The organism is Acidovorax sp. SUPP2539, assembly GCF_030158975.1.
In the GTDB taxonomy this organism is placed as follows: domain Bacteria; phylum Pseudomonadota; class Gammaproteobacteria; order Burkholderiales; family Burkholderiaceae_C; genus Paracidovorax.
Map to the genome: position 1 here is coordinate 1 of NZ_BQXJ01000001.1, position 449728 is coordinate 449728.

The window sequence follows — 449728 nt, forward strand, 5'->3', positions numbered from 1 at the left end:
GCGCAGACCACCAACGTCAGCTACAACCACGACGCCACCGGATCGATCACCAGGAAGGGCGACAGCTACCTGCACTACGGCGTGGACGGCCGCATCGCCAAGGCGGGGCCGAACGCCGACCCGGCCAACGCATTGGCCGTGAGCTACACCTACAACGCCCTGGGCCAGCGCGTGTTCAAGAGCGATGCGAGGTTGTCCGGGGCCAACAACCCGGCCATCACCCAGCAGACGGTCTATGCGGAGGACGGTATCGGCAGCACCGTGCTGGGGCAGTACGGCAGCAGAAGGAGCAGCGACAGCGCGGCACCGGCGGGCGAGATGGACAGCACCGAGGTCATCTACCTGCCCACCGCGAACGGGCCGATGCCCATTGCCGCGCAGATCAACGGCAGGCTGTATGCCATCGATGCGGACCATCTGAACACGCCGAGACGCCTGACGAACACGCAGGGCCAGGTGGTGTGGCAATGGCTGATCACGGGGTTTGGGGAAGCGAACCCGACGACGGGAGCGACCAACTACTCACAAAGTGGGCAGGGCAGTGCAGCCTATGCGGAAGCCGTGAAGTTCGACCTGCGGTATCCGGGGCAGGTGTTTGATGAGGAGACCCAACTGGCCTATAACCTGAATCGGTACTACGACCAAGGGTCTGGGCGATACATCCAGGCGGACCCGATTGGCCTAGAGGGTGGGTGGAACCGCTTTGGCTATGTGGGCGGCGATCCTCTGAATTTTATAGACCCTGAAGGGTTGGCTGCATGCACGGTATTGTTTCCGGATTACCCAATTGAATATGCGGACGGTAAGACAAGCACATGGCTAGGCGGGCATGGGGGAGTATTGGGATATGACGCAGCGGGCGTGACTCAATATTACGAATACGGGCGATATAGTCCCAATAGCCCGGGCATAGTGGGCGCGCGGCTTTCTGCGGATGATGGAAATATTCGCCGTGTTAGTGTGCCAAATCTTGTCATGGATAAAGACGGGCAACCAACCTCTCAGTCAGTTGATAATCTTCGCTTTGCTCTTTCGGAAAAATCGGGTAAAAATACGCGAGCCGAAATTACCTGTGATGCCAAGGCAGAAGAGAAAAAAGTGTATGATTATATTTTGAGTCTTGCAAATAATAAAGATCGTCCTAAATACAGTTGGAAGCCCTGGAGTTCTAATCAGTGCCGTACCTTTGCAAAAGGTGCCTTCAATGCTGGAAAATAAGAGATACATATGAAGCTAAAATTGATGATTTTTGCGCTAATGTTGGCGCTAATTGGTTGCGCTGTATTTGCATATTTGTGGATTGATCGCTCAATAACTCTAAATTATGTGAGGCAGAGTGGAGAGTCGAGTAACGAATCCAATCGCCGTTTGGAGAGATTATTGGAGGCTGCATGGATTGGGATGCCAGAAAAATCTGTTATAGATGAGTTGCAATTGCAAGTGATTAAATATCCAGCGGAGAGCATTGTAATAAAAAAAGAGGACGGGGTAGTTTGGTTTGGAGAGATACCATTCAATTTTGAGCACGGCCGGCTTAAAAGCGTTGGAGGGCATTGATGACAACAGTCTCACAGGACAATTGGGGCGTCAAGAACGGGGGGTGACGCTGGTAGAGTTGACTGCAAACTACACTTACGAAATCCTGAAACAGCGGGTGTTCAAGATTAGTGGGCGGATATCCGGGACTAACCCGGCCCTCAACCAGCTGGCCGTCTATACGGAGGATGGCATCGGCAGCACCGTGCTGGGGCAGTACGGCAGCCGAAGGAGCAGCGACAGCGCGGCACCGGCAGGCGAGATGGACAGCGCCGAAGTGATCTACCTGCCCACCGTGAACGGGCCGATGCCCATCGCCGCGCAGATCAATGGCAGGCTGTATGCCATCGATGCGGACCACCTGAACACACCGAGAAGACTGACGAACACGCAGGGCCAGGTGGCGTGGCAATGGCTGATCACGGGGTTTGGGGAGGTCAACCCAACGACCGGGGCGACCAATTACTCACAAAGTGGGCAAGGCAGTGCAGCCTATGCAGAAGCCGTGAAGTTCGACCTGAGGTATCCGGCAGGTGTTCGATCAGGAAACCCAACTGAACTACAACCTGCACCGGTCCTATGACCCGCCTTCGGGGCGGTACTTCCAGGCCGACCCGATTGGACTGGAGGGTGGGTGGAATCGCTTTGGGTACGTGGGAGGAGATCCCCTCAATGCGATAGATCCGCAGGGCTTGAACGCGGTTGTAATCGCGAACAGAGCCGCGGCATGGGTACAAGGTGCCTACTATCGGTATGGCCCAGCCATCACCGAATTCATTGCTGGGGCGTCTGGTGTCAACGGCGCAGTGGTTTCTCCGATGAGCCCATTGGTGGCGCAGATTCCGACTTCTGTCTCTAGGATGACTCCAGTCGCCAGAGCGGTAATTGAAAGAGTAGAGTCAGGGGGCTTTGTTCTGCTCAGACAGCAAGTCGCGCAATTACTTTGTCAAATGGTTTTTATACGGAAGGGTCGGTCTTTAAATTTTCTGATTATTACTACAACAAACTTTGGTCCACCGGTCGTGGAGCGCCATTTTTACAGGCTGAAGAAATATTTCTCACATCAAAGACGGTCACGCCCGATCGTATGGCGGGTTTTAATCGTTATGTAAACGAGGCATTTGAAATGATTTATAACCCGTCAACTAAGGAGGTTTGGCATCTTCAGCCTAATAGAAAGTAACGCAATGTTTGACGAATTATTTCGATCTGTTTATCTATTCCACATTTCAAAAGGAGGTTTGAAAGTTGATTGGGTGGAGGATGAATTTGGGTTTAATGCGGCTCGCGAGAAATCTATTAATTTCGATGGAGGTGAGCAGGAAGTTTATAAAGCCTTTTTCTCGGTTGAAAATCAGAGTAAATTTTATCTTCTATATTGCAGGATTAGAGGCGAAATGGTCGGCATTCCCTACTCTCAATGTGAAAAGATGATTGACATGTTGGCTTTTATGCAGGAGATTTTGGCCGCTGCACTTTGGAAATATAATCAGAAAGTTGAGGTGGATATGGAAAATTTTGCTAGGGAATTTGATCGTCTTGATGTTGAGGGTGAGCGTGTCCGATTGTATGAAAGTGTGCAAAAAAGAGGTGAGTAACTGGAGTTGTTATTAATTAATTGAGATTTCCATTGATTTTTTAATGAATGATTTGGTAAAAATTCCAGATAGTTTGGCTTCGATTTTTGAGCAAGAAGGAATTTCTCTTGGAAGCGAAGGGGTTGATGAAATGGCACTGCCCCTGCATGCTGCACTGGACGCTATTGCGATATTGCGCATATCTTGCACAGCAGCTAAAGGTGGCGAGGTTTGGGAGAAAGTCGGCGATAGATTCAAGCCTACTTATGATGGATGGAATTCCGAAAGAGAGGATTACTCAAGCGAAAGTGAATACATTGAGGCGGCTTTGTTGCACAAATCGCGATGCTGATGCCCGTAGACTGACTGCGTGACAGAGACGAAGAACAGGCAGCGGAGCAAGTACTGCACGACGAACTGGAAGGCGTACAACGCGGCGCTGAAAGCGCGAGGCTCGTTGACGATGTGGCTAGATGAGGGCATGCAGTGGTTTGGCACGCCGACCGGCAGGCGTGGACGCAGCCGGACCTTCTCGGACGCAGCAATCCAGTTCTGCCTGAGCATCAAGTGCCTGTTCGGCCAGCCCTTGCGACAGGCGCTGGGCATGGTGCAGAGCCTGCTGCGGCTGGCAAAGCTGGACTGGCCGGTACCTGACTTCAGCACTGTTTGCCGGCGCCAAAAGACCTTGCAGGTCGAACTGAGCTACCAGCGAACCAACTCGCCGCTTCAGTTGCTGGTGGACAGCACCGGCATCAAGTTCCTGGGCGAAGGAGAGTGGAAACGCAAGAAGCATGGCGCTGAATACCGGCGTGAATGGCGCAAGGTCCATCTGGGCATCGACGCGCAGACGCTGGAAATACGCGCCATCGAGGTGACCAGCAACGCCATTGGGGATGCGCCGATGTTGCCCGGGTTACTGGCTCAGATTCCCACTGACGAATCCATCGAAAGCGTCAGTGCCGATGGCGCCTACGACACGCGCGCCTGCCTGGACGCCATTGCCGAGCGGCACGCGATGGCGGTGATCCCGCCCCGCAAGAACGCCAGCCATTGGAAGAAGTCGAGTCCGGGCTCGGCGCATCGCAATGAGGCCATTCGGGCGTGCCAGCGCCTGGGTCGCGGCATTTGGAAGAAGTGGAGCGGCTACCACCGGCGCAGCCTTGTGGAGACGAAGATGCACTGCTTCAAGCGACTGGGCGAACGGGTGATCGCGCGCACGTTCGACCGCTAGGTTGTGGAGCTGCATGTCCGCGTGGCCTTGCTCAATCGGTTCAGTCAGATCGGCCGTCCTCACACCGTGTCGGTGGCTGCTGTGGCATAGGTCCGTCTGGGGTTGGGGTCATGCCGTCTGCAATTCGATTTGTGCAACAGAGCCCTGTTGCAGCAATAAATGCATGCAAACAAACGTTTGATTATTTATCTCCGCGTTTTACAAACTGGTCGCTGTCGACTAGTAATCCAATGACTGGTGAGCCAGGTTGTGAAGTGGAATGTGAAAATAAAAGTGGTAATAGAAAACAAACGAGGCGGTATGGGCCGGACGGATTTCCTGAAACGGACACTGACTGGGACCATAGTCACGGAGGCATCGGCTCTCCACATTCACACGATTGGAGTCGTCCATCTGACGGGAGTCGACCGACTCACGGAAACCGTGGGGAAGGGCGACCTTCGGTGCCAGGTGATCCAGGACTTGTTAAATAAATAAGAGGTAAAAATGATTTACTTGGCAATTACACCTGTGGGCTTAAAAGAAGCACTGCAATTAAAGAGTAATGGCGGGAGTCATCATATTTGGTGTGGCTCAGATTTGGTTTTTGATTTAATATCAATTAAAGATGTTTCGCAATTTAATTATCCTTTGATGGGTGCGAGTTTGGATATTATTGAGGGCGCGTTAGAGACAATTAGGGAGCACCATCCGGATGAGGTTGTGTGGGTGGAAGGCTGTTTGCGATAGTTGGATGAAAAGCCGCTATAAATGGTCCGCGCGATGAATTGCAGTGTTCAAGGTTTTATTAATGCATTGAACGCGGCAAGGCATTTAATTGCTGACCATTGGGTAATGGCTGTATCGAATTTATAAGGACCGCGAAATCAGTGCCGATCCATTTTTCAGAAGCGTCCTGGTGCTCGCCGAGTGATGCTTAGATCGAGTCAATTCATGGCAGCACTGCAGGCCTCCGACGAAAATCGTAGTGAAGAGGCACTTCGACTGATGGAGCAATGTGCAAAGGAGGGAGATCCCGTTGCGTGCTATTTCATGGCGCTTTGGTATCGCGATGGCGAAGGCGTTCTTGCGAGCGCGGTTCAAAGCGAGCATTGGATGCAGGAAATGCAACGGAGCGCTGAGTCCGACAATGCCGAGGCTCAATGGGAATTAGGACAGGCCCTTCGATACGGCAATGTCTTTCCTTGTGACGTCCGGCTTGCCAATTACTGGCTAGAGCGCGCCGCGGAAAACGGTTGGGGCGAAGCGCAACATCAGTTGGCGTGGTATCTGGAAACAGGGCAGTATGGCTATGCGGATGATAAGCAGATGGCCGAGCAGTGGTACCAACGTGCATTTGAGCAAGAGCATCCCGAGGCGCTTTACACATATGCCCTGCGCGAGTTCAAGGGCGGCAACATCACGGAGAAAGCGATTGAGTTGCTTAAGCGCGCGGCCGAGAAGGGGTTCAAGCAAGCGGAGCACGTCTTGCGTCAGCACACGCACTGAGCGGTGGCCCATGTGATGGAGATTTCCCTCATAAAGCGCTGAGCCAATGGATTGTTCGAATGCGAACGGCCTAGCCTTTAAACCCTTATGGAATGGTGTCAATGGCGATGCGATGGGGGTTCACACGCAACTCAAGGCCATTTCAACTCCTGGAGCCCAAGAGCCATCGCTTCCTCGGACCATCGAATAAGCGCATCCACCTGTATCCCATCCTTGGCATCCGCGGCCATCTCCAGCGCCCGGGTAATCCCACTCAACCGTTGCAACCCAAAACTCCCAACGGTGCCCCCCAACTCATGGACTTCCTGCCGCAGGCGGTCCCAGGCCTCGGCGCGGCGGGCGTCATGGATGCGGTCCATGCGCTGCTCGCAGTCGAGAATAAATCGGGTGACCAGCGCGTCGAAGCGGTCAGTGGTGAAAACACTGCGCAGTTCCTCCAAGGCCTTTTGATCGAAGAAAGCATCCGCACCCGCTTCGGTGGCCCCTTTGACGAGGGCCAGCAGAGCATGGTGGTCGTCGGCCTCTGCACTCGGTGATGTGAATGCCGTTGCAGGCGCCGGGGCAGCAGACGCCGAAGGTACCTCCTGCCCCCCCGGCACCAGCCACCGCGCCAGAGTGGCCCACAGCCTTTCCTCCAGCACCGGTTTGGCCAGGTGATCGTTCATGCCGGCCGCCCGGGTGCGCTCAATGTCCTGGCGCGCGGCGTTGGCGGTCATGGCAATGACGGGCAGGTGGGCGAAGCGCGGGTCCTGGCGCAGCGCGCGGGTGGCGGTAAGGCCGTCCATCACGGGCATCTGCATGTCCATCAGCACGGCGTCGTAGTGCGTGCCGTCGGGCGCTTCGTTCAAGCGGCGCAGGGCTTCGGCGCCGTCGCTGGCGGTGTCCACGTGCAGGCCGCCGGATTCCAGCAGGCCTGCGGCCACGAGGCGGTTGAGCTCGTTATCGTCCACCAGCAGCACGTGCAGGCCGGCCAGCGCCGCGGGGGCGCTCGGGGCGCGGGCGCCGCGCTCGCCCGGGGCGGGCAGGGCCGGGCGGGCGCTGCGCTGCACGCGGGCCGTGAACCAGAAGGTGCTGCCCGCGCCGGGCGCGCTGTGCACGCCGGCATCGCCCCCCATCAGCAGGGCCAGTTGCCGCGAGATGGCCAGGCCCAGGCCCGTGCCACCGAAGCGGCGGGTGATGGTGGCGTCGGCCTGGTGGAAGGCCTGGAAGAGGTGGGATTGCTGCTCGGCGGTGAGGCCGATGCCGGTGTCGCGCACGGCGCAGTGCAGCACCAGGTCGTCTTGCGCGCCCACGCCTTCGGCATGCGGGCCGTCGCCGGCCGGCGCGGAGGCGTGCACCGAGACGGTCACAGCGACTTCGCCCGCTTCGGTGAACTTGATGGCGTTGTTCACGAAGTTGACGAGCACCTGCCCGATGCGGTGCGGGTCGCCCAGCAGGTAGGGTGGCACGCCCTCGGCCACTGCCACGTGAAAGCGCAGGCCCTTGGCCTTGGCCTTGTCGTCGAACAGCTCCGACAGGTCGGCGAGCAGGGTGGGCAGCTCGAACGGCACGGTTTCCAGCACGAGGTGGCCGCCGTCGATCTTGGAGAAGTCGAGCGTGTCGTTGACGATGCCCAGCAGCCGGCGTCCGGCGCGGTACATCTGGTCCATGCGCTCGCGCTGCGGCGGCGCCAGGGCCTCGTCCTTGAGCGCGAGCTGGGCCAGGCCCAGGATGGCGTTCAAGGGGGTGCGGATCTCGTGGCTCATCACGGCCAGGAAGGTGGCTTTCTCTTCGGCGGCCTGGGCCAGCGCGCGGGCCTGGTTCTTTTGCTCGGTGACGTCCAGCCACACGCCGTTGAACAGCACGGCGCCATCGGACAGGCGCCGCGCGGTGGCCAGGGTCTTGAGCCACCGCGTGCGGTCGCCGTGCGCCACCTCGACGTCGAAGTCCAGCGGCTGCAAGGTGCGCAGGCTGTGCTCGAAGCGCTCGCGCAGCGCGTCCTGTCCGGACGGCGGCAGGCCGTAGGTCTGCTCCACGGGGCCTTCCAGGCGCAGCAGTTCGTGCGCGGGGCGGCCCTGCAGTTCGGCGGCCTTGTCGCTCACGAAGAGAAAGCGCTGCCAGCCATCGGGGCGCACGTGCATCTGGAACACGGCGCCCGGGATGGCGCCGGTCAGGTCCACGAGTTGCTCGGACAGGCGGCGTGCTTCGGCGCTCGCGGCCACCTCGATGGCCAGGCGGTCGGCGCGCTGCATGCTTTCCTTGAACACCTGCAGCGCCTTGGCCATGGTGCCCACTTCGTCGCGCCGCTCGGTGCCGGTGACGGTGTCGTCGTATTCGCGGTCGGTGAGCCGCTCCATGTGCCGCGTGAGCCGCAGGATGGGGCGGGAGATCTGGAAGACGGCCACCCAGGACGACAGCGCGATCACCAGGGCCAGGCCGATGCCCACGGCCAGCGCGGTGGTCAGGATGGTGTCGCGCGTGACCTGTCCGAGGCGCACGGACGATTCCTGGAACTGCGTGACGGAGTCGTTGCGCTGCTGGTTCATGTCCTGCTGCAGCGCGCGCAGGGCAGGCTCGAACTCGCCGTGGATGATCTGCAGTGCCCGGTCGCCACGCCAGCGCGAGGCCGCATCGACGATGCGCGCGGCCAGCGCGAAGGCCGACGTGGCGCGCTGGCGGATGGACTGCAGCTGCGCGGCATTGGCGGGCACCAGGGCTTCGGTGGTGTCGATCTGCTGGTTGAACTGGGCCTGCAGCTGGGCCAGGCGGGTCAGGGCGGCGCGCATGGTGGCCTCGTCCTGTTCGGTCAGCACGGCATACACGAGGCGGCTCGATTCGCTCAGCAGCAGGGCGGCATCGCCGATGTGCAGCGCGCTCTGCGCCTCGCGCGCGATCAGCGCGTTGTACTGCTGGTCGATGCCGCGCATCTTGCTGGTGGCGTAGAGCATCGACGCCGTGGAGATGACGCCCATCAGGCCCACGAGAAAGACGATCTTTGCGGTGAGCGGCAGGTGGGAGAAGTACCGTAGAACGTACCGGGACGATGGCATGGTCGATCCGTGAAAGAAAAAGACAGATGGGGCGGGTGGGTCAGGGCTTGCGAGCGATCGCCGCGCGCAGCGCCGCCACGGCGCCGGGCGTGTCCAGCCGCCCCTGCAGGTGGCGGGTGACCACGTCGTACACGGCGGCCTTCACCGGGGAGGGGTGGGCATTGCCCATGGCGATGGAGCCCATGAGGGTGCGGCGCATGTTGGCGCCGCGCAGGTCCGTGATGGCGCCCTGGCCGCAGCGGTTGAACGGGGCCTGCTGCACGTCCACGCGCGCGGGCGCCGCGCCGGTGCGCACGTTCACGGCCACCTGCAGATCCGGGTCCATGAGGATGGAGGCGAAGCGCTCCTGCGCCGCGCGCTGGCGTGCGGGCTGCTTGAAGAAGACGAACTGGTCGCTGTTGAAGAGGTACATGCCCTGGGTGTCGGGAAAGCGCCAGCACTGGTAGTCGCGGTCGGGCAGCAGGCCCCGCACCTTGAACTCACCGTCCACCCAGCTGCCCTGCACCTGCAGCAGGGCCTGCTCGCCGGCGACGAGGTCGGTGGCCTGGTCCCAGCGGCGGCGCATGAAGCCCGCGTCCAGGTACCGCGCCAGTTGCCGCATGCGCTCGAAGATCACGGTGGTGACCGGGGCGTCGAGCGCGGTGGGGTCCAGGTCGAGAAAGGCGCGCCGGTAGAACGCTGCGCCACCGGTGCCGGCCGCGACCGATTCGAACAGCAGCGTGTGTTCCCACGCTTCCTTGCCGATGGCCAGCGGCTGGATGCCGGCGGCGCGGGCCTGGTCGAGCAGGGCGATCAGGTCGTCCCAGGTGTCGGGCGGCGTGGCGGCTCCCAGCCGGCGGGCCAGGGACTGGTTGACCCAGAGCCAATTGGTGGAATGCGCGTTGAACGGGGCCGCCACCCACTGGCCCTGCCATTTGGACAGTTGCTGGATCTCGTTGGGAACGACCTCGTCCCATTCCTCTCGCGCGGCGACGTCGTTCAGGTTCTCCAGCAGCCCGCGCCGCGCCCATTCGTGGATCTCGTAGCCGATCATCTGCGCGGCGGTGGGCACCCGCCCCGCGCGCACGCGGGCCGCCAGCACGTCGGTGTAGCGCGCGGTGCCGCTGCCGGGCGAGAAGTCTTCCTTCCAGGCCAGGCCCCGCTGGCGCGTGAAGTCGCGGATCGCGTCCATGCTGGCGCGCTCGCCGCCCGTCACCCACCAGTGGAACACCTCCACACCCGCCGGCTCGCTGCGGGCAGGCCCGGCGAGCGCGGCCATCCACGCCAGCCCGAGCCACAGCAGGGGGCGAAGCCGCCACCGCGCAACGGACCAGAGCGGTTGGGGGCGGGCGGGACGAAGGGTGGGTGCGCCGGCAAAGGGGAACGCGGCAACGAAGTCGGACAGCATGCCGGCCAGTGTCCGCGATGGGCCGCGCGGGAAAGCCGCAGGCCCATTCGGCCGGTCGTTGCGGCGGGCGCTGCATGTGGTGCCGAACGCACAGATGCACAGCCGAATGTCAACAATTGTTGAATTCTGAAAACCGAAGAGCCCACCCCCTAGATTCGCGGCACTCCCGGCCACGCCGGCAAGGCACCGCGCGCCGGTCCTTCCTTTCCCTCCGACCCCATTGCAGCCCTCGCCAGGGCCCCGGTGGCGTCGCGGCGTGCCCGGACCTGCTCACGACAACAATCTGGAGATCGGTATGGTTCTTTCCTTTGCACGGCGGGCTGCGGGCCTGCTGTGGCCTGCTGCGTTCGCGTCTGCGCCCGCGCGCAGACCTGCCACCCATCAAGGCCTGCCCGGCGGGCGGGGATACGGCCTGCTGCTGGCCGGGTGCCTGCTGGCACCCGGGGCCGTGCTGGCCCAGACCACCGACATCCTGGTCAACCAGGACGCGGTGCCCGCATCGGCCTCGGGCCCGGCGGGCGGCACCTTCCATTACGTGGTGACGGTGCGGCACAACACCGGCAGCGCGGCGACCGGCGTGGTCCTCACCGACAAGCTGCCCGTGGGCGCGGTGTTCCAGTCGGTCACGACGACCCCGGCGGGCATGCCCTGCACGCCGGCCATCGCCCCCGGCACGGCCATCACGGTCGCCAACCAGACGGTGCAGTGCGGCCTGGGCTCGATGGCGGTGAATTCCACCAAGGTGGTGGATTTCGAGGTCGTGCTGCCGACGGTCTCGACCAACTGGATCAACAACGCCCGCGTGACGCGCAACGAGACCGATTCGGACCCCAGCAACGACGCGCTGGATCGCCGCATCACCACGACCGAGGCCGCCGACCTGGCCCTGGCCGTCACCACCAACCCCACGGCGCCCCCCGGCAATCCGCTCTCGCCCGGCCAGCCCTACCGCTATCTGGTGGACGTGAGCAACCAGGGGCCCATCGGCATCCCCGCCGCAGGGCGCGTGGAGGTCATGTTCAGCGTGCCCACGGGCGCCTCGTTCACCCGCGTGGGCGGCAGCAACGGATGGACCTGCACGCCCACGGCCTCGAATGCCTCGCCGCTCGTGTCCCCCGGCGCGCCGACGCCCGCCACGGTGGTCACCTGCTCCCACGCCGGTGCGCTGGCCAATGGCGGCACGGTGCCGTCGCTGGAGGTGGACGCCGCTCCCAATGTGACCGGCTCCATCACGACGTCGTTCTCGGTCAAGGGCTACAAGGATGCGTCCACGGAAATGCCCGACGGGCAGACCGCCAACAACACTGGCACGGCCGAAGTCAACGTGGCCGGCACGGCCTCGGATGTTTCCGTCACCAAGGCCGTGAACGGCGCCACGACCTATGGGCTCAACGACCAGGTGACCTACACGGTCACGCCCCGGCTGAACGGCGGCACCTTGCTCACCGGCGTGCCCGTGCAGGTGGTCGACACGCTGGGTGCGGGCCTGTCCTACGTCTCGGCCACGGGCACGGGATGGACCTGCACCCCGGCGGGCCAGGTGATCACCTGCGACCTGCCCGGCGGCTATGCGGGCGCCAACTTCAGCAACCTGCCGGTGATCACGGTGGTGGCTTCGGTGCAGCAGACGGGCACGCTGCCCAACACCGTCACGATCGACGCGCCGACCCGCACCGATCCCGACACGGCCAACAACTCGCCGGCCAGCGTCTTCATCACGGCGACCAACGTGGCCGACCTGCAGATCACCAAGACCGCGTCCAACTACGTGAACGGCCAGGGCGTGGCCGTGGCCATCGGCCAGAGCTACCAGTACCGCCTGACGGCGCGCAACCGCGGACCGCTCGCCATCGCGGCGGCCGCCGCCACCGTGCCGGCCGCCCCGAGCATCGTCGTCACCGACTCGGTGCCCGCCGGCGTGACCCTGACCGGCCTGAACGCGGCCTCCGGCGCGGGCTGGACCTGCTCGGCACTGCCGCTGGTGGGCCCGGGCACCTTCACCTGCGAGCGCACGGCCGGACTGGGTGTGAATGCGAACGCGCCCGACATCGTGGTCAACGCGGTGCGCACGACCGCGGGCTCGGCCACCAACAACGCCTGCGTGAAGTTCAGCCCCGAAACGGGCGGCACCCGCGAGGACCCGTGGTACACCGACCCCGCGCACGGCATCAACTGCCAGGGCGTGGGCGTCGGCGCCTCCGACCAGACCCCCGGCAGTGAGGTGCAGGCGGACCTGAGCATCGTCAAATCCGTGGACAAGCCCACGGTGCCTGCCGGCGACGTGCTGACCTACACGATGGTGGTGACCAACAACGGCACCAGCGCCGCCACCAACGTGAGCCTGCGCGACGTGCTGCCCAGCCTGGTGACCAGCGCCTCGGCGCCGGGCCTGGTGTCGGTGAACACGACCGCCGGCACCTGCACGCCCTCGGGCGCTTCCAACGTCAACACCGCCACGCTGCTGTGCTCGCTCGGCACGCTCAACAGCGGCGCCAGCGCGACGGTGACCGTGGCCATCCGGCCCACGGTGGCCACCACCGCGAACCGCACCAACACCGCCACGGCCTATTCGCCCGAAGTGGTGGACCCGGTTCTGGGCAACAACACGGCATCGGTGACGAGCCAGGTCACGGCCCGGGTGGACCTGGTGGCCTCCAAGACCGTCTCGCCCACGCCGACCGCCATCTCCGGCGAGCCCATCACGTACGTGGTGCGCGCCAGGAACAACGGCCCGTCGTCGGCCGAGAACGTGTGGCTGAGGGACGTGCTGCCCGCCAACGCGGTGCTGATCGGCACGCCCGTCGCCTCCAACAGCGGCGTGTGCGATGCGGTGCCCGCCGGCAACGGCGGCACGCTGAACTGCCGCTGGGGCAGCACGGGCAACAGCGCGTTCCTCGCCAACGGCGGCCAGTACGAAGTGACCTACCGAATGCGTGCGGCGGGCGCCTGGGCCCCGGGCGTGAAGCTCTCCAACACGGTCGAGATCGGCACTGCGACGGACGAGCCCGTGCTGACCAACAACCAGGCCGCGGCCGAGATCACGCTGACCCAGCCCGAGCTGGACATCCTGGTGTCGATGGCGCACAGCGCCGACGCCATCGCCCTGGGCGCCGAGACGACCTACACCATCACGGTGAAGAACTCGGGCCCGTCGTTCGGCACGAACGTGGTGATGACGGACACGTTCCCGATCACCCACCCCACGAACGGCGCCTCTTCGGCCACGTTCGGCTTCACGGGCGGCCTGACGGTGGACCGGGGCGGCGTCTGCACGGTGCCGGCCATCGGCGCGACCTCGGGCAGCGTGTCGTGCACCTTCCCGGGCCTGGCCAAGGACGAGGTGGCCACCATCACGTTCAAGATGAAGGCGATGAGCCTGCCGGCCGGAGCCGCGTCGGGCACGATCTTCCACAAGGCCGTGGTGTCGGTGAGCGAAACCGAGTTCCTGCAGGGCGGGCAGAACACGCAGGTCAACAACACCACCTACGACCAGACTTCCACCAAGCGCGACCCGATCGCCACCGACCTGTCGATCCTGAAGGCCGGCCCGGATGGCCCGATCGCCCCGGGCTCGGACGTGGACTACACCTTCACCGTGCGCAACAACGGCAACCTGACCAGCAACGGCGCCCAGGTGGTGGACCCGCTGCCCGCGGGGCTGGCGTTCGTCTCCTCGCCCGACTGCGTGGCCACGGGCACCTCGGTGACCTGCTCGGTGGGCGAGCTGCTGGCGGGCGCGAGCCGCACCCTGCGCGCCAAGACGCGCCTGGCGCAGCCCTACACCGGCAACGGACCGCTGGTGAACACGGCCACGCTGGACGCGCCGGGCGACACCGACCCCACCAACAACACGTCGAGCAAGACCACGACCGTGCAGCCCCCGCCCGATGCGATCACCAGCGTGCCGACGCTGTCGCAATGGGCGTTGATCCTGCTGTCGTGCCTGCTGGGCGGACTGGCGCTGCGCCAGTCCCACGGCCCGCGCCGGCGCTGACCTGCGACGGGGTGTCTTTCCCCCAAGCAAAAAGGGCGGTCCCGAATGCGGGACCGCCCTTTTTTTAATGGATGGCGGGTCGGGGGTCTGAGAGAAGTGTCGGCGCGTGCCGCCGGCGCTGGCGTGCAGCGTCAGGCGGACTGCGTGACATCGACCACATCCAGGCGGTAGCCCATGCCATACACCGCGTTGACGACATAGCCGTTCTCTGGCGACAGGGCCAGCTTGTTGCGCAGCCGCGAGACGTGCGTGTCCAGCGAGCGCGAGGGCACGTCCTGCACCTCACTCCAGACGCTCTGGCGCATGTGCTCGCGCGACAGCAGGCGGCCCGCGTTCTGGAACATGAACAGCGCCAGGTCGTATTCCTTGTTCTTCAGGTCCACGGCCGTGCCGTCCATCCACAGCGTGCGCGTCTTGGGCTCGAAGCGGTAGCGGCCGAAATCGAGCGTGCGTGCCACCGTGGACGGATACGCCCGGCGCAGCAGCGCCGCGGTGCGGGCCATGAGTTCGCCCATGCGGATCGGCTTGGGCATGAAGTCGTCGGCGCCGCAGTTGAGCGCCTCGACCACGTCCTGTTCGGCATTGCGGCGCGTCACGAACAGGATGGGCATCTGCGGCGCCAGGCCGGCGCGCAGGGTGCGCACCACTTCCATGCCGCTCATGTCGGGCAGGTGCCAGTCCACGATCAGCAGATCGAAGGTCTCGGTCCGCAGCGCCCTGAGCAGGCTGGTGCCATCGGTGAAGGGGTGGAACAGGTGCCCCGCATGTTCGACAGAGGCCTGGATCAGCTCCATCAGGATCGGGTCGTCGTCAAGGGCAGCGATACGCATGGGGCACCAGCAAACGGCAAAGGCAATGGAATACGGATCGCCGGTGGGACGCGGCGAGGTGCCGAAACTACCTTTTAATTTCGCTATCGGTTGGAATGTGACAATTGTTAACATTCATCGAAAAATCCGCGGTATGTATTCGTGGCGTCGACGCATCGGTGGCGCTTCGAGTGCGCCGGGGCCCCTTGTATCGCGCGCAGACATGGCCGCATTTGCAGCCGCGGCTTCGTTTGGATGCTCCGGTCTTCGCCTTGCCTCGCCGTTGCCCAGCGCTTTCAGGGAATATGGCCCGTTCAAAATTTTGAGGACAGCTTCATGGGCAATTGCATCGGCGGCTCCAGCGGGAACGCTTCCGTTCGCCGCAATCAGGATCAACGCACGGCAAGTACCAATGCCGGTGTGCAGGCCGAAGAATCGGCATCGGCTGCGTTCGGCGTCGATGCGGCGCTGTCCGGGCTGCGCTCCCGCGAACGGAGAATCAATGGATTGCTGGGCCCCGACACCAATGAGTTGCTTGGTTCGCCCGTGCGCAGGGAACTCGAATCCTTGCGCACGCGGGTGCAGTCAGCGGCGGGAGATTTGACGGCGCTGCAGCAAACGTTGAATCGCCAGAACTCTCAACGCATCGACCTGGGCGATGACCCGGTGGGTGCCGTGCGATTGTTGACCGCACAGTCCGAACGATTGGGACGGCAAGTGGAGCCCGTCATCCAGAGGCACGAGGAAGCCATCGACGACCTGCAGAACCGCACGGGCTTGGCAGCGGATCATCCGTCCATGCGCTTTCCGCAGGGCCGCTAAGGCCATCGAGCATCTTGTGCTCGCCGCTGTCAGGCCGACAGCGGCGCTTCCTGCATCGCCTCCATCTGCTCGCGCAGCATGTCCACCTGCCCGCGCCAGTAGTCGCTGCTGCCGAACCAGGGGAAGTTGATCGGAAAGATCGGGTCGTTCCAGCGGCGCGCCAGCCAGGCGCTGTAGTGGATCAGCCGCAGCGTGCGCAGCGGCTCGATCAGGGCCAGCTCGCGACGGTCGAAGGGGCGGAACTGCTCGTAGCCGTCCAGCAGCGCGGACAGCTGCACGGTGCGCTGGCGGCGGTCGCCGGACAGCAGCATCCACAGGTCCTGCACGGCCGGGCCGGTGCGCGCGTCGTCCAGGTCCACGAAGTGCGGGCCGCCGCCGGGCCGGTCGGTGGGCGTCCATAGCACGTTGCCGGGGTGGCAGTCGCCGTGCAGGCGCAGCGGGCGCGCATCCTTCAAGGCAAACGTGCCGCCTGCCGGGGTATTCCATGCACTTTGTGCTATCAATTCAATAGCATCTTCGCAGGCGCTGCGCCAGGCCGATTGCTGGTCCAGCGGGATGATCTCCTCGGCCAGCAGCCAGTCGTGCGGCTCCTGCGCGAAGGTGGCCGCGTCCAGCGCCGGGCGCAGCGCGAAGGGCCGGGCCTCGCCCACGGTGTGGATGCGGGCGAGGAAGCGGCCGATCCACTCCAGCACCTCGAAGTCGTCCAGCTCGGGCGTGCGCCCGCCGCGCCAGGGGCTGACCGAGAACGCGAAGCCCGCGTGCTGGTGCAGCGTGCGGCCCTGCAGCACCAGCGGGGCGACCATGGGCACCTCGGCCTGGGCGAGTTCGGCGGCGAACGCGTGCTCTTCCAGGATCTGCGCATCGCTCCAGCGGCCCGGCCGGTAGAACTTGGCCACGACGCGGCTGCCGTCTTCCAGCGACACCTGGTATACGCGGTTTTCGTACGAGCCCAGGGCCATGAGGCGGCCGTCGCCGTACAGGTCCACGCTGGCGAGCGCGTCCAGCACGAGGTCGGGGGTGAGGGGCGCGTAGGGATGCGAGGAAGAAGAGGTGGGCTCGGTGCCGGGCAGGTTATCCATGGGGGGCATTGTCGCCCCCGGCCAGTTCGGTGAAGGGCAACTGCTGCTTGACCAGGATGACGGTGCACGGCGCATCGCGCGCCACGCGGATCGGAATGGTGTCGATGAAGCGCTGCAGCGGCACGCCGTGCGTGGCCGCGCCCAGGATCATCACGCCCACGCGGTTGCCCTGGGCGTAGCGCACCAGGGCCTGGGCCACGTCGCTCGCCTCGATCACCTGGTGACTGGCGCTGTGGCCGGCCAGGTCCAGTCCGGCGGACCATTGACGCAGCCGCACCAGGTGGCGGCGGTGCAGCGTGGTTTCGCTGCGCTCGCTGTCCGATGCGCTGCTGGCCGAGGGCGAGATCACCGTCACGCAGGCCAGCCGCGCCCCGGGGCGGATGCCCAGCGAGCGCGCCGCCGCCTGGCGCAGCGAGTACAGCGTGGCATCGCTCGCGTCCTCGCCCGGCACGGCCACCATGAGGATGGGCGCCGCCTCGATCTGGCGCGCCGGCAGCGGGCTGGGCTGGTAGTGCATGCCCGCTGCCTTGAGCCAGCGGCGCAGGTGCGCCCGCACGCCCGGCCCGCGCAGGCGCCGGCCGCGTTCGGTGACCGGCACCTGCCCGGGGTGCGTCAGGTCGAAGGCCAGGTGCGCGGCCGACGGGTAGCGCTGCGCCGCCTCGGGCTCCAGGCAGCGCAGGATGATCTCCTGCAGCCACTCGGGCACCTGCGGCCGGTGGCGACGCGGCGGCGCGGGCGTCATCCACAGCCGCTGGCGCAGGCCGCCGCGCGTGGTGGGGGCGCCGAAGGGCAGCTCGCCCGTGGCCAGTTCGTACAGCATCACGCCGATGGCGAAGAGGTCGCTGCGCAGGTCGCCGCGCACGCCCACCACCTGCTCGGGCGCGATCCAGGCGGGCGAGCCCACGGCCTCGCGCATCTCCTCGGCCAGCAGGTCGGGGTAGTGGGCGTGGCACGAGAGGCCGAAATCCAGCAGCACCGCGCTGCCGTCCGCGCGCAGCAGCACGTTGGCGGGCTTGAGGTCGAGGTGGCACACGTTCTGCTGGTGCAGGCTGTGCGCGGCATGCGCCATGGCCGCGCCCAGTCGGGCCACGGTGGTGGCGTCCGGCGGCTGCGGCAGGTCCAGCCAGTGCTGCAGCGTGTGGCCTTCGATGTATTCCATCACCAGGTAGGGCAGCCGCGCCAGGTCGCCCGCGGCGACGAAGCGCGGCACGTGGCTGCCGCTCAGCGTGGGCAGGATCTGCAGCTCCACCTCGAAGCCGACGATGGTCTCGGCGCCATCGCCCGCCGTCATGCGCGGGATCTTCATCGCCATGGGAAAGCCCGCGTCGCGCGCGGCGCCCGCATAACCCACGCGATAAACGTGCGCCATGCCGCCCGCGTGCAGGCATTCGTGCACGACGAAGCCGTCCACCTCGGTGCCGGGCGCGAGCAGCTTCATGCGAGGCTCCGGGCGGGCCGGGCGGGCCGGGCGATGGCGTGGCTCACCGCCCCAGCTCCAGCCGATCGGCGAAGAACGCGGGCAGGCCGGCGGCGCGCACGGCGGCCGCGGCCGCGGCATGGTCGTAGGGCACGCGGTGGAAGGCGACCGTTGCGGCGTGGTCGTCGAACAGCGCATACATGGCACGCACGTCGCGGTCGCGCGGCTGGCCCACGGAGCCCGCGACGCCCAGCCACTGGCGGTGCGGCGGCACCGGCACGGGCACGCCGGGCTGCGGCGCAAAGCGCATCAGCTTGGCGGTGGGCGTGAGGAAATACAGCGCCTGCTCGTGCACGTGGCCGCAGAACACGTAGCGGATGGCGGGGTCGAGCTGGCTGGCCGCGGCCATGCTGCGCTCGGCCGCGCCCGCGTCCTGCACGTAGTGCCAGTGGCTGGGCTGGTCGGCGCTGGCGTGCACCAGCAGCGTGTTCGCGCCCAGGCGGCGCGTGAGCGGCAAGGTGGCCAGAAAGGCGCGGTGCCGGGGCGACAGCTGCGCATGCGTCCACTGCGCGCTCTGGTCGCCCATCTGGGTGGGCGCTGCGGGCGGGTCCAGCGCCGCGACGTCGTGGTTGCCCAGCACGCAGGGCGCGCCCTGGGCCGCCAGGGCCATCGCCTGCTCGACCACGGCCACGGGGTCGCCGCCGTAGCCCACCAGGTCGCCCAGCAGCGCGAACTGCTCGGCGCCCTGGGCACGGGCATGCGCCAGGCAGGCATCGAGGGCATGGCGATTGGCGTGGATGTCGGCGAGCAGAGCGATCTTCATGGCGGACGCGGCGGGTGCGCGAGGCTGGGGTCAAGGGTGCGAAAAGGCATCGGCCCGCGGGGGCGGGGCCGCCTGCGATGATGGCTCCGAATGGTGCCATTGGCGGGGGTGAGTGCGCGGGAAGCGCAAAAAAGGTGCAATCGCGGCCGAATGCCCGCCGCACCGGTCCCTTCCGTCCCGGTCGCGGAATTTGTTTTGCTATCTTTTGTGTAGCAATCGAGGCAATGAAATCCCCGGCCTGGCACATGAAAGACCACGAAATCAAAAGAACCGGTCAGGGGGTGACCCTCGATGGGCGCGCCGGGCACTATTCAGGCGGCAGCGTGCGGGGATCGGGGCCCCAGAGGCGTTGGCCCAGGTCCAGCGCGGCGATGTCGTCCGGCTCGCCGACGTCGTGGGCCACCATTCGGTCGAGCAGTGCCTGGCTCTCCGCTGGCGAGGCCGTGTGCAGGTACGCGATGGCGCGGCCGATGAAGGCGATGCGCTTGCGTTCGATGGAGTCGCTCACCTCCAGCATGTCGGACATGGTCCGGGGGCTGACGGGTTCGGCCTCGTCGTCGTCGCTGTCCGGCGCCATCGCGGCCTGCAGCAGAAAGGGCATTTTGTAGCGCTCCTGCCGATGGGCGTGGTGGCGGTCCGGCAGGCTTTCACCCCGGCGGTTCACCGCGGCGTCGGCCTGGCCGGGGGCCTGTGCCTGTTTCCAGCCGTCGAGGCTGCTTTGCCTTTGGGCGTGCTTGAAAAACTCGGCGGGCAGGAAGTGCCTGCCCTCCAGCACCTGCACCGCTCCGTCTTGTGCCAGCGGCTGTGCGGTGCGGCCCAGCGCCGTGCGGGGTGGCTGGCCGGGCGATTCCAGGGCCTGCCGGTGAAGTGCGTTCAGGCGCTCCCCAGCCTGCGCGAACTTGGACGCCGCCGAGAGCGCAAAGATGCGGCAGCCTGAGTCGGACGTCTGGATGTCCAGCATGAACAGCGCCGCCGTGCCGCCTTCGGGCAGCAGCCGCGCCAGCGCCGGCAGCACCTCGCTGGTGTAGCGGGCCTGGTTTTCCTGATTGAACCGGAGCGGGTCGGCGATCACGATGGATACGGCATCCGCGTGGCGCTGGAGATCGGCCGCCACGACGTGGTCTTCGCCGGGGGTGGGCAGCGTAAGGACGGCACGGGCGCGTTCGCCATCGGGCCGGGGCGCCGCGAACCATGCCCGCACTGCCGCAGGGCTCTCCAGCAGGGACAGCGGCAGAGACGGGTGGCGCGCGCTTTCGGCCGCCACCAACGTGGGCAGCATGGCCTGGTCGAAGACCTTGTCCAGTTCCTCCGTGCCCCAGTTGTCGTTCACCAGATCCGTGAAACGCCGGTGCAGATCCTGCAGCCGGGCGATGGCCTCGGACTGCACGGGCGACAGGGCGGCGGCCGTGCCGGCCCGGTGACCGATCGACGATGCTGTCATGCCCGCGGAGCGGGGCCGGATGGGCGCGGCCCCCCGGGACAGGTGCAGCGCCGCGAGCGGGAGGTCCGGCGAGGGGTTCGAGCGCGTCGGAGCGGGGGCGGCCCTCGCCGCAGCGGTCACCTCGTCCGGGCGGCGGTCAGGGGCCCTGCGGGTGCCGGAGTTGACGGGTAAGACCATTCGCATTCCTGTGGCTTGGCGAATGCAGGAGGGTCGCGCAGGCTGCGCGCCGGCACGGTGCGGGCCGCGAACGCATGGGCAGCGCAGCGAAGCGCCCTGCGCGCCACGGTCTGCGGCACCACGAAAAAAGCCCCCCGGCCGCGTTCAAACACGGCCGGGGGGCTTCGAGGCCGATGCCGATCAGGCCAGCGTGATCGTCACGTCGATATTGCCGCGCGTGGCGTTGGAGTAGGGGCAGACCTGGTGGGCGGCGTCCACCAATTGTTGCGCCTGGGCGCGGTCCAGGCCGGGCAGGCTGACCTTCAGGCGGGCGGCGATGCCGTAGGCGTTGGGGATCTTGCCCAGGTCGACTTCGGCGTCCACGGCCACGTCCTGCGGCACGGCGATCTTCAGCTGGCCGCCCACGGCCTTCAGCGCGCCGATGAAGCAGGCGGAATAGCCGGCGGCGAAGAGCTGCTCGGGGTTCGTGCCCGTGCCGCTGGTGCCGGGGGCGGAGAGCTGCACGTCCAGGCGTCCGTCATCGGTGCGCGAGGCGCCGTCGCGGCCGCCGGTGGTGTGGGCGCGGGCGGTGTAGAGGACTTGGTCGAGCGATGGCATGGTGATTCCTTTGCAGTGAATGCCCGCGGTGCGGGCGGTTGAGGGACAAAAAAGACAACGAAAGCGAGAACGACAAAAGCGGTGAGGACGGGGCTGCTAGCCGGAGCCGATCCGGCTGCGCAGCTGCTGCAGCTGCCGGGTCAGCGCGGTGAGTTCGGGCAGGGTGCACTGGCTGCTTTCCAGCACGCAGGCGGGAATGGCTTCAGCGCGGTCGCGCAGGGCCCGGCCGGCGGGGGTGAGCGTGGTGCGTACACGGCGCTCGTCCTGCGCATCGCGCAGCCGCGTCACCAGGCCCGAGGCCTCCAGGCGCTTGAGCAGCGGGGTGAGCGTGCCGGAGTCGAGGAACAGGCGCTCGCCCAGTTCGGAGACGGTGATGCCGTCGCGCTCCCACAGCGACAGCATCACCAGGTACTGCGGGTAGGTGAGGCCGATGGATTCCAGCAGCGGCTTGTAGAGCTTGGTCATCGCCAGCGACGCGGAATAGAGCGCGAAGCAGACCTGGTTGTCCAGCTGCAGCAGGGCGGGGCTGGGCGTGGAGACCGGGTGGGCGAGGGCGTCGGGGCGGGGCATGGGCTGGATTGTGACGCCCAATTCAATTGTGAGCAATTGAATTGGGCGTCACCCCATCAGCGCTGGGGGCTTGACGTGCAGCGTGCAGCCGGCAGCGCCGAATGGGTTATCGCAGCGCGGTGGAAGGTCCTTTGGCGCGTGCGCCCTGCTGCCGGGCGTATGCGTAAAAATGGCCTCCACCGCAATGAATACTATGGCATTACGCTATTAAAAATGTAGCAAAACTGGCCTGACCCGTTGGAGGGGCCGGGGCTGCCCATGCCCCGGGGAAGGTCAGTAAGCGTACACGCCATGCCCGGTCTTGCGGCCCAGGCGGCCGGCGGCCACCATTTCCTTGAGCAGGGGGCAGGGGCGGTATTTGCTGTCGCCGAACTCGGTCAGGTACACGTTCATCACCGCCAGGCACACGTCCAGACCGATCATGTCCGCCAGCGCCAGCGGGCCGATGGGCTGGTTGCAGCCGAGCTTCATGCCCGCGTCGATGTCCTCGGGCGTGGCCAGGCCCTCGGCCAGCACGAAGAACGCCTCGTTGATCATCGGCACCAGGATGCGGTTGACCACGAAGCCGGGTGCGTTCTTCACGGTGATGGGGCTCTTGCCCAGCGACTCGGACAGGGCCTTCACCGTGTCGTGCGTGGCATCGCTGGTCTGCAGGCCGCGGATGATCTCCACCAGCGCCATCATCGGCACCGGGTTGAAGAAATGCATGCCGATGAAGCGGTCGGGCCGCGACGTGGCGGCTGCCAGTTGCGTGATGGAGATCGACGAGGTGTTGGAGGCGATGATGACCTCCGGCGCCACGATGGCGTCCACCTGCTTCAGGATCTTCACCTTGAGCTCGTGGTTCTCGGTGGCCGCCTCGATCACGATCTGCGCGGCCTTGAGGTCGTCGTAGTTCGTCGAGGTGCGGATGCGCGAGAGGGCCGCGTCCTTGTCGGCGGCGGTGATCTTTTCCTTCTTGATGAGCCGGTCCAGGCTGCCGGCCACGGTGGCCAGGCCCTTTTGCACGGCGGCCTCCGAGATGTCCACCATCACCGCGTGGATGTCCGACACGGCACAGGCCTGCGCGATGCCGTTGCCCATGGTGCCTGCGCCGATGATGCCGACGGTCGTGATCGTCATATAAAGTCTTTCCGGCCAAATAGCCAAATCAAAAAACAGGGGTTGCGCGGATCGGCGTGATCGTATCGGCAATCGCGGACGGCGCGGCCGGTGCGACACCCCAGCGGCCGCGGCCACTGGCACAGAGGAGACAACGGACATGTTCGACTACATCGTGATCGGTGGTGGTTCGGCCGGCTGCGTGCTGGCGGGGCGCCTGACCGAAGACCCTGCCGTGCGCGTGTGCCTGCTGGAGGCCGGCCCGCCCGACACCAGTGCCCTCATCCACTGCCCGGCCGGCATCGCCCTGATGGCGCGCACCGGCGCCTTCGGCTGGGGGCAGCACACCACGCCGCAGCCCGGCCTGAACGGGCGCCGTGGCTACCAGCCGCGCGGCAAGGTGCTGGGCGGCTCCAGTTCGCTCAACGCCATGATCTACCTGCGCGGCCAGCCGGCCGACTATGACCACTGGGCCGCCGAGGGCAACCCGGGCTGGGCCTGGAGCGACGTGCTGCCGTACTTTCGCCGCGCCGAGCACAACGAGCGCGGCGCCGACGCCTTTCACGGCACGGGCGGCCCGCTGAACGTGATGGACCTGCCGGCGCCCCACCGCATCGCGCGCGATTTCATCGAGGCCGGCGTGCAGGCCGGCCATGCGCGCAATCCCGACTTCAACGGTGCCACGCAGGAGGGCGTGGGCTGGTACCAGGTCACCCACCGCGCGGGCGAGCGCTTCAGCGCCGCCAAGGCCTACCTCGCCCCGCACCGCGGCCGGCCCAACCTGCAGGTGGTGACGGACGCGCGCGCCACGCGCATCCTGTTCGAGGGCCGGCGCGCCGTGGGCGTGGAGTACCGTCAGGGCGGGCAGTCGCACACGGTGCGCGCTGCGCGCGAGGTGCTGCTGAGCGCGGGCGCGCTGCTGTCGCCGCAGTTGCTGATGCTGTCGGGCGTGGGGCCGGGCGCGGCGCTGCAGCGCCATGGCATCGCCGTGGTGCACGACCTGCCCGGCGTGGGCGAGCACCTGCACGACCACCCCGACGTGGTGCAGGTGATGGACGCGCCGCGCCTGACGGACCTGTTCGGCCTCTCGCCCACCGCCGCGTGGCAGATGCTGCGCGGGGTGCGCGAATGGCAGGCGCACCGGCGCGGCATGCTGGTGACCAATTTCGCCGAAGCCGGCGGCTTCATCCGCAGCCGCCCCGAGGAGGCCGCGCCCGACCTGCAGCTGCACTTCGTGATCGGCAAGCTCGTGGACCACGGCCGCCGCACGGTGCTGGGCCACGGCTACTCGTGCCACGTGTGCCTGCTGCAGCCCCTGAGCCGCGGCCGGGTCACGCTGGCCGGCCCCGACCCGCACGCCCTGCCGCTGGTGGACCCGGCTTTCTTCGCCGATCCGGACGATCTGCAGCGCATGGTGCGCGGCGTGCGCCGCATGCGCGAGTGGCTGGCGCAGCCGGCGCTGGCCACGCACGGCGCGCGCGAAATGCCGGCCTCGGCCGCGGCGCAGACCGACGAGGCCATCGGCCAGTTCATCCGCCAGCATGCCGACACGGTGTACCACCCGGTGGGCAGCTGCCGCATGGGGCCCGGCGCGATGGACGTGGTGGGCGCGGACCTGCGCGTGCACGGCCTGGACGGCCTGCGCGTGGTCGATGCGTCGGTCATGCCGCGCATCGTGAGCGGCAACACCAACGCGCCGACCATCATGGTCGCGGAAAAGGCCGTGGACCTGCTGCGCGCAGCGGCCTGAGGCGGACCCGAGCAGCTACGCTGCTGGTGGGGCCTGAAGGCGTTTTCGATCAGGCCTGGAACCGCTTGCGCGTGAGCGCCAGCGCCGTCCAGAACGCCACCACCGTGGTGACCACCAGCACCAGGCCGTGGCGCAGCGGGTGCGCGGGCCACTGGTCCATGAACAGCGGGCGCACCAGCTCCACCGCATTGGCCAGCGGCAGCCAGTCGGACACATGGCGCACCACGGCGGGCAGCTGCTCGCGCGGGAAGAACACGCCCGACAGGAACATCATCGGCGTGAGCACCAGCGTGAAGTAGTAGGTGAAGAAGTCGTAGCCCTTGGCCAGCGCGTTGAAGATCAGCGCGATGCTGGAGAACATCACCCCCACGAACAGCAGCACGGGCCAGGCCACGAGCAGCTTGGGGCTGTGGCTGATCTTCAGCGCCAGCATCACGCCCAGGATGGCGGTGACGGTGAACACGGCCTTGAAGGCGGCCCACAGCATCTCGGCCAGCACCACGTTGTCCAGGCTGACCGGCGCGTTCATGATCCCGTCCCAGGTCTTTTGCACATGCATGCGAGAGAACGCCGAATACAGCGCCTCGAAGCTGGCCGCGTTCATGGCGCTCATGCAGATGGAGCCGCTCGCCAGGAACAGGATGTAGGGCACCTGCGTGCCCCCCACGTTCACCTGGCCCACCAGCGCGCCCATGCCGTACCCGAAGGCGACCAGCCACATCAGCGGCTCGGCGATGTTGCCCACCAGGCTGGGGATGGCCAGCTTGCGCCACACCAGCAGGTTGCGCAGGAAGACGGGCCACCAGCGGGCGGACAGCTCGGGCGCGCGCCAGATCGAGGGGGTGGCCGGTCGGGCCGGCGTGGCGGGGCTGGGGTGGGGGGCGGTGGACATGGCGCTATTGTGCGGCGGCCGAGCAACGGGCCGCGGCCGGACTCACAGCACCTTCACCGCCCGGCCGATGTACTGGATCGGGCCGGTGGGCTTGCCGATGGGCGAGCCGCTCGGGGGCTCCAGCGTCAGCTCGAACAACTGGTTGGGCTGCAGCGGCGGCAGCTTCTCCAGTGCCAGCTGCAATGACTGGCCGGGCTGGACCAGTCCCAGCGAGACCGGCCCGCTCCAGCTGTCGGCCTTGGTCCAGAACTCCAGCGCGCGGCCCGCGGGCACTTCGGCCACGCCCAGCGGAATGAGCTGGAGCGCGCTGGGCGAATTGGCCTGCACGACCCAGCCGGGCGCCTTGTCCTGCGGCGCCACCAGCACCACCATGAACTGCGGGGGCGCGGCCTGCGGTGCCACGCGGGTGACCAGCACCGCGGCCAGCACGGCCGCCATGGCAAAGCCCGAGCCCGCCAGCCCGCGCCACAGGCCCAGGTGGTTCCACCAGTTTCGGGAAGGCCGGGGCGCTGGCGACGCGGCCGGTGAATGGGCGTGTGAATGGGTGGCGGGCGCGCTGGCCTGTGCGCCGTCGGCGGCCTGCAGCGAGGCATCGATGCGCGACCACAGCTGCGCCGGTGGCGCGATCGGCTCGGCCAGCCCGGCCAGCGGCAGCAGTCGTGCTTCCCAGTCGGCCACGGCGCGCTGCAGGGCCGGGTCCGATGCCAGGCGCTGCGCCACGCGGGCGCGGGCGGCGGCAGACAATGTGCCCAGCACGTACTCGCCGGCCAGCAGGTGCAGGTCTTCGGGCACGGCGGGATGGGGGATCGGCGCGGTCATGCCATGCACTCCCGCAGCGAGGTCAGGCTGCGCCGTATCCACGCCTTCACAGTGCCCAGCGGTGCGCCCAGGCGTTCGGCGATCTCGCCATGCGAGCAGCCATCCACATAGGCGTGCAGCACGCAGTTGCGCCGCGCCGGGTCCAGGCCCTCCAGGCAGTGCTGCAGGCGGCCCAGGCTTGCGTTGAGTTCGAAGGCTTCCGCGATCTCGCGGTGGGCCTGCACCGACTGCTCGGCCTCCAGGGCCTGCACGGTGTCGTCGTCCACGTCGAGATGGCGGCCCGCATCGCGCACGGCGTTCAGGGCCAGGTTGCGCACCACGCTGTAGATCCAGCCGCGGGCGCTGCCCCGGCTGGCATCGAAGCTGCCGGCGCGCGTCCAGATGTTCACGCAGGCGTCGTGCACGATGTCTTCGGCCAGCGCCCGCTGCCGCACGATGCGCCAGGCCACGCCCAGCAGGCGCGGCCCCTCGTGCTCGTACAGGCGGCGCATGGCCTGCCGGTCGCCCGCCGCGCAGCGGGCCAGGGTGGCTTCGTAGTCGAAGTCGTCGTCAGCGGCAGGCGTGGAAGGCAAGGGGCGGTGGCTCCAGCGGTCGAAGGCCGGGCGCTGGCGTCGATCGGCCGCCCGGAACGTGGGCCGCATGGTAGCCGACATGGCCGTGCTCCAAAGGCTTTCGACCCTGAAAGACCCGCCCCGGGCCGTCAGGCGGCCTTCCAGAAGATGTAGTCGGCCTGGTACTTCACGGTCTGGCGGTCGCCCTTGTTGGTGGCGGTGCAGGCCGCGGCCGGGGCGACGCCGCCCTTGAGCGCCACGCGCTGGATGAAGGTCACGCCCGTCAGCGCGCCCGAGCCCATGGCCGGGTTGGCCTTCACGAGCTGGTAGGGCAGGTTGCCGGTGCCGGCCGGGGCCACGGCCAGCTGCGTGGCGGTGACCTTGGAGCCGTCCTGCGCCTCCCAGGTGGCGGGTGGGCCGTAGTACGTGCCCACCTGCTTGCCGCTGCGGTCGTTCAGCACGGCCTTCGGTCCCACGAACACCCATTCGGTCTGGCCGGGCATGTTGGCTTTGTCGCGGCATTCGTAGGTGATGTCGCCCACGCCCACGGTTTCCCAGGCCACCTTGTTGCCGGCCGGCACCTTGATCGACTCGGGCAGGCTGTCCTGCGAGAACTTCGGGCCCGATGCCGACATGGAGCCGCAGGCCGCGAGCAGGGCCGCGGCGGCGATGGCGCCGGTCAGGGGGATGAGGCGAGAGAGCGTTGGCTGGATGGTCATGGCGTTTCCCTTGTCTTCGGTTGGGTTGAAAAAAGCAGCAGCAATCTCCGCTGCTGCAGGTACTACCCATGGGAACGCCGTTTGGATGCAGGCCGCGCGAAATATTTTTTCGAAAGCCGCGCGGGCCCGGTTTTTTACCAGGCGGCCGGTTCAGCCGTCTTCGCGGATCTGCCGGCCGGTGAGTTTCAGGAACAGGTCTTCCAGGTTGGCCGGCCGGTGCAGCGTGCGCAGGTGTCCGTGCATGCTGAGGGCGGCCAGCAGCGGCCGGGCGTCGTGCGTGTAGAAAAACACCGTCTCGCCGCTCACCTCCACGCGGGCGGCGAGCGGGCGCAGGGTGGCGTCTTCGGCCAGCGCCACCGCGCCCACGCCGAACAGTTCCACCACGTCGGGCTCCAGGTGCTCGGCGATCAGCTCGCGCGGGCGGCCTTCGGCGATCTTGCGGCCGTGGTCCAGCACCAGCAGGCGCGAACACAGGCGCTCGGCCTCGTCCATGAAATGCGTGGTCAGCAGGATCGACTTGCCCTGCTGCACCAGCAATTGCAGGCGCTCCCACATCAGGTGGCGGGCCTGCGGGTCCAGGCCGGTGGTGGGCTCGTCCAGCAGCAGCAGGCGCGGGTCGTTCACCAGGGCGCGGGCCAGCGACAGGCGCCGCTTCATCCCGCCCGACAGCTCGCCCGGCTTGGCGCCGGCCTTGTGCGTGAGTGCCGCGAACTCCAGCAGGCGCGGCACGCGCTCCTGCATCACCGCGCCCTTGAGCCCGAAGTAGCGGCCGAAGATGCGCAGGTTCTCCGCGCAGGTGAAGTCCGGGTCCAGCGTGTCGAACTGCGTCACCACGCCCAGCTGCGCCTTGATGGCCAGCGCGTCCTGGGGCATGGCCAGCGGCGTGCCGGCCCCTTCCGGTTGGAAGTGCACGCTGCCGCCGTCGGGCGCGGTCAGGCCCAGGCACATGCGGATGGTGGTGGTCTTGCCGGCGCCGTTGGGGCCGATGACGCCCAGGCATTCGCCGGGCGCGATGGAGAACGAGACATCGTCGACCACCGTGGCATCGCCGTAGCGCTTGTGCAGGTGATCGATCTGGAGAAGGGGGGGATGCGCCATGGGCGTCTATTATTGTTCGCCGCCCTCCGGGGCCGCGCTCCCTTTTTTTCCGACCCTCTTTCTTCATTCCATCTCTTTCACCTGCTATGACCACTCTCGGCACCCCCCTTTCGCCCTCGGCCACCAAAGTCATGCTGCTCGGCTCGGGCGAGCTGGGCAAGGAAGTCCTCATCGCCCTGCAGCGCCTGGGCGTGGAGACCATCGCCGTGGACCGCTACGAGAACGCGCCCGGCCAGCAGGTGGCCCACCATGCGCGCACCATCACCATGAGCGACCCGACCCAGCTGAAGGCGCTCATCGAGGCCGAGCGGCCCCACCTCGTGGTGCCCGAGATCGAGGCCATCGCCACGCCCATGCTCGAAGAGCTGGAGGCCGCCGGCACCGTGCGCGTGATTCCCACCGCGCGCGCCGCGCGCCTGACCATGGACCGCGAAGGCATCCGCCGCCTGGCCGCCGAAACGCTGGGCCTGCCCACCAGCCCCTACCAATTCTGCGATTCGCTTGAAGAGCTGCAGGCGGCCATTGACGGCGGCATCGGCTACCCCTGCATCGTCAAGCCCGTGATGAGCAGCTCCGGCAAGGGCCAGAGCAAGATCGACGGACCAGCCGACGTGCAAAAAGCCTGGGACTACGCCATGGCCGGCGGCCGCGTGAGCCATGGCCGCGTCATCGTCGAAGGCTTCATCGAATTCGACTACGAGATCACCCTGCTCACCGTGCGCGCGCTCGGCGAAGGCGGCCAGCCCGAGACGCATTTTTGCGAACCCATCGGCCACATCCAGGTCAGCGGCGACTACGTGGAAAGCTGGCAACCCCAGCCCATGCGCCCCGCGGCCCTGGAGCGCGCCCGCGAGATCGCCAAGGCCGTGACCGACGACCTCGGCGGCCAGGGCCTGTTCGGGGTGGAGCTTTTCGTGAAGGGCGATGCCGTGTGGTTCAGCGAGGTGAGTCCCCGCCCGCACGACACGGGCCTGGTCACCCTGGCCACGCAGGTGCAGAGCGAGTTCGAGTTGCACGCCCGCGCCATCCTGGGCCTGCCCGTCAACACCGCCCTGCGCAGCCCGGGCGCCAGCGCCGTGATCTACGGCGGCATGGACGCGCAGGGCATCGCCTTCGACGGCGTGGACGAGGCCCTGCGCGTGCCGAACACCGACCTGCGCCTGTTCGGCAAGCCCGAGAGTTTCGTGAAGCGGCGCATGGGCGTGGCGCTGGCGTTCGATGCCGATGTCGAAGTGGCGCGGGAGCGGGCCAAGCTGGCGGCTAGCAAGGTCAGGCCGCGCAAAGCGTAAGCATCGGCATTCACACCACCGATCCGACCGCGGTGGCGGGGCGCTGTCGTCGGGGTCCGAATCGAAACGGCAGGCATGCGCGCAGCGTGCCGGCCCCCCGCAGCGTGGCCTCCTTGCCGGGCGCCGCCATGGCGCTCGCCCCTTCATCGCAACGAATGGGAAAGCACCCGTTCCTGGCGCATCTCCCCTCCTTCTGAAGCCGCCCCTTCAATGGCCCGCAGGCTCGATTGCCTCTGCGCAGCGCCAAACCGTCACCATCCTGTCATCGCGGCGAAATATGAAATGAATAACATTTGCTAACAAACAGCCCCCTTGGCCCCCATGTCCGCAAATTCCGAGTACCTGAGCAGCTTTCGGCCCCGTTTCCGTCAGCCCAGTGCGGCGGACCTGTGCAACATGGTGCCCTGCATGACGACCGACCAGACCAACGAACAGGTCATGGAGGTGTTCGGCCAGCACCGTGACCTCGTCAGCCTGCCCGTCGTGGAGGGCAGGCAGCCCATAGGGCTGATCAACCGGAACATCTTCCTCTCCCAGATGAGCAAGCCGTTTCGCATGGAGCTCTACGGCCGCAAGAGCTGCATCGCGTTCATGGACAAGGAGCCGTTGATCGTCGATGCCGCGCTGGACATCGAGGCACTGACGTTCAAGACGGTGGAATGCGGCGAAAAGGCCCTGTCCGATGGCTTCATCATCACCCACGAGGGGGCCTTCATCGGCGTGGGCAACGGGCTGCAGCTGATGCGTGTGGTGGCCGACATGCAGGCCTCGCGCAACCGCCAGGTCATGCACAGCATCGAATACGCGAGCGTGATCCAGCAATCCACGCTGCGCAGTTCGCTCGAGGCGCTGGCACGCGTGTGCCCCGGCGCGCACCTGGTCTGGGAGCCGCGCGACGTGGTCGGGGGCGACTTCTACCAGTTCAGCACCGAGCCTGACGGCTGGTTCGCCACCGTCGCCGATTGCACGGGTCATGGCGTGCCGGGCGCCTTCATGACCCTGATCGCCTCCACCAGCCTCAACCAGGCGATCAAGCAGCACGGCGCCCGCGATCCCGCGCAGTTGCTGGGCAGCGTGAACCGCAGCATCAAGCAGATGCTGGGGCAGCAGGATGCGCAGGAAGGCACGGAGCGCTCCAACGACGGCATGGATGCCGCCTGCTTCTGGTTCGAGCCGGCGCAGGGGCGACTGGTCTTCGCGGGGGCGCGGCTGTCGCTGTTCCTGGTGCGGCCCGGCGCCGACGCGGTCGAGATCATCGAAGGACAGCGTAAAGGCGTGGGCTACGTGGACAGCGACTTCGATTTCGCCTGGAACAACCAGGAGCTGATCCTGTCCCCCGGCACGCTGCTTTTCGTCAGCACCGACGGCCTGATCGACCAGGTGGGCGGCCCGCGCGCGATCGCGTTGGGAAAACGCCGCGTGCGGGAGCTGCTCTTCGAGCAGCGGGAGCGCACGCCCGCGGAGATCAACCGGGCCGTGCTCGATGCGCTGGAGCAGTGGCAGGGCCAGGGCGATCACCACCGCCGCGACGACCTCACCTTTTTTTGCTTTCGCACCTGAGACGGAAATCCGCCATGTCCTCGTTCATGAACGCTGAAAACCCCGGTTCCTTCTTCAACCTGGCCAGGCAGCATCGCGTCATCTTCTACTACGTGGGCTACTTCTCGCAGAACATCATCGCGGCCATGGCCGATGCGGTGAAACTGCAGCTGGAGGTCGCCGACGTGGCGGGACCGACGCGGCGCAAGCTGTTCTCGTCCTTCGTGGAGATGGCGCAGAACATCATCCATTACTCCGCCGATACGCTCACGCCCCCCAGCCATGACAACGGCGAACTGCGCCACGGCTCGGTATGCATCCGCCGCGAAGCCGACGGCAGCTTCCTGCTGCTGTGCGCCAACCCGGTGGAGCCGCGCATCGCCGACGAACTGCGCGAGAAGCTGGCCGCGCTGCGCAGCATGACGCTGGAAGAAATCAAGCAGGCCTATCGCCAGACCCTGCGCGAGGAGACCCCCGAGGGCAGCAAGGGCGCAGGCATGGGGTTCCTCACCATGGCTCGCGACGCCCGCGAACCGCTGGAATTTGGCTTCGACGCGACGCAAGGACCCGACCAGGCACCGGTGTTCTATCTGAAAGCGGCGATCTGACGCGCCAAGCCCGCAAACGAATCGAGATCACAGATGGACAACCTCTACATCGCACCGACCCCCAGTTCACCGGAGGTGGACTTCAAGTTCGACGCCCACGCGCTGAGCTTGCGCGGCGAGTCCTACCCCGAGAATGCCGCGGCGTTCTATGGCGACGTTCTCACGCAGCTCAGGGCCTATCTGGCCGAGCAGGTGGACACCAAAATCGAGGTGAGCATCGCGCTCGCCTACTTCAACAGCTCGAGCACCAAGATGCTCTTCAACCTGATCGAGGCGCTCAGCGATGCGGCCGGCGCGGGCAACGAGATCGTGGTGCACTGGTATCACGATGAGGAAGACGACACTATCCTCGAATTCGGCCAGGAGCTCAGCGAAGACTTTCCCGCCATCCATTTCTCGACCCACCCCGTCAGCGCGGCCTGATGCCCATGGACGCCGCGACCCCCCCGGACCTGTTCGAGGCCGAAAACCAGACCTTGCTGGTCGCACGCAGCGCCTACCAGCGCCATGATGGCCTGGAAGAGGCCCCCTGCCGGCAGGCGCTGGGCGATCTGCTGGTCGCCTACGAGCGGCTGCTGCGGGAGACGCGTCGCCTGGTGCGCCGCAGCGACCGGGCGGAACTGGACATGAACCAGCTGAACCTGCGGCTGCAGGACCTGGCAGCCCAACTGGAGTACCGGGCCAACCACGACCCGCTGACCGGCGTGCTCAACCGGGCGGCCATCATCGAGCGGGTCAACCAGCAGCTGCGAAGCGGCGGCCTCGCGCTGATCGTGCTGGACATCGACCATTTCAAGCGCATCAACGACAGTTTCGGCCACCCGGTGGGCGACCGGGTGATCCTGGGCGTGGTCGCCTGCCTGCAGGCCGTCGTGCCCCCGACCGCGCAGGTCGGCCGGGTCGGCGGCGAGGAGTTCACCGTGGTGCTGCCGGGGCAGGGCCACGATACGGCGATGCCGGTGGCCGAGGCCTTGCGCCAAGCCATCGAGTCCCACCGTTTCGACCTGCCCGACGGCAGCGGCATCACGGCCAGCTTCGGGCTGAGCTGCCTGGCGCAGGGCGGCACCTTCGACAACGCCTACGGTCTGGCGGACGAAGCCTTGTACGTTGCCAAGCGCGGCGGCCGCAATCGCGTGTCGCTCGCCCCGTGCAGCCGCCACCTGCCTGCCGCATGAACGCCGGGGTGGCGCCCGACTGTCCAGCGCCGGAAGTCGCCGCCGCGCGCGCCGTCCGCACCCGCGACCCGCAGGGCGAGCCCGACTGGCGCATCCTCGTCGTGGACAGCGACGCAGGCGTGCATGCGGCCATGCGCGCAGCGCTGCAGGGCCGCACGCTTTTCGGCCGCGCCCTGGCGCCGCGGCACGCTTTTTCGGGCGAAGAAGCGCGTGCGTTGCTGATGGGCGAGCCGAACGTGGCGATGGTGCTGCTCGACGTGGCTTCGGAGCCGGTGGGCGGCACCGGCGCGGCGGCCGGCACCGCCCTGGCGCTGGTGGACTTCATCCGCCACACCGCCCGCCTGCCCAACGCGCGCATCGTGCTTCGCACGGACCAGCCCGGGCCGGTGACGGACCTGGACACCCTGCTGCAGTACGACATCAACGACTACCGCCCCAAGTCCGAACTGACGCACGACCGGCTGCTGGCCCTGGTCGTCACCTCCGTGCGGTCCTACCAGCGGCTGTGCGCCGCCGAGGCCAGCCGCCGCAGCCTGGAACTCATCGTGCGGTCCAGCGCGTCCTTGCTGGAGACCACCGATCCGCGGGCTTTCGCCTCGGGCGTCATCACCCAGCTGGCGGCATTGCTGGGCGTCGCATGCCATGCGCTGGTGTGCGCGCAGCAGGGAGAGACTGCGGGCCGGTTCCAGGTGCTGGCGGCGGCCGGCCGGTTCGCCGTCCTCGCTGACGGCCCGTTCGATGCCGTTGCCGCCCGGCCCGAGTGGAGCGTGCTGCGCCGTGTGCTGGAGGGTCGCTGCAATGGGTATGCCGCCGATGGCGGCGTGGCGCTGTACATCGGGCACCAGGGCCGGCAGGGCATGGCCGTCTTCATCGATGTGCCCGCGGCGCGTGGTGCGCTGGACACCCAGATGCTGGACGTCTTCTGCGCCAACCTGGGTACCCTGCTGCACAACCACGGCCTGCTCGCGCGGCTGCACGAATACGCCTATTACGACCCGCTGGTCCGCCTGCCCAACCGCGCGCACTTCGTCGAGAAGGTGGACGAATGCGCCCGCCTCGGCACGCGCGGCCACATCCTGGCGCTGCTCGACATCGACGATTTCAGCGCCACCAACGACGTCATGGGCCACCGCTTCGGGGACTGCCTGCTGGAGCGGGTCGCCCGCGCGCTGTCCGCGGCACTGCCACCGGGCGTGCTGCTGGCCCGCCTGGGGGCGGACACGTTCGGCGTGCTGGGGGCGGTGGCGCAGGTGTCGCTGCAGCGGCTGCTGGACTGCGTCCGCCAGCCCCTGGCGGTGAATGGTGTGGCGCAAAAGGTGTCGCTCACCTGCGGCTATGTCTTCCTGCCCGAGGTGCCGCAGGCGGGCGCCGATCTCGTCAAGGACGCCACCATCGCCTTGAAGCGCGCCAAGCGCGACCACCGCGGTCAGCACCTGGAATATTCGGACCACATGGGGGCCGAGGCCCGCACTCGGGCGCTGCTGCTGTCCGATCTGCGGGCGGCCATCGACACGGCCAAGCTCTTTCTGGTCTACCAACCCCAGATCGACCTGGCGACCCGGCGCCTGGTGGGGCTGGAAGCCCTGGTGCGCTGGCGCGCGGACGATGGCCAGCTGATATCGCCCGACCAGTTCATTCCCGTGGCCGAGCATTCGGGACTCATCGTGGCGCTGGGCAAGTGGGTGCTGTCCACCGCGTGCGCCTGCATGCGGGAGTTGCTGGAGGCGGGCCATGCGCCCGGGCGCATGGCGGTCAACGTGTCGTCCGTGCAGTTGCAGGACCCCGCTTTTTTCGACACGGTGTGCGCGGCCCTGGCGGACAGCGGGCTCCAGGGGCCGCAGTTGGAGCTGGAGATCACGGAATCGGTGGCCGCGCTGCCCACCCAATTGCTGAACTCGACCCTGTCCAGCCTGCGCGCGCAAGGCATCTCCATTGCGATCGACGATTTCGGCACGGGCTATTCCTCGCTGAGCTACCTGGAGCGGCTGGCGCTCGACCGCATCAAGATCGATCGCTCCTTCGTGCGCCACCTGGGCGAGCCGCACGGCGTTCGCATCGCGGAAATGGTGGCGCAACTGGGCCGCAAGCTCGGGCTGCAGGTGCTGGCCGAGGGCATCGAGGATGCCGCCGCGCTGCGCGCCCTGCTGGACATGGGCTGCCACGAGGGCCAGGGGTACCACATCGCCATGCCGATGGAGAAGGTGGCCCTCATGGCCTGGTTGCAGCAACGGCGGTGAGCCGGGGCCGAGTTCGCCACCCCGGAGTCTGCCCACGATTCGTTTCGCGCCGTCCCTGACTTGCGGGCCGGCGGCCTGCAAGGCGTGCCCGGTGACACTTTGCAGCATGCGCCCACGCCCATCTGTGCCTTTTGCGATGGGTTTTGGTTAGCATGCCACTCCACATCAAAAGGGAGTCTGATTTGTTGCTGATCGAACAGACGGGGCGCATGGTTCCTACGAGAGTCAAGCCCGCCACCAGCCCTGCGCTCGCGCTAGGCACCATGCACATCACCACCGGCATCGTCATTCATCCAAAGGCGAAGTGGTGAATCGATTCATTGGGTGGGCGTTTTTAGCGTTGCCTTTCTGCGCCAACGCCAGCGATTCCTTGCTCAAAGCCCAGGTGGAGTCACTGCCCGTTCACGTGCAAAAGGTCGAAACCTGCGGCGCCTGGACCCAGGCGGACCGGGCAGGTTACTACCGCGTAGTCGTTGTCGATGTGCACGAAGGGGCGGGCAGCGAGATCTACGTGCAGTGGCTCACGCAGCCGACGCAGGAGCGTAGGTCGGAGTTGGTCCGGACCCTGGCGTTTCCCGAACTCAATGACGACCACAGCCAGTACGCCACTCAGGAAATGCGGTGCAGGAAGGTGGGCAGCGGAATCGAGATCGCGATCAAGGCGCAGTACGAGCACGACACGGTGGAAAAGACCCATGCCATTCGGGTCCTTGTCAAAGCAGCGGGAACCTACGCGATATCGGGCATGGCGCGCGGCAGCCAACGGCGCTGAGCCTGGATGGGGTGGTGCTGCGCATCGCTCGGCGGACGATGCCCTGCCAACCGTTTCGAGCGCAGCCTCGTCATCCCCTGCGCGTGGAGCCCCGCGCCAGCAGCGCTCCTTCCAGCACCACCCGCCGTACCGTCCGTTCGGGCTCTGCCAGCCGCTGCAGCAGCAACTCGGCCGCGGTGCGCCCGATGTCGTAGGTGGGCTGCGCGATCACCGTCACGTCCAGGGCCGGCAAGGCCGTCCAGTCGTTGTTGTCGAAGCCTGCCAGGCCGATGTCGTTCGGCATGGACAGGCCCGCGGCCTGGATCGCGTGCACCGCGCCCAGCAGCAGCAGGCCGTTCGTGGCCAGCAAGGCGTCCGGGCGCGGCATGCCCCCGGTGCCCGCCAGCAGCGCCGTGGCGGCGGCCATGCCGGCCTCGCGCGTGGGGGCGACCCAGTGCGGATCGGGCGCGAGCCCGCGTTCGCGCAGTGCATCCGCGTAGCCGGCCTGGCGCTCCTGGCCCGTGGTGCTGTGCGTGCCGGCCAGCACGGCGATGCGGCGGTAGCCGGCGTCCAGCAGGTGTTCGGTGGCGCGCCGGGCGGCGGCGCGGTTGTCCAGCACGACGCGGTCGGCGCGGGTGGTGTCGAGGGCGCGGTCCACCAGCACCATCGGAAAAGGCCAGTCGGTGGGCCGCAGGCGCTTGAGACCTTCCATGGTGGGCGAGAGGATCACGCCGCTGGCCTGCTCGTCGGCCATCAGTTCGAGGTAGGACTGCTCCTTGGCCGGGTCTTCGTCGGTGTTGCACAGGATGAGCCGCAGGCCGTGGCGGTAGGCCACGTCCTCCACCGCGCGGCCCACGTCGGTGAAGAACGGGCTGCGGATGTCCGAGACGATCAGCCCCACCAGCGAGGCCCGCTGCTGGCGCAGGCGCCGGGCCGCCAGGTTGGGGCGGTAGGCGAGCACGGCGATGGCCTGCTCGACGCGCTCGCGCAGCGGCGTGCGCACGGCGGCGGGGTTCGACAGCACGCGCGATACGGTGGTGGTGGAGACGCCCGCGCGCTCCGCGACGTCCTTGATGCTGGCCAAGCGGCTTTCTCCTACAAAAGAAACCGGCGTTCTGGTATCGATTCCTGAAATTGCTTTGCGATGGCCAATCTTGCCGCAGGCGGCGACAGGCCAGAGCGTTGATTCTGCGCTGCCTTGCAGGCATTACCGTGGCATTCATTCATAGGGGATTACCCGAATTTCCATAGGAAAGGGGTTCTTCGTGGCCTTGTCCGCCCTGAAAAGCGGTTTCATAATCCTGCTCTGGAATCGATACCAAAACAAGGAGACATCGCACCATGTCCACGATCCCGGTCGAGGTCCGCCTGGGCGCCGCGCCCCACAACCGAGAAGACGCCGTGCGCGCCGCGGGCGCCCTGCTGGCCCAGGCCGGCCATGCCCAGCCCGCCTACACCGACAGCCTGCTGCAGCGCGAGAAAGTCGCCAACACCTTCCTGGGCCAGGGTCTGGCCATTCCGCACGGCATGGTCGAGGACAAGCACCTCGTGCGGCGCACCGGTCTGGCCGTGCTGCAGGTACCGGGCGGTGTGCGCTGGGGCGACGATGCCAAGCAGGCACGCCTGGTGGTGGCCATTGCTGCCGCGTCGGACGAGCACATCGCGGTGCTGCGCCGCCTGACCCGCCTGATGCGCGACGACGCCCTGATGGACCGCCTGGCGACCACGCGGGATGCCGGCGAGATCGTGCGGGCGCTCACGGGCGAGGAGTCCGCAGGGGCGGCCGAGGCCGCCGGGCTGGAGGACTTTCCGCTGGGCCACGAGCTGTCGCTCAACTACCCCAACGGCCTGCATGCGCGCCCAGCCGGGCAATGGGCGCAAGCGGTCAAGCGCTTCACCGCGCGGGTGCATGTGCGCTGCGGCGACACGGTGGCCGATGCTAAGAACCTGGCCGCGCTCCTAAGCCTGGGCGCGGGGCGCGGGGCGCAGCTGCGCCTGTCGGCGCAAGGCCCTGATGCCCCGGCGGCGCTGGCCGCCCTGCGCGACACCATCGTGCGGTTGGGCGAGGAAGAAAGCCGCCAGGCCGAGCTGTCCGCCGCCCGCCAGGCGCAGGCCCAAGGCCTCGGGCGCGAGCTGGGCGACTGGCAGCCCACGGCCCGCCAGACTTTCACCGGCATCGCGGCCAGCCCGGGCCTCGTGATCGGCACGCTGGTGCAGGCGGGCGCCGCAGCGCTGGAGGTGGACGACCGCTTCACCTCCGTGGCCGCCGAGGCCGCCGCATTGGACCAGGCCCTGGCCGCCGCGCTGGCCCAGTTGCAGCAACTGGCCGATGGCGCGCGTGCCGCGGGCAAGGCCGAGCAGGCGGGCATCTTCACCGCCCACGCGGGCCTGCTGCAGGATGCCGACCTGCTGCTGGCCACCAGCCGCAGCGTGGTGCAGGGCCACGGCGTGGCCTGGGCCTGGCGCCGTGCGGTGGGCGAGCGAGTGGCTGCGCAGCGTGCGCTGGCCGATGCCACGCTGGCCGCGCGCGCGGCCGATGTGCAGGACGTGGGCGAGCGCGTGCTGCGCCACCTGCTGGGGCGCGGCAACGAGGCCGAAGGCGCCGCCGCCGCGTGGCCGGCCAATGCCATCTTGCTGGCGGACGACCTGTCGCCCTCGGTCACCGCGCAGATCGACACGGCCAAGGTGCGGGGCTTTTGCACCGCGCGCGGCGGCCCGACCGCTCACACGGCCATCCTGGCGCGCGCTCTGGGGCTGCCCGCCGTCGTGGCGGCCGGCCCCGGCGTGCTGGGCGCCGATGCCGCGGCCGGCACGCCCGCCATCCTGGACGGCTACCGCGGCCGGCTCTACGTGGGCCCGAGCGAGACGGCGCTGATCGAGGCGCGCGAGCGCATGCAGCGCCTGGCCCGCCGGCAGGAGGAAGAGGCCCGCACCCGCCAGCTGCCCGCCACCACCACCGACGGCCACACGGTGGAGATCGCCGCCAATGCCAACCGGGCCGACCAGGCCACGCACGCGCTGGCGGCGGGGGCCGAAGGCGTGGGCCTGATGCGCACCGAATTTCTGTTCCTGGAGCGCGACGCGGTGCCCGACGAGGACGACCAGTACGCCGTGTACCGCGCCATGGTCGAGGCCCTGGACGGCCGCCCGCTGATCGTGCGCACGCTGGACATCGGCGGCGACAAGCAGGTGCCGCACCTGGACCTGCCGGTGGAGGACAACCCCTTTCTCGGCCTGCGCGGCGCGCGGCTGTGCCTGCGCCGCGACGACCTGCTGGTGCCGCAGCTGCGGGCGCTGTACCGCGCGGCGCGGCACGGCCCGCTGTCGGTCATGTTCCCGATGATCAGCACCGTGGAAGAGGTGCACCAGCTGCGCCAGCGCATGGAGGCGGTGCGCCGCGAGCTGGACGCGCCGCAGGTGCCCGTGGGCATCATGATCGAGGTGCCCTCGGCCGCGCTGATGGCCGACCGGCTGGCGGCGCACGTGGATTTCTTCTCCATCGGCACCAACGACCTCACGCAGTACGCGCTGGCGGTGGACCGGCAGCACCCCGAGCTGGCCGGCATGGCCGACAGCCTGCACCCCTCGGTGCTGCGGCTTATCGAACGCACCATCGCCGGCGCCCGGGCCCATGGGCGCTGGGTGGGCGTGTGCGGCGGACTGGCGGGCGAGCCGCTGGGCGCGGCGCTGCTGGCCGGACTGGGCGTGCAGGAGTTGAGCATGAGCAGCGGCGATATCGGCACCGTCAAGGCGCTGCTGCGCCGGCATTCCCTGGCCGAGCTGCAGGACCTCGCCCGCCGCGCGCTGGACGTGGACACCGCCGACGAGGTGCGCGCCCTGGGCGCCGCGCTGCGCCCGGCCGGCCCGGTGGCCGACACGGGGGATGCATCATGAGGTTTGCTATTAAAAATATAGCGATATGCCCTAGTATTCATTGCGCTGAGGCCGTTTTTGATGCGGCATGTGCCATGCCGGGAAAGGCCGCACCATGACGCCCGAAGTTCTGGCCGGCGCGGCCGCGCCTGCCCGCGTGTTCACCATCACGCTCAACCCGGCCATCGACCAGACGGTGCGCATTCCCACGCTCGTGCCCGGCGCCGTGCACCGGGCGCTGGGGCAGCAGACCGAGGCCGGCGGCAAGGGCATCGGCGTGGCGGCGGTGCTGGCGGCCCTGGGCGTGCCGGTGACCGCCAGCGGCTGGCTGGGCGCCGAGAACGACGGCGTGTTCACCGCCGCTTTCGCCGCCAGCGGCATCGCTGACGCGATGGTGCGGGTGGCGGGCAGCACCCGCACCAACATCAAGCTGGCCGATGCCGGGCGGGGCGACTCGACAGACATCAACCTGCCCGGCCTGTCCCTGCCGCCCGAGGCGCTGGCGCAGGCCGAAGCCCAGTTGCTGGCCACGCTGCAGCAGCAGGTGCAGTACGGCGACTGGTGCGAGCTGGCCGGCAGCCTGCCGCCCGGCGCGGCGGCGGGCGTGTGGGAGCGGCTGGCCCGCGCCCTCGCGGCCCAGGGCGCGCACATCGTGATCGACACGGGCGGCGACGTGCTGCGGCAGCTGCTGCAGCGCCTGTCCGATCCGGCCGCTGGCCCGGCGGTGCCGGTGGCGCTCGTCAAGCCCAACCGGGCCGAGCTGGAAGAACTGGCCGGCCGCGCGCTGCCCACGCTGGCGGAGGTGGCCGAGGCCGCATCCGATTTGTGCCGGCGCTACGGCGTGCGGCAGGCGGTCGTCTCGCTCGGCGGCGACGGCGCGGTGATCGCCACGTCCCAGGGTCGCTGGCATGCCGAGGCACTGCGCGTGCCGGTGGCCACCACGGTGGGGGCGGGCGATGCGCTGGTGGCCGGCACGCTCGCCGCGCTCGCGCAGGGCGGCACCTTCCCCGGCGCGGCCGTCTTCGGCATGGCCTGCGCCGCGGCGCGCATCCAGCGCATCGCGCCCGGCCTGCCGCCGCACGCCGAGGTGGATGCCATCGCCGCCGCCATCGCGCCGCAGCCGGTCTGACCGGCCCCGCCCCCTCAAACGAATCCGCACGGAGACCCATCCCATGGCCCACCTCATCGCCATCGCCGCCAGCCAGGCCGGCCCGGCGCACAGCTTCATGACCGGCGAGGCGCTGCGCGCCGCCGCTGAACGGCTCGGCCACCACATCGCCCTGAGCGTGCGCAGCAGCCTGGGCGCGCAGGGAGGCTGGACGGACGACGAACTCTTGCGTGCCGACGCCGTCATCATCGCGGCCGACATGGCCGTGGACCGCACCGGCCTGCCTGCCGCACGCCTGCACGAGACCACGCCGGGGGCCGTGCTGGCCGATGCGGCCGACGTCGTGCGCGCCGCGCTGGCACGTGCGGGCGCAGGCGGCTCAAGCGAAGGGGCAGTGGCGGCGCACGGCGGGGCGGCTCCAGCCGCCGCGGCAGTGCCTGCGGTGGCCGCCGCCGACGCAGCGCACCCCCTTCGCATCGTCGCCATCACCTCCTGCCCCACGGGCGTGGCCCACACCTTCATGGCGGCCGAAGCGCTGGAGCAGGGCGCCCAGGCGCTGGGTCACACCATCAAGGTCGAGACGCAGGGCTCGGTCGGCGCGCAGAACGCGCTCACGGCGGACGAGATCGCCCAGGCCGATCTGGTCGTGATCGCCGCCGACACGCAGGTGGACCGCGCGCGCTTCGCTGGCAAGCGGCTGTATGCGACCGGCACCAAGGCCGCGATCCACGACGCGGCCGCGGTGTTCGCCCAGGCGGCGGCGCAGGCCGCTGTGTGGGGCGGCGCGCCCACAGCGGGCGCGGCCGCTGCGCCCGGGGCAGCGCCTGCCGGCGCTGCCGCCCGCAGCACGGAGCGCACCGGCCCCTACAAGCACCTGATGACCGGCGTGTCGTTCATGCTGCCCTTCGTGGTCGCGGGCGGGCTGCTGATCGCGCTGGCCTTCGCGCTGGGCGGCATCTACGTGTACGACGATGCGCACCAGGGCACGCTGGGCTGGACGCTGTTCCAGATCGGCGCCAAGGCCGGCTTCACGCTCATGCTGCCGGCGCTGGCGGGCTACATTGCGTTCTCCATCGCCGACCGGCCGGGCATCGCGCCGGGCATGATCGGCGGCCTGCTCGCGGGCACCGTGGGCGCGGGCTTCCTGGGCGCCATTGCCGCGGGCTTCATCGCGGGCTATGCGGTGCACTGGATGAACCGTGCCATCCGCCTGCCGCGCACGCTCGACGGGTTGAAGCCCGTGCTGCTGCTGCCGCTGCTGGGTACCTTGGTGGTCGGCGTGCTCATGATGATGGTCATCGGCAAGCCCATGGCCGGCGTGATGGCCGCGCTCACCGAATGGCTCAAGGGCCTGCAGACCGGCAGCGCCGTGCTGCTGGGCGTGATCCTCGGCGCGATGATGGCCTTCGACATGGGCGGCCCGGTCAACAAGGCGGCCTATGTGTTCTCCACCACGTTGATCGCCAGCGGCGTGGCCAACCCGATGGCCGCCACCATGGCCGCGGGCATGGTGCCGCCGCTGGGCATCGCGCTGGCGTGCTGGGTGTTCCGCAGCCGCTTCAGCGCCGAGGAGCGCGAGGCTTCCAAGGCCGTCGCGGTGCTGGGCCTGGCGTTCATCACCGAAGGCGCCATCCCGTTCGTCGCGCGCGATCCCCTGCGGGTGATCCCTGCCTGCATGGCCGGTGCGGCCGTGGCGGGCGGCCTGTCGATGATGTGGAACATCGGCCTGCAGGCGCCGCACGGCGGCGTGTTCGTGCTGGCCATTCCGAACGCGGTCAACCACGTGGTGCTGTACGCGCTGGCGATCGCGGCCGGCACGGGGGTGACGGCGTTGGCGTTGGGGGTGCTCAAGCGGCGGGTGGCGGTGGCGTAGCGCCCTCGGCGCAGGGGCGGCACCGCCCGTTCTTTTTTCCTAGCCCATGGCCAGCTGCCGCCGCCCCTGTTCCTTGGCGGCATACAGCGCCGCGTCCGCGCGGGCCATGAGCTCGGCCAGGTCCTCTTCGCCACCGTGCCACAGCGCCGCGCCGGCGCTGTAGTCGATGGGAAACCCCAGGGCCTGGGCGCTTTCGGCCTGCAGGCGTTCGCGCAGGCGCTGATCGAAGCGTTGCGCCTCTTCCTGCTGCGCATGCAGCAGGAGCACACCGAATTCCTCGCCGCCGAACCGGCACACGGTGTCGTGCGGCCCGGCCATGGACTGGGCGAGCCGGGCGAACCAGGCCAGGGCGCGGTCGCCGGCTTCGTGGCCGTAGGCGTCGTTGATGCGTTTGAAGTGGTCCAGGTCCAGCAGCAGGGCGGCCAGGGGCAGGCGCTGGCGCGCGGCGCGCGTTCGCAGGGCCTGTCCGTGGGCCTCGAAGCCGCGGCGGTTGAGCAGGCCGGTGAGCGGATCGGTCATGGCCAGGGTGCGCAGTTGTTGCTCAGCCTCGTCGCGCCACGCGACCAGCACCGCCACCGTGCCCAGCACGAGGGTGACGTTGGCGGCCACGGCCGCGGCGATGTTGACGGGGTGCGGCGTGCGAAAGCTGGGGTAGGCGTCGGTGAAGGCGCCCAGCACGCCGCGCGCGGCGGTGAACGCGGCCATCGTGGCCAGGCAGCCCATGAGCAGCAGGCGCCAGCGCCGGTCCGCGAAGTGCGCTGAATGGGCCGGGTAGAGTGTGGCGCGCGCCACGGCCAGCAGCAGCGTGGCCAGCAGCAGGTTGGCCCATCCGACGCGAAACGCGTAGTGCGAAAAGCCCAGGGTGTAGCCCAGCGGGATCGCCACCACCAGCGCCTGCACCAGGCGCCGCCCGGGGCGGGGCCCCAGCCAGATCGCCAGGGCCTCGAAGAGGGCCCATTGGGCCAGGGAATTGGCGGCCATGGAAACGGTGGACAGGGTCTGGTCCCACGCGTACGAGGACGCGATGATGGCCGCCCAGGCCAGGCCCTGCAGCAGCAGGCTGGCCTGCACCCAGCGCGCGGCGGTGCCCGCGCCACGGCCCATGATCAGCGGCAGGGCCGCGGAGAGCATGCACAGGTTGGTGGCCGTGATGGCCATCAGGGTGACGAAATCCAGCCGCATCAATCCCTGGTGGCGGCGCCCACCCGGTGCGTCACTGGAAGGCCACCTCGGCGAAGCTGCGCAGCTTGCGGCTGTGCAGGCGGCTCACGCCCCCGGCCCGCAGGATGTCGATGGCGCGCATGCCGATGCGCAGATGCTGGTCCACGCGCTCGCGGTAGAAATGGTTGGCCATGCCGGGCAGCTTGATCTCGCCGTGCAGGGGCTTGTCGCTCACGCACAGCAGGGTGCCGTAGGGCACGCGGAAGCGAAAGCCGTTGGCAGCGATGGTGGCGCTCTCCATGTCCAGCGCGACGGCGCGGCTCTGGCTGAACCGGCGCTGGGGCATGTTGTCGGGCAGCAGCTCCCAGTTGCGGTTGTCGGTGCTGGCCACAGTGCCGGTGCGCATGATGCGTTTCAGGTCGGCGTCCTCGATCTGCGTGACGTCGGCGACGGCCTGCTGCAGCGCCATCTGGATCTCGGCCAGCGCGGGGATGGGCACCCACAGCGGAAGCTCTTCGTCGAGCACGTGGTCTTCGCGCACATAGGCGTGGGCCAGCACGTAGTCGCCCAGCTGCTGGCTGTTGCGCAGGCCCGCGCAGTGGCCCAGCATCATCCAGGCGTGCGGGCGCAGCACGGCGATGTGGTCGGTGATGGTCTTGGCGTTGGACGGGCCCACGCCGATGTTGACCATGGTGATGCCGCTCTTGTCCGCCCGCATGAGGTGGTAGGCCGGCATCTGCGGCAGCCGCGGCGGGGCCACGCCCAGCTCGTCGCCCGGCTGGGCCGGCAGGCCGGTGCGGCGGGTGACGACGTTGCCCGGTTCGATGAAGGCCACGTACTCGCTGTCCGGCTTGGCCATCTCGGCATGGCCCAGGCGCACGAATTCGTCGATGTAGAACTGGTAGTTGGTGAACAGCACGAAGTTCTGGAACCACTCGGGCGCGGTGCCGGTGTAGTGGCGCAGCCGGTGCAGCGAGTAGTCCACCCGCGGCGCGGTGAAGAGCGACAGGGGCTGGGCCTCGCCCGGGCGGGGCGCCCAGGTGCCGTTGGCGATGCCGTCGTCCATGGCCTCCAGGTCGGGCAGGTCGAACACGTCGCGCATGAGCATGCGGCGCTGGGCGGTCAGCGTGCCCTCGATGTGGTCGTGCTCCGCGAACGAGAAGTGGATGGGGATGGGCTGGCTGCTGATGCCCACCTCCAGCTCGATGTTGTGGCTGTTGCGCAGCAGGCGGAACTGCTCGGCGTAGTAGTTGGCGAACAGGTCGGGCCGGGTGAGGGTGGTTTCATACCGCCCCGGGCCTTCCACGAAGCCGTAGGCCAGCTGGGTGGCGGCGCGGGCCACGGTGGTGGTCTGCACCCGCACGAAGGGGTAGAAGGCCCGCACGTGGCTGGCCGGGGTCTCCCCGGCGACGAAGCGCTGCATGGCATCGCGCAGGTGCCCGATCTGCTGCTGGTAGATGCGCTGCACCTGGGACAGCGCCTCGGCGGGATCGGTATGAAGGGTGGGCTCGGTGAAGTCTGGGATCTGGGCCATGGCGCCTATTGTCCACGGGCGCGCGGGTCTGCCCGATGACGGGCCCGCTATCTTTTTTTCAGCAGCCACTCGCGCGTCTGGCGCGGGTCCATGGGCGGCGAGATCAGGTAGCCCTGCGCCAGATGGCAGCCAAGGGTGCGCAGCAGGTCGTGCTGTGCGGCGGTTTCCACGCCTTCGGCCACGGTCTGGATCTGCAGGCTGCGGCCCATCTGGACGATGGCGGTGACGATGGCCACGTCGTCTTCGTTGGCGGGCGTGTCCGAGACGAAGGAGCGGTCGATCTTGAGCTTGTCGATCGGGTAGCGCTTGAGGTAGGCGAGCGACGAGTAGCCGGTGCCGAAGTCGTCGATGGACACGCGCACGCCCAGCGCCTTGAGCGCATCCAGCGTGCGGCGCACCTGGTCGGCCTCGTGCATGAGCACCGATTCGGTGAGCTCGATCTCCAGAAAGCGCGGTGCCAGGCCCGTCTGGCGCAGCACGCCCGCGATTTCGCCGGCCACGTCGCGCTGGCGGAATTCGAGCGCTGAGAGATTGACCGCCACCGGCACCTGCGGCAGGCCCTCGTCGTGCCAGGCCCGCATCTGCCGGCAGGCCTCGACCAGCACCCAGCGGCCGATGGGCGTGATGAGCCCGCGCGCCTCGGCGAAGGCGATGAAGTCGATGGGCCCCACCAGGTCGCGCTCGGGGTGGCGCCAGCGCACCAGCGCCTCGAAGCCCACGAGCGCACCGTCGTCCAGGCGCACCTGCGGCTGGTAGTGCAGCACGAACGCGCCGTGCAGGATGGCGTCGCGCAGCAGGCGCTCGTGCTGCAGCACGCCGGTGGAGGGCGTCTCCATGCCCGGGGCGTAGGCCTGGCGGTTGGCGCGGCCGCTGTCCTTGGCCTGCTGCATGGCGGCGTCGGCCCGGCGCACCAGCTCGGCGGCGGTGTCGCCGTCGTCGGGGTACATGCTCACCCCGATGGAGACCGACACCGACAGCGGCGTGCCGTCGGCATGGAACACGGCGCACACGTCGGCCAGCAGCTGATCGGCCACCGCCAGGGCGGAGGGCCGGTCCTGCGCGTCGCGCAGCACCACGACGAACTCGTCGCCGCCCACGCGCGCCACGATGTCCACCGAGCGCACGCCCTGCACGAGCCGGCGGGCCACCTCGCACAGCAGCATGTCGCCGGCCTCATGGCCCAGCGAGTCGTTCACCGTCTTGAAATGGTCCATGTCGATGAACAGCACGGCGGCGGCCTGCGGCGTACGCTGCGCGGACTCGATCACGGCGGTGAGCTGCTCCATGAGCGTGGCGCGGTTGGGCAATTGCGTGAGCGCATCGTGCCGGGCCAGGAAGGCCTCGCGCTCCTGGGCCTGGCGGCGCGCGGTGATGTCGCGCAGCACCGCGATGCGGTAGTCCGAGCCCTTCCAGGGCATGGTCTTGCCGACGATCTCCACAGGCACGGCATGCCCGTCCCGGTGCAGCACCGTGACTTCGTAGGGCTCCTCGCGGCCCTCGCGCACGTAGGCCTCGGTGACGGGGCGGAACTCTTCGCTCACGAAATCGAGCATGCGCCGGCCGCGCACCTCGGCCAGGGAGTAGCCCATCAGCCGCGTGAGCGCTTCGTTGAAGTCGGTCACCAGGCCTTCGCGGTGGAACACGATGGCCTCTTCGGTGGCCTGCGAGAACTTGCGCATGCGCTCTTCGCTCTCGCGCACCGCGCGTTCGGCCTCCCAGTGGTGGGTGATGTCGTTGATGAGCACGAAGGCGCCCATCAGCCCCAGCTTCGGGTGCAGGTGGGGAATGAGATTGACCTCGATCATGCGGGGCGGCCCGCCCCGCACCCGCTGCTTGCGCGTGTATTGCACGCGCTCGCCCCGCAGCACCTGCTGGATCTGGGGCTGGATCGAGGCCCAGGCGCTGTCGCCGATGGCTTCCTGCACTGTCTTGCCCAGGATGGCCTCCACCGTGTGGCCGGTGGATTCGGCGTAGCCCTGATTGGCAAAAACACAACGCAGGGTGGACGATTCGAAGTAGGCCAGCAGCGCCGGAACGGAGTCGGCCAGCAGCCGCAGCAGGGAACTGCTGCAGTGGGGGTCCTGGGAAGGACCGTCCGCTCGGCTTGATGTGTCTGGCATGTCCCACCCTTGTATCTCGAAGTTTTATAGCCGATCGGGGCGCCGCTGGCGAGGGGTGCAAGCCCTTGCCCGCCTTGCGCCGGCCGGGCCCCGGGATAATCCGGGGATGACTTCTTCCGTTTCCGGCGCTGGCGCCGAGTTCTCCTCCCTGGCGCTGCACCCCGCGACCCTGTCCAACCTGCAGCAGCTGGGCTACACCCGCATGACCCCGATCCAGGCCGCGAGCCTGCCCGTGGCCCTGCTGGGCCGCGACCTGATCGCCCAGGCCAGCACCGGCAGCGGCAAGACGGCGGCCTTCGCCCTGGCGCTGCTGGCCAACCTCAATGCGCGCCGATTCGCGGTGCAGGCCCTGGTGCTGTGCCCCACGCGCGAGCTGGCCGACCAGGTGGCCACCGAGGTGCGGCGCCTGGCCCGCGCGCAGGAGAACATCAAGGTGGTCACCCTGTGCGGCGGCGTGCCGCTGCGCGGGCAGATCGCCAGCCTGGAGCACGGCGCGCACATCGTGGTGGGCACGCCCGGGCGGGTGATGGACCACCTGGAGCGCGCCACGCTCGATCTGCAGGCGCTCAACACCCTGGTGCTCGACGAGGCCGACCGCATGCTGGACATGGGCTTCTTCGACGACATCGCAAAGGTCGCGCGCCAGTGCCCGGCCGAGCGCCAGACGCTGCTGTTTTCCGCCACCTACCCCGAGGGCATCGAGCGCCTGGCGCGCCAGTTCATGAAGGAGCCGCAGCGCATCACGGTGCAGGCCCAGCATGGTTCGGCCAAGATCGCGCAGCGCTGGTACGAGGTGAAGGAGAGCGAGCGCCTGCACGCCGTGTCGCAGCTGCTGAACCACTTCCGGCCCGAATCGGCCATCGCCTTTTGCAACACCAAGCAGCAGTGCCGCGACCTGGTGGGTGTGCTGCAGGCGCAGGGCTTTCACGCGCTGGCCCTCTATGGCGAGCTGGAGCAGCGCGAGCGCGACCAGGTGCTGGTGCAGTTCGCCAACCGCAGCTGCTCGGTGCTGGTGGCCACCGACGTGGCCGCGCGGGGCCTGGACATCGCCCAGTTGCAGGCGGTGATCAACGTGGACGTGACCCCCGATCCCGAGATCCACGTACACCGCATCGGCCGCACCGGCCGCGCGGACGCCGAAGGCCTCGCCTTGAGCCTGGCCAGCCTGCCCGAGATGGGCAGCGTGGGCAAGATCGAGCAACTGCAGGGCCGCGAGTCGGAATGGCACCCGCTGTCCGAGCTGACCGCCGCCCCCGGCGGGCCGCTTTTGCCGCCCATGGCCACCATCCAGATCATCGGCGGGCGCAAGGAAAAGATCCGCGCGGGCGACGTGCTGGGCGCGCTCACCGGCGAGATGGGCTTTGCGCGCGAGCAGGTGGGCAAGATCAACGTGAACGATTTCTCCACCTACGTGGCGGTGGAGCGGGGCATCGCCCAGGACGTGTTGCGGCGCCTGGCGGCCGGCCGGGTCAAGGGCAAGCTCGTGAAGGCGCGGCTGGTGGATGGCACCTGACGGCCTTTGACGGCTCCTGAGGGGCCCTGGCAGCGGCGGGGCCGGCGCCCCCGGGTTTGTCCCGATCGCGCCGCCTGCGCCCTGTCTTAGACTGTAAGTCATCTAGAGGAGTAGATCAATTGCCGTCGCCCGCATCCCCTCCCGCCGTGGCGGAACACCCCGGCCTCGCCCGCTACGCCGCGCTGGCGGCCGCGCTGCGGCACCGCGTCGTCCGGGGCGAATGGCTGCCCGGCACGGCCCTGCCGGCCGAGCAGGCGCTGGCCGCCGAGCATGGCGTGGCGCTGGGCACGCTGCGGCGCGCGCTGGAGCTGCTGGTGGAGCAGGGCCTGATCGAGCGCATCCACGGCAAGGGCACTTTCGTGCGCAGCGGCATCGCCGGCGCGTCGATGCTGCGGTTCTTTCGCTTCGGCGAGGGCGCGGCGGGGCAGGAACCCGCTTCGCGCATCCTGTCGCGCCAGGCCATTGCGGCGCCGGCCGAGGCGGCCCGCGCGCTGGGCCTGGCACCGGGCGAGCCGGTGCTGCGCCTACACCGCCTGCGGCTGATCGACGGCGAGCCCTGCCTGCTGGAGCACATCTGGCTGCCGCTGGACCGCTTCGCCGCGCTGGCGGAGGACGACACCGCCGCCTGGCCGCCGCTGCTCTATCCCTTCTATGCCAGCCGCTGCGGCGTGCACGTGCAGCGGGCGGTGGACAACATCGGCTTCGGCGTGCTGTCCGCGCCCCAGGCGCGCAGCCTGGGGCTCGCGGCGGGGCACCCCTGCGCCGTGGTCACCCGCCGTGCCATGGACCTGGCCGGCCGCTGCGTCGAATGGCGCGTCACGCGAGGCGATGCCCACGCCTTTCACTACACCGTCACCCTGACCTGAGCCGAACCTGGAGACCCGCATGCCTTCCATCGCATCCCCCGCCACCGGCGGCGCCCGCCGCCGCTGGATCCTCGGTGCCGCCGGCGCCGCCCTGGCCGCGCCCTGGGTGGCCGGCCGCGCGCAAGGCATCGGCGGCAAGCCCGTGACGCTGGTGGTCTCCTACCCTGCCGGCGGCGGCGCGGACCTGATGGCGCGCATCATCGCGCCGCGGCTGGGCGAAGCGCTGGGCCAGAACGTGGTGGTGGACAACAAGCCCGGCGCCAGCGGCCAGATCGCCGGCGCCTACGTGGCGCGTGCCACGCCGGACGGCAGCACGCTGCTGCTGGACGCCTCGTCCTTCGCGGTCAACCCCGCTCTCTATCCCAAGATGGCCTACGACACCGACAAGGCCTTCACGCCGCTGGCCGTGCTGGCCACCTTCCCCAACGTGCTGGTGTGCTCCGCGGGGTTCCAGGCGCGCAGCGTGCAGGACGTGATCGCGCTGGCCCGCGCCAAGCCGGGCGAAGTGGCCTATGCGTCGTCCGGCAACGGCTCGGCGCAGCACCTGGCGGGAGCGCTGTTCGAGGAGCGCGCCGGGGTGCGGCTGTCGCACATTCCCTACCGGGGCGGCGGCCCCGCGATGAACGATGTCATGGCGGGGCAGGTGCCGCTCTTTTTCGCCAACGTGGCCTCGGCGCTGGGCCACATCCGCTCCGGCAAGCTGCGCGCGCTGGCCGTGACGGCCGCGCTGCGGGCCCGTTCGCTGCCGGAGGTGCCCACCATGACCGAAGCGGGCGTGCGCAAGTACGAGGTGCTGGAATGGAACCCGGTGCTCGCCCCCGCCGGCTTGCCCGCCGCCACGCGCACGCGCCTGGTCGATGGCATCCGCAAGGCGCTGGGCGATGCCGAGGTGCTGGCGCGCATCCGCGCGCTGGGCGGCGATGTGTTCGCCGATGCATCGCAGGCCTCGGCCGGCGCCTTCATCCGGGCCCAGCAGGGGCAGTGGGCCCAGGTGGTGCGCGACCGCAACATCTCGGTCGGCTGAACCGATGCCGACCGACGCCGACCGCGCCCCCCTCCCCGATGCCTGGGACGTATCCGGTGCCTGCTGGGACGCGCACGTCCATGTGTTCGACGCCGATGCGCCGACCCAGCCCGGCCACTACCGCCCCGCGCACCATCCGCTGGAGCGCATCGAGGGCCTGGCTGCCGCCCATGGGGTGCGGCATCTGGTGCTGGTGCAGCCCAGCGTGTACGGCACCGACAACGCGGTGATGCTGAGCGCGCTGGCCGCACGGCCCGGCCGGCACCGCGGCGTGGCCGTGGTGGACGCCGCGGTACCCGACGCCCTGCTGGACCGCATGCACGCGCTGGGCGTGCGGGGCGTGCGCTTCAACCGCGTCTCGCCGGTGGGCAACGGGCCCGAGGCGTTTCGCGCCCTGGCGCCGCGCCTGCGCGAGCGCGGCTGGCACGTGCAGTGGTATGCCGGCCCGGAGCATCTGGCGGAGATCGCGGCGCTGCACGACCGCACCGGCGTGGCCTGCGTGCTCGACCACCTGGCGGGCCTGCATGCCGAGTTGCCGGCGGACGACGCGGCATGGAACGCCCTCGCGGCGCTGGCCGCGCAGGGCGCGTGGATCAAGCTGTCCGGCTGGTACCGGCTGCGCGCGCAGGCGCCCTACGGCGCGCTGCAGGAGACGGTCCGGCGTGTGGCGGACCTGGCGCCCGGGCGGCTGGTGTGGGGCTCGGACTGGCCGCACACGTCGTTCGCTGCTGATGCCATGCCGGCCTACGCCTCGGTGTGGCAGCCGGTGGTGGAGGCGCTGGGCCCGGACCGGGCCGGCGCGGTCCGGCAGAACGCCTCGCGGCTGTATGCCTGACGGACGCCGCCCCGACGTGCCTTAGAAAATATCTTTTCAGTAGTTACTTAATACTGTTTCGATAGTAATATCCCTTCGTCGGCCATCCGGCCCATGACGAAAGGAAAACAATGCGCAAGACGAACAGGGGTATCGCCGTCGTGACGGGGGCGTCGTCGGGCATCGGGCTCGTGACCGCCCGGTCCCTGGTGCAGGCGGGCTACCAGGTCTTCGGCACCAGCCGCAAGGCACCCGCCGATCCGCCCGACGGTGTCACGATGCTGGCCTGCGACGTGACGGACGAGGCGTCGGTCCAGCGCCTTGTGGACGAGGTGGCCAGGCGGGCAGGGCGCATCGATCTGGTCGTCAACAACGCCGGCGTGGGCCTGCTGGGCGGGGCCGAGGAATCCTCGATCGGGCAGGCGCAGCGCCTGTTCGACGTCAACGTCTTCGGCGTCGCCCGCGTCGTCAACGCGGTGCTGCCGCTCATGCGGACCCAAAAGAGCGGCCGCATCATCAACATGAGCTCGATCCTGGGGCTGATTCCGGCGCCCTTCAACGCCTTCTACGCATCGACCAAACACGCGATCGAGGGCTACTCGGAATCCCTCGACCACGAAGTGCGCCGGTTCGGCATCCGCGTGGTTCTGGTGGAGCCCGGTGTGACGCGCACGGCGTTCGAGGAAAACCTGTCGCGCGCCGACCGCCCCCTCGCGGACTATGCCGACGATCGCGCCCGGAGCGAAGCGCTCATGCGCCAATGGGTGGAGTCGGGCGATGCGCCGCAGATCGTCGCCGATGCCGTCGTGAAGGCCGCCACGGCCACCCGGCCCAAGCTGCGCTACTCGGCCGGCAAGCAGTCCACCCAGGTCCGTTCGCTGCGCCGCTACCTGCCCGAAGGGCTCGTCGACAAGACGCTGCGCAAGTTCAACGGCTTGCCGGCCTGAGCCCGGCGGGCGCGGGCGCTCTCCCTCGCATCCCCTTCCGGGTGCCGGCCAGGCCGCAGTGAGTGGGGGCTTCGCGGGCGTGGCGGGCTCGCCGTGGCAGGCCGCCGGCGGCTCGGAATGGCGCCGTTCGGGGCAGAATGGCGGCCCCGGCGCTTTCCTTGCCAGCCCATGCCCTCCCGTCCCTTGCCTTCTGATCCGAGCGCCCCGGGCCGCACCGGTCCTGCCGCGCCCGCGCCCCGCACGCTGCTGTGGGGCTCGGTGGCCGTGGCGCTGGTCACCATCGTGCTCAAGACGCTGGCCTGGCACCTCACCGGCTCGGTGGGGCTGCTGTCCGATGCGCTGGAGTCGTTCGTCAACCTGGCGGGCGCGGTGTTCGCGCTGGCCATGGTGACCGTGGCGCAGCGCCCGGCGGACGACGACCACCCCTACGGGCACCACAAGGCCGAGTATTTTTCTTCCGGGTTCGAGGGCATCCTGATCGTGGGGGCCTCCGCCGCCATCTTCTGGGCGGCGGCGCACCGGCTGTCCTCGCCGCAGCCGCTGGAGCAGGTCGGCTGGGGCCTGGCGCTGTCGGTGGTCAGCTCGGCGCTCAACGGCGGTCTGGCGTGGCTGATGTTCCGCTCCGCGCGCGTGCACCGGTCGGTGGCGCTGGAGGGCGATGCGCGCCACCTCGTCACCGATGTCTGGACCTCGGCGGGCGTGGTCGTCGGCATCGGCGCGGCCAGCGCGACCGGCTGGCTCTGGCTGGACCCGGTGGTGGCCATGGCCGTGGCGCTGAACATCCTGCGGGAAGGGGCGCACATGGTGTGGCGTGCCTCGCAGGGCCTGATGGACGCGGCCGTGGAGCCGGAGGCGCAGGCGGCCATCGACGCGGCGCTGCACGGTTTCTCGCAGGGCGCGCCGCAGGTGCGCTTCGACCACCTCATCACGCGGCAGGCCGGGCAGCGCCGCTTTGCCGGCCTGCACATGCACGTGCCCGCCGAGTGGAGCCTGGGCCGCGCCGCCCAGTTGCGCGGCGCCGTGGAGACCGCCCTGATGCGCGCCGTGCCCGGGCTGCGCGTGACCATCGAGCTGCTGCCCGTCGGGGTCGAGGCATTTCTGGAAGAACCGAAGGATTCCCCACCATGATGAGCGTGTTGCAGCGCGTGCGCGAAGCGCGCGTGGAAGTGGATGGCGAGGTGGTGGGCCGCATCGGCCCGGGCCTGCTGGTGCTGCTGTGCGCCGAGCGCGGCGACACCGATGCCGAGGCCGACCGGCTGCTGACCAAGCTGCTCAAGCTGCGCGTGTTCACCGACGATGCGGGCAAGATGAACCGCAGCGTGCAGGACGTAGGCGGCGGCCTGCTCGTCGTGAGCCAGTTCACGCTGGCCGCCGACACCTCCGGCGGAAACCGCCCGAGCTTCACCCAGGCGGCGGCGCCGGACGAGGGACGGCGGCTGTACGACCTGTTCGTGGCCCGGGCGCGGGCGCTGCACCCGGTGGTGGAGACCGGCCGCTTCGCGGCCGACATGCAGGTGCACCTGGTCAACGACGGGCCGGTCACCATTCCACTGCGCATGGCGCCAGCGGATGGTTTGCTATTGAAATAATAGCTAAACAGGCAATCAATACCCCGGCATGGGGCTGTTTGGAGGCACCATCCGGCTTTTAGGCGGTGGGGAGGGCGCGGCCCGCGCCGTGGCCGGCTCAGTCCGCGTACGGGTCGTCGAAGCCCAGTTCCTGCAGGATGGCCGTCTCGTAGGCCTCCATCTCGTCGGCGTCCTCGGCGCTGGTCTCGTGGTCCCAGCCCTGGGCGTGCAGCGTGCCGTGCACCAGCAGGTGGGCGTAGTGCGCGCGCAGGTCGCGGTTCTGCTCGCGCGCCTCGCGCGCCACCACGGGTGCGCACAGCACGAGGTCGGCCATCACCAGGGGCTCCTGCGCGTAGTCGAAGGTGAGCACGTTGGTGGCGTAGTCCTTGCGGCGGTACTCGCGGTTGAGGGCCTGGCCTTCTTCGGCATCGACGATGCGCACGGTGATCTCGGCGTCGCTGGACAGCGCGTGGCGGATGAAGCGCGCCGCGGCATGGCGGGGCAGGGCGGCGCGGTGTTCCTGCACCCCGGGAAAGCGCGCGAACTGCAGCGACAGGGTCAGATGGTTCAGGGTCATTTGGGCCTCTGGCGCATGTTTCACTAGGGCATTGTGCTATTAATTCAGGAGTGCCCTGCGCGGCTGCCCGCCGTGCGCTGGGCATCGTAGGCGTCCACGATGCGGGCGATGAGCGGGTGGCGCACCACGTCGGCGGTGGTGAACCGGGTGATCGCGATGCCCTTGACGCGCTTGAGCACCCGTTCGGCGTCGATCAGGCCGCTCATCGCGCCCTTGGGCAGGTCGATCTGGCTCACGTCGCCCGTCACCACGGCGCGGGCGCCGAAGCCGATGCGGGTGAGGAACATCTTCATCTGCTCGGGCGTGGTGTTCTGGGCCTCGTCCAGGATGATGAAGGCGTTGTTCAGCGTGCGCCCGCGCATGAAGGCCAGCGGCGCGATCTCCAGCGCATTGCGCTCGAAGGCCTTCTGCACCTTCTCGTAGCCCATGAGGTCGTAGAGCGCGTCGTACAGCGGCCGCAGGTACGGGTCCACCTTCTGCGTGAGGTCGCCGGGCAGGAAGCCCAGGCGCTCGCCGGCCTCGACCGCCGGCCGCGTCAGCACGATGCGCTGCACCGCGTTGCGCTCCAGGGCGTCCACCGCGCAGGCGACGGCCAGGTAGGTCTTGCCGGTGCCGGCGGGGCCGATGCCGAAGGTGATGTCGTGGCTGGCGATGTTGTCCAGGTAGTTGCTCTGCGTGGGGGTGCGCGCGCGCAGGTCGGCGCGGCGGGTGTTGAGCGTCACCGCGCCGTCACCGGGCGCCTCCAGCATGGCGCTGTCGCCGGCCAGCATGAGCTGCAGGTGCTCCTCGGCGATGGGCCGCTCGGCCATTTCGTACAGCGCCTGGAGCAGCTCCATCGCCTGGGTGGCCTTGGCCTTCGGCCCATCCACCTTGAACTGCTCGTGCCGGTGCGCGATGCTGACCGACAGCGCCGTCTCGATGGTGCGCAGGTTCGCATCGGCCGGGCCGCACAGGTGCGACAGCCGGTTGTTGTTGTGGGGGGTGAAGGTGTGTCGCAGGATCACGCGGATAATTCCGGTTGGATGGCCGCAACGGTGCGGCGAAGGACATCAATGATAGGCAAACTCACCGGCACGCTGCTGGAAAAGAACCCGCCAGAAGTGCTGCTGGACTGCCACGGCGTCGGCTACGAGGTGCAGGTGCCCATGAGCACCTTCTACAACCTGCCGCCCGTGGGGGAGCGCGTGGCCCTGCTCACCCAGTTCATTGTGCGCGAGGACGCGCAACTGCTCTACGGCTTTGCCACGGCGCCGGAGCGCCAGGCGTTCCGCGAACTCATCAAGATCTCCGGGGTAGGCCCGCGCACCGCGCTGTCCATCCTGAGCGGCATGGGCGTGTCCGACCTGGCGCAGGCCGTTTCCCTGCAGGAGGCGGGGCGCCTGGTGAAGGTGCCCGGTATCGGCAAGAAGACCGCCGAGCGCCTGCTGCTGGAGCTCAAGGGCAAGCTGGGGGCCGACATCGGCGCCCATGCGCACGCCACGAGCGACGCGCAGGCCGACATCCTGCAGGCCCTGCTGGCGCTGGGCTACAACGACAAGGAAGCCGCCGCCGCGCTGAAGGCGCTGCCCCAGGACGTGGGGGTGAGCGACGGGATCAAGCTGGCGCTCAAGGCGCTGGCCAAATGAGGGCCACGGGTCAACGAAGAACAAGGAATGGGAGACCGTGCGCATGCCTCTGAGCGGCGTGGCGCGGGTCCGTGTCGATCCATCAAAGAAGGGAGTGAACGAAAGATGGCCAAAGGGAAATGGATGGCGCGCGGTGCCGCGCTGGTCGTGGTGGCGTCGCTGGTGTCGGGGTGCGGCGGGGGTGGCGGGGGCGACAGCGGCGCCGTCACCGTGAGCGCAGCGCCGTCCGAGGTGCTGCAGGTGGACTCGGCCGTGCAGCCGGCGGGTGCCGAGGACGCGGTTTCCCGCACCAAGCAGCGCGCGGCGGGCCCGCGGGTGGAACCGGCCCGCGTGGCCTTGCCCGCCTTCGTGCGGCCCAAGGCGGCGCAGTCCCGGCACGACGGCGCCCGCTGGGTGGGCGATGCCCGCGCCATCGAGGCCACCGCCACGGCGGACGGCCTGCAGCGGCTGCTGCAGTGGACCCCGTTGGCCAACGGCGGCATGAAGGCGGCCGTGAGTTTTGCGTCCGAAGACGCGCAGGGCCTGCGCCTGGGCGTGCGGGTGCGGCAGATCCCGGACGAGGCCGTGGTGCGGGTGTACCGCCAGGACCGTCCCGATGCGGTGTACGAGACCACCGGGCAGGCCATCCTGCAGGCCATCGGGCGCAATATCGCGGCGGGCGACGCATCGGACAACGCGCGCACCTGGTGGACCCCCCATTCCGGCGCGAGCGAGGCCACGCTGGAGATCGAGCTGCCCGCCGGCGTGCCGGCCGCCGCGCTGGACGTGGCTGTTCCGGCGCTGGCGCACCTCTTCGAGAACCTGTCCCTGCCGCCGGAGGGCGCCCAGGCGGCCAAGGCGGTCGGCGACGCCATCGCCTGCAACCTGGATGCGAGTTGCTTCGACGAATACGCCCCCCAGCGCGATGCCGTGGCGCGGATGCTGTTCGTGGACAACGGCAAGGCCTACGTCTGCACCGGCACGCTGCTCAACGACCGCGACGCCACGCGCACACCGTACTTCCTCAGCGCCAACCACTGCATCGCCTCGCAGACCGTGGCGTCCACCCTGCAGACGGACTGGTTCTTCCGCTCGCAGGCGTGCAACAGCGCCACGCTGTCGCCCCGGTCCACCGCGCGAACGGGCGGCGCGACGCTGCTCTACGCCAGCGCAGACACCGACACCGCCCTGCTGCGGCTGAACGAGGCGCCGCCCCCGGGCGCCGTGTTCGCCGCCTGGGACGCCGGCCCGCAAGCCGAATCGGCGGCGGTGGTCGGTATCCACCATCCCCGGGGCGACCTGCAGAAGATCAGCACCGGCAGCATCATGGGCACGCTGGCCTGCACCAACGACACGGACGGCTCCATGCTGTGCGATTCCTCCACGGACGCCTCGGCCGGCTACTACGACGTCGGATTCGACCGCGGCACGGTAGAGGACGGCAGCAGCGGATCGGCCATCTTCCACGGCGGCCGCGTGATCGGGACGCTGTACGGGTTCGCCTCCAGCGCCCAATGCTCGGTCGACGATGTGCGGGTGTACGGCCGCTTCGATCTGGCCTACCAGAAGGCGCTCAAGCAGTGGCTGTCGCCGCCGGTGAGCGTGCCGGTGGCCTGGCGGCATCCCGCCCGCGGGTTCGGGGCACCGCATGGGCCGGCGGGCCGCCGCGGCGATGGCCCCGCGCCGTTCTGGCACGAGTGGCTGGCGGCGCGGTAGCGGGCCTGGGAGCGCAACGGGGCCATGACGCGATGCCGCAACGCGGCGATGAAATCACCTGCCGGCAGCCACGGGGCTGTGGCACATTTTGCAATCCGGGGCGGCATGGGACCGCCCCGAACCGATGACAGGAGTTGTTCCATGCAGCTGGTAATGAGGCGAGTTCGATCTTTGGCGGTTCTGGCGGTGGCCTCGGTGCTGGCTGCCTGCGGTGGCGGCAGCGGCGGCGATGCGGTGCAGTCCGCGGCCGCGCCGCAGGCCAGGGCCCTGGTCTACAGCGTGGAGTCGCGCGAGCAGCCGGCTTCCGCCGTGCAGGACGTGGCGCGGGTCAAGGACCGTGCGATCGGCGCGGCCATCGCACCCGCCCGCATCGCCCTCGGGCCGCTGGACCAGTCCAAGGAAGGGGCGGCCAGCGGCTTCGGTCCGCGCCAGGTCGGCAGCCCCCGCAGCATCGCCCAGACGGCCACAGCCAGCGCCACCTTGCAGCAGCTGCAGTGGACGCCCACGGCCAGCGGCGGCCAGGTTGCCGCCCTGAGCTTCTCGGCCGAAGGCGCGCACGGCCTGCGCCTGGGCGTGCTGGTGCGCCAGCTGCCCGGCAGCGCCGTGCTGCGCGTGTACAGCCAGGCCCGGCCCTCGGCGGTTTTCGAGATCGCCGGCCAGGAAGTGCTGCAGATCATCGAGCGCAACCAGACGGCGGGCGACACCTCCGACGCCGGCCGCACCTGGTGGACGCCCGACACGGGCGGCGACGAGGCCACGCTGGAGATCGAGTTGCCATCCGGCACGCCCGCGAGCGCGATCGACCTGTCGGTGCCGCGCCTGTCGCACATCTACGACAACCTGTCGCTGCCCACGGCCGAAGAGCTGGAGCAGCAGACCAAGATCAACGAATCCGACACCTGCAACCTCGATTCGACCTGCTACGACGATTACGCCGCCCAGCGCAACGCCGTGGCACGGATGCTGTTCGTGCGCCCCGACGGCAAGACCTACGTGTGCTCGGGCACGCTGCTGAACGACCGCGACGGCACCGGCACGCCCTACTTCATCTCGGCCAACCACTGCATCTCCACGCAGACCGTGGCGTCCACCCTGCGCACCGACTGGTTCTACCGCTCCCCCAGCTGCAACAGCCGCACGCTGTCGTCCGCCACCACGGCGCGCACCGGCGGCGCCACGCTGCTGTACGCGACGGACAGCAGCGACACGTCGTTCCTGCGCCTGAATGAGGCCCCGCCCGCCGGCGCCGTGTTCGCCGCATGGAACGCCAATCCCCAGGGGCTGGGCGGCGCCATCGCGGGCATCCACCATCCCCGCGGCGACCTGCAGAAGATCAGCTTCGGCAACCTGGCGTCCCTCACCGCGTGCACGTCCATCAGCGACACCAACTTCACCTGCAGCGGCACCAGCGGCAACTTCTACCGGGTGACGTGGAGCCAGGGCACGACCGAGGGCGGCAGCAGCGGCTCGGGCATCTTCTCCGGCGGCGCGCTGATCGGCACGCTCTACGGCGGCAGCGCCGTGTGCACCAACAAGGCCTCGTCGGACTACTACGGCCGCTTCGACGTGGCGTACAACGCGTCCATCAAGAACTGGTTGTCGCCGGCCACCAGCGCCAGCGGCCGCACCGCCGTGTACCGCTTCTTCAACAGCAGCACGGGCGCGCACTTCTTCACGGCGAGCGCGGGCGAGCGCGACTTCGTGATCAACACCTACCCGGCGTTCGCCTACGAAGGCGTGGCCTTTTATGCCTACGGCGGCGCCACCGCCGGCCAGAGCGCTGTGTACCGATTCTTCAACAAGAGCAACGGCGCGCACTTCTACACCATCGATGCGGGCGAACGCGACTTCGTGCGCGCCACCTACCCGTCGTTCGAGTACGAAGGCCCGATCTGGTATGCCCAGACCGGCGCCGGCAACGGCTCGACCGCGATGTACCGTTTCTTCAACAAGAGCAACGGCACGCACTTCTACACCATCAGCCAGGGAGAGCGCGACTTCGTGCAGGCCACCTATCCGGTGTACCAATACGAAGGCCCCGTGTACTACGCCTGGACTTCCAACTGATCCGCAACGCATGAGCATCCAGACCGACGACTTCGCCCCCGCACCCGCCAAACGCGTGATCTCCGCCGCGCCGGCCTCCCCGCAGGAGGAAGCGCTGGAGCGGGCGCTGCGCCCCAAGCTGCTGCAGGAGTACGTCGGTCAGGCCAAGGCGCGCGAGCAGCTGGAGATCTTCATCGGTGCGGCGCGCAAGCGCGGCGAGGCGCTGGACCACGTGCTGCTGTTCGGGCCCCCGGGCCTGGGCAAGACCACGCTCAGCCACATCATTGCCGCGGAGCTGGGCGTGAACCTGCGCCAGACCTCCGGCCCCGTGCTGGAAAAGCCCAAGGACCTGGCCGCGCTGCTGACCAACCTGGAGCGCAACGACGTCCTGTTCATCGACGAGATCCACCGGCTCTCGCCCGTGGTGGAGGAAATCCTCTACCCCGCGCTGGAGGACTACCAGATCGACATCATGATCGGCGAGGGGCCCGCGGCGCGCAGCATCAAGCTGGATCTGCAGCCCTTCACCCTGGTGGGGGCGACCACCCGCGCCGGCATGCTCACCAACCCGCTGCGCGACCGCTTCGGCATCGTCGCGCGGCTGGAGTTCTACACCCCCGAGGAACTCTCGCGCATCGTCATGCGCAGCGCCGGGCTGCTCAACACGCCGATCCAGCCGGACGGGGGCTTCGAGATCGCGCGCCGATCGCGCGGCACGCCGCGCATCGCCAACCGCCTGCTGCGCCGGGTGCGCGACTACGCCGACGTGAAGGGCACGGGCCAGATCACGCTCGATATCGCCCAGCGCGCGCTCACCATGCTCGACGTGGACCCCCAGGGCTTCGACGTGATGGACCGCAAGCTGCTCGAGGCCGTGATCCACCGTTTCGACGGCGGTCCCGTGGGGCTGGACAACATCGCCGCGAGCATCGGCGAGGAGTCCGGCACCATCGAGGACGTGATCGAGCCCTACCTGATCCAGCAGGGCTACCTGCAGCGCACGCCGCGCGGGCGAGTGGCCACCCTGGCGGCCTATCGCCACCTGGGCGTGGCGCCGTCCCGCAACCCTGCCGACCTGTTCGGCGGGCCGCCGTCGGCTGCTTGACCGATCGCTTCCGGACCCCTTGTCCGAACGCTCCTGCGGCTTCATCGCAGCAGCCAGATACGCGCCGGGGACCGGCGCGCGTTGCATTCTCGACGCCCCGTGAATTCTCGCTTGTCGCCCTGCGATTTCTGGTGTTTACTCCCTCTATCCGCCTTCGCTGCGAGATCGTCAAAAAGCATCGCTGCCAGGTGCGGATATTTGATCGACAAACCTTTTTTGGGAGAGGGAAACTCACATGGATCCGATTCTGGGCCAGATCATTCTTTGGGCCGTGCCATGGGTTCCGCAGGGCTGGGCCCTGTGCGACGGCACACTGCTGTCAATCAATCAGAACCAGGCGCTCTACTCGCTGCTGGGCACCCGTTATGGCGGCGATGGCGTCAACACCTTCGGCTTGCCCGATCTGCGCAACCGGGTTCCGCTCGGTTCCCAGAACATGGTGACCATCGGTGGTACGAGCGGTGCCGCTACCGCGTCCACCAACGCCATTGGCGCTGCGATCCTGTCGCTCGCCAACCTGCCCGCCCACACCCATGGCGTGACGGTGGCTGCGGGCGGAACGGCCTCGGTGTCCATTCCAGCCGACGACACCACGGGCGACAACAACGTTCCTGGGCCGACTCTGATCGCCGGGAAGGCAACGGCGGGCAACAACACCGCCAAGGTGTACAGCTCCAAGTCCTCCACCACGACGCTCAAGCCTTTCGATGCACCCTTGACCCTGCCTGCCATCACCACGCAAGCGGCCGGCAGCGCCACGCCCACGCCCGTGCAGATGAACGTGCCCGTCACGGTCAGCACGCTGCAGCCCGGCATCACGCTGAACTTCATCATTGCCGTGAACGGCATCTATCCGTCGCGTCCCTGACCGCGGATGGGCAGGCAGCGGCCTGCCTGCCGCCATGGCCACCCGGGCGCGGCTAGCGCTTCGGTGGCGATGGCCGACGAGGCCGGGGCAACCCGGCCTTTTTCTTTCTTGTTGCAGACCGTCGCGCAGGCGCCTGCCAGTGCTTCAGGTCAGGTCAGCGCGCCCCGGGCATCCACCCGGATGATCCGCTCCACCACGCCGTGCGCCAGCCCGCCGCGCACACCGATCAGGAAGTCGTACAGATTCACCGTCGGGTCGCAATGGCCGGGAATGAGCCACAGCATGCGGCCCAGCGAGGGCAGCCGGGCCTTGTTGCCGTCGGCGTAGAGAATGCCGTGCTCGTCGCCGCCGTTGGCATAGCGCAGCGCCCGCTCGGGCGGCAGCATCGCCACGATCGGCAGGCCGGAGTCGATGGCATGGCTCTTGTGGCCGGCATCGCACACCGCGTGCGTTTCCTGGCTGGAGATGACCTGGGTCTTGACGAACAGTGCATGCTCGAAGGCCGGCTGGGCCGGCTCGCGTTCGTTGCCGGCGTAGTCCGCGTCCATGAACAGGAACGAGCCCGCCTGCAGTTCGCCGTAGACGCCGCTGGCGGCCTCGTGCACCAGCGTGCCGGTGCCCGCGCCGGTCACCAGCGGCACCGGAAGGCCGGCGGCGGTGATGAGGTCGCGCGTGTGGCGCGCGGCCTCCACCACGGCGGCGATGGCCTCCCGGCGGGCCTGGGCGCCGCGCAGGTGCTGCGCGCGGCCATGGTAGGCATGCAGGCCCGCGAAACGCAGCCGGGCATGGCGCGCCACGGCCAGCGCCAGGGCCACGGCCGGTTCGCCGGGCGGCACGCCGCAGCGCCGCTGGCCCACGTCGATTTCCACGAACACATCGATGCCCGCATCGCTGGCGGTGACGGCCATGGCCTCGGCCAGGCGTTCGATGCCTTCCTCGCTGTCCACCGCCAGGGCCAGGCGCCCGCCGCGCAGCCCGAGCTGGTGCGCCAGGCGTGCCACGCGCAGCAGCTTGGCGGCGGCGATGACCTGGTTGCTGATGTACAGGTCGTTCACGCCGGCGGCGGCCAGCGCCTCGGCCTCGCTCACCTTCTGCACGCAGGCGCCCGTGGCACCGGCCTGCTGCAACAGCAGGGCGAGCTCGGCGCTCTTGTGCATCTTGGCATGGGGCCGCCAGCGCACCTGGTGCTTGCGTGCGAAGTCGGCCATGCGCTGGATGTTGCGCTCCATGGCGTCGAGATCGACGACGAGTGCGGGGGTGTCGATCAGGTCGACGCGCAGGCCGATGCTGGCGCGCAGGGATTCAGGAATGGGCTTCATCGCGCGTGGCGTCGTCCAGGTGCTGTGTGTCGGCCCAGCCGACCAGGGTGAGGCCGTCGCCGGTCCAGAGCAGGCGGTTGATGGCCGCGTTGGTGAGTTGCCAGGTGCGTGGGGCCTGCAGTTCCTGGCCGGTGGCGGCGCGGTACAGCACGTCCATCACGCCGCCGTGGGCGACCAGTACCACGAGTTCGCCGGGGTGGCGCTGCGCCAGCTGGTGGGTGGTGCCGAGGATGCGCTCTCGGAACACGATCAGCGACTCGCCCCCGTCGGGCACGAAGTGCGGATCGCGCTGGCGCCAGCGGCGGGCCTCCTCGGGCATTTCGGTCTCGATCTCGGCGAAGGTGCGGCCCTGCAGCTGGCCGAAGCTGCGCTCGCGCAAGCCGGGCTCGGCGATCAGCGGTGCGCCCGTGGTGTCGGCCACCGCCTGCGCGGTGGCATGGGCGCGCTGCAGGTCGCTGGCATAGATGGCGGCCACGGGCTCGCCGGCCAGGGCCTCGCCCACGCGGCGTGCCTGCCACAGGCCGGTGTGGTTGAGCGGAATGTCCAGATGGCCCTGGATGCGCGTGTCCACGTTCCAGGCGGTTTCTCCGTGGCGGATGGCGATGATGCGGGTGGCGTGCATGGCGTCGAGTTCGTCGATCAGGGGGCGGGCGGCGCCAGGGTGGTGCGCACCTGTCGCGGGCCCGCGGGGGGCTGCGGGAAACCGGTCAGCGCGGCGTCGAACAGGATGCCGAAGATGGCCGGGTCGCTGGTCCAGACGTCCTCGTGCACGGCGGAGGTCTCGTACACGATCTGCTGCGTGGCGGCGTCGCGCAGCACCAGGCTCGCCTCGCGGCGGTAGAGCGTGGGGGGGCGGTCCATCATCCAGCTGCCGCCCATGCCCCAGCCCCAGCGGCCGCCATGGCCCCCGTAGCCGAGGCCCAGGCCCCAGCGGGGGTAGAACGGGTCGCCGTAGTAGGGCGAGTAAGCCGGCGTGGCATAGCTCGCCTGTGCGCCGACCTGCAGCACGAGCCGGGCGTTGGCGTCGTCGCGTTGAAGCCCCACGCGCGCCAGCGACTGCTGGGCCATGGCTTCGATGGGGGCGAACGATGCGGCCTGGGCCTGCTGCGAGGGCAGGCGCTCCAGTCGGTAGGTGGGCGGCGAGGGCAGGGCCGCTAGCGTCGAGTAGCTGTGCACCGCGCTGTCCACGGTGCGGGTGACGGCGCAGCCGCCGAGCATCAGGGCGGCCGTGGCCAGGGTGATGGAAAAAGCGCAGCGCAGGGTCTTCATGGGTGTCTCCGGAAAGGGGCCGTCATGGTGCGGTCAGCGCTGGCGATGATCGATGGGGCGTTCAGGACAGCCGGACCACCTGCACGCCCGGCAATCCGGGGGCGGCAGGGAAATCCTCGCGGTCGAACGCCTTGTCTCCGTCTTCGCTGGCGATGCCCGTCGCCTTCAGACCTTTGAAGTCGTGCAGTGTTCCATCGAGCAGGTGCGACGGCACGACGTTCTGCAGCGCGTTGAACATGTTTTCCACGCGGCCGGGGAATTTTCTGTCCCATTCGCGCAGCATCTCGCCCACCTGCTTGCGCTGCAGGTTCTCCTGGCTGCCGCACAGGTTGCAGGGAATGATGGGGAAGTCGCGGTGCGCGGCCCAGCGCGCGGTGTCCTTCTCGGCCACGTAGGCCAGCGGGCGGATCACCACGTGTTTGCCGTCGTCGCTCACGAGCTTCGGGGGCATGGACTTGAGCTTGCCGCCGAAGAACATGTTGAGCAGCAGCGTCTGCAAAATGTCGTCGCGGTGGTGGCCCAGGGCGATCTTGGTGCAGCCCAGTTCGTCGGCCACGCGGTACAGGATGCCCCGGCGCAGCCGGCTGCACAGGCTGCAGGTGGTCTTGCCTTCGGGGATGAGGCGCTTGACGATGCTGTAGGTGTCTTCGTTCTCGATGTGGAACGGCACGCCCTGCGAGGCCAGGTACTCGGGCAGCACGTGCTCGGGAAACCCCGGCTGCTTCTGGTCGAGGTTCACCGCCACCAGGTCGAAGTGGATGGGCGCGCGCGCCTTGAGCTTGAGCAGGATGTCCAGCAGGGCGTAGCTGTCCTTGCCGCCGGACATGCACACCATGACCTTGTCGCCTTCCTCGATCATCTGGTAGTCCACGATGGCCTTGCCCACCTCGCGGCACAGGCGCTTTTCCAGCTTGTGGGTCTCGCGCTCGATCTTCAGGCGGGCCGGCGCCGCAGCGGCCTCGGCGCTCGCTGCCGCATCGGGCGTGCCGAGGGGCTCGGGGGCGTCGGCGGTCCAGCCGGGCGTGGGGTCGTTGAGGATGGCATTCATGGGGTTCACCACTGTCCTGTCTCGCTGCGGATGGCCACTTCGCAGTCGTCAAAAATTTCCAATTTGGCGATCTTCACGCGCACGCCCAGCACGCCGGGCAGCAGCATGAGCCGGGCGCTGAGCTTGCCGATCAGCGTCTCCAGCAGGTTCACGTGCTCGGCCGTGCACTCGTCGATGATGATCTGGCGCACCTTGCGGTAGTCCAGCACGTGCAGGATGTCGTCGTCGCTCGGGTGCAGGGGCTGCGTGCCCAGGTGCAGCTCGGCATCGACCTGGATGGGCTGCGGCGTGGTCATCTCGTGCGCGAGGATGCCCAGGTTGGCGTCGAAGCGCAAACCGGTGAGCGTGAGGATCTGGGTGCCTGCGGCGTTGTACATGGGGTATGGGAAGGAAAGAGGGAGGGCGGAGCCGGCCTGCGCTCACATCATCGAAAAGTCGCGCTCGAACCGCATCAGGTGCTGGCCGCCATCCACCAGCAGCGTGGTGCCGGTGATGGAGCGGTTTTCCAGCGCGAACTTCACGGTGGCGGCCACGTCGGCGGGCGTGGAAGACCGGCCCAGCGGGCTCAGCGCGTGCAACTGGCGGAATTTTTCGCCTTCCAGCAGGTGGCTGGTGAGGGTGAGGCCCGGCGCCACCCCCACCACCCGCACCCGGGGTGCGAGGGCCAGCGACAGCATGGTGCCGGCCGCCTCCAGCGCTGCCTTGGAGAGGGTGTAACTCAGGAAGTCGGGGTTCTGGTTCCAGAGCTTCTGGTCGAGCAGGTTGACCACGGCGCCGTGGATTTCGCCCTGGTCACCCCCATCGCCTGCGGCTCGCTGTTCCAGATGCGCATGCAGGCCCTGGGCCAGCAGCACGGGCGCCGCGGTGTTGCTGCGCAGGTGCTGCTCCAGCGTGGAAAAGCCGAAGCTCGCGGCATCGTCGTGCTCGAAAAGCGAGGCACTGTTGACCACCGCATCCACCGCGCCGAAATGCTGCACCACGCGGGGCAGCAGGCCGCGCACGGCGGCCTCGTCCTGGAAATCGGCATCGAAATGGGCGCTGGCGCATGAAAATCGCCGGCATTCTGCTACGGTTTCGATAGCATCCTGCTCGGAATGCCGATAGTGGACGGCCACCTGCCAGCCGCCGGCCGCCAGCGCGAGCGCGATGTCGCGGCCCAGGCGCTTGGCGGCGCCGGTCACCAGCACGGTGCGAGGACGGGAGGGGGAGGGCATCGGGGACAATCGGGACCGTGACGACGACAGAACCCCCAAGTTTAACGACCGCCCTGGCGGCCCACATCGGCCAGGCCATTGCACAGGCCGGCGGCTGGATCGGCTTCGACCGCTTCATGGCCCTGGCCCTGTACACGCCCGGCCTGGGCTACTACGCCAACGACTCCACCAAGTTCGGCCTGCTGCCCGGATCGGGCAGCGACTTCGTGACCGCGCCCGAGCTGAGCCCCCTGTTCGGCCAGACCCTGGCCGTGCAGGTGGGCGAGGCCCTGGCGCAGACCGGAACGCACGAGCTGTGGGAGTTCGGCGCGGGCTCCGGCGCCCTGGCGCTGCAGCTGCTCGATGCCCTGGGCGAGCGGGTGCAGCGCTACACCATCGTCGATCTTTCCGGCACCTTGCGCGCGCGCCAGCAGGTGCTGCTGTCCCCGCATGCGCACAAGGTGCGGTGGGTGGATGCGTTGCCCGACCGCTTCGCGGGCGTGGTGGTGGGCAACGAGGTGCTGGACGCCATGCCGGTGAAGCTGCTGGCCCGCCACGGCGGGCAGGCGGGCGGCGTGTGGCATGAACGCGGCGTGGTGCTGCAGGGCGATGCCTTCGCCTGGGCCGACCGGCCCACCGATCTGCGCCCGCCCGTCGAGGTGGAAGGCCCCCACGACTACCTGACCGAGATCCACCCGCAGGGCGAGGGCTTCATCCGCACCCTGGCCGACCGGCTGGAGCGCGGCGCGGCCTTCTTGCTGGACTACGGCTTCGGCGAAGCGGAGTACTACCACCCCCAGCGCCACATGGGCACGGTGATGTGCCACCAGGGGCACCTGGCCGACAGCGATCCGCTGGTGGCGGTGGGCCGCAAGGACATCACCGCGCACGTCAACTTCACGGCCATGGCGCTGGCCGCGCAGGACGCGGGCCTGCAGGTGCTGGGCTACACCACGCAGGCGCACTTTCTCATCAACTGCGGGTTGGCCCAGCGCATGGTGGAGTTGCCCCTGCTCGAACGCGCGACGGCCGCCAAGCTGGTCATGGAGCACGAGATGGGTGAGCTGTTCAAGGTGCTGGCCCTGGGCGCGGGCGAACCGTGGGAGCCCGTGGGCTTTTCGCAAGGGGACCGATCCCACCGGCTGTGATGCGCTGTGCCGCCCTGAGCCCTCCCGAGTGGATCCAACCGGTGACGGGGGGCTGTCAATTCAGCCGCAGACCACTGGCCGCATCGAACAGGTGCGCCTGCGCCGCCACGGGCCGCAACTGGAGCGCGTCGCCCGGCCGCACGTCGATGCGGTCGCGGAACGCCGCCAGGATGTCGTGCCGGCCATCGAGCCGCAGCGCCACCTGGGTTTCCGAGCCCGTGGGCTCCACCACGACGACCTGGGCCGGCAGGCCCGCGCCGCTGGTGTCCAGCGCGAAGTGCTCGGGCCGGGCCCCGTACAGCACGCTGTCGCCATGGCGCCCACAGGGCGGGCGGGCCAGGGGCAGGCGCAAGCCGTCGTCGGTGACCACGCTGGCCTCGCCCTCCAGGAGCAGCCGGCCGGGAATGAAGTTCATGGCCGGTGAGCCGATGAACCCCGCCACGAACGCATTGGCCGGCCGGTCGTACAGATCGAGGGGCGCACCCACCTGCTCGATCACCCCGTCCTTGAGCACCACGATGCGGTCGGCCAGGGTCATGGCCTCCACCTGGTCGTGCGTGACGTACACCGTGGTGGTGCCCAGCCGCTGGTGCAACGCCTTGATTTCGGTGCGCACCTGCACGCGCAGCTTGGCATCGAGGTTGGACAGCGGCTCGTCGAACAGGAAGGCATCGGGCTGGCGCACGATGGCGCGGCCCATGGCCACGCGCTGGCGCTGGCCGCCCGAGAGCTGGCGCGGCGTGCGGTCCAGCAAGGCTTCCAGGCCCAGGATGGCAGCCACCTCGTCCACCCGGCGCCGGATTGCGGCTTGGCTCTCGCCCTGCAGCTTCAGCGAGAAGCCCAGGTTCTGCGCCACCGTCATGTGGGGGTAGAGCGCGTAGTTCTGGAACACCATGGCGATGTTGCGGTCTTTGGGCGCCACGTCGTTGATCACGCGCCCGCCCAGCCGGATCTCGCCGCTGGTGATGGTTTCGAGCCCCGCGATGGCGCGCAGCAGCGTGGACTTGCCGCAGCCCGAGGGCCCGACGAGCGCGACGAACTCGCCGTCGCGGATGTCGATGTCCACCCCGTGGATCACGGGTGTGCCGCCGTAGTGCTTGACGATCTGGTGAAGGGACAGTTCGGCCATGTCAGTCCTTGACGCCGCCGGCCGTGAGCCCGCGCACGAGGTAGGTGCGCACGAGCACCGTGAAGATCACCACCGGGAACATCACCAGCGTGCCGCTCGCGGCGATCTTGGTCCACTCCCAGCCTTCGTACTGCAGGAAGTTGACGATCGCCACCGGGGCGGTGACGGCATTCGTGCGGGTGAGGATCAGCGCGTAGAAGAAGTCGTTCCACGAGAAGATGAAGCACAGCACGGCGGTGGCCGCCAGCCCGGGCGCCGCCAGCGGCAGCGTGATGCGCCAGAACGCCTGCCAGACACCGCAGCCGTCGATGTAGGCCGCCTCTTCGAGCGCGGTGGGCACCGCTTCGAAGAAGGTCTGCATCAGCCAGATCACGATCGCCAGGTTGAAGGTGAGATAGACGATGGCCAGGCCCACGATGGTGTCCTGAAGGCTGAGCCAGCGGTAGGCCAGGAAGAACGGGATGGTGAAGGCGATGGGCGGCGCCATGCGCGTCACCAGGATCCACAGGGCCACCTGGCGCCGCCACCGGAACTGCCAGCGCGTGAGCGCATAGGCGGCCGGCACGCCGATCAGCAGCGACAGGCCGGTGGACAAGGTGCTGACCGCCAGGCTGTTCCAGAACGACTTGAGGAAGTTGCCCTGCAGCAGGCTGCGAAAGCCCTCCAGCGTGGGCGTGAAGAGCAGGCGGTCCTCGAAGATGTCCGCGCCGGGCCGGAAGGCCAGCTGCACCAGCCACAGGAAGGGGAACATCACCACCAGCAGCAGAGCGACGGCCACGAGGCCGCGCGCGTTGCGGCGCAGCCATCCGGCACGCCGCGCATCTGGCAAGCGCAGCGCGGCAGGGGGCGGCGTGAACGTGGAGGGCAGGGGCAGGGCGGCTTCAGCGTTTGTCATGGTCGTTCCATCCGAGTCGGCCCACCAGCCAGCTGAGCGCGAACACGCCCGCGAGAATCACCATCGCGATGGCGCTGGCATAGCCCCAGTAGGAGAAATTGAAGGCCTGGATGAAGCCGTAGTAGTTGGTCACCTCGGTCACCGTGCCCGGGCCGCCATCGGTCAGCACGTAGATCAGCGGAAAGGCCTTGAAGCTGTCGATCAGTCGGAACAGGCCGCACACCACCAGCACCGGCCGCAGGTAGGGCAGCACGATGTACCGGAACAGTTGCCAGCGGTTGGCGCCGTCCAGGCTCGCGGCCTCCAGCGGGTCGTCCGGCACCATCTGCAGCGTGGCCAGCACCATCAGCAGGGTGAACGGAAACCACTGCCAGGTGTCGGCGATGGAGATGGCCCACAAGGCCGTGTCGGGGTTGGCGATCAGCGAGCGCACCGGCAGGCCCACCGCCTCCAGCGCGCGGTGCAGCGGGCTCACGTCGGGCGTGTACAGGATCTTCCAGATCAGCGCCACCACGATGGGCGGCAGCACCATGGGGATCAGGAATGCCGTGCGCGTGGCGCCCAGCAGCTTGGAGCGCCCGTTGAGCAGCAGCGCCAGGCCCAGCCCCACGCCCAGTTGCAGCGCCACGCTGGAGACCGACAGCTGCAGTTGCGTGGCGATGGAGCGCAGAAAGCGCGCGTCCTCCAGCAGGTGGCGGTAGTTCACCAGCGGGTCGTCGAAGCGGAAGGTGCCGGCCGCGTCGGTGAGGCTCAGGGGCGTGAAGCTCGTCACCAGCAGCGCCGTGGCCGGCGCCAGCGTGATGACCAGCAGCACGGCCAGCGAGGGCAGCAGGCCCCACAGGAAGGCGCGGCGGCGCGCCGCTTCCCAGCCGAGGCCGGGGCGCAGAGTCAAGGTGCTCACCGCCGGCTCACAGCTTCAGCCCGGCGCGCTGGAGCTCGGTGATCGATTGGGCCTGCGCCTGCTGCAGCGCCTGCCGCGCGCTGGCCTGGCCGGAGGCGATCAGCGCGATCGCCTTGTTGAGCTGCTGGTCCACTTGCGGGTAGACCGACACCGTGCGGTACTTCATGTGCCCGGTCTTGGAGGCCAGCTCGATCGAGTCCAGTGCCAGTTGTGCCAGGTCGTTGCCGTTGATGACCTGCCTGGCGCGGAACTCCCGGGAGTCGATGTCAGAGCGGCGTGCCGGCGAGCCGTAGCCAGCCAGCACCGCCTTGCGCGTGGTCTGCTTGGACAGCGCCCACTGGATGAAGGCCCACGCGGCCTCCTTGTTCTTCGACCCCGTCGGAATGCCCAGGCCATGCACGGCCGTGCCCGGAAAGCGCCCTGCAGGTCCCTTGGGCACCTGGCCGAACTGCAGCGTCTTCAAGGTCTTGCTGGAGGCAGGGTCCCCCAGCTGCGCGAGATGCAACTGCCCCGCATCGGTGAAGTTCACGCGGCCGAGCTTGAGGGCCTGGGTCACCTGGTCGGGCGTGTAGGTGATGGCACCGTCGGGCCCGAACTCTCGCAGCAGGCTGGCGTAGTACTCGGCCGCTGCGATGGCTTCGGGCGTGTCCAGCGTGGGGTACAGGTCGTCCGGTGCCTTGCGGAACACGTCGCCACCGAAGGCATGCAGATAGGGCACGAAGGTCCAGCCGTAGTGGCTGTCGGACACGAAGCCCGCCACGCGCTCCTTCTTGTTCACGGCGCGCAGCACCTTCACCAAGTCGTCCGTGGTATCCGGGTAGGCCAGGCCGGCCTGCTGCACCAGGTCGAAGCGCGAGGAGGCGGACAGCAGCGCCTCGGCCGTCCAGGGGATGCCGTAGAGCTTGCCGTCCTTGCCGGTCTCGGGTGCGCGCGCGCCGGGCAAAAAGTCGTTCACATCCCAGTCGGCGGGCGTGAGGTTGGGGTTCCTGATGAAATCGTCGAGCGGCGTGAGCCAGCCCGAGTGGATCCATCGGCTCGAGTAGATGAAGGTCACGTTGACCACGTCGTAGGCCGAGCCCTTGGTGGACAGTTCCAGGTCGGCACGCTGGTTGTAGACCGGGAACGAGGGTGCGTCGAAGTTCACCCTGGCGCCCGTGAGCGACTCGAACTCGGGCAGGTACTGCTGCAGCAGCTTGGGGTAGGCCGCGCTGAAGGTCGAGACATTCAGGGTCACGCCCTGGAACTTCTTCGCACCGCTCTGCGCCTGTGCAAAGCCGGGGAGCAGGGCGGTGGCGCCCAGGGCCGATGCGGCCTGGAGCCACTGGCGTCGTTGGGTCATGTCGATGGCTCCGTGGCGTCAGGCGGTCGCGGTAATGACGCTGTCGATCTGCGCGTCGTTGGTGGCTTCGGGCCGCACGCGGGTGCGGCTGCGGCGCCCGTCCACCGCCACGGCGGGCTCGCCGTGCACCGTGACGCGGCGCACCACGCGGGCCTGCGTGCCGTAGTCGTTGATCGCGAAATGCTGCGTCGCCCGGTTGTCCCAGATCGCCACGTCGTCCTGCTGCCACTGCCAGCGCACGGTGTTCTCCAGGCGGACCACGCGGTTTTGCAGGATCTCGAAGAGGCGTGCCGATTCGGTGCTGGAAAAGCCCGCGATCTTCTTGACGAAGTGGCCCAGCAGCAGCGCGCGCTCGCCCGACACGGGGTGCACGTGCACCACCGGGTGCTCGGCTTCGAACACGGAGGACACGAACACCTTGCGGTGGTGGTTCAGTCGTTCCTCCTCGACCACCACGCGCTCGGCACCGTAGTCGTAGTCGTTGCTGTGCACGGCCCACAGGCCGTCCGCCAGGCGCTGGAGGTCTTCGGGCAGGCGGGCGTAGGCCGCGGCCGTGTTGGCCCACACCGTGTCGCCGCCGTAGGCCGGAATGGTCACACCGCGCAGGATGCCGTACTTGGGGAACGCGTCGATGAAGGTCACGTCGGTGTGCCACGAATCGGCACGGCCACCGCCCTTGGAGGCGTCGAGTTCGAAGATGCGCGTGCCCGTGGGCGAGGGCACCGTGGGATGGGCCACGGTCTTGCCCAGGCGCGCGCCGAACGCCTGGTGCGCGGCATCGTCTAGGTGCGCCTGGCCGCGGAAGAACAGCACCTTGTGGCGCACCAGCGCGGCGGTGAGGTCGGCGATGGTCGCGTCGTCCAGCTCCCCCGACAGCTGGAGGCCGAGCACTTCACCGCCCAGGCTGCCCGCCACGCGGCGGATGTGCAGGTTTCCAAAGGACGTATCGAACCGGGGTGGGGATGTTTCGCTCACGGGCAGGCTCCAGCGGGGAAGGGGTGATGGCCGGATTCTGGAGACCGCCATGGCGGACGCGAAGCGACCAAATCGGATATGCAAGCGACCCGAACATCGGGCCATATCCATAGGCCGAAAAGATGGAAGGGCGCTGCCGGCCCGTTACCCGTTACCCGTTACCCGTTACCCGTTGGCCAGCGTGCCCTTGGCCGGTGCGGCGTCCAGGGTGGCCGCATCGCTGCGGTCCTTGAGCCCGATGCCGGTGAGCCCCAGGCGCCGGGCCTCCTGGCACAGCCACCACAGGCGCGCCGCCGCCGCGGCCGGTGCCAGCCCTTCGTGCCGCACGTTGGAGATGCAGTTGCGCTGCGCATCGCTGCGGCCCACCTGCGGATGCCAGGTCAGGTAGATGCCCAGGCTGTCGGGCGAACTCAGGCCCGGGCGTTCGCCGATCAGCACCGCCACCAGGCGTGCGCCCAGCAGTGTGCCCACCTCGTCGCCCAGCGCCACGCGCGCCTGTCTGGCAATGACCAAAGGGCCGATGCGCCAGCCCTGCGGTGCCGTGCCCCGGATGGCTTGCACCAGCGGCGCGGCATGGCGTTCCACGGCCAGGGACGAGAGGCCATCGGCCACCACCAGCAGCAGGTCGCATCCCGCCTCCGGGGTGCCGGCATCGCCCTGGCGGCCCAGGCCGCGCAGGCGCTCGGCATCGGCATCGCCCAGGCGGCGGCCGAGGTCCGGGCGCAGCAGGTAGGTGGCACGGTCGGTGGCGGCGCTGGCCACTTGCAGCGGGGTGCCGCCTGACGAGGCGAGCTGCGTGGCCAGGCCTTCGGCATCGAGTAGCCGATGCACGGCATCGCGGGCCTGGGCGTGGGCCATGCCGAAGTCCAGCAGTTCGCGCGTGGGGATGGCGGTGCCTGCGCGCCCCAGCGCCAGCCGCGCCGCCGTGTGGGCGCGCAGATCGTCCCAGGGATCGGGCGGGGGGCCGGCGTCCGGGGTGGCGGGCGTGTCGGCCATCAACCGGCCCCTCCGATGCGCCGCAACTGCGCCAGCGCGGGCCGCTGCTGCGCGGCGGGCAGCAGGCGACCGGCCCCGTCGGTCAGCTGCATGCGCTGCAGCCAGGCCTCGAATTCGGGCGCGCGCCGCAGGCCCAGCACCTCGCGCAAATACAGCGCATCGTGGAACGAGGTGCTCTGGTAGTTGAGCATGATGTCGTCCGCACCCGGAACGCCCATGATGAAGGTCAGGCCCGCCACGCCCAGCAGCGTCATCAGCGTGTCCATGTCGTCCGAATCGGCCTCGGCATGGTTGGTGTAGCACACGTCGCAGCCCAGCGGCACGCCCAGCAGCTTGCCGCAGAAGTGGTCTTCCAGGCCCGCGCGGATGATCTGCTTGCCGTCGTACAGGTACTCCGGCCCGATGAAGCCGACCACGGTGTTGGTGAGCAGGGGCGAGAACGCGCGCGCCACGCCGTAGGCCCGCGCCTCGCAGGTCTGTTGGTCCACGCCGTGGTGGGCGTCGGCCGACAGGGCACTGCCCTGGCCGGTCTCGAAATACATGACGTTGTCGCCCAGCGTGCCGCGCCGGAGCGACAGGGCCGCCTCGCGCGCCTCGTGCAGCAGGGCCAGGTTCACGCCGAAACCGGCGTTGGCCTTTTCGGTGCCGGCGATGGACTGGAACACCAGGTCCACCGGCGCGCCCTGCTCGATCATCTGGATGGTGTGGGTCACGTGCGTGAGCACGCAGGACTGCGTGGGAATCCGCAGCGTGGCGATCACCTCGTCGAGCCGGTGCACCAGCCCCGTCAGGGCCGCGATGCTGTCCGTGGCCGGGTTGATGCCGATCACCGCGTCGCCCGCGCCGTAGAGCAGGCCGTCGATCATCGAGGCGGCGATACCGCGCAGGTCGTCCGTGGGGTGGTTGGGCTGCAGCCGCACGGCCAGGTGCCCGGGCAGGCCGAGGGTGTTGCGAAAGCGCGTGGTCACCCGGCACCGGCGCGCGACGGCCACCAGGTCCTGGTTGCGCATGAGCTTGCTCACGGCCGCCGCCATCTCGGGCGTGAGGCCCGGGGCTACCGCGGTCAGCAGGGCGCTGTCCGCGGCCAGCAGCCAGTCGCGCAGCCCCCCGACGGTGAGGTGGGCGATGGGCGCGAAGGCCGCGGCATCGTGCGTGTCGATGATGAGGCGGGTGACCTCGTCGTCCTCGTAGGGCATCAGCGCTTCGCTCAGGAAGCGGTCGAGCGGCACATCGGCCAGGCACATGCGCGCGGCCATGCGTTCCACGGCCGTGCCCGCCGCGATGCCCGCCAGCACGTCGCCCGACCGGGCCGGCGTGGCCTTGGCCATCACGTCGCCCAGGTCGCGGAACTGCCAGCGCTGTCCGCCGGCGGTGTGGTGGTAGCGGCTGGCGGGCATGGGGCGTCGGGGGCCTTTCGTGGACGGTCAGGCGACGATGACGTGGCTGCCGGCCGCCTGCAACGCCGACAGGCCGGGCAGCGCGCGCGAGCCCGCATCGGTCACGATGGTATCGATCTCGGGCAGGCCTGCATACACCACGCGGCTGGCCTGGCCGATCTTGCTGTGGTCGGCCAGCACGATGAGCCGCTGCGCCTGCGCCGCCATGGCGCGGGCGATGGCCGCCTCGTGGTGGTCGAAGCTGGTGGCCCCGTGCAGGCAGTGGATGCCCACGGGCGAGAGCAGCGCCACGTCGGCGCGGTAGCGGTGGATCTCGGCCACCGTGATGTCGCCGTGCGTGGCCCGCACCCCGGGGTCGGTGCGGCCGCCCAGCAGGATGACGTCGTTGCGCGCCGGGCGGCCGGCGTCGGCCCCGGCCAGCTGGAGCGCGGCGTTCAGGCTGTTGGTCACCACCGTCATGCCCGACAGGGACGACAGCTCCGCCGCCAGGAGGGTGGTGGTGCTTCCGGCATCGAGGAACAGCGTCTGCCCCGGCTGCAGCTGCCGCAGCGCGGCGCGGGCGATGGCGCGCTTTTCGCGCTCGCGCACCGCCTGGCGCACGGCCAGCGGGGGTTCGGGCGCCGGGCCGGGCGCGACCACGCCGCCGTGCACACGGCGCAGCACGCCCTGCGCCTCCAGCTCGACGAGGTCGCGCCGCACGGTCTCGCGCGAAACGTCGAGGTCCTTCACGATGCGCTCGGTGCTCACGCGGGTGAGCGTGGCCAGCAGCGTGCGGATGCGGATGAATCGTTCTTCCTGCAGCATGTCCTGTGATCCTGTCGTGTCGGTTCGTTCGCGGGTGGGGATAGCGCAGGGGCCGTGCCCGCGGTCCGGTGGTGCCGGGTGGCTCCGTTCACCCGCAGGCGCCGGTGTCCTGGAGCATCGCGAAAGAACGGGGGAGGGGGTGTGCGTGTGCGTGTTCCGTGCGGCCCCGGTCGGTGCGATGGGGGGCATGGGTGCCCAGTGTTATCTTTTGCTTGAAAGGGCACAAGCACCCAATATGCCAAGGTCAGGCGTCCGTTTCGTGACGGGTGCCAGCACTGGGCAAGCAGTGGGGGCACCGTGTCGATAGATGATTTTGTAGTTAGCAATGCATAAATCATTCGTTCCGGTTTGGAGGTGTGCTGAATAAAGTGGCAACCCAGAGGGCCCCGCCGGGCCCGTTCAAAGGTGGTTCACCATGTCGGCAGTTCTGTCCCACGCCCCGGTTTCCGCGACGGCCATCGCCCTGGACGATGATGCCGCGCCGCAGCCCTTCGACATCCGCCCGGTGGCCGGCGCCGCAGGCCCGCTGGGCGCCGAGGTGATGGGCCTCGATCTGTCCCGGCCCCTCGGCGCGCAGGACTTCGACCGCATCCACCGTGCGCACTTGGCGCACCACGTGCTGGTATTCCGCGACCAGCGCGTCACCCCGCGCCAGCACATCGATTTCAGCCGCCGCTTCGGCCCGCTGCAGATCCATGTGCTGAAGAACTTCCAACTGGCCGATCACCCCGAGATCCTGATCGTCTCCAACATCAAGGACGCCGGCGGCCAGCCCATCGGGCTGGGCGATGCGGGCCATTACTGGCATTCCGATCTGTCGTACAAGGAAAAGCCCAGCCTGGGCTCGCTGCTGCACGCGCAGGAGCTGCCCGGCGAGGGCGGCGACACGCTGTTCGCCGACCAGCACGCGGCCTACGATGCCTTGCCCCAGGCGCTCAAGAACGCCATCGCCCCGCTGTCGGCCGAGCACAGCTACCTGGCCAAGTACGAAGCGTTGCGCGCTCGCAGCCCCTGGCGCCCGAAGCTCACGCAGGCGCAGATCGACGAGGTGGCGCCTGCGGTGCATCCGGTGGTGCGCACCCACCCCGAAACCGGCCGCAAGGCGCTCTTCGTGAGCGAGCACTTCACCACGCGCCTCGTCGGCCTGCCTGACGATGAAAGCCGCGCTCTGCTGGACGAATTGTTCGCCGCCAGCGTGCGGTCCGAGTTCCTGTACCGGCACCGCTGGCTGCCGCACGACCTCGTGTTCTGGGACAACCGCTCGGTCATGCACCTGGCGGCCGGCACGCCCGACAGCGAGCGCCGCAAGCTCTACCGCACCACGGTCGAGGGCGACCTGCCGTTCTGAACGGCCGCCGCCTTCGCCCTGCGTTCCTCCCTTCCCCTTCTTCGTTGCTTCTCGCTTCTCGCGCCAGGAAATGCCCACCATGCACCAGCCTTCACGCCGCGGCATCGCCCGCCGCACCCTTGCCGCCCTGGCCGCTGCCGGCCTCATCGCCTGCGGCCTGGGGCTGCCCGCCGCTTCGCACGCGGCCGAAGGCCAGTTGCGCATCGCGCAGCAGTTCGGCGTGGTGTATCTGCTGTTGAACGTGGCGCAGGATCAGAAGCTCATCGAAAAGCACGGCAAGGCGGCGGGCATCGACATCCAGGTCGATTACCTCCAGCTGTCCGGCGGCTCGGCGGTCAACGATGCCCTGCTGTCCGGCAACATCGACATCGCAGGTGCTGGCGTGGGCCCGCTGTTCACGCTGTGGGACCGCACCAAGGGCCGCCAGAACGTGAAGGGCGTGGCCTCGCTGGGCAACTTTCCGTACTACCTGGTGAGCAACAACCCCAAGGTGAAGACGCTGGCCGACTTCACCGAGCAGGACCGCATCGCGCTGCCCGCCGTCGGCGTGTCGGTGCAGTCGCGCGTGCTGCAGATGGCCTCGGCCAAGCTCTGGGGCGACAAGGAGTTCAACCGCCTGGACAAGATCCAGGTGGCCCTGCCGCACCCCGATGCCGCCGCCGCGATCATCAAGGGCGGCACCGAGATCACGGGCCATTTCGGCAATCCGCCGTTCCAGGAACAGGAACTGGCCGGCAACCCGGCCGCGCGCATCGTGCTCAACTCCTACGACGTGCTGGGCGGGCCTTCGTCGGCCACCGTGCTGTACGCGACCGAGAAATTCCGCCGCGAGAGCCCCAAGACCTACAAGGCGTTTCTGGATGGCCTGGACGAGGCCGCCAAGTTCATCACCGCCCACCCCGAGAAAGCGGCGGACATCTACCTGCGTGTGACCGGCGCCAAGACCGACCGGGACCTGCTGCTCAAGATCATCAAGAACCCGGAAGTCCAGTTCAAGGTGCGACCCGAGAACACGCTGGGCATGGGCCAGTTCCTGCACCGCGTGGGCGCCATCAAGAACGCGCCGACCACGCTCAAGGACTATTTCTTCGAAGACGCCCACACCGCGGGCGGCAACTGAAGCGCGCCATGCGGCTGGGACCCCTTCCCCCCGCGCTGATGGAGCGCCTGGAGCCCGAGACCGGCGGCGCCGGCGGTGGCGTGGCCCCGGCGGCCGGACCGCTGCCCAGCCGCGCGGCGGACCCGTCGGCGCTGCTGCACGTGGAAGGCGTGAGCATCGACTACCGCACGCGCGACACCGTGGTGCGTGCCACGCACCGGGTGGATTTCCAGGTGCATGCGGCCGACCGCTTCGTGCTGCTGGGCGCTTCGGGCTGCGGCAAATCGACGCTGCTCAAGGCCATTGCAGGCTTCATCCCGTCGAGCGAAGGCCGCATCGTGCTCGACGGCCAGCCCGTCACGCGGCCGGGGCCCGACCGTGTGGTGGTGTTCCAGGAGTTCGACCAGCTGCCGCCCTGGAAGACCGTGCGCGAGAACGTCATGTTCCCGCTGCTGGCCGCACGCCGCGCCAGCCGCGCCGAGGCCGCGGAGCGCGCGGCGCTCTACCTCGACAAGGTGGGGCTGTCCCGATTCGCCGATGCGCACCCGCACCAGCTGTCCGGCGGCATGAAGCAGCGCGTGGCCATCGCCCGCGCCCTGGCCATGCAGCCGCGCGTGCTGCTGATGGACGAGCCCTTCGCCGCGCTCGATGCGCTCACGCGCCGCCGCATGCAGGAGGAACTGCTGGGGCTGTGGGACGAGTTCCGCTTCACGCTCATCTTCGTCACCCATTCCATCGAAGAAGCGCTGGTGGTGGGCAACCGCATCGCCATCCTGTCGCCGCACCCGGGGCGGCTGCGCGCCGAGGTCAACTGCCACCAGTTCGGGCTGCACAGCCTGGGCGGCACGGCGTTCCAGGCCACGGCCCAGCGCATCCACCGGCTGCTGTTCGACGAGCCGGCGCCCGGTGGCGGCGCGGCCGGGCCGGTGCAGGCCGAGGTGCAGGCGCACGAGTGGGCAGTGCCTTCCGCCGCGGCGCGGCCGATCGGCGGCCTGCCTTTCCAGATTTCCGTATGACCGCTGCCCTCACCCCTTCCGTGGATACCGCGCCCCGTGCGCGGCCCGAGCCGCCCGTGCGGCCGGAGTTCGAATGCCCGCTCGCGCCGCTCGAAGGCATTGCGCCCCAGCAGCCGCTGCCGCTGTTCGCCCGCGTTTGGCAGCAGCAGGCCGTGCGCCGGCTCGCCATCCTGGCGGTGCTGGCCGTGCTGTGGGAGCTGCTGGCGCGCTGGCAGGACAACGATCTGCTGCTGCCCACGTTCGTGCAGACCGCCCGGGCCCTGGTCGAGGGCCTGGCGTCGGGCGAGCTGCTGGCCAAGGCCGCGATCTCGCTGTCGGTGCTGCTCAAGGGCTACCTGGCCGGCATCGCGGGGGCCTTCGTGCTGACCACGCTGGCGGTATCGACCCAGTTCGGGCGCGATCTGCTGTCCACGCTGACCGCCATATTCAACCCGCTGCCCGCGATCGCGCTGCTGCCGCTGGCGCTGCTGTGGTTCGGCCTGGGGCAGGGCAGCCTGGTCTTCGTGCTGGTGCACTCGGTGCTGTGGCCGCTGTCGCTGGCCACCTACGCGGGCTTTCAGGGCGTGCCCGAGACCCTGCGCATGGCCGGGCGCAACTACGGCCTCACGGGCATCCGCTACGTGCTGCAGATCCTGGTGCCGGCGGCGCTGCCGTCCATCCTGTCGGGCCTGAAGATCGGCTGGGCCTTTGCCTGGCGCACGCTGATCGCCGCCGAACTGGTGTTCGGCGCGTCGTCGGGCAAGGGGGGGCTGGGCTGGTACATCTTCCAGAACCGCAACGAGCTCTACACCGACAAGGTGTTTGCCGGCCTGGCGCTCGTGATCCTCATCGGGCTGCTGGTGGAGACGCTGGGCTTTCACACGCTGGAGCGACTGACGGTGCGCCGCTGGGGCGTGCAGCGCTGACTGAACGGCCCGCTGCACTGGGCGCGCGCGGGCGGGGGCCATGCCCCTGGGCTTTCAGGGCCCGGGCCGGCCGATCCGGGGCCGAAAAGCCGCAAGCCCTACACTTGCAGCCCATGTTTCGCTGGCTGATCGTCGTTTTTCTCGCGCTGGTGCTCATCAACGGCCTCACGCCGCTGCTGCAGCGCCTGGGGATGGGGCGTCTGCCGGGGGACTTCCGGTTCCGTCTGTTCGGTCGCGAGTGGTTCATTCCACTCACCAGCACGCTGCTGCTCAGCGCCTTGGCGAGCCTGATCGCCAAGTGGGTGTGAGGCCCGCGCGTCGCCTGTCACGGATTTTCCATCTGCCCTTGTCACACTGGGCGCGCCCGATGTCCCGGCCGCCCCTTTGAAAGTCGTTTTTCCCATGTTCCGCTCCATTGCCCGGCTGCTGCCGCTGCTCGCCTGCGCCATCGCGCCGTTTTCCGCCATGGCCCAGGGCCCGGCCAACACCTTGCAACGCATCCAGGAAACCCATTCCATCACCCTGGGCGTGCGCGAAGCGGCCTGGCCGTTTTCGTTCCTGGACGACAAGAAGGCCCCCGCGGGCTACTCCGTGGACCTGTGTCTGGCTGCGGTCGATGAGATCAAGCGCACGCTCAAGCTCAAGGAGCTGGACGTGAAATACAAGGTGGTGAGCGGCACGGAGCGCATCCCCAAGCTGGAAGCCGGCGAGATCGATCTCGAATGCGGCTCCACCACCAACACCAAGGCGCGCCAGGATCGCGTGGCGTTCAGCAACACCGTCTTCGTGGCGGGCATCCGCGTGCTGGTGCCCAAGGGGGTCAAGATGGATGTGCTGCAGGACCTGGCCGGACTGCCCGTGGCAGTGAGCAAGGGCACGACGTCCGAAAAGCTCCTGACCCAGCTCGCCGTCAACGAGGTGAAGATGCAGCTCAAGGTGTTCGCCTCCGACACCGAGGCCTACAAGGCCTTGCAGGACGGCACCGTGCGCGCCTATGCCAACGACGATTCGCTGCTGCTCGGCATGGCCGCCAAGAACAAGGCCGCGGACAAGGTGGAGCTGAGCAAGTTCGTGCTGTCCGTGGAGCCCTACGCCATCATGATGCGCAAGGGCGATACCGAGCTGGGCGCCGTGGTGGACCGCACGCTGAACCGCCTGTTCTCGAGCCGCGACATCGACCCGCTGTACAAGAAATGGTTTGCCACCGAGCAGTTCAACCTGCCCATGGCGCGCCTGAGCCGCGAGAGCTTCAGCCGCCCGAACAAGGAGCCGGGCGTGGCGATGGTCCTGGGCTACTCCATCTGAGGCCCCCGCCAGGCGCGCCGGCGGTCGGCCCTGGCCTACATGCCGCCGCCGCCGCCCCGCCGATACTGGCGGGCAACGCCTGCGTCCGTTGACCGCCGCCGCCCTTGCGGGCCGGCCGGGCCCAGGCCCTGCACGAACGCGAGGTGGTAATGAGAGCATGCATCGACATCGGCGGCACGAAGATCGCCGTCGCCCTGGCGCCCGCGGGCACCGGCCTGGCCGAACTGGTGGCGCGCCGCACCGAGCCCACCGCCAAGACCGGCGCACCCGACGCCCTGGCCCGGCAGGCCCTGCGCATGGTGGACGAGGTCTGCGCCGAAGCAGGCATCACCCGCGCGCAATTGCAGGCCACCGGCGTCTCGGCCTGCGGCCCCTTCGCGCTGCGCGACGGCCAGGTGGAGCTGGCCACCCCCAACATCTGCGGCGGCCTGGCCGGCCCCGGGCGCGACGCGCCGAACGACTGGATGCAGATCCCCCTGCAGGCGCCGCTGGCGGCCGCGCTGGGCACGGTCCATGCGCAGAACGATGCCGTCGCCGCGCTGCTCGCCGAGCGCCGCTGGGGCGCGCTTCAGGGCCTGGACCACTGCGCCTACGTGACCTGGAGCACCGGCGTGGGCGTGGGCCTGTGCGTGGACGGCCGGGTGCTGCGCGGCAAGAACGGCAACGCGGGCCATGCGGGCCACAGTTTTTCCAGCGACGGGCCGGGCGATGCCCTGTGCGGCTGCGGCAACGTGGGCGACGTGGAGTCGCTCGTGGCCGGCAGCTCGATGCCGCGCCGCTTCGGCCACGACGCCGAACAGCTGGTCGATGCGGCCAAGCGGGGCGATGCCGCCGCGCACGCCGCGGTCGCGGGCATGTGCCGCGTGCTCGGCCGCATGCTCTACAACCTGGTGGCCACGCTGGACCTGCAGCGCATCAGCCTCGGGGGCAGCGTGTTCCTGCACCACCAGGACTACCTGCTGCCGCCGCTGCAGGCCGAGGTGTCGGCGCACCTGCCGGCGCTCACGGCCGGGGTGCGGCTGGTGCCGGCCGGCCTGGGCCTGCAGGTGGGCGACTATGCGGCGCTGGCGGTGGCAAGCGGCTGAGATGGATCGGCCTTCAACCGCCTTGCTCCGTTGGTTCGTCTGGCCGGGCTCCCGCACTGTCGGCGGCTTCCCGCCGGGTGGTCCGGCGGAAGGCCAAACCGCATGAACCGTTACATGGCGGCCCGGTCGGGGGGGCGATAATCCGGCCCCATGCACATCCGCTTCACCAAGATGCAGGGCGCGGGCAACGATTTCGTCGTGATCGATGAAACCCAGGGCCGCCTCGGCCTCACCGCCGCGCAGTACCGCTTCCTGGGCGACCGCCACTTCGGCGTGGGCGCCGACCAGATCCTCACCGTCCGTCCCTCGCCCGCCGAGGGCATCGACTTCGAATACGTCATCCACAACGCCGACGGCGGCGAAGTGGAGCAGTGCGGCAACGGCGCGCGCTGCTTCGCCCGCTTCGTGCGCGACAAGGGCCTGACCACCCGCGACCGCATCCGCGTGCGCACCCGCGCTGGCGACATCGCCCCCGAACTCACCCCCGACGGCCGCGTGACGGTGGACATGGGCCGCCCGGTGCTCGATCCCGCGCGCGTGCCGTTCGACACCACGGGCCTCACCCCCATCATGCAGGGTTTGGGGCAAAAATGGCCTCTAGCGCATGATTCACTAGGGCGTAATGCTATTGTTTTTGTAGCAGTCGTTTCCATGGGCAATCCGCACGCGGTGCAGCTCGTGGACGACGTGGACACCGCGCCCGTCGCGCAGACCGGCCCGCTCATCGAGCGCCATGCGCGCTTTCCGCAGCGCGTGAACGCGGGCTACCTCCAGGTCGTGGACCGCACCCGGGTGCGCCTGCGCGTGTACGAGCGCGGCGCCGGCGAGACGCTGGCCTGCGGCACGGGCGCCTGCGCCGCCGTGGTGGCGGGCATCCGCCTGGGGCTGCTCGATGCGCGCGTGGACGTGCAGACGCGTGGCGGCCTCCTCACCATCGCCTGGAGCGGCGGCGACACGGACCCGGTCTTCATGACCGGTCCCGCCACCACCGTCTTCGAAGGCCAGATCGACATTCCCGACACACCATGACCATTCCCCACAGCACCCAGGTTCCCCCCATCACCGAAGACGACATCGCCGAGTTCCTGGCGCAGACGCCGGGCTTTTTCGAGCGCCACGCCGAGGTGCTGGCCAGCGTGCAGATCACCAGCCCCCACGGCCAGCGGGCCGTGAGCCTGCAGGAGCGCCAGGCCGAGATGCTGCGCGAGAAGATCAAGGGCCTGGAGCAGCGCATCATGGAAATGGTGCGCAACAGCAACGAGAACGCCGCCATCGCCCACAAGATCCACCGCTGGACGCGCGAGCTGGCCGAGGCCCGCAACCCCTCCAGCCTGCCGCACGTGGTGGAGGAGGGCATCCGCCGCCTGTTCGACGTGCCCCAGGCCGCGCTGCGCCTGTGGGACGTGGCCCCCACCTATGCCGGTGCGGCCTACGCCCAGGGCGCGAGCGAGGATGCGCGGGCCTTCGCCTCGTCGCTGACCATGCCGTTCTGCGGGCCCAACCTGGGGTTCGAGCCCACGGCGTGGCTGCCCGATGCATCGCAGGTGCAGTCGCTGGCCCTGCTGCCGCTGCGCGAAGGCGCGATCGACAGCACCGAGCCGGCCTTCGGTCTGCTGGTGCTGGGCTCGGCCGATCCGCACCGCTTCGATGCCGCCATGGGCACGGATTTTCTCGCCCGCATGGCGGAGCTGGCGAGCGGCGCGCTCTCGCGCCTGCGCTGAGCGGCAGCGCCGGCCCTTTGCCCGCCGGCGCCTTCTGCCTTTCTTTTCCCCTGCATCGCCGCCTGCCATGACCGAACCGGTGCCCACCGCCGATGCCGAGCCGGCATCGGCCGCCACCGCGCCCACCGATCCGGCGGTGCTGCGCTACCTGGAGCACGTGCGCGTGGAAAAGCGCCTGGCCGCCCGCACCCTGGCCCTGTACACGCTGGACCTGCAAAAGCTCGCCCGCTTCGCCGAAGGCGCGGGCGTGCCGCTGCTGGGCCTGGCCACCGCGCACATCCGCCGCTTCGTGGCGCAGATGCACAGCGGCGGGCGCAGCGGGCGCGGCATCGCGCTCATCCTCTCGGGATGGCGCGGGTTTTTCACCTGGGCCGGGCAGCAGGGCCTGGTGCCGCACAACCCCGTGCAGGGCGTGCGGGCGCCGCGCGCGCCCAAGCCGCTGCCCAAGGCCCTGCCCGTGGACGACGCGGTGCGCCTGGCCGAGTTCGAGCACGCGGGCGGCGACCCCTGGCTGGAGGCGCGCGACGCCGCCATGGTGGAGCTGCTCTACGGCTGCGGCCTGCGGGTGGGCGAGCTGGTGGGGCTGGATGCCGCGCCCGGCCCCGACACCCAGCGCCAGGGCCGCGGCTGGGTCGACCTGGAGGCCGGCGAGGCGCATGTGTTCGGCAAGGGCTCCAAGCGCCGCAGCGTGCCGGTGGGCACGGCCGCGCTGGCTGCGCTGCAGGCCTGGCTGGCGCAGCGCCCGCAGCCTTTCGGCGGCGCTGCGTCGGCGCGGCTGGATGCGGCGCTGTTCGTGGGCCAGCGCGGCCAACGGCTCACGGCGCAGTCGATCTGGCTGCGCCTGCGCCAGCGCAGCCAGCAGGCGGGGCTGACCACGCCCGTGCACCCGCACATGCTGCGCCACTCGTTCGCCAGCCACCTGTTGCAGTCGAGCGGCGACCTGCGCGCGGTGCAGGAGCTGCTCGGGCACGCCAACATCACCACCACGCAGGTCTACACGCGGCTCGATTTCCAGCACCTGGCCAAGGTGTACGACGCGGCCCATCCACGGGCCCGCAAGAAACCCAGCGACTGAGGGGCCGACCGCTGGCGCCGGGCCTGGAGGCCGGCGGCCGGCGGCCGGCCGCGGGGCGGGGCGGGATCAGCCACGCACCAGGCGCCGCGGGATGCGCGGGGCCGCCAGGACGGGGTGCTGGGGCAGCTTGAAGGCCGCCACCGAGGCCAGCAGTTCGCGGGCCCGGCTGCTCAGGGCAGCGGCGGCCGCGGCCATTTCCTCGACCATGGCGGCGTTGTGCTGGGTGGTCTGGTCCATCTGCGTCACGGCGCCGTTGATCTGGTCCACGCCCTCGCTCTGCTCGCGGCTGGCGGCGGTGATCTCGCCAACCAGGCCGGTCAGGCCGCCGATGCTGCTCACCACGCTGCCCATGGTCTGGCCTGCGCGGTCCACCAGGGCCGTGCCCGCGTTCACGCGGTCCACGCTGGCGGTGATGAGGCCCTTGATCTCGCCGGCCGCCTGTGCCGCGCGCTGCGCCAGGTTCCGCACCTCGCCCGCCACCACGGCGAAACCCCGGCCCTGGTTGCCGGCGCGGGCCGCTTCCACGGCGGCGTTCAGCGCCAGGATGTTGGTCTGGAAGGCGATGGAATCGATCACACCGATGATGTCCGCGATCTGGCGGCTGCTGTCGTTGATGCCGCGCATGGTCTGGATCACGTCCGACACCACCGCGCCGCCCTCGCGGGCCACGGCGGACGCGGTCTGCGCCAGCTGGTCGGCCTGCCGCGCGCTGTCGGCGTTGTGGCGCACGGTGGCGCTCAGCTGCTCCATGGACGCCGCCGTCTGCTGCAGCGCGCCGGCCTGGCCCTCGGTGCGCGCCGACAGGTCGCCGTTGCCCTGGGCGATCTGCGCCGCAGCGGCCGAGACGCTCTCGGCGCCCTCGTGGATGGCGGTCACCACGGTCGCGAGGTGATCGCGCATGTGGCGCAGTTGCGCCATCAGGCTGGTGTCGTCGCCGGGGGCGAGGGCGATGGCCACGGTGAGGTCGCCTTGGGCCACGCTGCGCGCCAGGGCGGCGGCGGTGGCGGGCTCGGCGCCCAGTTCGCGCAGGATGCTGCGCGCCACGAGGTAGCCGAAGCCGAGCGCGGCCAGCACGCCCGCCGCCACGGCCACCACGATCCCCAGGCGGGTGTCGGCAAAGGCCACCTCGGCGGCTTCGTAGTCGGCCTGCGCCGTGTCCAGCTGCACCTGCGTGAGGGACGACAGCACCGTCTGCAGCGGGTCGAGCGCCGGGTACATCTCGCGGGCGGCGAAGGCGGTCAGCCCCGGGATGTCGCCGGCGTGCAGCAGGCCTTCGAGCCGCGCCACCGCCGCATCGGCGGCCAGTTGCAGCGGGCGAAATTGCGCGACCAGCCGGCGCTCCTCGCCGATCAGCGGGGCGGACAGGTAGGCCGACCAATGGGCGTCGATGTCCTTGCGCGCGCTGGCGATCGAGTCGAGGCCCTGGCGGGGCGTCATGGCGCCGTCGCGCACCTTGTGCGCCGTGTCCACGACGTTCACGGCATAGGCGTCCGCCACGATCTTGATCTGCTTGAGCGGCACGACACGGTCGTGATAGACCGACACGAGTGCGGCATTGGAGCCCGCCATGCCCAGCAGGCCGGCGGTGCCGACGCCGGCGGCGAGCAGGCACAGGAGGGCCAGGAGCAGGGCCAGGCGGGTGGCGACTTTCAAAGGACCGAAGTGCAGCATGTGGTGTTTTCTCCCTGAAATTGTTGGAATGCTTGGTGCTTGGATGTGCGTCTCCTGCCAGGGGGCTGGAGATGGGGTGGATGGTAGGAATCTGTGAGCGGATGTTTCTCAACAATGCTCAAATGTTGCTTTGCGTCCTCCCGGCCCGGCCGCGTGCCACCGGGCCCGCGCCATGGCTTTCGCCGGGGCGGCGCACGGGCATCGCACAATCGCGGGCATGAAAACCCTACGCCTTCGACCCGGCAAAGAGCGCTCCCTGCTGCGCCGCCACCCCTGGATCTTCGAATCGGCCATCGCCAAGGGCGGCGGCGACAGCGGCGAGACCGTGCGCGTGGAATCGCACGAAGGCCAGTTCCTGGCCTGGGCCGCGTTCAGCCCGACCTCGCGCATCCGCGCACGCGTGTGGAGCTTCGACGAAGGCCAGCGCATCGACGCTTCTTTTTTCATAGCAGCATGCCGGCGTTCCATATGCGCCAGAGGCCGATTCGGCATTGAAAGCGATGGGGTGCGCCTGGTGCATGGCGAGTCCGACGGGCTGCCCGGCCTGATCGTGGACCGCTATGGCGACACCCTGGTGGCGCAGTTCACCAGCGCCGGCACCGAGCGCTGGAAGGCCGTGATCGCCGACGCGCTGCTGCAGGAGACCGGGCTGGCGCGCCTCTACGAACGCTCCGACGCCAGCGTGCGCGGGCTGGAAGGGCTGGAGCCCGCCACCGGCTGGCTGCGCGGCGAGGGCGAGACGGGCCTGTCGATCCGCGAACACGGCTGGCGCCTGACGCTGGACATCGCCGAAGGCCACAAGACCGGCTTCTATCTGGACCAGCGCGACAGCCGCAAGCGCTTCGCCGACGCCACGCAGCGCCTGGGCTTTCAGCGCGTGCTCAACTGCTACTGCTACACGGGCGGGTTCACCGTCGCGGCGCTCTCGGGCGGGGCGGGGCACGTGACCTCGATCGATTCGTCCGGCCCGGCGCTGGAGCGCGCCCGGGCGCACGTCGCCCTGAACGGCTTCGAGGCCGGCCGCGCGGATTTCCTCGATGCCGACGTGAACGCCTCGCTGCGGCAGTTCCTCAAGGAAGGGCGCACCTTCGACGCCATCGTGCTGGACCCGCCGAAGTTCGCACCGACCGCCGCGCACGCCGACCGGGCCGCGCGCGCCTACAAAGACATCAACCGCCTGGCGCTGCAGCTGCTGGAGCCGGGCGGCATGCTGTACACCTTCTCGTGTTCGGGCGGCATCAGCGCCGACCTGTTCCACAAGATCGTCGCCTCGGCCGGGGCCGACGCGGGGGTGGACGGCTTCATCCTGGAGCGCCTGGGCGGCGCGCCCGACCACCCCATGACGCTGGAGTTTCCCGAAGGCGAGTACCTCAAGGGCCTGGCGGTGATGCGCAAATAGCCGGCCGCGCTCAGCCGCCCGCGCCGAACACTTCGACGCGCCCGCGGCCGTTGTGCTTGGCCCGGTAGCAGGCCACGTCGGCATCGTGCAGCACCACGTCGGGGCTGTCGCTGTGGCTGGAGAAGACGCGCACCCCCACGCTGGCGCCCACGCGGAAGCGGGCGCCTTCGGCGGCGAAGTCCTGCTGGTGGATGGCCTGGACGATCTTCGTCCCCACGGCCTGCGCCTGCTGCGTCTCGCAGGCCTGCAGCACCACGACGAACTCGTCGCCGCCGATGCGCACCAGCGTGTCGGCCATGCGCACCGACTGGCGCAGCAGCACCGCCACCTGGCACAGCACCTGGTCGCCCGCGCCGTGGCCCGCCGCGTCGTTCACTGCCTTGAAACCGTCCAGGTCGATGTACAGCAGGGCATGCGGCCCGGGCTGGCCGGACAGCGTCTGCACGATGGAATGCAGCCCGCGCCGGTTCTGCAGGCCCGTGAGCGCATCGTGCAGGCTTTCCTCGCGCAATTGGTCCGTCAGCGCGCGCAGTTCGTCCTGGCGCCGCTTGTCGGTGCTGATGTCGGTGTGGAAGGCGCAGGTCTGCCCGTCGGCCATGCGGTTCATGGCCACCCGCACCCAGCGGCCGCCGGGCAGGGGCACCTCGAACGGCACCCCGGCGAAGTTCAGGCTGTCGTGCAGGGCGGCGACGATGTCTTCGGCACGCGCCGCGTATTCGTCCGGGGCGCAGGCCGACGCCCAATGCTGGCGCACCACCTCGGCGTAGCTGCGCCCGAGCGCCGCCACCTTCGAGGGCAGGCCATACATGGCAAGGAAGTGGTCGCTCGCAAACACGATCCGCCCGTCGCCGCTTTGCACCGAGGCGCCGTCGCCCGCGTGTTCGAGCATCTGCAGCGCATCGTCGGTCGGCCGGTCGGCGGGAGGCGGTGCGGGCGCCTGGGTGGGCATGGGAAGGGTGGCCTCGGCCACCTCCAGCCAGATGCGCACGCGGTGCCCATCGCCCATGGAGGTCGCCGCCACCCGCAGCCAGCGGCCCCGGTGCTGGAAGACGTAGGGGCGCGTCTGCTGCACGTGCCGCGCGATGCCGTCGGCCACATGGCGCTCCAGGTAGCGCAGGTCGTCCGGGGCCAGGCGCTGGCGGTAGAAGCGGCGCAGGTTCTCCGCGTACGGCTCACCGGCGTGGACGTGGCCGTCGTGCTCTGGAAAGAAGCGCAGGAAGCTCTGGTTCCACAGCACGGTGCGGTGCTGGTCGTCGAAGACGCACAGGGCGATGCCCAGGGAATCGAGCAGCGTGGCGGTCAGGCGGTAGTCCATGGCCAAAACGTATCAAAAAGCTTCTTCGATAGTCACTGTATAGCAGGCCGATGACGGTGTTGCGCTCGATGGGGGTGCTTGACAGCGCCGCTACACTGGATGATGGTCCTGCAGCCGCCCTCGCGGCCGCGCTGCAGAGACCGGCGCGCCGTGATTTTTCTTTCTTTCCGCGTTGCGGCACCCGCTGTTTCACCCAAGGCTTTTCTCCATGTCCCTCATTCCCGCCACCATCCTGACCGGCTTCCTGGGCTCGGGCAAGACCACGCTGCTCAAGCGCCTGCTGTCCGAGGCCCACGGCCAGAAGATCGCCGTGATCGAAAACGAATTCGGCGAAGAGAACATCGACAACGACATCCTGGTCACCGAGTCCAAGGAGCAGATCGTGCAGATGAGCAACGGCTGCATCTGCTGCACCATCCGCGAGGACCTGCGCGAGACGCTGCAGCAGCTGGCCGCCAAGAAGCGCAAGGGCCTGCTCGACTTCGACCGCATCGTGATCGAGACCACGGGCCTGGCCGACCCCGGCCCCGTGGCGCAGACCTTCTTCATGGACGAGGAGATCGCCGAGACCTACCTCATCGACTCCATCATCACCCTGGTGGACGCCAAGCACGCCCCCCAGCAGCTCAACGACCGCCAGGAAGCGCGCCGCCAGGTGGGCTTCGCCGACCAGATCTTCCTGTCCAAGACCGACCTCGTGGGCAAGGAGGAGGCCGACGCCCTGATCCACCGCCTCAAGCACATGAACCCGCGCGCGCCGATCAAGGCTGTGCATTTCGGCGAGGTGCCGCTGGCCGAGGTGCTGGACCTGCGCGGCTTCAACCTGAACGCCAAGCTCGACATCGACCCGGATTTCCTCAAGGAAGACGAGCACGGGCATGACCATGGCCACGACCATGGGCATGACCACCACGATCACGACCACGCGCATGGCGAGCATTGCGACCACCCCTCGCACCAGCACGGCCAGGGACACGGCCACCACCATCACCACGACGATGACGTCAAGAGCTTCGTCTACCGCGCCGAGCGCCCGTTCGATCCCGCCAAGCTGGAAGACTTCCTGGGCGCCATCGTCAACATCTACGGCCCGCGCATGCTGCGCTACAAGGGTGTGCTGAACATGAAGGGCACCGAGCGCAAGGTGATCTTCCAGGGCGTGCACCAGCTCATGGGCAGCGATCTGGGCCCGCAGTGGGCCGAGGGCGAGCAGCGTCTGAGCAAGATGGTCTTCATCGGCATCGACCTGCCCAAGGACATCTTTCTCCAGGGCCTGGAACAGTGCCTGGCCGAGTAGGACAGGACCCCGTTTGGGGCTTGCCGCACCGGCTTGTGTGATATCTGCCACTTTCCAGTTCGCGCCGGGCCCGGATCGATACAATCGCGCCCCGGTAAAACGCCGGAAGGCCTGCTACTGCCCCTGGAGCCGCGTCGCGTGCTCAGGGCCCGCCCCTACTGCGAGGAGACAGGAAGTGAAAGCCGAACCCAGCAAACCCGAGGCGGATGCCAAGGCACCCTCCAGCGGCTCCGTCCGCGCTGCCGCCAAGGCGCCCGCCAAGTCCAAAGCCGCCGTGCCGGTGCCTGCCTCCGCGGGGCCTTCGAGCGAACCCGCGCGCAGTCCCCGGCCTTCTTCCCGTTTGGCCCAATTGACCGTACCATCCATGGCACCCGCGGTGGCCTCCACCGCCGCCAAAGCCAGCTATACACACACCATGCCTACGACCCTGCAACCGCAAAATTCCGTCGCGGCCGCCAAGAAAGATCCCAAGCTGGCCGGCAACTGGAAAACCAAGTCCGCCGAAGAGCTGAGCGATGCCGAAGTGCTCGCCATGCCCGACAGCGAGTACATGAACGAAAAGCAGCTGGCGTTCTTCCGCCACAAGCTGGTGCAGCTCAAGCAGGACATGCACAACAACGCCGGTGAAACCACCGAGCACCTGCGCGAAGACACCGTGGTCGTGCCCGACCCCGCCGACCGCGCCACCATCGAAGAAGAGCACGCCCTCGAACTGCGCACGCGCGACCGCGAACGCAAGCTGCTCAAGAAGATCGAGCAATCCATCGGCCGCATCGATGCGGGCGACTACGGCTACTGCGACGAGACGGGCGAGCCCATCGGCGTTGGCCGGCTGCTGGCGCGCCCCACGGCCACGCTGTCGCTGGAAGCGCAGCAGCGCCGCGAACTCAAGCAAAAGATGTTCGGGGACTGACCGGCCGATCCTGTTTTCCTTTTTTGCGCGGCGAGCGACCTGACCCACCATCCATGAGCAAGGAAGAGTCTTCCCCCGGCCTGTTGTCCAAGATGGTTCGGTTCGTCCGCAACCCCACGGTCAACTGGACCGATCTCGATTCCATCGATGCCGACCGCGAAAGCCAGTACAGCAAGCAGATGCTCAAGGAGATGATCGAGCGCAAGCGCCGCAACGATTTCGTGCGGCGCCGGGAGTTCGACCAGTTGCGCAAGCTGCGCAAGCGCGAGGCCCTGCAGGGCCAGCGCACCGAAGACCCGACCGCACGGCCTTCGTTCTTCCAGAGCAGCATGGCATCGCCCGACGACCGGGCCGTCACGCTCAAGAAGATCGACGAGATCGAAGCGCAGATGTCTCAGCAGTGGTGGAAGAGCAAGAACACCCCCACGCCCAGCGAACTGGGTGACTCCGCCGCCTCCGCCACCGATTCCACCATCGCCGCGGCCCACGACCGGGCCTTCGCCCCCACGGCACCCGCCAGCCTGCCTGGCGTGCTGTCGGCGCCGACCGCCGTGCAGCCGCTGTTTTCGGGCGAGAGCCTGCTGCCCTCCGGCGCGCCCGAGGGGGCCGGCGCAGCGCCATCGCCTTCGCAGGCGGTGCCGGCAGCCGCTGCTGCATACGCCCCGCCACCGGCCCCCGAGGTGGCCCCCGCAGAACCGGAGGAATTCGTGCACGAACCCGACCTCGAGGAAGCCGCCATCCGCTTTGCCAATGGCGACCATGCCGGCGCGGAGTCCGGCCTGCTCGAAGTGCTGGCGCAGCACGAGCAGGACGATCCCCAGCAGCAGCTGGAGATCTGGATGACGCTGTTCGACCTGTACCGTGCCATCGGGGAGCATGAGCGCTTCGATGCGCTGGCGATCGACTACGCGGCCCGGTTCAGCCGTTCTGCGCCGCTGTGGTTTTCCATGCCCGAGCTGCTGGGCCTGCAGGCGCAGCCCGCGCCGGCCGCCATGGGCTTCGCACAGCGCGAGTTCAGCTGGAACTCGCCGACCACGCTGGCCGCGCAATCGGTGGTGGCGCTGCAGGCGTCGCTCGCCCGCGCCGCCCCGCCCTGGACGCTGACCTGGTCGCGCCTGGCCGCCATCGACGAGGCGGCCGTGCCGCTGCTGGCCAACCTGTTCACGCAGTGGGCGGAGCAGGAGGTGCAGCTGACGTTCTTCGGCGTGGAGGCGCTCAACACGGTGCTGGAAGCCCGCACCCAGTCCGGTGACCGGGATACGTCCCCCGAGTGGTGGCGCCTGCGCATGGCGGCGCTGCGCCTCATGGGCCGACCCGACGAGTTCGAACTCGTGGCACTCGACTACTGCGTGACCTACGAGGTCTCGCCGCCATCGTGGATCTCGCCGCGATGCAGCTATTCCAGCGACGACGGTGGGGCCCCGGTGCCCGAAGATGCCACGTCCTCCGATTTGCATGCCTCGGGCTACGGCGATCCTTCGTCCATGCCGGCGGGCCTGGAGAGCGCCGAGCCTTCGGCCTCGCTGTCCGGCCACATCGAGGGCGATGCAGTGCCGCTGCTGGCGCCGTTCGAGGAGCAGGTGAAGCCCGGCGCGCCGCTGATCATCGCGTGCGACCGCCTGGTGCGCGTGGACTTCGCGGCGGCCGGCTCGGTGCTCAACTGGGCGGCCGAGCAGCAGGCCCACGGCCATGCGGTCCACTTCGTCAACCTGCAGCGGCTGGTGGCGGTGTTCTTCAACGTGATCGGCGTGAACGAACACGCCTGGGTCGTTCCGCGCAAGAACTGACCCTCGGGGCAGGTCGCCGCCAGGGCGCGCTGGCCGCTCTTCATGCCCCGTGCAACGCCGTGCGCTGGGGCCGTTGCAAACCGTGCAGGCATCCCCACATGCCAACGCTATGGAACAGTTTCACGGCACCACCATCCTCAGCGTCCGCCGCCAGACGGCGGACGGCATCCAGGTCGCCATCGGCGGCGACGGCCAGGTCACCCTGGGCAACATCGTGGTCAAGGGCACCGCGCGCAAGGTGCGCAAGCTCTACAACGGCAAGGTCCTGGCGGGCTTCGCCGGGGCCACGGCCGATGCGTTCACGCTCTTCGAACGGTTCGAGGCCAAGCTGGAAAAGCACCAGGGCCACCTGACGCGCGCGGCCATCGAACTCACCAAGGACTGGCGCACCGACCGCGTGCTGCGCCGCCTGGAGGCCATGCTGGCCGTGGCCGACACCAGCGCCTCGCTCATCATCACCGGCAATGGCGACGTGCTGGAGCCCGAGCAGGGCATCGTGGCCATCGGATCGGGCGGTGCCTATGCGCACTCGGCGGCCAAGGCGCTGCTGAACCACACCGAGCTCAGCGCGCAGGAAGTGGTCAAGAAATCGCTGGAGATCGCCGGCGAACTGTGCATCTACACCAACATGAACCACACCATCGAGACGCTCTGAGCGCCCCGGCGGTTACTATTATTTTGATAGCTGTCTGCCCTAGAAGAATATGCGCTGACGGCTCATTTGATTGCAGGTCCCCATGTCGTCCATGACCCCCCAGGAAATCGTCTCCGAACTCGACCACCACATCGTCGGCCAGGCCAGCGCCAAGCGCGCCGTCGCCATCGCGCTGCGCAACCGCTGGCGCCGCCAGCAGGTGGAAGGCAGCCTGCGCCACGAGATCACCCCCAAGAACATCCTCATGATCGGCCCCACCGGCGTGGGCAAGACCGAGATCGCGCGCCGCCTGGCTCGGCTGGCCGATGCGCCCTTCATCAAGGTCGAGGCCACCAAGTTCACCGAAGTGGGCTACGTGGGCAAGGACGTGGACTCCATCGTCCGCGACTTGGTCGAGATGGCCGTCAAGCAGGCGCGCGAGAGCGACATGAAGAAGGGCCGCGCCCGCGCCGAAGACGCGGCCGAGGACCGCATCCTCGACGTGCTGGTGCCGCCCGCGCGGGGCCATGCGGCGGCCGAGGCCGCGCCACCGGCCGACAACACCGCCCGGCAGGTGTTCCGCAAGAAGCTGCGCGAGGGCCAGCTGGACGACAAGGAAATCGAGATCGACGTGGCCGACGCCCGGCCGCAGCTGGAGATCATGGGCCCGCAGGGCATGGAAGAGATGGCCGAGCAGCTGCGCGGCATGTTCAGCCAGATGGGCCAGGAAAAGCGCCGCACGCGCAAGCTCAAGATCGCCGAGGCGCTCAAGCTGCTCACCGACGAGGAGGCCGCCAAGCTCGTGAACGAGGACGAGGTGAAGACCCGCGCCGTGCAGAACGCCGAGCAGAACGGCATCGTCTTCATCGACGAGATCGACAAGGTGGCCACCCGGCAGGAATCGAGCGGCTCGGACATCTCGCGCCAGGGCGTGCAGCGCGACCTGCTGCCGCTGGTGGAGGGCACCACCGTGTCCACCAAGTACGGCATGGTCAAGACGGACCACATCCTGTTCATCGCCTCGGGCGCGTTCCACCTGAGCAAGCCGAGCGACCTGATCCCCGAGCTGCAGGGGCGCTTTCCGATCCGCGTCGAACTCGAATCGCTGTCCGTGCAGGACTTCGAAGCCATCCTCACGCAGACGCATGCCTCGCTGGTCAAGCAGTACCAGGCCCTGCTGGCCACCGAAGGCGTCACGCTCGAATTCGCGCCCGAGGGCATCACGCGCCTGGCGCACATCGCCTTCGAGGTGAACGAGCGCACCGAGAACATCGGCGCGCGCCGGCTGTCCACGGTGATGGAGCGGCTGCTGGACGAAGTGAGCTTCGATGCCGCCCGTTTGTCCGGTCAGACGGTGGTGGTGGATGCCGCGTACGTGAACGCGCGGCTCGAGTCCTTGAGCCAGGACGAGGATTTGTCGCGCTATATCTTGTAAAAGATTCCGGCGCGTTGCGGGCCCCTGGATTCTTGCCCGGATTCCAGGTTGCCCGATAGCCTTCAGGTATCACTTGCATAGCCTGGGCTAAGTGCTTATTCAGTAAAGCATTTTGGGCGTTCTCCACTGGCAATGTCGGTGCTAAGTCGTTGATTTCATTGCAAAACTTTGTTGCACCTGGCGGGGCTCGGTATTTTTTTCCTGCTACAGTGCAAAAAAGTGCAATTAAGTGGTGAAAAGTGCCCTCGTGCGTCCATTCCGGATGCGCAGGCGCGACAACGAGCTGGGGTTCGATTCCGTGTTTCAAGGGGCGTCATCGCTGAGTCTGGATGCGAAGGGAAGGCTTTCCGTGCCTACCCGGCATCGTGACGTCCTCGCGGCGACCGCCAACAGCCAGCTCACCATCACCAAGCATCCGCACGGCTGCCTCATGGTGTTCCCCCGCCCCGAATGGGAAAAATTCCGCGAGCGCATTGCCGAGCTGCCCATGTCCGCCCAGTGGTGGAAGCGCATCTTCCTGGGCAACGCGATGGACGTGGACATGGACGGCACCGGCCGCGTGCTGGTCTCGCCTGAACTGCGGCAGGCCGCCGGCATCACCAAGGACACGATGCTGCTCGGCATGGGCAACCACTTCGAGCTGTGGGACAAGGCCACCTACGAGGCGCAGGAGGCTGTTGCCATGCAGGCCGAGATGCCGGCCGCTTTCCAGGACTTTTCTTTCTGAGGCCATGGTGAACGCACCGCTGCAACACACCACGGTCTTGCTGGGCGAGGCGGTCGACGCCTTGCTGGGCGCCGCCGGCCCCGCGCCCGCCGGCGTGTGGATCGATGCCACCTTCGGCCGTGGCGGGCACTCCCGCAAGATACTGGACCGGCTGGGGCCGGGCGGGGGCCTCGTGGCGTTCGACAAGGACCCCGAGGCCATCGCAGAAGCAGCGCGCATCACCGATGCGCGCTTTTCCATTCGGCATGAAGGATTCCGCCATCTGGCCGAACTGCCCGAGCGCAGCGCCACGGGCATCCTCATGGACCTGGGCGTGAGTTCGCCCCAGATCGACAGCCCCGGCCGGGGCTTCAGCTTTCGTTTCGACGGCCCGCTGGACATGCGCATGGACACCACGCGCGGCGAGAGCGTGGCCGATTGGCTGGCCACGGCCGAGGTCGGGCAGATTGCGGAGGTGATACGTGACTACGGCGAAGAACGGTTTGCTGGCCCCATTGCAAAGGCGATTGTTGCTCGTCGCGAGGAGCGGGGCCCTCTTGCCACCACCGCTGAACTGGCCCAACTCGTGGCTGGCTCGGTCAAGACCCGCGAAGCAGGCCAGAACCCTGCAACGCGCACATTTCAGGCTCTTCGGATTTTCATCAACGCCGAGCTTGAAGAGCTGCAACAGGCGCTAGAGGCCAGCCTGCGGGTGCTCGCACCCGGTGGCCGGCTGGTGGTGATCAGCTTCCATTCGCTGGAAGACCGCATCGTCAAGCAATTCATCGCCCAGCATTCCAAGGAGGTCTTCGACCGCCGAGCGCCGTTCGCGCAGCCGAAGCCCATGCGGCTCAAGGCGCTGGACCGCATCAAGCCCACCGCGGCCGAGATCGAGGCCAATCCCCGCTCCCGCAGCGCGGTGATGCGCGTGGCCGAGCGCACGGAGGTGCCGGCATGACGCGCCTGAGCCTGGTGCTGCTGCTGGGGGTGATGGTGAGCGCGCTGTACCTCGTGCACATGCAGTACGAGTCGCGGCGCCTGTTCACCGAGCTGGACCGCGCGGTGGCCGAGTCGCGCCGGCTGGAGACCGAACACCAGCGCCTGCAGGTCGAAAAGCGCGCCCAGGCGACGCCGCTGCGGGTGGAAAAGCTCGCCCGCGACCGCCTGCAGATGCGCACGGCCACACCGGCCATCACGCAGTACGTCGCCGACGACGGCACGCCCGTGGTCACGGCCGCCACGGCGGCTCCGGTGCCGGCCACGCCGGGTGGCGCAGGGAGCGTGCGCCGATGAGCCGCAGCGTCAACTACACCTCCAGCCCGCTGCTGGCCAGCAAGACGCCTGTCTGGCGCAGCAAGTTCATCGTCGCCATGGTGGCGCTGGGCTTCGTGGGCCTGGGTGCCCGCGCGGCCTACGTGCAGGTGTTCGGCAATGCGTTCTTCCAGCGGCAGGGCGAGGTGCGCTTCGCCCGCACGCTGGAGCTGCCCGCCAACCGGGGCCGCATCCTGGACCGCAACGGGCTGATCCTGGCCTCCAGCGTGCCGGCGGCCAGCATCTGGGCCATTCCGGAAGACGTGGAGCAGGACAAGCCCGAGGTGCGCGAAAAGCTCCAGCAACTGGCCAAGCTGCTGGAGATGCCCCTGCCCGCGCTCAAGACCAAGCTCGCGGATGAGGACAAGACCTTCGTCTGGATCAAGCGACAGCTCGACTGGGAGGTCGGCCAGCAGATCGCCGCCCTCGACATCAAGGGCATCTACCAGCGCAAGGAATACAAGCGCCAGTACCCCGAAGGCGAATCGGCCGCGCACGTGGTGGGCTTCACCAACGTGGAAGACCATGGCCAGGAGGGCATGGAGCTGGCCTTCGACCAGCAGCTGGCCGGCAAGGCCGGCTCGCGCCGCGTCATCAAGGACCGCCTGGGCCGCGTGGTGGAGGGCGTGGGCGCCGAAGTGCCGCCGGTGGACGGGCAGGACATGCAGCTGTCCATCGACAGCAAGGTGCAGTTCTTCGCCTACCAGAAGCTGCGCGACCAGGTGGCGCTGCACAAGGCCAAGGCCGGCAGCGTGGTGGTGATCGACGCGCACACGGGCGAGCTGCTGGCGCTGGCCAACTACCCGAGCTACGTGCCCGACAAGCGCCAGAACCTCACCGGCGAGCAACTGCGAAACCGCGCGCTCACCGACGTGTTCGAGCCCGGCTCCACCATGAAGCCGTTCACCATCGGCCTGGCGCTGGAGACCGGCCGCGTGCGCCCGGAAACCATCGTGGACACCAACCCCGGCCGCGTCACCATCACGGGCTCGACCATCTCCGACACGCACAACTACGGCGTGCTCACGGTCGAGGGCGTGATCCAGAAATCCAGCAACGTGGGCACCACCAAGATCGCCATGCAGATGCCGGCGCGCGAGATGTGGGAGACCTTCTCGGCGGCCGGTTTCGGGCAGAAGCCGCAAATCCACTTCCCCGGCGTGGTGAGCGGCCGCCTGCGGCCCTACAAGACCTGGCGCCCGGTGGAGCAGGCCACCATGTCCTACGGCTACGGCCTGTCGGCCAGCCTGCTGCAGATGGCGCGCTCGTACACGGTGTTCGCCAACGGCGGCCAGATCATTCCCGCCACCATGCTCAAGTCGAGCACGCCGGCGGTCGGCGTGCCCGTGTTCTCCGAGCGCACGGCCGACCAGGTGCGCAAGATGCTGCAGATGGCCGCGGGCCCCGGCGGCACGGGCCAGCAGGCGCAGACCGTGGGCTACTCGGTGGGCGGAAAATCCGGCACCGCGCGCAAGCAGGTGGGCAAGAGCTATGCCTCGGGCAAGTACCGGGCGTGGTTCACCGGCATGGCCCCGATCGACAAGCCGCGCATCATCGTCGCGGTGATGATCGACGAGCCCAGCAACGGCGTGTTCTACGGCGGCGCGGTGGCCGCGCCGGTGTTCAGCGCCGTGGTGCAGCAGACCCTTCGCATGATGGGCGTGCAGCCCGACATGGCCGTCAAGCCCCAGATCGTGGCCAACACCGTGGAGGAATCGCTATGACGACGACCCCGCTGCTCACTTCGGTGCACGACGCCGTGCAATGGCTGGCCGCCCGGGTGACCGGTACGCTGCAGACCGACAGCCGGCTGATCCAGCCCGGCGACGGCTTCATCGCCTGGCCGGGCGCCGCCACCGATGGCCGCGCCCATGTGGGCGACGCGCTCGCGCGTGGCGCCATGGCCTGCCTGGTCGAGCACGAAGGCATCGAGGCCTTCCATTTCGCCGACGCGCCCGTGGCCGCGCTGCGCGGGCTCAAGGCCATCACCGGAACGCTGGCGGCCGAGTGGTTCGGCCACCCCACGCAGTCGATCGACGTGCTGGCCGTGACCGGCACCAACGGCAAGACCAGCGTCAGCTGGTGGCTGGCCGATGCGCTCAACCTGCTGGCGCGCAACGAACTGGCGGCGCCCGGCGGCTGCGCGCTGATCGGCACGCTGGGCGCCGGCGTGCCGCCCGCGCTCGAATCCACCGGCCTTACCACGCCGGACCCGGTGCGCCTGCAGCGCGCCTTCGCCCATTTCGCCAAAGAAGGCCATGTGGCCTGCGCGATCGAGGCGTCGTCCATCGGGCTGGCGGAGCACCGCCTGACCGGCACCCGGGTGAGGGCGGCCCTGTTCACCAATTTCACCCAGGACCACCTGGACTACCACCCGAGCATGGCCGCCTACTGGCAGGCCAAGAGCACCCTGTTCGACTGGCCCGGGCTGCAGATCGCCGTGGTCAACATCGACGACCGGCGCGGCGCCGAACTGCACGAGACGCTCTCCCAGCAGCCGCTGGACCTGTGGAGCGTCTCCCTGCAGGGGCCCGCACGGCTCCAGGCCCGGGACATCGCCTGGGGCGATGGCGGCCTGGCGTTCACCGTGGCCGAAGGCGCGCAAAGCCATGTGCTGCAGACGCGGCTCATCGGCCACTACAACGTGGGCAACCTGCTGCTCGTGATGGCCACGCTGCGGGCGCTGGGCGTGCCGCTGGAGCATGCGCTCTACGCCTGCGCGCAGCTGTCGCCGGTGCCGGGCCGCATGGAGCAGATCCATATGCCGCACCAGCCCCTGGTCGCCGTGGACTACGCCCATACGCCCGATGCACTCGACCAGGCGCTGCAGGCGCTGCGCCCCATTGCGGTGGAGCGCGGCGGACGGCTGTGGTGCGTGTTCGGCTGCGGCGGCAGCCGCGACCGCACCAAGCGGCCCCTGATGGGCGCGGTCGCGCAGCAGCGGGCCGATGCGGTCATCGTCACCAGCGACAACCCGCGCGGCGAAGTGCCGGCAGACATCCTTCACGAAATCCTGCAGGGCACCGTGGCCGGGCGCACCGTGCGCGCCGAGGTGGACCGCGCCGCGGCGATCGCGCTGGCGCTGTCCGAGGCCGGGCCGCGCGACGTGGTGCTGATCGCCGGCAAGGGCCACGAGGACTACCAGGAGGTGGCGGGCGAGCGCCGGCCGTTCTCCGACATGGCCCACGCCCAGGTCGGCCTGGCCGGCCGGGGAGGCCGCGCATGATGACGCTGCAGCAGGCGCTGGGGTTCATCCAGGCACGCGTGCCCACGGCCCGGCTGGTGGGCGAGGGCGCGCTGCCGCTGTCCCGAGTGCACACCGACACGCGCACGCTGCAGGCGGGCGATTTGTTCGTGGCGCTCAAGGGCGAGCGCTACGACGCCAATGCCTTTCTGGCCGATGCGCGCACGGCCGGCGCCGCTGCGGCCGTGGCCCACGGCGGCCTGGAGGCCGCCGGCCTGCCCGGCATCGAGGTGCCCGATACGCTGGCTGCGCTCGGCGCGGTGGCCGCTGGCTGGCGTGCCCAGTTCCGGCTGCCGCTGATCGGGGTGACCGGCAGCAACGGCAAGACCACCGTCACGCAGATGATCGCGGCGGTGCTGCAGGCCTGGAAGGGCCCGGCGGCCTTTGCGACGCAAGGCAACTTCAACAACGACATCGGCGTGCCGCTGATGCTGCTGCGGCTCAACGCGGCGCACGAGGCGGCGGTGATCGAGCTGGGCATGAACCATCCGGGCGAGATCGCGTACCTGGCCGACCTGGCCCGCCCCACGGTGGCCCTCGTCAACAACGCGCAGCGCGAGCACCTGGAGTTCATGCACACGGTGCACGCCGTGGCCGAAGAGAACGGCTCCTGTCTTTCGGCCCTGCCCGCCGATGGTGTGGCCGTGTTCCCGGCGGGCGATGCCTACACCGCGCTGTGGCGGCAACTGGCCGCGGGGCGCCGCTGCATCACCTTCGGCGCGGACGGTGCCGACGTGCGCTGCACCGTGGCTCAGTGGGAGGGCAGCGCCTGGCGCATCCGCATCGACACGCCGCAGGGCGGCTTCGATGCCACGCTGCGCATTGCAGGCATGCACAACGTGACCAACGCCCTGGCCGCCACGGCCTGCGCGTTGGCGGCCGGTGTGCCGCTCGACGCCGTGGCGCGCGGGCTCTCGGCCTTCATTCCGGTCAAGGGGCGCTCGCGCGCCTTCAGCGTGCCGCAGGACGGGCGCGTGGTCACGGCGGTGGACGACACCTACAACGCCAACCCCGACTCCATGCGCGCCGCCATCGACGTGCTGGCCGGCCTGCCCGGCCCGCAACTGCTGGTGCTGGGCGACATGGGCGAGGTGGGGGAGCAGGGGCCGCAGTTCCACGCCGAGGCGGGCGCCCAGGCGCGCGCCAGCGGCATCGGCAGGCTGTTCGCGCTGGGCGCGCTCAGCACTCACGCCGCGCAGGCCTACGGGCCGGATGCGCGGCATTTCGACGACATGGCATCGCTGCTCGCAGCGGTGCAGCAAGCCCTGCCCCAGGTGGGCAGCGTGCTGGTGAAGGGATCTCGGTTCATGAAGATGGAGCAGGTGGTGCAGGTGCTGGAAGCCCGTGCGGACACGACGAAGAACGCACGCGGGGGCGCCACATGCTGCTGATACTGTCGCAATGGCTGCAGGGCCTGTCGCCGGAGTTCGGGTTCTTCCGCGTCTTCCAGTACCTCACGTTCCGTGCGGTGATGGCGGCGCTCACGGCGCTGGTGATCGGGCTGGCGGCGGGGCCGAAGGTGATCCGCATGCTCACCTCGCTCAAGATCGGCCAGCCCATCCGCGGCTACGCGATGGAATCGCACCTGTCCAAGAGCGGCACGCCGACCATGGGGGGCGTGCTGATCCTGGGCTCGATCGCGATCTCCACGCTGCTGTGGTTCGACCTGTCCAACCGTTTCGTGTGGATCGTGCTGGCCGTGACCCTGGGCTTTGGCGCCATCGGCTGGGTGGATGACTGGCGCAAGGTGGTGCGCAAGGACCCGGAAGGCATGCGCTCGCGCGAGAAGTATTTCTGGCAGTCCGTCATCGGGCTGCTGGCGGCGCTCTACCTGGTGTTCAGCATTTCCGAGAACTCCAATTCGCGCGTGTTCGAACTGTTCATCACCTGGGTGCAATCCGGCTTCTCGCTGGACCTGCCGCCGCAGGCCGGGCTGCTGGTGCCGTTCTTCAAGGAGGTGAGCTACCCGCTGGGCGTGCTGGGCTTCGTGATCCTGACCTACCTCGTGATCGTGGGATCGAGCAACGCGGTCAACCTGACCGACGGCCTCGATGGCCTGGCGATCATGCCGGTCGTCATGGTGGGCTCGGCGCTGGGGCTGTTCGCCTACGTGGCTGGCAGCACGGTGTACTCCAAGTACCTGCTGTTCCCGCACATCGCCGGCGCGGGCGAATTGCTGATCTTCTGCTCGGCCATGGCCGGCGCGGGCCTGGCCTTCCTGTGGTTCAACACCCACCCGGCCCAGGTGTTCATGGGCGACGTGGGCGCGCTGGCGCTGGGCGGCGCTTTGGGCACCATCGCCGTCATCGTGCGCCAGGAGATCGTGCTGGCCATCATGGGCGGCATCTTCGTGGTCGAGGCGCTTTCGGTGATGCTGCAGGTCGCCTGGTTCAAGTACACCAAGAAGCGCTACGGCCAGGGCCGGCGGCTGCTCAAGATGGCGCCGCTGCACCACCATTTCGAGAAAAGCGGCTGGAAGGAGACGCAGGTGGTCGTGCGCTTCTGGATCATCACCATGCTGCTGTGCCTGATCGGCCTGACCACGCTGAAACTGCGATGAACCCGCACGACCCCCTTCTTCCTGGCGAGGCGCCAGGCCTGCCGCAGGGTGCCGATGGCCCCGGCGAGGGGGAGGGCGCGTCCATGGTCTCGCCGTCCGGGGTGGCGCCGGTGCAGGGCATGCAAGCCATGCCGCCGCGCCCCGACGCGTCCGGCGCTCCCGATTCGCCCGACGTGCCCTGCATGCCCGAAAGCGTGGCGCTGGCGCCGCAGGGCGCATCCTCCGCACCGGCCCCGCAGGCACCACCGACCCCCGCGAACGACGCGATGGCGCAGGCGCTCGCCGGCATGACCGCGCCCGCGGTCTCGGCCGCTGCGGCCGCTGCTGCGTTCGTGGCGCAGATCTTCGCGGACGTGGGCTCGCCCGAGTCCGCCACCGCGGCCGGTCCGCGCGATCCGGGCGCGGCGCCATCCTCCGATGACGCGCCCCCGGCCGACGGCGCTACCGGCCCGGTGGCCGGCCCCACGCCGGTGCCAGCCGGCTGGCCGGGCGAGGGCGCTGCGCTGCTGCAGGGCCAGGACATTCTCATTCTCGGCCTGGGCGCTTCCGGGCTGGCCATGGCCCGCTGGTGCGTGCGCTGCGGCGCGCAGGTGACCGTGGCCGACACGCGCGAGGCGCCTCCGCAGCGCGGCACGCTGCATGCCGAGCTGCCCCAGGTGCGCTTCGTGGCCCGTGCGTTCGACGCCTCCCTGCTCGAAGGGCGCATGCCCCAGGCCATCTACCGCTCGCCCGGCCTGCGTCCCGACACGCTGGCCGCCCTGTCGTCCGAGGCCCGGGCACGCGGCATCCGCATGGAGGGCGAACTCGCCCTGTACGCCATGGCGCTGCGCGAGCTGCACGCCGCGCACGGCTACGCCCCGGCGGTGGTGGCCGTGAGCGGCACCAACGGCAAGACCACGGTGACTTCGCTCACCGGCCGGCTCGTGGACTGCGCCGGCAAGACCGTGGCCGTGGCCGGCAACATCGGCCCGACCCTGCTGGACACACTGGGCCAGCACATCGATGCGGGCACCCTGCCCGAGGTCTGGGTGCTGGAGCTGTCCAGCTTCCAGCTCGACGGCGTGTCGGGCTTCGAGCCCACGGCCGCGGCCGTCCTCAATATCAGCCAGGACCACCTGGACTGGCACGGCAGCCTGGCCGCCTATGCGGCCGCCAAGGCGCGCATCTTCGGCGAGAGCGGCCTGATGGTGCTCAACCGCGAAGACCCCGAGGTCATGGGCATGTTGCCCGATGCCGGGCTGGCGCGCAGCGCGGCCAGGCCGGCGACCGGGCGCGCGAAGGCCCCGAAGGTGCAGGTGCGTCCCCATGTCACGTTCGGCGGCGACATGCCGCAGCGCCCGGGCGATTTCGGTCTGGAGGTCGTCAACGGCATGGCCTGGCTCGTGCGGGCGCAGGAGGCCGACGAAACCGCCCGCCGTTCGCGTGCGCAGGAAGAAGAGCTGCACATCCAGCGCCTGATGCCCGCCGATGCGCTGCGCATCCGCGGCCGCCACAACGCCGTGAACGCGCTTGCCGCGCTGGCGCTCGCGCAGGCCGCCGGCTGCGCGCTGGGCCCCATGCTGTACGGCCTGCGCGAATACCGCGGCGAGCCGCACCGCGTGGAGCCCGTGGGGCTCATCGGCGATGTGGAATATTTCGACGACAGCAAGGGCACGAACGTGGGCGCCACGGTGGCGGCGCTCACCGGCCTGGGCGCGGAGCGCCGGCTGGTCGTCATCCTGGGCGGCGACGGCAAGGGGCAGGACTTCTCGCCGCTGGCCGCGCCCGTGTCGCGCTATGCCCGCGCCGTGGTGCTGATCGGCCGCGACGCACCCCAGATCCGCGCCGCTTTGAGAGACGCGGGCGTGGCCCTGCTGGACGCACCGACGCTGCCGCAGGCGGTGGACCTGGCCACGCAGCGCGCCCATGCCGGCGATGCGGTGCTGATGTCGCCCGCCTGTGCCAGTTTCGATATGTTCAACGATTACGAGCACCGCGCCCGCGTGTTTTGCGAAGCCGTGCAGGCGCTTGCGAACGATCGCGGCCAGGACCTGGAGGGCTCCGCATGAGCACCGCACCCGCATCCCCCGGCCTGCTGCAGCGCGTGACCGGAAAGTTCGGCGGCTGGTTCGGTGGCCTGCCCGCCAAGCCCGCCGACGTGCTGCCGGTGCGCGTGGGCGGCACCGAATACCGCCAGACCACGACCACGCCGGCCAGCGTGCTCGGCTTCGACCAGGCCCTCCTGTGGGTCGTGGTGGCGCTGCTCGCCTGGGGACTGGTGATGGTGTATTCCGCGTCCATCGCCATGCCGGACAACCCGCGCTTCGGCAAGATCGCTCCCACCCATTTCCTGGTGCGCCACATCATGGCGCTGGTGATGGCCTTCGTTGCGGCCCTGCTGGCGTTCCAGATTCCCATGTCCACCTGGGAGCGCGTGGCGCCGTGGCTGTTCGTGCTGTCGATCGCTTTGCTCATCGCGGTGCTGATCCCGCACGTGGGCACGGTGGTCAACGGCGCGCGGCGCTGGCTCTCGCTGGGGGTCATGAACTTCCAGCCGTCGGAGCTGGCGAAGTTCGCCGTGCTCATCTACGCCTCGGACTACATGGTGCGCAAGATGGAGGTCAAGGAGCGCTTCTTCCGCGCCGTGCTGCCCATGGGCGCGGCCGTGGCCGTGGTGGGCGCGCTGCTGCTGGCCGAGCCCGACATGGGCGCCTTCATGGTGATCGCCGTGATCGCCATGGGCATCCTGTTCCTGGGCGGCGTGAACGCCCGCATGTTCTTCCTGATCGCCGCCGTGCTGGTGGGCGCCTTCGCGCTCATGGTGATGATGAGCGACTGGCGGCGCGAGCGCATCTTCGCGTACCTCGATCCCTGGAGCGAAAAGCACGCGCTGGGCAAGGGCTACCAGCTGTCGCACTCGCTGATCGCCATCGGCCGCGGCGAGATCTTCGGCGTCGGGCTGGGCGGCAGCGTGGAAAAGCTGCACTGGCTGCCCGAGGCGCACACCGACTTCCTGCTCGCGGTGATCGGCGAGGAGTTCGGTCTGGTCGGCGTGCTCATCCTCATCGTGCTCTTCCTGTGGATGACCCGCCGCATCATGCACATCGGCCGCCAGGCCATCGCGCTGGACCGCGTGTTCGCCGGCCTGGTGGCACAGGGCGTGGCCATCTGGATGGGCTTTCAGGCCTTCATCAACATGGGCGTAAACCTGGGCGCGCTGCCGACCAAGGGGCTGACCCTGCCGCTGATGAGCTTCGGGGGCTCCGCCATCCTGATGAATCTGGTGGCCATCGCCGTGGTGCTTCGGGTTGACTACGAAAACAAGCACCTCATGCGCGGAGGCCGCGTATGAGGTGCTTGTTTCAACAAAACGGGCACCGCATGGCGTCAGCCATGCCGGGCGCGCAGCGCGCGATGCGCGGAGGCCGCGTATGAGGTGCTTGTTTCAACAAAACGGGCACCGCATGGCGTCAGCCATGCCGGGCGCGCAGCGCACGGTGCGGGGTGGACGCGTATGAGCGCACCCAAAACCGCGCTCATCATGGCCGGCGGCACCGGCGGCCACATCTTTCCGGGCCTGGCCGTGGCCGAGGAGCTGCGCGCGCGCGGCTGGCGCGTGCACTGGCTGGGAACGCCCGGCAGCATGGAATCGCGCCTGGTGCCGCCGCGCGGGTTCGCGTTCGAGCCCATCGATTTTTCCGGCGTGCGCGGCAAGGGGCTGGTCACGCTGGCCTTGCTGCCGCTGCGCCTGCTGCGCGCTTTCTGGCAGTCGCTGGCCGTGGTGCGCCGCGTGCGCCCCGACGTGGTCGTGGGCCTGGGCGGCTATGTCACGTTTCCGGGCGGGATGATGGCCGTGCTGCTGGGCAAGCCGCTGGTGCTGCACGAACAGAACTCGGTGGCCGGCCTCGTGAACAAGGTGCTGGCCGGCGTGGCCGACCGTATCTTCACGGCCTTTCCCGGGGTGCTCAAGAAGGCCCAGTGGGTGGGCAACCCGCTGCGCACCCCCTTCACGCAGCAGCCCGCGCCGGCCGAGCGCTTCGCCGGCCGCACGGGGCCGCTGCGCCTTCTGGTCGTGGGCGGCAGCCTGGGCGCCCGCGCGCTCAACGAGATCGTGCCGCAGGCCCTGGCGCTGATTCCGGCGGACCGCCGGCCCGTCGTCACCCACCAGAGCGGCGCAGCGCAGATCGATGCGCTGCGCGAGCACTACGCGAAGGCGGGCGTGCAGGCCACGCTCACGCCGTTCATCGACGACACCGCGGCGGCGTTCGCCGACGCGGACCTCATCGTCTGCCGTGCGGGCGCCAGCACCGTCACCGAGATCGCCGCCGTGGGCGCGGCGGCGGTGTTCGTGCCGTTCCCCCATGCGGTGGACGACCACCAGACCGCCAATGCCCGCTTCCTCGTGGACGCCGGTGGCGGGTGGCTCGTGCCGCAGCGCGACCTCACCCCCGAGTGGCTGGCACAGTTGCTACAAAATTCAGAGCGCAATGCCCTAGTGGATATTGCTCGGAAAGCCAAAAACATGCAAAAGATTAACGCCACCCGCGAAGTGGCGACTGCCTGCGAGGAGCTGGCATGAAGCACGCCATTCGCCACATCCATTTCGTCGGCCTGGGCGGCGCCGGCATGTGCGGCATCGCCGAGGTGCTGTTCAACCTGGGCTACGGCATTTCGGGCTCGGACCTGTCCGACAGCGCCACCCTGCGCCGCCTGCAGGCGCTGGGCATCCGTACCTGCGTGGGCCATGCGGCCGCGCACATCGAGGGGGCGGATGCAGTGGTCACCTCCACGGCGGTGCAGGCCGACAACCCCGAGGTGCTGGCCGCCCGCGAAAAGAAGATTCCCGTGGTGCCGCGCGCGCTGATGCTGGCCGAGCTGATGCGCCTGAAGCGCGGCATCGCCATCGCCGGCACGCATGGCAAGACCACCACCACCAGTCTGGTGACCAGCGTGCTGGCCGAGGCCGGGCTCGACCCGACCTTCGTGATCGGCGGGCGGCTCAACAGCGCGGGCGCCAATGCCAAGCTGGGCAGCGGCGACTACATCGTGGTGGAGGCGGACGAGTCCGACGCCTCGTTCCTCAACCTGCTGCCCGTGATGGCCGTGGTGACGAACATCGATGCCGACCACATGGAAACCTACGGGCACGACTTCGGCCGCCTCAAGGGCGCGTTCGTCGAGTTCCTGCACCGCATGCCGTTCTACGGCACGGCGATCCTGTGCGTGGACAACCCGGCCATCCGCGACATCCTGGCCGACGTGACCTGCCCGGTGACGAGCTACGGCTTCTCCGAAGACGCCCAGGTGCGCGCGGTGGATGTGCGGGCCGATGCGGGCCAGATGCGCTTTCGCGTGCAGCGGCGCAACGGCGTCACGCTGCCGGACATCGACGTGGTGCTGAACCTGGCGGGCGAGCACAACGTGCTGAACGCCTTGTCGGCCATCGCGGTGGCGGTGGAGCTGAACATTCCCGACGACGCGCTACTGCGTGCCCTGGCCCAGTTCAAGGGCGTGGGCCGGCGCTTTCAGCGCTACGGCGACATCGCCGCGCCGGGCGGCGGCAGGTTCGCGCTGATCGAGGACTACGGCCACCACCCGGTCGAGATGACGGCCACGCTGGCCGCGGCGCGCGGTGCCTTCCCGGGCCGGCGCCTGGTGCTGGCGTTCCAGCCGCACCGCTACAGCCGCACGCGCGACTGCTTCGAGGATTTCGTGAAGGTCATGGGCAGTGCGGACGCCGTGCTGCTGACCGAGGTGTATGCCGCCGGCGAGGCGCCGATCGTCGCCGCCGACGGCCGGTCGCTCACGCGCGCCCTGCGCGTGGCGGGCAAGGTCGAGCCGGTGTTCGTGGACGACGTGGCCCTGCTCGCGCAGGCGATCGTGGACAACGCCCGGGATGGCGACGTGGTGCTGTGCATGGGCGCGGGCTCCATCGGCGCCGTGCCGGCGAAGGTGGTGGAAATGCTGCAGAAAGAAGAAGCGCCAGTTTTGGCGGAGGTCGCGCGATGAGCCACGAAGACACCCCCGCCATCGACGTGCGCGCTCTGGGCAAGGTCGCGGTGCTGATGGGCGGCTCGTCCGCCGAGCGCGAGGTCTCGCTGATGTCCGGCGGCGGCGTGCTGCAGGCGCTGCGCGCCCGCGGCGTGGACGCGCATGCGTTCGACCCGTCGCAGACCGATCTGTCCGAGCTGCGGCACGGCGGCTATGCGCGCTGCTTCATCGCCCTGCACGGCCGCCATGGCGAGGACGGCACGGTGCAGGGCGCTCTCGAGCTGCTGGGCATTCCGTACACCGGCCCCGGCGTGATGGCGTCCAGCATCGCGATGGACAAGATCATGACCAAGCGCATCTGGCGCTTCGAGGGGCTGCCCACGCCGGACTGGCGCCTGGTGTCGAGCGCCGCCGAAACCGCGCAGGCGCTGCAGGCGCTGGGCGCGCCGATGATCGTCAAGCCCTCGCGCGAGGGCTCCACCATCGGCCTGACCAAGGTGACCTCGCCCGGGCAGTGCGAACAGGCGTACCTGCTGGCCTCCCGCTACGACCCCGAAGTGCTGTGCGAGGAATTCATCGAGGGCGACGAGACCACCTGCCCGGTGCTGGGCCAGGGGGCGGATGCGCATGCGCTGCCGGTGATCCGCATCGTGGCGCCGGCCGGCAACTACGACTACCAGAACAAGTACTTCACCGACGTCACGCAGTACCACTGCCCGAGCGGCCTGCCCGAGGCCGAGGAGCGCGAGATCCAGCGCCTGGTTGTCGAGGCCTTCCGCACGCTCCAGTGCCGGGGCTGGGCGCGCGCCGACATCATGATCCGCGCCAGCGACCGCAAGCCCTTCCTGCTGGAGATCAACACCTCGCCCGGCATGACCGGCCATTCGCTGGTGCCCATGTCGGCCCGCGCCAGCGGCGTGAGCTACGAGGCGCTGTGCCTGCGCATCCTGGCGAGCGCCTCGCTCGACGGGCTGCAGGGGCATGCCGGCGTCACCGTCCACGCCACCCCCACGGGAACCCCGGGAGCCGCATGACCGCCTCGCTGCCCGCACCGCTCGACGTCAAGCTCATGAACCTGACCGCCACGGTCCTGTTCGTGGGCTGCGCCGCGTTCGTGCTGGTGGTGGGCGGCTCGTGGATGCTGCGCCATCCGGCGTTCGCGATCGGGCGCATCGTGGTGCAGGGCGAGCTGGTGCACAACAACGCCGTCACGCTGCGGGCCAACGTCGGGCCGCACTTGGTGGGCAATTTCTTCACCGTGGACCTGCGCGCCGTGCGCGAGGCGTTCGAGCAGGTGCCCTGGGTGCGCCACGCGATGGTGCGGCGCGAGTTTCCCAACAGCCTGCGCGTGGAGTTGCAGGAGCACGACGCCGCGGCCTACTGGGGCGCCGAAGAGGGCTCCACCCTGGTCAACAGCCAGGGCGAGGTGTTCGAGGCCAACGGCGACGACCTGGACGCGGACGACCTGCCCCGCCTGCAGGGCCCGCAGGGCCAGTCGCTGGAGGTGCTGCAGATGTACCACCACCTGCAGCCCGTCTTCGAGCCGCTGGACACCAAGGTCGATGCGCTGGAGCTCACCGGCCGCGGCGGCTGGCGCGCCACGCTGGACAGCGGCGCCGTGGTGGAACTGGGTGGCGGCACGCCGCAGGATGTGGTGCAGCGCACGCAGCGCTTCGTGCGCACGCTGGCGCGCGTGGCGGGCCAGTACGGGCGGCGCGCGGATGCACTCGAATCGGCCGACCTGCGCCACGCTGACGGCTATGCGCTGCGGCTGCGCGGGGTGACCACGGTCAATGGCGACGCCCCCAAGGCGGCCGCCCGGGCGCCCGCGCGCACTGCGCCGCAGCGCGCGCGCCCCGCCAGAACAACAGGGCAGAACCACTGAGGGCAGGACACAGAATATGGCAAGAGAATACAAAGACGTGGTCGTGGGGCTGGACATCGGCACCGCCAAGGTGATGGCGGTGGTGGCCGAGGTGCTGCCCAATGGCGAACTCAAGCTGGCCGGGCTGGGCGTCGCACCCAGCAATGGCCTCAAGCGCGGCGTGGTGGTGAACATCGACGCCACGGTGCAGAGCATCCAGCAGGCGCTGAAAGAGGCCGAGCTGATGGCTGACTGCAAGATCCAGCGCGTGTACACCGGCATCACCGGCAGCCACATCCGCGGGCTCAATTCGAGCGGCATGGTGGCGGTCAAGGACAAGGAAGTCACCCAGGCCGACGTGGCGCGCGTGGTGGAGACGGCCAAGGCCATCAACATCTCCAGCGACCAGCGCCTGCTGCTGGTGGAGCCGCAGGAATTCGTGATCGACGGGCAGGATGTGAAGGAGCCCATCGGCATGAGCGGCATCCGCCTGGAGGCCAAGATCCACATCGTGACCGGCGCGCAGAGCGCGGCCGAGAACATCATCAAGTGCGTGCGCCGCTGCGGGCTCGAGGTGGAGCAGCTCATGCTGAACCCGCTCGCCTCCAGCCAGGCGGTGCTGACCGACGACGAGCGCGAGCTGGGCGTGGCGGTGGTGGACATCGGCGCGGGCACGACCGACGTGGCGATCTTCACCGGCGGCGCGATCCGCCACACGGCAGTGATCCCGATCGCGGGCGACCTCATCACCAGCGACATCGCCATGGCGCTGCGCACGCCCACCAAGGACGCCGAGGACATCAAGGTCGAAAGCGGCTATGCCAAGCAGCTGCTGGCCGATCCCGAGGCGCAGGTGGAGGTGCCCGGCCTGGGCGACCGCAGCCCGCGCATGCTCAGCAAGCAGGCGCTGGCTGGCGTGATCGAGCCGCGCGTGGAAGAGATCTTCTCGCTCGTGCAGCAGGTCATCCGCGAGTCGGGCTACGAGGAGGTGCTGTCCTCGGGCATCGTGCTCACGGGCGGCAGCGCCATCATGCCGGGCATGGTCGAGCTGGGTGAGGACATCTTCCTCAAACCCGTGCGCCGGGGCATTCCCAAGTATTCGAGCGCGCTGGCCGACATGATCGCCCAGCCGCGCGCCGCCACCGTCATGGGCCTGCTGGAAGAGGCGCGCCTGGCGCGCCTGCGCGGCTTCAAGGTGGCGCAAAAGAGCGGCTCGGTGAAGACCGCGTTCGGCCGCTTCAAAGATTTCATCGTGGGGAACTTCTGACATGTTGTCCCCTCAGCACTGGCTCGCTCGCGCTGGCCCCGATGCGCTGTTTTGGCAACGATGGCGGGGCACCGGCCCCCCTTTCGTGCCCCGGGCTGCGTCCCACCCGATTCCAACCATCCAGCCGTTTTGGCCCCATGCAATTCACGTGAAAGACTAGGAGCACCCACCATGACCATCGAAATGATCGAAGCCGAAGAATTCAATCAGGGCACCCAGATCAAGGTGATCGGTGTCGGCGGCGGCGGCGGCAATGCCGTCGCCCACATGATCGCGCGCAATGTGCAGGGCGTGGAGTTCGTCTGCGCCAACACCGACGCGCAGGCCCTCACGCGCAGCCCCGCGCACCGCACCATCCAGCTGGGCGGCAGCGGCCTGGGCGCGGGCAGCAAGCCCGACAAGGGCCGCGACGCCGCCGAAGCGGCCGTGGAAGACATCCGCAGCGCCATCACCGGCGCACACATGCTGTTCATCACCGCCGGCATGGGCGGCGGCACGGGCACCGGCGCGGCCCCCGTGATCGCACGCGTGGCCAAGGAGATGGGCATCCTCACCGTGGGCGTGGTCACCAAGCCCTTCGACTGGGAAGGCGGCCGCCGCATGGCCAATGCCGACAACGGCCTGGCCGAGCTGGAAGCCAACGTCGATTCGCTGATCGTCGTGCTCAACGAGAAGCTGCTAGAAGTGCTGGGCGACGACATCACCCAGGACGAGGCCTTCGCGCACGCCAACGACGTGCTCAAGAACGCCGTGGGCGGCATCGCTGAAATCATCAACGAATACGGCCACGTCAACGTCGACTTCGAAGACGTGCGCACCGTGATGGGCGAGCCCGGCAAGGCCATGATGGGCACGGCCACGGCCGCCGGCCCCGACCGCGCCCGCATCGCCGCCGAGCAGGCCGTGGCCTGCCCGCTGCTGGAAGGCATCGACCTGTCGGGCGCCAAGGGCGTGCTGGTGCTGGTGACGGCCGCCAAGGGCAGCCTGAAGCTGTCCGAGTCGCGCCTGGCCATGAGCACCATCAACGCCTACGCCTCGCCGGACGCGCACGTGATCTACGGCGCCGCCTACGACGACAGCCTGGGCGAAGAGATCCGCGTGACCGTGGTGGCCACCGGCCTGTCGCGCCAGAACGCGCGCCGCCAGCCCATCTCGGTGGTGCAGGGCGGCCTGCGCACCGGCACGGACAACGTGGCCTACCAGATGCCCATGTCCGGCGCGACGCTGGGCGCGGGCCTGGTCGGTGGCGGCACCGCGCAGGCAGACTACGGCAACATGTCGGTGCCCAGCGTGTGGCGCACCAACCGCACGCAGGCGGCAGCCCGTGTGGACGCGCTGTCCTCGGGCGGCATGGACGACCTGGAAATCCCCGCGTTCCTGCGCAAGCAGGCCGACTGACGGGAAAGGCCCGCCGGGCCTTTCTTGTTCACAACACCGCCATGTTCCGCAAGGGGCTGGCGGTTTTTTCTTGCGCGCGTGGGCCTATTGCCCCCATAGCGGCAGCGATGCCCCATGATGGGGCCTCCCCCTCTAAAATCGACCGATGCTCCAGCAACGCACGATCAAGACCCTGACCCGCGCCGTCGGCGTGGGCCTGCACAGCGGCCAGCGCGTCGAATTGACGCTGCGTCCCGCCCAGCCCGACACGGGCATCGTGTTCCGCCGGGTGGACCTGCCCGAGCCGGTGGACATTCCCATCACCGCCATGGCCGTGGTGGACACGCGCATGGCCTCCACCATCGGCGTGGGCGGCGCGAAGGTGCACACGGTCGAGCACCTGATGTCGGCTTGTGCGGGCCTGGGGCTGGACAACCTGTACATCGATATCACGGCCGAAGAGGTGCCCATCCTCGACGGCTCCTCCGCCTCGTTCGTGTTCCTGCTGCAGAGCGCCGGCGTGGAGCTGCAGAAGGCGCCCAAGCGCTTCATCCGCGTGACGCGCCCGGTCGAGGTGCGCGAGGGCACGGGCCCGAGCACGAAGTGGGCGCGGCTCGACCCGTACCACGGCTACAAGCTGCGCTTCGAGATCGACTTCGCCCACCCGGCGGTCGATTCCACCGGACAGAGCGTGGAGTTCGACCTCGGCTCCGGCAACTACACCCGCGACATCGCGCGGGCGCGCACGTTCGGCTTCACCAAGGACGTCGAGATGATGCGCGCCAGCGGCCTGGCGCTGGGTGGCGGGCTGGACAACGCCATCGTCATGGACGACTACAAGGTGCTCAACAGCGACGGCCTGCGCTACGACGACGAGTTCGTGAAGCACAAGATCCTCGATGCCATCGGCGACCTGTACCTCGTCGGCAAGCCACTGCTGGCGGCCTACAGCGCGTTCCGCTCGGGCCACGCGATGAACAACCTGCTGCTGCGCGAACTGCTCGCGCAGGAAGATGCCTGGGAAATCGCCACGTTCGACAACGAGCGCCAGGCGCCCGCCGGCTTCGCCCAGCCGGTGGCCGCGTGGTAAGGCGGCGCACGGGGCGCGCGGCATGCTGATCTTTCGCTGGATCGCCACCCTGCTGCTGCTCATGGCAGCGGTGTCGTTCGCGTTCTACGTGGGCACGGGGCAGGCGCGCTACAAGCGCTGGGGGCTCATCATCCTGAAGTGGACGGTGATCGCCGGCTTCGTGTTCTTCGCCGTGCTCATCCTGGGGCGCATCGCCTGACCGACACGGAGGGATGGCGGCGGGCGAGGGGGCTGGCCTATACTGGCGCCTGCTCCGGGGTGTGCTGATGCGCTGAGATGCGGGCGGCCTGACGAATGTCAGGCTGGCTTGCGAACCCGACGAACTTGATCCGGTTCATACCGGCGGAAGAAGAGCCGACCTCCCGTGACCGTGCCCGCACCCGCGTGGCACGCACCGCTTCACCAGGCGCCATGCGCCTGCGTTCCAGGCACAGGTCCATTTCCGGAGCAGCCCCACCGCCCCCGGAAACAGGAGACCTGCCCCATGAACGCACCCGAACCCCTCGCCCGCGAAAAATTCGCCGAACTGCTCGCGCTCACCCGCGCGCCCTTTCCCGCATCGCGCAAGGCCTACCTGCCCGGCCACACGCACGCGGACCTGCGCGTGCCGGTGCGCGACATCGCACTCACCAACGGCGAGCAGGTCAGCGTGTACGACACCTCCGGCCCCTACACCGACCCCGAGGCCGTGATCGACGTGCGCCAGGGCCTGGCCAGCGTGCGCGGCGGCTGGATCGCGGCGCGCGGCGACGTGGAGCACTACGAGGGCCGCCCGCCCGTGGCGCTGGACGATGGACAAAAGAGCGAGGACGCCGCCCGCCTGGCCCAGCTGCGGGCCGAGGCCGCCGCGCTGCAGCGCCAGCCGCTGCGCGCCAAGAGCGGCGCCAACGTGACGCAGATGCACTACGCACGCCGCGGCATCGTCACGCCCGAGATGGAATACGTGGCCATCCGCGAGAACGGCCGCCGCGAATGGATGGCGCAGTACATGCAGGATGCGGGCCGCGAGCAGCGCCTGATGGGCAACCCCATGGGCGCGAGCATCCCGAAGATCATCACGCCCGAGTTCGTGCGCGATGAAGTGGCCCGCGGCCGCGCGATCATTCCCGCCAACATCAACCACCCCGAGGTGGAGCCGATGGCGATCGGGCGCAACTTCAAGGTCAAGATCAACGCCAACATCGGCAACTCGGCCGTCACCTCCAGCATCGAGGAAGAAGTGGAAAAGCTGGTGTGGGCCATCCGCTGGGGCGCCGACAACGTGATGGACCTGTCCACCGGCAAGGCCATCCACACCACGCGGGACTGGATCGTGCGCAACTCGCCGGTGCCGATCGGCACGGTGCCCATCTACCAGGCGCTGGAGAAGGTCGGCGGCGTGGCCGAAGACCTGACCTGGGCCATCTTCCGCGACACGCTCATCGAGCAGGCCGAGCAGGGCGTGGACTACTTCACCATCCATGCGGGCGTACGGCTGGCCTACATCCACCTCACGGCCCAGCGCCGCACCGGCATCGTCTCGCGCGGCGGCTCCATCATGGCCAAGTGGTGCATGGCGCACCACCGGGAGAGCTTCCTGTACGAGCACTTCGAGGACATCTGCGACATCATGAAGGCGTACGACGTGTCGTTCAGCCTGGGCGATGGCCTGCGGCCCGGCTGCGCGTCCGACGCCAACGACGAGGCGCAGTTCGCCGAACTGCACACGCTGGGCGAGCTCACCCAGACCGCCTGGAAGCACGATGTGCAGACCATGATCGAAGGCCCCGGCCACGTGCCCATGCACATGATCCAGGCCAACATGACCGAGCAGCTCAAGACCTGCCACGAAGCGCCGTTCTACACGCTGGGCCCGCTGACCATCGACATCGCTCCGGGCTACGACCACATCGCCAGCGCCATCGGCGCGGCCATGATCGGCTGGATGGGCACGGCCATGCTGTGCTACGTGACGCCCAAGGAGCACCTGGGCCTGCCCGACCGCGACGACGTCAAGCAGGGCATCATCGCCTACAAGATCGCCGCGCACGCCGCCGACGTGGCCAAGGGCCACCCCGGCGCCCGCGCGCGCGACGACGCGCTGAGCCAGGCGCGTTTCGATTTCCGCTGGCAGGACCAGTTCAACCTGGGCCTCGACCCCGAGACGGCCCAGGAATACCACGACGAAACGCTGCCGAAAGACAGCGCCAAGGTCGCCCACTTCTGCTCGATGTGCGGCCCCAAGTTCTGCTCGATGAAGATCACGCAGGAGGTGCGCGAGTTTGCCGCCAAGGGCCTGCAGGAAAAGGCGGTGGAGTTCCGCGGCACGGGCGGCGAGCTGTACGTGCCGATCCAGCCGGTGGGCTGATCATCGCCCTGCATGGGTGCAGGGCACGCCGCCTGGCAAGGCGGCGTGCCGCAGCGCGAACCTCAGGCGTGGCCTAGGCGCAGGGCCCGCGCCGCCGGAACCGCTGCCGATGCGGGCACCGGCACGGGGAGAAGGCCGGCCGCTTCGCCCGTCGCCGTGGAATGCGGCAGCGCGAAGCGGCTGATCACCGCCGACAGGTCGTGGGCCTGCCCGCGCAGGCTTTCCGCCGCGGCGGCGGATTGTTCCACCAGCGCCGCGTTCTGCTGCGTCATCTCGTCCAGCCGCGACATGGCGGCGTGGATGGCCGCGATGTCCTGGTTCTGCGACTGGGTGTGGCTGCGGATCTCGCCCATGGTCTGCGCCGTGTGCTGGATCGTGGAGACCACGCGCTCCATCGTGCGGCCGGCGTGCCCGGCCAGGCTGGCGCCCGAGGCCACCTGCTGCACGGAATCGGCGATCAGCGCCTTGATCTCCTTCGCGGCCTCGGCCGAGCGGTTGGCCAGGCTGCGCACTTCGGACGCCACCACGGCGAAGCCCCGGCCCTGGTCGCCGGCGCGGGCGGCCTCCACGGCGGCGTTCAGCGCCAGGATGTTGGTCTGGAAGGCGATGGAGTCGATCACGCCGGTGATGTCGGCGATGCGGCGCGAGCCCGTGGCGATGCGGTCCATGGTGTCCACGACCTGCGTGACCACGCCGCTGCCTTCCTGCGCCACGCTGGCGGCCTGCGAAGCCAGGGCTTCCGTGCGCTCGGCGGACGCCGCCGCATCCGCCACGCGGCGGGTGACCTGCTCCAGCGAGGCCGCGGTTTCCTGCAGCCGCGCGGCGGCTTCCTCGGTGCGGTTGGACAGGTCGGCGTTGCCGCCCGCGATGTCGGTCGAGGCGGCGCTGATGCTCTGCCCCAGGGTCTGCACGCGGTGCACCAGGCTGCGCAGCGCGCCCTGCATCACCGACAGCGAGGTGAGCATGCGGCCGGTCTCGTCGCGTTCGTGGCCGGCGATGTCCTGGCGCAGGTCCAGCCCCGCCACGCGGTCGGCCGTGGCGCTGGCGATGGCGATCGGGCGGGTGATGCTGCGCACCAGCCACAGCGCCAGCAGGGTGCCCAGGGCCAGCGACAGCGCGCCGAAGGCCACCAGCGCCCAGCGCGCCATGCCGCTCAGGCGGGCGACCTGCGCTGCCGCTTCGTCGATGTCCTGCCGCTGCGATTGCGAGAGCGCTTCGAGCGCCTGGAGCAGCGCCGTGGCCGAGGGCAGGAAGCGTTCGCCATAGACCTTGCGGATGCGTTCGGTGAGGCCCGAATCGCGCGCGGCCACCAGCTCCGTCCGCGCGGCCAGGAAGGTGGCGCCCATGGTGCGCACCTGCGTCACTTGCTGCATGTCCTCGGTGCCTTCGAGCCGCCGGGCCAGTTGGGCGACCAGCGCGTCGTACTGCTGCTGTGTGCGCGCGATGTCTGCGCCGAGGATCTCGCCCACCTCGGGTTCGGAACTCAGCGCCACGGCCTTGTAGCGCTCGGCGTTGATGGCCTGCAGCCGGTACGCATCGGCCACCAGGCGCTCGGTCGCGACGCTGCGCTGCACCATGGCGTCCGTGGCGCGGCCGATGTGGTGCAGCGACCAGATGCCGATGGCCGAGCCCACCAGGCTCAGCGCCAGCACGGCGAGAAAGACGGTCAGCAGGCGCTGGCTCAGCGAGCCGGTGCCCGGACGGGCGGCGGTGGAGGCAGGGGAAGCAGTGAAGGGGTGTGCCATGTGGAGTGCAGAGGTGTGGAGGGCGCCAGGGCGGGGCCGGAAGGCGCGGGCCGGCGCATTCGCGATGGGGTGACTGTGCCCTCCACATGTGACAATTTGTTTTCCATCGCATCACGTGAGGGCATGGCACCCTGGGTTGGCACCTCGGTGAATACCCCGTCGGCTATTGGCAGGGCGCCGCATATAGTGATCGCCCATCCGGCCCACGAGGCCGGTTTTTTCGGTGGCGTGGTTATTGCTAACGCTCAAGTAACATTTTGTAGAGGAGAGCCATGAACGCTCTGGGCCGCCTGTCGATTCGCACCCGCCTGTATTTCGGGACGATCTTTTCCTTGGTGCTCCTCGTCGTCATCGGTGCCATGGGCTATCTGGCCCTGGACCGCACGCGGGACACGTTGCAGGTGCTGTTTTCGCAGCGCGTGCAGACCCTGACCGACATGGCCGAACTGCGCACCACGTTGGGGAATCTGCGCCGGGCCGAGAAGGACATCATCATCAACTTCAACAACTCGGTTGAGGTGTCGGCCCTGCGCGACAGCTGGGGCAAGACGCTCGCCGCGCTGCGCAAGAGCCTGGCCGACGTGCGGCAGGCCCAGGCCGGGGATGCCGCCTTCGTCGAGGGCATCGACAAGTCGCTTGCCGAGATCAAGCAGTACGAGACCGGCATCTCGCCCATCTTCGAGCAGATCGAGCGCGCGCAGATCGACGGGGCCGGCGGCGGCGCCTATGCCGACCGTCTCAAGCAGCACATGGAGGCCACCGACCAGCTGTTCGCCAGCCTGGCCACCACCGCCCGCCAGCAGATGGAGGAGGCGCGCCAGGGCGTGGAAGCGCGCACTGCCTTCATGTCGGCCGCGATCGGCGGCGGGCTCCTGCTGGGGCTGGCGGTGCTCATTCCGCTGACCTTCTTCAGCGTGCGCTCCATCACGCAATCGCTGGCCCAGGCGCGCGATCTGGCCGAGCGCATCGCCAGCGGCGATCTGTCGCACGAGGTGCATGCCACGCAGCAGGACGAGGTGGGCCAGCTGGTGACCGCCATGGGCCGCATGCAGGATTCGCTGCGCGGACTGGTGCGCCAGGTGCAGGAAGCGTCGGGCAGCATCTCCACGGCCAGCACCGAGATCGCCTCGGGCAACCACGACCTGAGCCAGCGCACCGAGCAGACGGCCGCCAACCTGGAAGAAACCGCGTCGTCCATGGAGCTGCTCACCAGCACCGTGCAGCAGAGCGCGCAGTCCGCGCGCCAGGCGAGCGCATTCGCCACCACCGCGGCCGAGGTGGCCGCGCGCGGCGGCGCCGTGGTGTCGCAGGTGGTCAGCACCATGGGGCAGATCACCGACAGCTCGCGCAAGATCGCCGACATCACTGGCGTGATCGATTCCATCGCCTTCCAGACCAACATCCTGGCGCTGAACGCGGCGGTGGAAGCCGCCCGCGCCGGCGAGCAGGGCCGGGGCTTCGCCGTGGTGGCCAGCGAGGTGCGCAGCCTGGCGCAGCGCAGCGCCGAGGCGGCCAAGGAGATCAAGGGACTCATCGGCTCGTCGGTGGACCGCGTGGAAGACGGCTCGCGCCTGGTGAGCGAGGCCGGGGCGACCATGAACGAGATCGTGGGCAGCGTGCGCCGGGTGTCGGACATCATTTCCGAGATCACCGCCGCGTCGTCCGAGCAAAGCGACAACATCGGGCAGATCAGCCAGTCGGTGAGCCAGCTCGACCAGATGACGCAGCAGAACGCCGCGCTGGTGGAGCAATCCACCGCCGCATCGGAATCCTTGCGCGACCAGGCCAACCAGCTCACCCAGGCCGTGAGCCAGTTCAAGCTGAGCGATGCCGCCGAAGCCCCTGCGGGCCGGGTCGCCGCGCGTTCCCCTGCCGGCGTGCCGTCGCCCGCGGTGGCGCAGCAAGCCAAGGCGTTGCAGCTGCACTGAGCCTCGTCGACGGGGCGGTGCAGGGTGGGGCTCCCTGCGCTGCCCCACCCATCCCTATCCCGCGTCTGGCCCCCGCTGATGCATTTCGTTGCCGGTGTGCAGCGCGTGCAAACCTGTGGCAACCGCGGGAAAACCTCCGGTAAAGCAGGGCCGTCCCGGGACCGGGCCCCGGCAAATTGCGGCACCATGCGGGCATGTTCAACCTTTTCGAAAGGCTGGAAATGTCGCGAGACGCTTCGACCCTGCATGCCTTCCCCGGCCGCGCCGCCGCCGTGGGAACCTCCTTCACCGCTGCGACCGCTCCCACCTCCCGCCGCCTGCAAGGCCTGGCCGCCGCATGCGTGGCCGTCCTTCTGGGCGCCGCATCGCTGGGCGCCGAAGCCCAGCCGCGCGACGATCGGCACGAGCAGCGCCATGGCCAGCGCCACGGTGGCCGGCACGACGACCGGGGCCGCGACGACGGACGCCATGGCGACCGCCGGCACGACGACCGCCGTGGCCCGCCGGCCTACCGCCACCCGGGCCCGCCGCCGCAGGCCTACCACGGCGGCCCTGTGTACCGGCCCGGACCGCCGATGGTGCATCCCGGCCATCCGCAGATGCACGGGCAGCGCGGCGTCGGCCCGCAGCACAACTGGTACCGCGGCAGCCGCGTGCCGCCCATGTACCGCTCGCACCATTACGTGGTGAACAACTGGCGCCACCACCACCTGGCGCCCCCGCCGCGCGGATACCACTGGGTGCAGAACGGGCCGGACTACCTGCTCATCGCCATCGGCACCGGGGTGATCGCGCAGATCGTCTTCCAGTAGGCCGCCGGCCTGCACCTGGGCCGAGGGGCCCGATGCCGGCGCACCCCGCCGGTCAGTAGCTGCGGCCGCCCTTGTACATGGCGTGCTGGCGCCGGTTGAGCGTGGCCGCCTCGCCCAGGCGCGCCATGGCCGCCCCCGCATGCGCGTGGGTGATGGCCATGCCCAGCGCATCGGCCGCATCGGAGCCAGGCAGGCCCGGCAGGTGCAGCAGCCGCCGCACCATCTCCTGCACCTGGGTCTTGGCGGCCCGGCCGTGGCCGACCACGGCTTTCTTCATCTGCAGCGCGGTGTACTCGGCCACCGGCAGGTCGCTGGCCACCAGCGCGGTGATGCAGGCACCCCGCGCCTGGCCCAGCAGCAGGGTGGACTGGGGGTTCACGTTCACGAAGACGATTTCCACCGTGGCCACGTCGGGCTGGTAGCGCGCCACCACCTCGGTGATGCCGTCGAACAGCACCTTGAGCCGGCCCGGCAGGTTGCCCAGCGCGAGCGCCGTGGTGCGGATCGTCCCGCTCGCGACGTAGCTCAGCGCGTGGCCGTCCACATCCACCACGCCGAAGCCGGTGGTCTGCAGGCCGGGGTCGATTCCCAGGATTCGCATGTGCTCACTTATTCATAGCATCGAGGGCAATAATTTCTAGGGCATGGGGCCGATTTCGCCTACAAGCCGAAGTACCAGCGCACGGAGTGGAAGAACACCGGCGCCGCAAAGCACAGCGCGTCCACCCGGTCCAGCAGCCCGCCCGCGCCCGTGACCGACTGGCCCTGCATGCCCCAGCTGGTGATGCCGCGGTCGCGCTTGAGCGCCTTCATCACCAGGTGGCCCAGGCTGCCCGCCAGGCACGCCAGCAGGGCCATGCCCAGCGCCTGCCCCGGCTTGAACGGCGTGATGAACGACAGCATGACCCCGGCCACGCCGCCCACCGCCACGCCGCTGGCCCAGCTCAGCCACTGGAAGCTCTGGCTCACCTGCGGCGCCACCGGCTTGTGGGGGAACCGGCGGCCCAGCAGGTGCTGGGCGATCACGCCGGCCTGCACCACCACGACCAGGAAGAACACCAGGAAGGCGCCCTTGCCTTCATAGCCCGGAAAGTCGAGCAGCAGCAGCGCGGGCACATGGCTCATGCCGTACACGCACACCATGATCCCCCACTGCAGCTTGGCGTTGCGCTCCAGGAAGCGCTCGGGGTCGTTGGCGAGCGCGCTGGCCACCGGCAGCGCGAGAAAGACGTACACCGGGATGAACACCGTGAACAGGTCGAACTTGCGCGTGCCCACGAGGATGAACTGCAGTGGCAGCACCACGAAGAAGGCCAGCACCAGGCTGCGGTGGTCGCCCCGGCGCGTGGGCGAGAGGGTGATGAACTCGCGCAGCGCGAAGAACGCCACGATGGCGAAGAGCACCGTGGCCACGGTATCGCCCAGGGCCCAGCCCACCCAGAACACGGTGGCCATGAACCACGAGGTCTTGAGCAGGCTCCAGAAGCGCCTCCATTCCTGCTGGTGCGCCTCGTGCTCGGCCTGGTCCTGCACGCCGGTGCCGCGCGCCTCGCGCAGCGTCTGGAAGAAGGCGTAGAGGGTGACCAGCGAGAGCAGCCCGAACATCGCGACGAAGAGCGCGCCGATCTGCTGCGTGGTGGTGAGGTTGCGAAGGAAGTCGTTCATGTCAGACCTCCCGCAGCGCGATGACGGCGCGGCGCGCGCGGTCCAGGAACGGGCGGCGCTCCTCGCCGGGCTCGACCTGGATCGGGGCGCCGAAGGTCACCGAGCACAGGATGGGCACGGGCACCACTTCGCCCTTGGGCATGACGCGCTGCACGTTGTGGATCCAGGCCGGCACCAGCACCGCCTGCGGGAACATCAGCGCCAGCTTGTACAGGCCCGACTTGAAGGGCTGGGGCTCATCGCCGTGACCGCGCGTTCCCTCGGGAAAGATCACGATCGAATCGCCGCTGGACAGCGCCTGCACCAGCGGGGCCAGCGGGTCGTCGGGCGAGAGCGCGGCGCGCAGGGCCTCGGGTGTCGGCGGCGCGGATTCGGCGGCGGCTTCATGGGGCGCCGGAGCCAGGGTCTCCACCATCGATCCGCTCTGCGGAATGTCGGCTGCGTTCAGGGCGGTTGGGCCGTCCGCCGGGGCCGGCGGGGCAGGGTCCAGGGCGGCCGTTTCGGCGCCGGGCGCCGCCGCTGGCGCCGCGGCAGGCGTGCCCGACTGGCGGTCCACGTAAACGGCGTTGAACACCGCCGAGGTGATCCAGTGCCGGAAGGGCGTCTTGGTCCAGTAGTCCTTGGCGGCGATGGGGCGGGTGATGCTGCGCAGCTCCTGCGGCAGCGCGGCCCAGATCATCACCAGGTCGGCGTGGCTCTGGTGGTTGGCGAAATAGATGCGTTGCTCGGCCTTGGGCGGGCAGCCGTACCAGCGGGCCTGGGAACCGGTGAGAAATCGCACCAGCCCGAGGAGGAAAAGGCTCATCAACTTGGAAAGCATGGCGGCGATGATACGGGGGCGTGGCAAAGGGGCCGCGCCGGCCTGCACCGTGGGCCGGCGAGCCCCCTGCCACGGGCCGGCCGTGCATCGGGAAGATTCGTTCTGCGAAGTGGAATTTTCCAAGTTCGCGCTTCCCTTTCGCGAGGCCACTTCTAGACTGTCCGTACCGCTTCACCGCGGCGATTCCGCTAAAAAAGCAGGGAGCTTCTCCATGAACGTTTCGACCACACGCCGCCAGGCCCTGGTTCTGGGTGCCTCTGGCGCCTTGCCCATGCTGGCGAGGGCGCAGGCCGGCGCCGACTTTCCCACCCACCCCGTGCGCCTGATCGTGCCGTTCGCGCCGGGCGGCTCGACCGACATCCTCGGACGGCTGCTGTCCAAGCACCTGTTCCCCGCCAGCGGCCAGCCGATGGTGGTGGAAAACATGGCCGGCGCGGGCGGCAACCTGGGCGCCGCGCTGGTGGCCCGGTCCCCGGCCGACGGCTACACCCTCGAGATCGGCGCCATGTCCACGCATGCCATGAACGGCAGCCTGTACAAGCAGTTGGCGTTCGATCCGATGAACGACTTCGACACCGTGGCCATGCTGGCCTACGCGATCAACGTCATCGCCGTCTCCCCCAGCGTGCCGGTGCGCACCTTCCCCGAACTGCTGGCCTACATCCGCGCCAACCCGGGCAAGCTCAACTACGCCTCGGGCGGCATCGGCACCCACAACCACCTCACGCTCGCGCTGCTGGCCAAGACGGCGCAACTGGACATCGTGCACGTGCCCTACAAGGGCGGCGGCCCGGCCGTCGCCGCGTTGCTGCAGGGCGAATGCCAGATGTTCGCGGGCGGCGCCTCGCTGCTGCTGCCGCATGCGCAGGCCGGCAAGGTGCGCCTGATCGCCGTCACCGAAAAGACCCGCTCCGACCTGCTGCCCGACGTGCCCAGTGCGGCCGAGACGCTCAAGGGCTTCGAGGTCACCAACTGGTACGGCGTGTTCGCGCCCAAGGGGCTGGACGTGGCGCGCCGCGCCCTCATCAACCACGAGATCAACCGGGTGACCGGCCTGCCCGAGGTCGCCGAGCGGCTCAAGGGCCTGGGCATGGTGCGGGCGCCCGTGGACCCGGTTCAATTGCGCGAGATCCTGCAGGCTGACTACCGGCTGTGGTCTTCCACCATCAAGTCGCTGGGAATTTCCTCCGAATGAACGCCCCACACCCCCTGCCCATGGCGCTGAACAGCGTCGATTGGAATGCAATGGAATGGAAGCCCGTGCGCCACGGCATCGAGCGCAAGGCGTTCGGCAGCGAGCACGTCACGCTCGCGCTGCACCGGCTGCTGCCGGGGCACGAGCCGCGCCCGCATTCCCATCCCCATGAGCAGGTGGTGTACATCCTGGCGGGCCAGATCGACTTCTACGTGGAAGGCCAGGTGGTGCGCCTGGGCCCGGGAAGCCTGCTGGTGGTGCCCCCCAACGCCATGCACCACGGCATCGTGGTGGGCGACGAGCCGGTGCTCAATCTCGACGTCTTCACCCCCGCGCGCCCGGAATACCTGGCATGACGGCGGCCCGCCCCGGCGCCGTCGATGAGGCCCCGTCCCTGCGCGAGCGGCTGGTGGCGGGCGATTTCCTGTTCGCCACGTTCGTGAAGACCACCTCGCACCAGACGGTGGAGGTGCTCGCCGCGACGGGCCTGGACACCCTGGTGCTCGACGCCGAGCATGCGCCCTTCGGGCCGGAGAGCCTGGACCGCAGCCTGCTCGCGGCACGCGCGTGCGCCCTGCCGGTGCTGGTGCGCGTGCCCTATCCGCGCGGCGCGGCCATCCAGCAGGCGCTCGACATGGGCGCGGCCGGGGTGATGGTGCCGCACGTGGACTCCGCCGCCATCGCGCTCGACGTCGTGCGCGCGGCACGCTATGGCGGTACCCGGGGCTATTCGGCCTCGCCGCGCGCCGGCGGCTACGGCCAGCGGAGCATGGCCGACCACCTGCGGCTGAGCGATGCGCACACCGCGGTGATCGTGCAGATCGAAAGCGGCGAGGCCGTGGCGCAGGCGCGGGAGATCGCGGCCGTGCCGGGCGTCGACTGCCTGTTCATCGGGCCGGCCGACCTGGCCGTGTCCCTGGGGGCCGACGGCCCGGGCGACCCGCGCGTGGCCGAGGCCATCGCCCGGGTGTGCGCCGCCGGGCGTGCCGCGCAATGCGCCGTGGGGTGCTTCGTGTCCGATGCCGCGCAGGTGGCTGGCCTGCGGGCGCTGGGCATAGCGTTCTTCGTCGTGGGCTCCGACCAGGCGCTTTTGCGCGCCGCGGCACGGCAGGCCATGGCGGGCGCGCTGGAATCCATCGCCGCCTGACTCCCTGGTACTACATATTGCGCGGGGTGTATGGCGTGCGCCATACTGCCCAACCCGAGACCGAGAGAGAAACATGAGTACCGAAGTCCGTTCCGTGCAGCGAGCGCTGCTCATCCTTCGCGTGATGAATGAGCGCTCCACCTGGAGCCTGCAGGAGTTGCATCAGCGCACCGGCCTGGCCAAATCGACCCTGCACCGCCTGCTGAGCACACTGGAGTCCGAGAAATACGTGCGCAGCGATCCGCACGCCTATGGGCAATACCAGCTCACGCTCGCCGTGGGCAACCTGAGCAGCGGCATCAACGAAAAGCTGCGCCTGGCCGAAGTGGCCGCGCCGCTGATGATCGCCACCACGCGCCAGATCAAGTGGCCGCTGTCCCTGGGGGTGATCGAAGGGCACCAGATCCGCGTGGTGTTCTGCACCATGCCCTACAGCCCGTACGCGATCCGGCCCTCCAGCCTGGGGCGCCGCTACGAGCTGATCCCGTCCGCGCTGGGCCGCACCTACCTGTCGTTCTGCAGCCGGGCCGAGCGCCGCATCCTGGTGGAGTCGGCCAACCTGAATGGCGACGAAAGTCAGAAGATCACCGACCTGTGGGCGATGCGCAAGATCGTGCAGCAGACGCGGCGGCAGGGCTACGCCATCCGCCACGCGCGCAGCAATGCCGAGAGCACGGCCTTCGCGGTGCCGGTGTTCGGCGGCGGGGTGCTGCGCGGCACGCTGGTGTATTCCACGTTCGCCAGCCAGATGGACGAGCGCATGCTCAAGCGTTTCCTGCCCCTGGTGCAGGCCACGGCGGACCGCATCGGGGAAGAGGCGGCCATCATGCCCGGCCAGCTGGGCGAGGCGCTGAACGGCCCGCACGTCTGACCCGGCGCATTGGGGCAGGAGGGGACGGCGCGCCGCCGCGCCGCGCTCGCCCTCGAGGCCATCCCAAGGCCGTCTCAGGGCAGTTCCGCCGAGCCCATGCGTCCCAGGATCACGCGCGTGCGGCCGGAGAGGTAGGCCGAGCCCGGCGCCTTCTCGAAGCGCTTGGGCTGCGGCAGCATCACCGCCAGCCGGGCGGCCTCGGCCGCGCTGAGCTTCGAGGCGCTCTTGCGAAAGTAGTGCTGCGCGGCGGCCTCGGCCCCGAACACGCCATCGCCCCATTCCACGCTGTTGAGGTAGATCTCCAGGATGCGCTGCTTGCTCAGCAACTGCTCCAGCGCCAGCGTGAGCACGAACTCCTGCCCCTTGCGCAGCAGCGTTCGTTCGCCCGACAGCAGCAGGTTCTTGGCCAGTTGCTGGGTGATGGTGGAGCCGCCGCGGATCTTGGGGTTGCGCACCGGCCGGTCGGGCTGCGCCTCCTGGCGCTTGGCGGCCTGGGCCTCGGCGCGGGCGTTGCGCTCCCAGGCCTTTTCGATCGCGTTCCAGTCCACGCCGTCGTGGTTGACGAAGCCGTCGTCCTCCGAGGCGATCACCGCGCGCTTGAGGGTGTCGGCGATCTGGCCGTAGGGCACCCACTGCTGGCGCCATTGCAGCGTGCCGTGGGCGACCTGGCCCCAGGCCTCCGAGCGCTGGAAGGCGGTGGATTCGGGGTCGATCGCCACCATGGCCGCGATGCGGCCGACGAAGAACACCTGCAGCGCCACGAAGGCCAGCAGCACCAGCCCGATCCAACGCAGCAAGCCTTTCATGCCGTGGTCTCTCCCCAGGGCGGGTCAGTGGCCGGCGGCCATGGCGGCGCGCAGCTCGGCCAGCACCTGGGCTGCGGGCGGGCGCACGCCGCGCCACAGCGCGAATGCCTCGGCCGCCTGCTCCACCAGCATGCCCAGCCCGTCGCGCGGCACCGCGCCGTGGCGGGAGGCCCAGTCCAGGAACCCCTGCGCGGCGGGGCCATACATCATGTCGTAGGCCAGGCTGCCGGCCCGCAGCACGTGGGCTGGCACCGGAATGCCGCCGCCGCCCAGGCTGCTGGCGGTGGCGTTGACGATCACATCGAAATCGGCCTCCAGCGCATGATCTTCTAGGGCGTTTAGCTCTGTTTTTTGTAGCAAAGCGAGATCGGCATGCGCCTGCACCAGCGCCTGGGCGCGGGCCGCGGTGCGGTTGACCACCACGATGCGGCGTGGCCGTTCGTGCAGCAGCGGCCCCAGCGCCCCGGCCGCCGCGCCGCCCGCGCCCACCAGCAGCACGTCGCTGCCCGCCAGGGGCACGCCGGCGTTGCGCACGATGTCGGCCACCAGGCCCAGGCCGTCGGTGTTGTCGGCGGCGATGCGGCCGTCGTCGCCGAAGGTGAGGGTGTTGGCCGCGCCGGCCAGCCGCACCCGCTCGCTGCCCTGGGCGGCCAGCCGCGCGGCGTCGAGCTTGAAGGGCACGGTCACGTTGCAGCCGCGCCCACCCGCCGCGGCGAAGTCGGCCAGGGCCTGCGGGAAGCCGTCCAGCGGTACCAGCCGGCGGGCATACGACAGGCGCTCGCCGGTGAGTTCGGCGAAGCGCGCATGGATCCAGGGCGAGCGGCTGTGCTCGACCGGGTTGCCCATCACGCAGTAGGAATCCACGGGCGAAGTCATCGGGGTGTCGTGCGGAAGAAAAGCGGCAAGGAAAGTACGGTGCAGGACGTACGGCGAAGGGGGCGCGGCGTCAGCGCACGCTGGTTTCCAGCGTCTGGTCGCGCGTGAACTTGAAGCGCGAGACCACGGCGATCTGGTCGGCCTTGGCCCGCATGGCGGGGCCGAACACGCCGAACGGACCGGCCGAGCGGGCGATGGCCTGGGCGCGGTTGTCGAGCAGGCGGTTGCCCGAGCCCTGCACGATCTCGGTCTCCAGCACCGTGCCGTCGTGGTTGACGGTCACGATCATCGTCAGCTCGCCGTAGAGCTTCTTGCCGCCCTGTTCGGGAAAGTTGTCGGTGCCCTTGTCCTCGATCTTGCGGCGCAGCCCGTCGTAGTAGATCGCGTAGACCTCCTCGCGCGTGGCGGGGCTGATGTAGCGCTTCTTGGGGCGGGCGTTCTCTTCGTTGATGCGCTTTTCGATCTCGGCCAGCAGCTTGATGAGCTGGCGGCGCTTTTCCTCCTGCGCCAGGGCGTCGGCGCTCTGGCTGGGCTGGCGCGGGTCGGGCACCGGCAGGGTGGCCAGCTGCTTGCGCAACTGGGCCAGCAGCTGGCTCTGCTGCTCCTGCATGGCGTCGAGCTTGCGCTGTGCCTCCTCGAAATCGTCGCCCACCGCCGTCAGGGCCGAGTAGGGCAGGGGGCTGGTCGCGCGGCCCTTGGCGGCCTCGCCGCCGCCGGCCAGCGACGACTGCGCGATCGCCTGGGCCTTGTCCGGCCGCTCGCTGGACTTGGCGTTGACCAGGATCACCTCCAGGGGCGTGTCCTGGAAGACGCGGTTGAAGCTCTCGGGGTCGATGAACCGCACCGACAGCAGCACCGCATGCACGGCGATGGACACGCCGAGCGCCAGCTGCAGCGTGCTGAATCGTTGGAAGAAGGCGGGCAGTTTCACGGCGCCCGATTATCCGTGCTGGCGCTGGCGCCGGCCTCGGTTTCGTTCACGTCCACCGCGATGGCGATGGGGCCGGCCACGGCTTCTTCGTCGTCCTCGCCCGCCTCGTCGCCCTGCGGCGTGGCCTCGGCGCTGTCGGCGGGGCTGTCCAGGCGCTCCAGCACGGTGCCGTTCACGTCGAGCGTGATCTCGTCGATCTCACCGAGCTTGACGCGCACCCGCGCGCCGCGCGGCAGGTTCTGCGCGCCCAGCACGGGCAGCACCAGCGGCAGCGTATCGGCCCGCACGAGGAAGCTGCCCCCTGGGCCTTCCTTGAACACGGTGGCCTCGATCTCCGCGATGCCGTTCTGCTGCAGGTACTGCAGCGTCCAGAAGCGCTCCATGCCGGCCTGGTAGCCGTTGTAGGCGCTGTAGGCCGCATCGAAGCTGCTGATGACGGAGAACAGGTCCGCGTCCTTGGGCTTGAACGGCGCGGCCAGCGCGGCGGTCTTGCCGTGGCGCACGCACGCGATGATCTGCCACTGGTTCACCAGATCCACGTAGCGGCGCAGCGGCGAGGTCGCCCAGGCGTAGCTCTTGACGCCGATGCCCGCGTGCGGCAGCGCCTTGGTGCCCATGCGCACCTTCACGCCGGGCGCCAGGCTGGCCTGGCTGCGGTAGATGCCGGGCACGCCGTGGTCGGCCAGCAGGCCGCCCCAGGTGCTGTTGGCCACGATGGCGGCCTCGGCCACGATCAGGTCCAGCGGGGCGCCGCGCCGGCGCGTGGTGATCGAGACGGTCTCGCGGCCCTGCGGCTCGGCGCCGTCGTTGCCGGTGAGGCGGAAGTTGTAGTCCGGCCGGTTGAAGGTCTCGGGCTTGCCGCGCACCACCTCGCGCTGGGCCTTGAGGCTTTGGGCCAGGCGGTACAGAAACGATAGCTGCCCGCGCAGCTCCAGCAAGCGCTGGGGGGCTTCCGGGGCCTGCACCGTGGGGTCGGTCAGCCAGGCTTCGGTGACGATGTGGTCCAGCTGGTCGTGGCGCAGGTTGGCCGCCACGGGCACGCGTTCCAGCTTGGTTTCGGTGCCGGTGACTTCGAGCGTGGCCTCGTCGATGGTCACGTAGAGCGACACGGCCGGGTTGGCGCGGCCTTCGTCCAGGGTGTAGATCTTCACCACCTCGTCGGGCAGCATGGTGATCTTGTAGCCGGGCATGTACACCGTGGACAGGCGGTTGCGCCCCAGCTGGTCGAGCGGCGTGCCCGGCACGATGGCCAGGCCCGGCGCCGCGATGTGGATGCCCAGCACCACGGTGCCCGTACCCAGGCCCTGCACCGACAGCGCGTCATCGATCTCGGTCGTCTGGGAGTCGTCGATGGAATAGGCCTGCACGGGCGCCAGCGGCAGGTCCTCGGGCGGCTGCGGCGCGGTGATGGCCGCAAAGCCGGTGCCCTTGGGAAAGTTGTCGAACAGGAAGCGCTTCCAGTGGAACTGGTAGGCCGAGTCGATGGCGCCGGCCCGCTGCAGCAGATCGAGCGGCGGCAGGTGGGTGGCGCGGCTGGCCTCCACCACGGCCTTGTACTCGGGCGCGTTCTTGTCGGGCCGGAACAGGATCTTGTAGAGCTGCTCCCGGATGGGCTGCGGGCATTCACCCCGGCCGAGCTGCTCGGCCCAGTCGGCGATCTGCTGCAGCACGAGTTTCTTTTTCTCGATGGCGGCCAGCGCCTGCTGCAGGATCTCGGCCGGTGCCTTTTTGAAGCGGCCCTTGCCCGCGCGGCGGAAGTAGTGCGGCGCCTCGTACAGCGCGAACAGCGCGCCGGCCTGCTGGACCAGGGTGGCGTTCTCGGAGAAATAGTCCCGCGCCAGATCGGCGAAGCCGAATTCGTCCTCGGGGGCGAACTCCCAGGCCAGGTCGAGTTCGATCGACGCGGCCACGGCCTGCGCCTGGGCGAGCATCTCGGCTGGGGCGGGTTTTTCGAACCGGATCAGCAGGTGGGCGGCCTTGACCTTCACCCGTTTGCCCGAGTCGAGCTCGATCTGGGCGGAGCTTTCGGCCTCGGAAAGGATGCGTCCGGCGAGAAATTTGCCGGCTTCTTCAAACAATGCATGCATGGGCGGGATTGTCCCATGGGCGCCCGAGGGGCCGAACGGGCGGCCCTGCCTATGATCGGCCCTTTGCCTCGGCCAACCGCCCCATGCCTTTGTTCAACGCTTTCGCCGCCGCGCTGGCCACCGTGGCCGTGGCGCTGCCGTTCCTGTTCGCGTACACCCAGGCGCCGCTGTCCAATTTCTGGTCGCTGATGGTGTCGGGCGCGTGCGCCCTCGTGCTGGCGGGCCTGGCGATCGGCGCGACCCGGGTGTCGCCGGCCCGGGGCGGGCTGCGCCGCGGGGCCGCCTGGGTGCTCGCGGGCGGGTTGGTGCTGGCAGCGGTGCTGGCCTCCGGGGTGGGGCTGGTGCAGTTCTTCTGGGGCGACGTGGGCGCGGCGCCGTGGATCTACCCCTCCACGCCGGGGCTGGCGCTGGGCAATCTGCGCCAGCGCAACCAGCAGGCCTCGCTGCTGGGCATGGGCGCCTGGGCCCTGGCCTGGATGGTGGGCCGCCTGCAGGCGGCGCTGCCCGGCACCCGCCAGCCATGGCGGCCCGTGGCCGCGGGCGTGCTGGCCGCCTGGGCGCTGATGCTCATCAGCACGGCGGATGCGGCCACCGCCTCGCGCACCGGCATCCTCGAATGGGGCGTGATGCTCGGGCTGCTGGTGCTCTGGCGCCACTCCCTGGGCGGCCTGCCCCTGGCCTTCGCCGCCACGGGAGGGCTGCTGTACGCGCTGGCGGCCTGGGCGCTGCCCTGGATGCTGGAGCGCTGGGCGGGCGTGTCGATGGACGGGCTGTTCCAGCGGCTGGCGGACGAGGGCCAAGGCTGCGTCAGCCGCACCGTGCTGTGGTCCAACATGCTCCACCTGATCGCGCAAAAGCCCTGGACCGGCTGGGGCTGGGGCGAGATGGCCTATGCCCACTACAGCACGCTGTTCCCGGGCGAGCGGTTTTGCGTGCTGCTGGACAACGCCCACAACCTGCCGCTGCACCTGGCCGTCGAGCTGGGCCTGCCCGTGGCGGGCGGGCTGTGCCTGCTGGCGCTTTGGGGCGTGTGGCGCCTGGCGCCCTGGCGCGAGACCGATCCGGTGCGACAGCTGGCCTGGGGCGTGCTGGCCATCGTGGGCGTGCACAGCCTGCTGGAGTTTCCGCTGTGGTACGGCCCGTTCCAGCTGGCCACGGGGTTCGCGTTGCTGCTGCTCGTGCGCCCGGCGCGGCCCTGGCGGCCCGGGCCGGCCTGGATCGCCGCCGCCGCGCTGGCCGGGGGTGCTGCGTTGGCCTTCGGGGGGCTGCTGGTGCGCGACTACGAACGGGTCAGCCAGCTCTACCGCGCCGTGCCCGACCGCGACCCGGCCTACCGCGAAGACACCGCCCGCAAGGTGCTGGGCGATATCGCCTTCTTCCGCGGCACGGCCGATTTCGCCACCGTGACGACGACACCCGTGACCGCGCAGAACGCGGCCGACGTCCACACCCGGGCCACGCGGCTGCTGCACTACTCGCCCGAGCCCCGCGTCATCGAGGCGGTGCTGGCCAGTGCGGCATTGCTTGGGCGCACGGACGAGGTGGATTTCCACACGGTGCGCTACCGCATCGCCTATCCGCAGGAGTACGCGCGCTGGGCGGCCAGCCACCCGGCCGCCGCGGCCTCCGCCCCGCTGCCTTGATGCCCTGACCGCCCCTCAGGCCAGGCCGCAGAACCGCGCCACCGTGCCGATGTGCGCGGGAAAGTCGCTCAAGGCATGGTCGCCGCCCTCCAGCAGGACCACCTGCGCGGCGGCATAGCGGCCCGCCATTTCGCGCCAGTCCAGCAGCTCGTCGCCCTTGGCGATGATGGCCAGCTCCGGGCCGGCCGGGGGCCGGCCCCGCATGTCCAGCGCGCGCAGCTCGGCGATGTATTCGGGGCGGAAGAAAAAGCGTTCGGCCGGGTCGTGCCATGCGGTCTGCTCGCCGATGTAGCGTTCCAGGTCGCGCGCCGGGTCCACGGCGGGGTTCAGCAGCACGCTCGGGCAGCGGGTCTGCTGCGCCACCCAGCTCGCGTAGAACCCGCCGAGCGAGGAGCCCACCACCGCCATCGTCCCCTGCGGCCAGTCCGCGATGCCCTGCGCCACGAGGCCCATGGCCGCCCGGGGCGAGGGCGGCAACTGCGGGCACCAGAAATGCACGCCCGGATGGTGGGCGGCCACGTGCGCCGCCATCTGCCGGGCCTTGGCCGACTGGGGCGAGGAGCGAAAGCCGTGCAGGTAAAGCAGGTGGGTGGTGGGCATGGTGGGAGGCGCGGCGGCGTGGAGCGATGCAGGCAATGGTGCGGCAGTGCCGGGGGCCTTCGATTGTGCCGGGACGGCGGCGCCTTCGGCCGGCCGGATAATCGCGCCCCATGTCCGCCGTCTTCGACAAACCCTCCCTGCTGCAGCGCGTCCTGCCCCTGTTCCGTGGCTTCGACTGGCTGCTCATCCTGGTGCTGTTGATGCTGGCATCGACCGGGCTGGTGGCCATGTATTCCTCGGGCTACGACCACGGCACGCGCTTTTACGACCATGGCCGCAACATGCTGCTGGCCGCCGGCATCCTGTTCGTGGTGGCGCAGGTGCCGCCCCAGCGGCTGATGGCGATGGCCGTGCCGCTGTACACGGTGGGGGTGGCGCTGCTGGTGGCGGTGGCGCTGTTCGGCATCACCAAGAAGGGTGCGCAGCGCTGGATCAACCTGGGGCTGGTCATCCAGCCCAGCGAGCTGCTCAAGATCGCCATGCCGCTCATGCTGGCCTGGTGGTTCCAGCGGCGCGAGGGCCAGCTGCGGCCGCTGGACTTCGTGGTGGCCGGCGCGCTGCTGGCGGTGCCGGTGGGGCTCATCATGAAGCAGCCCGACCTGGGCACCTCGCTGCTGGTGCTGGCGGCCGGGCTGTCGGTGATCTTCTTCGCCGGCCTGCCCTGGAAGCTGGTGCTGCCGCCCGTGCTGATCGGGGGCATCGGCATCGCCCTCATCGTGTGGTTCGAGCCCCAGCTGTGCGCCGACGGGGTGCGTTGGCCCGTGCTGCACGACTACCAGCAGCAGCGCATCTGCACCCTGCTGGACCCCACGCGCGATCCGCTGGGCAAGGGCTTTCACATCATCCAGGGCATGATCGCCATCGGCTCGGGGGGCTTTTGGGGCAAGGGCTTCATGGCCGGCACGCAGACCCACCTGGAGTTCATTCCCGAGCGCACGACCGACTTCATCTTCGCCGCGTTCTCCGAGGAGTTCGGGCTGGCCGGCAACCTGTTCCTGATCGTGTGCTTCCTGATGCTGGTGTGGCGGGGCCTGGCCATCGCGGTCGGGGCCACCACGCTGTTCTCGCGCCTGATGGCCGGCGCGGTGTCGATGATCTTCTTCACCTACGCCTTCGTGAACATGGGCATGGTGAGCGGCATCCTGCCCGTGGTGGGCGTGCCGCTGCCCTTCGTGAGCTACGGCGGCACCGCCATGGTCACGCTGGGGCTGGCTCTGGGCGTGCTGATGTCCATCGCGCGGGCGCAGCGCATTCCGTTGAACGAGCGCACATGAAAAAGCCGGCCAGGCGGCCGGCTGTGTCGGGCGTGGCCGGGCGGCTCAGGCCTGCAGCGGCTCGTGCGCGGTCTCGCGGGCGACCAGCAGGGCCACCAGCGTGAGGCCCAGCGCGGCCGTCACGTAGAGCGACACCGCCACCGTCGAGCCGTACGACTTGAACAGCGAGGCGATGATGAGCGGCGCGAAGCCGCCACCCAGGATGCCTGCCAGCGTGTAGGCCAGCGAGGCGCCGGCATAGCGCACCCGGTTGGGAAACTGCTCGGTCACGAAGGCGGCCTGCGGGCCGTACATCATGGCGTGGATCAGCAGGCCGCCGACCACCGCCGCGCAAATGGCGAGCGGCTGCGCCCGGTCCATCAGCACGAAGAACACGAAGGCCCAGGCGATGCCCAGCAGCGCGCCGGCGATGTACACCGGGCGCCGGCCGATGCGGTCCGACAGCGCGCCGAACCACGGCACGGCGAGGGCGTTGCACGCCGCGCCGATCATGGTGGCGGTGAGCGCCAGCGGGCGCGACAGGTGCAGCACCGTGGTCACGTAGGTCAGGGTGAAAACCACGACCAGCGCATACAGCACGTCCGAGCCGATGCGCGAGCCGCCGGCCACCAGCAGGCGCCGCCAGTGCTGCGAGAACACCTCCTTGATGGGCGTCTTGGCCGTGGCCTGGTGGGCCTCCATTTCGCGGAACACCGGCGTCTCGTCGACGCCGCGGCGCAGCCACAGGCCGAACAGCACCAGCGCCACGCTGGAGACGAAGGGAATGCGCCAGCCCCAGGCCTGGAAGTCTTCGGGGCTCAGCCAGGCCGAGACCAGGGCGATGAAGCCGGTGCCAATCAGCGTGCCGCACGACGGGCCGACCTGCGTGAACGAGGCGTTGCGCCCGCGCTCGGTGGGCTTGCCGTGCTCCATCGACAGCAGCACCGCGCCGGCCCATTCGCCGCCGAGCGCCACGCCCTGCACGAAGCGCAGCGCCACCAGGGCGATGGGCGCCCAGATGCCCCAGGTGCCGTACGTGGGCAGCAGCCCCATCAGCCCGGTCGAGACGCCCATGATCACCAGCGTGGCCACCAGCACGAAGCGCCGGCCCAGCCGGTCGCCCAGATGGCCGAACACCATGCCGCCCAGCGGCCGGGAGATGTAGCCCACGGCATAGGTGGAGAACGCGAGGATGGTGCCGGTGAGCGGGTCGAAGGACGGAAAGAAGATGGCGTTGAAGACCAGCGCCGCCATGATGTTGTAGACCGTGAAGTCGTACCACTCGAGCGTGGTGCCGACCGAGCTGGCCATGGCAAGTCGGCCCATCTTGGGGGCGGCGGGGGGAGCGTGGGCGACGCCCTGGGGAACTGCACGCATGGGAGGATCTCCGGTGAAAGGCGATGAAGGAAAAATCGGGGGCGCAGGGGCCGGGAATGGCAGATGGGATCAGCCCAGGTCGGCCCGCGTGAGCTTCCAGCCCAGCGTGTACTGGGCCGCCGCCACGGCATCGGCCTGCAGCAGCGCACCAGCGCGCGCCAGGGCCTCGCGGTGCGCGTCGGCATGGCCGGTTTCCACCACCATGAGCGGCTGCAGCACGCGGCCTTCGGTGCGCTCCGTGGGCAGGGGCGTGCTCAGCACCGGGTCCGGCACCAGCAGGTACGACTGCACGAAGCCGGGCACCTGCGCGAGCTGGGTGCCGGCCTGCACGGCGCGCGCCACCAGTGCGGCGCGGTCATCGGCCGGCGGCAGGGCCAGCACGCTCAGGTGGCTGCCGGAGCCGAACCCGGTTGCGGCCTCCACCGCGCACACGCGGCGCATCGGGTCCCGCATGCGGCCCAGGTTGGTGACCGACCAGGGCGTCTGCCGGCCGAACGCGGCGCGGTACGCATCGGACGTGAAGGCCGCGAGCGACTGCGTGCGGTACAGGCCCAGGTACTTGCGGCCACCCTGCCGTGAAACGTAGCGGGCGCCGGAGAGAAAACCGTCGATGCGCACGCGCTCTTCGACATGCTCGCGGTCATACCACTGGTTGAAGTCGGCCTCGTCGGCGGCATCGACATCGGCAGCCACGAAAAGCATGCCGTGCACGGTGCCGGGGGCGGCGGAGGGAAGGTTCTGGGAAGCCATGGGCACTTGCGATTCCTTGCAAAAAGACCAGGGAATCATCGGCCGCGCATCGGCGTGCCACAAACGGGTTTTTTTGCCCTGCGGCCATCAGAATTACTTGTCGGGTCGGATGCTTTTTCTGCACCAAATCAGGGTTCACCCTCTGTGCCCGGCGTCCGGAATGGTGCGGACAGCGAGGCAGCGAAGCGCTCGGATTCGCTGCACGCCAGCTCGGCCGCGCGGCGGATGGCGGCCGAGCCGCTGGCGTCCAGATGGCTCACCACGATGCGCTGGGGCGGCAGGGGCGTGTCGCACGCGATCACGCGCAGGTCGCCGCGCTCGATCTCCTCGCGCACGGGTGGCAGCGGGATCAGCGCGTTGCCGAACCCCGACTGCACCAGCCGCACGATCGCCGCCATCGAACTCACGCAATGCACCTTGCCCACGGGCATGCTGGCCTGCCGGTACAGCTGCTTGAGCGCCTGGTGGGGCTGCGATCCCGGGCTCATGGTCAGCACCGGCTGCAGCAGCAGGTGGGCGATGCGGCCTTCGTCGGGCTGGGGCGCGGAGGCGCCGGCGCCCACCCAGCCCATGGCCATCGGCGGGCAGGCCATGTTGACGATCTCGGCGCTGGCCATGGGGTCGGTCTGCAGCGCGATGTCGATCGCGCCGATCTGCAGGCGCTCGTGCAGGGCGAGGGTGGTTTCCGAGGTCAGCTGCACTTCGATGCCCGGGTGCAGGCGCTGCAGCGTGCCCAGGAAATCCACCAGCCAGGTGTGCACCACGCTCTCGATCGCGCCGATGCGCACCAGGCCCAGAAGCTCCTGCTGCGGGTGCCCGAGCGCGATCATCTCGCGCTGCAGCTCCAGCATGCGCTCGCCATAGTCCAGCAGCCGCAGGCCCACGGGCGTGAGCCGCAGGTCGCGCGGGTCGCGCTCGAACACGCGGGCGCCGATCTCTTCCTCCAGCGAGGCGATGCGGTTGGAGATGGCCGCCTGCGTCACGTGCAGCCGCTCGGCCGCGGCGCGGAAGCTCCCGAGCCGCGCGATCCAGAGAAAGGCTTCGACGAAGCGGGTGTTCATCGCGCGCAGGGCCCTGGCCGCAAGCGTTTCAGCCCGCGCGCAGGCAGGCTTCGATGGCGCGGCCCACCTGCAGCACGCGCGCATCGGCGCCGTGCACGCCGCCCACGGACAGGCCCACGGGCAGTTCGCCGGGCGCCTGGCAGGGAAGGGAGAGCGCGCAGCCATCCAGGAAATTGAGCACCGTCGTGTTGCGCAGCACCAGCCCGTTGGTTGCGAAGAACCGGGCATCGTCGCCGGTGAGGTCCGCCAGGCGCGGCGCGCGCACGGCCACGGTGGGCATCAGCCAGGCATCGAGGTCGCGCAGGCGCTCGCGGGCGGTGGCTTGCAGGCGCAGCCGCGCGTCCTGCAGATCGATGTAGTCGGCCGCGGAAATCGCGGCGCCGCGGCGGGTGCGCTGGGCGACGCGGTGGTCGTACTGCGCCTCTTGGGCCGGGTCTTCCAGTCGCGCGCGGTGCACCTGCCAGGCCTCGGCGGCGATCAGCCCGCCCGCGGCGTTGAGCGAGGGCAGCTGGTGCAGTTCGGTGAAGCCGAAGCGCACGATGCGTGCGCCGGCGGCGGACAGGCGCTGGAGCGCGCCGTCGAAGGCGGCCGCCACCTCGGGCTCGACGCCGTCCATGACGAAGTCGTCCGTCACGCCCAGGCGCAGCCCGGCCAGCGGTGCGGCGCGGGTGTCCAGCGCCTCGCCGCTCAGGATGGCATCGACGAGGGCGCAGCAGTCCACGCTGCGGGCCAGCGGGCCGGCCGAGTCCAGGCTGCGCGACAGCGGATAGGCCCCGGCCAGCGGCACCCGGCGGGCGGTGGGCTTGAAGCCCGTGAGCCCGCAGAACGCGGACGGAATGCGGATCGAGCCGCCCGTGTCGGTGCCCAGCGCCACGGTGGCCAGATCGAGCGCCACGGTGGCGGCGCCGCCGGAGGTGGAGCCCCCGGTGATGCGGCTCGGATCGTGCGGGTTGGCTGGCGTGCCGTAGTGGGGATTGAGCCCCAGGCCCGAGAAGGCGAACTCGCTCAGGTTGGTGCGACCGAGCAGCACTGCGCCTGCGGCGCGCAGGCGGGCCACCGCGACGGCGTCGGCCTGGGCGGGTGCCCCGGCCATCACGGCCGATCCGGCTCGGGTCACCTGGCCCTGCACGTCGAACAGGTCCTTGATCGAGACGGGCAGGCCCGCCAGCGGCGAGGGCACGTGCCCGCCCGCACGGGCGGCGTCGCTGGCGCGGGCTGCGTGCAGCGCGGCTTCGGCATCGACCTCGCCCACATAGGCGTGCCCGTCCGCCGCGCGGTGCGTGGCGATGCGCGCGAGCGCCGCCTCGACCAGCGCCACGCTGGTGGTGTCGCCCCGGGCCAGGGCCTCGGCCTGTTCGCGGACGGTGGGGTGGCGGGTGGTGGCGAGGGCATTCATCGGGCGATCTCCAGGGCTTGGGTGGCGTAGTGGTGGTGCAGGCTGCGGTTCAGAACGGGGTCGTGCAATTCCAGCTCGAAGGCCTCGCCCCAGCCGAGTTCGCCGATCACCGCATGGGTGCCGCAGAACATGGCCGTGTGGGCGGACAGGCCGTCTGCCGCATTCCATTTTTGCATCAGCTCGGCGGGGGGCAGGAGGTGGGCCAGGGCGCCTTCCTGGTACAGCGCGCGCACGCCGTCGCGGGTGCGCCAGCAGCGGGTGACCAACTGGTCCCAGTGGCCCTGCACCTCCGACAGCTTCCACAGGGTGCGGCCCACGGGCTTGGCGCACATCTGCTTGGACACCGTGACGTCGTAGGCCTCGACGGTGCGGTCCGTGTGGTCCGAGCCGATGCCCACGAGCACGCCGTGCGCCTCGCTGGCCAGCAGCACGCATTCCACCTCGCCGCTGGAGTCATGGCCCGGAACCTGCACCGTGCTGCCCGTGTCGAGCAGCTGGCTGGCCACGCGGTAGAAGGTGGGCACCGTGGAGGGCGGCTTGACGCCGATCGCGGCCAGTTCGGCGATGTGGTGGTCCACCGCCGCGCGGTCGCGGCCGGCCCAGCCGGCGATGACGAGGTGGCGGATGTCCAGGGTGACCGGCCCGTGGCCGGCGAGATCGAAGGTGTGCTGGGGCATGGTGGGGCAACGAAAGGGCGGAAGGATCAAAGTGCGCGGGTGATCGCGCGGCGGAAATCTTCGATGTGGCGCTGCATCGCGGCGGCGGCGGCATCGGGGTCGTGGCGCTCGAGCGCGGCCAGGATGTCCTGGTGCTCGTCGTGGATGCGCACGCTGTGCCCAGCCTCCGAGAGCGTCAGAAACCAAAAGCGCGCCTGCTGTTCGTGCAGCCGGCGCAGCAGGTCGGCCAGCACGGTGTTGCGGGCGGCGGCCGAGATCGCGCTGTGAAAGCGAAGGTCCAGCGCCATCAGTGCAGGCACGTCGTGCGCGGCCAGGAGCGCCGGGGCCTCGCCCAGCAGGTGGCGCATGGCGGCCAGTTCAGCGGGCCGGACCCGCTCGGCCGCCAGGCGCACGCACAGAGTCTCGTTGCAGGCGCGCACCTCGATCATGTCCAGCACCTCGTCCAGCGACAGCGGCGCCACCACGATGCCCTTGCGCGGCAGGATGGTCACGAGCCCTTCCATCTCCAGCCGGTGCAGCGCCTGGTGAATGGGCGTGCGGCCCAGGCCGAGCAGCGTGCCCAGCGCGCCTTCGTTGATCTGCGCGCCGGGCGCCAGCTCGCAGGCAATGATGCGGCGCTTGATGTCGGCGTAGGCCTGCTCGCGCAACTGGGCACCGCCGCCGGGTGCGGCGGGAGGGGAGGGCTGGGGCAGGGCGGGCATCGGGGATGGGTAAATTCGACTAAACTCAAATGATATATCAGTGAAATATCACTGAGTCGTCTTAGCCATCGCCGATTCGCGCCGGCATGGCCGCGCCGCCGGGTGGGATGCTTGCAAAGCGCCATGCCGGCAGGCACCAAGGCTTCTAGAATCCGCCCATGATCTCCCGCGAACCCACCATCGAACGCCTGTCCGTCGCCCGCCGCCTGCTCCTGGAGCCTTTCGGCCTCGACGAAACCCATCTGGCGCGCGCGCTCGCCGACATCCGGGCCCATCAAGTGGACGATGCCGACCTGTATTTCCAATACACCCGCAGCGAGGGATGGAGCCTGGAAGAAGGCATCGTCAAGACCGGTTCGTTCAGCATCGACCAGGGCGTCGGTGTGCGGGCCGTGAGCGGCGAGAAGACGGCCTTCGCGTATTCCGACGACATCTCCGAGGCCTCCTTGCTCGATGCCGCCCGCACCGTGCGGGCGATCTCGGCGGCCTCTCAGGAAAAGCGGGCGAAGATCTCGCTCAAGAAGATCTCCGCCAGCCGATCGCTCTATCCCGGCACCGATCCCATCGCGTCGCTGGACAGCACGGCCAAGGTGGCGCTGCTGGAAAAGGTGGAGCAGCAGGCCCGCGCCAAGGACCCGCGCGTGGCCCAGGTGATGGCGGGCCTGGCCAGCGAATACGACGTGGTGCTGGTGGCGCGCTCCGACGGCACGCTGGCTGCCGACGTGCGCCCGCTGGTGCGCCTGTCTGTCACCGTGATCGCCGAGCAGGCCGGCCGCCGCGAGGTGGGCTCGGTTGGCGGGGGAGGGCGCTTTGGCCTGGCCTATTTCGATGATGCGCAGATCACCCAGTACGTCGATGAGGCCGTGAACGCCGCCCTCGTCAATCTGGAGTCGCGCCCTGCGCCCGCGGGCGAGATGACCGTGGTGCTCGGCCCCGGGTGGCCTGGCGTGCTGCTGCACGAGGCCGTGGGCCACGGGCTGGAGGGCGATTTCAACCGCAAGGGCTCGAGCGCCTTCAGCGGTCGCATCGGCCAGCGCGTGGCGGCCAAGGGCGTGACGGTGCTGGACGACGGCACCCTGGCCGACCGCCGCGGCTCGCTCAACGTGGACGACGAAGGCCACGCCAGCCAGCGCAACGTGCTCATCGAGGACGGCATCCTCAAGGGCTACATCCAGGATTCGATGAACGCGCGCCTTTCGGGCGTGGCGCCCACCGGCAACGGCCGGCGCGAGAGCTACGCGCACATTCCCATGCCCCGCATGACCAACACCTACATGCTGGGCGGCGACAAGGACCCGGCGGAGATCGTCGCGAGCATGAAGCGCGGCCTCTACGCCACCAACTTCGGCGGCGGCCAGGTGGACATCACCAGCGGCAAGTTCGTGTTCTCGGCCAGCGAAGCGTATTGGGTCGAGAACGGCAAGATCCTGTATCCGGTCAAGGGCGCGACCATCGTCGGCAGCGGTCCGGAATCCCTCAAGAAGGTGACGCTCATCGGCAACGACATGGCGCTCGACAGCGGCGTGGGCACCTGCGGCAAGGAAGGCCAGAGCGTGCCGGTCGGCGTGGGCCAGCCCACGCTGCGCATCGACGGCCTGACGGTCGGCGGCACCGCATAAGGCCCCGGGCGGCGACGGACCTTCCAGGCGTGCACCCACCATGCCTGACCCGTCGTCCAGCCAACTGCTGAACACCGCACAGTCGTTCGGCGATGTGAGCCGGCTGCTGCGCGAAGGCGTGGCCGATGAGGAGTCCCGCCAGTTCCGCGATGCGCTGACGTCGCTGTCCGCGCTCATCGAAGATGCGGCGCACCTGCGCCGCGCCTGCGCCGATCCCTCCGCCATCTTCTGGAGCCTGGAGCACCTGAAGCGCGCCGCGCGCGAGCACCAGTTCTTCCTCACCGGGCTGGGCTCCGCCTGGCATGCGCTCTACGAGCTGGGGGCCTACCAGCAGGCCCTGAAAGACCTGCGCGATGCCATCGAGATCTGGCACCAGGCACTGACCCGCCAAAGCCGCAGCGAGCCGGCCTGCTTCGATGCGTTCGAGCGCCTGGCCTGGCGCACCCTGGGCGAGGCGATGCTGGTCATCGACATGTACGAGCAGGGCGGGGCGATGCTCAGCGAGCCTTCTCCAGAGCCCGCCGCGGCCCGGCGGCGCTCGATGCTGGCGCGCCTGCGCCGCTGGTTGGCGGGGCGTGGGCGATGAAAGCGCGGCACCCCGCTTGTGGCAGCGCTGCAACGCGCCGGGGATGTTGCGGCGCAAAAATCGGTGTTACATTGCCACCGATGCAAGTGCGTAGCGCGTTTTATTTTTGGTTTTACTTCTCTGTCCCAGGCGGATGAGAGGTCAGCGCGCAACCACCCGAGCCCCCTCCTCTAGAAACCGCCGAAGCTGAAAAGCCCGGCGGTTTTTTGTTTTCCGCTCCCCCTTTTTTCCGATCCAACCCACGAGGACGCAACCATGACGGCCACTGCCAACCCCACCAGCGATGCCTGGTACCGCGACGTCGAGAAGACCAGCCAGACCGACGACGAACGTATCAAGGACATCACCGTGTTGCCCCCTCCAGAACATCTGATCCGCTTCTTCCCCATCCGGGGAACGGCGGTGGAATCCCTGATCACGCGCACGCGGCGCGGCATCCAGGACATCATGGCGGGCCGGGACGACCGCCTGCTGGTGGTGATCGGCCCCTGCTCCATCCACGACCCGGCCGCCGCGCTGGAATACGCGCGGCGCCTGAAGGCGGTGCGCGAGCAGTACGCCGACACGCTGGAGATCGTGATGCGCGTGTACTTCGAGAAGCCCCGCACCACGGTGGGCTGGAAGGGGCTGATCAACGATCCGTACCTGGACGAGAGCTACCGCATCGACGAAGGCCTGCGCATCGCGCGCCAGCTGCTCATCGACATCAACCGCATGGGCGTGCCGGCCGGCAGCGAGTTCCTGGACGTGATCTCGCCCCAGTACATCGGCGACCTCATCAGCTGGGGCGCCATCGGCGCGCGCACCACCGAAAGCCAGGTGCACCGCGAACTGGCCTCGGGCCTGTCGGCGCCCATCGGCTTCAAGAACGGCACGGACGGCAACATCCGCATCGCCACCGACGCGATCCAGTCCGCCAGCCGCGGCCACCACTTCCTGTCGGTGCACAAGAATGGGCAGGTGGCCATCGTCAACACGCAGGGCAATCCCGACTGCCACGTGATCCTGCGCGGCGGCAAGGCGCCGAACTACGACGCGGCCAGCGTCGCCGCGGCCTGCCAGGACCTGGAGGCCGCCAAGCTGCCCGCCACGCTGATGGTGGATTGCAGCCATGCCAACAGCAGCAAGCAGCACGAAAAGCAGCGCGACGTGGCGCGCGAGATCGGCGCGCAGATCGCGGGCGGCTCGCGCTGCGTGTTCGGCGTGATGATCGAGAGCCACCTGACTGCCGGTGCTCAGAAATTCACGCCGGGCAAGGACCAGCCGGGCGCCCTGGAGTACGGCAAGAGCATCACCGATGCCTGCCTGGGCTGGGACGATTCGCTGTCGGCGCTGGCCGACCTGTCGGCGGCCGTGGCCGCCCGCCGCGCCCGCTGAAAACCAGGGACCGGGGCAGCGGCGTGCGATGTAAGCTCGATGGCCCCGCCGCGGGCATCGGCTTGCGTGGCCGGCCTTGGCCCCACCTCAACCAGGAAAACAATCCATGCGCAGAGAAGTCTCGATCACCCTGGCGCCGGGCCAGGAATTCCGTTTCGACCTGGAAGGCTCGCAGCCTTTGAGCAATGAAGACGCCCGCCGCTGGCTGGACGAGGCGTTCATCAGCCTGGAGTGCGAGCCCCTGCGGGCCAGCGGCAAGGTGCTGCTGGCCGACAAGGTGCTCACGGTGGCACAGGCCGCCGGGGCCCCGCTGCTGGCCGATGCGCAATGGGGCCGGCAGTTCGCCGAGGCTGCCAGCGCCGCACTGGCCCGCCCGATCGTGCGGGTGGATGTCCCGGCCATGGCCGTGACGTATTGAAGAGGGGCGGAGGGTCGCCTTCTGCGCTATCGGCCGAATCGGCTTTCAGTGCATATTCTTCTAGGGCATATTGCTATTATTTTGATAGCGAATCAATGAGCTTGCCGTGGATGCCGCCGAAGCTGCCATTGCTCATGCACACGATGTGATCGCCCGGCCGGGCCGCCTGGGTGATCTGTCCGATCAGCGTGCCGATGTCCGCCGCCGTCCGGGCCTTGTCGCCCAGCGGCGCGAGCACCTGGGCCGCGTCCCAGTCCAGGCCGGCGGTGTGGCAGAACGCTAGGTCGGCCGGCTCCAGCGCCCAGGGCAGCTGCGATTTCATGGTGCCCAGCTTCATGGTGTTGCTGCGCGGCTCGAATGCCGCGAGGATGCGCGCCGCCGGGCCCACGCTGCGGCGCAGGCCGTCCAGCGTGGTGCGCAGGGCGGTCGGGTGGTGGGCGAAGTCGTCGTACACCGCGATGCCGTGCACGGTGCCGCGCAGTTCCATGCGCCGCTTCACGTTCTGGAACCGCGCCAGTGCACGGCCGGCCTCTGCCGGCGCCACGCCCACGTGGTGGGCGGCGGCGATGGCGGCCAGCGCATTCAACTGGTTGTGCACCCCGGTCAGCGCCCATTCCACGCGGGCCACGGTCCGGCCCTGGTGGAGCACATCGAAGGCGTGCGGCTCGCCCTGGGCCGTGAAGTCGCTCACCAGCGCGCCGAAGCTCGCCACCTCGCTCCAGCAGCCGGCATGCAGCACGCGGGCCAGGCTTTCCTCCAGCCCGTTGACCACCACGCGGCCCGAGGGCGGCACCGTGCGCACCAGGTGGTGGAACTGCCGCTCGATGGCCGGCAGGTCGTCGAAGATGTCCGCGTGGTCGAATTCCAGGTTGTTCAGCACCGCGGTGCGGGGGCGGTAGTGCACGAACTTGCTGCGCTTGTCGAAGAACGCGGTGTCGTATTCGTCCGCCTCGATCACGAACACGGGCGCATCGCCCGCCACGCCCGGGCCGGGCACCGGACGGCGCGCGGCGCCCAGCCGGGCCGAGACGCCGAAATCCAGCGGCACGCCGCCCACCAGGAAGCCGGGCTGCAGGCCCGCGCATTCCAGAACCCAGGCCAGCATCGACGTGGTGGTCGTCTTGCCGTGGGTGCCCGCCACGGCCAGCACGTGCCGGCCCTGCAGCACGTGCTCGGCAAGCCACTGGGGGCCGCTGGTGTAGGCGGCACCGGCGTCGAGGATGGCCTCCATCAGGGGGAATTTCGGCGTGCCGCCGGGCAGGCGCGCCCGGCTGACCACGTTGCCGATCACGAACGCATCGGGCGCCAGCGCCATCTGGTCCGCGCCGTAGCCTTCGATCAGTTCGATCCCTAAGGCGCGCAACTGGTCGCTCATCGGGGGGTACACGCTGGCGTCGCAGCCGGTGACCTTGTGGCCTGCTTCGCGCGCCAGTGCCGCCAGGCCCCCCATGAACGTGCCGCAGATGCCCAGAATGTGAATATGCATGGGCGCAGATTCTAAGGTTCCAGGGCTGCAGGGCCGCCCGCGCACATCCCTCTTGCCTTGATAGCTACATTTTCAATAGCAAGCTCCACGATGGGGTGCACCATGCCCCTGCCGGATGCGGGCGTTTTCCCGGGCCGCCTTCTTGCATTGAGGCCACAATGGACCCTTCCCCCCACCCGATCGCCGCCATGCCAAACGCCCTCGCCACCGAGATCGCCAACGCCGCGGCCCGCATGGTCGTCGAAGAAGGCCTGGAATGGGGCCCGGCCAAACGCCGGGCCGTTCGCCAACTGGGCCTGCCCACCCGCACACCGCTGCCCGACAACGATCTGATCGAGGACGCCGTGCGCGAGTACATCGGCCTGTTCTGTGCCGACACCCAGCCCCAGGAATTGCTCGCGCTGCGGCAGCTGGCGCTGATCTGGATGGAGCGCATGGAGACGTTTCGCCCGCACTTGGGCGGAGCGGTGTGGCATGGCACGGCGACCCGGCTGTCCGACATTTATCTGCAGTTGTTCTGCGACGACTGCAAATCTGCCGAGATCGCGCTGATCGACCACCATGTGGACTACGAGCCGCGCACCGTCACCGGCTTCCATGGCGAGTCGGTCGAGGCATTGAGCCTGTCCAGCCATTCGCCGGTGCTGGGCGAGATGATCGGCGTGCACCTTTTGATCTATGACCTGGATGACCTGCGCGGCGCATTGCGCCCCGATGCGCGGGGCCGGGCACCGCGCGGAGACATTCGCGCCGTGCGCAAGCTGTTGGAAAGCCCTCCCGAATGAATGTGTCACCGCCCTCCGATACGGGCACCCCTTTGTCCCCACCGGACACCCACCCAGCCCCCGCGGCCGGGTCCGATGCTGCGCCCCAGGCTTCGCGCCGCAGGCTGATGGCGTATGCCGGCGTGGCCGCCGCCGCCGGGCTGGGCGGCGCAGGGCTGGCGTGGTGGCGGTTCCAGCCGCACGCGGTGCTGTCCGGCGCCGAAGCGGCCCTGTGGACCCAACAATTCGAGGCGCCCTCGGGCGGCGAGCCCTTGGCGATGGAGCGTTTTCGCGGCAAGCCGCTCCTGGTGAACTTCTGGGCCACGTGGTGCCCGCCCTGCGTGGACGAGCTGCCGCTTTTAAATGCCTTCTACCGGGAACATGCCGCCAAAGGCTGGCAAGTCGTGGGCCTGGCGATCGACCAGCCCTCGTCCGTGAGGCAGTTCCTGGGGCGCCTGCCGCTGGATTTCCCGGTGGGACTGGCGGGGCTTTCGGGCACCGAACTGGGCCGTTCGCTGGGCAATCTCACTGGAGGCCTGCCTTTCAGCGTGCTGATGGGCGCAGATGGCAGCATCGTGCACCGTAAAATGGGCCAGGTCACCGCAGAAGACCTCACCCAATGGGCTTCCCTGGGATAGCGGTCTGCAATCCACCGCGAAGATCAATGAATTTGCGCCCAAATACCGGCCATAGGTCGAATTTGGGGTAAATTCGCGCCCTATTTTGTTTTTGGCGTTGGAGTTCCCCATGGATTTGCGAAAACTCAAGACCTTGATCGACCTCGTGTCCGAGTCGAATGTGTCAGAACTCGAGATCACCGAGGCAGAAGGCAAGGTCCGCATCGTCAAGAGCGGCGGTGCGGTGGTCCAGCAATATGTGGCAGCACCCGCCCAGCAGGCCCCGGCCCCCGCGGCGGCTGCCGCAGCGCCGGTGGCCGAACTGCCCGCTCCGGCCGCCCCGACCGGCCACATCGTGAAGTCGCCCATGGTGGGCACGTTCTACCGTGCTTCCAGCCCGGGCGCCAAGTCGTTCGTCGAAGTGGGCAGCCAGGTCAAGGAAGGCGAGACGATCTGCATCATCGAGGCCATGAAGATCCTCAACGAGATCGAGGCCGACAAGTCCGGCACCGTCACCCGCATCCTGGGAGAGAACGGCCAGGCGGTGGAATACGGGCAGCCCCTGTTCGTGATCGAATAAATTGCGCATGTCTTCCTCGGTCCTTGTCGGGCGCGCCGGCCTCGTTGCCGGGCGCCAGGGAACGTCCATGTTTCAGAAAATCCTCGTCGCCGGTGCCGGCCGTCTTGCCCCGGGCAAGGCCACGCCAACCGCACTCGCATGCGCCCGCGCATGGGTGATGAGCCGCGAAGAAACCTATGTTTAAGAAAATCCTCGTTGCCAATCGCGGCGAAATCGCATTGCGCATCCAGCGCGCCTGCCGTGAACTCGGCGTCAAGGCCGTCATGGTGTATTCCGAGGCGGATCGCGATGCCAAGTACGTGAAGCTGGCCGAAGAGGCGGTGTGCATCGGCCCCGCGCCCTCGCCGCTGTCCTACCTCAACATGCCCGCCATCATCTCGGCCGCCGAGGTGACCGATGCGGAGGCCATCCACCCCGGCTACGGCTTCCTGTCCGAGAACGCCGACTTCGCCGAGCGGGTGGAAAAGAGCGGCTTCCAGTTCATCGGCCCCACGCCCGAGTCGATCCGCACCATGGGTGACAAGGTCTCGGCCAAGCAGGCCATGATCCGCGCGGGCGTGCCCTGCGTGCCCGGCTCCGAAGGCGAGCTGCCGGAAGACCCGGTGCAGATCCGCCGCATCGCCAAGGCGGTGGGCTATCCCGTCATCATCAAGGCCGCGGGCGGCGGCGGCGGGCGCGGCATGCGCGTGGTGCACACCGAGGCGGCGCTCGTCAACGCGGTGCAGATGACCAAGGCCGAGGCCGGCGCGGCGTTCGGCAATCCGGCCGTGTACATGGAGAAGTTCCTCCAGAACCCGCGCCACATTGAAATCCAGATCCTCGCGGACAAGCACCGCAATGCGGTCTATCTGGGCGAGCGCGACTGCTCCATGCAGCGCCGCCACCAGAAGGTGATCGAGGAGGCACCGGCGCCCGGCATCCCGCGCAAGCTGATCGAGAAGATCGGCGAGCGTTGCGTGGCCGCCTGCAAGAAGATCGGCTACCGCGGTGCGGGCACGTTCGAGTTCCTGTATGAAAACGGCGAGTTCTACTTCATCGAGATGAACACCCGCGTGCAGGTGGAGCACCCGGTGACCGAATGGATCACGGGCGTGGACATCGTGAAGACGCAGATCATGGTCGCCGCCGGCGAGAAGCTGCCCTTCACCCAGCGCCAGATCGAAATCCGCGGCCACGCCATCGAATGCCGCGTGAACGCCGAGGACCCGTACAAGTTCATCCCCTCGCCAGGCCGCATCACCATGTGGCATGCGCCGGGCGGCCCGGGCGTGCGCGTCGATTCGCACGCCTACACCAACTACTACGTGCCGCCGAACTACGACTCGATGATCGGAAAGATCATCGTGCATGGCGACACGCGCGAGCAGGCGCTGGCCCGCATGCGCACGGCGCTGTCCGAAACCGTGATCGAGGGCATCAACACCAACGTGCCGCTGCACCGCGAGCTGATGGTGGACGCCAAGTTCGTGGCGGGCGGCACCAACATCCATTACCTGGAAGAGTGGCTGTCGCAGCACAAGCGCTGAGATCGCCGCGCGTGGTGGTTTTGCATGCTGGCACCTGGCAACGGGTGCCAGCATTTTCGTTTTCTCCCGGAGGTCTCCCATGTTTGAGCTGAGCCTGATGTGCCCCGAAGACCGGGTCGAGTCCCTGAGCGATGCGCTCGATGCGCTGCAGGCGCTGAGCGTGTCGGTCGAGGATGCCGACGCGCAGACCGATGCCGAGCAGGCGCTGTTCGGAGAGCCCGGCATGCCGCCGCCCAAGGACGGCTGGCAGCGCAGCCGCGTGGTGGCGCTGTTCCAGAACGAAGCCGAAGCGCAGGAGGCGCGGGCCTTGCTGGAGGTGCAGGACTTCTTCGAGGGCTGCCGCGTGCTGGGCGTGGCCACCGTGCCCGAGCAGGACTGGGTGCGCCTCACGCAATCGCAGTTCGCACCGGTGGACATCACGCCGGATTTTTGGATCGTGCCCACCTGGCACGAGTTGCCAGCCCAGGCCACCCGCAGCATCCGGCTCGATCCCGGCCTGGCGTTCGGCACCGGCACGCACCCCACCACGCGCATGTGCCTGCGGTGGATCGCGGCGAATGGTGCGCCGCACGGCACCAGCGGCAACCCGCTGGGCCGCGTGCTCGACTATGGCTGCGGCTCCGGCATCCTGGCCATCGGCGCCGCCAAGTTCGGTGCGACGGATGTCGATGCCGTGGACATCGATCCGGCGGCCGTGGAGTCCACGCGTTTGAACGCCGAGGCCAACGGCGTGGCGCTGAAGGCGGGCCTGCCCGACCAGGCCAGCGGCATCTACCAGACGGTGCTGGCCAACATCCTCGCCACACCCCTCAAGGTGCTTGCGCCGCTGCTGTGCGCGCATGTGGCGGCCGGAGGCCATCTGGTGCTGGCCGGCATCCTGGAGCGCCAGGCCGACGAGCTGAAAGAGGCCTATGCGCCGTGGCTGCCCCTGGAGGTGGCCGACACGCAGGAGGGCTGGATCCTGATGGTGGCCGCGCGGTGACGGGCAGGGCCGTGCCGCCCTTCGGGCGGGCATGGCGCCCACCTACAATCCCGAGCCGATGAGCCAGATCACACGCTGCCCCGCCTGCGGCACGACCTTCAAGGTCGTCGCGGACCAGTTGCGCATTTCCGATGGGTGGGTGCGGTGCGGGCAGTGCAAGGAGGTCTTCGATGCGGCGGCCCATCTGGTGCGCTCGGCGTCGCAGGACCTGCTGCCGGAGATGGCCATTCCCGACGCTCCGCGCGCGGCCGTGCGGCCGCCGGCGCCTGCCGAACGGGCCTGGGGCGCTGGCGCGGCGAGCGTGCCCCAACCCTCTCCGACACCACCCGCGCCCGGCGTGCCACGCGGGCCCGCCGTCTCTGGGACCCTGGCTCCGCCACATTCATTCCCCCCAACGCCAGCGCCAATCGCACCGCTGCCGATGGACGACCCCGCCCCGCCCGCGCCACTGGAGGTGCCGGAGCCGCCGCCGGTGCCGAGCTATCTCACGGCGCGGCCGCTGGCGTCGCCGGGCGTGGAGCCGCCCCCCGACTGGAGCCTGGAGCCTGCGTCTCCGCTGGTTTGGCGAACCCGCTCGAGGGCAACGGATTCCACTGCCGCGCCGGCCAAGCCCGTTCTACCTCCATTGCCATCGGGATGGTCCTTGCCGGGATCGGTGCCCGCCGCTGAACGGCCCATCGGTGCGGTGCCCGCCGCCCCGACAACCCCGCAGGATGAAGCGGCTGCGGCAGGGCGCGCGCGCAGCGCAACGCCACCCGAGCCAGCAGGCTATGAACTGCCCTTCGCGGAGTTGCGCGATTCGGAATGGCCCGACGATCTGGACGACGGGCCGCTGCTAGCCGCCGCCGATGTGCCGGATGGCCATGGGCGGCAGGCTTCGACCGACGATGCCATCGCCAAGGCGGTGGCCATGGACATGGCCCTGGAAGCCATCGATGCCGACACCGATCCGGTGGCCATCGCCACGCAGGCCGGTGGTGGGCTGGAAGGCGTGGTGGCGTTGCCGGCAGAAGCGGCCATCGCCTCCGCGGCCCAGGCCGGTGCGCAGCCTTCCGTTCACCGCCTGCCGCTGCACTCGCCGGCGAAAGACGATGACGAGGACGAGGACGAGGACGAGGACGAGGACGAGGACGAGGACGACGATGCGGCGCATGCCACGGCCGCTGATGAGCCGGGCTTCATGCGCGCCGCGCGCCGCAAGGCCTTCTGGGGCAAGCCGGCGGTGCGGGCCGGCCTGGCCGTGCTGCTGATGGCCCTGGCCGCAGGCCTCGGCCTGCAGATGGCTGTGCAGGAGCGCGACCGGCTGGCATCGCAGTACCCGGGTGCGCGGCCCGTCCTCCAGGCGCTGTGCGTGCCGCTGCAATGCGCCATCGCCGCCCCGCGCCGCATCACCGAGGTGGTGATCGACAGCTCGTCCTTTAACAAGGGACGGGGCGACTCGTACCAGCTGGCCTTGTCCATCAAGAGCCGTGCCGGCTTTGCCGTGGCCATGCCGTCTGTGGAGCTCACGCTGACCGACACGCAGGACCGGCCGGTGCTGCGCCGCGTGCTGCAGCCCCAGGACCTGGGGGCGCCCGCGGAGATCGCGCCCGGTGGCGAATGGAGCGGCACTTTGCCCATGGTGGTGGCCACGGGCGGCGCGCGCGTCTCCGGCTACCGTGTTCTGGCTTTCTATCCCTGATCTTCGGATCTTTTCTTCTTCACCGGATTTGTTATGGCTGCCTTGATTTGCGGTTCCCTGGCGTTCGACACCATCATGACTTTCGAGGGCCGCTTCGCCGAGCAGATACTGCCGGACCAGTTGCACATCCTGAACGTCTCGTTCCTCGTGCCTTCCCTGCGCCGGGACTTCGGCGGCTGCGCCGGCAACATCGCCTACAGCCTGAAGCTGCTGGGTGGCGATCCGGTGCCCATGGCCATGCTGGGTAGCGACGGCGCCGGCTATCAGGAGCGCCTGCGCAGCCTGGCCATCGACACGCGCCACGTGGGGCAGGTGGATGACCTCTACACGGCCCAGGCGATGATCATGACCGACCGCGACAACAACCAGATCACGGCCTTCCACCCCGGTGCCATGATGCAGGCCCACCGCTCGCGCATCGTGGCCGAGCCCGACGTGCGCCTGGCCATCATCGCGCCCGATGGCCGCGACGCCATGCTGCAGCACGCCGCGCAACTGGTCGAGGCGGGCATTCCGTTCGTGTTCGATCCGGGCCAGGGCCTGCCCATGTTCAACGGCCAGGAACTGGCGCAGTTCATCGAGCAGGCCACGTGGATCACCGTGAACGACTACGAAGGCCGCATGCTGTGCGAGCGCACGGGCTGGAGCCTGCAGGACATCTCCCGCAAGGTGCGGGGTCTCGTCGTCACGTTGGGCGCCGAGGGCTGTGACGTGTGGGAGAACGGCGAGCGCACCAACGTGCCGGTCGCGGCGCCGGCCGAGGTGGTCGACCCCACCGGCTGCGGTGACGCCTGGCGGGGCGCGCTGCTCTTCGGGCTGGAGCGCGACTGGCCCCTGGTGCGCTGCGCCGCGCTGGGCAACCGCATGGGCGCGCTCAAGATCGCGCAGCGCGGGCCGCAGAACTACGTGCTCGACTTCCACCCCGAGTAAGCCGAGGGGCACAGGCCTGCCGCCGCACGCTGCGCGCGCGACGCAGGCATAAAAAAACCCGGTGCAGGGCACCGGGTTGGCGGGACTTCCCGTGGACGTGGGCCTTACGGCTTGCCACCCGTAGGGAAGGGCCAGGCGGCCTGGGGGTTCAGCGTGGTCTGGGCTGCAGGCGCGGGCGCAGGGGCCTTGGCGGCTTTCTTGGGCGCGGCGGCCTTCTTGGCGGCCGGTGCTGCGGCAGGCTTCTTGGCAGCAGGTGCGGCCGAGGTCTTCTTCGCCGACGTCACGGCCTTCTTGGTCGCGGTCGCTGGCTTGGCGCTGGCCTTCTTCGCCGCTGGTGCAGCCGCCTTCTTGGCCGGTGCAGCCGACTTCTTCACGGCCGTTGCCTTCTTCGCTGGCGCTGCGGCTTTCTTGGCCGGAGCAGCGGCCTTCTTGGCCGGCGCTGCTGCCTTCTTCGCAGCCGTCACCTTCTTGGCGGGGGCGGCGGCCTTCTTGGCGGGCGCTGCCTTCTTCGCTGGAGCGGCGGCCTTCTTGGCCGGTGCTGCTGCCTTCTTCGCAGCCGTTACCTTCTTGGCGGGGGCGGCGGCCTTCTTGGCGGGCGCTGCCTTCTTCGCCGGAGCGGCGGCCTTCTTCGCTACCACAGCCTTCTTAGCGGGGGCGGCGGCTTTCTTCGCGGGTGCTGCCTTCTTGGCGGCGGTCTTTTTCGCAGTTGCCATCATTTTCTCCTTGGGTCAATTTGCAAAGAGCACTCCACGCCTGCATTGGACATGGAGCGATCCATGGCGATGGGACGAGTCCCATCGCCATGAACACGGGAACGCCCCGCACGGCAGGGCTTTGCAGCGCTGCCGGTCTGGGACGTGGAATGAAAATGCATGGCCTGGAATGTGTCGGGAGGCTAATCCCAGGACAGTGCACCGCCGGACTGGTACTCGATGACGCGGGTCTCGAAGAAGTTGCGCTCCTTCTTGAGGTCGATCATCTCGCTCATCCAGGGGAAGGGGTTTTCTTCGTTGGGGAACAGCGCCTCCAGGCCGATCTGCGTGGCGCGGCGGTTGGCGATGTAGCGCAGGTAGCCCTTGAACATGGAGGCGTTCATGCCCAGCACGCCGCGTGGCATGGTGTCTTCGGCGTATTGGTACTCGAGCTCGACGGCCTTCATGAACAGGCCGTTGATCTCTTCCTTGAACTCCGCGGTCCACAGGTGCGGGTTCTCCAGCTTGAGCTGGTTGATCAGGTCGATGCCGAAGTTGCAGTGCATCGATTCGTCGCGCAGGATGTACTGGTACTGCTCGGCGGCACCGGTCATCTTGTTCTGGCGGCCGAGCGCGAGGATCTGCGTGAAGCCGACGTAGAAGAACAGGCCTTCCATCAGGCAGGCGAACACGATCAGCGACTTGAGCAGCGTCTGGTCGGTCTCGGGCGTGCCGGTCTTGAAGTTGGGGTCCATGATCGCCTCAATGAAGGGGATCAGGAACTCGTCCTTGTTGCGGATGGAGGCGACTTCGTTGTACGCGTTGAAGATCTCGCTCTCGTCGAGGCCGAGCGATTCGACGATGTACTGGTAGGCGTGCGTGTGGATCGCTTCCTCGAAGGCCTGGCGCAGCAGGAACTGGCGGCATTCGGGCGCGGTGATGTGGCGGTACGTGCCCAGCACGATGTTGTTGGCGGCCAGCGAATCGGCGGTCACGAAGAAGCCGAGGTTGCGCTTGATGATGCGGCGCTCGTCTTCGGTCAGGCCGTTCGGGTCTTTCCACAACGCGATGTCGCGCGTCATGTTCACCTCTTGCGGCATCCAGTGGTTGGCGCAGGTGGCGAGGTATTTTTCCCAGGCCCACTTGTACTTGAAGGGCACCAGCTGATTGACGTCGGTCTGGCCGTTGATGATGCGCTTGTCGGCGGCATTCACGCGGCGGTGCACGGTGTCGACGGGCGGGGCAGAGGGGGTGGGCGTGCTGCCGGTGGGCAGGCTTTCGGCGGGTGCCGCAGCGGCTTGCGAAAGCGCGGACGGCGACTCCGCCGGGCGGTTGTTTTGCAGACCGCCGTCCAAGAGTTTCTGCGATGAGGGCTTGACTTCTTCGTCCCAGGTCAGCATAGGTTTTCCAATGGTCGGATTATGAAAGCAGCGCTGCAAAATTAAAAGCGCTGGAGCGTGATGCAGCCATGTTTTTGTTGCTTCACTGCACATGCGCGGCACCCTGATCGATCAGGGTGCCGCGCATGGCGTGCGCATCACTGGCAGGCTTCGCAGGTCGGGTCGTCGATCGCGCAGAACTTCACGTCGGTCGCGGGCAATGCCGCGGCCTGTGCCTGTGCTGCGGCCGCAGCGGCTTCGAGCGCGCTGGGCTTGGATGCGGCCTGTGCGCCGCCGCCGTCGGTGCCCGACGACACGGCGTTGAGCTGGCGCGTGTTCACGGTGCTCATCTCGACGTGCGTGGCGCTTTGCGTGCGCAGGTAATACGTGGTCTTGAGGCCGCGCACCCAGGCGAGCTTGTAGGTGTCGTCGAGCTTCTTGCCCGATGCGCCCGCCATGTAGATGTTCAGGCTCTGCGCCTGGTCGATCCACTTCTGGCGGCGCGATGCGGCCTCGACGAGCCACGACGGCTCGACCTCGAAGGCCGTGGAGTACAGCGCCTTGACGTCCTGCGGCACGCGGTCGATGGAGTGCAGCGAACCCTTGAAGTGCTTGAGGTCCATGACCATCACGTCGTCCCACAGGCCCAGGCGCTTGAGGTCGCGCACCAGGTAGCCGTTGATGACGGTGAACTCGCCCGACAGGTTCGACTTGACCGAGAGGTTGCCGAACGAGGGTTCAATGGATGCATCGACACCGACGATGTTGGAGATGGTGGCGGTGGGCGCGATGGCCACGCAGTTGGAGTTGCGCATGCCGTCCTGCGCGATCTTCTTGCGCAGCGCATCCCAGTCCAGCGAGGACGAGCGGTCCACTTCCACGAAGCCGCCGCGGGCCTTCTCCAGCAGCTCGAGCGTGTCGAACGGCAGGATGCCGCGGTCCCACAGCGAGCCCTTGTAGCTCTCGTAGTGGCCGCGTTCCTTGGCCAGCTCGGTCGAAGCCCAGTAGGCGTAGTAGCAGATGGCTTCCATGGATCGATCGGCGAATTCGACCGCGGCCTGCGACGCGTAGGGAATGCGCAGTTCGTACAGGCTGTCCTGGAAGGCCATGATGCCCAGGCCCACGGGGCGATGGCGCATGTTGGAGGCGCGGGCCTTTTCGACGGCGTAGTAGTTGATGTCGATCACGTTGTCGAGCATGCGCATGGCCGTGGAGATGGTCTTGCGCAGCTTGACGTGGTCGAGCTCGCGGCCGTTCGGGCCGTCCTTCAGATGGCGCAGCAGGTTGACCGAGCCGAGGTTGCAGACCGCGGTTTCGGTGTCGCTGGTGTTCAGCGTGATCTCGGTGCACAGGTTGGACGAGTGCACCACGCCGGCGTGCTGCTGGGGCGATCGTACGTTGCAGGCATCCTTGAACGTGATCCAGGGGTGGCCGGTCTCGAACAGCATGGTGAGGATCTTGCGCCACAGGTCGGTCGCCTGCAGCGTGCGCGAGGGCTTGATCTCGCCGCGCGCGGCCTTTTCTTCATAGGCCACGTAGGCCTTTTCGAAGTCGGTGCCGAACAGGTCGTGCAGGTCGGGCACGTTGGAGGGCGAGAACAGGGTCCAGGTGCCCTTCTCCATCACGCGGCGCATGAACAGGTCGGGAATCCAGTTGGCCGTGTTCATGTCGTGCGTGCGGCGGCGGTCGTCGCCGGTGTTCTTGCGCAGCTCCAGGAACTCCTCGATGTCCAGATGCCAGGTTTCGAGGTACGTGCAGACGGCGCCCTTGCGCTTGCCGCCCTGGTTCACGGCCACGGCGGTGTCGTTCACCACCTTGAGGAACGGCACCACGCCTTGCGATTCGCCGTTGGTGCCCTTGATGTGCGAGCCCAGTGCGCGCACGCGGGTCCAGTCGTTGCCCAGGCCGCCGGCGAACTTGGACAGCAGCGCGTTTTCCTTGATCGACTCGTAGATGCCATCCAGGTCGTCGGGCACGGTGGTCAGGTAGCACGACGACAGCTGCGAGCGCAGCGTGCCGCTGTTGAACAGCGTGGGGGTGCTGGACATGAAGTCGAACGACGAGAGCACCTCGTAGAACTCGATGGCGCGCGCTTCGCGGTTGTCTTCCTTGAGCGCCAGGCCCATGGCCACGCGCATGAAGAACGCCTGGGGCAGTTCGATGCGGCTCTTGCGCACGTGCAGGAAGTAGCGGTCGTACAGCGTCTGCAGGCCCAGGTAGTCGAACTGCTGGTCGCGCTCGAACTTCAGTGCGGCGCCGAGCTTTTGCAGGTCGTACTCGAGCAGGCGGGGGTCCAGCAAGTCGTTGTCCACGCCCTTCTGGATGAACACGGGGAAGTAGTTCGCGTAGGCGGCGCCCATTTCGCCGGGCGCCACGTCGCGGCCCAGCACCTCGCGCACGATGGTGTGCAGCAGCAGGCGGGCGGTGGCGTAGGTGTAGTCGGGGTCTTTCTCGATCAGGGTGCGGGCGGCCAGGATGGAGGCCTTGTACACCTCGTCCATGGGCACGCCGTCGTACAGGTTGCGCATGGTTTCGGCCACGATGGGCGCGGCCTGGATGTCGGCGCCCAGGTTGGAGCAGGCGGCCTGGATGAGGCTCAGCATGCGCGCTTCATCGAGGGGCACGCGCTGGCCATGGTCGATCACGTGCAGGGTGGGCACGGCGGGGGTGCGCTGCTCCTGCTGGTGGGCGCGCTCCTGCGAGCGGCGCTCACGGTACAGCACATAGGCGCGCGCGACCTCGTGGTGGCCGCCGCGCATCAGGCCCAGCTCGACCTGGTCCTGGACGTCCTCGATGTGGAACGTGCCGCCGCCCGGGCGCGAGCGCATGAGGGCGCGCACGACGTTCTGGGTCAGCGTGTCCACGACTTCGCGCACGCTGGCCGAAGCGGCGCCCTGGGTGCCGTGCACGGCGAGAAACGCCTTCATCAGGGCCACTGCGATCTTCTGCGGTTCGAACGGCACCACCGCGCCGTTGCGGCGAATGATCTGGTAGTGCGTCAGCAGGTCGCTGCCGGGCTGCGCCGCCGGCGATTCGTCTGCGGCAGTGGGGGCCTGCCCCGTAGCGTTGGTGGTGGATGAAGGGTTTAGCGCAGCTTGCATGAAAGGTCCTTTGGGAGCTGTCGGAAAAGGCGGATCTGGCGGGCCGTAAGGCGGCGCCAAAGCGGAGAACGGGGTGGGGGTTGGGTGCTGGCCCACACGCTATATCTAGGGTGTGCAATGGTAGCAAGACACTACCGGTAGTGTACAGCGCCCTCTGCTCCGGATTCTGGAAACATGCTGTTTCCATGGCCTGGAAGCCGTGGCCGAGGCATGGCGCAAAGGCCGTGTGGATGCGGTTTGGGGAAGGGAAAACGTGGTCTGGCGCAGGACGCCGGGCGTTTTGACTTCAGGAGCCGCGTGGGCCCTGTCTTCCATGGCGGGAGGGCAGCGGGCCCAGAGTGTCGCGGTTTGGCGTCTCGCGTGCAGAGGGTTGGGGAAAACCCTCAATTATGGCGGTGGTCGGGTTGACTTCAGTGGAAACACGTCGGGTGGCCACGGCAGGTCCGCTCGAAGCCGCAGCCAGTCGAAGCCCGGCCCCGGGTCCTGCTTTCTGCCGGGGGCCACGTCTTCGTGGCCTGCCACGTGGGCGATGGGGTAGCGCAGCGGCAGGTCGGCGCAAAGCCGCGCCAGGGTGGCGTATTGGGCGGGCTCGAAGGTCTGGCCCTCCAGCCCCTCCAGTTCGATGCCGATCGAGTCGTCGTTGCAGTTGGCGCGGCCCCGGTAGCTCGACGGCCCGGCATGCCAGGCCCGCAGATCGCAGTCCACGAACTGCCAGAGCCGGCCGTCGCGCTCGATGAAAAAGTGGGCCGACACCTGCAGCCCGCGGATGCCGGCGTAGTAGGGGTGCGCATCCCAGTCGAGGGTGTTGGTGAAAAGCCGGTGCACCTGCCCGCCGCCGTATTCGCCGGGGGGCAGGCTGATCGAATGCACGACGATGAGATCGATGACCGCCTGGGCCGGGCGCGGCCCGAAGTTGGGCGAGGGCTCGCGCGTGGCGTCCCGGTACCAGCCGCCGTCCCACACCGGCCTGTCCCCCGCCTCCGGGCAGGGCACTGGGCCGGGGTGCGGTGCCTCATTCGCTGTCGTCATTCGCGTCGCTGTCGTTGGGCGCGGCAATGTCCAGGCGGGCGATGCGGTAGCGGATCTGCCGCAGGCTGATGCCCAGCCGCGCCGCGGTGGCGGTGCGGTTGAAGCCGGTATCCCGCAGGGCCCGCACCAGAATCTCGCGCTCCTGCTGGTCCAGCCAGGCCTGCAGGTCGCTGGGCAAGGGCACGGAGGCGGCCGGGTTGGCGCTGCGCGGTGTGCCGTTGCCGGGCGGATCCCCCCCGGTGGCGGGCGATGCGCCCGCATCGGCGCGCGCGGCATCGGCGGCCGAGGCGTGCGGGGGCTCCACGTGCAGCTCTTCTCCATCGCTCAGGGCGACGGCGCGGTGCAGCAGGTTCTCCAGCTCGCGCACGTTGCCGGTCAGCGGGTGCATGGCGATGCGGTCGAGCGCGTTCTGCGTGAGGGGCGGCACCGGCGCGCCCGATTCCTGCGCGATGCGCGCCAGCAGCGTGGCGCACAGGGCAGGCAGGTCTTCGCGGCGTTCCCGCAGCGGCGGGATGACCACTTCGATCACGTTGAGGCGGTAATACAGATCCTGGCGGAACCGGCCGGACTGCACATCGGCCGACAGGTCGCGGTGGGTGGCGCTGACGATGCGCACGTCCACGGTCTCTTCCCCCGTGGAGCCCAGCGCCCGCACGCTGCGTTCCTGGATGGCACGCAGCAGCTTGGACTGCATCGCCAGCGGCAGGTCGCCGATCTCGTCCAGGAACAGCGTGCCCCCGCGTGCCGCCTGGAAGTAGCCGTCGCGGTCCTGCGTGGCGCCGGTGTACGAGCCCTTGCGCGCGCCGAAGAATTCGGCTTCGAGCAGGTTTTCCGGAATGGCGCCGCAGTTGACGGCGACCAGCGGTCCGTCCGCGCGCTGGCTGCTGGCATGCAGCGCGCGCGCCACCAGCTCCTTGCCGGTGCCGGATTCGCCGCGGATGAGCACGGGCGCCATGCTGCGCGCCACCTTGGCGATGCGCTGCTTGACGTTGCGCATGGCCTCGGACTCGCCCACCAGCCGGTCCAGCGACAGCGTGGTGCCGCCGGCCACGGCCTCTTGCGGGGCGCGCGGCGCGGTGCCGGGGCGGGCCGAGCGGGGCGGCGGCACGCCGCCCGTGCCCTGGACCGCCGATGCGACGACCGAGCGGAACTGCTTGAGGTCCACCGGCTTGGTGAGGTAGTCGAAGGCGCCCGAGCGCAGGGCCTCCACCGCGTTCTCGGCCGAGCCATAGGCCGTCATGACCACGCAGCGCTCGCGCCGCTGCTGGTCGCGCAGCTCGTGCAGCAGCTCCATGCCGAAGCCGTCCGGCAGGCGCATGTCGGTGATCACGGCGTCGAACTTGCGGGCCTGCAGCTGCTGGCGGGCCTCCTGCAGGTTGCCTGCCGTTTCGACCCGGTAGCCTTCGCGCAGCAGCGTCAGCTCGTACAGGGTGCGCAGGTCGGGTTCGTCATCGACGACGAGGATCGTGGCGGCGTTGGCGTTCATGGACAGGTGCGGGCGGGGTCAGACGACGATTGTGTCAAACAGCGTGGTGTTCGGATCCTGCGGCCGGGCGTTCTTGCGGAATACGACCGTGAACGCGTTGCCGCCGACCGCCCCGCGCGGCAGGTTGCGGGTGAGGCGCTGGTAGCCGATCGACGCGCCGTGCCGCTGGCACAGCTCGCGGCAGATATAGAGGCCCAGCCCGCTGGAGCGGCTTTCCGAGGAAAAGAAGGGCTCGAACAGGTGGCGCTCCACGGTCTTGTCCAGCGGCGCCCCGTCGCTCCACACCTGCAGCCCCACGGCGCCAGCCGCGCTGACGTAGGTGGCCACGTAGAGCGAGTCCGGCTCGCCGCCCATGTAGCGCAGCGCGTTGTCGAGCAGGTTGACGAGCACGCGGCGCAGGTGTTCGGCGTCGAACTCCACGGGCGCGCGGCCCGCCTCCAGCGCGAGCTGGGCCCGGCGCTTGCCCGGGTCCTGCGCCTGCCAGTCGCTCCAGACCTGCGCTACCGCCTCGCACAGCACGACGGTGGAGGCGGGGGCGTGGCTGATCTGGTGCTGCACCCGGGCGATGTCCAGCACCTCCTCCGCGATGCGGGCCAGCCGCTCGGCGTTCTGCTGCACCATGTGGGCCAGGCGCTTCTGGCCGGGCTCGTGCAGTTCTTCTTCCAGCAGGGCATTGGCCTGCATGATGGCCGCGAGCGGGTTGCGGATCTCATGGGCCACGGCGGCCGACATGCGGCCCATCGAGGCGAGCTTCTCGGTGCGCAGGCGGGCCTCCATCTCGCGCAGGTCGTGCAGGAACATCACGCACAGGTGCTCGCCCCCGGTCTCGCGCGCGATCTCCTGCGACGACGTGAGCCAGGCCCGTACGTGCAGCGCCAGCGGGCTTTGCCCCGGGTGCAGCACGTCCACGTCGGCGCTTTGCGGCTTGCCTTTCTGGAAGGTCTGGCGCGCCATGGCCAGCAGCGGCTTCCAGGGCGAGGAATGGGCCATGGAGAACGGCAGGGCGTGGCGGGCGTTGGTGCCCAGCAACCGCAGCGCCGCGGGGTTGGCGATGCGCACGGTGTCGCGCTGGTCCAGCACCAGCACGCCGTCCGACAGGTTGTGGATGACCAGGGCGCTCACCTGTTCCTGCACCTTGGCTGCCATCTGGCTGGCCTGGGCCAGCTGCTGCTCCCGGTTCAGGCGCGAGGCGAGCTGGTGCACCAGGTAGGCGACGATGAAGTAGCCCGTGCCGGTGAGGGCCGTCTGGAAATAGCGCTGCGTGGCGTCGGAGCCGCCGCTGCTGCCCAGCCACCAGGCCCATGCCAGCAGCAGCAGCGTCACCGCCGCGGTCGTGCCCAGGGCCAGGGTCAGCGTGCCCAGCACGCCGGCCATCAGGATGGGCAGGCCGAACAGGGGCGTGAAGTTCATGGAGCCCACGTGCAGGATCTGCAGCGTGCTGATCAAGGCCAGGTCCACGCCGATCGAGCACATCCACTGCAGCCACGAATGGGGCCCGGGCGGCGCATTGCCGGCCAGCACCAGCAGCAGCACGGTGGCCACCAGGTAGCCGGCGCAGATGCCCAGCAGCAGGGGTTCGTAGGACTGGTTCAGCGCCACGCCCAGTCCCTGCAGCAGCAGCAGGGCGGCGGCCACCATGATGCGGCCCGACAGGAAGCTGCCCCACAGCCGGGCGAAGGGGGCGTCGGCGGACAGCAGGGCGCTGGCGCGTTTCAGGGCCGGCACGGGCGGAGGCCTTTCACGCCGGCCCTTGGCGCTGGTGCTCGGGAGTGCAGTAGCTCGCGCCGCCGTCGGTCAGTGCCTCGGAGCGGGGGATGTGCACGCCGCACCGGGCGCAGGACACCATGGCCTGCGGCAAGGCGGGGCGCGCCGCGGCGGGCGGTGGCATCTCCCGGCGCCGCTGGTTGCGCCACACGCCGAACGCGATGACCAGCACCGCCATCAGGACGAGGTATTTCATGCGGCCCGCCCCAGGACCACTTCGAGCACGAAGCGCGAGCCCACGTAGGCCAGCAGCAGCAGGCCGGCGCCGGCATACAGCACGCGCACTGCGCTGCGCCCGCGCCAGCCGAAACGCGCGCGCCCGATCAGCAGCACTGCGAACGTGATCCACGACAGGACCGAGAACACCGTCTTGTGCTCCCAGTTCCAGGCCCGGCCGTACAGCGTTTCGCCGAACAGCCAGCCGGCCACCAGCGTGGCGGTGAGGAGCACGAAGCCGGCCATCACGAAGCGGAACGTGAGGCGCTCCAGGGTGAGCAGGGGAATGCCGCTGTGCGGGTCCGCGGCCTGGCGGATCTTGCGCTCCGCGCGGGTCATGAGCCAGGCGTGGACCACGGCGGCGGCGAACAGCCCGTAGGACGCGATGCCCAGCGCCAGGTGCAGCGGCAGCCAGGCGGATGCGTTCACGTGCAGGGGCTGGCCCGGAAACAGCAGCGCGAGCACCACCGCCACGGAGCCCAGGGCGCCCAGCAGCCAGCGGGCCTGGAGTTCGGGAAACATCTGGCGTTCGACGGCATACACGGTGAGGACCAGCCATGCCGTCATGGAGAGGGCGGGCGCGAAACCGAAGTGCGGCGTGCCTCCGAGCAGGCTGTAGGCCAGCACCGCCGCGTGCAGGCCCCAGGCGACCCAGAGCGCGGTGCGGCCCGTTTTGCCGCCGAACCGCGCGGCGGCCACGGCGGGGGCGGCGTAAGCCATCGCCGCGGACAAGGCCAGCAGCCAGCTGACGGGAGACGCACTGGGTAAAATCATGGACTCACAGTTTAGCCCTTCGCCCGCCCCCGGCGGACCTGCCTGCGGCACCAGCCGCCCAGGCACAGGGGCACTTCCGGAACACTCCTATGGCCTCCGCCCTTACCGAAAAACTCACGCGACTCGTCAAGGAGATGCGCGGCCAGGCCCGCATCACCGAATCTAACGTCCAGGACATGCTGCGCGAAGTGCGCATGGCGCTGCTGGAGGCCGACGTGGCCCTGCCGGTGGTGCGCGACTTCATCGCCCGCGTGAAGGAAAAGGCCCTGGGCCAGGAGGTGCTGGGCTCCCTCAAGCCGGGGCAGACGCTGGTGTCCATCGTGAACCGCGAACTGGCCGCCACCATGGGCGAGGGCATCGCCGACATCAATCTGGCGGCCCAGCCGCCCGCGGTGATCCTGATGGCCGGCCTGCAGGGCGCGGGCAAGACCACCACCACCGCCAAGCTGGCGAAGCACCTGATCGAAAAGCGCAAGAAGAAGGTGCTCACCGTGTCGGGCGACGTGTACCGGCCCGCCGCCATCGAGCAGCTCAAGACGGTGACGGCGCAGGCCGGCGCCGAGTGGTTTCCGAGCACGGCCGACCAAAAGCCCCTGGACATCGCCCGCGCGGCCATTGACTACGCCAAGCGGCATTACTTCGACGTGCTGCTGGTGGACACGGCCGGGCGCCTGGCCATCGACGAAGCCTTGATGAACGAAATCAAGGAACTGCACGCCGCGCTGAACCCGGTCGAGACGCTGTTCGTCGTCGATGCCATGCAGGGGCAGGACGCCATCAACACCGCCCGCGCCTTCAAGGAGGCGCTGCCGCTCACCGGCATCGTGCTGACCAAGCTGGACGGCGACTCGCGCGGCGGCGCGGCGCTGTCGGTGCGCCAGGTGACCGGTGCGCCCATCAAGTTCGCCGGGGTGTCCGAGAAGATCGACGGCCTGGAAGTGTTCGATGCCGAGCGCCATGCCGGCCGCATCCTGGGCATGGGCGACATCGTCGCGCTGGTCGAGCAAGTGAGCGCGGGCGTGGACATGGAGGCGGCGCAGAAGCTCGCGGCAAAGGTCAAGAGCGGTGACGGCTTCGACCTGAACGACTTCCTGTCGCAGCTGCAGCAGATGAAGCAGATGGGCGGCCTGTCCAGCCTCATGGACAAGCTGCCGGCCCAGTTCTCCGCCAAGGCCGGCCAGGTGGACATGGACAAGGCCGAGAAGGACATCCGTCGCAAGGAAGGCATCATCCAGAGCATGACGCCCCTGGAGCGCCGCAAGCCCGAGCTGATCAAGGCCACGCGCAAGAAGCGCATCGCCGCCGGCTCCGGCGTGCACGTGCAGGAGGTGAACCGCCTGCTGAACGAGTTCGATCAGATGCAGGGCATGATGAAGAAGATGAAGGGCGGCGGCCTCATGAAGATGATGAAGCGCATGGGCGGCATGAAGGGCCTGGGCGGCGGCGGGATGCCGAAGCTGCCGTTCTGACCCGAGCCCCGACGCCCGCCGTGCCGGGCGGACCGCAGGCACCGGCGGCGGCATTTTGCTATCAAAAATATAGCGATATGCCCTAGGGAATCATGCGCTGGAGCCCGAAAAGACTTTGATCTATCGTGCGTGCGTGTGCGCTTGGTGGATGGAGCCAGATCTCTCCATAGAAAAAGCCGACCCGAGGGTCGGCTTTTTCATTGAAGCGCCGCGGTGGGCGGCGCGTGTTGGCAGGTTGCTGCCGCTCAGGCCGCCTTCAGCACCGGGGCTGCGGAACGCTGGGGGCGGTTCTTCAGCTGGGTGGCATGCATCCATGCGCGGCGCAGGACGGGCGGAGACCATGCCTCTTCGGGGATCAGCAGCAGGCGCTGGGCCCGCACGGCACGACCCAGGGCGATCTGGCTGGAAACCACCACCAGCGGGATGGACAGGGCCAGCGGCAGGCCGACAGGCATGAGCCAGATCAGCGCGCTCGGGTCGATCAGCGCCACGCCCAAGCCCAGCAGGGCGATCACGCCGGTCATCGGGGCCAGTTGGCGCACCGCATCGCTCCAGGGCACAGCGTTGGCTTCGCGGGGAGGCGACTTCCAGTCCAGCTTCAGGCCGGTGAGGGCGATGATCACGAACAGCGAATGGGCCAGCATGCGGATCGGGGCCTGCAGGATGGCCAGCACGCTTTCCAGGCCTGCGCTCTTCAGCAGGCTGGCGGTACCGCCGTACTGCTTTTGCTCACCCTTCATCAGGATGGCCGTCACACCCAGCGCACGGGGCAGGAACAGCATGCACAGCGTCCAGGCCCACAGCGCCATCAGTTCGCTGGGGAGGATGTTCCAGTCGGACACCAGGCGGGCACCGGCCAGCCACAGGGCCGTGCCGAAGGTGATGAAGGCCAGCCACAGGGGCGCCGACAGGTAGGCCATGGCGCCGGTGACGAACATGGCGCGGTGCACGGGGTGGATGCCGGGCTCGGCCATCAGGCGGGCGTTCTGCAGGTTGCCCTGGCACCAGCGGCGGTCGCGCTGCAGCTCGGACAGCAGGTCCGGCGGTTGTTGCTCGTAGCTGCCGACCAGGTCGGACACCAGCCACACGTGGTAGCCGGCACGGCGCATCAGGGCTGCTTCCACGAAGTCGTGCGACATGATGCCGCCGCTCATGCCGCCGGTGCCCTTGATCGGGGCCAGCGCGCAGTGTTCCATGAAGGGCTGCACGCGGATGATCGCGTTGTGGCCCCAGTAGTGGGACTCGCCCAGTTGCCAGAACTGCATGCCCAGCGTGAACAGGCGGCCCGTCACGCGGGAGGCGAACTGCTGTGCACGGGCGTGCAGGGTGACGTGGCCGATGGCCTGGGTGGCGGTCTGGATGATGCCGGCGCGGGGATGCGCTTCCATCAGCTTGGCCATGGAGACGATGCAATCGCCGCTCATCACGCTGTCGGCGTCGAGCACGACCATGTAGCGGTAGTCCTTGCCCCAGCGGCGGCAGAAGTCGGCCACGTTGCCGGCCTTGCGGTGGCTGCGGCGGGTGCGCAGGCGGTAGTACACCTCGACCTGCGGCTGGTTGCCGTTGGCGGCCAGGGCGGCGCGCAGGTCTTCCCATGCGGCGCGTTCGGCGGCGGCGATCTTGGGGTCGTAGCTGTCGGACAGCACGAACACGTCGAAGGTCTTGGCATGCCCCGTGGCGGCCACGGATTCGCAGGTGGCGCGCAGGCCGGCGAACACGGTGGAGACGTCCTCGTTGCAGATCGGCATGATGATCGCCGTGCGCGCATCGGCGTTCAACGGGTTGTTGCGCACGCTGGCGGCGGACAGCGCGTGCGCGTCGCCCCGCAGCATGACCCAGAAGCCCATCACGCCGGTCAGGAAGCCGGTGACGACCCAGGTGGAGAGCAGGGCGAACAGGGCGAGCTGGCCGTATTCGAGCCAGGCGCTGTCGTAGCTGGGCTGCACGCCTGCGAACAGCGTGGTAGCGAGCGCGCTGCTGGCCACGGTCAGCAGCATGAACACCAGGCGGCGCTGCTGGGCGGCCTGTTGCCACGTTTCGGTGGTTTCAGAACCTTCGGCGGGGCGGTTGCGCTGGCCGTTCAGGCGCATGAGCAAGGCGGTGCCGATGCTGTTCCAGAAGCCGCGCCATGGCAGGGGTGCCATGGAGCCGCGGTGCACCGGCGGTGCGGTGAGCGAGTTGGGGTGGCGTTCTTCGCGCAGCGTGCTGCGGTCAGAGGCCACCGGCCGGGGGTACGTGGCGCCGCGCCGCGCCACCACGGCGGGTGCGTGCGCAACAGCGCCGACACGTCCTGCACGGGAAGATTGATGTGGGTCCATGGTTCCCTCACTGCGAAGTTGGGTTGTCGTTGGGGAAGAAGCGGCCGTCCGGCTTTCGGCGACAAACGCGCCGAAGGCCGAGGACGGGGCCGGACGCGCAGAGGTTTCACCCCGGGCCGCCTGCGCCGGTGGCTGTCCTGCAGCCACTCCTGCTGCAGGTGTCCGGTTCGCATCAGCGCGGTGCGCTGGGCGGGCGGTAGAGGAGGAAATTACTTGCGTCATGCCGGTCTATAGGGCAAACCCTGTGCCAGCTTCTAAAAGTCTTTTTAAATCAAAGACTTACGACGTTTTTGGTCTGTAAGTGGTTGTGCGGCGCAGCAAAACCACTTCAAAACGGCCGAATCTGTCGGGATTCAGCGACCCATCCCTGGGTAGGAAACCAAATTTCCTTTTAAATCAACGACTTAGTCCTGTCGCTCATCGGCGACATCGTCTGCCGCGCCCGCATCAGCCTTGAAATTGCCGGGGGTCAGCGCGTGCTTTTGCAGCAGCCGGTAGAACTCGGTGCGGTTGCGCTGCGCCAGGCGGGCGGCGTCGGCCACGTTGCCGTCCGTCATCTTGAGCAGGTCCACCAGATACTCCCGTTCGAACCGCTGGCGGGCCTCGGCGAAGCTGAGCACCTGGGCCGAGGGCGTGCGCAGGGCGCGCTGTACGAGGCCCAGCGACACCAGGGGCGTGGTGGACAGGGCGCAGACCTGTTCCACCACGTTGAAGAGCTGCCGCACGTTGCCGGGCCAGGCGGCCGTGGTCAGCGCCTTCAACGCCTCCGGCGAGAAGCCGGACAGGCGCTTGTCGTACTTTCGGGCCAGGTTGTCCAGGAAGTGATTGGCCAGCAGCGCGATGTCCTCGCGCCGGTCGCCCAGCGTGGGCAGGGTCAGCGTGACCACGTTCAGGCGGTAGTAGAGGTCTTCCCGGAACTGGGCGGCGGCCATGGCCGTTTCCAGGTCCCGGTGGGTGGCCGAGATGATGCGCACGTTCACCGGCGTCGCCTGGCTCGCGCCCACCGGGCGCACGGCGCGCTCCTGCAGCACGCGCAGCAGCTTGACCTGCAGGGCGGGCGGCATGTCGCCGATTTCGTCGAGCAGCAGCGTGCCGCCATCCGCGGCCTGGAACAGGCCCTTGTGGTTGGTCACCGCATCGGTGAACGCGCCCTTCATGTGGCCGAACAGTTCGGATTCGAGCAGCGCCTCGGGAATGGCGCCGCAGTTGACCGCCACGAAGGGCCGGTTGGCGCGCGGACTGGCGCGGTGGATGGCGCGTGCCAGCAATTCTTTGCCGGTGCCGCTGTCGCCCAGCAGCAGCACGCTGGCATCGGACTGCGCCACCATGTGGGCCTCGGCCAGCAGGTCCGCCATGCGGTTGGAGCGGCTGATGATCTCGGCGCGCCAGGCGTCGTCGGCGCGGGTGGTCTGCGCCGTGGGCGTGCTGAACGCCAGGGCCTGGGCGATCTTGTCCAGCAGGTCCTTGGCGTCGTAGGGCTTGGTGAGGTAGGTGAAGACGCCGCGCGCCGTGGCCTCCACCGCATCGGGGATCGTGCCGTGCGCGGTCAGCAGGATGACCGGCAGCGAGGGGTGGCGCGAGCGCACCTCGTCGAACAGCGCCAGGCCGTCGCGCCCCGGCAGGCGCACATCGCTCAGCACGAGCTGGGGACGGTCGATGTCCAGCTGCGCGAGCGCGGCCTCGGCGGAGGTCACCGCCGTGACCTCGTATCCCGCGCCCTGCAGGCGCAGGGACAGCAGCCGCAGCATGTCGGCGTCGTCGTCCACCACAAGGATGCGTTGGCGGTGTCCGGAGGAAGCTTTCATGGTGGCGATCGGTTGGCGGTCAGCGTTGGGGTTCTGCGGCGGGCGGGGGTTGCGCGCCCTTGGCGGGGTCGTTGACGCCGCCGGGCCGCGCGTTCAGGCTGCGCTCGATGGCGCGCATGGCCTCCAGCCGGTCGTTCAGCTGGTCGATCCGCCGCTGGGCATCGCGCAGTTGCTGGTTCTGCCGGTCCAGCTGGTCTTCCAGCCGGCGCTGCTGCAGCAACCGGCCTTCCAGCAGGCGGGCCAGGGGATGCAAGGCCGGTGCGGGCGCCGTGGTGTCGGCCATCACGCGCTGCACCAGCCCGAGGGCCCGGGCTGTGTCGGGCGGCTGGCGAGTGTGCATTAGCACGATGGCCAGCTGCAGCGGCTTTTCGGGCGACTGCTGCTGTGCGTTGGACAGCTGCGTGATCTCGGCGGCAAGCTCTGCCGTGCCCATGCTGCGCACCTTGTCCGCGTACTGCAGCATCTGCCGCGGAACGGAAGGGCGCTGGCTGCCGTTGTTGTCCTTGCTGGCGGGTTCGGACACCGGGGCGGGGGGCTCGTCGGGCTCTTCCTTCGGCGGCGGGGCGGTGGGCGCGGGCACTTCCACGGGCGGAGGTGGCGGCGGTGCCGCCGGCGGTGGATTGGCGCAGCCCGTGCTCAGCAGGGCCACCGCCAGCAGCAGGCCGGCCGGCCCGGCGCGGCGCGCACCGAAGACCGCTCGCGGGACGGAGTGCGACGGGAAATCAGGAGACATGGGGCAATTCAATGCGGAAGGGGGTGCGTTCGCCGTCTTCCACAAGGGTGACGTGACCGCCGTGGGCGCTCACGTATTCCTGGACGATGGACAGGCCGATGCCCGTGCCGCGTGCGGCGTCCTCGGGTTGGCGCACACCCCGGTAAAACGGTTCGAAGATGCGGGAGCGGTCATTCTCATGCACTCCGGGGCCGTCATCCGCGAAATCGATGCGAATCCGGTCGGGAAAACGTGACAAGGTGATCCGAATCGTTCCGCCGCGCGGCGAAAACCGGATGGCGTTCGACAGCAGGTTGCTGACCGCCGGGGCGATCTTCTCCGCATCGATCTGCAGCGCCACCGGCGCACCCTCCACCACCACGTCGAGCTTCTTGGCCTGCCAGTGCAGGCGCTGCGCCTCCACCTGGCTTTCGATGAGTGCGAGCAGGTCGGTCTCCGCGCGGCGCAACTGGCGCGCCTCGAACGCCGCCGCATTGAAGCGCAGCAGCGCCTCGATCTCGCCCTGCAGCACCAGGGTGTTCTGGTGCAGGATGTCCACCACCTCGCGCTGGCCTTCGGTCAGCTCGCCCGTCACGCCGTCCTGCAGCAGCGCCACGCCTTCGCGCATCGAGGCCAGCGGCGTCTTGAGTTCATGGGAGACGTGCCGCAGGAAGCGGGCCTTGTCGGCATCCAGCTCCAGCAGCCGCATGCGCAGCCATTCCAGCTGCTGGCCGACGCGGCGGATGTCCACCGGGCCGGACAGGTCGACCGCCTGCGACAGGTCGTTCTCGCCCAGCAGGCGGATGGCGTGCTCCATGCGCTTGAACGGCCGGGCCAGCCAGATGCCGAAGGCCAGCGCCAGGGCGAGCGCCAGCACGATCACGCCCACCACCTGGTGCGTCACCTCGCGCCGGCTGGCCTCGATCTTCTCCAGCAGCTCGGTGCTGCGCTGCGCGTTCATGTCCTGCACGGTCTGGGCGATGGTGCCGTTGAGCGCGTCCAGTTCGAGGAACAGCGCTGCCACCACCCGCTCGTTTTCCAGCGACAGGGCCGCGGGGCCGTCCAGCAGCGAGGTGACCTCGCCCAGGTGCTTGCGCCACTGGTTGGCCAGGTCCGGCGGCAGGCCCTTGGCCTCCAGCCGCTGCAGGATGTCGCGGGCCTCGCGCGAGACCTCGTCGAACCGCCGCCGCAGCGACTTGTCGGCCAGCACCAGGGACTGGCGCGCCGCGCGCTCCAGTGTCTGGCTGCGCCCGTTCAGGCTCTGCGCCGAAGCGTTGAGCTGGATCGCCTCGGCCGCGCCGTTGCGGCTCTGGCCCATCAGCTGCTCCAGCGTGAAGATCGCCCGCAGCGAACTGGCGCCCAGCAGCCCGGCGATCAGGAGGAAGGCCAGCAGCAGCATCTGCTGGAACGACAGGCCGCCCAAGGCCGCGACCCCTTGCTGCCGGCGCAGGAAGCGCATTGCGAATGCCACTCCCATGCGGCTCAGTGCGCCAGCGCCGGCTCGCGCACCACGACCTCGCCGCGCAGGGTGTAGGCCTTGGCCTCGGTGATGGCCACGTCCACCATCTGCCCGACCAGGCGGGGCTGGCCGACGAAGTTGACGACGCGGTTGCATTCGGTGCGGCCCATCAGCTCGGTGGCGTCGCGCTTGGAGGCGCCTTCGACCAGGATGCGCTGCACCGTGCCCACGCGGCTTTCGCTGATCGACTTGATGTTGCCGTTGATCACGGCCTGCAGTTCCTGCAGGCGGCGCAGCTTCACCTCGTGCGGTGTGTCGTCGTGCAGGCTGGCGGCCGGCGTGCCCGGGCGCGGGCTGAAGATGAAGCTGAAGCTGTTGTCGAAGTGCACGTCGTCGATGAGCTTCATCATCTTGCGGAAGTCCTCTTCCGTCTCGCCTGGGAATCCCACGATGAAGTCGCTGCTCATCGCCAGGTCCGGCCGGATCGCGCGCAACTTGCGCACGGTGCTCTTGTATTCCATGGCGGTGTAGCCCCGCTTCATGGCCATGAGGATGCGGTCGGAGCCGTGCTGGACCGGCAGGTGCAGGTGGCTGGCCAGCTTGGGAATGCGCGCATACGCCTCGATCAGGCGCGGCGTGAATTCGTTGGGGTGGCTGGTGGTGTAGCGGATGCGCTCGATGCCCGGAATGTCGGCCACGTATTCCAGCAGCAGCGCGAAGTCGGCGATCTCCGCCGTCTCGCCCATCTTGCCCAGGTAGGCGTTCACGTTCTGGCCCAGCAGCGTGATCTCTTTCACGCCCTGGTCGGCGAGCCCAGCGACCTCGACCAGTACGTCGTCGAACGGCCGGCTAACCTCTTCGCCGCGGGTGTAGGGCACCACGCAGTAGCTGCAGTATTTGCTGCAGCCTTCCATGATGGAGACGAAGGCGCTGGCGCCTTCCACGCGCGCGGGAGGCAGGTGGTCGAATTTCTCGATCTCGGGAAAGCTGATGTCCACCTGCGGGCGGCGCTGCACCTCGCGCTGGGTCAGCAGCTCGGGCAGGCGGTGCAGCGTCTGCGGGCCGAACACCACGTCCACGTAGGGCGCGCGCTTGATGATCTCGGCGCCTTCCTGGCTGGCCACGCAGCCGCCCACGCCGATCTTCACGCCCCGCTCTTTCAGGTGCTTGATGCGCCCGAGATCGCTGAAGACCTTCTCCTGCGCCTTCTCGCGCACCGAGCAGGTATTGAAGAGGATCAGATCCGCCTCGTCCACGTTCTGCGTGGGCTCGTAGCCCTGGGCGGCATACAGCACGTCGGCCATCTTGTCCGAGTCGTACTCGTTCATCTGGCAGCCGAAGGTTTTGATGAAGACTTTTTTGCTCATGGGGAATCTCTGGTGTCGGTAGCGCTGCCTGCGGCCAATGGCGGGCGGGGCCGGTCGTGCGGCTGGAAAGGGATGGCGCACCCAGCGGCCGCAGCGCTGGCGGCGCCAGGGCCTGTCTATCGCTTGGGAATCTCGGATTCGAAGATGAAATTGCGGTCCGTCGCCGTCGCACCCTTGCGCGGCTGGGCCGCTTCGTCCTTGCTGAGGATCCAGGCGGTCAGCAGCATGCCGGTGCTGGCCTCGACGACATAGTTCACCGTGAACTTCTGCCCAATCACCGTATGGGCCATGACCAGCGTGTTCTGTGGGCTGAGCAGGCGCATGCCGGGGGCCATGCGGATGGCCTTGCCATCCAGCTGCGCATCGACGGTGCTGTTGATGGCCAGCGTACCGCGCAGGGCATTTTCAGGAAAGGTGCGCACGCCGCCCAGAGGGGCGACCACCTGGGCCGCGGCGGGCAGGACCGCGCCGCAGAGCAGGGCGCAGGCCAGCAACGGCGCGAAGAGAAAGGAAAAACGAGCAGTGGGGCAGCGGTTCATGGTTTACATCCAGGGGCTGGGGGCGCGATTTTACGTGCAGGCCCGGGACGATCGCCGGCCGGGTTGGAGGGGGCGACAAGAAAAGTCTTGAACGCCAAAAAAGTCGCGCTATAATTGAGGGCTTAGGCGCTTTAGCTCAGTCGGTTAGAGCGATGGAATCATAATCCACAGGTCCGCGGTTCGAATCCGTGAAGCGCCACCAAACAAAAAAGGGGCTGCGTGCAAACGCAGCCCCTTTTGCTTTTTCGGCCCGGTGGCGGGCAAGGGATGGTGGGGATTCACGCCTCCCTTGTGTCCTATGGCCCGGGAGCCCGGCGGCCACGAAAGCCGGCGTCCGGTCATCCCATCGCGGCGGGCGCCACCGCCTCTGCCGGCCGTTCCAACGCCGCGCCATCGAACCGTTCCCGCGCACTGCGGATGCTCCGATGGTTCATTTCCGCCCACTGCAGCAACTGCGATAGCGGCGCCAGCACCGACTGCCCCAAAGCCGACAGCCGGTACTCCACACTGGGCGGCTTGGTCGGAAAGACGTGCCGGGTCAGCAGGCCGTCGCGCTCCAGGGACCGCAGGGTCTGGGCCAGCATGCGCTTGGAGATGTCGGGCACGGCCCGTTGCAGTGCGCCGAAGCGCAAGGGGGCCGGGGCGAGCGTCAGCAGGATCAGCGTGGTCCATTTGTCGCCGATGTGGTCCAGCACGTCGCGCACCGGGCACTGGCCGAGGTCCAGCCCGTCGGGGCGCTCGCGCATCCAGGCCTGGGTGGCGGCCAGGGCTTCAAGGGCCTCGGGGGCGGCCGGGGCAGGGGGGTGAGCGTCAGGTAACCAGGGCATGAAAAGCTGCCTTCTTGTGGAAGTTGAGGCGGTTCCTAATATAGACCTCCTCTCCAATCCATACCCAGAGGATCTTTGCAATGTCCACTTCTTCCCCCCGCCTGCTCGTCACCGGTGCCAATGGCCAGCTCGGTCGCCTCGTCATCCAGCAGCTTCTTACGCGGGTGCCGGCCTCGCAGATCGTGGCCTCGGTGCGCAACGTGGAGAAAAGCGCGGCCGTGCTGCCCGCAGGCATCGAGCTGCGCCAGGCGGACTACGGCGATGAGGCCTCGTGGGATGCCGCGCTGCAGGGCATCGATCGCGTGCTGTTGATTTCTTCCAGCGAGGTTGGCAGCCGGGTCGCGCAGCATGGCAATGTCATCAGCGCGGCAGCCCGGGCAAAGGTGCAACTGATCGCCTACACGAGCGTGCTGCATGCCGACGTGTCTCCGCTGGGCTTGGCGAAAGAGCATCTGGCGACCGAGGTGCTGCTCCAGGAGTCGGGTGTGCCCTTCGTGCTGCTGCGCAACAGCTGGTACACCGAGAACAATCTGATGGGCATTGCCGATGCGCTCGGCCGCGGCGTGCTGGTGGGTAGCTCCGGCGAAGGCCGGTTCGCTTCGGCGTCGCGGGAGGACTACGCCGCCGCGGCCGCCGCCGTGCTGGCCGCGAAGGACAGCCATGCCGGCAAGGTCTATGAACTCGCGGGCGACGATGCCTACACCCGGGCCGAGCTGGCGCAGGAAGTGTCACGCCAGGCCGGCAAGCCGCTGGCTTATCAGGACATGCCCGAAGCCGCCTACCGCGACCTGCTGGTGCAGGTAGGACTGCCTGCGCCTGTGGCCGAGATGCTCGCGCAAAGCGACGCCAGCGCTGCCAAGAGTGCGGTGTTCGACAGCGGTCGCCAGCTCAGTGCGCTGATCGGCCGGCCCACGACGCCTCTGGCGGCGTCGGTGAGCGAAGCCCTGAAATCCTGAATTGGCAGGCCCAGGCTACCCCCACCCCCGCGTAGATCCCGGCCGGTCGCACACGGCCGAGCGTTGCCGAAGGCGAGCGTCAAGCCCCCGCTTGCGCCCCTTCGGCATTTGCATATGTGGTCAAAGTATTTGTAATTCGCATGCAAGGGCCTCATGATTTCACAAAACGCATGAAATCAAGCCCATGGAATTGCGCCAGCTCGAAGCCTTCGCCGCGGTGATGTCCACCGGCAGCGTGACCGCGGCCGCGCGCCTGCTGGACCGCTCGCAGCCCTCCGTCAGCCGCTCGCTGCAGGAACTGGAGGCCGAGATCGGCTATGCGCTCTTCGCCCGCGGCGGCCCGCGCGTCACGCCGACCGAGCAGGGCTTTTTGCTGTACGAGGACGTGGAGCGCGCACTCGGCGGCCTGCGGCAGATCCGCGATCGCGCCGCCGAGATCGCGCGCGGCGAGGCCCGGCCCCTGCGCCTGGCCGCCACCTCGGCGCTGGCCGTGGGCCTGCTGCCCCAGGCGCTGCGGCTGGCCGAGCCGCACACCGGCAGCGCCGCCATCCAGTTGCGCAGCACCTCGCCCGAAGAGGTGGTGCATGCCGTGCTCACGGGTGCGGTGCAATTGGGGGCCACCAGCCTGCCGCTGGAGCACCGCGGGCTGCAGGTGCACTGGATCGCCCAGACCGCCTGCATGGCCGTGCTGCCGCAGGACGACCCGCTGGCCGCCGAACCGGTCGTGCCGCTGGCGGCCCTGGCCGAGCGCCGGCTCATCACCCTGAGCAACCCGTTTCGCCTGCGCGGGCGCATCGACCGGGCACTGGCCCAGCTCGGCCAGCCGGGGCTGGCGCGCCGCGATGCGATCGAAACCAATTCGTCCGTCAACGCCCAGGCCGCCGTGCGCGCCGGGCTGGGCGTGGCCGTGCTGGAGCCGCTGACCGCGCTGGGACTGCCCTGCGACGGCGTGGCCGTGCGGCCGCTGGACACCGACATTCCTTTTTTCTTCGGGGTCATCACGCCCCAGGCGCAGCCCGTCACGCCGCAGGTGCAGGCCGTGGCGGATGCGCTGCTGCAGGCGGCCCGGCCGCTGCCGGGCTTCGTGCAACACGCCCCGCAAGCGCATGCCGCGCTGCTGCAGGCGCTCTACGGCGGCGATGCCGGCCCCACTGCTTCCGAGGTTTCAGAATGACGATTGCCACCCCTACCGATTCCACCCTTGCGCCCGCACCTGCCGGGCTCGCCGCCCTGGAGGCGCGCCTGCGCCAGGACCTGCAATGGCTGGGCCTGCCCGCGCGGCGCTGGGTGCCGCCGCGGCTGACCGAGGCGGGCGAGCCGGTGCTGGATGTGGCCATCGTCGGCGGCGGCATGGCCGGGCTGGCGCTGGGCGCCTCGCTGGCGCACATGGGTGTGCAGGCACCGCTGTTCGATCGTGCGCCCGAGGGCTTCGAGGGCCCCTGGGCGACCACCGCGCGCATGGAGACGCTGCGCTCGCCCAAGGAACTGACCGGGCCTGCGCTGGGCCTGCCGGCGCTCACCTTCCGCGCTTGGTTCGAGGCGCAGTTCGGCCTGCCGGCCTGGGCGGCGCTGGACAAGATCCCGCGCCTGCAGTGGATGGATTACCTGCGCTGGTACCGCCGCGTGCTGGGCCTGGACGTGCGCAACCGCCAGCGCGTGCTGGCCGTGCATCCGCGCGCCGACGGCCTGGTGCGGATCGACCTGGCCGACGATGCCAACGGCGGCGCGCCCCACCACGTGCTGGCCCGCCATGCGGTGCTGGCCACGGGCCGCGATGGCCTGGGCGGCCCCTGGGTGCCCGACTGGGCGCGGGCGCTGCCGGCGGGCCGCTGGGCGCACTCGGCCGATGTGTGGGACGGCGCCGAGCTGCGCGGCCTGCGCGTGGCGGTGGTGGGCGGCGGGGCCTCGGCCATGGATTCGGCCGCCACGGCGCTGGAGGCCGGCGCTGCGCGCGTGGACTTGCTGGTGCGCCGCGCGGAACTGCCCCGCGTGAACAAGGGCAAGGGCGCGGGCAACCCTGGCATGGCACACGGCTTTTGGTCGCTGCCGGACGAATGGAAGTGGCGCTTTCGCCATTACCTGAACGTGCAGCAGGTGCCTCCGCCGCACGGCAGCACGCTGCGCGTGTCGCGCCACGCCAACGCGCACTTCCACCTGGGCGCCGGCGTGCACGGCGCGTCCGTGCGGCCCGATGGCGCGCTGCGCCTGGAGACCGCCAAGGGCCCGATCGCCGCGGATTTCGTGGTCTTTTGCACCGGCTTTCGCACCGACTGGGCGCTGCGCCCGGAGTTCGCCGCGTTCGCGCCGGCCGTGCGCCTGTGGCAGGACCGCTTCGCGCCGCCGGCCGGCGAGGACGATGCCGAGCTGGCCGCCTCGCCCGACCTGGGGCCGCTGTTCGAGTTCCAGGAGAAGGCGCCCGGCGCCTGCCCGGGCCTGGACCGCGTGCACTGCTTCAACTACGGCGGTGCGCTGTCGCAGGGTGCAGGCGCGGGTGACATCCCGCAGATCAGCGATGGCGCCCAGCGCCTGGCGCGGGGCCTGGCCGCCCGCCTGCTGGCCGACGACGCTGCGCTGCATTACGCGGCCATGCAGCGCTACGAAGAACCCGAGCTGGACGGCGACGAATGGACGCCGGCGGCCTTCCCGGCCTATGGGCCCGAGGGCGCCTCGCCGGCCGCCAGCGCCCCGGCCCTCTCCGAAAATGCCCCGGAGGTCACGCGATGATTGCTATTAAAATAATAGCGATATGCCATAGTGGATATTGCACTGGAGGCCTTTTTGCCTTGAAGCGCTCGCGGCCGCCCGCGGCCCCGCGGCCATGACCGGCTGGCTGCTGCGCCGCCTGGGCCAGGCGCTGCTGGTGGTGCTGGCCATGACGGTGATCGTCTTCGTGGGCCTGCACGCCATCGGCAACCCGGTGGACATCCTGATCGGCGACGACATGAACCAGCAGGAGCGCCTGGCCGCCATCGCGCGGCTGGGGCTCGACCAGCCGCTGTGGCGCCAGTACCTGGCCTTCATCGACGGCGCGCTGCACGGCAGCCTGGGCAAGAGCTTCGTGTACCAGGAAGACGCCGTGCGCCTGATTCTGCAGCGCCTGCCCGCCACGCTGGAGCTGGCCCTGGCCGCGCTGGTGCTGGCGGTGGTGCTGGGCGTGCCGCTGGGGCTTTATGCCGGCATGCGGCCGGACAGCGCGGTGTCCAAGGCGCTCATGGCGGTCAGCATCGCGGGCTTTTCGCTGCCGGCGTTCTGGGTGGCGCTGATGCTCATCATGGTGTTCAGCGTGCAACTGGGGTGGATGCCCGCCAGCGGGCGAGGCGCCACGCGCGAGCTGTTCGGCGTGCCGTGGTCGTTCCTCACGCTCGATGGCCTGCAGCACCTGGCGCTGCCGGCGTTCAACCTGGCGCTGTTCAAGATCTCGCTGGTGCTGCGGCTCACGCGGGCCGGCGTGCGCGAGGTGCTGCCGCAGGACTTCGTGAAGTTCGCGCGCGCCAAGGGCCTGTCGCCCGCGCGGGTGATGGGCATGCACGTGCTGCGCAACACGCTGATCCCGCTCGTCACGGTGCTGGGCCTGGAACTGGGCTCGACCATCGCCTATGCGGTGGTGACCGAAAGCATCTTCGCGTGGCCCGGTGCGGGCAAGCTGATCCTGGACAGCATCAACAGCCTGGACCGCCCCGTCGTGGTGGCCTACCTGATGGTGGTGGTCGTGATCTTCGTGACGCTCAACCTGGTGGTGGACGTGCTCTACCGCCTGCTGGACCCGCGCGCCCGGGTGGAGGGCGCGGCATGACGCAGCCTGTGGTTTCGCCCGACACCCCCGTGGCGCGGGGCTTCGACGACCGGTCGATCTGGTACCGCGTGGCGGCGGACTTCCTGCGCTCGCGCACCGCGGCCGCCGCGCTGGCCGTGCTGGCGCTGGTGGTGATCGCGGCGCTGGCCGCGCCCTGGATCACGCCGCAGAACCCCTACGACCTGATGCAGCTCGACGTGCTGGACGCGCGCCTGAAGCCCGGCGCGGCCAACGCCGAGGGCACCTTCACCTACTGGCTGGGCACGGACGGGCAGGGGCGTGACCTGTACTCGGCCATCGTGTACGGCCTGCGCATCAGCCTGCTGGTGGGCGTGGGCTCGGCCGTGGTGGCGGCGGTGATCGGCACGCTGGTGGGGCTGCTCGCGGCCTACGCGGGCGGCAAGGTCGATGCGCTGCTGATGCGCGTGGTGGACCTATTGCTGTCGTTTCCGACCATCCTCATGGCGCTGATGATCCTGGCCTACGTGGGCAAGGGCGTGGGCAACGTGGTGCTCACGCTGGTGCTGCTGGAGTGGGCCTACTACGCCCGCACGGCGCGCGGCCAGGCGCTGGTGGAGGCGCGCCGCGAATACGTGGAGGCCGCGCGCGGCCAGGGCATTCCGGGCTGGCGCATCGTCACCGGGCACATCCTGCCCAACTGCCTGCCGCCGCTCTTGGTGATCGGCGCGCTGCAGGTGGCGCGCGCCATCACGCTGGAGGCCACGCTGTCGTTCCTGGGCCTGGGCGTGCCGATCACCGAGCCGTCGCTGGGCCTCCTGATCTCCAACGGCTACCAGTACCTGCTGTCCAACGAATACTGGATCAGCTTCTTTCCCGGCCTGGCGCTGCTGTTCACCATCGTCGCGATCAACCTCGTGGGCGACCAGCTGCGCGACGTGCTCAACCCGAGGCTGCAGAAATGATGGGCACCGCATCGTCTTCTCCGATCCCGGCGTCCGCTGCCGCGGTGCCCGCCGGCGTTCCCACGCTGGAGGTGCGCGACCTGCGCACACGCTTTCACACCCGCGCCGGCGTGCTGCCGGTGGTGGACGGCGTGTCGTTCACGCTCGGGCGCGGCAAGGTGCTGGGACTGGTGGGCGAGTCGGGCTCGGGCAAATCCGTCACCGGCTTCTCGATCATGGGGCTGGTCGATCCGCCCGGCCGCGTGGAGGGCGGGCAAGTGCTGTTCCAGGGCCGCGACCTCACCACGCTGCCGGCCGCCGAGCGGCGCGCGCTGCAGGGCAACCGCATCGCCATGATCTTCCAGGACCCGATGGCCACGCTCAACCCGGTGCTGCGCGTGGACACGCAGATGATCGAGGCCGTCAAGGCCCATCGCCGCGCCACCACCGCCGAGGCCCGCGCCCTGTCGCGCGACACGCTGGCGCTGATGGGCATTCCCAGCCCCGACGACCGGCTGCGCGCCTACCCGCACCAGCTGTCGGGCGGCATGCGCCAGCGCGTGGCGATCGCCATCGCGCTGCTGCACGGGCCCGACCTCGTCATCGCCGACGAGCCGACCACGGCGCTGGACGTGACCATCCAGGCGCAGATCCTGTCGGAGGTGCAAAAGCTGGTGCGCGAGCGCGGCACCTCGCTGATCTGGATCAGCCACGACCTGTCGGTGGTGGCCGGCTTGGCCGACGAGATCGCCGTGATGTATGCCGGGCGCATCGTGGAGCACGGCACGGTGGACGACGTGCTCGACCATCCGCAGCACCCCTACACCCAGGGCCTGATCGGCAGCTTGCCCAGCGCCAACCGGCGCGGCGAGCGGCTGCGGCAGATTCCCGGCATGGCGCCGTCGCTGCTGCACATGCCGCCGGGCTGCGCCTTCGCGCCGCGCTGCGCGCGCGCCAGCGCCGCCTGCGGCGTACCACCGGCCATCACGCACCCGCGCGCGCAGGCCCCGGCGCACGCGGTCCGGTGCTTCCATCCCGGTGCTTCGGAGGGCGCGGCATGAGCGAGGTTCGCGACGTTCTTTCGCCGCCAGGCCCTGGCGGCGCCACCCCGGTCACGGCCACCGTCCCGCCGCTGGTGGAGCTGCGCAGCGTGGCCAAGCGCTTCGGCCAGCAGCCGCCGCCGGGCCCCGTGGGCCGGGCGCTGCGGCGCCTGGGCCTGGCGAAGGCGCCCGTGGTGACCCATGCGGTCGATGGCGTGGACCTGGCGGTGCACGCGGGCGAGGTCGTGGGGCTGGTGGGCGAGTCGGGCTGCGGCAAGTCCACGCTCGGACGCATCGCCGCCGGCCTGCTGCCGGCCACCGAGGGCGAAGTGTGGGTGGACGGGCGCCCGCTCGAAGGATTGAGCGGCCGCGACCGGCTGGCCGCGCGGCTGCGCACGCAGATGGTGTTCCAGGACCCGTTCGCCAGCCTGAACCCGCGCCTGCGCGTCTCGCGCATCGTGGGCGAGGCGGCGCTGCTGCACGGCCTGACAGATGCCGCCGGGCTCGATGACTACGTGAGCGCCCAGCTGCGCCGCGCGGGGCTCGACCCGGCGCTGCGCCACCGCTACCCGCACCAGTTCAGCGGTGGCCAGCGCCAGCGCATCGGCATCGCCCGCGCGCTGGCGGTGCAGCCGGGCCTGCTGGTGTGCGACGAGGCCGTGGCGGCACTGGACGTGTCGATCCAGGCGCAGATCCTCAACCTGTTCATGGACCTGCGCGACCAGCTGGGCCTGACCTACCTGTTCATCAGCCACGACCTGGGCGTGGTGGAACACGTGTGCGACCGCGTGGTGGTGATGTACCTGGGCCGCGTGGTGGAGAGCGCGCCGGTCGAGGAACTCTTCGCCCGGCCCAACCACCCCTACACGCAGGCGCTGCTGGCCGAGATCCCGAGCGTGGCCGCGCGGCGCACGCGCTTTTCGTCCATCCGCGGCGAGATCCCCAGCCCCATTTCGCCGCCCTCGGGCTGCCATTTCCACCCCCGTTGCCCGCACGCCATGCCGCGCTGCGCCACCGAGGTGCCGCGGCTGCGCGGCATCGCCGTGCGGCACGAGAGCGCCTGCCACCTCAACGACGGCTGAGCGCTCACCGTCCAACGCCCGTTGCCCCCGCCGTATCCCGTTCGTTTTTTCCTGAAAGGCCCGCCATGACTTCCTTCCGCCTCGCCACCCTGGCCGCTGCCGCGCTGCTCGCCACTACCGGTGCCACCGGCGCGCTCGCGCAGAACGGCAACACGCTGTCCATCGGCTTCGCCGACCCGGTGTCGTCGGTCGATCCGCAACTCAACAACCACGCGGGCGACCGCTCGCTGGCGCTGCATTTCTGGGACTCGCTGGTCAACTCGCGCGACGGCGGCAAGCTGGAGCCGGGCCTGGCCGCCAGCTGGAAGACGCTGGACGACAAGACCTGGGAGTTCAAGCTGCGCACCGACGTGAAGTGGCAGGACGGCACGCCCTTCACCGCCGACGACATCGTGTTCTCGTTCCAGCGCGCGCGCAACGTGCCCGGCAGCGTGGCGTCCTATGCGGGCGCGCTGCGCACGGTCGAATCGACCACGGCCAAGGACGCGCACACCGTCATCGTCAAGACCAACACACCCAACCCCATGCTGCCGCTGGAGATCGCCTCGATCTACATCGTGAGCAAGCACGTGGGCGAAAAATCGAAGACCGAGGACTACAACGCCGGCCGCGCCGTCGTGGGCACGGGGCCGTACAAATTCATCTCCTACGTGCCGGGCGACCGCACGGTGTTCGAGCGCAGCGCGAGCTACTACGGCACCAAGCCGCTGTGGGAGAAGGTGAACTACCGCTACATCAACAACGGCGCGGCGCGCACCGCCGCGCTGCTGGCGGGCGATGTGGACGTGATCGACAAGGTCGCCGTGACCGACGTGGAGAAGCTGCGCAAGACGCCCAGCGTGAGCGTGTACACCTACCCCGGCCTGCGCGCGCTGCTGCTGCAGCCCAGCTTCAAGGCCGGCGCCAACGAGTTCGTCACCGACAACGCGGGCAAGCCGCTCGCGCAGAATCCGCTGCGGGACGTGCGCGTGCGCCAGGCGCTGTCGCTGGCCATCAACCGCAAGGCCATCGTGGACCGCGTGCTGCAGGGCACGGTGACCGAGGCCAACCAGTGGATGCCTAAGGGCAGCTTCGGCTACAACCCCGAGGTCAAGGACATTCCCTACAACGTGGAGCAGGCCAAAAAGCTGCTGGCCGAGGCCGGCTTTCCGCAGGGCTTCCAGATCACCATCCACGTGCCCGGCGACCGCTACCCGCAGGCCCCCGAGACCGTGCAGGCCGTGGCCCAGTTCTGGAGCCGCGCGGGCGTGAAGACCAAGGTGGAGGTGCTGCCCTGGGCCTCGTACGCCAGCCGCGCCAACAAGAACGACTTCGCCGTCAGCGTGATCGCCTGGGGCAACGGCACGGGAGAGGCCGGCTACGGCCTGCTGCAGACGCTGGCCACCACCGACGCCCAGCGCGGCCGGGGCGCCAACAACTGGGGCCGCTACAGCAATGAAGCGGTGGACAAGGCACTCGATGCCGCCACGGTGGAGTTCGATGCGCGCCGCCGCGAGGCCGTGTTCCGCCATGCCGCCAAGCTGGTCACCGACGACGTGGGCCAGATCCCGCTGTTCCACTACCAGAACATCTGGGCGGCCAAGAAGGGGCTGAAGGTCGAGCCGATCCTGAGCGACCGCACCACCGCCCTGCAAGTCACCCGCGTGGGCAAGTAAGGCGTGGCCGCGCTCACCATCACCCCCGCCGACGCGCTGATCGACGTGCCGCGCCACATCGTGGCCAGCGGGCTCGTGCCGGGCGAGACCGTCACGCTGCGCAGCCACACCCTGCGCGGCCCGGGCGTCGCCTGGCGCGCCGAGGCCGTCTTCGAGGCCGATGCCCAGGGCACGGTGGACCTGTCGCGCGACGCGCCGCGGTCGGGCAGCTACGCCGGCGTGTCGCCCATGGGCCTGGTGTGGTCGCAGGTGCCCGACGGCGGGCAGGCGCCGCGCGCGCTGTTCGCCAGCACCCCGGCCGCGCCGCTGGCCACCGAGGTCACCCTGGAGCGCGGCGCGCCGGGCGGGGCGCCGCTCTCGGGCCGCTTCGTGCAGCACCTGGTCGGCCCCGGCGTGGTGCGGCGCGAGCTTCGTGGCGGGGTGCGCGACGAGGGCCTGTCGGGCACGCTGTTCCTGCCGCCGGGCCCGGGCCCTCACCCGGCGGTGCTGGTGCTCAACGGCTCGGGCGGGGGCATCAACGAGCCGCGTGCGGCGCTGTACGCCTCGCACGGCTACGCGGCGCTGGCGCTGGGCTACTTCCAGTCGCCGGGGCGGCCCGACCATATCTCGGACACGCACCTCGAATACTTCGAGACCGCGCTCGCCTGGCTGCATCGCACGGTGCGCCCGCGCGGCGGCTTCGTCGCGCTGAGCGGGCAGTCGCGCGGCGGCGAGCTGGTGCTGCTGCTGGGCACGCTGTTCCCGGAGCAGGTCTCGGCCGTCATCGGCTACGTGCCGGGCGCGGTGGTGCACAGCGCGCAGAACGCCTGCAACCCCGCCAACGGCCCCGACAGCCGCAACGGCCCGGCGTGGATCTTCCGCGGCCAGCCGCTGCCGCACCTGTGGGAAAACAACCGCACGGCCACCTGGGCGCCGTGGGACGAGGGACCCGAGCCGCGCCGCCATGCCAACGCGCTGCTCACCGCGCTGCAGGACGAGGAGGCCGTGGAGCGCGCCCGCATCCGCGTGGAGCGCATCCGTGGCCCGGTGCTGCTGCTGACCGCCGAGGACGACGGCTCCTGGCCCTCGTCGCGCTACGGCCGCATGGTCGTGGAGCGGCTGAAGGCCCATGCGCACCCGCACCCGGTGACCCAGTACGACTACGCGGGCGCGGGGCATTCGATTTTGTTCCCCTACCTGCCCACCACGCAGACCGTGTACGCCCACCCGGTCTCGGGCCGGCTCAGCACCGGCGGCGGCGCACCTGCGCCCAACGCCTGGGCCGACGAACACTCGTGGCGGCAGGTGCTATCGTTTTTGAAGCAAGCTGCCATAGAAGAATCTGTGCTGCAGCCCTAAAACACTGAGATCCCTGGCGGCCGACGGGCCGCCCCACCGGAGCCGACCATGACCGATGCATCCCTTTCCCCCGACTTGGTGGACACCCTGGTGCCGCTGACCCCCGGCGACCCCGTGCACGCCGTGCGCCACCAGCGCGACAAGGTGGTCGCCGCCACCCAGGGCAGCTACGACAGCCTGTTCGATCCCGCGCTGGAGGGCCTCTCCCTGGCCGAGCGCCTGCTGGCGGCGCGAGCCATCGCCACCCAGGCCGGCAGCGCGCCGGTGGCGGCGCACTACACGGCGCGGCTGCAGGGCCTGGCCGACCTCACGCCCGCGCAGCGCGCGGCCCTGGACCCGGGCGATTCGCCAGTGCAGGACCCGCGCCTGCAGGCCATCCTGCGCTTTGCCGACCTGCTGGCCGCGCGGCCGGTGGAGGGCGACCGCGAGGCGCTGCTGCAGCTGCCCGCCGCCGGCCTGTCCACGCCCGCCGTGGTGGCGCTGGCGCAACTCATCGCCTTCGTGGCCTACCAGGTGCGCGTGGTGGCGGGGCTGCAGGCCCTGGCAGCGCTCGGCACGCCGGCGGCTTCGCCCGCAGCCGCTGCTGGCGAACCGGCACCGGCCGCCGCGCCGTTCGTGCACCCGGCCAATCTCCCGAAGCCCGGCGAGCCCGTGCGCGTGAACGGCTACACCAGCGAGACGCTGGAGTGGAAAGCCTGGCTGCCCGTGCTGGACCTGGCGCAGGCCTCGCCCGCGCAACTGGCGGTGCTCGAGGCCAGCCACCCCAAGGCCAAGACCAGCGACTACTACCGCGTGCTGGTGCACCAGCCGCGCATCCTGGAGGAGCGGTCGATCGTGTTCAACGCGATCATGTACGCGCCCGGCGGCCTGTCGCGCGCCGAGCGCGAACTGGCCAGCGCCGTGGTCTCGCGCGTGAACGGCTGCGTGTACTGCGCCTCGGTGCATGCGCAGCGGTTCGAGCAGCTGGCCAAGCGCAACGACGTGATCGTGCAGGTGTTCACCGAGCCGCAGGGCGCGGGCACCACGGCGCGCGAGCAGGCCATCGTGCAGGCCAGCATCGACCTCACGCGCGCGCCCGGCGCGTTCGGTGCGGACCAGGTGCGGCCGCTGCGCGCTGCCGGCCTGTCGGACCTGGAAATCCTCGACGCCGTGCACGCCGTGGCGATCTTCGCCTGGGCCAACCGGCTGATGCTCAACCTGGGCGAACCGGTGTTCCCCGGCTGAAAACCGCAGGGCAGGGAATGCCCGCCCGCCATCAGATCGCGCAGCCGTCCGGGCCACAGGCCAGGGCACTGCCGGCCGGCGCGATGGCGGCCCGCCCGGCCTCCAGGTGCTGGCGCAGCACGGTCTTCCAGGCCTCGGGCTGGCCCAGCCAGGGGCCGATGTCCAGCGTCTGCAGCGGCGCGCCGGGCTGCTCCAGCGCCAGGGTGGGAAAGCCCTGGCCGCCCGCGCGGGCCAGCCACTGGCGGCTTTCCGCGAAGTGCGCCTGCGTGGGTGCGCCTTGCCATTGCGCGAAGGCGGCGCGGAATGCTTCGGCGTCCAGGCCCAGTTCGGCCGCCAGATCCTGCAGCACGGCGGCGTCCGCCACGCGGCGGCCTTGCGCATAGTGCGCCTGCTGGATGCGGTGCGCTATGTCCAGCCCCCGCTGGCCCAGGGCCTGGGCGGCCAGGATGGCGGTGGTCGGCGGCTCCGAATCCATCACCGCCGTCGGGTCGCGCAGCAGGCCTTCGAAGTACGCCTCGCCGAAGGGCTGGCCGGTGAGCTGGGCGATGCGCCGGTCGTGCGGCACCACGTGGTCGCGCCACCGGGGCGTGATGGCGATGCGGTTGGGGCCGGCCAGCATGCCGCCGCCGTGCAGCGCGATCGCTAGGCCCGGCACCTGCCGCGCGGCTTGCACCAGCGGCGCGGCGGCGTAGCACCAGCCGCACAGCGGGTCGAAGACGTAGTGCAGCACCGCAGACGGTGCGGCGGCGTTCACTGCGGCCATTTCATTTCGCCCTTGATGACCTTGGCGCCCAGATCCAGCGACGACGATTCGCCCAGTTGCGGATAGCGCTTTTTCATGGCGGCGACCAGCGCGGCCGAGTCCTTGGCGCGGGCGGCTTCTTCCTCGAAGGCCTTCACGTAGCCGCGGGTGAACGCCACCGAGGCCGTGCTGCGCGGCTCCCGGCCGCTGGCGTCCGGCACGAAGTGGCCGGGCACCACGACCTCCGGCTGCAGCGCGTCGATCTGGTCGAGCGTGGCGAGCCAGTCGCGGCGCGATTCGGGCGTCTGCGTGTCGGCCATCCAGACGTGGATGTTGGCGGCCACCGGCACGCCGCCCACCACAGCCTTCAGCGAAGGAACCCACACCACCGTGCGGCCGGGCGTGGGGCCGTTCAGGCCGACCACCTGGATGGCCTGGCCTTCCAGCGTGATGGTGTCGCCCTGCAGCGGCTCGGGCACCACCAGGGCCTGGGGGGCGTTGGCCTTAAGGATGGGGCCCCAGTGGGCGAGCTTGCCGTCCTTGGAGGCCTGGATGCCGGCCACCGTCTGCGGCGTGGCGACGATGCGGGCCGCGGGGAAGGCGGCTTGGATGACGTCCAGGCCGAAGTAGAAATCGGGGTCCTTGTGGCTGATGTACACCGTGGTCAGCTTCTTGCCGCTGGCGCGGATTTTCTCCACCAGCGCCTGGGCGTCGTCGCGCTGAAATTGCGCGTCGATCAGCACGGCTTCGGTCTCGCCCGTGATCAGCTCCGACGACACGGGGAACAGGCTCTTGGTGCCGGGGTTGTGCACCTGCAGCTGCAGCGGGCCGGCGGCCAGCGCTACGGCGGCGAAGCCGAGGCTGGCGGCGCCGGCGATCAGGGTGCGAAGGAATCGGGGTGTGCGGGACATGGCGGGCTCCTGGTCAGCGAGAGGTGGAATGAAGGAAGGAATAAAGAAAGAAGGAATGGGCTGGATCGTAGGTTGCCTGGATCGGCCGAAAAACCCCCTACCATGCAAAGCTTTGTTGCATCGATCGATCGAATATGGACCGCCTCACCGCCGCCGACGTCTTCGTGCGCATCGCCGAGCGCGGCAGCATGACCGCCGCCGCCGAATCGCTGGACATGTCGCGCGCCATGGTCACGCGCTACCTCGCGCAGATGGAGGCCTGGGCCGGCGCCCGCCTCCTGCACCGCACCACGCGCCGCCTGGGCCTCACGGCAGCCGGCGAGCAGGCCCTGGCACGCTGCCGGCGCATGCTGGAGCTGGCCGCCGAGATGGCGGTGCCGGTGGGCGAGGGGGCCGAGGTGCCGCGCGGCCTGCTGCGCATCGCCAGTTCTCAGTCGCTCGCGCAGGAGGTGCTGTCGCCCGCGGTGGCCGAGTTCCTGCGCCGCCATCCGCTGGTGGCCATCGACCTGCACATCGATTCCCGGCCGGTCAACCTTGTGCAGGAGCGCATCGACCTGGCGGTGCGCATCAGCAACGACCTGGACCCCAACCTCATCGCCCGCACGCTGGGCGAATGCGCATCGGTCGTGTGCGCCGCACCCGCCTACCTGGCCGCCCACGGCATGCCGCGCCGCGCGCAGGACCTGGCGACGCACAACTGCCTCACGTATTCGTACTTCGGGCGCAGCCTGTGGGAGTTCACGCACCGGGGCGAGCGCATCGCGGTGCCGGTGGGCGGCAACCTGAGCGCCAACGAATCCCAGGTGCTGCTGGCCGCCGCGCTGCACGGCGCGGGCGTGACGCTGCAGCCGGTCTATGCCGCCGCGCCGCTGATCGCGCAGGGGCGGCTCACGGCGCTGCTGCCGGCCCATGCGCCGCGCACGCTGGGGGTGCACGGCGTGTACGCTTCGCGCCGGCAGGTGCCGCCGGCGCTGCGCGCGCTGCTGGACTTCCTGGTGGAGCGCTTCGCCGATCCGGCGCACTGGCAGGCCGGGCTGCCGGTGCCGGCCGCCAAGGCGCCGTCGCGGGCAAAAAAAAGCCGCTGAGGGCAGCGGCGGGGGGCGGTGGCGCAGCCCCGTGGCAGGGGCCGCGCGGCGGGGTGCCTCACTGGTGGGTGAAGGTCGCCTTGCGCTTGTTCACGAAGGCGTCCATGCCTTCCTTCTGGTCGCTGGTGGCGAACAGCGCGTGGAACAGGCGGCGCTCGAACATCACGCCGTCCGACAGCCCGCTCTCGAACGCGCGGTTGACCGATTCCTTGGCCGCCATCACGGCGATCTGCGAGAAGTCGCTGATCTGCAGCGCGGCGCCCAGGGCCTCGTCCATCAGCTGGGCGAAGGGCACGACGCGGCTGACCAGCCCGGCGCGCTCGGCCTCGGCGGCGTCCATCATGCGGCCGGTGAGGGCCATGTCCATGGCCTTGGACTTGCCCACCGCGCGCGGCAGGCGCTGCGTGCCGCCGGCACCGGGGATGACCCCCAGCTTGATCTCGGGCTGGCCGAACTTGGCGTTGTCGGCCGCAATGATGAAGTCGCACATCATGGCCAGCTCGCAGCCGCCGCCCAGGGCGAAGCCGCTCACCGCGGCGATCACCGGCTTGCGGATGGAGCGGATGCGCTCCCAGTTGCGCGTGATGTAGTCGCCCTTGTACGCATCGGCGAAGCTGTACTGCGCCATGGCGCCGATGTCCGCACCCGCGGCGAAAGCCTTCTCGCTGCCGGTGACGATGACGCAGCCGATCTTCTCGTCGGCGTCGAAGGCCTGCAGCGCCTCGCCCAGCTCGTTCATGAGCTGGTCGTTCAGCGCGTTCAGTTGCTTGGGCCGGTTCAGCGTGATGACGCCGACCTTGTCCGCCTCGATGCGGACCTCGATGACTTCGTAGGCCAAGGGGTATCTCCGTTGCTCGTTGTGATCGGCAGACTATACCCAAGGGGCTCCGGAAAGCCTCTGCCAGGGTCCTCTATTGGCCTGCGGTGCCGTCCAGCCACCGGCTGGCCAGGGCCGCGTCGGCCACCGACAGGCCGATGGTGTCGACTTCGGCCTCGGCGCCCGCATGGGCCGTCGAGGGCAGTTCCAGCGGCAGCTCCAGCAGCCGCCGGTCCCGCGCCACCAGCGCCGTCACGCGGGGCTCCACGCCGGCGTAGAGCGGCACGTCGTCCAGCCGCTGCACGCGCCAGGCCTCGCCCTGCACCTCGATCCCCAGCCATTCGTCGCCGGCCGCAAAGCCCGCCTGCTCGGCCAGGCCGCCACGCAGCACCACCTTGATCTGCAGGCCCTGGCCCTCCGCCACCCGCACGCCCAGGCGCTGGGCCAGCTGCGCCGGCTCGCCCTGCAGCGTCACGCCGTTGGCGGCCAGCAGTTCGGCCAGGGGCAGGTCGTCGGTGCCGTGCACCCACTGCGCGATCTCGGTGGCGAACGAACGGCCCGCCAGCGCCTGGATCGCGTCGAGCAGGTCGGCTTCGGACATGGGGCCGGCGGCGCAGCGCTCCCACAGGGCGCGCATCACGTCGTCCAGCGTGGCCTGGCCTTCGCGGCGCAGCGCGAGGTCCAGGCACAGCGCCACCAGCGAGCCCTTGGTGTAGTAGCTCACCGTGCTGTTGGGCGTGTTCTCGTCCTGGCGGTAGTACTTGACCCAGGCGTCGAAGCTGGCCTGCGCCACCGACTGCACCTTGCGGCCGGGCGTCTGCAGCACCTGGTTGACGGTCTTGGCGAGCAGGCGCAGGTAGGTGGCGTTGTCGATCAGGCCCGCGCGGCGCAGCAGCAGGTCGTCGTAGTAGCTCGTGAAGCCCTCGAAGAACCACAGCAGGCGCGTGTAGTTCTCCTGGGTGTAGTCGTACTGCGCGAACTCCGCCGGGCGCAGGCGCTTGACGTTCCAGGTGTGGAAGTGCTCGTGGCTCACCAGCCCGAGCAGCGTGTTGTAGCCCTCGGGCGCGCGTGCCTGGCCGATGCGGGGCAGGTCGCGCCGCCCGCAGATCAGCGCGGTGGAGTTGCGGTGCTCCAGGCCCCCGTAGCCGTCGTCCACCACGTTCAGCAGGAACAGGTAGTTCTGGTAGGGCGGCTTGCCGCCGCCGTGCCAGAAGCGGATGCCGGCCTCGCAGATGCGGCGCACGTCGGCCACGATGCGGTTGCCGTCGAACGAAGGCGCGGCGCCTGCGATCACCAGCCGGTGCGGCACGCCGCAGGCCGTGAAGCGGATGCTCCAGAACGGGCCCATCTCCACGGGGCAGTCCACCAGTTCGTCGTAGTGCTCGGCGCGGTAGGTGCCGAAGCCGGCGCGCGTGGTCTTCTCGGCGGCGAGCCCGGTGGCGACGGACCAGCGCGCCACGGCGGGCGTGCTCACGATTTCCAGGTCGTGGCGCGCGGTCTCCTGGCCGTGCACGCGCAGGCACAGGCTGGTGCCGTTGAAGAAGCCGCGCGTGGCATCCAGAAAAGCGGTGCGCACCGAGGTGTCGTAGGCGCAGACTTCGTACGTCAGCACCAGCGGGTGGTCGTTGCGGCACTGCACCTCCCAGCGGCACTTGTCCAGTTGGGCGAGGGGCACGTCCTTGCCGTCCTGCTGTGCGCGCAGGTTCTGCAGGTTCTTGGCGAATTCGCGCACCAGGTAGCTGCCGGGAATCCAGACGGGCAGCGACAGCGCCTGCTGGGCCGCGGGCTTGGCCACCGTCAGCGTCACGCTGAACAGGTGGGCGTGCAGTTGCGCGGGCTCGACGCGGTAGTGGACGGCGGGGTGGGCGTGGCGAAGGGCGGACATGGTGCGTGCGGCGCTGAAGGGTCGGTGAAGGCCCGGGCCGGCGCAGGGAGTGGTCCACGCCGCCCGGCGGTCAGGAGCGTGCGAAGCGGCAGCCGCCGCGCACGCCGGGGCTCAATTGCCGGAGCCGCCGGCGTCGGCCATGCGCTTTTCGACTTCCTGCGCGTTGATCGCGCCCGGCACGCGGGAGCCGTCGGCGAAGATGATCGTCGGCGTGCCGGTGATCTTGTGCTTCTTGCCGAAGGCCAGGTTGCGCTGCACGGCCGCGGTGTCGCAACTGGCGGCGGGTGCCGGCTTGTCGCGCACCATCTGGTCCTGCCAGGCCACCACGCGGTCCTTGGCGCACCAGATGTTGCGGGACTTCTCGGCCGAATCGGGGCTCAGGATGGGGTACAGGAACATGTACACCGTGACGTTGTCCACGTTCTGCAGATCCTTCTCGAAGCGCTTGCAGTAGCCGCAGTTGGGGTCCTCGAACACCGCGATCTTGCGCTTGCCGTTGCCGCGCACGATGGTGAAGGCATCCTTGAAGGGCAGCGCGTCGAAGTCCACCGCGGTGAGCTTGTTGATGCGGTCTTCGGTCAGGTTGCGGCGGGCCTTGGTGTCGATCAGCTCGCCCTGGATCAGGTAGTTGCCCTTGGCATCGGTGTAGAACAGGTCGGTGCCGATGCGCACCTCATACAGGCCCTGCATGGGCGTGCTGCGCACCTCGTCGATCTTCTCCAGCTGCGGAATGCGGTCGGACAGGGCCTTGCGGATGACCGTTTCCTGGGCGAACGCGCCGAGGGACAGGGTGAGCGCGGCGCCGGCCAGCAGGGAAGGGATCAGTTTCATGCGATTCTTTCGTTCTTCAACTCGTTGTTCATCAATGCGCCGCGGCGTTCGCCAGCGGCCCGCCTTGCGGCCCTTCGGTCCATCCCGTCAGCGCAGGCCCATGGCCTGGCGCGTCACCCAATCCTTGAGCGGGCCGCTGCGCTCGAAGCCCTTCATGCCCCAGTTGCGCAGCGCCATCAAAGGCCCCTCGCTGCGCGAGAAAAGCTGCTGCAGCCCGTCCATCGTCCAGCCCATCGGCAGCAGGGCCGCCTTGCGTTCGCGCTCGTACTGGCGCAGCAGCCGCAGGTCGCCCACGCCGCGCCAATAGTCGCGCCCGTTCAGCACACGGGCCAGCGCCTGGGCATCGCCCAGCCCCAGGTTCAGGCCCTGGCCGGCCAGCGGATGCACGTTGTGCGCCGCATCGCCCGCCAGCGCCCAGCTGCGCGCGGCGCCCGGTTGGCCCGGCGCTGCCATGGGGCCGCACCAGCGGTCCGCGCGGGCCTGCTGCAGCGGCCAGGCCGTGCGGTCCGCGCTCAACTGCAGGGTGCCCAGCGTGTTCTGGCTGGCTTGCTGGATCTGTTGCTCGAATTCGGCGGGCTCCAGGGCCACCAGGCGCTGCGCCCGGTCCTGCGAGACTGACCAGACGACCGCGACGGAGTTCCCCGCGGCGCCGTCCAGCGGCAAAAAGGCCAGGATGCCGTCCGGCAGGAACCACTGCCGTGCCACTTGGCCGTGGGGCCGTTCGCATTGCAGCCGGGTGGCGACCGCGTGCTGCCCATAAGGCATGGTGGCGAAGTCCACGCCGAATTCCTCGCGTGTGCGGCTGGCGCGGCCCTCGCACACCACGGTGAGCGCGGCGGGCACCGGGGCGTCCACCCATTCGGCCTGGGGCTGGAACCGCAGGGCATCGGCCAGGCGGGCCTCCAGCGCGGGCACGTCCACGATCCAGGCCAGCGCTTCGGTGCCCTGGCGTTCGGCATCGAACGTCACCTCGCCGCCCTGGTCGCCATGCACCTGCATCTGCCGCACCGCGGTGGCGTGGGCGGCATCGGGCCACCCGCGCACCGATTCCAGCAGCCCGCGCGAGGCGGCGTTCAAGGCATAGGCGCGCACATCGGCCGCCGGGGGGAGGGGCGTGCCGACCAGTGCCACGCGGAGCCGTTCGCGGGCCAGCAGCAGGGCCAGGGTGCGGCCCACGACGCCAGCGCCACGGATACATACATCAAAGGTTTGGGACATGCCGGGCATTGTAGGAGCCGGCCAAGGCGGCACGGGCGGGCACAATCCCGCTTTCACCGATGGGTTTCGCGCCCGCGCCCCTGGAGCTTTTTCCCGTGACTTTCCGCCCCGACCACGACCTTGCCGGCACCATCGCGCGCCTGTTCGTCCACCCCGTCAAATCCTGCGCCGGCATCGAAGTGCATCAGGCGCTGCTCACCGACACCGGGCTGGACTTGGACCGCGCCTGGATGGTCGTGGACGCGGCCGGCCACTTCCTCACCCAGCGCACGCTGCCGCGCATGGCCCTGGTCCGGCCCCAGCTCAAGGTGCACGAAATGGTGCTGCGCGCCCCCGGCATGCTGGCGCTGCATGTAGCGATCGACCAGGTGGAAGGCCCGGCCACCGTGCGGCTGTGGGACGACACCGTGCCCGCCTGGGACATGGGCCCGCTGGCCGCCCAGTGGTTCACCGACTTCCTGGGCCAGCCCTGCCGCATGGTGCGGTTCGACCCCGAGCATCGCCGGCTGTCCAGCCCGAAGTGGACCGACGGCCTGGAGGTGCCCAACCTCTTTTCCGACGGCTTTCCGCTGCTGCTGGCCAGCCAGGCATCGCTGGACGGGCTGAACGAGCGGCTGCGGGCCGCCGGCCACGCGGCCGTGGGCATGGAGCGCTTTCGCCCGAACATCGTGGTCGATGGACTGCACGCGCACGACGAGGACCGCATCGACAGGCTCTACATCGGCACCGGGGAGGGCGAGGAAGTGCACCTGCAGCCCACCAAGCCTTGCGCGCGCTGCCCCATCCCGGACATCGACCCGGCCACCGCCGCCAGCAGCCCCGAGGTGAGCGACATGATGCGCACCTACCGCCACGACCGCCGGCTGGGCGGCGCCGTCACCTTCGGCATGAACGCCATCGTGCGCGAAGGCGCGGGCCGCATGCTGCGCGTGGGCCAGCCCGTCGCGGCCGATCTGCGCTTCGACTGAATCGCCCGTTCGAAAAGGGCCGTGATCCGCCCGGCCGCCAGGGGCTCGGGCCCACCCCGTAAAATCGCGGGTTTGTCTCCCGAACACCTGAAAGCCCTGCCATGAGCCTGAAATGCGGCATCGTGGGCCTGCCCAATGTGGGCAAGTCCACCCTCTTCAACGCGCTGACCAAGGCCGGCATCGCCGCCGAGAACTATCCGTTCTGCACCATCGAGCCCAACACGGGCGTGGTGGAAGTGCCCGATCCCCGCCTGCAGCAACTCGCCGGCATCATCACGCCCGAGCGCATCGTGCCGGCCATCGTCGAGTTCGTGGACATCGCGGGCCTCGTGGCCGGCGCCAGCCAGGGCGAAGGCCTGGGCAACCAGTTCCTCGCGCACATCCGCGAGACCGACGCCATCGTGAACGTGGTGCGCTGCTTCGAGGACGACAACGTCATCCACGTGGCCGGCCGCGTGGACCCCATCTCCGACATCGAGGTCATCCAGACCGAGCTGTGCCTGGCCGACCTCGCCACGGTGGAAAAGGCGCTCAACCGCTACAGCAAGGCCGCCAAGTCGGGCAACGACAAGGAAGCCGCCAAGCTGGTGTCCCTCCTCACGCCCATCCAGGCCGCGCTCGACCAGGGCAAGCCCGCGCGCACCGTGCCCTTGAGCAAGGAAGACGCGCCGCTGCTCAAGCCCTTCTGCCTCATTACCGCCAAGCCCGCCATGTTCGTGGGCAACGTGAGCGAAGACGGCTTCGAGAACAACCCGCTGCTGGAGCGCCTCAAGGAATACGCCGCTGCCCAGAACGCACCCGTCGTGGCCATCTGCGCCAAGATGGAAGCGGAAATGTCCGAGATGAGCGACGAGGACCGCGACATGTTCCTGGCCGAGATGGGCCAGGCCGAGCCCGGCCTGAACCGCCTGATCCGCGCCGGCTTCAACCTGCTGGGCCTGCAGACCTACTTCACGGCGGGCGTGAAGGAAGTTCGCGCCTGGACCATCCACGTGGGCGACACCGCGCCCCAGGCTGCCGGCGTGATCCACGGCGACTTCGAGCGCGGCTTCATCCGTGCCCAGACGATCGCCTTCGAGGACTTCATCGCCTTCAAGGGTGAACAGGGCGCAAAGGATGCGGGCAAGATGCGCGCCGAAGGCAAGGAATACGTCGTCAAGGATGGCGACGTGATGAACTTCCTGTTCAACGTTTAAACCGGCACGCGTTGGTTTTTCAAGCTTGGCCGACGTTTGCGGGCGTCGGCCAGCGCTCAGAAAAATGCAGGCCTGTCTAGTGGCGCGCTCGATTCCTTGATTTCAACAAGAGCGAAATAGCGCTTCTTGGATAGAGCCTTGCCGCAGATGCATATTGCAGTGGTGGAGTTCGGCCAGTCGGTTGACCTGAACGCTCGCGATGAGCTTCGGCTGAACGGCAGTTCAGGCTGATTTCTGGCTTTTACCCAATCCCCCATTGGCAGGCAGTTTTAGTCCCAAAGCGATTGGTTCCTATTGGCCTGGCGTGAAAACACGATCTGCAACTTGGGTCGGATGGCGAATGATGTGCTGTGCAACTGCAGCTTGAAGAGCGAGAAAAATATGCTGTTAACCGATATAGCCGTCGAGCACACTCTGGTGTCCAAAAATGGGGTTCGTCAGACCTTCTTGCTCCATCCGTTTACCGACACACAGCGAGATTCGCTGGGTAAATTCGAGATCGTTCGTGACGTCAGTCGGCCAGGATTCAAAGACGTCAAACGTTCGACCTTCGTCACGTTTCAACAATTAGCGGAGTTGTATGCGAAAGGTGCACTCGAAGAATTCGGGTTCTCCGTTCGCATGTGTCCGGGTCAGGGCACGTACCCCGCCAAGAATCCAGCAAAAAAGATACTGCCAACCAGCGTCAAGCCAGGCTCACCGTTCGACCTGGCTGTTCAAAAGGTGGATGTTTCAAAACCTGCGAATCGCGAATTGAGAACCGCCTTGCTTCGCACCGACGTCCAAATTGAAGGGTCACGCCGCTGATCGATATGGAGTACCTGTGAATCCATCCGTTGCCCATGCTGCACTCATCGCCACTTTCAAGCGGGCCGAGGCAGATGCCGCTCACAAGTTCGCATTGATCAAAGCTGCTGCGGTTAAAGGCCCGAAGGCAGTCCAAGCCGCCTCCGAAACCGCTGCAAAGGCCGCAAAACGCAGGGACTCGTATGCAAAAAAGCTGGGCAATCTGGGGGTGAGCCTCAAGGATTGAGCGCGGCCAAGCCGACAGCGTGATGTGTGGAGAGATGCATGAGGCGCTTCAGGCTGATTGCGGTCGTTTGGTAAGTCAGCGGCATACTTCAGCCATCGGCCAGGAGCGGTCGTTCGTTTCAGTAGCTGCAAAGCGGACACCCCTCCATTTGTGGGATAGGGCTGGCTGACCTGCTTTCCTGGAATCACCGTCCTCGAACAGACAATCACAGAGTGCCTGCGGGCTTACTTCAAACGTTAGGAAGTCAAAAGTCCATGCGCATTCTCATTCGCTATGGTTCGATCACTCGGAAGTTCATGGTCTTGGAAACCAGCGACCGAGACGGTTCCCTAAGCCTGACCATCCGGAGGGAAGGCGTTAGCACGTCAAGAACAGCATGGAGCACGAGGCCGGGAGAGCAAGCGACAAAGACCATCGAGTTTGATCCGCCGCGTAAAAAGAACAAGCGGATCACGATTCATCAATCTGGCCGCGTGAATTACCACGAGAATGGGTGCGCCATCTTTGTCGCCCCGCTCACTCAAACTACACAGCCTTGCGCCATCTACGGGTACCGCGTGCCTGCGCTTGATAGGTTGGACATGCATGACGAAGACATCGCGGAAGAAGACGCTGTATTCGATCTGACCGATCTACCTGAGGGGCCAGTTTCCTTCTCCGTGATCCTCGGCCCAGGGGATTTCACCCCACATGGACGAGCTATCAAGCTGGGGTATGAAGCCGAAGGCTACTCGATGACACTTCAAGTTGACCCTGTCACGTTCGCTGTGCCTTCGGATCTGGACCAACATTTCACCACATTGACACCCGACAGAGGTCTGTTTTCACAGCAGCAGATGGAAGAGTGTCAAGCAATGATCTCCTACCATCAAGCCCTGACGGGGACAAAGGAAGCAATCCTCTACGCACCAAACGGTGAGGGCGTGATTCGAATGATCTTTTCCGTGCCGATGAGGATCGCTCCTAGGTACAAGATAGAACTCGTCGACCCCGTACTTCACGTCTCAGATCAAGACGTCCAGAGGGACGGGAGGTCTGAGAAGGTGATGCTTAAATTCAAGGTCAGACATCGAAAATCCGGGCAAATTGTGCGACAGCCGATAGCTATCAAGTCGATCGCACTGGACGCAGAGCTGTGAGGGCCGCACTTCTGCTTCCCGCAGCGTGCTAGGCACCTTCGTGCTGAGCGTCTGCTTTCCCTAGCGGACGACCACCCGCTTTGGGCCCTTTGCTGCCACCGGTTTGTTCGACCTCAATGACAGCCATGTTCTCGAAGCGGATATTGGCCAATCCGCAGTGAACGGCCAAAAGCCGACCTTCAACGTTGAATCTGTGCGGCGGGCCGAGGCTTAGCGAGGGACGTCGGCTTGAGCGATATGCGTTCCGGGGCGCAATTGAGATCGGCAACCTAACTGCTAGTTTGTTCAGGGATCAATGGATCGTCGGTTCAAACCGGCCGAACAAGTTGACCCATTGCTGAACCAGGCCGTCGTCGACGTCGCTGATGCCCTTTGACAAGAGGGTCGTCTTGACGCGCTTAGCCACCTCAACTTTCCAGCCCTGGGCAAGCTCGACCTTTTCTTGCTTCGCCCACGCTTCGACCTGCGGCACGATAGGCTTGGCATTTGACGCGACCTCAGCGAATTGCTGATCCGGCGCTCTGAAAAAGCGATCCACGGCTTCGACGAAGCGCTGATGAGGAACCAAGTCCTCCAGCTCAGACCCCGCGAATCCGGCGAATTCGTCTGTCGAGAGCACCTTCTGCTCATCACCCTTGTAGAGGCTGGTTTTCAGCTCGTTAGCCATCTTCGCGCCCATCGCATCGCCGTCCAGCAGGACAACGGGCAATATCTCGTCACGACCGGTCAGCACTCCGGCTGTGATCCTCAAGGTCTTACTGCCGCCCGCAGGGGGGAACACCAATTCACGGCCGGGCGTGATCTTGCCGCCGCCGATGAGCAGCGCCTTCATCATCGTCAGGTAGTGCTGATCGGACGCACCTTCGACAACCACCGGCCGGCAGCCCAGCAGCAAGCTCTCCGCGACGTTCAGGTTCAGCGCTGAATACACGGCGTATGCCGCTCCAGCTTGTGCCGGATCAGCGCCAGCTTGTCGAAGGTTCGGCGAACTCTGCGTGGAGCCGTCCTCCGCGACATAGACCTTGCGGACTCGGTCTAACCTGTCAGGGTCGACAAGAAATGGCGAATGCGTCGTGTACACGATCTGGTTCGTGTTTGTTAGGCCGTCGAAGAACGTCGACAGATCGCGCTGGGCCAGTGGGTGCAGCGATAGGCCGGGCTCATCGAGCAGCAGGATGGCGTTCTCGTGGTCCCCCCTGCGTTCGACCAGGAACACGAGATAGAAGCTCAGGAACCACTGCAGCCCGGTGCTGCGATTCTCCAGCTCGACCTCCTCCGGGCGCCTGTCATCAGACACCCAGATGCGGAAATGATCGCCGTCGGCTTCGAACCGGAAACGGTAGTCGCCTTGCTTCCACCAAGACTTGAACTCCTTCGTGAGGGTGGTTCCAGCGGACTGCAACAAGATGGAACGTTCGCGTTTGCGCTCAGCTATCGCCGCGATCTCATTGGCGGACGGCTGCCGGCCCTGGTTCGTTGGGTCTTTGAAATCGCGACCCAACTGGAGGATCTCGCCAGGCTCCAGACGCACGAAGCTGAACAGCACGCGAAGCGTCCGCGCCTTGGCTGCCTCCTTGGCACCCAGGTCCTTCCGCTCAAGGTTCTGGACGACGTGCGGCAGATAGATTTCCGAATCCAGGTTGCCGTAGTTGGAGTAGTAGACGAATTTGGGCAGCGACGTGAGGATGAAGTCCTCGACCCCTTCGATGTCCTCGGGGGCCGGCGATCTGACATGCGCCAGCCATGCGATCATGGCGTCGATAGTCTGCTGTGTGCGAGGGACGATCGTCGACGTCTTGGCCGGCTGCTCGGGCAACAACCTCCTCAGCGATTCGATGGCCTGTTCGAGCACTTCGCCGGACCAGTCGGCATAGACGCTTTGGGCCAGCGAGCCCACCGCGCCCGAGATCGTCGCCTTCAACTGCTCTTCGCTCTTGAGCGCATCTATTCGTTCCAGGTCCGCGATCAATCCCGTAAGCTGGTTCTTCACGTCCGACGCGGCAACGGTCGTCTTGGGGACGTACTGCGGAAACGAAATCTCGTAATTCTTGTTGAAGAACCTGCTGACCGTCACGACCTCCAATTGTGATGAATCCAGTCTTGTCAGCGCCACCAACTTATCTCGAAGCGAGGTCGCATCAAAGTCGGCAGAGATGAACCGATAGGCGCCTGGGTTCGCGCGAATGTCCGCGAACATCGTCTTCGGATAATCCGACGTCGGTTGGATCTCGCCTTCGCGAGCCGGATTGAGCTTCCAAAGCGGAAGCAGCAGGTTGGTCTTCCCCGACTCATTGACGCCGATCAGCGCGGCGACATCGCCGGCCTCAATCTCCCCGCTGTCCTTCACGGATCTGAAATTCGTTACCCGGTACTTGATCAACCTCATCCTGTGCTCCCTTATGGCAGGCTCTTGTTTGCCCAATCAAGCCTGATACGACCTAGTTGACCATGACGGCGAACCGCTCGCCACGGTGACGTCCTGGACTTCGGCCCCCTCGCGGCGCACGCTATCAGGGGTGTCCGCTGCGATGCCGACCTTCGGCGTCGATCTCGACCTTCCGCTTTGGGCACCTTGCTGCCGCTCAATTTGGGAAGTCCAATGACCGTAACTGGCCGACTGTAGCCGCTCGTGCGGGGAGCCTTCTTGGCCCGAAGCGGTCATGGTCGCTGTTTGTTCAGTCGGATGTCTCCGTCACCAATCTCGACCTCGCTACCCCACCCGAGGTGACGATAGAGCCGCGCAGCGCGGCTCCCATTGGCGGTTTCGAGCCACGCGGCAGGGTGCCGCTCAAACAACGCGCGTTCACAAGTCCGGGTCAGGCGCGAGCCTATCCCGCAACCCTCATGTTCGGGTAACACGAACAGGGCAAACAGGCACGCGTCGTCCAAGTCGACCATCGCGAAGCCAACGACTTCCTCATCGATGGTCGCGACCCACGCGCAAGGTGCGCTACTGACGGCAAGGGCGATGGCTTCCGGCGTGACGCCTATCGCCGAAAGCTCGTCGGCAGTCATCGTGTTTTCTCCGACCGATGCCCTGACTTTGAACATTGCACTCACGTCCGTGGCAGAGGCGGGCCGAATTTCTGGGGGCAAGGTTCTCATGAAGGAGTGGTGGTCGCGAACGTCTGCTTCTGGCCGATAGTACGCGTTCGGCGACGAAGAGCGGATGACTGCAATCGCTGCATAGGCGACCTTCAAGTTGACCCGACCAATGCACCTTCTAGTCGATTACAGCGCCCGCCTGTTCGTCGGTGCTCACGTTTATCCGATGTATTTCTGGAGCCGACCAGAGGGCTCAAGCGTTAGACCAAAGACTACTATCCATCGAATCCTGTTCATGTCTGCGCGTCCTGACCGGCGCCCGCAGGCTGCCTTGCGCAGCCCCCGGGCGTCCCCGGTCAGCGGGGCCGGAACGCGTAGACGTCAGGGTTCCACACCTGCCCGCCCTCATCGTTCTGGCACGAGAAGCCAAAGCCTGAGAACACGTACATCACGCCGCCCACCGCGGCCGCGTTGGTGCGTTTGATCGCCGGGAAGGCATCGCCACCCGGGGCCAGCAGGCGCCACGTGCGGTCGTGCAGATTGAAGCGCCACAGTTCGGACGTGGCGTTCTGCGGGAACGCGGCGCCGCAGCCGGAACTGCCGCCCGGCAGGTCGCCCCCGGCCATCAGCAGCGCGTGGCCGATCTGCACGGTCGATCCCTGGTGGCGGGGCGCATCGACGTTGTCGACTTCGGCGGGCGTGATGTTCTGCCACTGACGGGTGGCGAGGTCGAAGCGCCAGGTGTCGTTCAACGAGACGAAGCCGTCGCTGTCGCTGAATTGCCCGCCGTACAGCGTCAATTGCCCGTCCCATGCGCGCCCGGCCACCGCGGCCTCATGGCGCGAGGTCGGCGAGTTCGCGTCGCCATTGGCGATGATCTGGGTCCACAGGTTGGTGCGCAGGTCGAAGGCCCACAGGTCGTTCAAGGTGTGGAAGTCGGTCTGGATGCCGCCGAACACATAGACCTTCTCGCCATCCACCCACATGGCGGGGCGCGATCGGGCCGAAGGCCCCGGATTGCCGGGCTGCAACTGCGTCCAGCGGTTGAGCAGGGCGCTGTAGGCCCACAGGTCGTCGAAGAACGTGAGCGAGGAAAGGTCGGCGCTGTAGTTGGCGCCACCGAACACCAGCATCCAGTGCCGCGCCGGCACGGCGGCACTCGCGGCGAAGGCCCGGGCCGGCGGCTTGGCGCCAGAGGGCGACAGCGGCGTCCATCGGGCCAGGCGGGGGTCGAAGCGGTACAGGTCGCCGTAGAACGTGTTCTCGCCACTGGCGAAATCGTCCTTGACCCCGCCGAAGAGATAGATAGACCCGAGGACCGGCGCCACGGCGGGCGTCGAACGCACGGACGGCCCCTCGCCCGTGGTGACCAGCCGGGTCCAGCGGCCGTCTGCTGCTGTTTCTGCTGTGCTCCCATGCGCCTGCGCCCCGGGGGCGATCAGCGCCAGGGCCATTCCCAGGCCCCACAGAAATCGTTTCATGAAATTCCTCCGTTGTATTGATTGAATGAACCCGGTCGTCCGGACTTCTCCGGAAACGACCGCGCGCAGTCTATCTTTCCGCTGTTCGGAATATTGGATCGGTCACCACTGGATGCATCTGTAACCTGTGCAGGCTGTCCAAGGGCTTGCGCGCTGCAGCCAGCGGCGCTGGCATCGTGGTGCGGCGGTCCCTCTTGGGCGGCTTCGGGTGTTCTTCGAGTCCTACAGAGGGCCTGCGTGGCTTGGGCGACAGTCAGCGGGTGCGGCCCCGCGCCGCAGGTCCTCCTGGCGCTTCGCGTGTCGATGGGTTGGTTTCACATGAGCGCCGGTCGATCGGCGGAACGAAGAAGGATGCAGAGTTGGACAAACGCATGGCACCGAAGACCATCCTGCACCGCGTGCGGCAAATCGCCTGGTCCGTTCCGGGGCTGCCCGTCATCGCCTTGGCGGTCCGCAACTACATCCTCCACCAGAGTGCCAACCAGGCCGGGAGCATGGCGTTCTCGTCGGTGCTGGCGATGTTCCCGCTGCTGATCCTGCTGTCGGCCACGGCGGCCTATGTGGGCGAGCCGGGGGATGCGGCGGCGCTGGCCCAGCGCGTGCTGGAATACGCGCCGCCGGTGGTGCGCGACGCGATGCAGCCGGTGATCCAGCAGGTGCTGGCGCAGCGCAACCAGGCGCTGCTGGCGATCGGCTTTCTGGTCACGCTGTGGACGGCGTCGTCGGGCATGCAGGCGGTGCGCACGGCGCTCAACCGCTCGTACGGCATCGAGCGCGGCCTGCCGTTCTGGAAGGCGCGCATCAAGGTGACGGTGTTCACGGTGGTGGTGGGCGGCGGCATCTTCGCGGCGTTCAGCTCGGTGATCGTCATGCCCTACGTGTGGCAATTGCTGGAGCGCAACGTGGGCGTGGGCCAGGAGACGCCCTGGCTGCGCAACAGCGTGCGCTACGGCTCGGCGTTTCTGGTGCTGACGGTGCTGTACGCGCTGCTCTACGGCTGGCTGCCGGACCTGCGGCAGCGGCTGCGCACCGTGGTGCCGGGCGCCATCGTGGGCGCGGCGATGTGGGTGGGGGCGGCCGCCACCCTGTCGTACACGCTGCGCAGCGCCGGCAAGCTCGCGCTGGTGTACGGCAGTTTCGCGGGCGTGGTGGCCACGCTGGTATTCCTGTACATCAGCGCCACCACGTTGATCTTCGGCGCGGAGGTCAACGGGGTGCTGCGCGACGGTGTCGAGCCGCTGGAGGCATCGCCCGATGCGCTGGCCGAACCCCCTGAATCCGAGCCGCAAGCGGTCCCGCAACCGGCTCTCCCCCATCGCCGCAAAGCCAGGGGTGACCGGCGCGGGCTTCGCGCCGATGCCTGCTTCCCGCAGGTCCATCCCGGCCCGGACCAAGTGCGGTGCCTTGGCCGCTGACCGCTGATCGCTGACCGTTCTTCGCGGGTGCTGCGCACCGGAGCCGCTGGGCCGCATCGTCCATCCTTCCCTTGAGCGCCGAAGTGCGCCCGACCGCCGTGGCCGGGCCCGCATGAGCGTGGTACCGCGCAGTGCCGCGACATTCTTGCGACATGCCGTCCGTACGCTGCGATGGCTGCCCGCCCGGGCGAACGATTCTGGTCGGTACCGGCCTCTCGTTCCCGGTGCGCGGCGCATCTTTGGAACCCTTCAGCACTTCTGGCGCTTATGAACACCTCTTGCTCCGTCCTGGCCTGCCTCCTCACCCTGCCCATGCTTGCCACGGCGCAGACCGTATCGCAATCCGAGTCGCCCTCGTCCCCGCGCTGGGGCCTGGGCCTGGGGCTCATGGTCAAGGACAGCCCCTATGCCGGCGAAGGCACCAAGACCACCGCGCTGCCGCTGATCCGCTATGAAGGCGAGCTGTTTTACTTTCGCGGGCTGACCGCCGGCGCGCATCTGATGCACAGCAAGGGCTTCAGCCTGGATGCCATCGCCTCGCTGCGCACCGACGGCATCTCGGCCAAGGACTTCGGCGTGCAGGAACTGGCGCGCAACGGCATCAACCGCAGCCTGCTGGAGGACCGGGATAACGGCCTGGACCTGGGCGTGGCCGCGTCCTGGCGCGGCGCGGCCGGCGAATTCGAGGTGACCGCCAAGGCCGACGTCACGGGCGCGAGCGAAGGGTTCGAGCTGAGCGCCAGGTACGGCTACGGCTTCCAGGTCGGCCGGGGGCGCCTCACCCCCAGCATCAGCGTGAGCCATCTGTCCAAGGACATGGCCAACTACTACTACGGCACCTTGAACGAAGAAGTGGCGCGGGGCGTGGTCGATTACAAGCCCGGTGCGGCGACGATCCCCAAGCTGGGCCTGACCTACGTGCACCCGATCGGCCAGCACTGGCAGTTCATGACGGCGCTGCAATACAAGGTGCTGCCCAAGAAGATCACGAACAGCCCGCTCCTGAAGGCCGGCACGAACGGCGAAGGGTCGGTGATGTTCGGCCTGTCCAGGAGCTTCTGATGCGCGGCGGTCCGGAACGACAGGCATCGGTGCCTTCCGTGGGGACGGGCGCGACCGTGGGCTGCGCCGCGAATGCGATCAGGCAGGCCTCCCCGGCCGGGAGCTGGCTGCTGGCCAAGGCCTACATGTCCGTGTACGGCCGCGGCAGCCCGCGCACGGCGGGCCGTGGCGAGCAGGCGCCGGACCCGTTGGCCGGGGCAGCGGCCAGCGCCGACGGCGCAATCGGAGCGGCGCTGTGATCGCCGCCGTGCTGGCGGGCCTTGCCGGGGCCTGGCTGGTGGCCATGGCCTATGTGTACCGGTTCCGGGGCCGGGCGCGGTACGCCAGCGTGCAGCAGTATTGGCGCAAGAGCTGGCCGGTGTTCGCGCTGCCCAATGCCGTGCTGTATCTCTTCACCCGGCGCTGGGCCCGTGGCCCGTTCGTGCCGGTCGATCGCTGCGCCCAGCTTGCGCAGTTGGCGCAGCACTGGGAAACCCTGCGCGATGAAGCCCTGGCCATGCAGGCGCACGGGGGATTCGACGAGGCGCGGCGCCAAGGCTCGCCCGCGTCGTTCGATGTGGGCTTTCGCACCTTCTACAAATACGGCTGGAGCCGCTATTACCTGCACTGGTATGGCTACACCTACCCATCGGCAAGCGCCAGTTGCCCCCGAACCCTGGAGATCCTCTCGCGGTTTCCCGACATCCGGGCGGCCATGTTCGCCGTGCTGCCCCCGCGCTCGGGGCTCACGCCCCACGCCGATCCGCTGGGCTGCTCGCTGCGATACCACCTGGGGCTCGCAACGCCCAATGCGGCGCAGTGTTTCATCAACGTCGATGGCATCGAGCGGGCCTGGCGCGATGGCGAGGCCTTCGTGTTCGACGAGACCTACCTGCACTTCGTGACCAACGACACCGACGCGCCGCGGCTCATCCTGATGTGCGACGTGCGCAGGCCGATGGCGCTGCCCGGGCGCGTTTTCAATGCGGCGTATTCGCTGCTGGCCCGCGCGGTCCAGACGCCCAACGATGCCCGCGACCGGCGCGGCCTCGCCAGTGCCTTGTTCGCCGCGCTCGCCCCCGTGCGCGCCCGGGGAAAGCAGCTGCGCGAGCGCAATCGCCCTCTCTACAATGCCCTCAAGTGGGGCATCAACCTGGCTTTGCTGGGTGCGGTCTTCGGCATCGCCGCCGGCGCCCTGGTGTCGGTGCAGTGGCTTCTGCCGGCGTGACTGACCGCCGCGGCCTTCCATCCCCTTGCTGTGAAACTGCCTGTCCAGTGAACGCCAGCCTCGCCCATCCCGTCCCCCTGCAAGTCCTCATCATCGAGGACAACCGCGCGCTGGCCGCGAACATCTTCGACTACCTGGAGGCTTGTGGGCACGTGCCGGATGCGGCGCCCGATGGCAACTCGGGCCTGGATCTGGCCATCCGCAACCGGTACGACGCGATCGTCCTGGATTGGATGCTGCCCCGGATGGACGGCATGAGCGTTCTGTGCAAGCTGCGGCAGGAGCATGCCTGCGTGACCCCCATCATCATGCTCACCGCCAAGGACCAGCTGGAAGGCAAACTGCTGGGCTTCGAGAACGGGGCGGACGATTACCTGGTCAAGCCGGTGGCCCTGCCCGAGCTGGAGATCCGCCTGCGGGTGATGGTCAGCCGTGCCCAGGCCCGGGCGGCGGCCGGGCGCACCTTGCGCGTGGGCGATCTGGCCTACCACCTGGACACGCTGGAAGTGACGCGGGGCACGCGCACCGTCGCGCTGTCGGGCACGTCCCGAAACATCCTGGAGCTGCTGATGGGCGAATCGCCGGGCACCGTGCGCCGCGACCGGCTGGAGCGCCTGATCTGGGGCCAGGACGTTCCCGACGCAGACCTGCTGCGATCCAGGATGCACCTGCTGCGGCGCGAGATCGACCAGCCCGGCGAAGCCCGGCTGCTGCACACCGTCACCGGGGCCGGCTACCGGCTGGGCGGGGCTTCGGCGTGAAGTGGCCATGGCGCGTGCAGAGCCTGCAGTGGCTGATCAACGCCACCTTGCTGATGTTCGGCGCCATGCTCGCCCTGGCGCTGCTGGTGCAGGGCAAGCTGAGCCAGGGCCTGGTCGAGCACCCCATCTGGCACCACCTGCTGGAGTCGGGCACGCGCAGCGTCCTGCAGTCGTCCCGGCCCGATCTGAGCGACACGCTGCCGACCCAGGGCACGGTCAAGGGATGGCTGCTGCCAAGCGGCGCCACGGCAGCGCCGGGCATGCCGGCGTTCTTCGCCGCGCTGGCCCCGGGGTATTACACCGAAGGCCAGATCGAACAGATCGCCGATCCTTCGACGTTCGCGGTCGCGGTTTCGATTCTCACGCCCCGCAAGGCGCCATTCGCCAGCGCAGGCGATGCGGCGGACCGCGCCCGCAGCTACACGGTCATGGTCACGGCCGTGCCGCAGGGCCGGCTGATCATGTCCATCGATCTGACCGAACTGGAGGACGAGCAGAACCGCAGCGTTCAGCTCAGCGTGCTGTTCATGCTGTTCAACCTCTTGATGATCGGTGCGGTGATCTGGTGGCTTCAACTGAGCCTGACCCGGCCCGTGCAGGACCTGGCGCGGCGCATGCGCGAGCTCGATCCGCTGAAACCCTCGCAGCGCCTGCCCGTGCGCTACCGCAAGAGCGAGCTCAACGTGATTGCGCAAGAGGCCAATGCGCACCTCGAACGGGTGGAACTGGCGGTGGAGCGCGAGCGCAGCCTGCTCGACCAGGCCAGCCATGAATTCCGCACGCCGCTGGCCATCATCTCCGGGGCGGCCGATGTGCTGCACCAGCAGGCCTTGCCCGAACGCGCCCAGCGGCCCCTGCACCGCATCGACGAGGCGGTGGAGAACCTGACCCAGATCATGGAGGCGCTGCTGTACCTGTCGCGCGAGCCCAGCCCCGAAGAGCGCCGGCAGGTCACGTTACTGCACGCGCTGGTTCCCGACCTGGTGCGCGACCACGCCTATCTGCTGTCCGGAAAGCCCGTGCGCTATGTGCTCGATGCGCTGGAGCCCACCACCTTGATGGCGCCCGAATCCATGGTGCGCATCGCAGCGGGCAACCTGTTGCGCAACGCCGCCGAGCACACGCACGAGGGCGAGATCCATGTCTCGATCACCGGCGCCACGCTGTGCATCCGCGACACCGGGTGCGGCTTCGACACGGCGCAGTCCGCCCACCGATTCACCGAGTCGTTGAAGCAATCGCGCAAGCGCGCCGGGGGCGCAGGCATGGGCCTGTTCCTGACCCAGCGCATCTGCGAGCGGTTCGGCTGGCGGCTGGTGCTGGAGTCGTCGGTCTCGGTGGGCACCTCGGCCATCCTTCACTTCGAGCCGGGGCCGGTCAGGCCGGGGTAGGGGACTTTCAGGGGCCTCACCGGCGGGTGCCTCCATCCCCACCGGCGGGTGCCTCAAGGGACGGCGGGCGAGAAAGCCTGCCTGCCCGCATGCACGGATCGCGGTGCTGGCGCATGCTGGGCGCAGGGGAGACTGCGGTGCAGGGCGTTCAAAGAAATTGGGATTAAAAAGGCCGCCAGCGCATATTCCACTAGGGCATTGTGCTATTTAATTAATAGCAAATGGAATTCAGCGCCCGGCCTCGGGCCAGAGGTACAGCAGCCCGGCCGTCATGGCCAGGTAGCGCCCGAACTTGCCCACCGCCATGTAGGCCACGCAGGGCCAGAAGGGAAGCTTGAGCCAGCCGGCCACGGCGCACAGCGGGTCGCCTACGACGGGCAGCCAGCTCAGCAGGCAGGCCTTGGGGCCGAAGCGCTGCAGCCAGGCGAGGGCGCGGGGATTGGAGTGCTCGCCCCGGGCGCGGTCCACGGCCTTGTGCGCGCCCAGGCCCATCCACCAACTGAGGGCGCCGCCCAGCGTGTTGCCTGCGGTGGCCACCAGCACGGCGGGCCAGAAGAGTTCCGGGTTGAGCTTGATGAGGCCGAACACCGCGGGCTCGGAGCCCAGCGGCAGCAGCGTGGCGGAGATGAACGACACCATGAACACCGTGCTGAGGCCGTACTGGGGCAGCGCCAGCAGGTCCATGAGGTGGTTCATCCAGATTTCCATAACTGGGGCGCAGTTTAGGGGACGCCGGCAAGCCTTCGCTGTCGGACAGGCGCTTGGGCTCCGCTACGATCGCGCCGCGGTGCGGTGCGGCCCGCCGGTGGGCCGCCGCCGCACACCCATACAAGAGGAGGTTCCCCACCATGCAATGGTTCGATGTTTCTGTCCCGGCCGTGCGCCGGGCCCTGGTCGTGGGCGCGCTCGGCCTGGCCTGCTGGCTGGCCGGTGCGGCGCAGGCCGCTGTCCTGCACCTGGAGGGACCGGGCGGTGCCCGGCAGGTCGATACCGAAACGCTGCTGCGCCACCCCGAGGCGCGCGACATCGACGTGCCCGCGGACGTGGCCTACCACCGGCCCATGCGCTACCGCGCCGTGCCCCTGGCCGCCGTGCTGAACGGCCTGGGCCTGGGCGCAGGCGACGTGCTGGAGGCGGTGGCGCTCGATGGCTTCGTCGCCCAGTTGCCCGGCGCGCTGGTGCTGCGCCCGGGGCGGGGCCAGGCCTGGCTGGCGGTCGAGCCGGCCGGTGCGCCCTGGCCCGCGCTGCCGGGCAAGGCCTCGGGCCCCGGGCCGTTCTACATCGTTTGGCCGGTGGCCGACGGCGTGCTCAGCGAGCAGTGGCCCTATGCCGTGGCCCGGCTGCACGTGCGCGAGGCCCCGGAAAAGCGCTGGCCCCGGATCGGCGTGGCGCCCCAGTTGCCCGTGGGCGATGCGCGCCGGCGCGGCCAGGCGATCTTCGTGGCGCAGTGCTTCGTCTGCCACACCATGAACGGCGGCGGCGAGGCGCGCTTGGGCCCCGACCTGAACCTGCCGATGAGCCCCGTGGAGTACTTCCAGCCGCAGGCGCTGCGCCAGCTGGTGCGCAACCCGGCCAGCGTGCGCCAGTGGCCCGGGCAGTCGATGCCCGGCTTCGCGCCGGACCGGCTCAGCGACAGCGATCTGGACGATCTGGTGAGCTACCTGCAGCACATGGCCCGCGAGCGCCGCGGGGCGCGCTGAGAAAACGTGCGGCGGGCCGCCGATGGGGGGGCGGTGGCGGCGCCGCGCGCACTTTTCATTTGCTGAAATTTTGAGCAGCTACAATCCTGCCTCCTTTTTCAGCACGCGCTGCCTCCCCCTCCCATGCACATCGGCCACATTCCTTTGGCGAACCGCCTGCTCGTCGCCCCGATGGCGGGCGTCACGGACCGGCCGTTCCGCCAGCTGTGCAAGGCGCTGGGGGCGGGCTACGCGGTGAGCGAGATGGTCACCTCGCGCAAGGACCTGTGGGACAGCCTCAAGACCTCGCGCCGGGCCAACCACGAGGGCGAGCCCGGCCCCATCGCCGTGCAGATCGCCGGCACCGACGCGCAGATGATGGCCGAGGCCGCGCTCTACAACGTGGACCGGGGCGCGCAGATCATCGACATCAACATGGGCTGCCCGGCCAAGAAGGTCTGCAACAAATGGGCGGGCTCCGCCCTGATGCAGAACGAGGCCCTGGCCCTGGAAATCGCCGAGGCCGTCGTCGGGGCGTGCGCCCCGCGCAACGTGCCCGTCACGCTCAAGATGCGCACCGGCTGGAGCCAGGAGCACAAGAACGCCGTGGCCCTGGCCCGGGCGTTCGAGGGCGTGGGCATCCAGATGCTGACGGTGCACGGCCGCACGCGAGAGCAGGGCTACAAAGGCCAGGCCGAATACGACACCATCGCCGCCGTGAAGGCTGCGGTGCGCGTGCCGGTGGTGGCCAACGGCGACATCACCTCGCCCGAGAAGGCGCGCGAGGTGCTGGCCGCCACGGGCGCCGACGCGATCATGATCGGGCGCGCGGCGCAGGGCCGGCCGTGGATCTTCCGCGAGATCGGCCACTACCTCGCCACGGGCGAGCACCTGGCGCCGCCGCTGGTGGCCGAGGTGCGGCGCCTGCTGCTGGACCACCTGCAGGACCACTATCGCCTCTACGGCGAGTTCACCGGCATGCGCAGCGCGCGCAAGCACATCGCCTGGTACGTACGGGCCCTGCCCGGCGGCGAGGCGTTCAGGCAACACATCAACACCATCGAGGACTGCTCCGAACAGTGGCACGCGGTGGCCCACTATCTGGATGCGATCGGGCAACGGATGGACCGGCTGCCCCCCGCGCACACCGAGGACGCAGACCCCAGCGAAAAACAGGAAGACCTGGCGGCATGAGCAAGAAACACATCGAAGAGTGCGTGCGGGAGAGCCTGCAGGGCTACTTTCGCGACTTAGGGGGCGAGACGCCGGACGGCATGTACGACATGCTGGTGCGGGTGGTCGAGAAGCCCCTGCTGGAAGTGGTCATGAGCCACGCCGACAACAACCAGTCCCGCGCGGCCGAATGGCTGGGACTGAACCGCAACACCTTGCGCAAGAAGCTGGTGGAGCACAAGCTGCTGTAATTCAGTTGCTATAAATTTAATAGCGTAATGCCCTAGTGGATATTGTGCTGAAGCCCGATTTCAATCAAACCCCACCCCCTGCCATGAACGCACTTCTCTCCGTCTCCGACAAGACCGGCATCGTTGAATTCGCCCAGGCCCTGCACGCGCTGGGCATCCGGCTGCTGTCCACCGGCGGCACCGCCCAACTGCTGGCCAAGGCCGGCCTGCCCGTGACCGAAGTGGCCGAGGTCACGCAGTTCCCCGAAATGCTGGACGGCCGCGTGAAGACGCTGCACCCGAAGGTGCACGGCGGCCTGCTGGCGCGCCGCGAGCTGCCCGAGCACATGGCCGCGCTGGCCGCGCACGGCATCGACACCATCGACCTGCTGGTGGTCAACCTCTACCCCTTCGAGGCCACGGTGGCCAAGGCCGGCTGCACGCTGGCCGACGCGATCGAGAACATCGACATCGGCGGGCCCGCCATGGTGCGCAGCGCTGCCAAGAACTGGAAGGACGTGGGCGTGGTGACCGACGCCGCGCAGTACGAGAGCGTGCTGGGCGAGCTGAAGGCGTCGGGCAAGTTGTCGGATGCATTGCGCTTCGGCCTGTCGGTCGCCGCGTTCAACCGCATCGCGCAGTACGACGCGGCCATCAGCGACTACCTCTCGTCCGTCACGTTCGAGGCCGAGAAGCTGGCCGAGGACTACGTGCCCGCCCGTACCGCCTTCCCCGGCCAGAGCAACGGCATCTTCACCAAGGTGCAGGACCTGCGCTACGGCGAGAATGGCCACCAGCAGGCCGCGCTGTACCGCGACCTGTACCCCGCACCCGGCTCCATCGTCACCGGCGTGCAGCTGCAGGGCAAGGAACTCTCGTACAACAACATCGCCGACGCCGACGCCGCCTGGGAATGCGTCAAGAGCTTCGACGTGCCGGCCTGCGTGATCGTCAAGCACGCCAACCCGTGCGGCGTGGCCGTGGGGCTCGATGCCCTGGGCGCCTACGGCAAGGCGTTCCAGACCGATCCCACCAGCGCGTTCGGCGGCATCATCGCCTTCAATCGCCCGGTGGACGGCGCGGCGGCGCAGCAGATCGCCAAGCAGTTCGTGGAGGTGCTGATGGCGCCCGACTTCACGGCCGAGGCGCTGGAGGTCTTCAAGGCCAAGGCCAACGTGCGGCTGCTCAAGATCGCGCTGCCCCCGGCGCTGGACGCGGCGGAATACGCGCTGGGCAGCAACACGCCCTGGCACCGCGGCCGCAATGCGGTGGACGCCAAGCGCATCGGCTCGGGCATGCTGCTGCAGTCGGCCGACAACCATGAGTTGTCGATGATCGACATCAAGGTCGTCACGAAAAAGCAGCCCACGCTGGAAGAGATGGAAGACCTGCTGTTCGCCTGGAAGGTCGCCAAGTACGTCAAGAGCAACGCCATCGTGTTCTGCAAGGGCGGCATGACGATGGGCGTGGGCGCCGGCCAGATGAGCCGCCTGGACTCGGCGCGCATCGCCAGCATCAAGGCGCAGCACGCCAACCTGTCGCTGGCCGGCACGGTGGTGGCGAGCGACGCGTTCTTCCCCTTCCGCGACGGCCTGGACGTGGTGGTGGACGCGGGCGCGACCTGCGTCATCCAGCCTGGTGGCAGCATGCGCGACCAGGAAGTGATCGACGCTGCCGACGAGCGCGGCGTGGCCATGGTGTTCAGCGGCGTGCGCCACTTCCGCCACTGAGCCGGTCGGCAGAAACCTCCCCCAAGCGCGAAGGCCCTGCCAACGCGGGAAAGGCAGACCCTGCCTTCCTGCGCTGGCAGGGCCTTCGCCGTTGTGGCGCGTCAGGTCACCCGACGGTCTGGACGGACTGGCGCACGCTGCCGGCGCCATGGACCTTGCTGGGGTCGCCCGCCATCACGTTCACCGGCGTCTTGCCGCCGTCCACATCGGTGTTCGAGATATTGACGGTGGAGTGCTTGGAGTCGAAGCGGAAGGTGAAGGCCTTGAGGTTCTGCAGCGTCGAATCGGAGATGTCCACGTTCGCCGTGATCGGGTAGCCGCCGCGCGTGACCGCCAGCTGGCCGATGTTGTCGGCGTAGATGCCCTGGAGCTTCAGGTTCACGTCGCCGTTGATCTGGATCGCCTTGTCGTGGCTGTTCTGGAACGACGAGTTCGTGATCTCCACCTGGGCCGGGCCGCTCGGAAGGTCCTTCGCCGAGATGCCGGCGCGCTGGGCGTCGACCGCCTTGTTCTCCGCGCCATCCACGGTGACGAAGTCGTCCCCGGTCTGCAGGCCGTGCACGTTGTCCAGCTTGGCATCGCCCAGCAGGTGGATGCCGTCCCCGCCCTTGAACTGCAGGTTCTTGATCGATGCGCCCGGCTCGAGGATGAACATCGGCAACTGCGTTTCGGCGGTGCCGCCGCCGTTCAGCCCGGCGCCGGCGTTGAACAGCTTGCCTTGCCCGTCGTAGGTCGTGCCCGCCTTCACGATGATGGGCTTGTTCACCTCTTCCACGCCCGTGGGCTCGGCGACCTTCATGTTCGCCGGCGGCTTGGTGACGGCTGAATTCGTCGCTGGGGCTGAGGCCGGTGTGGGGGCTGCCGACGGCGCGGTCGCCGGTGCCTTGCCGCCCGAACCCACCTCCGTGGGGGGCGGCGGTGCAGGCGTCGGCGATGGCTTGGGCGCGTTCGTGATCGTGGACGGGTCGGGCGTGGGCGCCGCTGCCGTCGGCGCCGGGGCTTGCGTGGGCGTGGGCGCCGGTGTGGCCGCACCGGGGGACGGTGCCGGCGACGGTCCCGAAGAAGGCGCGGCGGCGGGCGAGGGCGAGGCAGATGGGGCTGGAGATGGTGCCGGCGAAGGGGACGGCGACCCGCCGCCTGAGCCGCCGGATGAACCGGACCCCTGCTGGCCGGTCAAGTCCTTGATCAGCTTTTCCAGGAACCCCTTGAGCAGGGACTCGATGGCTTTCTGCAGCGTCTGGCTGTCGGTGCCCGAGGCGGAGGACGGGGAATTTCCGGACTGGACCTGGGCCTTGCGGTGGGTGTTCCAGGCACTGAAGGAAGAAAGAAGGTCGATGGGGCTCATGGGTGCTCGCGATCCCGGCGGAACGGGCCGTCGGTCAAAATGCCACGCAACATGCGTGGCTTCGCGAACACTGTGCGCCGCGCGCCTGCTTTGCAGGGCGGCCGCGCGAAGCGGCGCCGCACCACCCGAAGCGCCGTGGGTGGGCAGTGATTGACCCGCGGGCAGGTTCGGTCCCTAGCGGGCGGCGAGCGTGCGGAACACGTCGCGCGCGATCGCCACGGTTTCGTCGATGTCCTGCGCGGTGTGCGCGCTGCTCACGAAGCCGGCTTCATACAGCGCTGGGGCGATGTACACGCCGCGGTCCAGCAAGCCATGGAACAGCGTGTTGAACCGCGCGCCGTCCGTCGCCATCACCGTGGGGTAGTTCTGCGGCAGTTCGGGCAGCAGGAAGAAGCCGAACATGCCGCCTTCGCTGTCGGCGCTGAACGGCACGCCTTCTGCCTGGGCCGCCTGGGCCAGGCCTTCGACCAGCGATCGGGTGCGTGCGCCCAGCGCGTCGTAGAAGCCCGGCCGGGCGATCTCGCGCAGCGTGGCTAGGCCGCAGGCCGTCGCCACGGGGTTGCCCGACAGTGTGCCGGCCTGGTACACGGGCCCGAGCGGCGCCAGGTGCTCCATGATCGCGCGCGGCCCGCCGAACGCCGCCAGCGGCATGCCGCCGCCGATCACCTTGCCCAGCACCGTGAGGTCGGGCTGGAAGCCGGGAATGCTCCGGGCGTACAGGCTTTGGGCGCTGCCCAGCGCCACGCGGAAACCGGTCATGACCTCATCGAACACCAGCAGCGCACCGTACTGCGTGCACAGCTCGCGGCAGCGCTGCATGAACGGCACGCTGGCGCGCACGAAGTTCATGTTGCCGGCGATCGGCTCGATCATCAGGCAGGCCAGATCCCGGCCATGCAGGGCGAAGGCCTCCTCCAGCTGCGCGATGTCGTTGTATTCGAGCACCAGGGTGTGCTGCACCACCTCGGGCGGCACGCCCGCGCTCGTGGCGTGGCCGAAGGTGGCCAGGCCCGAGCCGGCCTTCACCAGCAGTGCATCGGCATGGCCGTGGTAACAGCCGTTGAACTTGATGATCTTGCTGCGGCCCGTGGCGCCGCGCGCCAGGCGGATGGCGCTCATGCCGGCCTCGGTGCCCGAGCTGACGAGGCGGATCATCTCCATCGAGGGCACGTGCGCGATGATGGCCTCGGCCAGTTCGACCTCGCGCTCGGTCGGGGCGCCGAAGCTGAAGCCCTCGACCGCCGCCTTCTGCACCGCCTCGAGCACGGCCGGGTGGCCGTGGCCCAGGATCATCGGCCCCCAGGAGCCGATGTAGTCGATGAACCGCTGGCCGTTGGCGTCCCAGAAGTAGGCGCCTTGCGCACGCTGCACGAAGCGCGGCGTGCCGCCCACGGCCTTGAAGGCCCGCACGGGCGAATTGACGCCGCCGGGGATGAGCGCCTTGGCGCGTTCGAACAGGGAGAGGTTGAGGTCAGTGCTGGGTGTCATGGGGTGGCATCACGAAGCCGTCGATGGCGGTGGGGTCGGGGGTGGGCTCGCCGTCTTCGTCATCCTCGTCATCGTCGGGCTGCGCCCAGAACATGCGGTCGGGGATGATGTGGCCCATGCCCGGGCGAAAGCCGGCGTCCAGGCAGCGGTCCAGGTAGGCGAGCGCCTCGCTGGTGGCCTCGCCCAGGTCGTTGCCGCTGGCCACCAGCGCCGTCAGGGCGGCCGAGAGCGTGTCGCCGGCACCGGCGAAGGTGGCCTCGAACAGTTCGAACTTGCCGCTGCCCAGCACCGTTTGCGGCGAGGCGAGCACGTTCTCCACGAACTGCTCGGGCGCGGGAATGCCGGTCACCAGTACATAGGGCACGCCCAGTTCGGACGCGGCCATGGCCAGGTCGCGCGCGGAGGGCTTTTTCTCGCTGGTCCAGTCCGGCAGCAGCCAGCGCCACAGGGTGCTGTGGTTTCCTACCAACAGCGAGACCTGGGGCAGCAGCAGTTCCTGAAAGGCGTCCAGGTACTGGTCGATGAGGTCGTCCCGCCACCAGGACAGATTGGGCATGTAGGCGATCACGGGCACGTCGTCGTAGTCGGACGCGATGGACGCGATGGCGCTCAGGTTCTCGGGGCTGCCCGCGAAGCCCACCTTGATGGCCTGCACGGTGAGGTCCTCCAGCACGGTGCGGGCCTGCTCGGCCACCGCCTCGTCGTCGAAGGCGTAGTGGTCGAAGATCTCAGCCGTGTCGCGGATGTAGGCGCCCGTGGCCACCGCGATCGGGTGGCCGCCCACGGAGGCGATGGTGGCGATGTCCGCCGTCAGCCCTCCGGCCCCGCTCGGGTCGTTGGCGTTGAACACCATCACGCAGGCGGGGGTGGCGCCGTCGTCGTCGGCTTCATCGGGGGATGGGGAGAGGTCTGGGGGGAGGGGGGAATCTGTGGTCATGGCGCCGCACCAGCGTAACGGTTGGCACGGAAACTGCCTTCCCGTTGAGATGCTTGGATACAATCGTTGCATTCTATGTGAAGGCCATTTAAGCTGTGACGGACCCTAAAACCTGGATGTGCTTGATTTGCGGTTGGATATATGACGAGGCAACAGGTTCTCCTGAGCACGGAATAGCGCCCAATACGCCGTGGGATCAAGTGCCCATGAATTGGACCTGTCCGGAGTGTGGCGCTCGCAAGGAAGACTTCGAAATGGTCCAGATCTGAGGCGCGGCTCCTGCCAGCGTTGTTATTTCCCCTTCAGGAGCGGTGACGAAATTGACTACAACAGGCGCATCCTTCAAGGTGCTCGTCGTGGATGACAGCAATACCATCCGCCGCAGCGCAGAAATCTTCCTCAAGCAGGGTGGCCACGAAGTGCTGCTCGCCGACGATGGCTTCGATGCCTTGGCCAAGGTCAACGACTACCAGCCCCAGTTGATCTTCTGCGACATCCTGATGCCCAAGCTGGACGGCTATCAGACCTGCGCCATCATCAAGCGCAACGCGCGCTTTGCCGACACGCCCGTCGTGATGCTCTCCTCCAAGGACGGCGTTTTCGACAAGGCGCGTGGACGCATGGTGGGGTGCCAGGAATATCTCACCAAACCATTTACCAAAGACCAGCTGCTGAAAGCAGTTCAGCAGTTCGGTAATGCCCAACAAGGAGCGATGTAATGCCTATCCAGAAAGTACTGGTCGTTGACGACTCGAAGACCGAGTTGATGTTTCTGACCGACTTGCTGCAAAAAAAGGGCATGCAGGTCCGCACCGCGGAAAATGCCGAAGAAGCCTTCCGCCGCCTCGCGGAAGAAAAGCCCGACCTGATCCTCATGGACGTCGTGATGCCGGGCCAGAACGGCTTTCAGCTCACGCGTGCCATCACCCGCGATCCCCAGTTCGCTGACGTGCCGATCATCATGTGCACCAGCAAGAATCAGGAAACCGACCGGGTGTGGGGCATGCGCCAGGGCGCTCGCGGCTACATCACCAAGCCGGTGGATCCTGCCGAGCTGCAAGCCAAGATCGACGCACTAAACTAAAAGCGCCCGGACCGTCCATGGCCAACCGTGAAGCGCTGAGAGAGCTCCAGACCCGCCTTGCAGCCCGCCTGCAGGCGGCGCGGGGCGAGGGTGTGTCTGTTTCGTCCTGGCTGGCCGTCGAGTCGGCGGGGCGCCGTTTCCTGCTGCCGCTGGGCCAGTCGGGAGAGATCTTTCCCTGGGCGGGCGTGCAAGCCGTGCCCTATACCCATGCCTGGTTCCTCGGGGTGGCCAACCTGCGCGGCTCGCTGATCGGCGTGGTCGATCTGGCAGGTCTGCTCGGTTTGCCGTCCAACCGCACCGAGCAGGCGCTGGCCGATGCCAGCCTGCTGGCTTTCAATGCGGTGCTCGATGTGAACGCCGCGCTGCTGGTCGATCGCCTGGCCGGCCTGCGCGGCACGGAAGCCTTCGTTTCCTCCGAGCCCCCCGCCGAAGACGCGCCCCCGTTCTACGGCACCACGTATCTGGATTCCCAGGGAGTCCAATGGCAGGAGCTCAACCTGCAAGCCCTGTCCCAACACCCCGCTTTCCTCAGCATCAGTGCTTGAGTTTTTCTGTAAGGCCGCACCATGTCCGTCGTCAACCCATTTGCAAAAATGTTCAACCGCAAGCCCGCCGAGCCGGATGCCAACCCAGGGCTTTCGGGAGCGGATGCCGGACTGGATCCGTTGACGTCCGATGCGTCCTCGCTGCGTGACTCCTACCAGGCGGACGCCATGAACAGCGTGCAGGGTGACCCTTCTGCGATCTCGCAGTTCGCAGAGGGCGAAGTCGCCGACGAAGACCTGATCTCGCTGCCCCTGCTGGGCCGAGCCACGGCCGCCAGCCACCAGCGCCGCCTGCTGATGCTGCTGGCCATCGGCGTGATCGTGCTGGCGGCGATCGCCGGCTGGGTGCTGCAGCAGGCCGACCGTTCCGCACAGCAGCTGGCCGCGACCGGCCAGTCGCTGATGCAGTCGCAACGCCTGGCCAAATCCGTTTCGCAGGCGCTGGTGGGCAGCCCACAGGCCTTTCCGGACGTGATGGAAAGCTCGGGCTCGCTGGCACGCGACGTGCGCGCATTGAACAGCGGCGACAACGAGCGCAACGTGCAGGCGCTGGGCGAGACGTTCAAGCCCGACCTGGAAGCCGTGACGCCGCTGATGGAGCGCGCCGAGCGCAACGCCAGCGTGGTGATGGGCCAGCAGAAGATCCTGACGCAGGTGGGCGACGCGCTTCGCACCATCAACCGCCAGTCGTCCGACCTGCTGGAAATCGCCGAAACGATCTCCTCGCTCAAGCTGCAGCAGAATGCCCCGGCCGCTGAAATCTCCGCCGCCGGCCAACTGGTGATGCTGACCCAGCGCATCGGCAAGTCCGCCAACGAATTCCAGACCACCGAAGGCGTGAGCCCCGAGGCCGTGTTCCTGCTGGGCAAGGACTTGAACTCGTTCAAGGAAATCGCCCAGGGCATGCTGGACGGCAGCGCCGACCTGCGCCTGGCCGCCACCCGGGACGCGCAGACCCGCGAGCAACTGGAAAGCCTGATCAAGCTCTACGAACAGACGCGTTCGCAAGCCAGCGCCATTCTGGGCAACCTGCAAGGCCTGGTTTCCGCCCGTGAAGCGCAGTCCGCCATCATTGCCGACAGCGAACCGCTGCGTCGCCAGCTGGAAGGCCTGCAGACCAAGCTGTCGTCCCAGACGGGCCTGGGTGCCGGCCAGTTCGCTGCGCTGGCCATCGCCGGCCTGTTCGTGCTGTTGTGCGGTATCGGCATCTCGCGCGTCCAGCTGATGGACAGCCGTTCGCGCCAGGCCTCTGCCGAATCGCAGCAAAAAGACGCCCGCCGCCAGGAGCAGGAAGCCAAGCGCGTGAACGACGCCAACCAGGCCGCCATTTTGCGTTTGATGAACGAACTGCAGTCGGTCGCCGAAGGCGATCTGACGCAGGAAGCCACCGTGACGGAAGACATCACCGGCGCCATCGCCGACTCGGTGAACTACACGGTGGAAGAGTTGCGCCAGCTGGTGGGCAGCGTGCAGAACACGGCCACCCGCGTGGCACAGACGACGTCCCAGGTGGACAGCACCTCGACCGAGCTGCTGGCCGCTTCGACCGAGCAGCTGCGCGAAATTCGCGAAACCGGCCGCTCGGTGCTCGACATGGCGAGCCGAATCAACGAAGTGTCCACGCAAGCGCAGGAATCCGCCTCGGTGGCGCGCCAGTCGCTGCAAGCGGCCGACTCCGGCCTGCAGGCCGTGCAGAACGCCATCGGCGGTATGAATTCCATCCGCGACCAGATCCAGGACACCTCCAAGCGGATCAAGCGCCTGGGCGAATCGTCGCAGGAGATCGGCGAAATCACCGAGCTGATTTCCGACATTACCGAGCAGACGAACGTGCTGGCACTGAACGCCGCCATCCAGGCCGCATCGGCCGGTGAAGCCGGTCGCGGCTTCTCGGTGGTGGCGGAAGAAGTGCAGCGGCTGGCCGAGCGCTCCGCCGATGCCACACGCCAGATCTCGGCGCTGGTGAAGGCCATTCAGACCGATACCCAGGATGCCGTGGCCGCCATGGAGCGTTCCACGCAGGGTGTGGTGGAAGGGGCCCGACTGTCCGACAGTGCCGGTACGGCCCTGACCGAGATCGATCGCGTGTCGCGCCGCCTGGCCGACCTGATCGAGCAGATTTCGTCCTCCACGTCCCGCGAAGCCGAACTGGCCAACGAAGTGGCCGACAACATTCAGCACATTTTTGCGGTGACGGAACAGACCGGCGAGGGCACCCGCACGACGGCCCAGCAGGTGCGCGAACTGTCGCACATGGCTGAAGAGCTGCGCCAGTCGGTTGCACGTTTCAAGATCGCCTGACGCGCGGACCCATCAACGAACTGGCTCGCGGAGCCGGGGACGAATCCATGTCATCTACTGACGCCGCAAACGCACCCGCCGCAGACTGGACCCAGGGTGAGCAGGACCTGGGTCCTCTTGCTTGGGTGCTCGATGAGTTGCGCAAGTCCCTCGACGGCGCCGTCAAGGCCATGCGCCGCTTCGTGCGCGACGCCGAGCTGGCACGCGAATCCGATCTGGCGTCGCTCGACGCCGGCACGTTGCGCATCGCGCGGCAGCAACTGCACCAGGCCAGCGGGGCGCTGGAGATGGTGGGCATGGGCCCGCCCGCGCTCGTGCTGCGTGCCATGGAGGCAGCGGTGCAGAAGTTCGTGCACCGGCCCGAGCTGTGCAGCGACGAAGCCGCCGGCGTGATCGAGCGCGCGAGCTTTGCGCTGGTCGAATACCTGGAAAGCGTGCTGGCGGGCAAATCCGTCTCCCCGGTGGCGCTGTTTCCCCAATACCGCGATGCCCAGGCGCTGGCGGGTGCGGAACGTGTGCATCCGGCCGACCTGTGGCCGGTGGAGCGGCGCTTTCGCGAGCCCGACTTCGCCGTGTCCGTGCCGCCGCTCGACTACGGCCCCGAGGCGCGTGCGCGGCTCGACTCGGCCGTGCTGCGCATCGTCAAGACGGGCGACCTGACCGCGGCAAGCGATCTGCGCGACATCTGCCTGGCCTTCGTGGCATCGCAGTCGGACCGCCAGTCGCGCGCGTTCTGGAAGATCTGCGCGGGCTTCTTCGAGGCGCTCTCCAAGGGCCGCCTCAACCCCGATCTGTACGTGAAGCGCGTGGCCTCCCGCGTGCTCATGCAATATGCCACCCTGGCCAAGGGCGATCCGACCATTGCCGACCGGCTGGTGCAGGACCTGCTCTTTTTCTGCTCCCAGGCGCGGCCGCTGGCGGCCAACGAACCCGCGGGCGATGGATCGGCACTGCAGGCCGTGCGCCAGGCGTTCGGCCTGGACCGGTTCAAGGCCGTCGATTACGAAACCCCCCGGTTCGGGCTGTTCGATCCGGCGCTGCTGGCCCAGGCGCGCAAGCGCATGTCGGCCGCCACCGAAACCTGGTCGGCCCTCGCAGGCGGTGACCGCAACAAGCTCAAGCCGGCCACCGACCAGTTCAGCCTGGTGTGCGATTCGCTGTCCAAACTGCACCCGGGCAGCGACAGCCTCGCCAAGGCGCTGACCCGCGCCGTGGAGGTGACCACCCGCTCCGGAGAGCCTCCGTCGCCGGCCCTCGCCATGGAAGTGGCGACGGCCGTGCTGTACCTGCAGGCCACGTTCGAAGAGCTTGACTCGGCACACGAATACATGGCGGACCGCGCCGCGCGGCTGGCGGAGCGGCTGGACAACGTGACCGCGGGCGGCGAATCGGCCCCCCTCGAGCCCTGGATGGAAGAGCTGTACCGCCGCGTCAGCGACCACCAGACGATGGGCAGCGTGGTGGACGAGCTCCGGTCCACGCTCGGCGAAGCCGAAAAGGCCCTGGACCAGTATTTCCGCAGCCCGGACGACCTGTCCACGCTGGCGCCCGTGCCGGGCCGCCTGGCGCAGATGCGCGGTGTGCTGTCGGTGCTGGGCCTGGACCAGGCATCGCTGGCGGTGCTGCGCATGCGCGACACCGTCGAGCGTCTGCTGATCGGCCAGGTTCCCGAAGCCGAGCGCCAGCAGGTGTTCGAGAAGCTGGGTAGCAGCCTGGGGGCCCTGGGCTTCCTGATCGACATGCTGAGCTACCAGCGCACCATGGCCCGCAAGCTGTTCGTCTATGACGAAGAACTGGGCGAGTTGCGCATTCTCATGGGCCGCACCCGTGGCCGTGCCACCGATGCGCCCGAGGAACTGATCGCCAAGGTCGAAGAGCGCGGCCCCGTGGTTGCGCCCGAAATCGTTCCCCGCGTGGAGCCCGCACCGAAGGTGGTGCAGGAGTCGCTGGGCGAACTGGCCCCGACGCTGGAAGAAGTGCTGGAATTGCCTTCCTCCGCAGCGGCGCTGGCCGAGGCCCCGCCGGCCGCCATCGAACCCGTGGAGAGCCTTCCCCCCGCGCCTGCGGCGCCCGCACCGGCCCCCGTGGCGGCTGCCGATGCCACGCAGGACGATGAGGAAGACGAGCTGCTCGACATCTTCCTGGAAGAAGCGCGCGAAGTGGTGGCCAACGGACTGGCCGCGGTCGACGCCCTGAAGGCCAAGCCGGCCGACCTGAGCGAACAGACCACGCTGCGGCGCGCGTTCCACACGCTCAAAGGCAGCTCGCGCATGGTGGGCCTGGATGCCTTCGGTGAAGCGGCCTGGTCGATGGAGCAGGTGCTCAACGCCTGGCTGGCAGAGCAAAAGCCCATGCCCCCGGCCCTGCTGCAGTTGTCGGGCGAGGCCTTGCGGGCCTTCGGTGCCTGGGCGGACGACATTGCCGCCGGCGATGCCTCGGCCTGGCAACCCCGGGCGTTCAACGCATCGGCCGAAGCCATGCGGGACACCGGCACCTTCCTGCCGCTGGCCGTGCCCTCGGCCGGTGGCGTCGTGGCCGAAACGCCGGCAGAGCCGGTGCCGACCTTGGCCGAGGACCTGCCGGAGCCCTTGCCCGAGATCGATCTGCCTGCCGAAACGCCGGAGGTGCAGGCCGCCCCCGCTGCTGCCGAGACCATCGAAGCCGCCGAGGCCATCGAACCCGCGACGGCATCCGTGCCGGCCCATGAGTTTGACCTGATCCTCGAAGACGAGCCGCCGATGCTCGACTTCGCAGACACCGAAATGCCGGAGCTGGCCGGTGCCGAACCAGCGCCGCAAGAGCCTGCGCAAGCCGCAGCGCCCGAAATGGCCGAAGACATCGACTTTTCGGTGTTCGCCGAGGCTCTGGCGGAAGAATTGCCCCCGGTCGCCGAGGCCCCTGCGCAGGAGTCGGTGCAGGACGTTCCGCTGCCTTCGCTCGACGACGTGCTGGTGGACGCGGCAGAACCTGCGGCGCTGTCCGAACTGTCGCAGGCCGAGTTGGCCGATCTGGCGCTGGACCTGCCCGAAGACCTGGCGGCCGAGGCCTTGCCCGAGCTGGCCGCGGATGACTCTCTGCTGGACGTGCCCGAACTGGAGTCCGACGCGGCAGGTGCGTTGCCGGACACCGCCGCCCACCAGGACGATCTCGCAACCGAGTCAGAACCACACACCGAGACCGAGCCCGAAATGGCCTCCGTGCGGGACATGGTCGAGGTCGTGGAAGCCATGGAGGATGGGGTCGAGGATGTGCCGGCCGAACCGGTCGCCGATGCCGATGCCGAAGCGGCCGCGCAGGACGAGGCGGTGAAGGTCATCGAGACCTTGCGCATCGGCATCCCGCTGTACAACGTGTACCTCAACGAGGCCGACGAATGGTCGCGCCGCCTGGCCACCTGCCTGCAGGAATGGGCGTTGGAGCTGCACGAACCGCTGCCCGACACCGCCGTGGCCCTGGCGCACTCGCTGGCCGGCAGCTCGGCCACCGTCGGCTTCCATGCCCTGTCGGAAATGGCGCGCGCCCTGGAGCATGCGCTGCAGCACGTGCAGTTGCGCGGGGAAGGCACGGCCGACCAGGCCCGCGTGTTCCTGGCAGCGGCCGACGACATCCGCCGCCTGCTGCACCAGTTCGCCGCAGGCTTCCTGAAAGAACCGAACCAGCAGGTGCTGGCCGAGCTGCGCGAGATTTTGCAGACCGAGGTCGGCAGCGGCCTGGCCGCGCTGGAAAGCGAGAGCGAGGCCCTGGCCGACGAGCCTGCGCAGGCCTTGCAGGAACTGCCCCCGGCCGAAGCACTGGCTGCCGAACCCATGCAGGTGCCGGCGGTCGAGGAGACCGCCGAGGCCGACGCGCCGGGCGAAGAGACTTCGCCGGAACCGGTGCAAGAGGCCCAGACGGATTCCGCAGAGGCCCTGTCCGAGCCCGAAGACGTGCCTGCGCCGGTGGCCCGCGGCTACGTGGCGCCTGCGTTGTCGGTCGTGGTGTCCAACCCGTACGACGACGAGGTGGACGCGGCCATCGCCCATGCGGTGGCGCAGTCGTCCGATATCGACGACGACATCGACGCGCTGGACGTCATCGACCCGGACCTGTTCCCCATCTTCGAGGAAGAGGCGATCGAGTTGCTGCCGGTGCTGGGCGCTGCGCTGCGGCAGTGGGCTGCCCGGCCCGAGAACCTGGGCGCCCGCAGCGAACTGCTGCGCGCCCTGCACACCCTCAAGGGCAGTTCGCGGCTGGCCGGTGCCATGCGTTTGGGCGAGATGGCCCACCGCCTGGAGTCGGCCGTCGAGCAGATCGACGTCGAAGATCCCAAGGCGGAGCTGATCGAGCCCCTGCTGGCCAGCTTCGACGGCCTGCAGGCCAGCTTCGATGCGCTGCGCAAGATCGGCTCGCAAGGCCTGGTCGAGCCCGTGGCCGTGGCGCCCGTGCCCGCCTCCGAGCGGCAGGACTTGTCGTCGTCGTCGGCAGAGGCCCCCGAGGCACCGGTGCTGCAGAAGCTGCCCGCGGTGCGCCTGCCGGCGGCCTCGCAACTCACGGCCGTGCGGCCCGTGTCGAGCCAGTCGGTGCGCGTGCGCGCCCAGTTGCTCGACCGGCTGGTCAACCAGGCGGGTGAGGTGATGATCGCCCGTTCGCGCCTGGATGTGCGGCTGGGGCAGATGAAGGGTTCGCTGGCCGATCTGTCGGGCAACCTGGATCGCCTGCGCCAGCAGCTTCGCGACATCGAGGTGCAGGCGGAGTCGCAGATGCAGTCGCGCCTGGCGCTGTCCAAGGATTCGGCCGCAGGCTTCGATCCGCTGGAGTTCGACCGCTTCACGCGGGTGCAGGAACTGACGCGCATGATGGCCGAGTCGGTGAACGACGTGGCCACGGTGCAGCGCAACCTGCAGCGCTCCATGGAAGGCGCGGAAGACGATCTGATCGCGCAGGGCCGCCAGGCCCGCGAGCTGCAGCGCGACCTGCTGCGCACCCGCATGGTGGAGTTCGAAGGCATTTCCGAGCGCCTGTACGCCGTGGTGCGCCAGGCGTCCAAGGAGACCGGCAAGCAGATCAAGCTGGACATCTCCGGCGGCTCCATCGAGATGGACCGGGGCGTGCTGGACCGCATGACGCCCGCCTTCGAACACCTGCTGCGCAATTGCGTGGCCCACGGCATCGAGGCCCCCGAGGTCCGGACGGCCGCGGGCAAGCCGGCGTCGGGCACCATCACGGTGGACCTGCACCAGGAAGGCAACGACGTCTCGGTCGAGTTCCGCGACGACGGCGCGGGCCTGAACATCGACCGCATCCGGGCCAAGGCCGTGGACCAGGGGCTGATCCCCGCGGACGCCGAGCTGAGCACGGCCGATGCCGCCAACCTGATTTTCACGCCGGGCTTTTCGACGGCGAACGAGATCACCGGCCTGTCCGGGCGGGGCATCGGCATGGACGTCGTTCGGGCCGAAGTCAACGCCCTGGGCGGCCGCATCGAGACCCACACCACGGCGGGGCAGGGCACCTCCTTCCGCATGGTGCTGCCGCTCACCACGGCCGTGACGCAGGTGGTGATGCTGCGCGCGGGCGACCTGACCATCGGCGTGCCGGCCAACCTGGTGGAGATCGTGCGCCGTACGACCGCCAGCGAGCTGGACGCCGCCTACCAGCATGGCGCGTTCGAAGATGGCGTGGAGGCCTTGCCCTTCTTCTGGGCGGGGGCCTTGCTGCAGTCTTCGCAGCGCAGCAGCGAGACCTCGGGCAAGACCCGTCCGGTGGTGGTGCTGCGCAGCGCGTCGCAGCGCATCGCGGTGCACGTGGACGAAGTGCTGGGCAACCAGGAAGTGGTGGTGAAGAACCTCGGGCCGCAGCTGTCGCGGCTGCCGGGTCTGGCGGGCATGTCGGTGCTGGCCTCCGGTGCCGTCGTGCTGATCTACAACCCGGTGGCGTTGTCCACGGTGTACGGCGACCAGGTGCGGGCCCAGCTGGCAGCGTTGTCGGCGCCGGCCGGCGGTGCCGAAGCGCAAGGCGGCGGCGATGGCGAGCGCAAGGCGGCGGTGCCAGCCCTGTCGGCGGCCAGCCAGGTGCCCCTGGTTCTGGTGGTGGACGATTCGATCACGGTGCGCCGCGTCACGCAGCGCCTGCTGCAGCGCGAAGGCTACCGCGTCGTGCTGGCGGCCGATGGCCTGCAGGCCCTGGAGCGGCTGCAGGAAGAGCGCCCGACCGTCGTGCTGTCCGACATCGAAATGCCGCGCATGGATGGCTTCGACTTGGCGCGGAACATCCGTGCCGATGCGGTGCTGCGCGATCTGCCGATCATCATGATCACCTCGCGCATCGCGCAAAAGCACCGCGAGCATGCGGCCGAACTGGGGGTGAACCACTACCTGGGCAAGCCGTATTCGGACGAGGAACTGCTGAGCCTGGTGCAGCACTACGCGCGGGCAGCCGCCGAAGCGGCCGTGGCCTGAGCCGCCCCGCTGCCACCGCCATGAGGGCCGCTTTCGAGCGGCCCTTTTTCTTTTCATCCAGGGGGGCTGACCGGACCATGTCCCGACGGCTGTCGGCACGGTTCGCGCGGTCCCGCCAAGGCCAGCGCGCCGCCATTCGCCGCCGCCGGATCAGTCCTTTGCGGCCTTGACCACCCCGTACCGCGCGAGCGTGCGTTGCCGCGCCTCGTCATGGTCCACCACCGGGCGGGGGTAGTCCTTGCCCAGCACCACGCCTGCCGCCTGCAGCTCCAGGGGGGCTGCTGTCCAGGGCGCATGCAGCGCCTTGCCCTGCAGGCCCGCCAGTTGCGGCAGATAGCGGCGGATGAACTTGCCGTCCCGATCGAACTTCTCGCTTTGGCTCACGGGGTTGAAGATGCGAAAGTAGGGCTGGGCGTCGCAGCCGCTGGAGCTGGCCCATTGCCACCCGCCGTTGTTGGCCGACAGGTCGAAGTCGTTCAGCTTCTCGGCAAAGTAGCGCTCGCCCCAGCGCCAGTCGAGCCCCAAGTCCTTGGTGAGGAAGCTGGCCACCACCATGCGCAGGCGGTTGTGCATGTAGCCCGTCTGGTTGATCTGCGCCATGGCGGCATCGACCAGCGGGTAGCCCGTGCGGCCCTCGCACCACGCAGCGAACAGGGCTTTGGCGTGGATGCCGCTTTCCCATTCGATCGCATCGTAGGCCGGCTTGAAGCTCGCGCCCGCCACGTGGGGGTGGTGGGCGAGGATCTGGAAGTAGAAGTCGCGCCAGATCAGCTCGCTCAGCCACGTGGCGGCCCCGGCACTGCCTTTGCGGCTGCGTTCGTGCGCCGCGCGTGCGGCCACCCGGGGCGAAAGCGTGCCGAAGCGCAGGTGCACGCTCAGGTAGCTCGGGCCCTTCACCGCCGGGAAGTCGCGGGCCTCGCCGTAGTGGTCGATGCGGCCGAGGAAGTCCTCGAACAGGGCCTGCGCGCCCTGCATGCCCGTGGGCAGGTGAAGCGACTTCAGGCCCGTGGGCTCGAACCCCAGCGACTGCAGCGACGGCACCCCGCGGCGCAGGCCCGCGGGCCGCGGGGCCAGCCGGGCGGCGTGGCGCTCGACGGGGTAGGAGCTGAGGTAGAAATCGTCGGCCTTGCGCAGCCACGCATTTTTGTAGGGCGTGAACACGGTGTAGGGCGTGCCCGACTGGGTCAGCACCTCGGCGCGCTCGAAGATGCTGTGGTCCTTGAAGGTGAGCAGGCGCTTGCCCATGCCATCCAGGGCGCCGCGCACGCGTGCATCGCGTTCGAGCGCCAGCGGTTCGTCGTCGTGGTTGGCGAAAACCGCCTGCACGTCCAGTGCCTGGGCGAGCGCGGGAATGTCCTGGTGCGCGATGGCGTGGCGCACGATCAGGCCGCCATGCGGGTCCTTGGAGAGCGCCCGCAGGGCCTCGTCCAGCTCCACCAGGGATTCGCGGATGAACTCCACGCGCCGGTCCGCGCGGGGCAGGGCGTCGAGGATCTCGCGGTCGAAAACGAAGGCGCAATGCACCTGCGCGCACTGGCGCAGGGCGTGGTACAGGGCGGCGTGGTCGTTGCTGCGCAGGTCGCGGCGGAACCAGACAAGGCCCGATGAAAAGGTGTGCTCCATGATCGTCGTTAAAATTGCCAAATGCCTGCCGATTCTGCGCCCATGAACCTGACGCACCATTTCTTGATCGCCATGCCGGGACTGGAAGACGCGTCGTTTGCCCGCAGCGTCGTGTACCTGTGCGAACACAGCGAGCGTGGTGCGCTCGGCCTCATCATCAACAAACCCTCCGACATCAGCCTCAAGGGGCTGTTCGACAAGGTCGATCTGTCGCTGCGCCGCGCCGACCTGTCCCAGGAGCCCGTCTTCCAGGGCGGCCCGGTCCAGACCGAGCGCGGCTTCGTGCTGCACGAACCCATGCTGACCGACAGCGTGGACACCGACGAATCGGCCTATGCTTCCACCATGACCATTCCGGGCGGGCTGGAGATGACGACCTCCAAGGATGTGCTCGAGGCCCTGTCCACCGGCGCCGGCCCGCGCCGGGTGCTGGTCACCCTGGGCTACTCGTCCTGGGGCGAGGGGCAGCTCGAATCCGAACTGGCCGAGAACAGCTGGCTGACCGTGGGCGCCGACCTGTCGGTGATCTTCGATACGCCGGTGGGCGAGCGCTACGACCGCGCCCTGGGCCTGCTGGGGCTGCAGTCCTGGATGCTCTCGCCCGACGCGGGGCATGCATGAGCGGCACGCCCGCCGCCGCTCCCTCCGCCCCGCTGGCCGTCCCCGCGCATTTCCAGAGCTTTCTGGCGCTTGACTTCGGTCTCAAGCGCACCGGGGTCGCCGTGGGTTCGCGCCTGCTGCGCACCGCCACCCCCCAGGCCACGATCCGCGCCGAAGGCGATGCCCGCTTCGCGCAGGTGGCCGAGCGCATCCGCGAATGGCAGCCCGATGCGCTGGTCATCGGCGTGCCCTACCACCCCGACGGCGCGAGCCACGAGAACACCGCGCGCGCCCTCAAGTTCGCGCGCCAGCTGCGCGGGCGCTTCGGCCTGCAGGTGTTCGAGGTGGACGAGCGCTACAGCACCACCGAGGCGCATTCGACCGGCGCCCGCGATGCCGACGCCGCCTCCGCCTGCATCATCCTGGAGCAGTTTTTGAGGAATCTTCCATGAGTGCCACGTCCCCACCGCCCACCCCGGGCACCCTCGCGCTCGACGCCGAAGCGCTGTACCGCGAGCTGCTGCGCGGCGTGCGCAGCCTGCGCACCGCCAACACCCAGCTGGCGGGCATCGCCTCGGGCGGCGCCTGGCTGGCCGAGCGGCTGCAAAAGGACCTGGGCCTGCCCGGCGAGGCGGGCGTGCTGTCGTCGGCCATGCACCGCGACGATTTCTCGCAGCGCGGCATGGCGGTGAGCGCGCAGACGGCGCTGCCCTTCGACGTGAACGGCGCCGACATCCTGCTGCTGGACGACGTGCTCTACACCGGCCGCACCATCCGCGCGGTGCTCAACGAACTGTTCGACTACGGCCGTCCCGCCAGCGTGCGGCTGGCCGTGCTGGTGGACCGGGGCGGGCGAGAACTGCCGGTGCAGGCCGAGTTCGCCGCCGCCCGCGTGGCGCTGCCGGACACGCAATCGCTGGCGCTGGCCCGAACCGAGGCCGGCACCTTCCACTTCCAAGTCCAAGAGGCCTGACGGTGCTGTACAAGCGCAACCCCCAACTGAACGCCAACGGCGAGCTGATCCACCTGCTGTCCATCGAGGGCCTGCCCAAGAGCATCGTCACGCACATCCTCGACACCGCGGCCAACTTCGTGTCGGTGAACGACCGCGAGGTCAAGAAGGTGCCGCTGCTGCGCGGCAAGAGCGTGTTCAACCTGTTCTTCGAAAACAGCACGCGCACCCGCACCACCTTCGAGATCGCCGCCAAGCGCCTGTCGGCCGACGTGATCAACCTGGACATCGCGCGCAGTTCGGCCAGCAAAGGCGAGTCGCTGCTGGACACCATCGCCAACCTCTCGGCGATGGCTGCCGACCTGTTCGTGGTGCGGCACAGCGAATCGGGCGCGCCCTACCTCATCGCGCAGCACGTGGCGCCGCACGTTCACGTCATCAATGCGGGCGACGGCCGGCATGCCCACCCCACGCAGGGGCTGCTGGACATGTACACCATCCGCCACTACAAGAAGGATTTCAGCAACCTCACGGTGGCCATCGTGGGCGACGTGCTGCATTCGCGCGTGGCCCGCTCCGACATCCACGGCCTCACCACGCTCGGCTGCGCCGAGGTGCGCGTGGTGGGCCCGCGCACGCTGGTGCCGACCGACATGGCCCAGATGGGCGTGCGCGTGTGCCACACGCTGGAGGAGGGCATCAAGGACGCCGACGTGGTCATCATGCTGCGCCTGCAGAACGAGCGCATGAGTGGCGCGCTGCTGCCGTCCAGCCAGGAATACTTCAAGAGCTTCGGTCTCACGCCCGAGAAGCTGCAGCTGGCCAAGCCCGATGCCATCGTCATGCACCCAGGCCCCATCAACCGCGGCGTGGAGATCGACTCCGCCGTGGTGGACGGCAAGCAGAGCGTGATCCTGCCGCAGGTCACCTTCGGCATCGCGGTGCGCATGGCGGTGATGTCGATCGTCGCTGGCAACGAGGCGTGATCGTCTGCTATGAAATTTATAGCTATATGCCCTAGTGATATCTGCGCTGGCGGCCTTTTTTGCTTAAAACCATGAAGATACTGATCCAGAACGGCCGCGTGATCGACCCTGCCAGCGGCCTCGACCAGACCGGCGATATCGCGCTGGCCGCGGGGCGGGTCATCGCCGTGCAGCGGGTGCCCCGCGACTTCGCGCCCAACCGCGTGATCGACGCCACCGGCTGCATCGTGCTGCCCGGGCTGGTGGACCTGGCGGCGCGGCTGCGCGAGCCGGGCCACGAGCACGAGGGCATGCTCGAATCCGAAATGGCGGCGGCCGTGGCCGGCGGCGTGACCAGCCTGGTGTGCCCGCCCGACACCGACCCCGTGCTGGACGAGCCCGGCCTGGTGGAGATGCTCAAGTTCCGCGCCGAGAAGCTGCACCAGGCGCGCCTGTTCCCCCTGGGCGCGCTCACCCGCGGCCTGGCCGGCGAGGTGCTGACCGAAATGGCCGAGCTGACCGAATCCGGCTGCGTGGGCTTCGGCCAGGCCGACGTGCCGCTGGCCAGCACCCAGGTCACGCAGCGCGCGCTGCAGTACGCCGCCACGTTCGGCTACACGGTGTGGCTGCGCCCGCAGGAACTGCATCTGGGGCGCGGCGTGGCGGCCAGCGGGCCGCTGGCCACGCGCCTGGGCCTTTCGGGCGTGCCCGTGGCGGCCGAGACCATCGCGCTGCACACCATCTTCGAACTGCTCAAGACCACGGGCGCACGCGTGCACCTGTGCCGCATCAGCAGCGCCGCGGGCGTGGAACTGGTGCGCCGCGCCAAGGCCGAGGGCCTGAAGGTGACCTGCGACGTGAGCATCAACTCCCTGCTGCTCACCGACACCGACATCGGCTTCTTCGACAGCCGGGCCCGCCTGTCGCCGCCGCTGCGACAGCAGCGCGACCGCGACGCCCTCCTGGCCGCGCTGGCCGACGGCACCATCGATGCGCTGGTGTCCGACCACACCCCGGTGGATGAAGACGCCAAGACCCTGCCGTTCGCCGAGGCCGAGCCGGGCGCGACCGGGCTCGAACTGCTGCTGGGCATCGCCCTCAAGTGGTCCGCCGACCACGGCGTGCCGCTGGCGCGTGCGCTGGCCACCGTCACGTCGGAACCCGCGCGCGTGCTGGGCAGCGCCCTGGGCACGCTGCAGGCCAGCGTGGGCCAGATCGTGGAAGGCGGCGTGGCCGACCTGTGCGTGGTCGATCCCGCCGCAGCCTGGACCGTGGAGGCCGGTGCGCTGCGCAGCCAGGGCAAGCACACGCCGTTCTCCGGCTACGAACTGCCCGGCCGCGTGCGCTGCACCCTGGTGGGCGGGCAGATCGCCTTCGAGCGCGGCAGCGAGTGAGCGTGCGCACCGCCGCCACCGGGCCCGCGGCATGAAGCGCCAGGTCCGCGCCGCATGGCGCCTGGTGCGCGTGCTGGTGCATCTGGTGACCGGGCTGGGCACCGTGGCGCTGCGGTTTCCCCGCATGCCGGAAAGCGAGCAGCATGCGCGCGTGCAGGCCTGGTCGCGGCAGATGCTGGTGCACGCCGGCATCACCCTCGACGTGCGCGGCACGCCCGCGCCCCATGGCCCGGTGCTGCTGGTGGCCAACCACCTGTCCTGGCTCGACATCACTGTCATGCATGCCGCGCGGCATTGCCGGTTCATCTCCAAGTCGGACGTCAAGGGCTGGCCGCTGGTGGGCACGCTCGCCACGGCGGCCGGCACGCTCTACCTGGAGCGCAGTTCGCGCCGCGATGCCGTGCGCATGGTCCGGCTGATGCAGGAAGCGCTGGCGCGCCGCGAGGTGCTGGCCGTGTTTCCCGAAGGCACCACGGCCGATGGCGCCGCGCTGCTGCCGTTCCACGCCAACCTGCTGCAGGCCGCCGTGGCCGCCGACGCCCCCGTGCAGCCGGTGGGCCTGTGTTTCGTGGAGCGCGCCACCGGCGCGCCGACCACCGCGCCCAACTATGTGGGCGACGACACCCTGGTCGGCTCCCTGTGGCGCACCTTGACCGCAGACGCCTTGGTGGCGGTGGTGCACTACGGCCCGCTGCAGCAGGCGCAGGGCCGCGACCGCCGCGCCTGGGCCGACGATCTGCGCCACGCCGTGGACGCGCTGCGCCGCCCCTGAACCACGTCCCGGGCAGAACGCCTGCCCGACATCGCAGCCATCGGCGGCTGCGCCAGTGTCGGTGTCAGTGGGTGCGGGCAGGGTCTTCCAGCGGCAGGAGCCGGTTGGCGATCTGCGTGGACTTCACGATGGACGTGCTCGTCGTGGCATACGGCGCGAGCTTGCCCAGGCAAGGGTCCAGCGCTTCGATGTCGCGCAAATAAAGCCGGCAGAAGAATGCGTCGTCGCCAGTGACTTTGTCGCATTGCACGACTTCGTCGATTTCACGAATCACCTGCTCGACCCGGGACAGCTCTCCGGGCAGCGGGCGAACCCGCACGATCGCTGCAATCGGAAACCCAATGGCCTTGGGCGATACCTGGATCGAAAATTTCTCGATCACTCCCTGGTCGATCAGTCGCTTGATCCGTTCGGCGCAGCTGGGCTGAGACAGGCCGACCCGCTCGCTGAGCGCTTTCACGGTGGTCTTGGCGTCTTCGTGCAAGGCGCTCAACAGATTCCGATCAATGTTGTCCATATTATTCAAATGAGGTAGCGGCGAAAAATATCTAATTTAATTAGGATGATTGGCATTTGAATCTCATTTTTTGCATTCCTCTCATTCATTCCTCCTTATTAGAATGGGTGCCGTTTCAGCAGAGGGGCAATATAAGCGACTTGGGAGAAATCGGAGGCACGATTTTCTCCAGGCTTATGCGGATCGGGCATGGCTTATTGCGTGCCAGGAATGCTGCTGGACTTTCAATGTGGCGCGCTCCCCGCGGTCCGGCTCGCGGCAATGTGAAATTTGCCGCCGCGAATCGACCGTAGTGCCGCTTTTTTAATGCAGAGATCAAATGATTCAAAACCAGCTCAAGACACACGGTTACTGCCAATTCATCCCTGAGATCGAATGCGATCCCGGCGAACTGAAAATACTGCACCAGGAGTTCGATGGCCTGGAGCACGACCCCTACGCGCCTGCGCAGGTCCAGCGGTTCCGGCGGTATGGCAACGGGATCATCCTTCCGTGGGACGACCAGGCGGACATCCATTGGATTCCGACGGTGCAGGACGACCAGGGTGCCCGCCTGTCTGGCTACGATCAGGGCGGCAACAACCCGGAGCACCCCGACATCCGGTACTTTCATGCCCTGAGCGAGGCCACCAAAGCCACCGATTTCCTCTGCGATCTGGTGAAGAAGGATTTCTCGCACACCTTCTGGTCGGAGGCCGACCGCCGTTCCCCCATCTATTTCGGCGTGCATTTCGTGAAACTCCGGTCCGGCTCATCGTCCGACCTGGGCATCAGCTCACCAGACTGCTTCCACCAGGACGGCGAACCCTTCACTTTCGCCCATCTGATGCGCCGCACGAAAAGCACCGTGGGCGGCACCAATTACATCGGCACGGTGCAAGCGCGTGGCCTCGGGCTGCACGAGGTACCTAAGGAGCAGGTCATCGCGGAATTCGAACTCTCGCAGTTTCTGGAGAGCTTCGTGGTCCATGATCCGCGCGTATCCCATTATGTGACACCCATTCGTCGAAAAGAAAATGAAATGGGTGACGGAGAACGCTGCGTTATACTCATCGACTTTTCCAGAATGAGGCAGAGCATTTAAACCATGGGTGTTTTTTATTCCTTGCTCCCGATCGTGCTGGCGCTGGTGGGCGGTTTCCTTGCCGGGAAAATCATTCCACCCCGATTTTGCAAGCGGCTGATCGGTTGGATATTGCCCCTGGTCTGGCTGCTGCTTTTCCTGATCGGCGTGGAGTTTGGCGAGGTCATTCTTTCTGCGCAATCGGTCGGGCAGGTGGTCAAGACGGCCGTGATCTTCGCCCTGCTGACCACCCTGGTGCCCTGCGGCCTGATTTTTGCGGCCGGCATTCGCAGCAGCGGCACGGCGGGCGCCAAGGCCGGCAAACTGGGCTTTCACACCATCTGGCCGCCGCTGAAGGAGTGCTGCATTGCCCTGTCCATGGTGGCGCTGGGCAGTGCCCTGTTTTTCGTCAACCAGGCCTATCTGGCCGGTGCCCTCTGGCTGCCATCGAGCTCCGCCATCCTGCTGGCCTTGATCGTGTTGGTGGGCATCGACTTGGCCCACGTCAAGCTCAGCTCCCATTGGTTTTCATGGGCCGTGCTGTCGGTGCCGGTGCTGGTGGTGATCGGATCGTTCGTGGGTGCGGCCGCGGCCTCCTGGGCCACGGGCGAGGCCATGAGAACCTCGCTGGCGCTGTCGAGCGGCTTCGGCTGGTTCACCCTGTCGAGCGTCATGGTGGGGCATCACCTCGGGCAGACCTATGGGACCATGGCGCTGATGACCGACTTGTTCAGGGAGCTGATAGCGATTGTCGCGCTCTACGCCATCGGTCGCTACCAGCCCGCGATCGGCATCGGTAGCGCAGGGGCCACGGCACTGGACTCCACGCTGCCGATCGTCAAGCAGGCCTGCCATCCGGATGCGGTCCCGCTGGCCCTGGTGAGCGGCTTCATCCTCACCATCCTGGCTCCCGTCTTCATCGCCTTCTTCCTGTCGTAGACGGCCGCTGTTCGCCTTGGATGGGGCGAGGCAGGCCGCCGCCACCATCGACGCACCCATCGCGGGATCAGGCCCGCGGAAACGCCACCACGTGGTCCACCTGCGGGCGAATGCCGATCCACTCGCCCACGGCGTGGTCATGGTGGCTCGGCACGTGGGCCATCACCGTGAGGCCGTCCCGCAGCTGCAGCGTGTACAGGAACTCCGAGCCCCGGAACGACTTGCGGACGATGCGCGCCTGCACGGGCGAGGCGTCGTCGTGCACCACATCATCGGCCCGCAGCAGCACGTCGCATTCCCCGCTGGGGTAGCTCGTGGGCAGGGGGCACTCGGCCGCATCGGTCAGGTCGCCCAGCGGCGTGCGGGCCACCACGTTGTCCCCGCGCTGCTCGAGCGTGGCCGGCGCGAACACCCCGTGGCCGATGAAGTCGGCCACGAAACGCGTGGCCGGGCGGTGGTAGAGCGCATAGGCATCGTCCCACTGGTGCAACTGGCCGCTTTCCATCACGCCGATGCGGTCGCCGATGGCGAAGGCCTCCAGCTGATCGTGCGTGACGAACAGCGCCGTGGCGCCGGCTGCTTTCAGAATGCCGCGCACCTCGTGCGCCAGGCGCTCGCGCAGGTCCACGTCCAGGTTGGAAAACGGTTCGTCCAGCAGCATCAGCTGCGGCCGGGGCGCCAGCGCGCGGGCCAACGCCACACGCTGCTGCTGCCCGCCGGAGAGCTCGTGCGGAAAGCGGGCGGCGCTGCCCTCCAGGCCCACGAGCCGCAGCACCTCGTCCACGCGCGCCGCCTGTTCGGCGCGCGGCAGGCGGTGGATGCCGAAGGCCACGTTGCGCCCCACGGACAGGTGGGGGAAGAGGGCGTAGTCCTGGAACACCATGCCGATGCGCCGCTGCTCCGGTGGCACGCTGCGGCCCGCGCCGCCGCTCACCACGGCGCCGCTGAGCCGGATCTCGCCGGCCGTCACGGGCTCCAGCCCGGCCACGGCGCGCAGCAGCGTGGTCTTGCCGCAGCCGGAAGGGCCGATGAGCACGCCGATCTCGCCCGCTGCGAGGCCCAGGGTGACGCCGCGCACGGCGGCTTGCGCGCGGCCGGCATAGCGCACTTCCAGTTGGGAGACTTCAAGGAACATGGCCGCGATTCTAGAAGGCGCCAATGCGTAGAATTCGCATTTGCATCCAGACGACCCTGCCGGTCTGCCCCTCAGCGCTCGACCGAGGCCATCTTCGACCGGAATGCCCCGTCCGATTCTCCCGACCCTTCCCTTCAGGGCCCGTCCTTGTCACGCCTTCTTTCTGCCCTGCGATCCATTCCCCTGTTGCTGCTGGCCGCCGCGCTGACCTTGCCGGTGTTGGCCGTGCTCGCTTCGTGGCTGCCGGGCAGCGCCGGTGGCGCCGAGGCCGGGGCCATCCTTCGCGAAATGGCCACCACCGTGCTGCCCGGCTACTTCGCCACCACCGTGTGGCTGGGCCTGGCCGTGGCCATCGGCGCGGCGGTGGTGGGCACGGCGACGGCCGCTGCCGTCACCCTGTTCGACTTTCGCGGCCGCCGCACGCTGGAATGGCTGCTGCTGCTGCCGCTGGCCATGCCGGCCTATGTGACCGCCTACGCGTACACCGACTTCCTGCAGTTCAGCGGCCCGCTGCAGGTGTGGCTGCGCGAAACCTATGGCCTGCAAGGCCGGCTGCTGCCCGAGGTGCGCAGCCTGGGCGGCGCGGTGTGGGTGTTCATCTTCTCGCTCTATCCCTATGTGTACCTGCTGGCCCGCACGGCGCTGGGCGAGCGCGCCGCCCACCTCATGGAAGCCGCCCGCCTGCTGGGGGCCCCGCTGGCGCGGCGCGTGCGCACCGTCGCGCTGCCGCTGGCGCGTCCCGCGGTCGCGGCTGGCGTGGCGCTGGTCCTCATGGAAACGCTGGCCGACTTCGGCGTGGTGAGCTACTTCGGCATCCAGACCTTCACCACCGGCATCTACAAGGCTTGGCTGTCGATGGACAACCGCCTGGCCGCCGCGCAACTGGCCACCATCCTACTCGTGCTCGTCATGCTGCTGCTGCAACTGGAGCAGCGTGCGCAGCGGCGCATGCGCTTTGCCGCGGGCGGGGCGGGCCGCGCGGGCTCCGCCGAGGCCCAGCCGCAGCGGCTTCAGGGGCTGCGCTGCGCCGCCGCCTGGGCGGTCTGCGTGCTGCCGGTGGTCTTCGGCTTCGTGGCCCCGGTGGCCTTCATGCTGCGGCCCCTGGCGGCCGACTGGTCCGTGCTGCCCTGGTCGCGCTTTCTGGAGTGGGCCGGCAACAGCGTGCGCCTGGGCAGCATCACCGCCGTGCTGGCCGTGGCCATCGCCCTGGTGCTGGCCTTCGCCGTGCGGCGGCGGGCCGGCGCGCTCACCCGCGGCGTGGCGCAGCTGGCCAGCCTGGGGTATGCCGTGCCCGGCGCCGTGATCGTCGTGGGCCTGCTGCTGCCCGTGGGCTGGCTGCAGGCCGCCGCGCCCCAGTGGGGCCTGCCGTCGATCATCACCGCCACTGCGGTCGGCATCGTGTGGGCCTACCTCGTGCGGTTCTGCGCCGTGGCCCTGCAGTCCATGCAAAGCGGCTACGCGCGCATTCCCGCCAGCCTGGACGACTCCGCCCGCATGCTGGGCGCCGGCGGCGCCGGCCTGCTGGCCCGGGTGCACTGGCCCCTGCTCAAGCGCTCCACGGCCGCCGCGGCGCTGCTGGTATTCGTCGACGTGATGAAGGAACTGCCCGCCACCATGGTCCTGCGGCCCTTCAACAGCGACACCCTGGCCGTGGTCGCCTACCAGCTGGCGCGCGACGAGCGGCTGGGCGAGGCGGCCTTGCCGTCGCTGGCGCTGGTGGCGGTGGGGCTGGTGCCGGTTGTGCTGTTGAGTCGGACGTTGCGCAGTCGGGGGTGAGGGTGAGATAGAGGGGGGCGGCTTTTCAGAGCCTGTTTCAAACCACGCGCCCGCACGGGGCGCGACCCACACGGTTTTCCCCGTCTCCCAGTTCGGTTCATCGTTTCAACCCACGCCCCCGTACGGGGCGCGACCAAGCGCCCGCAATGCACTACGTCGCAATTCGCAATGTCTCAACCCACGCGCCCGCACGGGGCGCGACTTGTGCTGGGCCGCGATGAGGGCCAGCAGCTTCATGTTTCAACCCACGCGCCCGCACGGGACGCGACAAGACCTCGTGTGCCTTGAGAGCTATTCGGTCGAGTTTCAACCCACGCGCCCGCACGGGGCGCGACCATTGATCACCACGTTGTCGGGCGTTCTGCCGGCGTTTCAACCCACGCGCCCGCACGGGGCGCGACGATGTCACCTGCTGCCCGTTGAGCAGCACCGACAGGTTTCAACCCACGCGCCCGCACGGGGCGCGACTTGGGCGTGGTGGCCAGGATCAGCGTCGCCCTGTCGTTTCAACCCACGCGCCCGCACGGGGCGCGACGTGGGATCAGATTGTCGTCATCGTTGGAGCCGCCGGTTTCAACCCACGCGCCCGCACGGGGCGCGACGGCCCATTTATAACCGCCTGTCCCCACTAGCAAAAATCCCCTCTTTCCGCGAACCCCTTCCCCCTGGCAGGCGTACCAGCGCCTCTCCCACGTGCCAGGAGAAAAATCATCGATCAATCAAAGAGTTAGAACTCCGCGAAGCGCGATGGCCGTGCCCAGTCGCTTGGGGTTCGCAAAATGGCGCCGCCGGTGCCCAAGGCGTGTCAGAGAATGAGCGGCGCGTTCAGGTCGAGAACGGGCTTGGCCCCCACGTGTTCCACCCGGTCTTTCCATTGTTGGCCCAGGTAGTAAAACCGCAGGCTGTCCGTGGCCGGATCGATGATCTGGACCAAGCGGTTTTTCAGGGCCACCCATTGTGCCGAGTCCACTTCGATCTCGAACACCGAGTACTGCACGCGCTGGCCAAAATCCAGGCACGCTTTGGCGATGTGCCGCAGGCGCCGGGCACCCACCTTGTCCTGCGAACGGACGTCATAGCTCACAAGCACCATCATGATCGGCGATGCCTCATTTCCAAAGGAAGGGTGGGTAGGCGTCGAGGTCGCCGCGCAAGTGGCGGGCCAGCAATTGGGCCTGGATGAATGGAAACAGCCCGATGGGCGCCTTCTCTTCCAGAAAAACGTGCCGCAGCGTTTCGCGCTTGCGCTCCTGGTAGGCCGTCAGCACCGTCTTGCGCGATTCTTCGCGCAGCAGCACGGCGCCGTTGTCCATCGTCTGAAAATCGCGCTCGCCGATCTGGCGCAAGTTGATCAGCGACAGCGCCAGCCGGTCGGCCAGCAGCGGCCGAAACTCCTCCAGAAGATCCAGCGCCAAGCTGGGCCGGCCTGGCCGGTCGCGGTGCAGAAAGCCCACCGCCGGGTCCAGCCCCACGCTTTCCAGGGCCGAGCGGCAATCGTGGGTCACCAGGGTATATAAAAAAGAGAGCAGGGCGTTGACCGCATCCAGCGGCGGCCTGCGGCTGCGCCCGGTGAACCGCATGGCGGTGCCGGGCACGCGGATGAGGTGGTCGAACACCCCGAAGTAAGCCTGCGCCGCTTCCCCCTCGTACCCGCGCAGCAGGTCCACCGACGGTGTCTGGGCCAGCTTGCCCGCGATGCGTTCCAGACGCTGGTGGGCATGCGCCAGGGCGGCTTCGTCTCCGGCCGCCAGCTTGCTGCTGTGATCGCGCAGGGCCCGGCCCAGCACGGCGCGCTGGTTGTGCAGCTTGCCCTGCAAAAGATTGCGCACGATGCCGGCACACCCCTCGGGGTTGTCCGCGCTGCGGTACTGCGCGCGCCGCAGCAGGACGTTGCCGGACACGGGTCCTTCCACCCGCGCCAGAAACTTGCCGTTGGTCGTGAGAAAGCAGGTGCTGATGCCTTGTTCCGCGCAATAGCCCAGCAAAGGGGGCGACACCAGCACGCGGCCAAAGCACACCAGGCTTTCCAGCATGTGCACGGGCAGCCGGGCACGCACCGTTTGCTCGACTTCCATCACGATGTTCGCCCCGTCCTTGTGAAGCCAAGCCCCTTCGGTGGTCACATACAGGGTGTTCAGCTGTCTGCGCATGGTGGCTCTGCCTCGCTGTCTTCTTTCAGTTGTCGGGCGAGCCAGTCGTTCACGCTGCTCTGGCGTCCCAGCAGCTTGGGCTGGCACAGGTCGAGCAGCGAGCAGGCATCGCAGCGCTTGGGGCTGTACTGCGCGGTGGGTGTGATGTTCGCGTCCAGCATGGCGCGTGTGGCACCGATGGTTTCCCACGTGAGTTGGCGCAGGGCCTGATCGAACGGCACATCGGTGCGCCGGCGTGTCTCGCCATAGAACAGGGCGCCTTGCGCAATCGGCTGCTCCAGCATCGCTTCCAGGCACAGGGCCTGCGCGCACAGTTGCACTTCGTCTGCGCGATGGGTCTTGGGCCGCCCGCGTTTGTATTCCACGGGAAACGCCTGTTCGCCGTCTTCGATCTCGTGGAACTCCACCACATCCGCAATGCCGGTGATGCCCAGCCCCGGGTGCGTCAGCGGCATGGCCGTGACCGTGCGCACACCGCGTCGGCGCTCGCTCCGGGGCTTGTCGGCGCGCTCGTGCAGCACCCGCCCCTCTGCGGTGTGGCGGCTTTCCGCCCACACTTGCTCCACGTGGATGAGGGCGCACTGGCGAGGGCAATACAGGTAATGTTGCAGCGCCGAAAGGGGAATGAAGTCCGATTCGTCCACGGCCTGCCTCCAGGCGTGCGAAGCCGCGCTAGATCAGCTCACGAACGGCCACGCCCGAAGGAATGGCCGCTCGGTCGATCTCCACGCGGTAATCCGCGAACCGGCGTGGAGCGCTGTCTGCATCGGCCTGTGCCGGTGTGATCCGGACGGCATCGAACAGCACATGCGCTGGTGCATTGCCCATGGCGCTTTCATGCTCGAAAACGATCAGCTTGCGGGCCGCCATTTCGCCGCGTGCGGCCGAGCGGTCGTGTTCGAACATGTTGATGAGCGCGCGCCAGAACAGCTCCAGGTCCGCATCGGAAAAGCCCGTGCGCTCGGCCAGCTTGGCCGAGACAAAGCCGTGCGCGCGGTACAGCCCATAGGGAATGATGTGCTTTCGGCCCATGGTGCGGTTGTCGCCGCTCTGCGCCTCGGCCTCTTCCTGTGTCGTAACAGCCATGCGCGTGATGGAGATTTCGAGCGGCACCACGGGATCGATGGATGTGGCAAAAGCCATCTGAATTGGGCCGCGCACTTGTCCTGAATTCACCTTGGTTGTCATAACGGCACCGAAAGTGCGGACATCAAAAAAGTTGCTGCACATCCATTGCGTGATGGCCCGCGCTTTTTCATCGTCTTTGGGTAATTTCTTATCTTCTGGCTTGAGTCCAATTGCGTCGTAGGCTTTGCGATGTTGATTGTTCAGCACGGCCTTTTCCTGCATATAAATCGCATAGCCCGCGTCGGCCGGTTTGTCCAGGCTGACGAAGTTGCGGATCTTGCGCTTGAGGCACACGTCGGTCACCAGGCCCCGGTTGGTCTCGGGGTCCAGGCGCGGCAGGTTGCCGGCGTCTGGATCGCCATTGGGGTTGCCGTTGGTGATGTCGAAAAGATAGACGAACTCGTAGCGGTGGGCAATGGCGGTCATGCGGGGGCTCCCTCGGTGTTGTCGGTGTTTGAATCTGCGGTGTCTTGTTCGGCCTCCGTGCCGCCTTTGATGAAACGGCTTTGGGACTGGTGGTAGTACCCGATGGCGAAGCGGCCCTGGTCCTCAATGCGCAGGCTGCGCGGGAACTGCTCCCCCAGGCCATCGACGATTTCGCGGATGTCTTTTTCCAGGTTCACGGCCAGGCCCGGCTTGTCCTTGCGGAGCTTGCCCAGGTGGTTCTGCGTATTGCGCAGCAGCACTGGAAAGACGGATGCCGGCGTGGCCGATGCCGCGCCGTAATACCGGTCGCGGATGGTGGCATTGACTTGGCCGCCGAGCGCGCTGCGCTGTACCGCTTCCAACACCGCGAACAGGCGGCCCAGCCGGTAGCCTGGGTTTTCGGATTGCTTGTCGAGACTCACGGGAACCTCCTCTTTGTGAATGGTTGTATGGATGCCGAGGCGCCACTCGCGTGCCAGCACTCCCTTGCAGATCGCCGCGCGCATGCCTGATAAATTGCCGTCTGAGCGGATGCGCAGCAGGGTGTTGGCCAACAAACTGCGCGGATAGGGCCTGCCGTTCAGCACGGACCGCATGAATTCACCGACGAGATTGTTGAATGCGTCATCCATCTTTGGCATGGCCCCTTCGCGATTCGGTGCTGTGGCCAGAACGACGCGGCGTGCAGCGGGAGCTGTTTTCCAGGGCAATGGCTCCAATCGGAAGTCCTGTGCATGTTGTGCCAGCCGCTGCGCGAACACGCCCAACGTTTCGGTTTCCCAGAAGCGGATGGAGATGCGCGAAGCGTTGGGCGCCAAGCCGAGGACGAACATGCGCGTGCTGTCTTGCAACTTCGGATTCAGCTCTGACAAGGGGCGCACTTGTGCGACGTGTTCCAGCACATCGCGCAAGCGGTCAGCTTCTTTCGGGTCGTCGGGTTGGGCATTGAGCATCGATTCAAAGATCGACTCGGCCTGCTGCGCGACCTCCGCGTCATCCGCCTCGGCCCAGAACACCACGCTCGCATCCCCGATCTGGATGCGCTGACGGTGCTCGCCACGCTGCAGCAGATGGTTGAGCACGGTGGTGTAGGCGAATGCGGCCTGCTCGGAGATGGGTGCATTCTCGCCCTGGCTTTTGCCGTAGGAGGTAAAGGACTCAAGATTGAACGAGACAATCGAAGCGCCCGAGCTTTGTGCCCCATTCACACCTTTGATGGCCGGATGCAATCGCGCGATCGGCATGCGATCCCCTGTTACCAGGCAATGGGCGAGCGCCGGCGACCCGCCCTCTTCGGTATCCAGCAGTTGTGCCCGCACTGTTTGTGCGGCAGGACGCTCATGCAAATGGGGCTCTTCGCCGTCCATGCGAAACACGACATTGGTGTCCAGCATCTCCTGCTTGAAAGGTGCCTCGGAAAAGCGCTCGGGGGTCCAAGTGGACAGAAAAGCCAGGAACGCTTTCAACCCCGCATCCTCTGTGCCGGCTAAGCTTTTCTGGTGCAGAGTCTTGAACGCTTCATGCTCTTTGTCTGACCGCTTGCTGGTCGCGCTGACGCCGAGCACGTAGCTGGTCTTGTCCCAGAGAAAGTTGGACTTGATGCCGACTGTCCGCTTCTCTGGCTGGGGCACGTTCATCACCCGTGGCAGTGGCTTTTTACCCGTCGTGTCATGGATGCCGTTGACGTCTACCACCCGTCCATCGGGAGCCAACAGGATTTCGTAGCTGATCTTCTCCGGGCTGTAGCCAAACGGGGACAAGACCTTCTTTTCACGCGCCAGCAGGCGCTGGTAGTAGGTATGAAGCGCTTGAAGAATCATGCTTTGATCTCCTCGCTGTGCCAGGGTGGTACCTCGACCATGCCGCCCACCATCTGTGCGCGGAAGAAGCGGGGTGTCATGCCACGATCAAAGTCGATGTCGTGCAACATCCAACCCAGATCTCGTTCAGGCAGCACGGATGCATGCTTCTGAGGCATCGGGATACCGTCTTCCAGCAATTCGAAATGGGCAGGAAACTCGCGCACTCCCATGCATGGCATGTGAAAGCACTGCCCTTTGCGGGCACGGCGGTTGAAGATGTCGAGGTGCTTGCCGACCGAGTCTTCGGCACCAGCCCTCGGAGTCAGATCAAAATGCGCTTCGATTACATAGGCGACATCACGCAGGATGGTTGCAGCGCGCTGCTGGCGATCTTCATCGACATAGTTCGTCAGGTCCACTGTGGTGCCAGACTTCATCGCCTTGGTCACACTGGCAGGAGAAATCTTTCCGCCTACTTCGTTGCGCCGGATCGATTCAAAGCGGATCGGCCGCAGCACGTGGATGCGGTCGATGGACCAACGAATTGCCGGCTTCCAATGAATGGCATCAAGGATGCCGCGTGCGGCGGACGGGGTGATGACGTCGTAGCTCACCCTTTCAACCTTCATCTCAGGTCTAGTAAAGCAGGCGTAGTCGCTCCAAATTTTTAAGCGAATTCCAAATGGCATACATCCTCCCAACTTTTATAAATCGGCATCCCCAACTTTCGTGGGAGATGCCGATACTTTCTTCTAACTGGCCATACAACTAACTCTGTTTCAACCCACGCCCCTGGCAATCCATTCAATGAGTTTCACCAAGCTAGGTGAACCAACCAACACGGCTACAAGAGCGACTACCCATTTCAGAGTGGATGAGCTTTGCTCCCACGAAGAAGCAAGCTCTAGCTTCAGATGGAAACCTGCCTTGCTTTTTTCAGGGGGTTGACGCTTCATGATCCGCTCCTCAGTGGGTAGGCAGATTGTGGTTCAGAGTGTGTTGTATGGCTATGATATTTTTATTGAACCAATGAGGACACCTTTAAAAAACTTGGGTTGTCCCAGTTCAGTCCAGATTGCTCGTCATACAGGTCTTCGTTCCTCAGGACCATGAACTGAGTTCCCCACTTGTCGGGGGCAAAAGCCGTTACTGCTCCAGCCTTGTGAAGCGCATCGAATCCTTGCCGAGGCAACTGCACCAGATAAGACTGCAACTTACGTGCGAGTCCCCCACTGCTTTCAGCAAATTCCAATGCCCGGAGAAATTTTCTAGCGTCATCGTCATACGGCACGATCACTGGCATCTGCACGCTATCGATCATCTTGAATTCCTTGGCCAGCGTTTCCATGGGAAGGCGGTCGAACTCGCTGGCCTTGAGCATGCTCATCAGTTTGGCTGCGTCGAGTTCGCGGTCCCCCTTTTGCCGGTAAAGCCGTTCGAAGTAACGACGAATGACTTCGGGCGATAGCGGGTTTCCCACATGGTGGCGAAGAACTTCCCGCGCGGCGTCTGCGTGTTGCTCCAGCTCAGGCGGTGGAGCCCAGTCTTTGTTTTCGTTGGCGAATACCAGCACTTCACTGGCGTCGCGGCTTCTTGTGCCTTCGCGGTTACAGCGCCCTGCAGCCTGGGCGATGGAGTCCAATCCGGCCTCGGCACGCAATACGGTGGGAAAGTCCACATCGACCCCAGCTTCGATCAAGCTGGTGCTGACCACGCGGCAAGGCTGTTGATTCTTGAGTAACTCCCTGATGTCGTCCAGCACCGCACTGCGATGCTTGGCGCACATCAGCGTCGTCAGGTGGCGCGCACCAGGCAGGTCCGCCATGGACTGATAAACGGCACGCGCGTGGCGGCGGTTGTTTACGATGCACAGCACTTGCTCACGCGACCGCATTTCGGCAGTCAAGGCTTCATCACTCAGCGTGCGCATAGGTCGCACACGTACACGCTCAAGTTGCTGAAACAGGCTTGCAGTTTCGGGGGCCAGCTCATGCACTTTTTCCAAGCCTCCTTCGAGTGCAGACTCATCCAAGGCAGGTTGTGTGGCAGTGCACAGCACCACGCTAGCGCGGTAGTTGCGTGCGAGTTCGTCGATGGCGGCCACGCAGGGCCGAAGCATTCGCAGCGGCATGGTTTGCGCTTCGTCCAGGATCACCACGCTGCCTGCGATGTTGTGCAGCTTGCGGCATTGCGAAGGCTTGGCAGCAAATAGACTTTCGAAAAACTGGACGGCGGTGGTGACGACGATAGGGGCGTCCCAGTTCTCCATTGCCAGCCGCAGTTTCTGCACCGACTGGTATTTCTCAGGATCGTCGCGTGGAGGTGTTTGCTCGGTGAACGCGCTGTGGTGTTCCAGTACGGCAGCATCGCCCAGCGGACCGAGCGCCCGGCGGAAAACGGCTGCGTTCTGCTCAACGATGCTCGTGAAAGGAATCACGAAAATCACTCTCCGCAGGCCGTGGCGAATGGCATGGTCGAGCGCGAAAGCGAGCGACGCCAGCGTCTTGCCGCCGCCCGTGGGCACAGTGAGCGAGAACAGCCCGGGTGGGTGGTCGGCCTGGCCACGGACATGGCTCAGGATGCTGTGGCGCAAGGGGTTGACGTCACCACCGGACGGCAAGCCTTTCAGGTAATGGTCGAGTTGGTCGCGCAGGGCAGGCAATGACAGCGCAGGATCGGCCTCACGCAGATTTCCCTGTTCGCTGCCCAGCCCATAGAAGCGTTCGGTATCGATGAAGTCGGCATCCACCAAGCATGAGAACAGCATGCGCGTGAGAAAGGCCAGCTGAAAGGGATAGCGGTCATTTGCCTGTTGGCTGCCCAGTGCTCCATATGGCCTGAACCCCTCTGGGCCGCCCAACCGAGCTGGCAAGCTGATGTCCTGTTCCCATACCGGGTCTAACGCAGGCAATTCCGCCAGCAGCCGGTCAGCCAGAGCGGTGCGCTCGCCCGGCGTGTTTCCGTTGGCCAGCCCGGCGTGGTGTCCGGCGATGGCATACGCCAGCAGATGTCCCATGCGCCCCCACCGCTGCTGTGCGATGCGCGCCCCCCAGGTGGAGTGGTCCACACGCAGCGGGCTTCCGCGCAGCCGTTCCTGAAACGGCAGGGTGTACTTTCCCAGATCGTGCAGATACCCGGTCGCCCGGGCCATGGTTCCGGCGCCGAACACAGTGGCGAACTCTTCTGCCATCTGCCCGACGGCACGCAAATGATCGGGCAGCGATTGCCAATCGCTGGCATCCGGATTCTTGGTGGAGTGCGCGTAAAAGCGCGGCGTGGTCGCGCCCGGTGGCCCTTCGTCGCTCAATGTTCCCTCCCTTTTTTGAACCGTCGCTCTCTCTGATGGATGAGCTGTCGGCCAAGCCATTGTGGTGGCTGTGCGGCGCCTCTCACCTGCGGGGTTTCCCTCTGATGTGTGCCGGGGCACATCCAGTGCGTGGTCTGCTGCTGAATGCGCGTTCACCCCTAAGCCACACCTAAGTCTCGTTGCCCAAACTGCCCCCATGCAACGACCCAACGAAAGGACTGCCATGAACTCCGTTCTATCGACCCCCCGCCGCCTGACCCTGGCCCTGCTCACTGCCGGCGCCATCGGGGCCACCGGCGCGGGGCTGGTGACCAACATGCATTCCAGCCGCGCCGCCATGCCGCCCGCCGCGGTGCAGCCGGCGGCCATGCCGTACACGGGCGGCGTGACGGCGCCGGACTTCGCGCAGATCACCGCGCGCAACGGTCCGGCGGTGGTCAACATCAGCGTGAGCGGTACCACCAAGACGTCCATGACCGATTCGGACGACGACGATGACGAGACCGCGGCCCACCCGCGCAGTGGCGCGCAGGGCATCGACCCCAACGATCCGATGTTCGAGTTCTTCCGCCGTTTCGGCATGGTGCCGCCCGGCCTGCAGGCCCCCGGCCGCCAGCGCGAGGTGCCCACGCGGGGCGAGGGATCGGGCTTCATCGTGAGCGCCGATGGCGTGATCCTCACCAACGCCCACGTGGTCAAGGGCGCCAACATGGTCACGGTGAAGCTGACCGACCGGCGCGAGTTCCGGGCCAAGGTGCTGGGCTCCGACCCCAAGACCGACATCGCGGTGCTCAAGATCGACGCCAAGGACCTGCCCGTGGTGCAGCTGGGCAGCACGCGCAACCTCGCGGTGGGCGAGTGGGTGCTGGCCATCGGTTCGCCCTTCGGCTTCGAAAACAGCGTGACGGCCGGCGTGGTGAGCGCCAAGGGGCGCTCGCTGCCGGACGACAGCTACGTGCCCTTCATCCAGACCGACGTGGCGGTGAACCCCGGCAACTCGGGCGGCCCGCTGTTCAATGCGCGCGGCGAGGTGGTGGGCATCAACTCGCAGATCTACAGCCGCTCGGGCGGCTACCAGGGCGTGTCGTTCTCCATCCCGATCGAGGTGGCCGCCAAGGTCAAGGACCAGATCCTGGCCACGGGCAAGGCCAGCCATGCGCGCCTGGGCGTGTCGGTGCAGGAGGTGAACCAGGCCTTTGCCGATTCGTTCCAGCTCGACAAGCCCGAAGGGGCGCTGGTGGCCGGCGTGGAAGAGGGCGGCCCGGCCGACAAGGCGGGCCTGAAGTCGGGCGACGTGATCCGCAGCGTGAACGGGCAGCCCATCGTGGCCTCGGGCGACCTGCCGGCGATCGTGGGCCAGGCGGCGCCCGGCACGCAGGCGCGGCTGGAGGTGTGGCGCCATGGCAAGCGCGAGGAGTTCACCGCCACGCTGGGCGATGCGAGCGAGAAGGCCACCAAGATCGCCAGTTCGGAAAAGTCGAGCGGCAAGGGGCGGCTGGGCCTGGCGCTGCGGCCTTTGCAGCCGCAGGAACGCCGCGATGCCGGCGTGGACGGCGGCCTGCTGGTGGAGGATGCCCGCGGCCCCGCCGCCCTGGCCGGCGTGCAGCCCGGCGACGTGCTGCTGGCCATCAACGGCACGCCGGCGCGGGGCGTGGAGCAGGTGCGCGAGGCGATGGCCAAGGCGGGCAAGTCGGTGGCCCTGCTGATCCAGCGCGACGGCGACAAGATCTTCGTGCCGGTGCCGCTGGGCTGAAGCCCCGTCCTGCGCGGCGGCATTGGGCCAGCCGCTATGCTTGGCGGCCATGGACGCCGCCGCCTGTTCACAACCCCCACGCACCCGCGCCGCTGGCGCTGCGATTGCCGCAGCCGCCGCCGGCGCGGTGGCGTTTGAGACCTGAAAAGAAGAGGAGGGCCGCCCCATGCGCCTGCTGCTCGTGGAAGACGACACCATGATCGGAGAGGCCGTGCACGATCTGCTGCGCGCCGAGCATTACGCGGTGGACTGGGTGCGCGACGGCGAGATGGCCGACACCGCCCTGCGCACGCAGACCTACGACCTCGTGCTGCTGGACCTGGGCCTGCCCCGGCGCGACGGCCTGGCGGTGCTGCGCGACCTGCGCGCGCGCAAGGACCGCACCCCGGTGCTGGTGGCCACCGCGCGCGATGCGCTCGCCCAGCGCGTGGAGGGGCTGGACGCCGGCGCCGACGACTACGTGCTCAAGCCCTACGAACTCGATGAACTGCTGGCCCGCATCCGCGCCCTCACGCGGCGCGCGGCCGGCCGGGCCGAGCCGGCCTACGAGCACAAGGGCGTGCGGATTTTGCCGGCCACGCGCGAGGTGACGGTGAACGGCGCGCCCGTGGTGCTGTCGGCGCGCGAATGGGCCGTGCTGGAGCCGCTGCTGGCGCGCCCGGGCATGGTGCTGTCGCGCACCCAGCTCGAGGAAAAGCTCTACGGCTGGAAGGACGAGATCAGCAGCAACGCCGTGGAGGTGTATGTGCACGGTCTGCGCAAGAAGCTGGGCGCCGAACTGGTGCTGAACGTGCGCGGCGTGGGCTACATGGTGCCCAAGGCATGATGCCGCCCGCCACCCAGGACCCGCCCCACAGCCAGCCCCCGGGCCCCGGCGGGCCGGCGCCGCGCACGGGCGCACCGGCGCATTCGCTGCGCGCGCGGCTGCTGTGGTTCCTGCTGGCGGCGATCGTGTGCACGGCGCTGCTGCAGATCCTTTTGTCGTACCGCTCGGCGCTGTCCGAGGCCGATGAGATCTTCGACTACCACATGGAGCAGATGGCGATGGCCCTGCGGCCCGGCCTGCCGGAGGTGCCGGCCAACGCGCCCGGGCCGCTGGTGCACGACGATGAGAACTACGAGTTCGTCGTGCAGGTCTGGTCGGCCGAAGGCTTGCGCGTGTTCGAGTCCGCCGTGGGCGCTGCCCTGCCGCAGCGCGCGGTGCTGGGCTTTTCCAGGGTGAAGGCGCATGGCACCACCTACCGCGTGTTTTCGGTGCAGACGCGCTCCCAGGTCATTCAGGTGGCGCAGGACATGGCCGTTCGCAAGGCGATGGCGCGCGACCTGGCCCTGCGCACGGCCGGGCCCATCGCACTCATGGCGCCGCTGCTGGCGCTGGCCGTGTGGTGGGTGGTGAGCGGCTCGCTCGCGCCGGTGGAGCGCGTGCGCCGCGAGGTGGCGCAGCGCCAGGCGGACGACCTCTCGCCCGTCGACGGCGATGCCCTGCCCGCCGAGGTGCAGCCGCTGGTGGACGAACTGAATCTGCTGTTCGCGCGGGTGCAGCGGGCTTTCGAGGCGCAGCAGCACTTCGTCGCCGATGCGGCGCACGAGTTGCGCTCGCCCCTGGCCGCGCTCAAGCTGCAGGCGCAGGGGCTGCTGCGCGCACCGGATGCCGAGGCGCGCGGCGTGGCCGTGGCCCGCCTGTCGGCCGGCATCGACCGGGCCACGCGGCTGGTCGAGCAGTTGCTGGCCCTGGCGCGGCAGGAATCCAGCGTGGCCGCCGGGGCCCCCGCGCAGCCCGTGGTGCTGGCCGACCTGGCGCTGCAGGCGGTTGCGGATGCGGCGCCCGCCGCCCAGCAGCGCGGCATCGACCTGGGCCTGGCCCGGGCGGATGCCGCCCCCATTGCCGGCCATGCCGAGGCCCTGCGCATCCTGCTGCGCAACCTGGTGGACAACGCGGTCAAGTACACGCCCGACGGCGGCGTGGTGGACGTGCATGTGATCGCCGATGCGCCCGCACATGGCGCGGAACCGGGCGGCGCCGTCACCCTGGTGGTGGACGACAGCGGCCCGGGCATCGGCGAAGGCGACCGCGAGCGCGTGCTGGGCCGGTTCTGCCGCGCGCCGCAGGCGGTCGAGGGCGGTGCGCAGGTGCCGGGCAGCGGGCTGGGCCTGGCGATCGTGCAGTCGATCGCCCGCATGCACCAGGCGCAGGTTGCCCTGGAGGGCTCGCCGCGCCTGGGGGGCTTGCGGGTGTCGGTGCGGTTCGATGCGCTGGCGGGGGCCGCACCCTCCGCGCCGGCTCCGCAGGCGCCATCGGCCGGGGACGGCGCTTGACCGGCTTCGCCGTCCTCTCGGGTCTGGGCCACGCGGTCTTCGTGGCGGTGGGCCTGCTGATCTACGTGATGGGCACGCGCATCGGGCGCCAGCGGCGCCACCCCTCCGCGGCGGTGGCCTGGGTGCTGGCCATCGTGGCCTTTCCGTACGTGGCGGTGCCGCTGTTCGTGCTGTTCGGCGCCCGCAAGTTCGCGCGGCCCCTGCGCCGCCCGCGCAAGGCGCAGCAGGAGACCGCCGCGGCCGCCGCGCAGCCCGCCGGCCCGCCCTGGGCCGCGCGGCTGCTGGCCAGCATGGAGCTGGAGCCGGCGGTGCGCAACGCGCGCGTCGTGCTGCACGCCGACGGCACGCAGGCCCTGCGCACACTGCTGCAGACCATCGCCTCGGCGGGGCACCGGCTGGACGTGTGCACCTTCGTCTTCGGCGACGACCCGGTGGGCCGGCAGGTCGCACGGGCCCTGGGCGAATGCGCGCAGCGCGGCGTCGCCGTGCGGCTGCTGCTGGACGCGGTGGGCAGCCTGGCCACGCCCGGCGCGCTGGTGAAAACGCTGCAGGCGCAGGGCGTGCAGGTACGCCGCTTCATGCCCATGCTGCACAACCCGATGCGTGGGCGCACCAACCTGCGCAACCACCGCAAGCTGGTGGTGGCCGACGGTGAGCGGCTGTGGAGCGGCGGGCGCAACCTGGCCTGCGAATACTTCCTCGACCAGCCCGGCCACCCGGCCTGGATCGACCTGAGCTACGAGGTGCACGGCCCCCTCGCCCTACAGGCCGCCGCGCAGTTCGAGGCCGACTGGAGCACCGCCAGCGGCCGCCTGGTGCGCGCCGCGCTGCCCCAGCCGCTGCCCCCGGGCCCGCGCGATGGCCCGTTGGCCCAGTGGGTGCCCAGCGGACCGGACCACGCCGACGACACCGTGCATGCCCTGCTGCTGGCCGGCGCCTACCACGCGCAGGAGCGCATCGTGGCCGTGACACCGTATTTCGTGCCCGACGACGCGCTGCTGGAGGCCTGGTGCATGGCCTGCCGCCGCGGCGTGCGCGTGAGCCTGCTGGTGCCCTGGCGGTCCAACCACCGCCTGGCCGACTGGGCCCGCGAGCGCGCCCTGCGCGAGCTGGGCCTGGCCGGCGCCGAGGTGTGGCTGGCACCGGGCATGGTGCATGCCAAGGCCGTGCTGATCGACGACGACCTGGCCCTGTCCGGCTCGCTCAACCTCGACGCGCGCAGCCTGTTCCTCAACTACGAGGCGATGACGGCCTTCTACGGTCCGGCCGAGGTGCAATGGCTGTCGGACTGGTGCGCGCGCCAGATCGCCCTGGCGCGGCCCTATGTGCCCCGGCGCCCGTCCTGGCCGCGCGACATCGGCGAGGGCGTGGTGCGGGCGGTGGGCTTTCAGCTGTAGGAGGGCCGGTCGCCCGGCGCGGGGCTCCCGCGCAGCGGTGTTTTGCTATTGTTTTTATAGCTTCATCGGCAATAATTACTAGGGCATGAGGCGGTTTTTATATCGAAACCGCCCTGTGGGCGCGTGCGGGCGCAAGGCGGGCCGGGCCCGAGCTCACGCCCGGCCCGCCTTGCGCCGCAGCCGCCGCCAGCCGATCACCATGCCCGTGGCGCTCAAGGCCGCGCCCCCCAGGCCCAGCACCAGCATCACCGCGTCCCACAGCGGGCGCCGCTCCAGCAGCGGCACCCAGTCCCAGCTGTGCAGCATGGCGAAGAGCCAGCGGCTGGCGCGGCGGTGGCCGTCCAGGCGGCCCAGCACGGCGCCGGTGAGCGGGTCCACGTGCACCCAGGTGGCGTGTTCGTCGGCGAACACCGCGCGCAGCACCGGCAGGGGTTTGGCGGGCGCACCCGTCATGGTGTGGGGCGCGCGGGCGTAGTAGTACAGGTCGTAGTGCGCCAGCGTGTCCACGCGCACCAGGGGCGCCGCCACCAGGCGGGCGATGGCTTCGCGCAGCGCGGCGGCGTCGATGGCAGTGGGCGCGGCCGTGGCGGCATCGAGCACCTCGGGCGCGCCTTGGGCGGGCTGCGCCAGCACCAGCGTGCGGCCCGTGGCGCGCACCCAGCGCAGTTCGCGCGTGGTGCCGCCGGTCGGGGTGAGCAGCGCGGCCAGCGAGGCCGCGGGCGGGTGCGGGCCCTGCGGCGGGCCCACGGCCAGCGGCCCGCCCTGCAGCGCCGCCAGATTCAGCGGCGGCGCGCCGCTGTCGAACAGCTTCCACGGGTTCATCGACATGAAGCCGCTGAAGATCCACGCGATGGTCGCCGCCGAAAACACCAGTCCCAGCGCATGGTGCCAGCGCATCGCGGGCGTGGGGTAGGGCGTGCGCGCGCCGCTGCGGTAGCGCCCGCGAAAGCGCCAGCGCTGCAGGCCCACGACGGTGCCGGCCAGCGCCGCCAGCGTGCCGGCCACGGCGAGCGTGTTCACCGTGGCGCTCCAGTAGGGCTGCAGCGCGTTGCCGCGCAGCGGGTAGAGCCAGTGGATCCACGTGCCCACGTAGCCCCACAGGCGCTCGGTGCGCGGCGCATCGCGCACCACCTCGCCCGTGGTGCCGGACACGTAGAGCACGGTGCCGTCCGCATCGTGCAGCCGCACGCGGTGCAGCGGCCGGTGCATGTCCAGCCCGCGCGAATGGGTGAACGCATCTTCCTGCAGCGTGCCTTCGTAGTCCGCGGCCACGCCGGGGCCGGCCCAGGCCGCGGCGCTGGCCAGCGCGCGTGGCGCATCCACCGCGCGCAGCACCTCGCCCGTCGCCGCGTCGATCACCGTGGCGGGCGAGCGGGGCGGCGCCCCTTCGGGCCGGACCAGGTACACCGCGTGCCCGCCGCTGGCCACCGCCAGGCGCAGCTCGGCCAGCGGCACCAGCGCCAGGCCGGCGGGCGCCAGCGCGGCGTCGGGCTCCCGCAGGCCCGTGCCGCTGCCCAGCGGCGGCAGGTGGGCGGTGCGCTCGGCCTCGGTGAGCTGGGGGTAGCCCACGTACATCATCACGATGCCGGAGACGAACCACATCGCGAAGAAGCCGCACAGCAGCACCCCCAGCCAGCGGTGGGTGAGAAACAGCCAGCGCTTGGCGCGCACAGGGCGGGTCCAGTCCATGGTGCGTTTCCCGTCGGCGGTCAGAACGCCACCTGCAGCGACACGTCCACCGTGCGCGGTGCGCCCAGGTACACCTGCGCGCTGCGCGCTTCGGCCGCGTAGATGCGGTCGGTGGCGTTGCGCAGGTGGCCCGAGAGCGTGGCGGTGGGCGAGAGCTTCCACGACAGCCCCAGGTCCAGCAGCGTGTACGAGGGCCAATACTGCGTGTTGGCCGCGTCCGCATAGATACGCCCTACGCGCCGTGCCCCCGCCGTGGCCTGCAGCGCGGGCGTGACCGCGTAGCCCAGCCACAGGTTGGCCACGCTCTCGGGCGTGTTGATGGGCGTGCGGCCGGCCAGCGACACGCCGCCCTGCACGAACTGCTCGTAGCGGGCGCGGGTGCGCATCGCGTTGGCCTGCAGCTGCCAGCGGTCGGTCAGGCGCAGGCCCACGGCCACCTCCGCGCCGCGCGACGACTGCTCGCCCACCAGCACGGTGAAGGCGGGGTTGTTGGGGTCCTGCGAGGCGATGTTGCGCCGCGTGATCTGGAACGCCGCCACCGTGGCCGTGCCCCGTCCGCCCCAGAAGTCGAACTTGGCGCCCGCTTCCAGCTGCCGGCCCGTGGTGAGCGCGCTGTTGTTGGCCACGTCGGCGAACGAGGCCGTGGACAGCGAGCCCGACGGTGGGTCGCTCGCCGTGGCGTACTGGGCGTACACGTTGGCGCCGGGGGCCACGTCCCACACCACGCCCAGGCGGCCGGTGGTGGGCGTGTAGCTGCGCTCGAACGTGGCGGGGCTGGTGGCGGTGACGGCGCGGCGGTTGGTCAGGTCCAGCGCGATGCGCTCCTGCCGCAGCGCCGTCACCAGGTTCACGCCGGGCACCAGGGCCGTGCGGTTCTCCACGAACACCGCGGTGGTCTGCACGCGGTTGTCGCGGTCGGCGCGAAAGCCGGGGGCCATGCCGGGAATGTCGAAGAACCGCTCTGTCGTGAAGCGGTACGGGTCCACCGTGCTCACCGTGCCGGCCAGGCTGTTGGGAAAGCGCGTCTGCCGGTTCACGCTCACGTCCAGGCCGAAGGCCCAGTCGCTCGGCCGGCCGGCCAGCGTGCCGTGCCAGGTGGCCTCGGTGCGGTTGCCCACCAGTTGCTGGTCGTGCCGCTGCAGGAAGGCGCTGCCGCGCGAGACCAGGGTGTTGGCCGCGTTGAACTGGTAGGTCTCCACGTTGCGGTAGTCGCGCAGCGCGTCGTAGGCATAGAGCGTGTTGCGCCACTGCAGGGCGTCGGACACGCGCCACTGCGCCACCGAGCGCAGCCACTGCACGCGGTGGGCGTACATGCCGTCGCTGCTGTTGTAGTTGGCAAAGCGCGTCCCGGGATCGATGCGCAGCGCGCCCACGGCGGGGTTGAGCACCGGCGTGCCCCAGTAGGGGCGGTCCACCGCGTCCTTCTGGTACTCGTACGCCAGCAGGTGCGTGAAGCCGCCGCCCAGGTCGGACAGCAGCGATGCGGCCAGCTGCGTGGACCGGGTCTGCGTGCCGGTGGTCCAGCTGCCGGCATCGCGGTGGTTCACGTCGATGCGCGCGAAGTGGCTCGGACCTGCGCCGCCGTCCTGCGGCCCCGCGATGCGGCGGTTGAGGCCCGCCGAGGCTTCCTTGAGCCCGTACGAGCCCGCGCGCAGCCGGCCTTCCGCGAAGTCGCCGCTGCGGTCGGGCGTCTTGGTGATGTAGTTGAGCGAGCCGCCCACGGCCCCCGCGCCGTACAGGAAGCTCGACGCGCCGCCGACGGCCTCCACCCGGTCGTAGATCCAGCTGTCCACCGCGCGGGTGGCGCTGCCGTACTGCACCGTGATGCCGTTGTACAGCTGCGTGACCGAGTTGTTGCTGAAGCCGCGGTAGCTGGCCGCCATCGAGCCCGGCGCGTTGTGCGCGGTCACGCCGGGGATCGCCCGCAGGATCTCCTGCGTGTCCTGCGCGCCACGGGCTTCGATGGTGGCGCGGTCCACCACGGTGACCGAGGCGGGTGTCTCGCGCGGCGTGAGGCCCAGGCGGCTGCCGGTCTCGGCGGGGGTGTCCAGGTTCAGCCGGCCCAGGGGCTCGGCGGATGTGCCCGAGACGGTCACCGGCGCCAGCGTGGGCACGGACGACAGGGGCGCCTCCTGCGCCGGGGCGGCGGCGGGCCCGAAGCCGGCCAGCGCCGCCAGCATCGCGTGGGCCAGCGGCGAGCGTGCCTTGCGCGGTGTTCGGGCCGAAATCGGCTGCGGCTGCGGCGGTGGCACGGGCAGGGCGGAGGAAAAAAGGGAAGTCGTGGTCATGGCATCGATCAGCACGCGGATCGCCCGCACCCGGCGCGCGCCGCCCGCCGCGCAGTGGCGGCGGTACGGCAGTGCGCCCGGCAGGCCGGATCAGCAAAGGGGAGGGGAAATGCGTTCGCGCGGGGCGGCCGTCACCCGTTCATGGGCGAATGGCCGCGCTGCGGCGAACGCAGGGAGCCGGCGAGGCTCAGGCGTGCTGAAAGACCGGGGGCCCGCGCGCAGGCAATGGTGCGGCCGTGGCGGCTGCGATGCGCGCCGCCGCAATGGCCTGCATCGCATGCCCGAGCGGCAGCGGCTGCGGCAGGGTTTGCACCGCCACCACCGGGGGCGGTGCGCCGTGGGGAATGCACAGAGGGCAGTCCATGGCCGTCTGCCCCATCTCCACCGGCCCGTCGTCGGTCTGCACATAGACCTTGACCATGCCGGACGTGGAGCAGACCCACTCCATCGCCCGCGCATGCACCAGCGGCGAGGCCGTGGCCACCGCCATCGCCGCCATGAAGCCCATCAACACCCAACGGCGCAGCGCACGCAGGGCGTGCAGCAGGGCGATGGAAGTCGGTTGCTTCATTTTTGATAGCACTATGCCGGGAGGTTGATTGCGCTGGAGGCCTTTTTGGCTCAGATCCGCATCCGTGGAGCAGCGCCATCGGATCGTCGGGGCGGGCCGCCGGATTGTAGGCCGGGGCCCCGGCTGCTCGGTGGGGTCGGCGGCGCGCGTGCCGGCAGGGCCGACAATCGGCCTGGCGCCCGTCCACCCTTCGTCATCCGTTCACCTTCATCCATCCTATCCATCCACGCCGTTCGCGTGGGAGGCGTTTTCCATGAACCAGGCCGTCCGTCTCGTCGCGTTCCTCGAAGCTTTCAAGGGCCTGCTCGTCCTGGCCGCTGCCACCGGGCTGCTGTCGCTGGCACACCGGGACATCTACGCCATCGCGGTGCGGCTCATCGAGCATGCGCACCTCAATCCCGCGGCCAGATACCCGCAGATTTTTCTGGATGCGGCCCGCAACGTGCAGGACTCCCGGCTCATGCTGCTGGCCCTGGGCGCTGCCGCGTATGCCGCGCTGCGGCTGGTGGAGGCGTACGGCCTGTTCAAGGAACGCCCCTGGGCCGAGGTGCTGGCCGCGGGCAGCGGGTCGATCTACCTGCCGTTCGAGTTCATCGGCTTCCTGCACCACAGCAATGCGCTGCACGCGGGCATTTTCGTGGTCAACGCGCTGGTGGTGGGGGTGATGGTGCGGGCGCTGCTGCAGCGGCGTGCTGCGCGGCCGGGCGGTGCGCCGCAGGGCCTGAACGGCCGCTGACGCCGATGGCGGGTGGCGGCGCCGGGGCGGCTACCATGGCCTTTTCCCCGCGGAGTTCCCATGCGCAAAGCAATGACCGTCCTCGCCGTCGTCGGCACCCTCGCCGCCCTGTACTTTGCGTACCGCTACGGCGTGTATTGAGCACGGACCCAGCGCGCCCATCATCGCCACGGCCGCCTGCGCCGGTGGAACGAACCCATTACAGAGACAACAGGCCATGCCCATGAAACCCACCCGACTCGCCATTGCCGCCGCCCTTTCCCTGGCGGCCCTCGTGCCCCATGCGGGCGCCCAGACCCCCGCCAAAAAGCACGACGATTTCTTCTGGCTCGGCGAGATCAACAAGGCCACCGCCGTCATCAACACCGACGAAGGCCTGCTCGACCAATCGCTGTCGCCCCTCGTCTACAAAGGCATCACCCAGGTGCTGGCCAACGGCGACAAGCCGGGTGGCAAGCGGCCCTCATTGGTCATCACCTTCGAGCCGTTGCTGATCGAAGCCGCCGGCCCCCAGATCACGCTGCTGCACGCCGGCCGATCGAGCCAGGACATGCTGGCCACCGCGCGGTCCGCCATCCTGCGCGATGAAATGCTCCACCTGGCCGAGGCGCTCAGCCAAACCACCGCCACCCTGATCGAACTCGCCGGCAAGCACCGGGCCACCGTGGTGCCCAACTACACCAACGGTGTGGCGGCCCAGCCCAACAGCTACGGCCACTATCTGCTGGGCATCGCCGCCGGGCTGGAGCGCGACGCCCAGCGCATCCGCGAAGCCTATGCCCGCATGGACCGCTCACCCATGGGCACCACGGTGCTCAATGGCACCAGCTGGCCGCTGAACCGGCAGCGCATGGCGGACTACCTGGGCTTTTCCGCCACGGTGGACAACGCGTACGACGCCGCGCAGATCTCCGCCGTGGACCAGCCCGTGGAGGCCGGCGCCATCGTCATGGCCATCGCCCTGCATGCCGGCAGCTTCATCGAAGACGTGATGACCCAATACGCCCAGCCGCGCCCCTGGATCCTGCTGCAGGAAGGCGGCGGCAACACGTATGTCTCCAGCGCCATGCCGCAAAAGCGCAATCCCGGCCTGCTCAACAGCACCCGCCGCGACGCTTCCACCGCGCTCAACCTGGGCATGGGCCCCGCATTGCAGGCGCACAACATTCCCCCCGGCATGAGCGACCCCAAGGAGGTCCGCACCAACGCCGCGATGGTGCAGGCGGCGGCCGGCGTTCTGAACAACTGGACGCGCATCCTCAACAACCTGGTGATCGATCCCCAGCGTGCGCTGGAGGAGCTCAACAGCGATTGGACCGCCTCGCAGGAACTGGCCGATGTGCTGATGCGCCAATACAAGCTGCCCTTCCGCGTCGGCCACCATTTCGCCTCGGAGGTCGTGGAATACGCCAAGGCCAAGGACATCAAGCCTCTCGCGTTTCCGTATGCGCAGGCGCAACGCATCTACGCCGAGACGGTGAAGGGAACGGAGTTTGCACAGGTGCTGCCCCTGTCCGAGGCCGAGTTCCGTTCCACGCTCGACCCCGTGGCGATCGTCAGGAACCGCCAGACCGCCGGCGGCCCGCAGCCCGCCGAAATGGACCGCATGCTGCGCGAGGCCTCCCAGCGCGTGGCCGAGCAGGACGGCTGGATCAAGGCCCGGCGCGCGCAGATTGCGGCGTCGCTGGCGCGGCTGGATGCGGATTTCGAGAAGTTGGGCGGGGCCCGCTAGGGTGCTCGCGCTCATCGCTGGTGCTGCGCTCGCTCTGATAGCGAGTGGCGCGATGGCCTCGCCCCCTCAGCGGGAGGCAGAGCCAGCTCGCGAAAACTTCTACCTCGGCACGCTGGGTAACGCTGAATGGGGCCTGGTCTCGATCTTCGGCCCTGATGGCACAGAGCGGCACGATTGGCCAAAGACCGGCATGGGCAATTCCGGCCCATCGGTGCGGTTGAGCTTTCCAGGTGCCGGGCTTTTCGGCCTGCGCGTGTGCAACTGGTCGACATTCCGATACCGGTGGTGGGCCGAGGATGACGGCATTCGTGCCGAGCCAGTTTTCCAGACGATGGCTGCGTGCGGCGATCAGCCCCTGATGCAGATGGAGGCCTGGGCCCATCGGCAGTTGTCGCAAATTCGCCGATACAGCCTGTACACCGCAGCCGGTGGCACCTTGAGACTCAGGCTGTCTTTTGCCGATGGCAGCCGTTGGGAGCTGCAAGGCTGGCCGTGACGCGGTCGGTGCCGCGCGGCTTCGACGCATTTCGAAACAGTCACGCACAAGGGCCGGGCTATGGTGCGACGGTCACAGGTAGGTTGTGGCCATCGTTCAATCCATGCACCAGGAGAAGAAAACCCATGGCACTCGTTCCATGCCCCGAATGCAACCGACAGATTTCCGATCAGGCGGCCGCTTGCCCCGGCTGCGGCCATCCGCAGGCACCCGCCATCAGCAGGCGCTCTGCCTTTGAATCCGGCACCCACGAGGGCCGCCACGCCGGTACCGTGAAAGCCGGCATTGCCGGGATGACCGCCGCCAGCCTGGGTGGCTGGGCCGCGCGGGCGGTGGCGGTGGTGGTGCTCGGCGTCGTCGCGGTCGTCGCGATGCTCAGCCGCTGAGACGCGGTCTGCGGGCGCTGGCCCCGCATGCCTTGAACCGACCGCCCCTTGAAACTCCGACTCGCCGCCATGTGCTGCGTCTGCTCACCGGCGGCGGCCTGCCCGGGTGATCGAGGGCTGGCTGGCGCAAGCCCCCTAAAAACGCAACTTTCCGCAGATCCAGGGCCGGAACGCTTGTAAGAAACCCGTCAGAAACGCATGATCCCGGGTCTTTTTCGACCTGCTGCCAGTTGATCCATGGTTTTTGCGTTCTCCCCGCCTGTTCCCCCCTTTCTGGATATTCGGAGATGGGCTGCCCGATGGGCCCTCTTCATTGCGCTCGCCGCCCTCTCGCAGGGCGCGTGGGCCATGCAGATCTTCGTGAAAACCGTCTCCGGAAGGACCATCGCTCTGGACGTGGAGCCCAGCGACTCGATTGAGAACGTGAAGGCCAAGATCCAGGACCAGGAAGGCATTGCGCCCGAGCAGCAGCGGTTGATCTTCGCGGGCAAGCAACTGGAAGACGGCCGAACCCTCTCGGACTACAACATCCAGAAGGAATCGACCATCCACTTGGTGGTGCGCCTGCCGAGCGTCGAGGACTCGTTCACCGGCGCTTCGCCCGCCGGCAGTGGGCAGATCACCGCGTCGCTGACCGGCGTGAGCGGTTGCACGTTCGACACGGCGCAGACCGCGTTCGAAGTGCCATCCAGCCGCCCCGCGGGCGCGCAGTTTCCCCAAGGCGTCTTCCGCTTCGTGGCCACCACCTGCGCGGGCAAGGTCACGGTGACGTTGAAGTACCCGCAGGCGCTGGCAGCGGGCAGCCGCTTCATGAAATACGGCCCGCGCACGGCGGGCGCGGCGCAGTCGGAGTGGTTCGAATGGCCGGGCGCCCAGATCAATGGGGACACGGTGACCTTCGACATCGAGGACAACGGCCCGGGCGACGCCGATCCGGCGGTGGGCACGATCTCCGATCCGGGCGGGCCGGCGGTGATTGCCGCGGCGCCGGCGAGTGCTGCCGCCATTCCCACGCTGTCGCACTTCGGCTTGGCGATGCTGACGGCATTGCTGGGGTTGCTGGCATGGCATCGGCGGCGGTCTGCCTGAGTGCAGCGCGTGGCAGATCCCGAGAGAGTCCTTTCACTGGAGTCTTGCTGGGAAAGCCGCGTCATGGCGCCATTGAAAGGCCAGCGCACGGATGACATGAACAGCTTGTTCGAACTGGGCGCGTGCTCAACGACAGGCTTGTGGAAAAACTTCCCACGATAGGCCGGTGCCTCGTGCGAGGTCGCTCGTCACGCCGTCAATTCGGCGATGGCGCACCCCGTCTCAGCAACGGAGCCTGTGCTGCTGATCCCTGGCATCCTTGCGCTCCCGCCTCACCCAGTCCAGGTCGTAGTACCGGCTGCCTGCCCGCCCCATGCTGTCCAGCATCTTGACCCGCTCTTCCAGCGCAGAGCATGTGCTGTTGTTGGGCTGGGAGGGCTGTGGTGCTGGCAGGGCATGGCTTTGAATGGGCGCAGCCGCATCTGCCTCGGCTTGCGCCTTCTGATGCCTGCCGGCCTCCACTTGGTCATTCCACGACACGTTGGCAGGCACCCGCTGAATCCGTTCGATGGTCCACCCTCTTTGCGCGCAGTGCTCGGCGGTCCAGTACAACCCGCCCTGGGGGGCGCGACAGAGGTAGATTTCCTTGGTTCGCGGGCCACTCGGATCGCTGATGATCGGGGAGGTGTCGATGACCTTCGCGCATTTGCATGGCTCGTCGGTGTACGTTTTTCCGCAGCGATACACCTCAGCCGACGCGGAAAGAGGCAGCGCACAGGCGGCGGTAGCAAGGATGAGGCGAAAAGCCATTGCGCTAAAAGAAGGAAATCTGGTCCCCTCGACAGGAATCGAACCTGTATCTAGCGCTTAGGAGGCACTCGTTCTATCCATTGAACTACGAGGAGGACGGGCGATTGTAAAGGCGTGGCCGTGGCAGCTTTTCCCCGCCGTGCTGAGACCTCCGCAAAAGAAGATCGCGCCTGGCGTGGGGCCATGTGAGTGCCGCATTTCCGCAGCGGCAAAGCGCCCCGGGTCGGTGCGCCGCTCTAAAATGCCTCCGCAATGATTTCACCGATGACGCCTCCACAGTTCCACGCCATGCTCCAGGCGGAGGGACTCTCTCCCGCCATGGAGGCCCTCAACCGCGGTGTGCCGCATCGGTACACCGGCGTCTTCCAGGTGATCGAGTCGCAGCTCATCAATGTCTTCCTCTACGACAAGCAGCACCAGATCCGGCCCGAGGCGCTGGCCGTGGTGGCGCTGGACAACAGCTTTTGCCAGTTCGTTCTGCGCGATGGCTCGCTGCTGGTGGACAACTCGATGCACGACGAGCGGCTGCTGGCCAGCTCGTTCCGCGGGGTGGTGGTGGCCTACCACGGCGTGCCGGTGACCGATCACCGCGGCGGCCTGTACGGCACGCTGTGCCATTTCGATCTGGTGGAGCAAGGGCTGGCGTCCGCCCAGTTCGAGTTGCTGCAGGCCGCGGGGGGCCTGCTCTATCCCTATCTGCCGCACGGGGATGGCCGGGTGCAGAACGCGCCCCAGTTCGCCCGCGCCGCGGCGGGCTGATGGGCCCCGTCAGTCGTACCGCACCGTGTAGATCAGGTCCACCGCGCTTTGCGCGCCGGTCTGGCCGCGCAGCGTAAGGCTCTTGGTCAGGTCGTAGAAGATGTACAGCGTGCCCAGGGCTCCCGAGAGGCTGCGCTCGTAGGTCACGTACAGGTCCTTGGACAGGCGCTTGCCGAAGGTGAGCGCGGCGGCCGAGGCATCCTCGCCCGAGCCGGGGCCCTTGAACCCGATCTCGTCGAGCCCCACGCGCTTGGCGAAGTTGCCGGCACCGGCATTGCCGTTGCCCCCGAGCAGCGCCAGCGCCGCCTGTTGCAGAAGCGCGGCCTCGGCGCCGCCGGCGGCGCCGCTGCGGCCCAGCACCACCCAGGAGAGCTTTTCGGCGTCGGGCAGATCGGGGTCGGAATAGAGCCGCACGCGCGGCGCCTTGGCCGAGCCGGTGACCTGCACGCCGGCGCGCACGCTGATGTTCGGCCGGATGGCTAGGATGTCCAGCGCGGGGTTGTCGTATGGGCCGTTGAAGCGTGCCAGGCCCGTCTCCACATCGAGCGACTGGCCCCAGGCGCGGTAGCGGCCTTCCACGGTGCGCACCTCGCCGGTGACGCGCGGCGGCGCCCCGGCGACGGTGGCGCCGCGGATTTCCAGCTCGCCCGCCAGGCGGGTGGTGATGCCGTGGCCCTGCAGCGCGAAGTCGTCGCCCAGGTTGAGGGTGACGGCGATGTCCGGCGGCTTGGCGGCTTCCACGCGGCCGGCGGCCTGGCCCGCGCGTTCGGCCTGCTTGACGGTTTCGCGGTCCTTGGCGGCGGAGCGCACGACCACGTCGGTGCCCAGGCTGGGTGCGCCGGCCTCGGGCAGGATGATGGTGGCGCGGTCGGTGGTGAGCTTGCCGCGCAGCGTGAACTGGCCCTGGCGCAGCCGCGCCTGCAGATTGCCGGACACGCTGACCTGGCGGTCGGCGCGCACCAGCACCTGCAGGGCGCGCGCCTCGGCGTCGAAGTCCATGGCGATGCCGGAGCCGGTGGCGCCGCTGCCGCCCGTGGCCCACGACACGCTGCCTTTGCCGGTGAGCGTGCCGCCGTCGCGCGGGGCCGCGGTGCGGTTGCCGCTGAAGCCGGCGATGCGGGCGTTGCTGCCCTGGCCGCCGTTCACGCGGAATTCGGTGATGTCGAGCCGGTCGCCGTTCAGCGTGGCGCGCAGGCGCCCGTCCTGCAGGTCCACGCCATCGATGAGCGATCGCACCGACAGCTGGTCGGCGCCGAGCGTTCCGCTCCAGCGGGGGGCGGCGCGGTTGCCGGCGAGGGCGACATTGGCGTCCAGCGTGCCCTTCACGCGCCAGCCCGGCGGTGCCAGGGCGGACCACACGCCCACGTCCGGCAACTGGGCGCGCACGGTGGCGGCCAGCGGTGCGTCGGCAGGCCATTGCCAGCCGCCATCGGCACGGGCCAAACGGGTGCTGCCCTCGGCCTGCACGCGGCCTGCGCGTTCGCTGTCCCACTGCACGCGGGCACGCACGGTGTCGCCTTCGGCCTGCAGCTGCACTTCGGCCTGCCGCACGCCCGCTGGCGTGCCGGGCCCTTCGCTCGTCTGCGCGCGGCCGGTGCCCTGGCCCTGGCCGCTGCTGTGCACCACCGTCGTGGTGGGCGCGGCGCTGCCGGCCAGCACGCGGATGTCGCCGCTGACGCGCCGCACGCTGGCACTCGCGCGCAGGGTGTCGCCCGCGTCCACGTCCCAGTCGCCGTCGAACACGAGGTTGCCGGCCAGGCCCAGGCGCTGCAATGCTTCCTGGCCTTGGGGGCCGAACGCTTCCGTCCAGGCCATGGGCAACCCCTGCAGGCGGCCCTGCGTGCGCAAGGCGATGGCGCCATTGGCGGCCTGGGCGAAGCGGACGGGCTCCCAGTGCAGCGTGACCTGCCCCGGTGCCGGGCCGGAGACAGTGGCCTGCCCCCCTGAGGTCTCCACCTGCAGGCTGGGCGACTGGCGCAGAGCAACGGACAGCGGCTGGTTGAACTGCACCGTCCAGGGGCCGGGCAATTGGTCGTCGCGGGCCTGCGCACGCAACTCGGTGATCTGCGCGTTCCATTGCCCGGGGGCGGCCGTGCCCGCGGTGCCGCGCAGGCGCAGGTCCAGTCGGCGCCGGTCCACGCGTGCCTCGCCGTCCAGCAACAGCGTGGACTGGGGCAACCCGCCGGCCAGTTCGGCGCGCACCGCCGTGAGCCGCACGGCCATGGGTGCGGCGGAGCCGCTGGCGGGCAGGGAGACGTCGAAGCGCGGCGCGGCCAGCCGGGCCTGCCATTCGAACCGCTCGCCGGCAGCGGCGCGGGCCGTGCCTGCAGCGGCCGGGGCCAGCAGGCCCGCCGCCTGCAATTGGCGCTGCAGGGTCTGCCAGCCGCCGTTCCAGCGGGTGGTGAGTTGGGCGTCGCCCTGCATGGATGCGCCGCGCAGGGCGGTGGCCAGGCCGGGCAAGGACTCGATCCAGCGCTGCACGCGCTGCGCATCGGCCACCCGCAGCTCCAACTGGCCGTTGCCTGCCCGGGGAGCGATCTGGCCGTCCATCTGGGCCGTTGCACCCGGCACGGTGGCCTGCAACTGTCCTTTGACCGACAGGTCGGCCGTGCCGATCTGCAACTGCCGCGCATTCACTTGCGCCTGCAGGGCATCGAGCTGCAGGCGGGCGAGCGCCAGCCGGCTGCCTTGCCAGGTGCCTTCGGTGGCCAGGCGTTCGACGCGCAAGGCTGCCGGCGCGCCGGCACGCCGGGGTGCCGCGGTGCCGGTGGCGCGCAGGTCGGCGGAAAAGCGCACCAGCGGTTCGCCGTCGCCGCCTTCGCTCCGGGCCTGCGCCTGCCCGGCGACGGGGGTGGAGTCCAGGGTGCTGTAGAGGGCGCTGGGGCGAAGGCCACGCACTTCGGCACGGCCTTCCATGGCGCGCGTGGCAGGCGTGAAACGGCCCTGCAGCGCCACGCTGCCGTTGCCGATGCGCGCAGTGGCGTCGGGCACGGTCCATTGCGTGCCGTCGAAGGCGGCCTGGGCATCGATGCTTTCCAGGGGCAGCCGGCGCTGGTCCCACGGGCCCGGCACGGCGTTGCGCAATTGGGCACCGATGGCCCAGCCTGCGGCGGTGGCACCGGGTGCGGCAGCAGCGGCAGGGTCCACGCGCAGTTGCCCGCTCAGCGAAGTCACGGGGGCCTGCGGCCACAGGGCTGCCAAGTCGAGCGATTCGACATCGGCGCGCGCCTGCAGCACGGGTTGCGCAGCCCAGGGTGCGATCTCGGCCTGCACGTCGGCACGCATCGGTTCGGCGGGCGCCGCGGGGCGGGCTGCGGGCTTGCTGGGTTTTGTGGGTTTGGCGGACGGGGCAGGGCCGGGGCGTGAGGTACCTGCTGCGGGCGAAGCCACTGTCAATGGCTCGGCGGCCTGTGCCTGCAATTGGGCGGTGATCTGCAGCCGTGCGGCTGCGGTGGCCAAGGTGCCTTTGGCCTCGGCATGGGCCTTGGCTTCGATGTCGTCGCCGCCGCCTGGCGATGCCGTGCGCACGGTGCCGTCGGCCTTCAGCTCCAGCGCCATCGGCGCCTGGGCCTGCACGGTGGCCTGGCCGGAATAGTGGCCCTGGGCAAAGGCCACGCTGTCCAGCGCCAGTCGGTGGTGGGTGCCGTCGTAGCGGTAGTGGCCCGCCAGCCCCTGCGCGGTGACCGGGCTGGGCGCGGCCCAAGTGATGCTGTCCACGCGGAACGGCAGGTCGATGCGCAGCGGCAGTTCCAGCGATTGCAGCGGCTGCGGCGGCGTTTCGGGCTCGGTGCGGGGCGGGCCCTGCGGGATGATCTTGACCTCGACCGCATGCACTTCGCCCAGCGTGAGCTGGCGCTGCAGCAAGGGCGCCAGCTGCCAGGCAATGCGCGCATCGTTGACTTCCACCGCCAGCGTGGGGCTGCTCCAGCGCAGCCAGCCGATGTGGCCGCCGGCGCGCAGCGAGCCGGTCACGTCGCGGGTTTCGAGTTGCTGGTCGGCGGGAAGGTAGCGTGCCGCGCGGTCCAGCGTGGTGGCCAGCGAGGCTTGGCCACCGGCCCACCACCAGGCCGCACCGAGGACGAGGGCGACCAGGGCCAGCAGCGCGGCAAGGGTCCAGGCGGCGATGCGCCAGCCGCGGCGGCGCCGGGGCGCGGGAACGGGGGCCGCGGCGGCGGCGTAGGGGTTTCGGGGAGGGCGCGTCGCCATGGGTCTTTCAGAGTGCGGTCAGAAGCTGAAGCCCAGCCGCAGGTGCAGCCGCAGTTGCTTGGCCTGCACGCCATAGGCCACGTCGGCCTGCAGCGGCCCCACGGGGCTGCGCCAGCGCAGGCCGGCGCCCACGCCCACGCGCGGGTCCAGGTCGCCCGCGCGGTCGGCCACTGCGCCGGCATCGATGAACATGGCGGTTTCGAAATCGGTGCGGTTGCCGCGGAACTCGATGGGCCGCTGCCATTCGGCGCTGGCCACGGCCAGGTAGCGACCGCCATACAGCTGGCCGTTGGAGGTGCGCGCCCCGATCTCGCGGTAGCCGTAACCGCGCACCGTGGTGTCGCCCCCGGTCAGGAACAGCGTGGTCACCGGGATCTCGGCCGCGCGGCGCGCGAGCACGGCACCGCCTTCGGCGCGCAGGGCCAGCCGGCTGGTGCGGGTGACGCCCTCGCCCATGTCCACGCGGCCCATGGGATAGAACGACTGCCACCGCAGGTAGGCCCGCACGAACGGGTCGCGCTCGGGCCGCAGCGTGGTGCCCACGCCCAGCTCCGCGGCCAGGCCGAAGCCCCGCGTGGGATTGGTGGTGTTGTTGAAGTAGCGGCCCGTCCAGCCGTAGTTGGCGCTGATGGCCGCGCTGGAGGGAGGCGCGTCCGTGCCCTGGCTCTTGGCGGTGTCGTGCTGCAGGAAATAGCTGCGGTCGATGTGGTCGGTGCTCTTGCTGCGGCCGCCCCGCAGGCGGCTGCTGTTGACCTCGTAGTCGCCCGTGGTCTCGCGCTGCACCTGCGCGCCGGTGAACCAGCGCCAGCCGTCCTCCCCGGGCAGGTCGGTCCAGTCGGTGGACAGCAGCTTGTTCTTGCGGTCCACCGAGACCTTGCTGACGGCGCGCCAGCCGATGCCGGGCAACTGGTTGTGGATGTGGTCCACGCTCAGCCGCGGGCCGCTGTCGGTCGACAGGCCCACGCCGAACACCACCTTCTGCAAGGGCGCCTCGCGCACCTGGGCCACCACGGGCGCGGCCTGCGGGTCGGTGCCGTCGGTTTCCAGCGAAAGGAACACGGCGTCGTAGTAGCCGCTGCTGGCCAGCCGCATCTGCGCATCGAGCAACTGGGCTTCGCTGTAGTCGGCGCCCGTGGGCAGCCGGGCGATGCGGCGCGCACCGTCGGCGCTGTAGCGCTTGCCGCCCTGCACGCGCAGCGCGCCGAAGCGGTAGGGCGGTCCGGGGTCGTAGGTCACGCCCAGCTGGGCTTCGTTGCGGTCGGCGTCGATTTCCGCGCGGCTCTTGGCGATGCTGGCGGTGGGATAGCGGGTGGCCTGCAATTGGCGCAGGCCCTGGGATTTGGCGCCGTCCCAGGCGTCCTGCGTGAAGGGCTGGCCGGGCGCGAGCGACCAGCTGCGCTGCACGCGCGCGCGTCGGTTGGCGAACTGGGGCGAATCGGCCTCGGTGCCGGTGAAGTCGATGTCGGCACGGGCCACGCGGGTCTGCGGGCCGGGCTCCACCTCCACGGTGATGGTGCGCGGCGCGCCGGCGGCGCCGGGCGTCTCCTGCATGGTGATAGTGAGCGTGGGGCTGAAATAGCCCAGGGTGCCGAGCAGCTCTCGGGCGTTGGATTCGGCCGCGCCCAGCAGGCGGGTGATCTCGCTCGACTGCAGGTCGGGCAGTTGGCGAAAGCGCTGCAGTTCCATGTGCCGCGTGAGGTAGTCACGCACGGCATCGGGTGCGCGCACTTCGAGCGAGAACGCATCGGGCCCGGTGCCGGCACCGGCATCGGACTGGATGGTGTTGTTGTCCACCGTGCCTTCCTTGGCGCCCGGCAGCAGGCTGCAGCCCTGCAGGGCCACCAGGCTCGAAAGCAGCAACGCCGGCCACAAGGCCGGCGTCGGAAATCGTCTCGAAAAATGCGTTGCGGGGAGGGACACGTAAAAGAGCGCTTTGTGGGGCTGGAAGGGAGTGCTGCCAGGCCGTCGCATCCGGGGTGCGCAACGGCAATTGGGGGCACTATGGCCTGAAAAACGCACCGCCGCTGTCAGACAGCGGCGCGCGCTGGGTGGTCCCGGCGGTCAGGCGGTCACTTGGACAGTAGCCGCATGGTTTCTTCCAGGCCCTTGAGCGACAGCGGGTACATGCGCTGGCCCACGATCTGCTGGATGATGCCGATGCTCTGTCGGTACTGCCACACGCCCTGCGGCTCGGGGTTGATCCAGGCGAACCGGGGAAAGGCATGGATCAGGCGCTGCAGCCACTCGGCGCCGGCCTCTTCGTTGTCGTATTCCACGCTGCCGCCGGGCTGCAGGATCTCGTAGGGGCTCATGGTGGCATCGCCCACGAAGATGAGCTTGTAGTCCTTGTTGTACTTGCGGATGATGTCCCAGGTCGGAAACTTCTCGGCGAAGCGGCGGCGGTTGTTCTTCCACATGAAGTCGTATACGCAGTTGTGGAAGTAATAGAACTCCAGGTGCTTGAACTCCGTCTTCACCGCGGAAAACAGCTCTTCCACGCGCTGCACGTGCTCGTCCATGGTGCCGCCCACGTCCATGAGCAGCAGCACCTTCACGTTGTTGTGGCGCTCGGGGACCATCTTGATGTCCAGGTAGCCCGCGTTCGCCGCCGTGCTGCGGATGGTGTCCGGCAGGTCCAGCTCCATCTCGTGCCCTTCGCGAGCGAACTTGCGCAGCCGCCGCAGCGCCACCTTGATGTTGCGCGTGCCCAGTTCCTGCGTGTCGTCGTAGTCCTTGTAGGCGCGCTGGTCCCACACCTTCACGGCGCTCTTGTTCTTGCCGGCGCCGCCGATGCGCACGCCCTGCGGGTTGTAGCCGCCGTGGCCGAACGGGCTGGTGCCGCCTGTGCCGATCCACTTGTTGCCGCCCTCGTGGCGCTCCTTCTGCTCTTCCAGGCGCTTCTTGAGCGTCTCCATCAGCTCGTCCCAGCCCATCTTCTCGATGGCGGCCTTCTGCTCGGGCGTGAGCTCGCGCTCCAGGATCTTGCGCAGCCAGTCGACGGGGATGTCCTTGCGGAAGTCGGCCACCATCTCCACGCCCTTGAAGTAGGCGCCGAAAGCCCGGTCGAACTTGTCGAAGTGCTTCTCATCCTTCACGAGCACGGTGCGCGCGAGGTGGTAGAAGTCGTCCAGGCTCCAGGCGTCGTCCGAGTTCGGGCCCACCACGCCGGCCTGCAGGGCCTCCAGCAGGGTGAGGTATTCCTTCACCGACACCGGCAACTGGCCGGCGCGCAGGGTGTAGAAGAAGTCGATCAGCATGGGTTGAAGCCTTTTAGCCCTCTGGCGCTTATTCCACTAGGGCGTGCTGCTGCAAAAGGTATAGCAACTGGGCTTTGGCTTCCGGCCATTCACCCGAGCGCATGCTGTACATCACCGTGTCGCGGATGGTGCCGTCGCGGCGCAGCGCGTGGCCGCGCAGCACGCCGTCTTTTTTTGCACCCAGGCGCTCGATGGCGCGCTGCGAGGCGAAGTTGTAGTTGTCGGTGCGCCAGCCCACCACGTGGCATCCCAGCGTGTCGAAGGCGTGGCCCAGCAGCAGCAGCTTGCACGTGGTGTTGACATGCGTGCGCTGCACACTCTTGGCATACCAGGTGAAGCCGATCTCCACGCGCTTCACGGCCGGCACGATGTCGTGGTAGCTGCTGGTGCCCAGCACTTTGCCTGTGTCTTCCTGCACCACGGCGAAGGCGAAGCGGTGGCCTTGCTCGCGGCCGGCCAGGGCGGTCTCGATGTAGGCGCGCACGTCCTGCGGCTCGGGGACGGAGGTGATGCGCAGCGTCCAAAGCGCGCCGTCGGTGGCCGCGGCGCGCAGGCCCTCTTCATGCGACAGCGCGAGGGGCTCCAGGCGGATGCCGCGATCGCGCAGGGTGACGGGTTCGACGAAAGCCATGGAAAGAATCACTCCTTGTCGCTGGGTGCGCGGCTGGCGCGCCAGCGCCGTGCCGCCTGCAGGCCGAAGCCGCCGCCCAGGCCCACGAGGGCGATGCCCGCCAGGCTGGACGGGCCGTAGCCCGAGGTGAAGATGTCGAAGCCCAGCAGGTGGCCGATCCAGTAGCCCGCGAGCGCGCCGCCCACGAAGCCCACGGCGTCGGACAGGCCTTCCATCAGCAGGCGGCGTGCGCTGCTCATCTCGGGCCCTTCATCGGTTGCGCTGGTTCATGAAGACCAGCTTCTCGAACAGGCCCACGTCCTGTTCGTTCTTGAGCAGGGCACCCACCAGCGGCGGCACGGCGACCTTTTGGTCGGCGCTTTGCAGGGCTTCGAGCGGAATGTCTTCGGCCACGAGCAGCTTGAGCCAGTCGATGAGTTCGCTGGTGGACGGCTTCTTCTTGAGGCCCGGCAGGCCGCGCACGTCGTAGAAGGTCTTCATCGCCACGGCGAGCAGTTCGGCCTTGAGCGTGGGAAAGTGCACGTCGACGATCTTGCGCATCGTCTCGGCTTCGGGGAACTTGATGTAGTGGAAGAAGCAGCGGCGCAGGAACGCGTCGGGCAGCTCTTTTTCGTTGTTGGACGTGATGAAGACCAGCGGCCGGTGCTTGGCGCGGATGAGTTCGCGCGTCTCGTAGCAGTAGAACTCCATGCGGTCGATCTCGCGCAGCAGGTCGTTCGGGAATTCGATGTCGGCCTTGTCGATCTCGTCGATCAGCAGCGCCACGGGCTGGTCCGCGGTGAAGGCCTGCCACAGCACGCCCTGCACGATGTAGTTGCGGATGTCCTTCACGCGCTCGCTGCTGTCGGCATCGCCCAACTGGCTGTCGCGCAGGCGGCTCACGGCGTCGTATTCGTACAGCCCCTGCTGCGCCTTGGTGGTGGACTTGATGTGCCACTGCAGGAGCGGCATGCCCAGCTCGCGCGAGACCTCTTCGGCCAGCATGGTCTTGCCGGTGCCGGGCTCGCCCTTGACGAGCAGCGGGCGCTGCAAGGTGATGGCCGCATTCACTGCGAGCATCAGGTCCTGGGTGGCAACGTAACTCTGTGAGCCTTGGAATTTCATGGGCCGTAAATAGGGTAATCGTTGATAAAAGGCCTGGAAAGGCGCTGGCTATAATCGTTTTCTGCCCGAGCACCGACAAACTTCCACGAGATTGTGCGCGCAAAATGAACAAGAAGTTGACCACGATATTTGCCCTGGCTGTCGCTTGCGTGACCGCGGTTTCGCAGGCCCAGGAGACCAAGGGCGATGCCAAGGCGGGCCAGGGCAAGGTCGCCATGTGCATCGGTTGCCACGGCATCCCGGGCTACCAGGCCAGCTTTCCCGAAGTGCACAAGGTGCCCATGATTTCGGGGCAGGGCGAGCGCTACATCGCCTCGGCCCTGAACGCCTACAAGAAGGGCGACCGCAAGCACCCGACCATGCGCGGCATTGCCGACTCGCTCACCGACCAGGACATCGCCGATGTGTCCGCGTACTACGCGGCCCAGGTGCGCGAGGGCGCCAACCTGCCGGCCAAGCCCACGCGCGAGCCGAGCGTGCAGGTGGCGCAGTTGCTGCAAAAGGGCGCCTGCGTGTCCTGCCACGGCGAGAACTTCGCCAAGCCCATCGATCCGTCGTATCCCAAGATTTCAGGCCAGCATGCGGACTATCTGTTCGTGGCGCTCAAGGCCTACAAAGCCGACCCGAACAACGCGCACCTGGGCCGCTCGAACGCCATCATGGCGGGCATTGCCAAGCAGTTCACGAATGCCGAACTGAAGGCGCTGGCGGGCTACATCGGTTCGCTCGACGGCGAGCTGCAGGTGGTGCCGCAGTCGCGTTTTCGCTGACCGTCGCGCGCCGGGGCCTCGCCCCGCAGCTGTCCGTCCCAACCCGCCTTCTGGCGGGTTTTTCTTTGGCTGGAAGATGGCTCAGGCCATGCCCCGGGGCGGGTGCGCAGCAGGGCCGATGGAGGTCCGGATCGGCGTGGAGGGGCGTTATATTTTGGTGTGCCCTGTCTTTCGTTCCATCCCATCAACGCATCTCCATGAGGCCAACGCATGAGCATTTCCGTCGCCGGTCGCCAACTACAGAATTCCTCTGCCTTGTCGGAGTCGGGGCGGCACGCCCTGGCCTTCGTGGACGGCGGGCCGCAATGGCTGGACTGGGCCATCGCTTCGCCCGGGGCCCATTACCACTTCCCCGATGAGACCGCCCTGCTGGATGGCACGCAGAAAGGCCTGCACGGGTCTCCCATGGCGCTGCTACCCGGCTTGGGGCTGGCGGTCAGCCCGGTCAAGCTGATGACGCTGGGGTCGAGCGACCTTCGCACCCTGGCGCTTGCCGAAGCCGGCGATGCCAGCCCTGCGGTGGTCGAGCAGGTCCAGCGCGTCCTGCAAGAGCATCGGCTGCTCACCGCCGCAGACCTGCGCAACGCGCAGGCGTTCCTGGCCTCGCTGGGCGTGGCGGGGGCCCCGGTGTTCCAGTGCATCGATTTCATGGATTGGGTGGCGCTGTGCGAATTGCCGGGCGGATCCTTTGGCGGGCCCGCGCCCTCGCAGCCGCTGCAGTCGGAGGCCGCGACATTCGGCGTGAACCAGGCGCGCACGCCCCGCGAGTTCGCCGACTACTACCGCGTCTATCTGCACCTGGTGGCCCATCTGCCCGGCCTTGCGCAGGCGTCCACGGCGCAACGCAGCGAGGCGGCGAAAGCGGCGCTGTACGCCTTGCTGCCGGCACTTCTCGGCGCGCTCGATGGTCTGGTGCTGAGTGCGGTGCCGACGTCGCCGGCGGAGGTGCGGATGGCGGTGCACAACTGGCTGGCAATGGGCAGGCGCATCGGCTTTTCCCGGGCGTCCGAGGGTGTTCGGTGCATCGTCGAGGGCGCCAAGTACCGGGGTGAAACCGGCGCGGCGGCCGCGCGGATCGTCGACACGGCCCTTCAGCAGGCGATGGCGGTGCTGGCCGCGAATGACCTGCGGTCGGCGCGGCTGGGCCAGGACGGGGCGACGATGGCCGCGCCAGTCGGCCCTGCGAACGCGCAGGTCGAGTTGCAGGTGTCCAGCGCTGGCCTCGTTTCCCTGACGCGCCTCGGCGGCACGGACGCATAGTCACCGCTGCAGGCCCGTCCGGGGCCCTGCGGGGTTCTCATTCGCGCGGGGACAGGTCCATGAGTTCCAGGGGTGCCGGCCGGCCGAATTGGTAGCCCTGGGCCTGGGCGCAGCCCATGGCGCGCAATTGGCGGGCCTCGCCTTCGGTTTCCACGCCCTCGGCCACCACGGCCACGCCGAACCCCTTGGCGATGTGGAGCACGGCGGTCACGATGGCCGCGTCCTGGGGCGAATGCAGCAGGTTGCGCACGAAGCGCTGATCGATCTTCAGGCAATCGAACGGCAGCCGGCTCAGGTAGGCCAGCGAGGAATACCCCGTGCCGAAATCGTCGATGGCGATCTTCACGCCCAGCGCGCGGATGGCGGCCAGGCGTGCCTGCGTCACGCCGTCGTCCTCGATCAGTACCGATTCGGTCAGCTCCAGCGTGAGGTGTTCCGGCGGAAGCCCGCTGTCGCGCAGCACCTGCTGCAGCGTGGCGGGGAAGTCCGACTGGATGAGCTGGCGCGCCGACACGTTCACATGGATGTCGAAGCCCTCCGGCAGGCGGGGCAGTTGGTCCGCAATGGCCTGCGTGGCCGCGCGCAGCACCCAGTCGCCCAGGGCCAGGATGAGGTCGGATTCCTCGGCGATGGGAATGAACGTGCCGGGCGGCACCAGCCCGCGCGTGGGGCTGTTCCAGCGCACCAGGGCTTCCGCCCCCGTGACACGGCCGCTCGCCAGGTCGATCACGGGCTGGTAGTGCACGAGGAACTGGCCTTTTTCCAGCGCCTGGCGCAGTTCGATTGCGAGCCGCGTGCGCTCCATCGACTGCTCGACCATGCAGGGCTCGAACACCACGCACTGGTTGCGGCCGCGCCGCTTGGCCTCGCCCAGCGCGATGCTGCCGTTGCGCAGCCATTCCGCCAGATGCTCGCCCGCCAGGGAGCCCGCGACCACGCCCACCGAGGCATTGAGCATGACCTCGTCCGCCCCCACGGAAAACGGGGTGGAGAACAGGCCCAGCACGGCCTTGCCGATGGTGTCTTCCGCCACCGCGTGCCCGTCCAGGTGCAGCAGCGCGAACTCGTCGCCGCCGAGTCGCGCCATCAGCACGGTGGCCGGCAGGTGCTGGCGCATGCGCTCGGCGATGGCCTGCATCAGCCGGTCGCCGGTGCCGAAGCCCACGCTGTCGTTGATGGCGCGAAAGGCATCCAGCCCCACCAGGCTCAGCACGGCCCAGCGCGGGGATTTCCAGTCGGCCTTCTCCAGCAGGCCGCGCCGGGTGAGCAGGCGTGTGAGGGGATCGCTCAGCAACTGCTCGCGCATCTGCTGGAAGGACTGGCGCAGCCGGTCGGCCATCTGGTTGAAGGCCTGGATGAGGGTCGTGGTCTCGCGCAGTGCGCTGGTGTGCGGCAGCAGGCCCGGTTCCCAGTCGCCGCGCGACAGGCGGTTGGCGGCGTCGGCCGTGAGCAGGATGGGGCGCGCCACGCGCTGCACCGCCCACAGCCCCAGCAGCAGCCCGAGCAGGGCGATGCCGCTCGCCGCCAGAATGGAACGGCGGCTGATGACGCGCGTGTCGCCCAGCAGGTCCGACTCGGGCAGCAGCACGACGATGCGCCAGTCGATGCCGGGCTGCTGCGTGAACGGGGTCACGCGGGCGAAGTAGCGTTCGCCGTTATATGCGAACTGAAAATCGATGCCCGCATCGGAGCGGGCGTGGGGCAGGGCGGCGGCGGCGGCGCGGATGGGCGCGCTGGCGCTCCGGCCGGCGGTGAGCCGCTCGCGCTCTCCGCCGCGCGGGGCGGGCTGCTCCGACAGCACCGAGCCGCCTTCGGACTGCGCCACCAGCCGCTGATCCGTGTCCAGGATGAAGATGTGGCCGTTTCCGCGCAAGGGGTCGTCCCGCAGGAACTGGTTGAGCGTGTCCAGGCGCACATCGGCCTCCATCACGCCCACCATCTGGCCACCGGCGATCACGGCGGAGGCCGCCGAGATGGTCACATCGGCACGCTCTCCGGCCGTGGTGTAGATCGGCGACCAGCCCGCCTGCCCGGACCGGGCCACGGGCACGTACCAGGGGCGTGCGCGCGGATCGTAGCCGCGGAACGAGGCCGACACCGCGTCGGGCGTGCCGCTCTGGTACACGTGCATCAGGCCCTCGGTGGAGCGGTCCTTGAGGATGAGCCGAAAGCCGTCCGCCTCGCGGCGCATGCCGGTGTATTCGCCGTCGCGGCTGCCGAAGCTCAGCAGGCTGATCTGGCGCTCGTCGCGGTACAGAGCGTCGAACACGGCGCGCAGGTGTTCGTGGATGGGCCGCATGTCGCCCGGCTGGTACAGGCCGTGACGGCCGATGGCATCGGCGATGTCGCGCTGGATCTCGAAGGGCCGCGAGAGAAAGCGCGACAGCCGGTCCCGGGCGGTGAGCGTCACGGCGTCCAGCAGCCGCACGCTTTCCTGGTCGATCAGGTGGCCAATCTGCCGCTGCTGGGTGAAGGCATGCAACGCCACGGTGGCCGCGAACAGCACGGCGAACGGGACGGCAATGGCGGTGCGCAGAGAAATCTGCCACCGGCGCATGTCAGGCCCCCTGGTCGGGTGCGAGGGCACCGCGGGTCCGTGGGCACCGTGCAGGGTGCGGCCTGGCCCACAGCGCCACCGCGGCGGGCGACGCTGCCGGCCGGTCAGCGATCGAGAGGGCAGTCCTGGACATGATGGCGTGCAGCGGGCGGTGCGCCCTCAGTCCCGGGTGGCGCGCCGCTGCACGCAGGCGACATACGCATCGCCATCGGGCGGCCGACCGGAGCGCTGGCTTTCCCACAGCATCTGCCCCAGGCATTCCATGGCGGCGTGGTGCGCATCGAGCAGCGAGTCCTTGCGGGCGGCCAGCAGTTCGACGGCCTGGCGGATGCCGCGTGGCTGGTCGATGCTGCACTGCTCGCTGATCGACAGGTGCATGGACAGATGCAGGAAAGGGTTGGCGCGGTCCGGCGTCTCGTCGTAGTTGCGGGCCAGGGCTGCATCGACGTCGGCCAGATCGGCGTGGTATTCGGGGTGCTCTGCGATCCACAGGCTGGCCAGGGTCTCGATGGCTTCCATGGGCTGGCCGGCCTGGGATTTGGCGTACACGGCGCAGAAAAAGCGCCGCACATCGGCTTGGGACGGATTGAACATGGCAGCCAGCGTAGCACGGGCAAAGCGGGTTTTAAGCAGGGGTTGCACGGTAGGAAAGCGGGCATTCCAGCGTGCGGTGCGCTGCAAACCGTCAGAAGGTCTCCCAGTCGTCGGCGTTGTGCTTGCCCCCTGCTGCGGGCGCTGGCGCGGCGGCGGGGGGTGCGGCGATGGCCCGTGGCTTCTGGGCGGGAGCCTTGGGCGCGGTGGGGGCCTTGCTGGGCGGGGCTTTGGCGGCGGGCGCCGACAGCCGGGTGGGCGAGGGCTGGGGCGTGGCCCGGGGCGCTGCGGTCGCCCGTGCGGGCAAGGCCGCCTTCGGGCGGACCGGCGCCGGGAGGGGGGCGGACACGGGTGCCGCAGTGGGGGCCATCACCGCGGGGCGCGGTGCGGCCATGCCGCTGCCGGCCGCCAGCTTGAACACGGCCACGGCCTGCACCAGTTGGTCGGCCTGCACGCGCAGGCCCGAGGCCGCGGCCGCGCTTTGCTCGACCAGGGCGGCGTTCTGCTGGGTGGCCTGGTCCATCTGCACCACGGCTTCGCCGACCTGGGCGACGCCATCGCTTTGCTCGCGGCTGGCCGCGCTGATCTCGCCCACGATGGCGGTCACCCGGCGGATGGAGGTCACCACCTCCTGCATGGTGGCGCCGGCCTGGTCTACCAGCGCCGTGCCCTGCTCCACGCGCTCCACGCTGGCGCTGATGAGGTTCTTGATTTCCTTGGCGGCATCGGCCGAGCGCCCGGCCAGGCTGCGCACCTCGCTGGCCACCACGGCGAAGCCGCGGCCCTGCTCGCCCGCGCGGGCGGCTTCCACGGCGGCGTTCAGCGCCAGGATGTTGGTCTGAAAGGCAATGCTGTCGATCACGGAGATGATGTCCGAGATCTTTCGCGAGCTGTCGTTGATGCCCTTCATGGTGTCCACCACTTGGTTGACCACCTCGCCGCCCTTCACCGCTACGTCGCTCGCATCCTGCGCGAGCTGGTTGGCCTGGCGGGCGTTGTCGGCGTTCTGGCGCACGGTGCTGCCCAATTCCTCCATCGACGCGGCCGTCTCTTCCAGGGCCGAGGCCTGCTGCTCGGTGCGTTGGCTCAGGTCGTTGTTGCCCTGGGCGATCTCCGCGCTGGCGGTGGCCACGCTTTCGGCATTGCCGCGCACGGTGCCCACGGTTTGCACCAGATTGCTCTGCATGCGCTGCAGGGCGGTCAGGAGGGCACCGGTTTCGTCCCTGGATTGCGACACGATCGGCACGCTCAGGTTGCCGTCGGCCACCCGGTCGGCGGCATCCACGGCGTCCTGCAAAGGGGCCGTGACGGAACGGGTGATGAAGAAGGCGCAGACCGCGCCGATCAGCGCGGCGATGAGCGCCACCACCCAGACGATCGTGCGGGCGGTGAGGTAAGCGGCGTGGGCTGCGGCGCCGCCGTCCTGCATGTTCTTTTCCTGCAGATCGACCATCTTCTTCAGGGTAGCCAGGAAGATGCCCTGAATGGCATAGCGGGGGCCGAACAGCAGTTGCTGGCCCTCTTCGTTCTTGTTTTGCACGCCGAGGGCGCCCACATCCTGGCTGAATGCGATGAAGGCCGCGCTCTGGGTCTTGAGGTCCTGGATGAGCGCGCGTTCTTCTGCGGTGTCGGCCAGCTTTTCCAGCGTGCCGATGAGCGTGCCCATCGACGCTACGTTCTTGTCCAGCGCCGCCTTGTTGGGCGCCATGGCTTTTTCATCGGCCAGGATGATGAGGTTGCGTACCACGCGTGCCGTGTCCATGGTGAGGTAGGACAGCTGCTGGCTGGCTGCGGCCTTGGGGTACAGGTCGGTGATGAGTTGCTGCGAAGCTTCGTCCTGATCGGCGAGCCGGAGCAGGCTCATGCCGGTGATGATTGCCATGAGCAGGAGCACCACGCCGAAGCCGAGGCCCAGGCGCAGGCCCAGTTTGAGATTTTTCATGGAAGGGACTTCCTGGAAATGACCGATTGGAGAGGTGGCAACAGCAAGCTGCCAATTTGTCATTAATCGTAACCACTAATTGCCAGGGGCCCTGGACGCCTTCCTTTTTTGGGCGACTTCGCTGGCCGGCTGTGGGAAAAATTCCACAGCGGCCCGCCGGTCAGCGGCGCGTGCCCAGCGTGCGCGAGATGGCTTCGGCCGCCTTGAGCAGGGCTGGCAGCAACTCGGTCTGCATCATCTCGGCGCTGGTCCGGTTGGCCTGCCCGCTGATGTTGAGCGCCGCCACCGTTTGCCCGGCCCGGTTGCGCAGCGGCGCGGCGACCGAAATCAGGCCCTCTTCCAGTTCCTGGTTGATCAGACACCAGCCCTGCGCGCGGGCCTGTCGCACGGCAGCGAGCAGGGCGTCGTCGTCCAGCAGGGTGTGGGGCGTGAGCCGCTGGCGCGGCACCTTCCGCAGCAGCGCCACCACGTCGGCATCGGGCTGGCCGGCCAGCAGCACGCGGCCCATCGACGTCCAGAAGGCGGGCAGGCGAGAGCCCACGCCCAGGTTGGTGCTCATGATCTTGTGGGTATGCACGCGCAGCACGTAGACGATGTCGCTGCCGTCCAGCACGGCGGCCGAGCAGGATTCGTGCACCTGGTCCACCAGCGCTTCCATCGTCGGCTCGGCCAGATCCCAGATCGGCATGGACGACAGGTAGGCAAAACCCAGGTCCAGGATGCGCGGGGTCAGCCGGAACAGCCGCCCATCGCTTTCCACATACCCCAGCGTCTGCAAGGTGAGCAGGATGCGCCGCGCCCCGGCGCGCGTGAGGCCCGTGCGGGCGGCCACTTCGCTCAGCGTCTGCTGCGGCGCGGTGGCGCTGAACGAGCGGATCACCTCCAGCCCACGGGCGAACGACTGCACATAGCTGTCGCCCGGCCTAGGGTTATCACCAGTCTCCGCGGGGGTATCGCTCATAAGCATTTGGTCCTAAAATTCATTATACGAACATTTGTTCTATATGCGAACAAATGCCCAGCCGCTCCGGCGGGACCCGAATTCTCACCTTTAGGCTTCTCCTTTCCCCATGATCAACAAGATTGCGGATTCCGTGGCCCAGGCCCTGTCGGGCATTCAGGATGGCGCCACCGTGCTGATCGGCGGCTTCGGCACCGCCGGCATTCCCGGCGAACTGATCGACGGGCTGATCGAGCAGGGCGCGCGCGACCTCACCGTGGTGAACAACAACGCCGGCAACGCCGAAGCGGGTCTGGCCGCGCTGCTCAAGGCCGGCCGGGTGCGCAAGATCATCTGCAGCTTTCCGCGCCAGGTGGACAGTCACGTGTTCGACGGCCTGTACCGCTCCGGCCAACTGGAACTGGAACTGGTGCCCCAGGGCAACCTTGCCGAGCGCCTGCGCGCGGCCGGGGCCGGCATCGGTGCCTTCTTCTGTCCCACGGGCTACGGCACGGAGCTGGCCAAGGGCAAGGAAACGCGCGAGATCGGCGGCAAGCAGTACGTGCTGGAGTATCCCATCCAGGGCGACGTGGCGCTGATCAAGGCCGAGCGGGGCGACCGCTGGGGCAACCTCACCTACCGCATGTCCGCCCGCAACTTCGGCCCGGTGATGGCGACCGCCGCGCGGCGCACCGTGGCCACGGTGCACGAGGTGGTGGAGCTGGGCGCGCTCGACCCCGAGGCCATCGTCACGCCCGGCATCTACGTGAGCCACGTGGTGCGGATCGACCGCGTGGCCACGCAGGCCGGCGGCTTCAAGAAGCCAGCATAAAAATGGCCCCCAGCGCAACAGGAGCTAGCGTGAGCAGCTATCAAAAAAGAAGCAAAGACGAACTGGCCGCCCGCGTGGCGCAGGACATCCACGACGGTGCCTACGTCAACCTGGGCATCGGCCAGCCCACGCTGGTGGCCAACCACATTCCACCGGGCCGCGAAGTCATCCTGCAAAGCGAGAACGGCATCCTGGGCATGGGCCCGGCGCCGGCCGCGGGCGACGAGGACTACGACCTCATCAACGCCGGCAAGCAACCCGTCACGCTGCTGGCGGGCGGTGCGTACTTCCACCATGCCGACAGCTTCGCCATGATGCGTGGCGGCCACCTGGACATCTGCGTGCTGGGCGCTTTCCAGGTCAGCGCCACGGGCGACCTGGCCAACTGGAGCACGGGCGAGCCCGGCGCCATTCCCGCCGTGGGCGGCGCCATGGACCTGGCCATCGGTGCCAAGCAGACCTGGGTGATGATGGACCTGCTCACCAAGCAGGGCCAGTCCAAGGTCGTGCCGCAATGCACCTACCCGCTGACCGGCATCGGCTGCGTCAAGCGCATCTACAGCGACCTGGCCACGCTGGCCTGCACGCCCGAGGGCCTGGTGCTCATCGATGCCGTGCCGGGCCTCGACCATGCTGAACTCGAGCGCCTCGTGGGCCTGCCCATCCGGCCATCGCACGCCTGACACCGGCCGCCGCGGCGCCTTTTCCCGACACACACCCTGGAGACAAAGACCATGACGCAAGCCTTCATCTGCGACGCCATCCGCACGCCCTTCGGCCGCTACGGCGGTGCCCTGTCCAGCGTGCGCACCGACGACCTGGGCGCCATCCCGCTCAAGGCGCTGATGGCCCGCAACCCGAACGTGGACTGGGCCGCCGTGGTGGACGTGCTCTACGGATGCGCCAATCAGGCCGGCGAAGACAACCGCAACGTCGCCCGCATGTCCGCGCTGCTGGCCGGCCTGCCGATCGACGTGCCCGGCGCCACCATCAACCGCCTGTGCGGCTCGGGCCTGGACGCCGTGGGCACGGCCGCGCGCGCCATCAAGTCCGGCGAAGCGGGCCTGATGATCGCCGGCGGCGTGGAGAGCATGAGCCGCGCCCCCTTCGTGATGCCGAAGGCCGAAACCGCCTTCAGCCGCGCCAATGCGGTGTACGACACCACCATCGGCTGGCGCTTCGTCAACAAGCTCATGAAGGCGCAGTACGGTGTGGATTCGATGCCCGAGACGGCCGAGAACGTGGCCGACGACTACGGCATCGAGCGCGAAGCGCAGGATCGCATGGCGCTCGCCAGCCAGCGCAAGGCCGTGGCCGCCCAGCAGGCCGGCCATCTGGCGCGCGAGATCACGCCCGTGCAGGTGCCGCAGAAGAAGGGCGAGCCCGTCACCGTGGACCAGGACGAGCACCCGCGCGAGACCAGCCTGGAGGCGCTGGCCAAGCTCAAGCCCGTGGTGCGCGAAGGCGGCACGGTGACGGCCGGCAACGCCAGCGGCGTGAATGACGGCGCCTGCGCGCTGCTGCTGGCCGATGAGGCGAGCGCCGCCCGGCACGGCCTCACGCCGAAGGCCCGCGTGGTCGGGATGGCCACGGCCGGCGTGGCCCCGCGCGTGATGGGCATCGGACCCGCGCCGGCCACGCAGAAGGTGTTGCAGCTGACGGGCCTCACGCTCGATCAGCTCGATGTGATCGAACTCAACGAAGCCTTTGCCGCGCAAGGCATCGCCGTGCTGCGCCAACTGGGCCTGCAGGACGACGACGCGCGCGTGAACGCCTGGGGCGGCGCCATCGCGCTGGGCCACCCGCTGGGCGCCAGCGGCGCGCGCCTGGCCACCACGGCCGTGAACCGCCTGCATGCCACGGGGGGGCGCTACGCGCTGGCCACCATGTGCATCGGCGTGGGGCAGGGCATCGCCGTGGTGCTTGAACGCGTCTGATCGGCCCGCTGCGAAACCCCAGGAAATCAAGCCCGTGTCCACTGCCACCCTCCACACTCCCGCCGGCGCCTTCCGCGTGCGCCTCGACGGCCCCGAAGGCGCACCCGTGCTGGTGCTCTCCAACTCCCTGGGCACCACCCTGGAGATGTGGGAAGCACAAGCCGCGCGCTTCGCCACCACGCACCGCGTGCTGCGCTACGACACGCGCGGCCACGGCACGAGCGTGGCCTCGCCCGGCCCGTACACGGTCGACCAGCTGGGCAGCGACGTGCTGGCGCTGCTCGACGCGCTGGCCATCGAGCGCGCCAGCTTCTGCGGCATCTCGATGGGCGGCCTCACCGGCCTGTGGCTGGGCGTGAATGCCCCCGCGCGGCTGAACCACCTGGTGGTGGCCAACAGCGCCGCGAAGATCGGCACGGCCGAGGGCTGGACATCGCGCGCCGCGCTGGTCCGCGAGAAGGGCACGGCGGCCATGGCCGAACTGGCCGCATCGTCGCCCAGCCGCTGGTTCACTGATGCCTTCGTGGCTGCGCAGCCCGCCGTGGTACAGCGCGCCCAGGGCTGGATCGCTGGCATTGCCCCCGAGGGCTACGCCGCCTGCTGCGAGGCCCTGGCCCAGGCCGACCTGCGCAGTGCCATCCGTGCCATCAGCGTGCCCACGCTGCTGATCGCCGGCGGCGCCGACCCCGTGACCACGGTGGCCGATGCGCAGGCCATGCAGGCCATCATCGCGGGCGCGCAACTGGCGCAAGTGCCGGCCTCGCACCTGTCCAACCTGGAAGCGCCGGCCGCGTTCGACGCCGCGCTGGCCGCGTTCCTGGTGCGCTGAGCCGCGGCACGAAGAGAGACCGAGACCGCATGGACCCGCAGCCCACCAACCCCCGCTGGCAGCACCGGCCCGCCGGCTCCACCTGGGGCGACTTCGGCCCCCATGACCAACTGGGCCGCCTGAACCTGCTCACGCCCGAAAAGGTGCGCCAGGGCGTGGCCGAAGTGCAAGAGGGCCTGGCCTTCGCGCTGAGCCTGCCGCTGGACTATCCCGGCGGCAATGCCCTCAACCCCAATCGCCAGCCGCCCGTGCTGCGGCCGCTGCTGCGCAAGGGGCTGGTCAACTTCAACTGCCTGCTGGGTGCGCTGGAGCCGGGCCGCACCGACGTGCTGTCGGACGACCTAGCCATCCTGCACCTGCAGTACTCCACGCAGTGGGATGGCCTGGCGCACGCGGGCTCGATGTTCGACGCCAATGGCGACGGTCTGCCCGAAGCGCTGTACTACAACGGCTATGCCGCCGGCCGCGACATCGTGGGGCCGGACGACGTGCGCGATGCCGGCGTGCCCGCCGCGCCGGGAGCGGTCACCAGCACCTCGGCCGCGCATGCGCTGGGCATCGAGGGCATGGCCCGCACGGGCGTGCAGGGGCGCGGCGTGATGATCGATCTGCGCGCGCACCTGGGCGATGCCCGCACCGTGGTCGGCTACGACACGCTGATGCGCGTGCTGGAGGCCGACGGCGTGGCGGTGGAGCCGGGCGACATCGTCTGCCTGCACACGGGCTTTGCCGACGTGGTGCTGGGCATGCGCAGGCACCCCGATCCGGCCGTGCTGGCGGACCGCTGCGCCGTGCTGGACGGGCGCGATGACAGGCTGCTGCAATGGATCACCGACAGCCAGCTCGCCGCCATCGCCGCCGACAACTACGCCGTGGAGGCCTTCCCTGCCAAGGCGGGCCCGGCCTGCTGCGCCGCGCTGCCGCTGCACGAACACTGCTTGTTCAAGCTGGGCGTGCACCTGGGCGAGCTGTGGCACCTGACGCCGCTGGCCGCGTGGCTGCGTGCGCGCCACCGCGCCCGATTCCTGCTGACGGCACCGCCGCTGAATTTGCCCGGGGCCATCGCCTCGCCCGTGACGCCGGTCGCCACCGTCTGAAGCCCTGGCCGTCACCCCGTTCCGCGCAGTGCGCACTGCGCGGAAATCCATCCCCTGAAGCCGGTTGACCGGCGTTTGCAATGTGCCGGACCGCCGTGCACACGGAGACTGTTGTGCCTTTCATCATCGAGACCTTCGACAAGCCCGATCACCAGCACGTGCGCCAGGCCACGCGGGCCGCGCACCTGGCGTTCCTCGACCAGCACAAGGCCCTGCTGCTGGCTTGCGGCGCCAAGCTGGCCGACGACGGCAAGGATCTGGGGGGCGGCCTGTACGTGGTGGCGATCGACTCGCGCGAAGAGGCCCAGCGCTTCATCGAATCCGACCCGTTCCATGCCGCCGGCCTGTTCGAGCGCGTCACGCTCACGCGCTGGCGCAAGGCCTACGTCGATGGACAGAGCTACCTGTAGCCCCCAAGCGCCCCTGCATTCCCTGAAGAAGAAAGACCTTCCATGACCACTGCACCTGCACGCGAGCGCGTTCTCATCACCGGCGGCGGCGCCGGCATCGGCGCGGCGACGGCCGAGCGCTGCCGCGCCGACGGCTACGAGCCCGTCATCATCGACCGCGCGGTCGCCCACGTGCCCGGCGGCATCCAGGCCGACCTGTCCGACACCGCCGACACCGCACGGGCACTGCAGCAAGCGCTGGCAGGCGGGCCCATCACGCGCCTGGTCAACAACGTGGGCATCGTGGTGCCTGCCGAAGCCGCGGATCAGACGCTGGAACAGTTCGACCTCGCCGTGGCGCTGAACCTGCGCTGCGCGCTGCAGTGCATGCAGGCGCTGCTGCCGGGCATGCAGGCGGCGGGCTTCGGGCGCATCGTGAACATGTCCTCGCGCGCCGCGCTGGGCAAGGAGCTGCGCACCGCGTATTCGGCCACCAAGGCCGGCCTGATCGGCATGACGCGCGTGTGGGCGCTGGAGCTGGGCCGCCACGGCGTGACGGCCAACGCCATCGGCCCCGGCCCCATCCGCACCGAGCTGTTCGACCGCGCCAACCCGCCCGATGCGCCGCGCACCAAAGCCATCATCGACTCGGTGCCCGTCAAGCGCGTGGGCACGCCGGACGACGTGGCGCATGCCGTGTCCTATCTGCTCGATGCGCGCAGCGGCTTCGTCACCGGCCAGGTCTTGTACGTCTGCGGTGGCATGACCGTGGGCGTGGCCGGGGTCTAGCGCTTCCTCCTCGCGTTTTCTCAAAACCTCACAACACCAAAGAGACAATTTCCATGTCGAAAATCACCGCCTTCTTCACCGAACTGATGCGGCGCTACCTGCCCGATCCGTTCGTCTTCGCGATCATGCTCACGCTGCTGACCATGGCGCTCGCCTTCGGGGTGGAAAACCGCCCCATCAATGCCGTAGTGCAGGACTGGGGCAAGGGCTTCTGGAGCCTGCTGGCCTTCACCACGCAGATGGCGGTGATCCTGGTGATGGGCTACGTGCTGGCGGCCGCGCCCATCGTGGACCGCTTTCTCGACCGCATCGCCTCGCACGTGCACACGCCGCGCCAGGCCATCATCGTCGCCACCATCGTGGGCTGCGTGGGCAGCTACCTCAACTGGGGCTTCGGCCTGGTGATCGGCGGCATCATGGCGCGCAAGCTGGCGCTCAAGGTCAAGGGCGTGCACTACCCGCTCATCATCGCGGCGGCGTACACGGGCTTCACCATGTACAGCCTGGGTTTCTCGGCCACCATCCCCGTGCTCATCTCCACCAAGGGCCACGCGTTCGAAAGCACCATGGGGCTGATCCCGCTCACGCAGACGATCTTCTCCGCGCCCATCCTGCTGACCAGCCTGGCCGTGCTGATCGCGCTGCCGCTGCTCAACGCCACCATGCACCCCAAGAAGGGCGAGCCGGTCGTGGAACTGGACCCGGCCACCGTGGCCGACACCAAGCCCGCCAGTGCCGAACACCTGCTGGGCGACGAGAAGACGCTGGCCTGGCGCCTGAACAACAGCCGCGTGCTGAGCCTGCTGATCGGCCTGTGCGGCATGGCGTACGTGGCCATGCACTTCATCCAGGGCGGCAACCTCGACCTGAACATGATCAACTTCTTCATCCTGTTCCTCGGGGTGCTGCTGCTGGGCACGCCGATGAAGTACGTGGAGAAGGTCAACGAAGGCGTGAAGACCATCGGCGGGATCATCCTGCAGTTCCCGTTCTACGCCGGCATCATGGCCATCATGCACGGCTCGGGCCTGGTGGAGTCCATCGCGCACGTATTCGTGAGCGTCTCCACCGCCGACACGCTGCCGCTGTGGGGCCTGGTGAGTTCGTTCGTCATCAACTTCTTCGCGCCTTCGGGCGGCGGGCACTGGGTGCTGCAGGGCCCGTTCATGATCAACGCGGCCACCACGCTGGGCGCCTCGCAGGCGCAGACCGCCATGTCGGTGATGCTGGGCAACGGCTGGAACGATCTGGTGCAGCCGTTCTGGATCCTGCCGGCGCTGGCGCTGTCCAAGCTCAAGCTGAAAGACATCATGGGCTACACGGTGGTCTCCATGCTGCTGGTGGGCGCGATCTACGCCGTGACCATGCTGGTCTGGCCGCACCTCTGACCGCAGGCGCCTCTCTTTTTTTCCTTTCCATCCCTTTTTCGTTTTCAAGGAGCAACCGATGCTGTTCATGGCTGAAATGACGGTGAACATCCCGTCCACGCTGGCCCCCGAAGTGGCCGACGAAATCAAGCGCAAGGAGAAGGAATATTCGCAGCAGCTGCAGCAGGGCGGGAAGTGGCGCCACCTGTGGCGCGTCGTCGGCGAATACGCCAACGTGAGCATCTTCGACGTCGCCAGCAACGACGAGCTGCACACGATCTTGAGCGGCCTGCCGCTGTTCCCCTACATGCAGATCAAGGTGACGCCGCTGGCCAACCACCCGTCGTCCATCGTGCAGGAATAACGGCGTTGGCCGCTGCGCCCCGCTGGCGGGCGCCGCACCCGCCACGCGCCCCGCGCCCCGCTTTTCATCCCCATAAAGAGATCCGAGGAAACAACATGACTTCCGTCCGCCCAAGCCTTCGCTTCGCCGCCCATCGCCGCACCCTGCTGGCCGCCGCCCTGGCTGTGGCCGCCACTGCTGCGGTGCCCACCGCGTTCGCGCAGGCGTTCCCCAACAAGCCCATCACCATCATCGTGCCCTTTGCAGCCGGCGGCACCACCGACATCCTGGCGCGCGTGATCGGCCAGGGCCTGTCCGCCGAGCTGGGCCAGTCGGTGGTGGTGGACAACCGCGCCGGCGCGGGCGGCAACATCGGCGGCCAGATGGCCGCGCGCGCGCCGGCCGACGGCTACACGCTCTTCATGGGCACGGTGGGCACGCACGCCATCAACGCCGCGCTCTACAAGAAGATGCCGTTCGATCCGGTGAAGGACTTCGCGCCGCTCACGCGCGTGGCCAACGTGCCCAACCTGCTGGTGGCCAACCCCAACCAGCCCTACAAGACGGTGCAGGAGCTGATCGCCTATGCCAAGGCCAACCCGGGCAAGGTGAACTTCGGCTCGTCCGGCAGCGGCAGCTCCATCCACCTGTCGGGCGAGCTGTTCAAGAGCATGGCCAAGGTGGACATGCAGCACGTGCCGTACAAGGGCAGCGCCCCGGCCGTGACGGACCTGCTGGGCAACCAGATCGGCATCATGTTCGACAACATGCCCTCGGCCATCCAGCACGTGCGCTCGGGCAAGCTGCGCCCCATCGCCGTGACCACGGCCAAGCGCTCGCCCGAGCTGCCCGACGTGCCCACCATCGCCGAAGCCGGTGTGCCCGGCTACGAGGCCACGTCGTGGTTCGGCATGTTCGCGCCCGCCGGCACGCCCGCGCCCATCGTGTCGCAACTGAACAAGGCCCTGGTCAAGGTGCTGTCGCAGCCCGAGACGAAGAAGAAACTGGCCGACCAGGGCGCCGAGCCGGTGAGCGAGACGCCCGAGCAGTTCGCCGCCTTCATCCAGTCCGAAAGCGCCAAGTGGGGCAAGGTCGTGAAGGAGTCCGGCGCCAGTGTGGATTGATTTGCTATATTTTTGATAGCGATATGCCCTAGTGGAATTTGTGCTGACGGCATTTTTCATGCCAGTGCCGGCCGCTTGAATCGCAGGCGCCGGCGCCGACTCAGCAGAACGCCTGGCGCTGCGCCTTGAGCGCATCGCGGTCGATGCTGGCGTGCAGCAGTGCCATGTCGTTCGCGTCCACGCCGTGGCCGGCAAAGTGCTGCGGCCACTGGTCCACCGTGCGTGCCACGGCCTGGATGAGCTCGATGGCCCGGGCGCGTGGGATGCCGAACTCGCTCAGGTCCGTCAGCGCGTTGTCCAACGTGGATTCGGCGCCGTGCCGGCCGACCACCATGGCCTGGTAGCCCATGTTCTGCAGCGTGGGCACCACGTCGAACGCGGGCGACAGCTCGTAGTACCCGTCCCAGCCCAGCCGCAGGCAGTGGTTGCGTTCGTGGTCGTCCGTGTTGTCCATGAGGATGTTGAACACCATGCGCTGGAACAGCTCTTCGCGCTGGGCTTTCTGCCGGTCCGGATGGGCCTGGCGCCGCAGCACGGTGGCCAGCGCCCCGTAGCTCTCCGCAAGGCCCGCCGCCGCCAGCGCCGTCCGGGCCGAGAGGCAATGCAGCCGCAGGGTCTGCCCGCCGATGTCGAGCCGGTCGAAGCGCTCGATGGTCAGCGCATGGCGCCGCTTGCCGTGCGCATGCCGCGAGGGCAGGGGCAGCACGCCGGTGGTGGCCACGTGGATGCCGGCCTGGGCTGCCAGCGTCATGGTGGCGTGCTCGATCAGCGGCGTGTCCACCGCGTCATCCCATTCGCTGAACTTGACCACGCAGGGGCCTTTGTCGGTCTGCAGCAGCGCCTTGGGCCGTGCGCCGCCCAGCGTGACGCCGGGCTGCACCAGGCGCTGGATGTCCGGCGTGATGGGCGCTTGCGTCTGCACGTCTTCCACGGCCTGCGCCAGCGAGGCCAGATCGCGCAGTTGCGGATAGGGCCCGATGCGCCGGGGCACGTAGTGCTCGGCGGAGGTGGAGATGCCCAGGGCGCCGAAGCGGTCGTCCCCGGCGAACAGCAGCATCTCCAAAATCGACAGGCGCGCGGGCCGGTCGATGTGGCGGATGATGCGCTCGCCCCATCGGTCCGGTCGCGCGTCGTCGATGGCGCCGGGGGCAGTGTCCTTGTGCCCTGCGCTGAAAGTCTGGCCCGCGATGAGGGGCAGGTCTTCGCTGAGCACGAATTCCCACCAGTCCGCTGTGTAGGTGAAAGTGGCGCAGTTGGGCACCAGTTGCGACAGGGCCACGGAGCCCGTCAGCACGGGGGCGGCCGGGTTGACCAGGGTCCAGACGTAGAGCGTGTCCTGCGGCTCGTAGGCGCGGGGCGTGACTCCTGGCAGCGTCATGGCCGCTCTTTCTTGATGCCGGAGATGAGCGCGGCCAGGCCTGAAGCGGCATTGGGCAGAAATCGTTCAGCTCGCTGTTTTTCTTCAGCGAAATCCCGCAGGGCTTTTTCGATCTCCACTTTCCTGTCCGGCACAGGAACGCCGCGCAAGGCTTCTCTGGACGATGCGGATGGCCGGTTCGCCACCCGGGGGGGCGAATGGCTAGCCCCGCTGTCGGGCGCAGCGCCTGCCTTCAAGGTGGAGGGGGGGCGCTTTGCACGGCCTTGGGTCGCCGCTTTCCTGCCCCTGTCTTCTTGCTTGGCCGGAGACCGGGGTTTGGGGCGTGCTCTTGCCACTTCGCGCTCCAGCGAGGCGAGATCGTTCTGCGGGGCAACCAGATCGGCCAGCCCCTGCGCCTGGTTGATGAGCCACAGGCACATGACATACGACGCCATCGCCACGGAGGGATCGCCCCGCTCGATGCGGGCCATGGTCGGCTGCGACACACCCAGCCGCTGGGCCCACTGCGCCTGCGTTTCCCTGCGGCGCTTGCGGGCAATGACGATGTTTTGCGCCAATTGCTCGATCTGCTGCAGTACGGCCTGGGGATAGTCTGCGGGAGGGGTGTTCTGTCTCGGCATTCATAGATGTTAGTGAATATGCCTAAAAATAGAAACCTATGAATCAATGGCTTGGCCGCAGATCAGGGCAAGACGGCCAAAAAATTCGCATAGATAGACGATTTATGGGAAAAGATAAATATCTATGAATAAATTGGAGCAAGCGGTGACTGGCCCTTAGCGATGCCGGCCCACGAATGGAGCGCGAGCCAGCGGTTTGAGGGGGAGGGGGCAGGGCCCGGCGCGCGGGCGGCAGCCACTCCCCATGGCGGGCGGCGGGGCGGCAACGCCCTTCCGCCGGTCTTCAGATTTCAGAGCTTCAGAAGAAGTAAGTCAGGCCCACGCTGAAGCTGCGCGGCAGGGCGGGCGACACCACGTTGGCGTTGATCGCGCCGTCGTAGTAGGCCTTGTCGAAAACGTTCTTCACGCCCGCGGTGATGCGGTAGTTGGAGCCGGCATAGCCGATCGACAGGTCCGCCACGGTGTAGGCGGGCAGGGTGAAGGGGTACGAGCCGACCTGCTCGCTCACGTAACGGGCGCCGGCGCCCAGGGTGATCTGCGGCATCTGCGGCAGCTTGTAGGTGGCCCACAGGGCCAGCGTGTGGCGCGGCGTGAGGTTCAGCGGCAGGCCCACGATGGCGGCGTTGTTGTCGCGCGTGACCTTCGTGTCGGTATAGGTGTAGGCGCCCGTCAGCTTCAGGCTGCGCAGCAGTTCGGCGCCCACTTCCAGCTCCAGCCCGCGTGCGCGCTGCTCGCCGGTCTGCACGCTGAAGCCGGTGTTGGCCGGGTCGGCGGTGGTGACGTTGCGGCGCTTGAGGTCAAAGAGCGCCAGCGCCCCGGTGAGCCCGCCGCCGGGTGCCTCGTACTTCAGGCCCGCTTCCCATTGCTTGCCGGTCTCCGGCGCGAAGGGCGAGCCGCCGAAGCTGGTTCCCGACACGGGCAGGAACGATTCGCCGTAGCTGGTGTAGGCGGCCCATCCGGGCGTGAATTCGTACACCAGCCCGGCCGACAGGGTGGTGGCGGAATCCTTCTGGCGCGTCTGCCGGTTGGCCAGGCGGTCGTCGATCTGGTTGTCCGACCAGTCGCGGCGCAGCCCGACCAGGGCCGTCCATTGCGGGTTGAACTTGATCTGGTCCTGCGCGTACAGGCCCATCACGCTGAGCTTTTCAGGCGCGTTGCTGGTGTAGGCGGCCGGGCAGGTGGTGGCCGCGCCGTACACCGGATTGAACAGGTCGAGCGCGCCGATGGTGCAGCGCCGCTGGCCTTGCCAGCTGTGGCTGGTGCGTGCGTCCAGCCCGGTCACCAGGCGGTGCTGCACGCCCAGGGCGGCAAACTGCGACAGCAGCGAGGTGTCGGTGGCCAGCATGTCGTCATCCAGGTACTGGCGTGTGGCCTGCCGGTTCTGCAGGCGCTGATTGGACTGCAGCGCCAGGTTGGAGACGAAGTTGCCGTTGCCCTTCTCGGACTCGTAGCGCACGTTCTGGCGCAGCGTCATCTGCGGCGAGAAGCGGTGCTCCAGCGCGTAGCCGACCGAGGTGCTTTCGATGTCGTAGCCGCCGAAGCTCGGGTCGCCCGTGTACAGCGTGGTCCGCACGGGACCGTTGCGGTTGGGCAGCACCGTGCCGTAGGGCGTGATGCCCTGCTGGCGCATCCAGTTGCTCTGGCTGTAGGTGGCGAACAGCACCAGATCGGTCTGCGCGCCCAGGTCCAGCGACAGCGAGGGCGCGATCCAGCGGTCGCGGCGATAGACGAAGTCGGTCGGATCGTCGCTGTTCGAGACCTGGGCGTTGATGCGGAACGCCGCCTTGCCCGACTCGTTCAGCGGGCGGTTGATGTCGGCCTGCAAGGTGCGCTGGCCGAAGCTGCCCACCTCCACGCCCACTTCGCTCAAAGCATCGCGCTTGGGCCGCTTGCTGATGGCGTTGACGATGCCGCCGGGCTGCACCTGGCCGTATAGCACCGAGGCCGCGCCCTTGAGCACCTCGAAGCGCTCGTAGCCGTAGGGCGTGAGGCGCGTCCACATGCCGGGGCTTTGCACCAGGCCGTCGATGAGGATGGATTCGGTGGAGCGAAAGCCCCGGATGTTGATGTCGTCGAAGCCGCGCCGCCCGAAGTTGACCGGGCTCACGCCGGCCACGGTCTGCAGCGCCTGCTGCAGGTTGGCGATCTGGCGTGACTCCATCTGCTCGCGCGTGACCACGCTCACCGACTGCGGGGTTTCCAGCCGGCGCATGGGCGCCTTGCCGGCCGTCTGGGCTTCCACCGGGGCGAAACCCACGTCCTTTTCCGTGCTGGCGTTGATGCGCACTTCCTGCAGTTGCGGCGTCACGTCCGCGCTGGCCTGGGCCATGGCGGCCTGCGACAGGCACAGCGCCAGCGGCGTGAGTGCGCAGCGGCACAGGGTGCGTGCGGGGGAGCGGGCCAGTGAAGGGCTCAGGAAAGGGCGCAGGAAAGCGGTGGCGTGGGCAGGCGAGTGCGCCGCGTCGGAACGGGTGTAGACCATGGAAATGCGGGAGAGGAGGGGCGAGGAAGAGGCCGACGGCCAGCCGGAAGGCCACCGGAAAATGCGATGGAAAAGAAACGGATCCATTTGATTAAGAATAATTATCATTCAAATTGATGTGAAAACGGGCGAGGCGGGCAGAGGCGCCGGCTATCGGCTGGCTTTCTGCAGGTTTTCAGCCGGCATGCGGCATGCGTGCGCGTGACGCGCCTGCACCCGCTGGCAGAGCCTGCCCGCGCGGTCTTGCGGCCGCCTCAGCCGCCTTGTGCCTGCAACAGCAGTGCTAGCGTGGAGAGCGCTGCCAGCAGCGGTCCGCGGTCGGCCGACCGCAGGTGCCCGCCCAGGCTTTCGAGCAGCGCGGCGCCGCGGTCCAGGCCGCCTTGCCGTAGCTGCCGGGCCTGGGACTGCGCGCGCGCGTCCAGTCCGCCTGGCTGGTGGCGCAGGCCCTGGCGCAGCCACTGGGCCAGCGATTGCAGGGTTTCGTCGAGCAGGGCCTGCACGGGCGTGGGCGCATCGGCGCAGGTGCGCAGCGCCAGCGGCTGGGCGGCTGGTGGCTCGATCTGCGGCACCACGGCGCGCTGGTGGGTGAGCAGGGCCAGCGGCTGCATGACCGCCTCGCCGCCGCGCAGCGCCACCGGCCCGGCCACCGCGCGCAGCGGCCCCCATTCGCCCGCCAGCGCGCGGGCCAGCGCGTCCACGGCGCCCGGCGCGGTCGCACGGTGCGGCAGCGCAAGGTGCAGTGCAGGCCCGGCGTCCTCGTGCTGCGCGTCCACGATGCGCGCATGCAGCACCTGCTCGGCGGCATCCCACTCGCAGTCCTGCACCTGCATGCCGCCTTCCAGCGCCACCACATGCAGCGCGCCCGATGCCCCGCTGGCCGCGCCTGTGGCGGCCTGGCGCGGCTGCACGAAATCGGGCAGCGCGGCGCGCAGGCGCTCGCGCAGCGCTTGCACGCTGGCTTGGCGCAAGGGCGGGGCCAGCTCGTCCCAGGCCGCGGGCGAGAGCGGCATCACGCCGGTCTGGCGCGCCCCGGCGGTGATGTCGATGAGGCCGTTGGCGCGGCGCGTGGCGGTCTTGGTGATGACCTGCCCGGTCGCGATCTGCCGCAGCGGAAACCCCGCCACGCGCCTTCCGGCGAGGGCCTGCGCGGGTCCGCCGGCGCCTTCGCCGCGCGGCCATTGGCGTTCCAGCACCGTCACGGTCTGCGTGTCCGGATCGGCGAAGAGCACGTTGGCGCCTTCGGCCGCTGCATCGGACCAGAGCGCGGCGCCCAGCGAGACGAGCTTGATGTGGTCCAGCGCGACCTCGCCCTTCACGCCCGCGCCCAGGATCTGGCTGGCATGCAGCGCGGGGCGTGCTGCCCCCGTCCTGTCCGCGGCCGCGGCCTCGGCGTGAACCGCGGCACGCGGGCGCGCCCACAGCTCGGCCGCCACGGCCAGCAGGCGCAGCGGATCGTGCCGGCTGCTGCGGGCCTGCAGCGATTGCAGCAGCAGCCACAGCTCCGCGATGCCGTCGTCCACCCAGCGCCAGCCCAGGGCCTGCGCCTGCACGCGCAGCGCTTCGAAACGCGCTGCCAGGGCCATCGTGGGCTGGGCCGATCCGTCGAGCCACAGCGACAGCAGCACCGCATCGAGCGCCTCGCGCAGGCGCAGCGCCTCGGGGGACTGCAGGTGCGCGGGTGCCGCCGCGGTGCCGCTGCCGCCATCGGTGCCGGCACCGGCCTGCCCGGGGCCCGCGCGCGGGGGCACTTCCACCATGGTTTCGTCGCCGCCCGCGGGCAGATCGCCCGCGGCGCGGAACGCCCACAGCGCCACCACGACATGCGCGCAGCCGCTGCCCTGCTGGCAGTCGCAGCGCGCATGCACGAGCGAGCTGCGCGAAAAGAACCGCACGGTGCACATCGGCAACCGGGCCGTGGGCGGCGAGGCGTGGCCCTGCCACGGCTGCACCGCCACCACGGGGCGCGAGGCCGCCAGCCGCGCGGCCTGCTCCAGCACCGAGGGCGCCACGCTGGCCGACACCGCCGCGTCGTCGAAATGCGCGGGGCTCCAGGCGCCCCCCGATTCCGTGGGCGGCGCTGCGGCTGTGGACGCATCGACCGCAGGGGCGTTCGCCGTGCCGTACCGTTGTTGATAGGCCAGCACCAGCATCACGCGGTGGCGGCACATGCCACTCGCGGCGCAGGTGCATGCGGCATCGCGCAGCGTGCGGCCCGGCGGCAGGCGCGTGCGCGCGCCGTCGTCGAATTCCGCGCGCACGGTGCCGTCGGGTTCGGTCTCCAGCCGTGGCAGCACCTGGGCCGCCACGTCCTTTTGCGCGCGCTTGACGAAGCCCGCGTTGGCCAGCGCCGTCAGCGCCTCCGGGGTGAGTTCGAGCAGGTCGGCCCGCAGCGGTGCGTTCATGCCTGCACCTTTTCGGCCAGCCAGCCCGCGAGCTGGCCCGGGGTCATGGCGCCGACCTGCGCGCCTTCCTTCACGAGGCGCGCGGCCATCTCGCGGTCGTAGGCGGGCTCGGCCTGCGCGTCGAGCGCTGCCAGGCCCAGCACCTTCGCGCCCGCGCCGGTCAGCGCCTTCACGCGGCGCACGAGTTCTCCGGGGTCGCCGCCCTCGTAGAAATCGCTCACCAGCACGACGATGGTGCGGGCCGGGTTGGCGACGAGCGATTGCGCATAGGCCACGGCCCGGGCGATGTCGGTGCCGCCGCCCAGCTGCACTTTCATGAGCAGCTCCACCGGATCGGACACATCGGCCGTGAGGTCCACCACCTGCGTGTCGAAGGCCACCAGCCGCGTGCGCATGCCCGGCAGCTGCCAAAGGCAGGCGGCCATCACCGCGCTGTGGATGACGGAGTCCACCATCGACCCGCTCTGGTCGATGAGCAGCACGATGTCCCACGGCTCGGCATGCCGCCGCGTGCGGCTGATGAAAATGGGCCGCTCCACGTAGAGCTTGCCGCGAGCCGCGTCCCAGCGCCGCAGGTTGGCCTGCAGGGTGCGCCGGAAGTCGAAGTTGCGCGCCACTTTCATGCGCGAGAGGCGGCGCCGGTCGCGGCTGCCGCTGAACGCCTGGCGCACTTCGGTGGCGAGCTTTTCCATGATGCGCCGCACCACCTCGGCCACGAGCCGGCGGGCGGCGGCCAGCACCTGCGGGTTCATGAGGTGCTTGGTATGCAGCACCGCGCGCAGCAGCGATTCGGACGGCTCGATGCGCTCCAGCACCTCCAGGTTGGTCACCACTTCGTCGATGCCGTAGCGCTCCACCGCATCGCGTTCCAGCCGCTCGATCACTTCCTTGGGAAAGAGCGTGTGGATGGTGTTGATCCAGTCCGGCGTGCTGAGCGCCGAGGGCCCCAGGCCCGCGCTGCGCTCGCCGCGCTCGGCGCGATCGCTGTCGCGGCCGTAGAGCCATTCGAGCGCTGCATCGGCTGCCTGCGCGGCATCGCCGAGCGCGCCGCACGCGGGTTCCGCCGGCTCGCCGAGCAACAGGCGCCAGCGCTGAAGGGGGTCGGGGATGGTCAGCGGTGTCATGCAGGGGCTCCGGTGCCGGCGTCGATGCCCCATGCGGCCAGCCGCGCCGCGGCCGCGGCTTCGCCGGCGCGCGCGCGGGCCAGTGCTTCGGGGGGCAGGGCGCCCGGGGTGGCGGCCGTGAGGGTGCGGCGCGGCAGATGCTGCGCGCCGTGCAGCGACAGCACCTGCCCGGCGAGTTGGCCCCGCTCGCGCGGCGGAAGCCAGGCGAAGGCGGCCCGCAGCGCCGGCAGGGCCTGCACGAAGTCTTCGTCGTCCAGCGCCCGGATGCGGCGGTCCATGCCGGCGGCGAAGGCGGGTTCGGTGGCGAGCGCCTCGCGCGCCAGCGCCAAAAGGCCGGCGAGGGCGTCGCCCAGCGTGGCGGCGGTCATGGCGGCGAGCAGGTCCATGGCTTCCTCCACGCCGGCCTCGGGGGTGGCGGCACCGTCGCCCTGCGCGCCACCGCCCAGGCGGCCCGACAGCGCCAGCACCGCGCCCAGCGCCGCGCCGCGGCTGACCGGTGCGGCCTGCGGGTCGGCCGCCTTGCGCTGCCATACCGCGAGGGCGCGCGCGGGTTCCAGCGCGAGCGGATGGGGCGTGCCGTCTTCCAGGTCGGCCAGTGTGTCGGCGACGATGCGCTGCAGCGCGCGGTGGCCGCGCAGATGGTCTTCGGTGTCGGCGGTGGCCACCGCGGCGGGGGCTTCAAGCAGCCAGAGCGCGCGGTCGAAGCCGGCCTCCACTGAGACGCGCAGCACGGGTGCGCCGGCCATGCCGAGCATCTGGCCGTGGCGCAGCAGCGTGTGCAGCAGCCCCAGCGCGGGGGCCAGCACCTCGAAACGCGGCTCCTGCGCGATGGCGTCGCCGATGTCCCGCAGCAGCCCGTCGCTCAGGTCCGCAAGGCCGGCCCAGGCCGCGCTGTTCAGGCCTTCGGCCAGCGGCGCGATGCGCCCGCGTGCCTGGCGCAGGCGGTCTTCCAGGCGCGCCCGCGCGGCGTCTTCCAGCGTGGCGCCCCAGGCGCCCGCCTCGATGAGCGCGGCCTGCTGCTCCAGCGGTTCGCTGAGGCTCCAGGCCTCGCCGCGTTCGCCCGACAGCGCCATCGCCGGGCCGCGCGTGCGCACCACGCCCGGCAACTGCAGCAAGGCCAGCCGGTGCAGCACGCGGCTGCGGGCGCGGTCGCCTTCCTTCAGCAGGTCGAGCGTGACGGTGCCGCGCAGCGGCAGGCCCTGCGCGGCCAGCTCGGCCCGCACGGCCGCGACCAGCGGCGGCTGCGGCGTGCCCGGTGCGAGGCGGCCCGCCGTGTCGCCGGCCAGCACGTCCATCGCCTGCACCAGCACCGGGGCGGTGCCGGCGCGCAGCGGGCCGCGGTAGGTCCAGGGCAGGGGGGCGTCGAGCGCCTCTTTCACCAAGGCGCCCGCCAGGGCGTCGAGCCAGTCCGAGCGCAGCGGCTGGCGGTGCCCCCGCAGCCGCGCCAGCCCCAGCGCGCGCGCATGCACGGCCATCAGGTCGGCGGTGGAGGCGCTCAGCTGGCGCTCGCGCAGGCGCTGCACCACGCCGCGCAGCAACTCGCGGGCCGCGCCCTCGGCCCCGTGCTCCCAGAGCCACTGGTAGTACTGCGGCGACGGCATGCCCGACGCATAGCCCGCGAAGGCATCGAGCCGCCGGAAGGTGTAGGGCACGATGTAAGAGCCAAATCGTGCCGATGCCTTAGTGGTAATTGGTTGATTTGCTATATTTTTGATAGTATCTTCAGGGCCTTCCGCGGGCTGCGGCGTCTCCGGCTCGCCGGTGGGCATCCCGCGCCAGAGCCGCGCGAGCGCGGGTGCGTGGTAGCCGCCGCACACCACCAGCACGGCGCCGCGGTCCTGCGCCATGGCCCAGGCGATCCAGCGCGCCATCATCTGTTCGCGCGCCTGGTTGCCGAGCGAGCCCGTCTCCCCCTCGCCGCGCAGGTGGCCGAAGTACGTGGACAGGCGCAGCGCCAGGCCATCGACGTCGTCCCGTCCGGCCTGCGCATCCTCCTGGCCTGCGTCTTCGAAGAGGTGGTCCCAGAGCGCGTCGCGGCCCTGCACCGCGAGCTTGTCTGCCAGCGCGCGCTCGTAGGCCTCGGCCCGCGCCTGGTGCTCGGCATCGGCCGCATCGGCATAGCGGTTTTCGAGATGGGCGAATGCGTCGTGCCAGGCGGGCAGGTCGATGAAGCGCACCTGCGCGCCGGCTTCGCGCCCGGCCTGCAGCGCCTGCCATTCGGGCGAGTGATCGGCGAACGGCGTCCACGATCCGCGGTGCGTACCGCCGCGCGCCAGGTAGCTGTAGATCGCCACCGGCAGGCGGTGCGGCAGGTAGAGCTCGTCCAGCCGGTCGTTGAAATCCGCGGGCCCCTCGATCAGCACGAAGGCGGGCCGCAGCGCCCGGATGCGCGCCGCCACCAGCCGCGCACAGGCGGGGCTGTGGTGGCGCACGCCGAGGATGACGGGGTCGGCGGGCGGCGCCGTGCCGGCCTTCACGGCAGCCGGTGGCGCGCTTCGTAGTACGCGCGCCAGTGCCCGCCCGTGCGCTTGGCGGCCTTTTGCTCGAAATAGCGGCGCAGCTTGGCGCGGTCGTCGGCGTTGTCCTTGACGATGGTGCCGGCGATGCAGTCCACGAGATCGGCGGGCGAGCCCTCGCGCCGCTCCAGGAACCAGGCGCGCACGCCCACCGCGTGGGCCACGTTCACGGCCTCGGCGGTGGACATCACGGCGCTCAGGCGGTCCATGGCCGCATCGGGCGGCGCGCCGCGCTGGCCGTCGGCCGGTGCACCGCGCAGGTCTCGGAAGGTGGAAACGAGCAGCTCCAGCACCGGCGCCGGCACCGCGTGCGGGATGCCGCTTTGCGCGAGCAGCCGCGCGCTGGCGTCCTGCACGAGCGACAGCTCCCGGTCGAAGTCGAGGATCGGGAAGACGGTCTCGAAGTCGAAGCGGCGCTTGAGCGCGGCGCTCATCTCGTTCACGCCGCGGTCCCGTGTGTTGGCCGTGGCGATGATGTTGAAGCCCTCGCGGGCGTAGAGCATGGCGTGTTCGCCCGCCAGCTCGGGCACCGCCATCACGCGGTCGGAGAGCATGCCCAGCAGGCAGTCCTGCACCTCCAGCGGCGCGCGCGTGATCTCCTCGAACCGCACGATGCGTCCCTGCTGCATGCCCTGGTAGAGCGGTGCGGGCACGAGCGCGCGCGGGCTGGGGCCTTCGTTGATGAGCAGGGCGTAGTTCCAGCCGTACTTGATCTGGTCCTCGGTGGTTGAGGCGCCGCCCTGGATGGTCAGCGTGGAGACGCCCGAGACGGCCGCGGCGAGCAGCTCCGACAGCAGCGACTTGGCCGTGCCGGGCTCGCCCACGAGCATCAGCCCGCGGCCGGTGGCCAGCGTGACCAGCATGCGTTCGATGCTTGCCACGGGCGCGACGATCTTGGGGGCGATGCCCAGTGCCGCATCGCCCAGGATGAAGGCGCGCGCGGCGCGCAGGCCCAGCGACCAGCCGGGCGGGCGCGGGTCCGTGTCCTGTGCGCGCAGGCGCTCCAGCTCCGCGGCATGGAGGATTTCGGAAGGCGGCCGCTGCAGCGGGACACCCGCGGTTGCGGCTTCGCCGGGAGGTGGTGTTTTGCGGGAGATGGCCATGGTGCGGTCGGTCAGGGATGGGAAAGGCAGGGGGCAGCCATGCGATGGCCGGTCAGGCGCGAAGCCCCTCCATGTCGCGGATCAGCTCGCTGGCGGAGATGGCGTCCAGGCGGCCGATGGGCTCGGCATTCTGCAACTCGCCCCAGGCGGAAGGCTTGCCCACCTGCACCTCGCCCAGCTCCTGCTCGGGGTACTCGTCCACCATGCCCACGATGATGCCGGGGTCCAGGTGCAACTCGATCACGTGGGCGGCCCCCAGCGGCTTGGTGAAGTACCAGATGCCGCCGCCGTCCTGCGCCTGACCGCGGCGCCAGCCCTTGTTGACCAGGCCCAGCACGCGGCCCGTGGGCACCTTGGCTTTGGTCCAGCGCGAGAGCTTGATGTCGGCCTTCTCCGCCTCGGTCAGCGTGTAGGTGTCGCGGCCGATCTGCGGGAACGGCTGCAGCAGCTCGTAGTCCGCGAAGATCTGGCCGAAGGCCGCGGCGTCTTCGGGCGACAGTTCCAGCGCATGCGGAACGCCGATGCGCACCTGCGCGCCCTCCGGGATATCGAACGGGTCGTCCTCGGCCGTGGTGGTGCTGCCGTCTTCCGCCACGCGAAAGCAGGCCGCGAGCCGGCCGCCGTAGCTGCCGCCATCTGGCACCTCGTACACGCCCCAGACCAGGCGCTGCACGATGTGGCGCACGAGCGGGTGGCCGGCGAGGAAGGTGCGGAATACCTCCGGCGTCCAGCGCCGGCGCGCGCACATGGCCACCTCCAGGCGCAGCAACTGCTGGCTGGCGATGGTGCGCGCGTCCTTCTTGAGCAGCTTGAAGCGCTCCACGGCCTGTGCCGAGAGGTCGGGGTCGTCGGTCTTCTTCGGCTTGGGCAGGTCCGGCAGGCGCGCGCCGTCGCTGCCGTCCCCCGAGACCTCGCGCACATAGGGTTTGAGCGTCTCGTCGAAGCCCACTTTGAACGCCCTCGGACCGAAGTCGAGCCGCAGCGTGCCCTGCGCATCCAGGCCCAGGTCGGGCGCGAGGCGGTCCTCCAGTTCCTCGGGGCTCAGGCCCCGCGCCTCGGCGATGGCGGCGATCTTCTCGCGGGCCTTGTCCTGCAGGCCCTTGAACTTGATCTTCTGTGCGATGCCGTTGAGCAGCATCAGCGCGACGTCGGTGCCGATCTGCGCGAGCACGTCCAGCCCCGTGACGGCGCGCGCATGGGCCGACTCGCCGGGCCAGGCGCGGATGAAGGGCGTGAGCCGGCGGGCGGTGTCGTCGGTGCCCAGCAGGCCCAGCGCGGTCAGCGCCCAGCCGTCCTTCGACGGGCCGCCCGCTTCGAGCCAGGCGCCGAACGCATCCCATGCGAAATCGGCCAGCGAATCGGGCGTGCAGGCCTCGCGCACCACGGCGATGCCGGCATACACCTCCTCGCTCGTGGGGAAGGTCAGCATCTGGCCGAGCGCGTCGAGCGCTTCGTCGGGCAGCGCCTTGCCACGGCCCGGGCCGTCCTGCAGCACCGGGCGGCGCCAGCCGCGTGGCTGCCAGAATTCGGGCAATTTGGCGCGCTTGGTCGGGAAGCGGTCCAGCGGGCTTTCGTCGAGCACGGTGCGCAGCGCCTGCAGGACCGCATCGTCACCGTAGCGGCCGGCCACCTCCATCAGGAGGGCCCCGTGGCCTTGCGCATGCAGCAGCCGCAGGGAGGCGCCCGCGCAGTCGCGCGCCTCGCCCGCTTTGCCCAGGGCCGGCGCGATGAGCGCACAGGCCGCGTGCTCGGGGTATTTCAGCAGCCAGGCGCGGCCGGTGTCGCGCGTGGTCTTGAGCTTGGCGAACGCGCGCGCGGCCGTGGGGGCGATCTCCACGGCACCGTAGTGCATCGCCCAGGCCAGGTTCTCGGCCGGCTTCGCGCGCACCATGGCGGTGAGCGCCGGCAGCGCGGGCAGGCCCAGCTTGGCGATCGCATGGCCCACGCCGTAGCCCTCGGCCTCGCCCGCCACGGCATTCCAGAACGGCACGGCGAGCGCTGGAGGCAGCGTGGCCGCAGCCACGCAGTCGAAGGAATACCAGTAGTAGCGCTCGCGCTTGCGCTCGGCCAGCATGGCGCGCCAAGCCGCGATGAGCGCGTCGGCGTCTCCCGCCCGGATGGCGCGCGCGGCGTCCTCGGCCAGGGGGGCGAGCTGCTTTTTCCTGTTCGTGTCGAAGCCCAGCAGATCCACCATCTCCAGCACGTCCTGCGCCGCTTTCGCAAAGCGGTTGAGATGCCAGGAGTTGAGACGCTGCGCCTCTTCGCGTTCGCCCGGCGCCCATTCCTCGACGGGGGCCAGCGGCAGCGGCTCCAGCGCCAGCGCCGCCGCGGTCTTGCGCGCGGTCTTCGCAAGCCAGGGCGGATCGGCGAGCACGGCCGGCAATTCTTCGCGGGCGGCCACCTCGGCCGGACCGGTGAGGAGGGCCAATTGCCGGTCCACGGCGGCCTGCGCGGCGGCATCCAGCCAGGGGCGCAGCAGCGGCACGCTCTGCCCGTGCGCACGCAGCAGGCGCGAGAGCATGGGCGTGAGCAGGCCGGCGTCCTTTCCATCCGCGGCCACCAGCCGCGAGAGGGCCGCGATCGCCGCGAGCGGCCAGCGGTCCGCTGCCAGGGACAGGCGCGCCAGCGCGCCCTTGGAGCTGCTGGCGGCCTTGGCCAGCGCATGCACGGCCTCGGGCGTGCCGAGCGTGGCCAGCGCTTCGCCGGCGGCCTCCTCGGCGGCCCCGCGTTCCAGCACCGCCACCGCGCCGGTGCCGCGTTCGCGCACGGCCGTCGCCACCATGCGCCGGTTGCCCCAGAAGCCCTCGGAGTAGCCCAGCCGCGTCTTCGCGGCCAACGCGATCGCGGCGGGGTCGGTGGCCGTGAGCATCAGCCAGTGCAGGGTGTCGGGCACCTCCTTCTCGGCGGCGAGCCGGTGCGCCAGCGCGTCGGAAACCGCCGGCCGGTCGGGCAGCAGCAGCGCCATCGCCGGCTGCCGGCTCGGATGCAGGGAGGGCAGGGCGGCCTCGATGCGGTCCGCGCAGGCTTCCCACTCGGCCTGTGGCGCGGCAGCAAGATGGCGGCGGAAGGCTTCCTCGCCCTGGCCCAACGGCCCGCGCCATCCGTTGCTCATCGCGCGGGTCACGGTGGTGGACAGGTGCGCACGGCGCTTCTTGGTGGTCGAGTCGTAATCGTTGGTCGTCTCCAGGCGCTGCGCTGCCATGAGGATGTCGACGGCCCCGGGCAGTCCGTACTGCGCCACGAGGTAGTCCACGATGGCGGCAGCCGGTTCGTTCTCGCCGTAGTAGCCCGAACTGGCCAGGGCCAGCGCGAGGAGTGCCGTGTCGGCCTCTGCATCGGCCTCGGCCGTGGGCCGGGCGAGGCGGTCGATGGTGCGCTGCAGCGGATCGCGCAGGGGCGCATCGGTGGCGGGCAGGTCGACGAGGAAATCGCAGTTGCTGCGCACGCGCTGCCATGCCTGGGGCAGTGCAGCGGCTTTCGCTTCCTGGGGGAAACGGCGCGAGGCATAGGCCTCGCGCTCCATCTGGGACGGCAGGCGCACGGGGTCGCCCTGGGCCAGCCAGGGCGGCACCGCCCCGGGCTCGCCGTCACCGGCCGGGGCATCGGTGGGCGCAGCGGCCGGCAGGGTGGTCTCGGCCGCAGCGGCCGCGTCGGCGAGCAGGGCCTGGGCGAGGGCGGTCGCGCGCTTGCCGACCTGCGCGGTCGTGCCCCAGCCCGTCAGCAGGCTTTCGGATTTCAGGCGCTCGAACGCCATCGAGGCGCCCTGGTCGCTCACGCCGTGCTGGCGCTTGAGCACCGCGGCCGAGAACACGTCTTCCACCTTCACCGCACCCTCGGCCAATTGCGTGCAGAAGGCTGTGAAGACGCGATCGCACTGCGCATCCAGGCTTTCCGCCGGGGCGGGCGCCGGTGCAGAAGCGCTGGCGGTTGCGGAGCGCCCGGCACCATCCGTGGCCGCCTGCCTGGAAGCGGCCTGGGGCGCGGGCGCCTTGGCGGGCGCTGGCGAGGCACCGATGGCGGCGCCCGGTGCCACACCGACTTCGCTGTAGCCCTTGTTCGTTTTCTCGGTGACCAGCTTGGTCAGCGCCGCCGAGGCCTTCGCGGCGTCGGCGAACGATTTGGTCTGGCTCTGGCCGGCCGTGCCGATGCGGCCCCACCGGATGTTCAGGTCGGAGCCGGAGGGCTCGATCTCCCAGAATTTGCTGGAGTTTCCTTCGATCAGTTCGAAACGGCGCATGGGGTCGGGTGTCCTTTCGCAAACGGGTCTTGGGGGATGGCCGGCGGCCGCGGTCCGGGCCGCGGAGCCGGTCGAAAAAGTCAGGCGCTGCCCGGCGGCAGGCCGGTGCGCTGCGCGGGCGGGGCATGGCCTGCGGCGTCCGCAGGGGGGCCCGCGTCCGCCGCGGCGGATGCGGCTTCCTGCCGCTCCTTGGCCATCTGTTCCACCAGTTGCTGGCGCCCTTGTCGCGCCACGGCGATGAACTTCTCCTGGTTCTTGTGGTGCGGGTACATGCGGTTGGCCAGGTCGATGTTGTGTTGGCGGAATCGGTCCGCCACGCGCTGGGCCTCTTGCGCCGGCAGGCCCATGAGTTCCAGCACCGTGCGGGCGGTCTTCAGGCTGGACTCGAACAGCTCGCGCTCGACGTGCTCCACGCCCAGATCGCGCAGCGCGTTCCAATGGCTGATGTTGCGGGCGCGGGCCACGATTTTCAACTGCGGAAAGTGAGCGCGCGCCAACGCGGCGATCTTGACGGACTGGCTCGTGTCGTCCACTGCGATGACCAGGATGCGGGCCTGCGCGGCCCCTGCGATGCGCAGGAGCTCCAGGCGCGTGGCGTCGCCGTAGAACACGCGGTAGCCGAAGGTGTGGGCCACCTCCAGCATCTCCACGCTGTGGTCCAGCACGGTGGTCGGAACGGCTTGCAGCAGCATGGTGCGCGCGACGATCTGCCCGTAGCGCCCGAAGCCCGCGATGATGACCGGCGCCTCCTGCGGCTCGGAGATCTCCGCCGCGGCCGGCACATCGGTCTTGAGCCGCGCATAGCGGCGCAGCAGCACACGGTCCAGCAACACCAGCAACAGCGGCGACAGCAGCATCGACAGGGCCACGGCGCCGATCAGCAGCGACGCGGTTTCGGCCGGCAGCGCGCCCGCCGTCGATGCCGCCTGGAACACGACGAACGCGAACTCGCCCCCCTGCGCCAGCAGCAGCGTCATCACGGGCCGCTCCTGGTACGGCGTGCCGGTCACGCGCGCCAGCGCGTAGATCACCACGCCTTTGATGACCAGAAAACCGAGCAGCACCAGGGCCATCAACCCGGGCGAGCGCATCAGCACGCCGAAGTCGATGGACATGCCCACGGCCATGAAAAAGAGCCCCAGCAGCAGGCCCTTGAAGGGCTCGATATCGGCCTCCAGCTCGCGCCGGTATTCGCTGTCGGCCAGCAGCACGCCGGCGAGGAAGGCGCCCAGCGCCATCGACAGGCCCACGATCACCATCAGCCAGGCGATGCCCACCACCAGCAGCAGCGAGGCGGCGGTGAAGATCTCCGGCGTCCTGCTCTTGGCGATCCAGCGCAGCACCGGGCGCAGCAGCAGCCGCCCGCCCAGGACGATGCCGCCCACCACGCCCACGATCTTGCCCGCCTCCAGCAGCAAGTCGGGCGTGGCATGGGGTGCGGCCTCGGCCGCTGCGGCAGCGCCCAGCAGCGGCAGCAGCGCCAGGATGGGAATGGCCGCCACGTCCTGGAACAGCAGGATCGAGAACGCCTTTTGCCCGCTGTCGGTGCGCATCAGGTTGCGCTCGTTGAGCGACTGCAGCGCGATGGCCGTGGACGACAGCGCCAGCCCCAGCGCGCCCACCAGCCCCACGCGCCAAGGCAGGCCGCAGGCCCACGCCGCCAGCCACAGCAGCGCCGCGCACCCCAGCACCTGCGCGCTGCCCAGCCCGAAGATCGGACGCCGCAGGCTCCACAGCCGGCTGGGCTGCAGCTCCAGGCCGACGAGGAAGAGCATCAGCACCACGCCGAACTCGGCGAAATGCAGGATGTCCTGCACGTTGCTCACCAGGCCCAGGCCCCAGGGGCCGATGGCGATGCCGGCGGCGAGGTAGCCGATGATCGCCCCCAGCCCCAGCGCCCGCGCGATGGGCACGGCGAGCACGGCCGCGCCCAGGTAGAGGAAGCCGTAGGTGAGCCAGGTGGGTGCGTGGGCCATGGAGAAGGAATGGGGTGGAGAGAGAGGCGGTGAAGGGACCTCGGCAATTTTGCATCGGTAAGATCGGCGGCTCCCGATCCTTTCATCTTCTTTCCTTTCTTTTCCGGCGGACCCATGGACCTGCACACCTGGCTGGCATTTTTGGCGGCGGCTTGCCTCATCGCGATCTCGCCGGGCTCCGGCGCCGTGCTGTCCATGAGCCATGGGCTCACCTACGGCGTGCGAAAGACGGGCGCCACCATCCTCGGGCTGCAGCTGGGGCTGCTGCTGATCCTGGTGATCGCCGGGGCGGGCGTGGGCTCGCTGCTGCTGGCATCCGAGACGGCGTTCAGCGCGGTCAAGATCCTGGGCGCGTGCTACCTCATCTACATCGGCATCGCCCAATGGCGCTCGGGCGATGCGTCGTCCCTGCCGGGCGGGGAGGCCGCGCCGGCCGGGCCGTGGCAAAAGCGCTGCCTCACGGGCTTTCTGACCAACGCCACCAACCCCAAGGGCATCATCTTCATGGTCGCCGTGCTGCCCCAGTTCATGACCGACACACGCCCACTGTGGACGCAACTGCTCGCCATGGCGGCCACCATGGTGGCGGTGGACATGGCCGTCATGCACGGCTATGCCGCGGGCGCCAGTGCGCTGCGCCGCCTGCTGCGCAACGCCCGCGCGGTGCGCGCGCAGAACCGCGTGTTCGGCGGCCTGTTGATGGCCGTGGGCACGGGGCTCTTCTTCGTCAAGCGCGGGGCCCAGCACGGCTGAATTCGTTTGCTATTAAAAATATAGCAATATGCCCTAGTGGAATATGCGCTGGAGGGGTTTTTGACGCATACTCCCCAGCCCGGCCCCGGGCGGCGCTACCATCGCCCCCGCCAATCCAACTTTTGACCCCCAGGAGGCGTGCATGCCAGTGATCGCAGTGGCCAATCCCAAGGGCGGCGTGGGCAAATCCACGCTCGCCACCAACATCGCCGGCTATTTCGCCAGCCAGGGCCACGCCGTGGTGCTGGGCGACGCCGACCCGCAGCAGTCGTCCCAACTGTGGCGCGGGCTGCGGTCCCCGGCCGTTCGGCCCATCGGCGACTGGCCCGTGCAGCCCGACGCCATCAGCCGCCCGCCCAAGGAGGCCACCCACGCCGTGCTGGACACGCCCGCGGGCCTGCACGGCGCGCAGCTCAAGTCGGTGCTCCAGCTGGCCGACAAGGTGATCGTGCCGCTGCAGGCCAGCGTGTTCGACATCTTCGCCATCCGCGGCTTCCTGGACGAGCTGGCCCAAAGCCGCCATGCGGCGAACGTGCAGATCGGCATCGTCGGCATGCGGGTCGATGCCCGCACCATCGCGGCCGACAAGCTGGGCGAGTTCGTCGAAAGCCTGTGCCTGCCGGTGCTGGGCCGGCTGCGCGACACGCAGAACTACATCCATCTGGCCGCGCAGGGCCTGTCGGTCTTCGACGTCTCGGCCAGCCGCGTGGCGCGCGACCTGGAGCAGTGGCAGGGCATCTGCGACTGGCTCGATCAGTAGGCCGGCGCGCGCGGCTGTCGCGCGCCCGACAACGCGCACGGCCCGCCCCGGCCTAAAGTGCGCGCATGAAAACCTTCCAGACGTATTCCGAAGTGGCCGCCTGCGTGGGCAGCGAGGTGGCGGTGACCGACTGGATCACCATCACCCAGGCGCAGATCGACCAGTTCGCCGAGGCCACGGGCGACCACCAGTGGATCCATGTCGATCCCGAGCGTGCGGCCCAAGGCCCGTTCGGCGCGCCGATCGCCCACGGGTTTCTCACGCTGTCGCTGATTCCGCGGTTCTTCGAATCGGCGTTCGCCATCGCCGGCGCGCGGATGGGCGTGAACTACGGGCTCAACCGCGTGCGCTTCACCTCGCCCGTGCCAGTGGGCAGCCGCCTGCGCGCGCGGCTCACGCTGCAGGCCTGCGAACCCGCCGCGCCGGACGGCATCCAGATGACCTGGCTGGTCACCATCGAGCGCGAAGGGTCCGACAAGCCCGCGTGCGTGGCCGAGTCCCTGGCGCGCAACTACGGCGCCGCGCCCTGACGGCGCCCATGAAAAAGGCCCGCAGGGCGAACCTGCGGGCCTTTTTTTCGGGGAGGGGCTGGGCCGGTCGCAACCGGCCGGGCCGCCGTGCGGTCAGATCAGTGGTCGCCGCTGACCGTGTTGCGCGACTTCGCGGCCGCCACGGTTTGCGCCTGCACTTCCTTGCGGGTGACGGCCGTGGCGTTGCCCGATACAGCCAAAGGCGCGGGCACGTCGTACCAGTCGCCCGCGCGGGGCAGGGTGCCGTTTTCGCGGGCAGCCACCAGGTCGGCCACGACGGCTTCACGGGTCAGCGCGCTGGAGGCGGCGACAGGGGCGGGATAGTCGGAGCCGTCGCCTTCCACACCGGCGTGGGCGGCGAAGGCGCTCAGGGCGATGGCGGCAGCGGTGGCGGTGGCGAGAGTGCGGTAGTTGTTCATGATGGTGTCCTTCATTGGTTGGTGTTTCCGGGCAAGGCTGGTCTTGTTGGGGGCCGGTCTTGTCCTGCCTCGGTGGGTCCGCCTTCAGGCTTCCTCATCGATGGGTTGAACTGTACGCAGGGTTAACCCTTTGAAAAACAGCACTCCTGGCAATGAATAATTAACGAAATTGAAATAATCGCGGCCCTTGAAACGCCGTCATTCCTGCAATGGATAGATTGCTGACGATGCGCGTGTTCCAGTCCGTCGTGGACGAAGGCGGCTTCGCCGCGGCCGCGCGCGCGATGGACCTGTCGGCCGCGGCGGTCACCCGGCTGGTTGCCGACCTGGAGAGCCACATCGGCACCCGGCTGCTGCAGCGGACCACGCGCCGGGTCTCGCTCACCGATGCCGGCGAGGCCTACCTGGCCCGTGTGCGCACCATCCTGGCCGACGTGGAGGAGGCCTTCGCCGCGGCCCAGGCCCACACCTCGGAGATCGCCGGCGTGCTGCGGCTGCACGCGCCGCCGGTGCTCGCGGTCCACATCCTCGCGCCGCTGGTGGAGGGCTTTCATCGGGCGCATCCCCGGGTGGTGCTGGACATCCATGTGGATTCCTCGCTGGAGCCGCCCATCGGCGACTTCGACATCACGCTGCTGAGCGACGACGCGGTCTTCGGCGCCAACGTCATCACCCGGCCCATCGTGCGCTCCGACAGCGTGGTGTGCGCCTCACCGGCCTACCTGCGGGACCACGGCACGCCGCAGGTGCCGCAGGACCTGGCCCGGCACCAGTGCCTGCTGCGCCGGCGCAGCGACACCAAACCGGGGGTGATGCGCCTGTTCGATCCCCTGCTGGGCCACCGGGCCATCGACATCGAGGTGCAGCCGGTCTGCGTGACCAACCACATCGAGACCCTGCTGCGCGCTGCGCTGGATGGTGCGGGGCTGACCTCGCTACCGGTCGATCTGGCCGCGCCCTATCTGCGCAGCGGGCAACTAGTGCGGGTGCTGGCGCCCTGGACGGCGGGGCGCTTCACGCTGTACGCGGCCTTTCCGAGCCGCAAGTTCATGCCCGCACGCACGCGGGCCTTCCTGGATTTTCTGAGCGCCCGCACGCGCAAGTCCGTGGAGGAGGCGCTGCAGGCCCCTGGCGTCCTGGACCAGGACGCGGCGGCGCCCGCACCGCAGGCCTGAAGGCCAGGCCCGGGCCTCAACGCATCAAAGGAAGCTGTTTTGCCGCCAGGCCTCGTACACCGTGACCGCCACGGCGTTCGACAGGTTCAGGCTGCGCTGCCCCGGCACCATCGGCAGCCGCAGCTGCTGGGCGGGCGGGAATGATTCGCGCAGCTCGGGCGGCAGGCCGCGCGTCTCGGCGCCGAACACCAGCCAGTCGCCGGCGCGAAAGCTGGTCTCGTACACCGTGAGCGTGGCGTGCGTGGTCATGGCGAACATGCGGGTGGCGTCCGGCTCGGCATCGCGCAGGAAGGCGGTCCATCCCGCGTGGCGCTGCACCTCGGTGTACTCGTGGTAGTCGAGGCCCGCGCGCTTCATCAGGCGGTCTTCCATGGAAAAACCCAAGGGTTCGATCAGGTGCAGCCGGCACGCGGTGTTGGCGGCCAGCCGGATCACGTTGCCCGTGTTGGGCGGGATCTCGGGTTCGACAAGAACGATATGAAACATGGCGTCTATTGTCGGCATCTGCGCCGCACCCGGCGCGAAAGCTCGTAAACAAACGTATCCAGGCCCGGTGATCGGCCCGGGTCAGGGACTATCGGTGCGGGCGACCACCACCGCGGTGATGTGCGCGGCGCCGGCCTCGCGCAGCACCCGCGCCGCCGCGTGCAGCGTGGCGCCTGTGGTCATCACGTCGTCCACCAGAACCACCCGGCGGCCCGCGATGCGCGCGGCGCGCGCGGGCTCCAGCGCGAACGCGCCGCGCAGGTTGCGCAGCCGGTCCTTGCGCGGCAAGCCGCTCTGCGCCTCGGTGGCGCGGGTGCGCAGCAGGCTGGCGGCATCCGCCTTCGCCGGCGACAAGGCACGCGCCAGCAGCGCGGCCTGGTTGAAGCCGCGCTCTTTCATCCGCTCGCGCGACAGGGGAATGGGCAGCAGGCAGTCGGCCGCTTCCACGGCCGGTTCCACCCAGGGCGTGCTGCGAAGCAGGGTGGCCAGCGACGGCGCCCAGCCGGGGTCGGCCCGGAACTTGAAATCGGCCAGCGCCTGCGCCCAGGGGTAGCCGTAGTCCACCGCGGCAAGGCAGGCGTCCAGCGGCGGCGGGTCGGTAAGGCAGCGCCCGCAGCGCGCCACGCCCGCCGGCACGGGCAGGGCGCAGGTCGCGCAGCGCGGCTGCGGCTGTGCGAAGCGGGTGGCGCAGGCATCGCAGACGCGCCGCGCGGGCCAGGCATGGCAGACGGCGCATTGGCTGGGCACGGCACCCAGGGCCGCGCCCAGCCAGTGCGATATCCCTGCAAGCTGCCTGTGGAGCATCGACTCAATATACTCGCCGCGACCCCGTTCCCCCACGATGCCAGAGCACCTTCCCCCCACCATCGACCCGCCCGCCGCGGCCCGCTGGCATGCCGCCGCCCCCGCCATCTCCCCCTGGCTGCACGAGGAGGTGGCCCGGCGCATGGACGACCGGCTCCAGTGGATCCGCCAGGCCCCGGCCGCCTGGTGCGACTGGGACCCGGTGCGCGGTGGCCTGCAGGCCCATGCCCTGGTGCGCCAGCGCTACCCCCAGGCCACCTGCCAGGTGGCGGAAACCGCGGTGCGCCGCCAGCCGGTGGCCGAGCAGGCATTGGGCGCGGCATGGTGGAGCCCTTCGCGCTGGGGTGGGCGTGCTCCGAAGTTCGGCCTGCCGGCGGACGGCAGCGTCAACATGGTGTGGTCCAACATGGCGCTGCACACGGCCGCCGACCCGCAGCGGCTGATCGGCCAGTGGCACCGGGCACTCGCCGTGGACGGCTATCTCATGTTCTCCTGCCTGGGCCCCGACACCGTGCGCGAACTGCATGCCGTCTACGCCGAACTGGGCTGGCCGCCCGCCGGCCATGCCATGACGGACATGCACGACTGGGGCGACATGCTGGTGCAGGCCGGGTTCGCCGAACCGGTGATGGACATGGAACGCATCCGGCTGACCTTCGCCACACCGGCCCGGCTGCTGCAGGAGTTGCGCGAACTGGGCTGCAACCTGCACCCGGCGCGCTTTCCCGCGCTGCGCGGGCGGCGCTGGCGCGAGCGCCTGGAACAGGCGCTGGCCGACCGCCTAGCCGACCCGAACGAGGGCGGCCAGCTGGCGCTGACCTTCGAGATCGTCTATGGCCACGCCTTCAAGCCGGCGCCACGGTTGCGGGTGAGCGAGAGCAGCGCCGTGTCGCTGCAGGACATGCGCGCCATGCTGCAGGGGGCGAGAAAGCCGGGCGCCTGAGGGTGTTTTCCCGGGGGCAGGGCCCCCATGATCCGTCGCAACAGCAGGCTACAATTCTTGGCGGTGCTGTTCCGGAACTTCTGCTGCGCGGTGCGATCCCTGCGGCCCCGCCGGGAGGCCGCCTGTCGGTGGCAGGCTCTGCGGTCGGCGCGAAACCTTCCACCTTCTCATGGTTTGTACGGGGCTGTGCAGCGGATGTCGCCGCGGGCCTTGCAATCGGGCCACGGGAACGGCATGCTGCACGGTGCAGGGCACGCGCCAACCCGCGCGGGCCTTGAAGGTCAGGAGACAAAAAGCGAAGCACCGCCGGTGCTCCGCATCGATGAAACCGGGTTCATGTGGAACCCAGCCGCGCTGAAGGGCTCGGGCATTGCGCCCCAAGGCCCGGGCACGGTCTGGATGTTGGAATTCGCATGGCTTTGTGCGCCGCCCCGACCCCACGCGGGGGCGCCCAGGGATTGGTTAATTGAGGCTTAGAAGTGAGAACTATGAAGAGCATTTCCAACAAGCTGGCTTCTTTGCTGCTGATGGCGGGTGCATGGGTGGGCACCGCAGCCCACGCCGTGCAGGATCTTCCCGGTGGCCCGGCCGTCAACCAATTGAATCTGGCGCCTCCGGTCACCCGCATCGCCGAGGAGCAGCAGTTCCTGCACTGGATGATGCTCATCATCTGCACGGTGATCTTCATCGCCGTGTTCGCGGTGATGTTCTATTCGATCTGGAAGCACCGCAAGTCGCGCGGTGTCAAGCCGGCCAATTTCCATGAGTCCGTGACCGTCGAGGTCATCTGGACCATCGTGCCCTTCATCATCGTGATCCTCATGGCGCTGCCCGCGACCAAGGTGCTCGTGGCGCAAAAGGACACCACCAACGCCGACCTGACCATCAAGGTCACCGGCTACCAGTGGAAGTGGGGCTACGACTACATCACCGGCGAAGGCCAGGGTCTGGCCTACATCTCCACGCTCGACAGCAGCCACCGCCGCATGTCCGACAGCGGCAACGTGAGCAACGCGCCGGCCGACTACCTGCTCAAGGTGGACAACCCCCTGGTGGTGCCCGTGGGCAAGAAGGTGCGCGTGATCACCACCGCCAACGACGTGATCCACTCGTTCATGGTGCCGGCCTTCGGCATCAAGCAGGATGCGATCCCCGGCTTCGTGCGCGACACCTGGTTCCGCGCCGACAAGGTGGGCGACTACTACGGCCAGTGCGCCGAGCTGTGCGGCAAGGAACACGCCTACATGCCCATCCACGTGAAGGTGGTCTCCGCTGCCGACTACACCCAGTGGGTGGCGGGCGAGAAGAAGAAGGCCGCGGCCAAGCTGGACGACCCGAGCAAGGTGTGTACGCTGCAGGACATCCTGCCGCGCGGCGAGAAGGTCTATGCCGCCAACTGCGCGGCCTGCCACCAGGCCAACGGCAAGGGCGCGGGCCCCATCAAGCCGCTGGACGGCTCCGCCATCGTCAAGAGCGACGACCACACCCAGCAGATCCACATCGTGCTCAAGGGCGCCGCTAACGGCGCGATGCCCTCCTGGGCGCAGTTGAGCGACACCGATCTGGCGGCCGTGGTGAGCTACACCAAGAACGCCTGGTCCAACAAGACGGGGCAGATCGTGCAGCCGTCCGAGATCCTGGCCCAGCGTGGCAAATAGCCACCCACGCCCCAACGCACTGAGGAATCCAAGATGAGCGCAGTTCTCGACAACCACGGTCACGCGGGCGGCCACGCACACGACAGCCACGGCGATCACCACCACCACGGCCCGACGGGCTGGCGGCGCTGGGTGTTCGCGACCAACCACAAGGACATCGGTACGCTGTACCTGCTGTTCTCGTTCACCATGTTGATGGTGGGCGGCATCCTGGCGCTGCTGATCCGCGCCGAGCTGTTCAAGCCCGGCCTGCAGCTGGTGAACCCCGAGCTGTTCAACCAGCTCACCACCATGCATGGCCTGATCATGGTGTTCGGCGCCATCATGCCGGCGTTCGTGGGCTTCGCGAACTGGATGATCCCGCTGCAGATCGGCGCATCCGACATGGCCTTCGCGCGCATGAACAACTTCAGCTTCTGGCTGATGATCCCGGCGGCCATCATGCTGGTGACCTCGTTCCTCATGCCTGGCGGCGCGCCGGCGGCGGGCTGGACGCTGTATGCGCCGCTCACGCTGCAGATGGGCCCGTCGATGGATGCCGGCATCTTCGCGATGCACATCCTGGGGGCCTCGTCCATCATGGGATCGATCAACATCATCGTGACCATCCTGAACATGCGCGCCCCCGGCATGACGCTGATGAAGATGCCCATGTTCGCCTGGACCTGGCTCATCACTGCCTACCTGCTGATCGCCGTGATGCCCGTGCTGGCCGGCGCCATCACCATGACGCTGACCGACCGCCACTTCGGCACCAGCTTCTTCAACCCCGCCGGCGGCGGCGACCCGGTGATGTACCAGCACATCTTCTGGTTCTTCGGCCACCCCGAGGTGTACATCATGATCCTGCCGGCCTTCGGCATCATCAGCCAGATCGTGCCGGCGTTCTCGCGCAAGCGGCTGTTCGGCTATGCCTCCATGGTGTATGCCACCTCGTCCATCGCCATCCTGTCGTTCATCGTGTGGGCCCACCACATGTTCACGACCGGCATGCCCGTGACCGGCCAGCTGTTCTTCATGTACGCCACCATGCTGATCTCGGTGCCCACGGCCGTGAAGATCTTCAACTGGATCGCCACCATGTGGCGCGGCTCCATGACGTTCGAGACCCCGATGCTGTTTGCCGTGGGCTTCATTTTTGTGTTCACGATGGGCGGCTTCACCGGGCTGATCCTGTCGATGGCCCCCATCGACATCCAGCTGCAGGACACCTACTACGTGGTGGCCCACTTCCACTACGTGCTGGTGGCCGGCTCGCTGTTCTCCATGTTCGCCGCGTACTACTACTGGGCGCCGAAATGGACCGGCGTGATGTACAGCGAAACCCGGGGCCGCATCCACTTCTGGGGCTCGCTCATCACGTTCAACGTGACGTTCTTCCCCATGCACTTCCTGGGCCTGGCCGGCATGCCGCGCCGCTATGCCGACTACCCCATGCAGTTCGCCGACTTCAACATGCTGGCCTCCATCGGCGCATTCGGCTTCGGCCTGATGCAGGTGTACTTCTTCCTGTTCATCGTGGTGCCCGCGATGCGCGGCAAGGGCGAAGTGGCGCCGCAGCGCCCGTGGGAAGGGGCCGAGGGCCTCGAATGGGAAGTGCCTTCGCCGGCGCCTTTCCACACGTACGAGACGCCTCCGAAGCTGGACGCCTCGGCCACCCGCGTGATCGGCTGAGGAGGGCTTGGCATGACCCCCGAGCAAAAGAAGTCCAACCGGCGCATGGCGCTGATCCTGGCCTCGGTGGCCGTGGCCTTCTTCGTCGGCTTCATGGTCAAGATGGCCTGGCTGGCCCGCTGAAAGCCTGGACGCGCCATGGGCATGTTGCGCACCGAAAACGCCAAGATGGTGGGCAAGCTGGCCGTGATCTCGGTCGGCATGTTTGCCTTCGGCTACGTGCTCATTCCCATCTACAAGCACATCTGCGAGTTGACCGGCATCAACATCCTGTCGCTGTCCGAGCGGCAGGTGCCGGGCAACGGGGTGGCGGGCCGCGATGTGAAGGTGCCCGCGAACACGCAGGTGGACAAGAGCCGTACCATCACCGTGGAGTTTGATGCGAACGCGCGCGGCCCGTGGGACTTCAAGCCCGCGCAGCGCTCGCTGCAGGTGCACCCGGGCGAGCTGGCCACGGTCATGTACGAGTTCCAGAACGTGCAGAACCGCCGCATGGCCGCGCAGGCCATCCCGAGCTACGCACCGCGGCAGGCGGCCGCGCACTTCAACAAGCTCGAGTGCTTCTGCTTCAACCAGTACGTGCTGGAGCCGGGCGAAAAAAAGCAATGGCCCGTGGCGTTCGTGATCGACCCGCGCCTGTCCAAGGACGTGACCACCATCACCCTGTCCTATACCTTCTTCGAGGTGGGCGGCAAGACGCCGCCCGCGCCGACCGAGCCCACGGCTGCGCTGCCCGCCGGCGTGGTGCCGCAAGGGGCCGGATCGTGAGCCCGCGCAGCCCCGGCGAATCGCCGGCGCGCCGCAAGGGCTCGCTGCTGCGCACCGTGCGGGCGGTGGCGTGGTCGTTCATCGGCCTGCGCAAGGGCTCGGAATACCAGCAGGACGTGGAGCGGCTGAACCCCATCCACATCATCGCCGTCGGCCTGGCCGCGGCGCTGCTGCTGGTGGTCGGGCTGATCGCGCTGGTCAACTGGGTCGTCTGATGGACGGCCGCAGCCCGACGGATAACAACGATTTGAGATTCAGGAGCTGACATGAGTGCATCTACCCCCGGCACGACCCCGTACTACTACGTGCCCGCCGAATCGCGCCATCCGGTGATGGCGGCGGCCGGCCTGTTCTTCGTGATCCTGGGCGCGGGCCAGTGGGTCAATGGCCATGACTGGGGCAAGTATTCGCTCGCCCTGGGCATGGTGTGGTGGCTGTTCGTGCTGTACCAGTGGTTCCGCGATGCCGTGCGCGAGAGCGAGGGCGGCCTGTACGGGCACAAGATCGATCTGTCCTACCGCTGGAGCATGAGCTGGTTCATCTTCTCGGAGGTGATGTTCTTCGGCGCCTTCTTCACCGCCCTGTGGTGGGCGCGCTCCCATTCGGTGCCGGCCCTGGGCAGCCTGGACAATGCGCTGCTGTGGCCCGACTTCAAGGCCGTGTGGCCCAGCATGGCGGCGGGCATGACCGCATCGCCCGCTGGCATCGTGGAGCCCTTCCAGACGGTCGGCCCGTTCTGGCTGCCCACGATCAACACGGCGCTGCTGCTGACCTCCGGCGTCACGCTGACCATCGCGCACCATGCGCTGCGCGAAAACCACCGCGGCAAGACCATCGCCTTCATGTGGGCCACCGTGCTGCTGGGCATCGTCTTCCTGTGCGTGCAGGGCTACGAGTACTACCACCTGTACACCGACCTGAACCTCAAGCTCAGCTCCGGCGTCTTCGGCTCCACCTTCTTCATGCTGACGGGCTTTCACGGCTTTCACGTGTTCGTGGGCATGCTGATGCTGCTGTTCATCACGCTGCGCCTGCAAAAGGGCCACTTCACGCCGGAAAAGCACTTCGGCTTCGAGGGCGCCGCCTGGTACTGGCACTTCGTGGACGTGGTGTGGCTGGGCCTGTACGTGCTGGTCTATTGGCTGTAATCCAGGCCATTCGGCGGCCCGACGAAAAAAGCGCCGCAGGGCGCTTTTTTTGCGGCGGTGCTTCGGTGCCCGCCGCGGCCCGTGGGCCATGCCGGACGGACCGGGTGGCGCTCAGCGCGTGGCCGGCAGTCCTGTGGGCTGGATGTAGCCCAGCTTCCAGGCGGCCAGCAGGCACAGGAAGAGCAGAATCGACAGCCCCACGCGGACGGCGAGCGCGCGGGCCATGTGGCCGCTGCGGGCTTTGTCGTTGCGGCCGTTGCGCATCATGAAGAACAGCGCGGAACCGAGGCTCGCCAGAATGGCCAGGAAGGCCAGCACCACCACGTATTTCATGGAGCGCATTATCCCGTGACATCTGCAAGACGCCGGCTTGGCCTGCAATTTTGGCTGGTCAGCCTGGCCGCCGTGGTGGCCATGGCCGCGACCGCGTCGCTCGGGCGCTGGCAGCTGTCCCGCGCGGGACAGAAGGAGGCCTTGCAAGCCGCCATCGACGCGCGTTCGGCCCGGCCACCATTGGAGGGTGCCACGCTCGCGGCGCTGCCTGCGGCCACGGGGCCGGACGACCCGCTGGTGCACCGCCGCATCGTGCTGCGCGGCCGCTGGCTGTCCGCCCACACCGTTTTCCTGGACAACCGCCAGATGCAGGGCCGGCCGGGGTTCTTCGTGCTCACGCCGCTGCAATTGCAGGGCAGCGCCACCAGCGTGCTGGTGCAGCGCGGCTGGGTGCCGCGCAATTTCCAGGACCGCACCCAGTTGCCCCAGATCCCCACGCCGGCCGGCGACACTGAGGTGGAAGGCCGCATCGCGGCGGCGCCATCGCGGCTGTACGAAGTTGGCGCCACCGGCAGCGCCGAGGGGTCTTCCCGCATCCGGCAAAATCTCGACCTGGCAGCCTATCGCGGCGAGACCGGCCTGGCCCTGGCGCCACTCACCGTGCTGCAGACGGGGGGCGCGAGCGACGGGTTGCTGCGCGACTGGCCCGTCATCGACGCCGGGGTCGAAAAACACTACGGCTACGCCGTCCAATGGTTCGGGCTTTGCGGCCTGGTGGCAATCCTCTATGTCTGGTTCCAAATCGTCCGACGCTTCCTTCGCCCACGCCGCCAGCCTGCCGCCTGACGCGCCCCAGGGCGCCCACCCGCTGGGCCTCACGGTGCACAGCCTGCCGCCCGCGGGCGGGGCCATGGCGGCCGTGCAGCAGTCGCGCCAGGGGCGCTGGAAGATGCTGGGCATCCTGCTGGTGTGCGCCGCGCCCGTGGTGGCCTCTTACTTCACCTACTACGTGCTGCGGCCCGAAGGGCGGCGCAATTTCGGCGAACTCATCGCCCCCCAGCGCGCGATGCCGGCGGGCATGGCGACCACCGCTCTCGATGGCGCTCCCGGTCGGCTCGACCAGCTGCAGGGCCAGTGGCTGCTCGTGAGCGTGGCGCCCGGCGCCTGCGGCACCGCCTGCCAGAACCATCTGTATCTGCAGCGGCAGCTGCGCGAAAGCCTGGGCAAAGACAAGGACCGCATCGACTGGGTCTGGCTGGTGACCGATGGCGCCGCGCCGCCGCCCGAGATCCAGCCGGGCCTGCAAAAGGCCCAGGTGCTGCGGGTGGATGCGCAGGCGCTGTCCGCATGGCTCGCGCCCGCCACCGGCCATGCGATCGAAGACCATCTCTACGTCGTCGATCCCATGGGCCACTGGATGATGCGTTTTCCGGCGGGCCTGGACGCCGCCGGGGCGGCCAAGGCCAAGCGCGACCTGGAGCGGCTGATGCGCGCCTCGGCCTCGTGGGACCAGCCCGGCCGCACCGGAGCGCCATGATGCAGGACGCCCAGCCGCTGTACGACCTGGCCCCGCTCGCCCGCATGGTGCTGCTGGGCGCGGTGATCGCGCTCGGGCCGCTGGCCTGGGTGTGGCTGCGCAACCGCGGCACCTCGCGCGTGCGGCGCCTGCAGGCGCTCACCGTGCTGACCCTGTTCCTCACCTTCGATCTGGTGCTGTTCGGCGCCTTCACCCGGCTCACCGATTCGGGCCTGGGCTGCCCCGACTGGCCGGGCTGCTACGGCAACGCCAGCCCGCTGGGCGCGCATGCCGAAATCTCCGCCGCCCAGCAGGCCATGCCCACCGGGCCGGTCACGCACGGCAAGGCCTGGGTGGAGATGATCCACCGCTATCTGGCCAGCGGCGTGGGCATGCTCATCATCGTGCTCACCGTCGGCGCATGGTGGCAGCGGTCTCGCGCGGCCAGGCGCCAGGGCCTGCCGCCCGCCCTGAGCCCCTGGTGGCCCACGGCGACGCTGGTGTGGGTGTGCCTGCAGGGCGCATTCGGTGCGCTCACGGTGACCATGAAGCTCTTTCCCGCCATCGTGACGCTGCACCTGATCGGCGGGCTGGTGCTGCTGGCGCTGCTGTGCGTGCAGGCGGTGCGCGAGACGCACGCCGCGCGCGGCGTCCCGCCCGTGGCGCTGGGCCGCGGCCTGCGGGGCCTGCTGGTGGCGACCACCGTGCTGCTGGCGGTGCAGATCGTGCTCGGCGGCTGGGTGAGCACCAACTATGCGGTGCTGGCCTGCACCACGTTCCCCACCTGCCAGGGCAGCTGGTGGCCCGACATGGCCTTCGGCCAGGGCTTCGAGATCTGGCGGCCACTGGGCCTGCTGCAGGACGGCAGCCACATCACCTTCGCGGGCCTCACGGCCATCCACTATGCGCACCGGCTGGCGGCCTACGCCGTGCTGCTGGCCCTCGGGCTGCTGGCCTGGCGCCTGCACCGCGCCGCGCTGCTGCCGGCCCAGGCGCGCTGGATCGCGGGCCTGGCGCTGATGCAGTTCGCCACCGGCCTGTCCAACGTGGTGCTGGACTGGCCCCTCGTGGCTGCCGTGCTGCACACCGGCGGCGCCGCGGCCCTGGTCGTGGTCCTCACCTGGGCCCTGGCCGCCAGCCGCGCCGTGGGCGCCGCCCGTCCCCTGGCCGCCGCTGCCGGCGCACCGACAACCGCGCCCACGGGCGCAACGAGAATCTCCGCATGAGCGCTGCTCCCGCCACCTCCCCTCCGATCGCCAGCATGCCGTCGCGCGCGGCGCAGTTCTATGCGCTGACCAAGCCGCGCGTGGTCCAGCTGATCGTTTTCTGCGCCTTCATCGGCATGGTGCTGGCCGTGCCCGGCATGCCCAGCGGCGCGCAGTGGGCGCACATGGCCGTGGCCTGTGCGGGCATCTGGCTCGTGGCGGGTGCCGCCGCGGCATTCAACTGCATCGTGGAGCAGGGCATCGACGCGAAGATGAAGCGCACCGCCTGGCGGCCCACCGCCAAGGGCGAGTTGTCCAACACGCAGACGCTGCTGTTCTCGGCGGCGCTGTGCGCGGCGGGTTCATTGGTGCTCTACCGGTGGGTCAACCCGCTCACCATGTGGCTCACCTTCGCCACCTTCGTCGGCTACGCGGTGGTGTACACGGTGATCCTCAAGCCGCTCACGCCGCAGAACATCGTGATCGGCGGCGCCTCGGGCGCCATGCCGCCGGTGCTGGGCTGGTCGGCCATGACGGGCGACGTAGCGCCCGAGGCGCTCATCCTGTTCCTCATCATCTTCCTGTGGACGCCGCCGCATTTCTGGGCCCTGGCGCTGTACCGCGTGGAGGACTACCGCAAGTCGGGCCTGCCCATGCTGCCCGTCACGCACGGCAACGAGTTCACGCGACTGCAGGTGTTCCTGTACACGCTGATCCTCTTCGCGGGCTGCCTCATGCCCTTCGTGTACGGCATGAGTTCCTGGATCTACCTGGCCGCCGCCGTGGTGCTCAGCCTGGGCTTTTGCGCCTATGGCTTTCGGCTGTGGCGCCGCTACTCGGATGCGCTCGCCCGCGAGACCTTCCGCTTTTCCCTCATCCACCTGAGCCTGCTGTTCGCCGCGCTGCTGGTGGACCACTACGTGCTGTGATCGCCATGAACAAACGCATTGCTCTTAAAAAAATAGCTGCCAGCGCTTTGCTGGTCAGCGCTGGTGGCCTGTTGGCGGCTTGCTCCAAGAAGGGCCCGGAATTCAAGGGCGTGGACATCACCGGCGCCGACTACGCGAAGGACCTGCCCCTGCCCGACCACAACGGCCAGCCGCGCCACCTCAAGGACTTCGCAGGCAAGGTCGTGGTGGTGTTCTTCGGCTACACCCAGTGCCCCGACGTGTGCCCCACGTCCATGGTGGAACTGGCGGAAGTCAAGCGCTCGCTGGGCGCGGACGGCGACCGGCTCCAGGGCATCTTCGTCACCGTGGACCCGGAGCGCGACACGCCCGAGGTGCTCAAGGCCTACATGGCCAACTTCGACCCCACCTTCCTTGCGCTGCGTGGCAGCCCCGAGCAACTGGCCGCCGTGGCCAAGGACTTCAAGATCTACTACAAGAAGGTCGATGGCAAGACGCCCACGAGCTACACCATGGACCACTCGGCCGGCAGCTACGTGTACGACCCCGCCGGCCGCCTGCGCGTGTACAACCGCTACGGCAGCGGTGCGCAGGCGCTGGCCGCCGATGTGCGGGCCCTGCTGAACGAGGGCTGAGGCGGCGGGGCGGCCGCATCGGCGTGCTCCACCACCGCCGCCCCCGGGCGCCAGGCAGCACCGGCCACCGGGCCCGACACCGGCTCGGCCAGGCCGCGCGCCAGGGCCGCGAGGCGGGGCCGCACGATGGCGCAGTGCCAGCGGTCATGCCGGACCAGACCGCCCGTCTGGGCGATGTGCGCGAGCCCCCGGGCCACCGTCTCGCGCGTCGTGGCCAGCAGCGCGGCCAGCATCGCCTGCGTGGGCAGCCGCACCAGGGTGCTGCGCTGCAGATCGGCCAGCAATAGCAGGGCGCCCGCCAGTCGCGCCGTGGCCCCGCGCATGCGCAGCAGCCCCGACCAGTCCGCAAGCTGCGCCTGCGCCCGTGCGTTCTCGCGCGATAGCGCCTCCAGCCAACCCGAAGCTGCAGCGCCGTGGCGGGGCGAGCGCAGGGCTTCTGCCGACACTTCGCACAGCCGGCCCTCACCCAGGGCCGTGCCCGACAGCTCCGCGGGCGCCGCGAACAGCGCCGTCGTGCCCAGGGCATGGCCGCAGCCCGCCAGGCCCACGGGCCGGTCGATGCCCTCGGCGCCCCGGCGGTGCAGCAGCACCGTACCGACCTTGAGGATCTGCAGCACCGGCGCGGACTGGCCTTGGCGCGCCAGCGTCTCGCCCTTGCGAAAGCGCCGCTCCACCACGCGGCCCGCCATCTGCACCTCGCGCGGGGCCTGGCCGAGCAGGCAATGCGAGCGGCCGGCGCAGGTATGGCACGGAGGCAGGGGCGCGCCTTCTTCGGTCGGTGTGGCGCCGTGCGGCCGGGTGCGCAGACTCAGCACGAAAACGGCCTCCAGGGCATGATTTCTCCCGGCATATCGCTATAAAAATAATAGCAATCGCTTGCGATGGTGACGGACGGAGCAGGCCGGGGGCTCAGGCGTAGGCCAGTTCGCCGTGGCGGCTTTCGATGCGCTGGCCGGCCGACAGCGACATCAGCAAAAGCGCGATGGTCTCGTGCAGGATGACCGTCTGCTGGTTGCCCGTGTCCACCATGTGCCGGCGCAGCGCGTCACGCACCGCCGGCTGGCCCGTGACATCGATCACGATGTCCGCGGCGCTGCCTTGCGCCGCCAGCAATCCCATGAAATCGGACGTTACGGGCACGCCGTGGCTGCGCGCCAGCTCGATGCTGGGCAGGGAAAGGTCCAGGTCCGCCACTCCGAGCACGGAGACGAACGGCGCTGCCAGCAATTGCTGCAACAGCGGGGTGCCGGTGTGGCCGGCACCGATGACGAGGATGCGAAAGGGCTGCATGGCATGCCTTGGAAATCACGAAGGCGCCAGTCTGCCGGCCACGGGCCCTACGGGGCATGATCTGCATCAACATCGGTGGAGGCGCAGCGCGCCCCACCGAGCAGGGCGTCAGTCGGCCCGGATGCCTTGCGTGCGGATCACGCGGGCCATGAGCGCGGTGTCCGCCTGGATGCGGTTCGCCAGCCCCTGGGGCGAGGTCCCGGCCACCTGCCAGCCTTGCTGGAACAGCTTGGCCCGCACGTCGGGGCTGCGGGCGATGTCGGCGATCAGCGCCGACAGCCGCGCCTGCACCGCAGCGGGCATGGTGGCCGGTGCGGCGAATGCGTTCCAGATCTCGAGGTTCAGGTCCGGCACGCCGGCCTCCGCCAGGCTGGGCACGCCGGGCACGAGCGTGCTGCGACCGGCCGAGGTGACGCCGATGAGGCGCAGCTTGCCCGTGCGTTCCTGCGACAGGGCGAGCGCAGGCGGGAGCAGCGCCATCTGCAGCTGTCCGCCCAGCATGCCCGTGGCCACCTGCGGGTAGCCGGGGTAGGGCACGTGCACCGGCGCGATGCCGGCGCGGGCCTTGAGCAGTTCCGTGCCCAGGTGGCCTACCGTTCCCACGCCCGGCGTGCCGTAGCTCCAGCGGCTGCCGGCCTGCCGCGCCGCTGCGAGAAACGCGCGCGCATCGGCATGGGCCGGCACGTCCGGCTGCGAGGCCGGGGCGGTCAGCACCAGCGGCGAGGTGCCCACCAAGCTCAGCGGCGCGAGGTCCTTCTGCGGGTCGTAGGGCACGGCCGGGTTGAGCAGCTTGGCGATCGTCAGGTTGCCGTTGATGAACAGGCCGATGGTGTGGCCGTCGGTCGCCTTGGCCACCGCATCGGCGCCGATGTTGCCGCCCGCGCCCACCTTGTTTTCCACGATCACCGGATGGCCGAGTGCCTGCGCCAGCGGCTCGGAGAACGTGCGCGCCGTCAGGTCGGGCGACGATCCCGGCGGAAAGCCCACGATGATGCGCAGCGGCTTGCTCGGCCACCCTGGCGTCGCCAGTGCGTCGGGCGCCGATTGGGCCGTGGCCGTGCCCAGAGCGCCAGCGAGCGAAAGGGCCACCATCAGCGTGCGGCGTCGAACGGCAGGAAAAGTCATGGGGGTCGTGTCCTTGGAGATCGGGGGCACCGGCAGCCGGCATCCCATGAAAAAAGCGCGCAATCCGCAGGGGATTGCGCGCTCGGGATTATCGCCATGCCAGCCCGCCGCTGAGGGCGGGTGGCCAGCTGGTCAGGCGTACTCGACCAGGGCCTTCTTCATCTTCTTCATCGCGGCCACTTCGATCTGGCGGATGCGTTCGGCGCTCACGCCGTACACGGCGGCCAGTTCGTGCAGCGTCATGCCGCCGGAGCCGTCGTCGTTCACCTTGAGCCAACGCTCTTCCACGATGCGGCGGCTGCGATCGTCCAGGCCCGAGAGGGCGGCGGCGATGCCGTCGGTGGCCAGGGCATCGCGCTGGCGCGATTCGATCATGGCGGTAGGCTCGTGGGCACCATCGGCCAGGTAGGCGATGGGGCCGTAAGCCTGTTCGCCGTCATCGGAGGGCGAGGGGTCCAGCATCACGTCGCCGCCCGACAGGCGGGTTTCCATCTCGATGACCTCTTCGCGCTTGACGTTCAGGTGCTGCGCCACTGCATCGATTTCGCGCTCGGAGAGCGTGTCGCGGTGGGTGGCTGCATCGGCGGCGGCCGCATCGGCCTTGAAGCCCTGCTTCATCGAGCGCAGGTTGAAGAACAGCTTGCGCTGCGACTTCGTCGTGGCCACCTTGACCATGCGCCAGTTCTTCAGGATGTACTCGTGAATCTCGGCCTTGATCCAGTGCATGGCGTAGCTCACCAGACGCACGTTCTGATCGGGGTCGAAACGCTTGACGGCCTTCATCAGACCCACGTTGCCTTCCTGGATCAGGTCGCCGTGCGGCAGGCCGTAGCCGAGGTATTGGCGGGCGATCGAGACCACCAGGCGCAGGTGCGACATCACCATGCGGCCGGCGGCATCCACGTCGTTGTTGTCCTTGAGCTGGCGCGCGTACGTGCGCTCTTCTTCCGCCGTGAGTAGCGGAAGGCGGTTCACCGCCGAGATGTAGGCGTCCAGATTGCCCAAGGGGGGGATGAGCGCCCAAGGATTGGCGGGAGCCAGAGCGGTGGCTGCGGTTCCAGATTGAAGCGTCATTCCAGAGATCCTTTCTTCCATGACATTCATGTTAGCACTCCATATGAGGGAGTGCTAAGGGACTAGTTCCCGCGCCGGCGTAGGACGTGGGAGATGCGTCATTGTCGGAAAAAAGGGCGTCAGCGCAGCAATTCAAAGGGTGTGGTGCTATTGAATTGGTAGCGAAAAAATCCAAAAACTTCGTTTTGTGAACAATCAATTCACCGGATGGCACCAATCCGCCCCGGTGGGCCAGCCCCCGGCACGCGCGGCAGGGGGCTTCGGACTCCGTTCGCCAGTCGGTCAAGTCAGCAACGCCTGCGCGAATTCCTTGGCGTTGAAGGTTTCCAGGTCTTCCAGCTTCTCGCCCACGCCGATGAAGTACACCGGAATGGGACGTTCCTGCGCGATGGCGGCCAGCACGCCGCCCTTGGCCGTGCCGTCGAGCTTGGTCACGATGAGGCCGGTCAGCTGCAGCGCATCGTCGAAGGAGCGCACCTGGGCCAGTGCGTTCTGTCCCGTGTTGCCATCGATCACCAGCAGCACCTCGTGCGGCGCCGTCGCATCCGCCTTGGTGACCACGCGCTTGATCTTCTGCAGCTCCTGCATCAGGTGCAGCTGCGTCGGCAGACGCCCGGCGGTATCGACCAGCACCACGTCCTTGCCGCGCGCCTTGCCGGCGGTGACGGCGTCGAAGCTCACCGCCGCAGGATCGCCGCCGTCCTGGCTCACGATCTCGACCGTGTTGCGGTCGGCCCAGACGCCGAGCTGCTCGCGCGCCGCCGCCCGGAAGGTGTCGGCCGCGGCCAGCAGAACCGCCGCGCCCTCGTTGGCCAGGTGCTTGGTCAGCTTGCCGATGGAGGTCGTCTTGCCCGCGCCGTTGACCCCCGCCACCATGATCACGGTGGGCGTGTAGCGGCCGATGACCAGCGATTTTTCCAGCGGCCGCAGAAGATCGGCCAGGGCTTCGGCCAGCAGGGCCTTCACGGCGGCCGGATCGGTGGTCTTGGTGTCCTTGACGCGGCGCTTGAGGTCGTCCAGCAGGTGCTGCGTGGCCTTCACGCCGGTGTCGGCCATCAGCAGGGCCTCTTCCAGTTCTTCGTACAGCGCGTCGTTGATCTGGGTGCCGGTGAAGACCGTGGCGATGCTGCTGCCGGTCTTGCGCAGGCCGTTCTTCAGGCGGTCCATCCAGCCCTTGCGCTCGGCGGGCGCGGGCTGCACGGGCGGTGCGGCCGGGGTGGGCATCGTCGGTGGGGGGACCGGCACGGCGGGCGCCGCCACCGGGGCGGGCACCGGAGGCACGACAGGCGTGGAAACAGGCGCAGGAACACGCGCCACTGTGGGGGCCGCCGGGGCCGGCACCGGTGCCATCACAGGGGCAGCCACGGGGGCAGCCACGGGGGGCATGATGGGTGCGGGAGAGGGGCGCGGAACCGCAGCCGGTGCAGGTGCCGTGGGTGCCACGGGTGCCGCAGGCGCAATGGGCGCAGGCGCCGCGACCGGGGCTGGCGGCTGCACCGGGGCATGAATGACGGGCGGCGGCGCCACCACCGGCACCTCCACCGGCGCCTTCGCGAACGGGTTCTTCAGCCACCCGAAACCCCCGGAGGCCGCAGGGGCACTCGAAGGGGCTGCGGAGGGCGGCGAGAGCGCGTCGGCGGCAGGCGTTGCAGGCACGGAAACCGCTGGCGCAGCCTCCGCGGGATGGGGGGCTTGCGGCTCGGTGGGGGCGGCGGGCTTTTTCTTGAAAAAACTGAACATTGGAGGGTTCTTAGAATCGCATCCATTCTATGAAACGCGCTATCACCCTTCTGGGCCTGCTGGCCTGCGTGCATGCCGGGGCCCAAACCCCGCCGTCCGCTCCCACCCCCCTTCCTCCCTCGGCCCAGGACACGCAGGCGCAGCGCCCGCCGTCCACGGGGGTTCGGCAATTCACCTTGAAGAACGGCATGCAGCTGCTCGTGCAGCCCGATCGCCGGGCGCCCACGGCGGTGCACATGGTCTGGTTGCGGGTCGGCGCGATGGACGAGGTGGACGGCACCTCCGGCGTGGCCCACGCGCTGGAGCACATGATGTTCAAGGGCTCCAAGACCGTGCCGCCGGGCGAGTTCTCGCGCCGCGTGGCTGCGTTGGGCGGGCAGGAAAACGCTTTCACCAGCCGCGACTACACCGGCTATTACCAGCAGATCCCCGCGAACCGGCTGGAAGACGTGATGAAGCTCGAAGCCGACCGCTTCGCCAACAACCAGTGGCCCGACGTCGAGTTCAAGCGCGAGATCGAGGTGGTCAAGGAAGAGCGCCGCATGCGCACCGAAGACCAGCCCCGGGCCGCGCTCATCGAGCAGCTCTATGCCGCCACGTTCATCGCCTCGCCCTACCGCCGGCCCGTCGTCGGCTGGATGAGCGATCTCGATGCCATGACCGCCGACGACGTGCGCGCCTTCCACCGCCAGTGGTACGTGCCGGCCAACGCAGTCGTGGTGGTGGCCGGCGACGTGGACCCCGACAAGGTCCGCGTGCTGGCCGAAAAGTACTACGGCCGCATTCCCGTGCGCGCCGTGCCGACCCGCAAGCCGCGCGTGGAGCCCGTGCAGCAGGGCATCCGCCGCATCGCCTACAAGGCCCCGGCCGAGCAGGCCTACGTGGCCCTGGCGTTCCGCGCGCCGAGCATCACGCGCCTGGAGAACATGGCCGACAGCGACCGCGATGCGCTGTCGCTGCTGGTGCTGTCGGCCGTGCTCAGCGGCTACGACGGCGCGCGCCTGGAGCGCGCCTTGAGCCAGGGCCCCGACCGTGTGGCCGACAGTTCGGACAGCTCGGCTTCCGTCGTGGGCCGCGGCCCCAGCGTGTTTCTGCTGACCGGCGTGCCAGCCCCCGGCAAGACCCCGCAGCAGGTCGAGGACGCCCTGCGCGCCGAGGTCGCCCGCATCGCCCGCGAAGGCGTGAGCGAGGCCGAACTGGCCCGCGTGAAGACGCAGTGGGCGGCCTCCACCATCTACCAGCGCGATTCGCTGCAAAGCCAGGCCAGCGACCTGGGCAGCAATTGGGTGCAGGGCCTGCCCCCCGACGCCGACGCGCGCCTGATCGCCCTGCTGCGCGCGGTGACGCCCGCCCAGGTGCAATCGGTGGCGGCCCGCTACTTCGGCGACGACCAGCTCACCGTGGGCACGCTGCTGCCGCAACCCATGGCCCCTGGCGCCAAGCGCGCCGCCCCCGCAGCCGGCGCCGACGGGCGGATGCATTGATGAGAACGCGCAGGACACCCCCCATGAAAACCTTCCAACGCATGGCCGCACGCGCGTGCCTCGCCTTTGCCGGGGCCTTGTGCCTGGCCCACCCCGCCTGGGCGCTGCTGCCCATCCAGCACTGGACGGAGCCGAGCGGCGCCCGCGTCTGGCTGGTGGAGAGCCCGGCCATTCCGATGGTCGACGTGCAGGTGGACTTCGATGCCGGCGCGCGCCGCGACCCGGCTGCGCAGGCGGGCCTGGCGAGTGCCGTGGCGGCCATGTCGTCCAAGGGCGTGCGCGCCCAGGGCGATGAACCTGCCATGGACGAAAACGCGCTCGGCGAAGCCTGGGCCGATCTGGGCGCGAGCTTCGAGGCCGCGGCCGACCGCGACGGCCTGAGCTTTTCGCTGCGATCGCTCACCGAGCCCGACCTGCTGGACCGCGCGGCGCGGCTCGCAGCCCGGCAACTGGCCCAGCCGAGCTTTCCGCAGGACATCTGGCAGCGCGAGCGTTCGCGCTGGGCCGCTGCTTTGAAAGAGTCCGAAACCCGCCCCGGCACGGCCGCGGCCAAGGCCTTCGGCAGCGCGGTGTACGGCAGCCACCCCTACGGCCAGCGCACGACGCCCGACACCCTGGGGCGCATCGAGATCGCCGACATGCAGGCCTACCACGGGCGCTACGTCGAGACCTGCCGGGCCCGCGTGAGCATCGTCGGGGCCGTCACGCGCCCACAGGCGCAGGCGCTGGTGGCCACGCTGCTGTCGCAGATGCCCGCGCGCGATCCCGCCACCTGCCAGCCGCTGCCGCCCGTGCCCGAGGTGCAGGCGCTGGCTGCGCCGGTGCAGCAGGACATTCCCTTCGCCTCGGCGCAGGCCCATGTGCTGATCGGCCAGCCGGGCTTCGCGCGGCGCGACCCTGACTTTTTGGCCCTGCTCGTGGGCAACCACATTCTGGGCGGCGGTGGCTTCACCTCGCTGCTGACCAGCGAGGTGCGCGAAAAGCGCGGCCTGAGCTACAGCGTGTACAGCCAGTTCTCGCCCGGCTTGAACACCGGCGTCTTCCTGGTCGGGCTGCAGACCCGCCCCGACCAGGCCGCCGAGGCCGTGAAGGTGTCGCGCGACGTGCTTGCGCGCTTCGTGGCGCAAGGCCCGACCGAGGCCCAGCTCAAGGCCGCCAAGGACAACCTGATCGGCGGCTTCGCGCTGCGCATCGACAGCAACCGCAAGCTGCTGGCCAACGTCGTCAACATCGCGTGGAACGACCTGCCGCTGGATTACCTGGAGCACTGGACCGACCGCGTGCAGGCCCTGACGGCCGCAGATGTGCGCGCCGCCATGGCGCGCAAGCTGCAGCCCGATCGCATGGTCACCGTGGTGGTCGGGGGCCAGCCTTGAACCGGCCCGCACGCCGCGCCGCGCCGGCAGCCTCGGCACGGTCGGGGGCCGCCGCGAAGAAGTCCGCGGTCAAGGCGCCCGTAGTGAAAGGCGCGGGCGAGGTCCGGATCATCGGCGGGCAGTGGAAGCGCACGCGCCTGCCCGTGGCACAACGGCCGGGTTTGCGCCCCACGCCCGACCGGGTGCGCGAGACGCTCTTCAACTGGCTGGGACAGGACCTGACCGGCTGGCGCTGCCTCGACGCCTTCGCGGGCACGGGCGCCCTGGGGTTCGAGGCCGCCTCCCGTGGCGCCACGGCCGTGCAGCTGGTCGAGAACGATCTGGCACTGGTCGAGCAACTGCACACGCTGCAGCAGCGCCTGCAGGCCCTGGCGGTGCGGGTGCAGCGGGGCGACGGCGTGGCCGCGCTGCGGCACTGCGCGCCGGGCAGCCTGCACCTGGTGTTTCTGGACCCGCCGTTCGACGGCGCCCTGTTCGAGCCTGCGTTGGCCGCTGCGGCCCAGGCGGTTGCAGCCCAGGGGTTCATCTACCTGGAAGCACCGCAGGCCTGGGACGAGGCCGCGCTGGCAGAGCTGGGGCTGGCGGTGCACCGTCATCTGAAGGCCGGCGCCGTGCATGCCCATCTGCTCCAAAAACAGTGATGCTATTGAATTTGTAGCGTAATGCCCTAGTGGAATATGCACTGGAGGCATTTTTGCTTTGAATGCCCTCGGCCATCACTGCCGCAGAGGCAGCCTTTCCGCCCGCTGCATAATCCGCCCCTGCGCCCGCCCAACCGCGTGTGCCCTCTTCCGCCAGACCGCAAAGGAGCGACCACGCCATGGCCCAGAACGTCCTCGCCATCTATCCCGGCACCTTCGATCCCATCACGCTAGGCCATGAAGACGTGGTGCGCCGCGCCACGCAACTCTTCGGCCGGGTGATCGTGGCCGTGGCGGCAGGCCACCACAAGAAGACCCTGTTCAGCCTGGAAGAGCGCATCGAGATGGTCCGTGAAGCGGTGCGCGCCTATCCGCAGGTGCAGGTCGAGACCTTCTCCGGCCTGCTGCGCGACTTCGTGGTCGAGCGCGGCGGCAAGGCCATGGTGCGCGGCCTGCGCGCCGTGACCGATTTCGACTACGAGTTCCAGCTGGCAGGCATGAACCGCAGCCTCATGCCCGAGGTGGAAACCGTTTTTCTCACGCCCAGCGACAAGTTCCAGTTCATCAGCAGCACCTTCGTGCGCGAGATCGCCCTGCTGGGCGGCGAGGTGGACAAGTTCGTTTCCCCGGAAGTGTCCGAGCGCCTGGCCGTGAAGGTGCGCGCGCAGTCGTCTTGAGGCGTCTTGGCGGCCGGCGCCGTCAGGCTTGCAGTGCTTTCAGCGGTTCGGGCCGTGCGCGGTTGCGGGCGGACTGCACCAGTTCGTGCACGAAGCGCAGCTTGGCGAGCGCCCCGGACGACAGGGCGAACGGATAGGCATCCTGCTGGCCCAGGCTGCGGTTCAGGCTGTTGAGCAGCAGCGTGAGCGGCACCCACTCGCTGACCATCGCATCGAAATCCGGGGACTGCGTGGCGAACGGGTCGTTCATCGTGAAGCGCCGTGCCGCGCCCGCTTTGGGCTTCGGGATCTGAAGCCCGGTGCGGTAGCTCGACGCCGTCTCCAGCAGATCGACCATGTGCAGGTAGTGCGCCCAGGTCTCGGCCCAGTCTTCCCAGGGGTGGGCCGTGGCGTAGGCGCTCACATGGTGGTCGCCCCAGTCCCGCAGGTGCGGGCTGCTGGCGTAGTAGGCCTGAAGCGCTGCGCCGTAGTCCTGCCGCTCGTCGCCGAACACGGCGCGGAAGTGGTCCAGCTTGCCCTGGTCGCGCAGGAGCCGGTCCCAGTAGAAATGCCCGGATTCGTGCCGCAGGTGGCCGATCAGCGTGCGGTAGGGCTCGTGCAGTGCCAGGCGGCGGCGTGCCCGTTCGTCGTCGTCGGCTTCGGCGATGTTCAGGGTGATGGTGCCGCTCGCATGCCCGGTGATCACGGGGTACCCCGGCTGGTCGGCCAGGAATTCGAACGCCGGGCTTTCGCCGGGGGGCGCGGGCTCCAGGCCCAGCTTGGCCAGCGTGTAGTACAGCTGCCGCTTGGCGTGTTCGATCTGCTTCCAGCGGCGCAGGTTGGCGGGCTCCGACAGGTCGGGAAGGATTCGAGTCTGCCGGCAGGACACGCACAGGGCCTGCGGGTCGTCGCCCTGCAGCGCGAAGTTGCAGGCGCGGTGCGCGGTGCGGTGGTGGCACAGCCGGTACAGCGGCTGGGCACTGCCCCGGCCGGCGTCCGCCACCCGCTCCCACAGGTCGGAGTCGTCACGCAGGCCCGATACCGCGGGCACCAGCGCGGCCATCGTCAATTGGTCTGGCAGGAAGGCGAGCTTGGCGCCGCAATGCAAACATTGGACGCTGTCGAAGAAAACGAGGTGACCGCATTGGTCGCAATTGAATACCTGCATGGTGCGAGCTTAGAGCCTGTGACGAATCTTGCATTGCACTTGCGGCAAGCCTGTGGCAACCCAAGGGGTTGGCGAAACAAAAACAGGCTCCGAAGAGCCTGTGTTTGCAAGGTTTTCGCAGGCCACGCGGGCCTGCGTGGCCTCAAGGACGCACGACGATGCTGTTGCGCACGTCACGCACGTGCTTGGTGTTGCGTGCGATGGATTCGGCCGTGTTCTTTTCGGTCTGCGACTTGGCGAAGCCCGACAGCTGCACGGTGCCGTTCAGCGTTTCCACGCTGATGGACGTGGCGGACACGGACTTGTCTTCAGCCATCTTGGCCTTCACAGCGGTCGTGATGCCGGCGTCGTCCACGTAGGAGCCGACGGTCTGCTGGTCGCGCGCCACCGAGCAACCGGCGGAGATGATGGTTGCGCCAGCGAGGGCTGCAAAAGCGAGGGCACGTGCGTATTTCATGGTTATTTCCTTGGTTTGGTTTGTTAACACGGGTGCTTTGGGATTCTGCAGCCCACCGACCTGTTGCACCCCCCGCGGTCGATGAACTGTTTCTTGGTTGGCGGCGTCGCCTTTCAGCGTTGCAGCCAGTCCTTGAGTTCGTCGGCATGCTCTTCTTCGTCGGCCAGGATGCCTTCCAGCATCCGGCGCGTCGTCGGGTCCTTGTCGCCGATCAAAGTGATCATCTGGCGATAGGCCTCGACGGCGATCCGCTCGGCCACCAGGTTGGCTCGCACCATGGCCTTGAGGTCGGACGATTCGTCGTAGTCCGCATGGCTGCGCTCTTCGAGCGAGCTGGGCGAAAAATCGGGCTCGCCGCCGAGCTGCACGATGCGTTGCGCGATCTTGTCCGCATGGGCGGACTCCTCGTTCGCATGCACCAGGAATTCGGCCGCGATGGCTGGCGACTCCATGCCGTCTGCCGTGAAATGGTGACGCTTGTAGCGCAGCACGCACACCAGTTCGGTGGCGAGCGCGTCGTTCAGCAGCTTCACAATGGCATCGCGGTGCGGGCCGTAGGCGGGCGTGACAGCCCCTTCATCCAGATCCTGCGTCGCTGCGTAGTGCAGCGCCTTTTCGTCGAGCACGAGGGTCTCGGAAGGGGCCGCCGGATTGCTGGCCGTGTTGATGGTGGTGACAGGGGACATGGGGACGCTCGCTCTTTGTTATTGAAGTGTTTTAAGCAGTTGCCAGTGAAATCAATATTCGTGGCGGCGGGGGCGGCGGCTCATCAGGCACAGCGTGGCCACTGCGGCACCCGCAGCGGCAGCCAGCAGCATCGATTTGCCGGGCTGCTCGACCACGTAGCGCGTCGTGACATCGGCCGCCTGGTTGAGCTGGCGGCGAGCGCGTTCGGTGGTGTCTGCGCAGTAGGAAATGCCGCGCGATGCGAGGTCTTGTGCACGGGCTGCGAGATCGTCGATCAGCGGGTTCACCTCACCATGCAACTCGTCCACTTTGCGTGCGGCCTTGTCCAGGGTGTTGTTGGCAGCGTCGCGGGTGGATTGCACGGCGTCCTTGGCGGAGTCGAGCACGCTGTCTGCAGCGTTGTGTGCGGAATCCACGGCTTTTTTCGCGGCGTTCTGGGTGTCGATCATGGTTGGGTTCCTTGGGGTTTTTGGAGTGGTGAGCGCTTCGGTGTGCGGTGCGTTCAGTGCGTTAACCGCGCTTGAGCAGGCTCAGCACGAAGGTGACCACAGCCATGATCACGAACACGAAGAAAAGAATCTTCGCAATGCCAACGGCGCCGGCAGCGATACCGCCAAAGCCAAAAAGTGCGGCAATCAAAGCGATCACCAGGAAAACCACTGCGTAATGCAACATATCCATCTCCTCTTGCACCAGAAGTTCCGGCGGGTTGGTAGGGGGCGCATCGGTCAGCGCCTGGGATTGAATGTAGTTTTCGCAGTGCGGGGTGGCTGCCGGTCCCTGGCGCGCACCCATGTAGGACGCCGCCCATGAGGGCGGATCTCTCAAAAATCACGGGTGGCAGGCAGCGGCCATTCCGGTCAAAAAGGGCTTGCGGGCGCTGCGACTGGGCCCGCTTCGCTCCCTCAGTGCACGTGCGGCAGCACGGCGGAAACGAGGGTGCCCTCGCCAGGCTCGGACGTGACGGTCAGGCGGCCGCCAGCGGCCTCGACCCGGTGCCGCATGCCCATCAGGCCGTGGGCGGACGGGTTGGCCTTGCCCGTGTCGAAGCCGCTGCCGTTGTCGCGGATCTGCACCGCCACGTGCGTGGGGTAGTTGTGCACGGCGACCAGCACCTTGCTGGCGTTGGCGTATTTGCCGATGTTCGTCAGCGATTCCTGGACCATGCGGTAGATGGTCAGTTGAACGGATTCGGGCAGTTCCACCGCTTCCAGATTCAGGTCCACCTCCACATTGCTGCGTTCTGCGAACTCGCGGCCCAGGATTTCAAGCGATGCCGTCAGCCCCAGGTTGAACAGCGACGAAGGCCGCAGGTCTTCGATGATGCGGCGCTTGAGCGCAATGCCGCTGTTGAGCGTGTCGGTCAGGTGCTTGAGGCGTTCGGCGATTTCAGGCGCCTGGGAATCCACCCTGGATTTGAGGCGCGCCACGTCGAGCTTGGCCGCGGTGAGCAGGGCGCCCAGTTCGTCATGCAGTTCGCGCGCCAGATGGCCGCGTTCGTCCTCGCGCACCTGCTGCAAGTGGTTCGCCAGTTCGGTGAGGGACGCAGTGCGCTCCCGCACCAGCTGTTCGAGCCGATCGCGCTCGCGTTCCAAGGTTTCCTGCTCGCGCTGGTTGAACGACTGCAGTGCGCTGGCCTGCCGCAGGTACATGTAGAACGCCAGCAGCCCGATGGCTGCCATGGTCGCGATGCCGATGCGCGACAGCATGAGGGAATGAAGGATCTCTTGCGTGCTGTGGTTGGTGCGGTCGGTGCTGCGTTCCGTCAGCCGGCCCGACAGCGAACGGATGGCATCCATGTTCTCCTTGCCCACGTCGGTGGACAGCACGAACTTCCACGCATCGTCGTTGTCCTGGCGCCGCAGCCGCAGGCTCAGATCGAGCTCGGACATCTTGCGGGAAATCTGCCGCGACAGCTGCGTGAAGTCCTCCTGGTCTTCGACCGAGGATGCGGTGAAGATGGCGCGCAGCTCGTCCAGATTGCTGTTGATGGTGGACGCGGCTTTCTCGTAGGGCTCGAGATAACGCTCGTCGCCCGTCAGCAGATAGCCCCGAAGACCGGTCTCCGCATCGAGCATGTTCTGCATCATGCGATCGAGCGCGGCGCGGGTGGTGTAGGTGCGAGAGAGGGCGCTGACCGCATCGTGCGAGCGGTCATAACCGGCCTCGTTGATGCCAACCAGCGCCGATGCAGCCAGCAGTGCCAGGGGCAAGCTGACAGCCATCTTGCGAAAATTGGACCAACGCATAGGTTTCTCCGAAAGACAGGCGGGTGATTTCTGGATAATGTCACCAGCCAGCGGTGTTCCGCTGCAGGCACGCCCGCAACGGGTGAATTGGCTACCAGAACGATAACGGGCAGCTTGGCTGCCCCTTGAAAGAACGCTCAATGATCAAGATCGGCATTGTGGATGACCATGCGATTGTCCGCTCGGGATTGCGACAATTTTTGTCAGAACATGTAGACCTCCGGGTGGTGGGTGAGGCGTCCAATGGGCGCGAGGCGATCGATCTGGTTCGTGCACAGGAGATCGATGTGCTGCTCATGGACTTGTCGATGCCCGGCCAAAGCGGTCTCGACGCGCTGGCCATGCTGCGTGCGAAGGCGCCCGACATGGGCATCCTGATCCTCAGCGGCTATCCGGAAGAGCACTACGCCATCAACCTGATTCGCCAGGGCGCCAGCGGCTACCTCAACAAGGAATGCGATCCCAAGGAGATCGTCGAAGCCATTCGCACGATCTCGCTGGGCCGCCGCTACCTGACCCCTGCCGTGGCCGATCTGCTGGCCCAGCAGCTCAACCGCAAGGACGATGCGCCGCCGCACGAACAGCTGTCGGAGCGCGAGTTCCAGGTGTTCCTCAAGCTGGCCAAGGGCGAAACCGCGGGCGACATCGCCAAGTCGTTGTCGCTCAGCGTGAAGACCGTGAGCACCTACCGCACGCGCCTGATGGAAAAGATGGCGCTGTCGTCCAACAGCGACCTGACCTACTACGCACTGAAGAACAAGCTGATCGATTGAACCAGCACCCAAGCAAAACGGCCACCGGGAAATCGGTGGCCGTTTTCAAATTGGGACGGATGTAAAAAGGGTCTGAAACCGACCTGATGGCCACGGCCTTTCGGCTCAGCCGGTGGCGGATTTGGGGTTGGCCTGGCGGGCTGTGCTGTGCTCTACGCAGTACTCCACCAGTGCGTCGATCTCATTGGATTTGTCGAACACGGCATCTACGCCCAATTGGGCGCAGCGCATGCGAACGTCCGGCGTTGCATAGTTGCTGAGCACCACCATCTTCTGGCCCGCGGTGCGATTGCGGCACGCTGCCAAGACCCCCAGACCGCTTCCCTGTCTCAGAAAAAGATCGACGATGGCCAGGTCCCACTGGCCTGCATTGTTGGCCAGCCACTCTTTGCCTTCGTCTTCGGTTTCTGCAATGCCTACGGCTTCCACCTCCGCCAGTTCCTCGAGCGTGCCGATCAGGTTTTCTCGGATGGTGGCGTTGTCTTCAACAATGTAGGTGCGCAGTTTCACTGTGGGGTCCAGTCCGGATCACGGCGGCAGAATGAGAATGTGATCACAGCTTCACTTTATGGGGAACCAATGTGCCATTCTGCCAGTAGCAACATGCTGAGCCGGTAGGATTCTTCCTACGGTGTGGCGTGGCCACATACGCTGCAGTGCCCGTGTCGTGGAATTTTCATCACAGTCCATTCCATGGAACGCCCGTCGAGCATCGAGAGCCGCCCCGCCAGCGATTCGCCGAACCCCACAATGAGCTTCAGGGCTTCCCCCGCCTGCATGGCGCCGATGATGCCGACCATCGGCGCGAACACGCCCAGGGTGGCGCACTGCGTTTCTTCGAACGCGGCGTCCGGCGGAAAGATGCAGGCGTAGCACGGCGATAGTGGATCGCGCGGGTCGATGACGGTGATCTGCCCGTCGAAGCGGATGGCGGCGCCCGTGACGAGCGGCTTGTGGTGGGCCACGCAAGCGGCGTTCACGGCATGGCGCGTTGCATAGTTGTCGCTGCAGTCGAGCACCACGGTGGCCTGGCTCACCCATTCATCGAGCCATTCCTTGTCGGCCCGGGCCTGGACGGCGTCCACCCGCACGCCTGGATTCAGTGCCTGCAGCGCCTGAGCGGCGGAGTGCACCTTGGGCTCTCCGACGCGCTCCGTGGTGTGGGCGATCTGGCGCTGCAGGTTGGTCAGGTCCACCACATCGTCGTCCACCAGGGTAATGCGTCCCACGCCGGCAGAGGCCAGGAACAGGGCGGCGGGTGAGCCCAGCCCGCCCGCCCCGATCACGAGCGCGTGGGCGGCCAGGATGCGCTCCTGGCCTTCGATCCCGATCTCGTCGAGCATGATGTGGCGCGAATAGCGCAGTAGCTGATCGTCTGTCATGGGCTGGAAACGGGGGCAGTGGCGAGGGCCATGAAAAAGGCCGGGCGCCTGAAAGGCGCCCGGCCGTCGGTGAATCCAGAAGGGATTTAGTTTTCCTTCTTCTCTTCCTTGCGTTCGGTCTGCGTCTTGCTGACAAGCACGGACTGGCCCTTCAACTGGTTGAGGGCCTGCGCCAACTGGAAGTCCTTGTCCGAACCGAACTCCGGCATCTTGCGGTCGGCGATGGGCTTCTTGGCTTCTTCCTCGAGGCGCTTGCGCGCTTCCTCGCGGGCCTTCTCGCGCGCTTCGTCCTTTTTCTCTTCGCCCTGGCCGCTGGTCAGGTGCTTTTCGAGATCGGCCTCACGCATGCGCAGCGATGCGTACACATCGCCTTCGGCGCTTTCATCCACCATCACGTCGGGCACGATGCCCTTGGCCTGGATGGACTTGCCGCTGGGGGTGTAGTAGCGCGCGGTGGTCAGCTTGATGCCGGTGTCCGGGCCCAGGGGGCGCACCGTTTGCACCGAGCCCTTGCCGAAGGTCTGGCTGCCCATGATGGTGGCGCGCTTGTGGTCCTGCAAGGCGCCGGCCACGATTTCGCTGGCAGAGGCCGAGCCTTCATTGACCAGTACCACCAGGGGCACGCTCTTGAGGGCTGCAGGCAACCGCTTGAGGGGGTCGCCATTGCCGCGGCGCTGGTAGAACTCCGGTGCCGCCTTGAAGGTGGCCTTGCTTTCCGCCAGCTGTCCGTCCGTGGTCACCACGGTGACGTTCTCTGGCAGGAAGGCGGCGGACACGGCCACGGCCGCATCCAGCAGACCGCCCGGGTCGTTGCGCAGATCGAGCACCAGGCCCTTGAGGTTGGGCTCCTGGCGATAGACCTCTTCGATCTTGCGAACGAAGTCGTCCACTGTGCGCTCCTGGAACTGCGACAGGCGGATCCAGCCATAACCGGGCTCGATCACCTTGCCCTTCACGGACTGCGTCTTGATCTCTTCGCGCGTGATCGTCACCGGGAACGTGCGGCTCTCGTCCTTGCGGAAGATCGTCAGCGTGACCTGGGTGCTCGGCTCGCCGCGCATTCTCTTGACCGCGTCGTTGAGGGCCAGGCCCTTGACGGCGGTGTCGTCAATCTTGGTGATCAGGTCGTTCGTCTTGAGGCCGGCACGGAAGGCAGGCGAGCCTTCGATGGGCGAGACGACCTTGATGAGCCCGTCTTCCTGCGTGATCTCGATCCCGACGCCCACGAAGCGGCCGGAAGTGCCTTCGCGGAATTCCTTGAAGGACTTCTTGTCGAAATACTGGGAGTGCGGATCGAGGCTGGACACCATGCCCGAGATCGCGTCGGTGATGAGCTTCTTGTCATCGACCGGCTCGACGTAATCGGTCTTCACCAGACCGAACACGGCAGACAGCTGCTGGATTTCCTCGAGCGGCAGCGGCGTCATCGCGCCGCGCGCCACCGTCTGCAGTGAGACGGTGGTCAGTGCCCCGGCGACGACGCCGATCGACACCCAACCTGCGATTTTCAGTTTGTGGCCCATTAAAAACACCTTTGCCGCTTCAATATACACCTTGGAAAGATTGCCCCCAGTGCAGTTCCGCGCTGGAAGCGACTTTTGCGCTGTGCGGGCCGCCTTTACACGGACTTTACGCCTTGCCCTGCGATGCCACTGCGGCCGCGGCCTTGGCGGCGGCTTCGGCATCGCCCAGGTAGTAGTGGCGCAGCGGTTTCAGGTCCGCATCGAGTTCATAGACCAGGGGGATGCCGTTCGGAATGTTCACGCCGACGATGTCGTCGTCCGAGATGCCGTCCAGGTACTTGATCAAAGCACGGATCGAGTTGCCGTGCGCGGCGACCACGATGCGCTTACCGGCGCGGATGGCGGGCGCCATGGACTCGTTCCAGAACGGCAGCACGCGCGCGACGGTGTCCTTCAGGCATTCCGTCAGCGGGATCTGTTCGGGGGCCAGGCTGGCGTAGCGCAGGTCGCCCCGCTCGCTGCGAGGGTCTGCGGCTTCCAGCGCTGGCGGCGGCGTGTCGTAGCTGCGGCGCCACACCAGCACCTGCGCGTCGCCGTATTGCTTGGCCATGTCGGCCTTGTTCAGGCCTTGCAGGGCGCCGTAGTGGCGCTCGTTCAGGCGCCAGCTGTGGTGCACCGGCAGCCAGGTGCGGTCCATCTCGTCGAGCGTGTGCCACAGCGTGCGCGTGGCGCGCTTGAGCATGCTGGTGTAGGCCAGGTCGAATTCGTAGCCTTCCGCCTTCAACAGGCGGCCTGCGCTCTTGGCCTGTTCCACGCCCGTGGGCGTCAGATCGACGTCGGTCCAACCGGTGAAGCGGTTCTCGAGGTTCCAGGTGGATTCTCCGTGGCGGATCAGGACGAGTTGGTGCATGGTTTCCCTAGAGCAGGCGGGTCAAAATCCAGCATTCTAAAATTGAGCGGTTTGCCAACCCTAGGACTGACGTGAAATTCATCATCGACAACTGGTATTTGTTCTTTATCGCGCTGGCCTCCGGCGGCATGCTTTTGGTGCCGCTGCTCAAGGATGCCACCGGCGGCTCGCTGACGGCGGCGCGCGCCGTGCAGCTCATCAACCGCGAGAAGGGCGTGGTGATCGACGTGTGCGAGCCCGACGAATTCGCCGCAGGCCACGTGGGCGGCGCCAAGAACATTCCCCTGAACCAGCTGGAAGAGCGGCTGCCCCAGGTGGTCAAGAACAAGGCCCTGCCGATCGTGCTGGTTTGCGCCAAGGGGCCGCGGGCCCAGCGCGCCGTGGGCATCGCCAAAAAGCTGGGCTACGACAATGCCCAGGCGCTGGCGGGTGGGCTGAAAGCGTGGAAAGACGCCAGCATGCCGGTTGAAAAGGCCTGAGTTGGCCGCAATGTGTGCTGTGTAGCCATTTTTTGAGCAGGAAGGCCCTCCCATGCAAGCCGTGAAGATGTACACCACCGCCGTCTGCCCCTACTGCATTCGGGCCAAGCAGATCCTCAAGTCCAAGGGCGTGGAGGAGATCGAGGAAGTCCGCGTGGACCTCGACCCCGTGGCCCGCAGCCACATGATGGAAATCACCGGGCGCCGCACCGTGCCCCAGATCTTCATCGGCGACACGCACGTCGGCGGGCACGACGACCTGGTCGCGCTCGACGGCCGGGGCGGCCTGATGCCGCTGCTCGGCGGTGCCCAGGCCGATGCCTGAACTGCCGCTTTTCCGTTTCTGCGGCGCTGCATAATGCAGCCCCAAGTGCCCGCTGCGGGGAGCGTTTTCCCCAGCGGGCTTTGTTTTGTCGAATAGTGTTCTGACTGAAAGACCGACACCATGGCTACCGAAGAAAATCCCGTGTTCCAGATCCAGCGCGTGTACCTGAAGGACTTGTCCCTGGAGCAGCCCAACTCGCCCGCAATCTTGCTGGAGCAGGAACAGCCCAGCGTGGACATCCAGCTGGGCGTGGAAGCCACGCCGGTGGCCGATGGCATTTTCGAAGTGGCCGTGACCGCCACCGTGCAGACCAAGATCAAGGACAAGACCGTGTTCCTGGTCGAAGCCAAGCAAGCCGGCATCTTCGAGATCCGCAACATCCCCGAAGACCAGATGGGCCCGATCATGGGCATCGCCTGCCCGCAGATCGTGTACCCCTACCTGCGCGGTAACGTGGCCGACACCATCACGCGCGCCGGCTTCCCGCCTGTGCACCTGGCCGAAATCAACTTCCAGGCCATGTACGAGCAGCAGCAGGCCCAGGTGGCCTCCGCAGCGCCGTCGCCCATCATCACGCAGTAAGCAGCGTGCAGCGCCGGGAGGCCGTTGCGCCTCCCGCGTGAACCTCGGGCACACGAACGAATGAACATCGTCGTCTTGGGGGCCGGGGCCTGGGGCACGGCCATGGCCGTCAGCGCGGCAACGCACCCATCGGCGCATGCCGTGACCCTGTGGGCGCGCGACACGCAGCAGGTGGCCGGCATGCAGGCCACACGGCAGAACGCCCGGTATCTGCCGGACATCGAACTCCCTTCTTCCCTGGCACTGAGCGCGGGCGACCCGTTGTCGCTGGCCTCCAGCGCCGATCTGGTCGTGGTCGCGACGCCCATGTCCGCGCTGCGCGGCACGCTCCAGGTGCTGAGCGCCCTGGACGTGCCGGTGGCCTGGCTGTGCAAAGGATTCGAGGCCGCGCCGCCGGGCGGTAGCGCCGTGGGCCTCATGGGGCACGAGGTGTGCGCGCAGGTCGCTCCCGGCTTGCGCAGCGGGGTGCTGAGCGGCCCCAGCTTTGCGCAGGAGGCGGCCCGCGGGCAGCCGACGGCCCTGGTGGCGGCCAGCCCGCACGCCGCCGTGCGCGATCTGCTGGTGGACGCGTTCCATGGCCCCACGCTGCGGGTGTACGCCAACGACGACATCGTCGGCGTCGAGGTGGGCGGTGCGGTGAAGAACGTGCTGGCCATCGCGACGGGGCTGTGCGACGGGCTCGACCTGGGGCTCAACGCCCGTGCCGCCCTCATCACGCGCGGCCTGGCCGAGATGACGCGGCTGGGGCTGGCGCTGGGTGCGCGGCCCGATACCTTCATGGGTTTGTCCGGACTGGGCGACCTGGTGCTGACCGCGACGGGCGACCTGTCGCGCAACCGGCGTGTGGGCCAGGCCCTGGCGCAAGGGCTGACGCTGGCCCAGGCGGTGGATTCGCTCGGCCATGTGGCCGAAGGCGTCTACAGCGCCCGGACGGTGCTGGCGCGTGCGCGCCATCTGCAGGTGGACATGCCGATCACCGAAGCGGTGGTGGCGTTGCTGGACGGGCAGAGAACGCCGCGCGATGCGGTGGCGCTGCTCATGGGCAGAAGCCCGGTGGCGGAACTCTCGCGGCCTTGAAGGGCCTTTGAAAGCTCTGCCACCGGGCTTCTTTGCCCGTTGCAGGGGTTGATGCTCAGAGCACGCCGAAGAGCATGAGCAGCAGCACGAGGGACAGTGGGACGCCGAGAAGCCAGAGGATGACAGGCATGGAAGTTCTCCTGAAGAGTGGTTGGTGGATGGATCAACCTTAAAGGCCACCCCTGGGCGCCCCTGTGCGGCGTGGTGACCTGCGCGCGTAGTCCCGAGCCTACCGGCGGTGCAGGAGAGGCCGAGCCGCTCGCCTTCGCAGCGATGCACCGCCCGGTGCGGTGCGCCCTTCAGAATTCCAGGTTGTCGATCAGCCGCGTGCTGCCCAGCCGCGCCGCGCCCAGGGCCACCAGCGTGCCCGCGCCGGCCGGGCCGCCGGCCTCGGGCGGCTGCAGGTCGTGGCGGCGCCGCACGGTGAGGTAGTCCGGTGCCCAGCCCTGGCGGCGCAGCGCGTCCAGGGCCTGGCGCTCCCGTTCGCCGGCATCGCCCTCGCCCGCGAGAAAGCCGTCCGCCAGCGCGCGCAGGGCCTGGGCCAGCTGCATGGCGCGCGACCGCTCCTGCGCTCCGAGGTAGCCGTTGCGCGAGCTGAGGGCCAGGCCGTCGTCCGCGCGCCGCGTCTCCCCCGCCACCACGTCCACCGGCAGCGCGAACTGCCGCACCATCTGCCGGATCACCATGAGCTGCTGGTAGTCCTTCTTGCCGAACACGGCCGTGCCGCCGCTCGCGCCCAGCACGCAGGCGAAGAGCTTCATCACCACCGTGCAGACGCCGACGAAGAACCCGGGGCGAAAGTGCCCCTCCAGGATGTCGGCCAGCGCGGGGTCGGGATGCACCTTGAAGGTCTGCGGCTCGGGGTACAGGTCGGCCTCGCGCGGCGCGAAGAGCACGTCGCAGCCGGCCTTGCGCAGCTGGGCGCAGTCGGCGTCCCAGGTGCGCGGGTAGCTGTCGAAATCCTCGTGGGGCAGGAACTGCAGGCGGTTCACGAAGATGCTGGCCACGGTCACGTCGCCCAGCGGGCGGGCCTGCTCAACCAGTGAAATGTGGCCGGCGTGCAGGTTGCCCATGGTGGGGACGAAAGCGGGCCGGCCCCGGCCCGCGAGGGCTTGGCGCAGTTCGGCCACGGTGTGTGCGATGAGCATGGGTCATCCCCGATCGGGAAAAAAGAAAGGGCTGCAGGAAAAGGAAGGTAAGGGCCGAAGGAGCAGCCCGAGCGCGGGCCGCCCTACCAGGCGTGCAGGGCGTCGTCCGGAAAGCGCCCGGCCTTGACGGCCTGCACATAGGCCTGCATCGCGCCGCGCACGCTGCCCGCCTCCTGCATGAAGTCGTGCACGAAGCGCGGCATCTTGGCCAGGTGAATGCCCAGCATGTCGTGCAGCACCAGCACCTGGCCGGCGGTGCCGCTGCCGGCCCCGATGCCGATGGTGTGGCAGTGGGGCAGCTCGGCCGTGAGCTCGCGGGCCAACGCGGCGGGCACCATCTCCAGCACCATCATGGTGGCGCCCGCGTTCTGCAGTTCGGACGCCTGCTGGCGCAGGGTGCGCGCGGCCAGGTCGCCCTTGCCCTGCACGCGGTAACCGCCCAGGGCGTGCACCGTCTGCGGCGTGAGGCCCAGGTGGGCGCACACGGGCACGCCGCGCTGCACCAGGAACTCCACCGTCGGCGCCGTCCAGCCGCCGCCTTCGAGTTTGACCATGTGCGCGCCGGCCTGCATCAGCGTGCAGGCGCTGCGCAGGGCCTGTTCGCGGTTTTCGGCGTAGGTGCCGAAGGGCAGGTCGGCGATCAGCCACGCCGTGCCCTGCACGCGGTGCAGGCCGCGCGCCACGCTGGCCGTGTGGTAGGCCATGGTGTCCAGCGACACGCCCACGGTGCTGGGCAGGCCCTGGCAGACCATGCCGAGCGAGTCGCCGACCAGAATGCATTCCACGCCCGCCGCGTCCGCCATGGCGGCGAAGGTGGCGTCGTAGGCGGTCAGCATGGTGATCTTTTCGCCGGCCTCGCGCATCTGCTGCAGGCGCGGCAGGCTGACGGGCCGGCGCTCGGGCAGGGGAGAGGCGGGCGGCAGCGTGCCGTAGGGCGTCGCGGACGAGGCGGAGGCGTTGGGGATGGCAGTGGTCATGGGAATGGGCAGAGCCGGGCCGAAAGTGCGGCGAGTCTATGCGATGCCGCTATGCTTGCCGCCCATGACGAAATCCCCCCTTTCCCTGGACGGCGGCATCGCATCGCTGGCCCAGGACGACGTTGCCCGCGCGCTGCGCGAGGACGTGGGCGCCGGCGACCTCACCGCCGGCCTGATCGATCCGGCGCGCCGCGTGCGCGCCCGTGTGCTGGCCCGCGAAAGCGCGGTGATCTGCGGCGGCCCCTGGGCCGAGGCGGCCGTGCGGGCCCTGGACCCGGCCGCGCGCATCGTGTGGCACGTGCAGGAGGGCGAGCGCTGCGCGCCCGACCAGGTGGTGCTGGAGGTGGAGGGCAGTGCCCGCGCGCTGCTGAGCGCCGAGCGCACGGCGCTGAACTTCCTGCAGCTGCTGTCGGCCGTGGCGACCAAGACGGCGATCTACGTGGACGCCGTGCGCGGCACGCGGGCGCAGATCGTCGATACGCGCAAGACCCTGCCCGGCCTGCGGCTGGCGCAGAAATACGCCGTTCGCACCGGCGGCGGCACCAACCACCGCATCGGCCTGCACGACGCGGTGCTCATCAAGGAAAACCACATCGCCGCCGCCGGTGGCGTGGCGGCCGTGCTGCGCGCCGCGCAGGCCGTGGCCGCGCAGGCGGCCTTCGTGGAGATCGAGGTCGAGACGCTGGAGCAGCTGCAGGAGGCGCTGGATGCCGGCGCGACGATGCTGCTGCTGGACAACATGCCGCTCCCGATGCTGCACGAGGCCGTGCGCCGGAACGCCGGTCGCGCCATCCTGGAGATCTCCGGCGGCGTGACGCTCGAAGGCCTGCGCGCCCTGGCCGAGACCGGCGTGGACCGCATCTCCATCGGCACGCTGACCAAGGACGTGAAGGCCATCGATTTCTCGATGCGCATGCAGGACATTGCCTAGCCGATCCGGCCATCCTCCGGACCTGAGATAACGTGTTGGCGCCGCGCCCTGCCGCCGCGGCCGAAAGACCCACCCCATGACGACCCCCACCGCCATCAAGGACGTGGAGTACGAGCAGCCCGAAGACGGCGCCGTCTGCTCCACGAAGTTCGCCTGGGCCCGCGTGCCCGCCGAGCCCTCGCCCACCGAACGCGCCGCGCTCAAGGACCGCATCCGGCGGCTGCTGCGCGAGAAGAACGCCGTCATGGTGTCGCACTACTACGTGCACCCGGACCTGCAGGACCTGGCCGAGGAAACCGGCGGGCTGGTCAGCGATTCGCTGGAGATGGCGCGCTTCGGCCGCGACCATGCCGCGCAGACGCTGGTGGTCTCGGGCGTGCGCTTCATGGGCGAGACGGCCAAGATCCTGTCGCCCGAGAAGACCGTGCTCATGCCCGACCTGGATGCCACCTGCTCGCTCGACCTGGGCTGCCCCGCCGATGCGTTCAGCGCTTTCTGCGATGCGCACCCGGACCGCACCGTGGTCGTCTACGCCAACACCAGCGCGGCGGTGAAGGCGCGCGCCGACTGGCTCGTCACCTCCAGCTGCGCGCTGGAGATCGTGGGCGCGCTCAAGGCGGCGGGCCACAAGATCCTGTGGGCGCCCGACCGGCACCTGGGTGCCTACATCCAGCAGCAGACCGGCGCCGACATGCTGTTCTGGAACGGCGCCTGCATCGTGCACGACGAGTTCAAGGCCGAGGAGCTGCAGGCGCTGAAGGCGGCGCACCCGCAGGCGAAGGTGCTGGTGCACCCGGAGAGCCCTGCCGACGTGGTGGCGCTGGCCGATGCCGTGGGCTCGACCTCCGCCATCCTGAAGGCCGCGCGCGAGATGGATGCGCGCGAATTCATCGTGGCGACCGACAACGGCATGATGCACAAGCTGCGCGCGCTCAACCCTGGCAAGACCTTCCACGAGGCCCCCACGGCCGGCAACAGCGCCACCTGCAAGAGCTGCGCGCACTGCCCCTGGATGGCCATGAACGGCCTGGCCGACGTGGCCCGCGTGCTGGAGACCGGGGCCAACGCCATCCACGTGGACCCGGTGCTCATCCCGCGCGCACGCCAGCCCATCGACCGCATGCTGGCCTTCACCGCCGCGCTCAAGGGCGGGCAGCCCCTGGGCGCGCTGGTGCCCCACATCGGCGCGGCATGAAGCGCACCGCCATGGGATCTATTTGCTATTAAATTAATAGCTATCCAGGCATGATTTTCTAGGGCATTCGCCTGTTTTGACGTGAATTTCAGGATCGACTTCTCCGACCCGCGCCACCCGGCCGGGCCGCGCCTGCGCCATGCGTTCGGCACGCCGCGCCGCACGCTGGTGGCCCAGGCGCCGCACGAGGTGCGCGCCGTGCTGGACGCGGCCGAGGCCGAGGCGCGCGCCGGGGCCTGGTGCCTGGGCTACCTGCGCTACGAGGCGGCCGGCGCGTTCGACGCCGCGCTGCGCACGCACCCGGCCGACGGGCCCCTGGCATGGTTCGCCGTGTTCGACCGGGCCTTGCCCTGGCCCGATCCCACAGTTTCCCCCGGCGATGGCGATGGTGGCGGCGCGGGAGCGCGCACGGTGGACTGGCACACCCGCCCGCAGCGCGCCGTGTTCGAGGCCGCCCTGGCGCACCTTCACCAGGCCATCGCGGCCGGCGAGTTCTACCAGGTCAACTACACCGCGCCGATCCGGGGCACCGTGTCGCCGGTGGGCGGGGCGCAGGCGGCGCTGCCGCTGTTCGCCGCCCTGCAGCGCGCCCAGCCGGGCGGTTACGCCGCGTGCATCGACGGTGGTGCCGAGCAGATCCTGTCCGTCTCGCCCGAGCTGTTCTTCGACTGGCGCGGGGGCTCGCTGCTGGCGCGGCCCATGAAAGGCACGGCGCCGCGCGGCGCCACGGCCGAGGACGACGCCGCGCAGGCCGCCGCACTGCGCGCCTCGCCCAAGGAGCGCGCCGAGAACGTGATGATCGTGGACCTGCTGCGCAACGACCTCTCGCGCATCGCTGAGCCGCACAGCGTGCGCGTGCCCGCGCTGTTCCACACCGAGGCGCTGCCGGCCGTGTGGCAGATGACGTCCGACGTCGAGGCCCGCACCCGCGCCGGCACCAGGCTGGCCGACGTGTTCGCCGCGTTGTTCCCGTGCGGCTCCATCACCGGGGCGCCCAAGGTGCGGGCGATGCAGGCCATCCACGCGCTGGAGCCCGCGCCGCGCGGCGTGTACTGCGGCGCGGTGGGCATCGTGCGTCCGGACGGCGAGGGCGCCGTGGCCGCCACCTTCAACGTGCCCATCCGCACCGTGACGCTGCGCGGCCGCGACGCGCGGTGCGGCATCGGCAGCGGCATCACGTCCGGCGCCCAGGCCGCGGCGGAGTGGCAGGAGTGGCAGCACAAGAGCGCCTTCCTGCAGCGCGCCAGCGCCCCGTTCGACCTGCTGGAAACCCTGGCGCTGGAGGAGGGCGTGCTGCGCCACCGCGCCGACCACGTGGCGCGGCTGGCCGCCTCGGCCGCGCACTTCGGCCACGCCTTCGACGCGGCGCGCGTGCAGGCCTGCCTGGATGCGCTGGCTGCAGCCCACCCCACCGGGCTGTGGCGCGCGCGCCTGCTGCTCGATGCGGCGGGCCACCCGCGCGCCGAAGCCTGGGCGATGGCCCCCAACACCGTGCCGGTGCGCCTGCAACTGGCCACGCGCCCGCTGGAAGGCGCGCACGGCGAATTCGTGCGCCACAAGACCACGCGCCGGGAGCACTACGACGCCTTCACGCCCGAGGCCGAGGGCGTGTTCGACACGCTGCTGTGGAACGAGGCCGGCGAGATCACCGAATGCACGCGCGGCTGCATCGCGGCGCTGCGGGCCGACGGCCGGTGGGTCACGCCCCCGCTGTCCTGCGGCCTGCTGCCCGGCGTGGGCCGCGCGGTGGCCCTGCGCGAAGGCCGGGTGACCGAGGCCGTGCTGCGCGTGGAGGAGGTGCCACAGGTGCGGGCCTGGGCGTTCGTGAACAGCCTGCGGGGCTGGCTGGACGCCACGCTGCAGGCCTGAAGCCGGCGGGGCCGAAGGCGCCTGGCGCTGGGTTTTGCTACTGATTTTGTAGCGGCATGCCCTAGTACTGATTGCGCTGGAGCCTTGTCAGGCTTCAAGGCAAATCAGGGGCTGCAGTCCGGGCCATCCCTCGGAGAACCGGTTCAGAGCGGGGCCAGGCCTGCTTCCTGAAACGAGCGGTAGATCTTGACCAGAAAGACGTGGATCTGGCCGTTGGAGGCGCTGATCCCCGGCAGCAAAGAAGCGAAGTCGAATTCAGGATGCTCTGCGGCGAAACGCAGGCTCGCGATGATGCCGGCGGTTTCGTCGGGCGTGTATTCCTCGGGCAGCGAGGCCAGCTGTTCGGCGGTCAGGCCCTGGAAGGCATCGAGGTCGCCGACGTAGTCGATCATGCTCAAGGGGATGCGAAGGAATTTGACGGTATCCATGTTTTTCTTTCCGGCTACTTACTGAATCTTCTGGTCGACCACGAAATTGCTCAGGCCCTGGGAGCTGAGGTTGTGGGCCACTTGCTCCAGCTGGGCTGCGCTGGGGCGGTAGTGTCCGCTGTTGCGGGTCAGGGACTGGATCTCGCCGTTGTGCACGGTGATTTCGCCCGCTCCTGCGACTGGCTGGCCGGCCAGGAAGCTCGAATGGTGGAACTTGCCAGGCGCATGGTAATTGGACGCATACAGGTTGCCATCGTGATCCATGACGAAGATCGCCTTGCCCGCGCCTCCGCCGAAGCATGCCGTCTTGCCGTTGCGGGTGTCGAACGGCTTGCCCTCCGCGTCAAAAATCTTTCCGTCTTTCACCGTCAGTTTGAACTGCTGCCGTTGCTCTGCATTGAGATAGGTGACGGACGTCGCCCACGTCTTGTTGCCCTGAAGGTGCTCGCCGTCGTACTCGGCAAAGAGGGCAACGTTGTGCTGGAACTTCGCCGTGGGCGGCACTGCGGGCGATGAAAGGCGCTTGTCCTCGAAGGGATCGACATGGGGCGTGGGCGGGTTGGCCGGATTCCAGATTTGCGGCGCTTCATGAACGGCCTGCGAGGGGGCAGGACCTGCCGTGGTGGCGCCTGGCAGCATGGAGGCCAGACCGACGGCGTGCTCGGCGGGAGGCCAGGGCGAATTCCCCGGTGCGCCCTGCAGGCCGTGGGGGGCTTGCTGCAGCACGGGGGCGAAAGCGGGCTGTGGGCCGCCCGGGAACAGCGACGCGAAGCCGGTGAAAGGCTGGTTTTGTGGTGGATGCAGCGGGTGTGCCGGCTGGGGCGGTGTCTGAAAGCCTGGGTGAAACGCCATGGTCGGGGCGGCCTGAGGCGGTGGATGACCCATCCAGGGCATCGCCAGCACAGGCTCTTCCTGTAGCGGCAGCGGCGCAGGTGCGGCCTGCGCTGGAAATTCTCCTTGCGGTGCGCTGGGTTGCGGCTGCGCCTGCGGCAACACCGTTGCGACGGCCACGCCGTTCGGGAGCTGCGAGGTCGGTTTCATCGACTGCAGGACCGACGCGGCGCTGATGCGCCCCGGCGCGGTGCCGGCTGGCGCGGCAATGCTCGGCTTCTGGGCGGCAGAGAGCAATTTCATCGCATCGTTCAGCGAGATCTTGGCTCCACTGCTGAGTTTGATCTGGATGCGCGGCTGCAGGGAAGACGCGGTTTCCAGTTTGGGCCGGGGCCTGAGCGGCCCTGGCAATGGCGGCTCAGAGGTGCCCGTAGCGGGCTTCTCCGGCTTGACGGCTGCCAGTTGTGCAGCCTGCAGCGCCGAAGGGCGTACCGGAGTGAGCCGGGTGGCGATCGCATTGGGTAGAGGTCTCATGGCAGCCCTGTGGCTTGGGTTTTCGAATGATGCTCATCATCCGAGAAGCGCCATGGAATCTCTCACAGGACCCGAATCTCCGATGGGGTTTGCGAAGCCGTCCTGACCCGGCAGGCGGGATGGCTCACCGGTGCGACCCACTCTCGCGCTTTGGACGGATCGCCCGGTGCAAAGTGATTTGCTACTTATTTTGTAGCAATATGCCCTAGTGTTGATTGCGCTGGAGCCCTGTAGGGCTCAAAGCCGTTCCTTCACGTAAGACCCGCGGTCCATGTCCACGATCTCCACGCTGAGCTGCACCATCACGCCCTCGGGCTGGGGCGTGAGGCGGCGCAGCACGTCCACGACGCGGGCGCCGAGGTCCTGCTTGGCCTCGGGCGAGCGGCCGGACAGCAGGCGCAGTTGGGCATGCACGAACGCGCGGTCGGCGGGGGCGGTGCCGATCTCGAAGCGGTCGGCGCGCAGGAAGCGGGATTTGAGGTCCGCCTCGTTCTGGATCTCGGGGCTTGCGGTGAGGGACTGGTTCAGTTCCGCCAGCATCTGCGCTTCGGGCAGGCCGGCCAGGTTCTGGCTGTATTCGATGACGAGGTGGGGCATGGCGGTTCTCCTGCGGGGTGGGATGAAAGAAGGGGAAGGGGGGCGGATGGGCTCAGCCCGGCACCGGGCCGGGCGGCGCCAGGTCCAGCACGCAGCCGTCGCCCAGCGCCTCGCGCCACACGCGCACGCGGCTGGCGGGCGGCTGCATGCCATCGAGCGCCTGGGCGATGAAGCGGCACAGGTTTTCCAGCGTGGGCGTGCCCAGGCCGGGTACCTCGTCCAGCCAGTGGTGGTCGAGCTGCTCGCGCACGGCGGCCAGGCGCTCGCGCAGGTGGCCCAGGTCGATGACCATGCCGGTGGCGGGATCGCGCGGGCCGGTGACGGCCACCTCCGCGTGGTAGGTGTGGCCGTGGATGCGGCGGCTGCCCTCGGCCTCGATCTCGCGCTGCAAAGTGTGCGCGGCATCGAAGAAAAAGCGCTGGTGGACGGTGAACTGCATGGTCGGCGAACGGGCGGGAACGGGGCGAAAAAAACGGTACGTAAAAAAGGGCTCAGCGGATGCCGGTGAGCTTGTGGGTCTGCAGGCTCAGCCGCCACGCGGGGCGCTCCAGGCAGGCGGCGATGCAGCGCCCGGTGTTGGCGGCCTGATCCGGGCCGTCCATGGGCTGCAGGAAGCGGTGCGTGAACTGCGTCTGTACCTCCAGCGTGGCCAGGTCGAAGCCGGGCTGGGGCCACACCAGCTTGAGTTCCTGCCCGCTGCGCTGCACCCAGGGCGCGCCGGCCTTGGGGCTGATGCACAGCCAGTCGATGCCGGGCGGCGCGGCGACGGTGCCGTTGCTCTCAACGGCGATGCGAAAGCGCCGCGCGTGCAGGGCGTCGATGAAGGCGGTGTCCACCTGCAGCAGCGGCTCGCCGCCGGTCAGCACCACCAGGCGGTGCGCGGCATCGTGCGCGGGCCACTGCGCGGCGATCAGGTCGGCCAGCGCCTCGGCGGTGGCGAACTTGCCGCCCAGGGTGCCGTCGGTGCCCACGAAGTCGGTGTCGCAGAAGCGGCAGACGGCGCTGGCGCGGTCTTCCTCACGGCCGCTCCAGAGGTTGCAGCCCGCGAAGCGGCAGAACACGGCGGGCGTGCCGGCCTGGCCGCCCTCGCCCTGCAGGGTGTAGAAGATTTCCTTGACGCTGTAGGTCATGCCAGGGCCTCCACGGCGGCGGGCGCCAGCTCGTCCAGCGCCTGCAGCAGGCGGTCCACGTCGGCCTCGGTGTGCGCGGCCGACAGGGCGATGCGCAGGCGCGCCGTGCCCTCGGGCACGGTGGGCGGGCGGATGGCGGGCACCCACAGGCCGCGCTGGCGCAGGCCTTCCATGGCGGCCAGGGCCTCGTCGTTGGCGCCGATCACCACGGCCTGCACGGCGGTGCGCGACTCGCCCAGTTGCCAGTGCGTGCCCTGCAGCAGCGGCGCGAGGCCGCCCCGCAGGCGCTGGACGAGGCGCGCGAGGTGCTCGCGGCGCGAATCCTCGGCCTCGATGAGCGCCAGGCTGGCCTGCAGCGCGCGCGCCAGCAGCGGCGGCGCGGCGGTGGCGAAGATGTAGCTGCGCGTCTTTTGCAGCAGCCATTCGATCAAGGCGTCGTCGCCCGCGACGAAGGCGCCGGCCACGCCCGCGGCCTTGCCCAGCGTGGCCATGTACAGCACGCGCCGCGAGGCCTGCGCGCCGACCAGGCCTGCCTCGGCCAGCGCGCCTCGCCCCTGAGGGCCGAGCACGCCGAAGCCGTGAGCGTCGTCCAGCAGCAGCAGCGCGTCGTGGCGCTCGCACAGCGCCAGCAGCGCGGGAATGTCGGCCACGTCGCCGTCCATGCTGAACACGGCATCGGTGATGACCAGCTTGCGGCGCGCGGGGCTGCTGGCCAGCGCGGCCTCCAGCGCGGCCAGGTCGGCATGCGGGTAGCGGTGGATGCGGGCGCGCGACAGGCGGGCGCCGTCGATCAGGCAGGCGTGGTTGAGCGCATCGGAAAACAGCGCATCGCCCTCGCCCACGAGCGCGGGCACGATGCCGGCGTTGGTGGCGTAGCCCGCGTAGAAGTACAGCGCGCGCGGCAGGCCCACGAAGCGGGCGAGGTCGGCCTCCAGCGCCGCGTTGGCCGCGCTGTGGCCGCTCACCAGCGGCGAGCCGCCCGAGCCCACGCCGAACTCGCGCGCGCCCGCGCAGGCGGCCTCGGCCAGCGCGGGGTGGCCGGCCAGGCCCAGGTAATCGTTGCTGCAAAAGGCCAGCATGGGCGCGCCATCGACCAGCAGGTGCGCGCCGCCGGCCGGCACCACGGCGCGGCGCCTGCGGCGCAGGTGGGCGGCGTCGAGCGCGGCGATGCGCGCCGGAAACTCGTCGATCCAGGAGGCGGCGTCGGGGCGGGGGCTCATCGGGTCGTCCATGCGGCGGGAAGGTCGAAGGGCAGCGCACGGGCGTCCGGCACGGCCTGGTAGGGAATGTCGGCCAGCAGCGGAGCGCCCAGGCGCTGCGCGAGCCAGTCGAGGTTTTCTTGCGGCGCCCGCATGTGCGGGTCGATGCGGCTGGCGATCCAGCCGGCCAGCGGCAGGCCGCGCGCGCGCACGGCATCGGCCGTGAGCGCGGCGTGGCTCAGGCAGCCCAGCCGCAGGCCCACCACCAGCACCACGGGCAGGCCCAGGGCCTGGGCGAGGTCGGCACCGGTCTCGGTGTCCGACAGCGGCACGTGAAAGCCGCCCGCGCCTTCGACGACGACCGCATCGGCCTGCGCCGCCAGCGCTTCGTAGCTGCGCACGATGTGCGCGATGTCGATGCGCGTGCCCGCGCGCTCGGCGGCGATGTGGGGCGAGAGCGGGTCGGGCAGCAGCACGGGGTTGTCCAGCGCCGGGGGCACCGCGATGGTGGAGGCGGCGCGCAGGGCGAGGGCATCTTCGTTGGCGAGCTGGCCATGGTGCCATTCGGCGCCCGCGGCGATGGGCTTCATGCCCACGACGCGCGCGTGGTGGCGTGCCAGCGCGTGCAGCAGGCCGGCCGAGGCCAGCGTCTTGCCCACGCCGGTGTCGGTGCCGGTGACGAAGCAGGCGAATGCCGGGGTCGGGTTCATGGGGCGGTCTCCTCGGCCAGCGTGGCCTGCAATGCGGCGAAGGCGGCATCGCCCAGGTGCTGTACGGCCTCGTCGTCGAGTACGTAGGGCGGCATGGCGTAGAGCGTTTTGCCGATGGGGCGCAGCACCAGGCCGCGCGCCATGGCGTGGCGGTGGTAGCGGCGGGAAAAATCGGGCAGGGAGGTGTCCACGTCCCATGCCCACACCATGCCCAACCGGCGCGCATGGCGCACGCGCGGGTGCTGCGTGATGGGCGCGCAGGCAGCGTCGATGCGCCCGGCCAGCGCCGCATTGGCCGCGAGCGGGTCGAGCTGGTCGAACAGCTCCAGCGTGGCCAGCGCCGCGCGGCAGGCCAGCGGGTTGCCGGTGTAGGAGTGCGAATGCAGGAAGCCGCGGGCCACGTCGTCGTCGTAGAACGCGGCGTACACGGCCTCGGTGGTGAGCACGGCCGACAGCGGCAGCGTGCCGCCCGTGAGGCCCTTGGACAGGCAGATGAAATCGGGCCGGATGCCGGCCTGCTGGTGCGCGAACATCGTGCCGGTGCGGCCGAAGCCGGTGGCGATCTCGTCCACCACCAGGTGCACGCCGTAGCGGTCGCACAGCGCGCGGGCCTGGCGCAGGTATTCGGCATCGTGCATGGCCATGCCGGCGGCGCACTGCACCATCGGCTCGACGATCAGCGCGGCGGTGCTCTCGTGATGCTCGGCCAGCCAGGCCTCCAGCGCCTGGGCGGCGCGCCGGGCCGCATCCAGCGCGCTCTCGCCGGGCTGCGCGCTGCGCGCATCGGGGCTGGGCACGGTGGCTGCCAGGCGCACCAGCGGGGCGTAGGCCTCGCGGAACAGGGCGATGTCGGTCACGGCCAGCGCGCCCACGGTCTCGCCGTGGTAGCCGCCGGCCAGGCCCACGAAGCGGCTCTTGCCCGGCCGCCCGGCGTTGCGCCAGCAGTGCGCGCTCATCTTGAGGGCGATCTCGGTGGCCGCAGCGCCGTCGCTGCCGTAGAAGGCGTGGCCCAGCCCGGTGAGCGCACCCAGCCGCTCGGACAGCTCCACCACCGGCGCGTGCGTGAAGCCCGCGAGCATCACGTGGTCCAGCCGCGCGAGCTGGTCGGTCAGCGCGGCCTGGATGTGCGGGTGGCTGTGGCCGAAGAGGTTGACCCACCACGAGCTGATGCCGTCCAGGTAGCGCCGGCCATCGGTGCCGTGCAGCCACGGCCCCTGGGCGCTGGCGATGGCCACGGGCGGGTCGGCCTCGTGGCGCTTCATCTGCGTGCACGGGTGCCAGACGCTGGCCAGGCTGCGGGCGACGAGGGTGTCCTGGTTCATCGTGGGTGGCCTTTCACAGGGCCTGCGTGGGCACGTGGTGGCGCAGTTCCACCTGGCGGTTGGCGGCGTCCACGAACACCAGGTGCGGCCGGTGTGCGGCCACCTCGGCCTCCTCGACCTGGGCGAAGGCGGCAATGATGAGCAGGTCGCCTACGGCAGCGCGGCGCGCCGCCGAGCCGTTGACCGACACCATGCCGCTGCCGCGTTGGCCCTTGATGGCATAGGTGACGAAGCGCTCGCCGTTGTCGATGTTCCAGATGTGCACCTGCTCGTTCTCCACGATGTTCGCGGCGTCGAGCAGGTCTTCGTCGATCGCGCAGGAGCCTTCGTAGTGCAGCTCGCAGTGCGTGGCGGTGGCGCGGTGGATCTTGGATTTCAGCAGGGTGCGTTGCATGGCGGGAGGGGCGAAGAAAACAGGTAGAGCTTGCGGTGAGGCGGTGAGGCGGTCAGCGGACCGGCGGGACCAGGATGGTGGGCGCGGCCGGAGCGGCCCGCTCGGGGTAGTCGCGGCTGTAGTGCAGGCCCCGGCTCTCGCGGCGCATCTGGGCCGAGCGCACGATGAGTTCGGCCACCTGCACCAGGTTGCGCAGCTCCAGCAGGTCGCGCGTGACGTGGAAGTGCGCGTAGAACTCCTCGATCTCGGCCTGCAGCAGCGTGATGCGGTGCGCCGCGCGCTCCAGGCGCTTGTTGGTGCGCACGATCCCCACGTAGTCCCACATGAAGCGGCGCAGCTCGTCCCAGTTGTGGGAGATGACCACGCACTCGTCGGCATCGGTCACGCGGCTGTCGTCCCACGGCGGCACGTCGGGCACGGCTTCCGCGCTGGCGGCGGTGATGGCCTGGGCGGCCGCGCGCGCGAAGACCATGCACTCCACCAGTGAGTTGCTGGCCAGCCGGTTGGCGCCGTGCAGGCCGGTGCAGGCGGTCTCGCCGATGGCGAACAGGCCGGGCAGGTCGGTGCGGCCGGCCAGGTCGGTGAGCACGCCGCCGCAGGTGTAGTGCGCGGCGGGCACCACGGGAATGGGCTCCTTCGTGATGTCCAGCCCCAGCTCGGCGCAGCGCGCGAGGATGTTGGGAAAGTGCTCCTGGATGAACGCCGGGCTCTGGTGCGAAATGTCCAGGTGCACGCAGTCCAGGCCGTGGCGCTTCATCTCGTAGTCGATGGCGCGGGCCACCACGTCGCGCGGGGCCAGTTCGGCGCGCGGGTCGTGCTGCGGCATGAAGCGCGTGCCGCCGGCCGAGGGGGGCAGCAAGAGCCGCCCGCCCTCGCCGCGCACCGCCTCGGTGATGAGGAACGACTTGGCGTGCGGGTGGTACAGGCAGGTGGGGTGGAACTGGATGAACTCCAGGTTGGACACGCGGCAGCCCGCGCGCCAGGCCGCGGCGATGCCGTCGCCCGTGGCCGTGTCGGGGTTGGTGGTGTACAGGTACACCTTGCCCGCGCCGCCCGTGGCCAGGATGGTCTGTGGCGCGCGGAAGGTCACGACCTCGTCGGTGCCTTCATCCAGCGCATACAGCCCCAGGCAGCGCTGCGGCCCGCCGCGGCGCAGCTTGTGCGGGGTGATGAGGTCCACCAGCGTGTGCTGCTCGAACAGCGTGATGCCCGGCGTGGCGCGCACGGTGTCGATCAGGGTGCGCTGCACGGCGGCGCCGGTGGCATCGGTGGCGTGCACGATGCGGCGAGCGCCGTGGCCGCCCTCGCGTGTGAGGTGCAGGGCGCCGTCCTCCTGCGAGAACGGCACGCCTAGGCCCTGCAGCCAGTGGATGGCCTCGGGCGCGTTCTCCACCACGAAGCGCGTGGCGGCCAGGTCGCACAGCCCAGCGCCCGCCACCAGGGTGTCCTGCACGTGGGCCTCGTAGGTGTCGCCCTCGGCCAGCACGGCGGCGATGCCGCCCTGCGCCCAGGCGCTGGCCCCGTCCTGCAGCGCGCGCTTGGTGATGACCGCCACGCGGTGCGTGGGTGCCAGGTGCAGCGCGGCCGACAGCCCGGCCAGCCCGCTGCCGATGATGAGAACGTCGAAATCGTGGGATGGCATGGTGGTGCGTGTGGGCGTGTGGGGCGTTCGGGCCGGGGCGCCCGGCCGTGGCGGTGAAGGGCGGCGGCTCAGACCGGCGTGTACGCCAGCCGCACGTAGATGGGCGCGAACGCCTCGGCCTGGGTGATCTCGATCAGGGTTTCCTTGGCCAGTTCCAGCAGCGCGATGAAGGTCACCACCAGCACGGTGCTGCCTTTTTCGGGCTCGAACAGTTCCTCGAACTCCACGAAGCGCCGGCCCTGCAGCGTCTTGAGCACGGCGCTCATGTATTCGCGCACGCTCAGTTCCTCGCGCGTGATGCGGTGGTGCTGCACCAGCTTGGCGCGCCGCAGGATGTCGCGCCAAGCCTCCTGCAGGTCGGCCACGTGCACGTCGGGAAAGCGCGGCTGCAGGCTCTGCTCGATGTGCACCTGCGCCCGCAGGAAATCGCGCCCGTACTGCGGCATGCGCGAGAGACCGGCCGCGGCCAGCTTGATCTGCTCGTATTCGAGCAGGCGGCGCACGAGTTCGGCGCGCGGGTCCTCGGGCTCGGCGCTGCCTTCCTGCTTCTTGGGCGGCAGCAGCATGCGCGACTTGATCTCGATGAGCATGGCCGCCATCAGCAGGTACTCGGCCGCCAGCTCCAGGTTGCGGCTGCGGATCTCGTCCACGTACACCAGGTACTGGCGCGTGACGCCCACCATGGGGATGTCGAGGATGTTGAAGTTCTGCTTGCGGATGAGATACAGCAGCAGATCGAGCGGCCCCTCGAACGCTTCGAGGAACACCTCCAGCGCATCGGGCGGGATGTACAGGTCGGTGGGCAGGGCGAACAGCGGCTCGCCATACAGGCGCGCCAGCGCCACCGCATCCACGACCTGGGGGGAGGCGCCCTCGGCACCCCCGGCGGGCAGGGCGGGGGCGGAGGCCCTGTCCGCGGCGGTGCTCATCGTTTGCTATTAAAAATATAGCTACCAGCGTTAGTTGCTATTGCGCTGGATGGCATTTTGATGCCTGAGATTCAGCCCTGGGTCTGGTAGACGTAGGGCTTTTGCGGCACGCTGGCTTCGTCGTACTCGCCCCAGATGCTGCGGTCCACGCGCTTGTCCCACAGCAGCGCACGGCCGGCCTGCTGCTGCGCGTCCAGTTCGGGCTTCTCGGTCTTGAGCTGGTTGATGAACTGGGTGGTGTCGGACTGGTAGTCGGGGCGGCGGAAGAAGGACATGGCGGTGGTGCAGTCACTGTAGGGAGGCGGCGATTTTAGCGGGCGCCGCCCTTGGCCGGGGCGCCGCCGCCTCGGCGCGCTACAGTGCGGACCCCGACACTGCCCCGGAAAGGACCCCTGATGAACACCCCCCGATGGAGCGCCCCGGCGGCCCGGGCGCTGCGCGCGACCGGCCTGGCCTGCACGCTCGGCGTCCTGGCGGCCCTGCTCGCCGGCTGCGATCCGCAACGCATCAGCGAACTGGAGGAGGGCAGCTCCACCGAGGCCGACGTGCGCTCGCGCTTCGGCGAGCCCGAGCGCGTGTGGGACGAGCCGGGCGGCGCCCGCACCTTCGAATACAACCGCCAGCCGGCCGGCCACCAGAACTACATGATCACCATCGGCCCCGACGGCCGCATGAGCGCGCTGCGCCAGGTGCTGGCGCCGCACAACTTCGAGCAGATCGTGCCCGGCATGGCCATGGACGACGTGCGCCGGCGCCTGGGCAAGCCCATGAAGGCCATGACCTACGAGCGCAAGGGCGAAACCGCCTGGGACTGGCGCTGGAACGACGGCGGCAACCAGCCCATGATCTTCACCGTGTACTTCGACGGCCAGGGCCGGGTGCTGCGCAGCGGCAGCGCGCTGGAGATCCGCGAGGGGCGATAGCCCGGCGCCGGCACCGCCAGCACGGGCTGGCGCGTTGTTTGCATGGCCTGCCGGTGTTGGAGTAGCCTGTGACACCCATCCGCCCCGCCATGCCCGAAGCCCCCTTGCCACCCCCTGCGCCCCCGGCCGAGGCCGCGCCGCCGCCTTCCGCGCCGCTGTACCCCATGGGGTCGCTGCGCCACGGGCATTACGAAGACGTGCAGGCGCTCTTCGCCGGCACGCTGTTCGTGGCCATGGCGCTCATGCTGTTCGGCCAGGCGGGGCTGCTCATCGGCAGCACGGCGGGCATCGCCTTCCTGCTGCACTACGTGACCGACATCTCGTTCGGCAAGCTGTTCTTCGCCATCAACCTGCCGTTCTACTGGTTCGCCTGGACGCGCATGGGGCGGGAGTTCACCGTCAAGACGTTCCTGTCGGTGGCGCTGCTGTCGGTGCTGACGGAGCTGTTTCCCCACGTCATGCACGTGGACTACCTGAACCCGCTGTTCGCCGCCGTGCTGGGCGGGCTGCTGCTGGGCACGGGCTGCCTGTTCCTCGCGCGCCACAAATCCAGCCTGGGCGGCGCCACCATCGTCTCGCTGTACCTGCAGCAGCGCTACGGAGTGCGCGCGGGCAAGGTGCAGATGGCGATCGACTGCACCGTGGTGCTGCTGGCGCTGGTGATCGTGCCGATCGAGCGCGTGGCGTATTCGGTGCTGGCGGTGGTGGTGATGAGCGGGTTTTTATGGATCAGCCACCGGCCGGGGCGGTACGTGGGGCATTGAGCCGGTCCGGCGTGCACCCATCTGTCCAGAATGCCGCCATTCGTGGCGTGTGGGTGGTGAACGTTGAAATCTCAAACGTTTGTCGATGACTGGTATTTATTTTCCAATCCAATTTAGAAAATAAACGATATCGAAGAGATCATCAGGTTGATGAAGGTGATCATCATCAGGCGTGACCCTGGAATGCCTTCTTTCCACATTTCCACCAGCATTGAAAAAAGCGATTTTCCAGTCCTGAATTTTTCAAAATGGGGCGCGCATGCCAGGAGAAAAATCAAACTCGATATAGAAAAGTACAGCAATTTATAAATCGTCATGGCTGTCTTTTGGATGGTTTGATTTCAGCAACTCAGAGGCGAATTTTCTGGTGCGCATGCGTGAAAGCGCCGTCATGCCGGCGGTTTTATTGCCTGTCGCGCTCTGTTTTTGATAGCAAGTTGAAGCAGTCTTCGCCACCCGCTTCGCCTGCCCATGCATGGGTTGCAGGTGGTTTCGGTCCGCCTGGCTTTCGTATTGCCTGGGCCCGCTCAGCGAACGCGCATACCCGGTGTGGCGCCAGGCCAGGGTTCCAGCACGTGGATGCCGGGGTGGGCCTTCTCATCGCCATGGCTGGCGGCCAGCACCATGCCCTCGCTGATGCCGAACTTCATCTTGCGCGGGGCGAGGTTGGCCACCATCACGGTGAGCTTGCCGATCAGGTCGGCGGGCTGGTAGGCGCTGGCGATGCCGCTGAACACAGTCCGGTGGCGGCCTTCGCCCACGTCGAGCGTCAGGCGCAGCAGCTTGGTCGAGCCTTCGACCGGCTCGCAGTTCACGATCTGCGCGATGCGCAGGTCGATCTTGGCGAAGTCGTCGATGGTGATGGTGGGTGCGATCTCCTCGCCGCCGGGCACGGTCTTTTCGGGCTCAGGCGCCGCGGGCGGCTCGAACAGGGCGTCGAGCTGCTTCACGTCCACGCGTTGCATCAGATGCTGGTAGGTGCCGATGGTGTGGCCGGCGCCCAGCAGCGTCTGCGCATCGTCAAAAGCGAGCGGCGCGACGTTCAGGAAGGCTTCGACCTGTGCGGCCAGGGCGGGCAGCACGGGCTTGAGGTAGATGGCGAGCACGCGGAAGGCCTCGATGCAGGTCGTGCACACATCCTGCAGGCGCGCGTCCATGCCGTCCTGCTTGGCCAATTCCCAGGGCTTGTTGGCGTCCACGTACTCGTTCACGCGGTCGGCCAGCAGCATCACCTCGCGCAGGGCGCGGGCGGTGTCGCGCTTTTCGAGGGCCTCGGCGATGGTGCCGCCCTGGCCCGCCAGCGTGGCGAGCAGGGCCTGGCCGTCGCCGCTCATGGCGCCCAGCTGGCCGCCGAAACGCTTGGCGATGAAGCCGGCCGCGCGCGAGGCGATGTTGACGAACTTGCCGATCAGGTCGCTGTTGACCCGGGCCATGAAATCTTCGGGATTGAAGTCGATGTCCTCGTTGCGGCCATTGAGCTTGGCGGCGATGTAGTAGCGCAGCCATTCGGGGTTCATCGACAGGCCCAGGTACTTGAGCGGGTCCAGGCCCGTGCCGCGGCTCTTGCTCATCTTCTCGCCGTTGTTCACGGTGAGAAAGCCGTGCACGCAGATCTTGTCGGGCGTCTTGCGGCCGCTGAACTTCAGCATGGCGGGCCAGAACAGGGTGTGGAAGGTGACGATGTCCTTGCCGATGAAGTGGTACTGCTCAAGCAGCGGGTCGGCCATGTAGGCCTCGTAGTCTTCGCCGCGCTTTTCCAGCAGGTTCTTGAGCGAGGCGAGGTAGCCCACGGGTGCATCGAGCCACACGTAGAAGTACTTGCCCGGCGCATCGGGGATCTCGATGCCGAAGTAGGGCGCGTCGCGGCTGATGTCCCAGTCGCCCAGGCCCTCGCTGGTGCTGCCGTCCGGGTTGGTGCGCACGGTGAACCATTCCTTGACCTTGTTGGCCACCTCGGGCTGCACGTGCACGCCGTTCTGCGTCCATTCCTGCAAAAAATCGACGCAGCGCGGGTCGGAGAGCTTGAAGAAGAAATGCTCCGAGCTCTTCAGCACCGGCTTGGCGCCCGACAGCGCCGAGAAGGGCTGGATGAGGTCGGTGGGTGCATAGACGGCCCCGCAGTTCTCGCAGTTGTCGCCGTACTGGTCCTTGGCGTGGCACTTGGGGCATTCGCCCTTGATGAAGCGGTCGGGCAGGAACATGTTCTTCTCGGGGTCGAAGAACTGCTCGATGGTGCGCGTCTCGATGAGGCCGTTGGCCTTGAGGTCGCGGTAGATCTGCTGGGCGAGCGCGTGGTTCTCGGGCGCGTCGGTGTTGTGCCAGTTGTCGAACGCGATGTGAAAACCGTCCAGGTAGGGCTTGCGGCCGGCGGCGATGTCTGCCACGAACTGCTGGGGCGTCTTGCCGGCCTTCTCGGCCGCGATCATGATCGGCGCGCCGTGGGCATCGTCCGCGCCCACGAAGTTCACCTGGGCGCCCTGCATTCTTTGATACCGCACCCAGATGTCGGCCTGGATGTATTCCATGATGTGGCCGATGTGGAAGTTGCCGTTGGCATACGGCAGGGCGGTGGTGACGAAGATCTTGCGTGCGGTCATCGGGTGCGGGCGTTCGGGGTGGGCCGCGAAAAACGCGGACAAGCCGCGGATTTTAGGCGCTCGCCCCGGCCCGCGCGGCCTGGGCTGCCCGCAGGGGCCTCATGGCCGCTCGCGCGGCGTCACCCGGGGCTCCAGCGGCTGCGGCCGGTACCCGGGCAGGAACCGGCACTCGCCGCCGAACGTCGCCTGCACGCCCGGGCATTGCGCGGCGATGCCCGCCGGCGTGGGGGGCGGGCCGCCGCGCACCCACTGGCCGAGCGCCGCCAGCAGCGTGGGATAGGCGGCATCGGTCAGGTAGCTGTGGGATTTGTCGGCCGTGAAGGTCTGCACCAGGTGGCCGGCCGTGCCGGCGCGCTCCATCGTGCGGCGAAAGCTGTCCTCCATCTCGACGAAGGCGGTGGGATCGTCCACGCCGTGCACGGTCAGCACCGGCACCGGGATGCGCCCGTCGGGGTCGGTGTCGCGCGCGAAGGTGGCCACGGCCTGCGGATCGGCGCGGTAGCGCTGCACGCTGCGGTTGAGCGCGGCATCGTCGCTCGAGCCGGTGTACACCGCGCCCCGGTTGCCGAAGGGGTTGGCGCCGCCGGTGCGCCGCTGCACGATGTCCTGGAAGTGCCAGGTGGCCCAGTTCAGGTGGCCGTGGATGGCGCTTTCGCGGATGCGCACGGTCTGCACGATGGTCTGCACGCGCGACTGCTGCGCGGCCGTGCGCTGCGCCGCGGGCCGGTCCAGGCCCAGGCAGCCGTCCACGCGGCGTTTCAGGTCGGCGGGTTTCAGCGTGGCATCGGGCAGCAGGCCCATCCACAGCGGGTACTGGGCTTCGGCGGGCAGCGGGTGGTTGGCGCACAGCGCCTGGTAGATCACCCGCAGGTCGAGCCGGAAGTCGTACGCCCGGCTGCCGCCGGCCAGCACGCCGCTGGTGAGCAGCACACCGTCGTAGGGGCGTTTGCCGTGGCCGTCGTCGGTGAAGAGCGATGCGCCCACGGCGGCCACGCTGGCGCCCCACGACTGGCCGTGCAGCAGCGTCATGCGCGGCGCGGCCACGTGCTGCACGAAGATGCGCCGCAGCCGCTCGGTGTCTTCGGCCGCGGCGTGCACCGCCACGCCGCCCTGGCGGTAGGTGGAGCCGGCCCAGGCGTAGCCGGCGCGCGGCACGACGGCCCAGCGCTCCAGGTCTTCCACCGTGCGCGACAGGCGCGGCGCGCCGAGCGTGGGGCCGCCGTGGGCGTGCAACACCAGCGTGCCGTTCCAGTCCGCGGGGATGGCGATCAGGTAGTGGGCGCCGGCCGAGTCCTGCCCGCTCAGGCAGCGCGTGGCGGCGGCCAGGCCTTTGGGGCACGGCGTGGGGGCGGGTGGGGCTTCGGCCGTGGCCGGGGGCGCCGCGGCAGGGGCGGCAGCCGCCGCTTTCGGGCCGGCCGGTGGATGCGTGCAGCCGGCGGTCAGCGCGGCGATCGCGGCCGCCGCCAGGCCGGTGCGGGCCCTGCGGGCGATGGCCGATGGGAAGTGGGGGCGGGGCGCGAAGGGCATCGGTTGTCTCCGATAGGAGGGGTGACTCCGGGCTGGGTGTGTGGGCTCAAACGGCAGGCGCCCGCACCGCGTTGCCCGCGTCGGCCCAGCCGAAGAATCGGCAGATCTCGCTGCGGCGCGCCAGGGCGTCCGCCCGGCCGAGGGCCATGAGTTCGCGCGTGTAGCCGGCCTCGAACAGCAGGTAGCTGGCCAGCGCGGCGCCGCGCACGTCCTGCATGTTGGAGGTCACGCCCAGGCCGCCCAGAAGCGTGCGGATGGGGCGGGGCAGCTCGCCCACGTAGCGGGCGGCCACCGCATCCAGGCGCTGCGAAGGCGCGATCACCAGCAGTTCCAGCGGGCGCAAGGGGCTGTGCGCGCGCACTTCGGGCGGGATGAGGGACAGCGTCTGGTTGATGCGCTGGGCGCGCTCCACATCCACCGACAGGGCGTCCAGGAAGATGTTGGACAGCGTGTGCCCGGCGATCTGCGCGAGCGACGGGTAGGCCGGCGCATCGCTGTGCAGCGCCTCGCCCGCCGGTTCGTGCATGCGGCCCGCGCCCACCACCAGGATGCGTTCGGCGCCCAGATGGATGGCCGGCGCGATCGGGGCGGACTGCCGCATCGATCCGTCGCCGAAGTATTCGGTGTGGCCGTCGATGCCCAGCGCCGTGGCGGGAAAGACGAACGGAATGGCCGACGACGCCAGCAGGTGGTCGTGCGTGATGCGGTCGCGCGTGGCCTTGCGCTGCGAGCGCACCCAGGGCTGCTGCGCCTGCGCGGCCTCGAAGAAGGTCACGTGCTCGCCCGAGCTGTAGCTGGAGGCGGTGATGGCCAGCGCCTGCAGGTGCCCCTGGCGGATCAGCCGGGGCAGCCGCACCAGCGGCACCAGTTGCGTGAGCAGGCCGGTGAGCGGCGAGTTGTCCAGCAGCGAGCGCGGCCGCATGCGCCGCCAGCGCGCCAGCAGCCAGCCCAGCGACATGAGGGTGAGCCAGCCCGCGCCGCTGCGCATCACGCTCAGCGAGTCGGCGCGGTACACCTGTTGCGCGTGGAAATTGCGCCACACGCGGGCGATGCGGCGCACGGCCCGGTCGAACTGGTCCGCCCCGCAGGCGAGGGCGGCCGCGTTGATGGCGCCGGCCGAGGTGCCGGTGATGATCGGAAACGGGTTGGGTTCGCGCCCCGCGCCGCACGCCATGCGCAGGTCGGAAATCGCCTCCAGCACCCCCACCTGGTAGGCCGCGCGGGCACCGCCGCCGGTCAGCACCAGGCCGATGGGGCGGGGCGAGACGGGTTTGGTGGCGGGGGCAGCGGCGGAAGAGGGCATGGCGGGCCTCGGCGGATCGGTGGTCGTACCCGGCGTTGGATCACCGGGCGGTTGCGGTGCGGGGCGACTTCAGCAGCAGGGCGGCCAGGGCCTCCCCCTCCATCAGCGTGATGCCGTGCTCGCGGGCATAGCCGCGGGCGTTGTCGCTCACAGTGCCCTGCATCGCGATGTAGGTGCTGGCCGGCACGTCCTGCGCCCGGGCGGCCGCCTGCAGGTCGCGCAGCGGCTCGATGCCATGGGTGGCGGCCTTCCAGCGGCGTGCGCTCACCAGGGCCGTCTGGCCCGCTTTCTCGAGGTGAAAATCGGCTTGCAGGCCGGTGAGGCGGCGCACCGCGTAGCCCTCGGCCTGCCAGGCGCGCTCCAGCGCATCCGCAAAGCTGCGCCAGGGCATCTCCGCCGCCTGCCCCAGCACGGCCTGCACCCGCGCGCTGCTGGGCGCGCGCCACTGGCGCCAGGCGGCCAGGCAGCCCACGCCGAAGATCGGCAGGGCGCCCACCGCGGCGTACGGGGCGATGTGCGAGGGCAGCAGGGCGCCGCACACCAGCGCGATCAGACCGGCCACCGACCAACTGATCCACCAGGGCGAACGCAGCAGGATCGCGAACAGGGAGTTGGGGGCCATCTTGAATTTCACGGGAATCCTTGTGCTGAACGGGTGGGCAGGCGTGGGCGAGCGCGGCAACCGTGCATTGTCCTCGGCCCTGCGGGGTTGGAAGATCAGGGAATAGACTACCGGCCCCTCAAGGAGTTATTGGCATGGCAGTCACAGAACAGGCGCTGTTGGCGGCGCTCGCGAGCGTAAGCGATCCGCACACCGGCAAGGATTTCGTCAGTGCGCGGGCGGTGCGCAACGTGCGCATCGCCGGTGGCGACGTGGCGTTCGACGTCGAGCTGGGCTACCCGGCCAAGAGCCTGGTGCCCGAACTGGAACGCCAGTTGACCGCGGCGGCCCAGGCCGTCGCCGGCGTGGAGCAGGTGGCGGTGCGCATCACCAGCCAGGTCGTCGCCCATGCGGTGCAGCGCGGCGTGCAGTTGCTGCCGCAGGTCAAGAACATCATCGCCGTGGCCTCGGGCAAGGGCGGCGTGGGCAAGAGCACCACCGCCGCCAACCTGGCGCTGGCGCTCGCGGCCGAGGGCGCCAGCGTCGGCGTGCTGGATGCCGACATCTACGGCCCCAGCCAGCCCATGATGCTCGGCATCGAGGGCAAGCCCGAAAGCGCCGACGGCAAGACCATGGAGCCGATGCGCAACCACGGCGTGCAGGTGATGTCGATCGGGTTCCTGATCGATGCCGACCAGGCCATGATCTGGCGCGGCCCCATGGCCACCCAGGCGCTGGAGCAGTTGCTGCGGCAAACCAACTGGAAGGACCTGGATTACCTCATCGTGGACATGCCGCCCGGCACCGGCGACATCCAGCTCACGCTGAGCCAGCGCGTGCCCATCACCGGCGCGGTGATCGTCACCACGCCGCAGGACATCGCGCTGCTGGATGCCAAGAAGGGCATCAAGATGTTCGAGAAGGTGGGCGTGCCCATCCTGGGCATCGTCGAGAACATGGCGGTGCACGTGTGCAGCCAGTGCGGCCACGCCGAGCACATCTTCGGCGAGGGCGGCGGGCAGCGCATGGCGGCGGAATACGGCATGGCCTACCTGGGCGCGCTGCCGCTGGACATGCAGATCCGCCTGCAGGCCGACACCGGCACCCCCACCGTGGTGGCCGATCCCGACGGCGAGGTGGCCCGCATCTACAAGAAGATGGCGCGCGACGTGGCGGTCAAGGTGGCGCAGCAGGCCAAGGATTTCTCGTCGAAATTCCCCACCATCTCCATCAGCAAGACCACCTGAGGCGGCCGCTGCCGGACGACCGGCGGCTTCGCCTGCACTGCTGTCCTTTCTGCTTCCTGACAGCGCGGAAAAACATGTCGCGTTGTGTGCAATGTGTCTTGACGTAGCTCAAGCAATGCGCTGACACTGGTTCGAGAGCCCGTGCCAGGGTGGCGCGCGGACGTCGAGAAAGAGCACAGCAGAGAGGAGTGGCATGTCATCCACACAACCCGGTTTTCTGGACAAGGAACGCATCATTGCCGGCCCCGGCTTCAACCGGTGGCTCGTTCCTCCGGCGGCCTTGGCGATCCACCTTTGCATCGGCATGGCTTACGGGTTCTCCGTGTTCTGGCTGCCGCTGTCCAAGGCCCTCTCCACGGCCGGCACCGGCGCCGCCTGCCCCAAGGACATGAGCTTCTTCGCGGAGCTGTTCGCCTCCGGCTGCGACTGGCGCGTGGCCACGCTGGGCTGGATGTACACCCTGTTTTTCGTGTTCCTGGGCTGCTCTGCCGCCATCTGGGGCGGCTGGCTGGAGCGCGCCGGTCCGCGCAAGGCGGGTGTCGTGTCCGCGGTGTGCTGGTGCGGCGGCATGCTGCTGTCGGCGCTGGGCATCCACCTGCACCAGTTCTGGCTGATGATCCTCGGCTCGGGCGTCATCGGCGGGATCGGCCTGGGGCTGGGCTACATCTCGCCGGTGTCCACGCTCATCAAATGGTTTCCCGACCGGCGGGGCATGGCGACCGGCATGGCCATCATGGGCTTCGGCGGCGGCGCGATGATCGGCTCGCCCCTCGCGGTGGACCTGATGAAGCGGTTTTCCACCCCCACCGACGTGGGCGTGATGCAGACCTTCGTGGTCATGGCGCTCCTGTACTTCGTCTTCATGATGGCCGGCGCCCTGGGCTACCGCGTGCCCGCCACGGGCTGGAAGCCGGCCGGCTGGACCCCGCCGCCGCCCAGCGCCAACACCATGATCACGCAGCGCCACGTGCACGTGAAGCGCGTCTGGGGCATTCCGCAGTTCTGGCTGGTCTGGGTCGTGCTGTGCATGAACGTGAGCGCGGGCATCGGCGTGATCGGCATGGCCTCGCCCATGCTGCAGGAGGTGTTCGGCGGCGCGCTCATCGGTGTGCCGCAGAAATTCGGCGAACTCGACAAGGCGCAGCTGGCGGCCATCGCCGCCGTGGCCGGCGGCTTCACCGCGCTGCTGTCGCTGTTCAACATCGGCGGCCGGTTCTTCTGGGCCAGCCTGTCGGACAAGCTGGGCCGCAAGATGACCTACGTGGTGTTCTTCGTGCTGGGCGGCCTGCTGTACGCCAGCATTCCCAGCTCGGCAGGGGCCGGCAGCAAGCTGCTGTTCGTGGGAGCGTTCTGCATCATCCTGTCGATGTACGGCGGCGGTTTCGCCACGGTGCCGGCGTACCTGGCCGATCTGTTCGGCACGCAGTTCGTGGGCGCCATCCACGGCCGCCTGCTCACCGCCTGGGCCACCGCGGGCATCCTGGGCCCGGTGGTCGTCAACTACATGCGCGAATACCAGCTGGGCCTGGGCCTGCCGCGCGAGCAGGTCTACAACCAGACCATGTACATCCTGGTGGGCATGCTGGTCATCGGCCTGATCGCCAACCTGCTGGTGCGCCCGCTGGCCGACAAGTGGTTCATGACCGATGAAGAGCTGGCGCACGAGAAAAAGCTCGCGCACGAGAAATCGCTGGCGACCGAGGTGGGCTCGGGCACCGGCGCCGGCAGCACCACCAACCCGGCGCTGGTGGCATTCGCCTGGGCTGCGGTGGGCATTCCCTTGGTCTGGGGCATCTACAAGACCCTGGTGAGCGCGGCCAAGTTCTTCCAGTAAGGGCCGGGCACCATGGTGCTGCCAGGCTCCCTTCACCGGCGGATCAACGCCGCCGCGGCGCGGTTCGCCGCCGAGCACGCCGGCAGCTTCACGCTCGAGCCACCGCAGGGCGGCGCAGCGCAGGCACCGCTGCTGCGCTGCGCCGGGCGTCTGCTGAACGGCGACTTCTCGGTGGCCGACCGCTTCACCGCGCAGACCGGCGTGCGCGCCACCGTGTTCGCCCGCCAAGGCAACGACTTCGTCCGCATCGCCACCTCGGTGCGCAAGCAGGACGGCGAGCGCGCGGTGGGTACGCTGCTCGACCGCTCCCACCCGGCCTATGCCAACCTGCTCGCGGGGCGGGCCTATGCCGGCTACGCCACGGTGTTCGGCCGGCAGAACATGACCCGTTACGACCCGGTGCGCGATGCGTCCGGCCACGTGGTGGGCGTGCTCTACGTGGGCCTGGATGTCAGCGAGATTCCCGCGTTGAACCTGGCGGGCCGGCTGGCCCTGCTCGTGCTGGCGGTGCAGTACGCGCTGTGGGCGCTGGCCTGGCTGGTGCTGGCGCCGCTGCCTGCCAGTTGGATGGCGGTGGTGGCGGGCCTACCGCTGCTGGCGGCTGCGGCGATCTACGGCATGGTGCAGCGCGGCATTGCCCGGCCGGTGGCGCAGGGGCGCGCAGCGGCGCAGCGCATCGCCGCCGGCGACCTCACCACCCAGATGCACGTGGCCCGGCGCGACGAGGTGGGGCAGATGCTGCAGGCCATCAACGGCATCGGCGTGGGGCTGGCCGGGCTGGTGGGCAACGTGCGGCGCGGTGCGGACGGGCTGCGCCTGTCCACCAGCGAGATCGCGGCCGGCAACGGCGATCTGGCCACGCGCACGGAGCAGCAGGCCGGCGAGGTCAACAGCGCCGCCTCGGCGCTGGAGCAGCTCACGGCCACGGTGGGGCAGAACGCCGAGCACGCCCGGCGCGTCAACGGGCTCATGGGCGCGGTGTCGCAGGCGACCGGGCAAAGCGGCGCTGCGGTGGACCGGGTGGTCGCCACCATGGGCGACATCCGCGAGGGCGCGCACCGCATCCGCGACATCATCGGCATCATCGATGGCATCGCTTTCCAGACGAACATCCTGGCGCTGAACGCCGCGGTCGAGGCCGCCCGCGCGGGCGAGCAGGGCCGGGGCTTTGCGGTGGTGGCGGGCGAGGTGCGGGCGCTGGCCCAGCGCTCGGGCGACGCCGCGCGGGAGATCCGCGGCCTCATCGCCGCCTCTGTCGAGCGGGTGGACGCGGGGGGCGGCCTGGTGGACGATGCGCGCCAGTCCATGCAGGGCATTGCCCACTCGATCGCCGAGGTCACGCACCTGATCGAAGGCATTGCCGCAGCGAGCGGACAGCAGAGCAGCGGCATCGACGGCATCCACCAGAGCGTCGCCCGCATCGAGCAAATGACCCAGCAGAATGCGGCGCTGGTGGAGGAGGCCGCGGCCGCCGCCCTGCGCATGCGCGAGCAGGCCGCAGCCCTGGCCGACGCGGCAGCCACCTTCAAAACGCCCTAGCATGGTGGCCGCTGCGGAACGCCGCGCGCGCGGCGGTGTCCAACCCGGTCGCTCCCTCGGGAGCCCAATCCTTTCGCCGTTCGTTTCGCCGATGAGCAGGAGACCACGATGACCGACAAGAAAATCGAGTTCTACAAAGGCCCGGCAGGCGGCTGGGGCGCGCTGCGCTCCGTCGGCCGCGCGCTTCAGTACCAGGACATTCCCCTCAAGGGGGCCAAGACCCTGCTGTCGGCCAACCAGCCCGACGGGTTCGACTGCCCCGGCTGCGCCTGGCCCGACCGCAACCATGCCTCCACCTTCGAGTTCTGTGAGAACGGCGCCAAGGCCGTGGCGGCCGAGGCCACCGCCCGCCGCGCGGGGCCGGAGCTTTTCGCCCTGCATTCGGTGGCCGCCCTGGCCGAGCAGAGCGACTTCTGGCTGGAAGACCAGGGCCGGCTCACCCACCCCATGGTGTACGACGCGTCCAGCGACCACTACGTGCCCATTGCCTGGGACGATGCCTTCGCGCTGATCGCCCGGCACCTGAACGCGCTGCCCAGCCCGAACGAGGCCATCTTCTACACCTCGGGCCGCGCCAGCAACGAGGCCGCCTTCCTGTACCAGTTGTTCGTGCGCGAATACGGCACCAACAATTTTCCCGACTGCTCCAACATGTGCCACGAGCCCAGCGGCAGCGCCATGCGCCCGCAGATCGGCGTGGGCAAGGGCACAGTCACGCTGCAGGACTTCGAGGAGGCCGACGCCATCTTCATCTTCGGGCAGAACCCCGGCACCAACCACCCGCGCATGCTGGGCGAGCTGCGCGCGGCCCACAAGCGCGGCGCGCAGATCGTGAGCTTCAACCCGCTGCGTGAACGCGGCCTGGAGCGCTTTCAGGACCCGCAGAACAAGATGGAAATGGCCACGCTGGGCTCCACACCCATCAGCACGCATTACTTCCAGCTGCGCGTGGGGGGCGACCTAGCCCTGGTCAAGGGGATGATGAAGCACCTGATCGAGATCGAGGACCGCGACGGCGGTGTGCTCGACCATGCCTTCATCGCCGAGCACACCACCGGCATCGACGGCCTGTTGGCTGACCTGCGTGCCGAATCGTGGCCTTTGCTCGAAGAGGAGTCTGGCCTGCCCGAGGCGCAGATCCGCGCCGCAGCCGAGGTGTACCGCAATGCCCAGCGCGTGATCGCCTGCTGGGGCATGGGCATCACCCAGCACATGCACTCGGTGGCCACCATCCAGATGATCGTCAACTGGCTGCTGCTGCGCGGCAACATCGGCCGGCCTGGTGCGGGCCCGTGCCCCGTGCGCGGCCACAGCAACGTGCAGGGCGACCGCACCATGGGCATCTGGGAAAAGCCTCCGGCCGCGCTGCTGGACAAGCTGCAGGAGGTGTTCGGCTTCGAGCCCCCGCGCGAGCCCGGCGTCGACACGGTGGAGGCCATCCAGGCCATGCTGGACGGCAAGGGGCGCGTGTTCTTCGCCCTGGGGGGCAACTTCGCCGCCGCCACGCCCGATACCTACGAGACCTGGAAGGCGCTGCGCCGCTGCGACCTGACGGTGCACGTGACCACCAAGCTCAACCGCAGCCACATCGTGCACGGACGCGAGGCGCTCATCCTGCCGTGCCTGGGCCGTACCGAGATCGACATGCAGGCCGGCGGCCCGCAGGGCGTGACGGTGGAGGACTCGATGAGCATGGTGCACCTGTCCATGGGCATCAATCCGCCGGCCTCGGACCAGCTGCTGTCCGAGCCCGCCATCGTCGCGCGGCTGGCCGCGGCCACCATCGGCGGGCGCAGCCGCACCCCGTGGCTGTGGCTCATCGAGGACTACGCCCGCATCCGCGACAAGATCGAAGCCGTGTTCGCCGACTTCAAGGACTTCAACCAGCGCGTGGCCGTGCCCGGGGGCTTTCGGCTGCGCAACACCGCCAGCGAGCGCGTCTGGGCCACGGCCGGCCGCAAGGCCAGCTTCGTCGCCCACCCCGTGCCGGTGGACACGCCCTCGCACCAGGCCCGCGCGCTGCGTCGCGACACCGTCGTGTTCACGCTGCTCACCACGCGCTCGCACGACCAGTACAACACCACCATCTACGGCCACGACGACCGCTACCGCGGCGTGTTCGGGCAGCGGCGCGTGGTGTTCATCCACGAGGAGGACATTCGGTCCCTCGGTCTGAAGGACGGCGACTGGGTGGACATCCAGACCGTGTGGAGCGACGGCCAGGAGCGCCGCGCCGACCGCTTCAAGCTCGTGGCCTACGACATTCCGCGCGGCAACCTCGCTGCCTACTACCCCGAGACCAATCCGCTCGTGCCCCTGTCGTCGGTGGCGCTGAACGCGGGCACGCCGACCTCCAAGTCGATCCCTGTGGTGCTGGTGCCGCATGCGGCCGGGGCGGCAGATACTGCAGACACGGCCGCCGCCGCGGAGCCCGCGGCCGTGGCGGCCATTTGACGCCGCCCGTGCCGGTGGGCCATGACGGCGGGCTCTCGCCCGCGCTGCTGTCGGCACTGGCCGAACTGGACGATCCGCAGGGCGTCTCCATGCCGCGCCTGGCCAAGCACCTGGGGTTGCCCGGCAGTGCCGTGCTGCGCGGGCTGCACTTGCTGAGCGGCGCGGCCGTGGGCGGCCAGCCGGGCCCCGGCTGGGTGCGCGTGGCGCAGGACGACAGCCGCTGGCTGGCCTGGCTGACCGATGCGGGGCGCCAGCAACTCGCGAGCATGCGAGGGGCGCAAGAATCTTCCGGCCCCGAGGGCCTGGACGACGAAGGCCGCCCTCTGCCCACGCCGCTGGCCACCCGCAGCGTGCAGCGCCATCCCTGCCCGCCGGGTGCTGTGCCTGCCATGTGGGAGGACGACGCGGTGGCCGCCGAAGTGCCGGTGGCCCTGGTGTTTAACGGCCTCTCGCATGCCGTGATGATGGCCACGCCCGCCGACCTGCATGCCTTCGCCCTCGGCTTCGCCTTGAGCGAGGGGATCATCGACCAGCCGGGCGACTGCCACGGCATCGAGGTGCATGCGCTGGAGGCGCCCGCCGGGGTTCCAGCTGGCACGGCCATCGCGTGCGAGGTGCGGGTGGACATCACGGCACGCTGCTTCGCGCGCTTGAAAGACAAGCGCCGCTCGCTCGCGGGCCGAACGGGTTGCGGCGTGTGCGGCATCGACAGCCTGCAGGCGCTGGACCTGGTGCCCGAACGCGTCACCGAACGCGCCTGGGCCGGTGCGCTGCCCGCCGACGCGATATTGCGCGCCGTGGCCGCCATGCCCGCGCGGCAGTCGCTCAATGCCGCGGCCGGCGCCGTCCATGCCGCCGGCTGGGCCACGCCAGGCGGCGAGCTGATCGACCTGCTCGAAGACGTGGGCCGCCACAACGCCCTCGACAAGCTCATCGGCCAGTTGGCCGCGCAGGGCCGGCTGGGGGAGGACGGCTTCGTCGTCATGTCCAGCCGCGCCAGCTACGAACTGGTGCGCAAGTGCGCCCGGCTCGACATTCCCCTGCTGGCCGCCGTGTCGGCCCCCACCTCGCTGGCCATCGACCTGGCGCAGCAGGCCGGCATCACGCTGTGGGGGCTGTGCCGCCCGCCGCGGGCGGTGCGGTACGGGGGCGCGCAAGGGTAGGGCGAAGAGGAGTCATGGCGCCAGCCGACAGCTACCGGTTTGGCAAGCTACCAGCCTTGCACTGTCGAAGGTTTGGGTCAAATCCACCCTGGGCGCCGCGAAATTCCAAATCCCCCTCGCCCTGAGCCCCTTCCCACCCGAAGCCCAACCCATTTGCGCTAACGTCGCTCCCCATGAATCTGTCCTTCTTCCGAATTGGCTGGCGCACGCTGTGGCGCGATCTGCGGGCTGGCGAATTGCGCCTTCTCATCGTGGCGGTCACGCTGGCCGTGGCGGCCCTCACCTCGGTGGGGTTCTTTGCCGATCGGTTGCAGGGCGGGTTGCAGCGCGATGCGCTGCAGCTGCTGGGCGGCGATGTGGTGGTGGCCAGCGACAACCCCACGCCGGCGGCGTTCGTCGAACGGGCGAAGGCCGCGGGCCTGTCCACGGTCACGACGCTGGGCTTTCCCACCATGGGCCGCGCGAGCGATGCGCAGGGCGGCGCCAGCCGGCTGGTGGCGCTCAAAAGCGTGGAGCCGGGCTACCCGCTGCGTGGCAGCCTGCAGGTGGCGGATGCGCCCGGTGCACCCGCGCGGGCCACGCGTGACATTCCGGCGCCTGGCGAGGTGTGGGTGGATGCGCCGGTGCTGGGCTCGCTGGGCCTGCAGATGGGCGATTCGCTGCTGCTGGGCGACGCGCAGTTGCGCATTGCCCGCATCATCGCCATCGAGCCCGACCGGGGCGCGGGCTTCATGAGCTTTGCGCCGCGCGTCATGGTCAATGCGTTGGACCTACCCGCCACCGGGCTGGTGCAGCCGGCCAGCCGGCTCACCTACCGCTTCGCCGTGGCGGGCGAGGCGCGGGCGGTCCAGCAGTTCGGCGACTGGGCGGCCGAGGCGGTGAAGGCCCCCGAGATACACGGTGTGCGCGTGGAGTCGCTGGACAGCGGCCGCCCCGAGATGCGCCAGACGCTGGACCGGGCGCAGAAATTCCTCAACCTCGTGGCGCTGCTCGCGGCGCTGCTGTCGGCCGTAGCCGTGGCGCTGGCGGCGCGTGGCTTTGCCAACGAGCACCTCGATGCCGCCGCGCTGCTGCGCGTGCTGGGCCAGAGCCAGCGCACCATTGCGGGCGTTTACGTGGTCGAGTTCGCGCTGATCGGGCTGTTCGCCAGCGCGCTGGGCGTGCTGCTGGGCTACGCCGTGCACCACGTGTTCGTGCTGCTGCTGGCGGGGCTGGTGGAAACGGCGCTGCCCGCGCCCAGCCTGTGGCCGGTGGCGTTCGGCCTCGGGATGGGCCTCACGCTGATGTTCGCCTTCGGGCTGCCGCCGGTGCTGCAGCTGTCGCAGGTGCCGCCGCTGCGCGTGATCCGGCGCGACCTGGGCGGCCTCAAACCCGCCTCGCTGGCGGTGCTGGGCGTGGGCGTGGCCGGGTTCGCCGCGCTGCTGCTGGCGGTCAGCAGCGACCTGAAGCTGGGACTGATCGCCGTGGGCGGTTTCGCGGGGGCGGTGCTGCTGTTTGCCGGACTGGCCTGGGGCGCGGTGAAGCTGCTGCGCCGCAGCGTGAACGAGGCCACGGCCCCGCGCTGGCTGGTGCTGGCCACGCGGCAGATCTCGGCCCGGCCGGTGTATGCGGTGGTGCAGGTCAGCAGCCTCGCGGTGGGGCTGCTGGCGCTGGTGCTGCTGGTGCTGCTGCGCACCGACCTCATTAGCAGCTGGCAGCGCTCCACCCCGGCCGATGCGCCCAACCGCTTCGTGATCAACGTCATGCCTGACCAGTCGGAGGCTTTTCAGAAAGCGCTGCGCGACGGCGGCGTGTCGCAATACGACTGGTACCCCATGATCCGCGGCCGGCTGGTGGCCATCAACGGGCGCGAGGTGGGCCCGGCCGACTACACCGACGACCGCGCCAAGCGCCTGGTGGACCGCGAGTTCAACCTGTCGAACGCCGAGCAGGCGCCCACCCACAACCCCGTGGTGGCCGGCCGCTGGACGCCGGGCGAAAAGGATTCGGTGAGCGTCGAGGACGGCATCGCCGAGACGCTGGGCCTCAAACTCGGCGACACGCTGCGCTTCGACATCGGCGGGGTGGTCAGCGAGGCGCGCATCACCAGCCTGCGCAAGGTGGACTGGGGCTCGCTGCGCGCCAACTTCTTTGTGATGTACACGGTGGGCCAGCTGCCGCCCGAGCTGCCGGTGACCTACCTGGCGGCGTACCGCGCGCCGGCCACACCGGGCTTCGACAACACGCTGGTGCGGGCGTTTCCCAACATTACCAACGTGGACATGAGCGCTACGCTGGCCCAGGTGCAGGGCGTGCTCGCGCAGGTGATCCGCGCGGTGGAGTTCCTCTTCGGCTTCACGCTGGCCGCGGGGCTGGTGGTGCTGTTCGCCGCCGTGACGGCCACGCGCGAGGAGCGGGCGCGCGAGTTCGCCATCATGCGGGCCGTGGGCGCGCGCGCCAGCCTGCTGCGCCAGGTGCAGCGGGCCGAACTGGCCGGCGTGGGGCTGCTGGCGGGCTTTCTCGCCAGCGGGGTGGCGGTGGCGGTGGGGTGGGCGCTGGCGCGCTACGTGTTCGACTTCGCCTGGACGGCCACGCCGTGGGTGCCGATCATTGGCGCACTGGCCGGGGCCGTGCTGGCGCTGGCCGCGGGCTGGTGGGGTTTGCGCGATGTGCTGCGCCGCCCGGTGGTGGAGACGCTGCGCCGCGCGGCGGAGTAGCGCAAAAGAGCCTGAACAGCGGCGCCGCTATGCCGCCCGCGCGAACGGCGTGCGGATGTCCGACAGGAACTGCTGCGCTCGCGGGTGCTGCGGGTGGCCGAAGAAGGCGGCCGGCGTGGCGCGCTCCAGCACGCGGCCTTCGTCCATGAAGAGCACGCGGTCGGCCACTTCGCGGGCAAACCCCATCTCGTGCGTTACGCAGACCATGGTCATGCCGCCCTGGGCCAGGTCGCGCATGGCCACCAGCACCTCGCCCACCATCTCGGGGTCCAGCGCGCTGGTGGGCTCGTCGAACAGCATGAGCGGCGGCTCCATGGCCAGGGCGCGGGCGATGGCCACGCGCTGCTGCTGGCCGCCCGAGAGTTCGCTGGGCCAGGCCTGCGCCTTGTGCGCCAGGCCCACGCGGTCCAGCAGGGCCAGGGCCCGCTGCTCGGCCGCCTGGCGCGACAGGCCACGCAACTGGATGGGGGCCAGCGTGCAGTTGTGCAGCACCGACAGGTGCGGAAACAGGTTGAACTGCTGGAACACGAAACCGATGCGCGAGCGCAGTGCGTTCACGTCCACGCCCGGCCCGTGGATGGGCTGCCCGCCGATCAGGATGCGCCCGTCCTGGATGGGTTCGAGCCGGTTGAGCGTGCGGATCAGCGTGGACTTGCCCGAGCCCGAGGGCCCGCACACCACGACCACCTCGCCCTGGGCGATGGTTTCGGTCACGTCCACCAAGGCGCGGTAGCTGCCGTACCACTTGTTCACGCCGTGCAGTTCGATCATGTCGTTCGGAGTCCGGAAGAAGAGGAGGGGGCCGCGCGCCGCGCCAGCCGGCGCTCCAGTGCGTAGGCCAGGCGCGACAGGCCGAAGCACAGCACGAAATAGGTCATGCCCAGGATGCCGAACACTTCGGCCGGCCGGATGAAGACCTGGGTGTTGATCTGCGTGGCGATGAAGGCCACCTCCGTGAGCCCGATGATGTAGCCCAGCGAGGTCTCCTTGATGGTGACGACGAACTGGTTCACCAGCGAAGGCAGCATGTTGCGCAGCGCCTGCGGCAGCACCACCAGGCGCATGGCACGGGGGTACGACAGGCCCAGGGCGCGGGCGCATTCCATCTGCCCGCGCGGCAGGCCCCGGATGCCGGCGCGCACGATCTCGGCCAGGTAGGCCGCGTTGAAGACCACGAGCGCGACCAGCATGGTGGTGAACTGATCGGTCTTCACCCCCGTCACGCTGGGCAGGAAGAAATAGGCCCAGAACACCACCATCAGCAGCGGCGTGCCGCGCACCACGAAGACGATGGCCGTCACCGGCCAGCGCACCGAGCGCCACGGGCTCACGCGCGCCAGGCCGAACAGCACGCCCAGCGGCAGCGCCAGCAACAGGGCGCCCGCCGCCAGCAGCAGCGTGAGCGCCAGGCCGCCCAGCGGGCCGTTGGGGTACTGGCCGACCAGGAAGTACAGCCAGTAGGTATCGATCAGTTCCAGCATGTGTGCCTATCCGTTGTTCACTGCGCTGCGCATTACCTGCGGCGCATCAAACTGGCGCTGCCAAAGCCAGTGCCCCCGTGCAAGGGCCGCCCCGCCGCACTGGGGGCGTCCCCCTCCCGACTCGCGCAGCGAGACGAGAGAGGGGGAAGGCGCGAAGCGACTCAGGGGGTGTTTCATCCAACCGTCCGCACGGGGTAGCGGTGGTGGTACCAGCTCGCCAGGCCCGTGATGAGCAGCGACACCGTGAGGTAGGCGGCGCTCGCGAAGGCGAACGCCTCGATGCTGCGGAACGTGGCGCTTTCCACCTTGGCCGCCTGGTACATGAGTTCGGCCACGCCGATCACGGTGGCGATGGAGGTGTTCTTCCAGAGGTTCAGTGCCTGCGAGATGAGCGGCGGCACGGTCACGCGCAGCGCCTGCGGCAGCACCACGCGCCGCATGGTGGCGAGGAACCCCAGCCCCAGGGCGCGCCCCGCCTCCATCTGCACCGTGGGCACCGCGCGGATGCCGCTGCGGATGTCCTCGGCCATGAAGGCCGCGGTGTACAGCGACAGCGCGACGACGGCCGCGGCCGCCTCGGCATGGCCGCTGTCGTACAGCCACTGCTTCGCGGCCTCGGGCAGCAGTTCAGGCGCGCCGAAGTACCAGAACAGCATGTGCGCCAGCAGCGGCACGTTGCGCATGCCCTCCACGAAGGCGAAGCCGGCCCAGCGCAGGGGCGCCACCGGCGCCAGGCGCAGGAGCGCCACGACCAGGGCCAGGGGCAGGGCGAGCACCAGCGAGACGGCCAGCAGCTGCAGCGACAGCAGCAGGCCGCCCACCATCATGAGGTGGTACTTGCCGCTCAGCAGCAAGGAGTAATCAAACAAAGGCATGCACGCCAGTCATTCGGAAAACGCCGCACGCGGGGCATGCGGGCGCGGCGGCCCGCCACCGGGGTGCCTGCCACCGGGCGGCCCGCATGCGCCAATGGCATGCCTGCCGCCCGTGCACTGCCCCCGGCGACCATGCCGCCACGGGTGCGTCCATCAGCCGTCGATCTTGTCCGATTCGAACTTGAAGGGGCGGGTGGTGAATTGGATCTTGGTGCCGGGGCCGTACCACTTGAAGAAGATCTTCTCGGCCTCGCCGGATTTCTCCAGCTCGCGCAGCGTGTCGTCCACAATGGATTTCACGGCGGTCTCGCCCTTCTTGATGCCCAGCGCCAGCGGCTCCACGCTCAGGTTGGTGGGCAGGATGGCGTAGTCCTTGTTGCGCTCGCCCAGCTTGCCGAAGTCGTCGATCAGCGAGGACTCGTCGTTCACGTAGCCCACGCCCTTGCCCTGCTGCAGCGCGAGGAACGCCTGCTGCGTCGTCTCGAACGTCACCACCTCCACGGTGGGCACGGCCTTGCGCACGTTGGGCTCCTGCGTGCCGCCCTTGACCGTCACCACGCGCTTGCCGGCCAGGTCCGCCACGTCCTGGATGCCGCTGGCCTTCTTGACCAGCACCTTCTGGCCGGTGACGAAGGTGGTCAGCGAGAAATCGATCTGCGTCTCGCGCTCCTTGTTGTGGGTGAGCGATGCGGCCAGGATGTCCACGTGGCCCTGCTGCAGTTCGGGGATGCGCGCGGCCACGGCCAGTTGCTTGAACACGGGCTTGACGCCGATCTTCCTGGCGATCGCCTTGCCCAGGTCCACGTCGTAGCCGATCAGCTCGCGCGTCTTGGGGTCGATGAAGCTGTTGGGTTCGTCGGTGCCCAGCACGCCGACGACCAGCTCGCCCTTCTTTTTGATGTCGGCCAGCTGGTCGGCGTGGGCCACGCCCGATACGGCGAACGCGGCGGCGACCAGGGATGCGATGAAGCGGATGCGCATGGTGTTCTTTCTCTCTCTCTCCGGTGGATGAAGCCCGAAGGCTATGCCTGCCGCGGCCCGGGATGAACGTCGCTTTTTTCATAATCAAACTCGCCGAACGCGCTTGGCACGGCGGCGGTTTCCGTGCGGCAGCCCGGCGCGCCCGGGATGCCCGGCACCCGGGTCAATCCGGCGTGGGTGCGGGCGCCGCCTGGAACAGCCGCTCGCCGATGAAGTCCACGAACGCCCGCACCTTGGGCGACAGCTGCCGGCTCGACGGCCACAGCGCCGAGAACTGCCCCGTGTGCACCATGTGCGTGGCCAGCACCTGCCGCAGTTCGCCCCGCTCGATAGCGTCGCGCGCCAGGAAGTCCGGCATGTACGCCACGCCCATGCCGGCGATGGCTGCACCGCGCATGGCCTCCATGTTGTTGCACACCAGCTCGGTGGGCAGCGGCTGCGGCAGGCCGGGCAGCACCCAGTCGTGCAGCTTGCCGCCGCTGGGAAAGCGAAAGATCAGGCAGGCGTGCTGCGCCAGATCGGCCGGCACCTGGGGCGTGCCGCGCCGCGCCAGGTACTGCGGCGAGGCCACCAGCACGAAGCGGAACGGCCCCAGCCGGCGCGCGACGAGGCCCGAGTCGGGCAGATCGCCGCTGCGGATGACCACGTCCAGGCCTTCCTCCACCACATCCACCAGGCGGTCGTTGAAGTCCAGCTCCAGTTCCACGTCGGGGTAGAGGGCCTTGAACTCGGGCAGCACCGGCAGCAGAAAGCGGTAGCCGATGACCGGCAGGCTCACCCGCAGGCGCCCGCGCGGGGCCTGCACGGCCGCCTGCATCATCGCGCGGGCGTCCTGCAGCTCATCCAGGATGCGGCGGCAGCGCTCGTGAAAGAGCGCGCCCTCCTGCGTGAGGCGCACCTGGCGCGTGGTGCGCTGGAACAGCCGCAGGCCGAGCTGCTGCTCCAGCCGCGCGATGTTCTTGCCCACGGCCGAGGCCGAGATGCCGAGCGCGCGCCCGGCCTGCGCGAAGCTCGACAGATCGGCTGCGCGCACAAACGATTCGAGGCCGCTGAAGCTGTCCATGGTGGGTGAGAGTGGGGTGAATGGGTTCGGATTGCCAACCCAAGGTTGTTTGTCTGGGGATGCGGGGGCCTATTTTCATCGCATTGCATCGCTTTTATCGTTCATGGGCGTTGGTGGCCTGGAGTCGCCGGCGCCCTTGTCCACTGCCTGAAAGCCGCTGTCCCCGCCATGTCCCCGACCCAACATCCTGCCCGCGCCGCGAAGCCGGCGTCCCCCGTGTCCCTCCAACTCCTGGCCGTGTGCCTGGCCGCGCTGGCCATGCCCTTGAGCTTCACCGGCCCGGCCGTGGCCCTGCCTGCGTTGCGCGATGCACTGGGCGGCAGCCCCGTGCAACTGGCCTGGGTCACCAACGCCTTCATGCTGAGCTTCGGCGCCACGCTGATGGCCTGCGGCGCGCTGGCCGATGCCTTTGGGCGCAAGCGGGTCTTTCTGTGCGGCGTGGGCGTGGTGGCGCTCAGCGCGGTCGGGCTGGCGTGTGCCGGCGGCATCGTGGCCTTCAACCTGTGGCGGGCGCTGCAGGGCGTGGGCGCCGCAGCCGCGCTGGCCGGGGGCACGTCGGCCCTGGCGCAGGCCGTGCAGGGCCCGGCGCGCACGCGGGCCTTCAGCTGGGTGGGCACCGCCTTCGGCGTGGGGCTGGCCTTCGGACCGCTGCTGGCCGGGTGGCTGCTGGGGCACGGCGGCTGGCGGGCCGTCGCGCTCAGCGTGGCCGGGGTGGCGCTGGCCGCGGGCGCGGCCGGTGCGCGGTTCCTGCGGGATTCGCGCGATCCGGGCGCGGCCGGCGTGGACTGGCCGGGCGCGGTCCGCTTCACGGCGGCACTGGCCCTGCTGACCCTGGGCGTGCTGCAGGCCCCCGAGAGCGGCTGGGCCAGCCTGCCCGTGGTGGCGGCGCTGGCGGGCGCTGCGGCCATGGCGACGGCCTTCGTGCGCACCGAGCGCCGCGTGCGGCACCCCATGCTGGACCTGTCGCTGTTCCGCTACCCGCGCTTTGTGGGCGTGCAACTGCTGGCGGCGGCGCCGGCCTATGCCTATGTGGTGCTGCTGGTGCTGCTGCCAGTGCGCTTCATCGGTATCGAGGGCCTGAGCGCGATGGCGGCAGGGCAACTGATGCTGGCCCTGTCGGTGGCCATGCTGTGCGTGCCGCTGATGGCGGGGTGGCTCGCGCGCTGGTGGTCGGCGGCGGCGTTGTCCTCCGGGGGCCTCGCCGTGTGCGCGGTGGGGTTGTTGTGGCTGAGCGATTGCGCGCCGGGATCGCCGGCGGCGGTGCTGGCCGGGCCCCTGCTGCTGATCGGCGTGGGCATCGGCCTGCCGTGGGGGTTGATGGACGGGCTGGCCGTGAGCGTGGTGCCGCCCGAGCGCGCGGGCATGGCCACCGGCCTCTTCAACACCGTGCGCGTGGCGGGCGAGGGGCTGGCGCTGGCCCTGGTGGGGGCAGGATTCGTGGCGCTGCTCTCCATGCAGTGGCCGCAGGTGCCACCGGCCGATGCGGCGCGCGCCGCCCAATTTCTGGTGGCGGGCGATCTGCCCCACGCCCAGGCGCTGCTGCCCCAGCTCTCGCAGGCCGAACTGCTGCAGGGCTACGGCCGCGCCTTCGCCGCCTTGCTGCGCGTGCTGGCCGGGGTGACCGTGTTCACGGCGGTGGCGGTGTTCGCCTGCCTGCGGGTGGGCGGCGCACGCGGGGCGGCGCTTTCTACAATCGAGGGTTAGCCGTCTTCCCCCGCCCGCCTTCATGTCCACACCCGAATCCCCGCCCGCGCCCGCCCCGGCCACCACGCCTTTCGAATGGATCGGCGGCGAAGAGAAAGTCCGCGCGCTGGTGGACCGCTTCTACGACCTCATGGACCTGGAGCCCGGCTATGCCGAACTGCGCGCCGCGCACGGCAGCACCCTGGCGGACGCGCGCGACAAGCTGTTCTGGTTCCTGTGCGGCTGGCTCGGCGGGCCGGACCATTACCAGAGCCGCTTCGGCCACCCGCGCCTGCGCGCGCGGCACCTGCCGTTCTCGATCGGCATCAAGGAACGCGACCAGTGGGTCGCGTGCATGGACCAGGCCATGGGCGAGACCGGGGTGCCCGCCGAGCTGCGCACCCGGCTGCGCGAGAGCTTCATGGGCACGGCCGACTGGATGCGCAACCGCGGCGGATGACGCGGCGCCCCATGAATCGTTTGCTATTAATTTAATAGCATCATGCCCTAGTACTCATTGTGCTGGAGGCACTTTTTGTTTCAACTCCCTCCACCGTCCCACACCCGAGGAAAGATTCCATGTCCTGCGATGCACGGTTCGAAGAACAGGCGCTGGCCCTGGGCCACCGCTTCGATGGCGAGATCAAGATCGGCGGCAACTACGTGCCGCTGGTGCGCGACGGCCGGCAGATCTACCTGAGCGGCCAGATCCCGCGCGTGGGCGACACCGTGGTGGTCACCGGCGCCGTGGGCGCGCAGGTGCCGCTGGAGCGCGCGCAGCATGCCGCCCAGGTGTGCGTGATGCGGGCCCTGGCGCTGCTGCAGCGCAGCCTGGGTACGCTGGACGCGGTGCGCGCCGTGCCGCGCATCACGGTGTACGTGCAGTCCGCGCCCGGCTTCACGCAGCAAAGCGAGGTGGCCGATGCGGCCTCGCAGGTGCTCTTTCATGTGCTGGGGCCGGTGGCCGGGGCGCACACGCGCACCTCGGTCGGCGTGCTGCAGCTGCCCAAGAACGCCTCGGTGGAGGTGGACCTGATCGCGTCGGCGGACTGACGGCGCGCAGGCCGGCGGGGCGCAGGGCCCGGGCCGGTCGGTGACTGCGGGCGGGCGGGCCACGGCCGCGTCATGCCAGTGTCAAACGGGTTCGTGACACTCTCGCCTTTACCCACCACCCAGGCCATTGCATGCTGGACACCCTCCCACGCCAAGACCTCTCGCCGGCCACCCGCCGGACCGCCCTCACCGCATTCACCGTGATCGCTGCCGCCAGCTTGCTGGCCGCCTGCGGCGGCAGCGACAACGACGGCAACAACAACGCCGGCGCCACCGCCACGCTGGCCGTGCTGGAGACCACCGACCTGCACTTCAACGTGCGCAGCTACGACTACTTCAAGCTCGCCGAAGACAAGAGCTACGGCTTCGAGCGCACCGCCACGCTGGTGCGCCAGGCGCGCAAGGAGTTCGTCAACACGCTGCTGGTCGACAACGGCGACACCATCCAGGGCACGGCGCTGGCCGACTACGAGGCCGTGGTCAAGGCCATTCCCTGCACCCAGCAGCTGTCCATGTACAAGGCCATGGGCGCTTTGGGCTTCGATGCCGGCACGCTGGGCAACCACGAGTTCAACTACGGCCTGCCGTTCCTCAACCAGGTGCTGGGCGGCGGCATGGAAGTCGATGGCGTCGATGCCGCGCAAAAATGCGCCGGCGCCGGCTACCCCGCCGTGCTGGCCAACGTGTACAGCAGCAAGACGAAGAAGCCGCTGGTGCAGCCCTACACCATCCTGGAGCGCACGCTGGTCTCCAAGGGCGCGGACGGCAAGGAGGTCAAGCTGCCCATCAAGGTGGGCGTGATCGGCTTCACCACCCCCGGCATCATGAACTGGGACAAGCGCTACCTCGAAGGCAAGGTCTACACCGAAGGCGCGGTCGAAGCCGCGCAGAAATACGTGCCTGAGCTGCGCGCCAAGGGCGCCGACATCGTCGTGGCCCTGCTGCACGGCGGGCTCGATGCGGGCGCCTACTCGGCCACCATGGAGAACCCGGGCCTGTACCTGTCCAAGGTCGCCGGCATCGACGCCATGGTCATGGGCCACCAGCACAGCGTGTTCCCCGACACCGCGGCCACGCCGGCCTATTCGCAGGCCGGCGTGGACAACAAGGCCGGCACCATCAACGGCGTGCCCGCCGTGATGGCCAGCTCGTGGGGCAAGGCGCTGGGCGTGATCCAGCTGGCCCTCCAATGGGACGGCAAGGCCTGGACGGTGAACAAGACCGCCACCAAGAGCGAGCTGCGCAACATCCAGGGCAAGAACGCCTCGGGCGCCACGGTGTATGTCGATGCCGACCCCACCGTCGCCCCCCTGATCGAAACGCAGCACCAGGCCGCCATCGCCTACGTGAAGACGCCCATCGGCAGCACCGACTTCCGCATGAGCACGCTGTTCGCCGACGTGGGCGACCCCGGCGCGATCCAGATCGTGAACCAGGCCCAGCGCGACTACGTGGCCGCCTACGTGGCCGCGAACCTGCCGCAGTACGCGCAGCTGCCCGTGCTGTCGGTGAGTGCACCGTTCAAGTCGGGCTTCCAGGGCGGAGCCGACTACACCGACGTGGCCACCGGCCCGCTGGCGATCTACAACGCCGCCGACCTGTACCTGTACCCCAACACCGTCTACGCGGTGAAGGTGAACGGCGCCGACATCCAGGGCTGGCTGGAGGCCGCTGCCAAGCGCTTCAACCAGATCGACCCGGCCAAGACCGCCGAGCAGCCGCTCATCAGCACCTTCCCCGGCTACAACTTCGACATGTTCACCACGGCCGACGTGCAGTACGAGATCGACGTGACGCAGCCCACCGGCCGCCGCATCAAGAACCTGACCTACAAGGGCCAGCCCATCAATGCGGCGCAGGAGTTCGTGATCGCCACCAACAACTACCGCGCCACCAGCGGCAAGAGCTTCATCGACAAGCTGGACGGCTCGGGCACCATCTGGGCCTCGCCGGACGCCAACCGCGACGTGGTGATCGACTACATCCGCAAGAACGCCAACGTGACCCGTGCGGCCAACGGCGCGGCCAAGAGCTGGCGCTTCACCAAGGTGGCCACGGCCGGCCCGGTGGTGTTCAGCTCCGGCGCCAATGCGCTGCCCGTGGCCCAGGCCGCGGGCCTGGCCAACGTCACGCTGATGGCGGCGGACGACGGCTCGGGCAAGGGCACGTCCAAGTACCGGTTGGACCTGTCGAAGTAACCGCGGGCCGGCCAGCGGCAACGGCTGGCCAGCAACGCCGAACGACCGGGCCCCGGCATGCACATGCATGCCGGGGCCCGGTGCTTTTTTCAGGGCCGGTGCGGGCGCCTTTAGTCGTCCAGCCGTTCGCTGATCACCTTGCCGGTGGTGGGCTCCACGCGCAGTTCCATGTTCAGACCGGCCATGTTGGTGGCTTCGGCTTCCCAGTAGCCGTCTTCGTACTCGATGCCGCGCACGCGGGTGTAGCCGACCTGCTCCAGGGCCTGGCGCACCTGGTCGGCGCTCAGCACCGGCTGGTTGTTGACCGTGCCGCCGCTGCGGCCCACCTGGCTCAGCACCTCCAGCGTCACCGGGTGCAGCACGAACTCCACCTTCTCGCCCTGGTTGGCGGACTGGCGCGCCTTGGCTTCCCAGAAGCCGTCGTCCAACTCCACGTCGTACACGAATTGGTAGCCCTTGGCGCGCAGCGCCTGCGCCACCTGATCCACGCTGGGCAGCGTCTTGCCGATGTCGCTCTTGCGCACGGTGGTGAGGCTGCCGTCTGCGTCATTGACCAGCACGTCCACGCGCACGCCGTCGAGGGCGACCGCGTCGGCAGACCAGTAGCCGTACCGCTTTTGCAGGTCTTGCGGCGCGACGTACTGGTGCTGGGTGATCACGTTGGCGGCTTCCTGGGCCGTCAGCGCCCAGGCCATGGAAGGCAGGGCGGATGCGGCGGCAGCAGCGGCGGCGACGGCCAGGGTCAGAACGGTTTTTTTCATGGTGCTTTTCCTTTCGGTGTTGCAAGGTGGCGAGAACTGGGAGGCAGTGTGCGCAACCGCTGCTAAACCTTTCGTGAAGCGTCCGTTCATGTGCCGTTTAACGGCGCCGGCAATAATCCCGCGATGAAAAAATGGACCCGGAGCGTGCTTTTGCGTGCCGCCGTCGTGGCGGTGGCGCTCGCGTGCGTGCAGGCGCCCGCGGCCGAACAGGACGCGGCGCGGCGCGGCGTGCTCAACGGCCAGCTCAAGCCCCTGAACAGCATCGTTGCGGACATCAGCCGCCAGTACGCGGGCCGCGTCATCGAGGTGGAAAGCAAGCGCGGGCGCAAGGGCGAGCCGCGCTACGAAATCACCCTCATCGACGCCCGGGGCAACAAGCAGGAAGTGCTGGTGGATGCCGCCACCGGCTCCGTGGTGGCGCAGGAGCGCGAGTGGCCCACGCAGCCCGTCCCGCTGGCGCAGATGGCCCGGTACGTCAAGCAGCTGGAGCAGCGGTACGGCGCGCGCGTCGTGAACGCCGAGTTCGAGCGCGATGCGCAGGGCAAGGCGGTCTACGAGGTCAAGCTGTCCGACAAGCCTGCCGTGGAGATGAAGCTGCTGATGGATGTGAACACGGGCGAGGTCCTGCATCGGCCAGAGGCGGCTGCTGCACCGGCGCCCCTGAAATCCATGGACGTGGTGCTGGAATCGCTGCGCCCGCGCTTCTCGGGCCTGGTGTTGGAGGTGGAGCTGGAGAGCGACCACCGCCACCGCCCGTACTACAGCGTCGAGCTGCAGCAGCCCAATGGCTTCAAGCTGGAGCTGGAGGTCGACGCCGTGACCCTGGAAGTGACGCGGCGAAAGGCGGGTGACTGATGCGCATCCTGGTCGTGGAAGACGACGTCGCGCTTGCCGCGCAACTGCGCGCCGCGCTGGAGGCCGCGGGCTTTGCCGTGGATGTGGAGCATGACGGCGAAGCCGCCTCCTTCGCCGGCAGCGCCGAAGCCTACAGCGCGGCCGTGCTGGACCTGGGCCTGCCGCGCAAGGATGGCCTGAGCGTGCTGCACGACTGGCGCGGCGCGGGCCGCAACTGGCCGGTGCTGGTGCTCACGGCCCGCAACCGCTGGAGCGACAAGGTCGCGGGATTCAACGCCGGAGCGGACGACTATCTCACCAAGCCGTTCCTGATGGACGAAGTGGTGCTGCGCCTGCGGGCCATGCTGCGCCGCACGGCCGGGTCGGCCGCCGCCGTGCTGCAGGCGGGGCCGCTGGAGTACGACGTGGTGCGGGGCCGCTTCTCGCTGCAGGGCCAGAGCCTGCAGCTCACCGCGCAGGAGCACAAGATCCTGGCCTACTTCATGCACCACCCGGGCAAGCTGCTCACGCGCAGCGACATCGGCGAACACGTGTACGCGCGTGACCTCGACCCGGACTCCAACACCATCGACGTGCTGATCGGCCGCATCCGCCGCAAGCTCGGCGGCGCGCCGCAACTGGTCACCGAACGCGGCCAGGGCTTTCGCCTGCTGCTGCCCGAGGTGCCGGGCTGATGGGCCCGCCAGGCCCGCCAGGCCCGGCGATGGCGCCCGGCGGCATCGACCCGCTGCCTGCACCGGACACGCCGCCCACGCCGGCCCTGCCGGCGCGCGGTCTGTCCGCATGGGCGCTGGCGCTGGCCCAGTGGCCCATGGCCACGCGCATCGCGTTGCTCGCACTGGTCCCCATGCTGCTCCTGGTGGCCTCCGGGGGCTTGTGGCTGCGCGGGCAGATGCACCAGAGCCTGCTGGGGGGCTTCGAGCAGGTGCTGCGCGAGAAGGCCCAGCGCGTGGGCGTGCGGCTGCAGCAGGGGCCCAATGGCGAACTGCGCGAAGCCACCGGGGGCGCGGACGAATTCAGCGCCATCTACGCCGGGTGGTACTGGCGCGCGCAGGCGGGGGGCCAGGTGCTGCGTTCGCGCTCGCTGTGGGACATGGACCGCCTGCCCACCGCCCCCGAGCCCGTGCGGGGATCTGCCCTGCTGCACCTGGCGACCGGGCCGCTGCAGGAGCCGCTGCTGTCGCTGACGCTGCCGATCCCCCTGGGCCAGCCGCCCACCCCGGTGGCGCTCACGGTCTACGGCCCCGCCGCCCAGTTGCAGACCAGCATGCGCCAGATCGACCACACCCTGGTGGTGGCCGGGCTGGTGCTGATGGTGCTCGCCGGGGGCCTGGCCTGGCTGCAGGTGCGGGTGGGGCTGGCGCCGCTTCGGCGCCTCGAAGCGCTGCTGGCCGCCCTGCGCGCGCCGCAGGGCGACGGGCCCGATGTGGCCGCGCACCTGGCCGCGCCCACGGGGCGCGACCTGCAGCCCCTTCAGAGCGAGCTGGCCGGCCTGCTGGCGCACAACGCGCATGTCGTGGCCCGCGCCCGCGCCCACGCGGTGGACCTCAACCACGCCCTCAAGAAACCCCTGGCCCTGCTCAGTGCCCAGGCCAGCGCGCACCCCCAGGTGCCCAGCGGTGAGGTGCGCCAGCAGGTCGAGGCGATGGCCCAGCTGGTGGACCGCTACCAGGCCCGCACCTTGAGCGATGCGCTGCACGCCCACCCCGGCGCCGCGGGGCAGGCGGTGGACGTGCGCGACTGCCTGTCGCAGGTCGTGCGGATGATGCAACGCCTGCATGCCGCGCAGGAACTGGACTGGGCGCTGGACGACCGCACCGCGGGCCGCCTGCTGTGGCGCGGCGAGCAGGCCGACCTGCAGGAGGTGCTGGGCAACCTGCTGGACAACGCAGGCAAGTGGGCCGCCTCGCGGGTGCGGCTGACCCTGTCGCGGCAGGAGGGCGCCGATCGCCCGGGCCTGCGCCTGGACATCGAAGACGATGGCCCCGGCATGACTGCCGAGCAACTGCAGGCTGCCGGGCAGCGCGGCGTGCGGTTCGATGAATCCGTGCAGGGCAGCGGGCTGGGCCTGGCCATCGCGAGCCAGATCGCCCAGGCCTACGGCGGGCAGTTGCAGCTGGACAAAAGCGAGGCCCTTCGGGGCCTGCGCGTGCGGCTGGAGCTGCGGGGGCTGGTGCGGGCAGAGCACCGTCCGGCGGGTTGACGCGGCCGCTGCGGTGGCGGTGGCAGGCAGTGCACCGTGCCGCCCTTCAAAGCTCAATGCCGCTGCACCGGCTGCAGCAGCACCACCAGCGCCCCCGCGCCGCCCTCGGCCGGTCGGGCCTGCACGAAGGCCAGCACCTCTTTCTTTTGCACCAGCCAGCTTTGCACGCGGCCTTTCAGCACCGGCGTCTTGCCGGGCGAGCCCAGGCCCTTGCCGTGCACCACGCGCACGCAGCGCAGGCCGGTGCGGTGCGCCAGTCGGATGAACTCGCCCAACGCCTCGCGTGCCTCGTCGGTGCGCAGGCCGTGCAGGTCCAGCTGCCGCTGGATGCTCCAGTGGCCTGCGCGCAGGCGGCGCGTCACCTCGGGGCCGATGCCGCTGCGGCGGTAGCTCATCTGGTCATCCACGTCCAGCAAGGTCGTCACGTCGAACTCGTCGCTGATGGACTCCATCAGCACGCGTTCTTCGTCCAGCTCGCGCTGCACGGGCAGCGGCTCCACCGGCTCGGGCAGGTGCCAGCGCCGGTCGTGCTGCCCGCGCAGGGCCTGCACCGGGCCCACCGCGGTCTCGAACAGCATCAGCTCGGCGCGCGCGCGGCGCGCGGCCTCCAGCCGCTCGCGCTGCAGCCGCGCCTCGCGCTCGGCCGCCTCCGCCAGGGCCTGGCGCAGTGGCTGGAGATCCTGGAAGGACTTCACTTTCATGCGCCGGTTGTACCCGAAGTGCAGCCGCCGCCCCGGCGTGGGCAGCAGTGCCCCGGGATCGCCGCGGGCCATGCCGCGCCGGCGCCGAGGCCGGACCCGTTACACCCACCGATCGTTCGGTGCGGTGCGCTCGCCCCCGCTGTCGCCCGTGTTCACCACGCCGCGCGGCTCCACCAGCAGCAGCCAGACCTCGCCCAGCGCGCAGGGCCGGTGCTCGGTGTCCCGGGGCACGACGAACATCTCGCCGGCATTCAGCTCCACGTCGCCGTCGCGCAGCTCGATGCGCAGCCGCCCCTGCACCACGATGAACGCCTCGTCGGTGTCCGCGTGGCGGTGCCAGATGAACTCGCCGTCGATGCGCGCCAGCTTGAACTGGTAGCCGTTCATCTCGGCGACCACGCGGGGCTGCCACAGCGCATCGATCTGCGAGAACTTGTGCGCGAAATTGATGGGCGCATGGCCGGCGCGGGCCGGTGGCGTGGGGGTGTGGGCGTATTGCATGCAGGGCGCTTTCTGGTCAATGGAAAGCGCCCAGGTTAGGCAACTCAGGCCCCCGCGTCTTGCACGATCGTGCACGCGGCGGCCGGGCCCGCCTGCATGCGCAGCCAGCGGGCCGGCGGCACCCCGAAGGCCTGGGTGAACCGCCGCGTCATGTGGCTTTGGTCGAAAAAGCCCGCCGCATCGGCCGCCTGCGCCGCGCCCAGGCCCTGGCGCATCAGCGTGCGCGCCAGGTCCAGGCGCCGCAGCGTCAGGTAGCGGTAGGGGCTGGTGCCGAACAGCGCCCGGAAGTCGCGCGACAGGCGCCAGCGGTCCTGGCTGCTGGCGCGCTCCAGGTCTGTCAGCGTCACCGGGCTTGCGGCGTGCAGGTGGTCATGCAGGAACTGGCGCGCGCGCTCGGCGGCGGCCCCATCGCACACCCGCCGGCCACCCGGCATGCCGGCCGCCGCGCACAGGCCCTGGGCCAGATCGAACAGCGCGTCCTGCTCCTGCAGCGGGTCGAGCGGGCCGTCCATGCGCTGCAGCAGCGTCTGGATGGGCGCCGCGAGCCGCGGGTCGTCGCTGATGCCGCCGGCCACGAAGGGCAGCGGCCGCCCGCCCAGCATGGGCTGCAGCAGCGCGGGCGGCAAATACACCATGCGGTAGCGAAAGCCGTCGCCCGTGCCGGCGTGGCCGTCGTGCAACTCGTCCGGGTGCAGCACGATGCTCTGCCCCGGCAGGCTGTGGCGCCCCGCGCGCTGGTAGCGAAAGCTCTGCACGCCCGCCAGCGTGCGGCCGAGGGCATACGTGTCGTGCCGGTGCGGCGCATACCCGTGGCCCTGGAAGTACGCCTCGATGCAGGGCATGCGGTCCGCATCGCCCGCCTGCACCACCCAATCCCGGCGCGTGGGCAGCCCGTTGGCGGTCATGGCGCTGGCATTGCCGATGGCACCGCCGCCGGGCCCCGGTATTCCACCGCGATGAACTGCGTGGCCTGCGCGGGGTTGAAGTTGTCGTCGCTCACGAACACGATCACCCGCCCGCCCCCGGCCAGCGGCGGGCCCCAGGCCATGCCCTCCAGGTTGTCCAGCGGGCCCGCGCCCAACTGGTCCAGGTCGGCCACCAGCGCCTTCGGCACGGCGGTGTGGTTGCTGTGCGCGCCCTGGGCATCCAGCGCGTCCAGCGCGAGCGTGTCGCTGCCCGCGCGCGTGTCGATGCGGTACAGCCGCGCGGAAAAGCCCGCCCCCGCGCTGTAGCTGCGCTCCAGCACCAGCAGGTGGTGCGGCCCGTCCGCGAGCACCTCGCTCACCCCGTTCAATTGCGGGCCCCACGGGATGCGCCGGGTGTGCGGCACCGCGTCCGGCACATAGGCGATCTGCCGCAATGGCCGGCCGGTCGTCACGTCCATCGCCGTGATGCGCAGCGGCCCGCCCGGGGCCTCGGGCGTGGGGCGCGGGCCGTCCTGGACCCAGGCCGTTTCCATGGCCAGCCAGGCCGTGCGGCCGTCCGGCGACAGCGCCAGCCCTTCCAGCGTCGCGTTGGCGCGCGGCCCGCGCCGGAAGTCGGGCACACGCCCGAACGCCGTGGGCAAGGGCAGTTCGCGCACCCACGCGCCATCGGCCCGGTGTTCGCGCCACTGCGGGCCGAAGCCGCGCGCGAAGTCGCCCTCGCTGGTCCACAAAAAAGTGTGCCCGCCCGGCAGCCAGCGCACCGCTTCGGCATCGGGCACGTCCACATCGGGCGCGGCGTGCCGCGGCGCAGGGTAGGGCGCGCCACTGGCCTGGCGCAGCGGTGCGGTGCCGGTGATCGCGGGGGTCTCCAGGTGCGTGGCGGTGTAGCGCAGCGTGGCGGTATAGATGCGCGCCGGCTGCAGGGCCGAGCGGTCGTCGCTGATGAGCAGCCAGCGGTCGTGCGCCGGGTCGTAGTCGATGCCCGAGATGCCGCCGAAGGTCGTGCCCAGCACCTCGGTGCCGGGGGCGATGGCGGCGGTGCCGATCAGGCGCAGCGCGGCCGGCGCGGTGGCTTCCGGCTCAAGGCCCTGCCGCGCGCCCGTGCAAGCCACCACCAGCATGGCCGATGCCGCGAGGCTGGCGGCCCACCCTCCCCAAAGGCGTTTTCTCGAAGGCGTCAGGCGGGTGTCTGGCATGGCGCGCAGTGTAGGTGCGCCGGGGGCAGGCCCGGCTGCGAGCCAATCCATCGCAGGCATTTGCCGGCAAAAAAGGGCGTCAAAAAACCACCATTTAAAACAGAACATGGTGGTACAGTTATGGCCGGTGTCTGGCTTTGGCTGGGCCCCAGCGAGCCTTTTCCTCCATCCCACAACCGACCCATTGGCCATGAACACCTCCCTCAAAACCTTGTCTCTCCTGTCCACCCTGCTGGCCGCCGCCGCGCTGTTGTCCGCGTGCGGCGGGGGCAGCGATTCCCTGGACGAACGCGCAGCGTCGCTCACCGTGACCAATGCCTCGGTCAGCGGTCTGGACGGCTCGTACGGCAACGGAAACATCAACGCCAGCGAGGTCACCAAAATTGCCGCCACTGGCACGGCCCCCGAGCTGTGCAGCTTCACCTTCGACGGCGCCGACCGGGTGGGCGGCGACGGCACCGCCTCCGGCACGGTGCGCTACGCCACCAATGCCGACTCGCTCTACCGGCTGGTCCTGAACGTGCGCGGCCGCGAGTTCGCAACCGCCAGCGGCGACGGCGACGACACCGACGTGCACCACAGCCGCGACTACCTCGAGATCGTCAACAAGCGGCTGACGGCCACGGACGGCACGGGTGACACGCTGCGCGTGACCGGGCTGCTCACCCTGCGTGGAAATCGGCCGGCGGGGTGCTGAGCGGAGGCGGCGGTCGCTCGCCCGCAGGTGTGTTCCTTGGCTATCTGGAAGCGCCAGGAGTGACGGCCGAGCGGGCCTGCTCCTTGACCCATTCGATGGTCTGGCCTTTGACGCACCACTGCGTGTCGAGCACCCAGTCGTTGGACCACTTGTTGGGGTTGCCCCGCAGGATGTTGCAGGGGTAGTAGCCCAGGCTGGGCATGAAGAAATGCTGGGCGATGCCCATGATGGGTACCAGCCACAAGCCAACGAATGCGCCCAGCATCACGATGATCATGGCTTGTTCGACCGGTTTGACGATGCGTTCATTCAAGGGAATGGCGCGCATGCCGCCCAAGACCATCCCCAGAATCAGTAACGCTGCCAAGAACGGGCTCACTAGCATGCCCGGTGTCACTTGCACTGCGGGCGCGCGGTATGCGATATCCAAGATGGTCGGCACCATGATTTCTGCCGTCATCCAGAAGCAGCCTGCAATCGCTGCCGAAAAAAGAGGAATGATCCAAAGCAACCCCTTGCGGAGTTTTTGAACGGCGAACATTGTTGGATCGATGGTGCGCACGTCGCGCGCACGCTTTCGGCGTGGTCGTATATCGGACATGAATCGGTCTCCAGCGCAATCAGTGTGCTGGCATGGTGCTATTTAATTAATAGCAAAAAGGCGAAATGTTGCAGCGATCGCCTCTATGGCGTGCCGGGATGACGGGCTATGCGCGCTTGCTCGTTCACCCACTCCAGGCTCTTGCCTTTGACGCACCAGGCAGGGTTACGTACCCAATCGCTGAACCAAATATAGGAGTGGTCCTTGAGTTCCGTGCATCTGATGTAGCCCTTTTGGGGCATGAAATAGCCTTGCAAGAATGCCGATGTGGTGAGCATCAACAGCATGGCAAGGAAGTTGATGACGAGCAGCACATTGATCCAGATGGCTGCGCGGTCGGTGAATGCCTTCCCGATAGGGATGGCTTTCATCGGCGGGATAACGATCATCATCAGTGCTAGTGGCAGCATCGTCGGGCCAAGAGTGATCCCCGGCCAAATACGTATCACCGGCGCTGTCATTTGCAGTTCGTGGACAAGTTCAGGAATCAGTGCGAACGTGAAAAACCATGCAAGCGCGAAAAGCATCATCGAGACCGGAATGCCGAGAGGCAATATCTTTCTGATGCGGGCGAGTTCAGCAGCGTTTGCTGTCATTTCAGTATCTCCGGCAAATCGGGCAGAGCCAATCTCTAAGTTCGTTATCGATGTTCCTGCCTACCTCTTCAACTTTTTGCTGCATAGAAATTCGAACTCTTTCTCTCCATGAAACTGTTTCGGTTTTGATGATGTAGTAGCCCTGCTCAACGTTGTCCGGTAAGGCTTTCAGAGCAGTGATGACCTGATTCTTGAGTTCGTATTTTCTATCGAGGTAGTTGAGCCCGGTACCAAAGATAAAAGCGGCAAACGCCATGGTTACCAGTGGCGCCACTGCCACCGCCGTTGCTGTACTGATCACAGCACCCGAGACATAGGCAGCCAGCGCCCCAAGCCCGCCCTTAACTGCTTCCACCCCAATCCCGCCTACGAGGTCATACATTGTCTTTTCGTCGTTGAACATGAAGTCCATCAGTTCAATGCCAGTGGACACCACTACGCCCAATATGAAACCGCCTTTGGCGATACCCTGCAGGCTCTTCATCCCCAAACCCAGTTGCAGCATTTTCGGATTCGTCGCCAGGTACCGCGTGCCTTGCAGCGCACTGCTGCGCCGTGCCGAGTACCCCTTGATGATGATGTAAGTCCCTGTCGCAGTGGTCTTGATGTAGCTGGAAATGCCAGCCATGCCTATGGCGTTCAGCGTCTTGACGATGGTGATGGCGTCGTTGGCACTTTGCGCCACCGGCCCCACCCAAGGCTCACCCGCATTCGGGCTGAATTCTTTCTGCCAGTACTGCCCGAACGTGGACTGGGACAGCATCTTGCGCAGGTTGAATTCCAGGGCCGCATTGCGCCTGGCCTTGTCCTGCAGGATGCTCATGTACTGGCCCTGGGTCAGCACCAGCACGTCCACCTGATTCCTGTCCATGGACTGGGCCAGGGTCTGTCCGTAGCCGACGTTGAAGAACGTGGCCGCGAGTTCTGCGCTCATTCAATCCCCCCTTCGAGATCGCGTTTTTATTGGGGGCGAATGCTAATCGGAAAAAGCAAAAAAGTGACTTTCGGGCAATTGAATTGATTAACCAATTGTTAATCAATCGGCGATGCCGCGCGGCGAGGGGGCTGGAGTCGGCAGGCAGGCCGCGACCCCGGCAGCCCAGCCCGCAAGGGTCCTACAGCAGCCCGGATTCGGCCATCGACAGCGCGTTGCCGGGCGCCACGATCACGTGGTCGAGCACGCGCACGTCCACCAGCGCCAGGGCGTTCGTGAGGGTCTTGGTGAGGTTTTCATCCGCGCGGCTGGGCTCCACGCTGCCGCTGGGGTGGTTGTGGGCCAGCACCACTGCAGCGGCGTGGTGGTGCAGGGCGCGTGTGACGACCTCGCGGGGGTACACACTGGCATGGGTGAGCGTGCCGCGGAACATTTCGTCCAGGGCGATCATGCGGTTCTGGGCGTCCAGGAACATCACGGCAAAGACTTCGTAGCCTCGGCCGGCCAAGTGCAACTGCAGATAGTGCTTGACCTCTGTCGGCGAGCCGAATGTTTCGCGTTCAGGCAATTGCTCGCTCAACACACGGCGGGCCAGTTCCAGAACGGCGACAAGGACGGTGCGCTTTGCAGGGCCCAACCCCTTGATGCGCTTCAAGTCATCCACGCTGGCATGCAGCAGGCCACTGATGCTTCCAAAGCCTCCGGTGGGACGCCCTGAGGCTGCATCCACGGTGGTCGGCGCCAGCAGTTCGCACGCCATCTCCATCACCCCTTTGCCGGCGATGCCCGTGCGCAGCAAGATCGCCAGCAGTTCCGCATCCGACAGCGCGGCAGGGCCCCGCTGCAGCAGCCGTTCACGGGGCCGGGCGTCGGCAGGCATGGTTTTCATGAGCATGGTGCGGCAGGTCCGTTGGGGCGGCGGCATGGCCGCGCGCGGGGCAGGGAATGGGCGGGTTTCTACAATGGCGGCCAGTTTATCGGGACTCTCATGACCACCCTCGCCCCCACCTCCCTCGTTGCCTCTCCCGCCGCCGCTCCCACCGTGCAGGCCGGTTCCTTCCTGACCCTGCACTACCGTCTGGCCGGCCCGGCGGGCGACGTGATCAACACCTTCGGCGACAAGCCGGCCACCCTGTCGCTGGGCGCGGGCGAGTTGTCCCCCGCCATGGAGCAGTGCCTGATCGGCCTGCCCGAGGGCACCCGCACCACGTTCACCCTGCCCGCGGGCGAGGCCTTCGGCGACCGCAACCCCGACATGCAGCAGTGGGTGGCGCGCAAGCTGCTGGCCGAGCTGGGCGATCCCGACGAGCGCTACACGGTGGGCGACGTGGTGCAGTTCCCCACGCCGGACGGGCTGGGCAGCTATGCGGGCGTGGTGCTGGCGGTGCGCGAGGACGGCGCGGTGCGCTTCGACTTCAACCACCCGCTGGCGGGGCAGCCGGTCACCTTCGAGGTGCAGCTCATCGGGGTGCTCTGACGCCATGCAAAAACCCCAGGAAATCGTTCTGGCCGAGCCGCGCGGCTTTTGCGCGGGCGTGGACCGCGCGATCGAGATCGTCGAGCGCGCGCTGCAGAAGTTCGGCGCGCCCATCTACGTGCGCCACGAGATCGTGCACAACACCTACGTGGTGAACGACCTCAAGGCCAAGGGCGCGATCTTCATCGAGGATTTGGCCGATGTGCCGCCGGGCTCCACGCTGGTGTTCTCGGCCCACGGCGTGAGCAAGGCGGTGCAGACCGAGGCGGCCGAGCGCGGCTTCAGCGTGTTCGATGCGACCTGCCCGCTGGTGACCAAGGTGCACGTGGAGGTCGCCAAGCTGGCCAAGGAGGGCTACGAGTTCATCATGATCGGCCACAAGGGCCATCCCGAGGTGGAGGGCACCATGGGCCAGCTGGACCATGGCATCCACCTGGTGGAGGACGTGCAGGACGTGGCCCGCGTGCAGCCCGGGCAGACGGCCAAGCTGGCGGTGGTGACGCAGACCACGCTGTCGGTGGACGACGCGGCCGAGATCAGCGCGGCGGTGCGCGCGCGGTTCCCGAGCGTGCGCGAGCCCAAGCAGCAGGACATCTGCTACGCCACGCAGAACCGGCAGGACGCGATCAAGGTGCTGAGCCCGCAGGTGGACCTGGTGATCGTGGTGGGCAGCCCCACCAGCTCCAACAGCAACCGGCTGCGCGAACTGGCGGCGCGGCTCGGTACGCGGGCCTACATGGTGGACAGCGCCGAGGAGCTGCGCGCCGAGTGGTTCGAGGGCGTGGCCCGCGTGGGGCTCACGGCCGGGGCCTCGGCCCCCGAGATCCTGGTGCGCCAGGTGATCGACCGCATCAAGGCGCTGGGCGCCGTGTCGGTGCGCAAGATGGACGGCATCGAGGAGACGGTGAAATTCCCGCTGCCCAAGGGCCTGCGCATCGATGCGGCCACGGGGCTGGCGATCACCGAGCGCACGCCGGAGACGGGCCCCGCAGGGCATTGAAATCGCTTGGCCGCCAATATGCTATTAATTTGATAGCTATATGCCCTAGTACTTATTGTGCTGGAGGCCATTTCGATGCTGGGTCTCTAGCGCCTGCCGCTGGCCCTGTCCCGGCAGCGACAGGGCGCAAATACCACGCTGGCGCCCCAATGTCCCTACGCGGGCGGCCCTTATGACCCCACGGCGGGTGTGACTTCTTACAATTTGCGGTTGATTCACTCTGAGGGAACCCATCCGTTCCCTGTCTATGGAAATAGCAATACTGTTCGCCCTCATCCTGCTCAATGGCCTGTTCGCCATGTCGGAACTGGCGCTGGTCACGGCGCGCAAGACCCGGCTCCAGAAGCTGATCGATGAGGGCGATAGCGGCGCGGTCGCTGCCGTCAAGCTGGGCGAAGACCCGACCCGATTCCTCTCCACCATCCAGATCGGCATCACCTCCATCGGTGTGCTGAACGGTATCGTCGGCGAAGCCGCGCTGGCCCAGCCCCTGGGCGAATGGCTGCGCACGCTGGGGCTGGAGGCCAAATACGCCAGCTACCTGGCCACCGGCCTGGTGGTGATGCTCATCACCTACTTCTCCATCGTCGTGGGCGAACTCGTGCCCAAGCGCCTGGGCCAGAGCCATCCGGAAGTCATCGCCCGCCTGGTGGCCCGCCCGATCAACTGGCTGGCCATCGCCACCAAGCCGTTCGTGAAGCTGCTGTCCATGTCCACGCAGGGCCTGCTGCGCCTGCTGGGCGTGAAGGAGAACAACGCCAGCGCGGTGACCGAGGCCGAGATCCACGCGGTGCTGGCCGAAGGCACGAGCGCCGGCGTGATCGAGTCGCACGAGCACCAGATGGTGCGCAACGTGTTCCGCCTGGACGACCGCCAGATCGGCTCGCTGATGGTGCCGCGCGCCGATGTGGCGGTGCTGGATGTGGAGGACTCGTTCGAAGAGAACCTCAAATGCATCGAAGAGTCGGACCACGCGCGCTTTCCTGTGGTGCGTGGCGGCATGGAGAACGTGCTGGGCGTGCTGAACGCCCGCCAGTGGCTGTCACGCTCGCTGCGCGAGCAGGCGCGCGACCTGGCCACGCAGCCGCTGCAGACGGCGCTATACGTGCCCGAGACCATCACCGGCATGGAGCTGCTGGACAACTTCCGCCAGTCCGACCTGCACATGGCGTTCGTGATCGACGAGTACGGCGAAGTGCAGGGCATCGTCACGCTGCAGGATTTGATCGAGGCCATCACGGGTGAATTCCATGCCCGCGACCCCGAAACCTCCTGGGCGGTGCAGCGCGAGGACGGCAGCTGGCTGCTGGACGGCCACATCCCCGTGCCCGAACTCAAGGATCGCCTGAACCTGGACGCCGTGCCCGAGGAAGACCGCGGCCGCTACCACACGCTCAGCGGCATGGTGATGCTGCTGACCGGCAAGCTGCCCCGCGTGACCGACACGGTGCAGTGGGAGGGCTGGCAGTTCGAGGTGGTGGACATGGACGGCAAGACCATCGACAAGGTGCTGGCGAGCCCGCTGCCCTCGGTGGAGATCGCAGAACCCGAGGCGATTTCGGCCGAATGATCCGCTGAGCGATTCGCCCAGTGAGGGCGCGGCCCCGTGGCGCCAGCTGCGGGCTGCCTCGATCCATCAAGAACCCGCGTGGCTGCCAGGCCCCGCGGGTTTTTTCATGTGCGGTGGCGGTGCTGCGCCGCGGCAGCGGGCGGTGCCGCGGGCCGCATCAGCTCCAGAGGTCCAGGGGCGGGTCGGCCGCGACGGCGCGAAGGATGTCGGTGCGCGAGATGAAGCCGGTCATGGTGCCGGCCTCGTCGGTCACCGGCAGGCCGGGCAGGCCGGTGTCGAGCAGCACGCCCGCCACGCGGCGCAGTTCGGTGTCGGCAGCCACGGTGGGCACCGGGCTCACCATGATCTCGGAGACGGGCCGGCGCGCCAGGTCGATGGCCGCCTTCACGCTGCCGGGCTCGGGCAGCAGATCGAGCGGCGCCATGTCGGCGCGCAGCAGCAGCCCGACCACGTGGCCCGCGGCGTCGACCACGGGCGCCTGGGCGATGCGGTGCTCCGCCAGCGTGGCCCAGGCGTCGTTCACGCGGATGTCGGGCGGCACGGTGAGGGCGCCCACGGTCATCACATCCTGCACGCGCGACAGCGGCTGGCGTGGCACCTGCGGGCCCTGCTCGGTCTGCGCGTAGGCGCTCACGGCCTCCTGCGCGCGCAGGTTCACCGGGCCGGGGTCGGGGGTCGGCGCGGGAACGGGTGGGAACGGATCCGCCTCGGGGTCGGCGGAGCGGGTGCGCAGTGCCTGGGGCCGCTGCACCCGCCGCACAGGCGCCACCTGCGCCAGTTGCTCCGGCCCGCCGCGGTACATCTGGCCCGAAGGCCCGAACACATAGAACATCGCCATCTCCTGCCATGCCGCTGCACCGGCGTGCACACCGCCGTGCACGCCGCGATCGGCGGTCCATGGTATCGGCAGATGCTGGGGCCGCAGAAAGCCGGGGCATGGGGGGGAGGGCGGCGGGCTTCGATGGCTTCACGTGGCTGGTGAGTGGTTGGTGCCTGGTGCGCTGCATACACTCGACGGTTTCGTGTGCCGCAAGCCCGTTGCCCGTCGTTCTTCGTGCGGGGCCGTGCGGGCACGGTCTTTCTTTTCGATTCGCCAAAGGCCCTCTCATGATCGATCGCTCCGCCATCTCCACTGCACACCAGCGCCTGGCCGCGCAGGCCGGCTTTCTTCGTACCACCCCGCTGCTGCAGTTGAGCGGCAGCGTGCTGGGCGTGGACTGTGCTCAGGTGTGGCTCAAGCTGGAGCATCTGCAGGTGGGCGGCAGCTTCAAGGCCCGGGGCATGCTGTACCGCATGCTGGCCAACCCCGTGCCCGAAAGCGGCGTGATCATCGCCTCGGGCGGCAACGCGGGCATTGCCACGGCGGCCGCGGCGCGCGCGCTGGGCGTGCGCTGCGAGGTGTTCGTGCCCGAGATCTCGCCGGAGGCCAAGCGTGCCCGTCTGCGGGCCCTGGGCGCCGAAGTGGTCGTGACCGGCGCTGCGTATTCCGAAGCGCTGCAGGCCTGCCTGGCGCGCCAGCAGGCCACCGGCGCGCTGCTCAACCATGCGTACGACCAGCCCGAAGTCGTGGCCGGTGCCGGCACGCTGGCGCTGGAGATGGAAAGCCAGGCGGGCGACCGGTTGCCCGACAGCGTGCTGGTGAGCGTGGGCGGCGGCGGGCTGATCGCCGGCGTGGCGGCGTGGTGCGAAAGCCGTGCGCACGTGGTGGCGCTGGAGCCCGAGCGCGCGCCCACGCTGCACAGCGCCCGCGCGGCGGGTCGGCCGGTGGATGTGGAGGTGGGTGGCGTGGCCGCCGATTCGTTGGGTGCCCGCCGCATCGGCGATATCGCCTGGGAGGTCTCGCAGCGCCACGTGCATGCCGCGCTGCTGCTGCCCGACGAGGCCATCCGCAGCGCTCAGCAATGGCTGTGGCGGGAACTGAAGCTGGCGGTCGAGCCGGCGGCGGCGCTGGGCCTGGCTGCGCTGCAAAGCGGCGCCTACCGCCCGCGCGCTGACGAGACGGTCGGCCTCATCCTGTGCGGGGCCAATTTCGATCCCGCCACGCTGGCCTGAGCGGCGCCGTGCTGGGGGCGCGCCTTGGCCTTCAGGCGGGCGGCTGCGCCCCGTCGCAGTTGACCATCCAACCCACGCCGAACTTGTCCACCAGCGTGCCGAAGTGCGCGCCCCAGAACGTGACGGTGAAAGGCATGCCCACGTGCCCGCCCACGGCCAGGCTGTGGAAGATGCGCTCGCCGCGTTCGGCGCTGCCGGGGCAGTTGACCGACATCGAAAAGCCCGCGTGGCCCGCGAACGGCTGGCCCGGCATGCGGTCGCTGGCCATGAACCGGTGGCCGCCGGGGGCCTCCAGGGTGGCATGCATGATCTTGTTGCGCCAGTGAGCGGGAAGCTGCTTTTCCAGCGGCGATCCCTCGTAGCGGTGCACGGCGGTGAGGCGCCCTTCCAGGCACTGGGCGTAGAAATCCAGCGCTTGCTCGCAGTTGCCGTCGAAGAAAAGGTACGGTTCGATGTGCATGGAGTCCTCCCTGGGGCAGTGCGGTCCATCCTAAAACGGAAACTCCGGCGCGCCAACCCGGTAAGACGCCCTACTAAAATCGCGGCCTATGCTAGACATCCTCCTCCTTCGAAAAGACCTCGACTCCGCCATCGCCCGGCTGGAGACCCGCAAAAAACCCCAGGCCTTCCTGGATGTCGAGGCCTTTCAGTCCCTGGAGTCCGAGCGCAAGACCTTGCAGACCCGCACCGAGGAACTGCAGGCGCGCCGCAACACGCTGTCCAAGCAGATCGGCCAGCTCAAGGCCAAGGGCGAGAACGCCGATGCGGTCATGGCCGAAGTGGGCTCGCTCAAATCGGAACTCGAAACCTCGGCTGCCCGGCTGGAGCAGTTGCAGGGCGAACTGCACGCACTGCTGCTGGCCGTGCCCAACCTGCCGCACGAGAGCGTGCCCGTGGGTGCGGACGAAGCCGGCAACGTCGAAGTGCGCCGCTGGGGCACGCCGCGCGCCTTCGACTTCGCGGCCAAGGACCACGTGGACGTGGGCTCGCCGCTGGGGCTGGACTTCGACATGGGCGTCAAGCTGTCGGGCTCGCGCTTCACCGTGATGAAGGGCCCCATCGCCCGGCTGCACCGTGCGCTGTCGCAGTTCATGCTCGACGTGCAGACCCAGGAGCACGGCTACACCGAGTGCTATGTGCCCTATGCCGTCAATGCCGATTCGCTGCGCGGCACCGGGCAGTTGCCGAAGTTCGAGGGCGACCTCTTCGCGGCCAAGAAGGGCGGCCAGGACGGCGAGCCCGTGCCCGACCATGCGGCCCTGTACCTCATTCCCACCAGCGAAGTGCCGCTGACCAACTTCGTGCGCGACGTGGTCGTGCCCGAGTCGGACCTGCCCATCCGGCTCACGGCGCACACGCCGTGCTTTCGCTCCGAGGCCGGCAGCTACGGCCGCGACACGCGCGGCATGATCCGCCAGCACCAGTTCGACAAGGTCGAAATGGTGCAGATCGTGCACCCCGACAAGAGCTACGACGCGCTGGAGGCCATGACGGGCCACGCCGAAGCCGTGCTGCAGAAGCTGGGGCTGCCTTATCGCGTGATGAGCCTGTGCACGGGCGACATGGGCTTCAGCGCCGCCAAGACCTACGACCTCGAAGTGTGGCTGCCTGCGCAGAACACCTACCGCGAGATCAGCTCGGTGAGCAACTGCGAGGCGTTCCAGTCCCGCCGCCTGCAAGCCCGCTTCAAGAATGCGCAAGGCAAGAACGAGTTGCTGCACACGCTCAATGGCTCGGGCCTGGCCGTGGGCCGCACCCTGGTGGCGGTGCTGGAGAACTACCAGCAGGCCGATGGCAGCGTGGAAATTCCGCAAGCGTTGCGCCCCTACCTGGGCGGGCTCGCTTCCTTGGCCGCATAGGCCGCGGGGCCTGGCCGCTCAAAATGGCTTTTTTTACGATGTATAGGTAATCAGGCCGTGAAGCTCAACGTCGGCTGCGGTCGCAATACCCTTGCAGGGTGGCTGAACCTGGACAGCCAGGCGTTGCCCGGCGTGGACATCGTCGCGGACCTGGACGCCTGCGCGGCCACGCCCTTGCCGCTGGCGGACGGGAGCGTGGAGGAGTTTCTGCTGTCGCATGTCCTGGAGCACATCCCGAGGGTGCTGCCCATGATGCAGGAACTGCACCGCGTGGCCCGGCACGACGCGCGCATGGTCATCCGCGTGCCCCATGGCGCCAGCGACGATGCCTTCGAGGACCCGACCCACGTGCGCCAGCTGTTCCACGGGTCCTTCGGGTATTTCTCCCAGCCCTACTACTGGCGCGCCGATTACGGATACTGCGGCGACTGGATCACCGACCGCGTCGAGCTGACCGTGGCGCAGCGGCTCCGCGGATTGGCCCATGAGCAGATCTGGGAATGCATCCAGAGCCAGCGCAACGTGGTGGTCGAGATGGTGGCTCATCTGCGCGCGGTGAAGCCGGCTCGCATGCCGTTGCGCGATTTGCAGAACGTGCCGCAGATCGTCCTGGTCTGAAACACCATCGGACTGGGTATTTCAGGGGTTTTCCCGCTCCGATCGTGCAGCAGCAGCCCATTGCTGGTGTACTTGCGATCCGCCGGCGTTCTGCCGGCCCTCTTTTCAAGGATCGACCCGCGATGACCTCTTTCATGTACAGCGCCAGCGTGCCCGTTTTCAAGCAGATGCTCGGCTCGCTGGGGGATGTAGTCTCCAAGACCGAAGCCCACGCGACCGCACGCAAGATCGACCCGGACGCCTTGCTGCAGGCCCGGCTGTTTCCCGACATGTTCCCGATGGCGCGGCAGGTGCTGGTCGCGTGCGACTTCGCCAAGGGCATCGCCGCCAGGCTGGCCGGCGTGGACGTGCCATCGCTGCCCGATGCAGAACGGCCGTGTTTCGCTGACCTGCGCACCCGGATCGACGCCGTGCTGGCGTTCATCGAAGGCCTGCCCACCGAGGCTTTCGACGAGGCCGCGGCCCGCCAGATCATTCTGCAGCCCGGCACGCCCCGCGAAAAGCAGTTTGCTGGCCAGCACTACCTGCTGCACTACGGCCTGCCGCAGTTCTTCTTCCACGTGAATGCCACGTACGCGATTGCACGGCACAACGGGGTGGAACTGGGCAAACGCGATTACATGGGGAAGTATTGAGTCGGTCGGAAGGCTGAAACTTCCTGCTAGAATCCCGGCTTCGACACACAGGAGAGGTGGCAGAGTGGTCGAATGTACCTGACTCGAAATCAGGCGTAGTGGCAACACTACCGTGGGTTCGAATCCCACCCTCTCCGCCAGTAAGCCAACAAACGAGCGCCCTTCGGGGCGCTTTTTTGTTGCCTGCAATCTGGCTCGAATAGTCGATCTCAGCGCGAGACCGGCCGACCGCTCCCAAATGGCATGGAGTGAAGGGCATTGCGCCAAAAACTGTGGCTCTCCTTACCACATCGAAATGTAATATTTCGCCGCAAATGCGCGTAATTCCAAACGCTGTCTCTACAATTGTAAAGTTGTAGTTTGATGAGTGTGAATTTGTAAACGCGTCGGCTGGTCGATGCGCGGAGCGCCTCGTCGCTCCAATGAACTGGTTTCTATGAACGCCGACCTTGCTCTCCGGATGCTGTCCGACCTGTTTTGGACGGGATTGCTCATTTGCTTGCCTGTTCTGGGCTTGACCATGCTGGTGGGCTTGTTGATCAGCGTTTTGCAAGTGGTCACGCAAGTGCAGGAAATGTCGCTGACCTTCGTGCCGAAACTGTTCACTGCCGGTGTGGCCATCGTGCTGTTCGGCCCCTGGATGTTGAAGAAGCTGGGGCAATTCGCGTCCCAGCTCTGGACGAATATTCCCGCCATGTTCTGAGAGTGTCCGGAAATGGCCGCCCAATCTTCCCAATGGACGTTGTCGTCGTTTCTGGCAGGCGACGCGCAGGCTGCGGCTGTACTGCTCCCTTTCTTTTTGCTGTCGTTGCGCATTGCTGTGGTGCTTGCCATGACGCCTGTGCTCTACGCGATGCCCATTCCCAATCGGGTGCGGGCGCTGGTGGTGCTGTCGCTGGCTGCCGTGCTTTCTCTGGCCCTTCCCATGGATGGCGCGGGGGTACGCACGGATGCTGGCGGAATCTTGCAAGCCGCGTTCATCGAGATGGCTCTGGGCGCCACCCTGGCGCTGGGTGTGCTGGTGGCCTTTGCCGCGTTCTCCGTGGCCGGCAACCTGCTGGACGTGCAGATCGGCTTCGGCATCGCACAGGTTTTCGATCCAGTGAGCAACAGGGCCTCTCCACTGTTGGTGTCCGCCTTCAACTATGCGGCGGTGGTGGTGTTCTTTCTGGTGGATGGGCACCACGCGCTGCTGCGAGCGCTGGCCTATAGCCTGGAGGTTTTCCCATTGGGAGCCCCCTGGTCTCTGGCGAGTGCCGCCGGCCCGGTGTTCAAGCATGTCAGCGCCCTTTTCATGCTGGGTTTCGCGCTGGCAGCTCCGGTGGTGTTTTGCATCTTGCTGGTGGAACTGGCTCTGGGCGTGGTGTCCCGCAATCTGCCCCAGATCAACATGCTGGTGCTGGGCATTCCCACCAAGATTGTGGTGGGTCTGGCGGTGCTGTCGCTCTGGTTTGCCGGAATGGGAGGCGCGATGAACCGTGTCTACGCCAGCATCTATGGCATGTGGGAAGGCGTCTTCCTGACGGCTTCGCCGGCTGCACGCTTCGATGCAAAACCGGCAGCGCCTTTGCGTGCGGAGGGCGTGCGCTGATGTCGGAGCAAGATCTCGATCGCAACGAAGCGGCCACGCCGTACAAGCTGCAAAAAGCGAAGGAAAAAGGCCAGGTCTCCAAGAGTGCGGACGTGGTCTCGGCGGTGGTGTTCGTGGTCGCGGTGGTGTATCTCACCTGGCAGGGCTGGGAGTCGGTGCGCGACCAGTTTCGTTTCGATCAGATGTTGCTGCTGCAGATCGAAAACATCGACCCGGGTGGGGGCAGCCTCTGGCCTGTGGTTGCTGCGATGGTCAAGTCAACGCTTGTCTGGATTGCCCCTTTCCTCGTTTGCGTCATGCTGGCTGCGGTGGCGGGGAATGTCTTGCAGACGGGCCTGATTCTTTCGTTGGATCCGGTGACCGCCGATTTCAATCGACTGAATCCGGTGAATGGATTCAAGAAGATTTTCTCCCTGCGTGCCCTGTTCGATACCGCTCGCGCCTGCATCAAGCTGGCCTTGCTGAGCAGCACTGCGTACTACGCGCTGGTCGATCTTGCGCCGCAGTTTTACAACCTCTCAGGACTTTCGCCCCTCGGATACGTGCATACGCTGCTGGCTGACATGGGTAGCCTGGGGCTCAAGATGGCCATGCTGCTGGGCGCCATTGCGCTGGTCGACCTCATGTTCACCAAGCGCGAGTTCGCCAAGAAGATGCGCATGAGCAAGCGTGAGCTCAAAGATGAGCACAAGCAGCGCGACGGTGACCCGCGTGTGCGTGCCCGCATGCGAGAGCTGCGCCGCGAGGCTCGAAAGCGCAGCCAGGCGCTGCGGCAGACCAAGAACGCCGATGTGCTGCTGACCAACCCCACCCATGTCGCGGTTGCGTTGCGCTACGTCCATGGCCAGATGGACTCTCCGCAGGTGGTGGCCAAGGGGGCTGGCCACGTGGCAGCGGTGATGCGGCAGATCGCTGCTCGGCACCACATCCCCATCGTTCAAAGCCCTTCTCTTGCACGCAAGCTCTTCAAGGAGCTCGATGTCGAGCACCATGTGCCGCCTCAGATGTTCGCCGAGGTCGCTCGCATCATCGTCTGGGTTTTTGCCATGCGGGAACGCCAGCGCCAGGGTGTGCGCACGGGGGCGATGGCATGAAGGCGCTTCAGCGTTTCTTCGGCAGGCACAGCGACATCGCCATGGTGCTTTTGGTGCTGGGGGTTCTGGTGGTGCTGTTTGCGCCCATTCCCAGTCCCCTGCTGGATTTTCTGATCCTCACGAATTTCAGCTTCGCGTTTCTCATCTTGCTGCTGACGTTCTACATGGCGAGGCCGGTGGAGTTTTCCACCTTTCCATCGCTGCTGCTGATTGCCACCTTGTTTCGCCTGTCGCTCAATGTGGCAGCCACGCGCCTGATCCTGTCGGACGGTGACGCTGGCCGGGTGATCGGGGCCATCGGTGCCTATGTGGTGGGCGGCAACTACGTGATCGGGTTGATCGTTTTCCTGATCCTCATCGTTGTGCAGTACGTGGTGGTGACCAATGGCGCACAGCGAATCTCGGAGGTGGCTGCGCGTTTTACGCTGGACAGCATGCCCGGGCAGCAGATGAGCATCGACGCGGACCTGAACATGGGTTTCATCGATCAGGCAGAAGCCCAGCGCCGCCGCAAGAACATCGAAAAGGAAGCGGCTTTCTACGGCGCCATGGATGGTGCAAGCAAGTTCGTGAAGGGCGATGCGATCGCCGGCATCATCATCCTGCTGATCAACATCGTGGGTGGACTGGTGATCGGTGTGATGCAGCACAAGTTGCCCTGGGACCAGGCGCTGAAGACCTATTCGCTCCTGACCATCGGCGATGGCATCGTGACCCAGGTTCCCGCGCTGATCATCGCCGTGGGCACCGGCATCATCGTTACTCGTTCTGCCTCGGACGGCAATCTCAGCCAGGAAGTGCTGCGCCAGATCACGTCGTTTCCCAAGACCCTTTTGCTGGTGGGCGCCGCGCTGACGGGCCTGCTTTTCTTTCCAGGAATTCCGGTCCTGCCGACCGCAATCCTGATGGCCATCGTGGGCGCCATTGCGTGGGTGGTGTATCGAAGCGCAGCCAGTGGCGAAGGGGATCCACCGGCGGGTGTGGACGGAGCCGAAGTGGCGAAGGCGGAAGGGGGCTCGGCGCGCGACGATGAGGATCCCTATGCAGCGCTGCAGGTGGAGCCGATCGAGGTGCATGTGGGCAGCCAATGGGTCGCGCTCGTCAATCAGCCTGGCAGCGTGTTCATGGAACGCATTGCCACATTCCGCAAGCAGCATGCCCAGGAGTTGGGTCTCGTGCTGCCTCGCGTTCGTTTCAAGGATGCGGTCCGGCTCGGTGCCGACCGCTATGAGATCCATCTGGACGGAGTCATCTGCGGCCGGGGGGAGGCCCGGGCCGATCGCCTGCTGGCCATCCACCCTGCAGGCAAGACGGACGGACTGCCGGGCGAGCCGACGCGCGACCCCACTTACGGATTGCCGGCCTTGTGGATCGATCAGAGCCTGCGTGAAGCAGCCGTTGCGGCGAAGTTCACGCTGGTGGATGCACCGACCGTCTTCATGACCCATCTGACCGAAGTCTTGCGGCGCGAGTCCGCCACGCTGCTGACGCGGGCGGAAACGGATCGGCTACTGGCCCGCGTGCGGCAGCAGCAATCCAGCCTGGTCGAGGAGCTGATACCCACCGTGCTGTCCGTGAGCGATGTACAGAAGGTGCTTCAAAACCTGCTGCGTGAGAAGGTGTCCATCCGTCACATCGAGGCGATTCTCGAAACCTTAGCCGATGCGGGCCGGCAGTCCAAGGATGCCAACTACCTGACCGAGCTGGTGCGCCTTCGGCTGGGGCACGCGATATGCCAGGGCCTCGTTGGCGAGGCGAATGCACTGCACGTGATCACGCTGGATCCGGCCGTCGAGAGCCAATTCTTGCAGAGCGTGCAGATGGCGCACAGCGCGCGTTCTGAAGAGGCGGGCTCACCCGCCGCGCCTTTTGTGCTCGAGCCCAAGATGGCCGAGCAACTGATGGTCAAGCTGATGCAGCAAGCGGAACGCATGATGAAAAGCAACCTGTTGCCCGTGCTGCTGTGCGCGCCTGAACTGCGCCGGCATGTACGAGCACTTTCGGAGCGGGTGATGCCGCACCTGAGGGTGCTGTCGATGGCGGAGATTCCGCACACCATCGAATTGAAGTCCTATGCCGTCGTGAGCGTGTAGCCGGCCTTTTTCCTGGCATCCCCCTGTTTTATTTCACCCCGCTTTCCTTCCATGCAAGAAGTACTCGCCCTCGCTTTGCAGTCCATGCACCAGGACATGCAGCGCCTCGACCGGATCGGCAGCAATCTGGCCAACGCGCTGACGCCGGGCTATCAGCGCGAAGCGATGGCCAGCCGGCCACTGGGCATGGTTGGCTCCACGTTCGCCGCCATGGTGGGCAATGCGCCCACGGCCCCTTCCGCGGCCGGCATGGCATCCGCAACGGTGCCTGCGCCTGCGCTGCTCATTCAGACCGATACGCGCCCGGGCAGCCTGAAGTCCACGGGCCAGGGATTGGATGTGGCTCTGGCTGGCCCCGGTTTCTTTGAAGTGACGACGGAGGTTGGCCCGGCCTATACCCGCCAGGGCAATTTCCGGTTGGATGGGCGGGGGCGCCTGGTGACCGCGCAAGGCTTTCCCGTCATGGGCAAGGGTGGCGAAATCTACCTGAATGGGGAGCGCCCTTTCATCGATGGTGCCGGGAACGTGTATGAGTCCGAATCCAAGTCGGCAGGCGCCAACGCGCAGCCGATCGCACAGCTCAAGGTGGTGCAGGCGGAAGACCCCACCCGCCTTCAACACAAGGGTGATGGGTTGCTGGCAGCGGATGGGGCATTCAGCGTGCTCAAAGACGCGGACATTCAGATCCGACAGGGCTTCCTGGAGAACTCGAATGTCAATTCCATGCAGGAGATGGTTCAGTTAGTGCAAACCATGCGGCATTTCGAATCCATGCAAAAGGTGGCATTGGGCTATGACGAAATGACGGGGCAGGCCATTCGGAAACTCGGCGAGCTTTCTTGATTCTTTGTTTTGTTGGATGCGCTGCGCTTGAACAACGGCTCCGCCATCCTTTTTAGAAATTGACTTCTTTCCATGTTTGACGCTCTCTACATCGGTGCCACCGGCATGCAAGCACAGCAGCTGAATGTCGACACCATTGCCAACAATTTGGCGAACGTGAACACCACCGGCTTCAAGAAAGCGCGGGTCAGCTTTTCTGACCTAGTTGCCAAAGATCCGGCCCGTGCAGCGTCCAGCCAGGTGGATGGTGACGCCGGTCTCATCTCGCAGGGGTTGCGGCTGGGGTCGGGAGTGGGCATTGCCAATCTATCCAAGCTGTTCGACATGGGGGATCTCAAGAAAACGGACTCCCCCCTGGATGTCACTGTGCAGGGCGACGGTTTTCTGGAGGTGCTGATGCCCGATGGAAGCAGTGCCTACACCCGCGGCGGCACGCTGAAAGTGAACAAGGACGGCCAATTGGCCACGTTGGCCGGCTATGCGCTCAAGCCCGGGATCACCGTGCCCGAGGACACCCAGGCCCTGGTACTACAGCCCGACGGACGGGTGCAGGCGCGCGCCGCCAACCAGGCCTCTGCCACGGACATCGGCAAGATCGATCTGGTCCGGTTTGCCAGCCCTCAGGGCTTGCTGGCCGAAGGGGACAACCTCTACCGAAGCAGCAGTGCGTCCGGGGAAGCGATTTCGGTGCGGGCTGGAGAAGATGGTGCGGGCAGCCTGGCCCAGGGCTATCTGGAGGGCTCCAACGTGAAGATGGTCGAGGAAATGGTCAACCTGATGGTGGCGCAGCGCACCTATGAAGCCAACGTCAAGATCGTTCAGGCGGCCGATGAGATTCTGGGGCTGGTCAACGGGCTGCGGCGATGAGTCCTTTCAATGCGATCAGGCGGCAGCCTCTCGGTGGAGCGCTGGGTGCCGTCTTGCTGTGGCTGGGTTCTCTTTTCGGTACCCCCGCATGGGCGATCAACGGCACTGCGGTGCCCACAGCACTGCTGCGGGTGGAAATGCGGCCGCAGGCCCAAGTGCAACAGGCGCAAGTACAACTGGGGGACATTGCCATTTTGAGCAGTCCGGATCTGGCATTGCTGCGCCGGGCCATGGCGCTGCCATTGGGCCAGGCCCCACGCATTGGCGATACTGCAGTTCTGGAGTTGGACCGATTGGCTCTGTGGCTTCGCAGCCGTACAGGCCTGCGCGAAGACCAGGTGCAGTGGCAAGGTTCCACTTCGACGGTCCTGACCGTGGCAGCGCGAGAGTTGCCGGGAGAAGAGGTGGTTGACAAAGCCCAATCTGCATTGCGGGATCACCTGATGGCCGGGGTGGCGCAAAAGGGTTGGATCGAGCCGAGGATCGAAATGCAGGCGGTGTCCGTGCCGTCGACTACCTTGATTCCGCTCGGGGGCAGCAGTCTGCGCGTGCGTCCGCTGGGCAACGTGCCGGTGGGCAAACGCATGCTGGTCTGGGTCGATGTGCTGGTGCATGGACAGCACGTCAAGACCATTCCGGTCCGATTCGAAGTGAGCTTGTTCACCTTGGCGCCAGTGGCCGCGAACGACATGGCCGTGGGCACCTCGGTTCAGGCAGACAACTTGGTGATGCGCGAGGTCGATGCGGCCCGGCTGGGGGATGTGGGTCCCAGTGCATTGGGGCAGCCTGCAATCCTTGGCGGAGGGGACGCTGTGGCTGCGCAACGGGTTCGCCGCAACCTCCACAGTGGTGATGTTGTCACTCCTGCGCATTTGCAGCCCGTACCGGCAGTGTCGCGCGGCGAATGGGTCAGTCTGGTTTCGCGGAGCGGTTTGGTGTCCCTTGAGAGCCGGGTGGAAGTGCTGCAGGACGGACAGGTGGGCCAGGTCGTGCGTGCAAGGCCCCTCAACGCCACCGGCGTGCTGCTTGCCCGTGTAACGGCCCCCGGGCATTTGGAGCTGCAGCCATGAAGCAATCTTTCGTCATGGCTGCGGGCAAAGGCCTTTTCGTTCTGTCGAGCATGGCGCTGTATATCCATGCGGCTCCCGCTTGTGCTGAAAGCCTTTACCAGGAACAGAGCTTCAGGCCCCTGACCGCCGATAACAAGGCATTTCGCGTGGGCGACGTACTGACGGTGCAGGTGTTCGAAAACTCCAGCGCGACGACGAGCGCGGATACGGAAACACGGCGCAAGAACGGGTTGTCTGCGGAGCTCGGGCATCGCAGCGGTAGCGTGGCCCAGACGGGTATCGCGGTCACCGGCGACTTCGATGGCGGGGGCAAGACCCAACGGACCAATCGGGTGCTGGCCACGCTCACGGTGTCCGTTCGAGAAGTGCTACCCAACGGTGAATTGAAGGTCGCTGGCGAGCAACTGTTGACCGTCAACGATGAGCCGCAAAAAGTCACCATGGAAGGCCGTGTGCGGCCACTGGATATCTCGGACGGCAATGTCGTTTTGTCGACGCGCCTGGCCGATGCCAGGATCAGCTATGTGGGCGAGGGCGACATTGCAGAGCGCAATCGGCGCCCCTGGTGGCGGGCGCTGCTGGATGGGATGGGATTGTGACCATGAGGCGAACCATTCGAACCCTCTTTGGCCTGTTGGCGGGCGCTGCGTTGTCGCTGGCGCTAGGGATGTCTGCGCAAGCCCATGCGGAGTCTGTGCGCGTCAAGGACCTTGGAAAGCTGCAGGGTTGGCGTGAAAACGCGCTGGTCGGCACGGGCATCGTGACCGGTCTGGCAGGCACTGGCGATTCGTCCACGAACCGGAGCATGCGGCAGGCTCTCTCCAATGCCATGTCCCAGTTCAATCTGAATGTCGGGCCCGAACAAATCCAGAGCCGCAACGTGGCGGTGGTCATGGTCAGTGCCGTACTGTCTCCCTTCTCGCGGGAGGGCGACGCGCTGGATATCACCGTGACCTCTGTCGGCGATGCACGCAGCCTGGTCGGAGGCAGCTTGGTGCTCACCCCTTTGAAAGGGGCCAATGGGCGGGTCTATGCGTTGGCGCAAGGCCCTTTGTCAGTTGGGGGCTACCGTTACGACGCCAATGGCAATGTGGTGCAGAAAAATCATCCCACGGTGGGTTCCGTACCCAATGGCGCCACCGTGGAAGTGGGTGTGACGGCGCAGATGGTTTCAGAAAGCTCCCGGATGACTTTCATCCTCAATGAGCCCGACTACACCACTGCCAACCGGGTGGCGGAGGCGATCAACCGCAAGTTGGGAGCCGGCCTGGCGCAAGCGCGGGACGCATCAGGGATCGAACTGATGGTGCCCGAAAGCCAACGCCGCCAACTGGTCGCTTTCGTCGCCGGGCTGGAGTCGGTCATGGTCGAGCCGGACCGCCGGGCCAAGGTGGTGATCAACGAACGCACCGGCACGGTGGTGTCGGGGGGGGATGTTCGCATCTCCCAGGTGGCGATCTCTCACGGCGATATCAAGGTCTCCATTCGCAACGAGACCGTCGCTTCTCAGCCCTCTTTCATCGGACAGGCGGGCGATGGTGTTCGCACGGCGCTGGTCACTAATACGCGCATCGACGTAGACGAGCAAAACGGCCCCGGCTTTGTCACGGGCAGCACCACAGTGTCTGACTTGGTGCAGTCGCTCGCAAGGCTCAAGACGAACACGCGGGACATCATCTCCATCCTTCGGGCGGTGAAGACGGCAGGTGCGTTGCATGCCGAACTCATCATCCAGTAAGCACAGCGGAACGCCCCCATGACCGAAGGAATCGAAGCCATCACCCAAGCCAGCCTGTCGCTGGCGCTCGATGCGGCAACGTTGCGCCACCAGGCCATCGCCAACAACATTGCCAATGCCGGAACGGAAGGTTTCGTGCCGCAGCGGCTGGGCTTTTCCAGCCAGATGCAAGAGGCCCGCCGCCAACTGGACGAAGGCCGACGGATCGATGCAAGCCAGCTTGCCGCGATGGCAGAAGCCGGTTTCAGGCTGGAGCCGGTATCTGCAGGCAATGGACTGCCGGCTCGGGTCCAACTGGATTCCGAAGTGGCGCAGATGGCGCAGAACGCGGTGCATTACCAAGCCTTGCTCAAAGGACTGTCGCGCCACATGGCCATTCTTTCCACCGCCGTCTCCGACGGCAAACGCTGACTTTTTCTAGGCGCAATTCCATGGACTACTCCAAAGCCTTTGCCATCAGTGCCAGCGGCATGACCCTCGAACGTACGCGCGTCGAAGTTGCATCCCTCAATCTGGCCAACGCCAACACGGTGGCGGGCCCCGACGGAAAAACCTATCAGCCCCTCCGGGTGGTCGCACGGACCGCTTTCAGCGATGCGGTGACACAAGGCCTGGCGGGCCCTTCGGTCGCTGTGGAGCCCACGCTGCAAAGCCCTCGCATGGTGTATGAGCCTGGGCATCCGATGGCCAATGCGCGTGGATTTGTGGCTTATGCGGGCGTGGACCCCGCTGCCGAGATGGTGACGCTGATGGGGGCGATGCGCTCCTACGAAGCCAACGTCGCGGCGATGAACACTTCCCGGAACATGGCGCTCAAGGCGCTGGAAATCGGAGGCAATGCATGAGCACCGAAGCCATCACGGCCTTGGCTTCGTCCGCTCTGCCGAGCCTGTCTGCACCGCTACCACTGCCGCCAGAGCCGGGCATGCCTGTCGGAGCGCTGCATTCGCCGCAATCTCCGGGATTTTCCGATCTTGTCACGCAGGGGCTGCAGCAGGTCAACCAGCAGTTGCTGGGCAGCCAGACCGATCTGCAGCAGCTCGCTGTCGGCAATGTCCAGAACTTGCACCAGATCATGATTCGGCTGGAGGAAAGCAAGCTGTCCTTCCAATTGATGATGCAGGTGCGCAATCGGCTTCTGGAGTCCTACCAGGACGTCATGAAGATGCAACTCTAGCCATGACCGATAAGCTAAGACTGAAACTCCGCACCGAGAGCGTACGACCATGATCGCATTCTGGGAGGGCCTGAGCCGCTCCGCACGCGCCAGCCTGATCGCTGGCCTTTTGGGCATCGTCCTGATGACCGCTGCACTCGCTTGGTGGTTGCTGCAAGCAGACTATCAAGTGCTGTTCGCCGACCTCAAGCCACAGGATGCGACGGCCATGACCGCCGAGCTGGAGAAGCTCAAGATTCCTTATCGGTTCGACGAAAGCAATGCCTCCATCCTGGTGGACAAGGCACAGGTGCACTCCACACGCATCAAGCTGATGGGCAAGGATTTGCCACTGCACGGTGCGGTGGGCTTCGAGCTGTTCAACAACACCGACTTCGGCATGACGGAGTTCGCGCAGAAGATCAACTACCAGCGGGCGCTCCAGGGCGAGTTGACGCGCACCATCCTGTCGCTTTCGGAAATACGCGATGTGAGGGTCCATCTCGCCTTGCCGGAGCAGGGCCTGTTCAAGCAAGCCAGCGCTCGCCCCAAGGCGGCGATCACCCTCACGTTGAGAGAAGGCCAAGCATTGCGTGCCGAGCAGGTGAGCGGTATCCAGCGATTGGTTGCAGCGGCAACGCCCGGAATGACGGCGCAGGACGTGACAGTGGTGGACAAACAAGGTGTTGCCTTGAGCCGATCGGTGGACGATGGGGGTGAGTCCGCCTCATCCGGTGGAGGCAGCAGCCGGCTCGACTTGAAGAAGGACACCGAGACCCAGTTGGCACGAAAAGCGGCTGCCGTGCTGGATCGCGCTTTCGGTCCAGGCCAGGCCCTGGCGACCGTCGATGTCACCTTGAACATGGACCAGGTTCGGATCACTACCGAAGACGTGATTCCCGCACCGTCGCGGACGGCGGACAGCAAAGGCGTCATCGTGAAGGAGCGGGAATCCATACGAGACGGGAATCTGGCTCCGCTGGATGCTGTTCGATCTTCCAACGCCGCGGGGGCCAGTACACAGCGCGAGGTGGATTACCAAGTGGGCCGCAGGGTGGAGCAGGTGGTCAGCCAGGCCGGGTCGGTTCGACGGATCCAGGTCGTCGCAGTGGTTCGGCAGCCACTGGACGCCTTGCAGGAAGACAAACTGCGCCGCGTATTGGCGGCAGCGGTGGGTGCTAACTTGGAGCGTGGCGATACAGTGGTCGTGCAGTCCCTGCAAGCCCTTCTTCCACCCGCCATCGACAAGGCAGCAGCCGATGCTTCCAGTGCGCAAGCCGCCATGGGGCCAGAGTCTGCAGGTTCCGCTGCGAGGGGTGACGCGATTGATGGCCGGAGCATGGCACTGGGTGCCTATGCCAAGGCTTTGCTGGCCTTCGCGTTCGTCTTCGTGTTGGGCGCGTGGGTCTTTCATTCGCTGCGCCGTCGCCAATCCGCTGGCCGCACGCAAGTCGCATCGCCGCTGACCGAGGCCGAACGGCAGGCCGCGCTGCGGCGCGTGCAGGCCTGGATGCAGACGGGCCCATCCAATGGTCCTTTGGACGCGGATCTGCCGCGGCATCAGCCATGATGTTTTCAGAGTTGACCAGTTCGCCCGTCGGCCGCAGCGCCAGGCATTCCGCATTGCTGCTGCACGCGATGGCTCCATCTGACCGGAGTTGGTTGCTATCGCGCCTGCCCTTGCCGCAGCAGCAGGAACTGACGGCTTTGGTGGCCGAGTTGGATGGGCTGGGCATCTCGCCCGACGCCAGTGTCTTGAACGAGGCTTTGAACGCCTGCGCGCCTGGGACTGAAGCGCACGCGACAATGCGGGAAGAGGCCACCGCCTTCCATGTGGCGGAGCATTCGAGTCCTCTTCCCGCGATGTCGGATTTTGATTTCTTGATGGCCTTGGACGAAAAAGACCTAGTTGCCCTTTCCAAGGCGTGGCGTAGCGAGCCGCCCGGCTTGGTAGCGATGGCGCTGCGCTTGCAAGCCTGGCCGTGGCAGCGCACGCTGCTGGAGCGCCTTCCAGCGTTGCCGCGGCGCAGAGTCGAAGACATGCTGGACATGGAACACTGTCCAGTGGAATCTGATTCGGCACTGGCTCTGGCGCTCATGGCGAGCATGCGCACCTGTTGCGAGTCGGCGCGAATCGCTGTGCAAGATTCGCTGCCAGAGAAGGCGCTTGGATCGGGCCAAGGCTGGAAATCGCGGATGTCCCGGTGGACTGGCGCGTTGGCTAGGACGGTTCGATGAAGCCGGCCACGTTGATCTTGCGTGATGCGCCCTTGCATGCGCAGGCTTTGAGCCTGGGCCGGCCGGCGCACAAAGCAGCAGAAAAAAGTCCGGCGCTCCGGCAGCGACCCGCCTGCGCAGCGGATGCCGTGTCTTTGGCAGAGGGCTCTGCGAAGGCGATCTCGCATGCGTCGGAGCCGGCTGTATTGGATGCAGCGAGTGTTGCGGCAGCGCCGGAGTTGGCACTGGCTGCTGAGCTGACCAAAAGGCACGAGCATCTTCTGGAACAGGAACGCCGCGCTGCGCACGACAAAGGCTATCAGGAGGGTATTGCGCAAGCGCAGCGGGAGGCACAGCAGCAGATAGAGAAACTGGCCACGACCATGGCGCAAGACCAGGTGAGTCGAGCGGCTGCAGACGCCCAGAAAGCAGCCCAGGACCATAGCCGGCAACTGAACGACAAGCTGCACCAGCAAAGCAAACTGCTGGAAAAAATCCTGACGGAGTTGCCTGCAGAGCGCGAAAGATGCCTGCGAAACGCAGAAGAAGACATGCTTGCCCTGGCTTTCGAGGTGGTGTGCCGCATCCTTGGGGATCAAGCGGCAACGCAAGACGGTCTGCGCGCATTGCTGGACAGGAGCCTCAAGTCATGGCACGGGCGCAGCCCGTTGAGCATTCATCTGCATCCCGAAGACGTGCTGCTGCTGCGTACGGACGCAGACAGTCTGCAATTACTCTCAGCCGCAGGATTCAGTGCAGAGCGTGCCTCCCTGCGCTGGGTAGCGGATGCGAAAGTCGCGTCCGGAGGCGTTTTGCTGCGCTCTGCCGAAGGCGCATTGGATGCCAGGCTGGAAGTGCAACTGGACGCACTGAAAGCCAGCCTTTTGCAGACCCGTGAAGCCCGCCGATCGCTGGTTCCCGTGCCTCGCCAGGGTGAGAAGGCATGAACATGTCCGCTCCCCGTTCTTCCGGCCTTCTGCAGGACTATCGCGCTGCGCTGCAGCAAACGGAGTTGTTCCGGCGGATCGGATGGGTGCGACAAATGCAGGGTTTGGCGATCGAAGCGCAGGGGCCGGATGCTACCGTCGGCGAGTTGTGCCGCATCCTGCCACGCAGGCCTTTGGCTGAAAGCAGGCTTGCTTCTGGGGACGGCCTGTCTCATGGAGTGTTGGCTGAAGTGGTTGGGTTAAGGGGCGACGTCATCACTCTGATGCCGTATGGCAGCATGCAAGGCGTGGCCGCAGGAGCGGAGGTCATCGCACTGGGACGACAGTCGACTTTCGGTGTTGGCCCTGAACTGCTCGGGCGTGTGATCGATGGGTTCGGACACGCCTTCGATCAACGCGCAGACCCCGATGCGCCGCTTCAGCGCCCATTGCATGCCATCCCGATCAACCCCATGCAGCGGCCCAAGATTCACCAGGTGCTTCAAACGGGAGTGCGTTGCCTGGACGGGTTGCTGACGCTGGGATTGGGGCAGCGTGTGGGCATTTTCGCAGGCAGTGGCGTTGGCAAGAGCACGTTGCTGGGCATGATTGCGCGGCATGTCAGTGCCGATGTGAACGTGATCGCCCTGATCGGCGAACGGGGCCGCGAGGTGCGGGAGTTCATCGACAAGCAGTTGGGCGAAGATGGCCTGAAGCGGTCTGTGGTCGTCGTCGCCACTTCCGACCAGCCGGCGCTGGCGCGCATCCGTGCAGCGCATGCTGCCGTCACCATTGCAGAGTATTTCCGGGACGCGGGCCAGCAGGTGCTGCTCACCATGGACTCGATCACCCGCCTGGCCATGGCGCGCCGCGAGGTGGGCCTGGCTGCAGGGGAGCCCCCCACCGCGCGTGGTTACACGCCGTCCGTTTTTGCGGAACTGCCCCAGCTTTGCGAGCGCTGCGGCACGGCGCCCTCAGGGGGCTCCATCACGGCGCTGCTGACGGTGCTCGTCGAGGGCGACGACATGAACGAACCCATCGCGGATAGCTTGCGCTCCATTTTGGACGGTCACGTGGTGCTGTCTCGCCATCTGGCGCATGAGGGGCAATACCCTGCCATCGATGTGTTGCGCAGCGCCAGTCGGCTGCTCCCCGATTTGACGAGCAAAGACGAGCAGGAACTGATTTCCGATGCCATCAGATACCTGGCTTTGCTGGATCGCAATCGCCAATTGGTGGATATCGGCGCTTATGAGAAAGGGTCGAACCCGGAACTGGATCGCGCCTTGCTGCTGGCTCCGGCATTGAAGGAATGGTTGCGGCAGCGAGAGGGTGGCATTGCGCGATCCGCTGGCATGCGCGAGTTGCGCGCTATCTTGTGGCCTGACCGGGCAGTGATCCCTGTGGCTGCACCCGTACCGAACGCATCCTTGCCCCCAGCGAAACTGAGTTTCGCGATTGGTGCAAACGGGATGGCAAGCCCTGTGAAAGCGGCTCGATGAAGGAAAACGCAGCTCAAAGCGTGAACGTAGACTTGCGCGGCTTCACGTATGCGTTGGCGCCGTACATGCGCAAGCAGGAATGGCAGATGGAGCGGCTGGAAAACCGTTTGGCACGGCTTCGACAATCGCTGGCCGAGTCACGTGAACAGCGCGCGGCGCTCGATCTGGATTTTCAGAGCCAGGTGGCTCACTTGCAGTTGAATTGGCAACCCCGTCCGGATCCGCACATGCACCAGCGCGGGTTGGGGTATCTGGCCCAATTGCGTGGACATATTCAGGAAAAGGACCGGGAGATAGAGGCTTTGTGCGAGCAGAAGGCGCTTTTGCAGGCCGATTGCGTCGCTCAACAGCGCAAGATCGACGGGCTGAAAGAACACCGTGCCGATGCCATTCAGGAGTATGCCAACGATGCCGCCCGTGCTGCCGCCGCGGAAGCTGACCGCAGCTGGATTGGCCGCCTGTACTACCGCACCGCTCGCGGCGCGGAATCTTTCGAGAATCTGCCATGACGGTGCTGCAACCTGCCAACCGTGAGGCCTTGATGGACCTCGACCTGCAACGCCGGTCCGCGCAACCCGGCCAGGCAGGCGACGATGCTCCTGCGGACAGAAAGCGGGCTCGGCAAGCCTGGCTTCATGAAATGGAACGGGCCCAGTTATCCAACTGGTTCCAGCCTTTCACCGCCAGCCCTTTGGCAAACGAGGCCGAATCGGGGCATTCCCAGCGCAGTGCTGCGCTTCGTCCACCAGAGCCTTTGTCCATGGCGGGGCAGACGGCTTGGGCATCCCGCAGCGGTTATTTCCCCATGTCTTCAGCGGCGACTGTCCGTGAGGGCTTCCCACGTCCTGTGTCTGAGGCGCCCTTGGACGTGGTCGCCACCCATGATGCGATGGCGCCGCAGGCAATCAAAGGGAGCCAAAGTGGCGCACCGCAGAGCCCTGCGGTCGTGGAGCACGAAGATACCGCCGCTGAACTCGCCGGATCTGCGTCACGGAATCAACTCGCGACGAAGCCTGCCGAACAAGAACCTGCGCAATCGCCGAGTGCAGGCAACCACGCAGTTGCGCAGGGTATGGTTGTCGCAGGGTCACAAAGCCTGGGCGAGATCATTGCCGGTGCGGAAGGTGCTCGGGTACCTCAGGTCGTCCCATCGTTGCCAGTCAATGCGGCGGATCCGAAGGTTGTCAATCCGTCTATGGGCACCAGCGGTGTTGTATCGCTTTCGACTCCGGTCGCGGTCGTTTTGCGGGCTCCCTCGGGTTGGGTCGACCAAGGAGGCGTTGCCGGTGAATCTTCCCTTTTCAGCGTGGAGTTGAACGCCAAAAGCCCTTTGAGCGATTTATCTCATGCCGGTGATGCGGCCAGGCAACCTGCACAGCCCGGTACCTCGCCTGCCAGCCGATTGGTCGGAGGGAGCACGGCGCAGCAAGCTGCGACACGCTTGCATGCCAATTGGACGCCGGACGGCTTGAACCTCTGGATCGGCATGGATGGAACGGCGCAGCAGGTTACTGCCCAGGCGGCAGTCGTCGTCAACACGTTGCAGCGCACCCTTCGAAACCAGGGACACAGACTGAGTCGCGTGGTCTGCAATGGAAGCGTGGTCTATGACGCGGCCACGGCATCTTCCGGTGCCCCGCTGTTCAGCGATTTTGCAAGCTTTCTGGAACAACGCACCGTGGGCCATTTCACTCCCGGTCTATTTTCTTTTCCGCCCCCCAAGGAGAATTCATGAGCATCAGTGGCATCAGCAGCACCGCCACCAACCTGCGCGCCAACGGCCTGAATCAGGAGGATTTCATGAAAATCCTGCTGACTCAGCTGACCTATCAAGATCCCATGAAGCCGATGGACAACCAGCAGTTCATGGCCCAGATGGCGCAGTTCACGAGCCTGGAGCAAGCCCAGCAGCTCAACGACAAGATCTCGACCTTGATCAGCAATCAGGCGGCGCTGCAGTCGGTCGGGTTGATAGGCCGCACGGTGGACATCAACTCTACCGGAGGCACGCTGACGGGCACGGTCGTTTCGCTGTCGCTGGCCGGCGATTCGCCCCTCATCACCCTGCGCACGACCGCTGGTGCGACGCTGCAGAACATCTCCCTGAGCCAAGTCACCGCGGTGCGCTGACGCGCTCAAATCCCCAAACAGGAATACACATGATCGAATCCATCTACGTTGGCATGACGGGCTTGTCGAGCTTTTCCCGTGGCTTGCGCGTGATCGCCAACAACACCACCAATCTCAATACGCCTGGCTTCAAAAGTACGTCGCTCCGGTTTGCAGACGCTTTTTATTCCAATGGCAGCTACTCGGGCCGACAGTTCGGACAACTGGGCTATGGGGTGAGCACGGCGGGAACAACGTTGTCGTTCAAGGCGGGGGAACTGCGCCAGACGGGCAATGGCCTGGATCTGGCCATTGATGGCCAAGGGCTTTTTACGCTCAAGGGGGAAGATGGCCGTATCACCTATACCCGCGCGGGGCAGTTCCAGTTCAATAGCGACGGTATTCTTGTGGATCAGAGCACGGGGGCCAAGGTCATGGGCGTGGGGGCCAATGGCGCTCTCACTGAGATCAGCATTGCCAATCTCAAGACGAGCCCGGGCAAAGCGACCGCAGTCGCCAAGTTCACCGGCAATCTCTCCAGCACCGGAACCGACCAGACCATCAATGGGGTGCGTGTCATCGACGCAGCAGGGGGAGAGCATCTGCTCACGGTCAAGCTCACCAACACAGGCACCACCACGCCTGGAAGCTGGCAAGTCGACCTGATGGATGGCACCACCGTCGTTGGTACGAAGCAATTGATTTTTCAGGACGGAAAACCGACAGCGGCCACGGCAAAGCTGGCTTTTACCTACACACCGACCGGGCAAGCGGCTCTGCCTTTGACCCTGGATTTCGGTACGGATGTGACCTCCTTCGCCTCTGGCACGCTATCCACCCTGGCCTTCGCATCGCAGGACGGATACGCCCCCGCGGAGCTGAGCGCCGCCGCCTTTGACGCCAGCGGAACGCTGGTTTTGACTTACGCGAACGGACAGACCGTGAAGGGCTCACGCCTGTCGCTCGGGCGCTTCGATTCGGCAGATGCCGTTGGGTCTTTGGGCAACAACCAGTTCGAAGCACTGGATGGCAACGCCTGGCACACCGGCGTGGCAGGTGGTGCGTTCGGGTCGGTGCGATCCGGGTACATCGAAATCTCCAATGTCGACCTGTCACAAGAGTTCAGCGATCTGGTGATCATGCAGCGTGGATACCAGGCCAGTTCCCAGGTGATCTCCACCGCCAATGAGATGCTGCAAGAGCTGTTTTCAATGAAGAGCCGATAAGCCGTGCCTTCATCCCCCGACCGTCACAGCACTCCAGCGGCCCTGGCTCGTGAGTCCGGTGGGCTGCTGTCCCTCGAGGACTCGCGCCGCAGAAGCCGCGAACTTCGCAGCTGGAGCGTTGCTGCCCGCGATGGAATGCGGAGCATCTTTCAGAGCGTGTATGACCGCTGGCGCCAAGACTGGGGGGTGTCCACCGGGATTGCCGCGGGTGACGTGGAGGTTCGCGTTCTGGAAACCTCCTCGAGCCAAGTCTTCAGCGATGCGAAGGCCCGGCAGTTGCTGGGCGCGCTCATGTTTGGAGAATCGCCTGCAGCGTGTGATTTCAGCGCGACCGATCATCCTAGCGCGCCCATGGCTCGCCAACTGGCTGCGCAGGCCTGGGAGGCTTGGTCCCGCAGCATTTCGCAGATTCTGTTGCGGGGTGCGGAGGGCATTCCAGATGCAGAGTTGTCCAGCCTTCCAGGCGAAATGGCGCCTTGGTCGGGCGACCTGACCATCACCTTTCCTTGGGGGGAGGGCCGATGGGCGCTCTGCCTGGGGGTAAGCGCCGTAGAGCGCATTTTGACGGGCCATGGGTTTCAGGAAAAAACGCGTGCATGCCCGTTGCCTGAAGCCCCTGCGCGCGCTTTGATTTCCTTGGTGGATGCCTTGCGTCCCAAAGCCCTCCATGTGCGAGTCGAATTGACCTCGGTGACTTTGAGTCTCGGGCAATTGCAGACGGTGGCGTTGGGCGACGTGATCGCTTTGGATCACCGGCTCGATGCGCCTGCGGTGGTGCTTTTGGGGTCACTACAGGCCGCCTCCGATTCGAACAACGTACCTCCCACGCCTCTTTGCGCTGCCTGGCTGGGTCAACGCCAGGGAAAGATGGCCGTAGAGCTTCATCCGTCGGCATGAACCCTGTTTTCAAATATTCCATGACTTCCAACTCGACCGATACGCCCCAGCACGCCCATCGCCTTGAACTGGCAGAGTTCGATCACCCTGCCGATCCGGACATGGCATCGTCGCCGCTCGTGCCAACCCTTCATCCCTTGCATCAGGTCAAGACGACGTTGCAGGTGTGCGTCGGTGCGGCGACAGTGACGGTGGGTGAACTGCTGGGTGCGCAGGCACAGCAGGTGATTCTTCTCGATCGGAGCGTGGACCAGCCGGTCGATCTCCTGTTGGAAGGCCAAGTGGTCGCCCGTGGGCAACTGGTGGCGGTCGGGGATCGTTTTGCCGTCCGGCTCACCGAACTGCCTTTGCCGCTGTCCTTGACGACCCCTGCTGCTGCACCATGACTTTGCCGGCAACCATTCCGCTGCGGCGCGAACCCGAGGCAGCCGCATCCACGCCTGGTCTGGAAGCGGCTTGGATGGGCATTTTGGTGGTACTGGCTTTGCTGGCCGCGGTGGTGTGGCGAAAGATCCGCATGCGCAGGCCGGTGGGTCAGGCTCCCAAGGCCGCGATGACGCGCTGGAGCGATCTGTGGGCCAGGCGTTCTGATACCGGTCTAGCGCTCGTATCCAGCGCGCGCCTGACGCCAAGCCATAGCGTGCATGAAGTGCAGTGGCAAGGCCGCCGTATGCTCATTGGCTGCGCGGGTCAATCCATGCAACTCCTGGGTGAAGTGCCTGCGGTGGCGCCCGATTCCACGGGGCTGTCGGCCAATATGGGCGAAGGTTCCGAAGCGCCATGAACAAGATGCTCACATTGCCCGTCCGATGGGGGCGGGGGCGGCCAACCCGGTGGATCAGCCTGCTCTGCGCATTGGGCCTGCTCGGCCTGAACGGCGCGGTGTACGCACAACAGGCCGGCAACGGGGCGCTCGGGTCCAGCGCTGAAACATCGCAAGCCTTGCGCATCGTGCTGGGGCTGACGGTGCTGGCGGTGCTGCCTGCACTGCTGGTGTGCATTACGGGATTTCTGCGCATCATCATCGTCTTGTCGATGCTGCGGCATGCCATCGGCATGAACGAGACGCCACCGAACACGGTGCTGATCGGCTTGGCGCTTTTCCTCACCCTTTTCACGATGGCGCCAGTGCTGGAGCAGGTCAATCGCGAAGCGTTTCAGCCTTTCATGGCTGGCAAGATCGGCATGGAAGCTGGATACACCAAAGGCATGGCACCCTTGCGCGACTTCATGGTGCGGCAAACGCGTGAGCAGGATCTGGCGTTGATGGTCGAATTGTCGAAGGCCAAGCCACCGACATCGATGGACGACATCAGCAACGTCCAGCTCATTCCTGCCTTCATGCTCTCGGAACTCAGGGCCGCGTTTCAGATCGGCTTCGTCGTCTTTTTGCCGTTCCTGTTGATCGATCTGATCGTGTCGAGCGTGCTGATGACTTTGGGCATGATGATGATGCCGCCGACCACCATTTCGCTGCCGGTGAAGATTCTGATGTTCATCCTCATCGATGGTTGGAGCTTGCTGCTCAAGGCCCTGGTGGGCAGCTTCCATTGATCGGGTTGGAGCGCCAGGCATGGCTGAGACAGCACGTTCTGCGAGTTCCATCGCCTCGCCCATCCCCGAGCCGGAGGATGGAGAGACACTGCTCTGGCAGCGCTGGCGCCATGCCGCAGACATGGAGGCTCGCGATCGTTTGATTCAGATCTTTCTGCCTTATGCCCGCATGTTGGCGGCGATCAGTTTCAAGGGACGCTTTCACGACGAAGTGGAGTTTTCCGACTATTTTCAATTGGCCAGTATCGGCCTGGTGGAAGCGGTGGATCGCTACGATCCCGAACAAGGGGTCCGCTTCAAAACCTATGCGGCGCACCGAATCCGGGGGGCGATTCTGAATGGCTTGGAGAAGCTGACAGAAAAGAACCAGCAGATTGCCCTGCAGAAGCGCTTGCGTAAGGATCGCCTGGACGCTACCAAATCGGAAGCGAGCCTGTCTGCCGATTTCGTTCTTCCGTATGAGGGCAATGCGGCGGCTAGAAACCCTTCAAACTTGCTTGCCTATCTGGCCGAGGTTGGAATCGGCCTTGCGCTGGGCATGATGCTGGAGGGCACCGCAATGATCGCTGGCGAAGCATCGGAAGATGCCTGCATGGCGATTTCGCCGGAAGTGCTTTACTTTCGAAAGAGTGAGAGTCAGCACTGGCAATCATTACTGGGCGATCTGGTGGATCGATTGCCGGAACAAGAGCGGCGGGTGATCCGATGCCACTACCAGCAGAACATCGCATTCGAAGACATCAGCCACATGATGGGCGTTTCAAGAAGCCGCATATCGCAGATACACCGACAGGCACTTCTGGGCCTGCGCAAATCCCTGGCGGAAGGTGCCGCGTGTGATGTCACCTGGTAGCACCTTACCGCTCGAGCATGGCACCACCCCGGGCCACGTCAAACTATGCAAACCACACTGACCCCTCGCCTTTCCACACCCGTCGATTCCGATGCTGCGGCAACGCTCGTCCGCCTGGATCGATTGGAGGCCTACCTGCGCGACGATTCGGATAACGAAACGTTGCTCGCTGAGGCATTCAACGCGGCTTTGCAATGCGCCGCATGGTCCCGCGCGGAGTTTCATTTGCGGCATGGGAAAGCGCTGCATCCCGATTCGCTGCAATGGGCATTGCGCGAAGCAGATCTTTGGCTGGCCCAATCGAATTTCGACCAGGCGACCATCGTTCTTCGGGCGTTGCAGGCGCAGCCTGATACGCCAGCGGGTTTCAGAGATGCCGTCCTGCATGACTTGGCATTCATTGAATTCCAGCAAGGGAACTACGGGGCCTGCACAGCGCTATTGGCAGGTCGCATGCAGGCAGGCGATGCAGACCAGGAATCTGCTCCTAGCACCATGTCTCGTGAAATGGTTGTGCTTTGGCTGCGCGCCCTTCACCATGCCGGTGATTTGGAACAGGCGGTGCGGTGGACGCAAACCTTGGAAGAACAGCGCGGCCTTTTCCGTCAAGCCGCAGGAGTCGCCAGTTTGGTCGCCCTGGATGCTGCGCATATGGCCCTTGCGAGTCGCTGGTCGGCCATGGCACTTGAGCAGGCATCCGCGTCGGACCGACCCATCGAGGCCCTCGTTGCACAGGCATCGCTGGCACTCGCGTCCACCGATGCGGCTAGAGCCCTTGATCTCTCCGAACAGGCATTGCTCATCCATCCCCAAGACGGTCGTGCTTTGTCAGCGCATGCGTTCGCGCAGCTTCTAGCGGGTCAACCACAGGCTGCTTTGGCGTTTTTCCGCAGAGCCTTGTCATTCATGCCGAACCATATCGGCACTTGGCACGGTCAAGGGTGGACGCAGCTGACACTGCATGATCCGCAAGCCGCGTGCACCAGCTTCGAGGCTGCACTGGCCCTGGATCGCAATTTTGCGGAAAACCATGGGGCGTTGGCCGTCGCCCTGGCGCTTCAAAAACAAACCGAGCAGGCGAACAAGCATGTTCAGCTCGCGTTGCGTCTCGACAGCGCCAATTTGTCTGGTCGCTTTGCCCAGGCGATCCTGGAAGGAAAAACTTCAGACGCACAGGCACTCGAGCAACTGGCGCGTCGGCTATTGGGTGGCGAGATGTACGAAGCCGTCATGGGAGCCGTCAATCGCCGCGGATGAGCGCACGGCCGTCGCGCTCTAAGTGGCTTGCTGCAATAGAGAGTCGACGGCGATCGAGCATGCGCTTTTAAGTCCAGGGTCATCCTGCATTTGCCCGATGACCTGATCGAGCAAATGCGGAAAACCTGGGTCCACTTGCGGTCTGGTTCCAAACTCCTTGGTGAGCACTGCTTCCATGAATATCCTCAACGCCTTGCTTCTGCGCTCAGGGTCGTCCGCGGGAATGGCGCGTATCTGCCGCAACATGGGCTGTTCGGAACCCGGGGAATTCTGAACTTGTTTGGACTCACGTTGACGCGCAGGAGAGGCCGCGCGCTCCCGCCTTGTCAATTCGAGTTGCTCCCGGACGATGGCACTCAACTGGGATGCTGCGTCAATCCGAGTCATGGCCAAGTCCTTTCACCATGCGGTTGAGTGGCGGTTGAGGTCAATGTGCAGGGCCTTGCTGAAGATAGTTCGACAACAGCACATGGGAAGACTCGTCTTCGTCGGGCTGCGGGGCCAACAGCGTTGGAGCTGCTACCGGCACTGCTTGCTGTGGCGATTGGGGCGCGCCCGGCGAAAGCGCATCCATTTGCGCCAAAACCTTGCGAATATCAGCGGACATCGGCGGATGGTCTGCATTGCGGACCAATCCAGCTTCGAAACACGCTCGGGCTGTATCGAAACTGTCGCCAGCCAGCGCGGCAAAACCCCTGATCCAATGGGGCAGGGGGCTCTCATCCTCCAAACTCAACAGCGGCTGCCAAGTGAGCAGCGCTGCAGAAGCACGCCCGGAGCTGAACTGCAGCAGGCCAAGCTGGTACCGGGCAACGACCAGCCCGGGTGAAAGCAACACGGCATTTGCAAAACCTTGTTCCGCCAAATCCATGCGCCCGAGGGATGCGTATTCGGCCCCCAGCAAAAAGTGGGGCAGGCCGGACTCCGGCTGTTCCTGAGTGGCTTGTCGCAAGAGTGCAATCGCTTGGTCGCTATCGCCATGGGTGCTTGCGGCGATCGCGTTCTCCAGGGCAGAGGACATGGGGGAAGAAGACATCAAGTTTGCCTAAGTGATACAGGCTGAAGAAGGGTATGAAGGCAACGGTCCAAAGTACCGTAACCGTAGTGGACATGCCTTCGGAATAGGCATGTTCAATATATCCAGCGATAGCGAGACATGTTGAGCACTCTGGTTTTTAATCCTGACTGGTTTGCTGGGAATTTCGCTGCTTGATGGGTTGCCTCAGCTAAGTCCTTGATTTTAAAAGGTGCAAGCAGTGTGGATAGTTCCGTGATGACACCACGCTAAACAATTGGCTACCTCAATCGCACTGTGCTTGGTAAAGGCGTAGGGCAGCGAGCGGGAGAAATCGAGCTTGGCGAGGTGGTCACAGTTCGTGACTACTTCGTCTTTCTCGGTCGCGTCGATGGAACTTGACGTAGGTGGCTACGCTCGTGATCAACACCATCTGCCCAGATGCGAAATCGCAGCCGTCGAACGTGGAACGAAGAGCACCGCTACAACCGCTACGACGCCACGGGCAAGCTGCAGGACACGCACGTGGTGGTGCGGCGTGACGACACCAAGGCGGTGACGCAGCGCACGGATGTGGCCTACCACGATGCCGATGGCATCACGGGTTGAGGGTAAGACGCGGCGGGCAACCTCCTGGGCAACCGGCAGGTGAGCGATGGCAATCAAGGCAACACCACCACCACGAGGTACGACTACCAATCCCTGAACGGCAGCTGCCAGCAGACTGGCTCGAGCGCCACGCGCGGTAGCACGAGCGCCACCACGTGGACCTGGCGTGATGCCAACGGCTTCGTGAGCAACATCGAGCAGACAACGGGGGTAGCCGACGAGCGGTTCAACCGCGCCTTCGTGAACGACGCGCAGGGCAACGCCGTGTACGTGAACCAGGGCGCGGGCCACACGGGCCGCGTGCAGAACCAGCCCGGCGGCTACGTCGTGGGCGGCTGGGTGGGCGACTCGCTCAACCCCGGGCACGTGCAGCGCCAGTTGGTGGCCAATGGAGAGGTCCTCGCCCGCTACGGTGACGCACCGGACAGCGAGAACCCGCCGGCCAACGCGGGCGAGATACCGAAGTACGTGGACACGGCCGAGTTCCGGCTGAACGCGGCGCCGCTGAAACTCAAAGGCGCGAACCTGGACGCGATCGCCTACACGGTGGTGGGCGGGGAGACGCTCAAAGACATCGCGCGCAACGTGCTGGACGATGCCAAGCTGTGGTGGCGCATTGCGGAGGCCAATGGCCTGGCGCTGTCGGGCTTGCTACCCTGCCCATCTACGCTGAGCCCAACAACAGCGACCCGAATTTCCACTGCAATCCAGACCTCCTGGTGGCAGAACGACGTACACGCCGCCATTGTGCAGCTCGATGGCATCTCTCTGTACGCCATCTACAACGGCAACGCCACAGATGGAGACCGTCTGGGGAAACACATCACCACTCGATCGCCTGCGAACAAGTCCACATCCCGTGCGTTCACGACAGTCTCCAGCCAACTTGCGCCCTGACAAGGGATTCCCCCGAGAAGACATGGCCGATACGAACCCCCTCCTGGCCGGATCCGCCCCACGTGCCCTGACTCCTTCTTCCTAAAGTGGCTCCTGCCATCCAGGTATCCAAAGAAGGAATTGAGCGCATGACGAATCTCTTGCAATCGAAGCCGGCCGACCGTTCGGCCGCTGTGTGTGTCATCGGTGCGGGCCCCGGCGGGCTGAGCGCTGCGCGGGCCCTGAAGATGCAGGGGCTGGACTATGACCAGTTCGAACGCCACAGCGACCTGGGTGGCTTGTGGGATACGACGAACCCCGGCTCGCCCGTCTATGCGTCGACCCATTTCATTTCATCGCGCGATCTGTCGGGTTTCATCGGCTATCCCATGCCGCGCGACTATCCCGACTATCCGTCGCACCGGCAGATCCTGGCCTACCTGCGCAGCTTTGCCGATGCGTTCGGCCTGCGAGAAAAAATCCAGTTCAACACCGGCGTGCAACGCATACGGAAAGACAGCGCTTCGCGCTGGGTGGTGGAGTTGGCGGACGGCACGCACCGACTCTACGGTGCCGTGGTCTGTGCCACCGGGGTGAACTGGGACCCCAGCATGCCGAGCTTCGAAGGCGCCTTCCAGGGCGAGGTGCGCCATGCGGCGACCTTCAAGCACGGGGACGAGTTCCGGGGGCGGCGTGTGCTGGTCGTGGGGGCGGGCAATTCGGGCGCCGATATCGCGTGCGAAGCGGCCGCGCATGCCCAGCGTGCCTTCATCAGCGTGCGCCGCGGCTACCACTTCATCCCCAAGCACCTGATGGGCGTGCCCGTCGACCAGATCGCGGAGACGGGGCCGCACCTGCCGATGTGGCTGGCCCGCCCGCTCTTCAGTGGCCTGCTGCGGCTCGTTCAGGGCGATCTCACGCGACTGGGGCTGCCGAAGCCCGACCACCGCCTTTTCGAGAGCCACCCGCTTCTCAATTCGCAGTTGCTGCATCACCTGCAACACGGAAACATCGCCGTCAAGCCCGACATCGCACGGCTGGATGGCGGGCACGTGATGTTCAAGGACGGCTCCCGGGAAGAGGTCGACCTGGTGCTCTGCGCAACCGGCTACCGGTGGAGCTGTTCCTACGCCACCGAGTTCTTCACCTGGACGGCAGGGCGGCCGCAGATGTACCTGTCGATGTTCAACCGCAGCCACCGCAACCTTTTCGGCATCGGCTATCTGGAAACCAACTCCAGTGCCTACAAGCTGTTCGACACGCAGGCGCACATGATCGCCTGCTACCTGAAGGCGCAGCAGACGGCACCGGAGAGCGCACAACGGTTCGACGATGCCATCCGCAAGGACGAGCCCGATCTGTCGGGCGGTATCCGATTCGTTCAGTCGCCCCGGCATGCCGTCTATATCGACGCGCATGCCTTCAAGGCCTATCTGCGCAAGTTGCGCAGGCGCATGGGCTGGGGAGAACTCAGCGAGACCATGTACGACGCCCTCAGGGTCAAGGCCAGCCCCGTGCGCCACAGCGGCCGCAACGGGCTCGCAGCCGCGCCGCAGCCGGGCGAGGTAGCGCATGGCTGAGCGCAAGCCTTTCGCCGGCGGGCTTGCCTTGGTGACCGGCGGCGCCGGTGGATTGGGGCGGGCGATCACCGCGCGGCTGATCCAGCGGGGAATGCGCTGCCTGCTGGTCGATATCGACCCGCAGGCGCTGGACCGGGCCGTTCAGGCGCTGGGTCCGCTGGCCATGCCGCACGTTGCCGATCTGACCGACCCGACGGCCCGGCAGCTTCTGGTGCAACAGGTGCAGGCCCGTTGGGGCCGGCTGGACCTGCTGGTGAACAACGCGGGCATGGTGGGCACGACCCCGTTCGAGCAGCGCGGCCAGGATTCCATCCGCAACGAGCTGGAGTTGAATCTGATGGCGCCGTTGCTGCTCACCCACAGCCTGCTGCCGTTGCTCCAGTGCACGGGCGACGGCCGGGTGGTGAGCATCGTGTCGCTCGGCGGCATGTTTCCGTTGCCGGAGTCCACCGTGTATTCCGCAAGCAAGTTCGGGCTGCGTGGCGCCATGCTGTGCCTGGGGCTGGACGGCGCGCGGCTCCGGGTGCGGTTTTCCATCGTGAACCCTTCGGCCACCGAGACCCCGATGCTGATGCGCGAGGCGATCCACGGGGGCAACAAGCTGCAGTTCATGGACCCGCCCCAGATGCCCGACGAGGTGGCGCTGCAGGTGATGCGCTGCCTGGACCAGCCTTGCCTGGAGCGCTTCGTGCGGCCTGCCGAGTCCTGGACGGTGCGGCTGGCGATGTTGCTCCCCAATTGCCTGGTGCGGGCGCTGCCCCTGTTCCAGCGCAGGGCCGAGCAGGGCCACCAGCGGTACCTGGATTCGCTGGTCGCGCGTGGGCTCGTGCGCCAGGAAGAGGGCGTGTGGGTATGCGTTGCCGATGCCCGCCGCTGATCAGCGTTGACCGCGGTTTGCCGGCGCGAAGTCAATGAAGTCGGCCGGCACATTCGCCGTGAGCCAGACGCCATTGTCTGCTTGGTAGAGCCGGTGCCCTTGGCCGTGCATGGCAGCCGCTGCGATGGACAGCACCACGGGTTGCCCGTATCGCTGCCCCACGCTGGTCGCGGTCTGCGTATCCTCTGAAAGATGCACATGGTGCCGCGAACCCGGCAGCAATCCTTGCTGGCGGATCGACTCCAGAAACCGGGTCGCAGTGCCGTGGTACAGAACAGCGGGCGGCGTCTTTTCCTCCATGCGGATCGACACGGTGGGGGTGGAGTGCCCTTGCACCGCGCGGATGCTGGAGCCATCTTCCGAAATCGAAAACCGCTTTTTGTCGCTGGTGATGACGACCTGCTCGATCAATGCACGGTCCAGCGCGCGACCGTGCAGGGCCGCCGCCGCGATCAATGTGTCGATCGGGGCCCAGCCCTCGCGATCCAGGGTCAGCCCGATGGATTGGGGTTCATGGCGCAGAACGTAGCTGAGAAACTTGCTGGTTTCGGCGAGTGGCTTGGTGCTCATGGAAAACGCCTCGGGCTGTCTATCCGGCCTGGCGGCGCGTCACTCCGCCGCTGCGGCGATCAATGCCTGCAGGGCCTCGTCCACTTCGCGGTCCTCGACCCCCTGCTGCGGCACCAGGCAGGCTGCCAGTGCCTGCAGCGCTCCCGATTCCTTCTGCAGCCGTGCAATGGACTGCCCCGCATCGCGCGGCGCATCGAAGCCGGTGCTTTGCAGCAGCACCCGGCCATCCGCTGCGACCAGCTTGAAGTAGAACTTGCCGTCCGCCTCCCGGTACTGCTTGAACGACGGCAGCGCCGCCTTGGCGGGCTTGGCCTGTGCCGGCGCCGCCACTGCGGCAGTGCGCAGGCTGCGCAGCCCAACGGCCGCGCGCAGGTCGCGCATGAACGGCGTGGCGATGGCCCGCGCGCGTTCGGCGCCGGCCAGCAGGGTGTCCTCGATCTGCGAGGGGTCGGCCATCAGCGCTTCGTAGCGCGCGCGCATCGGGGCGATGACCTGGTCCACGCGTTCGAACAGCACCTGCTTGGCGTCGCCCCAGGCGATGCCTTCGGCGTATTGCCGGCGCAGCGCGGCGGTCTCCGCCTCGGTGGCGAAGGCCTGGTAGATCTGGAACAGGGCCGAGCCCTCGGTGTCCTTGGGTTCGCCGGGCGCGCGCGAGTCGGTGAGGATGCCGCCGATGAGCTTGCGCAGCTGTTCGCGCGACGAGAACAGCGGGATGGTGTTGTCGTAGCTCTTGCTCATCTTGCGGCCGTCGAGGCCCGGCAGGGTGGCCACGTGCTCGTCGATGGCGGCCTCGGGCAGCACGAAGCGCTCGCCGTACAGGTGGTTGAAGCTGGCCGCCATGTCGCGCGCCATCTCGATGTGCTGCACCTGGTCGCGGCCCACGGGCACCTTGTGGGCCTTGAACAGCAGAATGTCGGCGCCCATGAGCACGGGGTACATGAACAGGCCGGCGGTCACGCCGTCATCGGCCTCGCGGCCGGCCGCGGTGTTCTTGTCCTGCGACGCCTTGTAGGCATGGGCACGGTTGAGCACGCCCTTGCCGGTCACGCAGCTCAGCAGCCAGTTGAGTTCGGGGATTTCCGGAATGTCGGACTGGCGGTAGAAGGTGACGTGATCGGGGTTCAGCCCGGCGGCGAGCCAGCTGGCCGCGATCTCCAGCGTGGACCGCTGGATGCGCACCGGGTCTTCGCACTTGATGAGCGCGTGGTAGTCGGCCAGAAAGTAAAAGCTCTGCACGCCGGGCTGCAGGCTGGCCGCGACGGAGGGGCGGATGGACCCGACGAAGTTGCCCAGGTGCGGCGTGCCCGTGGTGGTGATGCCGGTGAGAAAGCGCGTGGTGGTCATGAAAGCAAGATCAGCAGAAAACAAAGAAAAAGAGAACCGCAGCCGCGGGCCTGTCGGCACCGCGACCTTCAGGTGCGGGTGCCGATCAGCGCAGCATCGCCATCAGGGGCGTCAGCAGCAGGTTGATGGCCGAGTAGCCCAGCGACATGAGCGGGCGCAGCCAGACCGCACCCACCACGCCGGCCACGACCAGGGCCAGCACGATGAAGAACCCGTAGGGCTCGATGCGCGACACCATTTGCGCCTGCTTCCAAGGCAGCAGGCCGACCAGGATGCGCCCGCCGTCCAGCGGCGGCAGCGGGAACAGGTTGAAGGCCCACATGACGAGGTTGACCAGCATGCCGGCGCGCGCCATCTCCAGGAAAAAGCGCTCCTGCACGCCGAAGCCGACCAGCGCGATGAGGAACACTGCCCACAAGATGGCCTGGAAGAAATTGGAGGCCGGCCCCGCCAGCGCGACCCAGATCATGTCGCGCTTGGGGTTGCGCAGGTTGCCGAAATTCACCGGCACCGGCTTGGCGTAGCCGAACAGAAATGCCCCCGACGTGGCGAAGTACAGCAGCAGCGGCATGAGGATGGTGCCGACCGGGTCGATGTGCTTGAGCGGGTTGAGCGTGATGCGGCCCATCATGAACGCGGTCTGGTCGCCGAAGTGGCGCGCGGCGTAGCCGTGGGCGGCTTCGTGCACCGTGATGGCGAAGAGCACCGGCAGTGCGTAGATGAGAACGGTTTGGATGAGGTTGGAGAAGTCCACCGGGCGATTGTCTCAGACACCGGCGAGGGGCCTTTCCCGCAGCATAAGCGCAACTACGGAGGGCGCCCGGCGCGATCGTTGATAGCATGGCACGGCATGTTGCAAAACGTAGCCTGTGCACACCGCCGGGCGCCGGTGGCTGCCTGCGATAACGACATACAACAGGCATAGGAGACAGTCGATCATGGGCTTGGACAGGCTGAAGATTGGTACGCGGCTGGTGCTGGCGTTCGGGGCGCTCGCGGCGCTGATGGCGCTGCTGGTGGTCGTGGGGCTCACCGACATCGGGCGGGCGCAGGCGTCGCACCGCGCGGCGTTGCAACTGGCGGGCGGCCTGGCCGACACGCAGCGAATGCCGCTGGTGCAGGCCGTTCAGGCGGCGCAGGGGCAACTGGACGGCGTGCGGGTGTGGCTGCTGGTGCTGGGCGGGCTGGTGTTCGCGGTGGCCATTGCCGCGTTCCTGCTGCTGCGCCAGGGCATCGTGAGCCCCCTGGCCCAGGCCATCGTCATCGCCGAAACCGTGGCGGCGGGCGACCTGAGCAAGGAGTTCAGCTCCGACCTGCAGGGCGATTTCGGGCGGCTGCTCGGGGCGTTGGGCACGATGGAAGACACCTTGACCGAGCTGGTCTCGCGCATCAAGCAGTCCACCGATGCGATCACGCTGTGCGCGGGCGACATCGATTCGGGCAATTCCGATCTGTCGCGCCGCACGCAGGAGCAGGTGTCCTCCCTGACCGAGACGGCCGCGAGCATGGCGCAGCTCACCTCCACCGTGCGCCAGAACGCCGACCGGGCGCGCTCTGCCAGCGGCCTGGCCGTGGCCGCGTCCGCCACGGCCGAGCGCGGCGGAGCGGTGGTGGGCGAGGTGGTGCAGACCATGCAGGCCATCAGTGGCAGCTCGCACAAGATCGTGGACATCATCCAGGTGATCGAGGGCATCGCCTTCCAGACCAACATCCTGGCGCTCAACGCCGCCGTGGAAGCGGCCCGCGCGGGCGAGCAGGGCCGTGGCTTCGCGGTGGTGGCCTCCGAGGTGCGCAGCCTGGCCCAGCGCAGCGCCGTGGCGGCGCGCGAGATCCGCACACTGATCCAGGAGTCCGTGCAGCAGGTGCAGAACGGCACCGGTCTGGTCGGCCAGGCGGGCAAGACGATGCAGGAGATCGTGCACGACGTGGGGCAGGTCACTGCCCTGCTGGGTGAGATTTCGCACGCCCTGCACGAGCAGAGCGATGGCATCGCCCATGTGAACCAGGCGGTCGCGCACATGGATGGCGCCACGCAGCAGAACGCGGCGATGGTGGAGGCGGCGGCGCGGGCCGCGTCGGTGCTGTCGGAACGCGCGAACGACCTGCAGCGTGCCGTGGGCGCGTTCAAGCTGGACGATGACGACACGCCCGCCCTGGGCTCGCCCGGCCATCACGGCCCGTCCACTCTGCGCCTGCCGGCCTGAGGGCAGCGGCGGCGCGTTGACTCGCGTCTCAGTGCCGCGTCAGCGCCGCATCCATCAGAGGCCCAGCGCCTGCAGGCTGCCGCGGCCCTCGCGCACCACCCGCGGTTCGCCGCCGTCGTACATGTCGGTCAGGTCCACCACGGTGGTGGGCTCCAGCGGGCAGGCGCCCGCATCGACGACGGCGTCGATCTGGTGCTCGTAGCGCTCGCGGATCTCGCGCGGGTCGTTCAACGGCAGGGTTTCGCCCGGCGCGATGAAGGTGGTGGCCAGGAGCGGCGCGCCGTGCAGTTCCAGCAGCAGTTGCAGGCCCTTGCGGTCCGGCACGCGCAGGCCGATGGTCTTGCGCTGCGGATGGCTCACGCGGCGGGGCACTTCCTTGGTGGCGTCCAGGATGAAGGTGTAGGGCCCGGGCGTCGCCAGCTTGAGCAGGCGGTACTGCCGGTTGTCCACGCGGGCGTAGTTGGCCAGCTCCGACAGGTCACGGCACAGCAGGGTGAGGTGGTGCTTTTCGTCCACCTGCCGGATGCGGCGCAGGCGGTCCACGGCCGCCTTGTCGTCCAGCTGGCACACGAGGGCGTAGCTGGAGTCGGTGGGCACGGCCAGCACCGCGCCTTGCTTGAGCAGCGCGGCGCCCTGCTTGAGCAGCCGGGGCTGTGGGTTGTCGGGGTGGACTTCGAAATACTGGGCCAAGGGGAAGGTCCTCAGGCGGCGGTGTGGATGCGGTCTGCCAGCAGGTCCCACACGGGGGTCAATGCGCCGGGCAGCGAGGGCAGGGCGCCCAGGTCGGTGTGCGATTCGTCCGGACTGTGGAAGTCGCTGCCGCGCGACGCGGCGAGGTTCAATTCGGTGGCCATGGCGGCATACACGCCGTACTCGGCCACGGAATGGCTGCCGGTCACCACTTCCACCCCCCGGCCGCCATGCTGGATGAATTCGGTGAAGAGCGCGTACTCGGCGTTCGCGCTGAACTTGTAGCGGGCCGGATGCGCGATGACGGCGATGCCGCCGGCCTCGTGGATCCAGCGCACCGCATTGCCGAGCGTGGCCCAGCGGTGGGGAACGTAGCCGGGCTTGCCTTCGGTGAGGTATTTGCGGAACACCTCGGAGGTGTCGCGGCACACGCCCGTTTCCACCAGAAAGCGCGCGAAATGGGTGCGGGAGATGAGCTCCGGATTGCCCACATAGCGCAGGGCGCCCTCGTAGGCACCGCGGATGCCCACCTGGGCCAGCTGGCGGGACATTTCCATCGCGCGCTCGCCGCGCCCCCCACGGGTGGCGGCCAGGCCCTGGCTGAGCTGCCGGTTGTCCGGATCGAATCCCAGGCCGACGATGTGCACCGTGGTGTCGGCGAAGGTGACCGAGATCTCCACGCCGGTGAGGTAGGGCAGGCCGTGCGATGCGGCGGCGGCCATGGCGCGGTGCTGGCCACCGATCTCGTCGTGGTCCGTCAGGGCCCACAGCTGCACGCCGTTGGCATGCGCCCGGGCGGCCAGTTCCTCGGGCGTGAGCGTGCCGTCGGAAACCACGGAGTGGCAGTGCAGGTCGGCGTTGAGAAGGATGGACACGGATCGATTCTAGGGCGCTGGCCCTCCCGTGTGTCGCAATCTCGCACCAGGTATGGAAAACCCCGCTGACGCCCATCGGCGCAACCACTGAAAATGTAAGCAAAAGTGCACGCCGGTAACGCTCCACGCGTTGCATCGTCTGCCGTGCGCTTTTTTGCGCTTCTTCACCTTCGCCCATTTCCCGATGAACTTCCAGAACCTTTCCGTTGGCCGCAAGCTGTGGCTCATCATCCTCGGCCTCATGGGCAGCATGCTGCTGCTGGTCTATGCCCTCGTGGCCTACACGGCCCGCGTGGATGCCGACACCACCGCCATGGTCCAGGCCAATGAAGACCGCATCTCGCTGGCCTTGCGCTGGAAGGGCATGACACAGTTGGCCGTGGAGCGCGTGGTGGTCAGCGCGGTCACCACCGACGAGGTGCTGAGCACCCGCATGAAGGCGCTGGTCAAGAACGACATCGCCGCCATCACCGAGATCCAGAAGAAGATCATCGCGCAGGCCGTGGCGCCCGAAGAAAAGGCCCAGCTCGAACGCGTCTCCGCCGAGCGCACCGCCGTGCTCAAGATCACCGCCCAGGCCCAGGAAGGCCGCGGGGACATCGACGCCACCCGCAAGCTCGTGGACGACACTTTGCTGCCTGCCGTCGCCAAGTACATCCAGACCCAGGAGACCTTCGTCGAGCAGCAGGAGGGCCAGCGCGAAGCGGCCAAGGCCGAGGGCCGGCGCCAGCGGGAAAAGGCGCACTGGATTGGCGCGGCGATTGCTGCCCTGGTGGTGTTGCTGGGCGTGTTCCTGGCGTATCTCACGGTGCATTCGATCACCCAGCCGCTGGACCGCGCCGTGGGCCTGGCCGACGCCATCGCCGAGGGCGATCTGACCGTCGACGTGCAGGACGCGCGCAAGGATGAGCTGGGCCACCTGCTGCGCTCGCTGTCCGCCATGGCGGCGCGCCTGCGCGGGGTGGTGGCCGAGGTGCGCTCGGGCGTGGAGTCGGTGTCCTCCGCCTCCACCGAGATCGCCACCGGCAACCAGGACCTGTCCGCCCGCACCGAACAGACCGCCGCCAACCTCGAGGAGACGGCGGCCAGCATGGAAGAGCTGACCGCCACCGTCACCCAGTCCGCCGACACGGCGCGCCAGGCCAACCAGCTCGCGTCCACGGCGGCGCAGGTGGCCGGGCGGGGCGGCGAGGTGGTGGGCCAGGTGGTGACCAGCATGCAGCAGATCACCGACAGCTCACGCAAGATCAGCGACATCATCGGCGTGATCGACGGCATCGCCTTCCAGACCAACATCCTGGCCTTGAACGCGGCCGTGGAAGCGGCCCGCGCGGGCGAGCAGGGCCGGGGCTTCGCGGTGGTGGCGTCGGAGGTGCGCAGCCTGGCGCAGCGCTCGGCCGAGGCGGCCAAGGAGATCAAGCTGCTGATCGACACCTCCGTGCGCAACGTGGAGTCGGGCTCGCAGCAGGTGGCGCAGGCCGGCCAGACCATGGAGGAGATCGTCGGCAGCGTGCAGCGCGTGTCCGACCTGATCGGCGAGATCACCGCGTCGTCCACCGAGCAGCGCGACGGCATTGCCCAGGTGAACCAGGCCGTGAGCAACCTGGACCAGATGACCCAGCAGAACGCCGCGCTGGTGGAGCAGTCGAGCGCTGCCGCCACGGCGATGCGCGATCAGGCGCAGCGGCTGTCGCAGGTCGTGTCGGTGTTCAACGTGGGGGCGGTGGCCGTGGCGAGGGCGCCGATCCCGGCCCCCGCGCGGCCTGCCGCGCCGCGCCCGGCGCCCGCCGTGGCGCCGAACCGTTCGGCCGCAGCGCCGGCACGCGTCCCGGCAGCCGCTGCTCCGGCAGCGCTCGCCGCGCCGGTTCCCCGCGCTGGCGCGGCGGCGTCCGCCAAACCTGCCAAACCCGCTGCGGCGGCCGCGCCCCGGGCGCCTTCGGCCAAGGCACCCGCTGCACCCGCAGCCGCGCCCCGCGCCGCCAGTGCCGCCGCAGCGCCGCGCCCGGCCGCAGCGCGGTCGGCGTCCGGCTCCGAGGATGATTGGGAAACGTTCTGAAAAACCGGGACGCCGGGTGCGGGCCAAGCCAGGCGCAGGCCCTGGCGCCCGGCACCCGGGCGCTCAACGCGGCAGGGGCTGTTTGCTACGAAATCAGTAGCTAATCAGGCAATCAATCCGCCGGCGTGAGGCCTGTTTCCCCATGAATGGGCCCCGGCAGCGCCCGGGCCCGCCGGGCCGCACGATGGCCCGGCGCCGCCCCTTCAAAGCTGCGCGCCTTCCACCAGAAACTGCACCCGCCGCTCGCCCTTCCACTCGTTCACGTCCAGCCGGAACGCCAGCAGCACGCGCGAGGGCAGCTGCTCGGTGTGGCCGAACCAGATGCCGTCCACCGGCTGGCCCTGGTGCAGCAGCTTGAGCGACAGGTGGTGCTTGTTCTCGCCCACCAGGCGCTGCGACAGCACTTCGACCTCTTCGCTGAACGTGGGCGGCGCGAAGCCCTGGCCCCAAACCTCGCGGTGCAGGGTGTCCACCATGTCCGCGCGGCAGTATTCGGGGGCCAGGGGACCGTCGGTGTCGAGACGGCGGGTGAGCGTGGCGGCGTCCAGCCACTCCTGCGCGACCAGGGCGAAGGCGCGCTCGAAGGTGGCGAAGTGTTCCTCGGCCACCGTGCAGCCGGCCGCCATGGCGTGGCCGCCGAACTTGAGCAGCGTGCCCGGGTGGCGCTTGGCCACGAGGTCGAGCGCGTCGCGCAGGTGAAAGCCCGGAATGGACCGCCCCGAGCCCTTGAGTTCGTGCCCCTTGCCCGGCGCGGCGCTGGCGGCGAAGACGAAGGTCGGGCGGTGCAGCTTGTCCTTGATGCGCGAGGCGACGATGCCCACCACGCCTTCGTGGAAGTCGGGGTCGAACACGCTGATGGCCGGCGGGGGCTCGGTGCCTTCCTCGAACAGGCTCTCGGCCATGAGCAGCGCCTGCTCGCGCATGCCGCCCTCGATCTCGCGGCGCTCGCGGTTGATGGCATCGAGCGTGCGGGCGAGTTCGGCGGCGCGGCCGGGGTCGTCCGTCAGCAGGCATTCGATGCCCAGCGTCATGTCCGCCAGGCGCCCCGCGGCGTTGATGCGCGGCCCCAGGGCGAAGCCGAAGTCGAAGGTGGTCGCCACGGGCGCCTTGCGGCCCGCGGCATCGAACAGCGCGGCGATGCCCGCCGGCATGGCGCCCGCGCGGATGCGGCGCAGGCCCTGCGCCACCAGACGGCGGTTGTTGCTATCAAGGCGCACCACGTCGGCCACGGTGCCCAGCGCGACGAGCGGCAGCAGCGGCTCCAGCTTGGGCTGGCTGGCCTTGTCGAACACGCCGCGTTCGCGCAGCTCGGCGCGCAGCGCCATCAGCACGTAGAACATGACGCCCACGCCGGCGATGGATTTGCTTTCGAAGCTGCAGCCGGGCTGGTTGGGGTTGACCATGGCATCGGCCAGCGGCAGCGCGGGGCCGGGCAGGTGGTGGTCGGTGACGAGCACCTGCAGGCCCAGCGCCTTGGCCTCGGCCACGCCGTCCACGCTGGCGATGCCGTTGTCCACGGTGATGAGCATGTCGGCGCCGCGCTCGTGCACGCGGCGCGCGATGCTGGGGGTGAGGCCGTAGCCGTCCGCCACGCGGTCGGGCACCAGGTAGTCCACCTGCCGCGCGCCCAGCAGGCGCAGGCCGCGCACGGCCACGGCGCAGGCGGTGGCGCCGTCGCAGTCGTAGTCGGCCACCACGATGAGGCGGCGGTCCTGCGCGATGGCGTCGGCCAGCAGCACGGCGGCCTCGCGCGTGCCGCGCAGCGTGTCGGGAGGCAGCAGCCGGGCCAGGCCGTCGTCCAGCTCGTCCTTGCCGCACACGCCGCGGGCGGCGTACAGCCGTGCCAGCAGCGGGTGCACGCCGGCCTGCTCCAGCGCCCAGGCGGCGCGCGGCGGAATGTCTCTTGCTACTATTTTCATAGCAATGTGCCGTAGTCTTTCATGCGCTGGGGCCGGAAAAGGCTTTGAATCCTTTGCACGAATCCGCGCGGCCCCGTCTGCCAGGTGAGCGCGCTGCGCTCGCCGCACAGCGTGAGCCGCGCCGCGCCGCCGGCGGCCACGCGGTCGGCCAGCCGGGCGACCGGGCCGCTGTCCAGCGCCTGCCAGGCGGCGCGCCAGGTGCGCCAGTCCTCGGCCAGGGCGGCATCGCGCAGGGCGGTGGGCATTTCGGGCGGCGGGGCCGCCGTTGCCGCGCCCGGGGCGGCGGGCGGCAGCGATCCGGTGCCGTGCACCCAGAAGGAGTTGACCGGCCCCAGGCCCTGCGCCGCGCGCGCGTCGTTGAAGGCATGGGTGTAGAGCAGCATCTGCATCTCGCTTTGCAGGCGGTGCAGCAGGCGGGCCTGCAGCGCATCGGGCATCCAGGCGCGCACGTCGCGCTGGATCACGCGGTCCAGCGAGGCGGTGGCGAGCCCTTCGAACACGGCGCCGCGCGCCAGCCAGCGCGTGGGCTGCTCATAGGCGAGCACGATGCCGTCCTCGGCGAACCAGGGCGCCACGATGTCCAGCAGCGCGCGCGATGCGGCCTCGTCCAGGCGCAGCGCGGCCGGATCGCCGACGGTCACGTGCTCGGTGGTCACGCGCCATTCGCAGGGCGTGACGAAGGCCCAGGCCGTGCCGCCGTCGCCATCGGCGCCAGTGACGCCGGTCTGGCGCTGGTGCCAGGCGGCCCAGGGCGCCTGGCGGCTGGTGGCCGGCAAACCCAGGTGGCGGGCCAGGGCGCGCTCGTGGGGGGGGATGAAATCGGTCTCGTCTCCGGGGTCGGTGGCGGGGGGCGGCAGGCGGGCGAGCAGCCAGTCGAGGTGGGGCAGGGCGAGGTCCTGCAAGGCCTGCTGGCATCCGTCCGAGGGGCTGGCCGCGAACGGAATGAGCAAATGGGGGGTGTCCGACATGGGCGTATTGTCCGGGATGCCACAATCGGCGCCGCCCGGTGGCCGACATTTCCAGAGCGGCGGCGGGCCTTCCATCACACCCATGCAAATTCCCTACGAGCTGGCCCTGGGCTGGCGCTACACCCGGGCCGGGCGCGCCACGCGGCGCAACGGCTTCATCTCGTTCATCTCGGGCGTTTCCATGCTGGGCATCGCGCTCGGCGTGGCGGCGCTCATCATCGTGCTCAGCGTGATGAACGGCTTTCAGAAAGAGGTGCGCGACCGCATGCTGAGCGTGGTCTCGCACATCGAGATCTTCGCGCCCCACGGCGCGGCGCTGCCGGACATGCCGCGCACGCTGGCCCAGGCGCGGGCCAATCCCGAGGTCGTGGGCGCGGCGCCATTCGTCTCCGCGCAGGCGCTGCTGGCGCGCGGCGAGGACATGAAGGGCACGCTGGTGCGCGGCATCGACCCGCTGCGCGAAGGCGATGTGACCGACCTGGCCGCCGCCAACGTCGACGCCCTCAAGGCCCTGGTGCCGGGCGAGTTCCGCGTGGTGCTGGGCAGCGAACTGGCCCGCGCCCTGGGCGTGCGCCTGGGCGACGCGGTCACGCTGATCGCACCGGGCGGGCAGGTCACGCCCGCGGGCGTGGTGCCCCGCCTCAAGCAGATGACGGTGGCGGGCACGTTCAACTCGGGGCATTACGAATACGACTCGGCGCTGGTGCTGCTGCACCACGAGGACGCCGAACGCATCTTCCGCCTGGAGGGGCCGACCGGCATCCGCCTCAAGCTCAAGGACCTGCACCGCGCGCCCCAGGTGGCGCAGGAGCTGGCGCACTCGCTCACCGGCGACCTGCTGATCCGCGACTGGACGCAGCAGAACCGCACCTGGTTCGCCGCCGTGCAGCTGGAAAAACGCATGATGTTCATCATCCTCACGCTGATCGTGGCGGTGGCGGCGTTCAACCTCGTGTCCACGCTGGTGATGACCGTGACCGACAAGCGCGCGGACATCGCCATCCTGCGCACCCTGGGCGCGAGCCCGGGCAGCATCATGGGCATCTTCGTGGTGCAGGGCGCGATGGTGGGCGTCATCGGCACGCTGGCCGGCCTGCTGCTGGGCCTGGGGATCGCGGTGAACATCGACGTGATCGTGCCGGCCATCGAGCACGCGCTGAACGCGAGCTTCCTGCCCAAGGACATCTACCTCATCAGCAAGATGCCGAGCGAGCCGCAAAGCAGCGACATCGTGCCCATCGGCATCATTTCCCTGGTGCTGGCCTTCGTGGCCACGCTCTATCCCAGCTGGCGCGCGA

The 449728-nt window shown here is 68.3% G+C and carries 415 protein-coding genes, 3 tRNA genes, 3 pseudogenes, 1 CRISPR repeat array and 1 riboswitch (1 of these 423 cut by a window edge); of the genes and pseudogenes, 241 read left to right on the forward strand and 180 right to left on the reverse strand.

Annotated elements, in window-relative coordinates; all coding sequences use genetic code 11:
- The 9 genes and pseudogenes from AVTE2539_RS00005 to AVTE2539_RS00040 all read left to right on the forward strand — a co-directional run.
- The coding region (locus AVTE2539_RS00005) for an RHS repeat-associated core domain-containing protein (protein ID WP_284407919.1) at positions 1–1218 on the forward strand (1218 nt) is incomplete at its 5' end.
- Between the two features lie 9 nt (positions 1219–1227).
- Positions 1228–1557: an Imm58 family immunity protein gene (locus AVTE2539_RS00010; protein ID WP_284407920.1), complete on the forward strand. Its 330-nt coding sequence runs from the start codon at positions 1228–1230 to the stop codon at positions 1555–1557.
- Positions 1520–2119, forward strand: coding sequence for a hypothetical protein (locus AVTE2539_RS00015; protein WP_284407921.1), 600 nt, complete (start codon positions 1520–1522; stop codon positions 2117–2119). Before AVTE2539_RS00010 ends, AVTE2539_RS00015 begins: the two co-directional genes overlap by 38 nt.
- Positions 2070–2648, forward strand: coding sequence for an RHS repeat-associated core domain-containing protein (locus AVTE2539_RS26280; RefSeq protein WP_349817191.1), 579 nt, complete (start codon positions 2070–2072; stop codon positions 2646–2648). The genes AVTE2539_RS00015 and AVTE2539_RS26280 overlap by 50 nt, the downstream gene beginning before the upstream one ends.
- Before the next feature lie 75 nt (positions 2649–2723).
- A complete protein-coding gene (locus tag AVTE2539_RS00020) occupies positions 2724–3134 on the forward strand; it encodes a CdiI-like immunity protein (RefSeq protein ID WP_284407922.1) in 411 nt (136 codons plus the stop codon).
- Between the two features lie 43 nt (positions 3135–3177).
- On the forward strand, positions 3178–3465 hold the full coding sequence (imm40, locus tag AVTE2539_RS00025; protein ID WP_284407923.1) for an Imm40 family immunity protein: 288 nt from the start codon (positions 3178–3180) through the stop codon (positions 3463–3465).
- Positions 3466–3483: 18 nt separating this feature from the next.
- Positions 3484–4434 (forward strand): annotated as a pseudogene (locus AVTE2539_RS00030) (IS5 family transposase).
- 396 nt (positions 4435–4830) lie between these two features.
- A complete protein-coding gene (locus AVTE2539_RS00035) occupies positions 4831–5073 on the forward strand; it encodes a hypothetical protein (RefSeq protein ID WP_284407924.1) in 243 nt (80 codons plus the stop codon).
- 204 nt (positions 5074–5277) lie between these two features.
- Entirely contained in the window at positions 5278–5832 is a 555-nt protein-coding gene (locus tag AVTE2539_RS00040; protein ID WP_284407925.1) for a tetratricopeptide repeat protein, read from the forward strand.
- A gap of 131 nt (positions 5833–5963) precedes the next feature.
- Here AVTE2539_RS00040 and AVTE2539_RS00045 read toward each other — a convergent pair whose 3' ends face one another.
- The gene (locus AVTE2539_RS00045; RefSeq protein ID WP_284407926.1) at positions 5964–8861 is read right to left on the reverse strand and encodes a response regulator; all 2898 of its coding nucleotides are present in this window, start codon (positions 8859–8861) and stop codon (positions 5964–5966) included.
- Between the two features lie 40 nt (positions 8862–8901).
- The gene (locus tag AVTE2539_RS00050) at positions 8902–10248 is read right to left on the reverse strand and encodes an ABC transporter substrate-binding protein (protein WP_284407927.1); all 1347 of its coding nucleotides are present in this window, start codon (positions 10246–10248) and stop codon (positions 8902–8904) included.
- A 295-nt stretch (positions 10249–10543) separates the two neighbouring features.
- Here AVTE2539_RS00050 and AVTE2539_RS00055 point away from each other — a divergent pair, with 295 nt between their 5' ends.
- Complete coding sequence (locus AVTE2539_RS00055; RefSeq protein WP_284407928.1) at positions 10544–14242, forward strand: IPTL-CTERM sorting domain-containing protein; 3699 nt, start codon at positions 10544–10546, stop codon at positions 14240–14242.
- 131 nt (positions 14243–14373) lie between these two features.
- Here the strand turns inward: AVTE2539_RS00055 and AVTE2539_RS00060 are convergent, their stop codons facing one another.
- Positions 14374–15072, reverse strand: coding sequence for a response regulator transcription factor (locus tag AVTE2539_RS00060; RefSeq protein ID WP_284407929.1), 699 nt, complete (start codon positions 15070–15072; stop codon positions 14374–14376).
- A gap of 234 nt (positions 15073–15306) precedes the next feature.
- On the opposite strand from AVTE2539_RS00060, the gene AVTE2539_RS00065 reads away from it, so the two are divergent.
- On the forward strand, positions 15307–15873 hold the full coding sequence (locus AVTE2539_RS00065) for a hypothetical protein (protein ID WP_284407930.1): 567 nt from the start codon (positions 15307–15309) through the stop codon (positions 15871–15873).
- Positions 15874–15902: 29 nt separating this feature from the next.
- Here the strand turns inward: AVTE2539_RS00065 and AVTE2539_RS00070 are convergent, their stop codons facing one another.
- From AVTE2539_RS00070 to AVTE2539_RS00100, 7 genes are all read right to left on the reverse strand, one after another.
- Positions 15903–16952, reverse strand: a complete 1050-nt coding sequence (locus tag AVTE2539_RS00070; RefSeq protein WP_284407931.1) for a serine/threonine protein kinase — start codon at positions 16950–16952, stop codon at positions 15903–15905.
- Positions 16945–18390 (reverse strand): bifunctional serine/threonine-protein kinase/universal stress protein, encoded by a 1446-nt coding sequence (locus AVTE2539_RS00075; RefSeq protein ID WP_284407932.1) that lies wholly within the window; start codon positions 18388–18390, stop codon positions 16945–16947. Before AVTE2539_RS00075 ends, AVTE2539_RS00070 begins: the two co-directional genes overlap by 8 nt.
- A 43-nt stretch (positions 18391–18433) precedes the next feature.
- Positions 18434–19192: a metallophosphoesterase family protein gene (locus AVTE2539_RS00080; protein WP_284407933.1), complete on the reverse strand. Its 759-nt coding sequence runs from the start codon at positions 19190–19192 to the stop codon at positions 18434–18436.
- A 307-nt stretch (positions 19193–19499) separates the two neighbouring features.
- Positions 19500–20810, reverse strand: coding sequence for a YopJ family acetyltransferase (locus tag AVTE2539_RS00085; protein ID WP_284407934.1), 1311 nt, complete (start codon positions 20808–20810; stop codon positions 19500–19502).
- A gap of 180 nt (positions 20811–20990) precedes the next feature.
- Entirely contained in the window at positions 20991–21407 is a 417-nt protein-coding gene (locus tag AVTE2539_RS00090) for an organic hydroperoxide resistance protein (RefSeq protein ID WP_272549265.1), read from the reverse strand.
- A 96-nt stretch (positions 21408–21503) separates the two neighbouring features.
- On the reverse strand, positions 21504–21977 hold the full coding sequence (locus tag AVTE2539_RS00095; RefSeq protein WP_284407935.1) for a MarR family winged helix-turn-helix transcriptional regulator: 474 nt from the start codon (positions 21975–21977) through the stop codon (positions 21504–21506).
- Between the two features lie 273 nt (positions 21978–22250).
- Complete coding sequence (locus AVTE2539_RS00100; RefSeq protein ID WP_284407936.1) at positions 22251–23099, reverse strand: 3-hydroxybutyryl-CoA dehydrogenase; 849 nt, start codon at positions 23097–23099, stop codon at positions 22251–22253.
- Between the two features lie 139 nt (positions 23100–23238).
- On the opposite strand from AVTE2539_RS00100, the gene AVTE2539_RS00105 reads away from it, so the two are divergent.
- Positions 23239–24828: a GMC family oxidoreductase gene (locus AVTE2539_RS00105; RefSeq protein ID WP_284407937.1), complete on the forward strand. Its 1590-nt coding sequence runs from the start codon at positions 23239–23241 to the stop codon at positions 24826–24828.
- Positions 24829–24877: 49 nt separating this feature from the next.
- Here AVTE2539_RS00105 and AVTE2539_RS00110 read toward each other — a convergent pair whose 3' ends face one another.
- From AVTE2539_RS00110 to AVTE2539_RS26330, 6 genes and pseudogenes are all read right to left on the reverse strand, one after another.
- Positions 24878–25720 carry an ABC transporter permease gene (locus AVTE2539_RS00110; RefSeq protein WP_272567099.1) on the reverse strand — a complete coding sequence of 281 codons (843 nt, stop codon included), beginning with the start codon at positions 25718–25720 and terminating at the stop codon, positions 24878–24880.
- 42 nt (positions 25721–25762) lie between these two features.
- Positions 25763–26539 carry an anti-sigma factor gene (locus AVTE2539_RS00115; protein ID WP_284407938.1) on the reverse strand — a complete coding sequence of 259 codons (777 nt, stop codon included), beginning with the start codon at positions 26537–26539 and terminating at the stop codon, positions 25763–25765.
- Complete coding sequence (locus tag AVTE2539_RS00120) at positions 26536–27192, reverse strand: sigma-70 family RNA polymerase sigma factor (protein ID WP_272567101.1); 657 nt, start codon at positions 27190–27192, stop codon at positions 26536–26538. Before AVTE2539_RS00120 ends, AVTE2539_RS00115 begins: the two co-directional genes overlap by 4 nt.
- A gap of 47 nt (positions 27193–27239) precedes the next feature.
- Entirely contained in the window at positions 27240–27809 is a 570-nt protein-coding gene (locus AVTE2539_RS00125) for a DUF3455 domain-containing protein (protein WP_272567102.1), read from the reverse strand.
- Positions 27810–27959: 150 nt separating this feature from the next.
- Positions 27960–28301: an ATP-binding cassette domain-containing protein gene (locus AVTE2539_RS26325; protein ID WP_502868878.1), complete on the reverse strand. Its 342-nt coding sequence runs from the start codon at positions 28299–28301 to the stop codon at positions 27960–27962.
- Positions 28302–28316: 15 nt separating this feature from the next.
- Positions 28317–28832: pseudogene (locus tag AVTE2539_RS26330) on the reverse strand (ATP-binding cassette domain-containing protein); the annotation flags it as partial.
- A gap of 161 nt (positions 28833–28993) precedes the next feature.
- Here AVTE2539_RS26330 and purT point away from each other — a divergent pair.
- The 8 genes from purT (at position 28994) to AVTE2539_RS00170 (ending at position 36527) form a co-directional block, all read left to right on the forward strand.
- Positions 28994–30196 (forward strand): formate-dependent phosphoribosylglycinamide formyltransferase, encoded by a 1203-nt coding sequence (purT, locus tag AVTE2539_RS00135; protein WP_284407940.1) that lies wholly within the window; start codon positions 28994–28996, stop codon positions 30194–30196.
- Between the two features lie 321 nt (positions 30197–30517).
- Positions 30518–31756 (forward strand): SpoIIE family protein phosphatase, encoded by a 1239-nt coding sequence (locus AVTE2539_RS00140; RefSeq protein WP_284407941.1) that lies wholly within the window; start codon positions 30518–30520, stop codon positions 31754–31756.
- Positions 31757–31770: 14 nt separating this feature from the next.
- The gene (locus tag AVTE2539_RS00145; protein WP_272549253.1) at positions 31771–32343 is read left to right on the forward strand and encodes a SiaB family protein kinase; all 573 of its coding nucleotides are present in this window, start codon (positions 31771–31773) and stop codon (positions 32341–32343) included.
- A gap of 33 nt (positions 32344–32376) precedes the next feature.
- Complete coding sequence (locus AVTE2539_RS00150) at positions 32377–32766, forward strand: DUF1987 domain-containing protein (RefSeq protein ID WP_272567110.1); 390 nt, start codon at positions 32377–32379, stop codon at positions 32764–32766.
- 5 nt (positions 32767–32771) lie between these two features.
- Positions 32772–33518 carry a GGDEF domain-containing protein gene (locus tag AVTE2539_RS00155; protein WP_284407942.1) on the forward strand — a complete coding sequence of 249 codons (747 nt, stop codon included), beginning with the start codon at positions 32772–32774 and terminating at the stop codon, positions 33516–33518.
- A complete protein-coding gene (locus AVTE2539_RS00160; RefSeq protein ID WP_502868841.1) occupies positions 33515–35755 on the forward strand; it encodes a two-component system response regulator in 2241 nt (746 codons plus the stop codon). Before AVTE2539_RS00155 ends, AVTE2539_RS00160 begins: the two co-directional genes overlap by 4 nt.
- Before the next feature lie 182 nt (positions 35756–35937).
- A complete protein-coding gene (locus AVTE2539_RS00165; protein WP_284407943.1) occupies positions 35938–36066 on the forward strand; it encodes a hypothetical protein in 129 nt (42 codons plus the stop codon).
- Positions 36063–36527 (forward strand): hypothetical protein, encoded by a 465-nt coding sequence (locus tag AVTE2539_RS00170; RefSeq protein ID WP_284407944.1) that lies wholly within the window; start codon positions 36063–36065, stop codon positions 36525–36527. The genes AVTE2539_RS00165 and AVTE2539_RS00170 overlap by 4 nt, the downstream gene beginning before the upstream one ends.
- 70 nt (positions 36528–36597) lie before the next feature.
- Here the strand turns inward: AVTE2539_RS00170 and AVTE2539_RS00175 are convergent, their stop codons facing one another.
- A complete protein-coding gene (locus AVTE2539_RS00175; protein WP_284407945.1) occupies positions 36598–37590 on the reverse strand; it encodes a LacI family DNA-binding transcriptional regulator in 993 nt (330 codons plus the stop codon).
- Between the two features lie 257 nt (positions 37591–37847).
- Here AVTE2539_RS00175 and ptsP point away from each other — a divergent pair, with 257 nt between their 5' ends.
- The 3 genes from ptsP to AVTE2539_RS00190 all read left to right on the forward strand — a co-directional run bounded on the left by ptsP (position 37848) and on the right by AVTE2539_RS00190 (position 43360).
- Complete coding sequence (gene ptsP, locus AVTE2539_RS00180; RefSeq protein WP_284407946.1) at positions 37848–40400, forward strand: phosphoenolpyruvate--protein phosphotransferase; 2553 nt, start codon at positions 37848–37850, stop codon at positions 40398–40400.
- A 94-nt stretch (positions 40401–40494) separates the two neighbouring features.
- Positions 40495–41508 carry a 1-phosphofructokinase family hexose kinase gene (locus AVTE2539_RS00185; RefSeq protein ID WP_284407947.1) on the forward strand — a complete coding sequence of 338 codons (1014 nt, stop codon included), beginning with the start codon at positions 40495–40497 and terminating at the stop codon, positions 41506–41508.
- A gap of 43 nt (positions 41509–41551) precedes the next feature.
- The gene (locus AVTE2539_RS00190; RefSeq protein ID WP_284407948.1) at positions 41552–43360 is read left to right on the forward strand and encodes a fructose-specific PTS transporter subunit EIIC; all 1809 of its coding nucleotides are present in this window, start codon (positions 41552–41554) and stop codon (positions 43358–43360) included.
- A 39-nt stretch (positions 43361–43399) separates the two neighbouring features.
- On the opposite strand, the gene AVTE2539_RS00195 is transcribed toward AVTE2539_RS00190, so the two are convergent.
- Genes AVTE2539_RS00195 through AVTE2539_RS00205 form a run of 3 tightly spaced genes read right to left on the reverse strand, consistent with a single transcriptional unit; the run spans position 43400 to position 48175 of the window.
- Positions 43400–44542 carry a GGDEF domain-containing protein gene (locus tag AVTE2539_RS00195; RefSeq protein WP_284407949.1) on the reverse strand — a complete coding sequence of 381 codons (1143 nt, stop codon included), beginning with the start codon at positions 44540–44542 and terminating at the stop codon, positions 43400–43402.
- A gap of 31 nt (positions 44543–44573) precedes the next feature.
- Positions 44574–46055 (reverse strand): AMP nucleosidase, encoded by a 1482-nt coding sequence (locus AVTE2539_RS00200; protein ID WP_284392916.1) that lies wholly within the window; start codon positions 46053–46055, stop codon positions 44574–44576.
- A 47-nt stretch (positions 46056–46102) separates the two neighbouring features.
- Entirely contained in the window at positions 46103–48175 is a 2073-nt protein-coding gene (locus AVTE2539_RS00205; RefSeq protein ID WP_284407950.1) for a putative bifunctional diguanylate cyclase/phosphodiesterase, read from the reverse strand.
- Positions 48176–48281: 106 nt separating this feature from the next.
- On the opposite strand from AVTE2539_RS00205, the gene dbpA reads away from it, so the two are divergent.
- From dbpA to dtd, 7 genes are all read left to right on the forward strand, one after another.
- Positions 48282–49688: an ATP-dependent RNA helicase DbpA gene (gene dbpA / locus AVTE2539_RS00210; protein ID WP_272567131.1), complete on the forward strand. Its 1407-nt coding sequence runs from the start codon at positions 48282–48284 to the stop codon at positions 49686–49688.
- 146 nt (positions 49689–49834) lie between these two features.
- Positions 49835–50554: a GntR family transcriptional regulator gene (locus AVTE2539_RS00215; protein ID WP_284407951.1), complete on the forward strand. Its 720-nt coding sequence runs from the start codon at positions 49835–49837 to the stop codon at positions 50552–50554.
- Between the two features lie 19 nt (positions 50555–50573).
- Positions 50574–51578 (forward strand): tripartite tricarboxylate transporter substrate binding protein, encoded by a 1005-nt coding sequence (locus AVTE2539_RS00220; protein WP_272567133.1) that lies wholly within the window; start codon positions 50574–50576, stop codon positions 51576–51578.
- A gap of 4 nt (positions 51579–51582) precedes the next feature.
- The gene (locus tag AVTE2539_RS00225; RefSeq protein ID WP_284407952.1) at positions 51583–52413 is read left to right on the forward strand and encodes an amidohydrolase family protein; all 831 of its coding nucleotides are present in this window, start codon (positions 51583–51585) and stop codon (positions 52411–52413) included.
- A gap of 110 nt (positions 52414–52523) precedes the next feature.
- Positions 52524–53339: an oxidoreductase gene (locus AVTE2539_RS00230; RefSeq protein ID WP_284407953.1), complete on the forward strand. Its 816-nt coding sequence runs from the start codon at positions 52524–52526 to the stop codon at positions 53337–53339.
- Positions 53340–53507: 168 nt separating this feature from the next.
- Positions 53508–54467: a cation diffusion facilitator family transporter gene (locus AVTE2539_RS00235; RefSeq protein WP_284407954.1), complete on the forward strand. Its 960-nt coding sequence runs from the start codon at positions 53508–53510 to the stop codon at positions 54465–54467.
- On the forward strand, positions 54464–54928 hold the full coding sequence (gene dtd, locus AVTE2539_RS00240; protein WP_284407955.1) for a D-aminoacyl-tRNA deacylase: 465 nt from the start codon (positions 54464–54466) through the stop codon (positions 54926–54928). Before AVTE2539_RS00235 ends, dtd begins: the two co-directional genes overlap by 4 nt.
- A 97-nt stretch (positions 54929–55025) precedes the next feature.
- Here dtd and ybeY read toward each other — a convergent pair whose 3' ends face one another.
- Together ybeY and AVTE2539_RS00250 are read right to left on the reverse strand one after the other, a co-directional pair.
- Positions 55026–55484: an rRNA maturation RNase YbeY gene (gene ybeY, locus AVTE2539_RS00245; protein WP_284392928.1), complete on the reverse strand. Its 459-nt coding sequence runs from the start codon at positions 55482–55484 to the stop codon at positions 55026–55028.
- A gap of 44 nt (positions 55485–55528) precedes the next feature.
- Positions 55529–56488, reverse strand: coding sequence for a PhoH family protein (locus AVTE2539_RS00250; protein WP_284407956.1), 960 nt, complete (start codon positions 56486–56488; stop codon positions 55529–55531).
- 48 nt (positions 56489–56536) lie between these two features.
- On the opposite strand from AVTE2539_RS00250, the gene ruvA reads away from it, so the two are divergent.
- The 5 genes from ruvA to AVTE2539_RS00275 all read left to right on the forward strand — a co-directional run bounded on the left by ruvA (position 56537) and on the right by AVTE2539_RS00275 (position 62823).
- Positions 56537–57109, forward strand: coding sequence for a Holliday junction branch migration protein RuvA (ruvA, locus tag AVTE2539_RS00255; RefSeq protein ID WP_272567143.1), 573 nt, complete (start codon positions 56537–56539; stop codon positions 57107–57109).
- 105 nt (positions 57110–57214) lie between these two features.
- The gene (locus tag AVTE2539_RS00260; RefSeq protein ID WP_284407957.1) at positions 57215–58804 is read left to right on the forward strand and encodes a trypsin-like serine peptidase; all 1590 of its coding nucleotides are present in this window, start codon (positions 57215–57217) and stop codon (positions 58802–58804) included.
- Between the two features lie 141 nt (positions 58805–58945).
- Entirely contained in the window at positions 58946–60871 is a 1926-nt protein-coding gene (locus AVTE2539_RS00265) for a trypsin-like peptidase domain-containing protein (protein WP_502868842.1), read from the forward strand.
- Positions 60872–60881: 10 nt separating this feature from the next.
- Positions 60882–61955, forward strand: coding sequence for a Holliday junction branch migration DNA helicase RuvB (gene ruvB, locus AVTE2539_RS00270; protein WP_272567148.1), 1074 nt, complete (start codon positions 60882–60884; stop codon positions 61953–61955).
- Between the two features lie 235 nt (positions 61956–62190).
- Positions 62191–62823 (forward strand): phage tail protein, encoded by a 633-nt coding sequence (locus AVTE2539_RS00275; RefSeq protein WP_284407959.1) that lies wholly within the window; start codon positions 62191–62193, stop codon positions 62821–62823.
- A gap of 149 nt (positions 62824–62972) precedes the next feature.
- On the opposite strand, the gene AVTE2539_RS00280 is transcribed toward AVTE2539_RS00275, so the two are convergent.
- From AVTE2539_RS00280 to AVTE2539_RS00305, 6 genes are all read right to left on the reverse strand, one after another.
- Positions 62973–64142, reverse strand: a complete 1170-nt coding sequence (locus AVTE2539_RS00280; RefSeq protein ID WP_284405242.1) for a DSD1 family PLP-dependent enzyme — start codon at positions 64140–64142, stop codon at positions 62973–62975.
- The gene (locus tag AVTE2539_RS00285; RefSeq protein ID WP_272567152.1) at positions 64126–64764 is read right to left on the reverse strand and encodes a histidine phosphatase family protein; all 639 of its coding nucleotides are present in this window, start codon (positions 64762–64764) and stop codon (positions 64126–64128) included. The genes AVTE2539_RS00280 and AVTE2539_RS00285 overlap by 17 nt, the downstream gene beginning before the upstream one ends.
- A gap of 17 nt (positions 64765–64781) precedes the next feature.
- The gene (locus AVTE2539_RS00290) at positions 64782–65411 is read right to left on the reverse strand and encodes a DUF4136 domain-containing protein (protein ID WP_284407960.1); all 630 of its coding nucleotides are present in this window, start codon (positions 65409–65411) and stop codon (positions 64782–64784) included.
- Positions 65412–65472: 61 nt separating this feature from the next.
- Positions 65473–66459: a tRNA 2-thiocytidine(32) synthetase TtcA gene (ttcA, locus tag AVTE2539_RS00295; protein ID WP_284407961.1), complete on the reverse strand. Its 987-nt coding sequence runs from the start codon at positions 66457–66459 to the stop codon at positions 65473–65475.
- A 5-nt stretch (positions 66460–66464) separates the two neighbouring features.
- A complete protein-coding gene (locus tag AVTE2539_RS00300) occupies positions 66465–66836 on the reverse strand; it encodes a dihydroneopterin aldolase (protein WP_284392946.1) in 372 nt (123 codons plus the stop codon).
- Positions 66837–66878: 42 nt separating this feature from the next.
- The gene (locus AVTE2539_RS00305; protein ID WP_284407962.1) at positions 66879–67673 is read right to left on the reverse strand and encodes an SDR family oxidoreductase; all 795 of its coding nucleotides are present in this window, start codon (positions 67671–67673) and stop codon (positions 66879–66881) included.
- An 8-nt stretch (positions 67674–67681) separates the two neighbouring features.
- On the opposite strand from AVTE2539_RS00305, the gene AVTE2539_RS00310 reads away from it, so the two are divergent.
- Positions 67682–68800, forward strand: coding sequence for a class I SAM-dependent methyltransferase (locus tag AVTE2539_RS00310; protein ID WP_284405534.1), 1119 nt, complete (start codon positions 67682–67684; stop codon positions 68798–68800).
- A 55-nt stretch (positions 68801–68855) separates the two neighbouring features.
- On the opposite strand, the gene AVTE2539_RS00315 is transcribed toward AVTE2539_RS00310, so the two are convergent.
- The 8 genes from AVTE2539_RS00315 to AVTE2539_RS00350 all read right to left on the reverse strand — a co-directional run bounded on the left by AVTE2539_RS00315 (position 68856) and on the right by AVTE2539_RS00350 (position 77236).
- Positions 68856–69929, reverse strand: a complete 1074-nt coding sequence (locus AVTE2539_RS00315) for an ABC transporter ATP-binding protein (RefSeq protein ID WP_284407963.1) — start codon at positions 69927–69929, stop codon at positions 68856–68858.
- A 1-nt stretch (position 69930) separates the two neighbouring features.
- Positions 69931–70824 carry a carbohydrate ABC transporter permease gene (locus AVTE2539_RS00320; RefSeq protein ID WP_284407964.1) on the reverse strand — a complete coding sequence of 298 codons (894 nt, stop codon included), beginning with the start codon at positions 70822–70824 and terminating at the stop codon, positions 69931–69933.
- Positions 70811–71725: a carbohydrate ABC transporter permease gene (locus AVTE2539_RS00325; RefSeq protein ID WP_284405249.1), complete on the reverse strand. Its 915-nt coding sequence runs from the start codon at positions 71723–71725 to the stop codon at positions 70811–70813. The genes AVTE2539_RS00320 and AVTE2539_RS00325 overlap by 14 nt, the downstream gene beginning before the upstream one ends.
- A gap of 7 nt (positions 71726–71732) precedes the next feature.
- Positions 71733–73064, reverse strand: coding sequence for an ABC transporter substrate-binding protein (locus tag AVTE2539_RS00330; RefSeq protein ID WP_284407965.1), 1332 nt, complete (start codon positions 73062–73064; stop codon positions 71733–71735).
- A gap of 18 nt (positions 73065–73082) precedes the next feature.
- The gene (locus AVTE2539_RS00335; protein WP_284407966.1) at positions 73083–74039 is read right to left on the reverse strand and encodes a TauD/TfdA dioxygenase family protein; all 957 of its coding nucleotides are present in this window, start codon (positions 74037–74039) and stop codon (positions 73083–73085) included.
- Positions 74040–74204: 165 nt separating this feature from the next.
- Positions 74205–75035 carry an ethanolamine ammonia-lyase subunit EutC gene (gene eutC, locus AVTE2539_RS00340; RefSeq protein WP_284407967.1) on the reverse strand — a complete coding sequence of 277 codons (831 nt, stop codon included), beginning with the start codon at positions 75033–75035 and terminating at the stop codon, positions 74205–74207.
- Positions 75035–76432, reverse strand: coding sequence for an ethanolamine ammonia-lyase subunit EutB (locus tag AVTE2539_RS00345; RefSeq protein WP_284407968.1), 1398 nt, complete (start codon positions 76430–76432; stop codon positions 75035–75037). Before AVTE2539_RS00345 ends, eutC begins: the two co-directional genes overlap by 1 nt.
- Positions 76433–76459: 27 nt before the next feature.
- Positions 76460–77236, reverse strand: a complete 777-nt coding sequence (locus tag AVTE2539_RS00350) for a DeoR/GlpR family DNA-binding transcription regulator (protein WP_284405254.1) — start codon at positions 77234–77236, stop codon at positions 76460–76462.
- Between the two features lie 415 nt (positions 77237–77651).
- On the opposite strand from AVTE2539_RS00350, the gene AVTE2539_RS00355 reads away from it, so the two are divergent.
- From AVTE2539_RS00355 to AVTE2539_RS00400, 10 genes are all read left to right on the forward strand, one after another.
- Entirely contained in the window at positions 77652–78584 is a 933-nt protein-coding gene (locus tag AVTE2539_RS00355) for a TauD/TfdA dioxygenase family protein (RefSeq protein ID WP_284407969.1), read from the forward strand.
- A 70-nt stretch (positions 78585–78654) separates the two neighbouring features.
- Complete coding sequence (locus AVTE2539_RS00360; protein WP_502868843.1) at positions 78655–79704, forward strand: ABC transporter substrate-binding protein; 1050 nt, start codon at positions 78655–78657, stop codon at positions 79702–79704.
- 8 nt (positions 79705–79712) lie between these two features.
- Positions 79713–80699, forward strand: coding sequence for an ABC transporter ATP-binding protein (locus AVTE2539_RS00365; RefSeq protein ID WP_284407971.1), 987 nt, complete (start codon positions 79713–79715; stop codon positions 80697–80699).
- Entirely contained in the window at positions 80696–81604 is a 909-nt protein-coding gene (locus tag AVTE2539_RS00370; protein WP_284407972.1) for an ABC transporter permease, read from the forward strand. The genes AVTE2539_RS00365 and AVTE2539_RS00370 overlap by 4 nt, the downstream gene beginning before the upstream one ends.
- A gap of 113 nt (positions 81605–81717) precedes the next feature.
- Positions 81718–81912 carry a DUF2905 domain-containing protein gene (locus tag AVTE2539_RS00375; RefSeq protein ID WP_272549218.1) on the forward strand — a complete coding sequence of 65 codons (195 nt, stop codon included), beginning with the start codon at positions 81718–81720 and terminating at the stop codon, positions 81910–81912.
- A gap of 94 nt (positions 81913–82006) precedes the next feature.
- Positions 82007–82909: an amino acid ABC transporter substrate-binding protein gene (locus AVTE2539_RS00380; protein WP_284405259.1), complete on the forward strand. Its 903-nt coding sequence runs from the start codon at positions 82007–82009 to the stop codon at positions 82907–82909.
- Positions 82910–83058: 149 nt separating this feature from the next.
- Complete coding sequence (locus AVTE2539_RS00385; protein ID WP_284407973.1) at positions 83059–83994, forward strand: ROK family protein; 936 nt, start codon at positions 83059–83061, stop codon at positions 83992–83994.
- 150 nt (positions 83995–84144) lie between these two features.
- Positions 84145–85023 (forward strand): diaminopimelate epimerase, encoded by an 879-nt coding sequence (dapF, locus tag AVTE2539_RS00390; RefSeq protein WP_284407974.1) that lies wholly within the window; start codon positions 84145–84147, stop codon positions 85021–85023.
- A complete protein-coding gene (locus tag AVTE2539_RS00395) occupies positions 85020–85715 on the forward strand; it encodes a DUF484 family protein (protein WP_284407975.1) in 696 nt (231 codons plus the stop codon). Before dapF ends, AVTE2539_RS00395 begins: the two co-directional genes overlap by 4 nt.
- A 67-nt stretch (positions 85716–85782) precedes the next feature.
- Positions 85783–86790: a tyrosine recombinase XerC gene (locus AVTE2539_RS00400; protein ID WP_284407976.1), complete on the forward strand. Its 1008-nt coding sequence runs from the start codon at positions 85783–85785 to the stop codon at positions 86788–86790.
- A gap of 66 nt (positions 86791–86856) precedes the next feature.
- Here the strand turns inward: AVTE2539_RS00400 and AVTE2539_RS00405 are convergent, their stop codons facing one another.
- On the reverse strand, positions 86857–88461 hold the full coding sequence (locus tag AVTE2539_RS00405; RefSeq protein ID WP_284407977.1) for a methyl-accepting chemotaxis protein: 1605 nt from the start codon (positions 88459–88461) through the stop codon (positions 86857–86859).
- A gap of 217 nt (positions 88462–88678) precedes the next feature.
- Here AVTE2539_RS00405 and AVTE2539_RS00410 point away from each other — a divergent pair, with 217 nt between their 5' ends.
- Positions 88679–89860 (forward strand): class I SAM-dependent rRNA methyltransferase, encoded by a 1182-nt coding sequence (locus tag AVTE2539_RS00410; RefSeq protein WP_284407978.1) that lies wholly within the window; start codon positions 88679–88681, stop codon positions 89858–89860.
- A 10-nt stretch (positions 89861–89870) separates the two neighbouring features.
- Here AVTE2539_RS00410 and AVTE2539_RS00415 read toward each other — a convergent pair whose 3' ends face one another.
- Positions 89871–91175 carry a sensor domain-containing diguanylate cyclase gene (locus AVTE2539_RS00415; RefSeq protein WP_284407979.1) on the reverse strand — a complete coding sequence of 435 codons (1305 nt, stop codon included), beginning with the start codon at positions 91173–91175 and terminating at the stop codon, positions 89871–89873.
- 208 nt (positions 91176–91383) lie between these two features.
- Here AVTE2539_RS00415 and AVTE2539_RS00420 point away from each other — a divergent pair, with 208 nt between their 5' ends.
- From AVTE2539_RS00420 to thiC, 23 genes are all read left to right on the forward strand, one after another.
- On the forward strand, positions 91384–92472 hold the full coding sequence (locus tag AVTE2539_RS00420) for a CobW family GTP-binding protein (RefSeq protein WP_284407980.1): 1089 nt from the start codon (positions 91384–91386) through the stop codon (positions 92470–92472).
- Between the two features lie 175 nt (positions 92473–92647).
- Positions 92648–93385: an RNA polymerase-binding protein DksA gene (gene dksA / locus AVTE2539_RS00425; RefSeq protein WP_284407981.1), complete on the forward strand. Its 738-nt coding sequence runs from the start codon at positions 92648–92650 to the stop codon at positions 93383–93385.
- Positions 93386–93438: 53 nt separating this feature from the next.
- Positions 93439–95172, forward strand: a complete 1734-nt coding sequence (locus AVTE2539_RS00430; protein WP_284407982.1) for an STAS domain-containing protein — start codon at positions 93439–93441, stop codon at positions 95170–95172.
- A 109-nt stretch (positions 95173–95281) separates the two neighbouring features.
- A complete protein-coding gene (gene hslV, locus AVTE2539_RS00435) occupies positions 95282–95827 on the forward strand; it encodes an ATP-dependent protease subunit HslV (RefSeq protein WP_284407983.1) in 546 nt (181 codons plus the stop codon).
- A gap of 82 nt (positions 95828–95909) precedes the next feature.
- The gene (gene hslU, locus AVTE2539_RS00440; protein ID WP_284393014.1) at positions 95910–97241 is read left to right on the forward strand and encodes an ATP-dependent protease ATPase subunit HslU; all 1332 of its coding nucleotides are present in this window, start codon (positions 95910–95912) and stop codon (positions 97239–97241) included.
- Positions 97242–97539: 298 nt separating this feature from the next.
- Entirely contained in the window at positions 97540–97968 is a 429-nt protein-coding gene (mraZ, locus tag AVTE2539_RS00445; protein WP_272569587.1) for a division/cell wall cluster transcriptional repressor MraZ, read from the forward strand.
- A 7-nt stretch (positions 97969–97975) separates the two neighbouring features.
- A complete protein-coding gene (gene rsmH / locus AVTE2539_RS00450; RefSeq protein ID WP_284409358.1) occupies positions 97976–98905 on the forward strand; it encodes a 16S rRNA (cytosine(1402)-N(4))-methyltransferase RsmH in 930 nt (309 codons plus the stop codon).
- Positions 98902–99240, forward strand: coding sequence for a cell division protein FtsL (gene ftsL, locus AVTE2539_RS00455; protein ID WP_284405268.1), 339 nt, complete (start codon positions 98902–98904; stop codon positions 99238–99240). Before rsmH ends, ftsL begins: the two co-directional genes overlap by 4 nt.
- Entirely contained in the window at positions 99237–100982 is a 1746-nt protein-coding gene (locus AVTE2539_RS00460) for a peptidoglycan D,D-transpeptidase FtsI family protein (RefSeq protein WP_272567204.1), read from the forward strand. Before ftsL ends, AVTE2539_RS00460 begins: the two co-directional genes overlap by 4 nt.
- Positions 100979–102484: a UDP-N-acetylmuramoyl-L-alanyl-D-glutamate--2,6-diaminopimelate ligase gene (locus tag AVTE2539_RS00465; RefSeq protein ID WP_284407984.1), complete on the forward strand. Its 1506-nt coding sequence runs from the start codon at positions 100979–100981 to the stop codon at positions 102482–102484. Before AVTE2539_RS00460 ends, AVTE2539_RS00465 begins: the two co-directional genes overlap by 4 nt.
- The gene (locus AVTE2539_RS00470; RefSeq protein WP_284407985.1) at positions 102481–103893 is read left to right on the forward strand and encodes a UDP-N-acetylmuramoyl-tripeptide--D-alanyl-D-alanine ligase; all 1413 of its coding nucleotides are present in this window, start codon (positions 102481–102483) and stop codon (positions 103891–103893) included. Before AVTE2539_RS00465 ends, AVTE2539_RS00470 begins: the two co-directional genes overlap by 4 nt.
- Entirely contained in the window at positions 103884–105062 is a 1179-nt protein-coding gene (mraY, locus tag AVTE2539_RS00475; protein WP_284393025.1) for a phospho-N-acetylmuramoyl-pentapeptide-transferase, read from the forward strand. Before AVTE2539_RS00470 ends, mraY begins: the two co-directional genes overlap by 10 nt.
- Positions 105059–107110, forward strand: coding sequence for a UDP-N-acetylmuramoyl-L-alanine--D-glutamate ligase (murD, locus tag AVTE2539_RS00480; RefSeq protein ID WP_502868844.1), 2052 nt, complete (start codon positions 105059–105061; stop codon positions 107108–107110). The genes mraY and murD overlap by 4 nt, the downstream gene beginning before the upstream one ends.
- Positions 107107–108393, forward strand: coding sequence for a putative lipid II flippase FtsW (gene ftsW, locus AVTE2539_RS00485; RefSeq protein WP_272567211.1), 1287 nt, complete (start codon positions 107107–107109; stop codon positions 108391–108393). Before murD ends, ftsW begins: the two co-directional genes overlap by 4 nt.
- Before the next feature lie 162 nt (positions 108394–108555).
- Positions 108556–109620, forward strand: a complete 1065-nt coding sequence (murG, locus tag AVTE2539_RS00490) for an undecaprenyldiphospho-muramoylpentapeptide beta-N-acetylglucosaminyltransferase (RefSeq protein WP_284407986.1) — start codon at positions 108556–108558, stop codon at positions 109618–109620.
- Positions 109617–111050 (forward strand): UDP-N-acetylmuramate--L-alanine ligase, encoded by a 1434-nt coding sequence (gene murC, locus AVTE2539_RS00495; protein WP_284407987.1) that lies wholly within the window; start codon positions 109617–109619, stop codon positions 111048–111050. Before murG ends, murC begins: the two co-directional genes overlap by 4 nt.
- Positions 111047–112066, forward strand: coding sequence for a D-alanine--D-alanine ligase (locus AVTE2539_RS00500; RefSeq protein WP_284407988.1), 1020 nt, complete (start codon positions 111047–111049; stop codon positions 112064–112066). Before murC ends, AVTE2539_RS00500 begins: the two co-directional genes overlap by 4 nt.
- Entirely contained in the window at positions 112063–112917 is an 855-nt protein-coding gene (locus AVTE2539_RS00505; protein WP_284407989.1) for a cell division protein FtsQ/DivIB, read from the forward strand. The genes AVTE2539_RS00500 and AVTE2539_RS00505 overlap by 4 nt, the downstream gene beginning before the upstream one ends.
- A gap of 16 nt (positions 112918–112933) precedes the next feature.
- A complete protein-coding gene (ftsA, locus tag AVTE2539_RS00510; protein ID WP_092741824.1) occupies positions 112934–114163 on the forward strand; it encodes a cell division protein FtsA in 1230 nt (409 codons plus the stop codon).
- Positions 114164–114334: 171 nt separating this feature from the next.
- Positions 114335–115561, forward strand: a complete 1227-nt coding sequence (gene ftsZ, locus AVTE2539_RS00515) for a cell division protein FtsZ (protein ID WP_272567219.1) — start codon at positions 114335–114337, stop codon at positions 115559–115561.
- A 145-nt stretch (positions 115562–115706) separates the two neighbouring features.
- The gene (gene lpxC / locus AVTE2539_RS00520; protein ID WP_272567220.1) at positions 115707–116630 is read left to right on the forward strand and encodes a UDP-3-O-acyl-N-acetylglucosamine deacetylase; all 924 of its coding nucleotides are present in this window, start codon (positions 115707–115709) and stop codon (positions 116628–116630) included.
- 22 nt (positions 116631–116652) lie between these two features.
- Positions 116653–116829, forward strand: coding sequence for a hypothetical protein (locus tag AVTE2539_RS00525; protein WP_272567221.1), 177 nt, complete (start codon positions 116653–116655; stop codon positions 116827–116829).
- Positions 116830–116874: 45 nt separating this feature from the next.
- A riboswitch (TPP riboswitch) is annotated at positions 116875–116998 on the forward strand.
- Between the two features lie 116 nt (positions 116999–117114).
- A complete protein-coding gene (gene thiC / locus AVTE2539_RS00530; protein WP_284393048.1) occupies positions 117115–118977 on the forward strand; it encodes a phosphomethylpyrimidine synthase ThiC in 1863 nt (620 codons plus the stop codon).
- 62 nt (positions 118978–119039) lie between these two features.
- On the opposite strand, the gene AVTE2539_RS00535 is transcribed toward thiC, so the two are convergent.
- Positions 119040–120722 (reverse strand): methyl-accepting chemotaxis protein, encoded by a 1683-nt coding sequence (locus AVTE2539_RS00535; RefSeq protein ID WP_284407990.1) that lies wholly within the window; start codon positions 120720–120722, stop codon positions 119040–119042.
- 272 nt (positions 120723–120994) lie between these two features.
- Here AVTE2539_RS00535 and AVTE2539_RS00540 point away from each other — a divergent pair, with 272 nt between their 5' ends.
- Entirely contained in the window at positions 120995–122650 is a 1656-nt protein-coding gene (locus AVTE2539_RS00540; protein WP_284407991.1) for a methyl-accepting chemotaxis protein, read from the forward strand.
- Between the two features lie 221 nt (positions 122651–122871).
- Positions 122872–123462, forward strand: a complete 591-nt coding sequence (locus tag AVTE2539_RS00545; RefSeq protein WP_349817192.1) for an RcnB family protein — start codon at positions 122872–122874, stop codon at positions 123460–123462.
- Between the two features lie 52 nt (positions 123463–123514).
- On the opposite strand, the gene ruvC is transcribed toward AVTE2539_RS00545, so the two are convergent.
- Genes ruvC through AVTE2539_RS00560 form a run of 3 tightly spaced genes read right to left on the reverse strand, consistent with a single transcriptional unit; the run spans position 123515 to position 125947 of the window.
- Positions 123515–124063 carry a crossover junction endodeoxyribonuclease RuvC gene (ruvC, locus tag AVTE2539_RS00550; protein ID WP_272567228.1) on the reverse strand — a complete coding sequence of 183 codons (549 nt, stop codon included), beginning with the start codon at positions 124061–124063 and terminating at the stop codon, positions 123515–123517.
- A 59-nt stretch (positions 124064–124122) separates the two neighbouring features.
- Positions 124123–125127, reverse strand: a complete 1005-nt coding sequence (locus tag AVTE2539_RS00555) for a phosphatidate cytidylyltransferase (protein ID WP_272567229.1) — start codon at positions 125125–125127, stop codon at positions 124123–124125.
- 1 nt (position 125128) lies between these two features.
- Complete coding sequence (locus tag AVTE2539_RS00560) at positions 125129–125947, reverse strand: lysophospholipid acyltransferase family protein (protein WP_284407992.1); 819 nt, start codon at positions 125945–125947, stop codon at positions 125129–125131.
- A 211-nt stretch (positions 125948–126158) separates the two neighbouring features.
- On the opposite strand from AVTE2539_RS00560, the gene AVTE2539_RS00565 reads away from it, so the two are divergent.
- The 4 genes from AVTE2539_RS00565 to AVTE2539_RS00580 all read left to right on the forward strand — a co-directional run bounded on the left by AVTE2539_RS00565 (position 126159) and on the right by AVTE2539_RS00580 (position 129160).
- Positions 126159–127142, forward strand: coding sequence for a Bug family tripartite tricarboxylate transporter substrate binding protein (locus AVTE2539_RS00565; protein ID WP_284407993.1), 984 nt, complete (start codon positions 126159–126161; stop codon positions 127140–127142).
- Positions 127139–127498: a cupin domain-containing protein gene (locus AVTE2539_RS00570; protein ID WP_272567232.1), complete on the forward strand. Its 360-nt coding sequence runs from the start codon at positions 127139–127141 to the stop codon at positions 127496–127498. Before AVTE2539_RS00565 ends, AVTE2539_RS00570 begins: the two co-directional genes overlap by 4 nt.
- Complete coding sequence (locus AVTE2539_RS00575) at positions 127495–128289, forward strand: HpcH/HpaI aldolase family protein (protein WP_284407994.1); 795 nt, start codon at positions 127495–127497, stop codon at positions 128287–128289. Before AVTE2539_RS00570 ends, AVTE2539_RS00575 begins: the two co-directional genes overlap by 4 nt.
- 73 nt (positions 128290–128362) lie before the next feature.
- Entirely contained in the window at positions 128363–129160 is a 798-nt protein-coding gene (locus tag AVTE2539_RS00580) for an IclR family transcriptional regulator domain-containing protein (RefSeq protein ID WP_272567234.1), read from the forward strand.
- 74 nt (positions 129161–129234) lie between these two features.
- Here the strand turns inward: AVTE2539_RS00580 and mtgA are convergent, their stop codons facing one another.
- From mtgA to AVTE2539_RS00600, 4 genes are all read right to left on the reverse strand, one after another.
- A complete protein-coding gene (gene mtgA, locus AVTE2539_RS00585) occupies positions 129235–129966 on the reverse strand; it encodes a monofunctional biosynthetic peptidoglycan transglycosylase (RefSeq protein WP_284407995.1) in 732 nt (243 codons plus the stop codon).
- 24 nt (positions 129967–129990) lie between these two features.
- Positions 129991–130842 carry a shikimate dehydrogenase gene (aroE, locus tag AVTE2539_RS00590; RefSeq protein WP_284407996.1) on the reverse strand — a complete coding sequence of 284 codons (852 nt, stop codon included), beginning with the start codon at positions 130840–130842 and terminating at the stop codon, positions 129991–129993.
- A 70-nt stretch (positions 130843–130912) separates the two neighbouring features.
- Positions 130913–131773, reverse strand: a complete 861-nt coding sequence (locus AVTE2539_RS00595) for an energy transducer TonB (protein WP_272567239.1) — start codon at positions 131771–131773, stop codon at positions 130913–130915.
- On the reverse strand, positions 131770–133860 hold the full coding sequence (locus AVTE2539_RS00600; RefSeq protein ID WP_284407997.1) for a ribonuclease catalytic domain-containing protein: 2091 nt from the start codon (positions 133858–133860) through the stop codon (positions 131770–131772). The genes AVTE2539_RS00595 and AVTE2539_RS00600 overlap by 4 nt, the downstream gene beginning before the upstream one ends.
- Positions 133861–133943: 83 nt before the next feature.
- On the opposite strand from AVTE2539_RS00600, the gene AVTE2539_RS00605 reads away from it, so the two are divergent.
- Positions 133944–135503, forward strand: a complete 1560-nt coding sequence (locus AVTE2539_RS00605) for a PglL family O-oligosaccharyltransferase (RefSeq protein ID WP_284407998.1) — start codon at positions 133944–133946, stop codon at positions 135501–135503.
- Positions 135504–135518: 15 nt separating this feature from the next.
- Here AVTE2539_RS00605 and AVTE2539_RS00610 read toward each other — a convergent pair whose 3' ends face one another.
- On the reverse strand, positions 135519–136103 hold the full coding sequence (locus AVTE2539_RS00610) for a YqiA/YcfP family alpha/beta fold hydrolase (protein ID WP_284407999.1): 585 nt from the start codon (positions 136101–136103) through the stop codon (positions 135519–135521).
- A 110-nt stretch (positions 136104–136213) separates the two neighbouring features.
- On the opposite strand from AVTE2539_RS00610, the gene rodA reads away from it, so the two are divergent.
- Complete coding sequence (rodA, locus tag AVTE2539_RS00615) at positions 136214–137377, forward strand: rod shape-determining protein RodA (RefSeq protein ID WP_272567244.1); 1164 nt, start codon at positions 136214–136216, stop codon at positions 137375–137377.
- A 45-nt stretch (positions 137378–137422) separates the two neighbouring features.
- On the opposite strand, the gene AVTE2539_RS00620 is transcribed toward rodA, so the two are convergent.
- The 6 genes from AVTE2539_RS00620 to AVTE2539_RS00645 all read right to left on the reverse strand — a co-directional run bounded on the left by AVTE2539_RS00620 (position 137423) and on the right by AVTE2539_RS00645 (position 143318).
- Complete coding sequence (locus AVTE2539_RS00620) at positions 137423–138733, reverse strand: MFS transporter (protein ID WP_284393073.1); 1311 nt, start codon at positions 138731–138733, stop codon at positions 137423–137425.
- 69 nt (positions 138734–138802) lie between these two features.
- Positions 138803–139483, reverse strand: a complete 681-nt coding sequence (locus AVTE2539_RS00625) for a DUF4286 family protein (RefSeq protein ID WP_284408000.1) — start codon at positions 139481–139483, stop codon at positions 138803–138805.
- 128 nt (positions 139484–139611) lie between these two features.
- On the reverse strand, positions 139612–140544 hold the full coding sequence (locus AVTE2539_RS00630; protein ID WP_284405289.1) for a LysR family transcriptional regulator: 933 nt from the start codon (positions 140542–140544) through the stop codon (positions 139612–139614).
- 28 nt (positions 140545–140572) lie between these two features.
- Positions 140573–141940 carry an amidase gene (locus AVTE2539_RS00635; protein ID WP_284408001.1) on the reverse strand — a complete coding sequence of 456 codons (1368 nt, stop codon included), beginning with the start codon at positions 141938–141940 and terminating at the stop codon, positions 140573–140575.
- Positions 141937–142617: a DUF2848 domain-containing protein gene (locus AVTE2539_RS00640; protein WP_284408002.1), complete on the reverse strand. Its 681-nt coding sequence runs from the start codon at positions 142615–142617 to the stop codon at positions 141937–141939. The genes AVTE2539_RS00635 and AVTE2539_RS00640 overlap by 4 nt, the downstream gene beginning before the upstream one ends.
- Positions 142618–142643: 26 nt before the next feature.
- Entirely contained in the window at positions 142644–143318 is a 675-nt protein-coding gene (locus tag AVTE2539_RS00645; protein WP_284408003.1) for a GntR family transcriptional regulator, read from the reverse strand.
- Between the two features lie 158 nt (positions 143319–143476).
- Between AVTE2539_RS00645 and tldD the strand changes: the two genes are divergently transcribed.
- The 4 genes from tldD (at position 143477) to AVTE2539_RS00665 (ending at position 147318) form a co-directional block, all read left to right on the forward strand.
- Positions 143477–144937 carry a metalloprotease TldD gene (gene tldD / locus AVTE2539_RS00650; RefSeq protein ID WP_284408004.1) on the forward strand — a complete coding sequence of 487 codons (1461 nt, stop codon included), beginning with the start codon at positions 143477–143479 and terminating at the stop codon, positions 144935–144937.
- 40 nt (positions 144938–144977) lie between these two features.
- Entirely contained in the window at positions 144978–145523 is a 546-nt protein-coding gene (locus AVTE2539_RS00655) for a hypothetical protein (RefSeq protein WP_284408005.1), read from the forward strand.
- A gap of 255 nt (positions 145524–145778) precedes the next feature.
- The gene (locus AVTE2539_RS00660; protein WP_272567259.1) at positions 145779–146900 is read left to right on the forward strand and encodes a 3-deoxy-7-phosphoheptulonate synthase; all 1122 of its coding nucleotides are present in this window, start codon (positions 145779–145781) and stop codon (positions 146898–146900) included.
- Positions 146901–147006: 106 nt separating this feature from the next.
- Positions 147007–147318, forward strand: a complete 312-nt coding sequence (locus AVTE2539_RS00665; RefSeq protein ID WP_284393083.1) for a hypothetical protein — start codon at positions 147007–147009, stop codon at positions 147316–147318.
- Positions 147319–147394: 76 nt separating this feature from the next.
- Here AVTE2539_RS00665 and mpl read toward each other — a convergent pair whose 3' ends face one another.
- Positions 147395–148804 carry a UDP-N-acetylmuramate:L-alanyl-gamma-D-glutamyl-meso-diaminopimelate ligase gene (gene mpl / locus AVTE2539_RS00670; protein WP_284408006.1) on the reverse strand — a complete coding sequence of 470 codons (1410 nt, stop codon included), beginning with the start codon at positions 148802–148804 and terminating at the stop codon, positions 147395–147397.
- A gap of 188 nt (positions 148805–148992) precedes the next feature.
- Here mpl and AVTE2539_RS00675 point away from each other — a divergent pair, with 188 nt between their 5' ends.
- The 8 genes from AVTE2539_RS00675 (at position 148993) to AVTE2539_RS00710 (ending at position 155884) form a co-directional block, all read left to right on the forward strand.
- On the forward strand, positions 148993–149589 hold the full coding sequence (locus AVTE2539_RS00675) for a hypothetical protein (protein WP_272567267.1): 597 nt from the start codon (positions 148993–148995) through the stop codon (positions 149587–149589).
- Positions 149586–150206, forward strand: a complete 621-nt coding sequence (locus AVTE2539_RS00680) for a TlpA disulfide reductase family protein (protein WP_502868845.1) — start codon at positions 149586–149588, stop codon at positions 150204–150206. Before AVTE2539_RS00675 ends, AVTE2539_RS00680 begins: the two co-directional genes overlap by 4 nt.
- 109 nt (positions 150207–150315) lie before the next feature.
- The gene (gene accB / locus AVTE2539_RS00685; RefSeq protein WP_272567273.1) at positions 150316–150765 is read left to right on the forward strand and encodes an acetyl-CoA carboxylase biotin carboxyl carrier protein; all 450 of its coding nucleotides are present in this window, start codon (positions 150316–150318) and stop codon (positions 150763–150765) included.
- A gap of 7 nt (positions 150766–150772) precedes the next feature.
- Entirely contained in the window at positions 150773–150949 is a 177-nt protein-coding gene (locus AVTE2539_RS00690; RefSeq protein ID WP_272567275.1) for a hypothetical protein, read from the forward strand.
- On the forward strand, positions 150942–152291 hold the full coding sequence (gene accC / locus AVTE2539_RS00695) for an acetyl-CoA carboxylase biotin carboxylase subunit (protein WP_284393093.1): 1350 nt from the start codon (positions 150942–150944) through the stop codon (positions 152289–152291). Before AVTE2539_RS00690 ends, accC begins: the two co-directional genes overlap by 8 nt.
- Before the next feature lie 79 nt (positions 152292–152370).
- Positions 152371–153273, forward strand: coding sequence for a 50S ribosomal protein L11 methyltransferase (prmA, locus tag AVTE2539_RS00700; protein WP_284408007.1), 903 nt, complete (start codon positions 152371–152373; stop codon positions 153271–153273).
- Positions 153274–153331: 58 nt separating this feature from the next.
- The gene (locus AVTE2539_RS00705) at positions 153332–154954 is read left to right on the forward strand and encodes a DUF3426 domain-containing protein (RefSeq protein WP_284408008.1); all 1623 of its coding nucleotides are present in this window, start codon (positions 153332–153334) and stop codon (positions 154952–154954) included.
- Positions 154955–154987: 33 nt separating this feature from the next.
- A complete protein-coding gene (locus tag AVTE2539_RS00710) occupies positions 154988–155884 on the forward strand; it encodes a carbohydrate kinase family protein (protein ID WP_284405300.1) in 897 nt (298 codons plus the stop codon).
- A gap of 104 nt (positions 155885–155988) precedes the next feature.
- Here the strand turns inward: AVTE2539_RS00710 and AVTE2539_RS00715 are convergent, their stop codons facing one another.
- The 8 genes from AVTE2539_RS00715 to AVTE2539_RS00750 all read right to left on the reverse strand — a co-directional run bounded on the left by AVTE2539_RS00715 (position 155989) and on the right by AVTE2539_RS00750 (position 166325).
- Positions 155989–156597: a histone gene (locus AVTE2539_RS00715; RefSeq protein ID WP_284393101.1), complete on the reverse strand. Its 609-nt coding sequence runs from the start codon at positions 156595–156597 to the stop codon at positions 155989–155991.
- Positions 156598–156779: 182 nt separating this feature from the next.
- Entirely contained in the window at positions 156780–157976 is a 1197-nt protein-coding gene (locus tag AVTE2539_RS00720) for a ribonucleotide-diphosphate reductase subunit beta (protein WP_284408009.1), read from the reverse strand.
- 137 nt (positions 157977–158113) lie between these two features.
- Positions 158114–161056 (reverse strand): ribonucleoside-diphosphate reductase subunit alpha, encoded by a 2943-nt coding sequence (locus AVTE2539_RS00725; RefSeq protein WP_284408010.1) that lies wholly within the window; start codon positions 161054–161056, stop codon positions 158114–158116.
- A gap of 387 nt (positions 161057–161443) precedes the next feature.
- Positions 161444–162085, reverse strand: coding sequence for a 1,6-anhydro-N-acetylmuramyl-L-alanine amidase AmpD (ampD, locus tag AVTE2539_RS00730; protein ID WP_284408011.1), 642 nt, complete (start codon positions 162083–162085; stop codon positions 161444–161446).
- Positions 162069–163571 carry a sigma-54-dependent transcriptional regulator gene (locus AVTE2539_RS00735; RefSeq protein ID WP_284408012.1) on the reverse strand — a complete coding sequence of 501 codons (1503 nt, stop codon included), beginning with the start codon at positions 163569–163571 and terminating at the stop codon, positions 162069–162071. Before AVTE2539_RS00735 ends, ampD begins: the two co-directional genes overlap by 17 nt.
- An 18-nt stretch (positions 163572–163589) precedes the next feature.
- Positions 163590–165296, reverse strand: a complete 1707-nt coding sequence (locus tag AVTE2539_RS00740) for a two-component system sensor histidine kinase NtrB (RefSeq protein ID WP_284408013.1) — start codon at positions 165294–165296, stop codon at positions 163590–163592.
- A gap of 13 nt (positions 165297–165309) precedes the next feature.
- Positions 165310–165531: a PP0621 family protein gene (locus tag AVTE2539_RS00745; RefSeq protein WP_284408014.1), complete on the reverse strand. Its 222-nt coding sequence runs from the start codon at positions 165529–165531 to the stop codon at positions 165310–165312.
- Positions 165528–166325 (reverse strand): cytochrome C assembly family protein, encoded by a 798-nt coding sequence (locus AVTE2539_RS00750; protein WP_272567294.1) that lies wholly within the window; start codon positions 166323–166325, stop codon positions 165528–165530. The genes AVTE2539_RS00745 and AVTE2539_RS00750 overlap by 4 nt, the downstream gene beginning before the upstream one ends.
- Before the next feature lie 89 nt (positions 166326–166414).
- Between AVTE2539_RS00750 and ffh the strand changes: the two genes are divergently transcribed.
- On the forward strand, positions 166415–167794 hold the full coding sequence (gene ffh / locus AVTE2539_RS00755; protein WP_272567296.1) for a signal recognition particle protein: 1380 nt from the start codon (positions 166415–166417) through the stop codon (positions 167792–167794).
- 245 nt (positions 167795–168039) lie between these two features.
- On the opposite strand, the gene mdoH is transcribed toward ffh, so the two are convergent.
- The 6 genes from mdoH to AVTE2539_RS00785 form a co-directional block, all read right to left on the reverse strand.
- Entirely contained in the window at positions 168040–170112 is a 2073-nt protein-coding gene (gene mdoH / locus AVTE2539_RS00760) for a glucans biosynthesis glucosyltransferase MdoH (protein WP_284408015.1), read from the reverse strand.
- Between the two features lie 404 nt (positions 170113–170516).
- Complete coding sequence (locus tag AVTE2539_RS00765) at positions 170517–171917, reverse strand: sigma 54-interacting transcriptional regulator (RefSeq protein WP_284405306.1); 1401 nt, start codon at positions 171915–171917, stop codon at positions 170517–170519.
- Positions 171918–171936: 19 nt separating this feature from the next.
- Positions 171937–172650: a hypothetical protein gene (locus tag AVTE2539_RS00770; protein ID WP_284408016.1), complete on the reverse strand. Its 714-nt coding sequence runs from the start codon at positions 172648–172650 to the stop codon at positions 171937–171939.
- On the reverse strand, positions 172640–174100 hold the full coding sequence (locus tag AVTE2539_RS00775) for a sensor histidine kinase (protein WP_272569595.1): 1461 nt from the start codon (positions 174098–174100) through the stop codon (positions 172640–172642). The genes AVTE2539_RS00770 and AVTE2539_RS00775 overlap by 11 nt, the downstream gene beginning before the upstream one ends.
- 11 nt (positions 174101–174111) lie before the next feature.
- Entirely contained in the window at positions 174112–175455 is a 1344-nt protein-coding gene (gene miaB, locus AVTE2539_RS00780) for a tRNA (N6-isopentenyl adenosine(37)-C2)-methylthiotransferase MiaB (protein WP_284408017.1), read from the reverse strand.
- 116 nt (positions 175456–175571) lie between these two features.
- Positions 175572–175994, reverse strand: coding sequence for a hypothetical protein (locus AVTE2539_RS00785; protein ID WP_284408018.1), 423 nt, complete (start codon positions 175992–175994; stop codon positions 175572–175574).
- 125 nt (positions 175995–176119) lie between these two features.
- On the opposite strand from AVTE2539_RS00785, the gene AVTE2539_RS00790 reads away from it, so the two are divergent.
- A tRNA-Met gene (locus tag AVTE2539_RS00790) sits at positions 176120–176196 on the forward strand.
- Positions 176197–176332: 136 nt separating this feature from the next.
- Here the strand turns inward: AVTE2539_RS00790 and AVTE2539_RS00795 are convergent.
- Positions 176333–176821 carry a winged helix-turn-helix transcriptional regulator gene (locus AVTE2539_RS00795; RefSeq protein WP_349817193.1) on the reverse strand — a complete coding sequence of 163 codons (489 nt, stop codon included), beginning with the start codon at positions 176819–176821 and terminating at the stop codon, positions 176333–176335.
- A gap of 80 nt (positions 176822–176901) precedes the next feature.
- Between AVTE2539_RS00795 and AVTE2539_RS00800 the strand changes: the two genes are divergently transcribed.
- The 10 genes from AVTE2539_RS00800 to AVTE2539_RS00845 all read left to right on the forward strand — a co-directional run bounded on the left by AVTE2539_RS00800 (position 176902) and on the right by AVTE2539_RS00845 (position 188811).
- Positions 176902–177777, forward strand: coding sequence for an SDR family oxidoreductase (locus AVTE2539_RS00800; RefSeq protein ID WP_284408019.1), 876 nt, complete (start codon positions 176902–176904; stop codon positions 177775–177777).
- Positions 177778–177961: 184 nt separating this feature from the next.
- Positions 177962–178951, forward strand: coding sequence for a LysR substrate-binding domain-containing protein (locus AVTE2539_RS00805; protein ID WP_284405310.1), 990 nt, complete (start codon positions 177962–177964; stop codon positions 178949–178951).
- Entirely contained in the window at positions 178948–180501 is a 1554-nt protein-coding gene (locus AVTE2539_RS00810) for a flavin-containing monooxygenase (protein WP_284408020.1), read from the forward strand. Before AVTE2539_RS00805 ends, AVTE2539_RS00810 begins: the two co-directional genes overlap by 4 nt.
- Positions 180502–180595: 94 nt before the next feature.
- Entirely contained in the window at positions 180596–181570 is a 975-nt protein-coding gene (locus AVTE2539_RS00815; RefSeq protein ID WP_284393141.1) for an ABC transporter permease, read from the forward strand.
- Positions 181567–182493 carry an ABC transporter permease gene (locus AVTE2539_RS00820; protein WP_284408021.1) on the forward strand — a complete coding sequence of 309 codons (927 nt, stop codon included), beginning with the start codon at positions 181567–181569 and terminating at the stop codon, positions 182491–182493. Before AVTE2539_RS00815 ends, AVTE2539_RS00820 begins: the two co-directional genes overlap by 4 nt.
- Complete coding sequence (locus AVTE2539_RS00825) at positions 182490–183533, forward strand: ABC transporter ATP-binding protein (RefSeq protein WP_502868846.1); 1044 nt, start codon at positions 182490–182492, stop codon at positions 183531–183533. The genes AVTE2539_RS00820 and AVTE2539_RS00825 overlap by 4 nt, the downstream gene beginning before the upstream one ends.
- Positions 183530–184594, forward strand: a complete 1065-nt coding sequence (locus AVTE2539_RS00830; protein WP_284408022.1) for an ABC transporter ATP-binding protein — start codon at positions 183530–183532, stop codon at positions 184592–184594. Before AVTE2539_RS00825 ends, AVTE2539_RS00830 begins: the two co-directional genes overlap by 4 nt.
- 65 nt (positions 184595–184659) lie before the next feature.
- The gene (locus AVTE2539_RS00835) at positions 184660–186249 is read left to right on the forward strand and encodes an ABC transporter substrate-binding protein (RefSeq protein ID WP_284408023.1); all 1590 of its coding nucleotides are present in this window, start codon (positions 184660–184662) and stop codon (positions 186247–186249) included.
- Between the two features lie 3 nt (positions 186250–186252).
- Positions 186253–187587 (forward strand): acyl-CoA thioesterase/bile acid-CoA:amino acid N-acyltransferase family protein, encoded by a 1335-nt coding sequence (locus AVTE2539_RS00840; protein WP_284408024.1) that lies wholly within the window; start codon positions 186253–186255, stop codon positions 187585–187587.
- Positions 187588–187635: 48 nt separating this feature from the next.
- A complete protein-coding gene (locus AVTE2539_RS00845) occupies positions 187636–188811 on the forward strand; it encodes a CMD domain protein (RefSeq protein ID WP_284408025.1) in 1176 nt (391 codons plus the stop codon).
- Between the two features lie 31 nt (positions 188812–188842).
- Here the strand turns inward: AVTE2539_RS00845 and AVTE2539_RS00850 are convergent, their stop codons facing one another.
- Both AVTE2539_RS00850 and AVTE2539_RS00855 read right to left on the reverse strand, forming a co-directional pair.
- Entirely contained in the window at positions 188843–189574 is a 732-nt protein-coding gene (locus AVTE2539_RS00850) for a DsbA family protein (RefSeq protein ID WP_284408026.1), read from the reverse strand.
- Positions 189568–190464: pseudogene (locus AVTE2539_RS00855) on the reverse strand (MBL fold metallo-hydrolase); the annotation flags it as partial. The pseudogene AVTE2539_RS00855 and the gene AVTE2539_RS00850, both read right to left, overlap by 7 nt.
- Positions 190465–190598: 134 nt before the next feature.
- On the opposite strand from AVTE2539_RS00855, the gene AVTE2539_RS00860 reads away from it, so the two are divergent.
- On the forward strand, positions 190599–191549 hold the full coding sequence (locus AVTE2539_RS00860; protein ID WP_284408028.1) for a LysR family transcriptional regulator: 951 nt from the start codon (positions 190599–190601) through the stop codon (positions 191547–191549).
- 58 nt (positions 191550–191607) lie between these two features.
- Here the strand turns inward: AVTE2539_RS00860 and AVTE2539_RS00865 are convergent, their stop codons facing one another.
- From AVTE2539_RS00865 to AVTE2539_RS00880, 4 genes are all read right to left on the reverse strand, one after another.
- Complete coding sequence (locus AVTE2539_RS00865; RefSeq protein ID WP_284405319.1) at positions 191608–192387, reverse strand: enoyl-CoA hydratase; 780 nt, start codon at positions 192385–192387, stop codon at positions 191608–191610.
- 73 nt (positions 192388–192460) lie between these two features.
- Complete coding sequence (locus AVTE2539_RS00870) at positions 192461–194251, reverse strand: M61 family metallopeptidase (protein WP_284408029.1); 1791 nt, start codon at positions 194249–194251, stop codon at positions 192461–192463.
- 111 nt (positions 194252–194362) lie between these two features.
- The gene (locus tag AVTE2539_RS00875; RefSeq protein WP_284408030.1) at positions 194363–195082 is read right to left on the reverse strand and encodes a DsbC family protein; all 720 of its coding nucleotides are present in this window, start codon (positions 195080–195082) and stop codon (positions 194363–194365) included.
- An 87-nt stretch (positions 195083–195169) separates the two neighbouring features.
- Positions 195170–196300, reverse strand: a complete 1131-nt coding sequence (locus AVTE2539_RS00880; RefSeq protein ID WP_284408031.1) for an FAD-dependent monooxygenase — start codon at positions 196298–196300, stop codon at positions 195170–195172.
- A gap of 95 nt (positions 196301–196395) precedes the next feature.
- On the opposite strand from AVTE2539_RS00880, the gene AVTE2539_RS00885 reads away from it, so the two are divergent.
- The 5 genes from AVTE2539_RS00885 (at position 196396) to AVTE2539_RS00905 (ending at position 200636) form a co-directional block, all read left to right on the forward strand.
- Entirely contained in the window at positions 196396–197268 is an 873-nt protein-coding gene (locus AVTE2539_RS00885; protein WP_284408032.1) for an MOSC domain-containing protein, read from the forward strand.
- A gap of 101 nt (positions 197269–197369) precedes the next feature.
- A complete protein-coding gene (gene ychF, locus AVTE2539_RS00890) occupies positions 197370–198464 on the forward strand; it encodes a redox-regulated ATPase YchF (protein ID WP_272567328.1) in 1095 nt (364 codons plus the stop codon).
- Positions 198465–198845: 381 nt separating this feature from the next.
- Positions 198846–199271, forward strand: a complete 426-nt coding sequence (locus tag AVTE2539_RS00895; RefSeq protein ID WP_284408033.1) for a hypothetical protein — start codon at positions 198846–198848, stop codon at positions 199269–199271.
- A gap of 16 nt (positions 199272–199287) precedes the next feature.
- The gene (locus AVTE2539_RS00900; protein WP_284408034.1) at positions 199288–199497 is read left to right on the forward strand and encodes a hypothetical protein; all 210 of its coding nucleotides are present in this window, start codon (positions 199288–199290) and stop codon (positions 199495–199497) included.
- A 254-nt stretch (positions 199498–199751) separates the two neighbouring features.
- Positions 199752–200636 (forward strand): hypothetical protein, encoded by an 885-nt coding sequence (locus AVTE2539_RS00905; protein WP_284408035.1) that lies wholly within the window; start codon positions 199752–199754, stop codon positions 200634–200636.
- A 292-nt stretch (positions 200637–200928) separates the two neighbouring features.
- Here the strand turns inward: AVTE2539_RS00905 and AVTE2539_RS00910 are convergent, their stop codons facing one another.
- The 3 genes from AVTE2539_RS00910 to AVTE2539_RS00920 all read right to left on the reverse strand — a co-directional run bounded on the left by AVTE2539_RS00910 (position 200929) and on the right by AVTE2539_RS00920 (position 205162).
- The gene (locus tag AVTE2539_RS00910) at positions 200929–203022 is read right to left on the reverse strand and encodes an AAA family ATPase (RefSeq protein WP_284408036.1); all 2094 of its coding nucleotides are present in this window, start codon (positions 203020–203022) and stop codon (positions 200929–200931) included.
- A gap of 272 nt (positions 203023–203294) precedes the next feature.
- Positions 203295–203651 carry a GNAT family N-acetyltransferase gene (locus tag AVTE2539_RS00915; protein WP_284408037.1) on the reverse strand — a complete coding sequence of 119 codons (357 nt, stop codon included), beginning with the start codon at positions 203649–203651 and terminating at the stop codon, positions 203295–203297.
- Between the two features lie 386 nt (positions 203652–204037).
- Entirely contained in the window at positions 204038–205162 is a 1125-nt protein-coding gene (locus tag AVTE2539_RS00920; RefSeq protein WP_284408038.1) for a Kelch repeat-containing protein, read from the reverse strand.
- 371 nt (positions 205163–205533) lie between these two features.
- Here AVTE2539_RS00920 and AVTE2539_RS00925 point away from each other — a divergent pair, with 371 nt between their 5' ends.
- From AVTE2539_RS00925 to AVTE2539_RS00950, 6 genes are all read left to right on the forward strand, one after another.
- Positions 205534–206577 carry a YihY/virulence factor BrkB family protein gene (locus AVTE2539_RS00925; protein WP_284408039.1) on the forward strand — a complete coding sequence of 348 codons (1044 nt, stop codon included), beginning with the start codon at positions 205534–205536 and terminating at the stop codon, positions 206575–206577.
- 312 nt (positions 206578–206889) lie between these two features.
- The gene (locus AVTE2539_RS00930; RefSeq protein WP_284408040.1) at positions 206890–207639 is read left to right on the forward strand and encodes a MipA/OmpV family protein; all 750 of its coding nucleotides are present in this window, start codon (positions 206890–206892) and stop codon (positions 207637–207639) included.
- A gap of 29 nt (positions 207640–207668) precedes the next feature.
- Positions 207669–207878: a hypothetical protein gene (locus AVTE2539_RS00935; RefSeq protein WP_284408041.1), complete on the forward strand. Its 210-nt coding sequence runs from the start codon at positions 207669–207671 to the stop codon at positions 207876–207878.
- Positions 207875–208846 (forward strand): aspartyl/asparaginyl beta-hydroxylase domain-containing protein, encoded by a 972-nt coding sequence (locus AVTE2539_RS00940; protein ID WP_284408042.1) that lies wholly within the window; start codon positions 207875–207877, stop codon positions 208844–208846. Before AVTE2539_RS00935 ends, AVTE2539_RS00940 begins: the two co-directional genes overlap by 4 nt.
- A gap of 47 nt (positions 208847–208893) precedes the next feature.
- A complete protein-coding gene (locus AVTE2539_RS00945) occupies positions 208894–209607 on the forward strand; it encodes a response regulator transcription factor (RefSeq protein WP_284408043.1) in 714 nt (237 codons plus the stop codon).
- Positions 209604–210998, forward strand: coding sequence for a sensor histidine kinase (locus tag AVTE2539_RS00950; protein ID WP_284408044.1), 1395 nt, complete (start codon positions 209604–209606; stop codon positions 210996–210998). The genes AVTE2539_RS00945 and AVTE2539_RS00950 overlap by 4 nt, the downstream gene beginning before the upstream one ends.
- Before the next feature lie 228 nt (positions 210999–211226).
- On the opposite strand, the gene AVTE2539_RS00955 is transcribed toward AVTE2539_RS00950, so the two are convergent.
- A complete protein-coding gene (locus AVTE2539_RS00955) occupies positions 211227–211706 on the reverse strand; it encodes a YqaA family protein (RefSeq protein ID WP_372588224.1) in 480 nt (159 codons plus the stop codon).
- Positions 211707–211846: 140 nt separating this feature from the next.
- On the opposite strand from AVTE2539_RS00955, the gene AVTE2539_RS00960 reads away from it, so the two are divergent.
- From AVTE2539_RS00960 to purH, 4 genes are all read left to right on the forward strand, one after another.
- Entirely contained in the window at positions 211847–212698 is an 852-nt protein-coding gene (locus AVTE2539_RS00960; RefSeq protein ID WP_284408045.1) for a cytochrome c, read from the forward strand.
- Positions 212699–212821: 123 nt separating this feature from the next.
- A complete protein-coding gene (dusB, locus tag AVTE2539_RS00965; RefSeq protein WP_284408046.1) occupies positions 212822–213871 on the forward strand; it encodes a tRNA dihydrouridine synthase DusB in 1050 nt (349 codons plus the stop codon).
- On the forward strand, positions 213868–214101 hold the full coding sequence (locus AVTE2539_RS00970; RefSeq protein WP_005799570.1) for a Fis family transcriptional regulator: 234 nt from the start codon (positions 213868–213870) through the stop codon (positions 214099–214101). Before dusB ends, AVTE2539_RS00970 begins: the two co-directional genes overlap by 4 nt.
- Positions 214102–214184: 83 nt before the next feature.
- Entirely contained in the window at positions 214185–215810 is a 1626-nt protein-coding gene (gene purH / locus AVTE2539_RS00975; protein WP_284408047.1) for a bifunctional phosphoribosylaminoimidazolecarboxamide formyltransferase/IMP cyclohydrolase, read from the forward strand.
- 106 nt (positions 215811–215916) lie between these two features.
- On the opposite strand, the gene AVTE2539_RS00980 is transcribed toward purH, so the two are convergent.
- The 3 genes from AVTE2539_RS00980 to thiD all read right to left on the reverse strand — a co-directional run bounded on the left by AVTE2539_RS00980 (position 215917) and on the right by thiD (position 219580).
- A complete protein-coding gene (locus tag AVTE2539_RS00980) occupies positions 215917–217155 on the reverse strand; it encodes a pectate lyase (protein ID WP_284408048.1) in 1239 nt (412 codons plus the stop codon).
- Between the two features lie 174 nt (positions 217156–217329).
- The gene (hemL, locus tag AVTE2539_RS00985) at positions 217330–218643 is read right to left on the reverse strand and encodes a glutamate-1-semialdehyde 2,1-aminomutase (protein WP_272567360.1); all 1314 of its coding nucleotides are present in this window, start codon (positions 218641–218643) and stop codon (positions 217330–217332) included.
- Positions 218627–219580, reverse strand: a complete 954-nt coding sequence (gene thiD, locus AVTE2539_RS00990; RefSeq protein ID WP_272567362.1) for a bifunctional hydroxymethylpyrimidine kinase/phosphomethylpyrimidine kinase — start codon at positions 219578–219580, stop codon at positions 218627–218629. Before thiD ends, hemL begins: the two co-directional genes overlap by 17 nt.
- Positions 219581–219675: 95 nt before the next feature.
- Here thiD and AVTE2539_RS00995 point away from each other — a divergent pair, with 95 nt between their 5' ends.
- From AVTE2539_RS00995 to AVTE2539_RS01020, 6 genes are read left to right on the forward strand one after another with little or no spacing between them, the layout of a single operon-like run.
- Positions 219676–219849 carry a rubredoxin gene (locus AVTE2539_RS00995; RefSeq protein WP_272567365.1) on the forward strand — a complete coding sequence of 58 codons (174 nt, stop codon included), beginning with the start codon at positions 219676–219678 and terminating at the stop codon, positions 219847–219849.
- A gap of 51 nt (positions 219850–219900) precedes the next feature.
- On the forward strand, positions 219901–220299 hold the full coding sequence (locus AVTE2539_RS01000; RefSeq protein WP_092741676.1) for a response regulator: 399 nt from the start codon (positions 219901–219903) through the stop codon (positions 220297–220299).
- Positions 220299–220664 (forward strand): response regulator, encoded by a 366-nt coding sequence (locus AVTE2539_RS01005; RefSeq protein WP_092741674.1) that lies wholly within the window; start codon positions 220299–220301, stop codon positions 220662–220664. The genes AVTE2539_RS01000 and AVTE2539_RS01005 overlap by 1 nt, the downstream gene beginning before the upstream one ends.
- 17 nt (positions 220665–220681) lie before the next feature.
- Positions 220682–221209, forward strand: coding sequence for a chemotaxis protein CheW (locus tag AVTE2539_RS01010; protein WP_272567367.1), 528 nt, complete (start codon positions 220682–220684; stop codon positions 221207–221209).
- 21 nt (positions 221210–221230) lie between these two features.
- A complete protein-coding gene (locus AVTE2539_RS01015; RefSeq protein WP_284393221.1) occupies positions 221231–223510 on the forward strand; it encodes a methyl-accepting chemotaxis protein in 2280 nt (759 codons plus the stop codon).
- Between the two features lie 47 nt (positions 223511–223557).
- Positions 223558–229947 carry a hybrid sensor histidine kinase/response regulator gene (locus AVTE2539_RS01020; RefSeq protein ID WP_284408049.1) on the forward strand — a complete coding sequence of 2130 codons (6390 nt, stop codon included), beginning with the start codon at positions 223558–223560 and terminating at the stop codon, positions 229945–229947.
- Between the two features lie 150 nt (positions 229948–230097).
- Here the strand turns inward: AVTE2539_RS01020 and AVTE2539_RS01025 are convergent, their stop codons facing one another.
- Positions 230098–231570, reverse strand: coding sequence for a cryptochrome/photolyase family protein (locus tag AVTE2539_RS01025; RefSeq protein WP_284408050.1), 1473 nt, complete (start codon positions 231568–231570; stop codon positions 230098–230100).
- Positions 231571–231591: 21 nt separating this feature from the next.
- On the opposite strand from AVTE2539_RS01025, the gene AVTE2539_RS01030 reads away from it, so the two are divergent.
- The 6 genes from AVTE2539_RS01030 to AVTE2539_RS01055 all read left to right on the forward strand — a co-directional run bounded on the left by AVTE2539_RS01030 (position 231592) and on the right by AVTE2539_RS01055 (position 236253).
- Positions 231592–232191: a YqgE/AlgH family protein gene (locus AVTE2539_RS01030; RefSeq protein ID WP_272567371.1), complete on the forward strand. Its 600-nt coding sequence runs from the start codon at positions 231592–231594 to the stop codon at positions 232189–232191.
- Complete coding sequence (gene ruvX / locus AVTE2539_RS01035) at positions 232188–232622, forward strand: Holliday junction resolvase RuvX (RefSeq protein WP_284405335.1); 435 nt, start codon at positions 232188–232190, stop codon at positions 232620–232622. The genes AVTE2539_RS01030 and ruvX overlap by 4 nt, the downstream gene beginning before the upstream one ends.
- On the forward strand, positions 232619–233143 hold the full coding sequence (gene pyrR / locus AVTE2539_RS01040) for a bifunctional pyr operon transcriptional regulator/uracil phosphoribosyltransferase PyrR (protein ID WP_284408051.1): 525 nt from the start codon (positions 232619–232621) through the stop codon (positions 233141–233143). Before ruvX ends, pyrR begins: the two co-directional genes overlap by 4 nt.
- Positions 233083–234108: an aspartate carbamoyltransferase catalytic subunit gene (locus AVTE2539_RS01045; RefSeq protein WP_498738510.1), complete on the forward strand. Its 1026-nt coding sequence runs from the start codon at positions 233083–233085 to the stop codon at positions 234106–234108. The genes pyrR and AVTE2539_RS01045 overlap by 61 nt, the downstream gene beginning before the upstream one ends.
- Before the next feature lie 71 nt (positions 234109–234179).
- Positions 234180–235481 carry a dihydroorotase gene (locus AVTE2539_RS01050; protein ID WP_284408052.1) on the forward strand — a complete coding sequence of 434 codons (1302 nt, stop codon included), beginning with the start codon at positions 234180–234182 and terminating at the stop codon, positions 235479–235481.
- Between the two features lie 31 nt (positions 235482–235512).
- On the forward strand, positions 235513–236253 hold the full coding sequence (locus AVTE2539_RS01055) for a lysophospholipid acyltransferase family protein (RefSeq protein ID WP_284408053.1): 741 nt from the start codon (positions 235513–235515) through the stop codon (positions 236251–236253).
- Between the two features lie 64 nt (positions 236254–236317).
- Here AVTE2539_RS01055 and AVTE2539_RS01060 read toward each other — a convergent pair whose 3' ends face one another.
- Positions 236318–236770 carry an Lrp/AsnC family transcriptional regulator gene (locus AVTE2539_RS01060; RefSeq protein ID WP_284393243.1) on the reverse strand — a complete coding sequence of 151 codons (453 nt, stop codon included), beginning with the start codon at positions 236768–236770 and terminating at the stop codon, positions 236318–236320.
- A gap of 319 nt (positions 236771–237089) precedes the next feature.
- Here AVTE2539_RS01060 and AVTE2539_RS01065 point away from each other — a divergent pair, with 319 nt between their 5' ends.
- Both AVTE2539_RS01065 and AVTE2539_RS01070 read left to right on the forward strand, forming a co-directional pair.
- On the forward strand, positions 237090–237854 hold the full coding sequence (locus AVTE2539_RS01065) for a 2OG-Fe dioxygenase family protein (protein WP_284408054.1): 765 nt from the start codon (positions 237090–237092) through the stop codon (positions 237852–237854).
- Positions 237855–237857: 3 nt separating this feature from the next.
- Complete coding sequence (locus tag AVTE2539_RS01070) at positions 237858–238772, forward strand: LysO family transporter (RefSeq protein ID WP_284408055.1); 915 nt, start codon at positions 237858–237860, stop codon at positions 238770–238772.
- 67 nt (positions 238773–238839) lie between these two features.
- On the opposite strand, the gene AVTE2539_RS01075 is transcribed toward AVTE2539_RS01070, so the two are convergent.
- Positions 238840–239907 (reverse strand): ABC transporter ATP-binding protein, encoded by a 1068-nt coding sequence (locus AVTE2539_RS01075; RefSeq protein WP_284408056.1) that lies wholly within the window; start codon positions 239905–239907, stop codon positions 238840–238842.
- A gap of 147 nt (positions 239908–240054) precedes the next feature.
- Between AVTE2539_RS01075 and AVTE2539_RS01080 the strand changes: the two genes are divergently transcribed.
- Positions 240055–241683 carry an ABC transporter permease gene (locus tag AVTE2539_RS01080; protein ID WP_284408057.1) on the forward strand — a complete coding sequence of 543 codons (1629 nt, stop codon included), beginning with the start codon at positions 240055–240057 and terminating at the stop codon, positions 241681–241683.
- Positions 241684–241717: 34 nt separating this feature from the next.
- A CRISPR array of direct repeats spans positions 241718–242285; the repeat unit is 32 nt; unit sequence GTTTCAACCCACGCGCCCGCACGGGGCGCGAC.
- A gap of 203 nt (positions 242286–242488) precedes the next feature.
- On the opposite strand, the gene cas2 is transcribed toward AVTE2539_RS01080, so the two are convergent.
- The 8 genes from cas2 to cas3 form a co-directional block, all read right to left on the reverse strand.
- Positions 242489–242779: a CRISPR-associated endonuclease Cas2 gene (gene cas2 / locus AVTE2539_RS01085; RefSeq protein WP_272565093.1), complete on the reverse strand. Its 291-nt coding sequence runs from the start codon at positions 242777–242779 to the stop codon at positions 242489–242491.
- A gap of 13 nt (positions 242780–242792) precedes the next feature.
- Positions 242793–243833: a type I-C CRISPR-associated endonuclease Cas1c gene (gene cas1c, locus AVTE2539_RS01090; protein WP_284408058.1), complete on the reverse strand. Its 1041-nt coding sequence runs from the start codon at positions 243831–243833 to the stop codon at positions 242793–242795.
- Positions 243818–244477, reverse strand: coding sequence for a CRISPR-associated protein Cas4 (cas4, locus tag AVTE2539_RS01095; RefSeq protein ID WP_284408059.1), 660 nt, complete (start codon positions 244475–244477; stop codon positions 243818–243820). Before cas4 ends, cas1c begins: the two co-directional genes overlap by 16 nt.
- A gap of 28 nt (positions 244478–244505) precedes the next feature.
- The gene (cas7c, locus tag AVTE2539_RS01100; RefSeq protein ID WP_284408060.1) at positions 244506–245387 is read right to left on the reverse strand and encodes a type I-C CRISPR-associated protein Cas7/Csd2; all 882 of its coding nucleotides are present in this window, start codon (positions 245385–245387) and stop codon (positions 244506–244508) included.
- Positions 245384–247207, reverse strand: coding sequence for a type I-C CRISPR-associated protein Cas8c/Csd1 (gene cas8c, locus AVTE2539_RS01105; RefSeq protein WP_284408061.1), 1824 nt, complete (start codon positions 247205–247207; stop codon positions 245384–245386). The genes cas7c and cas8c overlap by 4 nt, the downstream gene beginning before the upstream one ends.
- Positions 247204–247878: a type I-C CRISPR-associated protein Cas5c gene (gene cas5c / locus AVTE2539_RS01110; protein WP_284408062.1), complete on the reverse strand. Its 675-nt coding sequence runs from the start codon at positions 247876–247878 to the stop codon at positions 247204–247206. The genes cas8c and cas5c overlap by 4 nt, the downstream gene beginning before the upstream one ends.
- A 90-nt stretch (positions 247879–247968) precedes the next feature.
- Positions 247969–248145, reverse strand: coding sequence for a hypothetical protein (locus tag AVTE2539_RS01115; protein WP_284408063.1), 177 nt, complete (start codon positions 248143–248145; stop codon positions 247969–247971).
- A 62-nt stretch (positions 248146–248207) separates the two neighbouring features.
- The gene (gene cas3, locus AVTE2539_RS01120) at positions 248208–250496 is read right to left on the reverse strand and encodes a CRISPR-associated helicase Cas3' (protein ID WP_284408064.1); all 2289 of its coding nucleotides are present in this window, start codon (positions 250494–250496) and stop codon (positions 248208–248210) included.
- A 223-nt stretch (positions 250497–250719) separates the two neighbouring features.
- Here cas3 and AVTE2539_RS01125 point away from each other — a divergent pair, with 223 nt between their 5' ends.
- From AVTE2539_RS01125 to AVTE2539_RS01140, 4 genes are all read left to right on the forward strand, one after another.
- Positions 250720–252249 (forward strand): DegQ family serine endoprotease, encoded by a 1530-nt coding sequence (locus AVTE2539_RS01125; protein ID WP_284408065.1) that lies wholly within the window; start codon positions 250720–250722, stop codon positions 252247–252249.
- 166 nt (positions 252250–252415) lie between these two features.
- A complete protein-coding gene (locus AVTE2539_RS01130; protein WP_272565085.1) occupies positions 252416–253075 on the forward strand; it encodes a response regulator transcription factor in 660 nt (219 codons plus the stop codon).
- A complete protein-coding gene (locus tag AVTE2539_RS01135) occupies positions 253075–254565 on the forward strand; it encodes an ATP-binding protein (RefSeq protein ID WP_502868879.1) in 1491 nt (496 codons plus the stop codon). The genes AVTE2539_RS01130 and AVTE2539_RS01135 overlap by 1 nt, the downstream gene beginning before the upstream one ends.
- Complete coding sequence (locus AVTE2539_RS01140; protein ID WP_284408067.1) at positions 254562–255962, forward strand: phospholipase D-like domain-containing protein; 1401 nt, start codon at positions 254562–254564, stop codon at positions 255960–255962. Before AVTE2539_RS01135 ends, AVTE2539_RS01140 begins: the two co-directional genes overlap by 4 nt.
- 153 nt (positions 255963–256115) lie before the next feature.
- Here AVTE2539_RS01140 and AVTE2539_RS01145 read toward each other — a convergent pair whose 3' ends face one another.
- The 3 genes from AVTE2539_RS01145 to AVTE2539_RS01155 all read right to left on the reverse strand — a co-directional run bounded on the left by AVTE2539_RS01145 (position 256116) and on the right by AVTE2539_RS01155 (position 260510).
- Positions 256116–257651, reverse strand: coding sequence for a PepSY domain-containing protein (locus tag AVTE2539_RS01145; RefSeq protein WP_284408068.1), 1536 nt, complete (start codon positions 257649–257651; stop codon positions 256116–256118).
- 20 nt (positions 257652–257671) lie between these two features.
- Entirely contained in the window at positions 257672–259939 is a 2268-nt protein-coding gene (locus AVTE2539_RS01150) for a TonB-dependent receptor (RefSeq protein WP_502868847.1), read from the reverse strand.
- Between the two features lie 187 nt (positions 259940–260126).
- Positions 260127–260510: a DUF2946 family protein gene (locus tag AVTE2539_RS01155; RefSeq protein ID WP_284393284.1), complete on the reverse strand. Its 384-nt coding sequence runs from the start codon at positions 260508–260510 to the stop codon at positions 260127–260129.
- Between the two features lie 253 nt (positions 260511–260763).
- Here AVTE2539_RS01155 and AVTE2539_RS01160 point away from each other — a divergent pair, with 253 nt between their 5' ends.
- The 5 genes from AVTE2539_RS01160 to AVTE2539_RS01180 all read left to right on the forward strand — a co-directional run bounded on the left by AVTE2539_RS01160 (position 260764) and on the right by AVTE2539_RS01180 (position 264949).
- Positions 260764–261246 carry a DUF2127 domain-containing protein gene (locus AVTE2539_RS01160; protein WP_284408069.1) on the forward strand — a complete coding sequence of 161 codons (483 nt, stop codon included), beginning with the start codon at positions 260764–260766 and terminating at the stop codon, positions 261244–261246.
- Between the two features lie 217 nt (positions 261247–261463).
- Positions 261464–262978 (forward strand): lyase family protein, encoded by a 1515-nt coding sequence (locus AVTE2539_RS01165; RefSeq protein WP_284408070.1) that lies wholly within the window; start codon positions 261464–261466, stop codon positions 262976–262978.
- Positions 262979–263030: 52 nt separating this feature from the next.
- Positions 263031–263474 (forward strand): META domain-containing protein, encoded by a 444-nt coding sequence (locus AVTE2539_RS01170; protein WP_284408071.1) that lies wholly within the window; start codon positions 263031–263033, stop codon positions 263472–263474.
- A 125-nt stretch (positions 263475–263599) separates the two neighbouring features.
- On the forward strand, positions 263600–263860 hold the full coding sequence (locus AVTE2539_RS01175; protein ID WP_284408072.1) for a hypothetical protein: 261 nt from the start codon (positions 263600–263602) through the stop codon (positions 263858–263860).
- Between the two features lie 360 nt (positions 263861–264220).
- Positions 264221–264949 carry an IPTL-CTERM sorting domain-containing protein gene (locus tag AVTE2539_RS01180; protein WP_284408073.1) on the forward strand — a complete coding sequence of 243 codons (729 nt, stop codon included), beginning with the start codon at positions 264221–264223 and terminating at the stop codon, positions 264947–264949.
- A 222-nt stretch (positions 264950–265171) separates the two neighbouring features.
- Here AVTE2539_RS01180 and AVTE2539_RS01185 read toward each other — a convergent pair whose 3' ends face one another.
- Together AVTE2539_RS01185 and AVTE2539_RS01190 are read right to left on the reverse strand one after the other, a co-directional pair.
- Entirely contained in the window at positions 265172–265699 is a 528-nt protein-coding gene (locus AVTE2539_RS01185; RefSeq protein ID WP_284408074.1) for a hypothetical protein, read from the reverse strand.
- Positions 265700–265719: 20 nt separating this feature from the next.
- Positions 265720–265794, reverse strand: a tRNA-Arg gene (locus AVTE2539_RS01190).
- Between the two features lie 169 nt (positions 265795–265963).
- Between AVTE2539_RS01190 and AVTE2539_RS01195 the strand changes: the two genes are divergently transcribed.
- The gene (locus AVTE2539_RS01195) at positions 265964–266458 is read left to right on the forward strand and encodes a guanylate cyclase (RefSeq protein ID WP_272565074.1); all 495 of its coding nucleotides are present in this window, start codon (positions 265964–265966) and stop codon (positions 266456–266458) included.
- Positions 266459–266467: 9 nt separating this feature from the next.
- On the opposite strand, the gene AVTE2539_RS01200 is transcribed toward AVTE2539_RS01195, so the two are convergent.
- The 6 genes from AVTE2539_RS01200 to AVTE2539_RS01225 form a co-directional block, all read right to left on the reverse strand.
- Positions 266468–270664, reverse strand: a complete 4197-nt coding sequence (locus AVTE2539_RS01200; protein WP_284408075.1) for a translocation/assembly module TamB domain-containing protein — start codon at positions 270662–270664, stop codon at positions 266468–266470.
- Positions 270665–270682: 18 nt separating this feature from the next.
- Complete coding sequence (locus AVTE2539_RS01205; protein WP_502868848.1) at positions 270683–272635, reverse strand: autotransporter assembly complex protein TamA; 1953 nt, start codon at positions 272633–272635, stop codon at positions 270683–270685.
- Between the two features lie 98 nt (positions 272636–272733).
- Complete coding sequence (locus AVTE2539_RS01210; RefSeq protein WP_284408077.1) at positions 272734–273921, reverse strand: vWA domain-containing protein; 1188 nt, start codon at positions 273919–273921, stop codon at positions 272734–272736.
- 28 nt (positions 273922–273949) lie between these two features.
- The gene (locus AVTE2539_RS01215) at positions 273950–274552 is read right to left on the reverse strand and encodes a GNAT family N-acetyltransferase (protein ID WP_272565070.1); all 603 of its coding nucleotides are present in this window, start codon (positions 274550–274552) and stop codon (positions 273950–273952) included.
- Positions 274553–274560: 8 nt separating this feature from the next.
- Entirely contained in the window at positions 274561–274791 is a 231-nt protein-coding gene (locus tag AVTE2539_RS01220; protein WP_284393299.1) for a hypothetical protein, read from the reverse strand.
- Positions 274792–274801: 10 nt separating this feature from the next.
- Positions 274802–275656, reverse strand: coding sequence for an AAA family ATPase (locus tag AVTE2539_RS01225; RefSeq protein ID WP_284405370.1), 855 nt, complete (start codon positions 275654–275656; stop codon positions 274802–274804).
- 104 nt (positions 275657–275760) lie between these two features.
- Here AVTE2539_RS01225 and AVTE2539_RS01230 point away from each other — a divergent pair, with 104 nt between their 5' ends.
- Positions 275761–276426 carry a c-type cytochrome gene (locus AVTE2539_RS01230; protein ID WP_284408078.1) on the forward strand — a complete coding sequence of 222 codons (666 nt, stop codon included), beginning with the start codon at positions 275761–275763 and terminating at the stop codon, positions 276424–276426.
- Between the two features lie 210 nt (positions 276427–276636).
- Positions 276637–277686 (forward strand): hypothetical protein, encoded by a 1050-nt coding sequence (locus tag AVTE2539_RS01235; protein WP_284408079.1) that lies wholly within the window; start codon positions 276637–276639, stop codon positions 277684–277686.
- A 37-nt stretch (positions 277687–277723) separates the two neighbouring features.
- Here the strand turns inward: AVTE2539_RS01235 and AVTE2539_RS01240 are convergent, their stop codons facing one another.
- The 4 genes from AVTE2539_RS01240 to AVTE2539_RS01255 all read right to left on the reverse strand — a co-directional run bounded on the left by AVTE2539_RS01240 (position 277724) and on the right by AVTE2539_RS01255 (position 283737).
- Positions 277724–280243, reverse strand: a complete 2520-nt coding sequence (locus AVTE2539_RS01240; protein WP_284408080.1) for a bifunctional diguanylate cyclase/phosphodiesterase — start codon at positions 280241–280243, stop codon at positions 277724–277726.
- A 159-nt stretch (positions 280244–280402) separates the two neighbouring features.
- Positions 280403–280837 carry a DUF1841 family protein gene (locus AVTE2539_RS01245; protein ID WP_272565064.1) on the reverse strand — a complete coding sequence of 145 codons (435 nt, stop codon included), beginning with the start codon at positions 280835–280837 and terminating at the stop codon, positions 280403–280405.
- A 91-nt stretch (positions 280838–280928) separates the two neighbouring features.
- A complete protein-coding gene (locus AVTE2539_RS01250; RefSeq protein WP_284408081.1) occupies positions 280929–282776 on the reverse strand; it encodes a methyl-accepting chemotaxis protein in 1848 nt (615 codons plus the stop codon).
- Positions 282777–282936: 160 nt separating this feature from the next.
- On the reverse strand, positions 282937–283737 hold the full coding sequence (locus AVTE2539_RS01255; RefSeq protein WP_284408082.1) for an IclR family transcriptional regulator domain-containing protein: 801 nt from the start codon (positions 283735–283737) through the stop codon (positions 282937–282939).
- Positions 283738–283846: 109 nt separating this feature from the next.
- Between AVTE2539_RS01255 and AVTE2539_RS01260 the strand changes: the two genes are divergently transcribed.
- The 10 genes from AVTE2539_RS01260 to AVTE2539_RS01305 all read left to right on the forward strand — a co-directional run bounded on the left by AVTE2539_RS01260 (position 283847) and on the right by AVTE2539_RS01305 (position 292423).
- Positions 283847–284548, forward strand: a complete 702-nt coding sequence (locus AVTE2539_RS01260; protein ID WP_284408083.1) for a 3-oxoacid CoA-transferase subunit A — start codon at positions 283847–283849, stop codon at positions 284546–284548.
- A gap of 29 nt (positions 284549–284577) precedes the next feature.
- The gene (locus tag AVTE2539_RS01265; protein WP_284405375.1) at positions 284578–285231 is read left to right on the forward strand and encodes a 3-oxoacid CoA-transferase subunit B; all 654 of its coding nucleotides are present in this window, start codon (positions 284578–284580) and stop codon (positions 285229–285231) included.
- A 51-nt stretch (positions 285232–285282) separates the two neighbouring features.
- Positions 285283–286485: a 3-oxoadipyl-CoA thiolase gene (gene pcaF, locus AVTE2539_RS01270; protein ID WP_272565059.1), complete on the forward strand. Its 1203-nt coding sequence runs from the start codon at positions 285283–285285 to the stop codon at positions 286483–286485.
- A 34-nt stretch (positions 286486–286519) separates the two neighbouring features.
- Positions 286520–287314, forward strand: coding sequence for a 3-oxoadipate enol-lactonase (pcaD, locus tag AVTE2539_RS01275; RefSeq protein ID WP_284408084.1), 795 nt, complete (start codon positions 286520–286522; stop codon positions 287312–287314).
- A gap of 29 nt (positions 287315–287343) precedes the next feature.
- The gene (locus tag AVTE2539_RS01280; RefSeq protein WP_284408085.1) at positions 287344–288411 is read left to right on the forward strand and encodes a cyclase family protein; all 1068 of its coding nucleotides are present in this window, start codon (positions 287344–287346) and stop codon (positions 288409–288411) included.
- Positions 288412–288524: 113 nt separating this feature from the next.
- On the forward strand, positions 288525–288821 hold the full coding sequence (locus AVTE2539_RS01285) for a YciI family protein (protein ID WP_284405379.1): 297 nt from the start codon (positions 288525–288527) through the stop codon (positions 288819–288821).
- Positions 288822–288863: 42 nt separating this feature from the next.
- On the forward strand, positions 288864–289589 hold the full coding sequence (locus AVTE2539_RS01290; protein ID WP_284405380.1) for an SDR family oxidoreductase: 726 nt from the start codon (positions 288864–288866) through the stop codon (positions 289587–289589).
- Between the two features lie 53 nt (positions 289590–289642).
- Positions 289643–290977, forward strand: a complete 1335-nt coding sequence (locus tag AVTE2539_RS01295; RefSeq protein ID WP_272565053.1) for a short-chain fatty acid transporter — start codon at positions 289643–289645, stop codon at positions 290975–290977.
- Positions 290978–291035: 58 nt separating this feature from the next.
- Entirely contained in the window at positions 291036–291320 is a 285-nt protein-coding gene (gene catC, locus AVTE2539_RS01300) for a muconolactone Delta-isomerase (RefSeq protein ID WP_272565052.1), read from the forward strand.
- Positions 291321–291415: 95 nt separating this feature from the next.
- On the forward strand, positions 291416–292423 hold the full coding sequence (locus AVTE2539_RS01305) for a tripartite tricarboxylate transporter substrate binding protein (protein ID WP_284408086.1): 1008 nt from the start codon (positions 291416–291418) through the stop codon (positions 292421–292423).
- Between the two features lie 100 nt (positions 292424–292523).
- On the opposite strand, the gene AVTE2539_RS01310 is transcribed toward AVTE2539_RS01305, so the two are convergent.
- The 9 genes from AVTE2539_RS01310 to kefC form a co-directional block, all read right to left on the reverse strand.
- Entirely contained in the window at positions 292524–293801 is a 1278-nt protein-coding gene (locus AVTE2539_RS01310) for a type II toxin-antitoxin system HipA family toxin (protein ID WP_284408087.1), read from the reverse strand.
- Complete coding sequence (locus AVTE2539_RS26335; RefSeq protein WP_284408088.1) at positions 293798–294358, reverse strand: helix-turn-helix transcriptional regulator; 561 nt, start codon at positions 294356–294358, stop codon at positions 293798–293800. The genes AVTE2539_RS01310 and AVTE2539_RS26335 overlap by 4 nt, the downstream gene beginning before the upstream one ends.
- Positions 294359–294719: 361 nt before the next feature.
- Positions 294720–296903: a TonB-dependent siderophore receptor gene (locus tag AVTE2539_RS01320; protein ID WP_502868849.1), complete on the reverse strand. Its 2184-nt coding sequence runs from the start codon at positions 296901–296903 to the stop codon at positions 294720–294722.
- A 254-nt stretch (positions 296904–297157) separates the two neighbouring features.
- Positions 297158–299305 carry a YehQ family protein gene (locus tag AVTE2539_RS01325; protein ID WP_284408089.1) on the reverse strand — a complete coding sequence of 716 codons (2148 nt, stop codon included), beginning with the start codon at positions 299303–299305 and terminating at the stop codon, positions 297158–297160.
- Entirely contained in the window at positions 299302–300429 is a 1128-nt protein-coding gene (locus tag AVTE2539_RS01330) for a vWA domain-containing protein (protein WP_272549053.1), read from the reverse strand. The genes AVTE2539_RS01325 and AVTE2539_RS01330 overlap by 4 nt, the downstream gene beginning before the upstream one ends.
- Positions 300426–302906 carry a DUF5682 family protein gene (locus AVTE2539_RS01335; protein WP_284408090.1) on the reverse strand — a complete coding sequence of 827 codons (2481 nt, stop codon included), beginning with the start codon at positions 302904–302906 and terminating at the stop codon, positions 300426–300428. Before AVTE2539_RS01335 ends, AVTE2539_RS01330 begins: the two co-directional genes overlap by 4 nt.
- The gene (locus AVTE2539_RS01340) at positions 302903–304048 is read right to left on the reverse strand and encodes an ATP-binding protein (RefSeq protein WP_284393350.1); all 1146 of its coding nucleotides are present in this window, start codon (positions 304046–304048) and stop codon (positions 302903–302905) included. The genes AVTE2539_RS01335 and AVTE2539_RS01340 overlap by 4 nt, the downstream gene beginning before the upstream one ends.
- A gap of 52 nt (positions 304049–304100) precedes the next feature.
- A complete protein-coding gene (locus AVTE2539_RS01345; RefSeq protein WP_284408091.1) occupies positions 304101–308285 on the reverse strand; it encodes a DUF4132 domain-containing protein in 4185 nt (1394 codons plus the stop codon).
- An 80-nt stretch (positions 308286–308365) separates the two neighbouring features.
- Positions 308366–310261 (reverse strand): glutathione-regulated potassium-efflux system protein KefC, encoded by a 1896-nt coding sequence (gene kefC / locus AVTE2539_RS01350; RefSeq protein WP_284408092.1) that lies wholly within the window; start codon positions 310259–310261, stop codon positions 308366–308368.
- Positions 310262–310375: 114 nt separating this feature from the next.
- Here kefC and AVTE2539_RS01355 point away from each other — a divergent pair, with 114 nt between their 5' ends.
- From AVTE2539_RS01355 to AVTE2539_RS01365, 3 genes are all read left to right on the forward strand, one after another.
- Positions 310376–311014 (forward strand): LysE family transporter, encoded by a 639-nt coding sequence (locus AVTE2539_RS01355; protein ID WP_284393355.1) that lies wholly within the window; start codon positions 310376–310378, stop codon positions 311012–311014.
- A gap of 142 nt (positions 311015–311156) precedes the next feature.
- Complete coding sequence (locus tag AVTE2539_RS01360) at positions 311157–311774, forward strand: nucleotide-binding protein (protein WP_284408093.1); 618 nt, start codon at positions 311157–311159, stop codon at positions 311772–311774.
- 65 nt (positions 311775–311839) lie between these two features.
- Complete coding sequence (locus AVTE2539_RS01365; protein ID WP_284393360.1) at positions 311840–312304, forward strand: MaoC family dehydratase; 465 nt, start codon at positions 311840–311842, stop codon at positions 312302–312304.
- Between the two features lie 98 nt (positions 312305–312402).
- Here AVTE2539_RS01365 and AVTE2539_RS01370 read toward each other — a convergent pair whose 3' ends face one another.
- Positions 312403–312723 carry a DUF4148 domain-containing protein gene (locus AVTE2539_RS01370; protein WP_284408094.1) on the reverse strand — a complete coding sequence of 107 codons (321 nt, stop codon included), beginning with the start codon at positions 312721–312723 and terminating at the stop codon, positions 312403–312405.
- 209 nt (positions 312724–312932) lie between these two features.
- On the opposite strand from AVTE2539_RS01370, the gene AVTE2539_RS01375 reads away from it, so the two are divergent.
- Positions 312933–313898, forward strand: coding sequence for a LysR family transcriptional regulator (locus tag AVTE2539_RS01375; RefSeq protein ID WP_284408095.1), 966 nt, complete (start codon positions 312933–312935; stop codon positions 313896–313898).
- Between the two features lie 24 nt (positions 313899–313922).
- On the opposite strand, the gene trmL is transcribed toward AVTE2539_RS01375, so the two are convergent.
- A complete protein-coding gene (gene trmL, locus AVTE2539_RS01380; protein ID WP_272565035.1) occupies positions 313923–314384 on the reverse strand; it encodes a tRNA (uridine(34)/cytosine(34)/5-carboxymethylaminomethyluridine(34)-2'-O)-methyltransferase TrmL in 462 nt (153 codons plus the stop codon).
- An 81-nt stretch (positions 314385–314465) separates the two neighbouring features.
- Positions 314466–315188, reverse strand: a complete 723-nt coding sequence (locus AVTE2539_RS01385; protein ID WP_284408096.1) for a ComF family protein — start codon at positions 315186–315188, stop codon at positions 314466–314468.
- Between the two features lie 37 nt (positions 315189–315225).
- Here AVTE2539_RS01385 and AVTE2539_RS01390 point away from each other — a divergent pair, with 37 nt between their 5' ends.
- From AVTE2539_RS01390 to AVTE2539_RS01420, 7 genes are all read left to right on the forward strand, one after another.
- Positions 315226–316131, forward strand: a complete 906-nt coding sequence (locus AVTE2539_RS01390) for a methyltransferase domain-containing protein (RefSeq protein WP_284408097.1) — start codon at positions 315226–315228, stop codon at positions 316129–316131.
- A gap of 488 nt (positions 316132–316619) precedes the next feature.
- Positions 316620–317789 carry a cytochrome c oxidase subunit II gene (coxB, locus tag AVTE2539_RS01395; protein WP_284408098.1) on the forward strand — a complete coding sequence of 390 codons (1170 nt, stop codon included), beginning with the start codon at positions 316620–316622 and terminating at the stop codon, positions 317787–317789.
- A 33-nt stretch (positions 317790–317822) separates the two neighbouring features.
- Positions 317823–319463 carry a cytochrome c oxidase subunit I gene (gene ctaD, locus AVTE2539_RS01400; protein ID WP_272549039.1) on the forward strand — a complete coding sequence of 547 codons (1641 nt, stop codon included), beginning with the start codon at positions 317823–317825 and terminating at the stop codon, positions 319461–319463.
- 12 nt (positions 319464–319475) lie between these two features.
- Entirely contained in the window at positions 319476–319586 is a 111-nt protein-coding gene (locus AVTE2539_RS01405) for a cytochrome oxidase small assembly protein (RefSeq protein WP_272549038.1), read from the forward strand.
- A gap of 21 nt (positions 319587–319607) precedes the next feature.
- Positions 319608–320231 (forward strand): cytochrome c oxidase assembly protein, encoded by a 624-nt coding sequence (locus AVTE2539_RS01410; protein ID WP_502868880.1) that lies wholly within the window; start codon positions 319608–319610, stop codon positions 320229–320231.
- Positions 320228–320446 carry a DUF2970 domain-containing protein gene (locus AVTE2539_RS01415; RefSeq protein ID WP_284393374.1) on the forward strand — a complete coding sequence of 73 codons (219 nt, stop codon included), beginning with the start codon at positions 320228–320230 and terminating at the stop codon, positions 320444–320446. Before AVTE2539_RS01410 ends, AVTE2539_RS01415 begins: the two co-directional genes overlap by 4 nt.
- A gap of 51 nt (positions 320447–320497) precedes the next feature.
- Positions 320498–321379 carry a cytochrome c oxidase subunit 3 gene (locus tag AVTE2539_RS01420; RefSeq protein WP_272565029.1) on the forward strand — a complete coding sequence of 294 codons (882 nt, stop codon included), beginning with the start codon at positions 320498–320500 and terminating at the stop codon, positions 321377–321379.
- Positions 321380–321490: 111 nt separating this feature from the next.
- Here AVTE2539_RS01420 and AVTE2539_RS01425 read toward each other — a convergent pair whose 3' ends face one another.
- A complete protein-coding gene (locus AVTE2539_RS01425) occupies positions 321491–321721 on the reverse strand; it encodes a twin transmembrane helix small protein (protein WP_272549034.1) in 231 nt (76 codons plus the stop codon).
- A gap of 6 nt (positions 321722–321727) precedes the next feature.
- Between AVTE2539_RS01425 and AVTE2539_RS01430 the strand changes: the two genes are divergently transcribed.
- Genes AVTE2539_RS01430 through AVTE2539_RS01450 form a run of 5 tightly spaced genes read left to right on the forward strand, consistent with a single transcriptional unit; the run spans position 321728 to position 325916 of the window.
- Positions 321728–322498, forward strand: coding sequence for an SURF1 family protein (locus tag AVTE2539_RS01430; protein ID WP_284408100.1), 771 nt, complete (start codon positions 321728–321730; stop codon positions 322496–322498).
- On the forward strand, positions 322440–323189 hold the full coding sequence (locus tag AVTE2539_RS01435; RefSeq protein ID WP_284408101.1) for an SCO family protein: 750 nt from the start codon (positions 322440–322442) through the stop codon (positions 323187–323189). The genes AVTE2539_RS01430 and AVTE2539_RS01435 overlap by 59 nt, the downstream gene beginning before the upstream one ends.
- Positions 323189–324394: a COX15/CtaA family protein gene (locus AVTE2539_RS01440; RefSeq protein ID WP_284409375.1), complete on the forward strand. Its 1206-nt coding sequence runs from the start codon at positions 323189–323191 to the stop codon at positions 324392–324394. The genes AVTE2539_RS01435 and AVTE2539_RS01440 overlap by 1 nt, the downstream gene beginning before the upstream one ends.
- The gene (gene cyoE, locus AVTE2539_RS01445; protein WP_284408102.1) at positions 324391–325302 is read left to right on the forward strand and encodes a heme o synthase; all 912 of its coding nucleotides are present in this window, start codon (positions 324391–324393) and stop codon (positions 325300–325302) included. Before AVTE2539_RS01440 ends, cyoE begins: the two co-directional genes overlap by 4 nt.
- Positions 325303–325307: 5 nt before the next feature.
- Complete coding sequence (locus AVTE2539_RS01450) at positions 325308–325916, forward strand: SCO family protein (protein WP_272565024.1); 609 nt, start codon at positions 325308–325310, stop codon at positions 325914–325916.
- Here the strand turns inward: AVTE2539_RS01450 and AVTE2539_RS01455 are convergent.
- The 5 genes from AVTE2539_RS01455 to ftsY all read right to left on the reverse strand — a co-directional run bounded on the left by AVTE2539_RS01455 (position 325856) and on the right by ftsY (position 330791).
- A complete protein-coding gene (locus tag AVTE2539_RS01455) occupies positions 325856–326731 on the reverse strand; it encodes a Crp/Fnr family transcriptional regulator (RefSeq protein WP_284408103.1) in 876 nt (291 codons plus the stop codon). The two genes, AVTE2539_RS01450 and AVTE2539_RS01455, sit on opposite strands and share 61 nt — an antisense overlap.
- A gap of 94 nt (positions 326732–326825) precedes the next feature.
- Positions 326826–327206 (reverse strand): oxidoreductase, encoded by a 381-nt coding sequence (locus AVTE2539_RS01460; RefSeq protein ID WP_284408104.1) that lies wholly within the window; start codon positions 327204–327206, stop codon positions 326826–326828.
- Between the two features lie 108 nt (positions 327207–327314).
- Positions 327315–328331: a Bug family tripartite tricarboxylate transporter substrate binding protein gene (locus tag AVTE2539_RS01465; protein WP_284408105.1), complete on the reverse strand. Its 1017-nt coding sequence runs from the start codon at positions 328329–328331 to the stop codon at positions 327315–327317.
- A gap of 132 nt (positions 328332–328463) precedes the next feature.
- The gene (gene rpoH / locus AVTE2539_RS01470) at positions 328464–329405 is read right to left on the reverse strand and encodes an RNA polymerase sigma factor RpoH (protein WP_272565019.1); all 942 of its coding nucleotides are present in this window, start codon (positions 329403–329405) and stop codon (positions 328464–328466) included.
- Between the two features lie 282 nt (positions 329406–329687).
- Positions 329688–330791: a signal recognition particle-docking protein FtsY gene (ftsY, locus tag AVTE2539_RS01475; RefSeq protein WP_502868881.1), complete on the reverse strand. Its 1104-nt coding sequence runs from the start codon at positions 330789–330791 to the stop codon at positions 329688–329690.
- Positions 330792–331174: 383 nt separating this feature from the next.
- On the opposite strand from ftsY, the gene AVTE2539_RS01480 reads away from it, so the two are divergent.
- The 4 genes from AVTE2539_RS01480 to coaD all read left to right on the forward strand — a co-directional run bounded on the left by AVTE2539_RS01480 (position 331175) and on the right by coaD (position 335323).
- Positions 331175–332629 (forward strand): M16 family metallopeptidase, encoded by a 1455-nt coding sequence (locus AVTE2539_RS01480; RefSeq protein ID WP_284408107.1) that lies wholly within the window; start codon positions 331175–331177, stop codon positions 332627–332629.
- 23 nt (positions 332630–332652) lie between these two features.
- The gene (locus AVTE2539_RS01485; RefSeq protein ID WP_502868850.1) at positions 332653–334005 is read left to right on the forward strand and encodes a M16 family metallopeptidase; all 1353 of its coding nucleotides are present in this window, start codon (positions 332653–332655) and stop codon (positions 334003–334005) included.
- The gene (gene rsmD / locus AVTE2539_RS01490; RefSeq protein WP_284408108.1) at positions 334002–334646 is read left to right on the forward strand and encodes a 16S rRNA (guanine(966)-N(2))-methyltransferase RsmD; all 645 of its coding nucleotides are present in this window, start codon (positions 334002–334004) and stop codon (positions 334644–334646) included. Before AVTE2539_RS01485 ends, rsmD begins: the two co-directional genes overlap by 4 nt.
- A 179-nt stretch (positions 334647–334825) precedes the next feature.
- The gene (coaD, locus tag AVTE2539_RS01495; RefSeq protein ID WP_272565014.1) at positions 334826–335323 is read left to right on the forward strand and encodes a pantetheine-phosphate adenylyltransferase; all 498 of its coding nucleotides are present in this window, start codon (positions 334826–334828) and stop codon (positions 335321–335323) included.
- Positions 335324–335345: 22 nt separating this feature from the next.
- On the opposite strand, the gene AVTE2539_RS01500 is transcribed toward coaD, so the two are convergent.
- The 6 genes from AVTE2539_RS01500 to AVTE2539_RS01525 all read right to left on the reverse strand — a co-directional run bounded on the left by AVTE2539_RS01500 (position 335346) and on the right by AVTE2539_RS01525 (position 339863).
- Positions 335346–336470, reverse strand: coding sequence for a zinc-binding metallopeptidase family protein (locus tag AVTE2539_RS01500; RefSeq protein WP_284408109.1), 1125 nt, complete (start codon positions 336468–336470; stop codon positions 335346–335348).
- Between the two features lie 142 nt (positions 336471–336612).
- Positions 336613–336927, reverse strand: coding sequence for a BON domain-containing protein (locus AVTE2539_RS01505; RefSeq protein WP_092741513.1), 315 nt, complete (start codon positions 336925–336927; stop codon positions 336613–336615).
- Positions 336928–337040: 113 nt separating this feature from the next.
- Positions 337041–337613 (reverse strand): ferritin-like domain-containing protein, encoded by a 573-nt coding sequence (locus AVTE2539_RS01510; RefSeq protein ID WP_284393399.1) that lies wholly within the window; start codon positions 337611–337613, stop codon positions 337041–337043.
- Positions 337614–337664: 51 nt separating this feature from the next.
- Positions 337665–338063, reverse strand: a complete 399-nt coding sequence (locus AVTE2539_RS01515; RefSeq protein WP_272565011.1) for a hypothetical protein — start codon at positions 338061–338063, stop codon at positions 337665–337667.
- 61 nt (positions 338064–338124) lie between these two features.
- Positions 338125–338289 (reverse strand): DUF1328 domain-containing protein, encoded by a 165-nt coding sequence (locus AVTE2539_RS01520; protein WP_011796896.1) that lies wholly within the window; start codon positions 338287–338289, stop codon positions 338125–338127.
- 230 nt (positions 338290–338519) lie between these two features.
- Positions 338520–339863, reverse strand: a complete 1344-nt coding sequence (locus AVTE2539_RS01525) for a sensor histidine kinase (protein WP_284408110.1) — start codon at positions 339861–339863, stop codon at positions 338520–338522.
- 140 nt (positions 339864–340003) lie between these two features.
- Between AVTE2539_RS01525 and AVTE2539_RS01530 the strand changes: the two genes are divergently transcribed.
- On the forward strand, positions 340004–340636 hold the full coding sequence (locus AVTE2539_RS01530) for a response regulator (RefSeq protein WP_092741509.1): 633 nt from the start codon (positions 340004–340006) through the stop codon (positions 340634–340636).
- Positions 340637–340741: 105 nt separating this feature from the next.
- On the opposite strand, the gene AVTE2539_RS01535 is transcribed toward AVTE2539_RS01530, so the two are convergent.
- From AVTE2539_RS01535 to gpmA, 4 genes are all read right to left on the reverse strand, one after another.
- Positions 340742–341146, reverse strand: coding sequence for a response regulator (locus AVTE2539_RS01535; RefSeq protein WP_272565009.1), 405 nt, complete (start codon positions 341144–341146; stop codon positions 340742–340744).
- Positions 341147–341262: 116 nt separating this feature from the next.
- Complete coding sequence (locus AVTE2539_RS01540) at positions 341263–342018, reverse strand: HesA/MoeB/ThiF family protein (protein ID WP_284408111.1); 756 nt, start codon at positions 342016–342018, stop codon at positions 341263–341265.
- An 86-nt stretch (positions 342019–342104) separates the two neighbouring features.
- On the reverse strand, positions 342105–343541 hold the full coding sequence (locus AVTE2539_RS01545) for a S41 family peptidase (RefSeq protein WP_272565007.1): 1437 nt from the start codon (positions 343539–343541) through the stop codon (positions 342105–342107).
- Between the two features lie 106 nt (positions 343542–343647).
- On the reverse strand, positions 343648–344391 hold the full coding sequence (gpmA, locus tag AVTE2539_RS01550; RefSeq protein WP_272565006.1) for a 2,3-diphosphoglycerate-dependent phosphoglycerate mutase: 744 nt from the start codon (positions 344389–344391) through the stop codon (positions 343648–343650).
- A 71-nt stretch (positions 344392–344462) separates the two neighbouring features.
- On the opposite strand from gpmA, the gene AVTE2539_RS01555 reads away from it, so the two are divergent.
- From AVTE2539_RS01555 to AVTE2539_RS01570, 4 genes are all read left to right on the forward strand, one after another.
- Complete coding sequence (locus AVTE2539_RS01555) at positions 344463–344870, forward strand: rhodanese-like domain-containing protein (protein ID WP_092741500.1); 408 nt, start codon at positions 344463–344465, stop codon at positions 344868–344870.
- Between the two features lie 52 nt (positions 344871–344922).
- On the forward strand, positions 344923–345195 hold the full coding sequence (grxC, locus tag AVTE2539_RS01560) for a glutaredoxin 3 (protein ID WP_272565005.1): 273 nt from the start codon (positions 344923–344925) through the stop codon (positions 345193–345195).
- Between the two features lie 120 nt (positions 345196–345315).
- Positions 345316–345777: a protein-export chaperone SecB gene (gene secB, locus AVTE2539_RS01565; protein ID WP_092741496.1), complete on the forward strand. Its 462-nt coding sequence runs from the start codon at positions 345316–345318 to the stop codon at positions 345775–345777.
- Positions 345778–345837: 60 nt separating this feature from the next.
- Complete coding sequence (locus tag AVTE2539_RS01570) at positions 345838–346854, forward strand: NAD(P)H-dependent glycerol-3-phosphate dehydrogenase (protein ID WP_284408112.1); 1017 nt, start codon at positions 345838–345840, stop codon at positions 346852–346854.
- 299 nt (positions 346855–347153) lie between these two features.
- Here the strand turns inward: AVTE2539_RS01570 and panC are convergent, their stop codons facing one another.
- Positions 347154–348002, reverse strand: a complete 849-nt coding sequence (gene panC, locus AVTE2539_RS01575) for a pantoate--beta-alanine ligase (protein ID WP_284408113.1) — start codon at positions 348000–348002, stop codon at positions 347154–347156.
- 83 nt (positions 348003–348085) lie between these two features.
- A complete protein-coding gene (gene panB / locus AVTE2539_RS01580; protein WP_284408114.1) occupies positions 348086–348979 on the reverse strand; it encodes a 3-methyl-2-oxobutanoate hydroxymethyltransferase in 894 nt (297 codons plus the stop codon).
- Positions 348980–349043: 64 nt separating this feature from the next.
- Here panB and nadC point away from each other — a divergent pair, with 64 nt between their 5' ends.
- From nadC to pabB, 3 genes are all read left to right on the forward strand, one after another.
- A complete protein-coding gene (nadC, locus tag AVTE2539_RS01585; protein ID WP_284408115.1) occupies positions 349044–349910 on the forward strand; it encodes a carboxylating nicotinate-nucleotide diphosphorylase in 867 nt (288 codons plus the stop codon).
- 76 nt (positions 349911–349986) lie between these two features.
- Entirely contained in the window at positions 349987–351105 is a 1119-nt protein-coding gene (nadA, locus tag AVTE2539_RS01590) for a quinolinate synthase NadA (RefSeq protein WP_284408116.1), read from the forward strand.
- Positions 351106–351186: 81 nt separating this feature from the next.
- On the forward strand, positions 351187–352974 hold the full coding sequence (pabB, locus tag AVTE2539_RS01595) for an aminodeoxychorismate synthase component I (protein WP_284408117.1): 1788 nt from the start codon (positions 351187–351189) through the stop codon (positions 352972–352974).
- A gap of 143 nt (positions 352975–353117) precedes the next feature.
- On the opposite strand, the gene AVTE2539_RS01600 is transcribed toward pabB, so the two are convergent.
- The 12 genes from AVTE2539_RS01600 to AVTE2539_RS01655 form a co-directional block, all read right to left on the reverse strand.
- Positions 353118–353402 (reverse strand): hypothetical protein, encoded by a 285-nt coding sequence (locus tag AVTE2539_RS01600; protein ID WP_272564997.1) that lies wholly within the window; start codon positions 353400–353402, stop codon positions 353118–353120.
- 18 nt (positions 353403–353420) lie between these two features.
- Positions 353421–354767, reverse strand: a complete 1347-nt coding sequence (locus tag AVTE2539_RS01605) for an IQM protein middle domain-containing protein (RefSeq protein WP_284408118.1) — start codon at positions 354765–354767, stop codon at positions 353421–353423.
- 237 nt (positions 354768–355004) lie between these two features.
- Positions 355005–355364 carry a 5-carboxymethyl-2-hydroxymuconate Delta-isomerase gene (locus AVTE2539_RS01610; RefSeq protein WP_284408119.1) on the reverse strand — a complete coding sequence of 120 codons (360 nt, stop codon included), beginning with the start codon at positions 355362–355364 and terminating at the stop codon, positions 355005–355007.
- Between the two features lie 52 nt (positions 355365–355416).
- Positions 355417–355803, reverse strand: a complete 387-nt coding sequence (locus tag AVTE2539_RS01615; protein WP_284408120.1) for a 6-carboxytetrahydropterin synthase — start codon at positions 355801–355803, stop codon at positions 355417–355419.
- Between the two features lie 52 nt (positions 355804–355855).
- Positions 355856–356494: a 7-carboxy-7-deazaguanine synthase gene (gene queE, locus AVTE2539_RS01620; RefSeq protein ID WP_284408121.1), complete on the reverse strand. Its 639-nt coding sequence runs from the start codon at positions 356492–356494 to the stop codon at positions 355856–355858.
- On the reverse strand, positions 356491–357714 hold the full coding sequence (gene bioF, locus AVTE2539_RS01625; protein WP_284408122.1) for an 8-amino-7-oxononanoate synthase: 1224 nt from the start codon (positions 357712–357714) through the stop codon (positions 356491–356493). Before bioF ends, queE begins: the two co-directional genes overlap by 4 nt.
- Positions 357711–358403 carry a dethiobiotin synthase gene (bioD, locus tag AVTE2539_RS01630; RefSeq protein WP_284408123.1) on the reverse strand — a complete coding sequence of 231 codons (693 nt, stop codon included), beginning with the start codon at positions 358401–358403 and terminating at the stop codon, positions 357711–357713. Before bioD ends, bioF begins: the two co-directional genes overlap by 4 nt.
- Positions 358400–359725 (reverse strand): adenosylmethionine--8-amino-7-oxononanoate transaminase, encoded by a 1326-nt coding sequence (bioA, locus tag AVTE2539_RS01635; protein WP_284408124.1) that lies wholly within the window; start codon positions 359723–359725, stop codon positions 358400–358402. The genes bioD and bioA overlap by 4 nt, the downstream gene beginning before the upstream one ends.
- Before the next feature lie 13 nt (positions 359726–359738).
- On the reverse strand, positions 359739–360119 hold the full coding sequence (panD, locus tag AVTE2539_RS01640; RefSeq protein WP_284408125.1) for an aspartate 1-decarboxylase: 381 nt from the start codon (positions 360117–360119) through the stop codon (positions 359739–359741).
- A 52-nt stretch (positions 360120–360171) separates the two neighbouring features.
- Positions 360172–361761 carry an L-aspartate oxidase gene (gene nadB / locus AVTE2539_RS01645; protein ID WP_272564988.1) on the reverse strand — a complete coding sequence of 530 codons (1590 nt, stop codon included), beginning with the start codon at positions 361759–361761 and terminating at the stop codon, positions 360172–360174.
- Positions 361762–361829: 68 nt separating this feature from the next.
- On the reverse strand, positions 361830–362690 hold the full coding sequence (locus AVTE2539_RS01650) for a segregation and condensation protein A (RefSeq protein ID WP_272564987.1): 861 nt from the start codon (positions 362688–362690) through the stop codon (positions 361830–361832).
- Between the two features lie 71 nt (positions 362691–362761).
- Entirely contained in the window at positions 362762–362965 is a 204-nt protein-coding gene (locus AVTE2539_RS01655) for a DUF3460 family protein (protein WP_284393467.1), read from the reverse strand.
- 120 nt (positions 362966–363085) lie between these two features.
- On the opposite strand from AVTE2539_RS01655, the gene AVTE2539_RS01660 reads away from it, so the two are divergent.
- The 3 genes from AVTE2539_RS01660 (at position 363086) to AVTE2539_RS01670 (ending at position 364686) form a co-directional block, all read left to right on the forward strand.
- Positions 363086–363613 (forward strand): outer membrane protein assembly factor BamE, encoded by a 528-nt coding sequence (locus AVTE2539_RS01660; protein WP_272564985.1) that lies wholly within the window; start codon positions 363086–363088, stop codon positions 363611–363613.
- Between the two features lie 89 nt (positions 363614–363702).
- Entirely contained in the window at positions 363703–364377 is a 675-nt protein-coding gene (locus tag AVTE2539_RS01665) for a YitT family protein (RefSeq protein ID WP_372588228.1), read from the forward strand.
- A 150-nt stretch (positions 364378–364527) separates the two neighbouring features.
- Complete coding sequence (locus AVTE2539_RS01670; protein ID WP_284408126.1) at positions 364528–364686, forward strand: hypothetical protein; 159 nt, start codon at positions 364528–364530, stop codon at positions 364684–364686.
- On the opposite strand, the gene AVTE2539_RS01675 is transcribed toward AVTE2539_RS01670, so the two are convergent.
- The 5 genes from AVTE2539_RS01675 to AVTE2539_RS01695 all read right to left on the reverse strand — a co-directional run bounded on the left by AVTE2539_RS01675 (position 364681) and on the right by AVTE2539_RS01695 (position 370426).
- A complete protein-coding gene (locus AVTE2539_RS01675) occupies positions 364681–364854 on the reverse strand; it encodes a hypothetical protein (protein ID WP_284408127.1) in 174 nt (57 codons plus the stop codon). The two genes, AVTE2539_RS01670 and AVTE2539_RS01675, sit on opposite strands and share 6 nt — an antisense overlap.
- Before the next feature lie 50 nt (positions 364855–364904).
- Entirely contained in the window at positions 364905–366974 is a 2070-nt protein-coding gene (gene metG / locus AVTE2539_RS01680; RefSeq protein WP_284408128.1) for a methionine--tRNA ligase, read from the reverse strand.
- 99 nt (positions 366975–367073) lie between these two features.
- Positions 367074–368501, reverse strand: coding sequence for a hypothetical protein (locus tag AVTE2539_RS01685; RefSeq protein WP_284408129.1), 1428 nt, complete (start codon positions 368499–368501; stop codon positions 367074–367076).
- Between the two features lie 46 nt (positions 368502–368547).
- Positions 368548–369804, reverse strand: a complete 1257-nt coding sequence (locus AVTE2539_RS01690) for a patatin-like phospholipase family protein (protein ID WP_284408130.1) — start codon at positions 369802–369804, stop codon at positions 368548–368550.
- A 40-nt stretch (positions 369805–369844) separates the two neighbouring features.
- Positions 369845–370426 carry a restriction endonuclease gene (locus AVTE2539_RS01695; RefSeq protein ID WP_284409379.1) on the reverse strand — a complete coding sequence of 194 codons (582 nt, stop codon included), beginning with the start codon at positions 370424–370426 and terminating at the stop codon, positions 369845–369847.
- Between the two features lie 134 nt (positions 370427–370560).
- Here AVTE2539_RS01695 and apbC point away from each other — a divergent pair, with 134 nt between their 5' ends.
- The 6 genes from apbC (at position 370561) to AVTE2539_RS01725 (ending at position 381338) form a co-directional block, all read left to right on the forward strand.
- Positions 370561–371652 (forward strand): iron-sulfur cluster carrier protein ApbC, encoded by a 1092-nt coding sequence (gene apbC / locus AVTE2539_RS01700; protein WP_284408131.1) that lies wholly within the window; start codon positions 370561–370563, stop codon positions 371650–371652.
- 193 nt (positions 371653–371845) lie between these two features.
- Positions 371846–373486 carry an OFA family MFS transporter gene (locus AVTE2539_RS01705; protein ID WP_284393489.1) on the forward strand — a complete coding sequence of 547 codons (1641 nt, stop codon included), beginning with the start codon at positions 371846–371848 and terminating at the stop codon, positions 373484–373486.
- Between the two features lie 12 nt (positions 373487–373498).
- Positions 373499–375025 (forward strand): methyl-accepting chemotaxis protein, encoded by a 1527-nt coding sequence (locus AVTE2539_RS01710; RefSeq protein ID WP_284408132.1) that lies wholly within the window; start codon positions 373499–373501, stop codon positions 375023–375025.
- A 108-nt stretch (positions 375026–375133) separates the two neighbouring features.
- Positions 375134–377479, forward strand: coding sequence for an FdhF/YdeP family oxidoreductase (locus tag AVTE2539_RS01715; protein ID WP_284408133.1), 2346 nt, complete (start codon positions 375134–375136; stop codon positions 377477–377479).
- A complete protein-coding gene (fdhD, locus tag AVTE2539_RS01720) occupies positions 377476–378642 on the forward strand; it encodes a formate dehydrogenase accessory sulfurtransferase FdhD (RefSeq protein WP_284408134.1) in 1167 nt (388 codons plus the stop codon). Before AVTE2539_RS01715 ends, fdhD begins: the two co-directional genes overlap by 4 nt.
- A gap of 173 nt (positions 378643–378815) precedes the next feature.
- On the forward strand, positions 378816–381338 hold the full coding sequence (locus tag AVTE2539_RS01725) for an ABC transporter permease (protein WP_284408135.1): 2523 nt from the start codon (positions 378816–378818) through the stop codon (positions 381336–381338).
- A gap of 27 nt (positions 381339–381365) precedes the next feature.
- Here AVTE2539_RS01725 and AVTE2539_RS01730 read toward each other — a convergent pair whose 3' ends face one another.
- From AVTE2539_RS01730 to AVTE2539_RS01750, 5 genes are all read right to left on the reverse strand, one after another.
- A complete protein-coding gene (locus AVTE2539_RS01730; RefSeq protein WP_284408136.1) occupies positions 381366–382109 on the reverse strand; it encodes an amino acid ABC transporter ATP-binding protein in 744 nt (247 codons plus the stop codon).
- Positions 382106–382819: an amino acid ABC transporter permease gene (locus AVTE2539_RS01735; RefSeq protein WP_284408137.1), complete on the reverse strand. Its 714-nt coding sequence runs from the start codon at positions 382817–382819 to the stop codon at positions 382106–382108. The genes AVTE2539_RS01730 and AVTE2539_RS01735 overlap by 4 nt, the downstream gene beginning before the upstream one ends.
- A gap of 173 nt (positions 382820–382992) precedes the next feature.
- Positions 382993–383694: an amino acid ABC transporter permease gene (locus AVTE2539_RS01740; RefSeq protein ID WP_284408138.1), complete on the reverse strand. Its 702-nt coding sequence runs from the start codon at positions 383692–383694 to the stop codon at positions 382993–382995.
- A gap of 153 nt (positions 383695–383847) precedes the next feature.
- Entirely contained in the window at positions 383848–384675 is an 828-nt protein-coding gene (locus tag AVTE2539_RS01745) for an ABC transporter substrate-binding protein (protein WP_284408139.1), read from the reverse strand.
- A gap of 163 nt (positions 384676–384838) precedes the next feature.
- A complete protein-coding gene (locus tag AVTE2539_RS01750) occupies positions 384839–385738 on the reverse strand; it encodes a LysR family transcriptional regulator (protein WP_284408140.1) in 900 nt (299 codons plus the stop codon).
- A gap of 168 nt (positions 385739–385906) precedes the next feature.
- Between AVTE2539_RS01750 and AVTE2539_RS01755 the strand changes: the two genes are divergently transcribed.
- The 4 genes from AVTE2539_RS01755 (at position 385907) to AVTE2539_RS01770 (ending at position 390672) form a co-directional block, all read left to right on the forward strand.
- The gene (locus tag AVTE2539_RS01755; protein WP_284408141.1) at positions 385907–387442 is read left to right on the forward strand and encodes an MFS transporter; all 1536 of its coding nucleotides are present in this window, start codon (positions 385907–385909) and stop codon (positions 387440–387442) included.
- A 22-nt stretch (positions 387443–387464) separates the two neighbouring features.
- Positions 387465–387881 carry a group II truncated hemoglobin gene (locus AVTE2539_RS01760; protein ID WP_284393510.1) on the forward strand — a complete coding sequence of 139 codons (417 nt, stop codon included), beginning with the start codon at positions 387465–387467 and terminating at the stop codon, positions 387879–387881.
- A 119-nt stretch (positions 387882–388000) separates the two neighbouring features.
- On the forward strand, positions 388001–388474 hold the full coding sequence (locus tag AVTE2539_RS01765) for a RidA family protein (RefSeq protein ID WP_284393513.1): 474 nt from the start codon (positions 388001–388003) through the stop codon (positions 388472–388474).
- Between the two features lie 131 nt (positions 388475–388605).
- Entirely contained in the window at positions 388606–390672 is a 2067-nt protein-coding gene (locus tag AVTE2539_RS01770) for a bifunctional 2',3'-cyclic-nucleotide 2'-phosphodiesterase/3'-nucleotidase (protein ID WP_284408142.1), read from the forward strand.
- A 110-nt stretch (positions 390673–390782) separates the two neighbouring features.
- On the opposite strand, the gene AVTE2539_RS01775 is transcribed toward AVTE2539_RS01770, so the two are convergent.
- On the reverse strand, positions 390783–391433 hold the full coding sequence (locus AVTE2539_RS01775; RefSeq protein WP_284408143.1) for a PepSY domain-containing protein: 651 nt from the start codon (positions 391431–391433) through the stop codon (positions 390783–390785).
- A 123-nt stretch (positions 391434–391556) separates the two neighbouring features.
- Between AVTE2539_RS01775 and AVTE2539_RS01780 the strand changes: the two genes are divergently transcribed.
- Genes AVTE2539_RS01780 through AVTE2539_RS01790 form a run of 3 tightly spaced genes read left to right on the forward strand, consistent with a single transcriptional unit; the run spans position 391557 to position 394491 of the window.
- Positions 391557–392288, forward strand: a complete 732-nt coding sequence (locus tag AVTE2539_RS01780; protein ID WP_284408144.1) for a PepSY domain-containing protein — start codon at positions 391557–391559, stop codon at positions 392286–392288.
- Positions 392288–392962 carry a response regulator transcription factor gene (locus AVTE2539_RS01785; RefSeq protein WP_284405448.1) on the forward strand — a complete coding sequence of 225 codons (675 nt, stop codon included), beginning with the start codon at positions 392288–392290 and terminating at the stop codon, positions 392960–392962. Before AVTE2539_RS01780 ends, AVTE2539_RS01785 begins: the two co-directional genes overlap by 1 nt.
- The gene (locus tag AVTE2539_RS01790; protein ID WP_284408145.1) at positions 392962–394491 is read left to right on the forward strand and encodes a sensor histidine kinase; all 1530 of its coding nucleotides are present in this window, start codon (positions 392962–392964) and stop codon (positions 394489–394491) included. Before AVTE2539_RS01785 ends, AVTE2539_RS01790 begins: the two co-directional genes overlap by 1 nt.
- A 53-nt stretch (positions 394492–394544) precedes the next feature.
- Here the strand turns inward: AVTE2539_RS01790 and AVTE2539_RS01795 are convergent, their stop codons facing one another.
- From AVTE2539_RS01795 to AVTE2539_RS01810, 4 genes are all read right to left on the reverse strand, one after another.
- On the reverse strand, positions 394545–395192 hold the full coding sequence (locus AVTE2539_RS01795) for a Smr/MutS family protein (RefSeq protein ID WP_284393529.1): 648 nt from the start codon (positions 395190–395192) through the stop codon (positions 394545–394547).
- A gap of 99 nt (positions 395193–395291) precedes the next feature.
- The gene (locus AVTE2539_RS01800; protein WP_284408146.1) at positions 395292–395693 is read right to left on the reverse strand and encodes a cupin domain-containing protein; all 402 of its coding nucleotides are present in this window, start codon (positions 395691–395693) and stop codon (positions 395292–395294) included.
- Between the two features lie 44 nt (positions 395694–395737).
- Positions 395738–396598, reverse strand: coding sequence for an AraC family transcriptional regulator (locus AVTE2539_RS01805; protein ID WP_284408147.1), 861 nt, complete (start codon positions 396596–396598; stop codon positions 395738–395740).
- Positions 396595–397740, reverse strand: coding sequence for an esterase-like activity of phytase family protein (locus AVTE2539_RS01810; protein ID WP_284409381.1), 1146 nt, complete (start codon positions 397738–397740; stop codon positions 396595–396597). The genes AVTE2539_RS01805 and AVTE2539_RS01810 overlap by 4 nt, the downstream gene beginning before the upstream one ends.
- 265 nt (positions 397741–398005) lie before the next feature.
- Between AVTE2539_RS01810 and AVTE2539_RS01815 the strand changes: the two genes are divergently transcribed.
- Positions 398006–398512, forward strand: coding sequence for a hypothetical protein (locus tag AVTE2539_RS01815; RefSeq protein ID WP_284408148.1), 507 nt, complete (start codon positions 398006–398008; stop codon positions 398510–398512).
- 40 nt (positions 398513–398552) lie between these two features.
- Here the strand turns inward: AVTE2539_RS01815 and AVTE2539_RS01820 are convergent, their stop codons facing one another.
- The 4 genes from AVTE2539_RS01820 to radC all read right to left on the reverse strand — a co-directional run bounded on the left by AVTE2539_RS01820 (position 398553) and on the right by radC (position 401538).
- Complete coding sequence (locus AVTE2539_RS01820; protein WP_284408149.1) at positions 398553–399113, reverse strand: hypothetical protein; 561 nt, start codon at positions 399111–399113, stop codon at positions 398553–398555.
- A gap of 83 nt (positions 399114–399196) precedes the next feature.
- A complete protein-coding gene (locus AVTE2539_RS01825; protein ID WP_284408150.1) occupies positions 399197–399709 on the reverse strand; it encodes a hypothetical protein in 513 nt (170 codons plus the stop codon).
- A 1-nt stretch (position 399710) separates the two neighbouring features.
- On the reverse strand, positions 399711–400643 hold the full coding sequence (locus AVTE2539_RS01830; protein WP_284408151.1) for a hypothetical protein: 933 nt from the start codon (positions 400641–400643) through the stop codon (positions 399711–399713).
- Between the two features lie 181 nt (positions 400644–400824).
- Positions 400825–401538: a RadC family protein gene (gene radC / locus AVTE2539_RS01835; protein ID WP_284408152.1), complete on the reverse strand. Its 714-nt coding sequence runs from the start codon at positions 401536–401538 to the stop codon at positions 400825–400827.
- Between the two features lie 93 nt (positions 401539–401631).
- On the opposite strand from radC, the gene AVTE2539_RS01840 reads away from it, so the two are divergent.
- From AVTE2539_RS01840 to AVTE2539_RS01850, 3 genes are all read left to right on the forward strand, one after another.
- Entirely contained in the window at positions 401632–402120 is a 489-nt protein-coding gene (locus AVTE2539_RS01840) for an FKBP-type peptidyl-prolyl cis-trans isomerase (RefSeq protein WP_284408153.1), read from the forward strand.
- A 4-nt stretch (positions 402121–402124) separates the two neighbouring features.
- Positions 402125–403120 carry a 4-hydroxy-3-methylbut-2-enyl diphosphate reductase gene (gene ispH / locus AVTE2539_RS01845; RefSeq protein WP_272548964.1) on the forward strand — a complete coding sequence of 332 codons (996 nt, stop codon included), beginning with the start codon at positions 402125–402127 and terminating at the stop codon, positions 403118–403120.
- Positions 403121–403367: 247 nt separating this feature from the next.
- Complete coding sequence (locus AVTE2539_RS01850; protein WP_272567714.1) at positions 403368–404690, forward strand: hemolysin family protein; 1323 nt, start codon at positions 403368–403370, stop codon at positions 404688–404690.
- A gap of 157 nt (positions 404691–404847) precedes the next feature.
- Here the strand turns inward: AVTE2539_RS01850 and AVTE2539_RS01855 are convergent, their stop codons facing one another.
- Complete coding sequence (locus tag AVTE2539_RS01855) at positions 404848–405522, reverse strand: CBS domain-containing protein (RefSeq protein ID WP_284408154.1); 675 nt, start codon at positions 405520–405522, stop codon at positions 404848–404850.
- A 275-nt stretch (positions 405523–405797) separates the two neighbouring features.
- On the opposite strand from AVTE2539_RS01855, the gene AVTE2539_RS01860 reads away from it, so the two are divergent.
- A complete protein-coding gene (locus tag AVTE2539_RS01860) occupies positions 405798–406742 on the forward strand; it encodes a threonine/serine dehydratase (RefSeq protein ID WP_284408155.1) in 945 nt (314 codons plus the stop codon).
- A 31-nt stretch (positions 406743–406773) separates the two neighbouring features.
- On the opposite strand, the gene AVTE2539_RS01865 is transcribed toward AVTE2539_RS01860, so the two are convergent.
- The gene (locus AVTE2539_RS01865; RefSeq protein WP_284393555.1) at positions 406774–407202 is read right to left on the reverse strand and encodes a VOC family protein; all 429 of its coding nucleotides are present in this window, start codon (positions 407200–407202) and stop codon (positions 406774–406776) included.
- 88 nt (positions 407203–407290) lie between these two features.
- Here AVTE2539_RS01865 and serS point away from each other — a divergent pair, with 88 nt between their 5' ends.
- The 30 genes from serS to AVTE2539_RS02015 all read left to right on the forward strand — a co-directional run bounded on the left by serS (position 407291) and on the right by AVTE2539_RS02015 (position 432847).
- Positions 407291–408601: a serine--tRNA ligase gene (serS, locus tag AVTE2539_RS01870; RefSeq protein ID WP_284408156.1), complete on the forward strand. Its 1311-nt coding sequence runs from the start codon at positions 407291–407293 to the stop codon at positions 408599–408601.
- Between the two features lie 57 nt (positions 408602–408658).
- Positions 408659–409219, forward strand: coding sequence for a class I SAM-dependent methyltransferase (locus AVTE2539_RS01875; RefSeq protein ID WP_284408157.1), 561 nt, complete (start codon positions 408659–408661; stop codon positions 409217–409219).
- A gap of 122 nt (positions 409220–409341) precedes the next feature.
- The gene (locus AVTE2539_RS01880) at positions 409342–409854 is read left to right on the forward strand and encodes a DUF1993 domain-containing protein (protein WP_284408158.1); all 513 of its coding nucleotides are present in this window, start codon (positions 409342–409344) and stop codon (positions 409852–409854) included.
- 50 nt (positions 409855–409904) lie between these two features.
- Positions 409905–409994: transfer RNA gene (locus tag AVTE2539_RS01885), tRNA-Ser, on the forward strand.
- A 296-nt stretch (positions 409995–410290) separates the two neighbouring features.
- Positions 410291–410557: a flagellar biosynthetic protein FliQ gene (locus tag AVTE2539_RS01890; RefSeq protein WP_284408159.1), complete on the forward strand. Its 267-nt coding sequence runs from the start codon at positions 410291–410293 to the stop codon at positions 410555–410557.
- Positions 410558–410569: 12 nt separating this feature from the next.
- Positions 410570–411445 carry a flagellar biosynthetic protein FliR gene (locus tag AVTE2539_RS01895; protein WP_284408160.1) on the forward strand — a complete coding sequence of 292 codons (876 nt, stop codon included), beginning with the start codon at positions 410570–410572 and terminating at the stop codon, positions 411443–411445.
- A complete protein-coding gene (locus AVTE2539_RS01900; RefSeq protein WP_284408161.1) occupies positions 411445–412539 on the forward strand; it encodes an EscU/YscU/HrcU family type III secretion system export apparatus switch protein in 1095 nt (364 codons plus the stop codon). The genes AVTE2539_RS01895 and AVTE2539_RS01900 overlap by 1 nt, the downstream gene beginning before the upstream one ends.
- On the forward strand, positions 412536–414632 hold the full coding sequence (flhA, locus tag AVTE2539_RS01905) for a flagellar biosynthesis protein FlhA (protein WP_284408162.1): 2097 nt from the start codon (positions 412536–412538) through the stop codon (positions 414630–414632). Before AVTE2539_RS01900 ends, flhA begins: the two co-directional genes overlap by 4 nt.
- Positions 414633–414683: 51 nt before the next feature.
- A complete protein-coding gene (locus AVTE2539_RS01910; RefSeq protein ID WP_284408163.1) occupies positions 414684–415475 on the forward strand; it encodes a flagellar hook-basal body protein in 792 nt (263 codons plus the stop codon).
- A gap of 72 nt (positions 415476–415547) precedes the next feature.
- Entirely contained in the window at positions 415548–416342 is a 795-nt protein-coding gene (gene flgG, locus AVTE2539_RS01915) for a flagellar basal-body rod protein FlgG (RefSeq protein ID WP_284408164.1), read from the forward strand.
- Positions 416339–417412, forward strand: a complete 1074-nt coding sequence (gene flgA / locus AVTE2539_RS01920; protein WP_284408165.1) for a flagellar basal body P-ring formation chaperone FlgA — start codon at positions 416339–416341, stop codon at positions 417410–417412. The genes flgG and flgA overlap by 4 nt, the downstream gene beginning before the upstream one ends.
- Complete coding sequence (locus tag AVTE2539_RS01925) at positions 417409–418011, forward strand: flagellar basal body L-ring protein FlgH (protein ID WP_284408166.1); 603 nt, start codon at positions 417409–417411, stop codon at positions 418009–418011. The genes flgA and AVTE2539_RS01925 overlap by 4 nt, the downstream gene beginning before the upstream one ends.
- A 2-nt stretch (positions 418012–418013) precedes the next feature.
- Positions 418014–419150 carry a flagellar basal body P-ring protein FlgI gene (locus AVTE2539_RS01930; protein WP_284408167.1) on the forward strand — a complete coding sequence of 379 codons (1137 nt, stop codon included), beginning with the start codon at positions 418014–418016 and terminating at the stop codon, positions 419148–419150.
- A gap of 18 nt (positions 419151–419168) precedes the next feature.
- Positions 419169–419561 (forward strand): flagellar basal body rod protein FlgB, encoded by a 393-nt coding sequence (locus AVTE2539_RS01935; RefSeq protein WP_284408168.1) that lies wholly within the window; start codon positions 419169–419171, stop codon positions 419559–419561.
- A gap of 20 nt (positions 419562–419581) precedes the next feature.
- Entirely contained in the window at positions 419582–419995 is a 414-nt protein-coding gene (flgC, locus tag AVTE2539_RS01940) for a flagellar basal body rod protein FlgC (protein WP_284408169.1), read from the forward strand.
- Positions 419992–420327, forward strand: coding sequence for a flagellar hook-basal body complex protein FliE (fliE, locus tag AVTE2539_RS01945; RefSeq protein ID WP_284408170.1), 336 nt, complete (start codon positions 419992–419994; stop codon positions 420325–420327). Before flgC ends, fliE begins: the two co-directional genes overlap by 4 nt.
- A 49-nt stretch (positions 420328–420376) precedes the next feature.
- Positions 420377–421876, forward strand: a complete 1500-nt coding sequence (gene fliF / locus AVTE2539_RS01950) for a flagellar basal-body MS-ring/collar protein FliF (RefSeq protein ID WP_284408171.1) — start codon at positions 420377–420379, stop codon at positions 421874–421876.
- Complete coding sequence (locus AVTE2539_RS01955; protein ID WP_284408172.1) at positions 421873–422544, forward strand: hypothetical protein; 672 nt, start codon at positions 421873–421875, stop codon at positions 422542–422544. The genes fliF and AVTE2539_RS01955 overlap by 4 nt, the downstream gene beginning before the upstream one ends.
- Entirely contained in the window at positions 422541–423470 is a 930-nt protein-coding gene (locus AVTE2539_RS01960; protein ID WP_284408173.1) for a FliH/SctL family protein, read from the forward strand. Before AVTE2539_RS01955 ends, AVTE2539_RS01960 begins: the two co-directional genes overlap by 4 nt.
- Complete coding sequence (locus tag AVTE2539_RS01965) at positions 423467–424951, forward strand: FliI/YscN family ATPase (RefSeq protein ID WP_284408174.1); 1485 nt, start codon at positions 423467–423469, stop codon at positions 424949–424951. The genes AVTE2539_RS01960 and AVTE2539_RS01965 overlap by 4 nt, the downstream gene beginning before the upstream one ends.
- Positions 424948–425460: a hypothetical protein gene (locus tag AVTE2539_RS01970; RefSeq protein ID WP_284408175.1), complete on the forward strand. Its 513-nt coding sequence runs from the start codon at positions 424948–424950 to the stop codon at positions 425458–425460. The genes AVTE2539_RS01965 and AVTE2539_RS01970 overlap by 4 nt, the downstream gene beginning before the upstream one ends.
- Positions 425457–426686: a hypothetical protein gene (locus AVTE2539_RS01975; RefSeq protein ID WP_284408176.1), complete on the forward strand. Its 1230-nt coding sequence runs from the start codon at positions 425457–425459 to the stop codon at positions 426684–426686. The genes AVTE2539_RS01970 and AVTE2539_RS01975 overlap by 4 nt, the downstream gene beginning before the upstream one ends.
- Positions 426683–427081: a flagellar hook assembly protein FlgD gene (locus AVTE2539_RS01980; protein WP_284408177.1), complete on the forward strand. Its 399-nt coding sequence runs from the start codon at positions 426683–426685 to the stop codon at positions 427079–427081. The genes AVTE2539_RS01975 and AVTE2539_RS01980 overlap by 4 nt, the downstream gene beginning before the upstream one ends.
- Before the next feature lie 29 nt (positions 427082–427110).
- Positions 427111–428286, forward strand: a complete 1176-nt coding sequence (locus AVTE2539_RS01985; RefSeq protein ID WP_284408178.1) for a flagellar hook protein FlgE — start codon at positions 427111–427113, stop codon at positions 428284–428286.
- Positions 428287–428472: 186 nt separating this feature from the next.
- A complete protein-coding gene (locus AVTE2539_RS01990) occupies positions 428473–429183 on the forward strand; it encodes a flagellar motor switch protein FliM (RefSeq protein ID WP_284408179.1) in 711 nt (236 codons plus the stop codon).
- A 20-nt stretch (positions 429184–429203) separates the two neighbouring features.
- The gene (locus AVTE2539_RS01995) at positions 429204–429569 is read left to right on the forward strand and encodes a FliM/FliN family flagellar motor switch protein (protein ID WP_284408180.1); all 366 of its coding nucleotides are present in this window, start codon (positions 429204–429206) and stop codon (positions 429567–429569) included.
- The gene (locus tag AVTE2539_RS02000; RefSeq protein ID WP_284408181.1) at positions 429566–429967 is read left to right on the forward strand and encodes a flagellar biosynthetic protein FliO; all 402 of its coding nucleotides are present in this window, start codon (positions 429566–429568) and stop codon (positions 429965–429967) included. The genes AVTE2539_RS01995 and AVTE2539_RS02000 overlap by 4 nt, the downstream gene beginning before the upstream one ends.
- Positions 429964–430737: a flagellar type III secretion system pore protein FliP gene (fliP, locus tag AVTE2539_RS02005; RefSeq protein WP_284408182.1), complete on the forward strand. Its 774-nt coding sequence runs from the start codon at positions 429964–429966 to the stop codon at positions 430735–430737. Before AVTE2539_RS02000 ends, fliP begins: the two co-directional genes overlap by 4 nt.
- Positions 430738–430756: 19 nt before the next feature.
- Positions 430757–431590 carry a sigma-70 family RNA polymerase sigma factor gene (locus AVTE2539_RS02010; RefSeq protein ID WP_284408183.1) on the forward strand — a complete coding sequence of 278 codons (834 nt, stop codon included), beginning with the start codon at positions 430757–430759 and terminating at the stop codon, positions 431588–431590.
- Between the two features lie 45 nt (positions 431591–431635).
- Positions 431636–432847 carry a tetratricopeptide repeat protein gene (locus tag AVTE2539_RS02015; RefSeq protein ID WP_284408184.1) on the forward strand — a complete coding sequence of 404 codons (1212 nt, stop codon included), beginning with the start codon at positions 431636–431638 and terminating at the stop codon, positions 432845–432847.
- Between the two features lie 18 nt (positions 432848–432865).
- Here AVTE2539_RS02015 and AVTE2539_RS02020 read toward each other — a convergent pair whose 3' ends face one another.
- Both AVTE2539_RS02020 and AVTE2539_RS02025 read right to left on the reverse strand, forming a co-directional pair.
- On the reverse strand, positions 432866–433234 hold the full coding sequence (locus AVTE2539_RS02020) for a hypothetical protein (RefSeq protein ID WP_284408185.1): 369 nt from the start codon (positions 433232–433234) through the stop codon (positions 432866–432868).
- Between the two features lie 40 nt (positions 433235–433274).
- Positions 433275–433883 (reverse strand): tetratricopeptide repeat protein, encoded by a 609-nt coding sequence (locus AVTE2539_RS02025; protein ID WP_284408186.1) that lies wholly within the window; start codon positions 433881–433883, stop codon positions 433275–433277.
- 420 nt (positions 433884–434303) lie between these two features.
- Here AVTE2539_RS02025 and AVTE2539_RS02030 point away from each other — a divergent pair, with 420 nt between their 5' ends.
- The 4 genes from AVTE2539_RS02030 to AVTE2539_RS02045 all read left to right on the forward strand — a co-directional run bounded on the left by AVTE2539_RS02030 (position 434304) and on the right by AVTE2539_RS02045 (position 437804).
- The gene (locus tag AVTE2539_RS02030) at positions 434304–434471 is read left to right on the forward strand and encodes a hypothetical protein (RefSeq protein WP_284408187.1); all 168 of its coding nucleotides are present in this window, start codon (positions 434304–434306) and stop codon (positions 434469–434471) included.
- A gap of 39 nt (positions 434472–434510) precedes the next feature.
- Positions 434511–435368, forward strand: coding sequence for a LysM peptidoglycan-binding domain-containing protein (locus AVTE2539_RS02035; RefSeq protein ID WP_284408188.1), 858 nt, complete (start codon positions 434511–434513; stop codon positions 435366–435368).
- A gap of 128 nt (positions 435369–435496) precedes the next feature.
- Positions 435497–436927 (forward strand): flavin-containing monooxygenase, encoded by a 1431-nt coding sequence (locus AVTE2539_RS02040; protein WP_284408189.1) that lies wholly within the window; start codon positions 435497–435499, stop codon positions 436925–436927.
- Complete coding sequence (locus tag AVTE2539_RS02045) at positions 436920–437804, forward strand: SDR family NAD(P)-dependent oxidoreductase (protein ID WP_284408190.1); 885 nt, start codon at positions 436920–436922, stop codon at positions 437802–437804. Before AVTE2539_RS02040 ends, AVTE2539_RS02045 begins: the two co-directional genes overlap by 8 nt.
- On the opposite strand, the gene AVTE2539_RS02050 is transcribed toward AVTE2539_RS02045, so the two are convergent.
- From AVTE2539_RS02050 to AVTE2539_RS02060, 3 genes are all read right to left on the reverse strand, one after another.
- On the reverse strand, positions 437805–438374 hold the full coding sequence (locus AVTE2539_RS02050) for an RNA 2'-phosphotransferase (protein ID WP_284408191.1): 570 nt from the start codon (positions 438372–438374) through the stop codon (positions 437805–437807).
- A gap of 39 nt (positions 438375–438413) precedes the next feature.
- Positions 438414–439718 (reverse strand): tryptophan--tRNA ligase, encoded by a 1305-nt coding sequence (locus tag AVTE2539_RS02055; protein ID WP_284408192.1) that lies wholly within the window; start codon positions 439716–439718, stop codon positions 438414–438416.
- An 85-nt stretch (positions 439719–439803) separates the two neighbouring features.
- On the reverse strand, positions 439804–440472 hold the full coding sequence (locus AVTE2539_RS02060) for a site-2 protease family protein (RefSeq protein ID WP_272565547.1): 669 nt from the start codon (positions 440470–440472) through the stop codon (positions 439804–439806).
- Between the two features lie 352 nt (positions 440473–440824).
- On the opposite strand from AVTE2539_RS02060, the gene AVTE2539_RS02065 reads away from it, so the two are divergent.
- Positions 440825–441922 carry a methyl-accepting chemotaxis protein gene (locus tag AVTE2539_RS02065; RefSeq protein ID WP_502868882.1) on the forward strand — a complete coding sequence of 366 codons (1098 nt, stop codon included), beginning with the start codon at positions 440825–440827 and terminating at the stop codon, positions 441920–441922.
- 54 nt (positions 441923–441976) lie between these two features.
- On the opposite strand, the gene AVTE2539_RS02070 is transcribed toward AVTE2539_RS02065, so the two are convergent.
- Together AVTE2539_RS02070 and AVTE2539_RS02075 are read right to left on the reverse strand one after the other, a co-directional pair.
- Positions 441977–442612: an L-threonylcarbamoyladenylate synthase gene (locus tag AVTE2539_RS02070; RefSeq protein ID WP_272565544.1), complete on the reverse strand. Its 636-nt coding sequence runs from the start codon at positions 442610–442612 to the stop codon at positions 441977–441979.
- A gap of 11 nt (positions 442613–442623) precedes the next feature.
- The gene (locus AVTE2539_RS02075) at positions 442624–443487 is read right to left on the reverse strand and encodes a 3',5'-nucleoside bisphosphate phosphatase (protein WP_284408194.1); all 864 of its coding nucleotides are present in this window, start codon (positions 443485–443487) and stop codon (positions 442624–442626) included.
- 184 nt (positions 443488–443671) lie between these two features.
- On the opposite strand from AVTE2539_RS02075, the gene AVTE2539_RS02080 reads away from it, so the two are divergent.
- Entirely contained in the window at positions 443672–445543 is a 1872-nt protein-coding gene (locus AVTE2539_RS02080; protein WP_284408195.1) for a methyl-accepting chemotaxis protein, read from the forward strand.
- Positions 445544–445746: 203 nt separating this feature from the next.
- Here the strand turns inward: AVTE2539_RS02080 and recJ are convergent, their stop codons facing one another.
- Complete coding sequence (gene recJ / locus AVTE2539_RS02085) at positions 445747–447462, reverse strand: single-stranded-DNA-specific exonuclease RecJ (RefSeq protein WP_284408196.1); 1716 nt, start codon at positions 447460–447462, stop codon at positions 445747–445749.
- The gene (locus AVTE2539_RS02090; RefSeq protein ID WP_284408197.1) at positions 447459–448430 is read right to left on the reverse strand and encodes a phosphoglycerate mutase; all 972 of its coding nucleotides are present in this window, start codon (positions 448428–448430) and stop codon (positions 447459–447461) included. The genes recJ and AVTE2539_RS02090 overlap by 4 nt, the downstream gene beginning before the upstream one ends.
- A gap of 82 nt (positions 448431–448512) precedes the next feature.
- Here AVTE2539_RS02090 and AVTE2539_RS02095 point away from each other — a divergent pair, with 82 nt between their 5' ends.
- A protein-coding gene (locus tag AVTE2539_RS02095) for a lipoprotein-releasing ABC transporter permease subunit (RefSeq protein WP_284393696.1) crosses the window boundary here: on the forward strand, positions 448513–449728 show its 5' portion. It continues 38 nt past the right edge of the window; the window shows 1216 of its 1254 coding nt (coding positions 1–1216); the start codon lies at positions 448513–448515; its stop codon lies beyond the right edge, outside the window.

Bases quoted from the DNA above. Each gene is read 5' to 3' on its own strand.
- AVTE2539_RS00010 (WP_284407920.1), top strand. From the start codon at position 1,228: ATGAAGCTAAAATTGATGATTTTTGCGCTAATGTTGGCGCTAATTGGT.
- AVTE2539_RS00020 (WP_284407922.1), top strand. From the start codon at position 2,724: ATGTTTGACGAATTATTTCGATCTGTTTATCTATTCCACATTTCAAAA.
- imm40 (WP_284407923.1), top strand. From the start codon at position 3,178: ATGAATGATTTGGTAAAAATTCCAGATAGTTTGGCTTCGATTTTTGAG.
- AVTE2539_RS00035 (WP_284407924.1), top strand. From the start codon at position 4,831: ATGATTTACTTGGCAATTACACCTGTGGGCTTAAAAGAAGCACTGCAA.
- AVTE2539_RS00040 (WP_284407925.1), top strand. From the start codon at position 5,278: ATGGCAGCACTGCAGGCCTCCGACGAAAATCGTAGTGAAGAGGCACTT.
- AVTE2539_RS00045 (WP_284407926.1), bottom strand. From the start codon at position 8,861: ATGCCATCGTCCCGGTACGTTCTACGGTACTTCTCCCACCTGCCGCTC.
- AVTE2539_RS00050 (WP_284407927.1), bottom strand. From the start codon at position 10,248: ATGCTGTCCGACTTCGTTGCCGCGTTCCCCTTTGCCGGCGCACCCACC.
- AVTE2539_RS00055 (WP_284407928.1), top strand. From the start codon at position 10,544: ATGGTTCTTTCCTTTGCACGGCGGGCTGCGGGCCTGCTGTGGCCTGCT.
- AVTE2539_RS00060 (WP_284407929.1), bottom strand. From the start codon at position 15,072: ATGCGTATCGCTGCCCTTGACGACGACCCGATCCTGATGGAGCTGATC.
- AVTE2539_RS00065 (WP_284407930.1), top strand. From the start codon at position 15,307: ATGCTCCGGTCTTCGCCTTGCCTCGCCGTTGCCCAGCGCTTTCAGGGA.
- AVTE2539_RS00070 (WP_284407931.1), bottom strand. From the start codon at position 16,952: ATGGATAACCTGCCCGGCACCGAGCCCACCTCTTCTTCCTCGCATCCC.
- AVTE2539_RS00075 (WP_284407932.1), bottom strand. From the start codon at position 18,390: ATGAAGCTGCTCGCGCCCGGCACCGAGGTGGACGGCTTCGTCGTGCAC.
- AVTE2539_RS00080 (WP_284407933.1), bottom strand. From the start codon at position 19,192: ATGAAGATCGCTCTGCTCGCCGACATCCACGCCAATCGCCATGCCCTC.
- AVTE2539_RS00085 (WP_284407934.1), bottom strand. From the start codon at position 20,810: ATGGTCTTACCCGTCAACTCCGGCACCCGCAGGGCCCCTGACCGCCGC.
- AVTE2539_RS00090 (WP_272549265.1), bottom strand. From the start codon at position 21,407: ATGCCATCGCTCGACCAAGTCCTCTACACCGCCCGCGCCCACACCACC.
- AVTE2539_RS00095 (WP_284407935.1), bottom strand. From the start codon at position 21,977: ATGCCCCGCCCCGACGCCCTCGCCCACCCGGTCTCCACGCCCAGCCCC.
- AVTE2539_RS00100 (WP_284407936.1), bottom strand. From the start codon at position 23,099: ATGACGATCACGACCGTCGGCATCATCGGCGCAGGCACCATGGGCAAC.
- AVTE2539_RS00105 (WP_284407937.1), top strand. From the start codon at position 23,239: ATGTTCGACTACATCGTGATCGGTGGTGGTTCGGCCGGCTGCGTGCTG.
- AVTE2539_RS00110 (WP_272567099.1), bottom strand. From the start codon at position 25,720: ATGTCCACCGCCCCCCACCCCAGCCCCGCCACGCCGGCCCGACCGGCC.
- AVTE2539_RS00115 (WP_284407938.1), bottom strand. From the start codon at position 26,539: ATGACCGCGCCGATCCCCCATCCCGCCGTGCCCGAAGACCTGCACCTG.
- AVTE2539_RS00120 (WP_272567101.1), bottom strand. From the start codon at position 27,192: ATGTCGGCTACCATGCGGCCCACGTTCCGGGCGGCCGATCGACGCCAG.
- AVTE2539_RS00125 (WP_272567102.1), bottom strand. From the start codon at position 27,809: ATGACCATCCAGCCAACGCTCTCTCGCCTCATCCCCCTGACCGGCGCC.
- AVTE2539_RS26325 (WP_502868878.1), bottom strand. From the start codon at position 28,301: ATGGACGAGGCCGAGCGCCTGTGTTCGCGCCTGCTGGTGCTGGACCAC.
- purT (WP_284407940.1), top strand. From the start codon at position 28,994: ATGACCACTCTCGGCACCCCCCTTTCGCCCTCGGCCACCAAAGTCATG.
- AVTE2539_RS00140 (WP_284407941.1), top strand. From the start codon at position 30,518: ATGTCCGCAAATTCCGAGTACCTGAGCAGCTTTCGGCCCCGTTTCCGT.
- AVTE2539_RS00145 (WP_272549253.1), top strand. From the start codon at position 31,771: ATGTCCTCGTTCATGAACGCTGAAAACCCCGGTTCCTTCTTCAACCTG.
- AVTE2539_RS00150 (WP_272567110.1), top strand. From the start codon at position 32,377: ATGGACAACCTCTACATCGCACCGACCCCCAGTTCACCGGAGGTGGAC.
- AVTE2539_RS00155 (WP_284407942.1), top strand. From the start codon at position 32,772: ATGGACGCCGCGACCCCCCCGGACCTGTTCGAGGCCGAAAACCAGACC.
- AVTE2539_RS00160 (WP_502868841.1), top strand. From the start codon at position 33,515: ATGAACGCCGGGGTGGCGCCCGACTGTCCAGCGCCGGAAGTCGCCGCC.
- ptsP (WP_284407946.1), top strand. From the start codon at position 37,848: ATGTCCACGATCCCGGTCGAGGTCCGCCTGGGCGCCGCGCCCCACAAC.
- AVTE2539_RS00185 (WP_284407947.1), top strand. From the start codon at position 40,495: ATGACGCCCGAAGTTCTGGCCGGCGCGGCCGCGCCTGCCCGCGTGTTC.
- AVTE2539_RS00190 (WP_284407948.1), top strand. From the start codon at position 41,552: ATGGCCCACCTCATCGCCATCGCCGCCAGCCAGGCCGGCCCGGCGCAC.
- AVTE2539_RS00195 (WP_284407949.1), bottom strand. From the start codon at position 44,542: ATGCGGCTGGATTTCGTCACCCTGATGGCCATCACGGCCACCAACCTG.
- AVTE2539_RS00200 (WP_284392916.1), bottom strand. From the start codon at position 46,055: ATGGCCCAGATCCCAGACTTCACCGAGCCCACCCTTCATACCGATCCC.
- AVTE2539_RS00205 (WP_284407950.1), bottom strand. From the start codon at position 48,175: ATGCCAGACACATCAAGCCGAGCGGACGGTCCTTCCCAGGACCCCCAC.
- dbpA (WP_272567131.1), top strand. From the start codon at position 48,282: ATGACTTCTTCCGTTTCCGGCGCTGGCGCCGAGTTCTCCTCCCTGGCG.
- AVTE2539_RS00220 (WP_272567133.1), top strand. From the start codon at position 50,574: ATGCCTTCCATCGCATCCCCCGCCACCGGCGGCGCCCGCCGCCGCTGG.
- AVTE2539_RS00225 (WP_284407952.1), top strand. From the start codon at position 51,583: ATGCCGACCGACGCCGACCGCGCCCCCCTCCCCGATGCCTGGGACGTA.
- AVTE2539_RS00230 (WP_284407953.1), top strand. From the start codon at position 52,524: ATGCGCAAGACGAACAGGGGTATCGCCGTCGTGACGGGGGCGTCGTCG.
- AVTE2539_RS00235 (WP_284407954.1), top strand. From the start codon at position 53,508: ATGCCCTCCCGTCCCTTGCCTTCTGATCCGAGCGCCCCGGGCCGCACC.
- dtd (WP_284407955.1), top strand. From the start codon at position 54,464: ATGATGAGCGTGTTGCAGCGCGTGCGCGAAGCGCGCGTGGAAGTGGAT.
- ybeY (WP_284392928.1), bottom strand. From the start codon at position 55,484: ATGACCCTGAACCATCTGACCCTGTCGCTGCAGTTCGCGCGCTTTCCC.
- ruvA (WP_272567143.1), top strand. From the start codon at position 56,537: ATGATAGGCAAACTCACCGGCACGCTGCTGGAAAAGAACCCGCCAGAA.
- AVTE2539_RS00260 (WP_284407957.1), top strand. From the start codon at position 57,215: ATGGCCAAAGGGAAATGGATGGCGCGCGGTGCCGCGCTGGTCGTGGTG.
- AVTE2539_RS00265 (WP_502868842.1), top strand. From the start codon at position 58,946: ATGCAGCTGGTAATGAGGCGAGTTCGATCTTTGGCGGTTCTGGCGGTG.
- ruvB (WP_272567148.1), top strand. From the start codon at position 60,882: ATGAGCATCCAGACCGACGACTTCGCCCCCGCACCCGCCAAACGCGTG.
- AVTE2539_RS00275 (WP_284407959.1), top strand. From the start codon at position 62,191: ATGGATCCGATTCTGGGCCAGATCATTCTTTGGGCCGTGCCATGGGTT.
- AVTE2539_RS00280 (WP_284405242.1), bottom strand. From the start codon at position 64,142: ATGAAGCCCATTCCTGAATCCCTGCGCGCCAGCATCGGCCTGCGCGTC.
- AVTE2539_RS00285 (WP_272567152.1), bottom strand. From the start codon at position 64,764: ATGCACGCCACCCGCATCATCGCCATCCGCCACGGAGAAACCGCCTGG.
- AVTE2539_RS00290 (WP_284407960.1), bottom strand. From the start codon at position 65,411: ATGAAGACCCTGCGCTGCGCTTTTTCCATCACCCTGGCCACGGCCGCC.
- ttcA (WP_284407961.1), bottom strand. From the start codon at position 66,459: ATGAATGCCATCCTCAACGACCCCACGCCCGGCTGGACCGCCGACGCC.
- AVTE2539_RS00300 (WP_284392946.1), bottom strand. From the start codon at position 66,836: ATGTACAACGCCGCAGGCACCCAGATCCTCACGCTCACCGGTTTGCGC.
- AVTE2539_RS00305 (WP_284407962.1), bottom strand. From the start codon at position 67,673: ATGCCCTCCCCCTCCCGTCCTCGCACCGTGCTGGTGACCGGCGCCGCC.
- AVTE2539_RS00315 (WP_284407963.1), bottom strand. From the start codon at position 69,929: ATGGCCGAACTGTCCCTTCACCAGATCGTCAAGCACTACGGCGGCACA.
- AVTE2539_RS00320 (WP_284407964.1), bottom strand. From the start codon at position 70,824: ATGACAAACGCTGAAGCCGCCCTGCCCCTGCCCTCCACGTTCACGCCG.
- AVTE2539_RS00330 (WP_284407965.1), bottom strand. From the start codon at position 73,064: ATGACCCAACGACGCCAGTGGCTCCAGGCCGCATCGGCCCTGGGCGCC.
- eutC (WP_284407967.1), bottom strand. From the start codon at position 75,035: ATGGCCGACACGCCCGCCACCCCGGACGCCGGCCCCCCGCCCGATCCC.
- AVTE2539_RS00345 (WP_284407968.1), bottom strand. From the start codon at position 76,432: ATGCCCGCCAGCCGCTACCACCACACCGCCGGCGGACAGCGCTGGCAG.
- AVTE2539_RS00350 (WP_284405254.1), bottom strand. From the start codon at position 77,236: ATGCTGCAGGAAGAACGATTCATCCGCATCCGCACGCTGCTGGCCACG.
- AVTE2539_RS00355 (WP_284407969.1), top strand. From the start codon at position 77,652: ATGTCGGCAGTTCTGTCCCACGCCCCGGTTTCCGCGACGGCCATCGCC.
- AVTE2539_RS00360 (WP_502868843.1), top strand. From the start codon at position 78,655: ATGCCCACCATGCACCAGCCTTCACGCCGCGGCATCGCCCGCCGCACC.
- AVTE2539_RS00365 (WP_284407971.1), top strand. From the start codon at position 79,713: ATGCGGCTGGGACCCCTTCCCCCCGCGCTGATGGAGCGCCTGGAGCCC.
- AVTE2539_RS00370 (WP_284407972.1), top strand. From the start codon at position 80,696: ATGACCGCTGCCCTCACCCCTTCCGTGGATACCGCGCCCCGTGCGCGG.
- AVTE2539_RS00375 (WP_272549218.1), top strand. From the start codon at position 81,718: ATGTTTCGCTGGCTGATCGTCGTTTTTCTCGCGCTGGTGCTCATCAAC.
- AVTE2539_RS00380 (WP_284405259.1), top strand. From the start codon at position 82,007: ATGTTCCGCTCCATTGCCCGGCTGCTGCCGCTGCTCGCCTGCGCCATC.
- AVTE2539_RS00385 (WP_284407973.1), top strand. From the start codon at position 83,059: ATGAGAGCATGCATCGACATCGGCGGCACGAAGATCGCCGTCGCCCTG.
- dapF (WP_284407974.1), top strand. From the start codon at position 84,145: ATGCACATCCGCTTCACCAAGATGCAGGGCGCGGGCAACGATTTCGTC.
- AVTE2539_RS00395 (WP_284407975.1), top strand. From the start codon at position 85,020: ATGACCATTCCCCACAGCACCCAGGTTCCCCCCATCACCGAAGACGAC.
- AVTE2539_RS00400 (WP_284407976.1), top strand. From the start codon at position 85,783: ATGACCGAACCGGTGCCCACCGCCGATGCCGAGCCGGCATCGGCCGCC.
- AVTE2539_RS00405 (WP_284407977.1), bottom strand. From the start codon at position 88,461: ATGCTGCACTTCGGTCCTTTGAAAGTCGCCACCCGCCTGGCCCTGCTC.
- AVTE2539_RS00410 (WP_284407978.1), top strand. From the start codon at position 88,679: ATGAAAACCCTACGCCTTCGACCCGGCAAAGAGCGCTCCCTGCTGCGC.
- AVTE2539_RS00415 (WP_284407979.1), bottom strand. From the start codon at position 91,175: ATGGACTACCGCCTGACCGCCACGCTGCTCGATTCCCTGGGCATCGCC.
- AVTE2539_RS00420 (WP_284407980.1), top strand. From the start codon at position 91,384: ATGTCCCTCATTCCCGCCACCATCCTGACCGGCTTCCTGGGCTCGGGC.
- AVTE2539_RS00430 (WP_284407982.1), top strand. From the start codon at position 93,439: ATGAGCAAGGAAGAGTCTTCCCCCGGCCTGTTGTCCAAGATGGTTCGG.
- hslV (WP_284407983.1), top strand. From the start codon at position 95,282: ATGGAACAGTTTCACGGCACCACCATCCTCAGCGTCCGCCGCCAGACG.
- hslU (WP_284393014.1), top strand. From the start codon at position 95,910: ATGTCGTCCATGACCCCCCAGGAAATCGTCTCCGAACTCGACCACCAC.
- ftsL (WP_284405268.1), top strand. From the start codon at position 98,902: ATGACGCGCCTGAGCCTGGTGCTGCTGCTGGGGGTGATGGTGAGCGCG.
- AVTE2539_RS00460 (WP_272567204.1), top strand. From the start codon at position 99,237: ATGAGCCGCAGCGTCAACTACACCTCCAGCCCGCTGCTGGCCAGCAAG.
- AVTE2539_RS00465 (WP_284407984.1), top strand. From the start codon at position 100,979: ATGACGACGACCCCGCTGCTCACTTCGGTGCACGACGCCGTGCAATGG.
- AVTE2539_RS00470 (WP_284407985.1), top strand. From the start codon at position 102,481: ATGATGACGCTGCAGCAGGCGCTGGGGTTCATCCAGGCACGCGTGCCC.
- mraY (WP_284393025.1), top strand. From the start codon at position 103,884: ATGCTGCTGATACTGTCGCAATGGCTGCAGGGCCTGTCGCCGGAGTTC.
- murD (WP_502868844.1), top strand. From the start codon at position 105,059: ATGAACCCGCACGACCCCCTTCTTCCTGGCGAGGCGCCAGGCCTGCCG.
- ftsW (WP_272567211.1), top strand. From the start codon at position 107,107: ATGAGCACCGCACCCGCATCCCCCGGCCTGCTGCAGCGCGTGACCGGA.
- murG (WP_284407986.1), top strand. From the start codon at position 108,556: ATGAGCGCACCCAAAACCGCGCTCATCATGGCCGGCGGCACCGGCGGC.
- murC (WP_284407987.1), top strand. From the start codon at position 109,617: ATGAAGCACGCCATTCGCCACATCCATTTCGTCGGCCTGGGCGGCGCC.
- AVTE2539_RS00500 (WP_284407988.1), top strand. From the start codon at position 111,047: ATGAGCCACGAAGACACCCCCGCCATCGACGTGCGCGCTCTGGGCAAG.
- AVTE2539_RS00505 (WP_284407989.1), top strand. From the start codon at position 112,063: ATGACCGCCTCGCTGCCCGCACCGCTCGACGTCAAGCTCATGAACCTG.
- ftsA (WP_092741824.1), top strand. From the start codon at position 112,934: ATGGCAAGAGAATACAAAGACGTGGTCGTGGGGCTGGACATCGGCACC.
- ftsZ (WP_272567219.1), top strand. From the start codon at position 114,335: ATGACCATCGAAATGATCGAAGCCGAAGAATTCAATCAGGGCACCCAG.
- lpxC (WP_272567220.1), top strand. From the start codon at position 115,707: ATGCTCCAGCAACGCACGATCAAGACCCTGACCCGCGCCGTCGGCGTG.
- AVTE2539_RS00525 (WP_272567221.1), top strand. From the start codon at position 116,653: ATGCTGATCTTTCGCTGGATCGCCACCCTGCTGCTGCTCATGGCAGCG.
- thiC (WP_284393048.1), top strand. From the start codon at position 117,115: ATGAACGCACCCGAACCCCTCGCCCGCGAAAAATTCGCCGAACTGCTC.
- AVTE2539_RS00535 (WP_284407990.1), bottom strand. From the start codon at position 120,722: ATGGCACACCCCTTCACTGCTTCCCCTGCCTCCACCGCCGCCCGTCCG.
- AVTE2539_RS00540 (WP_284407991.1), top strand. From the start codon at position 120,995: ATGAACGCTCTGGGCCGCCTGTCGATTCGCACCCGCCTGTATTTCGGG.
- AVTE2539_RS00545 (WP_349817192.1), top strand. From the start codon at position 122,872: ATGTCGCGAGACGCTTCGACCCTGCATGCCTTCCCCGGCCGCGCCGCC.
- ruvC (WP_272567228.1), bottom strand. From the start codon at position 124,063: ATGCGAATCCTGGGAATCGACCCCGGCCTGCAGACCACCGGCTTCGGC.
- AVTE2539_RS00555 (WP_272567229.1), bottom strand. From the start codon at position 125,127: ATGAACGACTTCCTTCGCAACCTCACCACCACGCAGCAGATCGGCGCG.
- AVTE2539_RS00560 (WP_284407992.1), bottom strand. From the start codon at position 125,947: ATGCTTTCCAAGTTGATGAGCCTTTTCCTCCTCGGGCTGGTGCGATTT.
- AVTE2539_RS00565 (WP_284407993.1), top strand. From the start codon at position 126,159: ATGAACGTTTCGACCACACGCCGCCAGGCCCTGGTTCTGGGTGCCTCT.
- AVTE2539_RS00570 (WP_272567232.1), top strand. From the start codon at position 127,139: ATGAACGCCCCACACCCCCTGCCCATGGCGCTGAACAGCGTCGATTGG.
- AVTE2539_RS00575 (WP_284407994.1), top strand. From the start codon at position 127,495: ATGACGGCGGCCCGCCCCGGCGCCGTCGATGAGGCCCCGTCCCTGCGC.
- AVTE2539_RS00580 (WP_272567234.1), top strand. From the start codon at position 128,363: ATGAGTACCGAAGTCCGTTCCGTGCAGCGAGCGCTGCTCATCCTTCGC.
- mtgA (WP_284407995.1), bottom strand. From the start codon at position 129,966: ATGAAAGGCTTGCTGCGTTGGATCGGGCTGGTGCTGCTGGCCTTCGTG.
- aroE (WP_284407996.1), bottom strand. From the start codon at position 130,842: ATGACTTCGCCCGTGGATTCCTACTGCGTGATGGGCAACCCGGTCGAG.
- AVTE2539_RS00600 (WP_284407997.1), bottom strand. From the start codon at position 133,860: ATGCATGCATTGTTTGAAGAAGCCGGCAAATTTCTCGCCGGACGCATC.
- AVTE2539_RS00605 (WP_284407998.1), top strand. From the start codon at position 133,944: ATGCCTTTGTTCAACGCTTTCGCCGCCGCGCTGGCCACCGTGGCCGTG.
- AVTE2539_RS00610 (WP_284407999.1), bottom strand. From the start codon at position 136,103: ATGCCCACCACCCACCTGCTTTACCTGCACGGCTTTCGCTCCTCGCCC.
- rodA (WP_272567244.1), top strand. From the start codon at position 136,214: ATGTCCGCCGTCTTCGACAAACCCTCCCTGCTGCAGCGCGTCCTGCCC.
- AVTE2539_RS00620 (WP_284393073.1), bottom strand. From the start codon at position 138,733: ATGCGTGCAGTTCCCCAGGGCGTCGCCCACGCTCCCCCCGCCGCCCCC.
- AVTE2539_RS00625 (WP_284408000.1), bottom strand. From the start codon at position 139,483: ATGGCTTCCCAGAACCTTCCCTCCGCCGCCCCCGGCACCGTGCACGGC.
- AVTE2539_RS00630 (WP_284405289.1), bottom strand. From the start codon at position 140,544: ATGAACACCCGCTTCGTCGAAGCCTTTCTCTGGATCGCGCGGCTCGGG.
- AVTE2539_RS00635 (WP_284408001.1), bottom strand. From the start codon at position 141,940: ATGAATGCCCTCGCCACCACCCGCCACCCCACCGTCCGCGAACAGGCC.
- AVTE2539_RS00640 (WP_284408002.1), bottom strand. From the start codon at position 142,617: ATGCCCCAGCACACCTTCGATCTCGCCGGCCACGGGCCGGTCACCCTG.
- AVTE2539_RS00645 (WP_284408003.1), bottom strand. From the start codon at position 143,318: ATGCCCGCCCTGCCCCAGCCCTCCCCTCCCGCCGCACCCGGCGGCGGT.
- tldD (WP_284408004.1), top strand. From the start codon at position 143,477: ATGATCTCCCGCGAACCCACCATCGAACGCCTGTCCGTCGCCCGCCGC.
- AVTE2539_RS00655 (WP_284408005.1), top strand. From the start codon at position 144,978: ATGCCTGACCCGTCGTCCAGCCAACTGCTGAACACCGCACAGTCGTTC.
- AVTE2539_RS00660 (WP_272567259.1), top strand. From the start codon at position 145,779: ATGACGGCCACTGCCAACCCCACCAGCGATGCCTGGTACCGCGACGTC.
- AVTE2539_RS00665 (WP_284393083.1), top strand. From the start codon at position 147,007: ATGCGCAGAGAAGTCTCGATCACCCTGGCGCCGGGCCAGGAATTCCGT.
- mpl (WP_284408006.1), bottom strand. From the start codon at position 148,804: ATGCATATTCACATTCTGGGCATCTGCGGCACGTTCATGGGGGGCCTG.
- AVTE2539_RS00675 (WP_272567267.1), top strand. From the start codon at position 148,993: ATGCCAAACGCCCTCGCCACCGAGATCGCCAACGCCGCGGCCCGCATG.
- AVTE2539_RS00680 (WP_502868845.1), top strand. From the start codon at position 149,586: ATGAATGTGTCACCGCCCTCCGATACGGGCACCCCTTTGTCCCCACCG.
- accB (WP_272567273.1), top strand. From the start codon at position 150,316: ATGGATTTGCGAAAACTCAAGACCTTGATCGACCTCGTGTCCGAGTCG.
- AVTE2539_RS00690 (WP_272567275.1), top strand. From the start codon at position 150,773: ATGTCTTCCTCGGTCCTTGTCGGGCGCGCCGGCCTCGTTGCCGGGCGC.
- accC (WP_284393093.1), top strand. From the start codon at position 150,942: ATGTTTAAGAAAATCCTCGTTGCCAATCGCGGCGAAATCGCATTGCGC.
- prmA (WP_284408007.1), top strand. From the start codon at position 152,371: ATGTTTGAGCTGAGCCTGATGTGCCCCGAAGACCGGGTCGAGTCCCTG.
- AVTE2539_RS00705 (WP_284408008.1), top strand. From the start codon at position 153,332: ATGAGCCAGATCACACGCTGCCCCGCCTGCGGCACGACCTTCAAGGTC.
- AVTE2539_RS00710 (WP_284405300.1), top strand. From the start codon at position 154,988: ATGGCTGCCTTGATTTGCGGTTCCCTGGCGTTCGACACCATCATGACT.
- AVTE2539_RS00715 (WP_284393101.1), bottom strand. From the start codon at position 156,597: ATGGCAACTGCGAAAAAGACCGCCGCCAAGAAGGCAGCACCCGCGAAG.
- AVTE2539_RS00720 (WP_284408009.1), bottom strand. From the start codon at position 157,976: ATGCTGACCTGGGACGAAGAAGTCAAGCCCTCATCGCAGAAACTCTTG.
- AVTE2539_RS00725 (WP_284408010.1), bottom strand. From the start codon at position 161,056: ATGCAAGCTGCGCTAAACCCTTCATCCACCACCAACGCTACGGGGCAG.
- ampD (WP_284408011.1), bottom strand. From the start codon at position 162,085: ATGACGACAGCGAATGAGGCACCGCACCCCGGCCCAGTGCCCTGCCCG.
- AVTE2539_RS00735 (WP_284408012.1), bottom strand. From the start codon at position 163,571: ATGAACGCCAACGCCGCCACGATCCTCGTCGTCGATGACGAACCCGAC.
- AVTE2539_RS00745 (WP_284408014.1), bottom strand. From the start codon at position 165,531: ATGAAATACCTCGTCCTGATGGCGGTGCTGGTCATCGCGTTCGGCGTG.
- AVTE2539_RS00750 (WP_272567294.1), bottom strand. From the start codon at position 166,325: ATGATTTTACCCAGTGCGTCTCCCGTCAGCTGGCTGCTGGCCTTGTCC.
- ffh (WP_272567296.1), top strand. From the start codon at position 166,415: ATGGCCTCCGCCCTTACCGAAAAACTCACGCGACTCGTCAAGGAGATG.
- mdoH (WP_284408015.1), bottom strand. From the start codon at position 170,112: ATGGACCCACATCAATCTTCCCGTGCAGGACGTGTCGGCGCTGTTGCG.
- AVTE2539_RS00765 (WP_284405306.1), bottom strand. From the start codon at position 171,917: ATGAAAGCTTCCTCCGGACACCGCCAACGCATCCTTGTGGTGGACGAC.
- AVTE2539_RS00770 (WP_284408016.1), bottom strand. From the start codon at position 172,650: ATGTCTCCTGATTTCCCGTCGCACTCCGTCCCGCGAGCGGTCTTCGGT.
- miaB (WP_284408017.1), bottom strand. From the start codon at position 175,455: ATGAGCAAAAAAGTCTTCATCAAAACCTTCGGCTGCCAGATGAACGAG.
- AVTE2539_RS00785 (WP_284408018.1), bottom strand. From the start codon at position 175,994: ATGAACCGCTGCCCCACTGCTCGTTTTTCCTTTCTCTTCGCGCCGTTG.
- AVTE2539_RS00795 (WP_349817193.1), bottom strand. From the start codon at position 176,821: ATGCCCTGGTTACCTGACGCTCACCCCCCTGCCCCGGCCGCCCCCGAG.
- AVTE2539_RS00800 (WP_284408019.1), top strand. From the start codon at position 176,902: ATGTCCACTTCTTCCCCCCGCCTGCTCGTCACCGGTGCCAATGGCCAG.
- AVTE2539_RS00805 (WP_284405310.1), top strand. From the start codon at position 177,962: ATGGAATTGCGCCAGCTCGAAGCCTTCGCCGCGGTGATGTCCACCGGC.
- AVTE2539_RS00810 (WP_284408020.1), top strand. From the start codon at position 178,948: ATGACGATTGCCACCCCTACCGATTCCACCCTTGCGCCCGCACCTGCC.
- AVTE2539_RS00815 (WP_284393141.1), top strand. From the start codon at position 180,596: ATGACCGGCTGGCTGCTGCGCCGCCTGGGCCAGGCGCTGCTGGTGGTG.
- AVTE2539_RS00820 (WP_284408021.1), top strand. From the start codon at position 181,567: ATGACGCAGCCTGTGGTTTCGCCCGACACCCCCGTGGCGCGGGGCTTC.
- AVTE2539_RS00825 (WP_502868846.1), top strand. From the start codon at position 182,490: ATGATGGGCACCGCATCGTCTTCTCCGATCCCGGCGTCCGCTGCCGCG.
- AVTE2539_RS00830 (WP_284408022.1), top strand. From the start codon at position 183,530: ATGAGCGAGGTTCGCGACGTTCTTTCGCCGCCAGGCCCTGGCGGCGCC.
- AVTE2539_RS00835 (WP_284408023.1), top strand. From the start codon at position 184,660: ATGACTTCCTTCCGCCTCGCCACCCTGGCCGCTGCCGCGCTGCTCGCC.
- AVTE2539_RS00845 (WP_284408025.1), top strand. From the start codon at position 187,636: ATGACCGATGCATCCCTTTCCCCCGACTTGGTGGACACCCTGGTGCCG.
- AVTE2539_RS00850 (WP_284408026.1), bottom strand. From the start codon at position 189,574: ATGGCCGCAGTGAACGCCGCCGCACCGTCTGCGGTGCTGCACTACGTC.
- AVTE2539_RS00860 (WP_284408028.1), top strand. From the start codon at position 190,599: ATGGACCGCCTCACCGCCGCCGACGTCTTCGTGCGCATCGCCGAGCGC.
- AVTE2539_RS00870 (WP_284408029.1), bottom strand. From the start codon at position 194,251: ATGTCCGCCCTTCGCCACGCCCACCCCGCCGTCCACTACCGCGTCGAG.
- AVTE2539_RS00875 (WP_284408030.1), bottom strand. From the start codon at position 195,082: ATGAAACTGATCCCTTCCCTGCTGGCCGGCGCCGCGCTCACCCTGTCC.
- AVTE2539_RS00880 (WP_284408031.1), bottom strand. From the start codon at position 196,300: ATGTCCCAAACCTTTGATGTATGTATCCGTGGCGCTGGCGTCGTGGGC.
- ychF (WP_272567328.1), top strand. From the start codon at position 197,370: ATGAGCCTGAAATGCGGCATCGTGGGCCTGCCCAATGTGGGCAAGTCC.
- AVTE2539_RS00895 (WP_284408033.1), top strand. From the start codon at position 198,846: ATGCTGTTAACCGATATAGCCGTCGAGCACACTCTGGTGTCCAAAAAT.
- AVTE2539_RS00905 (WP_284408035.1), top strand. From the start codon at position 199,752: ATGCGCATTCTCATTCGCTATGGTTCGATCACTCGGAAGTTCATGGTC.
- AVTE2539_RS00910 (WP_284408036.1), bottom strand. From the start codon at position 203,022: ATGAGGTTGATCAAGTACCGGGTAACGAATTTCAGATCCGTGAAGGAC.
- AVTE2539_RS00915 (WP_284408037.1), bottom strand. From the start codon at position 203,651: ATGACTGCCGACGAGCTTTCGGCGATAGGCGTCACGCCGGAAGCCATC.
- AVTE2539_RS00920 (WP_284408038.1), bottom strand. From the start codon at position 205,162: ATGAAACGATTTCTGTGGGGCCTGGGAATGGCCCTGGCGCTGATCGCC.
- AVTE2539_RS00925 (WP_284408039.1), top strand. From the start codon at position 205,534: ATGGCACCGAAGACCATCCTGCACCGCGTGCGGCAAATCGCCTGGTCC.
- AVTE2539_RS00930 (WP_284408040.1), top strand. From the start codon at position 206,890: ATGCTTGCCACGGCGCAGACCGTATCGCAATCCGAGTCGCCCTCGTCC.
- AVTE2539_RS00955 (WP_372588224.1), bottom strand. From the start codon at position 211,706: ATGGAAATCTGGATGAACCACCTCATGGACCTGCTGGCGCTGCCCCAG.
- AVTE2539_RS00960 (WP_284408045.1), top strand. From the start codon at position 211,847: ATGCAATGGTTCGATGTTTCTGTCCCGGCCGTGCGCCGGGCCCTGGTC.
- dusB (WP_284408046.1), top strand. From the start codon at position 212,822: ATGCACATCGGCCACATTCCTTTGGCGAACCGCCTGCTCGTCGCCCCG.
- AVTE2539_RS00970 (WP_005799570.1), top strand. From the start codon at position 213,868: ATGAGCAAGAAACACATCGAAGAGTGCGTGCGGGAGAGCCTGCAGGGC.
- purH (WP_284408047.1), top strand. From the start codon at position 214,185: ATGAACGCACTTCTCTCCGTCTCCGACAAGACCGGCATCGTTGAATTC.
- AVTE2539_RS00980 (WP_284408048.1), bottom strand. From the start codon at position 217,155: ATGAGCCCCATCGACCTTCTTTCTTCCTTCAGTGCCTGGAACACCCAC.
- hemL (WP_272567360.1), bottom strand. From the start codon at position 218,643: ATGACACCCAGCACTGACCTCAACCTCTCCCTGTTCGAACGCGCCAAG.
- thiD (WP_272567362.1), bottom strand. From the start codon at position 219,580: ATGACCACAGATTCCCCCCTCCCCCCAGACCTCTCCCCATCCCCCGAT.
- AVTE2539_RS01005 (WP_092741674.1), top strand. From the start codon at position 220,299: ATGCCTATCCAGAAAGTACTGGTCGTTGACGACTCGAAGACCGAGTTG.
- AVTE2539_RS01010 (WP_272567367.1), top strand. From the start codon at position 220,682: ATGGCCAACCGTGAAGCGCTGAGAGAGCTCCAGACCCGCCTTGCAGCC.
- AVTE2539_RS01015 (WP_284393221.1), top strand. From the start codon at position 221,231: ATGTCCGTCGTCAACCCATTTGCAAAAATGTTCAACCGCAAGCCCGCC.
- AVTE2539_RS01020 (WP_284408049.1), top strand. From the start codon at position 223,558: ATGTCATCTACTGACGCCGCAAACGCACCCGCCGCAGACTGGACCCAG.
- AVTE2539_RS01025 (WP_284408050.1), bottom strand. From the start codon at position 231,570: ATGGAGCACACCTTTTCATCGGGCCTTGTCTGGTTCCGCCGCGACCTG.
- AVTE2539_RS01030 (WP_272567371.1), top strand. From the start codon at position 231,592: ATGCCTGCCGATTCTGCGCCCATGAACCTGACGCACCATTTCTTGATC.
- ruvX (WP_284405335.1), top strand. From the start codon at position 232,188: ATGAGCGGCACGCCCGCCGCCGCTCCCTCCGCCCCGCTGGCCGTCCCC.
- pyrR (WP_284408051.1), top strand. From the start codon at position 232,619: ATGAGTGCCACGTCCCCACCGCCCACCCCGGGCACCCTCGCGCTCGAC.
- AVTE2539_RS01050 (WP_284408052.1), top strand. From the start codon at position 234,180: ATGAAGATACTGATCCAGAACGGCCGCGTGATCGACCCTGCCAGCGGC.
- AVTE2539_RS01055 (WP_284408053.1), top strand. From the start codon at position 235,513: ATGAAGCGCCAGGTCCGCGCCGCATGGCGCCTGGTGCGCGTGCTGGTG.
- AVTE2539_RS01060 (WP_284393243.1), bottom strand. From the start codon at position 236,770: ATGGACAACATTGATCGGAATCTGTTGAGCGCCTTGCACGAAGACGCC.
- AVTE2539_RS01065 (WP_284408054.1), top strand. From the start codon at position 237,090: ATGATTCAAAACCAGCTCAAGACACACGGTTACTGCCAATTCATCCCT.
- AVTE2539_RS01070 (WP_284408055.1), top strand. From the start codon at position 237,858: ATGGGTGTTTTTTATTCCTTGCTCCCGATCGTGCTGGCGCTGGTGGGC.
- AVTE2539_RS01075 (WP_284408056.1), bottom strand. From the start codon at position 239,907: ATGTTCCTTGAAGTCTCCCAACTGGAAGTGCGCTATGCCGGCCGCGCG.
- cas2 (WP_272565093.1), bottom strand. From the start codon at position 242,779: ATGATGGTGCTTGTGAGCTATGACGTCCGTTCGCAGGACAAGGTGGGT.
- cas1c (WP_284408058.1), bottom strand. From the start codon at position 243,833: ATGCGCAGACAGCTGAACACCCTGTATGTGACCACCGAAGGGGCTTGG.
- cas7c (WP_284408060.1), bottom strand. From the start codon at position 245,387: ATGACCGCCATTGCCCACCGCTACGAGTTCGTCTATCTTTTCGACATC.
- cas8c (WP_284408061.1), bottom strand. From the start codon at position 247,207: ATGATTCTTCAAGCGCTTCATACCTACTACCAGCGCCTGCTGGCGCGT.
- cas5c (WP_284408062.1), bottom strand. From the start codon at position 247,878: ATGCCATTTGGAATTCGCTTAAAAATTTGGAGCGACTACGCCTGCTTT.
- AVTE2539_RS01115 (WP_284408063.1), bottom strand. From the start codon at position 248,145: ATGAAGCGTCAACCCCCTGAAAAAAGCAAGGCAGGTTTCCATCTGAAG.
- AVTE2539_RS01125 (WP_284408065.1), top strand. From the start codon at position 250,720: ATGAACTCCGTTCTATCGACCCCCCGCCGCCTGACCCTGGCCCTGCTC.
- AVTE2539_RS01130 (WP_272565085.1), top strand. From the start codon at position 252,416: ATGCGCCTGCTGCTCGTGGAAGACGACACCATGATCGGAGAGGCCGTG.
- AVTE2539_RS01135 (WP_502868879.1), top strand. From the start codon at position 253,075: ATGCCGCCCGCCACCCAGGACCCGCCCCACAGCCAGCCCCCGGGCCCC.
- AVTE2539_RS01145 (WP_284408068.1), bottom strand. From the start codon at position 257,651: ATGGACTGGACCCGCCCTGTGCGCGCCAAGCGCTGGCTGTTTCTCACC.
- AVTE2539_RS01150 (WP_502868847.1), bottom strand. From the start codon at position 259,939: ATGACCACGACTTCCCTTTTTTCCTCCGCCCTGCCCGTGCCACCGCCG.
- AVTE2539_RS01155 (WP_284393284.1), bottom strand. From the start codon at position 260,510: ATGAAGCAACCGACTTCCATCGCCCTGCTGCACGCCCTGCGTGCGCTG.
- AVTE2539_RS01160 (WP_284408069.1), top strand. From the start codon at position 260,764: ATGAACCAGGCCGTCCGTCTCGTCGCGTTCCTCGAAGCTTTCAAGGGC.
- AVTE2539_RS01165 (WP_284408070.1), top strand. From the start codon at position 261,464: ATGCCCATGAAACCCACCCGACTCGCCATTGCCGCCGCCCTTTCCCTG.
- AVTE2539_RS01170 (WP_284408071.1), top strand. From the start codon at position 263,031: ATGGCCTCGCCCCCTCAGCGGGAGGCAGAGCCAGCTCGCGAAAACTTC.
- AVTE2539_RS01175 (WP_284408072.1), top strand. From the start codon at position 263,600: ATGGCACTCGTTCCATGCCCCGAATGCAACCGACAGATTTCCGATCAG.
- AVTE2539_RS01185 (WP_284408074.1), bottom strand. From the start codon at position 265,699: ATGGCTTTTCGCCTCATCCTTGCTACCGCCGCCTGTGCGCTGCCTCTT.
- AVTE2539_RS01195 (WP_272565074.1), top strand. From the start codon at position 265,964: ATGACGCCTCCACAGTTCCACGCCATGCTCCAGGCGGAGGGACTCTCT.
- AVTE2539_RS01200 (WP_284408075.1), bottom strand. From the start codon at position 270,664: ATGGCGACGCGCCCTCCCCGAAACCCCTACGCCGCCGCCGCGGCCCCC.
- AVTE2539_RS01205 (WP_502868848.1), bottom strand. From the start codon at position 272,635: ATGCGACGGCCTGGCAGCACTCCCTTCCAGCCCCACAAAGCGCTCTTT.
- AVTE2539_RS01210 (WP_284408077.1), bottom strand. From the start codon at position 273,921: ATGCTGATCGACTTCTTCTACACCCTGCGCGCCGGCCAGTTGCCGGTG.
- AVTE2539_RS01215 (WP_272565070.1), bottom strand. From the start codon at position 274,552: ATGGCTTTCGTCGAACCCGTCACCCTGCGCGATCGCGGCATCCGCCTG.
- AVTE2539_RS01220 (WP_284393299.1), bottom strand. From the start codon at position 274,791: ATGAGCAGCGCACGCCGCCTGCTGATGGAAGGCCTGTCCGACGCCGTG.
- AVTE2539_RS01225 (WP_284405370.1), bottom strand. From the start codon at position 275,656: ATGAAATTCCAAGGCTCACAGAGTTACGTTGCCACCCAGGACCTGATG.
- AVTE2539_RS01230 (WP_284408078.1), top strand. From the start codon at position 275,761: ATGAACAAGAAGTTGACCACGATATTTGCCCTGGCTGTCGCTTGCGTG.
- AVTE2539_RS01235 (WP_284408079.1), top strand. From the start codon at position 276,637: ATGAGCATTTCCGTCGCCGGTCGCCAACTACAGAATTCCTCTGCCTTG.
- AVTE2539_RS01240 (WP_284408080.1), bottom strand. From the start codon at position 280,243: ATGCGCCGGTGGCAGATTTCTCTGCGCACCGCCATTGCCGTCCCGTTC.
- AVTE2539_RS01245 (WP_272565064.1), bottom strand. From the start codon at position 280,837: ATGTTCAATCCGTCCCAAGCCGATGTGCGGCGCTTTTTCTGCGCCGTG.
- AVTE2539_RS01250 (WP_284408081.1), bottom strand. From the start codon at position 282,776: ATGAAAAATCTCAAACTGGGCCTGCGCCTGGGCCTCGGCTTCGGCGTG.
- AVTE2539_RS01255 (WP_284408082.1), bottom strand. From the start codon at position 283,737: ATGAGCGATACCCCCGCGGAGACTGGTGATAACCCTAGGCCGGGCGAC.
- AVTE2539_RS01260 (WP_284408083.1), top strand. From the start codon at position 283,847: ATGATCAACAAGATTGCGGATTCCGTGGCCCAGGCCCTGTCGGGCATT.
- pcaF (WP_272565059.1), top strand. From the start codon at position 285,283: ATGACGCAAGCCTTCATCTGCGACGCCATCCGCACGCCCTTCGGCCGC.
- AVTE2539_RS01280 (WP_284408085.1), top strand. From the start codon at position 287,344: ATGGACCCGCAGCCCACCAACCCCCGCTGGCAGCACCGGCCCGCCGGC.
- AVTE2539_RS01290 (WP_284405380.1), top strand. From the start codon at position 288,864: ATGACCACTGCACCTGCACGCGAGCGCGTTCTCATCACCGGCGGCGGC.
- AVTE2539_RS01295 (WP_272565053.1), top strand. From the start codon at position 289,643: ATGTCGAAAATCACCGCCTTCTTCACCGAACTGATGCGGCGCTACCTG.
- catC (WP_272565052.1), top strand. From the start codon at position 291,036: ATGCTGTTCATGGCTGAAATGACGGTGAACATCCCGTCCACGCTGGCC.
- AVTE2539_RS01305 (WP_284408086.1), top strand. From the start codon at position 291,416: ATGACTTCCGTCCGCCCAAGCCTTCGCTTCGCCGCCCATCGCCGCACC.
- AVTE2539_RS01310 (WP_284408087.1), bottom strand. From the start codon at position 293,801: ATGACGCTGCCAGGAGTCACGCCCCGCGCCTACGAGCCGCAGGACACG.
- AVTE2539_RS01320 (WP_502868849.1), bottom strand. From the start codon at position 296,903: ATGGTCTACACCCGTTCCGACGCGGCGCACTCGCCTGCCCACGCCACC.
- AVTE2539_RS01325 (WP_284408089.1), bottom strand. From the start codon at position 299,305: ATGAACGCACCGCTGCGGGCCGACCTGCTCGAACTCACCCCGGAGGCG.
- AVTE2539_RS01330 (WP_272549053.1), bottom strand. From the start codon at position 300,429: ATGACACCGCTGACCATCCCCGACCCCCTTCAGCGCTGGCGCCTGTTG.
- AVTE2539_RS01340 (WP_284393350.1), bottom strand. From the start codon at position 304,048: ATGGCCATCTCCCGCAAAACACCACCTCCCGGCGAAGCCGCAACCGCG.
- AVTE2539_RS01345 (WP_284408091.1), bottom strand. From the start codon at position 308,285: ATGCGCCGTTTCGAACTGATCGAAGGAAACTCCAGCAAATTCTGGGAG.
- kefC (WP_284408092.1), bottom strand. From the start codon at position 310,261: ATGGCCCACGCACCCACCTGGCTCACCTACGGCTTCCTCTACCTGGGC.
- AVTE2539_RS01355 (WP_284393355.1), top strand. From the start codon at position 310,376: ATGGACCTGCACACCTGGCTGGCATTTTTGGCGGCGGCTTGCCTCATC.
- AVTE2539_RS01360 (WP_284408093.1), top strand. From the start codon at position 311,157: ATGCCAGTGATCGCAGTGGCCAATCCCAAGGGCGGCGTGGGCAAATCC.
- AVTE2539_RS01365 (WP_284393360.1), top strand. From the start codon at position 311,840: ATGAAAACCTTCCAGACGTATTCCGAAGTGGCCGCCTGCGTGGGCAGC.
- AVTE2539_RS01370 (WP_284408094.1), bottom strand. From the start codon at position 312,723: ATGAACAACTACCGCACTCTCGCCACCGCCACCGCTGCCGCCATCGCC.
- AVTE2539_RS01375 (WP_284408095.1), top strand. From the start codon at position 312,933: ATGGATAGATTGCTGACGATGCGCGTGTTCCAGTCCGTCGTGGACGAA.
- trmL (WP_272565035.1), bottom strand. From the start codon at position 314,384: ATGTTTCATATCGTTCTTGTCGAACCCGAGATCCCGCCCAACACGGGC.
- AVTE2539_RS01385 (WP_284408096.1), bottom strand. From the start codon at position 315,188: ATGCTCCACAGGCAGCTTGCAGGGATATCGCACTGGCTGGGCGCGGCC.
- AVTE2539_RS01390 (WP_284408097.1), top strand. From the start codon at position 315,226: ATGCCAGAGCACCTTCCCCCCACCATCGACCCGCCCGCCGCGGCCCGC.
- coxB (WP_284408098.1), top strand. From the start codon at position 316,620: ATGAAGAGCATTTCCAACAAGCTGGCTTCTTTGCTGCTGATGGCGGGT.
- ctaD (WP_272549039.1), top strand. From the start codon at position 317,823: ATGAGCGCAGTTCTCGACAACCACGGTCACGCGGGCGGCCACGCACAC.
- AVTE2539_RS01405 (WP_272549038.1), top strand. From the start codon at position 319,476: ATGACCCCCGAGCAAAAGAAGTCCAACCGGCGCATGGCGCTGATCCTG.
- AVTE2539_RS01410 (WP_502868880.1), top strand. From the start codon at position 319,608: ATGTTGCGCACCGAAAACGCCAAGATGGTGGGCAAGCTGGCCGTGATC.
- AVTE2539_RS01420 (WP_272565029.1), top strand. From the start codon at position 320,498: ATGAGTGCATCTACCCCCGGCACGACCCCGTACTACTACGTGCCCGCC.
- AVTE2539_RS01425 (WP_272549034.1), bottom strand. From the start codon at position 321,721: ATGCGCTCCATGAAATACGTGGTGGTGCTGGCCTTCCTGGCCATTCTG.
- AVTE2539_RS01435 (WP_284408101.1), top strand. From the start codon at position 322,440: ATGTCTGGTTCCAAATCGTCCGACGCTTCCTTCGCCCACGCCGCCAGC.
- AVTE2539_RS01440 (WP_284409375.1), top strand. From the start codon at position 323,189: ATGCAGGACGCCCAGCCGCTGTACGACCTGGCCCCGCTCGCCCGCATG.
- cyoE (WP_284408102.1), top strand. From the start codon at position 324,391: ATGAGCGCTGCTCCCGCCACCTCCCCTCCGATCGCCAGCATGCCGTCG.
- AVTE2539_RS01450 (WP_272565024.1), top strand. From the start codon at position 325,308: ATGAACAAACGCATTGCTCTTAAAAAAATAGCTGCCAGCGCTTTGCTG.
- AVTE2539_RS01460 (WP_284408104.1), bottom strand. From the start codon at position 327,206: ATGCAGCCCTTTCGCATCCTCGTCATCGGTGCCGGCCACACCGGCACC.
- AVTE2539_RS01465 (WP_284408105.1), bottom strand. From the start codon at position 328,331: ATGACTTTTCCTGCCGTTCGACGCCGCACGCTGATGGTGGCCCTTTCG.
- rpoH (WP_272565019.1), bottom strand. From the start codon at position 329,405: ATGACGCTTCAATCTGGAACCGCAGCCACCGCTCTGGCTCCCGCCAAT.
- ftsY (WP_502868881.1), bottom strand. From the start codon at position 330,791: ATGCCCCCCGTGGCTGCCCCCGTGGCTGCCCCTGTGATGGCACCGGTG.
- AVTE2539_RS01480 (WP_284408107.1), top strand. From the start codon at position 331,175: ATGAAACGCGCTATCACCCTTCTGGGCCTGCTGGCCTGCGTGCATGCC.
- AVTE2539_RS01485 (WP_502868850.1), top strand. From the start codon at position 332,653: ATGAAAACCTTCCAACGCATGGCCGCACGCGCGTGCCTCGCCTTTGCC.
- coaD (WP_272565014.1), top strand. From the start codon at position 334,826: ATGGCCCAGAACGTCCTCGCCATCTATCCCGGCACCTTCGATCCCATC.
- AVTE2539_RS01500 (WP_284408109.1), bottom strand. From the start codon at position 336,470: ATGCAGGTATTCAATTGCGACCAATGCGGTCACCTCGTTTTCTTCGAC.
- AVTE2539_RS01505 (WP_092741513.1), bottom strand. From the start codon at position 336,927: ATGAAATACGCACGTGCCCTCGCTTTTGCAGCCCTCGCTGGCGCAACC.
- AVTE2539_RS01510 (WP_284393399.1), bottom strand. From the start codon at position 337,613: ATGTCCCCTGTCACCACCATCAACACGGCCAGCAATCCGGCGGCCCCT.
- AVTE2539_RS01515 (WP_272565011.1), bottom strand. From the start codon at position 338,063: ATGATCGACACCCAGAACGCCGCGAAAAAAGCCGTGGATTCCGCACAC.
- AVTE2539_RS01520 (WP_011796896.1), bottom strand. From the start codon at position 338,289: ATGTTGCATTACGCAGTGGTTTTCCTGGTGATCGCTTTGATTGCCGCA.
- AVTE2539_RS01525 (WP_284408110.1), bottom strand. From the start codon at position 339,863: ATGCGTTGGTCCAATTTTCGCAAGATGGCTGTCAGCTTGCCCCTGGCA.
- AVTE2539_RS01530 (WP_092741509.1), top strand. From the start codon at position 340,004: ATGATCAAGATCGGCATTGTGGATGACCATGCGATTGTCCGCTCGGGA.
- AVTE2539_RS01540 (WP_284408111.1), bottom strand. From the start codon at position 342,018: ATGACAGACGATCAGCTACTGCGCTATTCGCGCCACATCATGCTCGAC.
- AVTE2539_RS01545 (WP_272565007.1), bottom strand. From the start codon at position 343,541: ATGGGCCACAAACTGAAAATCGCAGGTTGGGTGTCGATCGGCGTCGTC.
- gpmA (WP_272565006.1), bottom strand. From the start codon at position 344,391: ATGCACCAACTCGTCCTGATCCGCCACGGAGAATCCACCTGGAACCTC.
- grxC (WP_272565005.1), top strand. From the start codon at position 344,923: ATGCAAGCCGTGAAGATGTACACCACCGCCGTCTGCCCCTACTGCATT.
- secB (WP_092741496.1), top strand. From the start codon at position 345,316: ATGGCTACCGAAGAAAATCCCGTGTTCCAGATCCAGCGCGTGTACCTG.
- AVTE2539_RS01570 (WP_284408112.1), top strand. From the start codon at position 345,838: ATGAACATCGTCGTCTTGGGGGCCGGGGCCTGGGGCACGGCCATGGCC.
- panC (WP_284408113.1), bottom strand. From the start codon at position 348,002: ATGCTCATCGCACACACCGTGGCCGAACTGCGCCAAGCCCTCGCGGGC.
- panB (WP_284408114.1), bottom strand. From the start codon at position 348,979: ATGACCACTGCCATCCCCAACGCCTCCGCCTCGTCCGCGACGCCCTAC.
- nadC (WP_284408115.1), top strand. From the start codon at position 349,044: ATGACGAAATCCCCCCTTTCCCTGGACGGCGGCATCGCATCGCTGGCC.
- nadA (WP_284408116.1), top strand. From the start codon at position 349,987: ATGACGACCCCCACCGCCATCAAGGACGTGGAGTACGAGCAGCCCGAA.
- AVTE2539_RS01600 (WP_272564997.1), bottom strand. From the start codon at position 353,402: ATGGATACCGTCAAATTCCTTCGCATCCCCTTGAGCATGATCGACTAC.
- AVTE2539_RS01605 (WP_284408118.1), bottom strand. From the start codon at position 354,767: ATGAGACCTCTACCCAATGCGATCGCCACCCGGCTCACTCCGGTACGC.
- AVTE2539_RS01610 (WP_284408119.1), bottom strand. From the start codon at position 355,364: ATGCCCCACCTCGTCATCGAATACAGCCAGAACCTGGCCGGCCTGCCC.
- AVTE2539_RS01615 (WP_284408120.1), bottom strand. From the start codon at position 355,803: ATGCAGTTCACCGTCCACCAGCGCTTTTTCTTCGATGCCGCGCACACT.
- queE (WP_284408121.1), bottom strand. From the start codon at position 356,494: ATGACCTACAGCGTCAAGGAAATCTTCTACACCCTGCAGGGCGAGGGC.
- bioF (WP_284408122.1), bottom strand. From the start codon at position 357,714: ATGAGCCCCCGCCCCGACGCCGCCTCCTGGATCGACGAGTTTCCGGCG.
- bioD (WP_284408123.1), bottom strand. From the start codon at position 358,403: ATGAACCCGACCCCGGCATTCGCCTGCTTCGTCACCGGCACCGACACC.
- bioA (WP_284408124.1), bottom strand. From the start codon at position 359,725: ATGAACCAGGACACCCTCGTCGCCCGCAGCCTGGCCAGCGTCTGGCAC.
- panD (WP_284408125.1), bottom strand. From the start codon at position 360,119: ATGCAACGCACCCTGCTGAAATCCAAGATCCACCGCGCCACCGCCACG.
- nadB (WP_272564988.1), bottom strand. From the start codon at position 361,761: ATGCCATCCCACGATTTCGACGTTCTCATCATCGGCAGCGGGCTGGCC.
- AVTE2539_RS01650 (WP_272564987.1), bottom strand. From the start codon at position 362,690: ATGAGCACCGCCGCGGACAGGGCCTCCGCCCCCGCCCTGCCCGCCGGG.
- AVTE2539_RS01655 (WP_284393467.1), bottom strand. From the start codon at position 362,965: ATGTCCTTCTTCCGCCGCCCCGACTACCAGTCCGACACCACCCAGTTC.
- AVTE2539_RS01660 (WP_272564985.1), top strand. From the start codon at position 363,086: ATGAACACCCCCCGATGGAGCGCCCCGGCGGCCCGGGCGCTGCGCGCG.
- AVTE2539_RS01665 (WP_372588228.1), top strand. From the start codon at position 363,703: ATGCCCGAAGCCCCCTTGCCACCCCCTGCGCCCCCGGCCGAGGCCGCG.
- AVTE2539_RS01670 (WP_284408126.1), top strand. From the start codon at position 364,528: ATGAAGGTGATCATCATCAGGCGTGACCCTGGAATGCCTTCTTTCCAC.
- AVTE2539_RS01675 (WP_284408127.1), bottom strand. From the start codon at position 364,854: ATGCATGGGCAGGCGAAGCGGGTGGCGAAGACTGCTTCAACTTGCTAT.
- metG (WP_284408128.1), bottom strand. From the start codon at position 366,974: ATGACCGCACGCAAGATCTTCGTCACCACCGCCCTGCCGTATGCCAAC.
- AVTE2539_RS01685 (WP_284408129.1), bottom strand. From the start codon at position 368,501: ATGCCCTTCGCGCCCCGCCCCCACTTCCCATCGGCCATCGCCCGCAGG.
- AVTE2539_RS01690 (WP_284408130.1), bottom strand. From the start codon at position 369,804: ATGCCCTCTTCCGCCGCTGCCCCCGCCACCAAACCCGTCTCGCCCCGC.
- AVTE2539_RS01695 (WP_284409379.1), bottom strand. From the start codon at position 370,426: ATGGCCCCCAACTCCCTGTTCGCGATCCTGCTGCGTTCGCCCTGGTGG.
- apbC (WP_284408131.1), top strand. From the start codon at position 370,561: ATGGCAGTCACAGAACAGGCGCTGTTGGCGGCGCTCGCGAGCGTAAGC.
- AVTE2539_RS01705 (WP_284393489.1), top strand. From the start codon at position 371,846: ATGTCATCCACACAACCCGGTTTTCTGGACAAGGAACGCATCATTGCC.
- AVTE2539_RS01710 (WP_284408132.1), top strand. From the start codon at position 373,499: ATGGTGCTGCCAGGCTCCCTTCACCGGCGGATCAACGCCGCCGCGGCG.
- AVTE2539_RS01715 (WP_284408133.1), top strand. From the start codon at position 375,134: ATGACCGACAAGAAAATCGAGTTCTACAAAGGCCCGGCAGGCGGCTGG.
- AVTE2539_RS01725 (WP_284408135.1), top strand. From the start codon at position 378,816: ATGAATCTGTCCTTCTTCCGAATTGGCTGGCGCACGCTGTGGCGCGAT.
- AVTE2539_RS01730 (WP_284408136.1), bottom strand. From the start codon at position 382,109: ATGATCGAACTGCACGGCGTGAACAAGTGGTACGGCAGCTACCGCGCC.
- AVTE2539_RS01735 (WP_284408137.1), bottom strand. From the start codon at position 382,819: ATGCTGGAACTGATCGATACCTACTGGCTGTACTTCCTGGTCGGCCAG.
- AVTE2539_RS01740 (WP_284408138.1), bottom strand. From the start codon at position 383,694: ATGCCTTTGTTTGATTACTCCTTGCTGCTGAGCGGCAAGTACCACCTC.
- AVTE2539_RS01745 (WP_284408139.1), bottom strand. From the start codon at position 384,675: ATGCGCATCCGCTTCATCGCATCCCTGGTCGCCGCCGCGTTCGCCGTA.
- AVTE2539_RS01750 (WP_284408140.1), bottom strand. From the start codon at position 385,738: ATGGACAGCTTCAGCGGCCTCGAATCGTTTGTGCGCGCAGCCGATCTG.
- AVTE2539_RS01755 (WP_284408141.1), top strand. From the start codon at position 385,907: ATGTCCCCGACCCAACATCCTGCCCGCGCCGCGAAGCCGGCGTCCCCC.
- AVTE2539_RS01760 (WP_284393510.1), top strand. From the start codon at position 387,465: ATGTCCACACCCGAATCCCCGCCCGCGCCCGCCCCGGCCACCACGCCT.
- AVTE2539_RS01765 (WP_284393513.1), top strand. From the start codon at position 388,001: ATGTCCTGCGATGCACGGTTCGAAGAACAGGCGCTGGCCCTGGGCCAC.
- AVTE2539_RS01770 (WP_284408142.1), top strand. From the start codon at position 388,606: ATGCTGGACACCCTCCCACGCCAAGACCTCTCGCCGGCCACCCGCCGG.
- AVTE2539_RS01775 (WP_284408143.1), bottom strand. From the start codon at position 391,433: ATGAAAAAAACCGTTCTGACCCTGGCCGTCGCCGCCGCTGCTGCCGCC.
- AVTE2539_RS01780 (WP_284408144.1), top strand. From the start codon at position 391,557: ATGAAAAAATGGACCCGGAGCGTGCTTTTGCGTGCCGCCGTCGTGGCG.
- AVTE2539_RS01785 (WP_284405448.1), top strand. From the start codon at position 392,288: ATGCGCATCCTGGTCGTGGAAGACGACGTCGCGCTTGCCGCGCAACTG.
- AVTE2539_RS01790 (WP_284408145.1), top strand. From the start codon at position 392,962: ATGGGCCCGCCAGGCCCGCCAGGCCCGGCGATGGCGCCCGGCGGCATC.
- AVTE2539_RS01795 (WP_284393529.1), bottom strand. From the start codon at position 395,192: ATGAAAGTGAAGTCCTTCCAGGATCTCCAGCCACTGCGCCAGGCCCTG.
- AVTE2539_RS01800 (WP_284408146.1), bottom strand. From the start codon at position 395,693: ATGCAATACGCCCACACCCCCACGCCACCGGCCCGCGCCGGCCATGCG.
- AVTE2539_RS01805 (WP_284408147.1), bottom strand. From the start codon at position 396,598: ATGACCGCCAACGGGCTGCCCACGCGCCGGGATTGGGTGGTGCAGGCG.
- AVTE2539_RS01810 (WP_284409381.1), bottom strand. From the start codon at position 397,740: ATGCTGGTGGTGGCTTGCACGGGCGCGCGGCAGGGCCTTGAGCCGGAA.
- AVTE2539_RS01815 (WP_284408148.1), top strand. From the start codon at position 398,006: ATGAACACCTCCCTCAAAACCTTGTCTCTCCTGTCCACCCTGCTGGCC.
- AVTE2539_RS01820 (WP_284408149.1), bottom strand. From the start codon at position 399,113: ATGTCCGATATACGACCACGCCGAAAGCGTGCGCGCGACGTGCGCACC.
- AVTE2539_RS01825 (WP_284408150.1), bottom strand. From the start codon at position 399,709: ATGACAGCAAACGCTGCTGAACTCGCCCGCATCAGAAAGATATTGCCT.
- AVTE2539_RS01830 (WP_284408151.1), bottom strand. From the start codon at position 400,643: ATGAGCGCAGAACTCGCGGCCACGTTCTTCAACGTCGGCTACGGACAG.
- radC (WP_284408152.1), bottom strand. From the start codon at position 401,538: ATGCTCATGAAAACCATGCCTGCCGACGCCCGGCCCCGTGAACGGCTG.
- AVTE2539_RS01840 (WP_284408153.1), top strand. From the start codon at position 401,632: ATGACCACCCTCGCCCCCACCTCCCTCGTTGCCTCTCCCGCCGCCGCT.
- ispH (WP_272548964.1), top strand. From the start codon at position 402,125: ATGCAAAAACCCCAGGAAATCGTTCTGGCCGAGCCGCGCGGCTTTTGC.
- AVTE2539_RS01850 (WP_272567714.1), top strand. From the start codon at position 403,368: ATGGAAATAGCAATACTGTTCGCCCTCATCCTGCTCAATGGCCTGTTC.
- AVTE2539_RS01855 (WP_284408154.1), bottom strand. From the start codon at position 405,522: ATGTTCTATGTGTTCGGGCCTTCGGGCCAGATGTACCGCGGCGGGCCG.
- AVTE2539_RS01860 (WP_284408155.1), top strand. From the start codon at position 405,798: ATGATCGATCGCTCCGCCATCTCCACTGCACACCAGCGCCTGGCCGCG.
- AVTE2539_RS01865 (WP_284393555.1), bottom strand. From the start codon at position 407,202: ATGCACATCGAACCGTACCTTTTCTTCGACGGCAACTGCGAGCAAGCG.
- serS (WP_284408156.1), top strand. From the start codon at position 407,291: ATGCTAGACATCCTCCTCCTTCGAAAAGACCTCGACTCCGCCATCGCC.
- AVTE2539_RS01880 (WP_284408158.1), top strand. From the start codon at position 409,342: ATGACCTCTTTCATGTACAGCGCCAGCGTGCCCGTTTTCAAGCAGATG.
- AVTE2539_RS01890 (WP_284408159.1), top strand. From the start codon at position 410,291: ATGAACGCCGACCTTGCTCTCCGGATGCTGTCCGACCTGTTTTGGACG.
- AVTE2539_RS01895 (WP_284408160.1), top strand. From the start codon at position 410,570: ATGGCCGCCCAATCTTCCCAATGGACGTTGTCGTCGTTTCTGGCAGGC.
- AVTE2539_RS01900 (WP_284408161.1), top strand. From the start codon at position 411,445: ATGTCGGAGCAAGATCTCGATCGCAACGAAGCGGCCACGCCGTACAAG.
- flhA (WP_284408162.1), top strand. From the start codon at position 412,536: ATGAAGGCGCTTCAGCGTTTCTTCGGCAGGCACAGCGACATCGCCATG.
- AVTE2539_RS01910 (WP_284408163.1), top strand. From the start codon at position 414,684: ATGCAAGAAGTACTCGCCCTCGCTTTGCAGTCCATGCACCAGGACATG.
- flgG (WP_284408164.1), top strand. From the start codon at position 415,548: ATGTTTGACGCTCTCTACATCGGTGCCACCGGCATGCAAGCACAGCAG.
- flgA (WP_284408165.1), top strand. From the start codon at position 416,339: ATGAGTCCTTTCAATGCGATCAGGCGGCAGCCTCTCGGTGGAGCGCTG.
- AVTE2539_RS01925 (WP_284408166.1), top strand. From the start codon at position 417,409: ATGAAGCAATCTTTCGTCATGGCTGCGGGCAAAGGCCTTTTCGTTCTG.
- AVTE2539_RS01930 (WP_284408167.1), top strand. From the start codon at position 418,014: ATGAGGCGAACCATTCGAACCCTCTTTGGCCTGTTGGCGGGCGCTGCG.
- AVTE2539_RS01935 (WP_284408168.1), top strand. From the start codon at position 419,169: ATGACCGAAGGAATCGAAGCCATCACCCAAGCCAGCCTGTCGCTGGCG.
- flgC (WP_284408169.1), top strand. From the start codon at position 419,582: ATGGACTACTCCAAAGCCTTTGCCATCAGTGCCAGCGGCATGACCCTC.
- fliE (WP_284408170.1), top strand. From the start codon at position 419,992: ATGAGCACCGAAGCCATCACGGCCTTGGCTTCGTCCGCTCTGCCGAGC.
- fliF (WP_284408171.1), top strand. From the start codon at position 420,377: ATGATCGCATTCTGGGAGGGCCTGAGCCGCTCCGCACGCGCCAGCCTG.
- AVTE2539_RS01955 (WP_284408172.1), top strand. From the start codon at position 421,873: ATGATGTTTTCAGAGTTGACCAGTTCGCCCGTCGGCCGCAGCGCCAGG.
- AVTE2539_RS01960 (WP_284408173.1), top strand. From the start codon at position 422,541: ATGAAGCCGGCCACGTTGATCTTGCGTGATGCGCCCTTGCATGCGCAG.
- AVTE2539_RS01965 (WP_284408174.1), top strand. From the start codon at position 423,467: ATGAACATGTCCGCTCCCCGTTCTTCCGGCCTTCTGCAGGACTATCGC.
- AVTE2539_RS01970 (WP_284408175.1), top strand. From the start codon at position 424,948: ATGAAGGAAAACGCAGCTCAAAGCGTGAACGTAGACTTGCGCGGCTTC.
- AVTE2539_RS01975 (WP_284408176.1), top strand. From the start codon at position 425,457: ATGACGGTGCTGCAACCTGCCAACCGTGAGGCCTTGATGGACCTCGAC.
- AVTE2539_RS01980 (WP_284408177.1), top strand. From the start codon at position 426,683: ATGAGCATCAGTGGCATCAGCAGCACCGCCACCAACCTGCGCGCCAAC.
- AVTE2539_RS01985 (WP_284408178.1), top strand. From the start codon at position 427,111: ATGATCGAATCCATCTACGTTGGCATGACGGGCTTGTCGAGCTTTTCC.
- AVTE2539_RS01995 (WP_284408180.1), top strand. From the start codon at position 429,204: ATGACTTCCAACTCGACCGATACGCCCCAGCACGCCCATCGCCTTGAA.
- AVTE2539_RS02000 (WP_284408181.1), top strand. From the start codon at position 429,566: ATGACTTTGCCGGCAACCATTCCGCTGCGGCGCGAACCCGAGGCAGCC.
- fliP (WP_284408182.1), top strand. From the start codon at position 429,964: ATGAACAAGATGCTCACATTGCCCGTCCGATGGGGGCGGGGGCGGCCA.
- AVTE2539_RS02010 (WP_284408183.1), top strand. From the start codon at position 430,757: ATGGCTGAGACAGCACGTTCTGCGAGTTCCATCGCCTCGCCCATCCCC.
- AVTE2539_RS02015 (WP_284408184.1), top strand. From the start codon at position 431,636: ATGCAAACCACACTGACCCCTCGCCTTTCCACACCCGTCGATTCCGAT.
- AVTE2539_RS02020 (WP_284408185.1), bottom strand. From the start codon at position 433,234: ATGACTCGGATTGACGCAGCATCCCAGTTGAGTGCCATCGTCCGGGAG.
- AVTE2539_RS02025 (WP_284408186.1), bottom strand. From the start codon at position 433,883: ATGTCTTCTTCCCCCATGTCCTCTGCCCTGGAGAACGCGATCGCCGCA.
- AVTE2539_RS02030 (WP_284408187.1), top strand. From the start codon at position 434,304: ATGCGAAATCGCAGCCGTCGAACGTGGAACGAAGAGCACCGCTACAAC.
- AVTE2539_RS02040 (WP_284408189.1), top strand. From the start codon at position 435,497: ATGACGAATCTCTTGCAATCGAAGCCGGCCGACCGTTCGGCCGCTGTG.
- AVTE2539_RS02045 (WP_284408190.1), top strand. From the start codon at position 436,920: ATGGCTGAGCGCAAGCCTTTCGCCGGCGGGCTTGCCTTGGTGACCGGC.
- AVTE2539_RS02050 (WP_284408191.1), bottom strand. From the start codon at position 438,374: ATGAGCACCAAGCCACTCGCCGAAACCAGCAAGTTTCTCAGCTACGTT.
- AVTE2539_RS02055 (WP_284408192.1), bottom strand. From the start codon at position 439,718: ATGACCACCACGCGCTTTCTCACCGGCATCACCACCACGGGCACGCCG.
- AVTE2539_RS02065 (WP_502868882.1), top strand. From the start codon at position 440,825: ATGCCGCTGGTGCAGGCCGTTCAGGCGGCGCAGGGGCAACTGGACGGC.
- AVTE2539_RS02080 (WP_284408195.1), top strand. From the start codon at position 443,672: ATGAACTTCCAGAACCTTTCCGTTGGCCGCAAGCTGTGGCTCATCATC.
- recJ (WP_284408196.1), bottom strand. From the start codon at position 447,462: ATGAAAATAGTAGCAAGAGACATTCCGCCGCGCGCCGCCTGGGCGCTG.
- AVTE2539_RS02090 (WP_284408197.1), bottom strand. From the start codon at position 448,430: ATGTCGGACACCCCCCATTTGCTCATTCCGTTCGCGGCCAGCCCCTCG.